At 43.1% G+C, this 417579-nt stretch carries 340 protein-coding genes, 1 tRNA gene, 9 pseudogenes and 1 riboswitch (1 of these 351 only partly in view); of the genes and pseudogenes, 184 read left to right on the top strand and 166 right to left on the bottom strand.

The window, feature by feature from the left end:
- The 4 genes from arsA to U5K35_RS10460 form a co-directional block, all read left to right on the top strand.
- Nucleotides 1-979, top strand: the 3' portion of a protein-coding gene (gene arsA, locus U5K35_RS10445; RefSeq protein ID WP_322571401.1) for an arsenical pump-driving ATPase. The gene continues 806 nt to the left of window position 1, outside the view; 979 of the gene's 1785 nt are visible here — the last part of the coding sequence; its start codon lies beyond the left edge, outside the window; it ends in the stop codon at nucleotides 977-979.
- A 296-nt stretch (nucleotides 980-1275) separates the two neighbouring features.
- Complete coding sequence (locus tag U5K35_RS10450) at nucleotides 1276-2109, top strand: universal stress protein (RefSeq protein WP_322571402.1); 834 nt, start codon at nucleotides 1276-1278, stop codon at nucleotides 2107-2109.
- Nucleotides 2110-2161: 52 nt separating this feature from the next.
- Nucleotides 2162-3211, top strand: coding sequence for an ACR3 family arsenite efflux transporter (gene arsB / locus U5K35_RS10455; protein ID WP_322571403.1), 1050 nt, complete (start codon nucleotides 2162-2164; stop codon nucleotides 3209-3211).
- 200 nt (nucleotides 3212-3411) lie between these two features.
- The gene (locus tag U5K35_RS10460) at nucleotides 3412-3942 is read left to right on the top strand and encodes a hypothetical protein (protein ID WP_322571404.1); all 531 of its coding nucleotides are present in this window, start codon (nucleotides 3412-3414) and stop codon (nucleotides 3940-3942) included.
- A gap of 252 nt (nucleotides 3943-4194) precedes the next feature.
- Here the strand turns inward: U5K35_RS10460 and U5K35_RS10465 are convergent, their stop codons facing one another.
- The 4 genes from U5K35_RS10465 to metH form a co-directional block, all read right to left on the bottom strand.
- Entirely contained in the window at nucleotides 4195-4635 is a 441-nt protein-coding gene (locus tag U5K35_RS10465) for a vitamin K epoxide reductase family protein (protein ID WP_322571405.1), read from the bottom strand.
- A 36-nt stretch (nucleotides 4636-4671) separates the two neighbouring features.
- Nucleotides 4672-5337, bottom strand: a complete 666-nt coding sequence (locus U5K35_RS10470; protein WP_322571406.1) for a DsbA family protein — start codon at nucleotides 5335-5337, stop codon at nucleotides 4672-4674.
- A gap of 182 nt (nucleotides 5338-5519) precedes the next feature.
- A complete protein-coding gene (locus U5K35_RS10475) occupies nucleotides 5520-6815 on the bottom strand; it encodes a citrate synthase (RefSeq protein WP_322571407.1) in 1296 nt (431 codons plus the stop codon).
- A gap of 203 nt (nucleotides 6816-7018) precedes the next feature.
- The gene (metH, locus tag U5K35_RS10480; protein ID WP_322571408.1) at nucleotides 7019-10714 is read right to left on the bottom strand and encodes a methionine synthase; all 3696 of its coding nucleotides are present in this window, start codon (nucleotides 10712-10714) and stop codon (nucleotides 7019-7021) included.
- A 131-nt stretch (nucleotides 10715-10845) separates the two neighbouring features.
- Here metH and U5K35_RS10485 point away from each other — a divergent pair, with 131 nt between their 5' ends.
- The 7 genes from U5K35_RS10485 to U5K35_RS10510 all read left to right on the top strand — a co-directional run bounded on the left by U5K35_RS10485 (nucleotide 10846) and on the right by U5K35_RS10510 (nucleotide 17815).
- A complete protein-coding gene (locus U5K35_RS10485; protein WP_322571409.1) occupies nucleotides 10846-11799 on the top strand; it encodes a methylenetetrahydrofolate reductase in 954 nt (317 codons plus the stop codon).
- Nucleotides 11800-11833: 34 nt separating this feature from the next.
- Nucleotides 11834-12688: a hypothetical protein gene (locus U5K35_RS10490; RefSeq protein WP_322571410.1), complete on the top strand. Its 855-nt coding sequence runs from the start codon at nucleotides 11834-11836 to the stop codon at nucleotides 12686-12688.
- Between the two features lie 74 nt (nucleotides 12689-12762).
- A complete protein-coding gene (locus tag U5K35_RS10495) occupies nucleotides 12763-13002 on the top strand; it encodes a hypothetical protein (protein WP_322571411.1) in 240 nt (79 codons plus the stop codon).
- Nucleotides 12980-13339 (top strand): type II toxin-antitoxin system PemK/MazF family toxin, encoded by a 360-nt coding sequence (locus tag U5K35_RS19695; RefSeq protein WP_416221630.1) that lies wholly within the window; start codon nucleotides 12980-12982, stop codon nucleotides 13337-13339. Before U5K35_RS10495 ends, U5K35_RS19695 begins: the two co-directional genes overlap by 23 nt.
- A gap of 11 nt (nucleotides 13340-13350) precedes the next feature.
- Nucleotides 13351-14118 carry a TatD family hydrolase gene (locus U5K35_RS10500; protein WP_322571412.1) on the top strand — a complete coding sequence of 256 codons (768 nt, stop codon included), beginning with the start codon at nucleotides 13351-13353 and terminating at the stop codon, nucleotides 14116-14118.
- Between the two features lie 636 nt (nucleotides 14119-14754).
- Nucleotides 14755-15948 (top strand): MFS transporter, encoded by a 1194-nt coding sequence (locus tag U5K35_RS10505; RefSeq protein WP_322571413.1) that lies wholly within the window; start codon nucleotides 14755-14757, stop codon nucleotides 15946-15948.
- A gap of 88 nt (nucleotides 15949-16036) precedes the next feature.
- Nucleotides 16037-17815, top strand: coding sequence for an SLC13 family permease (locus tag U5K35_RS10510; protein WP_322571414.1), 1779 nt, complete (start codon nucleotides 16037-16039; stop codon nucleotides 17813-17815).
- A gap of 64 nt (nucleotides 17816-17879) precedes the next feature.
- Here U5K35_RS10510 and U5K35_RS10515 read toward each other — a convergent pair whose 3' ends face one another.
- From U5K35_RS10515 to U5K35_RS10530, 3 genes and pseudogenes are all read right to left on the bottom strand, one after another.
- Complete coding sequence (locus U5K35_RS10515) at nucleotides 17880-18770, bottom strand: hypothetical protein (protein ID WP_322571415.1); 891 nt, start codon at nucleotides 18768-18770, stop codon at nucleotides 17880-17882.
- The gene (locus U5K35_RS10520) at nucleotides 18767-19273 is read right to left on the bottom strand and encodes a hypothetical protein (protein WP_322571416.1); all 507 of its coding nucleotides are present in this window, start codon (nucleotides 19271-19273) and stop codon (nucleotides 18767-18769) included. Before U5K35_RS10520 ends, U5K35_RS10515 begins: the two co-directional genes overlap by 4 nt.
- Before the next feature lie 115 nt (nucleotides 19274-19388).
- Nucleotides 19389-20388, bottom strand: a pseudogene (locus tag U5K35_RS10530) (potassium channel beta subunit family protein).
- A 480-nt stretch (nucleotides 20389-20868) separates the two neighbouring features.
- Here U5K35_RS10530 and U5K35_RS10535 point away from each other — a divergent pair.
- The 6 genes from U5K35_RS10535 to U5K35_RS10560 all read left to right on the top strand — a co-directional run bounded on the left by U5K35_RS10535 (nucleotide 20869) and on the right by U5K35_RS10560 (nucleotide 28678).
- A complete protein-coding gene (locus tag U5K35_RS10535) occupies nucleotides 20869-23376 on the top strand; it encodes an efflux RND transporter permease subunit (protein ID WP_322571419.1) in 2508 nt (835 codons plus the stop codon).
- Between the two features lie 74 nt (nucleotides 23377-23450).
- Nucleotides 23451-24200, top strand: a complete 750-nt coding sequence (gene recO / locus U5K35_RS10540) for a DNA repair protein RecO (protein WP_322571420.1) — start codon at nucleotides 23451-23453, stop codon at nucleotides 24198-24200.
- 3 nt (nucleotides 24201-24203) lie between these two features.
- The gene (locus U5K35_RS10545) at nucleotides 24204-25748 is read left to right on the top strand and encodes a trypsin-like peptidase domain-containing protein (protein WP_322571421.1); all 1545 of its coding nucleotides are present in this window, start codon (nucleotides 24204-24206) and stop codon (nucleotides 25746-25748) included.
- A 5-nt stretch (nucleotides 25749-25753) separates the two neighbouring features.
- Nucleotides 25754-26290 (top strand): hypothetical protein, encoded by a 537-nt coding sequence (locus tag U5K35_RS10550; RefSeq protein ID WP_322571422.1) that lies wholly within the window; start codon nucleotides 25754-25756, stop codon nucleotides 26288-26290.
- Between the two features lie 117 nt (nucleotides 26291-26407).
- Nucleotides 26408-26845 (top strand): peptidylprolyl isomerase, encoded by a 438-nt coding sequence (locus U5K35_RS10555; RefSeq protein ID WP_322571423.1) that lies wholly within the window; start codon nucleotides 26408-26410, stop codon nucleotides 26843-26845.
- A 96-nt stretch (nucleotides 26846-26941) separates the two neighbouring features.
- On the top strand, nucleotides 26942-28678 hold the full coding sequence (locus U5K35_RS10560; RefSeq protein ID WP_322571424.1) for a phospho-sugar mutase: 1737 nt from the start codon (nucleotides 26942-26944) through the stop codon (nucleotides 28676-28678).
- Here U5K35_RS10560 and lnt read toward each other — a convergent pair whose 3' ends face one another.
- Together lnt and rsmI are read right to left on the bottom strand one after the other, a co-directional pair.
- A complete protein-coding gene (gene lnt, locus U5K35_RS10565; RefSeq protein WP_322571425.1) occupies nucleotides 28679-30226 on the bottom strand; it encodes an apolipoprotein N-acyltransferase in 1548 nt (515 codons plus the stop codon).
- On the bottom strand, nucleotides 30223-30906 hold the full coding sequence (rsmI, locus tag U5K35_RS10570; RefSeq protein ID WP_322571426.1) for a 16S rRNA (cytidine(1402)-2'-O)-methyltransferase: 684 nt from the start codon (nucleotides 30904-30906) through the stop codon (nucleotides 30223-30225). The genes lnt and rsmI overlap by 4 nt, the downstream gene beginning before the upstream one ends.
- 98 nt (nucleotides 30907-31004) lie before the next feature.
- On the opposite strand from rsmI, the gene U5K35_RS10575 reads away from it, so the two are divergent.
- The 5 genes from U5K35_RS10575 to rmuC (U5K35_RS10595) all read left to right on the top strand — a co-directional run bounded on the left by U5K35_RS10575 (nucleotide 31005) and on the right by rmuC (U5K35_RS10595) (nucleotide 34724).
- The gene (locus U5K35_RS10575) at nucleotides 31005-31388 is read left to right on the top strand and encodes a VOC family protein (protein ID WP_322571427.1); all 384 of its coding nucleotides are present in this window, start codon (nucleotides 31005-31007) and stop codon (nucleotides 31386-31388) included.
- 147 nt (nucleotides 31389-31535) lie between these two features.
- Nucleotides 31536-32117: a nucleotide exchange factor GrpE gene (locus U5K35_RS10580; RefSeq protein WP_322571428.1), complete on the top strand. Its 582-nt coding sequence runs from the start codon at nucleotides 31536-31538 to the stop codon at nucleotides 32115-32117.
- Between the two features lie 10 nt (nucleotides 32118-32127).
- Nucleotides 32128-33303 (top strand): molecular chaperone DnaJ, encoded by a 1176-nt coding sequence (dnaJ, locus tag U5K35_RS10585; protein ID WP_322571429.1) that lies wholly within the window; start codon nucleotides 32128-32130, stop codon nucleotides 33301-33303.
- A gap of 118 nt (nucleotides 33304-33421) precedes the next feature.
- The gene (rmuC, locus tag U5K35_RS10590) at nucleotides 33422-34429 is read left to right on the top strand and encodes a DNA recombination protein RmuC (RefSeq protein ID WP_322571430.1); all 1008 of its coding nucleotides are present in this window, start codon (nucleotides 33422-33424) and stop codon (nucleotides 34427-34429) included.
- Nucleotides 34407-34724 carry a DNA recombination protein RmuC gene (gene rmuC, locus U5K35_RS10595; protein ID WP_322571431.1) on the top strand — a complete coding sequence of 106 codons (318 nt, stop codon included), beginning with the start codon at nucleotides 34407-34409 and terminating at the stop codon, nucleotides 34722-34724. The genes rmuC (U5K35_RS10590) and rmuC (U5K35_RS10595) overlap by 23 nt, the downstream gene beginning before the upstream one ends.
- Here rmuC (U5K35_RS10595) and U5K35_RS10600 read toward each other — a convergent pair.
- The gene (locus tag U5K35_RS10600; RefSeq protein ID WP_322571432.1) at nucleotides 34721-35599 is read right to left on the bottom strand and encodes a hypothetical protein; all 879 of its coding nucleotides are present in this window, start codon (nucleotides 35597-35599) and stop codon (nucleotides 34721-34723) included. The genes rmuC (U5K35_RS10595) and U5K35_RS10600 overlap by 4 nt on opposite strands.
- A gap of 140 nt (nucleotides 35600-35739) precedes the next feature.
- A complete protein-coding gene (locus U5K35_RS10605) occupies nucleotides 35740-36435 on the bottom strand; it encodes an RluA family pseudouridine synthase (RefSeq protein ID WP_322571433.1) in 696 nt (231 codons plus the stop codon).
- Between the two features lie 89 nt (nucleotides 36436-36524).
- Between U5K35_RS10605 and uvrC the strand changes: the two genes are divergently transcribed.
- The 9 genes from uvrC to tkt all read left to right on the top strand — a co-directional run bounded on the left by uvrC (nucleotide 36525) and on the right by tkt (nucleotide 46584).
- Nucleotides 36525-38357: an excinuclease ABC subunit UvrC gene (gene uvrC, locus U5K35_RS10610; protein WP_322571434.1), complete on the top strand. Its 1833-nt coding sequence runs from the start codon at nucleotides 36525-36527 to the stop codon at nucleotides 38355-38357.
- Between the two features lie 217 nt (nucleotides 38358-38574).
- Nucleotides 38575-39210 carry an RNA polymerase sigma factor gene (locus U5K35_RS10615; protein WP_322571435.1) on the top strand — a complete coding sequence of 212 codons (636 nt, stop codon included), beginning with the start codon at nucleotides 38575-38577 and terminating at the stop codon, nucleotides 39208-39210.
- Nucleotides 39207-39788: a hypothetical protein gene (locus tag U5K35_RS10620; RefSeq protein WP_322571436.1), complete on the top strand. Its 582-nt coding sequence runs from the start codon at nucleotides 39207-39209 to the stop codon at nucleotides 39786-39788. Before U5K35_RS10615 ends, U5K35_RS10620 begins: the two co-directional genes overlap by 4 nt.
- 161 nt (nucleotides 39789-39949) lie before the next feature.
- Nucleotides 39950-40747, top strand: a complete 798-nt coding sequence (locus U5K35_RS10625) for an AAA family ATPase (protein ID WP_322571437.1) — start codon at nucleotides 39950-39952, stop codon at nucleotides 40745-40747.
- 8 nt (nucleotides 40748-40755) lie between these two features.
- Entirely contained in the window at nucleotides 40756-41691 is a 936-nt protein-coding gene (locus U5K35_RS10630) for a ParB/RepB/Spo0J family partition protein (RefSeq protein WP_322571438.1), read from the top strand.
- A gap of 37 nt (nucleotides 41692-41728) precedes the next feature.
- Nucleotides 41729-42313 carry a DUF5683 domain-containing protein gene (locus U5K35_RS10635; protein ID WP_416221611.1) on the top strand — a complete coding sequence of 195 codons (585 nt, stop codon included), beginning with the start codon at nucleotides 41729-41731 and terminating at the stop codon, nucleotides 42311-42313.
- Between the two features lie 6 nt (nucleotides 42314-42319).
- Nucleotides 42320-43030: a TIGR00730 family Rossman fold protein gene (locus U5K35_RS10640; protein ID WP_322571440.1), complete on the top strand. Its 711-nt coding sequence runs from the start codon at nucleotides 42320-42322 to the stop codon at nucleotides 43028-43030.
- A 113-nt stretch (nucleotides 43031-43143) separates the two neighbouring features.
- A complete protein-coding gene (locus U5K35_RS10645) occupies nucleotides 43144-44172 on the top strand; it encodes a tetratricopeptide repeat protein (protein WP_322571441.1) in 1029 nt (342 codons plus the stop codon).
- Between the two features lie 414 nt (nucleotides 44173-44586).
- Nucleotides 44587-46584: a transketolase gene (gene tkt / locus U5K35_RS10650; protein WP_322571442.1), complete on the top strand. Its 1998-nt coding sequence runs from the start codon at nucleotides 44587-44589 to the stop codon at nucleotides 46582-46584.
- Between the two features lie 106 nt (nucleotides 46585-46690).
- On the opposite strand, the gene U5K35_RS10655 is transcribed toward tkt, so the two are convergent.
- The 3 genes from U5K35_RS10655 to U5K35_RS10665 all read right to left on the bottom strand — a co-directional run bounded on the left by U5K35_RS10655 (nucleotide 46691) and on the right by U5K35_RS10665 (nucleotide 49516).
- The gene (locus tag U5K35_RS10655; RefSeq protein WP_322571443.1) at nucleotides 46691-47785 is read right to left on the bottom strand and encodes a PP2C family protein-serine/threonine phosphatase; all 1095 of its coding nucleotides are present in this window, start codon (nucleotides 47783-47785) and stop codon (nucleotides 46691-46693) included.
- Nucleotides 47786-47919: 134 nt separating this feature from the next.
- Nucleotides 47920-48363: a hotdog fold thioesterase gene (locus tag U5K35_RS10660; RefSeq protein WP_322571444.1), complete on the bottom strand. Its 444-nt coding sequence runs from the start codon at nucleotides 48361-48363 to the stop codon at nucleotides 47920-47922.
- Nucleotides 48335-49516, bottom strand: a complete 1182-nt coding sequence (locus U5K35_RS10665; RefSeq protein ID WP_322571445.1) for a 3-hydroxyacyl-CoA dehydrogenase NAD-binding domain-containing protein — start codon at nucleotides 49514-49516, stop codon at nucleotides 48335-48337. Before U5K35_RS10665 ends, U5K35_RS10660 begins: the two co-directional genes overlap by 29 nt.
- Nucleotides 49517-49648: 132 nt before the next feature.
- On the opposite strand from U5K35_RS10665, the gene U5K35_RS10670 reads away from it, so the two are divergent.
- Nucleotides 49649-49885, top strand: coding sequence for a FitA-like ribbon-helix-helix domain-containing protein (locus tag U5K35_RS10670; RefSeq protein ID WP_322571446.1), 237 nt, complete (start codon nucleotides 49649-49651; stop codon nucleotides 49883-49885).
- Nucleotides 49882-50307, top strand: coding sequence for a type II toxin-antitoxin system VapC family toxin (locus U5K35_RS10675; RefSeq protein ID WP_322571447.1), 426 nt, complete (start codon nucleotides 49882-49884; stop codon nucleotides 50305-50307). The genes U5K35_RS10670 and U5K35_RS10675 overlap by 4 nt, the downstream gene beginning before the upstream one ends.
- Before the next feature lie 21 nt (nucleotides 50308-50328).
- Here the strand turns inward: U5K35_RS10675 and paaG are convergent, their stop codons facing one another.
- The 5 genes from paaG to paaA all read right to left on the bottom strand — a co-directional run bounded on the left by paaG (nucleotide 50329) and on the right by paaA (nucleotide 54058).
- Nucleotides 50329-51111, bottom strand: coding sequence for a 2-(1,2-epoxy-1,2-dihydrophenyl)acetyl-CoA isomerase PaaG (paaG, locus tag U5K35_RS10680; protein WP_322571448.1), 783 nt, complete (start codon nucleotides 51109-51111; stop codon nucleotides 50329-50331).
- A gap of 149 nt (nucleotides 51112-51260) precedes the next feature.
- Nucleotides 51261-51788, bottom strand: coding sequence for a 1,2-phenylacetyl-CoA epoxidase subunit PaaD (gene paaD / locus U5K35_RS10685; RefSeq protein ID WP_322571449.1), 528 nt, complete (start codon nucleotides 51786-51788; stop codon nucleotides 51261-51263).
- A 51-nt stretch (nucleotides 51789-51839) separates the two neighbouring features.
- Nucleotides 51840-52628, bottom strand: a complete 789-nt coding sequence (paaC, locus tag U5K35_RS10690) for a 1,2-phenylacetyl-CoA epoxidase subunit PaaC (protein WP_322571450.1) — start codon at nucleotides 52626-52628, stop codon at nucleotides 51840-51842.
- A 72-nt stretch (nucleotides 52629-52700) separates the two neighbouring features.
- Nucleotides 52701-53006, bottom strand: a complete 306-nt coding sequence (gene paaB / locus U5K35_RS10695; RefSeq protein WP_322571451.1) for a 1,2-phenylacetyl-CoA epoxidase subunit PaaB — start codon at nucleotides 53004-53006, stop codon at nucleotides 52701-52703.
- Nucleotides 53007-53113: 107 nt separating this feature from the next.
- Nucleotides 53114-54058 (bottom strand): 1,2-phenylacetyl-CoA epoxidase subunit PaaA, encoded by a 945-nt coding sequence (paaA, locus tag U5K35_RS10700; RefSeq protein WP_322571452.1) that lies wholly within the window; start codon nucleotides 54056-54058, stop codon nucleotides 53114-53116.
- 289 nt (nucleotides 54059-54347) lie between these two features.
- Here paaA and U5K35_RS10705 point away from each other — a divergent pair, with 289 nt between their 5' ends.
- Nucleotides 54348-56006: a dipeptidyl-peptidase 3 family protein gene (locus U5K35_RS10705; RefSeq protein WP_322571453.1), complete on the top strand. Its 1659-nt coding sequence runs from the start codon at nucleotides 54348-54350 to the stop codon at nucleotides 56004-56006.
- 220 nt (nucleotides 56007-56226) lie between these two features.
- Nucleotides 56227-56961: a hypothetical protein gene (locus U5K35_RS10710; RefSeq protein WP_322571454.1), complete on the top strand. Its 735-nt coding sequence runs from the start codon at nucleotides 56227-56229 to the stop codon at nucleotides 56959-56961.
- A 12-nt stretch (nucleotides 56962-56973) separates the two neighbouring features.
- Here the strand turns inward: U5K35_RS10710 and U5K35_RS10715 are convergent, their stop codons facing one another.
- Nucleotides 56974-57426, bottom strand: coding sequence for a hotdog fold thioesterase (locus U5K35_RS10715; RefSeq protein WP_322571455.1), 453 nt, complete (start codon nucleotides 57424-57426; stop codon nucleotides 56974-56976).
- Nucleotides 57427-57611: 185 nt separating this feature from the next.
- Between U5K35_RS10715 and U5K35_RS10720 the strand changes: the two genes are divergently transcribed.
- The 6 genes from U5K35_RS10720 to U5K35_RS10745 all read left to right on the top strand — a co-directional run bounded on the left by U5K35_RS10720 (nucleotide 57612) and on the right by U5K35_RS10745 (nucleotide 64767).
- The gene (locus tag U5K35_RS10720; RefSeq protein ID WP_322571456.1) at nucleotides 57612-59399 is read left to right on the top strand and encodes a long-chain fatty acid--CoA ligase; all 1788 of its coding nucleotides are present in this window, start codon (nucleotides 57612-57614) and stop codon (nucleotides 59397-59399) included.
- A gap of 109 nt (nucleotides 59400-59508) precedes the next feature.
- Nucleotides 59509-60939, top strand: coding sequence for a 3-hydroxyacyl-CoA dehydrogenase (locus U5K35_RS10725; RefSeq protein WP_322571457.1), 1431 nt, complete (start codon nucleotides 59509-59511; stop codon nucleotides 60937-60939).
- Nucleotides 60899-61891 carry an enoyl-CoA hydratase/isomerase family protein gene (locus U5K35_RS10730; protein ID WP_322571458.1) on the top strand — a complete coding sequence of 331 codons (993 nt, stop codon included), beginning with the start codon at nucleotides 60899-60901 and terminating at the stop codon, nucleotides 61889-61891. The genes U5K35_RS10725 and U5K35_RS10730 overlap by 41 nt, the downstream gene beginning before the upstream one ends.
- Before the next feature lie 207 nt (nucleotides 61892-62098).
- Nucleotides 62099-62452 carry a four helix bundle protein gene (locus U5K35_RS10735; protein WP_322571459.1) on the top strand — a complete coding sequence of 118 codons (354 nt, stop codon included), beginning with the start codon at nucleotides 62099-62101 and terminating at the stop codon, nucleotides 62450-62452.
- A 17-nt stretch (nucleotides 62453-62469) separates the two neighbouring features.
- Complete coding sequence (locus U5K35_RS10740; RefSeq protein ID WP_322571460.1) at nucleotides 62470-63678, top strand: acetyl-CoA C-acyltransferase; 1209 nt, start codon at nucleotides 62470-62472, stop codon at nucleotides 63676-63678.
- A 237-nt stretch (nucleotides 63679-63915) separates the two neighbouring features.
- Nucleotides 63916-64767 carry an SDR family oxidoreductase gene (locus U5K35_RS10745; RefSeq protein ID WP_322571461.1) on the top strand — a complete coding sequence of 284 codons (852 nt, stop codon included), beginning with the start codon at nucleotides 63916-63918 and terminating at the stop codon, nucleotides 64765-64767.
- 17 nt (nucleotides 64768-64784) lie between these two features.
- Here the strand turns inward: U5K35_RS10745 and U5K35_RS10750 are convergent, their stop codons facing one another.
- The 6 genes from U5K35_RS10750 to U5K35_RS10775 all read right to left on the bottom strand — a co-directional run bounded on the left by U5K35_RS10750 (nucleotide 64785) and on the right by U5K35_RS10775 (nucleotide 69717).
- Nucleotides 64785-65633 (bottom strand): hypothetical protein, encoded by an 849-nt coding sequence (locus U5K35_RS10750; protein WP_322571462.1) that lies wholly within the window; start codon nucleotides 65631-65633, stop codon nucleotides 64785-64787.
- Between the two features lie 66 nt (nucleotides 65634-65699).
- Nucleotides 65700-65882 carry a PspC domain-containing protein gene (locus tag U5K35_RS10755; protein WP_101072417.1) on the bottom strand — a complete coding sequence of 61 codons (183 nt, stop codon included), beginning with the start codon at nucleotides 65880-65882 and terminating at the stop codon, nucleotides 65700-65702.
- Between the two features lie 147 nt (nucleotides 65883-66029).
- Nucleotides 66030-66677, bottom strand: coding sequence for an energy transducer TonB (locus tag U5K35_RS10760; RefSeq protein WP_322571463.1), 648 nt, complete (start codon nucleotides 66675-66677; stop codon nucleotides 66030-66032).
- Between the two features lie 171 nt (nucleotides 66678-66848).
- Complete coding sequence (locus tag U5K35_RS10765; RefSeq protein ID WP_322571464.1) at nucleotides 66849-68825, bottom strand: TonB family protein; 1977 nt, start codon at nucleotides 68823-68825, stop codon at nucleotides 66849-66851.
- 3 nt (nucleotides 68826-68828) lie between these two features.
- A complete protein-coding gene (locus U5K35_RS10770) occupies nucleotides 68829-69206 on the bottom strand; it encodes a BlaI/MecI/CopY family transcriptional regulator (RefSeq protein WP_322571465.1) in 378 nt (125 codons plus the stop codon).
- Nucleotides 69207-69240: 34 nt separating this feature from the next.
- Nucleotides 69241-69717, bottom strand: coding sequence for a hypothetical protein (locus U5K35_RS10775; RefSeq protein WP_322571466.1), 477 nt, complete (start codon nucleotides 69715-69717; stop codon nucleotides 69241-69243).
- A gap of 129 nt (nucleotides 69718-69846) precedes the next feature.
- On the opposite strand from U5K35_RS10775, the gene U5K35_RS10780 reads away from it, so the two are divergent.
- The 3 genes from U5K35_RS10780 (at nucleotide 69847) to U5K35_RS10790 (ending at nucleotide 74695) form a co-directional block, all read left to right on the top strand.
- Nucleotides 69847-71412, top strand: a complete 1566-nt coding sequence (locus U5K35_RS10780) for a cryptochrome/photolyase family protein (RefSeq protein WP_322571467.1) — start codon at nucleotides 69847-69849, stop codon at nucleotides 71410-71412.
- A 1146-nt stretch (nucleotides 71413-72558) separates the two neighbouring features.
- On the top strand, nucleotides 72559-73770 hold the full coding sequence (locus U5K35_RS10785; protein ID WP_322571468.1) for a 2'-deoxycytidine 5'-triphosphate deaminase: 1212 nt from the start codon (nucleotides 72559-72561) through the stop codon (nucleotides 73768-73770).
- A gap of 226 nt (nucleotides 73771-73996) precedes the next feature.
- Nucleotides 73997-74695: an RsmE family RNA methyltransferase gene (locus U5K35_RS10790; RefSeq protein ID WP_322571469.1), complete on the top strand. Its 699-nt coding sequence runs from the start codon at nucleotides 73997-73999 to the stop codon at nucleotides 74693-74695.
- Between the two features lie 45 nt (nucleotides 74696-74740).
- Here the strand turns inward: U5K35_RS10790 and U5K35_RS10795 are convergent, their stop codons facing one another.
- The 8 genes from U5K35_RS10795 to U5K35_RS10830 all read right to left on the bottom strand — a co-directional run bounded on the left by U5K35_RS10795 (nucleotide 74741) and on the right by U5K35_RS10830 (nucleotide 83434).
- Nucleotides 74741-76612 (bottom strand): S41 family peptidase, encoded by a 1872-nt coding sequence (locus tag U5K35_RS10795; protein WP_322571470.1) that lies wholly within the window; start codon nucleotides 76610-76612, stop codon nucleotides 74741-74743.
- A gap of 138 nt (nucleotides 76613-76750) precedes the next feature.
- Nucleotides 76751-78163, bottom strand: a complete 1413-nt coding sequence (gene hslU, locus U5K35_RS10800) for an ATP-dependent protease ATPase subunit HslU (protein WP_322571471.1) — start codon at nucleotides 78161-78163, stop codon at nucleotides 76751-76753.
- Nucleotides 78164-78167: 4 nt separating this feature from the next.
- The gene (gene hslV / locus U5K35_RS10805) at nucleotides 78168-78719 is read right to left on the bottom strand and encodes an ATP-dependent protease subunit HslV (protein WP_322571472.1); all 552 of its coding nucleotides are present in this window, start codon (nucleotides 78717-78719) and stop codon (nucleotides 78168-78170) included.
- Nucleotides 78720-78755: 36 nt separating this feature from the next.
- On the bottom strand, nucleotides 78756-80483 hold the full coding sequence (locus U5K35_RS10810) for an Rne/Rng family ribonuclease (protein ID WP_322571473.1): 1728 nt from the start codon (nucleotides 80481-80483) through the stop codon (nucleotides 78756-78758).
- Between the two features lie 397 nt (nucleotides 80484-80880).
- On the bottom strand, nucleotides 80881-82149 hold the full coding sequence (gene murA / locus U5K35_RS10815) for a UDP-N-acetylglucosamine 1-carboxyvinyltransferase (protein ID WP_322571474.1): 1269 nt from the start codon (nucleotides 82147-82149) through the stop codon (nucleotides 80881-80883).
- Nucleotides 82142-82651, bottom strand: coding sequence for an acetyl-CoA carboxylase biotin carboxyl carrier protein subunit (locus U5K35_RS10820; RefSeq protein ID WP_322571475.1), 510 nt, complete (start codon nucleotides 82649-82651; stop codon nucleotides 82142-82144). Before U5K35_RS10820 ends, murA begins: the two co-directional genes overlap by 8 nt.
- A complete protein-coding gene (locus U5K35_RS10825) occupies nucleotides 82641-82913 on the bottom strand; it encodes a hypothetical protein (RefSeq protein ID WP_322571476.1) in 273 nt (90 codons plus the stop codon). The genes U5K35_RS10820 and U5K35_RS10825 overlap by 11 nt, the downstream gene beginning before the upstream one ends.
- Nucleotides 82914-82963: 50 nt before the next feature.
- Nucleotides 82964-83434, bottom strand: a complete 471-nt coding sequence (locus U5K35_RS10830) for a hypothetical protein (protein ID WP_322571477.1) — start codon at nucleotides 83432-83434, stop codon at nucleotides 82964-82966.
- A gap of 154 nt (nucleotides 83435-83588) precedes the next feature.
- On the opposite strand from U5K35_RS10830, the gene U5K35_RS10835 reads away from it, so the two are divergent.
- From U5K35_RS10835 to U5K35_RS10860, 6 genes are all read left to right on the top strand, one after another.
- Nucleotides 83589-83930 (top strand): arsenate reductase family protein, encoded by a 342-nt coding sequence (locus tag U5K35_RS10835; RefSeq protein WP_322571478.1) that lies wholly within the window; start codon nucleotides 83589-83591, stop codon nucleotides 83928-83930.
- Nucleotides 83896-84717, top strand: coding sequence for a DUF3108 domain-containing protein (locus tag U5K35_RS10840; RefSeq protein ID WP_322571479.1), 822 nt, complete (start codon nucleotides 83896-83898; stop codon nucleotides 84715-84717). The genes U5K35_RS10835 and U5K35_RS10840 overlap by 35 nt, the downstream gene beginning before the upstream one ends.
- Nucleotides 84695-85156 carry a dUTP diphosphatase gene (gene dut, locus U5K35_RS10845; protein WP_322571480.1) on the top strand — a complete coding sequence of 154 codons (462 nt, stop codon included), beginning with the start codon at nucleotides 84695-84697 and terminating at the stop codon, nucleotides 85154-85156. Before U5K35_RS10840 ends, dut begins: the two co-directional genes overlap by 23 nt.
- A gap of 4 nt (nucleotides 85157-85160) precedes the next feature.
- Nucleotides 85161-86447 carry an MFS transporter gene (locus U5K35_RS10850; RefSeq protein ID WP_322571481.1) on the top strand — a complete coding sequence of 429 codons (1287 nt, stop codon included), beginning with the start codon at nucleotides 85161-85163 and terminating at the stop codon, nucleotides 86445-86447.
- Between the two features lie 345 nt (nucleotides 86448-86792).
- Entirely contained in the window at nucleotides 86793-87827 is a 1035-nt protein-coding gene (locus tag U5K35_RS10855) for a VWA domain-containing protein (protein WP_322571482.1), read from the top strand.
- 1 nt (nucleotide 87828) lies between these two features.
- Nucleotides 87829-88587 carry an HAD hydrolase family protein gene (locus tag U5K35_RS10860; protein ID WP_322571483.1) on the top strand — a complete coding sequence of 253 codons (759 nt, stop codon included), beginning with the start codon at nucleotides 87829-87831 and terminating at the stop codon, nucleotides 88585-88587.
- Here the strand turns inward: U5K35_RS10860 and U5K35_RS10865 are convergent.
- The 6 genes from U5K35_RS10865 to U5K35_RS10890 form a co-directional block, all read right to left on the bottom strand.
- The gene (locus U5K35_RS10865; RefSeq protein ID WP_322571484.1) at nucleotides 88582-89331 is read right to left on the bottom strand and encodes a copper resistance protein NlpE N-terminal domain-containing protein; all 750 of its coding nucleotides are present in this window, start codon (nucleotides 89329-89331) and stop codon (nucleotides 88582-88584) included. The two genes, U5K35_RS10860 and U5K35_RS10865, sit on opposite strands and share 6 nt — an antisense overlap.
- A 9-nt stretch (nucleotides 89332-89340) precedes the next feature.
- A complete protein-coding gene (purE, locus tag U5K35_RS10870; RefSeq protein WP_322571485.1) occupies nucleotides 89341-89829 on the bottom strand; it encodes a 5-(carboxyamino)imidazole ribonucleotide mutase in 489 nt (162 codons plus the stop codon).
- Nucleotides 89830-89947: 118 nt separating this feature from the next.
- The gene (locus U5K35_RS10875; protein ID WP_322571486.1) at nucleotides 89948-90961 is read right to left on the bottom strand and encodes an LLM class flavin-dependent oxidoreductase; all 1014 of its coding nucleotides are present in this window, start codon (nucleotides 90959-90961) and stop codon (nucleotides 89948-89950) included.
- Nucleotides 90962-91289: 328 nt separating this feature from the next.
- Nucleotides 91290-91622, bottom strand: coding sequence for an alpha/beta hydrolase family protein (locus U5K35_RS10880; protein ID WP_322571487.1), 333 nt, complete (start codon nucleotides 91620-91622; stop codon nucleotides 91290-91292).
- Nucleotides 91561-93645, bottom strand: coding sequence for a S9 family peptidase (locus tag U5K35_RS10885; RefSeq protein ID WP_322571488.1), 2085 nt, complete (start codon nucleotides 93643-93645; stop codon nucleotides 91561-91563). The genes U5K35_RS10880 and U5K35_RS10885 overlap by 62 nt, the downstream gene beginning before the upstream one ends.
- A 156-nt stretch (nucleotides 93646-93801) precedes the next feature.
- Nucleotides 93802-94959, bottom strand: coding sequence for a 5-(carboxyamino)imidazole ribonucleotide synthase (locus U5K35_RS10890; protein WP_322571489.1), 1158 nt, complete (start codon nucleotides 94957-94959; stop codon nucleotides 93802-93804).
- Nucleotides 94960-95174: 215 nt separating this feature from the next.
- Here U5K35_RS10890 and prfA point away from each other — a divergent pair, with 215 nt between their 5' ends.
- Together prfA and U5K35_RS10900 are read left to right on the top strand one after the other, a co-directional pair.
- The gene (gene prfA / locus U5K35_RS10895) at nucleotides 95175-96254 is read left to right on the top strand and encodes a peptide chain release factor 1 (protein ID WP_322571490.1); all 1080 of its coding nucleotides are present in this window, start codon (nucleotides 95175-95177) and stop codon (nucleotides 96252-96254) included.
- Nucleotides 96255-96311: 57 nt separating this feature from the next.
- Nucleotides 96312-96923 (top strand): inorganic pyrophosphatase, encoded by a 612-nt coding sequence (locus U5K35_RS10900; RefSeq protein ID WP_322571491.1) that lies wholly within the window; start codon nucleotides 96312-96314, stop codon nucleotides 96921-96923.
- Nucleotides 96924-97284: 361 nt separating this feature from the next.
- Here the strand turns inward: U5K35_RS10900 and paaZ are convergent, their stop codons facing one another.
- Nucleotides 97285-99291 (bottom strand): phenylacetic acid degradation bifunctional protein PaaZ, encoded by a 2007-nt coding sequence (gene paaZ / locus U5K35_RS10905; RefSeq protein WP_322571492.1) that lies wholly within the window; start codon nucleotides 99289-99291, stop codon nucleotides 97285-97287.
- A gap of 64 nt (nucleotides 99292-99355) precedes the next feature.
- On the opposite strand from paaZ, the gene U5K35_RS10910 reads away from it, so the two are divergent.
- Entirely contained in the window at nucleotides 99356-99907 is a 552-nt protein-coding gene (locus tag U5K35_RS10910; RefSeq protein ID WP_322571493.1) for a hypothetical protein, read from the top strand.
- Nucleotides 99908-99909: 2 nt separating this feature from the next.
- On the opposite strand, the pseudogene U5K35_RS10915 reads toward U5K35_RS10910, so the two are convergent.
- Nucleotides 99910-100272 (bottom strand): annotated as a pseudogene (locus U5K35_RS10915) (endonuclease domain-containing protein).
- A 423-nt stretch (nucleotides 100273-100695) separates the two neighbouring features.
- Here U5K35_RS10915 and U5K35_RS10920 point away from each other — a divergent pair.
- Both U5K35_RS10920 and U5K35_RS10925 read left to right on the top strand, forming a co-directional pair.
- Complete coding sequence (locus U5K35_RS10920; protein ID WP_322571494.1) at nucleotides 100696-101844, top strand: AI-2E family transporter; 1149 nt, start codon at nucleotides 100696-100698, stop codon at nucleotides 101842-101844.
- Between the two features lie 116 nt (nucleotides 101845-101960).
- Nucleotides 101961-103004: a flavin monoamine oxidase family protein gene (locus U5K35_RS10925; protein WP_322571495.1), complete on the top strand. Its 1044-nt coding sequence runs from the start codon at nucleotides 101961-101963 to the stop codon at nucleotides 103002-103004.
- Nucleotides 103005-103191: 187 nt separating this feature from the next.
- Here U5K35_RS10925 and U5K35_RS19700 read toward each other — a convergent pair.
- Nucleotides 103192-103281 (bottom strand): annotated as a pseudogene (locus U5K35_RS19700) (SEC-C metal-binding domain-containing protein); the annotation flags it as partial.
- 79 nt (nucleotides 103282-103360) lie between these two features.
- Entirely contained in the window at nucleotides 103361-104905 is a 1545-nt protein-coding gene (locus tag U5K35_RS10935) for a cation:proton antiporter (protein ID WP_322571497.1), read from the bottom strand.
- Nucleotides 104906-105198: 293 nt separating this feature from the next.
- Between U5K35_RS10935 and U5K35_RS10940 the strand changes: the two genes are divergently transcribed.
- Nucleotides 105199-105597: a DoxX family protein gene (locus U5K35_RS10940; protein WP_322571498.1), complete on the top strand. Its 399-nt coding sequence runs from the start codon at nucleotides 105199-105201 to the stop codon at nucleotides 105595-105597.
- Between the two features lie 397 nt (nucleotides 105598-105994).
- Here the strand turns inward: U5K35_RS10940 and U5K35_RS10945 are convergent, their stop codons facing one another.
- From U5K35_RS10945 to U5K35_RS19705, 5 genes and pseudogenes are all read right to left on the bottom strand, one after another.
- Nucleotides 105995-106363 carry a PH domain-containing protein gene (locus tag U5K35_RS10945; RefSeq protein WP_322571499.1) on the bottom strand — a complete coding sequence of 123 codons (369 nt, stop codon included), beginning with the start codon at nucleotides 106361-106363 and terminating at the stop codon, nucleotides 105995-105997.
- 102 nt (nucleotides 106364-106465) lie between these two features.
- Nucleotides 106466-108121, bottom strand: coding sequence for a formate--tetrahydrofolate ligase (locus tag U5K35_RS10950; RefSeq protein WP_322571500.1), 1656 nt, complete (start codon nucleotides 108119-108121; stop codon nucleotides 106466-106468).
- 470 nt (nucleotides 108122-108591) lie between these two features.
- Nucleotides 108592-109410: a lytic murein transglycosylase gene (locus U5K35_RS10955; RefSeq protein WP_322571501.1), complete on the bottom strand. Its 819-nt coding sequence runs from the start codon at nucleotides 109408-109410 to the stop codon at nucleotides 108592-108594.
- Nucleotides 109411-109536: 126 nt separating this feature from the next.
- Nucleotides 109537-110640, bottom strand: coding sequence for a M23 family metallopeptidase (locus tag U5K35_RS10960; RefSeq protein WP_322571502.1), 1104 nt, complete (start codon nucleotides 110638-110640; stop codon nucleotides 109537-109539).
- Nucleotides 110641-110680: 40 nt separating this feature from the next.
- Nucleotides 110681-111626: pseudogene (locus U5K35_RS19705) on the bottom strand (carbon-nitrogen hydrolase family protein).
- A gap of 109 nt (nucleotides 111627-111735) precedes the next feature.
- Here U5K35_RS19705 and U5K35_RS10975 point away from each other — a divergent pair.
- From U5K35_RS10975 to U5K35_RS10990, 4 genes are all read left to right on the top strand, one after another.
- Nucleotides 111736-112044 (top strand): hypothetical protein, encoded by a 309-nt coding sequence (locus tag U5K35_RS10975; protein ID WP_322571505.1) that lies wholly within the window; start codon nucleotides 111736-111738, stop codon nucleotides 112042-112044.
- A gap of 6 nt (nucleotides 112045-112050) precedes the next feature.
- Nucleotides 112051-112725 carry an FAD-dependent oxidoreductase gene (locus U5K35_RS10980; protein ID WP_322571506.1) on the top strand — a complete coding sequence of 225 codons (675 nt, stop codon included), beginning with the start codon at nucleotides 112051-112053 and terminating at the stop codon, nucleotides 112723-112725.
- Nucleotides 112619-113668: an FAD-binding protein gene (locus U5K35_RS10985; protein WP_322571507.1), complete on the top strand. Its 1050-nt coding sequence runs from the start codon at nucleotides 112619-112621 to the stop codon at nucleotides 113666-113668. The genes U5K35_RS10980 and U5K35_RS10985 overlap by 107 nt, the downstream gene beginning before the upstream one ends.
- 297 nt (nucleotides 113669-113965) lie before the next feature.
- Nucleotides 113966-115699, top strand: a complete 1734-nt coding sequence (locus U5K35_RS10990) for a thiamine pyrophosphate-binding protein (RefSeq protein ID WP_322571508.1) — start codon at nucleotides 113966-113968, stop codon at nucleotides 115697-115699.
- Nucleotides 115700-115868: 169 nt separating this feature from the next.
- On the opposite strand, the gene U5K35_RS10995 is transcribed toward U5K35_RS10990, so the two are convergent.
- On the bottom strand, nucleotides 115869-116231 hold the full coding sequence (locus tag U5K35_RS10995) for an endonuclease domain-containing protein (RefSeq protein ID WP_322571509.1): 363 nt from the start codon (nucleotides 116229-116231) through the stop codon (nucleotides 115869-115871).
- Nucleotides 116232-116558: 327 nt separating this feature from the next.
- On the opposite strand from U5K35_RS10995, the pseudogene U5K35_RS11000 reads away from it, so the two are divergent.
- A pseudogene (locus U5K35_RS11000) lies at nucleotides 116559-117621 on the top strand (Atu2307/SP_0267 family LLM class monooxygenase).
- Between the two features lie 340 nt (nucleotides 117622-117961).
- Here the strand turns inward: U5K35_RS11000 and U5K35_RS11010 are convergent.
- On the bottom strand, nucleotides 117962-119722 hold the full coding sequence (locus U5K35_RS11010; protein WP_322571512.1) for a DUF2207 domain-containing protein: 1761 nt from the start codon (nucleotides 119720-119722) through the stop codon (nucleotides 117962-117964).
- 30 nt (nucleotides 119723-119752) lie between these two features.
- On the bottom strand, nucleotides 119753-120091 hold the full coding sequence (locus U5K35_RS11015; RefSeq protein ID WP_322571513.1) for a hypothetical protein: 339 nt from the start codon (nucleotides 120089-120091) through the stop codon (nucleotides 119753-119755).
- A 136-nt stretch (nucleotides 120092-120227) separates the two neighbouring features.
- Between U5K35_RS11015 and U5K35_RS11020 the strand changes: the two genes are divergently transcribed.
- Complete coding sequence (locus U5K35_RS11020) at nucleotides 120228-121415, top strand: MFS transporter (RefSeq protein WP_322571514.1); 1188 nt, start codon at nucleotides 120228-120230, stop codon at nucleotides 121413-121415.
- A gap of 42 nt (nucleotides 121416-121457) precedes the next feature.
- Here U5K35_RS11020 and U5K35_RS11025 read toward each other — a convergent pair whose 3' ends face one another.
- Complete coding sequence (locus U5K35_RS11025) at nucleotides 121458-122558, bottom strand: chemotaxis protein CheB (RefSeq protein ID WP_322571515.1); 1101 nt, start codon at nucleotides 122556-122558, stop codon at nucleotides 121458-121460.
- 425 nt (nucleotides 122559-122983) lie between these two features.
- On the opposite strand from U5K35_RS11025, the gene U5K35_RS11030 reads away from it, so the two are divergent.
- The 21 genes and pseudogenes from U5K35_RS11030 to U5K35_RS19710 all read left to right on the top strand — a co-directional run bounded on the left by U5K35_RS11030 (nucleotide 122984) and on the right by U5K35_RS19710 (nucleotide 144696).
- Nucleotides 122984-123424 (top strand): NADH-quinone oxidoreductase subunit A, encoded by a 441-nt coding sequence (locus U5K35_RS11030; RefSeq protein ID WP_322571516.1) that lies wholly within the window; start codon nucleotides 122984-122986, stop codon nucleotides 123422-123424.
- A gap of 33 nt (nucleotides 123425-123457) precedes the next feature.
- Nucleotides 123458-123976 (top strand): NADH-quinone oxidoreductase subunit B, encoded by a 519-nt coding sequence (locus U5K35_RS11035; protein ID WP_416221612.1) that lies wholly within the window; start codon nucleotides 123458-123460, stop codon nucleotides 123974-123976.
- A complete protein-coding gene (locus tag U5K35_RS11040; protein WP_322571518.1) occupies nucleotides 123976-124464 on the top strand; it encodes an NADH-quinone oxidoreductase subunit C in 489 nt (162 codons plus the stop codon). Before U5K35_RS11035 ends, U5K35_RS11040 begins: the two co-directional genes overlap by 1 nt.
- Before the next feature lie 19 nt (nucleotides 124465-124483).
- The gene (locus U5K35_RS11045; RefSeq protein ID WP_322571519.1) at nucleotides 124484-125629 is read left to right on the top strand and encodes an NADH-quinone oxidoreductase subunit D; all 1146 of its coding nucleotides are present in this window, start codon (nucleotides 124484-124486) and stop codon (nucleotides 125627-125629) included.
- Nucleotides 125630-125708: 79 nt separating this feature from the next.
- Nucleotides 125709-126740: an NADH-quinone oxidoreductase subunit NuoH gene (nuoH, locus tag U5K35_RS11050; protein WP_322571520.1), complete on the top strand. Its 1032-nt coding sequence runs from the start codon at nucleotides 125709-125711 to the stop codon at nucleotides 126738-126740.
- Between the two features lie 19 nt (nucleotides 126741-126759).
- Nucleotides 126760-127416: an NADH-quinone oxidoreductase subunit I gene (locus U5K35_RS11055; protein WP_322571521.1), complete on the top strand. Its 657-nt coding sequence runs from the start codon at nucleotides 126760-126762 to the stop codon at nucleotides 127414-127416.
- A gap of 6 nt (nucleotides 127417-127422) precedes the next feature.
- Nucleotides 127423-127932, top strand: a complete 510-nt coding sequence (locus tag U5K35_RS11060) for an NADH-quinone oxidoreductase subunit J (protein WP_322571522.1) — start codon at nucleotides 127423-127425, stop codon at nucleotides 127930-127932.
- A 2-nt stretch (nucleotides 127933-127934) separates the two neighbouring features.
- On the top strand, nucleotides 127935-128270 hold the full coding sequence (gene nuoK / locus U5K35_RS11065) for an NADH-quinone oxidoreductase subunit NuoK (protein WP_322571523.1): 336 nt from the start codon (nucleotides 127935-127937) through the stop codon (nucleotides 128268-128270).
- A gap of 40 nt (nucleotides 128271-128310) precedes the next feature.
- The gene (gene nuoL / locus U5K35_RS11070) at nucleotides 128311-130365 is read left to right on the top strand and encodes an NADH-quinone oxidoreductase subunit L (RefSeq protein WP_322571524.1); all 2055 of its coding nucleotides are present in this window, start codon (nucleotides 128311-128313) and stop codon (nucleotides 130363-130365) included.
- A 57-nt stretch (nucleotides 130366-130422) separates the two neighbouring features.
- Nucleotides 130423-132006: an NADH-quinone oxidoreductase subunit M gene (locus tag U5K35_RS11075; protein WP_322571525.1), complete on the top strand. Its 1584-nt coding sequence runs from the start codon at nucleotides 130423-130425 to the stop codon at nucleotides 132004-132006.
- 64 nt (nucleotides 132007-132070) lie between these two features.
- Nucleotides 132071-132769 (top strand): NADH-quinone oxidoreductase subunit N, encoded by a 699-nt coding sequence (locus U5K35_RS11080; RefSeq protein ID WP_322571526.1) that lies wholly within the window; start codon nucleotides 132071-132073, stop codon nucleotides 132767-132769.
- A gap of 1 nt (nucleotide 132770) precedes the next feature.
- Nucleotides 132771-133562 (top strand): NADH-quinone oxidoreductase subunit N, encoded by a 792-nt coding sequence (locus tag U5K35_RS11085; protein ID WP_322571762.1) that lies wholly within the window; start codon nucleotides 132771-132773, stop codon nucleotides 133560-133562.
- Between the two features lie 54 nt (nucleotides 133563-133616).
- Nucleotides 133617-134042, top strand: a complete 426-nt coding sequence (locus U5K35_RS11090; RefSeq protein WP_322571527.1) for a hypothetical protein — start codon at nucleotides 133617-133619, stop codon at nucleotides 134040-134042.
- Nucleotides 134043-134177: 135 nt separating this feature from the next.
- Nucleotides 134178-134630, top strand: a complete 453-nt coding sequence (locus U5K35_RS11095; protein ID WP_322571528.1) for an Rrf2 family transcriptional regulator — start codon at nucleotides 134178-134180, stop codon at nucleotides 134628-134630.
- Nucleotides 134631-134889: 259 nt separating this feature from the next.
- Nucleotides 134890-135354, top strand: a complete 465-nt coding sequence (locus tag U5K35_RS11100) for an Rrf2 family transcriptional regulator (protein WP_322571529.1) — start codon at nucleotides 134890-134892, stop codon at nucleotides 135352-135354.
- Between the two features lie 57 nt (nucleotides 135355-135411).
- On the top strand, nucleotides 135412-139008 hold the full coding sequence (gene nifJ, locus U5K35_RS11105; RefSeq protein ID WP_322571530.1) for a pyruvate:ferredoxin (flavodoxin) oxidoreductase: 3597 nt from the start codon (nucleotides 135412-135414) through the stop codon (nucleotides 139006-139008).
- Nucleotides 139009-139092: 84 nt separating this feature from the next.
- A complete protein-coding gene (locus U5K35_RS11110; RefSeq protein WP_322571531.1) occupies nucleotides 139093-140100 on the top strand; it encodes a dihydroorotate dehydrogenase-like protein in 1008 nt (335 codons plus the stop codon).
- A 243-nt stretch (nucleotides 140101-140343) separates the two neighbouring features.
- Nucleotides 140344-140694, top strand: a complete 351-nt coding sequence (locus U5K35_RS11115) for a 4Fe-4S binding protein (RefSeq protein WP_322571532.1) — start codon at nucleotides 140344-140346, stop codon at nucleotides 140692-140694.
- 50 nt (nucleotides 140695-140744) lie between these two features.
- A complete protein-coding gene (locus U5K35_RS11120; protein ID WP_322571533.1) occupies nucleotides 140745-142592 on the top strand; it encodes a 2-oxoacid:acceptor oxidoreductase subunit alpha in 1848 nt (615 codons plus the stop codon).
- Between the two features lie 2 nt (nucleotides 142593-142594).
- Nucleotides 142595-143617, top strand: coding sequence for a 2-oxoacid:ferredoxin oxidoreductase subunit beta (locus U5K35_RS11125; RefSeq protein WP_322571534.1), 1023 nt, complete (start codon nucleotides 142595-142597; stop codon nucleotides 143615-143617).
- A 340-nt stretch (nucleotides 143618-143957) separates the two neighbouring features.
- Nucleotides 143958-144696: pseudogene (locus tag U5K35_RS19710) on the top strand (SDR family NAD(P)-dependent oxidoreductase).
- A gap of 11 nt (nucleotides 144697-144707) precedes the next feature.
- Here U5K35_RS19710 and U5K35_RS11140 read toward each other — a convergent pair.
- From U5K35_RS11140 to mraZ, 14 genes are all read right to left on the bottom strand, one after another.
- Nucleotides 144708-145274, bottom strand: coding sequence for a hypothetical protein (locus U5K35_RS11140; protein ID WP_322571536.1), 567 nt, complete (start codon nucleotides 145272-145274; stop codon nucleotides 144708-144710).
- A 205-nt stretch (nucleotides 145275-145479) separates the two neighbouring features.
- A complete protein-coding gene (gene ftsZ, locus U5K35_RS11145) occupies nucleotides 145480-146814 on the bottom strand; it encodes a cell division protein FtsZ (protein WP_322571537.1) in 1335 nt (444 codons plus the stop codon).
- 82 nt (nucleotides 146815-146896) lie between these two features.
- Nucleotides 146897-148165, bottom strand: a complete 1269-nt coding sequence (ftsA, locus tag U5K35_RS11150) for a cell division protein FtsA (protein WP_322571538.1) — start codon at nucleotides 148163-148165, stop codon at nucleotides 146897-146899.
- Between the two features lie 51 nt (nucleotides 148166-148216).
- Nucleotides 148217-148975 carry a cell division protein FtsQ/DivIB gene (locus U5K35_RS11155; RefSeq protein WP_322571539.1) on the bottom strand — a complete coding sequence of 253 codons (759 nt, stop codon included), beginning with the start codon at nucleotides 148973-148975 and terminating at the stop codon, nucleotides 148217-148219.
- Between the two features lie 8 nt (nucleotides 148976-148983).
- Nucleotides 148984-150393 (bottom strand): UDP-N-acetylmuramate--L-alanine ligase, encoded by a 1410-nt coding sequence (gene murC / locus U5K35_RS11160; RefSeq protein WP_322571540.1) that lies wholly within the window; start codon nucleotides 150391-150393, stop codon nucleotides 148984-148986.
- Complete coding sequence (gene murG / locus U5K35_RS11165) at nucleotides 150386-151549, bottom strand: undecaprenyldiphospho-muramoylpentapeptide beta-N-acetylglucosaminyltransferase (RefSeq protein WP_322571541.1); 1164 nt, start codon at nucleotides 151547-151549, stop codon at nucleotides 150386-150388. Before murG ends, murC begins: the two co-directional genes overlap by 8 nt.
- Nucleotides 151549-152742 (bottom strand): FtsW/RodA/SpoVE family cell cycle protein, encoded by a 1194-nt coding sequence (locus U5K35_RS11170; protein WP_322571542.1) that lies wholly within the window; start codon nucleotides 152740-152742, stop codon nucleotides 151549-151551. Before U5K35_RS11170 ends, murG begins: the two co-directional genes overlap by 1 nt.
- 19 nt (nucleotides 152743-152761) lie before the next feature.
- On the bottom strand, nucleotides 152762-154123 hold the full coding sequence (murD, locus tag U5K35_RS11175) for a UDP-N-acetylmuramoyl-L-alanine--D-glutamate ligase (protein WP_322571543.1): 1362 nt from the start codon (nucleotides 154121-154123) through the stop codon (nucleotides 152762-152764).
- Nucleotides 154120-155256 (bottom strand): phospho-N-acetylmuramoyl-pentapeptide-transferase, encoded by a 1137-nt coding sequence (gene mraY / locus U5K35_RS11180; protein ID WP_322571544.1) that lies wholly within the window; start codon nucleotides 155254-155256, stop codon nucleotides 154120-154122. Before mraY ends, murD begins: the two co-directional genes overlap by 4 nt.
- Nucleotides 155256-156743, bottom strand: a complete 1488-nt coding sequence (locus U5K35_RS11185) for a UDP-N-acetylmuramoyl-L-alanyl-D-glutamate--2,6-diaminopimelate ligase (protein ID WP_322571545.1) — start codon at nucleotides 156741-156743, stop codon at nucleotides 155256-155258. Before U5K35_RS11185 ends, mraY begins: the two co-directional genes overlap by 1 nt.
- 4 nt (nucleotides 156744-156747) lie before the next feature.
- Entirely contained in the window at nucleotides 156748-158892 is a 2145-nt protein-coding gene (locus U5K35_RS11190) for a penicillin-binding transpeptidase domain-containing protein (protein ID WP_322571546.1), read from the bottom strand.
- Nucleotides 158893-158900: 8 nt separating this feature from the next.
- Nucleotides 158901-159353, bottom strand: a complete 453-nt coding sequence (locus U5K35_RS11195; protein WP_322571547.1) for a hypothetical protein — start codon at nucleotides 159351-159353, stop codon at nucleotides 158901-158903.
- On the bottom strand, nucleotides 159353-160276 hold the full coding sequence (gene rsmH, locus U5K35_RS11200; protein ID WP_322571548.1) for a 16S rRNA (cytosine(1402)-N(4))-methyltransferase RsmH: 924 nt from the start codon (nucleotides 160274-160276) through the stop codon (nucleotides 159353-159355). Before rsmH ends, U5K35_RS11195 begins: the two co-directional genes overlap by 1 nt.
- Nucleotides 160277-160741 (bottom strand): division/cell wall cluster transcriptional repressor MraZ, encoded by a 465-nt coding sequence (gene mraZ, locus U5K35_RS11205; protein WP_322571549.1) that lies wholly within the window; start codon nucleotides 160739-160741, stop codon nucleotides 160277-160279.
- Between the two features lie 450 nt (nucleotides 160742-161191).
- On the opposite strand from mraZ, the gene U5K35_RS11210 reads away from it, so the two are divergent.
- On the top strand, nucleotides 161192-161812 hold the full coding sequence (locus U5K35_RS11210; RefSeq protein ID WP_322571550.1) for a hypothetical protein: 621 nt from the start codon (nucleotides 161192-161194) through the stop codon (nucleotides 161810-161812).
- A 244-nt stretch (nucleotides 161813-162056) separates the two neighbouring features.
- Here U5K35_RS11210 and U5K35_RS11215 read toward each other — a convergent pair whose 3' ends face one another.
- The 6 genes from U5K35_RS11215 to U5K35_RS11240 all read right to left on the bottom strand — a co-directional run bounded on the left by U5K35_RS11215 (nucleotide 162057) and on the right by U5K35_RS11240 (nucleotide 170085).
- Nucleotides 162057-163127: a hypothetical protein gene (locus U5K35_RS11215; RefSeq protein WP_322571551.1), complete on the bottom strand. Its 1071-nt coding sequence runs from the start codon at nucleotides 163125-163127 to the stop codon at nucleotides 162057-162059.
- 3 nt (nucleotides 163128-163130) lie between these two features.
- Complete coding sequence (gene metX, locus U5K35_RS11220; protein WP_322571552.1) at nucleotides 163131-164177, bottom strand: homoserine O-acetyltransferase MetX; 1047 nt, start codon at nucleotides 164175-164177, stop codon at nucleotides 163131-163133.
- Between the two features lie 78 nt (nucleotides 164178-164255).
- Nucleotides 164256-165605 (bottom strand): O-acetylhomoserine aminocarboxypropyltransferase/cysteine synthase, encoded by a 1350-nt coding sequence (locus U5K35_RS11225; protein ID WP_322571553.1) that lies wholly within the window; start codon nucleotides 165603-165605, stop codon nucleotides 164256-164258.
- 130 nt (nucleotides 165606-165735) lie between these two features.
- Nucleotides 165736-165868, bottom strand: a riboswitch (SAM riboswitch).
- Nucleotides 165869-166141: 273 nt separating this feature from the next.
- On the bottom strand, nucleotides 166142-167983 hold the full coding sequence (locus tag U5K35_RS11230; RefSeq protein ID WP_322571554.1) for a Xaa-Pro dipeptidyl-peptidase: 1842 nt from the start codon (nucleotides 167981-167983) through the stop codon (nucleotides 166142-166144).
- Between the two features lie 99 nt (nucleotides 167984-168082).
- On the bottom strand, nucleotides 168083-168964 hold the full coding sequence (gene era / locus U5K35_RS11235) for a GTPase Era (RefSeq protein ID WP_322571555.1): 882 nt from the start codon (nucleotides 168962-168964) through the stop codon (nucleotides 168083-168085).
- A gap of 401 nt (nucleotides 168965-169365) precedes the next feature.
- On the bottom strand, nucleotides 169366-170085 hold the full coding sequence (locus U5K35_RS11240) for a pyridoxine 5'-phosphate synthase (protein WP_322571556.1): 720 nt from the start codon (nucleotides 170083-170085) through the stop codon (nucleotides 169366-169368).
- A 73-nt stretch (nucleotides 170086-170158) separates the two neighbouring features.
- Between U5K35_RS11240 and U5K35_RS11245 the strand changes: the two genes are divergently transcribed.
- From U5K35_RS11245 to mutL, 4 genes are all read left to right on the top strand, one after another.
- Nucleotides 170159-170668 carry an NlpC/P60 family protein gene (locus U5K35_RS11245; protein ID WP_322571557.1) on the top strand — a complete coding sequence of 170 codons (510 nt, stop codon included), beginning with the start codon at nucleotides 170159-170161 and terminating at the stop codon, nucleotides 170666-170668.
- Nucleotides 170669-170920: 252 nt separating this feature from the next.
- Nucleotides 170921-171499, top strand: a complete 579-nt coding sequence (locus U5K35_RS11250; RefSeq protein WP_322571558.1) for a hypothetical protein — start codon at nucleotides 170921-170923, stop codon at nucleotides 171497-171499.
- A gap of 297 nt (nucleotides 171500-171796) precedes the next feature.
- Nucleotides 171797-172012 carry a hypothetical protein gene (locus U5K35_RS11255; RefSeq protein ID WP_322571559.1) on the top strand — a complete coding sequence of 72 codons (216 nt, stop codon included), beginning with the start codon at nucleotides 171797-171799 and terminating at the stop codon, nucleotides 172010-172012.
- A gap of 33 nt (nucleotides 172013-172045) precedes the next feature.
- A complete protein-coding gene (gene mutL, locus U5K35_RS11260) occupies nucleotides 172046-173866 on the top strand; it encodes a DNA mismatch repair endonuclease MutL (protein WP_322571560.1) in 1821 nt (606 codons plus the stop codon).
- A 1215-nt stretch (nucleotides 173867-175081) separates the two neighbouring features.
- Here mutL and U5K35_RS11265 read toward each other — a convergent pair.
- The 6 genes from U5K35_RS11265 to U5K35_RS11290 form a co-directional block, all read right to left on the bottom strand.
- Nucleotides 175082-175921, bottom strand: a complete 840-nt coding sequence (locus U5K35_RS11265) for a 1,4-dihydroxy-2-naphthoyl-CoA synthase (RefSeq protein WP_322571561.1) — start codon at nucleotides 175919-175921, stop codon at nucleotides 175082-175084.
- On the bottom strand, nucleotides 175914-176726 hold the full coding sequence (menH, locus tag U5K35_RS11270; RefSeq protein ID WP_322571562.1) for a 2-succinyl-6-hydroxy-2,4-cyclohexadiene-1-carboxylate synthase: 813 nt from the start codon (nucleotides 176724-176726) through the stop codon (nucleotides 175914-175916). Before menH ends, U5K35_RS11265 begins: the two co-directional genes overlap by 8 nt.
- A complete protein-coding gene (gene menD / locus U5K35_RS11275; protein WP_322571563.1) occupies nucleotides 176727-178412 on the bottom strand; it encodes a 2-succinyl-5-enolpyruvyl-6-hydroxy-3-cyclohexene-1-carboxylic-acid synthase in 1686 nt (561 codons plus the stop codon).
- Nucleotides 178405-179859 carry an isochorismate synthase gene (locus tag U5K35_RS11280; RefSeq protein ID WP_322571564.1) on the bottom strand — a complete coding sequence of 485 codons (1455 nt, stop codon included), beginning with the start codon at nucleotides 179857-179859 and terminating at the stop codon, nucleotides 178405-178407. Before U5K35_RS11280 ends, menD begins: the two co-directional genes overlap by 8 nt.
- Nucleotides 179860-180049: 190 nt before the next feature.
- Complete coding sequence (locus tag U5K35_RS11285; RefSeq protein ID WP_322571565.1) at nucleotides 180050-180325, bottom strand: DUF4290 domain-containing protein; 276 nt, start codon at nucleotides 180323-180325, stop codon at nucleotides 180050-180052.
- A 5-nt stretch (nucleotides 180326-180330) separates the two neighbouring features.
- Nucleotides 180331-181569 carry a SpoIID/LytB domain-containing protein gene (locus tag U5K35_RS11290; protein ID WP_322571566.1) on the bottom strand — a complete coding sequence of 413 codons (1239 nt, stop codon included), beginning with the start codon at nucleotides 181567-181569 and terminating at the stop codon, nucleotides 180331-180333.
- 103 nt (nucleotides 181570-181672) lie between these two features.
- Between U5K35_RS11290 and U5K35_RS11295 the strand changes: the two genes are divergently transcribed.
- Nucleotides 181673-182659 carry a PLP-dependent cysteine synthase family protein gene (locus U5K35_RS11295; protein WP_322571567.1) on the top strand — a complete coding sequence of 329 codons (987 nt, stop codon included), beginning with the start codon at nucleotides 181673-181675 and terminating at the stop codon, nucleotides 182657-182659.
- Nucleotides 182660-182669: 10 nt separating this feature from the next.
- Here the strand turns inward: U5K35_RS11295 and mtnA are convergent, their stop codons facing one another.
- Nucleotides 182670-183719, bottom strand: a complete 1050-nt coding sequence (gene mtnA, locus U5K35_RS11300) for an S-methyl-5-thioribose-1-phosphate isomerase (RefSeq protein ID WP_322571568.1) — start codon at nucleotides 183717-183719, stop codon at nucleotides 182670-182672.
- A gap of 289 nt (nucleotides 183720-184008) precedes the next feature.
- On the opposite strand from mtnA, the gene U5K35_RS19715 reads away from it, so the two are divergent.
- Together U5K35_RS19715 and U5K35_RS11305 are read left to right on the top strand one after the other, a co-directional pair.
- Nucleotides 184009-184215: a DUF2892 domain-containing protein gene (locus U5K35_RS19715; RefSeq protein WP_416221631.1), complete on the top strand. Its 207-nt coding sequence runs from the start codon at nucleotides 184009-184011 to the stop codon at nucleotides 184213-184215.
- Between the two features lie 152 nt (nucleotides 184216-184367).
- Nucleotides 184368-185387 carry a TIGR00341 family protein gene (locus U5K35_RS11305; RefSeq protein ID WP_322571569.1) on the top strand — a complete coding sequence of 340 codons (1020 nt, stop codon included), beginning with the start codon at nucleotides 184368-184370 and terminating at the stop codon, nucleotides 185385-185387.
- 235 nt (nucleotides 185388-185622) lie between these two features.
- On the opposite strand, the gene U5K35_RS11310 is transcribed toward U5K35_RS11305, so the two are convergent.
- Nucleotides 185623-186777 (bottom strand): ribonuclease D, encoded by a 1155-nt coding sequence (locus U5K35_RS11310; RefSeq protein ID WP_322571570.1) that lies wholly within the window; start codon nucleotides 186775-186777, stop codon nucleotides 185623-185625.
- A 128-nt stretch (nucleotides 186778-186905) separates the two neighbouring features.
- Between U5K35_RS11310 and U5K35_RS11315 the strand changes: the two genes are divergently transcribed.
- Together U5K35_RS11315 and U5K35_RS11320 are read left to right on the top strand one after the other, a co-directional pair.
- Nucleotides 186906-188141 (top strand): glycosyltransferase family 4 protein, encoded by a 1236-nt coding sequence (locus tag U5K35_RS11315; RefSeq protein ID WP_322571571.1) that lies wholly within the window; start codon nucleotides 186906-186908, stop codon nucleotides 188139-188141.
- 18 nt (nucleotides 188142-188159) lie between these two features.
- The gene (locus U5K35_RS11320; RefSeq protein WP_322571572.1) at nucleotides 188160-189098 is read left to right on the top strand and encodes a D-2-hydroxyacid dehydrogenase; all 939 of its coding nucleotides are present in this window, start codon (nucleotides 188160-188162) and stop codon (nucleotides 189096-189098) included.
- 993 nt (nucleotides 189099-190091) lie between these two features.
- Here U5K35_RS11320 and U5K35_RS11325 read toward each other — a convergent pair.
- The gene (locus U5K35_RS11325) at nucleotides 190092-191645 is read right to left on the bottom strand and encodes a M20/M25/M40 family metallo-hydrolase (protein ID WP_322571573.1); all 1554 of its coding nucleotides are present in this window, start codon (nucleotides 191643-191645) and stop codon (nucleotides 190092-190094) included.
- A gap of 105 nt (nucleotides 191646-191750) precedes the next feature.
- On the opposite strand from U5K35_RS11325, the gene U5K35_RS11330 reads away from it, so the two are divergent.
- Nucleotides 191751-193199, top strand: a complete 1449-nt coding sequence (locus U5K35_RS11330) for an N-acetylmuramoyl-L-alanine amidase (protein ID WP_322571574.1) — start codon at nucleotides 191751-191753, stop codon at nucleotides 193197-193199.
- Between the two features lie 739 nt (nucleotides 193200-193938).
- Here the strand turns inward: U5K35_RS11330 and U5K35_RS11335 are convergent.
- Nucleotides 193939-194139, bottom strand: a complete 201-nt coding sequence (locus tag U5K35_RS11335) for a helix-turn-helix transcriptional regulator (protein ID WP_322571575.1) — start codon at nucleotides 194137-194139, stop codon at nucleotides 193939-193941.
- Nucleotides 194132-194566, bottom strand: a complete 435-nt coding sequence (locus U5K35_RS11340; protein ID WP_322571576.1) for a hypothetical protein — start codon at nucleotides 194564-194566, stop codon at nucleotides 194132-194134. The genes U5K35_RS11335 and U5K35_RS11340 overlap by 8 nt, the downstream gene beginning before the upstream one ends.
- Before the next feature lie 567 nt (nucleotides 194567-195133).
- Between U5K35_RS11340 and U5K35_RS11345 the strand changes: the two genes are divergently transcribed.
- Complete coding sequence (locus U5K35_RS11345; protein WP_322571577.1) at nucleotides 195134-196690, top strand: NAD(P)/FAD-dependent oxidoreductase; 1557 nt, start codon at nucleotides 195134-195136, stop codon at nucleotides 196688-196690.
- Between the two features lie 117 nt (nucleotides 196691-196807).
- Here the strand turns inward: U5K35_RS11345 and U5K35_RS11350 are convergent, their stop codons facing one another.
- Nucleotides 196808-197743 carry a M23 family metallopeptidase gene (locus U5K35_RS11350; protein WP_322571578.1) on the bottom strand — a complete coding sequence of 312 codons (936 nt, stop codon included), beginning with the start codon at nucleotides 197741-197743 and terminating at the stop codon, nucleotides 196808-196810.
- A 187-nt stretch (nucleotides 197744-197930) separates the two neighbouring features.
- Between U5K35_RS11350 and U5K35_RS11355 the strand changes: the two genes are divergently transcribed.
- The 3 genes from U5K35_RS11355 to U5K35_RS11365 all read left to right on the top strand — a co-directional run bounded on the left by U5K35_RS11355 (nucleotide 197931) and on the right by U5K35_RS11365 (nucleotide 199629).
- The gene (locus U5K35_RS11355; protein WP_322571579.1) at nucleotides 197931-198329 is read left to right on the top strand and encodes a hypothetical protein; all 399 of its coding nucleotides are present in this window, start codon (nucleotides 197931-197933) and stop codon (nucleotides 198327-198329) included.
- Nucleotides 198330-198583: 254 nt separating this feature from the next.
- Nucleotides 198584-199300 carry a Gfo/Idh/MocA family oxidoreductase gene (locus U5K35_RS11360; protein ID WP_322571580.1) on the top strand — a complete coding sequence of 239 codons (717 nt, stop codon included), beginning with the start codon at nucleotides 198584-198586 and terminating at the stop codon, nucleotides 199298-199300.
- Nucleotides 199267-199629 carry a Gfo/Idh/MocA family oxidoreductase gene (locus U5K35_RS11365; RefSeq protein WP_322571581.1) on the top strand — a complete coding sequence of 121 codons (363 nt, stop codon included), beginning with the start codon at nucleotides 199267-199269 and terminating at the stop codon, nucleotides 199627-199629. The genes U5K35_RS11360 and U5K35_RS11365 overlap by 34 nt, the downstream gene beginning before the upstream one ends.
- On the opposite strand, the gene U5K35_RS11370 is transcribed toward U5K35_RS11365, so the two are convergent.
- Complete coding sequence (locus tag U5K35_RS11370; RefSeq protein ID WP_322571582.1) at nucleotides 199586-199942, bottom strand: ACT domain-containing protein; 357 nt, start codon at nucleotides 199940-199942, stop codon at nucleotides 199586-199588. The two genes, U5K35_RS11365 and U5K35_RS11370, sit on opposite strands and share 44 nt — an antisense overlap.
- A gap of 156 nt (nucleotides 199943-200098) precedes the next feature.
- Nucleotides 200099-200776 (bottom strand): lysophospholipid acyltransferase family protein, encoded by a 678-nt coding sequence (locus tag U5K35_RS11375; protein WP_322571583.1) that lies wholly within the window; start codon nucleotides 200774-200776, stop codon nucleotides 200099-200101.
- 217 nt (nucleotides 200777-200993) lie between these two features.
- Between U5K35_RS11375 and U5K35_RS11380 the strand changes: the two genes are divergently transcribed.
- Entirely contained in the window at nucleotides 200994-201629 is a 636-nt protein-coding gene (locus U5K35_RS11380) for an O-methyltransferase (protein WP_322571584.1), read from the top strand.
- Nucleotides 201630-201728: 99 nt separating this feature from the next.
- Here the strand turns inward: U5K35_RS11380 and U5K35_RS11385 are convergent, their stop codons facing one another.
- Both U5K35_RS11385 and U5K35_RS11390 read right to left on the bottom strand, forming a co-directional pair.
- Nucleotides 201729-202889 (bottom strand): THUMP domain-containing class I SAM-dependent RNA methyltransferase, encoded by a 1161-nt coding sequence (locus tag U5K35_RS11385; RefSeq protein WP_322571585.1) that lies wholly within the window; start codon nucleotides 202887-202889, stop codon nucleotides 201729-201731.
- Between the two features lie 259 nt (nucleotides 202890-203148).
- Nucleotides 203149-203580 (bottom strand): peptidylprolyl isomerase, encoded by a 432-nt coding sequence (locus U5K35_RS11390; protein WP_322571586.1) that lies wholly within the window; start codon nucleotides 203578-203580, stop codon nucleotides 203149-203151.
- Between the two features lie 73 nt (nucleotides 203581-203653).
- Here U5K35_RS11390 and U5K35_RS11395 point away from each other — a divergent pair, with 73 nt between their 5' ends.
- Together U5K35_RS11395 and U5K35_RS19720 are read left to right on the top strand one after the other, a co-directional pair.
- Nucleotides 203654-204088 (top strand): CoA-binding protein, encoded by a 435-nt coding sequence (locus U5K35_RS11395; RefSeq protein WP_322571587.1) that lies wholly within the window; start codon nucleotides 203654-203656, stop codon nucleotides 204086-204088.
- Between the two features lie 309 nt (nucleotides 204089-204397).
- Nucleotides 204398-205616: pseudogene (locus U5K35_RS19720) on the top strand (6-phosphofructokinase).
- Between the two features lie 719 nt (nucleotides 205617-206335).
- Here U5K35_RS19720 and U5K35_RS11410 read toward each other — a convergent pair.
- A complete protein-coding gene (locus U5K35_RS11410) occupies nucleotides 206336-207058 on the bottom strand; it encodes a hypothetical protein (RefSeq protein ID WP_322571589.1) in 723 nt (240 codons plus the stop codon).
- Between the two features lie 58 nt (nucleotides 207059-207116).
- Between U5K35_RS11410 and U5K35_RS11415 the strand changes: the two genes are divergently transcribed.
- A complete protein-coding gene (locus tag U5K35_RS11415; RefSeq protein ID WP_322571590.1) occupies nucleotides 207117-207464 on the top strand; it encodes a DUF971 domain-containing protein in 348 nt (115 codons plus the stop codon).
- Between the two features lie 41 nt (nucleotides 207465-207505).
- On the opposite strand, the gene U5K35_RS11420 is transcribed toward U5K35_RS11415, so the two are convergent.
- The 5 genes from U5K35_RS11420 to U5K35_RS11440 form a co-directional block, all read right to left on the bottom strand.
- Entirely contained in the window at nucleotides 207506-209914 is a 2409-nt protein-coding gene (locus U5K35_RS11420) for a TonB-dependent receptor domain-containing protein (RefSeq protein ID WP_322571591.1), read from the bottom strand.
- A 107-nt stretch (nucleotides 209915-210021) separates the two neighbouring features.
- Complete coding sequence (locus U5K35_RS11425; RefSeq protein WP_322571592.1) at nucleotides 210022-211299, bottom strand: HAMP domain-containing sensor histidine kinase; 1278 nt, start codon at nucleotides 211297-211299, stop codon at nucleotides 210022-210024.
- Complete coding sequence (locus U5K35_RS11430) at nucleotides 211296-211985, bottom strand: response regulator transcription factor (protein WP_322571593.1); 690 nt, start codon at nucleotides 211983-211985, stop codon at nucleotides 211296-211298. The genes U5K35_RS11425 and U5K35_RS11430 overlap by 4 nt, the downstream gene beginning before the upstream one ends.
- A 101-nt stretch (nucleotides 211986-212086) precedes the next feature.
- Nucleotides 212087-212305, bottom strand: a complete 219-nt coding sequence (locus tag U5K35_RS11435) for a DUF3185 family protein (RefSeq protein ID WP_322571594.1) — start codon at nucleotides 212303-212305, stop codon at nucleotides 212087-212089.
- 7 nt (nucleotides 212306-212312) lie between these two features.
- Nucleotides 212313-212699, bottom strand: a complete 387-nt coding sequence (locus tag U5K35_RS11440; RefSeq protein WP_322571595.1) for a hypothetical protein — start codon at nucleotides 212697-212699, stop codon at nucleotides 212313-212315.
- A gap of 83 nt (nucleotides 212700-212782) precedes the next feature.
- Here U5K35_RS11440 and U5K35_RS11445 point away from each other — a divergent pair, with 83 nt between their 5' ends.
- Nucleotides 212783-213616 (top strand): hypothetical protein, encoded by an 834-nt coding sequence (locus U5K35_RS11445; RefSeq protein ID WP_322571596.1) that lies wholly within the window; start codon nucleotides 212783-212785, stop codon nucleotides 213614-213616.
- A 62-nt stretch (nucleotides 213617-213678) separates the two neighbouring features.
- On the opposite strand, the gene U5K35_RS11450 is transcribed toward U5K35_RS11445, so the two are convergent.
- From U5K35_RS11450 to U5K35_RS11465, 4 genes are all read right to left on the bottom strand, one after another.
- Nucleotides 213679-214632 carry a threonine ammonia-lyase gene (locus U5K35_RS11450; protein ID WP_322571597.1) on the bottom strand — a complete coding sequence of 318 codons (954 nt, stop codon included), beginning with the start codon at nucleotides 214630-214632 and terminating at the stop codon, nucleotides 213679-213681.
- Between the two features lie 319 nt (nucleotides 214633-214951).
- Complete coding sequence (locus tag U5K35_RS11455) at nucleotides 214952-215443, bottom strand: hypothetical protein (RefSeq protein WP_322571598.1); 492 nt, start codon at nucleotides 215441-215443, stop codon at nucleotides 214952-214954.
- A 97-nt stretch (nucleotides 215444-215540) separates the two neighbouring features.
- Nucleotides 215541-217124, bottom strand: coding sequence for an amidohydrolase family protein (locus U5K35_RS11460; RefSeq protein ID WP_322571599.1), 1584 nt, complete (start codon nucleotides 217122-217124; stop codon nucleotides 215541-215543).
- A gap of 358 nt (nucleotides 217125-217482) precedes the next feature.
- Nucleotides 217483-218586 (bottom strand): lipocalin-like domain-containing protein, encoded by a 1104-nt coding sequence (locus U5K35_RS11465; protein WP_322571600.1) that lies wholly within the window; start codon nucleotides 218584-218586, stop codon nucleotides 217483-217485.
- A 260-nt stretch (nucleotides 218587-218846) separates the two neighbouring features.
- Between U5K35_RS11465 and U5K35_RS11470 the strand changes: the two genes are divergently transcribed.
- Complete coding sequence (locus U5K35_RS11470; protein WP_322571601.1) at nucleotides 218847-219761, top strand: hypothetical protein; 915 nt, start codon at nucleotides 218847-218849, stop codon at nucleotides 219759-219761.
- A 35-nt stretch (nucleotides 219762-219796) separates the two neighbouring features.
- On the opposite strand, the gene U5K35_RS11475 is transcribed toward U5K35_RS11470, so the two are convergent.
- Both U5K35_RS11475 and U5K35_RS11480 read right to left on the bottom strand, forming a co-directional pair.
- Nucleotides 219797-222046, bottom strand: coding sequence for a TonB-dependent receptor (locus U5K35_RS11475; protein WP_322571602.1), 2250 nt, complete (start codon nucleotides 222044-222046; stop codon nucleotides 219797-219799).
- Nucleotides 222047-222092: 46 nt separating this feature from the next.
- Nucleotides 222093-222566, bottom strand: coding sequence for a hypothetical protein (locus U5K35_RS11480; RefSeq protein ID WP_322571603.1), 474 nt, complete (start codon nucleotides 222564-222566; stop codon nucleotides 222093-222095).
- A gap of 603 nt (nucleotides 222567-223169) precedes the next feature.
- On the opposite strand from U5K35_RS11480, the gene U5K35_RS11485 reads away from it, so the two are divergent.
- The 7 genes from U5K35_RS11485 (at nucleotide 223170) to U5K35_RS11515 (ending at nucleotide 231098) form a co-directional block, all read left to right on the top strand.
- Nucleotides 223170-223514 carry a hypothetical protein gene (locus tag U5K35_RS11485; RefSeq protein WP_322571604.1) on the top strand — a complete coding sequence of 115 codons (345 nt, stop codon included), beginning with the start codon at nucleotides 223170-223172 and terminating at the stop codon, nucleotides 223512-223514.
- Nucleotides 223504-224982, top strand: a complete 1479-nt coding sequence (locus tag U5K35_RS11490) for a dihydrolipoyl dehydrogenase family protein (protein ID WP_322571605.1) — start codon at nucleotides 223504-223506, stop codon at nucleotides 224980-224982. The genes U5K35_RS11485 and U5K35_RS11490 overlap by 11 nt, the downstream gene beginning before the upstream one ends.
- 579 nt (nucleotides 224983-225561) lie before the next feature.
- Nucleotides 225562-225990 (top strand): cytochrome B, encoded by a 429-nt coding sequence (locus U5K35_RS11495; protein WP_322571606.1) that lies wholly within the window; start codon nucleotides 225562-225564, stop codon nucleotides 225988-225990.
- Nucleotides 225991-226308: 318 nt separating this feature from the next.
- The gene (ggt, locus tag U5K35_RS11500; protein ID WP_322571607.1) at nucleotides 226309-228003 is read left to right on the top strand and encodes a gamma-glutamyltransferase; all 1695 of its coding nucleotides are present in this window, start codon (nucleotides 226309-226311) and stop codon (nucleotides 228001-228003) included.
- Between the two features lie 66 nt (nucleotides 228004-228069).
- Nucleotides 228070-228342: a GlsB/YeaQ/YmgE family stress response membrane protein gene (locus U5K35_RS11505; RefSeq protein WP_322571608.1), complete on the top strand. Its 273-nt coding sequence runs from the start codon at nucleotides 228070-228072 to the stop codon at nucleotides 228340-228342.
- A gap of 12 nt (nucleotides 228343-228354) precedes the next feature.
- Nucleotides 228355-229710: a serine hydrolase domain-containing protein gene (locus U5K35_RS11510; protein WP_322571609.1), complete on the top strand. Its 1356-nt coding sequence runs from the start codon at nucleotides 228355-228357 to the stop codon at nucleotides 229708-229710.
- An 11-nt stretch (nucleotides 229711-229721) separates the two neighbouring features.
- Nucleotides 229722-231098, top strand: coding sequence for a serine hydrolase (locus U5K35_RS11515; RefSeq protein WP_322571610.1), 1377 nt, complete (start codon nucleotides 229722-229724; stop codon nucleotides 231096-231098).
- Here the strand turns inward: U5K35_RS11515 and U5K35_RS11520 are convergent, their stop codons facing one another.
- The 5 genes from U5K35_RS11520 to U5K35_RS11540 form a co-directional block, all read right to left on the bottom strand.
- On the bottom strand, nucleotides 231099-232166 hold the full coding sequence (locus tag U5K35_RS11520) for a sensor histidine kinase (RefSeq protein WP_322571611.1): 1068 nt from the start codon (nucleotides 232164-232166) through the stop codon (nucleotides 231099-231101). It lies immediately after the preceding gene.
- A 239-nt stretch (nucleotides 232167-232405) separates the two neighbouring features.
- A complete protein-coding gene (locus tag U5K35_RS11525; protein ID WP_322571612.1) occupies nucleotides 232406-233650 on the bottom strand; it encodes a TonB-dependent receptor domain-containing protein in 1245 nt (414 codons plus the stop codon).
- A complete protein-coding gene (locus U5K35_RS11530; protein WP_322571613.1) occupies nucleotides 233544-234722 on the bottom strand; it encodes a carboxypeptidase-like regulatory domain-containing protein in 1179 nt (392 codons plus the stop codon). The genes U5K35_RS11525 and U5K35_RS11530 overlap by 107 nt, the downstream gene beginning before the upstream one ends.
- Nucleotides 234723-234800: 78 nt before the next feature.
- Nucleotides 234801-235253 (bottom strand): hypothetical protein, encoded by a 453-nt coding sequence (locus tag U5K35_RS11535; protein WP_322571614.1) that lies wholly within the window; start codon nucleotides 235251-235253, stop codon nucleotides 234801-234803.
- Nucleotides 235254-235409: 156 nt separating this feature from the next.
- Nucleotides 235410-237155, bottom strand: coding sequence for a S8 family serine peptidase (locus U5K35_RS11540; protein ID WP_322571615.1), 1746 nt, complete (start codon nucleotides 237153-237155; stop codon nucleotides 235410-235412).
- Nucleotides 237156-237594: 439 nt separating this feature from the next.
- On the opposite strand from U5K35_RS11540, the gene U5K35_RS11545 reads away from it, so the two are divergent.
- On the top strand, nucleotides 237595-239058 hold the full coding sequence (locus U5K35_RS11545) for a hypothetical protein (protein ID WP_322571616.1): 1464 nt from the start codon (nucleotides 237595-237597) through the stop codon (nucleotides 239056-239058).
- An 890-nt stretch (nucleotides 239059-239948) separates the two neighbouring features.
- On the opposite strand, the gene U5K35_RS11550 is transcribed toward U5K35_RS11545, so the two are convergent.
- Nucleotides 239949-240656 (bottom strand): ribonuclease H-like domain-containing protein, encoded by a 708-nt coding sequence (locus tag U5K35_RS11550; protein ID WP_322571617.1) that lies wholly within the window; start codon nucleotides 240654-240656, stop codon nucleotides 239949-239951.
- 879 nt (nucleotides 240657-241535) lie between these two features.
- Nucleotides 241536-242525: an asparaginase gene (locus tag U5K35_RS11555; protein WP_322571618.1), complete on the bottom strand. Its 990-nt coding sequence runs from the start codon at nucleotides 242523-242525 to the stop codon at nucleotides 241536-241538.
- 135 nt (nucleotides 242526-242660) lie between these two features.
- Here U5K35_RS11555 and U5K35_RS11560 point away from each other — a divergent pair, with 135 nt between their 5' ends.
- Both U5K35_RS11560 and U5K35_RS11565 read left to right on the top strand, forming a co-directional pair.
- Nucleotides 242661-244784, top strand: coding sequence for an elongation factor G (locus U5K35_RS11560; protein WP_322571619.1), 2124 nt, complete (start codon nucleotides 242661-242663; stop codon nucleotides 244782-244784).
- A 136-nt stretch (nucleotides 244785-244920) separates the two neighbouring features.
- Nucleotides 244921-245931, top strand: coding sequence for a Fe(3+) ABC transporter substrate-binding protein (locus tag U5K35_RS11565; RefSeq protein ID WP_322571620.1), 1011 nt, complete (start codon nucleotides 244921-244923; stop codon nucleotides 245929-245931).
- Between the two features lie 115 nt (nucleotides 245932-246046).
- On the opposite strand, the gene add is transcribed toward U5K35_RS11565, so the two are convergent.
- Nucleotides 246047-247042, bottom strand: coding sequence for an adenosine deaminase (add, locus tag U5K35_RS11570; protein WP_322571621.1), 996 nt, complete (start codon nucleotides 247040-247042; stop codon nucleotides 246047-246049).
- A gap of 315 nt (nucleotides 247043-247357) precedes the next feature.
- Between add and corA the strand changes: the two genes are divergently transcribed.
- From corA to fni, 3 genes are all read left to right on the top strand, one after another.
- Nucleotides 247358-248503, top strand: coding sequence for a magnesium/cobalt transporter CorA (gene corA / locus U5K35_RS11575; protein ID WP_322571622.1), 1146 nt, complete (start codon nucleotides 247358-247360; stop codon nucleotides 248501-248503).
- A gap of 65 nt (nucleotides 248504-248568) precedes the next feature.
- The gene (locus U5K35_RS11580; protein WP_322571623.1) at nucleotides 248569-249306 is read left to right on the top strand and encodes an SDR family NAD(P)-dependent oxidoreductase; all 738 of its coding nucleotides are present in this window, start codon (nucleotides 248569-248571) and stop codon (nucleotides 249304-249306) included.
- Between the two features lie 56 nt (nucleotides 249307-249362).
- Nucleotides 249363-250382: a type 2 isopentenyl-diphosphate Delta-isomerase gene (gene fni, locus U5K35_RS11585; RefSeq protein ID WP_322571624.1), complete on the top strand. Its 1020-nt coding sequence runs from the start codon at nucleotides 249363-249365 to the stop codon at nucleotides 250380-250382.
- A 567-nt stretch (nucleotides 250383-250949) separates the two neighbouring features.
- Here the strand turns inward: fni and U5K35_RS11590 are convergent.
- The 6 genes from U5K35_RS11590 to U5K35_RS11615 form a co-directional block, all read right to left on the bottom strand.
- On the bottom strand, nucleotides 250950-251807 hold the full coding sequence (locus U5K35_RS11590; RefSeq protein ID WP_322571625.1) for a glycoside hydrolase family 16 protein: 858 nt from the start codon (nucleotides 251805-251807) through the stop codon (nucleotides 250950-250952).
- Between the two features lie 93 nt (nucleotides 251808-251900).
- Complete coding sequence (locus tag U5K35_RS11595; protein WP_322571626.1) at nucleotides 251901-253364, bottom strand: PKD domain-containing protein; 1464 nt, start codon at nucleotides 253362-253364, stop codon at nucleotides 251901-251903.
- Between the two features lie 48 nt (nucleotides 253365-253412).
- A complete protein-coding gene (locus U5K35_RS11600) occupies nucleotides 253413-254987 on the bottom strand; it encodes a RagB/SusD family nutrient uptake outer membrane protein (RefSeq protein ID WP_322571627.1) in 1575 nt (524 codons plus the stop codon).
- A 30-nt stretch (nucleotides 254988-255017) separates the two neighbouring features.
- The gene (locus tag U5K35_RS11605; RefSeq protein WP_322571628.1) at nucleotides 255018-258401 is read right to left on the bottom strand and encodes a TonB-dependent receptor; all 3384 of its coding nucleotides are present in this window, start codon (nucleotides 258399-258401) and stop codon (nucleotides 255018-255020) included.
- A gap of 27 nt (nucleotides 258402-258428) precedes the next feature.
- Nucleotides 258429-259502, bottom strand: coding sequence for a FecR family protein (locus tag U5K35_RS11610; protein ID WP_322571629.1), 1074 nt, complete (start codon nucleotides 259500-259502; stop codon nucleotides 258429-258431).
- 157 nt (nucleotides 259503-259659) lie between these two features.
- Nucleotides 259660-260232 carry an RNA polymerase sigma factor gene (locus U5K35_RS11615; RefSeq protein WP_322571630.1) on the bottom strand — a complete coding sequence of 191 codons (573 nt, stop codon included), beginning with the start codon at nucleotides 260230-260232 and terminating at the stop codon, nucleotides 259660-259662.
- Between the two features lie 594 nt (nucleotides 260233-260826).
- On the opposite strand from U5K35_RS11615, the gene U5K35_RS11620 reads away from it, so the two are divergent.
- Nucleotides 260827-263061: a glycoside hydrolase family 3 N-terminal domain-containing protein gene (locus U5K35_RS11620; RefSeq protein WP_322571631.1), complete on the top strand. Its 2235-nt coding sequence runs from the start codon at nucleotides 260827-260829 to the stop codon at nucleotides 263059-263061.
- 741 nt (nucleotides 263062-263802) lie between these two features.
- On the opposite strand, the gene U5K35_RS11625 is transcribed toward U5K35_RS11620, so the two are convergent.
- Nucleotides 263803-264474 carry a hypothetical protein gene (locus U5K35_RS11625; RefSeq protein ID WP_322571632.1) on the bottom strand — a complete coding sequence of 224 codons (672 nt, stop codon included), beginning with the start codon at nucleotides 264472-264474 and terminating at the stop codon, nucleotides 263803-263805.
- 100 nt (nucleotides 264475-264574) lie between these two features.
- Here U5K35_RS11625 and U5K35_RS11630 point away from each other — a divergent pair, with 100 nt between their 5' ends.
- Entirely contained in the window at nucleotides 264575-265189 is a 615-nt protein-coding gene (locus U5K35_RS11630; protein WP_322571633.1) for a type II CAAX endopeptidase family protein, read from the top strand.
- 419 nt (nucleotides 265190-265608) lie between these two features.
- Here U5K35_RS11630 and U5K35_RS11635 read toward each other — a convergent pair whose 3' ends face one another.
- From U5K35_RS11635 to U5K35_RS11680, 11 genes are all read right to left on the bottom strand, one after another.
- Nucleotides 265609-265764 (bottom strand): GIY-YIG nuclease family protein, encoded by a 156-nt coding sequence (locus U5K35_RS11635; protein ID WP_322571634.1) that lies wholly within the window; start codon nucleotides 265762-265764, stop codon nucleotides 265609-265611.
- 287 nt (nucleotides 265765-266051) lie between these two features.
- Nucleotides 266052-266288 (bottom strand): GIY-YIG nuclease family protein, encoded by a 237-nt coding sequence (locus U5K35_RS11640; RefSeq protein WP_322571635.1) that lies wholly within the window; start codon nucleotides 266286-266288, stop codon nucleotides 266052-266054.
- A gap of 181 nt (nucleotides 266289-266469) precedes the next feature.
- The gene (locus tag U5K35_RS19725; protein WP_416221613.1) at nucleotides 266470-266670 is read right to left on the bottom strand and encodes a GIY-YIG nuclease family protein; all 201 of its coding nucleotides are present in this window, start codon (nucleotides 266668-266670) and stop codon (nucleotides 266470-266472) included.
- 111 nt (nucleotides 266671-266781) lie between these two features.
- Nucleotides 266782-267054, bottom strand: coding sequence for a GIY-YIG nuclease family protein (locus U5K35_RS11645; protein WP_322571636.1), 273 nt, complete (start codon nucleotides 267052-267054; stop codon nucleotides 266782-266784).
- A 42-nt stretch (nucleotides 267055-267096) separates the two neighbouring features.
- Nucleotides 267097-267168: transfer RNA gene (locus U5K35_RS11650), tRNA-Asn, on the bottom strand.
- 256 nt (nucleotides 267169-267424) lie between these two features.
- Nucleotides 267425-267607, bottom strand: a complete 183-nt coding sequence (locus U5K35_RS11655) for a histone H1 (protein ID WP_322571637.1) — start codon at nucleotides 267605-267607, stop codon at nucleotides 267425-267427.
- A 511-nt stretch (nucleotides 267608-268118) separates the two neighbouring features.
- The gene (locus U5K35_RS11660; protein WP_322571638.1) at nucleotides 268119-268721 is read right to left on the bottom strand and encodes a hypothetical protein; all 603 of its coding nucleotides are present in this window, start codon (nucleotides 268719-268721) and stop codon (nucleotides 268119-268121) included.
- Nucleotides 268718-269401, bottom strand: coding sequence for a cytidine deaminase (locus tag U5K35_RS11665; RefSeq protein ID WP_322571639.1), 684 nt, complete (start codon nucleotides 269399-269401; stop codon nucleotides 268718-268720). Before U5K35_RS11665 ends, U5K35_RS11660 begins: the two co-directional genes overlap by 4 nt.
- Before the next feature lie 12 nt (nucleotides 269402-269413).
- The gene (locus tag U5K35_RS11670; RefSeq protein WP_322571765.1) at nucleotides 269414-270403 is read right to left on the bottom strand and encodes a serine hydrolase domain-containing protein; all 990 of its coding nucleotides are present in this window, start codon (nucleotides 270401-270403) and stop codon (nucleotides 269414-269416) included.
- On the bottom strand, nucleotides 270351-272351 hold the full coding sequence (locus tag U5K35_RS11675; RefSeq protein ID WP_322571640.1) for a glycoside hydrolase family 3 protein: 2001 nt from the start codon (nucleotides 272349-272351) through the stop codon (nucleotides 270351-270353). The genes U5K35_RS11670 and U5K35_RS11675 overlap by 53 nt, the downstream gene beginning before the upstream one ends.
- A 50-nt stretch (nucleotides 272352-272401) precedes the next feature.
- Complete coding sequence (locus U5K35_RS11680; protein ID WP_322571641.1) at nucleotides 272402-274846, bottom strand: penicillin acylase family protein; 2445 nt, start codon at nucleotides 274844-274846, stop codon at nucleotides 272402-272404.
- Nucleotides 274847-275316: 470 nt separating this feature from the next.
- Here U5K35_RS11680 and U5K35_RS11685 point away from each other — a divergent pair, with 470 nt between their 5' ends.
- Complete coding sequence (locus U5K35_RS11685; protein WP_416221632.1) at nucleotides 275317-276162, top strand: 3-hydroxyacyl-CoA dehydrogenase family protein; 846 nt, start codon at nucleotides 275317-275319, stop codon at nucleotides 276160-276162.
- 460 nt (nucleotides 276163-276622) lie between these two features.
- On the top strand, nucleotides 276623-277642 hold the full coding sequence (locus tag U5K35_RS11690) for a GntG family PLP-dependent aldolase (protein WP_322571643.1): 1020 nt from the start codon (nucleotides 276623-276625) through the stop codon (nucleotides 277640-277642).
- Nucleotides 277643-277821: 179 nt separating this feature from the next.
- Here U5K35_RS11690 and proC read toward each other — a convergent pair whose 3' ends face one another.
- The 18 genes and pseudogenes from proC to argB form a co-directional block, all read right to left on the bottom strand.
- Nucleotides 277822-278619 carry a pyrroline-5-carboxylate reductase gene (gene proC / locus U5K35_RS11695; protein ID WP_322571644.1) on the bottom strand — a complete coding sequence of 266 codons (798 nt, stop codon included), beginning with the start codon at nucleotides 278617-278619 and terminating at the stop codon, nucleotides 277822-277824.
- A 508-nt stretch (nucleotides 278620-279127) separates the two neighbouring features.
- Entirely contained in the window at nucleotides 279128-279328 is a 201-nt protein-coding gene (locus U5K35_RS11700) for a hypothetical protein (protein WP_322571645.1), read from the bottom strand.
- A gap of 82 nt (nucleotides 279329-279410) precedes the next feature.
- Complete coding sequence (locus U5K35_RS11705) at nucleotides 279411-279827, bottom strand: YtxH domain-containing protein (RefSeq protein ID WP_322571646.1); 417 nt, start codon at nucleotides 279825-279827, stop codon at nucleotides 279411-279413.
- 250 nt (nucleotides 279828-280077) lie between these two features.
- Nucleotides 280078-281496: an IS110 family transposase gene (locus U5K35_RS11710; protein ID WP_322571647.1), complete on the bottom strand. Its 1419-nt coding sequence runs from the start codon at nucleotides 281494-281496 to the stop codon at nucleotides 280078-280080.
- A 330-nt stretch (nucleotides 281497-281826) separates the two neighbouring features.
- The gene (locus tag U5K35_RS11715) at nucleotides 281827-283284 is read right to left on the bottom strand and encodes an SET domain-containing protein-lysine N-methyltransferase (RefSeq protein WP_322571648.1); all 1458 of its coding nucleotides are present in this window, start codon (nucleotides 283282-283284) and stop codon (nucleotides 281827-281829) included.
- A 624-nt stretch (nucleotides 283285-283908) separates the two neighbouring features.
- Nucleotides 283909-284088 carry a type II toxin-antitoxin system RelE/ParE family toxin gene (locus U5K35_RS11720; protein ID WP_322571649.1) on the bottom strand — a complete coding sequence of 60 codons (180 nt, stop codon included), beginning with the start codon at nucleotides 284086-284088 and terminating at the stop codon, nucleotides 283909-283911.
- Nucleotides 284079-284303, bottom strand: a pseudogene (locus tag U5K35_RS11725) (type II toxin-antitoxin system prevent-host-death family antitoxin); the annotation flags it as partial. The pseudogene U5K35_RS11725 and the gene U5K35_RS11720, both read right to left, overlap by 10 nt.
- Nucleotides 284304-285100: 797 nt before the next feature.
- Nucleotides 285101-286780 (bottom strand): oligopeptide:H+ symporter, encoded by a 1680-nt coding sequence (locus U5K35_RS11730; protein ID WP_322571650.1) that lies wholly within the window; start codon nucleotides 286778-286780, stop codon nucleotides 285101-285103.
- 812 nt (nucleotides 286781-287592) lie between these two features.
- Nucleotides 287593-288537, bottom strand: coding sequence for an OmpA family protein (locus U5K35_RS11735; RefSeq protein ID WP_322571651.1), 945 nt, complete (start codon nucleotides 288535-288537; stop codon nucleotides 287593-287595).
- Nucleotides 288538-288557: 20 nt separating this feature from the next.
- Nucleotides 288558-288929 carry a DUF4398 domain-containing protein gene (locus U5K35_RS11740; RefSeq protein ID WP_322571652.1) on the bottom strand — a complete coding sequence of 124 codons (372 nt, stop codon included), beginning with the start codon at nucleotides 288927-288929 and terminating at the stop codon, nucleotides 288558-288560.
- An 852-nt stretch (nucleotides 288930-289781) separates the two neighbouring features.
- Entirely contained in the window at nucleotides 289782-290891 is a 1110-nt protein-coding gene (locus U5K35_RS11745) for an ice-binding family protein (RefSeq protein WP_322571653.1), read from the bottom strand.
- A gap of 267 nt (nucleotides 290892-291158) precedes the next feature.
- Complete coding sequence (locus U5K35_RS11750; RefSeq protein ID WP_322571654.1) at nucleotides 291159-291977, bottom strand: ice-binding family protein; 819 nt, start codon at nucleotides 291975-291977, stop codon at nucleotides 291159-291161.
- A gap of 195 nt (nucleotides 291978-292172) precedes the next feature.
- A complete protein-coding gene (locus U5K35_RS11755; RefSeq protein ID WP_322571655.1) occupies nucleotides 292173-292733 on the bottom strand; it encodes an AraC family transcriptional regulator in 561 nt (186 codons plus the stop codon).
- A gap of 108 nt (nucleotides 292734-292841) precedes the next feature.
- Nucleotides 292842-293852 carry a bifunctional glutamate N-acetyltransferase/amino-acid acetyltransferase ArgJ gene (argJ, locus tag U5K35_RS11760; protein WP_322571656.1) on the bottom strand — a complete coding sequence of 337 codons (1011 nt, stop codon included), beginning with the start codon at nucleotides 293850-293852 and terminating at the stop codon, nucleotides 292842-292844.
- Between the two features lie 22 nt (nucleotides 293853-293874).
- Nucleotides 293875-294054 carry a bifunctional ornithine acetyltransferase/N-acetylglutamate synthase gene (locus tag U5K35_RS11765; protein WP_322571657.1) on the bottom strand — a complete coding sequence of 60 codons (180 nt, stop codon included), beginning with the start codon at nucleotides 294052-294054 and terminating at the stop codon, nucleotides 293875-293877.
- A gap of 217 nt (nucleotides 294055-294271) precedes the next feature.
- The gene (gene argC / locus U5K35_RS11770) at nucleotides 294272-295309 is read right to left on the bottom strand and encodes an N-acetyl-gamma-glutamyl-phosphate reductase (protein ID WP_322571658.1); all 1038 of its coding nucleotides are present in this window, start codon (nucleotides 295307-295309) and stop codon (nucleotides 294272-294274) included.
- Between the two features lie 167 nt (nucleotides 295310-295476).
- Complete coding sequence (locus U5K35_RS11775; protein ID WP_322571659.1) at nucleotides 295477-296715, bottom strand: aspartate aminotransferase family protein; 1239 nt, start codon at nucleotides 296713-296715, stop codon at nucleotides 295477-295479.
- Between the two features lie 293 nt (nucleotides 296716-297008).
- Entirely contained in the window at nucleotides 297009-297884 is an 876-nt protein-coding gene (argB, locus tag U5K35_RS11780; RefSeq protein ID WP_322571660.1) for an acetylglutamate kinase, read from the bottom strand.
- A 254-nt stretch (nucleotides 297885-298138) separates the two neighbouring features.
- Between argB and U5K35_RS11785 the strand changes: the two genes are divergently transcribed.
- Both U5K35_RS11785 and U5K35_RS11790 read left to right on the top strand, forming a co-directional pair.
- The gene (locus U5K35_RS11785; RefSeq protein ID WP_322571661.1) at nucleotides 298139-304117 is read left to right on the top strand and encodes a right-handed parallel beta-helix repeat-containing protein; all 5979 of its coding nucleotides are present in this window, start codon (nucleotides 298139-298141) and stop codon (nucleotides 304115-304117) included.
- 11 nt (nucleotides 304118-304128) lie between these two features.
- Complete coding sequence (locus U5K35_RS11790) at nucleotides 304129-304848, top strand: InlB B-repeat-containing protein (protein WP_322571662.1); 720 nt, start codon at nucleotides 304129-304131, stop codon at nucleotides 304846-304848.
- A 160-nt stretch (nucleotides 304849-305008) separates the two neighbouring features.
- Here the strand turns inward: U5K35_RS11790 and U5K35_RS11795 are convergent, their stop codons facing one another.
- Nucleotides 305009-307243, bottom strand: coding sequence for a Tex family protein (locus U5K35_RS11795; RefSeq protein WP_322571663.1), 2235 nt, complete (start codon nucleotides 307241-307243; stop codon nucleotides 305009-305011).
- 238 nt (nucleotides 307244-307481) lie between these two features.
- Between U5K35_RS11795 and U5K35_RS11800 the strand changes: the two genes are divergently transcribed.
- From U5K35_RS11800 to U5K35_RS11865, 14 genes are all read left to right on the top strand, one after another.
- Entirely contained in the window at nucleotides 307482-309206 is a 1725-nt protein-coding gene (locus tag U5K35_RS11800) for a hypothetical protein (protein WP_322571664.1), read from the top strand.
- 14 nt (nucleotides 309207-309220) lie between these two features.
- The gene (locus U5K35_RS11805) at nucleotides 309221-313858 is read left to right on the top strand and encodes a hypothetical protein (RefSeq protein WP_322571665.1); all 4638 of its coding nucleotides are present in this window, start codon (nucleotides 309221-309223) and stop codon (nucleotides 313856-313858) included.
- The gene (locus tag U5K35_RS11810) at nucleotides 313782-321215 is read left to right on the top strand and encodes a hypothetical protein (protein ID WP_322571666.1); all 7434 of its coding nucleotides are present in this window, start codon (nucleotides 313782-313784) and stop codon (nucleotides 321213-321215) included. The genes U5K35_RS11805 and U5K35_RS11810 overlap by 77 nt, the downstream gene beginning before the upstream one ends.
- 34 nt (nucleotides 321216-321249) lie before the next feature.
- The gene (locus U5K35_RS11815) at nucleotides 321250-323283 is read left to right on the top strand and encodes a hypothetical protein (protein WP_322571667.1); all 2034 of its coding nucleotides are present in this window, start codon (nucleotides 321250-321252) and stop codon (nucleotides 323281-323283) included.
- 65 nt (nucleotides 323284-323348) lie between these two features.
- Nucleotides 323349-325394 (top strand): tetratricopeptide repeat protein, encoded by a 2046-nt coding sequence (locus U5K35_RS11820; RefSeq protein WP_322571668.1) that lies wholly within the window; start codon nucleotides 323349-323351, stop codon nucleotides 325392-325394.
- Nucleotides 325395-325493: 99 nt separating this feature from the next.
- Nucleotides 325494-326066 (top strand): ECF-type sigma factor, encoded by a 573-nt coding sequence (locus U5K35_RS11825; protein ID WP_322571669.1) that lies wholly within the window; start codon nucleotides 325494-325496, stop codon nucleotides 326064-326066.
- 68 nt (nucleotides 326067-326134) lie between these two features.
- Nucleotides 326135-326665 carry a TlpA disulfide reductase family protein gene (locus tag U5K35_RS11830; RefSeq protein ID WP_322571670.1) on the top strand — a complete coding sequence of 177 codons (531 nt, stop codon included), beginning with the start codon at nucleotides 326135-326137 and terminating at the stop codon, nucleotides 326663-326665.
- On the top strand, nucleotides 326658-326993 hold the full coding sequence (locus U5K35_RS11835) for an ATP-binding cassette domain-containing protein (protein WP_322571671.1): 336 nt from the start codon (nucleotides 326658-326660) through the stop codon (nucleotides 326991-326993). Before U5K35_RS11830 ends, U5K35_RS11835 begins: the two co-directional genes overlap by 8 nt.
- Before the next feature lie 23 nt (nucleotides 326994-327016).
- Nucleotides 327017-327283 (top strand): AAA family ATPase, encoded by a 267-nt coding sequence (locus tag U5K35_RS11840; protein WP_322571766.1) that lies wholly within the window; start codon nucleotides 327017-327019, stop codon nucleotides 327281-327283.
- A 300-nt stretch (nucleotides 327284-327583) separates the two neighbouring features.
- Nucleotides 327584-333334 carry a right-handed parallel beta-helix repeat-containing protein gene (locus tag U5K35_RS11845; protein WP_322571672.1) on the top strand — a complete coding sequence of 1917 codons (5751 nt, stop codon included), beginning with the start codon at nucleotides 327584-327586 and terminating at the stop codon, nucleotides 333332-333334.
- A 27-nt stretch (nucleotides 333335-333361) separates the two neighbouring features.
- A complete protein-coding gene (locus U5K35_RS11850; RefSeq protein ID WP_322571673.1) occupies nucleotides 333362-338701 on the top strand; it encodes an invasin domain 3-containing protein in 5340 nt (1779 codons plus the stop codon).
- A gap of 6 nt (nucleotides 338702-338707) precedes the next feature.
- Nucleotides 338708-339403 (top strand): InlB B-repeat-containing protein, encoded by a 696-nt coding sequence (locus U5K35_RS11855; RefSeq protein ID WP_322571674.1) that lies wholly within the window; start codon nucleotides 338708-338710, stop codon nucleotides 339401-339403.
- Between the two features lie 127 nt (nucleotides 339404-339530).
- Complete coding sequence (gene hisN, locus U5K35_RS11860; RefSeq protein ID WP_322571675.1) at nucleotides 339531-340310, top strand: histidinol-phosphatase; 780 nt, start codon at nucleotides 339531-339533, stop codon at nucleotides 340308-340310.
- Nucleotides 340303-342627, top strand: coding sequence for a HEAT repeat domain-containing protein (locus U5K35_RS11865; protein WP_322571676.1), 2325 nt, complete (start codon nucleotides 340303-340305; stop codon nucleotides 342625-342627). Before hisN ends, U5K35_RS11865 begins: the two co-directional genes overlap by 8 nt.
- A 53-nt stretch (nucleotides 342628-342680) precedes the next feature.
- Here the strand turns inward: U5K35_RS11865 and U5K35_RS11870 are convergent, their stop codons facing one another.
- Nucleotides 342681-343982, bottom strand: coding sequence for an ABC transporter permease (locus U5K35_RS11870; RefSeq protein WP_322571677.1), 1302 nt, complete (start codon nucleotides 343980-343982; stop codon nucleotides 342681-342683).
- Nucleotides 343979-344911, bottom strand: coding sequence for an ABC transporter ATP-binding protein (locus tag U5K35_RS11875; RefSeq protein ID WP_322571678.1), 933 nt, complete (start codon nucleotides 344909-344911; stop codon nucleotides 343979-343981). The genes U5K35_RS11870 and U5K35_RS11875 overlap by 4 nt, the downstream gene beginning before the upstream one ends.
- Before the next feature lie 220 nt (nucleotides 344912-345131).
- On the opposite strand from U5K35_RS11875, the gene U5K35_RS11880 reads away from it, so the two are divergent.
- The 3 genes from U5K35_RS11880 to U5K35_RS11890 all read left to right on the top strand — a co-directional run bounded on the left by U5K35_RS11880 (nucleotide 345132) and on the right by U5K35_RS11890 (nucleotide 348576).
- A complete protein-coding gene (locus U5K35_RS11880) occupies nucleotides 345132-346568 on the top strand; it encodes a glycogen/starch synthase (protein WP_322571679.1) in 1437 nt (478 codons plus the stop codon).
- A gap of 9 nt (nucleotides 346569-346577) precedes the next feature.
- Nucleotides 346578-347849, top strand: coding sequence for a glucose-1-phosphate adenylyltransferase (locus tag U5K35_RS11885; RefSeq protein ID WP_322571680.1), 1272 nt, complete (start codon nucleotides 346578-346580; stop codon nucleotides 347847-347849).
- Nucleotides 347850-347955: 106 nt separating this feature from the next.
- Nucleotides 347956-348576 (top strand): 2OG-Fe(II) oxygenase, encoded by a 621-nt coding sequence (locus U5K35_RS11890; RefSeq protein WP_322571681.1) that lies wholly within the window; start codon nucleotides 347956-347958, stop codon nucleotides 348574-348576.
- A 35-nt stretch (nucleotides 348577-348611) separates the two neighbouring features.
- Here U5K35_RS11890 and U5K35_RS11895 read toward each other — a convergent pair whose 3' ends face one another.
- Nucleotides 348612-348836 (bottom strand): hypothetical protein, encoded by a 225-nt coding sequence (locus tag U5K35_RS11895; protein ID WP_322571682.1) that lies wholly within the window; start codon nucleotides 348834-348836, stop codon nucleotides 348612-348614.
- A 631-nt stretch (nucleotides 348837-349467) separates the two neighbouring features.
- Nucleotides 349468-350334, bottom strand: a complete 867-nt coding sequence (gene sucD / locus U5K35_RS11900; protein WP_322571683.1) for a succinate--CoA ligase subunit alpha — start codon at nucleotides 350332-350334, stop codon at nucleotides 349468-349470.
- 262 nt (nucleotides 350335-350596) lie between these two features.
- On the opposite strand from sucD, the gene dnaG reads away from it, so the two are divergent.
- The 3 genes from dnaG (at nucleotide 350597) to U5K35_RS11915 (ending at nucleotide 353910) form a co-directional block, all read left to right on the top strand.
- The gene (gene dnaG, locus U5K35_RS11905) at nucleotides 350597-352600 is read left to right on the top strand and encodes a DNA primase (RefSeq protein ID WP_322571684.1); all 2004 of its coding nucleotides are present in this window, start codon (nucleotides 350597-350599) and stop codon (nucleotides 352598-352600) included.
- 86 nt (nucleotides 352601-352686) lie between these two features.
- Complete coding sequence (locus tag U5K35_RS11910) at nucleotides 352687-353040, top strand: four helix bundle protein (RefSeq protein WP_322571685.1); 354 nt, start codon at nucleotides 352687-352689, stop codon at nucleotides 353038-353040.
- A 63-nt stretch (nucleotides 353041-353103) separates the two neighbouring features.
- Complete coding sequence (locus U5K35_RS11915) at nucleotides 353104-353910, top strand: inositol monophosphatase family protein (protein WP_322571686.1); 807 nt, start codon at nucleotides 353104-353106, stop codon at nucleotides 353908-353910.
- Nucleotides 353911-354248: 338 nt separating this feature from the next.
- Here U5K35_RS11915 and U5K35_RS11920 read toward each other — a convergent pair whose 3' ends face one another.
- The 6 genes from U5K35_RS11920 to bshB1 all read right to left on the bottom strand — a co-directional run bounded on the left by U5K35_RS11920 (nucleotide 354249) and on the right by bshB1 (nucleotide 362313).
- Entirely contained in the window at nucleotides 354249-355532 is a 1284-nt protein-coding gene (locus U5K35_RS11920; protein ID WP_322571687.1) for an amidohydrolase family protein, read from the bottom strand.
- Nucleotides 355533-355600: 68 nt separating this feature from the next.
- Nucleotides 355601-358567: an amidohydrolase family protein gene (locus tag U5K35_RS11925; RefSeq protein ID WP_322571688.1), complete on the bottom strand. Its 2967-nt coding sequence runs from the start codon at nucleotides 358565-358567 to the stop codon at nucleotides 355601-355603.
- 259 nt (nucleotides 358568-358826) lie between these two features.
- Entirely contained in the window at nucleotides 358827-359252 is a 426-nt protein-coding gene (locus U5K35_RS11930) for a hypothetical protein (RefSeq protein WP_322571689.1), read from the bottom strand.
- Between the two features lie 11 nt (nucleotides 359253-359263).
- Nucleotides 359264-359812 (bottom strand): carboxymuconolactone decarboxylase family protein, encoded by a 549-nt coding sequence (locus U5K35_RS11935; RefSeq protein ID WP_322571690.1) that lies wholly within the window; start codon nucleotides 359810-359812, stop codon nucleotides 359264-359266.
- An 884-nt stretch (nucleotides 359813-360696) separates the two neighbouring features.
- The gene (locus U5K35_RS11940; RefSeq protein ID WP_322571691.1) at nucleotides 360697-361539 is read right to left on the bottom strand and encodes a helix-turn-helix domain-containing protein; all 843 of its coding nucleotides are present in this window, start codon (nucleotides 361537-361539) and stop codon (nucleotides 360697-360699) included.
- Nucleotides 361540-361572: 33 nt separating this feature from the next.
- Nucleotides 361573-362313 carry a bacillithiol biosynthesis deacetylase BshB1 gene (bshB1, locus tag U5K35_RS11945; RefSeq protein ID WP_322571692.1) on the bottom strand — a complete coding sequence of 247 codons (741 nt, stop codon included), beginning with the start codon at nucleotides 362311-362313 and terminating at the stop codon, nucleotides 361573-361575.
- A 153-nt stretch (nucleotides 362314-362466) separates the two neighbouring features.
- Between bshB1 and U5K35_RS11950 the strand changes: the two genes are divergently transcribed.
- The 9 genes from U5K35_RS11950 to U5K35_RS11990 all read left to right on the top strand — a co-directional run bounded on the left by U5K35_RS11950 (nucleotide 362467) and on the right by U5K35_RS11990 (nucleotide 370939).
- Nucleotides 362467-363699, top strand: coding sequence for an ABC transporter permease (locus U5K35_RS11950; RefSeq protein WP_322571693.1), 1233 nt, complete (start codon nucleotides 362467-362469; stop codon nucleotides 363697-363699).
- A gap of 1 nt (nucleotide 363700) precedes the next feature.
- Nucleotides 363701-364927 (top strand): ABC transporter permease, encoded by a 1227-nt coding sequence (locus U5K35_RS11955; protein WP_322571694.1) that lies wholly within the window; start codon nucleotides 363701-363703, stop codon nucleotides 364925-364927.
- Nucleotides 364928-365666: 739 nt separating this feature from the next.
- Nucleotides 365667-365870: a hypothetical protein gene (locus tag U5K35_RS11960; RefSeq protein ID WP_322571695.1), complete on the top strand. Its 204-nt coding sequence runs from the start codon at nucleotides 365667-365669 to the stop codon at nucleotides 365868-365870.
- Nucleotides 365871-365880: 10 nt separating this feature from the next.
- Entirely contained in the window at nucleotides 365881-366294 is a 414-nt protein-coding gene (locus U5K35_RS11965) for a hypothetical protein (RefSeq protein ID WP_322571696.1), read from the top strand.
- Between the two features lie 10 nt (nucleotides 366295-366304).
- Complete coding sequence (locus U5K35_RS11970) at nucleotides 366305-366682, top strand: DUF883 C-terminal domain-containing protein (protein WP_322571697.1); 378 nt, start codon at nucleotides 366305-366307, stop codon at nucleotides 366680-366682.
- Nucleotides 366683-366811: 129 nt separating this feature from the next.
- Nucleotides 366812-368158 carry a TolC family protein gene (locus U5K35_RS11975; protein WP_322571698.1) on the top strand — a complete coding sequence of 449 codons (1347 nt, stop codon included), beginning with the start codon at nucleotides 366812-366814 and terminating at the stop codon, nucleotides 368156-368158.
- Nucleotides 368159-368184: 26 nt separating this feature from the next.
- On the top strand, nucleotides 368185-369576 hold the full coding sequence (locus U5K35_RS11980; protein WP_322571699.1) for an efflux RND transporter periplasmic adaptor subunit: 1392 nt from the start codon (nucleotides 368185-368187) through the stop codon (nucleotides 369574-369576).
- A 1-nt stretch (nucleotide 369577) separates the two neighbouring features.
- The gene (locus tag U5K35_RS11985) at nucleotides 369578-370309 is read left to right on the top strand and encodes an ABC transporter ATP-binding protein (protein WP_322571700.1); all 732 of its coding nucleotides are present in this window, start codon (nucleotides 369578-369580) and stop codon (nucleotides 370307-370309) included.
- A 465-nt stretch (nucleotides 370310-370774) separates the two neighbouring features.
- A complete protein-coding gene (locus tag U5K35_RS11990; protein WP_322571701.1) occupies nucleotides 370775-370939 on the top strand; it encodes a phage integrase N-terminal SAM-like domain-containing protein in 165 nt (54 codons plus the stop codon).
- Here U5K35_RS11990 and U5K35_RS11995 read toward each other — a convergent pair.
- Entirely contained in the window at nucleotides 370936-371136 is a 201-nt protein-coding gene (locus tag U5K35_RS11995; protein WP_322571702.1) for a hypothetical protein, read from the bottom strand. The two genes, U5K35_RS11990 and U5K35_RS11995, sit on opposite strands and share 4 nt — an antisense overlap.
- A 380-nt stretch (nucleotides 371137-371516) precedes the next feature.
- Here U5K35_RS11995 and U5K35_RS12000 point away from each other — a divergent pair, with 380 nt between their 5' ends.
- The 11 genes from U5K35_RS12000 (at nucleotide 371517) to U5K35_RS12050 (ending at nucleotide 382266) form a co-directional block, all read left to right on the top strand.
- Nucleotides 371517-372443, top strand: coding sequence for an alpha/beta hydrolase (locus U5K35_RS12000; protein ID WP_322571703.1), 927 nt, complete (start codon nucleotides 371517-371519; stop codon nucleotides 372441-372443).
- Between the two features lie 547 nt (nucleotides 372444-372990).
- Nucleotides 372991-373359 (top strand): hypothetical protein, encoded by a 369-nt coding sequence (locus U5K35_RS12005; RefSeq protein WP_416221614.1) that lies wholly within the window; start codon nucleotides 372991-372993, stop codon nucleotides 373357-373359.
- A 444-nt stretch (nucleotides 373360-373803) separates the two neighbouring features.
- Nucleotides 373804-375768: a helix-turn-helix domain-containing protein gene (locus tag U5K35_RS12010; protein ID WP_322571705.1), complete on the top strand. Its 1965-nt coding sequence runs from the start codon at nucleotides 373804-373806 to the stop codon at nucleotides 375766-375768.
- 206 nt (nucleotides 375769-375974) lie between these two features.
- Nucleotides 375975-376484 (top strand): YybH family protein, encoded by a 510-nt coding sequence (locus tag U5K35_RS12015; protein WP_322571706.1) that lies wholly within the window; start codon nucleotides 375975-375977, stop codon nucleotides 376482-376484.
- A gap of 158 nt (nucleotides 376485-376642) precedes the next feature.
- The gene (locus U5K35_RS12020) at nucleotides 376643-378133 is read left to right on the top strand and encodes an aspartate aminotransferase family protein (protein ID WP_322571707.1); all 1491 of its coding nucleotides are present in this window, start codon (nucleotides 376643-376645) and stop codon (nucleotides 378131-378133) included.
- Between the two features lies 1 nt (nucleotide 378134).
- A complete protein-coding gene (locus tag U5K35_RS12025; RefSeq protein WP_322571708.1) occupies nucleotides 378135-379154 on the top strand; it encodes an alpha/beta hydrolase in 1020 nt (339 codons plus the stop codon).
- 6 nt (nucleotides 379155-379160) lie between these two features.
- Nucleotides 379161-379505, top strand: a complete 345-nt coding sequence (locus U5K35_RS12030) for a hypothetical protein (RefSeq protein ID WP_322571709.1) — start codon at nucleotides 379161-379163, stop codon at nucleotides 379503-379505.
- Nucleotides 379506-379880: 375 nt separating this feature from the next.
- Nucleotides 379881-380249, top strand: a complete 369-nt coding sequence (locus U5K35_RS12035) for a cupin domain-containing protein (protein WP_322571710.1) — start codon at nucleotides 379881-379883, stop codon at nucleotides 380247-380249.
- A 188-nt stretch (nucleotides 380250-380437) separates the two neighbouring features.
- A complete protein-coding gene (locus U5K35_RS12040) occupies nucleotides 380438-380887 on the top strand; it encodes a hypothetical protein (protein WP_322571711.1) in 450 nt (149 codons plus the stop codon).
- A gap of 129 nt (nucleotides 380888-381016) precedes the next feature.
- Nucleotides 381017-381700 carry a hypothetical protein gene (locus U5K35_RS12045; protein WP_322571712.1) on the top strand — a complete coding sequence of 228 codons (684 nt, stop codon included), beginning with the start codon at nucleotides 381017-381019 and terminating at the stop codon, nucleotides 381698-381700.
- Nucleotides 381701-381816: 116 nt separating this feature from the next.
- The gene (locus U5K35_RS12050; RefSeq protein ID WP_322571713.1) at nucleotides 381817-382266 is read left to right on the top strand and encodes an EbsA family protein; all 450 of its coding nucleotides are present in this window, start codon (nucleotides 381817-381819) and stop codon (nucleotides 382264-382266) included.
- Between the two features lie 397 nt (nucleotides 382267-382663).
- Here the strand turns inward: U5K35_RS12050 and U5K35_RS12055 are convergent, their stop codons facing one another.
- Together U5K35_RS12055 and U5K35_RS12060 are read right to left on the bottom strand one after the other, a co-directional pair.
- Complete coding sequence (locus U5K35_RS12055) at nucleotides 382664-383452, bottom strand: helix-turn-helix transcriptional regulator (protein WP_322571714.1); 789 nt, start codon at nucleotides 383450-383452, stop codon at nucleotides 382664-382666.
- On the bottom strand, nucleotides 383445-384179 hold the full coding sequence (locus tag U5K35_RS12060) for a LuxR C-terminal-related transcriptional regulator (RefSeq protein ID WP_322571715.1): 735 nt from the start codon (nucleotides 384177-384179) through the stop codon (nucleotides 383445-383447). The genes U5K35_RS12055 and U5K35_RS12060 overlap by 8 nt, the downstream gene beginning before the upstream one ends.
- 144 nt (nucleotides 384180-384323) lie before the next feature.
- On the opposite strand from U5K35_RS12060, the gene U5K35_RS12065 reads away from it, so the two are divergent.
- The 8 genes and pseudogenes from U5K35_RS12065 (at nucleotide 384324) to U5K35_RS12095 (ending at nucleotide 391080) form a co-directional block, all read left to right on the top strand.
- Complete coding sequence (locus U5K35_RS12065) at nucleotides 384324-384821, top strand: hypothetical protein (protein WP_322571716.1); 498 nt, start codon at nucleotides 384324-384326, stop codon at nucleotides 384819-384821.
- Nucleotides 384822-385049: 228 nt separating this feature from the next.
- Nucleotides 385050-386849: a hypothetical protein gene (locus U5K35_RS12070; protein ID WP_322571717.1), complete on the top strand. Its 1800-nt coding sequence runs from the start codon at nucleotides 385050-385052 to the stop codon at nucleotides 386847-386849.
- A 133-nt stretch (nucleotides 386850-386982) separates the two neighbouring features.
- A pseudogene (locus U5K35_RS19730) lies at nucleotides 386983-387111 on the top strand (BBE domain-containing protein); the annotation flags it as partial.
- Nucleotides 387112-387194: 83 nt separating this feature from the next.
- The gene (locus U5K35_RS12075; RefSeq protein WP_322571718.1) at nucleotides 387195-387722 is read left to right on the top strand and encodes a hypothetical protein; all 528 of its coding nucleotides are present in this window, start codon (nucleotides 387195-387197) and stop codon (nucleotides 387720-387722) included.
- A gap of 31 nt (nucleotides 387723-387753) precedes the next feature.
- Nucleotides 387754-388230 carry a YybH family protein gene (locus U5K35_RS12080; protein WP_322571719.1) on the top strand — a complete coding sequence of 159 codons (477 nt, stop codon included), beginning with the start codon at nucleotides 387754-387756 and terminating at the stop codon, nucleotides 388228-388230.
- 90 nt (nucleotides 388231-388320) lie between these two features.
- Nucleotides 388321-389565 (top strand): hypothetical protein, encoded by a 1245-nt coding sequence (locus tag U5K35_RS12085; RefSeq protein ID WP_322571720.1) that lies wholly within the window; start codon nucleotides 388321-388323, stop codon nucleotides 389563-389565.
- Nucleotides 389566-389722: 157 nt separating this feature from the next.
- The gene (locus U5K35_RS12090; protein ID WP_322571721.1) at nucleotides 389723-390169 is read left to right on the top strand and encodes a YybH family protein; all 447 of its coding nucleotides are present in this window, start codon (nucleotides 389723-389725) and stop codon (nucleotides 390167-390169) included.
- A 47-nt stretch (nucleotides 390170-390216) separates the two neighbouring features.
- Nucleotides 390217-391080 (top strand): hypothetical protein, encoded by an 864-nt coding sequence (locus tag U5K35_RS12095; protein WP_322571722.1) that lies wholly within the window; start codon nucleotides 390217-390219, stop codon nucleotides 391078-391080.
- A 270-nt stretch (nucleotides 391081-391350) separates the two neighbouring features.
- On the opposite strand, the gene U5K35_RS12100 is transcribed toward U5K35_RS12095, so the two are convergent.
- From U5K35_RS12100 to U5K35_RS12120, 5 genes are all read right to left on the bottom strand, one after another.
- A complete protein-coding gene (locus U5K35_RS12100; RefSeq protein ID WP_322571723.1) occupies nucleotides 391351-392928 on the bottom strand; it encodes a mucoidy inhibitor MuiA family protein in 1578 nt (525 codons plus the stop codon).
- 1339 nt (nucleotides 392929-394267) lie between these two features.
- A complete protein-coding gene (locus U5K35_RS12105; RefSeq protein WP_322571724.1) occupies nucleotides 394268-396748 on the bottom strand; it encodes a TonB-dependent receptor domain-containing protein in 2481 nt (826 codons plus the stop codon).
- Nucleotides 396726-398096: an HTTM domain-containing protein gene (locus U5K35_RS12110; RefSeq protein WP_322571725.1), complete on the bottom strand. Its 1371-nt coding sequence runs from the start codon at nucleotides 398094-398096 to the stop codon at nucleotides 396726-396728. Before U5K35_RS12110 ends, U5K35_RS12105 begins: the two co-directional genes overlap by 23 nt.
- A 3-nt stretch (nucleotides 398097-398099) precedes the next feature.
- Nucleotides 398100-399209: an imelysin family protein gene (locus tag U5K35_RS12115; RefSeq protein ID WP_322571726.1), complete on the bottom strand. Its 1110-nt coding sequence runs from the start codon at nucleotides 399207-399209 to the stop codon at nucleotides 398100-398102.
- 72 nt (nucleotides 399210-399281) lie between these two features.
- Complete coding sequence (locus U5K35_RS12120; protein WP_322571727.1) at nucleotides 399282-400508, bottom strand: DUF4856 domain-containing protein; 1227 nt, start codon at nucleotides 400506-400508, stop codon at nucleotides 399282-399284.
- A 442-nt stretch (nucleotides 400509-400950) separates the two neighbouring features.
- Here U5K35_RS12120 and U5K35_RS12125 point away from each other — a divergent pair, with 442 nt between their 5' ends.
- The 4 genes from U5K35_RS12125 (at nucleotide 400951) to U5K35_RS12140 (ending at nucleotide 407714) form a co-directional block, all read left to right on the top strand.
- Entirely contained in the window at nucleotides 400951-403851 is a 2901-nt protein-coding gene (locus U5K35_RS12125; RefSeq protein WP_322571728.1) for a tetratricopeptide repeat protein, read from the top strand.
- Nucleotides 403852-404233: 382 nt separating this feature from the next.
- Nucleotides 404234-406900 (top strand): hypothetical protein, encoded by a 2667-nt coding sequence (locus tag U5K35_RS12130; protein WP_322571729.1) that lies wholly within the window; start codon nucleotides 404234-404236, stop codon nucleotides 406898-406900.
- A 256-nt stretch (nucleotides 406901-407156) separates the two neighbouring features.
- Nucleotides 407157-407321: a YqaE/Pmp3 family membrane protein gene (locus U5K35_RS12135; protein ID WP_322570542.1), complete on the top strand. Its 165-nt coding sequence runs from the start codon at nucleotides 407157-407159 to the stop codon at nucleotides 407319-407321.
- Between the two features lie 96 nt (nucleotides 407322-407417).
- Nucleotides 407418-407714 (top strand): hypothetical protein, encoded by a 297-nt coding sequence (locus U5K35_RS12140; RefSeq protein ID WP_322571730.1) that lies wholly within the window; start codon nucleotides 407418-407420, stop codon nucleotides 407712-407714.
- Nucleotides 407715-408109: 395 nt separating this feature from the next.
- Here the strand turns inward: U5K35_RS12140 and U5K35_RS12145 are convergent, their stop codons facing one another.
- A complete protein-coding gene (locus U5K35_RS12145) occupies nucleotides 408110-408718 on the bottom strand; it encodes a porin family protein (protein WP_322570544.1) in 609 nt (202 codons plus the stop codon).
- A gap of 249 nt (nucleotides 408719-408967) precedes the next feature.
- Between U5K35_RS12145 and U5K35_RS12150 the strand changes: the two genes are divergently transcribed.
- Complete coding sequence (locus U5K35_RS12150; RefSeq protein ID WP_322570545.1) at nucleotides 408968-409249, top strand: type II toxin-antitoxin system Phd/YefM family antitoxin; 282 nt, start codon at nucleotides 408968-408970, stop codon at nucleotides 409247-409249.
- 110 nt (nucleotides 409250-409359) lie between these two features.
- Nucleotides 409360-409821: a hypothetical protein gene (locus U5K35_RS12155; protein ID WP_322570546.1), complete on the top strand. Its 462-nt coding sequence runs from the start codon at nucleotides 409360-409362 to the stop codon at nucleotides 409819-409821.
- Between the two features lie 250 nt (nucleotides 409822-410071).
- On the opposite strand, the gene nei is transcribed toward U5K35_RS12155, so the two are convergent.
- Nucleotides 410072-410890 (bottom strand): endonuclease VIII, encoded by an 819-nt coding sequence (gene nei / locus U5K35_RS12160; protein ID WP_322571731.1) that lies wholly within the window; start codon nucleotides 410888-410890, stop codon nucleotides 410072-410074.
- Nucleotides 410891-411322: 432 nt separating this feature from the next.
- Between nei and U5K35_RS12165 the strand changes: the two genes are divergently transcribed.
- From U5K35_RS12165 to U5K35_RS12195, 7 genes are all read left to right on the top strand, one after another.
- Nucleotides 411323-412801, top strand: a complete 1479-nt coding sequence (locus tag U5K35_RS12165) for an NAD(P)/FAD-dependent oxidoreductase (protein ID WP_322571732.1) — start codon at nucleotides 411323-411325, stop codon at nucleotides 412799-412801.
- A gap of 136 nt (nucleotides 412802-412937) precedes the next feature.
- Nucleotides 412938-413483 (top strand): phage integrase SAM-like domain and Arm DNA-binding domain-containing protein, encoded by a 546-nt coding sequence (locus U5K35_RS12170; RefSeq protein WP_322571733.1) that lies wholly within the window; start codon nucleotides 412938-412940, stop codon nucleotides 413481-413483.
- 308 nt (nucleotides 413484-413791) lie between these two features.
- Nucleotides 413792-413986, top strand: a complete 195-nt coding sequence (locus tag U5K35_RS12175; protein ID WP_322571734.1) for a tyrosine-type recombinase/integrase — start codon at nucleotides 413792-413794, stop codon at nucleotides 413984-413986.
- A 388-nt stretch (nucleotides 413987-414374) separates the two neighbouring features.
- Nucleotides 414375-414869, top strand: a complete 495-nt coding sequence (locus U5K35_RS12180) for a hypothetical protein (RefSeq protein ID WP_322571735.1) — start codon at nucleotides 414375-414377, stop codon at nucleotides 414867-414869.
- A 99-nt stretch (nucleotides 414870-414968) separates the two neighbouring features.
- Complete coding sequence (locus U5K35_RS12185) at nucleotides 414969-415211, top strand: helix-turn-helix domain-containing protein (protein ID WP_322571736.1); 243 nt, start codon at nucleotides 414969-414971, stop codon at nucleotides 415209-415211.
- Nucleotides 415212-415458: 247 nt separating this feature from the next.
- Nucleotides 415459-415803, top strand: coding sequence for a hypothetical protein (locus U5K35_RS12190; protein ID WP_322571737.1), 345 nt, complete (start codon nucleotides 415459-415461; stop codon nucleotides 415801-415803).
- A gap of 10 nt (nucleotides 415804-415813) precedes the next feature.
- A complete protein-coding gene (locus tag U5K35_RS12195; protein WP_322571738.1) occupies nucleotides 415814-416086 on the top strand; it encodes a hypothetical protein in 273 nt (90 codons plus the stop codon).
- Nucleotides 416087-417579: the final 1493 nt, after the last annotated feature.

The following is a 417579-nucleotide window of genomic DNA, read 5'->3' on the forward strand; positions in this document are numbered from 1 at the left end:
GGAGCAGATGGTATTTCCGCTACGACCGTATAACTTGTTGGGACTTGATCGATTGCGGACTGTTTTTGAACCGCTGGATAAGGAAGCAATCAAGAAAAACAGCACGTCTATTTTAACGGAAGATCATGAAAGTGAGCTTCCAGATATAGATGCACTGGTGGACGATATCTCTTCCGAAAAAGAGCACGGACTGGTAATGACTATGGGGAAAGGCGGTGTGGGTAAAACCACGATCGCGGCTGCCGTTGCCTTTAAACTGGCCGAGCGCGGATATCCCGTTCACCTGACCACCACCGACCCGGCAGCCCATCTGATGGATCACATCGGTGAGATGAGCATACCCGAAAACATGACGGTTGACCGGATTGATCCGGATGAGGAGAAGCAAGCCTATATTGAAAAAGTGTTAAAACAGCGCGGAAAGAATAAAACAGACGAGGAGCTGAAGCTGCTGCGGGAAGATCTGGAATCGCCCTGTACGGAAGAGGTTGCGGTTTTCCAGGCGTTTTCGAAAGCGATTCATGAGGCAAAGAGAAAATTTGTGGTGATGGATACGGCGCCGACCGGTCACACCCTGCTATTGCTCGATACTACCGGTAGCTATCATAAAGAGGTGCTGCGGAATACAAAGATGGAAGCGGATAAACTGAAAACTCCATACATGTATCTGCAGGATCCGGATTATGCAAAACTGTTGATAGTCGCTCTGCCGGAAACCACTCCGATTACGGAAGCGGCAAAGCTTCAGGATGATTTGAGAAGATCCAATATTGAACCCTACGCGTGGATTGCCAATCAAAGTATGTCGGCAACCAATATTTCAGATCCTCTGCTCAAGCAGCGGGCAGCTGAAGAGGTTCCGCTATTGGATGAAATCGATAAAAAACATGCAAAAAAACTGTACGCGATTCCATGGGTTGCTGAGGAACCGGTTTTGAAAACACTTGTATCAAAACAGAAAAAGGATGTTACGGCCTGAAAAAGAAAGAGTACATGTAAACCTCAGTTTGATTCTTAATCTTTAATGAAATGTTATGAAATTGAGGCTGTCCAAAAAGTGACCAAAGATGAAAACGAGCTTAAATAATTTAGACATCAGGTCCCTCTCTATTAGATAGAGAGGGAAATAGGGTGAGTCCGAAATAAAAACCTAAATTATTTAAGCGATGCTCGATGAAAAATGCCTTTTTGGACAGCCTCAGCATCTTTTATCATAATTTTAAAATCGAACTCAGGTTTATAACATAATTCTAAATCAATATTTGGAGACATAAAATGAAATTTAAACACGCTCTGCTAGCTGTCGACTTGTCAAAATCCAGTAAAGACCTGGTGCACTGTATGGGTGATCTCAAAACGCTTGGGATTGAAAAAATCACCTTGGTTACGGCCGTTTCAAAACCGTATCCCGGCGGGCCTGAAAAGTTTGATACCTCATCTTTTGAAGCCAAGCTGGAATCCTATTCACAAAATTTGCGCGATCAGGGGTTTGATACGGATTGGGAATTAAAAGTAGAATCGAATATTTATGCTCCGGTTACCATTCTGAAAACAGCGAAAGAACTTCAAGCTGATCTGCTAATTTTGGGACACCGCGGCCACAATCGTTTTTCTGAGCTGTTTCTCGGAAGTGTTGCAACAGAAGTTATACAAAGAGCGATTTTACCGGTTCTTCTGCTCAGAATATCAGATGATCCCGACAAGAATGATGTTTCCATCTGCAAGAATCTGACTCACAATATATTACTCCCCACCGATTTCTCAGAAAACGCCGACAGGGCAATGGAAGTACTTGAAAACGATATGCTGAGCGAATCAAACGTCACGATTTTACACGTTCAACCTGCTTCAACCTATGATGTCTCCACTTTAATGGAAGATCGTGAAAACAAATTAAAGGAAATGGGGCTGAAGCAGGTTCAGTCGGACACGAAGAGTGGCAATGTTGGGCTGACAATAACAGAATATGCCGATGAAAATGATATCTCCATGATTATAATGGGGTCTCAGGGCAAAGGTTTTGTGGAAAATCTCTTTGTTGGAAGTAACAGTATGCGTGTTGCCCGTCACACGTCAAAACCACTATTATTGATACCGGCTGACCGCTAGTCATTTTTTCGAATAAAAAATATCATTTAACACGTAATTAAATAGAAGAATAGTGTCTGAAGAAAAGAAATCGATCGACTTTTTTGAAAAGTACCTTACCGTTTGGGTTTTAATCTGTATTGCAGTTGGAATTGGCCTCGGATATGTCGCCGGGGATTCCATTGAGGTGCTTAGCGACTTTAACCTTTACAATGTAAACATTCCCATCACGATACTGATCTGGGCTATGATCTACCCGATGATGCTACAGATTGACTTTGATTCATTGAAAGATGTGGGTAAAGCCCCGAAAGGTGTTGTCTGGACTGTTATTATAAACTGGGCGATTAAGCCGTTCACAATGGCTTTCTTTGCGTGGATCTTCTTTTATCACATCTACGGCGCGTGGATTGATCCGTCCATGGCGCAGGAATACATCGCCGGAGCTATTTTATTGGGAGCCGCTCCTTGTACGGCCATGGTTTTTGTGTGGTCGTATCTGTCTGATGGCGACCCTACGTATACGCTGGTACAGGTTTCCGTAAATGATCTTTTAATCCTGATCCTATTCATCCCGATCGTAGCTTTTTTATTGGGGATTACAGATATCTCCATTCCCTACAATACACTGATTACATCTATAGTGGCATTTGTGGTTATTCCATTGGTTGCGGGTTATTTCACACATAAGATACTCGTGAATAAAAAAGGAATGGAGTGGTATACCATACGATTTCTGCCAAAATTTAAGCCGGTATCGATAAGTGCTCTTTTGTTGACGTTGATTCTTTTGTTCGCCTACCAGGGAGACCGGATTTTAAGTGATCCTGTGGTGATTTTACTCATCGCCGTTCCTCTGATCATTCAAACCTATTTCATCTTCTTCATAGCCTGGTACGGTGGAAAATGGCTAAAACTGAACTATCAAACCTGTGCACCGGGTGCAATGATTGGAGCCAGTAACTTTTTCGAGCTGGCAGTTGCCGTGGCGATCATGCTGTTCGGTATTCAGTCAGGTGCGGCTCTGGTTACGGTAGTCGGTGTACTGATCGAAGTGCCGATCATGCTATCGCTGGTTAAGTTCGCCAACAGTCAAAGAGCTACTTATAGCGTTTCTGACTAATTCTATTACCGGAAGGCTTTGCAATGGCTTCCGGTATACTCGCAAATGTATTTCAGTATATTTTGTAATAATTATACATGATAATAACCGACAAATAGTCATTAGATATTTCTGAACATATAAACTTTAATTTTTGTTGTAATATTTGATTGATAATCAAGAACAAAATACATTTTATCATGTTTTACAGAAATAATTCTTTGAAAACATTACTTCTTACCGCAATCTTTTTAATTGGCATGTCGCCGGGATTAAATGCGCAAAATGTATCGTTTTCCGATTTCAATGACGACGGAAACGAAAACATTGATATGCAGGAATTTAAAGATACATTTACTGCGTATTTTATGGATGACTGGGATAATACTGACAATGCCGGACTGGATGATGAAGATTTCTATCTTTTCACCTACGATATGATTGATACTGACGATGATGATCTTATAAACTCGGCAGAGTGGGATGTCGGATATGACTACTACTATGGTGAAGTTTTAGAAGATGATCTCGTAGTATACGATCTTGATGGCGATGGATATATTTCATACATGGAATATAATACCGCTGTAGTTGATACAGATTACTATGCCACATTGGATGTTGATGCCGACACTTTTCTTGACCAGGAGGAGTTAGCCGAATCAGTATTTAATACGTGGGATACCAATGAGGATATGGAATTAAGTAAAGGAGAATTTATTAATTTCGATCTCTACTATGGAGATGTTTAAACTCTGAACTCCTAACTTAAGCTTAAAAGCCTTCCATTTTCATGGAGGGCTTTTTTTTATGTGCCCGTCGTGGCGCAGAATCCATAGCTCAACTTCTGCAAAACGGCGTTAAAGTCGCTACAATTTTGGTTGAATCTCTTCCCGCGCTCCCAACTGATCTATTTCCTTGATTGCTCATCTGGCTTTTACTCTCTGGTACCAATCATATCTCATGGTGTTTGTATTTTACAGCCGGGATTTTTATTCATTTATCTATCTTATCCTTACTGACGATCTGAACCACAGGGAGAGTAGCATGATGATGGTTGTGGAACCTGCAGATATCAGGCAATAAATACAGAGTGCCTGAATGTGAAAGAACATCACATAAACAAGCCACATCGAGAAAAGAAAGCCGGGTACGGTTACGATCGGAAGATACCTGAATATGATTGGTTTTCGTGTGTCTAGCCAGGCAATACCGGCCGTCAGCATGGCCATATAAAAGAGTACGCCAAGCAACGATACGGGTATCGGACCGATGGTTGAGTATTCGCTCAATGCAACAACGTCGCACCCTTCAAGTATAGAGCAGGTCGGCATTTCTCCCAGGTAGTGGGTTGCTGTAAGGTATGCCGAATCGGCAAATCCGAGAAGGGCGGCGGCTAAAAAGAAGATCACCCCGAAAGTCAGGCTCTTGTTAGAGGATTTCATAATGTTTTCCCTGATTTGACTGAGCAAGCCAGTTTGTTAATTAAGATGGGATTGAATCAGATTTCGGTAACCTTCAAAGGTATTTGGATTCTGAATTAGCCGGCCGTTAATAAATATGGACGGAACAGATCTCACCCCAAGTTTCTTTCCGTCTTCATAATCGGAAAGAATTCGCTGCTCAATTTCAGGATTTTCCAAGTCTCTGTTCAGCTGCTCCATATCCAGATCAAGCGCCTCTCCAAATTGTTGAAAAATTGAAGCAGCACCGCCCTGCGACCACTGTTGCCGGTTGATATAGATTAAATCATGCATCTCCCAGAATTTACCCTGTCTGCCGGCAGCCTCAGCATACCTTGCGGCAAGCCGGGAAAACTGAAAACTGCTGAGCGGGAAGTGTCGAAAAACAAAAAGTACGTCATCACCGAATTCCCTGCTCAGCTGATCATCGAAGGAAGCATAATATCTGCAGGCAGGACACTGAAAATCGCTGTACTTTATGATCACAACATCCGCGTTAGGGTTTCCTTTTATATGATCATTTTCTCTGACGTTCAGCAATTCAGGGATATCTGATCCGGTCTCAGTTAAAGTATCCGCTGTTACGGGGTCTTTGCTGTTCATATTCGCCATATAGATTACAAAGCCAATCACGAGAAGCAATCCGGCTGCTAAGCCGCCCCAAAGTAAAAATCGTCTGTTCATTTGATTATTTATAAAGTTAAATACTCTCAGTATTTAGGTTATAAAACTTCTGTTAATTCTTCGGGAAGAAAGCTTGAAAACTTATTTCAGGACGGGACAAACAGTTGTTCAAAATTCAAAAAGCTGCCGAATAAACTATCCGGCAGCTTTTTTTATGAATCAGATAATATGGATCACTCAGCTTATCTTTTATCGAGTGGTACATAATCACGTTTATTTTCGCCGGAATAGATCTGTCTGGGGCGGGTGATTGGATGTTTATCTTCCAGCATCTCTTTCCAGTTGGCAATCCAGCCGGGCATTCGTCCCAGCGCAAACATAACCGTAAACATATCCGTCGGAATACCCATCGCCCGATAGAGCAGACCTGAGTAATAATCAACATTGGGATACAGTTTCTTCTCTTTGAAGTAATCGTCATTCAACGCAGCCTGTTCAAGCTGTTTGGCAACATCAAGCAGAGGATCGTCGACATTTAAATCATCCAGCACTTCATCAGCAGCTTTTTTGATGATGGTAGCCCGGGGATCGAAGTTTTTATAAACGCGATGTCCAAAACCCATCAAACGCTGATTGGTGGTTTTATCTTTAAATCGTTTTATCCACTTCTCGATATTCTCTTTACTTGCTCCACCGTCATTGTAGATATTCTGCAGCATTTCAATTACAGCTTGATTTGCTCCACCGTGCAGAGGTCCCCAGAGAGCCATGATTCCGGCAGATGCGGCAGCGTATAAATTGGCATGTGAAGAACCTACAACCCTGACTGCAGTTGTTGAACAGTTTTGTTCATGATCTGCATGGAGGATCAGCAGCTTATTCAAAGCGCTTACAACCTTATCATTTATTTCATAATCTTCAGTGGGTTTTGCAAACATCATATAGAGTAAGTTGGCGCTGTAATCGAGCCGGTTCTGAGGGTACATGACCGGGTGACCGACACTGTTTTTATATGACCAGGCCGCAATTGTAGCAGTTTTTGCAATCAGCCTCTGTATTGTCAGGTTTACATCATCTTCACCCAGATCGGGGTCCAGTGAATCCGGATAGAAAGAGGAGAGGGCACCAGTCATCGAAGCTAAAACACCCATGGGATGAGCACGCTGAGGATAGCCTTCAAAAAACTTTTTCATATCCTCATGAATGAGTGTATGATTGGTTACTCCCTTAGTAAATTTTTCCAGTTCTTGTTTGGTAGGTAACTCTCCGTAAATAAGCAGGTAAGAGACCTCTAAAAAAGAGGCTTTTTCTGCGAGTTGCTCAATGGGATACCCTCTGTATCTGAGTATTCCTTCTTCTCCATTAAGAAAAGTGATTTTACTTTTTGTGACGGCTGTGTTTTTTAATCCATAATCAATGGTAACATAGCCGGTTTCGCCTCTCAGTTTGCTGATGTCAAGGGCTCCCTCATTTTCCGTACCCGTCACAATAGGAAGTTCGAGATCTTTACCATTGATCTTTAAATTCGTCTTTTCCATAGAATAGCTCCAAATATTAATGGTTTAACTTTATTGATATCTATAACATAAAATAATAAATAGATAAAAAGGTGTAAAAATCCAATTCATTATTAAAAAAACTATAAGCATAAAGTATCGACTTTCACTTACTTAAAAGAGTATTCGATATTTGACTAATGAATTCAAAAAACGGAACTGCAGGTTAAGCAGAGTTGAGCTTTCTAGCTTTCGTATGCCAGATTCGGCCCCAGCCACCGCTCAACTTCTTCAATACTCATCCCTTTTCTTTTCGCGTAATCCTCAATCTGATCCTTCTGAATATTTCCAAGATTGAAATACTTTGCTTTTGGATGGGCAAAATAGAGTCCACTCACGGATGATGCAGGCGACATGGCCAGGTGCTCAGTCAATGAAATTCCGGTGATCTCTTCAACGGCGAGCAGATCAAATAAGGTGCGTTTTTCGGTGTGATCGGGCTGAGCCGGATAGCCGGGTGCCGGACGTATTCCGCGATACTTCTCACGGATCAGTTCATCGTTATCCAAATCTTCTGCCGGTGAATAGCCCCAAAGTGTTTTTCGAACTTCCTGGTGCAGAAATTCGGCAAATGCCTCGGCAAGGCGGTCTGCAATTGCTTTAGTCATAATAGCGTTATAATCATCATGATCGTCCTGAAATTGCTTTACCAGATCCCGAACACCATGCCCGGTGGTGACCGCAAAAGTTCCTAAATAGTCAGCTTTCCCGGAATCCTTTGGAGCAACAAAATCGGCCAGTGCTTTATTGGGTTGACCCGATCGCTTTTTGGACTGCTGACGAAGCGTGTGGAAAGTCGCAATGACTTCATCCCGCTTTTGATTTTGGTAGAGTTCAATATCGTCACCGACTGAATTGGCGGGAAAAAGTCCGGTGACTCCGTGAGCTGTGAACAGATTTTCGTCCACAATTTTGTCGAGCAGATGGTTGGCTTCATCAAACAGCTTACGAGCCTGAACTCCGGCATGATCGTCCTGCAAAATATCCGGAAATTTCCCTTTCATCTCCCAGGCGATAAAGAACGGCCCCCAATCGATATAGCGGCGAAGCTTCTCCAAAGGAAAGTTTTTAAATGCGGTGATTCCGGGATTAACCGGAGGAGTAACATCTGCTTTTTTCCAATCAATTTGTGTTCGGTTTTCCCTGGCCTCCTCGATGGAGAGGTAGGTTTTTCGTTTTCCGCGGCTGCTGTACTGCTCACGTAAATCTTCATATTCAGTTTTGATCTCATTCAGAAAGCCCTCTTTTAGCGTTTCCGAAACAAGTCGGTTCACTACAGTTACGCTTCGTGAAGCGTCAAGAACATGAATGACGGGGTCGTCATAGTTTGGAGCGATTTTTACGGCTGTGTGCATTCGCGATGTTGTAGCTCCACCGATGAGAAGCGGTGTTTTAAATCCACCGTGTTTCATCTCTTTGGCTACGTGAACCATCTCATCGAGGGATGGAGTAATGAGTCCGCTGAGACCAATCACATCTACCTTGTGTTCTTTTGCTGCGGCCAGGATTTTATCGGCAGGATTCATCACACCAAGATCGATAACTTCATAATTATTGCAGCTCAGCACAACGGAAACGATATTCTTTCCAATGTCATGTACGTCGCCCTTCACCGTAGCAAGCAGAACCTTTGCTTTTGGCTTACTCTCTTTAGATTTATCTTTCTCCGCTTCGATGAACGGAATCAGAATGGCAACGCCTTTCTTCATTACCCGGGCGCTTTTTACAACCTGCGGGAGAAACATCTTGCCGGCGCCAAACAGATCACCGACCACATTCATGCCGTCCATCATCGGGCCTTCAATCACCTCAATCGGGTGATCGTACTTTTGCCGGGCTTCCTCCACATCATCCTCGATGTAGTCCACAATTCCTTTTACCAGTGCGTGTTGAATTCGCTTTTCAACGGAACCATCTCTCCATTCATCTCTTTTCTTCTCCGTTTTTTCTTCACCCTGATCTTTAATCCGATCCGCATACTCAATCAGCTTTTCGGTTGCACCCGGATGTCGGTTCAGCAACACATCCTCAACCAGCTCTTTCAGCTCGGGTTCAATCTCCTCATACACCTCGAGCTGGGTGGGGTTCACAATCGCCATGTCTAATCCGGCCTGAATGGCGTGATAGAGAAATGCGGAGTGCATCGCCTCCCGGACCGTATTGTTGCCGCGAAATGAAAATGAGATGTTGCTCAATCCGCCGCTGGTTTGCGCTTTTGGCAGATTCTTTTTGATCCACTGGACCGCTTCAATAAAGTCTACGGCGTAGTTATTGTGCTCCTCAATTCCTGTGGCAACAGTTAAAATATTCGGATCCAGAATAATATCCTGCGGAGCAAATCCCACTTCATCAACCAGAATATCGTAAGCTCGTTTACAGATCTCTTTTCGACGGTCGAGGCTGTCTGCCTGACCCTCTTCGTCGAACGCCATCACCACAACGGCAGCTCCGAAATCCAGGATTTCCCTTGCCTGTTTTTTAAACTCCTCTTCGCCCTCTTTCAGGCTGATGGAGTTCACAACGCTTTTTCCCTGCGTGGTTTTGAGTCCCGCTTTGAGGACGCTCCACTTGGAACTGTCTATCATAAATGGAATGCGGGCAATATCCGGCTCAGCCGCCATCAGGTTAATGAAGTCTGTCATCTCCTGCTCTGAATCAAGCAGGCCTTCATCCATGTTCACATCGATGATCTGCGCTCCGCCTTCTACCTGATCGCGCGCAACAGAGAGTGCTTCATCATGCTCTTCATTTTTGATGAGGCGTTTGAATTTGGCTGATCCGGTCACGTTGGTTCGCTCTCCAATATTCACAAAATTGGTATCCGGCCGGATGACCAGCGGCTCCAGTCCGCTCAAGCTTAAGTAAGGAGTAGGCTCCGCTTTTTTTCGTGGCTTGTGATTCGCGGCCTCATCAGCAATAGCGCGAATGTGATCAGGTGTTGTTCCACAGCAACCGCCCACTAAATTGACCAGGCCCTCTTCGGCGTAGTTCTTCAGCTGTTCAGCCATGTAGTTTGGAGATTCATCATACTCACCCATCTCATTTGGGAGTCCGGCATTGGGATAGAGACTGGTGAAGCAGCTGGCATGCTTAGACAGCTCCTGTATGTAGGGGCGCATCTGACTTGAGCCGAGCGCACAGTTCAGGCCTATACTTAAAAGCGGATTCGCGTGCTGAACGGATGTCCAGAATGCTTCCGTCGTTTGTCCTGAGAGCGTTCTTCCGCTCTGATCTACAATGGTTCCTGAAATCATAATCGGAAGTTGCCGTCCAATTTTTCTCATATAACGATGTGCGGCGTAGATGGCGGCTTTGCAGTTTAGCGTGTCAAAAACAGTTTCAATAAGCAGTGTATCCACGCCTCCGTCTATCAGGCCGCGAATCTGCTCTTCATAGGCATCAGCCAGTGAATCGAATGTAATGGCGCGATAACCGGGGTTTTCCACATCAGGGGAGAGGGAGAGCGTTTTGTTGGTTGGCCCGACGGCACCGGCCACGAATCGCGGTTTGTCCGGATTCTTTTTTGTGAATTCATCCGCAGCTTCTCGGGCCACTTTAGCCGAGGCCACGTTGATTTCGTAACTAAAATCCTGAAGCTTATAATCCTCCTGCGAAATAGGGTTGGCATTAAACGTATTGGTTTCGATCATATCAGCCCCGGCATCCAGAAATTGAGAGTGGATCTCTCGTATGATGTCGGGCTGTGTTACGCTCAAAAGATCATTGTTCCCCTTAAGTTCATTACTGACATTTTGGAATTTATTTCCCCGAAAGTCATCTTCAGAGAGTCTATAGCCCTGAATCATGGTTCCCATAGCTCCATCGAGAATGAGAATACGTTTTTTAAGAATAGAAAAGAGCGGGTGAGTGGAACGTGACATAGAGTATTTTCTTTATTAACTGCTAAATATTCGAAACCGAAAAATCTGCATTTTAGAGCTTAAAAGCATGTTTTGATTTCGTATGTTTGAATATAAGTTTTAGAATGTAGTTAAAGTGTGATAAATCCCATATGAAAGTAAGCGAACATTACGAAAGAGCAACGGAACCGCTCATTTCGTTCGAAATTATCCCGCCAAAAAGAGGGGGGAGTGTAAAAAGTGTTTTTGAGTCACTCGATCTGATTACTGAGAAGGTGAGACCACCATTTATAGATGTAACCTATCATGCTGCTGAATCGCAGGTTGAGGAGAAGCCTGACGGAACGTTGAAACGAGTGGTGCGTCGCAAAAGGCCCGGAACAATTGGGCTGTGTGCGGCTATCTTGCATCGATACGATATCGATCCGGTTCCGCATCTGATTTGTGAAGGATTTACCAAAGAGGAGAGTGAAGACGCCCTGATTGAGCTGAATTACCTGGGCATTCACAACGTGCTTGCCATTAGAGGTGACGACACAGGCACTCAGGTAAAAATGCATACGAATGGTACTTCAAACAAATACGCAATAGATCTTGTCAAACAGGTACAAAGTATGAATTCAGGTAAATACCTGGAAGATCTTGTAAATGCTCAAAAAACGAATTTCTGCGTGGGTGTTGCGGGTTATCCGGAGAAACATTTTGAAGCTCCGAATCTGGATTGGGACATTCAGCGACTAAAAGAGAAGGTAGATGCCGGTGCAGATTACGTGGTAACCCAGATGTTTTTTGATAATAGCGTTTATTTCAACTTTGTAGAGAAGTGTCGCAAAAATGGTATTAATGTACCGATTGTACCCGGATTGAAAATTCTTCGCAATGAAAAACATCTGAAGTCACTTCCGCGATATTTTCATTTGAATATCCCGGATGAACTCACTGAAGAAGTAGATGCGAATCCGGGTCGCGTTGAAGAGATTGGGATAGAATGGTCTCAAAAACAATCACTGGAATTGATGGAGTACGGTGCTCCCGGTATTCATTACTATGTGATGGGGAGTCCACATCCTGCTTTGAAAGTGATTGATTTTCTTCAGAAAAAGTGAGGTTTAAACCGGGATTTGGTTTGATTGGTTAGTTATGGAAAAAATTTTAATTGCAGATAGCGGAGCGACCAAAACGGATTGGCTATATGCTGAGGATGGTGTCCGGAAAATGTATCGGACAGAGGGATTGCACCCATCATTTATGGATCCTGTTAGAGATGCAAATGAGTTAAAAGCGGAACTTCCGAACGTTCAGCCGGATCGGGTCTGCTTTTACGGAACCGGTCTTGGCAATCGTGTATCAGATGAAAAAATGCACGCTTTTTTGATGAAAGTGTTTCCCGGTTCAAAAAAAATTGTTGTAAAAAGTGATCTTGAGGGTTCAGCCCGGGCATTTTTTGGAGACGGTGACGGGGCTGTAGCTGTTTTGGGCACCGGATCTATTTGCGCGAAAGTAGAATCGGGTAAACCGGTAAGGAAATCTGCCGCGCTTGGGTTTGCGATTGGCGACGAAGGCAGTGCTGCTGATCTTGGGCGGCGAATTCTGAGAGGTTACTACAGAGATCAATTCTCAGAGAGTACAGCCGACTTTCTTAAGAAAAATCTTAATCCGGAAAATTACGGTGAAATGATGGTGCGGATCTATCAGTCTGAAAAACCGAATCGGGAACTGGCTGCCGTTGCCGGTGAAGTATTGGATCAACCCATTCCGGATGAGTTGAATGATTTGATCCGGCGTGCATTTCAGGAGTTTGCAGAGCAACAGCTTTCCATGCTGAAACTGGATGGAGATGAGAAGATAATCTTTACCGGAAAAGTAGCAGATGCTCATCAGGAGACACTGGTTGATGTAATGAAAAGTGAAGGCTTCTCAAATGTAGATGTGAAATATCCGATGATTGAATCCTTCTCTATAAGGATGAAAGACAACTCAATTAAATTTTGGTAAGTAGAAATTGAACAATGAATACTTTCAGAAATAGTTATTAGATTGTGGCTTGGAAAGTCAATGAAACCATATCCATGAAAGCAATTGAATTACATAGTAAAACGGATAAAGATGGTCGGGTTTTAATCGACCACGATACAGGGTTTGAAAACAAAAAAATTCGTGTTCTGATATTGGTTGATGAATCTGATAACAGTGAATTGAATGATAAAAATTGGCTTGAGGATGTAGTTAAGAGCCCCTCATTTGATTTTCTAAAAGATGAAGATCAAGATATTTATACGTTGAATGATGGAGAGCCGATCGAAGATTAAATATTCAATCGTATTAGTTCCTTTCCCCTTTGATGATTTCTCTAGTGTGAAAGTCAGGCCGGCTCTATGCCTTACATCAACCATCGGAGAATTTGAGCATGTTATAATAGCTTTTATTTCAAGTGTAATTCCTGCTGAAATAGAGCCTTCAGACATATTGATAGAAAAGAACAGCGACTCATGGAAAAGTACCGGGTTACACGTGGATTCTGTAGTACGACTCCACAAACTTGTCACAATTCCCAAGTCACATGTTAAACGCAAACTTGGTGAACTTGATAAAGATTTAGAAATCAAAGTAAAACATAAGCTTAACTATCTTTTTGAATTAGAATAATTATTGAAATTGTGATACTCACAGACACCCATTGCCACCTCTACCTCGAACAATTTGAAGACGATATTGAAGAAGTTTACCGCCGATCAGTTGATGCGGGTATAACTCACATATTCCTGCCCGCTATTGATTGGGAATCTTTTGATAAGATGGATGATTTGCATCACCCGGAAATTACATTTTATAAAATGGCGGGTATTCATCCTTGCAGCGTGGAGGATGTCTGGCCGTTTGAAGAGCAGAAACTCTCTGATCTATGTGAACGGGATGATGTAGTGGCTGTTGGCGAAACCGGTCTTGATTACTATTGGAGCACTGATTTTGTTGACCAACAGAAAACCAGCTTTCGAATGCACTGTAATGTATCTAAAGCGACAGACAAGCCCATTGTACTGCACAATCGTGATAGTACCAAAGATCTGCTGGATATCATCGAAGAGGAACAGGATGGGAGTTTAACCGGAGTGTGGCACTGTTTCACCGGAACGGAAGAGGAAGGGAAGCGAGCCATTGACTTGGGACTTATCCTGGGGATTGGCGGTGTCTCGACATTCAAGAATGCGGGTGTGAATAAAACTGTGGCTAAGCTGCCACTCGATAAGATGATTCTGGAAACGGACGCGCCATATCTGACGCCTGCACCGCATCGTGGTAAACGAAATGAACCGTCCTACATCAAACTGATTGCCGAAAACCTGGCCAAGCTGCACGATCGCTCACTCGAGGAGATTGCAGAGATTACCACAAAGAATGCATTTCGGTTGTTTCAGGTTGATTGATGCTAAGTAAGCCCCAGTCTGCACGCTGCAGGGTTAGTTCTTGGTAAGATGCCAGATGCTAGAGGCGAGTTTTTCAGTTCGCAGATTTTAAGCTACAAATATCCCGCCTCAACCCGACCAGGAGCTCTGGCCAAATCTCTCTGTTCGGCGGTTGTTTTGTGTGCACTATTGAATCCCACCAATGAATTGGTGGGCTAGGGTGTGAACCATGGCTACGCCATTTTAACCTTCCTCGTCCCGGAGCTCTGCTCCGGCGACGAAAAGACAGCAGCTCCGCTGTATTTTACAAGCCATAAGATGCAGGTTTCAGGCCACAAGTACCAAATCCCAAACCCCAAACTCCCCCCATTCAAAATTCACCATTCACCATTCATCATTCATAATTCATCATTCAACATACCCCAGTCATCGGTCACTCACGGTTCACACCTAATGTTGAAATTTTTTCCTTTTGCCCGGCCAACGAAGCTTCAGCGAAGCAGGTTCTTTTCACATTTCACTTCTCCCTTTCACCATCATCAATTCTTTCTATCATAAACGACTGTAGCTTCAAACAGAAAAGCTGTATTTTATCTAATTGATAAAAATTAAAAAAACATCGATCTGCATAAAGATCATAGAAACAGACAATCCCTGATGACCTATTTGGCGTTCGTCCGGAAAGAGAGACGACTACTAACATTTGCAATATCATTTACTTTTTTCTCCAGTTTTGGGCAGACATTCCTTCTCTCCCTGTTCGTACCCTATTTTCTGGTGTCATTTGATTTAAACAATACCACGTTTGGCACATTGTACTCATTGGCAACTCTGACCGGCGCTCTTGTATTACCCTATTTAGGGCAGTGGATTGATCGGGTGCCGCTTCGTGTATACAGTATGTACGTCGCTGCAGGATTGCTGATAGCCGCAATTCTGATGTCTATTTCCTGGCATGTAGCTATGCTTTTTGTTGCCTTGATCTTTTTGCGATTGGCAGGACAGGGGCTTAGCGGTCATACCGCCCAGGCGACCATGGCGCGGGTGTATGACAGAGATCGTGGTAAAGCCCTCAGTATTTCTGCACTTGGATATCCGATAGGGGAAGCTATTTTGCCGTCCATCATTGCGTTCGCACTTGTTTACTTACACTGGAGAACAACCTGGGGGGTGATCGCCGGGCTCATCGCATTCATTTTTATTCCCGTACTCTGGTCTCTAATTAAAAGTGAACGAACCAAAGTCGTGCAGGATGATGAAGAAGAGGCGGCCTCAACTCGTGAGAACTATTCTGCTATTTTTAGCGATCCAAGAACCTTTTACACGATTCCGGCAATTCTGATACCACCTTTCTGGGTAACAGGCTTGTTTTTATACCAGGTATCTGCCGCAGACGATATGGGATGGACGGCAGCAATCGTGGCGTCTGCTTTCATTGCTTTTGCAGCAGCGAGAATCGCATCAGGTCTGTTTTCCGGTCCCTTAATTGATCGTTTTTCAGCACAGTCACTTTTCCCGATTCTATTGGTTCCGATGATGTTGGGTCTGGCCGTTGCCATTTTCTTTTCCGGTCATTGGACGGCGTATGCTTATATGGGACTGATCGGCATGACGCTTGGATTCAGCTCTACTTTGAAATCGTCTCTTTGGGCAGAACTTTATGGCACAAAAATGATTGGAACCGTTCAAAGTCTGTTTGCTTCCATAATGGTTTTCAGTACTGCCCTCAGTCCATTTTTGATGGGATGGATGCTTGACAGCGGGTACACTCTTACCTCAATTTTTATGATAGCACTGGCTACAAGTCTTTTCTCAGCTCTACTTTCTTGTAGACTATTTTTCAAGTTCTGAAAAACTGTATTTTGTAATTAGAGTAGCTTGTTATTTCTTTTAGTGTATTTGGAAAAAGTTTAAGACAAATAAAACTTGTCTGTACCGGATGACTTTTGAAATCATTTTTGTTTTTGTACTGCTGTTTTTTGCTGTCTTTCTGTTTGTAACAGATTATGTCACATTTGATGTAGCTGCAATTATCATCATGGCCAGTCTGATGCTGTCCGGAATTCTCAGCCCCAAAGAAGGCCTGTCCGGATTTAGCAATCCTGCAACAGTTACAGTAGCGGCGATGTTTATTCTAAGTGAAGGGGTGAGGCGGACCGGGATATTATCCAATGCGGGAGATTTTTTCTCAAATAAAATGCAATCGAACTTCAAAGTTTGGTTTTTTGCGCTGCTTCTTTTTATAGCTGTAATATCCGCATTTATAAACAATACTGCTGCTGTAGCAATCTTCATTCCCGTTATTATGGGGATTGCTTCAAAAGTGGGAGTGAGCCCTTCAAAAATGCTGATGCCCCTCTCTTTTGCCGGTATGATTGGAGGAGTGACAACGCTCATTGGTACCTCGACCAACATTTTGGTAAGCTCAATTGCGGTAGAGCGGGGACTGGATGCCATTTCCATGTTCGACCTTACTCCGATGGGGCTCATATTTGTTGCTGCGGGTTTTCTATTCTTGTTTACATTTGGCATCAAAATGATTCCTGAAAGGAGAAAAGAAGCTGAACTGACGGATCAGTTTGATTTGCAAAGTTATCTAACCGATATCGCCATCAACCCGGGCTCTGATCTGATTGGCAAAGTTTTAGATCATGAAAAACTAACCGAAGAGCTCGACATCGATGTGATTCGTGTTTTTAAGGAAGGATCCGATTCTTCAGCTCAAAGAAATGAGGTGAAAATTGAATCGGGAGACTATATGCGGATTCGAGGTAATCCCAAAGAGATTGGAAAGTTATTGGAGAGGGAAGATCTCTCCATCATGCCGACAAAAACCTGGGTCGATAGAGATCTGGAACACGGACAGGATGTAATCATAGAAGCGATAATTGCACCGGAATCCTCTTTGGATCAAACTAAGCTGGGTAACTACTCCTTTTTTGAGAAACACGGAGCTCTGCCCCTTGCCGTACGTCATCAGGGAGATTTGAAACACGAGGATGTTAAAAATATTAAGCTGTCCGGCGGTGATTCTATTTTGCTGAGTATGAGTAAAGACCGGGTTAATGAATTGGAAAATGACCCCTCTTTTTTAATCGCCTCAAAGTATGAAACCAGCTCACACAGAAGTGAAAAGACACCAATCGCACTATCAATTCTGGCAGGAGTTGTTCTCGCTGCGGCGGTTGGGCTTACATCTATTGTGATCAGTGCGGTTGTGGGTGTTATACTGATGGTTTTAACGGGATGTCTGCGTACTGAAGAAGCGTACAACGCTGTGAACTGGAAAGTGATTATGCTCCTGGCGGGTGTGTTGCCGCTGGGAACCGCGATGGATAGCACCGGTGCTGCTGAGCTTATGGCAAACTTCATGATCGATACTCTTGCAGGTTTTGGGCCAACAGCACTGATGTCAGGATTTTTTCTACTCACGCTGATAATAACCGCTGTGATGTCGAACAATGCCTCTGCCGCTCTGTTGGCTCCTATCGCAATTGAGGCGTCTTCGTCGATAGGAGTGGCTCACGAGCCCTTTCTTTACGCGGTGACCTTTGCAGCCTCATTGAGTCTTATCACACCGTTCGGGTATCAGACCAATACCATGATCTATGGTCCGGGGCAGTACGAAGTAAAGGATTTTTTTAAAGTGGGAACGGTTCTTAATCTAATTTTCTGGATTCTAGCCACCATCTTCATTCCGATCATCTGGCCATTTTAAAGTTGATGCCTTGCTGATTGACTAATGGATTTTTTAGAATAGCCGGTTGATATAATCGACCTTCTCAGACGAGCTTTTCTACCCACTTTGGTGTGGTTTTGATGTACCTGTCGATAAGAAGATACCACGGGAACCCAATCAAAATCAGCTGCATCACAAATGAATCAAAGCGGATATTCATGGTTAACGTAATACCGATGTGCATACCGAGAAGAAGCATTGTTGTGAAGGGGCGAAGTTTTTTCCACCACATGGTAAAACCAATCAGCTCGGTAAACCAGCCAATCAGCAATATCAATGATGCTAATGGCAGATAGTTTAAAGCCAATTCCTGTAAAATATTGGGTTCATAATAGCCAAGTGAAGAGTAGACGTCGATACTTTTTTCACTGATCCATAACCATAAATGTCGTCCATCAAACCAGTATATACCCTTTCCGATCATTTTTGCAATAAAAGCGGATGTATATCCGAGTCCTATAAAAAAGATGATAGACCCCATTACAAAACGAGGCATCTGTTTTTTACCGGGAAACCAGATGGCTCCGACGGCAAAACAGAGAACCGACATTCCGATGAGATTCATACTGTGAGGTATTTCCCCTTGTGAAAATCTTGCAACATACTGAATGTGCAACAGTACCATCACAACCATATAAAACCACTTGTATCCCATACGTGTAAACGCAATACTTGATAGTAACGTAATTACTGCAGCGTTAATCAGGGCAAGATTCCATTGGAAAAGGATAGATATGTCAATATAGTTGGCAACGCCAAGCGGGAGTACAACCTCCGAATTTCTGAGCTGTGTGTAAATTCCCCACTCCCAGGCATATTTGATGGTGTAAATAAGAATAAACAGCTCAAAGATCTTAAAAAAGATCAGCTCACCGGGACTTTGATCACGGTTCGGCTCAAAAAGTTGATAACCAATTTTTTCATACCATTTCATGGTTTATCAACCTCCATATACTCTGATGGGTTGATGTTTGGGTTCAATTCTGTCCCCTCATCAGTCAACAGAACCCAGGGTATGATATCTACCGCTACAGAGTCTTGCCCGGCTAAATGACCTTTGGCTTTAACAACGAGCCATTTTTTTTCATTAAATGTATTCAGACCAAACATACTTCGCAGTGCTTCACGTCTCTCCTGAGTCCAGTTGCTTGTTTTCGAGACAAAATTGGCAAAGTCTATTGCATCTACTCCATAAGATCGAACTGAGACTGGATCACCAATAAAATTATCAATAGTACGCTGCTGCCAAATTTCTTCTTCGTTGTAATCAGTGACGTCCAGAATCATGGCACGGGTCCACGGGTTGCCTGCCTGAGAAAACATCGGGTAGATACTGAATGGCCAAAACTCTCCCTCGTGTGGTGCTACAAGTATTGCATAAACAATCAGTATTACACCAATCACCTTCATTCCGCGTTTAGATTCTATTTCTTTCATACAGAACTGTGATTATTGCATTTATCTATAAAAGTACAATAGTACATCGCAAAAGAAAAGGTGCAGAATGTAAAATTCTGCACCTTTAATTAGGTACGTATTTATACGTAGAAAATTACGGACGAAAGTCTTGCTCCTCTTCCGGTTTGTTGTCGAGTATCTCTTCAATTTTTTCCATTATATCGCCGGTAATTGAATCAACCTTATCAATCGCCTTCATATTTTGTTTCACCTGTTTAGGTTTAGACGCTCCGGTTATCACCGTGCTTACGTTTTTATTTTTCAGACACCAGGCAAGGGCAAGCTCGGGCATTGTTAAACCTGCTTCATCCGACACTTTGGCAAGTTTCTCTACTTTTTCAAGCTTTCTTTTACCGCTCTCGGTTTCGAGAAGATTTTCGCGCAAGCCACTTGTATTTATCAAGTGAGAGCCGGCTGTCTTCAGGTACACCGTCGTTATACTTGCCTGTTAATAAACCACTGGCAAGCGGACTCCAAATGGTAGTTCCAAGTCCAATCTCATCATAAAGCCGCGAGTACTCTTTTTCTACACGATCCCGGTGGAACATATTGTATTGTGGCTGTTCCATTAATGGAGGGCGCAAGTTATTAGCTTTTGCTATATGATAAGCTTCACGTATTTGTTCGGCAGACCATTCACTGGTTCCCCAATAAAATGCTTTTCCCTGTTGAATCACCTGATTCATTGCCCATACCGTCTCTTCAATGGGTGTGTGTTTATCCGGTCTGTGACAAAAAATCAGATCAACATAGTCTGTTTGCATGCGCTGAAGTGCAGCATTCGTGCCTTCTATAATATGTTTGTAGGAAAGTCCGGCATCATTGGGTCCACTGCCGCCCCAAAATATTTTGGTAGACAGCACCAAATCAGACCGTTTCCACCCGGCTTTCTTTATAATGTTTCCCATCATTTTTTCCGACTGCCCCCCGGAATAGGCTTCTGCATTATCAAAAAAATTGACACCCGCATCATAGGCCTCTTTCATGCAGTTGTAAGCGATATCTTCATCAATTTGATCGCCAAATGTGACCCACGAACCAAATGATAACGCGGATACTTTTAAACCTGATCGTCCCAAAAATCTATATTTCATCTCTGTATTTATTTTAGTTAGTCTTTCATTATCACAACAGATCGAAAATCTGTAACGTTCTGAATTTCAGTGGATTTTCAAACTTCTTGCAGTTCCTAAAAGTTATTTCAGATTTCTTTTAAATGCATGACAATATGCTGTCACAGACAATTTTTAATATGATTGCGATGAAGGGAACGAATCTCTTCATTCTTGCTAAAACTAAACAGCGATATAGTCAAGAGAGGAGAACACATGTAGCTGTGGCGGTTCTAACTGCCACAGCTATTTTTTTGGCACGTATATCTGTTTACGAATGTTTGCAATTTAGCATAGTGCAAAATGTAAAACTTCGTATTGTGAAAAATAAAATTCAAAAGCGTTTGTTTTCATACAAATAATGTCTCCGGCTTAGTCAGCGACTATGTAAACGATCGGATTCAATTGTTTTAAATTTTACGTAATTTCAGTCTTTTAATTTTCTGACCGCAAATAAACCAGATGTCTAAATTTATTCGTTTTTTCATACCGGTTGTACAGCTAAATAGCCGTAGGCCGTTTTTAGTTTTAGCCGCCGCAATTTCTCTCGCAATCGTTGCAGGTTATTTTGCATCAAAACTTACGGTTGACACTGACATTGCCAATCTTCTCCCGGAATCAAACCCGAATGTACAAGCCCTTGAAAAACTGCAGGAGACGGCCGGAGGCGAAACCGAACTGGAGGTGGCAATCAAGTCACCCGATTTTGAAGCCAATGTGGCTATGGCTGAATATCTTTCTGAAAAAAGTTTAGAGCTACGCTACCCGCGGTACGACGATTATTTTTTCAGCAGTGCCGAGTACAGAAGAGAAACCGAGGTACTGCAGGATAATTCTCTCTATATCGCTACCATTGATGAACTGGAAGCGATTAAAGAGTTTCTGCAAGAGGAAATAGATCAAGCCAGGGAGGAAGCAAATCCATTTTTTGTAGATTTTTCAGATGACTTTGAGGATGAGGAGGTTGAAGAAGAAGAGACGGACATCAGCAAATATCGCGAGAGTTACGACAATCTCATACCGTCAACGTACGCAACCAATCAGGACAGTACGGTTGTTATGCTGAAACTCTTTCCGACCGGATCGAAGAGTGATATTCAATATCTGGAAGACATGTTTGAGGCGTATAGTAATTTGCTGGACAGTATTGATGTTGCATCATATCATCCCCAGATGGAGATAGAGTTTGGCGGACGGCTGAAACGTCATTTGAGCGAGTTTGAGTCGATTATGAATGATGTATTTAACAGTTTTTCATTGGGTATAGGCAGTGTGATATTTCTGGTGATGCTGTACTTTTTTATTAAGAAATATATTCACTACAAAAAGGGTGAGAAAAACAGGCAAAGGCACAGCTTCTGGTCCCATTTTATTCGGATGCCGGTTCCGGTAATGGTCATCGGTATTCCTCTGCTCATCAGTTTAATGTGGACGTTTGGAATTACCTACTTACAGATTGAAGTTCTGAACACTATGACGTCGGTACTTTTTGTGATTCTTTTCGGTTTGGGTATCGATTACGGAATTCATTATTACGCAAGATATATCGAGTACCGTTCGGTAGGGCGCTCTGTGGAGAACAGCATTGTTCTGGCATACGACAGAACAGGTTCAGCAATTATCGTGAGTGCACTTACAACGGCAGCGGCTCTATTTGTGCTGATGTTTGCTGATTTTCGCGGTTTTTCAGAATTTGGATTTATTGCCGGAACGGGGATTATATTTGCCCTGATTACCATGCTGTTTGTCCTGCCATCTCTGTTGGTTATTTTTGAGCGATGGAACTGGATTTTGACCAATAAAATTGGAGACGATTTTGTGCCATCCAAAGGGATTCATAACTACCCTTATGCTCGATCTATAGTTTCTGTCGGACTTTTGGTTTCCATTGTGGTCATAATTTTTTCAGGAAACTTAAGATTTGAGTATCAGTTTGGAAATCTGGAACCTACTTTCGAAGAATACGAAGAGTTCAGGGAATTTGTACAGGGGGTAGATGAAAACGATCGTCGAAATCCGGCTTACATCATTGCAGACAATGCTGAGGATGTATTTGAAGTTGTAGATTCATTGCGAGCTCGCAAGGACCGAAATCCGGATACGATGATTCAGGATGTGGAAGCCCTGCAAGAACGATTTCCACCCAATGAAGAGATGGCGAATGAAAAACTGCAGCACATTGCCGAAATTCGTCAACTGCTTCAGAATAGTTTTATAAGGGATCAGGATGATGAAAATCTTGAATTACTAAGGCGTGGTTCTCAAACACGCGAACCGCTCGAGGAAGAAGAGCTTCCTGATTTTCTGAAAAATCGCTTCATGACACAGGATGGCGAAATAGGCAACTTTGTCATTATCTATCCTACGGGAGGTTTATCAGACGGCCTTAGGTCTATCGCATTTAAGAATGAGGTGGGTGAGGTAACCATAAGCAACGGTAAAACGTATTATGCAGCCAGTACCTCAATCGTCGCCGCCTCTATGCTGGATTTAATGAGAACTGAAAGTCCGTATATGGTTGCGGCAACTTTTATCATTGTTTTTCTTTTTATCTGGTTTAGTTTTAAAAACTTCCGGTGGACACTCATTGCGCTCATTCCGCTTATTATCGGGCTTTTATGGCTTTTTGGCGTAATGCTGATATTTGGGTTGAAATTTAATTTTTACAACCTGGTAGTGTTGCCGGCTATTCTCGGTATCGGTTGCGATAATGGAGTACATTTGGCCCATAGATACCGTGATGAAGGTCAGAAAAGCATGTGGGATGTGCTTTCCAGTACAGGCCAACACATTACCATTGGATCGTTCACAACCATGATGGGTTTTGCCGGACTTCTGTTTACCAACCATCCCGGATTGCAATCCATTGGAATAATGGCCGTTGTGGGAATAGGTATGACGCTGTTCACGGCACTTACATTTCTGCCGGCAATGGTTCAGGTTCTGGAAAACAAAGACTGGATACATTAAAACGAGTGGATGCACTGACTTGACTGATCAGCCTTTTTCATCCCAATGATTTTAAAACTTATTTCAGGGAATAAATGAGCTCTACGATCACAAAGACTGAAGCGATTGTTTTACGTACGGTAGAGTTTCAGGAGTCAAGCATTATAGCCACACTCTTTACGCTGAAACACGGAAAAATTGCGGTGATCGCCAAAGGAGCTCGTAAACCAAAGAGTAAATTTGCAGCCTTTTTAGTACCGGGACAGATGCTAGAAGTTGTTTACTACATGAAGCATACCCGTCAAGTTCAGACTCTTTCTGATACATCTTATCTCAAGAAGTTGGACAGTATTCGATTTGATGTGCAGAAAATGGCACTGGTAACCATAACGATGGAACTGACCGATCAGCTTTTGCATGAAAATGAAGTAAACGAACCACTCTTTCATTTTCTATCTGCAATGTTACCCTGGTTGAGTGAACAGGACTCTGTTTCAAAAATCATGTTCCCATATATACAGATCAGGCTTGCGCAGCTTCTTGGAATTGGAATTCAAAATATTATTGAGGAACATGATGCATCTCAAACGGGTTATATAAATATTGAGTCGGGTACACTGTCAACAGAATCTATTGACAGTGATTCACTTCGGTTGACCCCCGGTCAATTTCAATTTGTGAGCGAATCGCTGCAGTCTATGAAATCTTCGGTTTTTGATATAGCTTTGAAAAAAGGTGAATTAAATACATTGATAGCTCACTTGGATAAATATTTTCGTTATCATATTGAAGGAGTAAGGCCCAGAAAATCTGATGCCATTTTCGACCAGCTATTAGAATCTTAATCAATGAAAACCCGCGACAAATATCTTACCGGAATTCTGTTGGTACTTATAGGAGTATTGCTGGGCATGATATTGATGTTTTTCCGGGATGGAGCCATTTCACTTGATCTGGCTGAGGTGAGGGTAACAGATATCGATAGAAGCTCGGAACCTTTCTGGAGCTCAGATGATCTGGAAAAAATTGATGATCGTTTTCTGTTCAGGTCTGTTGCAAAATCAGTGACACCCACGGTGGTCTACATTGAAACCGTTGTGGCAACCAGAAGCCGTCAGCCGCAAACAGATGAAGAGGAAGACAATCGTTTTTGGGAGAGATTCTTGCCGCCCCGTGTTAGAACCGTGGGTTCCGGCGTGCTGATCTCCTCAGATGGATATATTCTGACCAATAATCATGTTATTGAGGGCGCCGTAAATGATGAGATTATGGTTACGCTGGAGGATAAAAGAACTCTTGATGCCAGAGTAGTTGGGCGAGATCCAAGTACAGATTTGGCAGTTATAAAAGTTGATGGAATGAATCTGCCCTCGGTAGTGATTGGCAATTCCGATCTCCTTGAAGTGGGAGAGTGGGTACTTGCAGTAGGTAATCCTTTCAGGCTACGGTCTACCGTTACGGCCGGAATTGTAAGTGCGTTGAGTCGCGATGTGCAAATTATAAATGATGCACGACGGGTTGAGAGTTTTATACAAACGGATGCTGCTATCAACAAGGGAAATAGTGGTGGAGCATTGGTAAATACAAGCGGTGAATTAATTGGTATAAATACGGCTATAGCCACTCAGAGTGGAAATTATCAGGGATATGGGTTTGCAGTACCAAGTAATCTTGCCCTTAAAGTATCTCGCGATATAATAGAATTCGGGGAGGTAAAAAGAGGAATGTTGGGTGTCACAATTCAGTCTGTGGATAATAGAATGGCCAGAAGAGCAGGACTGGATGGAATTACCGGTGTGATGATTATGAGGGTGTTGGAAGATGGTGCGGCAGAACGCAGCGGGTTAAAAACAAATGATATAGTTTTAGAAGTTAATGGCGAGATCGTTAATGAATCCAATCAGCTTCAGGAGAAAGTGGCCATGTATCGTCCTGATGACGAGGTAGAGCTCACTATCTGGAGAGACAATGAAGTGATTAAAAAAGTAGTGGTGCTCGATGAAATTGAGGAGCCGGAACCGCCACAAAACACATTTGATCCTGAAACCGGAAACGAACCGGAATTAGAAGATTGGGAAGAAATACCGGAAGGAGGTCGCGAAAGAGGTATTGAACAGCAGCGTTTCGAATCTTTGGGATTTACGCTCAGAGCTCTCTCTACCCCTGAAGATTCGGATCTCTTTAACATATACATACATCGGGTTGTGCCAGGATCAGAAGCCTGGAATCGCGGATTAAGAGAAGGATTTGAAATTATTGAAATAGATGGTGAGCCTGTATTCGATCTGCAAATAGTGGAACAAATTATTACCGATTCTATAAAAAACAACCGATCTTTAACCCTTAAAATTTTGACAGAAGAAGGAGCTACAGGCTACTTTCAAATAAACTAACAAGAATGAAATATCTATTTCTGCTAGTACTAACCGGGTTACTACTTACAAATTGCACATCTACAGAGACCGTTACCACAGACCGTGACATTGAAGCTGAAGAACAAGTTGATAAAGATCGTTTTGCTCCTGAATGGTATAATGAGGAGAAAAAATCTGCGACGGACTCTCTTTCTTTTTCAGGCTACTCATACGCTATTGCAGAAGGCGAAGACCGAGCTCGTGAGCAGTCGGAGCGGACTGCTTTGGCGAATTTACGCTTTGAGATTGATCGCTTCGTAGAGTCGGTTCGTGTTGAGCTGGAAGAGGAAAATGGCAGTGATCCCTTTGGTTCTCAGCAGCTCATCATGAACGTGAGAAATGCAGTACGGAATCTTGATCTTTCAGAAACAGAGCTTGAGTACGATATTCAGAAAGAGGATGGATTTCATCATGTATTTACCAAAGCAGTGATTTCCAGGGAAGAAGTAGTTGATATGCTAACCAAAGCTATTTCTAATTCCACTCTTTCAGCCTCTTTAGAAGATCAACAGGTCCTTTGATTAACAATTTGAGTTGAAAATTTTCAGACCACTGAAAATGAAACTTCATTATTATGATGGAACCATCATAACAGTTTACAAACCAAATTTTTCTTTAAAATTAAAAAAGATATCACTATGCCAAATGCGATTATAAAAACAGAAAAAGGGGACATGACTGTCGAATTTTTTGAAAATGATGCCCCGGGAACAGTCGATAATTTTGTGAAACTTTCAAAAGATGGATTTTATGATGGGCTGACGTTTCATCGTGTGATCCCCGATTTTGTAATCCAGGGTGGTTGTCCAAAAGGAGACGGCACCGGTGGGCCGGGTTATACCATCGATTGCGAGCTGGATGGTGAGAATCAGTATCACGATCGCGGTGTACTTTCCATGGCTCACGCCGGACGAGATACAGGCGGGTCTCAGTTCTTTATTTGCCACAGCCGAAAAAACACGGCTCATCTAGACCGCAAACACACCGTATTCGGAAAAGTAGTTGAGGGACTTGATGTGATTGATGATATCCGTCAGGGTGATGTCATCAAGGAAATTGAAATCAAGGAAGCGTAGACTGATAGTATTATCAGATTTACTTGTTGGCTTCAGGGTTCTATTTTAACAGTCGGAGTGTTAATAAAATAACGAGAAAATAAAGATCAAATGGGCATGGATAAATTGGATAAAAACGTTCAGGAAAAAATAAATCATTGGCTTGAAGGAAACTACGATGAAGAGACAAAAGCCGAACTTCAGAAAATGCTGGATGATGGAAAAACAGATGAGCTGACCGACGCTTTTTACAAAGATCTGGAATTTGGCACCGGCGGACTCAGAGGAATTATGGGGATCGGAACCAATCGGGTGAACAAGTATACGCTCGGAATGGCAACTCAGGGACTGAGCAACTATCTGAAGGAAGTCTACTCAGATGAACAGATCAAAGTTGTTATTGCTCACGACAACCGGAATAACGCTGAACGGTTTGCATCAATCGTGGCGGATGTTTTCAGTGCCAACGGAATCCATGTTTACTTTTTTGAATCACTTCGTCCAACTCCGGAACTATCATATGCTATCCGTGAACTTGGCTGCCATAGCGGCGTGATGCTTACGGCCTCTCACAATCCCAAAGAGTACAGTGGTTACAAAGCGTACTGGAGTGATGGATGCCAGGTGATTAAACCGCATGACTTAAATATCATTGCCGAAGTAGATAAAATTGAATCGGTTGATCAGGTAAACTTTAATCGGGATGAGAGTTTGGTTGAAGAGATCGGGCCGGAAATGGATCAAAAATATATTGATCGTGTAGCTTCTGAGTCGATTTATCCTGAAGTGATCAAATCACAAAAAGATCTCAATATTGTTTTTTCCCCGATACACGGTACTGCAGTCGATATTGTTCCTCGAGCATTAAAGGAGGTTGGATTTACCAACGTAAATCTTGTAGAGGAACAGTGCACGGTAGACGGTAATTTTCCGACCGTTGTATACCCGAATCCGGAAGAGAAAGAAGCTCTTACAATGGCTTTGAATAAGGCTAAGGAAACCAATGCTGATTTAGTTATGGCTACCGATCCGGATGGCGACCGGGTGGGAATAGCTATCAAAAATCCGGACGGCGAGTTTGAACTGTTAAATGGAAATCAAACCGGAGTGCTCCTTTTTAACTATGTGCTTAGCGCCTGGGAGAGTAAAGGCCTGTTTCGCGGCAACGAGTATATCGTCAAGACTATTGTAACCACTTACCTGATTGATGAGATCGCCAAATCGAAAGGTGTTACATGTTACAACACATTAACCGGTTTCAAATACATAGGGGCTCTTATGACAGAGCTCGAAGGTGAGGAGAAGTTTATTGCCGGCGGTGAAGAGAGCTACGGATATCTGGTAGGGGATCATGTACGAGACAAGGACGCGGTTGTAGCTTGCACGATGATTGCTGAGATGACAGCCTACTACAAAGAGCAGGGACAATCACTGTACGAAGCCCTGATCGATGTTTATGCGGCGCACGGACTCTATAAGGAGGAGTTGATCTCCATTAAAAAAGCCGGAAAAAAAGGTGCAGAAGAGATACAGAAAATTATGGATGGGCTTCGTCACCAGGCACCGGAATCATTTGCAGGTCAGAAGGTCGTTACCGTAAAAGATTATATGCATCTTACAGAAACGGATGTTGAAACCGGCCGAGTGAACAGTATTGACTTTCCCGCTTCAAATGTACTTCAGTTTATCACAGAAGGAGGCTACATTATTTCAGCTCGTCCATCCGGGACAGAACCTAAAATCAAGTTCTACATCAGTGTGAATGGTAAGCTGACGGATAAATCACAGTATTCTGAGAAAGCAGGCGAACTGGATGAGGTTATCGAGCAGATTAAAAGTGAGCTGGATTTTTAATCACCTCTCTTTTTTAAAAAAGATCATGCCAATTCCCGCAGCTGTTGAGAGAAGCATCAGGTAGCTGAACCAATCCCCATATTTGGTAAAAAATGTGGGGATATCTCTATCGTAGATGGTAAAGGTAAACGCATCTTCCGTCCAATACTCTGTAGCTACCTGTACTTTGCCATCCGGTGAAATAATGCCTGAGATGCCGTTATTGGCAGATCTTGCAATCCATTTTCGTTGCTCAATGGCGCGCAAACGGGCAAAGGCAAAGTGCTGAACATGTCCATTGGAGTCTCCCCACCAGCCGTCATTTGTTATGATCGTTAAAAATCCGGCGCCATTCTGTGCAAACTTATTTACCCATCCCGGGAATACGGAATCGTAACAGATAAGAGCGGGTGTAGGCGAGCCGTTTACATTGAAATTATTCGCTTCTTCACCCAAGCCATAGCCCACCAATTCGCCCCAGTCTACCCAACCAAAAATGTCGATGGTTTGAAAAAATTCAACAAACGGAAATCTTTCCACTAGGGGTACAAGTTTCCCCTTACGGTAAACATGCTTTGATCGGTCTGAATCAAAATAAAAAGCGGCGTTAAATACGTTGTACATTCTTCCCATATCTGACTTCCGAACCACTGCGGGCCTGTTCTCGTCATCATAGATTTCAACATAACCGACACCGGCAATAAGTGTGGTATTCCATTTATCCAGTGAATCCTGTATGGTCGTGAAATAGCGATTATTGAATTGCAGACCGGCGTCGATTGCATTTTCCGGCCAGATGAGTACGTCTGTATTTTCGGTTACCGTTTCACCCGACATGCGCAGAAGTTTGTCAAGCAGGGCATCGAGTGATCCCAGTCCACCATAATCCTCGTAAGAGTCGGAGTTTGGCTGAATAATTGCTACCTCAACGGGTTCTCCCTGCTCCTGTGTTTGCATGATGATCGAGAGGATTGAAAAAACAGGAAAAGCCAGGAAAATAATTATGGCTGAATAGAGTATTGGCTTTACAGGATCGACGATGTAGTTATAGATGAGAGCGGCGGTAAACACAATCCAAAATGAAATGCCGAATACTCCGGTGACGGATATATACTGAATTACATTGATCAGGTTCGACCATCCGTTGCCTAATGTGAGCCAGGGCCACGCCAAATCCCAGTTATGGTGTAGAAATTCATAACTGACCCAAACGGCTGCTGCAAAAAATGACGCCAGTATTGGGTTGATGTCCGATTTGAATAAAGATCTGATTACGAGCAGAGGAATTACCATAATTGCAGCGTTTGCCAGAATGGCCGCCAACCCGCCGGCAACCGTTGCCATCATAAGCCAGTAGGTGACAAACAGATTCCAGAGAACAAATGCAGGATAGGTATATAAAATAGCCTCCCTGTTAGAACGGCTGATTATCGCTATTCGAAATAAAAATACGAAAGCCGGAATTTGAAGTATGGACAGATCAAACGGGGGGAATGAAAGACTGAGTAAAATTGAAGCAGTAATTGAAAGAGTCCACGGTTGATCCCAAAAACGATTTTTCTTCATCATTCACTGTAGCTTTTACCGGCAATAACAATGGCTATTTCACCTTTAATGGAACTTTTTTCTTTCCATCGGCTGAGCAAATCCCCTAATTGAGCCCGGTCTGTTTCTTCAAATTTTTTGGTTAATTCTCTGGCGACGCATACCCAACGGTCGTTTCCTGCATATTCGTGTAATTTTTCTAAAAACCGAACCAGTTTATGTGGACTTTCGTACACTACCGAAGTGATTTCACTCTCAGCTATCTCCTGAATTCGGGTTTGTCGGCCTTTTTTGGGCGGTAAGAAACCTTCAAAAATAAATCGATCACTTGGTAAGCCGCTTACTGCCAGAGCGGTGGATACGGCATCGGGCCCGGGTATGGCAATTACTTGATGTCCGTTTTGATGTGCTTCCCGTGTTGCCAAAAATCCGGGATCAGATATGGCGGGCATTCCTGCATCGCTGATTAGCGCGATGTTAAGTCCGCTGCCCAAAAGATTCATCAAGTGCTTTACTTTTTGATGTTCATTGTGCTGATGAAACGAAAACGTAGGTTTATCAATTTGAAAGTGTTGCAACAATACGCCGGATGTTCGGGTATCCTCGCAAGCTATTTGATCTACAGACTGCAGCGTTTCAACAGCCCGAGTAGAAAAATCGGATAAGTTCCCAATAGGTGTTGCTACTAAATAAAGTGTTGCCAATTAACTGTGGGTTGAATTCAAAAAATCCATTCTAAATATAGCCGAAAAACCGTTAGTTTATCGGGTGCAATAAAACTAACAAAAGAAAGTGAAAAACTATGGATTTTAAACCATCCGGTATTAACCATATTACCATTAGGGTAAATGAAATTGAACGTGCCGAAGAGTTTTATGGTGACATTCTTGGATTTGAACTGGTGAGAAAGATGGGCCAAAGCATGGCCGTCTATAAAATTGGAAAGGAAGATACTCTGGTGATTGTAGAAGCTGAAACCAGTTACGACCCCAATTCCAGGGATTTCAGGGTAGACCATATTGGGTTTTATCTCGACTCCCCTGATGAAGTTGACGAAATGGCAACTTATCTGCGTGATAAAGAAGTTACAATATTGAGTGGACCGTCTAACCGAAAAAAAGGAAGGTTTGTATTTGCTTCAGATCCTGATGGAAACATGATTGAGTTCTTTTACGAAGGTAATTAAGGCGAAACGTCAGGTTTTTGAGACATTGGTGACGAACTGATAGGATAGGTCTTTATGGCATATTATTTGCACGCAGAGAGAATGAAAGGATATAACTGAGCCTAAGCAGAAAAGGCCTGAAATAAGAAATTAAGAATCGATTTTTAAATGAGTAGCAAAGAAGAAAAAATGGAATCTGCCGAAAAACAGGCAGCTATTGAAAATGACACAGATGCGGCTTCGAACGAAGCTAGCGGAAGCATTGAAGAGTTAGACGAACTTGTTGAGCAGCAGCAAAAACGTATCAATGAACTTGAAGAAGAAATTCAAGGTGTAAAAGATAATCATCTGCGTAAGGCAGCAGAGATGGAGAATTTTAAGAAACGGCTTCAGCGTGAGCGAGAATCTGTTTATCAAAAGTCTCGTGAAAATGCCATCGAAGCATTTCTGCCGGTGAATGATGATCTGAGACGAACTCTTGAGGCATTGGAACAAGCAAATGCCGATAAATCATTTGTAGACGGTGTTCGTCTGGTTGCCGATAAATTTCAGGATGTTCTGGACAGATATAATGTGGAAAGAATTGATGAAGAGGGTGTTCCTTTTGATGTAAACCTTCACGATGCGATGCTTCGCCAGCCTGCCAGTGACGAATCTATTGAGAGCGGAACGGTTCTTCAAGTCCTTGAAAGCGGATATCGAATCGGTGATAAAACACTTCGACACGCAAAAGTAATTGTAAGCGAGTAAATCACAATTCATGTCAAAACGAGATTATTACGAAGTATTAGGTGTAGAAAAAGGAGCCGGAGAAGCGGAGCTGAAAAAAGCATATCGTAAGCTGGCCATGAAATATCACCCCGACAGAAATAAGGGTGATGATGAAGCAGAGAGAAAGTTTAAAGAAGCGTCTGAGGCTTATGAAGTTCTCAGAGACCCGCAAAAACGACAGCGCTACGATCAATTCGGTCATGCCGGAATGAACGGCGGCGGATTTGGCGGAGCCTCGGATTTCGGCAATGCTGATTTCGAAGATATATTCAGCCGATTCAGTGATATTTTTGGAGGAGACATCTTTGGCGGTGGTGAAGCTTTTGGCGGAGGCGGACGCAGACAGAGTCGCCGTCGACGAGGCACGGGCCGACCCGGAAGTGATATGAAACTTCGGGTTGAACTAACCCTGGAAGAGATTGCTGAAGGTGTTGAAAAAACACTGAAAGTTAAAAAACAGGTAAAGTGTGACTCCTGCAACGGAACAGGCGCAGAAACGGAATCCGACTTTGAAACATGCGGTACCTGCAACGGAACCGGAGAGGTTCGACAAGTATCGCGAACCATGTTTGGCCAGTTTGTAAATGTTCAGCCTTGCCCTACATGCAGCGGTGAAGGCCGGATTATAAAAAACAAGTGTTCATCCTGTGGTGGAGAGGGACGCAAGCGCAGTGAAGAGAATATAAAAGTGAATATTCCATCCGGGGTTTCTAAAGGAAATTATATTACGCTGAGACGACAGGGTAATGCCGGTATTCGTGGCGGTGAACCGGGCGATCTCATTGTGTTGATTGAAGAGAAAGAGCACGAGCATTTCGAAAGAGACAGGAATGATATCTACTACGATCTGCATCTGAGTATACCGGATGCAGTACTGGGTACAGAAGTCCAGGTGCCAACTTTAAAAGGCAAGGCCAAAGTAAAAGTAGAGGCCGGAACCCAGCCGGGTAAACTGTTACGGATGCGCGGCAGAGGTATCAACGGACTGAATAACAGCGGTACCGGAGACCAGTTTATAAAAGTAAATATTTATGTTCCGAAAGATCTGACCCAAGAAGAGCGCAAGCATGTTGAAGCCCTGCGCGGTGAAAAACATTTCGATCCTGCCGATGCAGAGGAACGCGAAAAAGGATTCTTCTCAAAGATTAAAGACGTTTTCAGTTAACAATTGCCGGACTTCCATAGTCCGATTTTGCAAATCTTACGAAGTTTTCCGGAAGGGGTGACAGATTCTGTCACCCTTTTCTTTTATCTTCAGTTAAATCATCAAAAAAATTATTTTTATGGGACTTACTGAATTGATTATTGCGCTGGTATTCGGAGCCATCGGTTTTACAATTGCCTGGTTTATGGCTCGGCCAAAGCAATCGCGTTTGGAGGAGAGGAATGAAATTTTGACGGCTGCAAAGGATGAGGCTGAAAGAAAACTGGAAGAGGAAACAGATCGTGCAAATCAGGCAAAAAATGAACTCGCCACGATGGAAGCCAATTTCCTGAATTTGAAAGAGAGACTTCAGGAACAAAAAGCTGATTTTGAAAAGATGGAGGAGAGATTCAAAAATGAATTCAAAAATCTGGCTAACGAAATCCTGGAAGAGAAGTCGAAAAAGTTTACCCAGCAAAATCGCGAAAACCTCGACTCACTGCTCAAGCCACTGGGTGAAAAAATATCTGAGTTTCAAAAAAGAGTGGAGGAGACCCACAAAGAAGATATAAAGGGTAGAAGTGCCTTGGGGCAGCATCTGTCTATGTTACAGGAACTGAACCAAAAAATGAGTGAGGAGGCTAAAAATCTTACGAAAGCCCTGAAGGGGGATAATAAGCAGCAGGGAAATTGGGGAGAAGTAATTCTTCAAAGAATTCTGGAAAAGTCGGGACTGGTGAAGGGCCGGGAGTACGAAGTTCAGGAAAGTACCACTACCAGTGATGGCCGGCGGCTGCAACCTGATGTTGTTGTTCAACTCCCGGATGAAAAGAAATTGGTAGTCGACTCCAAGGTAACCTTAACCGCTTATGAAGCATACACGTCGGCGGATGATTCTGATCGACAGCAAAAAGCTCTGAAGCAGCACATTAGTTCACTTCGTGCCCATGTAAAAGGGTTGAGCAACAAAAACTACGAGCAAATTCACGGTTTCCAGAGTCCCGACTTTGTGCTGATGTTTATTCCGATTGAACCGGCTTTTGGTTTGGCGATGCAACACGCTCCGGATCTCTATAATGAAGCGTTTGATAAAAATATTATTATCGTTAGCCCAACTACTCTACTTGGCTACATTGGCTACAATTGAGAATGTGTGGAAGCAGGAGTATCAAAACCGGCATGCTATGGAAATTGCTGAACGTGGCGGGCTGCTCTATGACAAATTTGTCGGTTTTGTAGAAGATATGCAGGATATAGGAAATCGAATTGATCAAACTCAGGCCAGCTATGAGAATGCAATGGGTAAATTGAGCGAGGGGCGCGGTAATCTGGTACGTCAAACAGAAATGCTAAGAAAACTGGGAGCTAAAGCTTCAAAAAAACTTCCGTCCGAATTAAATGGAGATTCATTAGGTCTGCCGGAAGACGAAGATGAAGATTAATTGATATTTAGCGGTTCAACCAGGGCTGCCAAATCATGACCGTTATGATTGGAAACCGCTGAGTACCAATTGTCATCCCATAGCCATGATACAACATGAGTTCCATCGATATTATTTACAAAATAATCAGTTTGTGTAGTACAACTCTTCGCTGCGTTTTCTTCTCTTTTCATATGATCAAAATTCTCAAGTTGATCGAGATTAAACGCAAAAATGTAGATATTTTCACCGATGTCTCTTTGAATATATTTTAAGAGCGGAGCTTGCATTCCGCTGTGAAAATCTGCCATAACCAAACCGACAAAGTCAGTTCCTTTTAAATGTGGAATTGTCATGTTCATTCCGTAATGATCTCTTAAATAGCTTTCCGCTTCTTGAAGGGATGCAGTTTGTACTGGAGGTTCTATCGATACATTTTTAGCACTTTGAAAATGCTGGGCAGAAATGTTTTCAATGACGAACATCTCCTCGCTAAAACTGTCGGTAGATCTTTCAAGCAGTTGAACTGTCATTAATGTTATCAACAATATTACAGCGGCTGCAGCAATGTACCTGAAACCGGACTTCAGTAATCCGTTCCATTTAGATGATTCATCTGTTTTTTTAACGGATGATGATCCTTCCTTAAAACTTGCAGTTCGTTTTTCAACTTCCAGCCGGTGCAAGATTTTTTTTCTTAAATGATCCGGAGCTGATTTCCTGGGTAAATTTTCTGAAAGTATTTGTTTTACCTTGAGCGTGGAATAGTATTCTCTCTTAAGCTCGGGATCGTGCTTCAGGTACTCAAAAAAGTCCTTTTTCTCTTGCTCCGATACCTCATTGTCTACAACGGCCGGTAACAGCAGTCTGGCTTGGTATTTTGTTAATCTGTTCATATTAAAACTGCAAAATTCGAGAAGTGATGTTTAGGTCTGTATCCTGATTATGAAAACATTGGATATTGGTCAATCATTCAACAGCACTTTAAGTAGCATGAATCAGAATTCTCTTACTTAATATATTCGCAGACAGATCTTTAAGTGAAAAGTTTAGTGCTAAATTTACTCCATGGAGTAAATTGTGGAGGTTTTGCTGAGAAAAATATCTCTTTTTTGAGAGTAGGGTGTTCCAGTTCTAAAGAATAAGCATGCAAGGCCGTCGTAGACCGATTTGATTTGCCATATTTCTGATCCCCAAAAATAGGATACCCTTCTTCAGAAAGTTGCACCCTAATTTGATGAGGCCTGCCGGTAATCAAACTGACTTTAAGCAGATGGTTATCATCTACGGAGTCTAATCGTTGAAAAATTAATTTGGCATCCTGAGCACCTTTCACATTAGGTTTTACAACCTGAACGGTATTTGTTTTTTCATCTTTGAGCAAATGGTGGGTAAGATATCCGTTAGGAGGAGGGTTACCGGTTACAACTGCAAGATACTTTTTCTTAATCGTTCTCTGGCGAATTTGCTCACTAATTCTGGATGCTGCCTTAGAGGTTTTTGCAAACATCATTACCCCGCTAACAGGTCTGTCTAATCTGTGTAAAAGTCCTAAAAATACATTTCCAGGCTTGTTATGCTCTTTTTTGATGTACTCTTTACAGAGGGTTAAAATATCCGGATCACCTGTATGATCCTCTTGCGATAGCAAGCCCACGGGTTTGTTTACCACCAGTAAATGGTTGTCTTCAAAAATGATTTCAATATTGGGATCGGTTTGTGTCGTTTTCATAGTTCAATAATCGCGCTTTCAGAAACCAATTTAAACTTTTCCATACAGCTCATCGTTTTTGTATTTTTGATGTTTAATTCATCACAGACATGTCAATATCCGTAGAAGAAAAAATCGCTCACCTTCCCTTTAGTCCGGGAGTCTATCAATTCAAAGATAGCGGTGGAAACTATCTTTATGTTGGGAAGGCAAAAAAACTTCGCAATCGGGTGAGGTCGTACTTTCAGGATTCCAGAAATCATGATGGAAGAATAAAGTTGATGGTTTCCAAGATTGAGGATGTTGAAGTGATTGTTACCGATTCTGAGGCTGAAGCTTTAATTCTTGAGAATAATCTGATCAAGAAGCATCAGCCGCGTTATAATATTATGTACAGGGATGATAAATCGTATCCCTACATTTGTATTACAAAAGGACGAAAACCAAGAGTTTATCCCACGCGAACAGTGGTCAGGGACGGAAGCAAATACTTTGGCCCGTACGATCATGTTGGGCATATGCGCCGAATGCTTGATACTATCCGTAAAGCGTTTGGACTGTGTACCTGTGCTGTTTCACCAAAAATGGTTGACAAATCTCGTGGTGCTCCAAAATGGCACTCCTGTTTTGATGATTACTTACAAAACTGCTCGGGTGACTGGGATGATGAAGGCTATCAGGAAACAATAGATAAAGTTGAACGTCTTCTATCCGGTAAAACGGGGGACCTGATCCGCGAGGTGAAAGAGGAGATGGAGATCGCTTCTCAGTCTCTGGAGTTTGAAAAAGCAGCTCGCCTGCGCGATAGCATGAAGTCTCTTGAGAAGTACAATCAAAAGATGAAGATTGTTGCGAATAAAGAGGTACACAGGGATGTATTTGCTATTGATGTAGACGAAGAACTTGGAGAAGCATGCGGAGTTCTGTTTAAAATTCGTGAGGGTAAGCTGATCGGAAAATTTAATCGATTTTTGAAAAATATTGAAGACCGGCCGCGAAGTGTGATGATGCAGTCTTTTGTGGAAGATTATTATACGGGACAGATGGTGGGAGCCATTCCTGATGAAGTTTACCTGAGTGATGCAATGGAAGATGATGATCCGTTATTGGAGTATCTCTGGGAGCAGAGAGGAAAAAAAGTTCCGATCCACGTCCCACAGATCGGCGAAAAAAAGCATCTTATAGAGATGGCTATTACCAATGCGCGGCTCAACCTGGGGGAGAGAAAACTGGAAAAACAGAAAGCTGAACGAGATCGAATTCCACAGGCTATAAAAGATCTGAAAGATTATTTGAAATTGGATCGCCTGCCAAGAAGGATAGAATGTTTTGATAACTCGAACACACAAGGTACGGATCCTGTAGCGTCGATGGTCTGCTTTGTTGACGGGCAACCGCGAAAAAGCGAATACAAGCGATTTAAAATAAAAACCGTTACCGGTGCGGATGATTACGCGTCGATGAAGGAAATTGTTAAACGTCGTTATTCGAAGGTGAAAAAAGAAAAACTTCATGCACCGGATTTAATATTGATTGACGGTGGAAAAGGTCAGTTAAACGCTGCACTGGATGCACTGGAAGAAATTGATTTCAGAGATGTAAGTGATGTGGCAGGGCTTGCCAAGCGCCTGGAAGAGGTTTTCTTGCCTCAAAAAGCAGATGCCGTGATGATTCCGAAAACTTCGGCTGCACTCAAACTTTTACAGCGAGCTAGGGATGAAGCGCATCGGTTTGCCATAACCTATCATCGGCAGAAGCGTTCAAAAAGAACAGTGAAAACGGGCTTAACGGAAATAGATGGAGTGGGCGAAAAAACCGCTCAAAAACTGTTAAAAGCATTTGGATCAATTGACCAGATTAGAAAAGCCGACTTGGAAAGCTTGCAAAAAGAACTCGGTAAAAAATTAGGAGAGAAAATTTACAGGCATTTCTCGGAGTCTTAGTCTTCGCATGAAGATGCGATTGTTTTAACATCAAATTATTAGAATACTAAGGAAGGCAAGAGGAATAAAGTAAAATGTTCTTCTGTAATTACGTCAGTATTGAAACATTGGCACCGTCTGTGCAGTAGATAGAAGTAGAATATACAGACATAACTGAATGGATTGATTTAAAAATCTGTTTTTGAAAGTGTGACGCAACATTTAAATTAGCACTCATATGAGACTCAATAATTCAGACCATATACCGCGCCGATACGAGCAAATGAAAGATCGCGAATTGGTTCATTTGTTTCGGAAAAAAGATGATCAATTAGCTTTCCAAGAGCTAATGAATCGTCATCAGGCCAAAATCTATTCATATATATACAGTATGATTCAGAATAGAGAAACGGCTAATGATATCTTCCAGGAGACCTTTACAAAGGTGATTACTAAGATGGATGATACCTATAACGAGCAGGGGAAATGGATCGCCTGGGTGATGAGAATTGCACACAATGCAACAATTGATCATATCAGAAAACAAAAACGGTTTGTCGACGTTAGCAGTTCGTATGACGAAGAGTCAAAAACAGATTTTTATGAAAGATTACCTGATGAAGACACACCCGGTCAGCATGATCAACTGGAGTTAAGTGAGTCTACATCGCGGTTGTTAAAGCATATTGGAAATCTGCCCGAAGAACAGCGAACGGTAGTGATGTTGCGACACTATTATGAAATGCCATTTAAAGAAATTGCTGAATTGACAGATGTTTCGATAAATACTGCTCTGGGCCGAATGAGATATGCTTTGATTAATCTTCGTAAAATGTTTGATGAGGAACATGAGAAGGAATCAAATAATATATGAGTATCAAAAAAACGGACAGTATAGCTTATCTATTTAAGGAGATGGACCCTTCTGAGAAAGTTGAATTTGAACGACTGCTCAGAAAAAATGAAAACTTGCTGATCGAAGTTGAGTCTTTGCGAAATATCAGTAATAGAATAGATGAGTTGCCTGAAATATCAGCACCCGATAATATACTTCAATCGGTATGTGAACAAGCTTCAGAGAATAAAAGATCAACGAATTTTGTTCGATCTAAACCTTTCTATTTTGCCACGGCAGCTTTGCTATCAATAGGATTTATGGCCGGCGCATTAATGATCGAATCTGATGAAGCAACAAATAGTGCCGGAAATGCATCTGTTGGTTCAATTGGATCAACACAGACAACTGCCACCAACAATCCGGAAGGAATTACATCAGATCGGGAAATTTCACCCTGGGTTGATAAAAATGATGTTATACACTACACAGGAATAGAGTCTGAACGTTCGGATTCGCTATTGGAGAATAGTTACCGACGACTGACACCAGTTACCAATTCTTCGCAGAACAGTTCATACCAAAGAAATCTGCAACTCACCGGAAGCCGTCAATAAGTTTTTGGTTTAATAATCACGGTAAGATACTTAATTACAACAGTTTGTAATTGATAGTGAAATAGTTATCCACGATTGTATGTGCATAACTTAGTTTGGTTAGATACCACTTGTGAGTTATATTCATCTACAAATTTCATCCTAAGTTACCATTATTTCGAATGGGTAAAATTATCTCTATTGCAAACCAGAAAGGCGGTGTTGGAAAAACAACGACAGCGGTAAATCTGGCCGCAAGTTTAGCCGCTATTGAACATCCTACTCTGATTATCGATATCGATCCGCAAAGCAATTCAACAAGCGGATTGGGAATTGAATCAAAAACAGTTTCGAACTCTATCTACGAAGTTATGGTAGGAGGCGTGGATGTAAAAGATTCGATTCGTGAGACGGAGCTACCTTATCTGGAACTCATTCCTTCTCATATCAACCTGGTTGGAGCTGAAATTGAAATGGTGGACCGGAATGAACGTGAAAGAATTCTATCTAAAGCCATTGACGGATTAGCGGATAAGTATGATTTTATCATTATAGACTGTCCTCCTTCTCTTGGATTGTTGACGATTAACGCTTTGACTGCCTCGGATTCCGTATTAATACCGGTTCAGTGTGAATATTTTGCCCTGGAAGGTCTTGGTCAATTGTTAAATACAATCAAGATTGTTCGGCAACATCTAAACACGGATCTGGAAATAGAAGGTGTTCTGCTTACCATGTACGATACACGCACAAGGCTATCGAATCAGGTTGCAGATGAGGTAAAACGATATTTTGATGAGAAGGTATTCTCGTCTGTTATTTCAAGAAACGTTCGGTTGGCTGAGGCACCCAGTTTTGGAAAACCTGCAATATTATATGATGCAACCAGTGTTGGATCAAAAAATTATCTTGCTTTGGCCAGAGAGATTATTCAGCGGAACAAGAAATTATTCAAAAATAGTCCGGTTCTATCCAAATAGGGGTTTTTATGTCGAAAAAAGTATTAGGCAGAGGATTGGGTGCTTTTTTTCCTGAATACGACGAGCAAGGGAAAGAGGAATCAAAAGAGGGAGATTCTAAAAAGGCGCCAAAAACGAAGACCGCAGTTCCAATTGAGCCGGCCGAGCGCGTAAACGTGGTTTTGAATATACCTGTGGATCATATTCGTCCGAATCCACATCAGCCCAGAAAAGATTTTAATGAAGAGGCGCTTGATGAATTGTCATCATCCATTAAGAAGCACGGCCTTATTCAGCCTATCACGGTTAGATATTTAGGCGAGAAGCGGTTTGAGCTGATTAGTGGGGAAAGACGTCTCAGGGCAACAAAACAAGCCGGCATAGCCGAAATTCCCGCCTACATACGGGAAGCTGATGACGAACAGCTCATTGCCTTTGCCCTTATTGAAAATATTCAGCGAGAGGAATTAAATCCTCTCGAAATATCAATGGGTTATAAGCGGCTTATTGATGAATGCAATTATACCCAAAGCGAAGTAGCCGAACGGGTCGGAAAGAATCGTTCAACGGTTACGAATATGCTTCGTTTGCTACAGCTCCCAGATTTTATTCAAGCAGCACTTCGTGATGATTCTATTTCTACCGGACACGCAAGGGCGCTAATTAATTTAAAGAGCGAGAGCGATCAGAAAAAAGCATTGAGTAAAATTGTAAAAAATTCGCTCTCTGTACGACAAACTGAAGATTTAGTACGTTCGCTGGATAAAAAAAGCGAACAAAAATCGAAGAAAACCGAAACAAAACCTTCGAATCCTTTTTTGGAGGACTTTTCAAAGCGCCTTCGCAATAGTTTAAGTACAAAAGTAAATATTAAACAAAAGGGAAAAGGTGGCGAAATTCGAATTGAGTACTACTCAGATGATGATTTGGAAAGATTGATGCAGCTATTTGATGAAGTTGGTTAGTCTAATATCATTTTTATTTCTCTTTTGTAGTCAGATCGTGTTAGCTCAATCCAATCCTGATCTACTTAACCGTAACTATTTTTTGTTAGAAAATAGAATCAGCAGTCAGAATGATTATGCAACAACGTCAAATGATTCGCTAAATCGGGAAGAGTATCCAAAACCAAAATCCGTGATGCTTAAATCACTGATGATTCCGGGTTGGGGACAGATAGAAAACAAACAAATCTGGAAAGTTCCAATCATTTATGGCCTCTTTGCCGGAATTGGATATTACACATATACGCTCAACAGCGATTACAAAGATTACAAAGCCGCTTATTATAACAGCTTTCCGGATAACGATGACATGAGGTTTGGTCCCACACCCGAATATTTGCAGGGAGTGAATGCAAATCAGCTGCAGTCCAACAGGAACAGTTTGCGAAATCAGCGAGATTTTATGTTTGTAGTTATGGGGCTGGCGTATGGCTTGAATGTTATAGATGCGTATGTTTTCGCTCACATGCGAAGTTTTGATGTTTCGGATGATCTTTCAGCGAACACAATAGTTCAACCGGCATTAATTGAAAACAGAAGTCCCGGAATCTCTTTAAAAATAAACCTGCAAAACCGAAATTAGCAGCATATGGAAGCTTCAAATTTTTTCAAATTCAAACACCAGACTGAAGAGTTTGAGGGAGACAGTAACAAGGATTTGTGGAGTATATTTAAAATAATGGGAGAGTTTGTAGATGGTTACGACAAACTCTTCCGCGTGGGGCCGTGTATTTCAGTTTTCGGTTCAGCTCGATTAAAGCCCGGCAGTAAATATTATGAGATGGCTATTAAAACCGCAGAATTAATTACCGAAAGTGGTTTCGGTGTGATTACAGGCGGTGGGCCGGGAATTATGGAGGCCGGAAACCGAGGAGCACACAATAGAGATGGAAAATCTGTCGGCTTAGGCATAGAACTGCCTTTTGAACAGGGAGTAAATGACTATGTGCACCCTAAATATGAAATTAATTTTAAGTATTTTTTTGTAAGAAAAGTGATGTTTGTGAAATACGCTCAGGCATTCATCGTTTTTCCAGGTGGTTTTGGCACACTTGATGAACTCTTTGAAACTCTTACACTTATTCAGACTAAAAAGATTAAACAAATACCAATCGTTTTGGTAGGATCTGAATATTGGGGTGGTTTAGTTGATTGGGTTAAAAGTACATTGGTTGAAGGAGGATATATCAATCCGGAAGATACAGAACTATTTTATTTAACAGATGACCACGAGGATGCTGTTAAATTTGTGTGTGATTTCTACAAGAAAGAGAAACCGGAACCAAATTTTGACTACTAAGAAACTTTTTTTACTGCTTTGGGTTTGAAATAGTGAGGTTTAGTGATTTTCTTTACAAAATTTCATTAAGTTAAGCCCGTTTAATCGGACAGAATCATAAACAAACAGATACCATGAAATCATTGAAATTAATACTCATTTTAGCTGCCGCTTTTTCAGTTACTCTATTTGCAGTTGAACAAACAAATGCTCAGGATGCCAGAGGCGAGGCTATCCAGCTTTATAATCAGGCTCAGGAATTAGCCGGCTCCGGCGACTTTACAAACTCAATTGCTCTTTATAGAGATGCACTCGAGATTTCTCAAGCCAATGATTTAAACGATATAACTGAACTAATTGTAGAACGAATTCCCAGAGTTGCTTCAAGCAGGGCATCCGATGCATATCGTGGGTATCAAAGTGAGCGGACTGTAGAATCTGTAAACAATGCACTTTCAGCTTTCCAGGAAGCAAAAGAGGTAGCTGAAGAGTTTGGTAATGCGGAAGTACGTCAACAGGCAGAAGGGGCTCTTCCTCAACTCTATTATATTCGTTCAGTGCTTCATTTCAGAGCTGAAAATTATGAGAATGCACTTGCGGATCTTGATACCGCAATAGAAATGAATTCCAACTATGCACTCGCATACTATCAGAAAGCATTAGTAACCAAAAATCAATTGCCATCTGAAGTAGATACCTGGTTGGGTCTTTATGATGAAGCCATTGAAGTAGCTCGAAGAGTAAATGATGAAAGAGCATTACAAAATTCTCTAAACAGCGCCCGAGAGGAGTTAATATACAGAGCAGTGAATCTTTCAGAAGATCGCCAGTTTGACCGTGCACTTAATCTCCTTCAGAAAGTAGAGCAGTATGATCCGCAATCTGAAGACGCAGAATACAGAATGGCGGAAATCTATAATAAAAGAGGGCAATGGAATCAGGCACTGCAACATGCAACCCGAGCTCTTGAGTATGAATCAGGCGGTGTGGATGACAAGGCCAAAATTTATTATGAGCTTGGCACTGCATATAAAGGCCAAGGTCAGAAAGAAAATGCCTGTGATGCATTTGAAAATGCCCGGTACGGTGATTTCACAGAACCAGCCAATCATGAGCTTCAGTTTGAATTGAAGTGTGAAGGACATACTCCTACAGGACGATAATTCAGCTAAATCAAAATTGATTTCATAAAAAAGCCCTCTTTTCGAGGGCTTTTTTTATATAGTTATATTAAAGTGTCGATTCGCAAAGGCAAGTTGAAAATACTCTGTTTCCGTTTAGCAATAGTCGGTTTTGTGGTATTTTGGAGTGAAATCTGAATCCAAGTCGATAACATTATCCAAGAAGGATTCTCGAATCCGTAAATTGTCGTGTTCTGAATTTCAGCATCTTCCTTTTTTGTGACGCGGTTATATGAAAGTGATACACATATATTTTAAGAAATTCTTTTAAAGATCTTCTGTAGTAACTCAGCAGATATGAATGATCTAAAGAGGGAAGATTTCTTTTTTCCTTGTTCTGAACTTGGGTATCTTTTGGCCCAAAACAAGCACTAAAATTTATCCCTAAAATTAATCATGTCTGATCAACTCGCTCAGCGTTGCGTTAACACACTTCGAACACTTTCAATGGATGCCGTACAAAAAGCAAACTCGGGTCACCCGGGAATGCCGATGGGTATGGCGGATGCAGCTTATGTTCTCTGGACTAAATTTCTGAAACACAATCCTAAGAATCCGCAATGGGCCGACCGTGATCGATTTATTTTGTCTGCAGGTCACGGCTCTATGCTTCTCTATTCCCTGCTTCATTTGACAGGGTACGAAGTGTCACTTGATGAGATTAAAAACTTCCGGCAGCTTGGAAGCATCACTCCGGGTCACCCTGAATATGGAATGACACCGGGTGTTGAAACAACAACGGGTCCGCTGGGACAGGGTTTTGGAACCGGTGTAGGTATGGCAATGGCCGAAGCATACCTGGCTGATAAGTTCAACAAAGACGATCACAAAATTGTAGATCACTTCACGTACGCCATAGTGAGTGACGGTGATTTGATGGAAGGTATTTCTCATGAGTCAGCAAGTCTTGCAGGTCATCTAAAGCTTAAGAAGTTAATTTACCTCTATGATTCGAACCAAATTTCTATCGACGGTTCAACGGATCTGGCTTTTACGGATGATACTGTAAAACGTTTTGAAGCGTATGGCTGGGATGTTCAGACCATCGACGGACATGACAGGGATGAAATTGAAAAAGCGATTCTGGCTGCTCAAAAGACTGACAAGCCTTCGTTGATTGAGTGTAAAACACATATTGGTTTTGGCAGCCCTAACAAACAGGATACTGCAGATTCTCATGGAGCTCCGCTTGGTGAAGATGAAATTCGCCTTACAAAAGAGAAGCTGGGTATGGATCCGGATCAGAAATTTCAGATCGAAGATGATGTTCTGAATGAGTATCGAAAAGCGGTAGAGAAAGGCACCAAGCTTGAAAGTGAATGGGATAAGCTCTTTTCAGATTACGAAAAAGCCAATCCTGCTGATGGAGCCGGCTTCAAAAAACATTTATCCCGGGCTCTTCCCGGAAACTGGGATGAAATTCTTCCTGAATTTGATACAGATGAAAAAGGAATGGCTACCCGGAAAGCCTCAGGTCTTGTAATCAATGAACTGGCTGATCACATTGATAACATGATTGGAGGTTCTGCAGACCTCACCGGCAGCAATAAAACGGATATGGACGATAAAGGGATTTATAGTTCTGATAACTACTCGGGGCGAAATATCCACTACGGAGTGCGGGAGCACGCTATGGGAGCAGCATTAAATGGAATGGCTCTTCATGGAGGTTTAATTCCTTTTGGCGGTACATTTCTGGTCTTTTCAGACTACAACAAACCTTCCATTCGGATTGCAGGACTATCCAAGATTCCGTCGATCTTTGTATTTACTCATGATAGTATTGGCCTTGGGGAAGACGGTCCTACGCACCAGCCAATCGAGCATCTTGCATCACTTCGGGCAACGCCAAATGTAAATGTGATACGCCCTGCAGATGCCAATGAAACCGCTATCGCCTGGAAGAGTGCCATTCAAAAAGATGACGGGCCCAGCTTATTGGTTCTTACAAGACAAAATCTGCCTACGATCGACAGATCCAAATATGCATCTGTTTCCGGAGCGGAAAAAGGTGCCTACATTTTGAAGAAAGAGGAGGAAGATCTTCCTGATCTGATCCTGATGGCGACCGGTTCTGAAGTTCAGCTGGTATTGGATGCGGCAGAGAAACTGGAGGCTGATGGAGAATCTGTTCGCGTGGTGAGTATGCCTTGTTGGGAGCTATTTGAAGAACAACCGAAATCTTACAGAGATGAGGTTTTGCCTTCTCAGGTTATTAAGAGAATTTCTGTTGAAGCGGGTGCAACTTTTGGCTGGCATAAATGGGTAGGTACAGAAGGAATTGTGATGGGAATCGATCGTTTTGGTGAATCTGCACCATATGAAGAGGTTTACGAGCACCTTGGATTAACAGTTGATAAAATTGTAGAGAACGCAAAGACTCTGCTTAAATAAACAGTCGTTCAAATAATTTGAGCAAAACCCGGTTGAATTCATTTTCGGCCGGGTTTCTTAATTTTAATGAGAAGAGATGGCTGAGAAGATTGATTTTATTTAAAGCCTATGAATCAGCCAAACTTTTTGCCGGGTCATTTTTATGAATAGTAGTGAACGTGATGTCATCCAAGGGATTTTCATCACCTATATATAATTCAATGGACGATTGAATTTTTTGAGTAATGGATTTGGCGTGTAGTGATCCATAAATAGACATCAGTCCGTCCAATCGATCTTCTCCATACTCTTCCCCGATATTATTGCGAGCTTCGACAAGTCCATCAGTATAAAGCAGCAGACTGTCGCCCGCCTCAAACTGGAATTTTTTCTCTTCCAATGTCTTTCTAAGAAGCTTCGTAGATGTCATTCCCAAGGCAAAACCTTCGGTTTTTAATTTAAAAGTGCTGTCCAGTTTTTTATTAAAAATGATTGGCGTGTTGTGACCGGCTCTCGAAAATATGAAATGATCTTCACCTTTCGGGAAAAAAGCAGCACAAGCTGTTACGAAAGTTTTATCCATTTTATTGGACTTAACATATTCATTGAGCTCTAAGAAAAGATCTTTCGGACCGGGGTTCTGTTTTTTGATAATTAGATGAACGAGTGCCTGTATGCGAACCATATAGAGAGCAGCGCTTAGGCCTTTTCCTGAGACGTCTGCAATAAACACATAGGTGCCCTTATCTGATTTGATTACATCCACGTAGTCTCCGCCCACTTCGCTGGCTGTGGCGGCAAATGAGTGGGCCTCAAGCTGATCCCATTTCAAAGCTGAAGGGGGAAGAAGGCTGAGCTGAATATCTCGGGCAAAATCCAGTTCTTTCTGTACATCCGATTTTTCAAGCAGCTCAATCAGAAGAATGAAGAGGATTCCAAGAAAGGCGACCGGCAGAAGAAGAGGCTGAATTGGGAAGATATAAAACCCAAGAAAATTCAATAAAAAGTGAAGTCCAAAACTTACAACGGAAACTCCAAATACCAGTCTTCGAACCGGGTTGAGTCGTTTTGTGAGAGCCGAAAGCAGACTCAGAAATTTTTGAGTGACCGGTATTTTTTGAGGCGGGATACTCGGATTGGTCTCTCTAAGAGCATCAAAATAGAGGGATTTCAGACGTTGTGAATCAGATTGAAACTCCTTGCCAAGCTGGCGTGAGTTCATTCCGCTGACGTATTCCTTATAGAAGGTTTTGGTGTCGTATTTTGATCGAGTTTCGTTCTTTAATCCCATCAAATAATTAAGTTAAATCCGTTTAGATACGTTACGAAATATCGCTGAAAAAGTTACCGGTTTATCTAAACCGGGAATTCATCTGAAGTACGGTAGACGGTTGCCTTCATCAAAGCAACAAGATTATTATCCTGGTCAAGAATCTTTACCTCAAAAAGACCGGTTTTGTGAGTCAGGTTTATGCAGCGTGATTCGGCGGTGATCCGGTTGCCTAAAACAGTTTTTCGAGTAAATGAAATGGAGTTTTCTATCGCCAATGAAACCCGGCCGTAGGTTGCTGCAGAGAAGGCCAGGGCGCTATCGGCCAGTGAGAAAACGATACCGCCATGTGTAACGGAGAATCCATTCAGCATCTCTTTTTTGATGGGACAGGTGACTTTACAGTATCCTTCATCCACTTCCAGGACTTCAACCTCCATCCAGCGGCTGAACTCATCCTTTTCCATCATATGGGCGACAATTTTTTCTGCCCGTTTACGATCAAATGTCTCCATAGAAAGTCTCTTCATTCTTGTATTTGCGTTTCAAAAGTGGATTTGGGCGGTAGCGGTCTTCTCGATACTCAACCTGAAGCGTGTTCATCCAATGATAGACCGTTTCAATTCCAATCTCATCGGCCCATTTCAGTAATCCCTTTGGATAGTTTACACCGTTCGTCATAGCCAGATCCACATCCTCAACAGAGGCCACATTCATGAATACGGCATCGGCTGCCTCATTGATTAGCATAGCCAGAATCCGGTTCAGGATGTTTTCTCCGAGCTCTTTATCCTTAGTCGGTTCTATATTGTCTGCGTTTTCACCGTAGCTGTAAAATCCGATTCCCGATTTTCTGCCCAATCGTCCCGCTTCAACCAATCTTTTCTGAGCAAATGACGGTTTGAAACGCGGATCGTAGTAAAATTCTTTGAATACGGACTCGGTCACTTTGTAATTTACATCGTGACCAATCAGGTCCATCAGCTCAAAAGGTCCCATTTTGAAACCGCCAAGCTCTTTCATTGCCCAGTCTATGGTAGCGTGATCGGCAACTCCCTCTTCGTAAATTCGCAGTGCTTCTCCGTAAAAAGGACGAGCCACCCGATTTACGATAAAACCGGGTGTATCCTTGGCCTGAACAGTTGTTTTTCCCCAGGCATCGATTAAGTTTCGGGCAGACATTTCAGATTGTGATGAAGTGGATATTCCGGGTATGATTTCCACGAGTTTCATCAGCGGAGCAGGGTTAAAGAAGTGGATGCCTAAAAAACGTTCCGGATGTTCTAAGGCTGATGAGATGGACGCGATTGAAAGAGAGGATGTGTTGGAGGCAAGGATAGCTTTCTCATCCACCAACTCTTCTATTTTTTGGAATGTGTTTTGTTTTATATCGAGATTCTCGACAATTGCTTCGATGACAAAATTTGATCCCTCAATTGAATTAAGATTGCCTGTAAATGTAATTCTTTTGAGAATTCCATCCACCTCATCCTGTGTCATTCGCTCTTTTTCAACCTGGCGATTCAGGATTTTTACCAATCCATCTTCTGATTGTTCGAGCTGTTCTTTGTTGATATCAAAAAGATGAACCCGGTGCCCAAATGTAGAGGCAATTTGTGCAATACCGGTTCCCATTGTTCCGGCTCCAATCACGGCAACTGTAGAATTTTTATCTAAACTCATGAAATGATTTAATATGGTTACAATACTCTGAATTTTGATTCAAAAATAAGCAATCAGCCATCAAAACCAAGCGTTGTAGATTTAGATGAAGTTTGATATCATAATGATATCACAAAATAAATCAATTAAGCCATGCCTGATGTATTAATACGAAATATCGATGAGAAGACTTTAGAAAAACTGAAAAAACTTGCGGAGAGAAATAAGAGGTCACTTCAAGTTGAGTTAAAGTCGATATTGGAAATTCACGCTAAAGCTGATATCGAGGAAACAATTGACAGAGTTAAAGAGATGTTAGAAGAATATCGAGCTGAAGGGCGTTATTTTTCAGACAGTGTTGATGATATTCGTGAGATTCGAAACAGATGAGATTTGTAATACTCGATGCATCTATTGTAGCAAAATGGGTATTTTTAGAATCAGGATCTGATAAAGCAGAGAAACTACTTTTGAGACATGAGCTGTTCTATGTTCCCGATCTCTTTTATATCGAAATGGATGCAGTAATCTCAAAAAAGTTTAGAAAAAAAGAACTCAATTATGATGAAGCGTACGTGAAAAGAGAGCAAGTCAAACAATTAGCAATTCACTCTGTACACCACGAAGAAATTTCTGAATTAGCATTTGAGATAGCGATTACTTTACCTATTACAATTTATGATTCACTGTACATAGCTCTGGCTATTGAAAGTGAATCTATTCTTTGGACAGCAGATGATCGATTAGTAAGAGGAATGGAAAATACTATGTTTTCAAGCTTTGTTAAGAATCCGCTCGATGAAATGGAATAAATAGATCTATTCAATAAAAGTTCACTTACCCCTATAATCCGGTTTTCTCTTTTCCAAAAAGGCATCAACTCCCTCTTTATAATCCGCGGTATTCCCAGCCTCAGTTTGGAGGTTGGCTTCCAGCTCAAGCTGCTGATCCAGATTGTTACTGAACGTTTCATTTACGGCTCGCTTGTAGATGCCAAATCCCTTGGTAGGCATTTTGGAAAGTTTTTGAGCGATTGAATCGACTTCATTTTCAAGATTATCATCATCAACGGCTTTGTAGATCAATCCCAATTCCACAGCTTGCTCCGGAGATATTTTCTCGTCCAGCATATACATTGCATTGGTTCGGGCTAAACCAACCAACCGAGGCAAAAACCATGTGCCACCGCTATCCGGTATCAATCCGATTTTACTGAATGCCTGAACAAATATTGCGCTCTTGGCTGCAACTACAATATCGCAGGCAAATGCGATATTTGCACCTGCACCTGCCGCAGTCCCCTGAACCGCACAAACAACCGGTTTTTCCAGTTTCCGGATGGCACGGATAATTGGATTGTAAGTAGTTCTAACCGTATCAGCCAATTCATAACTGGAGTCTTTAGCCCTCGCAACTACTTCTGGGAGATCCTGTCCCGCACAAAAAGCTTTTCCCTCTGCTTTCAGTATCACACATCGAACGTCATCGGCTTCTGCCTTTTGCAGAGCTTCCTGAAGCTCCAGGGCCATGGGTTCGGTGAAACTGTTGTACTTTTCCGGACGGTTCAGGGTAATGGTTAAAATGCCTTGATTAAGAGATGATAAAATAGGAGCCATAGAAGTTGAGGGGAATGTTTAATTTGACATTAGAACTCAGTTGTAATGAAGTACATATGCTTCAATTACCAATTGAAAAACGGGAGTGATCTTCTCTGCTGACTTATGGGTTTAGCCATAGAAAATGTTGTCCAATTTCATTGCTTAAATCAGATGCATTTAAAGTGTTCAAAAGGTTGATTGCACTCGTTGCAATAATACTGTGATTTGCATGCTGTGGACCCAAACTCACTTTGAAGTACGGTATCCATGGAATCACAGTAGGGGCAGGGTACTATTTTTTGTGAACTCTTTAATGATGTGAGAAAGTCGGAGTCATCTCCGGTTTTCTCAGGTGGCGCAATTCCATACTCCTTCAATTTCTTTTTGGCATGATCCGTCATCCAGTCGGTGGTCCAGCTCTCTTTGAAATCTGTAACGACCTTAAACGACTCAACACCTTTCTCAATCAATTTTTCGTGAATCGCCTTCTCGATTGCATTCATCGCCGGGCAGCCGGAGTAAGTAGGCGTGATCTTTACAATGATCTGATCTTCATCAAACTCAACGTCACGAACAATACCCATCTCAACCACATTCAACACAGGAATCTCCGGATCAATAACCTCCTCGAGGTATGACCAGATTTCTTCTTTTGATATAGTTTGATCTGTTTTCATCATGTAGTCTATTGTCATGAGATTTGAGTTCTGAGAATCTCAATACTCAAGACTCAAATCTCTTATCTGTTACTTCCACTCCGCATCCGGATACGATCGCCGCAGGAACTGCATCTCGGCTAAAAGTCGTCCCAAATGCTCTGTATGGCGTCCCTGGCGTGAGCCGGAGAACATGTACTGATCCATATCGGGAATGGTTAATGTCGCTTCTTCTAATGTATCAACGACCAGTTTCTCCCATTCTTTTCTGAATTCCGATAGATCTGTGAACTGATTCTGTTGAATGGCAACCTGGTCCGCTTCATCCATATCAAAAAGTTCTCCGGAATACATCCAGATTTCGTCAAACGCTTCCTGAACTCTTTGATGACTTTCCTCTGTCCCATCACCCAGTCTTAAAACCCATTCACGGCTGTGACGCAGATGGTATTTAATCTCTTTGAAATGCTTTTGAAGCATTCCGTTGAACTGTTCATCTTCAACGGTTTCAATCAGTTTTTGATAGAGGAAATAGCTGAAGGCACTAAACAGGAAAATCCGTGCAATAGTAAAGGCAAAATCACCACGGGGAAGCTCACAAAGAGCAATATTTTTAAAATCGATGTCGTCACGGAAATAGGCGTAATGATCTTCATCCTCTTTGCCTTCCAGCTCTGCTGCATATGCATAAAGAGCTGATGCATGGCCAATCATATCAAGAGCAATATTAGCCAGTGCAAGATCCTCTTCCAGTTCCGGTCCGTGACCGGCCCATTCAGAAATTCGGTGACCTAAAATTAAGCGGTCATCGGCCAGCCGAAGCAATACTTCTACGAGTGCTTCCTGTTGTGTTGCGGGTATGGTATCGAATGTACTCATTTGGTTGGTCTTGAGTCTAAAGTCCTGAGTCATGAGGTCTCATATCTCACGTCTCAAGACTCATATCTAATTTTATTTTCTTTTTTTAACGGCGCGAGGTACGCTGTAAAATTGTGGGTGTCTGTAGGGTTTGTCGTTTGCCGGATCAAAAAATGGTCCAACGTCCTCGGGAGTTGATGCCACAATTTGATCGGATGGAACAACCCAAAAAGCGATTCCTTCATTTCTCCGAGCATACGTATCACGTGCGTTTTGCAGGGCCATTTCAGCGTCAGGTGCGTGTACGCTGCCTGCATGCTCAAACGGTTTACCGTTCTTTGGCTGATAAAATACTTCCCACAGTGGCCATTCCGTATTTTCAGTAGAGTTTTCTGTCATGTTTTGAATAGTCTTTTGTTAATTTTTCAGAAGAAGGAAGCTGTAAGTCATATTTTAAATTTCATAAAATGAAACGCTTCTTACTTCTGTAATCCAAATTTTGTCAATTATGATGCTTTTTCGTCCTGGAGTCGTTTTTTGCGCGCATACTCTTTAGCTGCTTCACGCACCCATTCGCCCTCTTCATAAGCTTTACGGCGAGCTTTCATTCTTTCTCGATTCATTGGGCCGTCACCCTTCACAACGCTCCAGAATTCGTCCCATGGAATATCACCGAACTCCCAGTGGCCTGTTTCTTTATTATATGTTAAATCCGGATCGGGCAGTTCAATATCGATCGCCTCAGCTTCCATCACCATGCGGTCTACAAAGTGTTGTCGGAGTTCGTCATTCGTTTTTGTTTTTACACCCCACTTGATGAGCTCGGCACTGTTTGGAGAATCCGTATCGTGCGGACCAAACATCATAAGTGTTGCCCACCACCAGCGATTCACGGCATCCTGCGCCATTTTTTTCTGTTCAGGAGTACCGTCAGCCATTTTTGCAAGCATTTCATATCCCTGCTTTTTGTGGAAACTCTCCTCCTTGCAAATTCTCACATTTGCGCGGGAGTAAGGACCGTACGATGATTTAGCGAGCATGGTTTGATTTACGATTGCAGCACCGTCAACCAGCCAGCCGATTACACAGATATCTGCGTAGGTAAGGGTAGGATAGTTGAATATGCTCGAATACTTGGCATTGCCGTAGAGATAATCCTCAATCAGGTCCTGCCGTTTAATTCCCAGTGTTTCGGTACCGCTGTATAAATAGAGTCCGTGTCCGGCTTCATCCTGAACTTTTGCGAGCAGAACCATCTTTCGTTTAAGAGATGGGGTCCGGGTAATCCAGTTCCCTTCAGGCAGCATTCCGACGATTTCGGAGTGAGCATGCTGACTCATAATACGAATCAGCTGCTTACGGTAGCGTTCAGGCATCCAATCTTTTGGTTCGATCTTTTCGCCGTTATCAATTCGTTGCTGAAATTCTTCAAGTTTTTCGGGGGTATCCATAAAAGCGCTTTTCTGTTTAATTTATACAGATTCCTAACACACAATATAGCTAATTCATTGCATTGGTCTGAAAAAAATGTTCAAATATTTGTACTATTTCAGTATTTAAAAAATGATATTACTCACAGTATTTAAACTTTTGATGACAATTTTACATCACCTTAAATATTATAAAAACTACACTAAATATTTTCGTCTTTCTGTTTTAGGAAAGACAATTTAGAATCGCAGATGCTCTTTAAATTTCATAGTTTGCTTAGGTTAAACTGTAAACCCAAATAGTTTCGATATGTTAAAAACCAATTTTTTAAATGGAATTTTGATTCCAATTTTAGCAGTGAGTATGCTTATTTCCTGCAAAAGCAACACAGAAGAAAATGTAGCTGATAAAACGATGAGTATTGATGATCGGCTGGCACAATACACCCCTTTTGAGCTCAATGCAGATCTATCGCAACTCTCTGATAATCAAAGAGAGATGATTTCTCTTCTGATTGATGCAGCCGAAGCCATGGAAGAAGTTTTTTGGATGCAGGCGTACGGAAACAGAGATCAGCTGATGGACTCTTTGGAAAGTGATGAAGAGAGGAGATTTGCCGAAATCAACTACGGCCCTTGGGATCGCCTGAACGGTAATGAACCATTTGTAGATGGATTTGGACCGAAACCACTGGGTGCAAATTTCTACCCCGCAGATATGAGCAAGGATGAATTTGAAGCCTGGGACTCAGCGACAAAAGATGATCTATATACGATTGTCCGTCGGGACGATGATGGAGAACTCATTACCATACCATATCATGAAGCATATTCTGTTCAACATCGGTTTGCGGCTGAAAAACTTCGTGAAGCAGCGGAACTGGCGGAAGATCCCGGCCTGAAAAACTATCTTGAATTGAGAGCAGAAGCACTACTTACCGACGATTACCAAGAGAGTGATATGGCTTGGCTGGATATGAAAGACAATATGATTGAAGTGGTGATAGGCCCGATTGAAACGTATGAAGATCGTCTTTATGGCTATAAAGCTGCACACGAAACGTTTGTTCTCATCAAAGATATGGAGTGGAGTGAGAGATTGTCGAAATATGCTGCTGTGTTGCCCGAACTGCAGAGAGGCCTCCCTGTACCGGATGAATATAAAACAGAGGAGCCCGGAACTGATTCCGACCTCAATGCCTACGATGCTGTCTACTATGCCGGGGATGCAAACGCCGGTTCCAAAACGATTGCTATTAACCTGCCAAATGATGAGGAAGTACAGCTGGAAAAAGGAACCCGAAGGCTACAGCTAAAAAATTCAATGCAGGCAAAGTATGATAAAATACTGGTCGAAATTGCGGATATACTCATTTTGGAAGAGCAGCGACAACATCTTACTTTTGACGCATTTTTCAGCAATACCATGTTTCATGAAGTAGCTCACGGATTAGGTATTAAAAATACCATTGACGGAAATGGCACAGTTCGTGAAGCGCTGAAAGAACACGCATCAGCTCTCGAAGAAGGAAAAGCTGATGTGCTTGGTCTTTATATGATTTCGGAGCTTCGGAAAGATGGTATGGTAACCGAAGGACAGATCGAAGATAACTACACAACATTTGTTGCCAGTATATTTCGGTCCATTCGGTTTGGCACAAGCAGTGCACATGGTATGGCGAATCTGATTCGTTTCAACTATTTCGTTGAAAATGGAGCCATTCAATATGATGAAGAAGAAGAGGCCTATCGCGTGGATTTTGATAGGATTGAAGAGGTAACTAATCAGCTCTCTGAACAGATCTTAACTTTTCAGGGGGATGGAGATTACGATGGGGTGGATGCATTTGTTGAGCAATATGGCCAGGTAGGCTCGAGACTAAGAAGTTCTCTCAATCGCTTATCTGAAGCAGGAATCCCAACAGACATCACATTTGTTCAAGGTAAAGATGTGCTTGGTCTTGAGTAATTGATATCTAAAGGTTTTACAAAAACTGAATTTTAAACAGGGTGGTCACAACTAAGAAAGTATTGGCAAAATAAGGCCATCCATCCTCCTTTAGTGAGTAAATAGCATAACATTTCGGACTCCAAAATTGTACGAAACATCAGAATTAACATCTTGATAAAATTCTGTCGTTTTTTTAGCGTTTATTAGCTATCCCATCAATCATCTCAGGAGGTTATTTATGAAAAAAGTTTTTAACCTTACTTTAGATCTGTTCACCAGTGTGGAGGATGATCTTGAAAAGAGGCAGTACATTATTTTGGCTGAACTCAAAAAAATTTCAGAACAATTTCAGTTCTATAAAATTTATCCCCATCTGAGTCAGCTGATTGAACTTCGGAGAGTTTTAAAAGATGTAATTGCTCGTCTGCAAGACCTTCGATCAAAATTTCCGAAGCAAATTAGTAAACTTGACTGGGTTAACCGGACCATCGAGCATGAAGTGATTTTTACAAGCGGAACGGATATATCATCCGTGGAGGATCTGATTGATTGGGCACTGCCTCATATAGAAAATGTGATTGAGGAGGGAGTAGCTATTCATGATTTTGTAGAGAGTGAATTGACCGTTGAACAGGTGGGAATTCTCCCAAGCTATCGGGATGAAGGATATCTGTTTGTGCCCGATAACCAAAAAAAATCACTCAATCTCTTTCGGTTTGAGGTTTCCATATTCCGGAGTACAGAAGATCAGTACCGGGCACTTAAAACCAGATTCTTGAAACAGTTGGAACAGGATCGCATAAAGCTTTCACCCGGCTCTATTAAATTGGATCTGATCCGGGAGCAGAGTGAGTTACCAAATCCCGCTACTTACGCCTTTACTACCGATCTTGACTTTCCGTTTGAAACCACCATTTTTCCTGTCGCTAAACGCAGGCTGATGCACATTTTAAATGATGAGATACAAAGCTAATCAGGATTAAGGCTATTTTTTTGACTGAATAATTGCCAGCGTGCATCGCGAGATGCAAACAAGTTTACCTGATTCAGTTTCTATGCGTGTTTCCCAGACTTGTGTCTGAGCACCGCGGTGAATCGGTTTGGCAATCCCAATTACTTTTTGTCCCTTTCGAACAGCCTTTACATGGTTGGCATTAATCTCGAGCCCAACTGCTGTTTTTGATTCATCACTCAGATTAAGCCATGCGCCTACAGAAGCCAAGGTTTCAGCCAATGCGACTGAAGCTCCGCCATGCAGAATACCAAAGGGTTGAACGGTATTTTCATTGACCGGCATTTCTGCAATCATTTCGGTTCTGTGTAGCTTTGTAAACTGTATGCCGATAGCGTCTCCCATATTTTTGGATTCACCGTTAAGCATTATGAGAGCTTTATCCCTTATGTAGTCTTCAATTTCAATATCTGATCTTTTTGTCATAGCTATTGCAAAAAATTTAGTTCTTTTGGGGTTTAGCTGATCCGTAGTCCTTTTTAATTACGGTTAATGATCTGAATTTTCTAAATAAATTATGGATCAGATTTTTAAAAGTCGCTCGAAAGTGTAAATTAATGGGGTAACAGTGTTAACCTCCTTTATTTGTCAATAAAACACGGTTTTTACTTATGAAATACTCCCCGACAACATTAGCCGATCTACTCTACAAGGGATTGGAAAAATACTCAGATGAGCGTTTTTCAGTCACAAAACGTGATGGAAAATGGACTGAAACCTCAAAATCAGATTTTGTAGAAAAAGTGCACCATTTCGCGATGGGGTTGCATGAATTGGGAGTTCGGCCGGGGGATAAAGTCTCAATTCATGCAGAAAATTGTACAGAGTGGCTGATTTGCGACCTGGCAATTTTGAGTATAGGGGCCGCCAATGTTCCGATTTATTCTACTCAGCCCGGCGATCAGATCAAGTACATTTTGGAAAATTCGGAAGCGAAGGTTCATATTGTTTCAAACGATGAGATGTTTGCGGAGACGAAGTCTTTGATCAAGGCCATTAAGTCTGTTAAAGCTGTTATATCGATTCTGCCATCCAAGCACAAAAAACTAAAGCAGTTTGATGCTGTAATTAAATTAGGTGAATCCTATTCCAAAGAAAATCCGGATCTGTTTGATGAACTCAAAAGTTCGGTTAAACCCGATGACACGGCAACAATCATTTACACTTCAGGAACCACCGGTGTTCCCAAAGGCGTAATGCTTACGCACAACAATATTGCTTCAAATGTGCAGTACTCTTTAGATCGCTTGCCTTTTGATGTCGAGCGTTTTCAGGGAGAGCGAGTCCTTTCATATCTGCCGCTCTCTCATGTGTTTGAGCGAATGATTGAATATATGTACATCTCTATGGGGTGTGAAATTTTCTTCATTGAAACGATTGATGAGATCAAAGATGACTTTTTATATGTGAAGCCATTCTTTTTTGCAACCGTACCGCGCCTGCTAGAAAAAGTTCAAACCGGTGTGAAGGTGAGAGGTCAGGAGTTCAGCGGATTGAAAAAGAATCTCTACTACTGGGCGATATACAGGACGGAAGAGTACGATCCGGAAAACCCTCCGAAAGGTTTGGATGCCATCAAACACAAAATTGCTGATAAACTGATATACAGTAAAATCAAGGAATTATTTGGAGGTAATTTATCGGGAGTGGTAAGCGGTGGAGCAGCACTTTCTCCGGAAGTTTTCCGGTTTATGAATGCAATTGGAATTATATGTGTGCAGGGATATGGCTTAACGGAGACTTCTCCGGTAATCAGTGTGCAAACACCCGGGAGCATGAGGGTTGGCACATCAGGTAAGCCGCTCGAAGATGTTGAAGTGAAAATAGCTGATGACAAGGAAATTTTAGTACGTGGTCCCAACGTAATGAAGGGGTACTATAAGTTGCCCGAACAAACTCAAGAAGTGCTTGACGATGATGGATGGTTTAAAACAGGTGATGTCGGAAAAATTGATGATGAAGGATATCTCTACATCACAGACAGGAAAAAGGCGATGTTTAAGCTGTCGACGGGTAAGTATGTTGCACCTCAAAATGTTGAGAATAAACTGTTAAACAGCGGTTTTATAGATCAGATTGTTGTGATTGGCTATCAAAAGAAGTTCTGTTCAGCTTTGATAGTTCCGGCATATGAAAATGTTGTGAAACGACTGAAAAGATCCGGATATACACCGAACAAACCCTACTCCGAAGATGAAAAAGTAAGAGAGCTAATTCAGAAGGAGGTAGATAAAACGAATGAATCTCTGTCTCCTTGGGAGAGAGTGAAAAAATTTGTTCTTCTTGAGGAACCACTCTCGATTGACAGCGGTGAATTAACACCTACCATGAAAGTGAAGCGGAGTGTAGTGAAAGAAAAGTATGAAGATAAAATAGAATCGATGTATGAGGAGGAATAGATTTAAGTCTTGAGTCTCGAGTCTTGAGAAAACTCGGGAATTATCTCAGGATTTATACTGCACTTCTCATCAGCCCAAAATAATTTTAAACAATTTCAAGACCATTACAATGACTCAAGACTCAGGACTCAAGACTAAAAAAATCCAAAACGTACTCATCCTCGGTTCCGGAGTGATGGGTAGCCAAATTGCGGCTCACTGTGTGAATGCAGGGCTGAAGGTGAAATTACTGGATCTAAAATCGGATGATCCGGACAGGCCAAATAAAACGACAGAAGAGAATATTCAGAAATTAACGAAGATGAACCCGGCGCCATTGGGTGATCCGGATTGGGCTGAGCGAATCACACCCGGAAACTTTGAAGATAATCTGGACTGGGCGGCCGAAGCCGACTGGGTTTGCGAGGTAATTGTGGAGCGGATGGACATCAAAAAAGATATGATGGCCAAGATCGAGAATGTTCGCAAGCCGGGCACCATTGTCAGTTCCAACACATCCGGCCTGCCAATTTCTGATATCAGTGAAGAGGTTTCAGATGAGTTTAAAGCCCATTTTTTAGGCACACACTTTTTTAATCCGCCGCGCTACATGAAGCTGCTGGAGATCATCCCGACGAAAAAAACGGATGATGCAGTGACGGAGTATATGACCGGTTTCTGTGAAAAGATTCTCGGTAAAGGTGTTGTTCAGTGCAAGGACACGCCTAATTTTATTGCCAACCGTATCGGAGTTTTTTCGATGGCTTCTATTATGCCATGGTTTTTTAACGGGAAATTCCGAGCTGAGGAGATCGACTTTCTCACCGGTACACTAACCGGTTACTCAAAAGCAGCTACATTCAGAACTGCCGACATGGCCGGACTGGATGTTCTGAATCACGTGGCAGAAAATCTTTACCCTGCCGTACCGGATGATGAGCGCCGTGAGCTTTTTAAAGTGCCTGAAGGTTTCAAAAAAATGGTTGAAGAAGGTGCTCATGGAAATAAGAAAGGGCACGGTTTCTACAAAAAAGTGAAAGGTGAAAAGGGAAATGAATATCATGTAATTGATCCCGATACCCTGGAGTATGAACCACAAGAGGAAGTTTCATTTGAGGTGGCCGATAAAGCCAAAAAGGAGTTTAAAAGCTCCGGTGAGCGGCTGAAGTATTTAGTGAATCAGGATGACAAAGCGGGTAAGTTTCTATGGGAGATTCACTGCGACCTGCTTCTCTATTCTGCCAATCGAATTCCTGAAATTACAGATTCCGTAGAATCGATTGACCGGGCGATGCAGTGGGGTTTTAACTGGGAACTCGGTCCGTTTCAGCGGTGGGACGCCATCGGAGTGGAGGAGTCGGTGAAGCGAATGGAAGAGGAGGGACGTGAAGTTCCCGAATCTGTGAAGCAGATGCTTGATAGCGGGCGAAAGTCATTCTATAAAGATGACGGTACGGTTTACAATCTGGCATCGGGTAAAGCTGAAGAGCTGACACCACCTGCAAAAGGAGCCGTTACTGTTGCGAAGCTTAAGCGTGATGGCCAAAGAGGTTTGGGGTAATAAAAGTGCCGGACTCTATGACATGGGTGATGGTGTTGCCCTGTTCGAATTCCGTACCAAACAGCAGACACTCGGGTTTGAACTCGTTCAGTCTGTAGAGGAAGCAGCAGAGATCGTAAAAGAACAGTTTGATGCCATGGTGATTGGCCACGATCATGAAAATTTCAGTTATGGTGCGAACTTGTCTGAAGCGGGCCAGGCACTGCAAAGCGGAGATTTCGGGAAAGTGAAAGAAGCCGTGGAGAATTTCCAGCGCGTGGCGGTCGGATTGCGGTATCAGCCGTTTCCCGTAATCGGTGCGGTTTCAGGTCGCTGCTTTGGTGGCGGTGTTGAGTTTATGATGCACTGCGATAAAGTAGTTGCACATCACGAATTCTACTGCGGTCTGGTGGAGCTGGGCGTTGGATTGATCCCCGCCGGTGGTGGAACCAAGGAGCTGCTTATGAGAGCGATGGACAAAGTTAATGAAGATGAGGATGCTGATCCGCTTCCATACCTGAAGGATGCATTCAAAACCATTGGCATGGCTAAAGTTTCCGACGGTGCACCCAAAGCGAAGAAGCTAGGTTATCTCCGCGATACGGATATGATTGTAATGAACAGGGATCTGCTGCTGGCTACGGCTAAAGAGCAGGCGAGAGCAATGGCCGACGCAGGATATCGTCCGCCGGCAGAACCGAAGATCAAGCTGATGGGTCAGACGGGCATGAGTGTGCTGGAAGTGACGCTATACATCATGGCAGAAGCGAAGTGGGCTTCACCCTATGATAAAGTATTGGCCGGTAAAGTAGCTGAAGTGATGACCGGTGGCGATCTTAGTGAAGCGCAGGAAGTCCCTGAATCGTATGTACTGAAACTGGAGCGCGATGCGATCCTCGAGTGTTTCCAGGATGAGCGGACGCATAAGAGAATGGAGCATATGTTGAAAACGGGGAAACCTCTTAGGAATTAGTCTTGAGTCGTGAGTCCTGAGTCGTGAGAGGAATGGTGTTGTGGTCAAGATGAAATAAATAGTCAATGTAAAACTCGAGAATTAAATCGAATAACCTCATGACTCAAGACTAGCTTCTCATGACTAAAAACAAAAAAAAGTGTAAGGAATTATGATTTTTGGATTCATACAGGTAAGTGAACAATTATTAATAAAACCTGAAGAATCATGGATAATTTTAGAAATCTTATTGTATGGAAACGAGCAGTTGAACTTGCAACGAATGTTTATGGGAGGACAATCAGTTTCCCAAAATTTGAACTTTACGGATTGACTTCACAGATCAGACGATCAGCTGTATCAATCAGTTCAAATATAGCAGAAGGTGCAGGTAGAAGATCGAAAAAAGAATTCGCGAACTTTCTTGGTATTTCATATGGCTCAGCCTGTGAACTGGAAACACAGCTATTGATTGCAAAAAACCTTGAATATTTGAAAGAAGATGATTTCGACTCTCTGTTTAACGAGCTAAACGAAATCCAAAAAATGCTATACGTACTCGAAAAGAAGCAACGAAACTAAACACAAACCATACCCTCATGACTCAAGACTCAAGACTCACGACTAAAAACAACGAAGTCGTAATAGTAGCAGCAAAACGAACTGCTTGTGGAAAAGCCAACAAGGGCTCCCTCCGTTTTACCCGGCCGGATTCCCTGATGGGAGAAATTATCAAGGATTTATTAAAGCATGCACCTGCAGTGAAACCCGAAATGGTGGATGATGTGATTGTGGGTTGTGCTTTTCCCGAGGCCTCACAGGGGATGAATGTAGCGCGTCAGTCTGTATTTCTGGGAGGATTGCCCGATTCTGTTCCGGGAATGACGATTAATCGTTTCTGTTCTTCCGGACTTCAAACGATTGCTATGGCGGCTGAACGTATCATGGCCGGTGGTGCTGAGGTTATGATTGCCGGCGGTGTTGAGAGTATGAGTCAGGTTCCGATGGGTGGAGTCTCATTTCAGCCCAATCCTGAGCTGACAAAGGATCGACCTGAGGTATATATCAATATGGGACTTACGGCCGAAAATGTGGCAGATAAATATGGGGTGAGCCGTGAAGATCAGGATCAGTTTGCTCTTGAAAGTCATCAAAAAGCAATCAAAGCATGGGAAGAGGGATATTTCGATAAGCAGATCACACCGATTGATGTGGTTCATAAGTATGTAACTTCAGATGGTGAGGTGGCTGAGGAAAAATTTACGTTCAAACAGGATGAGGGCCCAAGAAAAGATACGAATCTGGAAGCACTTGGCGGATTGCGAGCGGTGTTTAAAACCGGCGGCTCTGTTACTGCAGGTAATTCTTCACAAATGAACGATGCGGCAGCCGGTGTTTTGGTGATGAGCCGGTCCAAAGCGGAAGAACTGGGATTGAAACCTATCGCGAAATATCATGGATTTTCCGTTGCCGGTGTTGCTCCCGAGATCATGGGGATTGGTCCGGTTGAAGCGATTCCAAAAGTGTTGAAACTGACAGGTTTCGGCCTTGATGATATTGACTTAATAGAATTGAATGAAGCATTCGCGGCACAATCAATCGCTGTAATTCGAGAAATCGGGCTCGATCCGGATAAAGTAAATATTAACGGCGGGGCGATTGCGATGGGTCATCCGCTGGGCTGTACCGGTGCTAAGCTGACCACTCAGATCCTACACGACCTTCAACGCCTTGATAAGCAGTTTGGAATGGTAACGATGTGTATCGGCGGCGGTATGGGTGCTGCGGGGATTTTTGAGAGGATTTAGTTGTGAGTCCTGAGTTTTGAAAAGACAAAGGACTAAAAGTCCCCTCTTGAGAGGGGATTTAGGGGTGTGTTTGATTAAATGCGGAGTTTGAAAGTAAAACTAACCCTTCTATAAACATTTAGAGAACACACCCCGCGGCTATATGAATCGCGCTTTGCGCTTTCATATTACCATTTCCCCTCTCAAGAGGGGAGGTTTTGGTACAAACACATATTTCATCACATAATAGACTTGATCATGTTCAAAGAAGACACACTTAAAGACGAAGTCATTCTCATCACCGGCGGCGGAAGCGGCCTGGGACTCTCCATGGCAAAGAAGTTTGCTGAACTGGGAGCCGACATTGCAATCTGCGGACGGACGGAGCAGAAATTAAAGGATGCCACGGAAGAACTGAAAGAATATGGAGGCGAGGTGAAATGGTATTCTGTGGATGTGCGGGATTATGAGAAAATAGGAGAGATGATTGACCAGATTGTCAAAGACTTTGGGAAAATGACCGGTCTCGTAAATAATGCTGCCGGTAACTTTTTGAGTGCATCAGAAGATCTCTCACCCGGTGGTTTTAAATCCATCGTTGATATCGTACTCCACGGCAGTTTCAACTGTACTCATCATTTTGGTAACTATCTGATCGACAATAAGAAAGAAGGCAATATTCTGAACATCGTGACAACCTACGCCGAAGATGCCGGTTCGGCTTTCGTACTGCCATCTGCCTGCGGAAAAGCGGGAGTGCTGGCAATGACGCGTTCGCTTGCATACGAGTGGGGAACCTACGGAATTAGGGTGAACGCCATTGCTCCGGGACCTTTTCCAACCGAAGGTGCGTGGACCCGGCTTTTTCCAAATAAGAAATTTGAAAAAAAATATCTCGAAAAAATTCCGGCCGGTCGATACGGTGAGCACGAAGAGCTGGCAAATCTCGCCTCATTTTTGATGAGCGACATGGCTCCCTATATCACGGGAGAAACCGTAACCATTGATGGAGGTGAAAAACTTTCAGGCGGTCAGTTTAATTTTATCGATTCGGTGATGTCGAGAGGAAAGCTGAAAATGGCTTTTAAGATGCTGAAGAAAATGAGTTAATATATTTTCTTCAGAAATTACATTTTCCGAATTTGATTGTGAATTTTATCTACAATTTTTGCTGTTTGGAGCGCATCATAAGCATTAAACAGTGTATCCCGTTCGAGCTGGATTGACTTAATGAACTGTAAAACGGAAACTTCTGCGGTCGATTTTGGATCAAACTTTTTGGTCTCCTTTTTAAGATTTCCAAAATCATTGACCCTGTAAAGATGCACCAGCTGATGAATGGCATCGCAATCTATGGCCAAATTTTCATCAGATATTATTCTTTGATGGAGATTGGTTCCTCCCAAAGCAGAAAACTGAATGGAAGCAACGGAAGAGTCTTCATATCGAAGCGTTACATTCAGCCCTAGCCGAACTTGATTAATCACCATGGGTTTTGCTTCTATCCGGTGAACATTTCCTCCAAGACTTTTGATAATCCAGGCTACTTCATCAATCCAGTGATGATCAATTTCAGTTTGATCAATTGCACCGGATAAAAATTTTACCTCTCTTTTGATTTGAATCAGGTTCGGTTTTTTGATCTTCTGCTTCATCCACAACGATGCCGGAGCCAGTGAGGGCCAATGACTAAACTGAACCCTGACATCCGCTTCCTGTGCCGAATGGTGTACTTTTTCGAGAGCTTTTTCGTCTAGTGGCAGGTGAGAAACCAGATAGGAGTGAATCCCGAGCTTAATGAGCTGCTCCAGGGAGTTAAGCTTAAGATCCGTGTTATCAAGCAGGATTGCGGCATCAACACTATCCTTTTCAGGAATGGACGATGTAATAACAACTTCCGTAATGGCTGATAATTTTCTGAGGTGCTTTTCCCATGCAGTGGCACGGTTTTGTTCACCAAGAATGGCAATTTTCATAATTAACCGCTTTTCATTCGAGTAGTAAAAGATGCTTAGCGGTAAGATATAATCCAAAAGGATTTTTTAATCCGGCATTATCAGAGCCAAAATGAAATAAAATAGCACCATGGTTCCCACGGATGAGAAGACAAGGATTAAGAAGATGATTCGCACGATGGTAGAATCCCATCCCAGGTAATCGGCAATTCCTCCGCATACACCTGCAATCATTTTATCGGTACGAGATTTTCTGAGCTTAGCCGGCATGATTATTATCCTTCTAAATGAATTTAATTATGAGCTTTAGTTTTGATACGTAATGATAGAGAAAGGGTTTCAAAAAGTGCAGGTTTTATTTTTTGGCAAAAGTTGAGATATATGTCGAATGAATTTCGAATAGTAAGTCAATTAAAATCAGGGTGCTCTGAAAAATACCGGTAGTGTGTATTTGACCTTCACCGGAACTCCGTCTATTATGCCGGGCTTAAATTTCATCTCTTTTACAGCTCGAATGGCCTCGCGATCGGCTGCAGAGTGCAGTGAGCGAGTGACGAACGGCTCCTCCACCTCTCCGAAACGCGAGACGATGAATTCAACCATAACACGTCCCTCTATGCCGTTAAGGCCAGCCGGATACCGGACCTCAGACATCAGGGCATTTATTCCGCCAATAAGCTCGGGCATTTCATCCCTGCCAGTTCCTGTTGGTTCAGGACTTTCGTAATCTGTAGAGTGTTTCTTGAAGTGCTCACTGCCCAATGACCATAAAACCCGATTGTAAGAGATTGGATCATCCTTAATTGTGGCAGTAATTTGATCTGAATTCCGACCAATGTCAGTTACGTCTTCCGGATAATGATTTTCCAGTTTATGAAGAGCTTTGTCATATTGATTTGGATTCACCAAAGTGAACCCTGAAAGAGTGATCGTATGATAGGAACTGTTTTCATCGGCCAGTTCAACATCAAGATCAAGGGAATTCAGATCCGGTTCAACCACATTATTTGACGTGCTGCAAGAAGAGAAAATCAGAATGGGAAGTAGAATCGAAAAAATTGTCAAACCCAAATTGTTTGAAGTTTGATGCATTGTTATAAAGTTATTTGGGGTTTATCTATAAATGAATAGACAGAGAATACACAAAATCAGGATAAACAAAAAAAGCGGAACCCCGTGAAGGATTCCGCTTTTGAAAAGAATCGGAAACCGATTCTTCATTCCGCACGCTATGGCTCAGCGTGTGATACTAAACGAAGCTTTTTCATATCCTACGTAGGAGAAAATGAGTTCGTATTCACCTGATCCATCGGCTTCAATAGAAAAGTTGCCATTACTGTCTGTGGATGCGCCAACATTTGAGCCTGTCAGGATAACATTGACACCTGAAAGTGGCTGCCTAGTTTCGCCGTCCAGAACTCTGCCACGCAGTTGTCCATCTTCATTACGAACTTCCATAATCATTCTTTTCCCCATGGTTGCAGGAGCTTCCACTTCAGCTGAGCTTGTTTGTCCTGATTCAGAGTCAACAGATTCATCATTTCCCAAACTAAACAGAATAGGTAGTGAATATTTGACTCTAACAGGCTTTCCGCGCTGCATGCCGGGTTTAAATTTTGCCTGACTTACAACCCGAATGGCTTCTTCATCCGCGCCGCCACCGATTCCGCGAAGAATCTGTGGATCTACAACATTCCCGTTTTCATCCACAACAAACTGTACATAGACGCGCCCTTCAATTCCTGCTTTCCGAGCCATTTCTGGATAGCGCATTTTCTGCTGTATTGATCCCAGTCCTCCAATTAACTCCGGCATCTTTTCGACGACTACAAAGAAATCATCTTGCTGAGCCTCTACGCCATCTTCAGGTGTGAGAGATTCTGGATTTACCGGATTCATTCCCAATGCCCTAAGTGTGTTGTTGTAAGATTCTGCATCCAATTTGGTTCGAACCTGGATTACGCCTTTTTCTCCTCGCGAGCCAAACTTTTCAACTGCCTGGTCACCTTTCCATATTTGAATGGCTTCGATGTGTTCAGGCTCAAGCATTCGAAGCTGTTCCAATTTACTTTCATGACGGTTCGCCTGCTCTTCTTCACTCATGTAGATGATAATCTCATGATAGCCCTGCTCGCCGGTTTTGTCGATGTTGGTCATCAGATCCAGCTCCTCTTCATCAAACACGGTTTGTGTTTGCATATCGGTACAGGCCATGGCAAATGCAGTGGTTAAAAAGACAATTCCAAGCAGAAGAAGGCTCGACCACTTCGGAATCTGTTGAGTTTTGGTTTGTTGAGTAATCATTGTGATCCTCTTTTTTAGGTTAGATGATTCCTGAGCCATATTTACGGAAAGTTCTTTGTTGAGGTTGGGCATCGGTATCAGTTCAAGCAGAAGGGAGGCATACTCCTTTCTGGATATCGATGATTCACTTAAAACCATATTGTCGCACCGCATTTCCCGATAGTCGATCAGTTCTCTCTTCAGCCTGTGTACAAGAGGATGGAACCAGAAAACAGCTTCCGTAAGAATAACCATCAGATGTGAAAAGAAGTCGTGCTGAGAAATGTGAGTCAACTCGTGGCGAATCGCTAAATTCATCTTATGGGGTTGACTTTTCAACGAAACCGGTAGCAAAATGACAGGATTCCTGAATCCAAAGGTAACCGGGATGATATCTGAATCTAAAAAGGTAATCTGTACGTCTTTCCCCGTTGCAAGTGCCAATCCAAAATTATTTGAACTTAAATGATCAAGTTCTTTAATAGGCTTGAATGAACAGCTGCTGCGGAGTTTCACCAGATTGTAGCTGTGCATAAAAATTCGGGATATGAAATAAACCATCCCTAAAATAAATACCGTAAACAGAATTGTCTGGATCACAGATATGAGCGGCAGTCCGGTAGATTCCTCCGGTATGAAAGTTACATCAACCGGGCTGGTTAACGTAAGCACTTTGAGCGTGGCTTCTGAAGTTGATGTTGATATCCAATCAGCCAGATTATTAATGGCAACCAGCGCAAGAAGACCGGCAGGAAGCGAAAAAATAAGGGCCATTCTTGTATGATATTGGTAGACCGGATGAATGTTTTTCATCAAGCGGAGAGCTGTCCATATAAGCGCAGTAAATACTGTCCAGATGACTACAGGAAGCCAAATCGCATCAAAAATGGATTCAGCCAATTCAGCAATTTGTAAAATTAGAATATCCATGACTTAATCCTCAATTTTGTCAATCATATCCTTGATCTCTTTACGCTCTTTTGCGGTCAGCTTCTCATTTTCGACCAATGCCTGAACGAGATCTTTAGAAGATCCTTTAAATACTTTATCTACGATCTCATGAACCAGGTTCCCGCGAACTTCATCAGGGTTGATGGCAGCGCTGTAAATGTAGCTTAAACCTTCCTTACGATATTTCAGAAACTCTTTATCGGCAAGATTTTTCATGATGGTCATAACCGTGGTATAAGCCACCTCGCGATACTCAAGCATTCTCTCACGAACGTCGGCAACGGAAGCTTCCCCCAATTCCCATACGTGATGCAGTATTTCCATTTCAGTTTCGCCGAGTGGTGTGAGTGATCTTTTCATGATTTATCTGATTTTTTGGTTTTACGACAAGAAACTATTTGCCGGTCGGTGCTGCAAAAACAACAGGACTGCATTGGGCGTACGGTTTATCTGCTTTTTGATTGAATTTGTAACTGCTTAAAAAAGGCTCGAGAAGTGAATTGAATTGTTCTTCCTGCTCTAAGCTGAATCCGGCTTGTTTGCTGCTATAGTAGTAGTGCTCAATGAACCCGTCTGTGTCAAAATATATCCGAGTGAACATACGGGTGTCTCCGTCAAACAAAAAACCATTTGAAACGAGATGGGACGAAATATCTGAAATAAGTTTTCGATAGCTGTCAATAAAATCAGTTTGTCGTCCCTCAAATACACAGTATTCCGGATTCGAGTTCAGTGCATCACCATATCCTTCTTCGATTTCCAGGATGTCAATGGATTGCTGTTCGGCTGCTTCAAAGGATTTTACGATTGTTTGGCCTTGAGCAGATAATGCCGAGAGTGTTATAAACAGGAGTAGTATTAAGATTCGCATATAAAATCTTACAGTTTTTATTAAATGACTAGTACTATATAAATAGTAATAAAATAAATCGCAAGTCGGAAATGATTTCTTTTGGGAAATTGTGTTAACTGCAATCAAATTTAATGAACCTATTCACACATGCCGAGAAAATATCTTAACCAAATAGATCAAAAAATTGATAGACCGAAACTGGAATTATTTCAGAAAGCTGTATTCATTCTCCACGACCAGCTAAACCTGAACGCCTGGCCGGACTGGATTTTGGAAGAAAAGCCGCTCTTGATCTTTATGGAGAGCAGGGAGAAAGGAAGGGAGGTTCCACATCATAAAAAGAAAGCGGTATATGTATTGAGCAGTATGCGACATTTTGCGATTGAATGTGCAGAGAAAGGTTTTGATGTATTGTACCACTCTACGCCGGAACACTTTGATGATGGGCTGCAAGAAATTTTATCACAATATGATGGAGATCTTACATATATGACTCCATCTGAGTGGGACTCGAGAGAAAGATTAAGAAAGGTTGCAGATGAGTATGATGGCAGAGTAGAAGAGATCGCTAACGGATTTTTTCTGGCTGATCCTGACGAGTGGAAAGAGAAGATCGAGCCGGGTTACCGTATGGAATATTTTTACAGAGATATGCGAAGAAAAACCGGATATCTAATGAGTGGCGATGACCCCGAGGGTGGCGAATGGAATTACGACGAGCAGAACAGGGAAAAACTGCCGAAAGATCATCCCGTGCCGGAGATCAAGAGGTTTGAACCGGATGAGATCACGCAAGAAGTGATTGAGATGGTGAACGACTATTTTCCTGATAGTTTTGGCCATAGTGATAATTTCGGTTATGCGGTAAACCGTGAGCAGGTGTTGGAACTGATGGACCAGTTTCTGGAAGAGAGACTGGATGAATTTGGCCCGTATGAAGATGCTCTGAAAACCGGAAATAACACTCTGTTTCACTCGCAGCTGTCTATCTACATGAACAACGGGATAATACTTCCGACTGAGGTTTGTGAAGCAGCTATTGATCGTTATAAGAAAGATGAAGCACGCTTAAATTCGGTTGAGGGACTAATACGACAAATTATTGGCTGGCGTGAATTTATCCGAATCTATTACGAGGCGATGATGCCGGAAGTGAGAGATACCAACCATTTTGGTTTCGAGAAAAAATTACCATCTATGTTCTGGACGGGTAAAACAAAGATGAAGTGCATGGAGGAGAGCCTGAAGCCGGTCATTGACCAGGCCTATTCCCATCACATTCAGCGACTGATGATACTAAGCAATTTTAGTAATCTGACCGAGACTGATCCGCGAGAACTGGAACAATGGTTTCTGACTGCTTATGCGGACGCATACGAGTGGGTGGAGCTACCGAATGTTTTGGGAATGAGCACGTTTGCAGACGGTGGAGTCCTGGCATCAAAGCCGTATGTGTCGAGTGGGAATTACATCAACAAGATGGGTGACTACTGCAAAAATTGTGAATACAGTGTTACCAAAAAGACAGGGGAAAAGGCGTGTCCGTTTAACTACCTCTACTGGAATTTTGTGGATAAACAGCGAGAGACATTTAACGACAGCGGCCGGGTAAATTTTATGGTGAATATGTTTGATAATAAAAAGTCGGACGAGCAGAAAGAAGCAATCTGGGAATCCACAGATAAGTTTTTGTCATCGCTGGAGAGAGGATGAAATGGAATATGAGTTTTTTGATGGTGGTATGAAATGATGTTTTGCAATGTCGCCTCAATTCAATACAATATTTTAAACTAATCCCTCTATTCGGCGATAAAAGGTAGACGTCTATTCTACCCCGGATTTCATCCGGGGCTACCCATGTGTTGTCCCGATGGGACAATTGGGTACTTAAATTTTTTGTTTTGAAGATAGGGCAAAATTCGACTTTCTTATTCAGTATTATTTGATCTCATTTTTTAAGGAATCGTGATGTTCAACTTCAAATAAGCTCCAAAGGAGCGAGCAGATCTTAGCTCCGGGTGAAACCCGGGGTAATTGTAAGGCCATGAAAAAATCGCCGAAAAGTGAGAGCAGTTCGGAGATGGTAACAGTGTTGAAGCGATGAGTTTCGGGACCCAATCATCTGAAATCAGGGGATGGGATTTGAAAGAGTCATACTGCCGATATTTTGTCCCTACAGGACAATTTTAACCCCACTTATTTCCAGAATTGAAAAATTAGTCAATTTTCGGACTTAGTCTAAGTAAGGTTTGAATCATCATTACTAACATCCCATCGGGATGTAATATGGGTAGAAAAAGATGGACAAGTTATAGTCGCCGAAAAGAGAGAGTAGTTCGAAGATGATAACAGAGTTGAGGCGATGAGTCTCAGGACCCAACATTTGCAATCAGGGGATGGAATTCGAAAGAATCATCGTACCTATATATTGTTCCTACAGGACAATTTTTATGTGAAATAAACAGACTACGATTTATCGTACTTTATTTACGATTATCAGAATGTTAAGCTGTGGGTACTTGAGCTTACATTAGAATTCAACTTCAAAAAGCTCGAAGAGAGCGATCAGATCTTAGCTCCGGGTGAAACCCGGGGTAATTGCAAGGCAAAGAAAAAATTGCCTAATAGAGAGCGCGTTTTGAAGTTTAGAACAGAATTGAGGCGATGAGTTTCATAACCCAGTTTATTTAAAATCAGTTTAAATTCAATTAGATGTATGGTATACAACTAATTGATGGAATCGAACGCTGTTTCAAGAAATCCAAAATTTAGATGCAGATACAATCACCATCAAAAGAAATTTAGCCTTCAAAAACGGTCATAAATTGTTAACTTCGCATCATTAAATGAATAATGATTATGAGCACAACTACCAGCGAAGTTACATTGCGCACAAAGGGGATATTACCCGTACAAAAATTGAAACTGTTAAACGAGGCGGGCGTCATCACCGGTGTGGAAAATCACCCGATACAGGATGATCAATTTCAGCCCAACTCTATCGACCTCCGGCTCGGTGAAAAGGCTTACCGGGTTCGCAGTAGCTTTCTCCCGGAAAATGAGACGGTTCAGCAGAAAATTGACAAACTGCATCAATATAGCTTCTCGATTGAAGACGGAGCAGTTCTGGAGCCAAATTGCGTTTATATCATTCCACTTCTTGAGAAGCTGAAGATGCCCGCTTCTCATTTTTCACCTCAAAAGAAATTATTTAACGGGAATGGAGATCAGTCTGTTCGATTGGTATCGGCGGAAAATTTGACTGCCAAAGCAAATCCCAAAAGTACAACCGGCCGGCTCGATATTTTTACGCGGGTTATTACAGATTACTCTCACCGTTTTGAAGAGATTGAACCCGGTTTTGAAGGGAATCTCTACCTGGAAGTTGTGCCGAAATCGTTTCCGATTAAAGTGCGAACCGGCCACCGACTGAACCAGCTTCGTATCCGTCATGGACATACGGTTTTGTCGGATCAGGATCTGCTTCGGGTGCACTCGGGTGATCCGCTGCTTTTTGATGAGTCAGGCACGCCATTGCCACTTGAAGAGGTGAAGGTGAATAATGGACTGTTCTTGAGTGTGAACCTGCATAGCGATGAGAATGACGTTTTGGGATATAAGGCGAAGAAGCATCGGGATTTGATTGATCTGGATAATATCAACCATTATGAAGTTTCTGATTTCTGGGAGCCGATACGCTCTGCCAGTGAAGATCATCTGATTTTAGAACCTGAAGCGTTTTATATTTTCGCATCAAAAGAGAGATGCCGAATTCCAAAGCATCTGGCGGCAGAAATGATTGCATATGATACGGGTTCAGGTGAACTACGAACTCACTACGCAGGCTTTTTTGATAGCGGATTTGGCGGCTCAGTAGAAGATGGCGGCGCACGCGCTGTGCTTGAGGTTCGATCTCACGACGTGCCATTTTTGATTGAACACGGTCAGACTTTTTGCAGCATGAATTTTGAACCGAACAGTGAAATCCCCGATATCATATACGGATCAGATATAAAGAGTAATTATCAGGGGCAGGGATTAAAATTGGGAAAACACTTTAAACAGAAATAAATGAGTCATAAAAAGCTTGTAATATGAAAGTAGATCGCTGTATTTGCCATGAGATCACTTTTGCTGAAATAAAGCGCATTGCAAGTGAAAAACGTTTAAAAAGTGTCAAGGAGATTGAGGAGAACAGAATTGCCTGCACAAATTGCAAACTCTGTACCCCTTTTGTTAAATTGGTTTTGGAGACTGGAGAGACCGTTTTTGATAAAAGTGACCGGTACAGAAAGCGATGAATATTTTTTACTCACCCACAAGTTCGATTACTCCAAACTCATTGAAGCTCACCGGTCAGGAAGCGAAACACGCTACAAAAGTTTTGAGAGTAAGAGTTGGAGATCAAATTCATGTAACTGACGGAGCCGGACAGCTTTACCACTGTGAGGTTGCCGATATTCAAAAAAGTGATGTTATTTGCAATATTCTCGACACAAATACGGAGAAGAGAAAATCACCATACGTTACACTTGTTATAGGGTTGATCAAAAAAAGGGATCGGCTCGAATTTGCTGTTGAAAAAAGTGTGGAGCTTGGAGTTGACGAGATTATTGTTTTCAGGGGAGATCACAGTGAAAAAGGAAATGTACGATTAGACAGACTTGAGTCTACAGTCTTATCTGCAATGAAGCAGTCACTTAGAGTATTCCTTCCACAAGTAAGCTTTGTTGAAAATTTATCCGATGCGGTTGATGCAAGGGAAGAATCAACGTCATTGATCTACGCTGATGAAACATTTAATGAAAGGGGTTTAGAAAGCCGCTTGAATAATAAATTGATGCTGATAGTTGGACCGGAAGGGGGCTTTTCTGAATCGGAGAGAAACTTAATGAAGAAATTAGGTGGGATTCCATATTCGTTGGGAGAGAAGAGGCTCCGCACAGAAACAGCTGCCGTGAGCATAACAGACAGATACAAAAACGGCCTGCTTTAATAAAAAACAGGCCGTTTAAAGATTCGTAAAGTTTCAGCTTAACAGTTAAAACCTTGCAGCTTGAGAGGAAGCAAATGTTTCGAGTTCCCTAACCTCATCCCAAAGTTTTACAGCCTCAGACAGCGACTCATTAAAGTAGTCATTTACAATAGGGTAGAAGTATTCACTTCCCCAAACCTGTCGTGCAATTTCGGCTTTCATTCTGCCATAATTCATCCAAACAAGTTCTTCATACATCTCCCGGGTAAGTTTTAGGTTGTCTCCTTCAACTTCAGGTTCATCAAGCTCGTCTACAATTTCCAAACCTTCTTCCTTCATCATAGAGAGAAAAGTCTCTTTGTCGGCTTTACTCCACTCGAAATCTTTTCTGAAGGATTGATAATCACTTTCCCACTTTGCACGGAATTCTTCACCTTTTTCATCGAGGAAATCGCGTACAAAGTTGAAATCCACACGGTTTACAAGCATGAAATTAAATAGATAAGGGGAAGAAGTAGTGTCTTGTTCAACCAAGATATCTGGAACAATACCGCCTCCGCCAAAAACTTCCCTACCTGCTTTTGTGGTGTATTTAAGGGAGTCAGGTACCTGATCTTTAAACTCTTTCACGTCAACAGCAGGATCGGAAGATCGATGTACAAATTCATAAGCGTAGTCTTCATTTTTTCCGTCAAAGGGCTTTTGAATTAATCGGCCGGATGGAGTCAGATATCTTGAAATAGTTACCCGGATATTGCTGCCGTCGATTAGTTCATACTGCTGCTGAACCAATCCCTTGCCAAATGTACGGCGTCCTACAATCAAGCCTCGGTCGTGATCCTGAATGGCACCACTTACAATTTCACTTGCTGATGCTGAACCTTCGTTTACCAGAACTATCACCGGAATATCCATCAATATGCCATTGCGGCTCGAGTAGACTTCCTGATTAAATCGGGTATGTTTGCTGTCGGTAGAAACCAATTTCGTATTTCTGGGGAAGAACTCCTCTGAAATGGCAATGGCCTGACTTAGGTAACCACCGGGATTGTTTCTAAGGTCCAGGATAATTCGATCCATGCCCTGATCACGAAGTTTTTCAACTGAACTGAGAAACTCCTCGTGTGTTGTAGCTGCAAACCGGTTGATTTTAATATATCCGGATTGATCATCAACCATGTATTCAGTGTCGATGGTTGTAAGAGGAATATCGTCCCGCTCGATGGTGAAGTTTATCGGATTGGAATTACTTGGTCTCAGAATTTCGACATCTACCTTTGTTCCTTTTTCACCTCTCAGTCGTCGCATTACATCTTCGTTGTCATAACCAATAGCACTCGTATCGTCGATGGAAACGATGCGATCACCGGACATAATCCCCAATTGGTCACTTGGCCCGCCTGAAATAGCTGTGATCACGGTAATGGTATCCTGAATGATATTAAACTGAATACCGATTCCCTGAAATTTTCCTGCAAACTCCTCCTCAATTCTCTCACTGTCTTCAGCTTCTATGTAGACAGAGTGTGGATCAAGAGTTTTAAGCATTTCGCGAATGGAATTCTCCGTGAGCATCGCCATATCCTCTTCGGGATAGTTGTTTGCTACATAGAGATAAGCTTCTTCAAAACTATTATATGAATCTCTTAAATTCTGGATTGATTTGAATTGGGTTGTATCAATCGGTGTGGCGGATATATCAAGAGTGCTGTCCTGCATCCCTTTTACCAGACCGGCTATACTTCGTTTATAGAGATGATCTATGGATGTATCTCCGAAATAGTTGTCCAGTACTCTGCGCTGTACCTGAAGGTATTTGTGTAAATTTTCTTGATCTTGGTCGTTTGAAACAACAACCTTGTCAACACCGGCAAGCCAAACGGCAGAAAGGATCAGTAATAGTGCAAGTTGGGGAGCGAGAAACTTCTTCACAGACATTAGTATTTAGTTTCTTGTTTTAGAGTGTAACGATGATATTACCTAGAGAGTATAATCATCCGTCTGTAGATATACTACATTTTATTCAACGTATTATATAGAAAAACGTTTCTTGAAATTTCAAATTAAAGAACCATTTTACAAGATATAATGACTCAGGTCTTTGTCTTTGGCCAATCCGGAGAGTTGTTTTTGTACATACTCACGGTCGATATCGATTTCACCTGACTGAATATCATCAGGTACAGCAAACAGCAGTTCCTCAAGCAGAGATGATAATATGGTGTGTAAACGCCGTGCACCGATGTTTTCTACCTGCTGGTTAACCTCTGCTGCAATTTTGGCAATTTCACGAATGGCATCTTCTGTAAATTCTATCCGAACGCCCTCCGATTGAAGCATAGCCTGATACTGCTTAGTCAATGCATTTTTTGGCTGAGTCAGAATATTAAAGAAATCTTCTTCCGTCAATGAGGTCAGCTCTACCCGGATAGGAAAACGTCCTTGCAATTCCGGTATTAAGTCAGAAGGCTTGGAAACGTGAAATGCACCTGATCCTACAAAGAGAATATGATCGGTTTTTACAATGCCATGTTTGGTGTTTACCGTGCTTCCCTCCACAATGGGGAGAAGATCGCGCTGAACACCCTGTCGGCTTACTTCACCGCTTCCTTTACTGGTTGATGACGAATCACTTGCTACCTTGTCGATCTCATCTATAAATACGATTCCCTGATTTTGCACCCTTTCCAGAGCTTCCTGAACGGCAGCTTCGTGATCGATTAATTTTTCTGCTTCCTGATCGAGCATAATTTCACGTGCCTCGCTAATAGGCAGCGTACGTTTTGATTTTTTTCGTCCGCCACCAAGGTTGCCGAGCATATCCTGAAGATTCATGCCCATCTCTTCCATTCCCTGCGGTCCAAAGACCTGCATCATCGGGGTTTTGGATGAATCTACTTCAATTTCGATTTCACGATCTTCAAGTTCACCGTTTTTCAGCTTATCTCTGAAGCGCTCACGGGTACGTTCATTGAGTTCGGCGTCAGAAGCCTTATCGGGATTGAAGCCTACTTCTCCCGAGTTACTCGTTGTAGATGTAGTTGATTTTTTTTTGCGTACGGGCGGAATCAGAATATCCAGAATTTTTTCTTCTACAATATCTGCCGCTTTTCCTTTTACGCGCTCCTGCATCTCCATTTTTACCATGTTGATGGCGATATCGGTCAGATCACGAATCATCGATTCCACATCGCGGCCAACATAGCCGACTTCTGTAAACTTAGAAGCTTCTACTTTGATAAACGGAGCACCGGCCAGTTTGGCCAGACGTCGCGCAATTTCAGTTTTACCTACGCCGGTTGGACCGATCATTAGGATGTTATTGGGAATAATTTCATCCCGGATTTCAGGATCAGATTTCAATCTTCTCCAGCGATTCCGAAGTGCGATGGAAACAGATCGCTTCGCCTTTTGCTGCCCGATAATATATTTATCAAGCTCGGCAACTATTTGGCGGGGTGTTAAATTTTGTTGTTCAATTAACTTCATGGTACTACTCATCAATTTCTAAAATGGTCAAATTATGATTCGTATAGATGCAGATGTCTGCTGCAATGTGCAGCGACTTTTCAACAATCTCTTTTGCAGATAGTTCCGGTGCGTTCTCTTTTAAAGCCCGGGCTGCTGCCAGTGCAAACGAACCTCCACTGCCAATTGCCAATATCTGATCGTCTGGTTCAATCACATCACCTTGCCCCGAAATGAGCAGGGGAGTGTCTTTATCAATAACGACCAGGAGTGCTTCAAGTTTTTGGAGAAATTTATCTTTTCTCCACTCTTTAGCCATTTCAACAGCGGCTCGTTGAAGGTTTCCGTTGTAGCTGTTTAATTTCTCTTCAAATTTTTCAAATAGGGTAAAGGCATCCGCTGTAGAACCTGCAAATCCCGCCAGAATAGTGCCTTTTTGAAGTTCACGTACTTTTTTTACCGTAGACTTCATTACGGTTTTATCCAGTGTTGCTTGCCCATCTGCACCTAATGCAACCTTACCGTTGTGGATAATTCCAAGCACAGTGGTAGCATGCAAATTGTTCAGATTAGTCATATAAAACTCTCAAAATTTTGTGTTATTACAGTTCAACTAGTTGTTCTGTTGTACAGGCCTTTTGGGACGACTCGGGCGCTTTTTTTGCCCATTTTTATCATCCTTGGAATAGTAATCCACCTGACGTGAAACATCATTTTCAGTTTCAATTTCACGGCTTTGAACTTCGTGTGCCGCTAAAATTTTATCAAGCGAATCACCTTGAAGAACAACATCTGTAATTTCAAGATCAGAACCTGAAAGAGTTGCTTTAAATTCATTCAGAGATATTGTTTCGTCCGGGACAAAAGAAATTCTGAGTTTGTATTTCATCATCCATTTAAAACGCAGGCTAAATAGCCCCATTGTGAGGTAAGATCTCAGGTATGGATTGATGTAGATGTCCACAGCGCGATATTCCGTGCTGTACTTAAATTTGCTGATCCAGCTCTCAATGTCGGTTACGATAGTATCCTGACTGACAACTGACCCTGATCCACCGCAAGTAGGACAGACTTTAGATACGGAATTAACAACGCTTGGCCGAATACGCTGACGGGTAATCTGAACCAGGCCGAAATCACTCATGCCAATTACGTTGGTCTTAGCGCGATCTTTTTTAAACTCCTTTTTCAGCTCATCATAGATCTTTTTACGGTTTTTGTCGTCTCTAAGATCGATGAAATCCACAACGATAATACCGCCAATATCGCGCAAACGGAGCTGTTTGGCGATTTCCCGCGCAGCTTCAAGATTGGTTTTCAGTGAATTATCTTCTTGCTTCTCTTTGGCGGCATAGGGGCCGGAGTTTACATCCACCACATACATCGCCTCAGTCTGCTCAAAAATGAGGTAACCTCCGGAAGGCATTCGAACCCTGGGGCTGAAAATGGAATTTACATCGTGTGCAATATTCACATGATCAAAAATGTGATCTTTGCCTTTGTAGAGTTCCACGCTTGGAAGCATCTTTGGCGCAATTTGCGAAACATAGCTTTTGATTGACTTATAGAGCTGATAGTCATCAATCAAAACACGATCATACTGCTTTGCAAAAAGGTCACGAATCAAGCTTTCGGTGATGTCGAGATCTTTGTAGAGCAGTGTTGGGGGCTTGGCATTTTCGAGCTTATTGAGAATACGCTCCCATTTTTTCAAAACGGTACGCATGTCATCCTCAAGAGACTCTTTATCTTGCCCCTGAGCAACCGTACGAATGATTACGCCAAAACCGTCCGGGAGCATATCACCGGCAATTTTCTTGAGACGCCGTCTTTCACGTCCGCTATTAATTTTTTTAGAAATAGCAATGTAGTTTCCCATCGGAATCAGAACCAGGAATCGACCTGCAATGGTAATATCTGTTGATACACGTGGACCCTTGGAACCGATCGGTTCTTTTACAATCTGTACAAGGATTCTCTGATCTCTCTGAAGCAGCTTGCCGGCAAGAATCTGCTTGTCGTTATTGGAAAGCTTATCAAATTTCTGAAGTTCTTTATTAGCGTCCTTGGAGATACTCTTGGGGCCATTCATCATTTTGATGTAATCTCCAAGATGATCGCCGGCATCAGAGAAGTGAAGAAAAGCGTCTTTCTCCATGCCAACATCAATAAATGCGGCTCGAATACCGCTCATTACTTTATGGACGCGGGCGAGGTAGATGTCGCCAACGGTACGTTGATTCTCTTCAGATTCTATAAAAAGTTGTGCCAGTTCTTTGTTTTCCAGCAGTGCAACACGGGTTTGATTCCCCGATGAGTGTATAATGATCTGGTTCTTCATGTAAGCGGTAAAATTTCATCAGCAATTCGCTAAGCTTACACTTCACAATCAAAAAGATCTGGTGGGTGTTTAAAAACAGTACTTGGTTTTCCAGATGGTCACTTGCACGAGATAAAGCAGAGCGAGTTGCTAAACTGTTAGAATTCTTGTTAGAAATAGGTGTGGGCGCTTTACTAGGCCCGGAAATACCAAAATCTGAGTACGCAACAGAGCGGCAGACCGCTTTGAAGCGAAAAATCAAATAAGGGGTGATATGTCGTAAAACTTTAAATATCAATATAATAGTATGTCGAGTTCGCAGATTTGTTATCGAACTAGTCCAATGTTTAAATATAGCAGAAAGTTGACTAATAATTAAATATTGAATGTTTATGTAGTAAAGAAACACAAAATTTTACTATTCACTCATTCTTTTGATCGAAGCACCGGCCGCATTTAGCTTTTCTTCGAGATTCTCATATCCTCTGTCGAGATGGTAGATACGCAGTACTTCGGTCGTGCCTTCTGCTACCATACCGGCCATAACCAGGCTGACGCTGGCCCTGAGATCGGTACTCATTACTGAGGCACCACTAAGATCAGTTTTTCCTTCGATTGTCACAGTATTTTTTTCGACATCCAAATTGGCTCCAAGCCTGTTCAGTTCGGGAACGTAGCTAAATCTGTCAAAATAAATTGTGTCGGTTACTTTGGATTTTCCATTTACCTGAGTCATCAATGTAGCCCATTGAGCCTGAAGGTCGGTTGGGAAACCGGGATAGATCTCAGTTTTTATAGAAACCGGTTTAATACTCTCATTTGATTTGATTCTGATGGTTGAGCCATCGATAGTCAAACCCACACCGAGTTTTTTAAAGTGTTTTGGAAATGTGCCAAGATCTTCCGGCTTGCAACCGGTTAACGTCAGATCCGATTCCGGATGCATCGCTGCGGCGATCATATAAGTTCCGGTCTCGATCCTGTCGGGATCGTTTGACATCTCCACACCTTTAAGGGTATCGGCTTTTCGAATTGTAAGTGTATCGGTTCCGATTCCTTCAATATTGGCACCCATTTTCACCAGCATGTTGCAGAGCAGAACCACATCGGGCTCTTTTGCGGCATTTTTGATGGTGAACTTCTTCGCTCGCTTAGCTGCCGCGAGTACCAGGTTGATGGTTGCTCCAACACTGCTTGGATCGAGAGTAAACTCACCACCTTCAACATCTTCACCATCCATTGAGGCGACAACATACCCTTCTTCCAGATCGATGTTGATGCCCATCGCTTCCATTCCCTTTAGATGGAGATCAACCGGGCGCGGACCCCAGGCACAACCTCCCGGAAGAGAAACGCGTGCTTTACCCATTCGTCCTACAAGCGCGCCAAGCATATAAAAGGAAGCTCTCATTTTTCGTACCAGATCGTAAGGGGCTTCGATATGGCTGAGGTGAGTCGGGTCTATCACTAATTTATTCTCATTTTCAAGAAAGTCGACCTTTGTCCCCGTTACGCGAATAACATTGTTAAATGTGTAAATATCTCGCAGTTTTGGGATCAGGTGTAATGTAGATGGCCCATCACCGAGCAGTGATGCAGCCATAAGTGGAAGAGCGGCGTTTTTTGAGCCACTGATTGCAATTTCGCCTTTTAACGGAGTTGGACCTTCAATAACAAATTTATCCACGGGGTTCGATCTCTAAAATAGTTTGATTTTTTTCTACGTTGTCTTTTTCTGTAACTGAAACGGATGCCACTATACCTGATGCAGGCGCTTTTAATTCGTTTTCCATTTTCATGGCTTCAAGAATGGCAACCGGTTGGCCTTCTTCAACCTCATCACCTTCTGCAACCAGAAGCTCTAAAATTTTACCGGGCATTGGGGCTTCAAGCAGACCCACAGATGCAAGCTCATCGGTAGAAAAACCAAGCCGTTCCAGCAATAACTCTTGCTCATCCTTTACAACTGTTTTTACAAAATTGCCGTCAATTGAAAAGGAGATGTTCTGTTTATCTATTTCAATGTTATCAATGATGTGCAGTTTAGTTCCTGTTCGGAAGAGTAGACGGCCATTGGATTGAGATATAAGCTCGTAAGTTATCTCTTTGCCATCTACGGTAGCTGAATGATTGTCACTGTCAATTTTAACGTCAAATGACCGGTCGTCTATAGAAGATTCAAATTGCATGGCTCTGTATACTTTTAAGTCCTGTTTTAGTGGCTTTAAAACTAAACTGCTGAATTTTATCCGAATCGTAAAATGGAGAAACGGATAGAAGTGATTCCGAGTCAAAAACTTCGATGTAACCGTGATTGATCAGTTTAATCAAATCATCGCGGATAGCACCGTAACTGAGTCCGGTCTCATCCTGGATATGAGAAAATGGTTCAGGAAAGATGAGCTCCCGTAGAATAGATTTTTCAGATAGTGTTAATTTTTCCTTTGGCATAGAGCAAGAAGATAGAGGCTGACTCCATTAATGACAATACGGATTTATTCCTATTCGACCCTTACATCGCCGTATGAGATGACGTTTTCGTTTGCATCAACTAATACAATGCGATAGGTACCCTGCGGATTTTCTCTGAACCGGGAGATATCTAACGGTGAAAGTGGCAGAGAAGTTAATCCGGGAGGAATAGGACTGCGTAAATCCTGAAAAACCGGCCGGACATTGTTATCCCCGTAGAAAGCGTAGACTCTTAACCCGGATACAGATTCAACCCCGGTCACGACAACATCGAGGGAAACTTGCTCTGAGGATAAAACCGGGTTTGGGTAAGCGGGATCAACTTCTATCACCCCCTGAAAAAAAGGAGATATTCTCCAATCGTCAGGATCACTGTTTTCTACCGTTCCGTTATTGCTGGTTTCGGTGATACCGTCCGGCATACTAAACGCCTCTCTTTCAAAATCTCTTTGATCACTGCTTTGATTGCATCCGGCGATCAAAAAAAGAGAAATAAGCATGGCCGGGAAAAGTAGTTTTTTGTAAAAAATCACAATAGCTGATTTAGATGAAATGGAGTATCAATTGATTCAGTTCTTTCTAGTAGAGTGACGAAATCGTCACAAAAATGTTGTATTTTTCAACAAATAAAAATCATAATAAAGAAGTACTGTAATGATACAAGTTTACGGGATCAAAAACTGTAACAAAGTGCGAGACACCTTCAAGTGGCTGGATGAAAACGAGGTTGAGTATGAATTTGTTGATCTGAAAAAAGAGCCGCTAACGAGAGACGAGCTGCAATCATTTGCTAATCAGATCGGCCTGGACGTACTTATAAATCGACGCGGTATGAAGTGGAGGGAACTTGGCCTGAAAGACAAGAATTTAAGCGATGAAGAGCTGTTTGATGAGTTACTTGAGCATCAGGTGATGATCAAACGACCGGTTTTGGTAGAAGGAGAAGCAATTTTAGTTGGATATGATGAGGACGCATTTGAAGCATTTGTTGAGTAATTTTCTGTTTTTATTTTTAGCTGCTGTTCCGGTTGTATTTGCCCAGACTGACTTCACATATGAACGAGACCGGGAACAAACTCCATCAATGGAAGAGATGCTGGAGGCCAGGGAGATTTTCGAGTATGAGGTCAAGTATGGCTTTTTTACGCTCGGATGGGTAGACGTTGAACTGCTGCCCGATACAACTTACAATGGCGAAAAAGCGTATCACCTTAGAACGACCATGCGCTCAAACAGTAAGTTGCCTTTAATGGGAACCCGCATTGTGAACTACGAAAACCTTTTTCAGTACAATGAGAAGTGGCCCTACAGTTTTGTTTTTTGGCGGGATGATGTTCACGAAGAAGAGTACGACAGCGCCAGAATCATTTTTGATAGAGAAGCTGAAGCTGTTCGATTTTATGAATTTGGCGAACCCACCGATACACTTGCGTTAAAGGAACCGGCCAGTGGCGGAGATATTATTTTCTATTACTCCAGGAAATTTGCCGGGCTCGAAGAGGAGTATACACTGCCCGCCTATATAGAAGGAGATATGGGACTGGTAACTGCCAAAAGCGGACCGAAAACAGAGAGACGGAAATACGATGCATTTGACAAACCTATTGAAACGTACAGAAGCGAAGGTAATGCAGATGTGGACGGACCATTTGGGTTTAACGGGAAATTTAAATCGTGGTTTTCAACCGATGATCTGCGAGTACCGGTGGAGGCTCATGTACGCGTAATTTTTGGAAACGTAAAAGTTCGGTTAATCAATTATGAGCGAAGAGGACAAGATTAAGATTTATTTCAAAAAACTGGATCACGCCAAAAACTTACCACTGCCCGCATACGAAAGCGATGAAGCGGCGGGAATGGATATTCGAGCTGCACTCGATAAGCCGAAGACTTTAGAACCCGGTGAACGGGATTTGATTCCGACGGGATTGCAAATGGCGTTGCCAGTGGGTTACGAAGCGCAGATCAGACCTCGAAGCGGCTTAGCTTATAAACACGGCATTACCATGCTGAATACACCCGGCACGATCGATTCAGATTACAGGGGAGAGGTGAAAGTTTTGGCGATCAATCACGGAGATCAACCCTATAAAATCGAGCATGGCGATCGCATCGCGCAGATGGTAATCGCACCGGTCTATCAGCCTCAAATTGAAGAGACCGAGTCACTGCCTGAAACCAACCGCGGCAAAGGCGGTTTTGGAAGCACCGGCGTAAAGTAGTTTAGTGAAAAGTAAGATACAGCCATATCTGGATTTAGTAAGTCAGAATCATAACTATAGAAGGCTATGGCTTGCTCAGATTATATCCAATTTTGGAGATTGGTTTGGAATACTGGCGGTTTACGCCATCATTCAGCAGTACAGTGGTTCTGAGCTGCTTCTGGGATTAATTATTGTGGTGAAAATGCTGAGTCTGGCGTCATTCTCGCCAATTGCCGGATATATTACCGATCGCTTCAGCAGGCGGCGGCTGATGATCTGGTGCGATATTATTCGCGGTATTATTGTATTGGGTTTTATTTTCATAACATCGGAATCCCTTCTCTGGCTGGCGTACCTTTTGATTGCCATACAGATGGCTTTTTCAGCTATCTTTGAGCCCGCCAAAACATCATCCATTCCAAACGTCACCACTCCGGCTGAACTGGTGAATGCCAATATTTTATCAGCGGCTTCCTGGAGCATTATTTTCACAACGGGAATGGCTGTCGGAGGATTTGCTACCGAGTGGCTGGGCACGGATCTGGTGTTTTTGATGAACGGCTTTACCTACATCTTTTCATCCTGGTTTATTTACAAAGCGGATATTCCTCAGAAAATGATGTCTGCAGAGGAGAAGCACCGAACCAGAAATCCTTTGCATGGAATCCAGGACGGTATCAAGTATTTAAGAACCAATAAAAATGTTCTAAGGCCGACCCTGGCAAAAGGTACATTTACGATGTGTGTTGGTGCGCTAGTCTACATGCTGATTATCATTGCTGAAGATGTATTAATGATGGGCAGTATCGGGCTTGGAATTTTATACTCGGCCAGAGGAATTGGTACCGGACTCGGGCCTGTTCTGGGACGAAGGGTACTGAAAAGTGAAAGCACCTGGGTAAAAGGAATGGGATTTTTTATGATCATTGCCGGTCTGATGTACGCGCTTGTCAGTTATTCTGAGCATCTGTTTTTTATGGGAATGTTTGTGATGCTGGCTCATATGGCTTCCGGATCCAACTGGGTGATGAGTACTGTACTTGTACAGCGACGGGCACCGGATCAGTACAGGGGGCGAGTGTTTAGCTTGGAGTGGCTACTGTTTACGCTAGCCCAGTCGGTATCCGTAACAGTTGCAGCACTTATACTGGAGTTTGATATTCTTTCGTTAAGGGAGACGATGGCTCTCTTTTCCGGCCTACTGGTAGCGTCCGGGATTTTCTGGCTGTTTAAAATTGCACCGGCTGAGGAGAAAGAACAAAGAGATCAAAAGCTGAAAAAAGAGGCTGTGAGTGGCTTTGAATCGTAAGCGGTTTAATTCCCCAACCTTTTTGGTCGAGAAAGATAAAAGTCCCCCTTTGAAGGGGGAAGCTCCACCGAGCGTTTTTTGGGGAGCAAGGGGGATGACCATCGTAATCATCCATGGTTCAATAGTTGATTCATAAGAAAATTTGATCATCCCCCATTGCCCCCTTCGAAGGGGGACACTCCTCAATAAGCACATATTCAATCAATAAATAATGGATTTTAAGTGGATATCTCGCGGGCTCTGCCCCAATACAGTTTATTAAAGCACCAATTTTTCAGGAAATCCTCATTCGAGTTCTCTAAAAAGAGTACTATCTTTCAACATTATTTAATCAGGTAAAAATAGATGATTTGGGAAAATAGCTCATATTTATGGCTGTTACTGCTACTTCCGGTTCTGTACGGATTGTATTACTGGTTCAGGCAGGTTCAGCGAAAAAAGAGAGATGAACTTTTTGATGAGCGTCTGATTCATCAGCTGCGCAAAAATTACTGGAGTACGGGAGACAAAGTCCGATTGTACGCCATTTTGGGAGCACTGCTATTTTTTATAGTTGCTCTGGCCGGTCCTAAAATCGGCACCGAAGTCCGTGAAATTCAACGTTCCGGTTTAAATATCATGGTAGCGCTGGACTTATCGAGAAGCATGAACGCCGAAGATGTAAGACCCAGCAGATTAGAAAAGGCTAAGTTTGAAATTAACAGATTGGTAAACCGGCTCACCGGAGACAGAATTGGATTAATAGTTTTCTCCGGAGAAGCGTATGTTCAGGCGCCCATAACAACTGATTATTCCGCGCTTCGTCTCTTCCTGGATGTTTCAAATACGGATCAGATACCTGTTTCGGGCACGGATTTTCAAGCGGCCATGCAGAAAGCCATTGAGGTGTTTGAATCGATAGACAGTCAAAATGCGTCGAACGTTCTACTTTTTATGGCTGATGGGGAAAATCACGGGCCGGATTACAGTGAAGAACTCGAAAAGCTGGAAAGCCTGGGAGTAACTGTTTTTGCTTTGGGTATTGGTACGCTGGAAGGCGGTCCCATTCCGATTTATGACGAACAGGGAAGAATGACAGGATATCATCGAGACCGGGAAGGCAATACGGTTACCTCAAGTTTAGGGGAAAGTACAATGCGGGAAGTTGCCTCTACAGGAGGTGGAGAATATTTTTCAATCCGAAGGGGAAGTGATACAATTGAACCCCTTTTTCCTCGATTGGACGAACTTCAAAGAGGCGAATTTTCGAGTCAGGAGTACGCCGATTACGAAAACCAATACCAGATTTTAATGATGATTGGGCTGTTATTTTTAGTAACCGGACTGTTTTTTCCTGATCATTTAAATCGAAATAACTCCAGAAAAGAGAAACTCACGTAGTATGATAAAACTGTTTGTAACAGATTTGGACGGATGTATATCTGAACCGTTCAAAACCCCAAATTGGGAGGCAATCAATAAAATCAGAGAGCTGAATATTCAGAGTCGTTCTTCGGATATCATTCCACCGCTCACAATCTGCACCGGACGCCCATATCCGTACGCCGAAGCGGTAGCACAGTGGCTGGATATAAAATTGCCATTTGTTTTTGAAAGTGCCGGGCTGTTCCATTGGGACGGCCACCGTTTCGAAACGGCCATCAACATTGAGAATGGAGAGATGGAACCAGTACAGCAAATGAAAAAGTGGCTGACTCAAGATGTGTTGCCAAACTACCCAGGTGTAAATCTGGAGTTTTCAAAAATGATGGATGCGGGAATAGTTGGGCCGGATGAAAAGGTCATTGAAAAACTCCACAGACTGATACTGGAAAAAGTTGAAAGTGATTACCCCGGAATGGAAGTTCATGCCACGGATATTTCAGTGAATACACTGATGCCCGGAAACGATAAGCTTCAGGGATTTAAATTGCTAAGTAAAGCTTTAGATATCTCTTTTGATGAGATGGGATACATTGGTGACAGCAGTGGAGATGTGCCGGCGCTAAAAAAAGTAAAAATGGCGTTTGCACCGCTTAATGCAAAGGATATAGCTAAAGAGCATGGAGTGGTTATTCAGAAAGAGACGACAGAAGCTGTTCTGGAAGCATACCACAAAATCATTGAGTACAATAAGACAGCTGTAAAACCTCAATCATAAATACCTGCCGCAACCGGTTAAATTCTGCTCCCCGGTTTGAACGTCAATCTGATGGGTAAAAAGAAACCCGCTCATTGAATCCCTGCAGTATCCGGGTATTATCGTGATCTGCATTTCATCAGTGCTGTATATTGTTTTTTGATCTTCCACGATCTCTTCGAATTCACTAAATGGATAAGGCATTTCAGATCCAGGAGTTTTGTATAGCAGCCGGCCATCAAAATTGACGTGAATGGTCCAAAACGGCTCATTGCCACTTGCAAGAAAATCAATTCCTTCTTCACGAAGTTCTGAATGACTGCTTCGAATCGACTCTTGTTCAGGAGAACGATCAAGTGTATAGTTCTTTTCCAGTTCTCCGGTAATGGGCTGAAGTTCCCGATCCAGCAGTTTGATCTGATCTCTGCTGAACATAAAGGCCTTGTGTATTTCACCTTCAATCCGGTAGAGTTTGAGTGTGTCTCCGGTCAAAGTCCAGGTTCCTTCTACCCGGTAAAGATTGTCTCCCCGATCCTGATAATGATTCAACTCTTCAAAACTGTCTTCATTGAGAACCACGGTCGATTCAATTCCGGGGCAATCCGCGCAGGGCATTACACCTGAATAAACAGCGGGTAAATCTTCAATAGATTGTGATACCTGCTGATCTTCACTGTTCATCTGATTCAGCGCGGTATTCACCCGAAAGAGTATAAAAAGGGTAAGCAGAACCAGAATGGTGATATTGACAGCTTTATTTTTCAATAGAGTTGACTACTTCAGATTTTTGGTTTTCTCGATCGACTCATCGGCCATACTCAAATGATAATCTTCCAGTTTTTCGGCCAGATCGGAATCATTCATGCTTAGCATGCGAACAGCAAGCAGGCCTGCATTACGGGCTTTACCAATTGCAACGGTAGCAACCGGAACTCCATTTGGCATCTGTACGATTGAATAGAGACTGTCGAGTCCGCCAAGCGCGGTGGTTTTAACGGGAACTCCAATCACAGGTAGGGTAGTGTAAGCCGCGAGCATTCCCGGCAGGTGAGCGGCACCGCCGGCTCCTGCTATGATCACTTTCAATCCTCGTTCACGGGCCATGGTTCCATATTCCGCCATTACGTCGGGTGTGCGGTGGGCCGATACAACCTGCTTTTCATACGGTACATCAAAATGATCCAGAATCTCAGTTGCTTCTTTCATCGTTGGCCAGTCACTGTCACTGCCCATTACTACGCCTACAATTGGTTCACTGCTCATAATTTGTGATTGTTATTTGATAATTAGCCTTGATAATCAAAAATGTTTCAACTTGAATGTACGAATTGCACGGTGTAATTGAGGGAAAAAATACTAATAAATGTGAATCGGACTTTCATCAGGCAAATGCCGCACTCATCACTTCAGAAAACAGTTGGTGTGATTTAATCCTTTCATCGTGATCGAAAATGTACGATGCGATCATAATTTCATCTGCTCCGGTTTGACCGATAAACTGATTGATATCTTTTTCGATCGTTTCTTTGCTGCCGATGAATGAGTAGGTAAGCATCTGGTTCACACCGTATTTTATATGCTCATTCCAGAGTTTATCCATGTCATCAACAGGCGGAGGCATGGGCGATCTGTCGCCGGTAATCACTCCCATAAACATCTGTTTCATGGAACTGGATAGATATTCGGCCTGATCGTCTGTGTCGGAAGCTATAACGTTAATGACAGGCATGATGTAGGGTTTGCTAAGCTGTTCTGAAGGCTTGAAATGTTTTTTGTAAAGCTTGATTGCAGGCATCAGCTGTTGAGGTGCAAAGTGGCTTGCAAATGCGTAGGGCAGCCCCAACTCTGCAGCCAGAAAAGCACTGTCCGTACTCGAGCCCAGAATCCAAATGGGTACGTTTGTTCCCTCTCCGGGAAACGCCCTCACAGAAGAAGTCTGGTTACTTTTTGATAGATATTTCTGCAGCTGTCTTACATTCTCCGGAAATTGCTGAACATGACGCATTCTATCATTTCGAATGGCGTTGGCTGTTACCTGATCCGTACCCGGCGCACGGCCCAACCCTAAATCTATCCGATCGGGGTAGATCGTGGCAAGCGTCCCAAACTGTTCGGCAATGATCAATGGAGAGTGGTTGGGAAGCATCACCCCGCCCGATCCAACCCGGATAGTTGATGTTGCATCTGCTATATGTCCCAGTAGAACCGAGGTGGCTGAACTTGCAATATTTTCCATATTGTGATGTTCTGCCATCCAAAAACGTTTGTAGCCAAAATTTTCAGCGTGGCGGGCAAGGTCGCGACTGTTGGAGATAGCTTCAGCAGGTGTACTTCCCTCTGTTACTACAGCAAGATCCAGAACAGAATAGGGAATCGTATCTTTTTCATAACTCATTCAGCAAGAACCAATTAATTTAAATTTCTTCCACGCATTATATCAACAAAATGGAAAGATATATCATTGAACTGAAATGAGCTACTTCCTGAAGTCAGCTTTGAAGTAGGTGTAATAGAGCTCTGTTTTTCATTACGAAACGAGTGAAGAAATGTTATATCTTAATAGTTTGGAGCTGTTCAACTCTATTGATTGAAAACATTTACCGGTGAGTTTCCGGTGGTAACTCACCCGACTCTGCCTCGATAACTAAAAAGAATCATTCAAATAAAAATGCCCTGTCAGATATTGTCTGCAGGGCATTTTTTATTACTGTATAGATTGTTGTTTAATTCTGTCCAAACTCATACTCCTTGGGCGGATCGGTATTCTTGAGATGTTTCACAAAGTAGTCCCATCGTTTCCGCATCATAAACGGTTCACTGTAAAATCCATGACTTCTGTTAGGAAGCATAATCATGTCGAAGTCTTTGTTGGCTTCAATCAGTGCATTCACAACAATGAGCGTGTTAAACGGAGGCACGTTGGTATCGAGAGTACCGTGAGTGATGAGGAGTTTACCTTTCAGATTTTCAGCCAGCAACGGATTGGACTGATTGTCATAATTGGTGCCGTTTTCTGTTTCTTCGAAGCAGTCCCTGCCATTTTTCGCCCCATGCATCTGTGTAGTTACGGTTGTCGTGATTACCGGCACCCGAAACGGCTACTTTATAAAAATCGGGGTAGGCCAGTATCCCTCGTGTTGAGGCAAATCCACCGCCCGAGTGTCCGTAAATACCTACTCTGTCTGCGTCCAAATATGAGTGGCGCTCTGCAAGCTGTTCGATCATGGCGATCTGATCCGGAATCCCGTTATCTCCCATATTTCCGTAGTAAAAATCGTGGAACTCCTTAGATCTTCCGGGAGTGCCCTGGGCGTCAACTTCTACTACAATAAATCCAAGTTCAGCCATTGCCTGCTTATCAGATCGAGATGCCCTGAATGAACGGCTGCCAACGCTTCCGCTCTGCGGACCCGGATATAGATAGTTTAATACCGGATAGGATTTGCTTTCATCCAGGTTGGTTGGGGTATACATCAGGCCGTATAGGTCAGTTTCACCATCTCGAGCTTTAACGGAAAATGGTGTTGGAGCTTTCCATCCATGAGCTTCCAATTCGGAAATATCAGCTTCAGCCAGCTCCATCAGTTCATTTCCATCCAAATCCCGAACAACTGTGACCGGTGGAGAATCAGGAGTGGAATAGGTGTCAACCAGTAAACCATGATCAACATTTAGCGATGTATCATGGTTTGCCATGCCGGGAGTGAGGAGCGTGAGCCCGCTGCCATCAAAATTGATTTTGTAGAGGTACTGGAAATAAGGGTCACCCTGTTCACGAACAGAGCCAATAAAGTAGATAACACGGTTTTGCTCATCAATGTGAGAAACCTCACGAACATTCCAGTTACCTGTTGTAATTTGATTTTTCAGACTGCCGCTATTTGCATCGTAGAGATAGAGATGTCCCCAATTATCGCGCTGAGACCACCATACGAATTCGTTTGAATCCTTCAAATATCTCCAGCTAATCGAGTTGATTCCCGATTCGAAAAAGGTATCCTGCCTTTCATCCAGTACTGAAGTAACTTCTCCGGTGTTTGGATCTGCTATTTGAAGATGAGCTTCTTTGTGATCACGCGATACAGAAACGAAAGCGAGCATTTCACTGTCGCTGCTCCACTCGGCATCCAGTAGCGTGCCGTCGCGGGCTGCAATATGATCGGTGATGGTAGATCGCTGATAATCCGGCTCCACATCCAAACGAACCAGTTCGGGCTCGTCTCCATCCAGATTGATAACCACGCGTTCTACCATAAAGATATGCTCATCACCCGGAAGCGGATATTTCCACTGCTGAAGTTCGGTATGACCGATGGCCGTGGAGACCAGATTCATGTTTTTTACATTTCTGGAATCCTGTTGAAAAGTGGCAATTCTTTTGGAGTCGGGAGACCAGAGCAGAACCGGAGCGTCGCGCTTGGTCCAGCCTGCGTTGTTGGTTGCATATCCGTAATTTTCTTCACCGTCGAAGGTTAATTGAGTTTCATTGCCTGAAGCAAGATCCCGAATCCAGAGATTGTAATCCCGGATAAAGGCAACTTTGGAACCATCGGGTGAGAGCGATTCTGAAAACCGGTTGTATTGGTTTTGGTCTTCTGACGATTCACAGCTTGTTCCGTCAACATCACATGAAAATTGAGTCCCGTTTGTGGTAAAATGGATTTTTGAAGCGTCATCAGAAAAACTGAAATTGTTGAAAGGCAAGTTCAGGGCATCCACGGTGTCTCCGGTCAGATCTGAAAGTGTCTGTGCAAGATTTTCGTGATTAAATGCCCTTTCTAAACTCCCGCTTGAAGGATCGGCAATCATAAATTCTTCTCCGCCGGGAACTGTATGCAGATATGTGATTCGGCCATCATCTTCCCAGTTTATATTTGATGCGGTATTGTAAACTAAAGAGTTGGTGTGCTGACCCAAAAGGGATTCTGCGCGTTTATAATCTTCTTCGGTAACAACTTCGCGAGAATCTTCCTGTTGTGATTCCTGAACGACCGGCTGCGTATTTGCACAACCGATGGAGAGCCAGAAAACCCCTGCAATCAGTAAAAAGCTTTTTAACGATAGAGAATTGAGAACCATAATTTTCATGTTTGGCGGTTAATAGTGAAAGATCGATTTTAGAAATATATAGAATCGATCGGATATTAAAAGTAAAAGCTTTCTTTGCATACCCTGTGAGTACAAACACCAAATTGTATCAAGAAGTGGTGGAAATATCTTATCAGAGCAATAATTTTAAATCTCGATCGAACGGGTAAGCTCTCTCGCTTTTTTGAATGTTTGCTCCATATCCTCCCCAAGAAGTGTGTAGTGAGCCATTTTTCTTCCCGGCTTGCTCTCTAGTTTACCATAGGAGTGAAGATGTCCGTCCGGTTCGGAAACAGCGTCATCGGCATTCTCTACCACGGCATTGCGCTTATGTTTTCCTAACAGGTTGATCATAACAACGGCCGGTTTTCGAAGATCGGTGCTTCCAAGCGGGAGATCACATACTGCACGCACATGATTTTCAAATTGTGAGGCAACGGCTCCTTCAATGGTATAATGGCCTGAGTTGTGTGGGCGTGGGGCTGACTCATTCATCAGTAACTTCCCATCTTTAGTGAGGAAAAATTCGTAAGCAAAAATACCTTTTCCATCAATTGCTTCGGTTGCGGCTATGGCCAGCTGCTGAGCTCTTTGACGAACTTTTTCATCAACCTGTGCCGGGGATTTTACGGCAACATTGATGTGGTTTTCCTGCACAGTTTCGCAGCATGGATAGACCACATGTCCGGTCTTATTTCTGGCCACCTGAACAGCAAGTTCGTGTGTAAAATCGACAAACGCCTCGGCGACGATATCGCGCCCGTCATTTCCGCCAAGTTTATCAAAAGCAGTGTAAGCTTCTTCCGGACTCTTTACAGTTTCATTTCCATAACCGTCGTATCCGCCTTTTGATGATTTGAGCAGGTAAGGCCATCCATGTTTTTTTCCAAAAGATTTGAGATCATCTTTGCTTTCAATCAATGCATAGGGTGTAACCGGGATGCCGGCTTTTTCGAAAGTCTGTTTCTCAATCAACTTGTTTTCGATCAGGGCAAAACTGTCGGGTGAAGGATAGATGGGAGTCCCGGATTGCTCCTGTACGGCTTTCAGTATTTCTGAATCTATAAATTCATTTTCAAGGGTTATCAAGTCGCAGTTGTTGGCAAATTCAACCATTGCGTCCACGTCATCAAAGGAGCCTGAAGAGGAGTAGGGTGTCATAAATTGAACAGGTTCATTTTCAGGCCGATCGGAATAAACGGCAACCTGCATTCCAAGTTCGAATGCTTTGAGGGATGACATTCGTGCAAGCTGACCGGCGCCGAAAAATCCAATTTTAAACGTAGTACTGAGTGGTTTTTTCATAATTATTTCTGAGATAGTGAGGTTTTAAATCCGTGGAGCATAAGGTAGTAAATCATAGAATAAATTTTGCAGACAATACCCCGGCAGTAAAGAGCCGCTCAACACAGGAATTGAAATGTTGTTCTTAAAAATGAGGGTTTAATGAATTGAATTAAATAGTTCGATTAAAGCTCATAATTCAATATATTTCCGCTCTATTAAAAACAAGTTTTTAAATGGATTTAGAAGACAAATTACACCAGATTAAGGAGCGGTACGACGAGATTAATCAGGCAATGGCAGATCCCGCCATTTATGATCGACCCTCTGAATATGCTGAGCTTACCAAAGAACATACCCAGCTAAAAGAACTGGTTGAGGATTTCGATCGATGGAAAGAGATTCACAATCTTCTTGAGGGAAACAAGGAACTGATTGAAGCAAATGAAGATGCAGAGATCACGGAGATTGCCAGGGAAGAAAACAAAGAGTTGAAAGCTGAACTTGAGAAGCTTGAAGAGGCGATCAAGTATAAACTCATTCCTAAAGATCCGGATGATTCGAAAAACTGTATTGTGGAAGTTCGTGCCGGAACGGGTGGCGACGAAGCCGCAATTTTTGCAGGCGATCTTTTTGATATGTACCGCCGATATGCCGATTCTCAAGGCTGGAAATTAAACCTGCTCTCCATCACGGAAAGTGAAAAGGGCGGTTATAAAGAGATCGTATATGAGCTTTCCGGATCTGAAGTTTACGGAAAGATGAAGTACGAAAGCGGTGTTCATCGTGTTCAGCGAGTACCTGAAACAGAATCTCAGGGACGGGTACATACATCTGCTGCAACGGTTGCTGTTTTGCCGGAAGTAAACGACGATGTTCAAATCAACATCGATATGAAAGATGTTCGCGTTGATACATTTCGGTCCAGTGGAGCGGGTGGTCAGCATGTGAACAAAACCGACTCGGCAATTCGTTTAACCCACGAACCGTCGGGTGTTGTAGTAGAGTGTCAACAAGAGCGCTCGCAGCATCAAAACAAAGAAAAAGCATTAATTATGCTCAAAACCAAGCTGTACGATATGGAGATGGAAAAAATCCGGTCTGAACGTGCAGCCGACAGAAAAAGCCAGGTTTCTACCGGGGACCGAAGTGCAAAAATTCGAACGTATAACTATCCTCAGGGGCGATGTACGGATCACCGAATCAATCTGACCCTCTACAATCTTGATGATATCATGAAGGGAGACATTGATGATATTATCAACGCTCTGCGTCTGGAAGACAATCTGGAAAAGCTGAATGCAATCATGCAGTAAATTTCTGAGAGGCATTTAGTCAATCAATTAAAATAGAAAAGAAAAATTAGGACTAACGTGAATTTCCCAAACCCTTTTTATCGATGGCGCCCTCATCCATGGCACGGCCTGGAAGTTGGTGAAGGATCACCCAAAGTAGTAAACGCCTTTATTGAGGTTACATCATTTGATGCTATTAAATACGAAGTTGACAAACTAACCGGATACATGCGGGTTGATCGTCCACAGAGAAGTTCATCCATGCCGCCTTCGCTCTATGGATTTATTCCCAGAACGTACTGTGGTGAGCGTATAGGAGGTCTTTCAGAACATACCAATAAAGGAGACGGTGATCCGCTTGATATTTGCGTATTGAGTGAGCGTCCTATTGACAGGGCTGAGGTTATTTTGACTGCCCGTGTTATTGGAGGGCTTCATATGATCGATAACGGTGAAGCGGATGATAAGATCATCTCCGTGTTGGATAACGACCGTTATTATACAGATGTGAAAGATGTTTCAGATCTGCCTGAAGTTATCGTGGAGCGATTGAGACACTACTTTGGCACCTACAAACTGATTCCCGGCAAAGACTCCGATGTTTTTGTTGACCGGGTGTATAACCGTGAATATGCCGAGAAAGTTATCGAAGCCTCAATAGCCGATTACCAGGACATGTTTGGCGAGTAGGTTGATTGTAGAACGGGTCGCCTGACCCGTTCACTATTTTCAATCAAGACATGGTATCTGTATTTTTCTATTGGATACATAGTAGATACCATGTCTAATACACCGGCCATGAATGACCGGCTCGTATATTATGCCCATCGAATGATGGGCATTTTTTTTGGATTTGTTCGCAAAAAAAGGTCCCCTCTTGAGAGGGGATTTAGGGGTGTGTTGAAATGTTTTAAGACACGGTATCTCTATATTTCTATGAAATCGGATAACAGATAAATCTTGATAAGAGCTGATTTTTGTAATCGGATACATATAGAAATACAATGTCTGTAAATCACCTTCAACGGGTCAGGCACTCCGTTGTGCATGTTCAATCCAGATCCATATCCAATCGATTCTGTCTTTTAACAAGAGTCAGAATGGTATATTCAGCTACGAGCTCCTCATTTTGATTGCTTACCTGCACATCAAACCAGACCATTCCATACGGCTCTTTGTCGGTTTCCCGTTTTTGACGAACCGTTTTCTTCTTGACGATCAGCTTGGCCTGAATGGTATCGCCCGGAAAGACCGGCGCTACAAATCTCAGATCTTCCAGTCCGTAGTTGAGCATCACCGGTCCCGGAGCCGGATGCACAAACATTCCGGCAGCAGCAGAGAGAACAAAATATCCGTGTGCTACCCGTTTTCCGAAAAGAGAATCTTTGGCCGCAACATCATCGAAGTGGGCGTAGAAGTGGTCGCCGCTTACTCCTCCAAAATTTACAATATCGGCTTCAGTTACCGTTCTTCGGTGTGTTGTCAGCGCTTCACCGACCGTTAAATCCTCGAAGTACTTTTTGAACGGATGCACTTCTGATTCTTTCGTCTCAGCACCTTTTACGTACTGATTAACAATATTCATGATGGTTGTCGGTGATCCCTGAAGTGCAACCCGCTGCATGTTGTGAAGAACGGCGCGAGCACCTCCAAGTTCCTCGCCTCCGCCTGCACGACCGGGTCCGCCGTGTACCATATGCGGCATGGGTGAACCGTGCCCGGTCGATTCTTTTGCAGAGTGCCGGTTGATAATCATAAATCGTCCGTGGTAGGGAGCGCATCCCAATGTAATTACGCGAGCCACGTCATCATCATTTGTAAACAGAGAACCAACCAGTGAGCCATCTGCTTTATTCGCGATTGTAACTGCCTCGTCAATATTTTCATAGGGCAGGAGAGTGGTTACAGGACCGAATGCTTCTATTTTATGAACTTCATCTACAGTAGTCGGGGTTTTGCACAACAGAACCTTGGGTGAGGTAAAGGCGTCTTTTTCATCTCCTCCTGAAGTATATACCGTATCCGTGACATCAATCAGTTTCTGGAGACTTTCTCCAAATCTAGTGGCTTGCTGAGTACTTGCCAGCGGTCCCATTCGGGTATCTTCGGAAGCGGGGTCTCCGATGGTTGTTTTTTCGAGACGTTTTTTGAGGGCTTCGGTTACATCATCCACCAGATCTTTCGGGATGATGGTTCGACGGATGGCCGTACATTTCTGACCTGTTTTTACCGTCATCTCATTGGCCACCTCTTTCACAAAAAGTCCAAATTCTTCCATGTCGGGAGTTACATCGGGCCCGAGAATGGAGCAGTTCAGTGAGTCAGCCTCAAGGTTAAATGGAATATTATTCTGTATGATATTCTTGTGGGCTTTCAGCTTTTGACCGGTAAAAGCAGATCCTGTAAATGAAACAGAATCCTGGCTGTTGAGGTGATCCAGCAGGTCACCGGGCACATCCGCTGCAATAAACTGAACAGATCCCTCAGGCAGAAGTCCGGACTCAATCATTTTTTTGAATACTGCATGAGCCAGGTAGGAACCCATCGGTGAAGGTTTGATGATGGATGGCACACCGGCAATGAATGCAGGAGCAAACTTTTCGAGCATTCCCCAAACCGGAAAGTTGAATGCGTTGATGTGGAGAGCCAGTCCCTGTTTGGGAACACAGATATGCTGACCGATAAATGTACCGCCTTTGGAAAGTCGTTCAACGCCGCCTTCCACGTGGAAAGGAAGATCGGAAAGCTCAATTCTGGCTTTACTTGAAAGTGTAAAAATGGACCCGATTCCACCCTCGATATCAATCCATGAGTCGCGACGGGTTGCACCGGTATGAGTGGAGAGTTCGTAAAACTCCTCTTTGTGCTTCATCAGATATTGACCCAGAAACTTGATTTTGAAAGCCCGTTGATGAATCGTCATCTTCCGAAGTTTCGGCCCGCCAACAGAACGTGCGTGTTCACACATGCCCTTGTAGTCGAGATCCCCTTCAACCAACGTGGCAATTTTATCTCCGTTTACAGCACTGATTAAATCTGATTCATTCTCCCTTTTCAATCCAGTTTCCTTTCGCGTATGATGTGACTTTCATGTGATGGTAGTTTTATTCAATCCAATTTTTTTGGAAGATAATAAAACGAGTGTTAAAAGATTGTTTGGACAGAGAATGAGTTTTATAAAGCTGTTGGTCAATTATCTTGGGAAGGGTGGTTTGGGATATTCAAACGATAGCAGAGATCAAACTAAATGTTTAGAATTCCGCCTCAATGCTGTTTATAAATCAAATCAGAGCTCTCTGTTCGGCGGCTTTGGGGAGCGAATTGAACACCCCAAGCTGACGCTTGGGGCTACTATCGGTCGCTTCTTCGAAGCTTCATTTAAAAGTAGGAGATTTATCCTTTGCCAAGGCTTGGGAAGGCAAGCCCGGCATCCTCTTTTTTCACTTCGTTCAAAAAGAGGGGGTGAATTTAGAACAAAATTGTCAGGTCAATTAAAATCTCTTTTTTCCCGAACTCACCCCCTGTCCCCCTCTCTACTCTCTTTGTTCGTAAAGAGGGGGAACTACAAAACTAAGTTTGAAATCGAAAATCGGGATCGCTGTTATCGAATTCAATTAGAGCGTTCCCCTCTTTGCTTGCAGAGAGGGGACAGGGGTGAGTCCGAAAAAACGTGAATTCAGAAATAAGATTTAATTTTCTCAATCAGCTGATCCATGTCAATGGTCTCTTCATTTTTAAATCGTATAACCTTTAGCCCAAGTCTCTCAATAATCAAATCTCTTTCACGGTCGTAGTATTTTTGTTTTTCGTGGATTTTTCCGTCGAGTTCAATAACCAGCTTGTGTTCAGCACAATAGAAATCAGCAATAAAAAAATGAAGTCGGCCTCGGTCTTCTTCGTAAATCAATGGGTGTTGTCATAAAAACTTTACTCCGTTGACCTGACGATTCCTCAATTCAACCCAAAGTACTTTTTCTGCAGGAGTTGAATTATTACGGAGTTCTCTTGCCATTCCAATGATTCTCTTTCTTGAAATCATTTCGATGCTCTCTTTTTTTGTTTTGTGTGGCTCTATAATTATTAGAGAATTTCTTTAAAACTCACAAGCTTTTAACTCACCCCCTGTCCCCCTCTCTACTCTCTTTGTTCGTAAAGAGGGGGAAGCTCAAAACTAATTTTGAAGTTGAAAATCGTGGTCGTTGTTACCGAATTCGGTTAAAGAGTTCCCCTCTTTGCTTGCAGAGAGGGGACAGGGGTGAGTCCGAATCCTGAATGCTTTTTGGAGCAGGGAGGGGTGAGTCCGAAATCTTAATCTGTTTGATGTGATCATCAGTAGAGCGATATCGGTAACAAATCAGCATTCTTGAAGGAGAAAAAATTTTGGATTATGACATTCCATAAGAATCGAATATTTTCAAACTTCTTTCAATTGTAAAATCATCAGCATAAAAGAGTTATACGTATGGAAAACAGGTGGTATGTAAAGTACACTACAGTTCTACTTGGTTTAATTTTGACGGTTTATGTCATGATCGTGGCCAAATCGATTCTGCTTCCTATTCTTTTTGCTGTTCTGCTCTCAATTCTTTTTGCTCCGCTGGCATCCTGGCTGGAAAAATACAGGATACCCAAAATCCTGGCAGCACTTTTGGCCATGATTATCGGATTGTCGGTTCTGTTCGGGCTGGGCTATTTCTTTTATTCGCAGATCACAGCCTTTGTGGATGATGTGGATTTAATAAAGTCGCGTGCAGAGGAGCTTCTGGCAGGTTTGGAAAACATATTGGCCACCTGGTTTAATGTGGAGCAGTTTGTAGAATTCGAAGATATTGAAGGGTTGTTTTTAGAATTTGTACGTGAAAACTCAGGGACACTGGGAAGGGGAGTTGCCGGAGCTGTTTCATTTGCTACCACTGCATTACTGGTGCCCATATTTATGTTCATGTTTATCATTTTCCGTGATTTTCTGAAAACATTTTTTCTCAAGCTGTTTGGGAGTAAAAGTGATATGCACACGGCTAAAGTTCAAACCATCATGAGCAATATTCAGGTGGTTGTTCAACGGTACATCACCGGAGTGATAATTGTCATTTCTATACTCGCAGTTTTAAACAGTATCATGCTATTGGTGATAGGTGTGAAGCACGCCATATTTTTTGGGGTTTTTGCCGCGATGCTAAACGTGATACCGTTTATCGGGCCGATTTTTGGATCAATTCTGCCTATTGTTTATTCACTTCTCACCATGGATTCTCTCATTTATCCTCTCATAATTATGGGCGGATTTTACCTGATTCAGATTTTAGAGGGTAATTTATTCACACCCGTAATTGTAGGTAATCAGGTAAGTATGAATGCGTTAGTTGCACTGCTGCTTCTCTTTTTAGGGGCACAGATTTGGGGACTGGCCGGGATGATCCTGTTTATTCCGCTCGGAGCTATCATGAAGGTAATTTTTGATGAGATCGAATCTTTACAGCCATACGGATATCTGATAGGCAGGGTGCCTGAAGAAGAGAAACAGAAAAAAGGCAAGCTTGCACAAAAGATCAGCGACTTTAAGGAGAAAGTTTCCAATGAGGGCAATGAAGAGGAAGAAGGAGAGGAGTAAATTTTAAACCCCAGTTCTCAATAGTTCAGTTTTCTTGAATTTTAATGATGGAATGTGTCAGGTATAAATTTATGTTTCGATGCTTCTATATCGAATGTCATAAGCAAAACTGATTCATGAATAAAAAGGTCATCATCATAGGAGGCGGACTTGCCGGACTTACGGCCGCTTACCTGCTCGAAAAGAAAAAAATCTATCCAACCATTTTAGAAGCCCGGAATCGTCTTGGGGGACGAATCCACACCATAAGACCGGATAAAAATAAAAGAGTGGAAATGGGGGCCACCTGGCTGGGTAAACAGCATCACTCATTAATTCAACTGATCAGGGATTTAGGGCTGGATCTCGAGGAACAGCATCTTGGTGATAAAGCCTTTTATGAATATATATCTACTTCACCGGCCCAGTTGGTGCAGCTGCCACCGAATGAAGATCCAACCTGGAGAATCAAAGGCGGATCGGATCGTTTAATTGAAGCTCTTCAGGAGAAGTTAACCGATACAAAAATTTATACCGGTCAAGTAGTCAAGAAAATCAAAAATGGGGAAAAAGTAGAAGTTCAAACCGCTTCGAAATCCTATTTGGCTGATGCCGTCATCACTACGTTGCCTCCAAAATTACTTTCAGACCGGATAGAGTTTACTCCGGCTTTACCCGGAAAATTACTTCAAATTGCCGATCAAACTCATACCTGGATGGGCGAGTCGATTAAAGTTGGTCTATTTTATGAAGACCCGTTTTGGATGGAGTCTGATTCCAGCGGGACAATTATGAGCAATGTGGGTCCCGTTAACGAGATGTACGATCATTCCGATTCAGAGAAGAGCTCCTTCGCCTTGAAGGGATTTTTGAATGGGGCATATCATTCAGTAAATCGGGAAGAGAGAAAGAAAGTTGTACTGAATCAGCTTAGAAAATATTACGGTGAAAAGGCAGGCGATTACACTCTGTATCAGGATACTGTATGGCAAAACGAGTCATTTACCTATTCAGAGTACCAAAAACCCGTGGTTCCGCATCAGCATAATGGAGATGATATTTTCACCCAACCCTATTGGGACGGTAAACTTCTGTTGGCCGGCGCAGAGACATCACAGATTTCACCGGGTTATATGGATGGTGCTGTTGAGAGTGCCAAAAGAGTAGCTGAAATGATCTGAATTTTCAGTAGTCCCAATTATTGGGTGAAGATTAGTGACAATGTCCGTGTTCGGCAGACCAGCTGGTTCCGGGCGGACAGTCTTCTTGATTGTTACTACCGGAGAGGAAAACTCCAACCAGTACAAATCCCAGAATAAGAACCACAGCTATTCCAATAATACCGGTTCTGGAAGAGATCGCGGATTGATCTTTTTTCATGTGGCAGTTTTTATACTTCTTACCGCTTCCGCAGTGGCAGGGATCGTTTCTCTCGGGTTTGTCAGGCATAATGCGGGGAATTAATTTCTGGTGGTTAAGCCAATAAAGAGTATTTGACAGAAAATAGCCAACATTTTAAAATGAACGGTTAACTTTTTTACACATTTTGATCAGATCTATCCAAACTCAATTCGGCTAATTTTTGTCCCATCTGAACAGCAGGGATGGATATCGGAGTGGCACCGGATTCAATGATCAGTTTATCTTCCCGGTCGTTTTGAGTTAAAACACGTATTGAACCCTTGAATTTTTTCTTCCGTAACTGCCGAACAATAAATTCTTTTGTATAGATGTCTCCTGACATGGAAATCACAATATTCTCTACCTTTTTCATGTCCAGTTCTTCCCAAAAAGTAGAATCCTGAGCATCAGCATACAGGGTTCTATAACCTTCGTCGAGGAGCATTTTTATACGATCAGGATCAATGTCGATCCCAACGGCAGACTCGCCGTTATCATGAAAATGTTTCAATGCGGCCTGCCCGGTTTGTCCAAGACCGATTACCACATATTTTGAAGCACCCAAAGATACAGGTTGATGGTCCGGGTGTTTGACATCACGTTCAAATTCCCTAAGCTTTGAGCCGAAACGTTGCCAGACAAAATCTTCATAACGTACTAATATGGAATTGATTACGTAGGAAATTGCCGTTAAAAGTCCGAGTATGATAATGATCTGCGATGGTATGATACCGGCAGACACAGCAACTGCTCCGGCTATCAGGGTAAATTCACTGTACGCGGTTAATGTAATCGTAGAGAGAAAACCGGTTCGGGATCGAAGTTTAAAAGCGATAAAAAGTCCATAGAAAAGAACGGCTTTAATCGGCAGCAGCAGTAGAAGAAATCCTATAAATTTAAACCCGTTGAGATCAGGAAAACCGCCGAGGCCAATTTCGAGGAAAAAGCCTACAAGAAAGGCTTCCTTAATTCCCCATATTTTCTTCTCAAGCTGATCGGCTTTATCGTTATTGACAAAGAGCATTCCAATAACCAGGGCTCCCAATTCACCACTCAGATTGACCGATTCAAAAAGTGCACTTCCGCCTACTGCCAAAGAGAGCGACATTAGAAGAAGCAATTCATCCCGTTCTACGAGATAGAGCAATTTTGATAATAATGGTCTCAGCAGTGGCAAACCAAGCAGCAGTATTGCCCAGTAGGATGGTACTCCGCCCCCGGCGTACGCAATGATACCGATGGCGACAAGATCCTGAACAATCAAAATGCCAATGGCCAGCTTTCCGTAATAAGATCCGAGCTCATTTCGGTTTTCAAGGTCTTTAGCAGCCAGTACCGTACTTGAGAATCCGAGAGTTATGGATACAAGAATTGCTGCTTCAAGATTCAGGCCAAAGTAGAGGCTTACGGGTACAAATATCACGGAAGAGATTGCGAGGTGAATCAATCCGACACCCAACACTTCTTTCTGTAAAATATTTTTCAGGCTGATGTGTAGCCCTACCGTAAAGAGAAGAAAGATGACTCCGAGATGAGCAATTTCTTGGAGCATGTATCCGGGCTCGTAACCTGTAAAAGAGAGTCCAAGGCCGGCTAACAGATAACCAACAAGAGGTGGAATTTGAATGCGATCAAGGGTGAGGCCAAGTAAAAATGCGAGGCCAATCCAGATGATATCCATCTATGAGTATAAATTTAGAAGGTTGCGTTGCTGTTAAGTCAGTTTTATTTATTAGGTGCTAATATATCGCTTTAAAAGGAGGGTCCCATAGTCAAATTAAATCAAGAGGTTGATCAAGCATTATTTACGATCATTTTATTTTTGTCCAATTACTTTTGTTTAAGGCGAAGTGGTATATGCACTACTGTTGATACGTTTGCTTTTATTCCCGATTTGCAAAATTCAACTTTCAGGTTAATTTATATAAGTAGTTTGATATCAAACAATTAAACCAAAACAACAGGGAAACAATTATGAATGACTCAAATCTGTTTAAAAATTATGATGTTGGCCTATTACTTCTTCGAATTGGTGTAGGTTTGGTGTTTGTGGTAGCAGGATGGGGAAAACTGAACGGTATTGAAGGTGTACAGGGCTTTTTTGGCAATCTTGGAATTCCCATGGCAGGTATCATGGCGTGGGTTGTAGCCCTTGTGGAGTTTGTAGGTGGTCTGATGGTTTTGGTCGGAGCAAAAGCTAGGATTCCAAATTTGCTTCTGGCCATAATTATGGTTGTTGCTATCTTTACAACGAAATTGGGAGATTTTGACATTTCGAGTGCCGATGTCCGGGTAGATATCCTTATGCTTCTGATCACGCTCTCGCTTGCATTAATGGGCAGCGGAAAATATTCGGTGGATGCAAAGTTTTAAAGAAAGGAAGCGATTGAGATAAGATAACTGAATAAAACAGTTTAAATACAATAACCCCTTCATTAAAAAGAGTGAAGGGGTTTTGTATTAAAGGAGACCTGTAAGTGTCCGTAAGTCCTTACAGCGTCTTTCCACTGATTTCTTCCCTTGAGGGGAGCACCGCCGTGAGGCGGGAGGGGTGTCCACAAACGATCGATATGTAAATAAATCAGGGTTAGACGTCTCACTCTAAACTTGTTGAAGAGAATGTCGGGTAGGTAGTTTTTAAATCATATAACATTTCAATAAAACGTTTTCTCTTGCGCTCTTCGAAGTGAACACCCCTCGTCACGCTTGAGATGTGCCACTCCCCTCGAATAGTGGTCTCAGTAATGAAAGAGTGAAGGGGTTTTGTACTTTATAAAGCGAAAGAAGAAATGAACTTAGATATTTCAAGTATATTACTCATCCCTTTAAACTCAAATCTAACTTTACCTAATCCTGACATCCAAACATCAAGTTCTGCATCTCGATCAAAAGTGCCGGCTGTTTCAACTGAAAAGGCAGTTATATTTTTATAAGGCAATGAAGTATAATCTTTTTTCTTCCCTGTGATTCCTTGAACATTTAAGGCTATAATTCGTTTGTTTGTAAAAACCACTCCATCACGAACACCTTTGTATGCTCCAAGTGTTTTTTCACCCTCAATGAAAATAGCCTCTACATTGCGACCGTATTCAGGAGAAGATTTGAGTTTTACGAAACTCGGATTTTTAAAATCAATCATAGACATTAGTTGGTTTGACTAAAAAATTTATCACATTCAATAAAGTTCAATATTTTCGAATTTCAAAAGAAGCGCGGGTCAGACGACCCGCGCTTCAATAGTTTAAAACAATCCGCTGATATTCCCTTCCTCATCCACGTCCATGTTGTAGGCGGCCGGTACTTTGGGAAGGCCGGGCATGAGCATCATGTTGCCGCAGACAACCACCAGGAATTCCGCACCTGCAGATAGCCGGATATCGGTTACGGTCAGGGTCCAGCCTTTAGGTGCACCCAAAACATTTTTTTGATCACTGAGAGAACTTTGTGTCTTTGCTATACAAACCGGAAGTGTGTCATATCCCATCCGTTTGAACCGTGAGAGCTCTTTTTCAGCTTTTGTCTCAAAATAGATGTCGTCGGCTCCGTAAATCTCCGATGCTATGGTTTTGATCTTCTCTTCAATCGGAAGTTCCGGATCATAAATCGGTTTCACGTCTGATGGTGTTTCGGCTGCTTTCACAACTTCTTCGGCCAGCTTCGCGGTTCCCTTTCCACCATCTTTAAATGCCGTATGAGGTACACAGGCCACTCCCTGCTCCGAACACCAGTTCTCAATCCAGGCAATCTCTTTATCGGTATCGTCATCAAAACGGTTGATGGCCACGACAACATTTGATCCAAACTTTCGAACGTTCTCGATATGTTTTTCAAGGTTTACAATTCCCTTCTCAATTGCGGTCACATTCTCTTTGTTGATATCATCCATCTCTACACCGCCGTGCCATTTCAGTGCTTTTACGGTGGCAACCAAAACAACGGCAGAGGGGTAGATTCCGGTCTGTCGTCCTACGATATCGAAAAACTTCTCAGCGCCCAGATCAGCTCCAAACCCCGCTTCAGTGACCACATAGTCAGCAAATTTCAGTGCCATCCGGTTGGCAATTACACTGTTGGTTCCGTGAGCGATATTCGCAAAGGGTCCGGCGTGTACCAGAACGGGAACTCCCTCTGTGGTTTGAACCAAATTAGGCATGATCGCTTCATTTAGAACAACAGCCAAAGATTTTTCCGCTTGCAAATCTTTGGCACGAACCGGTTCATCACTGCGAGTGTAACCGATAATCATATTACCAAGCCGACGTTTCAGATCTGTCCTGTTTTCCGCCAGTGCCAGTACAGCCATAATTTCGGATGCGGCTGTTATGATGAAGTTTGATTCACGTGGCACTCCATTCGGATATCCGCCGAGGCCAATCACCACGTTTCGCAGTGCGCGCTCGTTCATATCAAGTGTACGGTTCCAGACCGGACGGGTCAGATCGATCTGCAGGTCATTTCCCTGATGGAGATGGTTGTCTACGATTGCAGCCAAAAGGTTGTGCGCTGTGGTGATGGCGTGCATATCCCCGTTGAAGTGAAGATTAATCCGCTCCATCGGCAGCACTTCAGATTTGCCGGCACCCGTGGCACCTCCTTTCATTCCAAAAACGGGACCGATAGATGGTTCACGAAGCGTGATCATCGCATTTTTACCGATCTCCTTCAATCCTTGCCCCAATCCAATGCTGGTCAGAGTTTTTCCCTCGCCGGCACGAGTGGGGGTGATGGCCGTAACCAGAATCATTTTGCCATCCGAATCTTTCTCACGATTCTTCAATGCTTTCAGCCTGATTTTGCCGGTGTATTTTCCATAGAATTCAAATTCATCCTCTTGCAGATTGAGTTCAGCCATGAAATCTCTCATGTGCTTCAATCCACCTTCTGTAGGTCTCTTCATGTTTGGTAGCTCCGTTAGTTTTTATAATTACTCATGTTAGTTCGATTCTACCTAACCAGTCAAGATTAGGTAACAGCGTCTGTAATTACCGATCGAATGAACTTATAATAATACTTTTAAGATGCAGATGTCTTAAGGGAATCCCTGAGATCGGCATGATTTTAAAAGTGGGGCATATCTTATTGATTTACGTGGAGTAATAATCAATCACTATCGTTAATGCTGAACGTATAGGTTGATATCAAAAGATGATCCCGAATAGGACTTTTGACGCAAGGATAAATCCCACGCTCGTGTGTTTAAACCCATAAATGGGTTAGGATCTTAATTTACAATCAAAATGGGTTTTTGTCCTGATGCTCCGGGGCAGATAATATCGGTTTGGCACACGGAATAACATCAATCATAAAAGACGAAATTCAACGTAAGGATTGATCTTAACAGATCTGTCAGGTTCTCAAAGCCTATCACTATTCAAACATTTTTTCCGCATCTGAGGCAAGCGAAAGAACCGCATTGGTGTAGAGTTGCGATGGATTATAGCGGTAAACGGCTCGCTCTACGCTGCCGGTAATGTTTTTAAAGTGAGCCAGATAATTTGCCACAGAGAGGATATTGTTCTCCATGCTGGTCAAATCGTTGCCCACCCACCAGCGATTCAGTGAATAGGGTATAAATTGCGCAAAGGTCATGGCGCCTGCATAACTGGAATTCAGTTCAAATACGTCCATCTCTCGATCAGCAGTAAACTTCAACAGCTCCTCAAGCTGTGCGGTGGCAAATTCAGCTCTGTAGTTTTCAGCAATCATGGATACGTATGCGTTCAATGGATTATACTTCCCGGTATTTTTTCCAAAGTCGGACTCCACTCCAATAATTGCGGCAATGACGTACTTCGGAATATCGTACTCTTTTTCAGCTTGGTTGAGTTGCTCGCGGTTTTCTTCAATAAAATTGCGGATGTTTTGCTTTTTTACATCGTATCCCAAAATCACTTTGTATTCATCGAGTGAGGGAGTTTTTCGCTCTGCAGATCGGGTAAACCGTTGTGTCATTCCATCATAAAGTTCAAAACGCGGATCTTCCATCAACGTCCTCAGATCGTAGCCTTTACGATTCATCTGATCCACCAATGACTCCAGATTTTTTATTCGTTCAGGGTCAATATTATCCGAGGCAAAAACGAATTCAGGTCCTGACTGTCCTTGAAGGCTATTCACGTTTAATGTGAGAGCAAAAACTAAAATCGAAGCAAATAAAACGTTTGAGATAGTAACTTTTTTGATCATAGAGCTGATTCCGTGAAGATGATGTTTTTTCCACTTAATTATACGAAAACCGCGTGTGATATCAAGTAAATCTGAAAGATTGAACAGATTTTACAATTTCGCATAGTTCAATAACAGAACTCGATGTCAAAATCGTATATAGTTTAATGGATCTACCGGTTCTCCGTTGCGCCGCATTTCAAAATGCAGATGCACTCCGGTTACCAATCCGCTGCTACCGGCCGTTCCGATTTCCTGTCCTCTTTGTACCCGATCTCCTTTTTTAACTTTGAAACTGTTAAGATGAGCATACAGTGTTGTGAACTCCCTGCCGTGACGAAGTACGATTCTACGTCCGTAGCTTGCTGTAGTGCTTATCTCTTCAACAACTCCATCGCCCGCAGCTAAAATTTCATCACCGCGGTTGGCATCCAGATCAACACCTTCGTGTGGTCGACCCCAGCGGGGACCGAAATGGGAAGTGATTAACGCATCGTTCTTAGGCGAATCAAATTGTAAACCGCTTACACTCATCAATGTCGATGGTCTTCTACTTCGGGATTCATCTTCCAGCTGTTCACGGTTGTACCAGGGGATACTCACAGAAACGCCAATTGTAAAAGACAGGTCCCTGAAGTCGACTTCTGAAACGGCCGGAATAAAGCCGCTGTCGGATGCAGGTTCAAAATTCTGATTTGAATAGGAATGAGTTTTTACTTCTGCCTGAATCCGGAAATTATTCAGAAGATAATATTTAGCACCGAATGTGAATCCACCACTGAAAATATCATACCGTTGGTTTGATTCAATCCAGTACGAATTTGAGTCGTAATCATCTTCAGAGTAACTCTTGAATTTTAAATTCCATGTATAACTGCCATGCACGCCCGTGTAAACCCCAAACTTATTCCATTGAACACCTACGTTCAGCCCAAGTCCTGTACGATTAAAGTTGATGGGTCCGCCATGGAATGCACTCTCTGCATTGTTTACAAGCACACTTCCGGTTCCGCTGAGGTAGAGCCGGTAGAGAATATATCGCTCCAGTTCCACTTCAAGTAACCCTTTCTGAGTAACGCCAATTTCCCCGTAATAATCACTGTTTGGCGTGATTTCCAGTCCATATTTCTGAAGTGAGTAACCTGCAGAAAAACGCCAGTCCTGGGCTTGAGCAATGTTCGGAGATACAAGTAAATAAGTGACAAGAGAAATGAAACCTATGATTACTGATTTTTGAGTCGTTCTGCGCATCACATGAATTTACTTGATCACTTTCCTGTATAATGGTTAGCTATTCGTTTTTAAAATCTAAAACCGATTGCCTCTCCCGGTTCACCGTAAGTTTTGTCACATCCGGTCGGGAATAGTGCCCGCTGGGATCAAAGTTCTGCCGCTCCTCAAACACCCGGTTGATATCGATTTCTGCCATAATCAGCTTCTCTTCGTTTAGTACAGGTTCCACAACCCACTCGCCACGTGGATCGGAAATACAGGATCCACCGTCAGTCAATACATCCGGTACGTTTTCCATTATCAGATCGTAATGTGGAATCTCTTTTGGGAAATCATCTTTGGTCATCAGTGCGGAACAGGAGATGACGTAAGAGCGCGACTCTTTGGCGATGAAGCGCGTGATATCATGAGTATTCCGAACGCTTCCCGGCCATACGGCAATGTGAAGATTTTCGCCCTGACCGTAAAGCGCCGCACGGGGCAGAGGCATCCAGTTCTCCCAGCAGTTCAGTCCGCCAACGGTGAATTCACCCAGCTGGATGTACCTGCAATCCGTTGCCGTCACCCGGCGACCACGTTAGCCTCTCCTCATACGTAGGCTGTAATTTTCTGTGAACTGATTTTATCTCTCCCTTTTGGTTGATATAGACCAGAGAGCAGTAAAGACTATGGTTACCGCGATCGGCAGGCCGTTCAATAACTCCCAGATAGACCGATATTTCATAGATCTGAGCGAGATGGCAAACCTCATTCAAGTCACCATTCTCAATTTGAACGGCATTTTTAGCGTAATGCGTGTTAATTTCTTTCTGTACTTTTGAATCCCAGGCGGCACCGTTTGTATAACCGATCCAGTGTGGATAACCGGGTACGACTCCCTCTCCAAACACAACAAGGTCGGCATCCGCTTTTCCGGCCTGCTGGATCTGTTCTTTTACTTTTTTCAGTGTTCCGGCTTTATTGAGCCAGACAGGGGTGATTTGAGCCAGGGCAACTTTTAGCATTTTTTATAAGATTTGAATCATTCATAAAATCAAAGGGTACCGTACATTTTGTTAATGTAATGAAAAACAATTACTCTGAATTTGAAAATTGATATAAATGCAAAATTCTATGGAAAAGAGGAGTTCAAAAAGCCTAAATAGTATCGATGAAGATCACTCGAGAGAAGAAGACGCTTCAGTAAAAGAGCTGCTTTCAACAGAAAAATATCCAAATACAGATTTTATTGACCGGCTGTTGCGCGTTGGACTGACAGTAGTCACTGCCGGCTTTACAAGCGGAGTAATTGCCGGTCTGATACAGGATATTACGGAGTTTGATTTATCATTTGGATCGCCTGTATCATTAGGTTTCTTTGTGGTTTTCCTGATATCCTTTTGGATTCTGTTTTCAAATATTGGTCCATTTAAGAATAAGTAGTGAGATATGTCTGTAAAAAGCTACAAAGCGGATGTAACCATTGTTGGCGGAGGAATTGCCGGAATTGTATCGGCGATTGAACTGCTCGATCAAAACAAGAAGGTTCTGATTCTGGACCGGGATGATGAGGGAAATCTGGGCGGGTTGGCCAAGTGGTCATTCGGTGGCATCTGCATGATTGGCACACCCGAGCAGAAGAGAATGAAGATTGATGATTCACCGCACCTTGCACTGAAAGACTGGACTTCATTCGCTGAGTTTGAGGAGGGGGCCCATTGGCCAAAAAAATGGGCGGAGTTCTATACTCAAAACTCTCTGGAATTTATCTATCACTGGCTGAAGGATCGCGGGGTTTCATTTCTGGCGATGGTCAACTGGCCGGAGCGCGGGCTCTATAAACCGGGCAACTCCGTGCCGCGCTGGCATATTACATGGGGAACGGGGCACGGGTTGATGGAGGCTTTGATCAATCACATGAACGAGCATCCAAACCGGGATAATCTGACGATCCGGTACAATCACAAAGTGGAAGATCTGGAAACCACGGATGGAAAAGTGAACCGGATGTTTTGGAGTGATCGAAACGGATCAAACAAAATTTCGGGCGGAGTCAGGCGCGGTGATCATTGCGGCAGGCGGCATTTGCGGGGATCTGGATCTGGTGCGAAAGCACTGGTATAAACCATGGGGTAAACCGCCGGAGAAGATGCTGACAGGCTCCCATAAATATGCCGATGGTGATATGCATCGTTCCGTTGAACAAGCTGGCGGAAATGTAACCCATCTGGAGAAGCAGTTTCACTATGCAGCGGGAATTCATCATCCAAACCCGAGAAAACCTCATCACGGGCTGAGCCTGATTCCGCCAAAATCGGCGCTTTGGGTGAATGCTCACGGAGAACGAATCGGACCGGTTCCATTGATCACTTCTTATGACACGCGATTTCTGGTTGAGCAGATCTGCAAACAGCCGGGGCAATACTCCTGGCAGGTGATGAACCGGAAAATTATGGAGCGCGAGCTGGCGGTATCCGGATCGGAGTATATGACCGCTTTCAGGGATAAGAAACGACTGCAGGTGATCAAGACGCTTCTGTTTGGAAACAAGCCGCTCACCGATCGCTTGCTGAATGAAAGCATCGATATTGTGACGGCTAATTCGGTTAGAGAGCTGGCACAGAAGATGAATGAACTGAATGGAGATCAATCGGTTGATGGAGATCTGCTCGAGAAAGAAATTCGGTCGTATGATGAGAATATCGCCCGTGGCAAGAAGTATATGAATGATGATCAGCTCCGGCGAATTGCCCATCTGCGGCAGTTTATTGGGGACAGACTGAGAACCTGTAAATTCCAACAAATAGATGATTCAAAAGCATATCCGTTGATAGCCATTCGGGAGTTTATTCTGGCCCGGAAAAGCCTCGGTGGGATCCAGACCGATCTGCAGAGCCGGGTGCTGAAACCCGACGGAAATCCGATTGAAGGTCTCTACGCAGCCGGAGAAGCGGCAGGATTTGGTGGGGGAGGAATTCACGGGCTTCGATCACTGGAAGGCACATTTCTGGGTGGATGTATTCTGACCGGGAGAGTGGCGGGGAAAGAGTCGGCAAGAGTGGTTTGATGGATATTGCACTTATATCACCAAAAAAATTGATTATTAAAAAGGATCCGGTAATTATTTCTCGCAGATTACCGCAAAGTTTTACGCATATTTTCGCAGAATATCAGCGGAACTCTGCGGGTTCATCTGCGAAACTCAGCGAGAAAAGCATAATGATTTATTGAAAAGAAGTTATGTTATTTCTCGGAATTAGTTTTGTAGTACAAACCACCCCTTAATCCCCTCCTTGGAAAGGATGGGAAAGTTCAAAATGAACTTATTGGTAAATATCCAATAGCAATCAAAATGAGAAACATCATGAAAAAGACCGGTGCACAGCTTACAGTATTTGCCTTGGAACAGGTTGGGGTAACTCACACATTTGGAATTCCGGGAGTTCACAATACCGAAATTTATGATGAGCTCAATAAATCAAAACAGATTGAGCCGATTCTTGTCACACACGAAGGGGGAGGCGCGTTTATGGCCGATGCGATGAGCCGTACTTCATCCTCCATCGGGTGCATGATGATTGTCCCGGCCGCCGGAATGACACATGCCATGAGCGGAATCGGGGAGGCGTATTTGGATGGAATACCGATGCTGGTGATTTCAGGCGGTATTCGAAATGACACAGGAAGAGCCTATCAGTTGCATGACATTGATCAACACAAGATTCTGGCCGGTATCACCAAAGAGAGCTGGAAGGTTGAGAATCATCGCGATATCGTATCCACGATTTATCAAGCCTATGAAACAGCTGTATCCGGTGAACCCGGTCCTGTCTTTGTGGAAATACCGGTCAACCTGCAGCTCTTTTCCGGAGAGATAGATGAACTGCCAGAATACTCGTCAACCGTTCAAATCCCGAAACCGAATGGCGCATCCATTGATGAGGCGATTAAGCTTCTGGAGAAGTCGAAGAAGCCCGGACTCTTTGTGGGTTGGGGTGCCGCTAACTGCGGGGAGTCGCTGATCAAACTGGCAGAAAGATTGAATGCACCGGTGGCAACCTCACTTCAGGGGTTGAGCTCTTTTCCCGGAAATCATCCGCTTCATACGGGGATGGGAATCGGCGAGTATGCAGTTCCCGCTTCAGAAAAAGCGTTTGAGGGGTGTGACTGCCTGTTGGCGATCGGCGTACGATTCGGAGAGATTCCAACCGGTAGTTTTGGAATGAAGGTGCCGGAGAACTTGATTCATGTGGATATTAACCCCGATGTATTTAATAAAAACTATCCGGCCAAAGTGTCGATACATGGCGATGCATCGGAAGTCGTTAATCAGCTGCTTCTTAAACTGGATGATGAAAACAAAGGGAGAGGCCGGGGAGAGGAAGTCAGAAATATCATCCGAAAAGAAAAAGAAAACTACTTTAATGAATGGAAAGAGGAGCTGAAAGGCGACAGGGTCAATCCGGCGCTGTTCTTTAAAGCGCTTAGAAATCAGCTGAAGGATGATGCAATTTTAGTTGCAGATGACGGGAACCACACCTTTCTGACTGCAGAACTGTTTGAGGTACGAAAGCCCCGGCATTTTATCTGTCCGACTGATTTTAACTGCATGGGATACTGTGTGCCCGCAACCATTGGAGCCAAGCTTGGAAACCCTGATAAACAGGTGGTGGGGATCGCCGGTGACGGTGCATTTCTGATGACCGGACTCGAGCTACTGACTGCTACGTCACTTAAGCAGGGAGTGGTTGTTTTTGTATTTAATGATGGGGAGCTGTCTCAAATCTCTCAGGGACAGGAGATACCGTACAACCGGAAAGTATGTACGCAATTGGGTCAGCTTGATATCGAGGGAATTGCGCAGGCAACCGGGACAGGGTATTATAGAATAGAAGATGATGGCGACATCCCAATAATTATTGATCAAGCACTGAGAGCCGCACCTGAAGGCGTTCCGGTTATCGTGGATGTGAATATTGATTATTCGAAGCGAACCCGCTTTACAAAGGGAATCGTGAAAACGAATTTGGGAAGGTTTCCGCTGCGTGAAAAGGTTCGGTTTATTGGAAGGGCTGTGAAGCGGAAGATTACGGGGTGATTTTGAACTCACCCCCTGTCCCCCTCTCTTTTCTCTCCGTTCAAAAAGAGGGGGAACCACAAAACTAATTTTGTAACCGAAAATTGAAATCGCTGATACACAATTTAATTCGAGCGTTCCCCTCTTTGCTTGCAGAGAGGGGACAGGGGTGAGTCCGAAAAGACGTGAATTAAAAATGGGATTTAATCTTCTCAATCAACTGATCCATTTCAACGGTCTCTTCATTTTTAAATCTGACGACTTTCAATCCAAGTTTCTCAATAATCAGATCTCTTTCACGATCGTAGTATTTCTGTTTTTCGTGGATTTTTCCATCCAGTTCAATCACCAGCTTGTGTTCAGCACAATAGAAATCAGCAATAAAAAAATGAAGTTGGCCACGGTCTTCTTCGTAAATCAATGGATGTTGTCTTAAAAACTTTACTCCGTTGACTTGTCGATTTCTCAATTCAGCCCAAAGCATTTTTTCTGCAGGAGTGGAATTTTTACGGAGTTCTCTTGCCAGTCCAGTGATTCTCTTTCTTGAAATCATTTCGATGCTCTCTTTTTTGTGGTTTACAAGGCTGAATGAGAATTAAATAAATTCGATGAAATGGTCAAGTTTTGGGACACAAGCCGGCTCAATTAAAATCACCTTTTCCGAACTCACCCCCTGTCCCCCTCTCTACTCTCTTCGTTCGTAAAGAGGGGGAACCACAACACTAAGTTTGAAATTGAAAACCTAGTTCCCGGTAATTAATTCAATTAGAGCGTACCCCTCTCTACGGGTAGAGAGGGGACAGGGGTGAGTCGGAAGGAATGGAAATTAGTCCGAATATTGTTTAATATTAAACAAAAATAAACGAACTGATTTTTAACTATGGAATTTGGGATTTACACCTTTGCAGAGAACACGCCACACCCTCAAATGGGTGGGAAACTGAGTAATGAGCAAAGAATGCAGAATCTGCTTGAAGAGGCAGAGCTGGCAGACGAACTTGGTCTTGATGTTTTTGCAGTCGGGGAACATCACCGGGAGGAGTACGTCTCATCTTCCCCCTCAACAATCTTAGCAGCCATTGCTGCGAGAACGGATAACATTCGTCTCTCCAGCTCGGTAACGGTTCTTGGATCCGAGGATCCTGTCCGGGTTTATCAGCAATTTTCTACGATTGATTTAATTTCGAAGGGCAGGGCGGAGATCATGGTTGGTCGCGGCTCTTTTATCGAATCGTTTCCTCTGTTTGGATATGATCTGAACAACTATGAACCGCTTTTTGAAGAGAAACTGGAACTACTGCTTAAACTCCGGGAAAGTGAGAAGATCACATGGAGCGGAAATTACAGACCCGCCATAGACGATAGAGGAATTTATCCTCAGCCGATACAGCAAAAGCTTCCCGTATGGAGAGCCGTCGGTGGTACACCCAAGTCAGCCTACCGGGCCGGACAGCTGGGGATTCCAATGGCGATCGCTATTATTGGGGGATACCCGGAACAGTTCAAGCAGATGACTCAGATTCATGAACGGGCAGCGAAAGAGTACGGTCATGGACGACTGCCGGTGAGTATCAATTCGCACGGGTTTATCGCTGATACTTCAGAAGAAGCGTATGATATTGCATTCCCGGCGTTTAAACTGACCATGGATCGGATCGGACGCGAGAGGGGATGGCCGCCGATGAGTCGTCAGCAGTTTGAAGCGTCCTGCTCGCTTCGCGGTGCAAATGCGGTGGGAAGTCCGCAACAAATTATTGATAAGATCCTCTATCAGCATGAGATTTTTGGTCACGACCGATTTCTTGCTACAGATGAGTGTGGGCAGCGTGCCGCATGAAAAGCTGCTTCGATCGATTGAACTGTTTGCTACGGAAGTTGCACCGGCCGTTCGGGAAGAGATTGCCAAGCGGAAACCTGCAAATCAGGAAAAGGAGAATTGGTAGACTGTCTTCAATAATTGAGGCTTTGTCTTTCTCGCAGATTTACGCTGAGTTCACCGCAGATTTACGCAAAATTTCTGCGAAGATCAGCGGAATAATTTGCGCAACTCTGCGAGAAAAATATCTGAGTTCAAACTAAAAAACCTGTTCAGGATAAGTTGAAATAAAGAAAGCATATGAAAATGAGAATTTATTTTCAGACATGTTTGAAATTAAAGGTTAATTAATTGCTACTCACAACTTATCCAATTACGTATCAGTAAATTTATAAGCCACGGAAGCACGGAAGTACACGGAAATTTCCGTGGCATTAAAACCGCCATCATCTCGCTTTCAGTCTAAATTACCCGGCACCGCCGGTAGCTCCTCCGCCGGCTGATCCTGTTGACGCACCGCTGCCACCGGTCGTTCCCGTAAATGAGGCGCTGCTTGTTGCCGCCAAAGTAGAAATGGAAGAAGCCACCGTTGCCGGCGTATGTGTAGAACCTGCCATCAAAACAATCCAGGGGAAGTGGTTATTGCTGCCGGAATCGTACGAAGATTCAATCAGAGTATTTAACTCCTTTTTGGTGAGATGAAGAGCGGTTGCATAGATAAAGTGATGATCCACAATCTCCATTCGAAGAGTTCTTTCATCCGCATTTTTTAAACCATCCCGATAGGCTTTCCATCGCTGGAATTTCTCTTCGCCCTCTTTTGTGTGCCTGATAATTGCCATTGATGCAACCATAAAAATAAATGCTATCAAAATAGCTGCGATGGCTATAGGCCCGGCTAAAATCAGCAAAACAATTGCTGCAATATCGATGATAATCTGTCCTGCAATGTTGATATAAACCCCGGTGTAGCTTTTCTGATCAATCCAGCCATTTTCATCAAAAACCTGTTTAATCTCTTTTTTCCAGGAATTGAACCATTTTGCAACTTTCGAGCTATTGCTTTGAAACAGTTTTACGAATGAATCATTGCCATTATTAATCTGGTTCTTAACGAAACGAACAACCATCTGCTCCCACTTCGGTAAATCCTCCTCAGGCAGTTCATTAGGAATGGAAATTTGAAACTCACTTTTCCCGGAAGAAAAGAAAGAGGACTCCTTTTCCTGCTCCTCAATTTTAAACCATCCACGCCGGGCGAGGTCAAAAATAGTTGCTACAAGATGATTTCCGGTCGAATGGCGTGATGACATCAGCCTGCCGATAATAGCGGGCGGAGTGCGGTCCGGGATCACAACGGTCTCCCGGTCGGAAATGGTTGCTGTGGAGTGACGCTTGCCATACCGGCTGTAGGAGAAATAAAATATCCCCAAGCTGAGCAGAGAGAGCAGAATCGTAACCGGCATCGCTATCTCAGCGAAAAACGCATCCCGTTCGGCCTGCCTTTGAAGCATCTCATCATACTCCGCCTCCTCCTGAATAATTTCATCCAGGTCGAGGTTTGGATCGGTGACCTCAATCAAGTCAGACTGAAACACAGATGTGGGGAACAGAGCGCGAATTGCGACATTTTGATTTCTATTTACTCTTCCGGAAGAAAGAGTAAATAATGATTCAGATTCAATCAGCTCTGAATCTGAGGCTGAGCTGTAATTCCAGCTGTACATAGAGTCAGCAGAAACCTGACCGGGAAGCTGAACAGTCACATCGGAACTGCCCATTACTTTATCACGACCGTCACCAATAAAAATCCAATAAAATTCACTGAATTCGGGACCGATTGAAATAGCTCCCTCAAGTTCGTATTGAAGGGTAAAAGTTCGCTCTTCATCTGTCGCATCATAATGCCACTTAATCACAATCAGGTCATCTGATTCAGAAACAGAAAATGTACCCGGCTCTTCACTGTTTTCGTTGATGTAGATGCTGTCGGATTCCGAAACTTGAATATTTTTGATTTCCCTGAAGCCCTGTTTCGGAAGCCGATAATCGGCCCAGCTGAATGAACCACGATAATTGTAGGTCCTGCTCTCCTCAATCAATACGGTACCGTCATCCTGAATGGATGCCGAAATGTTGACTTCCGGCATCGAGTAGTCTTGTGCAAAACCGCTGTTTATGGATATCAGGCAGAACAGCAGAGGTATTAAAAGTCGGTAGATTTTCATTTTGATGTCGTTTAAAATAGGTTGGAGTTGTTATTCTATCACTTCTATTTCTAATAAGCGTATTTCAGGAAACTTTACTTCACATCCTTTTGCAGTTTCTTCTCCGGTTATCAAAAAATCGGCGATGACTTCAACAGAATTCTCATTTTCCGGGAAATACTCATCGTAATCTTCATAGGATCCCGGAGCTCCATAAGTGGTATCTGCTGTTTCTAATAGAATGCCTTTTCCATCTGTAGCCGGAGATCCTCCCCAAATCAGCGTGCCGGGTTCATCTGATATGACTTCCGTCGAAACATTGCTATCCGTACCGCATGCCGCTAAAAAAAGTGATGTTGTTGAAATGATAGCCAAAAGAAGACTTCTCATTGTAAATCCAATTTTTATTAGACACTGATTTTTCTATTGTTGCCAGTCGGGTTCAACAATAACAGATCCCTGAATAAAATGGAAACTCATTTTGATATTCCTATATTCTGACGCAATTATACAGCCAAAAATTAATATGGAGCAGAATACAGTAAATACAATGCAGGTTCCGTCGCGAATTTTACCTGTGATCGTATTTGCACAGTTTGCGGGAACGTCGCTCTGGTTTGCCGGAAATGCGGTATTGCCTGATTTGACCGAGCTATTGCAGCTTTCTGATGCAGCCGTAGGGCACGTAACCTCAGCGGTTCAGTTCGGTTTTATTGGTGGCACGCTTCTCTTTGCCTATATGAGTCTGGCGGATCGATTTTCACCTTCGTTAGTCTTTTTGATTTGTGCCGTTGCCGGTTCAGCTGCAAATCTGTTAGCTGTTTTCAGTACAGGATATTTCACACTGCTTCTGACACGGTTTTTTACCGGATTCTTTCTTGCAGGAATCTATCCGGTTGGAATGAAGATTGCATCCGACTGGCACCGCGAGGGGTTGGGAAAAGCATTGGGTTACCTGGTTGGCGCTCTCGTATTGGGGACAGCGTTACCACACCTGATTCGGGATCTGTCCGGCGATTTACCCTGGAAGTTTATACTGATTTCAACCTCGGGAATTGCAACTTTTGGCGGCGTGATACTGTACGTTTTGGTTCCAGACGGCCCATATAGCAGTAAAAAGGGAATCTTCAAACCGGGGACGATTTCGAGTCTCTTCAAAGACCGGAATTTCAGGGCATCAGCCTTCGGTTATTTCGGCCATATGTGGGAGCTGTATACGTTCTGGGCATTTGTCCCGGTCATCCTGATAATTTATCAATCCGGCTACGGAGATCTCAGCGCTTCAGTTTCGCTGCTCTCTTTCATTATCATAGGTATCGGATCTATCGGCTGTGCGGTTGGCGGACACTTTGCGATTAAGAAGAGCAGTCAGTTTGTAACAAAAGTTTCACTTTACATATCCGGGCTTTTCTGTCTGTTGATTCCATTTCTCTTTCACTTAAATGAAGTTCTGTTTTTGAGTCTGCTGGTCATTTGGGGAATTTTTGTGGTTTCGGATTCTCCGCAGTTCTCCACGATGGTTGCCCGTTCGTCGGATAAAGACTATGTGGCCACCGGTCTGACGATTGTAAATAGTATCGGGTTTGCCACGACGATTGTGAGCCTGCAGTTACTGAATATACTATGGGTGCAGTTTCAGTCGACGCTTGTGTTTTTGGCGCTGTTGCCGGGCCCGGTATTGGGGTTGTTAGCGATTTACCGCTACAGGTCCTGATAATAGAGAAATCAGACAAGCATAACCGGTTATACTTTGCTTTTAATGGACTTTATTGTAAGCCCCTTCTCTTATTTTCTTGCAGATCTCGTACCCCAGCCTATCCAGAGGGTAGGAACCTTCATGCAGACCCATCGACTCAATTTTCCAAGGCAGATCAGCCAGGAGGGAGGAGTTACTGTTCTGTACGATGATTTGTCCACCTGTAAAATCGATCACCTTGGCGCCTTCAATACCGTCATTACCGCCGCCTGATAAATAAACAGCCAATACATTGCTTTGATATGTGTTTTGCGTTGATTGCAGAAGTACGTCAATAGATGGCCGGAATCCATGAACCTTGGGACCGTGGTGAAGGGTAATAACTTTTTTCCCCATAATGGTTCTGGTAGACGCGTGATATTTTCCCGGGGTGATATATGCAGTTCCCGGTTGCAACTCTATACCATTGGTTGTCTCAACCACATTAAGTGCGGATATTTCATTGAGTTGCTCAGCCAGCACTTGCGTATAAATCTCCGGCATATGCTGAACTACAATTACCGGAACCGGTAGATTTTCAGGTAAAGACGATAAAAGCATGTACAAGGAGGGAACTCCTCCAAGGCATCCAGCAATCACAAGCAGTTTTATTCTGTTTTCGGCGTCGTTGAAAAAATCATTTGGAACATGTTGAACAGCTTTAACGGCTTCATCCACAAAGGTACCCGAAACAAGAACATTTTTATTTAACCTTGGGACAGCTTTTAAAACAGGTATCAGTCTGCCATTAAAATGTTCGTCGGATAGGATAGTACCACTCAGTTTGGTTGTTTTAACGAAATACTCAACAGCTCCTTTTTTTATGGTGTAAAGGGCTATTTCAGCTCCAGCACGGTTGTGATTTGTCAATACTAAAATAGGAAGGGAGGAGTGCTCTTTTCTTAAATAGTGAAATATCTCCATCTCTTTTGACTCCAGCCTATCTATACCCAGAACAACAACACCCGGCCGGACTTCCTCTACCAACTTTTCGATGCTATCTACCTGATGGGTGGTTAAAGCTTTACCTAAAACAAGGTCTTTATCGTCATCAATCAACTCAGAGAGTAAGTTTACAAGATTCTTGTCAGGCTCGATAAGTAAAACGCTTACATGTTCCATGGGTATAAACATTTGAATGAGAACAGTATGCGTATGGATTATAGGGTGCTTATATACCTGATTTTATACAATCTGCCTACTGATCTATAACTAATATTATTGTGCTTTATGTTTTAATTTAGATAAATAGGTATAAAAATCCCAATTGGAACGTAAAGTAGAAAGAATCCGCGTTTAAAGATGAGGTAGAGAAGAAGAATAGTAGGTAAGTAATGACGAGAATTGGAATATTTTGGTGCAGTGTTTGAAACGTCAAAATAGTACCTAAATATGTAAAGCAAGGACAGTATTTATACGTAATTCGATTACAGCTAACCTCTGTATCGCAATAAAATGGTAGAGATTTAAAGCTTATTGAAATTTATTTTGGATAAATAGGTATAAATATCATAATTTGAATTTGAAATAGAACAAATCAAAAACAGATGATTGAAGATTTTGGTTACGTACTGCTATTTTTGGTGACCGGCGCTCTGTTTGTCGGAGTGGCACTATTTGTGTCGAAGCTGATTCGCCCCGATCGGCCTAATGCTGAAAAGCTTTTAACATACGAGTGCGGTGAAATTCCGTATGGTAATGCCCGGGTTCAATTTAACAACCGGTTTTACATCATCGGGTTGATGTTTTTGATTTTCGAAGTAGAAATTTTGCTTCTCTTTCCGTGGGCAACTGTATTTAAGGATGTCGGCTGGCTGGCTTTCTGGGCGATGTTCATCTTTGTATTTCTCATTTTTATCGGTTTTATCTACGAGTTAGGTAAGGGCCAGTTAAAATGGGATCTGCCCAAACCCGTTCGGCCAACATATGTAGATGGGGTTGGTGTGATGGAAGAATCTGAGGCTGAATCGCTTAAAAAATCGGCTTAAATAGAATACAAGAAATTATAGCACTGTTCGATTATGGGAATGCTTGATAAAAAATACCATGACAGTAACATCATCATTGTAAATCTGGAGAGTGCTCTGAACTGGGCTCGAAAGAACTCACTCTGGTATGAACAATTTGGCCTTGCCTGTTGTGCGATAGAGATGATGGCAACTGCCGCATCTAAATATGATTTCGACAGGTTTGGAATCATCCCGAGATCATCACCAAGACAAGCCGATGTAATGATTGTAGCCGGAACCGTAACAATGAAAATGGCATCGCGAATAAAACGCCTTTATGAGCAGATGTCTGAACCGCGATATGTAATCAGTATGGGTTCGTGTTCGAACTGTGGAGGACCCTATTGGGAGCATGGATATCACGTGCTGAAAGGCGTGGATAAGGTGATTCCGGTTGACGTATATGTACCCGGCTGCCCGCCAAGACCCGAAGCACTTCTGGAGGGTTTTATGAAGCTGCAGGAAAAAATTACGGGTGAAACAATCACTGAGAAAAAAGGCGCTAACGCAGAAGTTGAAAAAGAGTCCTGATGATGAAAGAGCAAGAAGAAATTTTCGATTTATTAAAAGAGCAGCTCGGTGAGGATTCTGTTGAATTTATGAAAGGGGATGTGGGCCAGCCATGGTTTCAGTTTCCGGCCGATAGAATCAAAGAGATTGCAAAGTTTTTGAGAGACGCTGCTGAACTTCGTTTTAATACACTGATGTGTCTGAGCGGAGTTCATTACGCAAAAGAGGAAGAGTTGGGTGTTACATATCATGTGCACTCAACCACTCTTGGACACTCGATGGCTTTTAAAGTAAGAGTGCCCATCGACCGGCCAAACGTACCATCGGTGGAATCGGTCTGGAAAACGGCAGACTGGCACGAGCGCGAAGCGATGGAAATGGTGGGTGTGATGTTTGACGATCACCCGAATTTAAAGAGAATTTTAACTCCTGAGGATTGGGAAGGCTATCCGTTGAGAAAAGATTATGAGCCACAGGAATTTTACCAGGGAATGCCAACGACTGCCTAACGAGTAAAAAGAACTGACCATGATTGAAGAACAAATTATAGATACAGGCAATGACAACCGCGAGATGGTCATCAACATGGGGCCTCAGCATCCGTCAACTCACGGTGTTCTCCGGTTGGAACTGACCCTGGACGGTGAAATGGTTAAGAAGTGCCGGCCAAATATCGGCTACCTTCATCGATGTTTTGAGAAGTACGCCGAATCTGTAGAAGATTATACGAAAGTGATTCCCTATACAGACCGGATGGATTACGTTTCCGCAATGAATCAGGAGCATGGATACGTCATCGCCCTTGAGAGATTGCTGGAAGTGGAAGTGCCGGAACGTGTAGAATATATGAGGGTGATTGTTGCTGAACTTCAGCGAATTGCCAGTCACCTTTTGGGAATTGGTACTTTCGGTTTGGACCTGGGTGCTTTTACTCCGTTTCTCTACTGCTTTACGGAGAGGGAGAAGATTTTATCCATTTTTGAAAAAGCAACCGGTGCTCGTCTGCTTTACAACTACATGGCTGTTGGCGGTTTGATGAGAGACATCCCAAACGATTTCAAATCAGACACGGCTGATTTTGTAAAGACATTCAGGCCAAAAATAAAGGAGCTGAATGACCTGCTCTCTTACAATAAAATATTTATAGACAGAACAGCTCATATTGGAATAATACCTAAAGAAGTTGCGCTGAATTATGCGGCTTCCGGCCCGGTGCTCAGAGGTTCGGGCGTGGAGTGGGACCTCAGAAAAAATGATCCCTACTCCATCTACGACCGTTTCGACTTTGAGATTCCGGTAGGGAAAGGAGAAGTAGGAACCTTAGGGGACTGCTGGGATCGATACATTGTACGGGTTCGCGAGATGGAACAGAGTCTGCGAATTATTGAACAGGCTCTTGAAGACATGCCCAATGAAGGGGATGTAAAAGAGGGAATACCCAAACGTATTCGTCCTAAAAGTGGGGAGATTTATGTGCGAACAGAAACTCCTCGCGGTGAGCTTGGTTATTACATCATCAGCGACGGTGGCGGATCTCCTTACAGGGTTAAAGCAAGGGCGCCAAGTTTTGTGCACCTGAGTATGCTGCCGGCAATATCAAAAGGAGCACTTATTGCTGATATGGTAGCCATTGTAGGAAGTATCGACATTGTACTTGGAGAGGTGGACAGGTAGTGGCCTTTTTTTGAGATTTAATAGGACAAAAATATCTAAAAATCTAATTATTTGAACGCTTCGGCAAAATCAATAGCACATGTTTGAAACGATTGGAAATATCATGGCTCCGCTGACTGCGATACTTATACATGCAGCCATTCCGCTAACCATCATTCTGGTTTACGCGTTGGTGGCAATATGGGGTGAACGTAAAATTGCCGGTTTTATCCAGGACCGGCTGGGACCGATGCGGGTAGGCGGTTTTCACGGTTGGGCGCAATCCATTGCGGATTTACTGAAGCTGATCCAGAAGGAAGATATTATCCCAACGGATTCAAGCCGCTTTCTATTTAAATTTGCACCGTTTATGATGTTTGCGGCATCATATGCGGCATTCGCCGTCATACCGTTTAGTCCCGGGTATATCGGCAGTAACATCAATGTGGGTGTTTTTTATCTGCTTGCCATAACCTCCATTCTGACGCTTAGTGTGATAATGGCGGGTTGGGCCTCCAACAACAAATGGTCACTTCTGGGCGGGATGAGAAGTGCGGCACAGATGGTGAGCTACGAAGTGCCAACCATTGCTACCGTACTCACCGTGATTGTTGTAGCCGGCTCCCTGAACCTGATGACCGTAACCGAGATGCAATCCGGTAACGACATTCTCGGATTTTTACCCAACTGGTTTATTTTCCAGAACCCATTTCTGATTGTGGCTTTCATCATCTTTTTCATCTCCATTCTGGCTGAATCGCACCGGGTACCGTTTGATCTCCCGGAATCGGAATCGGAACTGGTAGGGGGATATCAAACCGAATATTCCGGTATGCGCTGGGCGATGTTTATGCTCGCTGAATATGCCGATATGCTGCTGCTTTCACTTCTGGGTGCAACGCTCTTTTTTGGCGGATGGAACAGTCCGTTCGGAGAATTTATGGCAGGTCCTATTTGGGGATTCTTCTGGTTCATGCTCAAAGGCTTGCTGCTGGTATTTGTGATGATGTGGATACGATGGACGCTTCCAAGATACCGTGTGGATCAGCTGATGCACATTTGCTGGAGCATTCTGATACCTCTTTCATTTGTCAACCTTATTCTGGTTGCGCTGTGGGAAATGATTTTCTAAACCTGAGAAACTAAAGACAATGGTAAACCCAATAAAAGAAGGCTGGCTGACATTCAAATCGATCTTTACAGGGATGGGCATTACGATGCGCCACCTGTTTCAGCCGTCGGTTACTCTTCAATATCCCGATGAGAGGGAGGAACTTCCGCCGGGTGCACGGGCACAGCTCTATGTGAATATCGATGATTGCATTGGCTGTAATCTTTGTGCAAGGGCCTGTCCCGTCAACTGTATTGATATCGAGACGGTAAAAGCCACTGACGATGTGGATCTTGGAAAAACCTCAACCGGAAATCCAAAGCGATTCTGGCTTACACGATTTAATATCGACATGGCCAAATGTATGTATTGTGATCTCTGTGTGCATCCGTGCCCGACCGACTGTATTAATATGGTTCCCGAGTATGAATACTCAGAGTTTGACAGAAGCAATTTTGTGTTTCATTTCAGTAATCTTTCTCCCGAGATGGTTGCAGAGGTAAAAGAGAAAGCTGAAGAAGAAGCCGAGCGGAAAAAGAAGGAGAAAGAGGAGATGATGCGTAAAAAGGCTGAGGAGAAGAAAAAGAAAGAGCTGGAAGAGAAGAAGAAAGCGGCTGAAGAGAAGGCAAATAAGGAGAATGAAACAAACGAAGAGGATTCTAAAAATGAGAACTCTGAAAATGACGATAAGGAGTAGGGGATCATGGAATTAACAGCAATACTTTTTTACCTCTTTTCACTGGTCACAATTGGAGCAGCCTGTGTTATGGTGTTCTCAAAAAATGTAGTGTACTCGGCGTTTGCCCTGATGTTCACTCTGATTGGTGTTGCCGCCATCTATGTGCTTCTTTATGCTGATTTCCTTGCCGCCACTCAACTGCTTGTTTATGTAGGCGGTATTCTGATTTTAATCCTGTTCGGACTCATGCTTACAGGGCAGGGACACACGTATACATTCAAGTCGGTAACCGTAAATATTGTGCCGGGAACCGTGCTCTCTGTTGCAGCCGGCGGGCTTCTGATCTACGCTTTCGTAAAAACCGGCTGGAACGTGGTTGAGCCTATTGAACGAACGGAAACGGTAAATGAAATGGGAATGATGCTGATGGGAAGTTACATCCTGCCATTTATAGTGATTGGCGTTCTGCTGCTGATTGCCATCATCGGTGCCATACTGATGTCAACAAGAATATCAACGGAAAACACGAATTAGTGATGGAATCAACCTTTATACAGTGGCTTGCTGAACCCGCTTTAACGCACTTTCTGATTGTCAGTGCTATTCTTTTTGCACTTGGTTTAATGGCTGTGATAACAAAACGGAATATCATCATGGTGTTGATGGGAGTGGAGCTGATTTTGAACTCAGCCAACATCAATTTTGTGGCGTTCAGCCGCTTTACGGATCTGTCGCTGGACGGCCAGATGATCGGGATGTTTGTCATCATTATTGCCGCGGCTGAAGCAGCGGTTGCGCTGGCTATAGTACTCAACGTCTTTAATCGATTTAATACTATCAACCTGGATGATTTGAATATCCTGAAAGGATAGTGACTGCGAAACTGAGAATTTTCACGATATAGAACTTCAAATGTTTATACAATTATCATTACTCATACTGCTCCTGCCACTGTTGGGATTTATTGTATTGATCTTCTCAGGTAAACGACTGCCCAGACAGGGAGACTGGTTTGGAACAGGATTGCTTTTCGTAACACTTATCCTGTCAGTCGTAATGCTGATATTGAAAGTGACGGGGAGTCCGGACGAAACCATAACTTCGGTGTTTAACTGGATTGTTTTTACCGATGCGATGATGGTTGGGACCCTGGCCATCGAGTTCGGCATCATGGTTGACAACCTCACGGTTGTAATGCTGGTTGTTGTAACATTGGTGAGCACGCTGGTTCATCTCTTCTCAATGGGATATATGAAAGGGGAGAAGCGTTATTCGAGATACTATGCCTACCTGGGACTTTTCTCATTCTCCATGCTTGGTATTGTACTGACTCACAACCTGCTTTTGATGTACATCTTCTGGGAGTTGGTGGGTTTAAGCTCCTATCTGCTGATCGGATTCTATTATGAGAAAAAATCAGCATCCAATGCTGCCAATAAAGCATTTATTGTAAACCGGGTTGGTGATTTCGGAATGTTTATCGGTATCATGATTCTCTTTACCGGATATGCGACACTCTCTTTTGAAGGACTTTTTGAAGCGATCGGTTCAGGCCAGCTTCCATACGACAGCATGGGATGGCTGACAGCCTCAGGGCTTCTGATTTTCTGTGGCGCGGTTGGTAAATCTGCACAGTTTCCACTGCACGTCTGGCTGCCTGATGCGATGGAAGGCCCGACTCCGGTCAGTGCATTGATTCACGCGGCTACAATGGTTGCCGCCGGTGTTTACCTGGTTGCCAGGGTGTTTCCGATGCTCACAGCAGATGCGCTTCTGGTTATCGCTTACGTGGGTGCAATTACTTCTTTGATTGCGGCTTCGATTGCGATTACCCAATACGACATTAAAAAAGTACTGGCATACTCCACCATCAGTCAGCTTGGTTATATGATCATGGCGCTGGGAGTTGGGGCGTTCACTGCCGGATTTATGCACTTGGTAACACATGCGGCTTTTAAAGCAGGTCTGTTCCTCGGTGCCGGTAGTGTGATTTTTGCCATGCATAAGGTATTGCACGATCAGCACGACCATAAAACCGACGCGCAGGACATTCGAAATATGGGCGGACTGAAATCGAAGATGCCCGTCACATACTGGACATTTTTGATTTTTACACTGGCAATATCCGGTATTCCTCTTACATCAGGATTTTTAAGCAAGGATGAGATATTGGCCGGTACGATGGCATTCAGTACTCTCAACGGACACTGGCTGCTGCCGCTGATCGGATTTCTGGTAGCAGGTCTTACGGCTTTCTACATGTTCCGGCTGCTGATACTCACTTTCCACGGTAAACCGGCAAATGAGTCGATCATCTCAAACATCAAGGAGTCGCCAAAAGTGATGACGATACCCCTGATGGTGCTTGCGGCTTTATCCCTCTTTTTCTTCTACAGTTTCAATCCGATTGGAGCAGCATCGGGATGGTTCTACAGCGCGATAGAGCGACCGGTCAGTATTGTACCGGAAATGATGCAGCCTGCAACCTGGGCTGTGTTTTATGAGGCTATTCACAGTGTTCACACGCTTGTAATGATTCTGTCGATACTTATTGCCGGTGCAGGAATTCTGCTGGCCTACTTTGTCTATAGCAAGAAGTCTGTCAGTGCAGAAATGTTGGCTCAAAAAGCCGGATTCCTCTACAGAGGTTCACAAAATAGTTGGTACTTCGATGAGGTCTATAACAAAGCTTTTGTGAGCGGTACGGTTGGGCTTTCTAAAATGCTTCACTGGTTTGATGACAAGATTATTGACGGCATTGTGAACGGTTCGGCAGTGGTAGTTCGCGGATTTTCGACAGTGAGCAACTGGATTGATGCCAACGTGATCGATGGCCTGGTCAACTTTACGGCATGGCTCTCTCAGTTTGGTGGAAAGGTATTCGGGAAGCTTCAAACGGGAAGGGTGCAGACCTACATCGTCTATATCGTTTTCAGCTTTATCGTGCTGTTTCTGTTGTTTATTTAATTCGAATGATTTCTGAAAAAGAGTATAAAAAGAAAACCTTAATGGAACGCTAAGAATATGGAATTTCAATTGTTTGGCATCGGTATTTTGACATGGATTGTATTTCTCCCCATTGTGGGAATGATCATCATACTGCTCCTACCGGATCAAAGTAAAAAAGCAATACGATGGACTGCCGCTGCAGTAACGGGGCTACAGGTTGTGTTGGCCGGTGTGATCTACAGTCTGTTTGACCGGTCAATGGTGGGAATCAACGAGGCGGAAAGCTTCCAGTTTGTGGAGAAATTTAGCTGGATTACCGTAGATGCGGTTCCTTGGGTTGGCAGGATAGAAATAAACTACTTCCTGGGAATTGACGGTCTTAGCGTGTTGATGGTGATCCTGGCATCTATAATTGGTTTGATTGGGGTTATTTCATCCTGGAATATTGAGAAGATGACCAAAGGTTACTTTGCTCTCTATCTGCTTCTTGTAACCGGTATGATGGGCGTGTTTGTCTCGCTCGATTTCTTCCTCTTTTTCATCTTCTGGGAAGTGATGTTGCTGCCGATGTACTTCCTGATCGGACTTTGGGGCGGGCCGAGACGTGAATATGCAGCTATAAAGTTTTTCCTCTATACATTTTTCGGCGGAGTGTTGATGATGCTGGTGATGCTTGCTCTCTACTTTAGTGTTGCATATACAGATGCAGCCACGGGAGAGTCGGTTCACACCTTTAACATGCTGCACATGATGAACCCGGAGAACTACGTTGACGGTTCAATTCTATCGGGTGTGGATACCACATGGCGATATGTAGCCTGGCTTGCGCTGTTTATTAGTTTTGCGATTAAAATTCCGCTCTTTCCATTCCACACCTGGCTGCCCGATGCCCACGTGGAAGCGCCAACTCCGATCAGTGTAATTCTGGCCGGTGTTCTGCTGAAACTGGGAACCTACGGTCTCCTGAGAATCAGTTTCCCAATCTTCCCCGACGGTACCGAATACTTTGTCTACCTGATGGCGGCTCTGGGGATGATCAGTATTATTTACGGTGCTTTCTGTGCCATGGCGCAGGACGATTTCAAGAAGCTGATTGCCTACTCATCCATTAGCCACATGGGGATTGTAGTGATCGGTATTGCTGCGCTGAACACCCAGGGTATGGTTGGCGGTGTGCTGCAGATGTTTAACCACGGTATTATTACAGCTGTTCTGTTCCTCGCGGTAGGCGTTCTTTACGATCGAACACACACACGCGGACTTTATGACTTTGGCGGTATTGCGAATCAGATGCCGAAATATACCGGAATTGCCATGGTCGGCCTGTTTGCGGCATTAGGCCTGCCCGGACTGAATGGATTTGTGAGTGAGCTTTTCTCATTCCTCGGCGCATTTGAAGCGTACCGGTGGATTACAATCATCTCGGTATTCGGAATCATTCTTACAGCCGGATATATCCTCTGGACAATTCAGAGAATATTTTTGGGCAACCTGCAGGAGAAGCATAAATCTCTTGAAGATTTGACTCTGCGTGAGATGCTGGCATTCGTGCCGCTCATCATCCTCATCATACTGCTCGGAATCTATCCGGCTCCGGCCATTGAGTTGATGAATGCCTCACTGAGTCATCTTGTGGAGTTTGTAACAAACGGTGGGTAACAAATTTGTCATCAAAGAAATTAAATGCCCGTTAGGGCGACTAACTTAGAAGAGATTCTTGAACATGGTTGACAATATTTTAAATAGCATAATCCATTTTTACCCGGAGATAGCGATTGTGGTGACCCTCTGTGCGATCATCATCGGGGACCTGTTTATTAAACGAAAAGGGCATACCGGTGGGTGGATATTGCTGGCCGGCATGATTATAACGGGTTTTCTGCTGATGGCTCAAACCGGCTGGAGCAGCTCGATATTTTTCGACATGATAGCTGTAGATCCGTTTGCTCTCTATTTTAAACTACTCATTACGCTTGCCACGATATTTGTAATCCTGTTTTCAATGAAGTCTCGCGAATTGGATGAGTACTCAAATCGCATCAGCGAATATTACATGTTGATGGCCGGGATGGTTCTGGGAATGTTTCTGATGGTCAGTTCAACCAATTTACTGCTGATGTATCTGGCGTTCGAAATGACCAGTATCAGCTCCTACGTTCTTGTTGGATTTACAAAGAAATCGGATAAATCATCTGAAGCATCGATGAAGTACATCATCTATGGCTCTGTGGCTTCAGGCATTATGATCTACGGAATTTCACTGCTTGTAGGATTGACAGGTGCTACCGATATCTATGCAATAAATGAGGCGTTAGCCGGTGGGCTTGATCAGTCCTTGTTGCTCACAATATCCATTATCATGGTGATTGCCGGTCTTGGGTTTAAAATTGCCATCGTTCCCGTTTCACTTCTGGGCGCCTGATGTGTACGAGGGGGCACCGATTACCATAACGGCATACTTGTCGGTAGCATCAAAAATTGCTGCGCTGGCAATGACCATTCGCTTTTTTAGAATATCATTCTTCGAGCTGAACGCATCTGAAACCGTTGCAATCTGGAGTATGCTGGATGGATTCAACTGGAATATGATATTGGCCCTTCTTGCCGCACTGGCAATGATTGTGGGTAATCTATCTGCCTTGAGGCAAGATAATATTAAGCGAATGCTGGCGTATTCCAGCATTGCTCATGCCGGTTATATTTTGATGGGCTTTGTAATTTTGACAAACGAAGGTTTATCAGCAATCATGATCTACGTGTTTGTCTATCTGTTTATGAATCTGGGAGCCTTTTACGTTGCGATGTTATTTTCAAATAAAACGGGAACGGAATCTATAGAAGAATACAAAGGCCTGGGCCATCGCGCTCCCCTGATGGGTGTGTCTATGACTGTATTTCTGGTGGCGTTAACCGGTTTTCCACCTACAGCAGGATTTATTGCCAAGCTTTACATTTTTGGCGCGGCAGTAAGTGCGGGCTGGATTTGGTTGGTTTTGATCGCCGGTATTACCACGGTGATTTCACTTTTTTACTATATCCGGGTTGTTCGAAACATGTATTTCTTTAAACCCGAAGAGAGTGCCGGAAAACTGGAATTTGATGCCGGTACGAAAATTATTCTGATGCTGTTGCTTATACCGACACTGCTGTTTGGAGTTTACTTCACTCCAATATTTGATATGGCTCGTAAATCTATTCAAATGTTTGGCATGTAAGTAGAAGGAAAAGTTCAGAATGCAAGCTATCGCTTAACTTAAGACCCAAGAATTATGAGTAACAATAAAATCAAAGAGTTATTCAAACAGGCTGATTCTGAGCTTTACAATGCCCGAAATGAACTCTATAAACCGGCCGAAGATGTAGTGAACTACTCTGTATGTGTATTTGCAAGAAGTGCACTCTACAGATTTATTTACTGTCTGTATCTGCTTTATACGGAAGAAAACGGTGATACACCCGAAGAGGAACTCACAATGGAGCAGATGATGGAGTATGTTAATCAGTTCGATTCAAAAGCAGTGGAAATCGATTTTTCCAATGTTCATTGTAAGTCGAAAGTGGAAGTGACCGAAACCAGAGACGACATATTTTTCTGTAACAGTGTAAATCATGTGAAATATTGCACTGATACGGCAGACAAAGTCAGAGAAATTGTGATTGAAAAAGCCTGGGGCTCGTTAGCTGAAGAGCAGTAAACGGCATTTTAAAAAAAGCTTGATATTATTTGCACAGGCAATTTTGTATATTCAGCTCTAAAATAGTTATATCCCAGCCTAAGATAGGATGTAACAAAGGAGTGAATCCAATCCTTAATATCTAATCAGATCAAAATGTTCTCGACTTCATGTCACTATGGCTTGCAAGCCATGATTTATATAGCGCTGCACTCTACAAATGATAAAAATGTAGATCTGGGGCAGATTGCCGAAAAACAGGATATACCCAAGCATTTTCTCAGTAAAATTCTGCAGATGCTGGTAAAAAATGGATTGCTAAATTCTATGAAAGGGCCAACCGGTGGATTTAGCTTGAGCCGCCCCGCAGATGATATCACACTGATCGAAGTGATTGATGCTATTGACGGCCTGGATGTATTTACACAGTGCGGAATTGGCTTTAAAAGATGTGATGATGATCACCCATGCCCGATTCATAACGAATACAAGCAGGTACGAAATAATATCCGCGAACTGTTTGAAAACAAAACACTTCTTGAACTTTCCGAGGATATCGAGAGTGGAGACAGCATTGTGAGCCTGGGAAAACCTTTAAACAAGGATTAAACCCTGTGCAATTAAAGATACAGGTATCTTTAAATACCTTGATATCTTTGAGTTAGCAGCTTGTAATTTCGTAAAATGTTTTACACTGAAGTTGTAATGTGGATTCTTTTTTATTACTTTAATTTTAGAGTTTATTATCTAAATATCTATATAAAGGGTATCTAAGAGATGAGGTGAGATTTAAGCAAAAAGGAAGGTGGTTTTTTTTGTGAAAATTTAATCAAAGTCTGAACATCAATTTCCAACAAGATTAATCAGAATGTTTTCAGCCTCTTGCCATTATGGATTACAGGCGATGTTCTATATCGCTTGCCACTCTTCACAAGAGAAAAATGTGGAGCTGAGCGAGATTGCAGAAAAGCAGCATATTCCAAAACACTTTTTGAGCAAGATTCTGCAATCACTTGTGAAACAAAAATTGCTGGTTTCTATGAAGGGGCCTACAGGCGGATTTAAGCTCAGCAGGCCGGCAGATTCAATTCATATTGTGGATGTTGTGGAAGCCATAGATGGATTGGACATTTTTACTCAGTGCGGAATTGAATACAAAGAGTGTGATCCAAATGATCCGTGTCCGATCCATGATGAGTATCACAAGATGAGAGAGGAAGTGTACGATCTTTTTAAAACCAGAACGCTGGAAACCTTGGCCGAAGATCTGAAAAATGGAAACCGTCTTGCTGATATCATTAAACCTCCTCAAAAAGGAGCGAAAGAAAAATGATAAAGGAAAGACTGTCTACGATAAGAGTATCGATATAAAACCATCAAAGTAAATATTATGTCAAATCGAAAAGTTACACTAGATGCAAACGAAGCAACAGCATATGTTGCCCATAAAGTGAGTGAAGTTATTGCGATCTACCCGATTACGCCTGCTTCTCCAATGGGAGAGTGGTCCGATCAATGGTCGATGGCCGGTAAAAAGAATATCTGGGGAACCGTACCGGAAGTTATCGAACTTCAAAGTGAGGGTGGAGCTGCCGGTACCATGCACGGAGCTCTTCAAACCGGGGCGCTGACCACCACATTCACGGCGTCTCAAGGTTTACTGCTGATGATGCCTAACCTCTATAAAATTGCCGGTGAGCTGACGCCGGCCGTGGTTCACGTTGCATCCAGAACTGTAGCAACTCACGCACTCTCTATTTTTGGTGATCACAGTGACACCATGGCGATGCGAATGACAGGTATGGCGATATTGAGCTCGAACAGCGTACAGGAAGCCATGGATATGGCTCTGATATCACACGCTGCCACGCTCGAAACCCGAATACCGTTTCTCCACTTTTTTGATGGTTTTAGAACGTCACACGAGGTACAGAAAATAGATCAGATTCCTGTTGAAGTGATGGAGCAGCTGATCAATGACGACAAAATTATTGAGCACCGAAACCGCGCATTAACACCGGATAACCCGCTACTTCGGGGTACTGCACAAAATCCGGATGTCTTTTTCCAGGCTCGCGAAACCGGGAATAAATATTACAATGAAGCACCCGGGCTGGTACAGAAAACAATGGATCAGTTTGGTGAATTAACCGGCAGATCTTATAAACTGTTTGAATATCACGGACCGGAAGACGCGGAAAAAGTAGTCGTTCTGATGGGATCAGGCGCGGAGACAGCTCACGAAGCTGTAGATAAAATGAATAAAAACGGTGAGAAAGTAGGACTGATTAAAGTCAGACTGTTCAGACCGTTTAGCATGCGCCATCTGATTGAATCACTGCCTGATAGCATAAAAGGAATTGCGGTACTCGATCGTACAAAAGAACCGGGAAGTGCCGGAGAACCGCTTTATAACGATGTTGTTTCAACGCTTCAGGAGAATAAGGTAGAGGGCTGGAAATCGCTGCCTGCTGATCTGAAAGTAATTAACGGCCGGTACGGACTCTCTTCCAAAGAGTTTACACCGCCCATGGTGAAACGCATTTTTGATGAGCTGGATAAGGATAAGCCCAAAAATCATTTCACAATCGGAATTAACGATGATGTGACACACACCAGCCTTGAATACAGTACCAACGGCTGGGACAGTGATGAAGAGGTTTTTGAGGGACTATTCTATGGATTGGGAGCGGACGGTACGGTGAGTGCCAACAAGAACTCCATTAAGATTATTGGTAACAATACCGATAATTACGCGCAAGGCTATTTTGTGTACGATTCCAAGAAATCGGGAGCAACGACGGTTTCCCACCTGCGTTTCGGTCCAAACCCGATTCGGTCGGCATACCTGATTGACAAAGCCAATTTTATAGCCTGTCATCAGTTCCAGTTTTTGAATCAGCTGGATATGCTGAAGAAGGCCCGAAAAGGATCAACGTTCCTTCTCAATGCACCTTATGAAAAGGATGAAGTGTGGGATCAGCTGCCCAAGAAAGTACAGGAGCAGATTATTGAAAAGGAGCTGAAATTTTACAGTATTGATGCATATAAAGTAGCCCGGGAAAATGGAATGGGCACTCGCATCAACACGGTAATGCAGACCTGCTTCTTTGCCATTTCTGATATACTTCCACGGGATGAAGCGATTCAGCTGATCAAAGATGGAATCAAGAAAGCCTATGGAGCCAAAGGGGAGAAAATACTTCAAAGCAACTACAAAGCGGTTGATAACTCTATTGAGAATCTGTTTGAAGTTCCTGTACCTAAAGAGGCAACCTCCAAACAGGAGATGCGTCCTGCTGTTCCTGAAGAAGCACCTGAGTTCGTTCAAAGAGTGATTGCTGAAATTATATCCGGAAACGGAGACGATTTGCCTGTAAGCGCATTTGAAGCCGACGGTACGTTCCCAACCGGAACCACCAAATGGGAGAAACGAAATATCGCACATGAGATACCTGTACTGGAACCGGATATCTGTATACAGTGCGGTAAGTGCGCGCTTGTTTGTCCCCATGCTGTGATTCGAATGAAAGCATTTGACGGTGAACTGCTGGAAGCATCACCCGAAACGTTCAAGTATATGGATGCCAAAGGAAGGGAATGGCCTGAAGATACGAAAGTAAGTGTCCAGGTTTCTCCTGAAGACTGTACGGGATGTGAGCTTTGTGTTGAGGTTTGCCCTGCCAAAGATCGCAAACAAGTAGGCCGGAAGGCGCTTAATATGGCACCGATCGATCCGCTTCTGGAACAGGAGAAAGAGAACTGGAATTTCTTTGTAAATCTGCCGGAATACGATCGATCCAAACTCAAGGTTGAGACTGTAAAAGGATCTCAATTCCTGGAGCCGCTGTTTGAGTTCTCCGGCGCATGTGCGGGTTGCGGTGAAACGCCCTATATCAAACTGGTAACGCAGCTGTTTGGTGATCGAATGGTGATTGCCAACGCTACGGGTTGTTCCTCTATTTACGGAGGTAACCTGCCGGCTACGCCTTACACTAAAAACAGTCAGGGATTGGGCCCGGCTTGGTCTAACTCACTGTTTGAGGATAATGCAGAATTTGGCCTCGGTTTCAGGCTTACAATCGATAAACAAGCTGAACAGGCTCGTGAAATGCTTCAGAAGATGAACGGCCATGTAGACAAAAAACTGGTTGAGGATATCCTGAATGCCGATCAAACAACGGAGCCGGGAATTTATGAACAGCGGGAGAGAGTCGCCGCTTTAAAAGAGGCACTCGGTAAAACGGATGATTCTAAAGCCAAGATGCTGAACAGTATTGCTGACTACCTGGTTCGCAAGAGCGTCTGGATATTTGGCGGAGACGGATGGGCATACGACATCGGGTACGGCGGGCTGGATCATGTTCTTGCCAGCGGAAAGGATGTCAATATTCTGGTAATGGACACTGAGGTCTATTCCAACACAGGAGGTCAGTGCTCGAAAGCGACGCCGCTCGGAGCGGTAGCGAAATTCGCGGCAGCTGGTAAACGTACCGGTAAAAAAGATCTGGGACTGATGTCGGTTGCAGGCGGCCACGCATACGTAGCACGAGTAGCGATGGGGTCCAGCGACATGCAGTCAATAAAAGCTGTGCTTGAAGCGGAAAGTTATCCCGGACCATCCATCATCATAGCGTACAGCCACTGTATTGCACACGGTTATGATATGAAGTTTGGGCTGAATCAGCAGAAACTTGCTGTCGATTCCGGTTACTGGCCGCTATTCAGGTTTGACCCGAGAAAAGAGGAGGAGGGCAAAAATCCATTCCAGCTCGATTCAAAACCACCGAAAATAAATCTTGAGGATTACGCGTACAATGAAATGCGTTATCTGATGCTTGCAAAGTCTCAGCCTAAAGTTGCAAAACAGCTTATGACGCAGGCTCAGGCAGAAGTGAAAGAACAGTGGAGGGTATACGAAGAGATGGAAAAAGTATACGACCCTGTTAAGAAAAATGGTGAATCCGAAAACGGATCAGGCAAGTAACACCAAAACTATGAAGCCCGGGTTTTTCTGGATTCCTGACCCGGGCTCAATCAATAATTATTCTTTTATAAAACAGAACGCATTATGAATTTAGAGACGAAATATCTTGGACTGACCCTTAAGAATCCGCTTGTTCCATCAGCGTCACCGTTAACCAGTGAATTGGATACGGCAAAAAAACTTGAAGACGCCGGTGCATCGGCTTTGGTGATGTACTCTCTGTTTGAGGAGCAGATCACCCGCGAAAACGAGGCGCTGGATCACTTCATGACAACATCAGGAGACAGCTATGCTGAAGCCCTCAGTTACTTTCCTGAGCCGGATGAGTATCACAATCTGCATGCAGAAGACTACCTGGAGCAGATTCAAAATCTCAAAAAAACGGTTGATATCCCGATCATTGCCAGTCTGAACGGTGTATCGGAAGGCGGATGGATGGCGTATGCCAAAAAAATGGAAGATGCCGGAGCCGATGCCATTGAACTGAATATTTACTATATAGCGGCAGACCCTACACTTACATCCGAAAAAGTAGAACAGATGTATATCGATGATCTGAAAGCGGTGAAAGCGGCGGTTTCCATACCTGTTTCTGTAAAACTAAGTCCGTACTTCAGCGCCTTTGGCAACATGGCCACACGCCTGGAAAGTGCCGGTGCAGATGGACTGGTACTGTTTAACAGATTTTATCAGCCTGATATCGATCTGGAGGCAATGGACGTAAATCCTAATCTGAATCTGAGCAGCACCTTTGAGAAACGTCTGCCTCTTAGATGGATTGCCATGCTCAGACCGCACATAAAAGGCAGTTTGGCGGCAACAACCGGAATTCATACAGCACATGATGTGATAAAGATGATTCTGGCCGGTGCCGATGTAACCATGATGGCTTCCGCACTGCTATATGGCGGGCCTGATGCACTGAAATTTATGCTCAATGAGATGCAGGTCTGGATGGAAGAGAAAGAGTATGAATCGGTAGATGAGATGAGAGGTGCGATGAGTTCGGCTTCTGTGGCAGATCCGAGTGCTTTTGAACGAGCCAACTACATCAAGATTCTCCAGGGATTCAGAATGAAAGATATCAAATAGGGCAAGTTAGTTATAACTAGCTCATTTCTACCATAACATCAGTTATGAGCCTGTACCTAATCTATAGTGAATCTAAATTAAGCACTGAAGGCTTGATGATATTGGAAGCTGAAATAAATTTGGTTACTTTTATTTAGAGTTTTTTGTCTAAATATCTATTTATTCAAAAAAGACTGATTTATGACTCATATTGGAGTATATAAAGTATACACGATTTTAATTTTCACCTAAACAAATAGAACTATGGCTCTTTTTATAACAGACACTTGCATTAATTGTGGAGCGTGTGAACCGGAATGCCCGAATCAAGCTATTTACGAACCCGGCGCAGAGTGGACAATGGCTGAGGGAACCAGTGTTTCCGGAAATATAACTCTTCAAAACGGAAATGAAGTAGACGCAGATGAAATGCAGGAACCGCTTTCAGACGAGTTCTACTTTATAGTAACTGACAAGTGTACAGAGTGTAAAGGTTTCCATGATGAAGAGCAGTGCGTCGCTTTCTGTCCGGTACCCGACTGTATCATCACCCATCCTGAGCATGAAGAGAGTGAAGACGAGCTGCTGGAAAGACAGGCATTTCTTCACGGATAACAGAAATGAAGGGTTACCCTCTTCAATTTTAAATTTAAACACTCAGGCACATGGCAAATAATGTATTGACACCAACCATGCAAAAAGTGGTTGTTCGGTTTTCCGGCGATTCCGGCGATGGTATGCAGTTAACGGGTGATATGTTTTCTCAGGCATCCGGCCAGGCCGGTCTTGACCTGACAACCATTCCTGATTTTCCGGCCGAAATTCGTGCACCCCAGGGAAGTGTTGGCGGTGTATCGAGTTTTCAGATTCAATTTGGCGGAACGGAGATTTACACTCCCGGTGATGAAGTAGACGTACTTGTGGTAATGAACCCGGCTGCGTTAAAAGCGAATATCGGTATTCTAAAAAAGAGCGGTACAATAGTAGCCGATAAAGACAGCTTCACATCCAGAAATCTGAAAAAGGCGGATTACGAAACCAACCCGCTTGAAGACGATTCTCTTGCCGATTATAAAGTGATTGAGGCTCCGGCTACATCTCTTACAAAAGAGGCGTTAAAGGATCTTGGGCTTGAAAATCAGGCAATGACCCGCAGTAAAAATATGTTTGCCCTTGGTTTGGTGACCTACATGTTTGGCCGTCCATTGGACACACTCATCAATTTTATTGAGAAGAAGTTCAGAAAGAAACCGGTTTTGGTTGAAGCCAATAAACTGGCTCTGGAAGCCGGCTTCAATTTTGCATTGAATACGCAATTAATTGGAACATCCATCATCATTCCGCCTGCTAAAATGCAGAAAGGAACGTACCGCAATATTGATGGAAATACAGCTATAGCCTGGGGATTTTTAGCGGCATCAGAAAACAGCGGCAGAAAACTGTCTCTCAGCTCTTATCCGATTACACCGGCTTCAGAAATATTGCATGAACTATCTGCCCGAAGAGATATGGGAGCCATTGTCTTTCAGGCGGAGGATGAGATTGCGGCTGTTTGTGCAGCGATTGGTGCATCATTTTGTGGGAATCTCTCAATTACAACAACTTCAGGGCCGGGGTTATCACTCAAATCAGAAGCGATCGGTTTGGCTGTAATATCAGAAATACCTTTGGTAATTGTGAACGTGCAGCGTGCAGGCCCATCTACCGGTTTGCCTACCAAAACAGAACAGAGCGATTTAAATCAGGCTCTTTACGGACGCCACGGTGATGCTCCACTGGTAGTGATGGCAGCAAGTTCACCGGATGACTGCTTTTTTTACAGCTATGAGGCGGCGCGATTTGCAATGGAGCACTCCACGCCGGTTATTCTATTGTCTGATACCTATTTGGCCAGTGGTACAAGTCCTTGGAGGGTACCTGAAAACGGAGATCTGCCCGATATTAAAATCAAGGAATTTGAAGGCAGTGCAGAAGATTGGCAACCATATGTTCGTGATTCTGAATTTCTGACCCGTTACTGGAAAGGACCGGGAGATAAAGGATTTGAACATCGTATCGGTGGTCTGGAGAAACAGATTGATACAGGTAATCTGACCTATGAGCCAAAAAATCATGAGAAGATGACTAAGATTCGTGAAGAGAAGATCGCGAGAATTGCTAAAAAACTACCGAGACAGAGTGTTATAGGTGCTCAATCCGGAAAGTTACTGGTTGTTGGCTGGGGAAGTACGCATGGTGCTATCAACACGGCGGTAACGGAACTGCTGGAAGAGGGTGAGGAGAGTATTGGTTTTTCACACTTCAACTACATCAATCCGTTGCCTGAAAATACCGAAGAGATATTTAGTCGTTTCGATCAGATTCTTGTATGTGAGTTAAACAACGGACAGTTTGCGAACTATCTGAAGACGAAGTTTCCTCATATTAAATACAAGAAATTCAACAAGATTCAGGGACAGCCTTTCTTCACCTCTGAGATCAAAGCTGAAATCATTAATACCCTAACCAATTAGTTATGCAGACTGACGTAAAAGATAAAAAAAACGTATTGACCCGTAAGGATTTTGCGAGCGATCAAAATGTACGATGGTGTCCGGGCTGCGGTGATTATATGATTTTGGCCAATATGCAGAAAACGTTCGCCCAGATGGATCACGCGAAAGAGGATTTTCTGAGTGTATCGGGAATCGGTTGTTCATCCAGAATAACCTACTATCTGGATACCTATGGAATTCACTCCATTCACGGACGAGCTATAGCTGTTGCTTCTGGCGCTAAACTGGCAAATCCCAATCTGAATGTTTGGGTTTCCACGGGAGACGGTGACTGTATGGCAATTGGTGGAAACCATTTCATACACGCCTGTCGCCGGAATATTGACCTGAATATCATCATCTTTAACAATAAGATTTACGGTATGACGAAAGGTCAATCCTCACCGACTACACCGGAGGGGACGAAGACCAAAACGGCTCCGGAAGGGGACTATGAAAATACGTTCAATATCGGTGAAGTAGCCATTGGGGCCGGAGCTACCTTTTTTGCACGTGTACCTGATAAAGATCCGAAATTGATGGAGCAGGTGATGATGGAGGCCTACAGGCATAAGGGTACATCTGTGATTGAGGTGCTTCAAAACTGTGTGATTTTTACAGATGGTATTCATGAACAGATTACCGGAAAAGACACCAAAGATGATAACCAGCTTGTTCTGGAACATGGAAAACCGATGGTGTACGGAAAGGATCAGCAGTACGGCTTAAAGCTGGAAGGAATGAAGCTTAAAAAAGCACCGTATGACGAAAATGATCCTACGTTCTTGAAGCACGATGCCCATGAAAATGATACGGCTCTGCAAATGGCTCTTGCTAAACTGGAACTTCCCGATTTCCCCGTTTCGATGGGCGTGATACGGAAAGCAAAAAGACCGAATTTCGATCAAACGGTTCATGATCGAATTGCCGATGTACGCGAAAGATCAACTTTTAAAACCACAAGCGATCTTTTCAGGAGTGGAAACACCTGGGATATCGAGTAATTATTTCTTGTTTGTTACTGCAATGTTCATTGTTTGGGGTGAACATACAGCCCGGGGCGGTTTACCGTCTCGGGCTTTTTTATGGGGTTTTACCATACAATAGGTTTAGTTGTAGACATATAGGAAGGACACCTTTTTTCTCCATTTTGTAGATGTCAATACTGTCTAAAATGATTCTCTGCAAAAATGATTAAATTTATATTCTAAAACAGTTTATTGACGATTTTACAACAGATTTTTCCAAAGTATCAGCGAAAATCTGCGATTATTTTTTGTCTGCGAGACTCTGCGAGAAACATCATTTGATCAAATATTTTGACTATAAGTAATCCATAAGTTTATGAATAGCACAGTTATTGTTACAGGAGCATCAAATGGGATTGGCAGGGCCGTGGCAAAAGCCTTTGCATGGAACTACTATAATGTGGTGATTGCAGATCTGGATAAAGAAAACGGAAACGCTCTGCAAGATGAGTTGTTAAGCGAGGGCAGGCAGGCGCAGTTTATTTATTGCGATGTTTCTAATCCCAAGTCCATTCAAAACCTGGTAAAGGAAGCTCTCAAGAGATATCCCAACAATTGATGTACTGATAAACAATGCAGGCATTTCCGAGTTTATTCGCCCGGACGAACTATCGGTTGAAAAATGGGATCAGATATTAAATACAAATCTGAGGGCAAGCTTTCTTCTGACTCGTGAAGTTGCACCGCACATGAAGAAAACGAAGAAGGGCTCAGTCGTAAACATTGCATCAACCCGTGCTTTGATGTCCGAAAAGGATTCAGAGGCGTACGCAGCATCAAAAGGAGGACTGCTGGCGCTAACGCACTCTCAGGCTCTTTCATACGCGGAAGATAACATCACGGTGAACTGCATCAGTCCGGGTTGGATCCATACCGGCGATTACGAGAAACTGCGCGACATCGATCACGAACAGCATCCATCCAAACGAGTGGGAAAACCGGAAGACATCGCAAGAGCCTGTCTATTTTTGACGGATCCCGAAAATGATTTCATTAATGGTGAAAACATAGTGATTGATGGCGGTATGACCCGTAAAATGATCTATGAGCATTGAGTCAATATAATCTACCGCAAAACAACAGGGCATTTTACTTCAGCGGGGACAATTTCTTCAACAACTTTGTCGTAATCAGCGATGAACTCAAATCGGCTCATTGCCATTTGATCTCTGATTCTTTGCGGATCATAGTTGTCTATGTACGATTTTGAGACCTTAAAACCTGCGATCCTTATTTTGTATCTGCCGGAAAGATAGGGCTCACCTTCAAACTCGTTACATTGCGGCGCCTCTTCCCATGCTTTCCGGAATGAAAAATCTTTTTCCAGCTGCTTCCAATTAATCACAAAATCCTTTGTTAACTCAAATTTGCAGGATTGATTGATGCCGCTCTCAAAGGTGATGGGCGAGTTTACAGAGGTTTGGTAAACTGTGCCGTTAATCGCCTTTTCACCGGTATAATAGTAGTGCAGGTCGTCCTCATGACTTAAAGTAAAGCCCGGATCTTCATCGGGCACACAGTAGCTGTAGTACGTTTGATTATGATCTTCAGCATCAGGTGAGTCCTCCACATGAAATATGAAGTAGATGCCTGCCATAAGAGTTAGTGTGGCTATTGCGATGAATGCTTTCATAAGCTGAAAGTGCTTATTTAAAAGTCTAAACTCAATTAAGATTCATTGAGGGGGGCTCACTCAAATTCATTGGCTTTATAGTGCCGAAAAAAGAAAAGGAGCCCCGGTCAAAGGAACTCCTTTTTGATTTAGCAATCTATAGTATAGGCAGAGAAAGCCTATCTATGGTTTCTAGCAATCATAAATCCGGTTCAGATAAGATGGATTAATCCATGATTTTTCTTAAGAAAGCGGGCTGCTCGGTATCACGCTTGTCGATGCGCTCATCCCGATTGGAAACGCTGGTGTTATCGTTGCTCGCCTTTTTACGTTCAATGGATTCGCGGTGCTGCATATCATCGTCTGCCTGCACCTCTTCCTGTGAACGCATGTGCTTAACCTCACGCCGGTGAATTGCCGGTGTGTCGAGGTTTTTGAGGTTCTTTTCACCTTTGTAATAAGGTCCATCCAGCGTGCTGCTGTGTCGCTTGGCAATGTCGCTCGCCTTTGGCAGGTTTGTGCTTTTGGTTTTCAAAGCTGAATCGCTGTTTTTGTTTGGTGCAACCCGAGCTTTTGTTTTGTCTTCGCTCAGTTCAAAACCTGTTGCAATCACTGTTACGCGCAACTCATCTTCAAAGGCGTCATCGAGTACCGTACCCAGTATGATTTCCGCATCATCACCGGCCTCCTGCTGGATGATACTGGTTGCCGTTGTGGTTTCACGCATTCCCAGGTTGGCACCTGCAGAGATATTCACCAGAACGTTGCGTGCGCCTCGAATACTCACTCCATCAAGCAGGGGAGAGTTGATCGCTTCACGCGCTGCAATCTCAGCTCTGTCCGGTCCGCTTGCAGTAGCAGAACCCATAATGGCGGCTCCACCGTCAATCATTGTTGTGCGAACGTCTGCAAAGTCAAGGTTGATCAGACCCGGCATTAAAATCAGATCCGAAATACCGCGTGTAGCATTGTAGAGGACGTGATTGGCCTGCTCAAAAGCTTCCATCAGCGATGTGTTCTCATCGGAAATATCGAGGAGTCGCTCGTTTGGAATCACGATGACGGTATCACAATTCTTCTTCAGTTCGGTAATACCTTCGAGAGCATATTTCATCCGAACTTTTCCTTCCACCAGGAACGGTGTGGTTACCACACCTACGGTAAGAATTCCTTTTCGTTTGGCGATTCCGGCAACAACCGGTGCGCCACCTGTACCTGTACCGCCGCCCATTCCGGCAGTGATAAAGATCATATCGGCCGAATCGACCGCTTCATCAATTTCATGGCGGTTCTCTTCAACTGCTTCCCGTCCAATCTCGGGACGTGCACCTGCACCCAGTCCGGATGTAAGGTTCGATCCAACCTGGATGGCCACGTCGGCCGAGTTATTTTTCAGTGCCTGTGCGTCAGTATTTAATGCGATATATTCAACGCTGTTCAATCCTTTACGGATCATATTGTTGATGGCGTTTCCGCCTCCGCCACCGACTCCGATGACTTTTATCTTCGCATTATCCTGACCTTTCTCGTCAAAACTAAAGCGTGTGTTATTGTATTCCATGGTTACTCCTTATTTATGATTGCTAATGTGTGTTGTCTGTAGATTGCTATTTGTTGTTTCTCACTGTTCGACTATCCTTCGATCAGAGTTCTCTAAACCAGCTCTTCATGCGTTGTGTGATGCTGTTCATCACTTTCTCCACACCTGAACCTTTTGTGGATGAAGGCACTATCGCTTGGTTCTCCGGACCTCCGGATTTTATAGCGTGAAGCACAAGGCCCACACTGGTTGCATAAATCGGGCTGTTTACTTCTTCAATCAGGCCTCCTGAGAGTCCCAACGGTTTCCCGATTTTAGCATCAATCCCCAGAACCTCGTTGGCCAGGGGGCAGATGTTCTTAATCAGAGCTCCACCGCCGCTCAGCACAATACCGGCGCTAAGTGAATCCGCATAACCGCTGCGTTTCACCTCAATGGCGATAATCTCTAAAATTTCTTCCATTCTGGCCTGTATGATTTTGGCCAGAATACTTTTTGTAATCTCTTTGGGCGGACGTCCCGCAATACCGGGAATAGTGATCGACTCATCTTCCTCGATCATATCCACAAAGCACTCACCGTGCTGCTGCTTCAATTTCTCGGCCTGATCGTCGAGTACACTCAAACCAACCCGGATGTCGTCCGTAACCTTTTTACCGGCAATGGCGATAACCGCGGTATGACGGATAGTGTTGTCCTGAAAAACGGCCAGATCGGTTGTTCCGCCACCGATGTCAACAAGAACCACACCGGCTTCTTTCTCTTCATCGTCAAGAACGGCGTAAGAACTTGCAAGCGGTTCAAGGATGATGTCTGCTACCTGGAAACCGGCACGCTCCACGCATCGGTAGAGATTTTTCGCCGCGGAAACCAAGCCCGTGATAATGTGAACTTCAGCCTCCATACGGATTCCGCTCATTCCCACGGGATCGCTGATTCCATCCTGGCCATCAACTACAAATTCCTGCGGTATCACGTGCAGAATCTGCTGATCCGGCGGCAGCATGATGCGCTGGCAGTCTTCAAGCAGACGCTCCACATCGTGTACCGTAATCTCTTTATCCTTATTGTTGATGGTGATCACACCCTTACTTCGAATGCTTCGGATATGATCGCCGGCAATTCCCACATTCACGGAATTGACTTCGATACCGGATGCGAGCTGAGCCTGCTCTACAGCGGTTTTAATGGCCTGAACCGTCTTGTCGATATTCACGACCACACCTCGGTTCAATCCTTCACTCGGGGCTTTTCCAACACCCAGAATGTGAATTCTGTCCTGTTCATCAATGGAGGCCACAACTGCACAAACTTTTGTGGTGCCAATGTCGAGGCCTACTACAATTCGTTCATTTTCATTTTCTATTTCCATAAGTCTACCTGCTTGTCTTGTTTGATTGCTAAATCAGTGTTATTGGGGTTACTATTCTTTGGTGACCACCTGGTTTCTAAACCGGAGATCGATCTGGGTGAATGCCTCGATTCCCTTCGTCGAGATCACTTCACCGTAAAATGCCTGCCAGTGTTTGAGCCGTGTTTCAAAATCTGAGTGGCCAAACAGCAGCTTCACTCCGTTTTCTGCCGTGAGGGCTACTACTCCTTCACGTTCGTTCCACGCCACTTCGCTGATGGTTATCCATCCGAAGCGATTCTCTCGTGCCGCGGTTAAAAATTCTTCTACCTGGCTGAAAGCATCCGTTTTTAACGTATCACTTAGCGGTTCAGCAGCAAATCCGTAAACCAGTGGTACATCTTCTGCTTTTTCGGGTATAATTGGCAGTTTTACACCGCCTTCCGATACATAGCTTCGTTTACTTCCATCCATCAAAAGGGCAAGAGGTTTACGTTCGGTTACATTAAACTGCAGTTTTCCGCGATATCCCATCGTTACATTTACTTCTACAATGTAGGGCAGAGAACTGACTGAATTTATGAGCAATCCGAAATCAACGCTGTCTGCCATCATCCCAACCGGAGTGATTTCAGCAATGGTAGCCTCAAGCTCTTCGGTTGAAGTAAAGTGGTGTCCTGTGAAGTCCACATCGGTAATTTTGGTATTCTGTTCAAAATAAAATCCACCTAGAACAGCCATGCCCACAATAAAGAATACTCCGGCAATCAGCGTTACAGGACGCTTTGTTTCCTTAGAATTCTGTTTGCTATGTGATTTTTTCTTGCTCAAAAAGAGTTCTATTTCTGTTTAATTAATTCAGTAAACTGTTCGCCAAATTTGTAAATATCACCGGCTCCCATTGTAATGACGATGTCGCCTTCTTCTACAATACCCATCAGCCGTGATGGTAAATCCCGTTTATCGCGTACATAGTGCACATCGCGATGTCCATAGGTTTTAGCAGTGTCAGCAATTAGCTTTCCGGTTACACCCTCAATCGGTTTTTCCCTGGAGGGATAGATATCCGTTACAACCAGTACTTCCGCATCAAAGAAGGAGAGTCCAAACTCCTGATGCATCTCCTGAGTACGCGAGTAGAGGTGGGGCTGAAAAACTGCCACAATCCGTCTGTCTTCCCAGCCACGTCGTGCCGCTTTAATTGTGGCCTGAACTTCGGTGGGATGATGGGCGTAGTCGTCAATAACCAGAATATTTTTCTCATCCATCTTAGGCTGGAAACGTCGGAAAACGCCTTTAAATCGCTCCAGGCCTTTTTTGATATCTTCAAACTCCATTCCCAGCTCAAGGCCGATTGCTACCGCAGCCAATGCATTTTTAATATTGTGATCACCGGGTGCCATCAAGGAAATTTCGCCGAGCGGCTCTTCCTGATAGAGAACGGTAAATGTACTTCTGAAACCATTTTGTCCGGCATTAATGGCTCTTACTTCTGCCTGAGGAGTAAATCCGTAAGTAATCGTTCTTCGTTCTATTTCAGGGAGTATACTTCTCACATTTGGATCGTCCAGACAGACAATAACGGCGCCGTAAAATGGCACCTTGTTGGCAAATTCGATGAAAGCCTCTTTCACATCTTCCAGATCTTTATAGATATCCAGATGTTCAGCTTCAATATTGGTAATAACAGCCATCGAAGGGGAGAGGCGAAGGAATGTTCGGTCAAATTCATCCGCTTCAACAATAACAATGTCTCCTTTTCCGACAACAGCGTTGGTTTTGTCGAAACTGTGTACGCGACCGCCTACAATAATTGTGGGATCAAAATTACCATCCTGAACCACGTGTCCGGCCAGGGTAGTGGTGGTTGTTTTTCCGTGCGTGCCGGCAATGCCGATTCCGTACTTCATTCTCATTAGCTCAGCCAGCATTTCGGATCGCTTGATAACCGGGATTTGAGCAGCTAAAGCAGCTTTTGTCTCTTCATTCTCATCGGCTTTAACGGCACTGGTGTAAACCACTACATCTGCACCTTCGATGTTGGAGGCGCTATGACCTTTAAAAATCTTGGCTCCAAGTTCTTCCAATCGCTCAGTAGTGTCGCTCAGGTTGCTATCTGAACCCGTAACACTGTAACCCCTGAGAAGTAAAATCTCAGCAATTCCGCTCATACCGATTCCCCCAATACCCACCATGTGGATCTGTTTGGTTCGGCCAAATACGGGTTGTGTTTGAATCTTGTTACTCATGTGTCTGTTTCTGTGCAATTGTGAAAATTTCTTTTGCGATCGTATTGGCAGCTTCCGGTTTCGCCAGTGATTTCATGGCTTCATTCATTTTCTGTAGGCGTTCCCGGTCTTTTATCAAATTTGTTATGGTGACTGAAAAATTTTCTTCAATGTCGGACTCCTCAAGTAGTTCAGCAGCTCCTGTTTCTACCATCGATTTTGCATTTTTTGCCTGATGATCTCCGGCTACATTGGGAGAGGGCACCAAAACGGCCGGCTGACCAAGCAGCATTAATTCGCTGCAGGTTCCCGCACCGGCTCTTGTCACTACCAAATCAGCAGCACCGTACGCTGCCGGCATATCGTCAATAAACTGGGTTAATCTCAAATTTGGATAGGAGTCTGTGTCAATCTGCTCCTTAAGGTTGCTGTAGTATCGTTTTCCACACTGCCAGATGATTTGAAGACCGGCTTCATTGTGGAGATAATCCAGCTCTTTTTGCATAATGTTGTTCAGCGCCAGTGCTCCGCCGCTTCCGCCTAAAATCAGCAGGACCGGTGCATCCGAATTAAAACCAAAGGTTTTACGAGCGTCAGTTGAATCACTCTGTTTGAGCTGTCCTCTTACCGGATTTCCGCTAAGCTTGATTTTATCTTTTGGCAGATAGTTTTCTGCGTCTTCAAATGCTGTAAAAATGGTGACAGCGTGTTTAGCTAAAAGCCTGTTTGTTACTCCCGGATAGCTGTTCTGCTCCTGAATGACAATAGGAACGTCAAATTTTGCGGCAACCCAGCCGATGGGTCCGGCAGCAAATCCGCCACACGCAACCATTACATCCGGTTTGAATTTTTTGATAATCGAAAAACTCTGAACAATGCTGGTTAACAGCTTGAATGGGAATAGCAGGTTTTGAGGAGTTAATCGCCGGTGAAATCCGCTGATCCAGACACTTTTAATATCATAACCCGATTTTGGCACAGCTTCCCACTCCATACGGTCTCGCGTTCCTACGAACAATATTTCCGCTCGTTCATCCATCTTACGAACAGCATCCGCAATGGCAATCGCCGGATAGACGTGTCCACCCGTACCGCCGGCTGCAAGCAAAACCCGGATGGGTTCTGCTGCAGCTGTGCGGGTGTCTGTGGATGATATGTTCGTTGTGGCAGTTGTCATTAACCGTTATAAAATCTGTTTTGAATCTGTCTGTTGTGTTTCGAAATGTTGAGTAAAATTCCAATCATCACTCCGGCAAAAAGCATACTGGTACCTCCGTAGCTGATGAATGGCATCGGAAGCCCGGTAACCGGAAATAAGCCGGTAGCAACGGCGGCATTTACAAAACCATAAAGCGTAATCATCAGTGTGGCGCCAAGTGCCATCAATGTGCCGAGTACATCCGGTGCATAGCGTGCTATAACCCCAATGCCGCGGTACAGAATTACGATGAAAATGAGCATGACTGCCGAAGAACCGATGATTCCGTACTCCTCAGCGATGATCGCAAAAATAAAGTCATTATAGGGTGCCGGTAGAAAATCACGTTGAGTGCTTTTACCGATTCCGACACCTATCACTCCGCCACGGGCAATTGCGATGTGAGCCTGCTGTGCCTGATATCCGCTACTGGATTCAAGCCGTTCGCTATTAATATCTTTGACCTGGGTAATGTAGTTCGTTACACGACTGGTTCGCTCTGCTGAACTCAGTACCAACGCCGATCCGCCCGCTAAGCCAATCAAAATCAGTCCTAAAAGCTGAACAGAACTGATTCTACCCACAAACATCATGAAAACTGAAATACCCATCAGAATGGCCGCACTGCTAAAATCTTCGAGTGCGATCAGGAAGCAGGTAATGGTTACCCAGATTAAAATTGGTATGAAAGCTCGTTTGAAATCTTTGATGTAATCCTGTTTCTCATGAAGGAGAACGGCAACGTGAAGAATGAGGGCAATTGCAGCAAATGAAGAAGGCTGAAACGAAAACCCTGCTACAGACAGAGACCGACGTGCCCCGAATACCAGGTCACCGTAAACCATCACGGCTATTAACAAAATCCAGCTAAATACGACTGCTATTCGGCTAAAGCGGGCCAGTACCCGGTAGTTTATTTTTGAAGCAAAGATCATCGCTATAAGTGCGATTCCCAATTTAATCACATGGCTAAACACCAGTGATCCAGCCGTTGTGTTATGGGTTTGGGCGAAATAGGCAATTGAAGAGTAGACCGCGATTGCACCTACCATCATGAGCATAAATACACAGACAAGGATGATCCGGTCACTTCCCTGTACAGGAGTGTCAAGCTCTTCGCGTGTTGTACCGAAGATCGATCCTACTTTGCTATTTGGCGTTGTGTAATACAATGTCTGTTCAGGTTTTTTTTTAGAGTTCTAAAACGGATTCTTTAAATACTTTGCCACGGTGTTCATAATTGTCAAACATGTCGAAAGAGGAACAGGCCGGACTCAGAAGTACAACTTCACCCCGTTTTGCTACCTTCGAAGCTTTTTTCACGGCCTCTTTCATAGATTCCGCTTCAGTAAGATTCGGTACGGCGTCTTTCAACTGATTCTTAATCGCCTCTTTTGCTTCGCCAATTGCTACAACAGTGTGGACCTTCTCACGAATCTGTGTTACCAGATCGAGGTAATCATTTCCTTTATCACGGCCACCCAGAATAAGTACTATTGGCACGTTGAAGCTGTCCAGGGCAAACCAAACCGCATTGATGTTGGTCGCCTTACTGTCGTTGATGTACTTCACACCGTTGAAGGTTCGTACATATTCAAGGCGATGTTCAACACCTTCGAAGCTTTGCAGGCTCTCCCGGATATATTCATTTTTAATTTCCGAGGCCCGGGCAGCAAGTGCGGTAGCCATTCCATTACTTAAGTTATGCTTTCCGGGCAGTGCGATATCATCAATATTCATGAGGATCTCCTCTTTTTGGTCGAGTCGTATAATCAATTGTCCGTTGCGGACAAAAGCGCCATTTGGTACTTCAGATTCTGTAGAAAAAGCCATCATTTTAGGAGCGTTTTCCCTTTTGGATAGCTTTTTTGCAAAACCGGAAATCATATCATCATCGGCATTGTAGATGAACCAGTCTTTAGAAGTTTGGTTCTCAGCAATTCTGAATTTTGAAGCCGCATATTTTTCGAAATCATTATCGTACCGGTCTAAATGATCAGGCGTAATGTTTAAGATCACAGACACAGCAGGGTGGAAGGTGTCGATATGATCGAGCTGAAAACTGCTTACTTCTATCAGCGCATCTTTGGTTTCATCTGTTTGATCTACAAGCTCGGAAAATGCATACCCGATATTTCCGGCAACGATGCAAGCTTTTTCTGCAGTTTTCCAGGTGTGGTGCAACCAGTTCACAACCGTTGTTTTGCCGTTACTTCCGGTTACAGCCACAATCGGCGAGCGATTGAACCATGATGCCATCTCAATCTCAGAAAAGACCGGTTTTTCATCATTCAGGAATTTCTGGGCGATCGGTGAGGATGTAGGAACACCCGGACTTATCACAAGAAATTCTCCCTGCATGGCTCTTTCAGAATGAGTGTTCTCTTCAAACTCAATCGACTCTTTACGAAGTTTATTTGCAAACTTGGCATCCACAGTACCTGAATCTGAAAGAAAAGGAACGGCTCCTTTCTTTTTCAGCAGGATTGCTGCGGCTACTCCGCTACGGGCAGCACCGGCAATGGTGATATGTTTGTTACTAACGTTTATCATCGGAGTTTGAGAGTTAAAAGACTCAAAATTCCCAGCAGGATGGCGATAATCCAGAATCGAACTACAATTTTAGATTCTGCCCATCCCTTCTTCTCATAATGGTGGTGGATTGGTGTCATTAAAAAGACTCTTCGTCCTACACCATATTTTCTTTTCGTGTACTTGAAATAAGTGGTTTGAATGATGACTGAAAGAGTTTCAACCATAAAAATTCCGCATATAATAGGCAGTAAAAGCTCTTTGTGAATCATCAAAGCCAATGCCCCCAATGCTCCCCCGATGGCTAAAGAACCTGTATCTCCCATAAACACGGAAGCCGGATGAGAGTTGTACCATAGGAATCCAATACATCCACCAACCAATGAGGCTGCAAAAATGGTTAGTTCTCCTGATCCCGGTAAGTAGATTAAATCGAGGAAGTCAGAGAAGTCAACACGGCCTGATACGTAAGCAAAGATTCCTAAAATTACTCCTGCGATAGCGGATGTGCCCGAAAGCAATCCATCCAGTCCATCGGTGAGATTGGCGGCGTTACTCACGGCCGTGATAATAAAAATCACCATAGGAATGTAGATCAGCCATCCATACTCTTCTCCAAAAAATGCATAGTCAATGTTTACATCTTTTACGAAGGGAACGGTAGAAAGTGTGTTAAAATCATCAAAAGCAGGCCAGAAGTAGAGAGCGGCTCCCAAAACAAGCCCTACAAATACCTGACCACCCACTTTAAACCAGCCGTGCAAACCGGATTTATCTTTTTTAACAACTTTGATGTAGTCATCAATAAAGCCAACCACTCCCAGAATAAACATCACAAATATGATCATCCAGGTATAAATACTGTTCATATTCATCCAAAGCAGGGCAGGGATCAGTGTGGCTAAAATGATGATTACACCACCCATTGTCGGCGTGTTCGCCTTGCTTAGGTGTGAATCCAGTCCGATATCTTCCCGGATCACTTCTCTGAGCTGAAGTTTTTGCAGCCAGTGAATCATTTTTCTGCCTATGATCAAACTGATAATCAGAGATGTTACCGCAGCCAGGGCTGTTCGGGTTGTAATAAAGTCGAAAGCACCGAATCCCGGTGGGGCATAGTTTTGATTTAACCAGTCGAGAAGAGCGTACAGCATTAGTTATCCTCCCCGGTTTTTGTATTACGGCTTAATTTTTCCAAAGCATCGCGAGCCTCTTCACGATCGTCAAAGTGATTACGAATTCCGTTGATCTCCTGATAGGTTTCATGACCTTTACCTGCAATCAATATGATTGTGTTGCGGTCACTTTCAGAGATGGCCGTATGGATAGCCTCTTTTCTGGAAACTATAGATCTGAACGACATTGATGAACTAAATCCGGCCTGAATGTCTTCAATTATTTTTGCCGGATCTTCGCTACGGGGATTATCAGAGGTTACAATGACATCATCGCCGTACTCTTCAGCGATTTTTGCCATTTGTGGCCGTTTTGATTTGTCTCGATCACCGCCGCAACCAAAAACAATCATCAGTTTTTGATTCTCCTGTTTCAGTTCTGAAAGGGTGGAGGCAACATTTTCGAGTGCATCCGGAGTATGTGCGTAATCAACAAAAACAAGCGGATGCTTTTTGGATCCGGTATTCAGCATTACTTTTTCGAGCCGGCCCTCAGCACCTTTGCATGCGGGGATTGTATCAGCAATTAGTTTACCATCGTAACCCAGGCTGGTGCCAATTAGAAGAGACTGGACTACATTATAGGCGTTGAATTTGCCTGCAAGCGGTGTAAAAAACTTAACACCTTCAGCATCAATCAGGGTTTGATCGGGTGAAGTTTTTAAAATTTCAGCCTTAACTTGTCCTTTACCTTCAAAAGAGAAATCGATGACCTTGGCTTTTGTGTCTTGAACCATGTAATCAGCATATTCGTCATCGGCGTTTACAATTGCCCAGCTGGTTGATGGCAGTGAATCAAACAAAATCTTCTTCGCATCCGCGTAATTACTCATAGAAGAGTGGTAATCGAGGTGATCCAGGCTTAAATTTGTGAATGCGGCTATTTCAAAAGGAATTCCAGCAACCCTTTTTTGATGAAGCGCATGTGATGATACTTCCATAACCAGATAACTGCAGCCTTCATCAACGGCCTGTTTCATATCGGACGCGAGTTCTATAGGGTCTGCGGTCGTAAGGCGGCTGTCGAGTATTTTGTTTTTAATTCTTTTAGAAACTGTTCCAAATAGCGCGGCATCCTCACCCAATTCTGTCAAAATTTGCCAAACCAGGGTAGCGACCGTTGTTTTTCCATTTGTGCCTGTAATGGCAATGTTGGTCAAACTCTTGGCTGGATCGCCGGCCATGCGTTGAGCAAGTGGTGAAAGCAGTTCGCGGGTATTTTCAACCTTCAGAACGGCTACTTCTTTGGATGGTTCAATATCCTCTTCAACAATAATTACAGAGGCTCCGCTTTCCACGGCTTGCACTACAAATTTGTGCCCGTCGGTTTGAGTTCCACGTATGGCAATAAAAATATCGTTCTCTTCAACTTTCCTCGAATCCAGACATAGCTTGCCAAGTCGTTCAGGAGTTCCACCTTGAACGGTAATGGGTTTACTAAATGCTATGAGTTCGTTAAAGGTCATAAAATTAGTTTGTTGCCACCACGGTTGCACGCTCCATGGTTTGAGCTTTTCCCCGTACTGTAACGGTTCGTCCTTTTCTCATTAAATCACCGGCGCGAGGAAATTGTGTATAAATGGTTCCGGACCCTATCGTTTCGATCTCGAGTCCGCGGGAAAGTAATAGGGTTGTGGCTTGCCTCATGTTCATTTCTCTGAGGTCAGGGATTTCAGCAAATCCATCGGGTATCGAGTCAGCTTCCATACTTCCCAACTTTACTTTAATGGAACTGTTTCCGTTAATTTTTTCGCCTGAAGCAGGTTGCTGTTCAATTATATACTCGCCTGAACCGGAATAGTTTGCTGTTAAATTATTGCTTTTAAGGAGCAGTTGAGCATCTTCCCGATGTAATCCTTCAATTCTGGGAACGACTTTGCTATCCGCAATTTCGAAGTTTTCGCTATTTAAATTCCGGTGAATTTCATCATCCAATCCCGCAATTCTGGTGGCGATCTCCTTAAAAATGGATCCGGCAGTAAAACCTCCGTAAATACTGGTTCGAGGTTCATCGAGTAAAACAAACATTACATATTCTGGATCCTCAACAGGGAAAAATCCGGCAAATGATGCTCGGTAAGAGGCTTGATATCTTCCATCTACAAGTTTTTGAGCTGTTCCTGTTTTACCGGCTATTCTTAACCCTTCAACACTTGCCCATTCTGCTGTTCCCGAATCACTTACAACTTCTTCAAACACCGGGAGTAGCTTTTTAATGGTCGACTCTTTTGCAATTTGGCGAACCATGTTGGGTTTTGTTTGTTCCACAACATTTCCATACTCGTCGGTAATTTTTTCAACCATGTAGGGGCGCATCATTTGTCCTCTGTTAGCAAAAGCGCCGTATGCCTGAACCATCTGTATTGGAGTAACCTGCACCTCGTATCCAATCGACATCCATGGCAGTGTTACGCTGCTCCACTCGTAAGGTCGCTGAAGCCGACCGCTCATTTCGTTAGGCAGGTCAATGTTTGTAGGAGTGCCAAAGCCCATATTTCTGGCATATTGGTACAGGGTTTCCGGCTTAAGTCTCATCGCGATCTCGGACGTCGCAATGTTTGATGATTTTGCCATTACACCGGTGAAATCCAGATCTCCAAGCGGATCGTGATCCCGCATTACCTGACCGTGTATCACTTTCCGGCCGTTTTCAGGGGTTTCGAAAATTTCATCAAAGTTGACAACTCCCTGATCCACAGCCGCAATTGCAGTAACCAATTTAAAAGTCGATCCGGGTTCAATCATATCAGAAATAGCGTAGTTTCTTCTATTTTCTGAGTCGATAGAGGAGGGGTAATTTGGATCGTAAGTAGGATAGTTGGCCAATGCCTTGATTGCGCCGGTTTTTGGATCCATTACGATGGCCGTTCCATACTTCGCCATATGTCGCTTAATTCCGGACTCGAGTTCTTCTTCCGTAATCGCCTGGATATATGCATCAATGGTTGTATGCAAATTCAGCCCTTGTGCCGGCAATTTTTGAGGGGCACCTACATAGGCAAAGATTCTATTGTTCCGGTCTTTACGAACCTGCTGGAGGCCATTTGTACCTTTTAAAAGTGTGTTGTAACTATTTTCAAGGCCGGACATTCCATCGATGTTGTGGTTTACAAAACCCAAAGTATGAGCCGACAGAGATCCGAAGTTGTAATTTCTTCGATACTCCTCTTCTAAAATAAGACCGCGATATCCCAGTTCACTCAAATCATCATAGGCAGAAACCGGAATACTTCGCTCCAGTACGATATACCTGGATCGTGACGAGGAATTTTTAATCACATTCTGATAGTGCGTGGCAGATCTTCCCGTATGCTCACTTAAAACATTGGCAATGGTGTTGAGATGGTCGCGTGTGGTATTTGGTGCGTGTGGATCTACGGCCACTTTGTAGTTTATACTGTTTGTTGCCAGGAGTGAGCCGTTGGCATCATAAATATTTCCCCTCTGTGCCGAAATTGGAATAGTATCAATAGCCTGCTTGCTCCAAAGTTCTTTCAATCCGTCTCCCTCAAGCATGTTCACCCGAAAAATTTGCAATAAAATGGCCGCAGGCAGCAAGAACAGAAGTCCCAGCAGCAAAAACATACGCCCCATTATGGCAGTTCTTTCGTTCATTTACGCGTTTAGGGTTTAACTGTGATTATTTGATCTGCAGGTCCTGCATTGATGTAACCTTGCTGCCGCGCTCGCTGGTAGATCTCCTTAGGACCAATAAGCCGATCATACTCCAGCCGGGTGGCGTTATATTGACGCTGTACTTTATTGAATTCAACCTCCAGCTGACGAACCTCCTGAAGTGCCTGCTGTGTGCTGAATACATGTCCGATATAGAGAATCCCGCAAACTCCAATCAAGAAGCTTGCGAGTATGACCTTCCAGGGGGTAAAAGCCGGAAGGGCAGATTTTCTTTTTTGAGTAGGTTCTTTTTTGCGCGTGCCAAATGAATTGGTACTTCCATTAAATCCATTGCTGCCCAATGTATTTTTGGTTTTCCATGAAGAGGGTTTCCCGTTAGATATGCCTCTTCTATTAGGCTTCACACTCATATTCTCTTTGATAGGTGTTTGAATGTACATCAATTCACCTCCTTAATTTTTTCAGCAATGCGCATTTTTGCACTGCGGGATGCCGGATTCTTTTCAATCTCCTCTTCACCGGGTGTTATAATCTGTTTTACCAACGGTTCAATTGGATTGAGTGGCTTTCCGTAAAAATCTTTTTCAATACGCCCTTCAAAATTGCCGCTTTTAAAGAAGTGTTTTACCAATCGATCTTCGAGGGAGTGGTAGGAGATGGCAACAATTCGTCCGCCCACTTTTAGCAGTTTTAAAGAATCTTCCAGTGCTGATTTCAGAACCTCCATTTCACGGTTTACTTCGATACGGATTCCCTGAAATACGCGTGCCACCGATTTTATTGAAAATCTTCCTTTAACCACGTTTTCCACCGCATCCCGTAATTCAGAAGTGGTTTCGATGGGCCGGCGATTGATAATTTCTTGCGCAATCTGTCGACTCATACGCTCTTCACCGTAGTGAAAGATGACATCCCTTAATTTCTTGTAGTCGTATTCATTGACAACACTGTAAGCAGAAACACCGCTCATCGCGCTCATGCGCATGTCCAGCGGACCGTCGTGCTGAAAACTAAATCCTCTTTCCGGCTCTTTGATTTGATGAGTAGAAACTCCGTAGTCGAAAAGAATTCCTGATATTTCTCCATGATGCTCTGCAGGAATAAGTGTAGTGAGGTAGCCGAAGTTACCTTCTAAGGCTGTAAATCGTTCGCTATCACCGATACGTTCTTCAGAGGCACGAAGAGCTTCAGGATCCTGGTCAATTCCGAACAAATGGCCGTCCGGACCTAACTTTTCTAGAATAAGCTTACTGTGACCGCCGCCGCCAAGCGTGGCATCTATATATATACCGTTGGGATCTGTGATGAGATAATCAACGGACTCGCTAAGAAGTACAGGCGTGTGCTCGTAATATTCGGTCATCTACTCGCCTCCACTATTTTGTCCGCCCATAACTTCTTCAAAGAGGTCCTGATAGGATTCAAAACTTAGGTCGGCATCAACTTCTTCAAGTTTTTCAGGCGACCATAACTCAATTCGCTCGCCACTTCCTATAAATATGGCGCTGTCTGAGATTCCGGACCATTCCATTAAGTGGGATGGAAGAGAGATGCGGTTTTGTTTGTCCAGAACCAGATCTTCGGCAAATCGTAAAAAATTTCGTTTAACGGTTCGGCCCTGGCGGGAAAAACTGTTGATTTGAGAAAGCTTATCTTCAACACGTTCCCATTCATCTTGTGGGTAAAGATAGAGGCAAGGCTCAAGGCCTCTCAAAAGGGTAAACCTCTCCTGGGCCTCAGGCTTGAGGATTTTGCGTAGCTTAGCCGGAAAAGCAACACGGCCTTTATTATCTACACTGTGTTCATATTCCCCTTTAAAACTTGGCACGGGTTTTCTCTATTTATAGACTCAATACTACTCAGAGTCTGGATTGCTAAAACTATATGATAGCCGGTTTCTACCGGGTACGGGAACCTTGCTAATTAATTCCCCACTATCTCCCACTTCTACCCACAATGTACCTCATAGCCTCTGTATTTGTCAAGGGGAAAAGTATTTAGAGAATGAAAATTTTCTAAGCAAAACGCAGCAAGCTAAAAAAGTCTCCTATTTAGCCGTTAAAGGTCGATTTCTGCGTAGGTGTTTTTCGGTGGGTAGTAGGTGGGAGAGAGTGGTAGTGTGCTGGTAAGATAATTTAGTTCAGGTAGAGCTGAATATTTTGAGAGCGATGACAGCAGTATTGAAGAGTTTTCGCATATAAGGGTAGAAATCGATAAATGATTCAAATACAAAGTCGATTAAGTCGAATAAACAGTAAAACTTAAAAAAACCATTAACATGAGAAATCGAATCGGTAAAATTGCAGCTGTTTTTATTCTGTTGATTCTATCAGGCAGTCAGATTTTTGCTCAAAACAGAATTGAGCTTAATCTGGAACTGAGTGAATCACAATATAAAATGCTGGTCTCAAATATTGGAGAGAGAGGAATTTCAGCTGATGAACTTGCAAAGTGGCTTGTGGATAACGGACGGCTGACTGTTAAGGCAGAAAAAATGAATGAATTGAGTGGTAAGCTTCTGATGTACGTTTTAGGAGAAAGAGGAGTGGTTGGAAAGAATTCCTATCGGGTGATGATGTCAGATCGTCCTGCATCTTTAAGTATGATGATGAGTGGCCGACAATTAGAAGGTGATCTGAATAAGTATTTTCCCACTGATACATTTTTTCCCTCAGACATCTTTTTTCCTACTGATACGTTTTTCCCTACTGACACATTTATCGAATCCGATCGCAAAATAGAGCAGATGGCCATTGAAGTCGGGCGTAAGGTTTTAAGTTCAATGAGATCAGCCGATGGAAATGGTTTGGCAATTGTGCTGTTTGCCGTACCTGAGAAATTTGATCCTGATGCTCAAATTTCTACTGTTCCTGCAGTAGTTGCCGGTAGTGTGAAATAGGATGTAGACTGACTTTATAAAACCTCCTGACTAATAATCGGGAGGTTTTTTTATGTTAACATGAGTTCGAGATAAAGATGCCTCAAATGATGCAAGACGTCATATTGCACAATTTCAAGGGTGTTTTTCCTCGAAATGAAGTCGAAACGTGTTTTCGACTCCGTTCCGACCAGAATAACGGTCGAAACGGCGCTCAAACTGACGATTATCGATAAAGTTATATCGAACTCAAGTTATGTACTCTTTAGATTTTCAGTATATCCGCCAATACACCCGCAGCGGTAACTTCCTTCCCCGCACCCGGTCCTTGAATAGTAAGTGGCTGGTCATTGTATCTTTTGGTTCTGATCGTAACCAGGTTCGTGGTTCCCGACAAACTTCCCAGAGCGGATAATTTCGGAACTGATTCAATGCCGACATCAATTTTTCCATTTTGAAGTTTACCTGTATACCTCAAAACCCGGCCTGCTTCTTTTTCCCTGGTTATTTTCTTCTGCCAGCTGTTATCCACTTCAGCTAATCCTTCAAGGAATTGAGCAGCGTCTACATTTTTCAGATGACCGGGAATCAGTGATTCTACATTAACTTCTTCACGTTCTATTCGAACGCCGCAGATTCTGGCCAGAATCATAAACTTCCTGACAACATCTTCGCCCGAAAGATCGTCTCTGGGATCCGGCTCAGCATAGCCCAGGGTACGGGCCTTGTTAACCGTTTCACTGAATGGCGCACCATTTTCCAATTCTGAAAAGAGGTAGGTCATGGTTCCTGAAACCACACCGCTGATTTCGATAATTTCATCACCTGAAGCAATCAGATTTTTAATAGTACTCAAAACGGGCAAACCTGCCCCCACATTGGTCTCGTAATGAAACTCCACATCATAATCATGGGCAAGTTGATGCAGGTGTTCAAACGATTCCTGGCTTTGAGTGTTGGCAAGTTTGCTTGCAGTTACTACGTGAATTTGATTTTCAAATAGCTTCGAGTAAAGGTTTGATACTTCCAGGCTTCCGGTGGCATCTACAAAAATGACGCTTCCCTGTTTATAGGAGATCAATTTTTGGATTACCTCAGACCAATCCTTATCCGGCGCACTTTGCAGCTCTCTTCTTTGATAGTTTGCCTCTTCGCTTCTAAACCATTTCACATGCCGGGAATTGCAAATTCCAACAACACGAAGTGAGGGATGGTTTTCAAGCTGTTTGACAAGAGTGCAGCCTACAGCACCAACGCCGGCTATAAATACTTTTTTCACCGGTTTGGGTTTGGAAAAGGGTGTCCTGTTTTTTTTGATGGCGTGCAGATGTGACATATTTCAGTAGATTAAAAGTTCTTTTCGTTGAATAAAGGGGTTGATAATTTGGTTGAGCTGTTCAAACTCAATCAGGAATCCATCGTGACCGGCTGTGGAGCTGATCTCCGCATATCGTCCGTTGGGTAAAAATTCAGCAAGTTCTTTTTGTTCAGAAACAGGGTAGAGGTGGTCTGATTTGATTCCAATCACTTGAACCGGTATGTCTATTCGGTTCAGAATATATTCATAGTCATCACGGCCACGGGCAATGTCGTGAGAGTCCATGGCCTTTGTCAGGGTGATGTAGGTATGGGCGTCCATCCGCTTGGCCAGTTTTTCTCCCTGATAGTTGAGGTAGGATTCGATCTGAAATTGACCATCCTCATTCTGAAGTTTGCGTCCGAATTTTAGGTTATAGTCTTCAGGAGCCCGATAGGTGATCATCGCCATCATCCGGGCAGCAGCAACTCCTTTAAAAGGACCATTTTCAAGTTCGTAGTTTCCATTCTTCCAATTGGGATCGTTGGTAATAGCAGCTCTTTGGGCATGGCTGATACCGATCGCCCATGGAGTATGAGCTTTCCCCATGGCGATCAGTACAGCTGAACGAGCACGGCGATCCATAATGATGAATTCCAGCGCCTGCATTCCTCCCATGGAACCGCCGATAGCAAGCTCTATTCCTGAAACTCCAATCTGATCCAAAAACTGCTGCTGAAATCGGACCATATCCCGAATTGTGATTTCGGGGAAGTTATTTCTGTACGGTTTACCTGTTTCAGGATTGATGGATTGCGGACCAACAGATCCATAGCAGCTGCCCGGCACGTTGATACAGATGATAAAATGCTCATCCGGATCACAGACATTACCTTCACCGAAAATTCCCGGAAACCACTCATCAGCTGCGGCATGACCCGTAAGAGCGTGAAAAACCAAAATGACGTTATCTCCGGCAGAGTTGAGTTTACCCCACGTCTTGTAAGCAACAGGAGCATGTTCAAAGCGAAATCCGGATTCCGTGATAAACGGTTTTTCCAGCTCGCTGATATGAATTCCTTGGTTCATTTAAGGGTGATATATTTAAAATTTTTTCTAAAAAGACGGGATGTGAAAGAATTTCAAATCAATTCACATCCCATTGATTTAGGCTGTTGGTGTGGTTTCTTCTCTTTTTTGATCGATTTTGGCAAAAGCCTGTTCGAAGTCACCAATAATGTCATCGATGTGCTCAATGCCAACGGAAACGCGAATCAGGTCTTTTTTAACACCTCCGGCTTCCTGCTCACTATCACTCAACTGCTGGTGAGTGGTTGAGGAGGGATGTATCACCAATGTCTTGGCATCACCCACATTTGCCAGATGGCTTGCAAGCTCCACACTTTCAATGAATGATCGTGCGGCATCGTAGCCTCCTTTCACGCCAAAGGTGAGAACGGCTCCAAAGCGTCCGTTTCTGAGATACTTCTTGCCATTTTCGTGATGTGGGTGATCCGGCAGTCCGGTGTAGTTTACCCACGATACGGCGTCCTGTTCCTGCAGCCACTCGGCTAATTTTTGAGTGTTTGTGGTGTGACGCTCGGCGCGTAGTGAGAGTGTTTCCAATCCCTGAAGCAGCAGAAAGCTGTTGAAAGGAGATTGTGCTGCACCGATATCGCGGAGACCTTCAACGCGTGCGCGAATAGCAAAAGCGATGTTTCCAAACGGACCGTCTTCTCCGAATACTTCCCAGAAGTTTAGACCATGATAGCCGGGTGCCGGTTCGGTGAAAAGCGGATAGCGTCCATTTCCCCAGTCAAAGTTTCCTGCATCCACAATTACGCCGCCGATACTTGTACCGTGGCCGCCAATCCATTTAGTGGCCGACTCCACCACAATGTTGGCTCCGTGATCGATCGGACGTGCGATAGCGCCGCCGGCTCCGAAAGTGTTGTCCACAATCAGTGCGATGCCGTGCTTTTTGGCTACAGCCGAAATTCCATCAAAATCGGGCACATTTCCGCGCGGATTCCCAATGCTCTCTACGTAGATCGCCTTGGTATTGTCGTCGATGAGAGCTTCAAATTCTGCGGGCTCATCATTTTCAGAAAACTTCACATCGATGCCCAGGCGTGGAAGTGTAACCTTAAACTGATTATAAGTTCCGCCGTAAAGATTTTGAGTTGCTACAATGTTGTCACCGGTCTGTGCAAGGGTTGTGATGGTTAAAAACTGTGCTGATTGTCCGGATGCCGTGGCAACAGCTGCCGCTCCGCCCTCGAGAGCTGCTATTCGTTTTTCAAACACATCCGTGGTTGGATTCATGATGCGTGTATAGATATTTCCAAACTCTTTCAGCCCGAAAAGATCTGCTGCGTGATCGGTATCATTGAATTGATAGGATGTGGTTTGATAGATCGGAACGGCCCGTGACCCCGTTGTGGGATCGGGTTCCTGACCGGCATGAAGTTGTAGGGTTTCGAATCGGTAGTTTTTGGATTGTCCGTTGCTGCTCATGGTTCTGTTTGATTGAGGTTATGAGATATTTTGAAATCATGAAATAAAAAAAGCCTCTTCCGAAAATCCTGTGGGAAAGATTTTCAGAAGAGGCTTAAACAGAACCTGCAGTATCTACAGGGGTGCCGGCTTCTTATCTTTCCCAATTTTGATTATTGAAAATCAAAACGGGCAGGATTTAGCACCTGTCTCCCGACAATTCAATTGTCGGGACGGTTGCTAAGGTTTCACAGGGCCTGTCCCTCCACCTTTCTTGATAAGACTCAGATTGAAAAAGAACGATGTTCAGTTACCTGAACGAAAAAAGCCCTGCTGTTTCCAGAGAGCTTTTCAAATTTCTTAATGAAAATGTACCCTCTGCACTATGTGTGATTATGCATACACATACACATGGTGCAGATCATAAAAGTTGCGCTATGTTGGTTTGTAATTTTCATTGCTCTTAAGATAGAACGGTCTTTAATTATAAAGCAAATAATTTTTTTAGAATCAGTAAATAATCAAAATTTGAATTAGTAATCTCAGGTTTGCACTGTCTAATTCATACCCGAGAAGGCGTCCGCTCCATGTACTACCGGCAGAGTAAATGATGTTCTGTCGAGATCGATGGTTAGCTCCGTACCCGGTTGCGGCCAAAGGGTATACTCTTTATCACTGGAAAAAATCAGCAGTCCGATTTTCTGACCTGCAGGGATGATCTGATCATCCGGCTGGAGATCAAACTCCACGGTGTAAAATTCACCGGGTTCGAGCGGCTCGCCGTCACTAAGAGATCTGTAATTTTGCGGATCTGCCCAGCCGCGGGTGATAATATTGTCGGTAATTTGAGAGCCGCGCCCGTCATTCCAGGGTAGGGATACAACCCAAACAGTGAGGTTTGCTGCGGGTTTGTTGCTTGCCATAGTTACAGTAACCGAGGGCTGGCCTGAGATATGTACTGAATCGGAAAGTTCAGGTGTTGTATAAATCAGACGATGGTTAGTCCACTCAGCCTGAGCCAATGCAGAGCCGGTAAAGGAGTAGTTATCGACCAAAGTTTCTGTTCCCTGATTTGATGATTGATTCAAACTCAATCCGCCTCGCTCAGGTGCTCCGGAAGTCGGGTAAAAAGTGACAGGCGAGGCATTCGGATGTGGATAATCTTCATATGCAGTAGGATTCTCCCGGTCATCACCCTCGCGAACGATCCAGGCTCTTTCCAACTCTTCTACACCGTTTTCGATTTCAAAAAGATAGCGTGTAAACCATTTGTTCATCAGTTCATGCGGAGGTTCGCCTCCGTGACCTCCCTGATGGTAGTAGACCATAGCAGGAACTCCCATCTCTTTGAGCTGCTTGTACGCCTCAAAGCTGTGTTCCGGCATTACGTTCCAATCGTTGAAAGCATGCGCCATCAAAGTTGCAGCCTTATAATTGTCCATCTTTTTCAGGTAATTGCGGTCTTCCCAAAAATCGTTGTAATCTCCTGTATTACGGTCCAGACCTTCAGCCATAATTCCGTCTCGCACTGTACGGTTGTTATACTCCCGTTTTGATTCGTCACCGCTGTGAATAAAGTCATATAAAACATCGACGTCTTCACCCAAATATCCTCCCGGTGATCGAACCAGACCGTTGGATCTGTAATACTTATAGAAAGAGGTGACAGGGGCAACCGGAATCACGGCTTTCAATCCGTCAACTCCTGTAGTTGCGGCTGCAAAAGGCAAAAATCCGTTGTATGAAGTTCCGGTCATACCCACATTTCCGTTTGTCCAGAAAGCTTCTACTTGCTCATTTCCATCACGAGTAGTGTATCCATTCGCTTTACCGTTGAGCCACTCTATTACTGCTTTCGGAGCCAGGGCTTCATTTTCGCCACCAACAGTTGGAGAACCATCAGAAAGACCGGTTCCGGGCGACGTTGAGTGAACGACGATAAATCCACGGGGAACCCAAGTAGAGATGTGTGAATTGGAAATTATCGGGCGTTCTCCACGTCTTTGAATCTCGGGCCCCGTTTTTCGGGTTGGAGGATCTTCGCCAAGTTCCTGTTTTACATCCCAGAAGAAATCGTAAGGCGGTCTGGCCGTGCCTGCATAATATGGGCTCGTTTCATAGATGACGGGCAGCTTCAAGTCACCGTTTTCTGTTTGAGCAGGGCGTGTAACAGCAACATGCATGCGATCCAATTCACCATCTCCGTCTGTATCAAACTCTGTTTCAACCCACAGATCGTGGCGGATCCACTCTTCGGAGTTACTAAACTCTTCGATAGCCTGGGCTTGTCCGTCTTCAATTACAGGAACGGTGAGAGTTGACTGCTGAGCCGTTGCCGATGTAATAACAAAAGCGACGAGGATCAGACAATGAAATAGTGAATTAGCAAAATTCTTCATAGATGGATGGACGTTTAGTTCTTGTTATGCTGAAATGTAGAGCAAAAAAATGTAACGATTTGTAATACCGGATAAATATGAACTTGTCTGAGATAATTGTCAATATCCCATATTCCGAACCCAGTTCTCCTTTTCCCGCCACTTTTCGCGCACTTTAACGTGAAGGTCCAGGAATACTTTTTTGCCTATAAAATTCTCAATGGCTTCGCGCGATTTAATACCCAGTTCTTTAATCGCAGCTCCTTTTTTCCCAATTAAAATTCCTTTTTGCGATTTTCGATTGACGATGATATCCGCACTTATTCGGTCTATATCTTCATCGGCCTCGTAACTTATTACATCCACCGTGCAAGAGTAGGGTATCTCTTCCTGGAATTGGAGGAAAACCTGTTCTCTGATGAGTTCCGATACAAAGAATCGTACCGGATGTTCGCTTAAGTCCTCTTTTGGGTAGTAGGGCGGCCCCGGCATTAGCTGAGTGCGTATCGACTCCAGCAACTCTTTAACTCCATTACCCTGAAGTGCTGAAACGTAGTGAATCTCCTTAAATCGTAACTTCTCTTTTAAATCCTCAACTTTCGCTTCTGCTCGAGATCGGCTCGCCTGATCCATCTTATTTACGACCAGAAATATCGGCTTGTTGATACTTCTTAAAAGCTCAATCACCTCATGCGTTGGAAATTTGTCGGTCGGGTCAAAAATGAACAGAATTACATCGGCATCTGCACGGGCTCTTTCAACCGTATTCATCATCGCACGCTGAAGCTCATACTTCGGAGAGATTACACCGGGCGTATCCAAAAAGATAATCTGAGTGTCATCATCCGAATAGATTCCCACTACCTGGTGACGGGTAGTCTGAGGTTTGTGTGTAGTAATGGATATCTTCGTGCCCAGAATATGATTCATCAGCGTAGACTTACCCGCATTCGGTTTCCCAATGAGAGCTACATATCCGGACTTATGTGGTTGATCAGTCAAATTAGTCTATTTGGTTAAAGTGATAAAAAGTCCCCCTTTGAAGGGGAATTTAGGGGGATGATCAATAAAAAAGTGTGAAAAAAAACCTGACCTGTTTGAACCATTCGTTTATGAGACTGTCCAAAAAGGTGTATTTGAAATATGGGTGCTTTTATTATTTAAGTTTACATCGTGAACCTTTTGATTTAGACTTCGTGGATAATCGCGGTTCTGCCACGAAGGCAGGACACGAAGTAGCACGAAGGGCATGTTTCATAAAAATTAAAAATAAACTAAAAAATTCAGGTAGATCTTCGAACATAAATACTTTTTGGACAGCTTCAAATCTTCAAACACATCATAAGAAAATATTACGTAAACGCGTATGGAATTAAGGAATGTGTCAGTAGTTATCAATTCAACTATCCACCCATAATCTTCAAATACTCCTTCACCGTTCGCTCCAATCCCCAAAAGACGGACTTGGATACCAACGCGTGCCCAATACTGATATCGTTCAAATGAGGTACTTCTTCAATTAAAGCGGGCAAATTGTCGAGATTTAAGCCGTGTCCGGCGTTAACCATCATGCCCAGCTCATGAATCAGCTCAGCTCCTTCTCTAAGGCGAACGAGCTCTTTTTTCCGGCTCTTATCATCCTTTGCATTAGCAAAAACACCGGTATGGAGTTCAATCCCATCAGCACCTAATTGATGGGCAAGTTTAATGTCTTCAGGGTTAGGATCCAGGAAGAGGCTTGTTTTGATACCGGTTCCCTCAAACTTCGGGAATACCCTGCTTTCAAAGTCATTATAAACTTTTTTCATGTCGAGGCCGCCTTCAGTTGTAAGCTCCTCGCGGCCTTCGGGAACAAGAGTACACAGTTCCGGTTGGATCTCATTGCAAATTTCAATCATCTCTTCTGTGGCGGCCATCTCAAAATCGAGAGCACCTTTCACAGATTTTTTTAATCGGTAGACATCTTCATCACGTATGTGACGGCGATCACTCCGCAGGTGGAATACGATACCGGCAGCTCCGGCATCTTCACAAACTCTGGCAGCTTCAATAGGATCGGGATAACCTTCACCGCGAGCATTGCGCAGAGTTGCGATGTGATCGATATTTACAAGTAATTGCATGGTTTTGTATTATTCTTTTGTTTTAGCGCAAAGATACAACATCCCATTGCAAATTGTGAACCTGAAAGGCTCTATGGCAACGAAACAATATCCAGGCATTATCATATTTTTATTTCTGCTGACCGGTTGCGGTGTTGTGCCGCGTGATGGCACTCCTCAGTTCCAGCCTTCAGCTTCAGATAACACGCCAATTGCTTCTTCTGTTTCCTCATTTGACCGAGTTGTTAATCAGCTTCACAGCGCCCATCGTGAGTGGGAGGGAACTCCTTACCGTTTAGGCGGAACCGGCATGAACGGAATTGATTGTTCGGCATTTATCCAAGTTGTCTATCGCGATTTTTTCGGCGAGGATCTGCCACGGAATACACGTGAACAGCTTGGGGAAGGTTCGGGAGTGAGAAGAGGGAGTATACGGCCGGGCGACCTGATCTTCTTCCGAACAAGCCGGAATGTACTGCACGTGGGGATAGCAATGGAGGATGGCGATTTTCTGCACGCATCCGTATCAAACGGAGTGATGATTTCTAACTTATCTGAACCGTATTGGGCCGGAAAGTATCTGGGAACAAGGAGAGTTCTATGATCTAATTCGGCGCAGAATAAATTTTAAAACCGGCGAGTATATAAGTATAGTGTGGCGTTCAGGTCTCTGCAAAACTCAGCGAAGTATTCAGCGGCACTCTGCGAGAAAAAGAGTTGGATAACGATTTTGAACTTGAAATGGAAATCAATAGAAAGCAGTATTAAATAGCTGTTCATGCATGCATAAGTGTCGAATTATTAACTAATTAGATTTGTTGATAGAGTGAATCACAAAGCAAAAAAACAGTTTACTATGTCTACAGATAAATTAAAAGATTATACAGCAGATCTATTAACTCTTGAAACTCATCTCTTTAATGCAGTGAAGAAGCAGCGCACCAGTGAAAGGGTGAGTGACAATGATGCCATGAAGTTGATGAACGAGCTTGATCAGATACTCAGAAATCAGATCGACGCACTCGAAAGTCATCTCGATAAATTAGGCGGAGGACGAAAATCAGATCTCAAGGAACTGCTCGGCAGTTTTTCAGGACTAGCGGCCGGACTTATCGATACCGTACGAAAAGATCCGGTATCCAAAATGTTAAGAGATGATTACACAGCGCTCTCCATGCTGGCAACAGGTTATACAATGTTGCACACACACGCCTTGGCGTCAGATGATAGCGACTTGGCAGATCTTGCTTTAAATCATCTTGGTGAAATAACACCTGTTATTACTGAAATCAGCAGAGTGTTGCCACTGGTTGTTGCCCGGGAATCAAACGATCTGGATGCGGACAAATCTGAAGAGATTGGCCGGAAGGCAATGGAGAACACTCAGAGAATGTGGGATGCAGAGCAGATAAAGAAAGAGCCCATAGTAGCCTGAGATCTTTTTCATTCATAATAATTTCAGCCCTCCCATAAACCGGGAGGGTTTTTTTATTTTAAGTTCGGATAAGATGAAAATTCCGGAAAGGCTTACTTTTTTAGATATGAGAAACTATTTCAAAAATTGGATAACGAGCTGAGATAGATTAAAAACGAATCAGTGGATTGAGGGTTAAAGTATGTTAAAGTATAACGAGTGGATTTACAGAAAAAAATGCACATTTCGCGGTTCAAATTGTATCTTTACACCACAGTGCGTTTTTGTTCGTTAAAAGGTAAATAACGGAGATTTATTATGATCAGACCTATGATGGGGCGCAGAACCAAGCCCAAAAAATTTGATATGCCTCTCAGGTATTATGATCCTGAAGAGGAGGAAAAACGAAAGAGACGCATCCATATCAAAACCCGAAGTTTGAGCCGCAGGCAGCGTGAGAAAAGTCAGAATGTTCGAATTTTGGTTTATGCCGTTGGACTCGCCGCGGTTATATTTTTGATGTATATCCTATAAGCAATTGAAACAAAAATCTTCAAAGTTAAGCAGTTGAATCAAACCGAAGATAAGGGGCAGTCTATTATTCACACGATGCCTCCGGAGCTTTCCAACAAAATTGCAGCAGGCGAAGTGATACAGCGTCCTGCTTCTGTAGCTAAAGAACTTCTCGATAATGCCGTTGACGCCGGTGCAGATAAAATCAAGCTAATTGTACAGCAAGCCGGTCGGACACTCATTCAGGTTATAGATAACGGGAGTGGAATGACTCCCGAAGATGCCCGACTCTGTTTTGAACGTCACGCCACGTCGAAAATTCAATCTGTGGAAGATCTGTTTCGTATCCGAACGATGGGGTTTCGCGGGGAAGCTATGGCATCCATTGCTTCCATCTCTCAGGTTGAGATGAAAACCAAAAGAATGGGAGATGAATCAGGAATTCTACTTGAGATTTGGGGAGGAGGGGAGAAACGCTTTGAGCCTGTTGCAACAGATGATGGAACCTCCGTTGCCATTCGAAACCTGTTTTATAATGTCCCCGCCAGACGTCAATTCCTAAAAACCGATGCTACGGAGCTGAAACACATTATTCGCGTGTTTCAAAACATCGCTTTGGCGAATACCGATATTGAATTTGAACTGCATGCCGATGGTGATAGAATCTATCACTTGCCTAACCAGGAGTTGAAGCAGAGAGTGGCCGATATATTCGGTAAGCAGTATCGTGCCAGCCTGATACCATTTAGTGAAGAGACCAGCTATGTAAAAATTCATGGGTTGCTTGCCGACCCAAAGCTGGCAAAAAAGTCGCGCGGTGAACAGTTTTTATTTGTGAACGGCCGGCCGTTTCAGCACCGATATCTCAGCTATGTGATTTTGAGCCTTTACGATGCCTGGACAAAGCAGAATGAGTATCCCTTTTACGCGATCTATTTGGAAATTGAACCCTCCCAGGTTGATGTAAATGTGCATCCGGCCAAGATGGAAGTGAAATTTGATGATGAACGAAGCATCACGCAGCTGGTGCGATCGGTTGTAAAAAAAGCACTCAATGAACATTTTGTAGTTCCGGATGTCGGGAAATCCGACTTTATGGAAAATGATTTTGATCTCAGTTTTGATCAGATTGGTCAAAGCGACAACACCGGGAGTCAGCATTTCCAGCAGCGGGGTCGCCCTTCAGAGCCGGTTCAGTTTCCTTCGAGGATCAATTTCGGAAAATCGTCGGGACAGGATGGAGACGAATCAGCGCGACAGCTTTACGGGGAAGCTGAGCAGAATGAAGAGAGTAAGAGCAGATCTGCAAGCCGCGATAAAACCTTCTGGCAGCTTCACAACCGGTATATTCTAACTCAAACCCGTACCGGATTGACGGTAATTGATCAGCACGCGGCGCATAAACGGATTATTTACGAAAATACATTGAGTGCTACAGAAGAATCCCTGCCGTTTACTCAACAGCTGCTGTTTGCCCGTACGATTGAGTTGAGTGCATCTGAATTTTCACTGCTTGAAGAGCTGCTTCCCATCATTCAGCGAATGGGTTTTAGTATAGACCTGCTGAGTGGAAATACAGCCATTATCAACGGAGTGCCGGCCGATATCGATATTGGAGATGAGCGTCAGGTACTGAGGGATATGCTTCATCAATACCGCGATCTGGATAAAACCCTGAAGCTTGAGGCCCGGGAGAAAGTGGCGATAGCATTTGCATCAAGGACAGCTATTCCAAGAGGCAAACGCCTGACTGAACAGGAGATGGAGCTTCTGATTGATCAGCTCTTTGCCTGCGAAGAGCCGTACAAAGATCCCCTTCAGCATCCAACACTGATGTACATGTCGATGGAAGAGATTATGCGAAGGTTTCGGTGAAATTCGTCTAACGATTTTTTAAAAAAAAGCACATCTTTAAACTTTAAGTCGTCATTTCGTTTCTCTGTAAAATAATCATAAACCGAGGAACAGTAACTTCGTAATGCACGATAAACCGTAGGTATGTCTGCAACTCGATACAAAGTAACTACTTCGTTCCTCTCTGCGCTCGACAAGACAGGCGCGGGCCAGTTCAGAGCGCGGCGTCTGATATTTTGGAGCCGGGATAGATTATGTATTACGCCGCGTAGTGAATGTTGAAGTTACACGCATTTTAAGCGGCGGTGTTGTCTGAGTCTAACTTCTAATAGATAATCGAATCCGCCGCGAATGTAATAGACGGTACTGCTGTCATCGTCGAGCGGAGCCCGTCTTCTGGGACGAAGCCGAGACATCTCCGTGTTATGGCTTTTGCTCCAAAATGCTACCGCCTCTTCTCTACCCATCACTTCAAATGACTCCCACTATTCGGCGGTGAACTTGTATCGCATTTTAACCCCGGATTGCGCTTTGCTTATCCGGGGCTAATCATATTAAACCCTTTCAGGGTTGGTTGTATAACAAACCGCTCAGTGAATAAGAGGTCGTTCAAATGCTGTATGCAGTGAGATAAGTTTGATGGAAAAACCCCGACTGGGGTTTAATGTCAATAGCCTCGGGTTGAGTAAAACGAAACCCGGGGATATGAATGGTTTCATTAGTATTTCGCCGAACAGAGAGAGATTTGTGAGTAGGTGATAAAGTAGAGGCGTTTGTTTGGAAATGAATTTCAAACCTCGTCTGACAACTTACTTTAGTATCCAATTTGGTTTTCTAAAAACCGTTGGGATTTCTCGACTACACTCGTCTCCGTCGCAATCAAAACAGCGGTATGCTGTCTTGTCGAGCGGAGGCCCGCTTTTGGGGCGAAGTCGAGACATCTCCAATTAACTGCTAGTGTTTAAATCTTATCCCTGTTTAACTCGTCAGTCGAGAAACACACCCCTGTATTTCGAAAGTCATGCTTCGCATTCTTTCTCTCGAGCCTTCCTGCGCTAAAGCTTCGGCAGACAGGAGGGGATAAGCGAAGACGTAAGCACAAAGTGCGGCTCTCGAGCCTTCCTGCGCTAAAGCTTCGGCAGACAGGAGGGGATAAGCGAAGACGTAAGCACAAAGTGCGGTTCGGTAAGCGAGGGGTGTGATAAACGATATCAACCCGACAGTCGAGGGATCAGATTACAAACTCAACCAGGGGAATTTCTTGAAGTTTGGTTTTCTCTTCTCCAGAAATGCTTTTCGTCCCTCTTCAGCTTCTTCGGTCATGTAAGCCAGCCGGGTGGCTTCGCCCGAAAATACCTGCTGACCCACCATCCCATCGTCCACCAGGTTGAAAGCGAATTTGATCATGCGAATGGCGGTCGGACTCTTTCCAAGAATCTCCTGAGCCCATTCAAATGCGGTCTCTTCCAGCTCTTCATGAGGGACCACTTCATTTACCATTCCCATTTCGTACGCTTCCTGGGCTGAATAATCTCGTCCAAGGAAGAAGATTTCTCGTGCCCGCTTTTGACCTACCTGACGAGCCAACAGTGCTGAGCCGAATCCACCGTCAAAACTGGCCACATCAGCGTCTGTCTGCTTAAAGATGCCGTGCTCTTTACTGGCAAGCGTAAGATCGCAAACCACGTGCAGGCTGTGTCCGCCGCCAACTGCCCAGCCCGGAACCACACAGATCACCACCTTGCTCATAAAACGGATGAGCCGCTGGATGTCGAGCACGTTGAGACGCTGAACGCCATCCACTCCCTCGTAGCCCTGCTTGCCGCGTACTTTCTGGTCACCGCCGGAGCAAAACGCCCAGCCACCGTCTTTTTCTGAGGGACCTTCACCGGAGAGTAATATCACACCAATCGATGTATCCTCCCGGGCATCGATCAGGGCCTCTTCCAGTTCAAACAGGGTTTTCGGACGAAAGGCGTTACGTACTTCCGGACGGTTAAACGCGATACGGGCTACGCCATCACGTTTTCTATAGGTGATATCTTCGTAATCTTTTACGGTTTTCCAGTCAGACATAATGTTCAGTAATAAAAGTTTTTAAAATTTGAATCCAGATATCGGGCTGATCAGTGTGTACCCGGTGGCCGGCTTTTTCAACAATCTGAAAAGTTGAATCATTGCACCGTTTGGAAATCGAATCCATCCGATCAACATATTTTGTGTCATATTCTCCGGCAATAAGATAGAGAGGATGCTGCACATCTTGCAACTTATCACAAACATGCGGCATGGTTCCCGCCCCGAAACCTCGTAACGATGCAGCCAAACATTCAGGCTTTTGACTTTCCATGATTGATCGGTAAGCTTTTTTGGCATCATCCGGAGTGTGTTTAAAGAGCGGAAGATTTACCCATTCGTTAATAAACCTTTCAAAGTTGTTCAGAATCGATTCAGCCCGAAGTTCATCAACTGTGATGCGCTGGTTTCTCTCATTTTCTGAGCTCAAGCCGCAGTGTGTACTTTCAAAAATGGCTCCGTCAAAAAGGTTCGGATAGGTGGTTATCAACTGAAACAGCAGTCTTCCGCCCATGCTGTATCCAAATGCAAAAAGCCGATCAAAAGAGAGCCGGTCCAGAATTGATTTTATCTGCGATACCTGTCGATCGGCATGAAAAATCTCTTTGTCAGCCGGGGTCTCAGTTTTTCCGTGACCTGCAAGATCAATGGTGATTGGATTGCAAAACGACTTTAGTTTGTCAATCAGTGGATCAAAAACTTCACCCGAGCCCATAAAGCCGTGAAAGAGAATCAGGTGCGGGAGTGAGCTATCGGCTTGGTGGATGGTTAGGTGGTAGGAAACTCCATCGGCATAAAGTTTCATCTACATCTCCCAAAGTGTGCGTCTCAGGTTCATGCTTTCGTCGGGGTCTGTTACAAACTCTACGATTTGAGATCCATTCACGCTGCTTGGATCGAAGGAGTTCAGTTCATTCCCGGAACTAATTCGATTGAACGATATCTGATGCGCTTCGGCCAGATTTTGAATATCGACATTTTGCGGAGTGATGAAATAGTCCTGAAAGTACTCCTCGTTCTCAGAAACCGGCAGCATTTTGAAAATATTTCCACCGCCATTGTTGATTACGGCAATGATGAAAGGGTGCTGAATATTTTTTAGACTCAGAAGCGCATTGGAGTCGTGCAGGAATGCGAGATCACCGGTAATACAGCAGGTTGGCATCTCAGTTGAACCGGCAATTCCAATGGCCGTTGAGATGATGCCATCGATTCCGGCCGCTCCGCGATTCACAAACTGTCTATTGCCTGATTCTCCGAACATCGCCATATCGCGCGGTATAAAAGAGTTGGAGAGCATCACGTTCCAATCGTTTGTCAAACGGTCTGATAGATGATGAAAAACGTGTCCGTCGGTTAATGCTTCTGTTTTTCCTATGAATTCGTTGAGCCGTTCATTGGCGGATTTATCTGTTCTCTTCCAAAGTGTAAGCCAATCCGGATCTGCATTAAATTGGATTTCTTCTAAATCAATTTGATCAGACAGCTGACACTCAATTTTATGTGTCACGCTCATAGCGTGATCCTGCGTAGATCTTCGGGCTGCGAAGTGAATAGTGGGAACGTCGCTCCAATCTTCCAGCGCAACAAGCATCGACTTAGTGAAGGGCTGATCACCAAAACGCAGAATTAAATCCGGTTGCAGTGAATTCCTCTTCTCTTTTGATCTCAGGAACTGTTCGAACCGATGAATCTGAAATTCACTGTCTGATATACCGCTGCCGGGCTCGGCAATGACCGGGGCATCCAGCAGGTCGGCAAAGGTTTGAATCTGACTTGTGAGTCGATGCGCGGGATCAGCCGGGCCGGCGATGATCAATGGTTTTTTGGAATCAGAAATCAAATCTAAAATATCCTGGTGCAAACGAATCTGACGGCTGGATGTCTGATGAACAGCTTCTGAATCTTTTTTGGGGAGGATTTCGGATAAGCGATTCTTTTCAGACTCAATCTCTTCTAAAGTTGGCTCAAGCGGCTTTCGAAACGGAAAGTTGATATGTGATGCCCCACCGGATGCGATTGAGGTTTCTAGAGCTTGTCCGGCTGCGTATCGGAGTCTTTTCAAGTCGGCCGAATCAAATTGTGGTTCGCCGGCTTCGTGGAAAAAAACAGCCTGATCACCATAAAGTTTGATCTGATCCACGGTTTGGGAACTCCCGATTCCCCGTAAGTTTGGAGGACGATCGGCTGTAAGTACAATCATTGGCACGCCGGACTCTTTCGCCTCAGTGATGGCCGGCATGTAGTTGGCCGCGGCTGTGCCCGAAGTACAGATTAACAGTGCGGGAATTCCGGTAGCTTTTCCAATGCCCAGTGCAATAAATCCGGCTGAGCGTTCATCCAGAACAATCTGTTTTTTAATACCGGGATGAATAGCTGCAGCGAAGGTGAGGGGAGTGGACCGCGATCCGGGTGAGATGATGGCATGTCTGACTCCATGCTGATAGAGTGCATTGAGAAATTCGGACGTCCACCGGAGATGGCTATTCATAGTGGTGGTGTGCCCCGGTTAATGAATCCATCATCGGCTTGAATTTCAGCAGAGTTTCATTCCACTCCTTTTCCGGATCAGAATCAGATACAATTCCGCATCCGGCATACAGTGTAGCACGATTTTCGTGAAGAAGTGCACTTCGGATGGCCACGGCGAACTCTCCGCATCCATTCAGGTTAAACCATCCGATAGGCGCGGCATACCAGCCTCTGTCCAGCTGTTCAATTTCATGAATGTGGGAAACAGCATCTTCCCTTGGAAACCCGCCTACTGCAGGCGTGGGATGTAGTTCCTGTATCAAATCGTGAATTAACACACCTTTTTTAATAGAAGCCGAAATAGGCGTAAACAGATGCTGAACGTTTTTAAGCTTTTTAATCTGAGGCTTGTTTGGATGATCAATATTCTCACTCAAGGGTTTCAGATTTTCCTGAATGGCTTTAACCACAAATTGATGCTCTTCGCGATCCTTTGAGCTGCTGAGAAGATCGTTTGCCAGAATTTCATCTTCCATTGCGCTTCGTCCGCGCGATCTGCTGCCGGCCAGTCCTTCAGTCATGAAAATCTTATTTCTGAACGAAGCAAGACGTTCGGGAGTGGCACCGATAAAGGCTGTATCAGAATCCTTTTGAATCATAAAATTGAAGCATTCCGGATATTTCTGACGCAACTGATGAGTAAGCAGTGTGAAAATCGGTTTGTGGCGCGACTCAACTTCAACGGATCGAGCCAGCACAATTTTTTCAAATTTCTGATCGGCAATCATCTTCCGGGCTCTTTCCACCTTTTTAATCCAGCGGCCTTTGTCCTCGGGTGATTGCAGCGTACAGAGAATGGAATTTTTGGAAGTTTCCCTGATACTTTGATTTTGAAGCTTCCCTGAAAGATTTAAAAAATCGGTAATACGACTGATAATCTCCTGGTAAATCTCATCGGGTGTACAACTGTTTTTATCAATTGTGAGAGTAAGCAGATGCAGTTTCCCGTTGCGAATGATCATCCATTCAGGCAGGACGAATCGCGCACCTCCGAACTTTTTCCACACGTTACCTACGTTATGATCAGAAAAGGAGTAGCCTCCTAAAAAAAGCGGCCCGGCCATGGAGTGCTTGATCGCAGTATATGCGTCAATTTCCTCTTTCATGGATCGGGTTTGAGATGAGATTTCGGAAAATCGGTCCTTGCCAGTCGATTTCAGTTCCCGGATACATCCGGCTGCAGAAATGGAAATATCATTCTCAGGGTGATCCCAATAAAATTGCTGTTCATATTCATCATTTAATTCCAGTGCGGCGAGGGGATCAATGGCTGCTATAGGAAGAGTGACAGAAAGTACAGGCTTATCGGATTTTTCGACCTCTTTTAAAAAACCTGTAAATGACGGAGAGTCAAGCGCTTCTATAAACTCTGTCGGTGTTATGTGGTCTGAATATGGTAGATTCATATAAATTCAATACATCTAAATCTTTCAATACTTTCAATATAAATTGAAAGTTCATCATTCCAAAACATTAAATTTCAGGTATCCTATTGAAAGACAGTATAGTTACACAACTTGTATAATCAAGAATTTGACTAACCGATGGGCTTCGATGCCATGAATTCTATACGGATAATTCCGAGCATCTTGTTACTTATTCAGCGTCATCCTGTTGTCCGCTATCAAACGGATTCTGGATTCCATAGTCATTCGGATTATAGTCAGCGAGTTCAAAGTAGTAATCCCAAGCCAGCCGGCTTTGTCCGTTTTTTTCTACCCAGTTAGGATGGCTCTGTTTAATCAGACCTACCACGCGTTTAGCGTAACGAATTCGCTCTTGATGATCATCTATTCTCGGAATTGCTGCAATCATCAGATCCAGGTTATATCCGCAGTCGTAGTCTTTTGGTTTGTCTTGTTCGAGAAACATAGTGTTTAATTAGAGAGGGCTATTTTTTGTTCTTCAATGTCGTTCAAATCTACAATTTTTGTACCACTAAAGTAAAATGATAAAATATCGGAGTAGTTCCACCCGGCATTGGCAAATCCTTTGGCTCCCCATTGACACATTCCCACACCGTGACCCAGGCCATTGCCTGATATATGAATTCTGCTTCCGTTTTGATGAACAGTAAATAGAGTACTTTTTAAAGTCATGTTATCAAAGTGTCTGTTGATGATGAGTCTGAACTCATTTCCGGCAAACGTTAGTTCTTTGCTGAACCTGTCGTAAAATGTAATTGTGCTGACCCTTCCTGACGGATGAGTTTGTATATCAAAATCTACCGGTGTGAACGCGTAACGGGCTTTGATGAAATCGAAAAAATCCTTGGTTGAAAGCTCTGTTTCCCACTCGTAGTGAGGAGAGAGGCTACACATTTGCCGATCGTTAATCGGGTTCAGGTAAGGCAAATCCGGCCCGGTCCACATTTCACTGTTATTTCCGGTGGTACCTCCGCATGTGCTGGAGTAGGCGGCCAGAATCAATTTGTTGCTCCACGTCAGTATTTCACCGGCAGTGGCTTGCGCCGCTTCAGCGTAATCCGGGCGGCTGATTAATTCGCCTTTGTATACCTGATTTTGCTCGTGATCTTTCAGATGAAAACCGGGCCATGCGCTTTTATGCATACTCCAAAGCGTGTAGGTTCGCGATACAACGGCCTGACTCTTGAGCGCATCCATCTCCCTGAAGTTCATCTCACTGCCAATCACAGAGGTAACATAGTCTTCCAAACCAACAGCATTGATCATTTGTAAGCCGGCTCGGTCTCTGAACTCAATTTCCAAATCTCCCCGGTAGTAGCGAGTTGAAGTTTCCTGTGAGAAAAGTTGAATAAGTCCGCCCTGATTATGAATAGTAAGCTTTTTTGACTGCTCAGAAATACCACCCTTTTTGAAAGTGACTCCATCAGTGCCGAGATACACAAACACAAAGCCATCTCCGGGTTTGAGAGTGATCTCACGCTCATCCAACTGAAATGATAGTGGCGCATCTTTTGCATTGATTCTGATCACATTCGGGTTTTCCTTTTCTAAAATTAATACTCGAACAGTTCCGGTTTCTGTGAGATCGAGATAATTTTCCGGGTGATTAAGTGTGCTCTCAATGAACGTATCAAAAAAGGGCAGTCCGATCAGAAGCAGGTATAGCAGGGTAAAATAGTGCTGAGTCATGAGCGTTTCAGGCTCCGGTCCAATAGATGATTGATTACAATTTCGGCATCAAAAATTACTATATTTTGCGCAAAAGTTTATCAGTTCAAAGAGATTATAAAAAATGATTCACAATTCAATTATAGATGCTATTGGAAATACCCCGCTTGTTCGACTGAACAGCGTTACAGATGGGTTAAAATTAACGGTTGCTGCAAAAGTGGAGTATCTCAATCCGGGACAGAGTGTAAAAGATCGGATTGCCCTTAAAATGATTGATGATGCCGAAGAGCAGGGATTGATCAAACCGGGCGGAACCATCATTGAGGGGACGTCAGGTAATACAGGTATGGGCTTAGCCCTGGTTGCTGCTGTTCGGGGTTACAAGTGTATTTTTACTACCACAGATAAGCAGAGTCAGGAGAAGGTTGATCTGCTTCGGGCATTAGGTGCCAGGGTTGAAGTGTGTCCGACCAACGTTGAACCGGATGATCCGCGAAGCTACTACTCTGTTGCTAAGCGACTAAGTGAAGAGATTCCAAATTCGTACTACCCGAATCAGTACGATAACCTGAGTAATAAACAGGCTCACTACGAAACGACCGGGCCTGAAGTCTGGGAACAGACAGAAGGAAAAGTGACGCACTATGTAGCCGGAATGGGAACCGGAGGAACGGTTACCGGAGCTTCGAAATATTTGAAGGAGCAGAATCCCGATGTGAAAGTAATCGGAGTAGACAGCGTTGGATCGGTGTACAAAAAATATTTTGAAACCGGCGAGTACGACAAGAGCGAAGTCAAACCATATCTGACGGAAGGTATCGGAGAGGACATCATTCCCAAAAATGTGGATATAGATCTTTTGGATGCCGTTGTTCAAGTGGGAGATAAGGATGCATTTCAAATGACCCGGCGCCTCGCAAAAGAGGAAGGATTGTTTATTGGGGGATCATGCGGCGCCGCCGTTTATGGCGCTTTGCAGTATGCCCGTGAAAATAACCTGGGAGAAAATGACCTGATGGTCGTGATTCTGCCCGACAGCGGAACGCGCTACACATCCAAAGTTTATAACGATGAGTGGATGAAGAAGCACGGGTTTTTAGACAATTGAGAGCTTAGTTTCACCCAAACAGTTTCTCGAAATTGGTTTTATAGTTGGGCTTGATTACTCCTTTTTCTGTGATAATCGCTGTAATCAAGTGGTTTGGAGTCACATCAAAAGCCGGGTTGTAGACATCCACTTTATCAGGAGCGGTCTGTTTATTTCCAAAATTGGTGACCTCATCCGCATCTCTTTGTTCAATTTCAATTTCATCACCTGTTTCTAAATCCATGTCGATAGTGGAGTAGGGGGCCGCCACATAGAATGGAATATTGTGGGCGTTAGCCAAAACGGCCAGCGAGTAGGTTCCGATTTTATTGGCTGTGTCTCCGTTTTTCGTAATACGATCGGCCCCGAGAATCACCAGGTCTACTTTTCCCTGCTGCATCAAAAATGCCGCTGCCGAGTCAACATTTAGCTTGAAGGGAATCTCCGCTTTTTGAAGCTCCCATGCGGTCAATCGTGAACCCTGAAGCAGAGGCCGGGTCTCATCAACCCAAACCTGTTTCAACTTGCCGGCATGATGTGCGTGTAAAATCACGGAAAATGCCGTTCCGAATTCTCCTGTTGCCAAACCGCCGGTATTGCAGTGAGTTAAGATTTTGGCATCATCGGGTATCAGCTCCAGTCCGTTTTCTCCGATTGATTTGCACAGTCTGCGATCTTCGTTGTGAATAGTAACTGCAGTTTTTAAAACGATCTCTTTAATCTCTTCGATCGGTTTCTCTTTTGCTGCATAGATGGTAGCCATCAAACGTTTCAGAGCCCATGATAAATTTACAGCTGTTGGCCTTGCTGAGTTCAGGTACTCAGACAAGCGATCGGCTTCGTTATAAAATGAGTCGAACGTTCCTTCCTTCAAATCCTTCACGCCGAGATAGAGTCCATAGGCACCCGTTATACCGATTGCAGGCGCACCGCGCACTTTCATTTTTTTGATGGCATCCCAAACTTGTCCGGCTGTGTTCAGATCAATAAAAACTTCCCGCTCGGGCAGGAAAGTTTGATCAATAATGGTTACACGATCTTCATTCCAAGTAATCGATTGAAAAGGTGGTTTAAAGTCCATAGTAAGGTATAAATTCATTTTAAAAATTTAGTGAAATATAGCAAAAAGATGGCAGCATCACGGTACTCTACATTGGCGAATACAACCATCTATTGTGCATAGGGATTTCCCCTATGCGCTGCTAGTGGCAGGTACCATAATGCGATCAGGATCGGCATGTGGTGAAGGTATTAGAAGGATTCTTATCATATAAGCAGAGACAAGAAGGGATGAAGATGATGAAGCCAAAAATCGAAAGGTTTGAAATTTCGTCAATCTGTTAATAAATAAAATATGAGAGGTTGACATGATGATTTTAAAGAAAAATGTAGGATACATCGATTCGATTATTCGAGTGATTATTGGCGCTCTTATGGTTGGTGTAGGTTTATATTTCGACAGCTACTGGGGATTTATAGGATTAATTCTAGTTTTCTCAGGCGCAGTTTCGTACTGCCCGGTTTACCGGCTGCTGAAAATGGAAACCACTAGGCCAAATATGGAAAGAGCAAACTGAAATTTGTTTGATTGACAAATGCTTACACAGTGATGCAGGCGTATCCCGTCTGCTATCATATCTGTCGAGATAGGTTAAGAGCCGGCTTTTTGATAAAAAGCCGGCTCTTCTTTTTTTGTTGATTAAATACGTTTTAAAATTCATATTCCCACATGGCACTTCGACTTATTCAAATTATTACTCCGGAAGGTTTTGATCCTGTTGAAGAGATTATCAACGAAGAAGATGTTATAGAACAGTGGATTGATGACTCTGTATCCGGCAGAACTACTGTTCATATTCTAGCGGATGTAGAGCTTACCGAAAAAATTCTCGAAGATATTGACAACAAACTGGGGCATCGGGATGATTATCGAGTGATTCTGCTTCCTGTTTCAGCTACCATTCCACGACAGGAACAGGAGGAAGAAGATGATGAAGATGAAAAAGAGAAAACCAAGGATGAACAGGAGTCGGAAGACAAGCGAGTAAAACGAATTTCCAGGGATGAGCTCTACGAAGAGATTAAAGCGGTGGTTGACAGTTCGTGGGTCTATTTTGTTTTAATTGCTCTTTCCTGTGTGGTAGCCGCCAATGGGTTGATCCGGAATAGCGGCGCGATGGTGATTGGCGCGATGGTGATTGCACCGATTTTGGGTCCGAATGTGGGCCTTTCTCTTGCAACAACTTTGGGCGATAAAGCCCTGATGATTCGCTCTTTCAAGTCCATTATTTATGGATTTTCAATTGGTATGGTGCTTTCTATTCTCATGGGGTACATGATAAACTTTGATCCGAATGTGTATGAGATCTCTTCCCGAACGGTTGTGAGTTTTGCAGATATTGCGTTGGGACTGGCGGCAGGCGTTGCCGGGTGTCTCTCATTTACCCGGGGAATTTCTGCAGCCGTAATTGGTGTGATGGTGGCCGTTGCACTTCTGCCTCCTATGGTAGCCACCGGTCTTCTGATTGGAAGCGGCATGTTTGATCTTGCATTCGGTGCAGGCGTCTTAACAGTCACATACATTATCTGCGTGAATCTGGCCGGTGTGATTACCTTCCTGCTTCAGGGAATAAAACCTAAAAGTTTCAGGGAGAGAAGAGAAGGAGAGGAACTGAGCCGCTATGCAATCATCATCTGGGCATCACTGCTCATCGGACTTGCCGTAATTATCTATACACAATTCATGTGATTTGAACTGGTAGTTCAACTTGCTTTCAAGTGATCTAACTTAACGTCAGTTTAAGAAGAATATATGAAAGAGTATCCCCCTTTGAAGGGGGAATGGGGGATGAAAAGTAGTAGTTCAAAGCTAAATGATAAATATTCAAACCAAACCTTAGTCCATCAAGTCATCCCCCTCGGCTCTCACGAGCCTCTTCCCCCTTCGAAGGGGGACATTCTATAGCACGTTCCTTATATCAAAATCAGTCCAAATACTGATCCACATCCAGATGCAGCTCATCCGCATAACGCTCCAATAAACTGCGTTTATAGTCTTCCAAAGATCCATTCGAGCCGGTCACCAGATCCGCGATGATCCGGTTGCTGAACAGAAAAGTACTCACCTCTTCACCGTAATCTTCGGTTATTTTATCTTTGATTGGAGAAAAGAATTCCGATTTAGCCTGCTGAATGAGCTGCTTTCTCTGGTTGATCTCTTTCATCTCCTCTGGAGTCGGAGATTTTTTAGCCGGTTTGGAGCGCGACAATCCCTTCGCTTCAGCTTCCTGAATGGCCTTTTGAACAAGCTTCTCCAATTTTTTCTGAATGCCTCTGTTTTTCAACCTGTTGAAAACTCCCTTTTCTGAGGTCCAGTTTTTCAGCCTGTCGGGATTTTGGGCAATATCACAGGTCAGATTTTTACTGAATATTTGGTAGGACGGGCGATCGGATTGACTTGCAATTTTTTCCCGGAATTCCATCAGCCGAACAAAGATTTCCCATTCAACCTCATTTAAATCCTGTTTATCTTTTTCCTTGATGAAGTTGTTGATGTCGGAATCATCATATTGAACGTGATCCCAGTTTCGGTTCTCTTCATCTATCCATCGCAGAATTTGTTTCTGCTCAGCTTCAGATTTAAACTTCTTTTTCAGATCAAAAAGGTAGAGAACGTCCTTGGCCGCATATTTTATCTGATTCTCTTTCAGAGGTCTCTTGAACCAGTTACTGTTCTGAGATGATTTACCCATATCCACTTCGAGTGTATCCTGAACAATATTAGTAAGAGAAGCGGGAGGATAATTAAGCAGCTGCGATGCAATTCTGAGGTCGAATATATTTTTGGGCCGGCAGCCAACATGATGCAGAAGCCTGTGGTCTTCCTGAAAAGCAAACGCCACTTTTTCAACAGAGGAATCTTCCAGAACCGGGAAGAGCTTTTCAGTTTCCAGCTGATCACTTAAGGGATCAATCAGGTGACAATCTTCACCGTCAAATAACTGGATGAGGCAGAGATTGAACCCGTACCGGTACCGGTTTCTGTCAAATTCAAGATCGATTGCAATTTGGTCGGTAGTTTCGAGATGGCGGACAACAGAGCTAAGCTCATTGTCCTTGTCGATGTAGCGTATGCTCATAAAATATTGTTGTGAAAAGTCAGGCGAAAGGTATTAAGAACTCCATCTATTCAAAAATAGACTTTGTTTAGGGTAATAGATTAATAAAAAGATCTGCGTGAGATGGTAGAAATGGATAGTTTTTAGACATGAATCAAAAAAAGAAATTGCTGATCATCGGAAAAGTGTGGCCGGAGCCCAGCTCATCTGCTGCCGGGAGCAGAATGTTGGAGTTGATTGACCTCTTTCAGCGGGGCGGTTACGACATTACTTTTGCCACTTCAGCTTCCGATAGCAGTTATGCAGTTGATTTGGCGGATTACGGCGTTAATCGGAAAGCTGTAGAAATAAACAGCTCTACATTCAACGATTTCGTTAGAGAGCTAAAGCCGGACGTTGTCATGTTTGACAGGTTTATGACCGAAGAGCAGTTTGGTTGGCGGGTTGTCGATGAGTGTCCGGAAGCAGTACGAATTCTGGATACAGAAGATCTGCACTCTCTGCGGGCAGCACGTCAGAACGCCTGGAAAAGCGGACAAGAATTTACACCGGGTATGCTTTTTGATGAAGAAATAGCCAAACGTGAAATAGCAAGCATTTACCGGTGTGATCTTTCACTGATTATCTCAGAATTTGAGTTTGAGTTACTTCAGAAACAGTTCAAGTTATCTGAGGATCTGCTCTGTTACCTTCCATTTTTGATGAACGAATTGCCGGAAAGTTCATCGATCCCATTCGAAGACCGGGATGACTTTGTGTCTATCGGTAATTTTCTGCATGAACCAAACTGGAATGCGGTTTTGTGGCTGAAGGAGGAGATCTGGCCGTTGATTCATCAAAAGCTTCCGAATGCAAAGTTGAATATTTACGGCGCCTATCCATCACAAAAAGTTTATCAGCTGCAAAATCCAAAAGAGGGATTTTTGGTGCATGGGCGGGCGGAGTCAGCCGAAGAGGTGCTCAGCAGAGCCAGAGTTCTGTTAGCTCCCTTGCGATTTGGTGCGGGGTTAAAAGGAAAGCTGGCAGATGCCATGAAATTCGGAACACCAAGCGTAACCACGTCCATTGGAGCAGAGGGAATAGAAGCAGCGGAGGATTGGCCCGGAGCTGTTCTGGATGATCCGGCACAGTTTGCAAATAGCGCTGTGAAGCTCCATCAAAAAAGAGAGATATGGGATGCGGCTCAAAAAAAAGGATTTAAAATTTTGAAACAGAGATTTGACAAAGAAAAGTTTGCTGATGGTTTTTTGAATCGACTGACTGTGCTGCATGAAAGTCTCCGGAACCACAGAAAGAAAAATTTTACCGGTTCGTTGTTGATGCATCACTATCAGCAGGGGACAAAGTATATGTCGAAGTGGATTGAGGAGAAGAATAAACATTAAAACTAAATTGATTTGAAAATGAACATCGTATTTCTGGATGCCAAAACCGTAGGAACACCGCCCAACCTTGAAAAGCTGAATGAGCTGGGAAACGTCACTTTTCATCCAGTAACAAAACCGGAGGAGACCGAAGAGCGGATCAAGGACGCTGATATTGTAATCACAAATAAGGTGGTGCTGGATGAAGAATTGATCTCAACATATTCGGGACAGCTGAAAATGATTGCGATCGCCGCTACCGGGATGAACAATGTGGATCTGGACGCAGCAGAGAAGCACGGAGTGGTTGTGAAAAATGTTGCGGGCTATGCAACTCACAGTGTGGCTCAGTCCACATTTGCCATGCTATTTAAACTGATGCAGGACCTGGATTACTATGATATTTTCATTAAGAACGGGGACTATTCTGAAAGCGAGATCTTCACCAATACGGATATCACCTTTCATGAACTGAGAGGAAAAAGGTTTGGCATTATCGGTCTTGGGACGATCGGACAAAAAGTGGCTCAGATTGCGGAAGCCTTTGACGCTGAAGTGGTCTATTACTCAACGTCAGGCAAAAATACGGATCAGCCCTACAAGCGATTGGATCTGGATGAACTGCTGGAAACATCGGATGTGGTTTCCATCCATGCCCCTCTGAATGAGAACACGGAGAATCTGATTTCCTATGATCAGATCAAAAAAATGAAAGAGACGGCCATTTTGATCAATACCGGCAGGGGAAAGATTGTGAATGAACCGGACCTGGCCAGAGCGATTGATGATAAACTCATTGCCGGTGCGGCGCTGGATGTTTTTGAGAATGAACCCATGGAGAAGGATAACCCTCTGCTTCATGTTGAAAACAGCGAGAGATTGATTTTGACGCCACATATCGCCTGGTCGAGTGTGGAAGCCCGAACCGAGTTGATTGATGGGATTTATGCGAATATCAAGGAGTTTTTGGATAGATGAAGTTCACCGCGGGGGCGCTAAGGTCGCAGATGGGTTTTTGTAAAAGGACCTGTGAACGTGACGACAGCAGTCGGCACCTGAAAGCGTCCGGTTGATACTTGAAGCGATGAGAGAGTTTTCAAAATCTTGTGGAATTTTCAGATTCACTCCACAATAGATCATTGTCCCGTTAGGGACAACATATGGGTAGAAATGGATAAAGAACCCATCCTCCTCTTTTGCGTGCCGGAGGTACGCCACAAAGGATCCAATTTCTCAACGTATGGATCAGTAATAAAAAATTTAACCCACATTTTTATCATAAATCGTCCTTCCTACGCGATAGTTTTATGTTCCGTACCTGACGGCACTCTCGATCATTGATGGATCTTTTTTCTACCCATATTTCGTCCCTACGGGACGAGTGGATGTTGAATATTAAGTCGGTTAAATATTCATTCAAGGAATAGAGTAAATCTATTATAAAGTGCACTTACTGAAAATAAGATTGTCCCGTCAGGGACAACATATGTTTAGAAATGGATAAAGAACCCATTCTCCTCTTTTGCGTGCCGTAGGCTACGCAATAAAGGATCCGAATTTCTCAACGTATGGATCAGTAATAAAAAATTTAAACCCACATTTTTATCATAGATCAACCTTCATGCGCGATATTTTTTGTTCCGTACCTGACGGCACTCTCGATCTTTGATGGATCTTTTTTCTACCCATATTTCGTCCCTACGGGACGAGTTGATGTTGAATATTAAGTCGGTCAAATATTCTTTCAAGGTATAGCGTAAATCTATTATAAATTGCACTTACTGAAAATAAGATTGTCCCGTTAGGGACAACAGATGGGTAGAAATGGATACAGAAACCCTCCAGCATTTTGCGTGCCGTAGGTACGCCACAAAAATCACCCGACCATATTGAATAATCGGGTGATAAGGAAAAGCTTGCTAAAAAATTCGTGGCATAACCCGGAGACTCACCACGAACATATAAACTAAATTAATCCAATCCGCCCTGACGATTAGGAGTTCTTGGATTTGGCCAGGTCATCTGCTCGCCGGTTCTTGGGTTGATTGGAAGAACCCGTCTTTCGCGGGAAGTTGTCTCCGGATCTTCACTGGCCATGTAAGCCATGGTTGCGATCAGAACAACGTTGTTTCTCACATCATCAAAAACAATTTTATCGTACGTATCACGATTGGTGTGCCATGTGTAACTGTAGTAATCCCAGCTCAGTGAACTCATCATAAAACCCGGTGCACCGGCTGAAACAAATGAGGAGTGATCACTTCCGCCACCGCTTGGAAGTCCCGGAAAACTGGTTTCAATATGCTGAGTTACATCACGCGGTACAGCGGAGAGCCATCGGGTTAGATATTCATAGGAGTGCAGGAATCCCTGTCCGCTGATGTTGGCAACCCTGCCGGTTCCGTTATCCTGGTTAAAGAGAGCCTGCAGACCGTCAACAATCTCCGGATTATCAGCAACAAATGCACTTGAACCGTTTAATCCTTGCTCTTCACCTCCCCAAAGCCCGATCAAAATAGTACGCTTCGGATTTGGATAGACCTTCTTCAGAATACGTGCGACTTCCATCATGGTGATTGAACCGGTTCCGTTATCGGTTGCTCCGGTTCCGCCATCCCAGGAGTCGTAATGAGCAGACAGGATGATATACTCATCCGGCTTTTCGGTGCCTCGGATTTCTGCAATAGTGTTGAACGTTGGAACTTCACCCATATCCTTTGATTGAGCATTCACCCGAATCACGGGATTTGATCCGTTCTCAGCCAGTCTCCAAAGCATTCCGTAATCTTCCAGAAGAACATCGATGTGAGGGATATTATCCGTTGCAGCGCCGAATATTTTGTTGGTGCCAAAACCGCGGCTCCAGTTCGACATCAGCAGTCCGGCGGCACCGGCTTCTTCAAGAGCTGTTGGAAGTGATCGTTGGTTGTATCCGGTGTTTTCGATGTTTGCTCTCCAGGCCTGCATTTGCTCCTCACGATCCAGCCGCATTTTTTCGAATGATTCCTCTGTAGCCCACTCTTCCCAGTTATAGTCAGGGCGTCCGGTGGGTTGTGGCATGGAAACCAATACGAACTTTCCGTCAATGGTCGTAAGCCACTCTTCAAATTCTTCTGTGCTGTCAACCCACGGCATGGATACCACTTCTCCTTCAATTCCGCCTTCCGGTGTTGTGGGACTCCATGCGAGCTGCATTGCCTCGAGTGTTACCACTCTTGGCTGGAGTAGGTCAACGTGAGTGATTCCGCGTTCCCAGCCGCGCCAGGTTCCGTACTGTTCGTTTCGGGCATCGATTCCCCAGCTTTCAAAGAGCTCAACAGCCCAGTTGTGAGCGTTCTGCTGTTGTGGTGTACCAACCAGTCTCGGGCCGATGACATCCAGCAGATGGTGCGCCAGCTCTTCCAGTTGTGAGTTTTCATTTGCCTCCAATACAATTTGATCAATGATCTCTTCCTGGCTCTGAGCAACAGCCAGAGAGGTCGTAATCAAAAAAAGAAATGCAAAAAGTTGTAGTGCTTTCTTCATATATCCCATGCGTTTGTTTAGGTTCTGATTCGAAACAATTTATGATTACGAATGTAGAAAAATTTCACTCGTCGATTCGTAAAAGTTTACCACAAATAAGTATATATGAGTCTTCTGCCAAGGCCTTTAATTTTTATTGCCGGTATTTTTTTGATTTCAATCCAGGCTGTTCAAGCACAGGATTCGACACCTCTTGTACAGCCTGATGGAATGTCAATATTGGCTGAATCTGATCAGCTTCCACGAACGGAGTGGATCTGGTCCGGTCAAACAGTAAGTGAACATCTAAGGTCAAAATCATCTGATCGAAACACCATCAAGCTACAGGGAGAAACGGAGCAGCCTTTTACGGGTTTGGCCGTCGGCTGGAAGCCGGAAGAGAATGACATCAACCCAAATGATTTTACATTGCGGATTCGAAGTTCCGCTCTTGATGAAATGTTGGGTGACTGGACATCATCATACGGCTATATCTCTGCCGAAGAATCTCCAAGCGGATTCTATTGGGCGATGCTTTATGTAACTGAATCAGGAAAGGCACATGATAAGTTTGAAGTGGAAATTGAGATGCCGGCAGGAGTACGTTTACAAGAAATTCGAATCACGGGGGCGGATGCAAGGCTGAAGGAGGGAGATGATTTTGAAAATGTGGAGAATGCTAAAATAGCTTCGAAAAGCTATGACATGCCTGAGATTGTGGATCGCTCCGGTTGGTGGGGAGATCTTCCTGCATCAGAACTGGAGCCAAGTTACTCGCCAACTCCGATTGATATCTCCCATGCGATTGCTCATCATACGGTTACGGCTAATGAACCTGCAAATCCGGCACAGGTTGTACGGCAGATTTGGGACTGGCATGTGAATGACAACGGTTGGCTTGATATTGGCTACAACTTTCTGATTGATCATGAGGGAATGATCTATCAGGGAAGATATAATCCAAACCTGGAAGAGACGGACGTAAGGGGAGCACACGCCGGCAGCGCCAACAGTCAAAGCGTGGGGATTGCTTTGTTGGGGCAGTTTGAACCGGGCGCTCAACCCGCTCCGGGTCAGCCGCAGGCCCTGGCACTGGATGCTTTGGTCAAAACAATCGGATGGAGGTTTACACAAAAGGGGATTGATTCCCAAAGCAGCGGTTTTATAGCCGGAAATTATTTGCCCGTAATCTCGGGGCACCGGGATGTGTCAGCAACTGCCTGTCCGGGTGAAAATCTTTACCAGCTTCTGCCGGATATTCGATCCGAGGTTGAAACCGGTTCGTCTGAACCACCTGAGGAAGTGGTGGATTATCCGTTTGAACTGAATCAGAACTACCCGAATCCGTTTTCGAATGAAACAACGATCTCTTTCTCACTTGATGAAGACTTAATTGTTACAATTGATATCTACAATGTAAATGGTGTCCATCTTGAACGTATTTATGAAAATGAAACCGAGGCCGGTGAGCATGATGTGAACTGGACGCCAACCGGTCTGGCCAGCGGTGTTTACTTCTATGAAATTGAGGCCGGGAACTTCCGCCAGATGAAGCAGATGATTTATATAAGATGAATTGACTCACCCCCCGCCCCCCTCTCTATCCTGACAGAGAGGGGGTGACTTACAAACTCATTTGATACTCGTAGTTTAAAAAATTGATGTGCAATGTTTTTCAGGAGTTCCCCTCCATGAGGAGGGCTTTTCGACTTAGGGGGTAAAGGGGAGGGTTTGAAAAGGCAAAGAGCTTGTATTGCAATTAAGGTAATGACCGGGCTATGAAAACAATATGTTCAGTCGTCTGACGAGTTTCTGAGCTAATATGTATTCTCATAAACCGGGAGGTGTCTCGACTTCATTTCGGCTCACTCCTTTCGCCTGCATTCCGCTCGACAAGACAGGTGCGGGTTTGTCAAAGTGCGGCGTATAACGTTTTGTGGTTAGGCTTGATTATGTATAACGCCGCGCAAGAGATTGGTGGGAGTAACACGCCAAGGAAGCGGCGGTGCGATGAGCTTTGATCTATTATGAAAACCAGATCCGCCGCAATAGTAACATGGGCAGCCTGTTTTGTCGAGCGGAGTCCCGAGAGCATGCTTCGTACTATTAAGTAGATTTTTTTTCGGGACGAAGCCGAGACATCTCCATATTACTGCGACTGTTTAAAATTTTCGTGGAACACGTATTAGTTCGGATTCACTTAATTTTAGTGCCTTGTTCTGATTAACTCGACAGTCGAGAGACGGAGTTAACTTTTATTCTCACAAACCGGGAGTTCAGTTCAAAACTCAATGAAAAATCTAAATGAGTTTTATCAGTCAGTATCTTCCAGGGAAAAAATCTCTTCTACTTTTTTATTCAGGATGAAGCCAAGTTTTAATGAAAGTGCCGTTGATGGATTATAACGACCGTTCTCGATTGCATTCACGGTTTGGCGAGATACTCCCAGTTTTTCAGATAGTTCGGCCTGTGTCAGATTAAGCTCCGTTCTGAATTTCTTTACTCTATTATTCATCTCGCGATGCTCTCCATTTTAGAAAGTGATAAACCATAAAAATCACGAATAGAGTTGTTGGCAGGCCTGCACGAGAAATATATATTTGCATCGGGCTCCAAATTACTGAATAGAACAGCAGCACAAATGAGATACCTACAACTATCGTTAGTCCAAGCAGAAAAGACTGCATGCGGAGCTGTAAACTCATCTCATCTTCAATTTTCTCTTTAGAAATCAGAGAAAGTATCAATCCTATTACTGGCAAATGGTAATTGAGTATATATACTCTCAACATAGCCACTTCAGCAGATACTGATCTAACATCAAAAAATTCATTGCTCATTGTAAGAATTATGAATACAAATGCAATAAGCCAGCCTGCTAAGAGAACGTAGCCCATATATCGGAAAAACCTTGGGAGTAAAAAGTTTTGTAATTGTAGCATCGCTTTTTAGTAAAGTTTACTTTACATCCAATGTAGATACGAAAACTATAAATGTCAATTTAGCTTTACATTATGTAATTGAGCCGTTAATATCTGAGCTAATATGTATTCTCTATAAGACTGCATTTGCTACTGCCGACGTGACTGCAGGGGGGTTTTGAGCTCGACTACTTTCGCATGAATTATGCTACGAAAACAATGTATTCAGTCGTCTGACGAGTTTCTGATTAAAGTGCGATTCGTATGATACTCGTATGTGGTTCGGATTCGATTATCGGCATCGACGTCCGTTCGCACTGCATTCCGCTCGGACAGTCACAGGCGCGGTCTGTAAAGCGTCGGTGCGATGAGCTTTGATCTATAGAATTAACTGATCCGCCGCCATTTCAATAGAGCGGAATCCTGTCATGTCGAGTGGAGACCCGTCTTATGGGTCAAAGCCGAGACATCTCCGTATCATGACTCCCTGTTCTGTTAACTCGACAGTCGAGGATCTGAATTCAACCATCGGGATCGTGTGGATTTATTCCTATTTTCAGTTCGCAAACCGCATAAACCATTTTTTTGATGATTAAAGAGTACCAGTTACGAGTTGATCCCGAGACCGCTGCAAAGCGTGAACTGTTGGAGAGATATCTCTCTCAAGAGAAGAATATCCCTATGGACGAAATAAACCACATCGAGATCCTGAAGCGATCAATCGATGCGCGGCAGAAGGATGTGATTATCAATCTGAAAGTGAATGTGTATGTGGGTGAAGAGTATGAGGAGGAACCGATTACCCTGCCGGATTATCCGCACGTTGGCAGTGAAGAGGAGGTGATTATTGTCGGTATGGGGCCGGCCGGACTTTTTGCCGCGCTGAAGCTCATTGAACTTGGGAAAAAGCCGGTCATCCTGGAGCGCGGAAAAGATGTGAAAGACCGTATCCAGGATCTGAAAGGAATCAACGTAAAGCACATTGTAAATGAGGACTCCAACTATTGTTTTGGTGAGGGCGGAGCCGGGACCTATTCGGATGGGAAGCTTTACACCCGATCCAAGAAGAGGGGAGATGTAGACCGGATTCTTCGCCTTTTGGTTGGCTTTGGCGCGGTGAGGGATATCATGGTTGAGGCTCATCCTCATATCGGAACCAATAAGCTGCCACCCATCATTGCCAAAATGCGCGAGTGTATTCTAAATCACGGCGGAGAGATTCATTTTAATACACGGGTGACAGATTTCATCATAGAGGGTGATCAGATCAAAGGGGCGAAGACGTTGTCCGGAGATACATTTAAGGCCGACCAGGTGATTCTGGCAACAGGTCATTCAGCACGGGATATTTTTGAGCTGTTGCACAAAAAGGGTGTAGAAATTGAACTCAAACCGCTGGCGATCGGTGTGAGGGTGGAGCATCAGCAGTCACTGATTGATTCGATCCAGTATGATTGTGAAGTACGAAGCGATTATCTGCCGCCATCGCCCTACAGCATTGCCAAGCAGGTGGATGATCGTGGAGTGTATTCGTTCTGCATGTGTCCGGGCGGGGTAATTGCTCCCTGTGCCACCAAACCGGGTGAGATTGTAACCAACGGATGGTCATCCTCGAGAAGGGCGCGAGCTACCGCCAACTCGGGAATTGTTGTGGAACTCCGGGAAGAGGACTTTGCACCGTTTGCGGAACATGGACCGCTGGCGGCGATGGAATTTCAAAAATCGATTGAGCAACGAGCATGGGAGATGGGAGGAAAAACGCAGACCGCACCGGCACAACGTTTGGTTGACTTCGTCGATGGAAAACTATCAGCCGATCTGCCAAATACTTCCTACGCACCGGGTATCAAGTCAGTGGAGCTGAGTGATGTATTGCCGGATTTCATCCATCATGCACTGGTCCGTGGGTTCAAAAAATTTGACGAGTCGATGAGGGGATATCTGACCAATGAAGCTGTGGTTCACGCCCCGGAGTCGCGGACATCTTCACCGGTTCGGATTCCTCGTGATTGGAAGACATTTCAGCATGTGAGAGTCAAGGGACTCTATCCTTGTGGCGAAGGTGCCGGTTATGCCGGTGGAATTATATCTGCCGCGATGGATGGAGAGAAGTGTGCGATGGCTTGTGTGGAAAACAAGAAGTGAGATTTAGGAGGTCCCCCGTCAGACCGCTTCATTCGGTCAGACGGGGGGAAATAGTATAAGACTGGTTTACGAGTATCAGTCTGTCTGCCTGCTCAGACCGAGCTTACGGAGTGAAGTTCAATTATTTCGTCTCCAGCGGCGACGCTCTCTGCGGCCCATCTCTTCGGTAATAACTTCTTCAGGATGAATGCTTGTATACTCCGATCCACTTTCAGGAATTTGTGATTTACCCGCGCTTGTTCTGAATTTTGGTTTTACATAGTGCCACTGGTGAATACCCTCCGAATCTTCCCGGTTTAAGGTCACCGATTCATCATTTCTGTAGTAGATGAGTAATCGAATCTGATTTCCGAATCCAAACTCTTCGCCGGCCATCTCACCCAGGGGATCACCCGGATATACAGTATCACCTATATCAACAAATATCTTGTCATCCCGAAAAGTGGAGTACCTGGCAAATGTGCAGTCGTCTTGTGCTACAACTACATAATTTCGGTTACTGGAAAAAACCAGTCCTTCATATTTCGAATTTTCCCCATCGCGAATGGATACAACAGTTCCTTTTCTGGCAGCGTGAATTATCGAATCGTCTTCCATATAAAAAACAATGGAGTACCAATCTTCCGGTGCGTCTTTTCTCAATCGATTATAGACATAGCTCAATTCACCTGATCTGGCTTTAACGCCTTCAGGATAGGGCAGAAGATATTCAATATCATCGGGCTCTGTATTCAAACAACCGGTATGAGTGCGATATCGATAGCGGTAGTTTGTCTGGAAGTTGTCCATCTCTTTGGTAAGATTGAATAACCTTGATCTTCCCCGGCTTACATTTCTGGAATAGGGTAATGAAGTGCTTGCGCGCAGGTTTCTCAACGTGGTAAAGTCGATGGTAACGATAAATGGAGATGGTGATTGGTTGTTGGCATAAAATGTATAACCATCCCGACTGTTTCCCCGCACCTCGATTTTAACATTCGATTGTCTGGCAAATGTATCTGATGATAGAGTAATAAATAAAAGTAAAGTGATGATAGTAGAATATCGTGTCATAAAAACAGATTTATGAATGTTTATATGAGCTGACAATAAAGATTTCGGTAGATGAAAGCAAAACAGTTAGATAGAGAAAGGTTTGGCTAATTTGCGACTGAAATCTTTAAATGCGGAACATATCTCAGCTCACTCGGTTGTAATGGATAGATATTTAAATTTTTGGAAAAAAAACCACGTTTTATTTATGAAAAGTTTTAAGCAAATCAGCCTTATAGCAATTACAGCTATATTTGGAGTATTTCTCCTCAGTTCTTGCAGTGATGAAAATAGTGATCAGCAGTCTCAGAATTTCGAGCAGGAGCGACAGGAAATGGTGAATAATCTGGAGGATCTGAGAGATGATCTGGATGCGAAGATAGAAGATCTTGGAGATCGCATCGAAGAAGCCGGCGATGATGTAAGTGAAGGTGTTAAAGAGGCCTATCAGGAACTCACTGATGACCGTTCTGAACTGGAAAAAACAATTGATGATGTTAAAGATGCATCAAAAGATTCGTGGGACAAAATTAAGACAGAAGCTGACAATGTATATGATTCTGTATCAGACCAGTTCAACGAATGGATGGATAAACTGAATAACTAAAGTTTTTAAAAAAAAATTACAGATGACCCCGAAAGAGGCGCAGAGCTAAGAAGTACTGCGCCTCTTTTTGTTTGGTATATACTGGATTTAGGATATCAAACTGTTTTCAGTTTAGAAAAATAGGTAAAGATGTATTAACTCAATTGGTTTTGTAACGCTTCCTTTTAATTTGTCTAAATGAGACACGTATAATTTTTATCATGAACCTGATGAATTGAAATGTCATCTATCTCTAATCAAATTGTTGAGTCAGCATGAGTATTAAAACAGGAATTGTGGGCTATGGAAAATCAGCTAAAGTTTTTCATGCGCCCCTGATTAACGCCGTTCAAGAGTTGGATTTATACAGTGTGGTAGAGCGCAGCAGTGATGACGCCATCCGGAAATATCCCGATGTTGAAGTTTTCAGAAGCTTTAAAGAGATTTTGAAAGATGATGCGACAGAACTTTTGATCATCACAACGCCTAATCACCTTCACTTTTCCATGGCACGGGAGGCACTGAGTGCCGGAAAACATGTTGTTATTGACAAACCGTTCACGGTTACTTTTGAGGAAGCCAATAAGCTGATACGATTAGCTGATGATTTGGACCTGAAACTATCTGTTTTTCAAAATCGTCGGTGGGATGGAGATTTTATAACGGTTGAAAAGTTGATCAGGGATCGAAAAGTAGGAGAGGCAGTGGAAGTTGTCTCCACATTCAACCGGTTTCGAAATCAGATTCAGGAAGATGCATGGAGAGAAAAGAGTCAGCCCGGAAGCGGTGTTTTATATGATTTGGGACCTCATCTGATTGATCAGGCTATTCAGATTTTTGGTAAACCGGATCAACTTTACGCGGATATTCGTGAGCAAAGAGAAGGAGTGACGGACGATTATTTTGAATTGGATCTTCACTATCCAAATCTGAAAGTGAAAGCTAAAAGCCGGGAGTTTTGGTTGCGGATCCAACACCCAGATTTACGGTAAGAGGAACGGATGGAGCCTTTGTTAAATTCGGTCTGGACCCTCAGGAACAGAATTTAAAAGAGGGGAAGAAACCCAATTCGCAGGATAACAGATCAGGCAGCGACAACTCATGGGGAACGCTCTACAAGTGGGAAGACAGCAAAATGAGTGAGGAGAAAGTAAAAATTGCAAAGGGCAACTATTCCGCATTTTATAGGGAAATGGCGGCCGCGATAAATGGAAAGGCTGATCTGCCGGTTGATCCGAACGACGCAGCCTACGTCATCTATCTTATTGAACTTGCCTTCAAGAGTAACATGGAAGGAAAACGTATGGATGTATCAAAGTAACCGGTACTTTATTCTTGATACTGATTTTTCCGTTGATGTGAAGTAGAAAAACGCGGTCGGAAACGTATCGAACCTCAATTCCATCTATGAGTTTTACTGCCTCAACAATTTCGCGGGAGTGGCGGGTATCCCGCGCGCTCACCGTAATGTCCCGAACTTTAAATTTACCCTCAACGGCCACAACATCAACACCGCCCGGATCGCCCCGATGCTCAGCAATGACATTCAAAACTTTGGCAAGCATGCCCGGTTTGTTTACAATGGCCATGCGTACGGTAAAACTATAACTGACGCTCGGTTGTATTTCACTCATGGAAGAAGTTCTTACATCAAATTTTTTCTGATGTCATTTAAAATGCACCAAATCCAAAAAAAACATAAAATCGATGAACAATAAGGTAATGTTTTTTACAGAGAAGTGTATTTAAATCTGTCTCCAATGCCTTGAATAGGAGTAGGTAAGGAGAAATCAAACAGTTGTAAATTGCTCAGGATGGGAGTGAGTCTTGTCCTGTAAATCGATCAATACCCGCTGCATTTCGTTTTCAAATAGCAGGTTGAGTTCATCAGAAGATTGTTCAGAACTGAACTCAACGGGAGAACCTACTTTTAAAAAGAGCTCGGGCTTGTCATGTCTGGCCGTATGAATATAAATACCAACCGGTACAATATCTGAACCGGGTGAGCGGCCGGCTATCCATCCCAGGCCTTTTTGGAATTGTGGTTTTTGTGTGGAGAAAGGTACAATCTTTCCCTCCGGATAGATGAACAGGCTGGAGTTGGGACGCTTCATGGAATCTACTGCGTAACGGAGCGATTTGAGTGCAGCTCTGGGCTCACTTAAATTCACAGAGAAAGCGCCGATTTTACTAAAAAACTTGTGCTGTCTCATCTGCTTGTCTTCCATAAGAGCCCGGGCATTCTGTTTAAACAGTTTCTGATTTAAGAGAAACGGAATCAGGCCATCCCACCAGGAGGTGTGGTTGAGATAGTAAATGGTTTTACTCTCCTTTCCGGGTTGGTACTGTTGATCAATCGCGATATTTTTGAATCGCCGCCAGAAAAGATTGCGAACATAGAGATCAAATATGGAGATAAACCACTTTGATTCGTTAGCCGGTATGAAGTTGGAAGAAGATCTTTTCACGTTGATAAAAGGCGGTGGTTTTTAGTAGACTTACTTAAGCTAATTAGATTGTCTCCCCTTGAGGGGAGTGTCCCGACGGTATTTTTGTCGGGGCGAGGGGTGTTCATCCCCCTGTTCACCTGACTCACGTCAGATTCACTTTCCCCCTTCTAAGGGGGACTTTTCAAAACAACTCTCAAACAATTAAATATCTGAATAAATAAAGAGTTTAAGGTACATGGAGATTACGAACAAACAAATTGCAGAATACACGGAATCGTTCACGTCTGAGGAGCCGGAGATCATCAAAGAGCTGGTGATGGCATCGGATGAAGATCTGGAGTATATCGATATGCTGAGTGGTCGACAGACCGGAATGCTGCTAAAAATGCTTGTGACTATTTCCGGTGCCAAACGAATTCTGGAAGTGGGTACATTTACGGGTTATTCAGCTATCATGATGGCGCACGCTTTACCTGACGGTGGTGAGCTGATCACCTGCGAGATGAACGAGCGCTATAGAAAGATATCAGAACCGTTTTTCGCAAGAGAACCCTATCGAACTAAAATCACCCAGAAGATGGGAAATGCACTCGAAATTATTCCCACGTTGGAAGGAACTTTTGACCTGATTTTTCTCGATGCGGATAAAGTCAATTATCCAAAATACTACCGCCTTGCCAAAAAGAAAATCAATTCCGGTGGTCTCATCGTTGTGGATAATGTTTTGTGGGGCGGAGAAGTGCTGGATCGTAAGAACAGGAAGGCAAAGGCAATCCATCAGATGAACGAGATCATTCGGGACGACGATGAAGTGGAGCAGCTGATGCTGCCCCTGCGCGATGGAGTGACAATTGTCAGAGTTTTGAGTTAGAGTAGCAAAGAAACCAGGAAATGTTCACAAAGGGCATGATCTAAATACCTTCGTGAACCTTGTGCCATACTCTGTGTCCGTTGTGGTTAAAGCGAAGCGTTATTTTTTACTCCCTTTGTACAGCTCGTATTCAAAAAGTTTGCACTCCAAGGTTGAGTTAAACAGTGTTGTTCTCGATTTGGCCCGCAATCCAACTTTTTTTGCCAATGCCATATTTGCGGTGAAAACATAACCGGTTTTACCGGGACAATCCTGCTTCATAAAATCACCGATACCTTTGTAAAGAGGCCGTAAATCAGTGTTGTCTTCCAGTCGCATGCCATACGGCGGGTTGAACACTACAACGCCATCTCCGTCCGGTATGGGTGTTTTTTCATACTCGCAGGTTTCAAACTCAATGAGGTGATCCACGCCCGCGGTCTTTGCATTTTTTTTAGCCGCCATCACCGCACGCGGATCCTGGTCTGTTGCAATAAACTTTCCTTTCACATCTTTTACGGCCTTCTTTTTGGCATCATCTCTTACTTGCTGGTAGTAAGATTCGTCATAGCCGAGTATGTGCATAAAACCGAAATTATTTCGAAGCGATGCGGGGGCTCTGTTCAGCGCCAGCATTACGGCTTCAATAGCAATGGTTCCGCTGCCTGTCATTGGATTGATAAAATGCTCCTGACCCGGCTTCCATCGGGTGGATTGTACAATTGCCGAAGCCAGAGTTTCCTGCATGGGGGCAGCCACGGATGAAGTTCTGTAGTTTCTTCGGGAAAGAGATTCTCCGGATGTATCAAGAAAAATTCTTGCTCCCTGGCGGTTCCAGAATAGAAAAAGAACGGTGTCGTTCAAATTAGATCCGGTGTCGGGTCGGGATTCTGTTTTAAAACGAATACGATCCACAACCGCATCCTTTACCACAAGATTTGCAAACTGATCATTATCGATGGTAGGGTGATCCACTCGAGAGGTAACAGAAAAATAGCCGTCTTCAGAGATCCACTCTTCCCAGTGAATTTTTTTCAACCAGTTTCGAAGCTGATCGGGCGACTGAATCGATTTCTCTTCCATCAGGTAGTGAACGCGATGTGCAGTTCTTAACCAGAAATTGAGCAGAATACAGTCGTTCAGAGAGGCTTCAATCTCCACACCTGTTTTTCGTGTTGATGTCGGTTGAAAACCCAGTTCACGCACTTCTTTTTCCAGAAGAGGAGCGAGACCAAGCGGACAGGTAATGCTTACGGTACTTTTCTTGTTAAAATCGGCCATTGAAATGCTAGAGTTAAAATCGATTTGTCGGTTTAAGGAAATCTCCTCTTGAGAGAAGACAGATAATAAATGCGTTCAGCATTTTTATCAGTGGTGTGATTAATCCCAGATTGAAGCAGTTAAACACACCCCTGACAACTACGTTAAACACTTCGTTGTCTGTCCCCTCTCAAGAGGGGAGGTGTCATCAAATAAAAAAGCCCGATCCGATATACAAATAAGTAATCAGATCGGGCTTATAATGTATTACTAATTGAAATTAATCGGCAACTTCTACCAATTCAATTTCAAATTTCAGGTCCTGGCCTGCAAGCGGATGGTTGGCATCCAATGTCAGGTTCTCTTCTCCAACTTCAGTAATTCGAACAGGAATCGGTTGTCCGTCCTGCTGATTTACCTGAAGCTGCATTCCAACTTGTGGTTCAACGTCATCCGGAAGCTGATCTTTTGGTACAGAGATCACTAGATCTTCTCTTGCCTCTCCGTAAGCATCATCGCTTGGGATTTCTACTTCTGTTGAATCGCCAACATTCATTCCAACAACGGCTTTTTCAAAGCCTGGAATCAACTGGCCCTGACCCAGTGTAAATTCTAAAGGTTCTCGTTCTTCTGATGTATCAAATACCGTACCGTCAGTCAATGTGCCGGTGTAATGTACTTTTACGGTATCTCCGTCTTTTACTTTTGACAAAATGTTTTGTATTTATTTTCAATTATTATGTTGTATGCCATAAATATAACCATTTTAAAGCAGAATTAAGAATTTGAGCATCCTATTCGGCACCGAGCAACCCGACCTTAAAGAACTTTTTGATACAGTAGAGACTATAGCTGTCATCGGCTGTTCTTCCAATCCATATAGAACAAGCAATCACATTACTAAATATCTCATTGATCATGGGTTTGATGTGATTCCGGTAAACCCAAACGAAACAGAGGTTTTTGGACTAAAGAGCTATCCGTCTGTTGATGAGATACCTGAAGATGTGAACGTGGATATCATGAACATTTTCAGAAACAAAAAGTACACGGACGAAACCGTCATAGAGATTATCGAATGGGCTGATAGAAGAGGGCAAGAACCGATCATTTGGACGCAACTTGACGTAAGTACCGATTCTGCTAAAAAGAGAGCCGAGGAGAAAGGACTTATCTACATCAAAAATCGGTGTATTATGGTTGATCACGGTTCAATTTAGGTGGTTGACTCAGTAACAACTTTTTGGCAACTGTTATGTCTCTCCTGTATTAGCTATTCCACCTGATAGCCGTCACCTGCCTGCGATCATTTTCGCCAAAATCATAAACTTTTCGGTTTTGCATCTGCAGTTCAGTTGTTAACTATGATTACAGTACAAAATTTGTAAATTATTAATAACCAAGTTATTCATAAACAGATATGTCAGTATCGCATTTTAGAGGGCATTGAAGTAGAATGTATATTTCAACTTATGAAGCAGTCGGTTGTTCTTTCACAAGCAGGTATTAATCAATAAAAAACTTTAGTTATGGCAAATATCAATAGTGGCAAAAAAGTGCTTGGAATATTAACGGGAGGAGGTGATGTTCCCGGACTCAATCCTGCAATCCGCGCTGTAACCATACGGGCACTTCGCGAAGGTTATAAGGTAATTGGAATTCGTCGAGGCTGGGGTGGTATGATCGACATCATCCGTGATAAAGATGCGGATAATAGCAATAACTACCTTGATTTGACCAGAGATATTGTAAACCGGGCCGGACGCACAGGAGGTACATTTCTGCATACTTCGCGTACCAATCCCAGCAAGGTATCTATGGAAAATGTACCAGAACATCTGAAGGATAAGTTCACGGATGATATAAACGATCTTACTTCTGAGGTGCTGAAAAATCTTGATTATTTGGGGATTGATACACTTATCCCTATTGGAGGTGATGATACGCTCAGTTATGGTGTACGGCTGCATGAGGAGGGGGTAAAAGTTGTGGCTATTCCAAAAACCATGGATAACGATGTGCCGGGCACAGACTACTGCATTGGATTCAGTACATGCGTAACCCGGACAATTCATCTTGCAAATAATCTGCGTACCCCGGCCGGTTCGCATGAGCGTTTTCTTGTGATGGAGGTGTTTCGGCCGATATGCGGGCTTTACGGCCATGCTTCCAACTATGGCGGGTGCGGCACATCGCTGCGTGATTCCCGAGTATAAGTTTGACATGGATCACCTGACCGAACTCCTTGTGGAAGATCGTAATGCTAATCCAAGTAAATATTCCATGGTGCTCGTATCAGAAGGGGCCATGTTTGAGGGTGGTGAAATGGTATTCGAAGACAGCCGCGCCGACGCTTTCGGCCATAAGAAGCTTGGAGGAATTGGTGATTTGGTATCTGAGGAGCTTCAGCGAAGATCGCCAAAATATAATAATGGGAAGGAGATTCGTACCGTAAACCAGAAACTGGGTTACATGGTACGTGGCGGTGACCCCGATGCGATCGATTCTATTGCTCCCATGGCTTTCGGAAATCTTGCCCTGGATCTGATTTTGGAAGGAGTATCGGGTCGTCTTGTGGTTTTAAGCAACGGGCGCTACAGTAATATTCCGATTGAAATTGTGACCAGCCGCAAAAAGCTGGTGGATGTGGATAAGCACTACAACATAGAAAGACTGCGTCCATTTTATCATAAATTTGAGAACCAGCCTCTCTTCATCATGGCAAGCGAGATGATGAAAAATAAGTAGAGTGGAATCTGAGCAATTAGCTTGATATAGAAGTAAAATTTAGAATTTAAAGAGGCTGTCCAAAAAGGAACATTAGTTCGAGTAGCGCTTAAATAATTTAGTTTTCTCCTTCAAACTCACCCTATATCCCTCTCTAACTAATAGAGAGGGATATAAAGTCTAAATTATTTAAGCTTGGTTCTGTGTTTATTCACTTTTTGGACAACCTCAAAAAAATGATGATAAACGAACCTTAGGACACCCCTCTCAATTTCGTTTCACGTGTCGCTGTCGCTCGGAGCCCATTTCTAGGGCTACCGTGTGTACACAAATTTATTTTAGATCATGACCTAAGTAAATTTTAGATAGTTTTCCGGAGATTCCTCCACTTCAATCCGAAAAACACGGATTTATGGTCGGAATGACAGGCTTCATATGGGAATAGGCAGCGGGCAGCTCTCACCCTTTTTCCCATATACAGCTTTCTGCCCGCTGCTGCCTTACCCAGGTGCCATGTCGTCCCGACTAAGAGAGCCTGTCTGCCGAAGCTTTAGCACAGGCAGGCGTAGCGAACGCATGGAGGGATCTCATTGAAAAAGGCTATAATCGCTTTATTACTTTATTTAGATATTGAAGCCTTCATTAATATTATTAAAGATGTGTACACACGGTAGCTTTCTAGGGGAGAAGTTGTTAAAACCGTCACTCAACTGATATATCTTAGTCAATTACTGTTCAATTTAAGTTTCTTCGCTGTTGAACATATTTTCACGACGCTCATCGGCAAATTCATCCATTTTTGACTTTAAAACCATCTCTATCTCTTTTCGGTCTGTCGCCGGTACGGCGGTGGTAAACTGCTTGATTCGTTTCTCACTAACCAATGAGCCGGACATGAATTCTATCGCTAAAACCTCTTCACTCTGCCAGTGCCACGAGACTATATCCGGCCAGGAGATTCTTCGATCTAGTATGAGAACTCCGTCAGTTCTGAACTCAGGAACCGGTTTCAGAGTCCAGGTGAACAGTCCAAATCCAATAAGTGAAAGCCCGGATGTGATGCGAATCCCGGTAACCGGCAAGTCAATCAGAATGGAAGTGCGATAGAGCCCAAAGATTATGATGGCTGCGGCCAGCAGGTTGGGAGCGTGATCAATCCAGAAAGAGCGATTTTGGTACAGAATGGTTCCCGATCTGGTTCGCTCTTTATACAGTCGATATGCATAGCCAAAGAAAAAACCACCGATAATGGTGTAAACGCCCATCATGAAGGGCGCTGCCACGGATTGAGGAAAGAGGCCGAACGAGTTGGCAATGATTAACAGAGTGAAAAATGCGAGCAGACCCAGCAGTGAGTTGAGTACCAATGGAGGTGTGAGTCGGTCAATAAAAAATGATTTTCTGCTGCCAATCCAGGCGCTTCCAAAAAATATGAGAAGCAAAACGGTACTTAAAATCCACATAAATGGTGCGTATATTTGTTGATAATATAAATATTCATTTAGCAGAAACATTCTGAGTATGGACGCAAGATACAAACCGGTATCGGTAGATGTTAGTAATTCGGAGCAGTTAATTAAAGTAGAGTGGGGAGACGGACACATCACAGAGCTCTCACTTTTTGGATTGAGGAAAAATTGTCCATGCGTATCTTGTCGTGGCGGACACTCCGAGATGGGGAAGTTTGAGCCGGAACTGTTTAAAATTGAACCGACTCGAAAATATGAAATTAAAGAGGCTGAACCTGTTGGAAACCACGCCTTAAAAATTACCTGGGATGACGGACACAACGCAGGCATGTACCGATGGCAGTTAATTCGTGATATGGATGAGGCCGTTCAAAAGCTAAATGAAGAGAAAGAAGGGTAAACTCCTGCCTCTTCAGTTGGGTCAATCATTTATCTTTATGATTACCGTCGGCCTTCTGAATTGAAATTGTATTGAAATGAAACTCTGAAAGAGCGGGATGACCAGCTGTAATTGTTATTGGTATAAGATGTTTCCCGGATAACTTCACGGTCGGCATTTCTGGAGTTGAATAGATCTCTCACGTTGAGTGACAGTCTCGCTTTTCCGTCCAAAAGCTGTTTGGATATTCCTGCATTGAAAGAGGTTGATCCTCCTCGTCTACCCTGTGTAGTTTCGCGTGGCCCTCGATAAAACATATTGGATTGAAAATTCCAGCTCTCCAAAAACCGGTATCTCACTCGTAACCGGCCGGTAAACGATTCACTGCTGCTTTCATAAAGTTCTCCTTCAAACTCGCCTTCCGATTCAGACTGAAAGAGGTTCAGTGATCCGGATAATTGAAAACCCTCAAACAGATCCTGGTCTACAGAAAGTTCAACACCCCAGGCATCTTCGGTAGCCAGGTTGATTGGGAAACGGGTAGTGATGCCGTCACCGTCAATGGTATAAACGTCCTCTATCACTCCTGTGCGATAGCGGTAGTAAAAACTTGTGAGGATAGATCCTGATTCCCATCGTCGAAGCCATCCGAGTTCGTAAGAATTTCCGATTTCAGGATCTAAGTCAGGATTCCCAACTCTTCGGTTTCTTGAGTCGCGGATCTCAGTAAATGGCAGAAGATAGCGCGACCACGGTCTTGAAATTCGCCGGCTATAGCTTAATTGCACCGAATTCTGTTCGCTAATGGTATAGGATAGGAAAAGGCTTGGAAACAAATTGGTATAGTTCTGACTGCTTTGAGTTCCGGCCAGGTCGAGTTCTGTTTCGATATTTGTATTTTCAGCTCTTAGTCCGGCCTGATAGGTAAAACCGCCGGCTTCACCTGAATAGATTGCATACAATGCATTGACATTCTCTATGTAGGTGAAATTGTCGCTGAGTGTAAATTCACTCTCAGGTTCTGTCCACACACCGTCAATAAATTCCTCAGAAATAAAATCGTTGTCTTCCCATTCGTAATTGATTCTCATCCCGGTTTCAAAACGGCCATTATCCCCCAAAGGACGCTCATAATCGGTATCAAACCGAATTTCTCTATACTCTTCGTCAGAGAATGTTCTTCTGTCGTTAAAATCAGAAGTACCAATTTCAGTTACACCTGTCTGAAGAAAATCTTCGCTTTCACTTCCAAATTCAAAATCAAAATCCGCTGTGAGGCGGTGCTCGTCACCTTCAAATCTATTTTCATACTGCAGTCTTACGTCAAGGTCACGTCCTCGGGTATCTTCAATATTTTCTCGATCGATCTGACGGAGAATATCCCAATTGTTATTAATAGAGCGGTAGATTTGGTTTGCAGGAGGATTGAAATCGGTATAGAGCAGATCTCCATCTTCATCACCTCGTTCAAGGCTAATTCTTGATGAAGCTGTCAAAATCTGATCGTTTGGAAGAAAAAAATCGGCACCAAAAAAGATATTGCCTTCTCTCTCTTTCTCACTCACATCATTTTCTTCACTAAACAAATAGGTAGTATCCGCACTAAAGCTTTGGAATGCTGAACCCGTTTCCGGTTGGTTTTCATATTCAACATCTAAATTGAAAAACCAGTTAATACTGTTCTTTTGATAGTTGAGGTTGGTGCTTACACTGCTATCAAGCGGATAGCCGGTTGTTACCTGAACATTTCCATTAAACCCCAATTGAGCGTTATCAACCAGAATGATGTCTATAATACCCGCTGTACCCTGTGCCTCATACCGGGCTGAAGGGTTTGTAATGACTTCAACGGACTGTATCAGACTTGCCGGTATACTGCTCAATCCGTCTGTTCCGCCTCTTACCAAATTTGAAGGGCGGCCGTTTATCAAAATTTGCACTCCCTGGTTTCCGCGAAGACTTATGTTTCCTTCAAAGTCTGTGGTAATTGAGGGTACATTATCTAAAACATCCAGTGCCGATCCACCAAGACTGGCCACATCTTCACCAACATTGAAGCGACGGCTGTCAAAATTCATCTCAACATAAGATCGCTCTCCCCGCACTACAACTTCATCCAGTTCTTCCTGACGTTCTTGCATTTCAATCTGACCCAGAGCTATTGTTTCTTCTGAAGTAACCTCAATTTCTGTGAGGTAAGTATTCAATGAAACAAAAGTAATTCTGAGCCGATATGTGCCGGGTTCAATACTGATTTTAAAATTGCCGTCAGGATCTGAGGCAGTTCCCTTTAGTAATTCTTCAGATTCGGGATCTTCCGGTAAGATGGCTACGGTTGCATTGGGTATACCTTGTCCTTCCGTGTTTACGACAGTGCCGGTTACAGATCCGGAATTACTACTTTGAGCAAATGCTGAATTTGATAGAATCAGGTAAAAACTAAGTAGCAGTAAGTATTTTGTAATTCTCAATTTCATTCTTTTAGATGTAGCTTTATTCGCAGTGATACTTATATCTATTTCAATATTAAACCATAATCTTGTGCCAAAACTGATTTAATCTTGAAGTAATTCTGAAGTTATCCGTTATTTACATTCTTTAACTCAACGGTAACTGTATGTACTGTTTGATTAACTTTGTAGCTGACATCTAAGCCGCTTTGGCGAACAATTCGTTCAACTATAGCTAATCCCAACCCAATGGATGTTGAATTTTGGTCTGCTTTACGGAATCGTTTAAAGAAGTGATCGGTAGGTACATCAGTAGGATTTCCGCTATTTGAGATAGTAAGTGCCTCCGGAGTTAGATTGATGGAAATAAATCCGTTTTCCACATTATGTTTAATGGCATTCTGTAACAGGTTAGTCCATAGGATATCAGCTAAGGCGGGATGAATATTCACGATCACGTTGTCAGCGATCTTCGTTTCTAAAGTTAAATTGTTAAACTCGATGAACTCTTCGAATGTTTTAATTCCTTCCGAAATAAGCTCTGAAAAATTTACTTCATGACTGTTTTCAAACTCCTCATTTTCTATTCGGGTCAAAAGAGAAAGGGATTCACTCAATCGGGACAGCTTTTTTACGGAGCGTTCAAGAGCTTCTATATATCTGTATTGCTCTTCATTTAGCGGGGTTTCTGCGAGAAGCTCAAGTTTACCTTTTGCGATGGCAAGCGGGGTCTGAAGTTCATGGGATGCATTTTCGGAAAACTCTTTCAAGTTCTGATAGTCAGACACTGCTTTACGGGTCATATCTTCTACAAACCGGTTCAGGTTGTCGAACTCTTCAACCCCGGTTTTTTCAGCCGGCAGATATGATTTTCTGTTGAGTTTAAAGGACTTGATCTTGTCGAGTGTTTCTCGAAAAGGTTTGAAAAGTTTACCCGATACGAAATATCCTATTCCAAAAGCTCCTAAAACCTGAAGCAGCAGTATCCAGAAGAGAATTTTTATCACGGCTTCTTTAACATCATCCGATTCAATCATAGCCCCGTAAGTGGAGATATAGTACGATTTGTCGTTAATGGTGCGATAGGCAGAAACTTTTACATTTCGCTCATTTTGTTCCAGGCGATCGTGCCAGATCAGAGTGTCAGATACTTCCGTTTTTGGTTCCACAATGGAATCCAGCTGTTCAATGATCAGATTTCGGTCTCCCTCAATCGAACGTTTCGGATGAAACCTCCGCCCGCGTTCTATCAGATAAGTTACACGGTCTATCCGGTCCAGAAACTCCCATTTAAGCTCATTATTAATTTCGTCTGTGATAATATGGTAGGAGAGGAAACCGGCAATACCGAGAACAAGCAGGGTAACGGTGAGGTATATCCAGATAAATTTTGTAATCAGTTTCATGAGGTTTCTCTCGGTATCACAAATTTGTAACCTACGCTGTACACACTTTTGATGTAGTCGCCGGCACCGGCTTCATTCATCTTCTTTCGAAGATTTTTGATATGCTGATAAACAAAGTCAAGGTTCTCGAGATGATCAACATAGTCGCCCCAGAGATGTTCAGCAATGGTCTGTTTTGAGAGGACTCTATTCTTGTTTGAAGCAAAATAGAGCAGCAGATCGTACTCCTTCGGTGTTAAATTAAGTGATGAGCCGTTTACGGAGACAACCCGTGTTGATGTGTTGATTTCAAAATTTCCCAGATTCAGAATGTCACTGCCTTCAAGCTGATTTCTTCTGTGAACCGCTTTTATTCTGGCGAGCAGCTCCGGTAGTTGAAATGGCTTGGTCAGGTAATCATCAGCTCCTATTTCCAGGCCTTTTACTTTATCATCCAGTGCATTCCGGGCGGAAATGATGATTGATCCGGTTTGAGGACTTACTGAAATCAGATCCCGTAAAAGCTGTAATCCGTTGCCTTTTGGGAGCATAATGTCGATCAAAGCCAGATCGTAGGAGTGAGACATGATCTTATCGAAGCCCTGCTCGTAGTCTTCAGCAGTTTCGCAGATATAGTTTTCCCGGCTTAAGTAGGTAAGGATATTTTCCCGGAGATCCGGATTATCTTCTACAATCAAAATTTTCATATCAAAAGAAAGATATCGGTGAATTCTGAAGGAAAGCTGAAGCTACGGATCTAACCCGGAAATTAGTTATATGCTCAAAAAAACTAGTATTTGGATTAAGGCTATTTAAAAAGTTTACCGCGTACCAGGCCAACCAGTCCGGCTACAGCGATGACAGCTCCTCCGCCCATCATCCACATGGATCGGTCGCTGGGTGAACCGGTAAAAAATTCATTGACTTCATTACCCAAAGACTGCATTTCCTGATACCCGAAGTAGAGAAGAATCAATCCTCCAACGAGAAGAGCGGCTGAGATCATTTTTTGCATAGCGTTATCCATCAATATGTTATGGGTTACTCGTATTATCGCGAAATTGTTCACGTGCTTCAAGTAGTTTTAGCACACGTTCCATACATTTTTTCTTTTCAAGGATATTTTTTGTGTAAAAGAAGACGGATGCAATGGCAAACGCCCACGAGAGCATACCCAGAACAAAACGTGAAAGACCTCCTTGCTGGCCAAATTCCACAAAATGCATAATGCTTATGACAGAAAATGTGACAATGGTTAAAAAAACGATAACGGCAAAGATTCTCGTCTGACGCAGTGATTGAGTGGCCAGTTTCCGGTACTCTTTGCTGCGTAAAAGCTCCCGTTCCTGAAACAGAAAAAAGCGTTCGTGCTGCTCGAGCTCTTCGCGGATCATGGCAGTAAATACATCATCTTTGCGCATATAAAGTTGATAATAGTTTCGATTATTGAATTCAAATATGTAACATATCCCAATCACAAAAAAATCAATACACGAGAAGAGTTATGAGAGTTAAAACCATCCAAAATAATTTAATTTTATTAGTACTGATCTTTTCTTTTACCGCGGTTGCAGCCATTGCTCAACCCTCAGCTGATCGTTTGGCTGAAGAGATGATAAACAAATATGAAGAGTCACTTTCACAGATCGAAACACTGTCGATGACAATACAGGTAAATGAGGGTGGATTGATTCCTGATATGACAACCCGTTATGTGAAAAAGACAAACGAGAATGGCACACCCTATCTTGATCTTGAAAATGAAGACGACATGGAAATGGACTTCAGTGCCATGGCCGGCTCCGTGGACCAGATGGTTGACTTGATACGCGGGGCAGAAAGCATTTCCGAAGAGAAGATAAACGGTGTTGATACATATAAAATTTATGTAAACGACAGTGAGTTGCTTAAATCATTGGATCAGGGCGAAATGGAAATGGAAGATACGGAGATCGAATTTGATTCTGCTACTTTCTGGATTGAGACCGGCTCGATGAATGTTCGGAAAATTTTCATGGAACAGACTGTAGATGGCGAAAAGAATATGAATGTGGAGATGAACCTGGATGATTACCGGGATTTTTCAGGCTACCCGGTTGCCATGTCTATGACCATGAAGATTGGGGGTATGTCATCTCAATTCAGTGAAGAGGAAATAGCCGAAGCCAGGGAAGCCATGCGGGAAATGGAAAAGCAGCTTAGCCAGATGCCGGAAGCCCAGCGTGCTGCTATTGAACGTCAAATAAAACCTCAGATGGAACAGTTTGAGCGAATGCTTGAAAGTGATGAGGGAATGACGATGAATATTTCGGTTAAGGATGTGAAAGTGAATGAATAAACTAGAATCTGTCAGGTTGAAAAATTTTGAAGAGGCAGGGCCACCGGTTGTGCCTCTTTTTTTTATCCAAAGGGTAAATTTTCCAGGTCTACATTCCCGCCGGTTAATATAATTCCGATCTTTAATTGATCTATCGCCATTTTATTTTCGATAATTGCTGCGAGCGGTACGGCACAGGAAGGTTCTATGATGATTTTCATTCGCTCCCATATATCACGCATGGTTTGAATGATTACATCTTCAGAGGTTGTAACAATGTCATCTACATTTGTTTGTATTGCCTGAAACGTAAGCTCACCCAAAGATGTCCGGAGTCCGTCGGCAACGGTATCTGTTCTCAAAACCGGTTCAATTTGTCCTGATTTGAATGATCGATAGGCGTCATCTGCCCACTTTGGCTCTGCTCCGATGACTTTAATATCGGGACTTATGTGTTTAGCCCAAATGGCTGTTCCGCTGATGAGTCCTCCGCCTCCAACCGGCGCCATAATGATGTCGAGATCGGGATGATCTTCCAAAAGCTCTTTTGCGGCTGTTCCCTGACCTGCAATCACATCCGGATGGTTGTATGGATGAATAAATGTCGCACCGGTTTCGTCAATCACTTTTTGTGCGGCAGACTCGCGGGCTTCCGTTGTATTTTTGCAGAATATGATCTCTGCTCCATAATCCCGGACGGCGTTTACTTTCACCTTCGGAGCATTTTCGGGCATCACGATGGTTGCACTGTATCCATTCATTCCGGATGCCAGTGCTACGGCCTGTGCGTGATTTCCGGATGAATGGGTCACTATTCCTTTTTTTCCTTCCGCTTCTGAAAGCCTGGAGATGGCGTTGAACGCTCCCCTGAATTTGAACGCTCCGATTTTCTGGAAGTTCTCACATTTAAAGAACAGGGAGGCACCTGTTTTCCCATTAAAGTAGGATGAAGTTAAAACAGGTGTGCGATGAGCTTGGGGCTGAATTCGTTTGTGAGCTGCTTCTATTTCAGAAAAATCGGGGAGAGTGAGGGACATATTTTATGCGATTAACAGTCTCGGTTTTAATTTTACGGTGATTAAGAAACAATGGCGTAATAAACGTGAGTTCGACATAAAGCCATTGAATTTGATAACACGAGAAGTACGGCTGTCCAAAAATGGCAGTTTGCTTCGATTACCGCTCAAATCATTTAGTTATTTACTCTAGACTCACCCCTTCCTGTGCTGAAGCTTCGGAAGGCAGGCTATTTCCCTCTCTAACTCTAACTATTAGAGAGGGATTTGAAGTCTAAATTATTTAAGCTCGATTGCGGACACTTTTCCCAAATTCCTACCCCGAACGCACGTTAGTTACCTAATTCAGGAAATATCTAAAACCGATTCCTCCGGTAAACCCAAAGTTAAATTTTGGAGTGACATCAAAAACGGGGGCCATTTCTACATAGAAGTCAAACGGAACATCAGTAAAGGTGAAGTTCAATCCACCGGGCAGACGGATTCCGAAGAAGTTATTGTCTAAACCTGCGTCGCGCCATATATAGCGACCGCCCACGCCGTAGTAGTAGCTTAAAAATCCAACATCCCAGCCGGGGGTATCATATCTCTTGTGCATCAGATAATCGCCGTGAAAGTAGAATGATGAAGCGTTTTCAGTAAGATTGAAACTTATTACTGAAGCAATGGCTGCATCGTCAGCAATCCAGCCTTTAAGCGCAATTCCTGCAGGGTTTGTGACCTGAGCTCCGATACCGAGTGATCTGTTGTTTACGGTATCCTGAGCTTGTGCTGTGGAAAGCATCAGGCTGAGTGATAAAATAATAAACGTAGTAAGAATTTTAGTTTTCATGAGTAGTACCTGATTGTTTTTTATTCGGGTTGATACACAACTCTATTACCAAAAATCTTCTAAAAAGATTCATATCAGACTGGATAAAATACAATTTTTACCAGTCTAACCCGGGTTGAGTAATTTCGAAATCTTCTTCTTCCTTTTTTTCCTCTACCATACGGGCAACATCATCCAGAAGTTGTTTGGCATCGTAGACTATTCCATCCTTGATCGTATATTTTACACCGCCTACGCGTTTCAACTCATTATTTTCATCCACACGAATGGCTCCCGTTCCATAAAGAACTTTGATATTTTGTTGAGGATTTTCTTCCACGATGACCAAATCAGCAATTTTGCCAACTTCAATTGTACCAAGCTCGTCGTCGTTACCAAGAACACGTGCCGCATTCAGCGATGCCGACTGAAATATTTCAAGCGGGTGGAATCCGGCTTCCCGCATCAGCTCCATTTCCCGGATGTAAGCAAAACCGTATAGTTTAAAGATGTAGCCGGCATCAGATCCAAGCGTTACACTTCCGCCTCGATTTTTATACTCGTTCACAAACTGCATCCAGAGCCGGTAGTTGTTTTTCCATGCTACTTCCTGCTCGGTTCCCCAGTCGAACCAGTACGAGCCGTGTGCCCTTCGGTCGGGCTGATAGAATCTCCAGAGGGAGGGGAGGGTGTATTTTTCATGCCATTCGGCCCGGCGCTCTTTCATCAGGTCGCGGCTCGCTTCGTAGATCGTAAAGGTTGGGTTGAGATCCAGACCCAGTTCGAGCATGCGGTTCATTACTTCATTCCACTTTTCACTTCCCGGCTCAGCGGCCTGTTCCCAAAGCTTGCCGGCATTTTCAAATCGATGCTGTTCATTACTGTAGTTGTAATCCAATGGGTAATCCTGAATTACTTGATCCGTAAAGAGTGCTTCCGGCAGGCCATACCAGTGAGTGAGTCCCTTGAGTCCCATTTCTGCCGTATCCAGGGCATTGTTGTAGACTACACGAGTTTGTGCATGGTGAGCCATGGAACCGAGTCCAAGTTTATTGGCCTCATCCAGAGCTGCTTCAAATATCTCGGGACGAGCCCCGAAGAATTTTATGCCTTCTGCGCCTTGATCATGAATTGATTGAACCCAGTCGCGTGCCTCTTCGGGTGAGTTGATGTCGCCTGAACTTCCCATTCCAAATCCGAAATAGGGGTAAATTCGCGGTGCTGTGATATCATTATTGCGGCTTCGCTCGGCATGACGCATCGTCCAGTCCGCCCCGTTAAAAGATCCCGGTTCACGAATACCCGTAATTCCGTGAGCAAGCCATAGTTTAAAAACATATTCCGGATTAGTTCCCTGTGCACTTCCGCCAATATGTGCGTGCATATCCACAAAGCCGGGCAGAACATACATGCCTTCGGCCTCAATTTCGTGATCACCATCTTCGGCCTGTGGTCGGCGGTTTTCATTGATTGGCACTCCGGGATACCCCACATTTTGGATGCGTGTGATTCGATTGCCCTCAATCACGATATCCACGGGTCCCAAAGCCGGTGAACCTGTGCCGTCTATCATGGTAGCTCCGCGTATTATCAGACGGTCATAAGGCCCGTCACCCTCAGTTCGATCGGGTGCATCCGTCATTTGGGCGAAAAGGGCGGGTGAGAAGAGAAGAGCAAAAAGGAGCGTGTAGATAAATTTCATAGTTCAGATTTTGAATTCCGGATTTGATTGAAGGTACGATTTCAGAGGGAATTGAATCGTAAAAAAATCTTTTCAAACGAATCCAATATGGGGATTCTGAATTTTTTTTAAAAAACTTGTAACAATCAGGATAGTCGTTTCTCTTATAGGTAACAGCATAAGAACTAATCTTATCTCTGGTTAGTCAACTAGTCACTCCTATTTATGCTGAACCTAAAGCATAGAGCTCCGGAACTGAAACTTCCGGAGCTTTTCTTTTTTAAATGAGATAGGTTTTGAACAGTAAGTAAATGCTGTCTGATCAGATGTTTTGGAAAGAGAGATATATACAAAAAATCAATAGACTAAGCGAAGAGGATCAATCCACAAAAAAGAAGTTGTACTCGCCATGTTTTGGCCGTATACCGGTTTCCATAAGAGTGGCTTCCCCCCGGTAGTCAATGACTTCTCCTCCTAAAAAAGTTCGTGCTGCACGTCTTGCAATCCAGCTCAGTTCACCCAAAACAGCAAATCTTTCATCATCCTCAGATCGGGATATACGGATGGCGCTCTCGTCACTCAGTTTCATATCAATAATTCTGGGTATTTTTGAGCCAAAAGCACTTTGACTGGCAACAACCTCTATGTTTTCTACAGATGCAGTATGCAGTTTACCATCCGAATTGTAAACTCTGTGCCCTATTGTTTCATTGTTACTGCTTTCGTTGGGTAACATTACATAGAGTAAATCCCAATTGTTACTGCTGTTGTGAACAATCACTCTGTAACCGCTATGCATTAATCGGGTTGTGGTCTGATTTTGCCAGGTGTGGTCCATGTAGGCTGTCCCGTTAACACGTTCCCGGTTTCCATTAATGGTTACATGGCCGCTTGCTTCGGCATAGGGTATGTGGGTTACGATGCCCACTTGTTCTCCGCCAATTTGGTACATGCCATTACCCAGTTTAAAACCTTTCTGTATGTTGTTTAATTGGAGATCTATATCATATTCTACTCCATCTTTTGATGTTTTGACAACTACCCGGTGGCGTTCGGGCAGTTTGCCTTCAAAATAGACGTCTCTATCATCCCGTAGTTTAAAAAGAGATTTTTCCTCGTCCTGAACAAGACGTGAAAGAGGGTACTCTCTCGAAACCTGGTAGAGTTCGTCATCATGATTGAAAACGGAAATACGAACACCGGTTACCGGATCTTTTAAGCTTCCGAAGTTGGCCGCTGAGAACGTGATATGTACTTTCATCCCGTTGTTGAAATAAAACTGGTAGTTCCAGAATTCGTTGAAGTGACTGCCTTCCAGTGTCTGAGCCAAAATCATACCGGATTCTATCGTATTTAACTCCGTATCCGGGTTGGATATCTGAGAAGTCCCCGTTGAAGGAAACCATAAAATAAATGCCAGAATTAGAGCTGATAGCTTAAATGAGTAGTGCATGATGATATTTTTGAATCCGATAATAGCCAAAATTTTAATTGCGCCTCTCAAGCCTAACGTCAAATTAACAAAAAGGTTGTTAAACAATTAACTTCAACTTGTTAAATCATTTTCAGTCAATAAAGTTTCGAAAGTTAATCTATTACACATTTGCATAAGAATGTGCTTTTAATTCATATTAAATGATTGCTACCTTAGGCCATTCTCAAGTTTAAAAAACGAGCGCCATTAATACAGAATCGATCAAAAAAAGCTGGAAAGAGTTTTCTAAAAGCCCCAGAGCGGAATTGATGAAGAGATACCTTCGCAGAGGGGTAATTCTGTTCATAGTGGGTATTATTCTCTATCAACTCTTTGATATTGGCTGGAGGGAAGTGTTGAACTCTCTGCCCACCCATCCGCTTTTTTATATCATCTTCGCCTTTTTATATATCTCACTGCCAATTGCAGAGGTATTCATATACGGACAGGTGTGGAAGATTGGAAAATTGGAATCATTTAAGGGATTTATCACCAAAAAAGTCTACAATGACGAAGTGATGGGGTATTCCGGTGAGTTTTACCTGTTTGTTTGGGGAAGAAAATATCTGGACAAAAAGGATAAGGAGATACTGAAGGATATAAGGGATAACAATATACTTTCGGCTCTCACCTCAAACCTTGTGGCTTTTTCGCTTGTCGGTATTTTAGTCTATACGGGCACAATCAATCTGGAAGAGATGATTGATGATGTAAATACCGTTTATGTAATTCTGGGTATAGTCATTACAACTGTGTTTACTGTTCTTGCCGTCCAGTTCAGGAAATACCTGTTTTCACTTCCCCTTGAAAAGTCGATTAAAATATTTGGAATATATTTGTTTCGATTTTTAATTCATCACGGATTATTGATTGTTCAGTGGGCGGTGGTAATTCCCAATACACCCATTACAATCTGGTTTACTTTCCTGGCGATCGTGATTGTGGTAAACCGTATCCCGTTTTTACCCAGCCGTGATCTGGTATTTATGTGGGCCGGTATTGAGCTCTCCAAAATGCTGAATATGGCAACGGCTTCCGTAGCCGGTATGCTGCTGGTAACAAGTGTGCTGCGAAAGGTTACCAACCTGATACTGTTTTTATGGATCTCCTACAGCGATAAGAATAAAGAGATTAGAAGACTGCAAATGGAGGCATCTCAACAAACTGATTTTGAGAATTTATAACATCGCCCAGAATTGTTTACAGATAAATTTTTGAATCAGAAATAGAGCCGATAGAGCAGAGAGAAATTACGACCCGGTTCAGGAAATACATCTTTCAATCGGCTTAGGTGATTGCGGTAGGTTTCATCCAGAATATTATTAGCCTGTATTGAAAATGTATGCAAGTAACCGTTTGATGTGGTAAGTCTGTACTCAGCATTTCCCCCGAGAAGTGTATAGGAATCGGTGGGAGATTCAAACTCTGCAAGACGATCCTGTTTTAAAGAGTGGCGCATATTAACCCCAATTTGAAATGGACCTTTCGCGTAATTCAATCCGGTTTTGAATGAGAATGGCGGAATCATCGGTAACGGAGTGGTGTCAGAGTCAAAATTTCCGGTTTCCATTTCTTCATCTGATACGTCCCGCCGACCAACAGTCAAGGAGGCTGAACTGTTGAATGAAAGAGTAGAGGAAAGTTGAAACTCTATCATTCCCTCTAAGCCGTAAATTTCTGCAGCAACCGATTCATACTGATAGTCGTTTAATCTTGGGAAAAAGATGTTTTGCCGGCCGGTATTTCGTGGATAGATGTAGTTATCAAATCCGTTGTGATAACCCGTAAGTTCAAAGTTGGCGTTTGCCCTTCTGTATCTTACAAATAGTTCTTTACCGAGTCCGCGTTCAGGATCTAAATCGGGGTTTCCAATTTCGAATGAGTAAGCTGCGATGTGTGGTCCTTGGGAGTAAAGTTCTTCAATAGAAGGTGCCCGGAAAGAGTGGAGAATCGTAGAGCCGATCGAAAACCCTGCGCCCAGATTATAGATAGCTGTTGCAGAAGATGCCAATGAATAAAAATCACGTTGACGAATGTTTCCTATACGGGAATCCGGGTTATCACGATCAGGTTTGGTTAATACTGCATCAAACCGTGCACCAACTTCTATGTGAAGTGCCCCGAAATCTGCCTCCTGAATCGTATAAGCTGAAGCGCTGTAACTGTTTGCATTAATGTTAAAACGATCCAGAACCTGATAGTCCTGAAACTCTCCCCAGATACCAACTTTACCATCATTAAAAATCCACAAATCACGATGAATTGCTTTTAGGTTGAAGTTGGCTGAGTTTTGTGTGTATTCCGTTCCAATGATCTCGGCAGACTCAAATTCCCTGTGGTGGTAATAGCGATAGGAGAGTCCACCTTCAAGCATTTTGAAAAAATCGTGATCAAGTAAGTATTCACTTCTTGATTCAATTTGGTACTTCTGCATCTCCACGTCAACGCCGTTTGCATGTCCGCCTTCCGGATCTGGAGGTATTCCGTAATTAGAAATAAACGTTGATGCAGCGAGTCCGCTGTAACCCCATGGACGGATATAACTAACACCAATTGCATTGTTTGTTGTTAAATATCCTGAGTTGTCGATGCTACCCTGTGGTGAACGATAATTGTCACCGTAGCGACCATTTACATCAACATTAAAAACAAAATCATTTTTTGGTATGGAGACCATACCGGCTGCCGAAATTCCGGTATTTACACTCGCTCCCTGAACGGTGGCTGTTCCGTTTGTGGATGAGGGTTTGTTGTTGGCTATTTGATTACGTACAACATTGATAACTCCACCAATTGCATTTGAACCGTATGCGAGTGCTGCAGGACCGCGGGCAATCTCAATTTCGTCCGCCCCCATAGGATCTACTGTTACGGAATGATCGGGCGAGGCACCGGAAACATCACCTGTACGTTCACCATCTTGCAAAATTAAGACGCGTTCATCACCTAAACCCCGAATAACGGGTCGTGCAGGTGCTGCACCCATTGTTCGCTGATCAAACCCGGGTTGACCGGACAGCGTTTCAGATAGGGTAGTTCCTAAGTTTCTTCGTAATTGTGACCCTGTGACTTTAATGGAGGCGTGTTCGAGATTTGATCCTCTTAAGTTATCAGCGTCTGCTACAACTTCTATGCTTTGTCCGGTTAAGACGGTTGAATTGAGCTCAATGGTGATATTGGTTTCTTCGCCCAATTCAATGAGCAACCGTTGAGTTTTGCTCGAGTAACCGATTCGGTGAACATAAAGGCTGTATTCACCTTCCGGAACATTATGAATTTTAAAATAACCGTGCCTGTCCGTAGTTCCTGTTCTATTGATCTCTTCAAGATGGATGTAGGCAAAAGGAATCGGCTCTTCGGTTTCTGAGTCGATGACAAATCCTGCAACCGACCCTGAGGATTTGGATTGGCCGGCTGCAGTCATTGTCAAAGCCAGAAAGAGAATTACTGTATTAAACAGATTTCTCATTAAATTTTGTTTTAGTTAAATGTGGGTTTTGTTAAAACTTAGATCACTATTCGGCTTCTGTTTGTGTAACTCTTATTGTGATTGCCTGTGTTTCAAAATCTGAGTGTCCGTCGTGCATCAGATCAAATGTTACAGTTGTCTCACCGGCTTCAAGAGCGGTTACATTAAACTGAAATTGATTATTTCCGAGAGGATGTTCGACTTCTATCACACCATTTTGAGTGAGTTCATATTGCAGTCCGTATTCTCCGCCTTCGGGAGTAAACAGATCACCATCTTCCGCAATGAATTGTACTTCTACCGGACCAACTTCAGCCCCTGAAGACAACTCGATTGCATCACCGGAAGCATATGTAAGAGTACCGGTATCTTGTGTTACAAGCATGTTACCCCCAACTGAAAGTTGAAAACCTACAGGCACTTCATTGTGATCGTCGTGGTCATCATTTGAATCACATGAAACGGCTGTTAGTATTAAAGCTGCTGCAATAAAAAGTGTAGAAAAGTATGACTTATTCATAGGTATACGTTTTTAGTGTTGTTTGGGATAAGAGATAGATTTCGACAGTTATACCGAAGAAATCGTAATTGAGATAAATAATCGTAAGTCTGAGGGGTGCCTTATCAGGCGGATACAGGCGGGGCTCTGCCGTCGAAGGAGGGAAGTTCGGAAAAGTCGTAAGAAAAGGTTGGCTGAACGTATCTGACTGTTGTTGAATTAATGTAGATTTCAGATACAGTTTCAGTTTGTGGACTGTATTTGAAAACAGAACCACAGATTACACACTGAAAATCATTTTCAACGATTTGATGTACTGTTTCAGATTCAGTGTTATTATCATTGTGAAAATGAACTGAAGACAGTGCTGTGCCTAATAAGTAGCACGAGGCTGAAAAAGAGCGATATGTAAATGCGTTTTTTTTCCAATCGAGATAGTGTTGTAGTGTGTATCAGAATATACACTCAAAATCATGGATTGATCAAACGAAATGTTTGATTAATTGTTTCAACATGTAAACGTCAATGTAGCAAGAATATTGGTAAGGAAACAAAAAAGGATAGAGCCATCTTTTATTAATGGATATCCTATTGTAAGACAGTGAATTAATTAAATTATTCTTTATGGAATGGATCAATGATTTTCAGATATGGTTTATGAGTTTAGGGGACGCCTATGGGGTAAATCCAATCATTTTCGGAGCTATTTATGTCGGTGCTATACCGTTTTTCACTCTCTCTATAGCCTGGGTTGTTCGAAACTACAGAATTCAACAGTCCATTGTACTGCCTGTTCTCAGTGCTTCCTTCTTTTTTGTATCGGCCTACCTTTACTTAATTATCGCCGGGGAAAATGTTCCGCTTTGGGTATACGGGGTTGTGGTAGGAATGCTGGCGTATGGCGGGTGGTCGACGCTTAGAAAAGTGAAATATAAAATTAACGAAGTAGAGGAAGCAGATGAAATATGAGTTTGACGCGATTGTAATCGGCGGCGGGGCAGCGGGTCTGACGGCCTCGGGAATTGCGGCTAATTTTGGCGCAAAAACAATGATGATCGAGAAAAATAAACTTGGCGGTGACTGTACCTGGAACGGGTGCGTACCCAGTAAAACGTTGATTAAAGCAGCTTCAGTAGTTCACAACATAAGGGAAAGCAAGAAATACGGCATAGATTTTTCTATCCACGACGTTGACCTATCCGGAGTAATGAAACGTGTGGACGAAGTTCGCAATGAAATTTATGAAGAGGCAGATCGACCGGAGATTTTCGAAGAGATGGGGATTGAAGTGGTTATCGGGCATGCTGCTTTTTCTGACAGTCACACGCTTAAGATTCAACTTCCGGATGGTACGGAGCGAAGTGTAACATCTAAATACTTTTTTATCTGTACGGGCTCCACTCCGTTTGTACCGCCCATTCCCGGGTTAGACAGTGTAGACTATCTAACCAATGAATCTCTTTTTGAGATTAATAACATTCCAAAGTCGATGAGTGTAATCGGCGCAGGTCCGATCGGTTGTGAAATGGCTCAAAGCTTTGCTCGTCTTGGTTTGGATGTAACCGTTTTGGATATGGCCGATCGAATTTTGGCGAACGATGATCCGGAACTTACTGAAATTTTGAAGGAGTCTCTGGAAGATGAAGGTGTTACATTTGAACTGAATGCAGGTATAGAAAAAGTAGAGTCTGCTGATGATAGCGTGCGAATTTCATATACAAAAGATGAGGATTCTCACGTGGTTATTAGTGAATCCCTTTTGGTTGCAACGGGAAGAAGGCCTAATGTGGAAGGATTGAATCTGGAAGCGGCAGGTATCAACTACTCGAAAAAAGGTATTGAAGTGAATAATTCAGGGAGAACCAGTCAAAGTCATATCTACGCGGCAGGGGATGTGACCGGTCAGTTTAATTTTTCACATATGAGCGAGCATACGGCAAAAACGGCGGTAACTAAAGCTTTGCTCAAAGTGCCGATGAGTATTGATGAGAAACATCTACCGTGGGTGACTTTCACCGATCCGGAGCTGGGGCATGTTGGGGCAACGGAAGCAGACTTGAACAGTCAAGGTGTTTCGTTCGAAACGTATCGTTTCCCATTCAGCAAAATTGATCGGGCGATTACCGACGGAAACACAAGAGGTCTAATTAAAATTTATGCGAAGAAGTGGAGCGGTAAAATTCTGGGAGCGTCGGTTGTTGGGGCACACGCCGGCGAAATGATTTCGCAGTATGCACTGGCAATGAAAAATGGGGTTTCTCTTCGCGATTTTGCTGATACCATTCACCCCTATCCGAGTTACGGACTTGGAGCGAGAAGAGCCGCAGATCAGTGGTATATTAAGAATCAATCCGAAACGATGGTGAAATGGATTAAACGAATATTCAGGTACAGGGGAGATATTCCAGATTACAGCGATATGAATCGAATTGTGTAATAAACTGAGTTCGATTAATAATGCATTGATTAAGCTGTTTAAAAGTCCCCTCATTTCCAAGGAGGGGCTCCGAGCGAAGCGATTCCCACGAAGTGATTTAGGCCTGCCTGCTCCCGATCCCGAAAACTATCGGGACGGGATTCGGTAGGCAGGGGTGGTTGAAAAGGGCTATGAATCAACTTTTTAATCTGTTGCCATGAGAATAGTGAAGTAAACCACCGGGGGCTGTCCAAAAGTATTTCGCTCTTGGAAACCGCTTAAATAATTTAGGTTTTTCCTTCAGACTCACCCTATTTCCCTCTCTATCAAATAAAGAGGGATTTAATGTCTAAATTATTTAAGCTTAGAAACTCATTATATACCTTTTTGGGCAACCTCAGACTCATTTTTCAAAATTTTAGAATCGAACTGAGGTTAAGATGAATTTGGAGATTTTGTTTGTAAATCGGATTTGGAAGCAGGATATTCATTTATCTTTGCTTTCCGGTTTACTATTCATCATTTAGGCATTTTTACCGGGAACATAGAACGGCTTGCTCATTACAAGCATACTGAAGCTCAAACTCAATCCCATTCGAAATGTACACCGGATTAAAACACTTACACTCTTACTTAGCCTATCTACTGCTGGCTGCTCTGGTTTTTTCAATTATTTATGTGATCATTCAGTTTGTCGGTAAAAAATCCTTTACCGAAAAGGTGAGAAAAGTTACCCTTATTGGATTTATTGCAACACACCTTCAACTATTGATAGGTTTGGTGCTATACGTAATTTCCCCTGTTGGGTTATCCAACTTTTCAGGTGAAGCGATGTCTGAATCGCTCAGCCGGCTATATATATTGGAACACCCGTTGACGATGCTAATTGCCATAGTGCTTGTATCGGTAGGTTACATAAAAGCCAAAAAGCCGGGAGATGATGCCCGAAGATTTAGAACGGTAATCATTTACTACGGTCTCGGTTTGATTCTTATGCTATCCAGAATACCGTGGTCAGAATGGCTATAAATCTCTTATTACTCATGGCACGTCATTCAAGAGTGTCATGAGTTTTACATGCTCGTCTTTTCTGCATTACCGTAAAAACGTTTAAAATTATCTGAGAGATTGGATTGCGGTTTGTTTATAGAGTTTTGAAATGTCATATTTGAGGTGTTCAAGTAAAACTGAAAACTCTTGTAAACCATAATCTACCTTCACATGCTCAAGTCTTTACGATCTCTATCTCTCATATCTTCATTTTTAATACTTTCGTTTTTACTGATCCCCGGGTGTGAAACCGCAGACGACAGTCAGGTTTCTTATTCCATTCCAGAACAACCCGAAATGAGCACCGGGTATACTGAAAAACCGGGGTGGGTTACAAATGAGTTTGCCGTTGCTGCTGCAAATCCGCTCGCAACGGATGCCGGCTATCAGATTATTCAGTCCGGTGGGTCGGCCATAGATGCAGCTATTGCTGTACAGATGGTTTTGTCGTTGGTTGAACCTCAATCCAGTGGGATAGGCGGTGGAGCTTTTTTACTCTATTGGGATGGTGAACAGGTTAATGCCTACAACGGCCGTGAATCGGCACCTTCTGCTGCTGATGAAGATCATTTCCTGGATGAAAATGGCGAGCCGATGCCGTTCCGGGATGCAGTCAGAAGCGGAAAGTCTGTGGGAGTTCCGGGAACCATAGCCATGCTTAAACAGGCTCACGAAAAACACGGCGTTCTTCCGTGGCGGGATCTTTTTACACCTGCTATCACGCTTGCCGAAAACGGATTTAAGGTTAGCCCCCGTTTAAACCAACTGCTGGCCGGAGAGGATGCATTTAGAGACGATGATATCGCGTCTCAATTCTATTATGATGAAAACAACGAGGCGAGACCGGTAGGATATGAGCTAAAAAATCCCGCATTGGCTGATATATTGCGGCGTGTAGCGAATCAAGGAATCGGCGAGTTTTACCAGAGTGCAGTTGCGGAGGATATTGTTGATAGAATTCGCTCTCATGAACGTCCCGGAAATATGACCGTTGCGGATATCAATAACTATCCGGCTCAGGATTTTGAAACGCGAGCTCTCTGTAACGACTGGAAATCGTACAATATTTGTGGTTTCCCGCCACCATCATCAGGACATATTGCCATTATGCAGATGCTTGGAATTCTTGAACAGATGGAGTCGTCGGATAGTGATTTTGAAAACGGACTGATGACGGCCGAATGGATGCATAACTACTTGGAAGCTGCGAAACTTGCATTTGCGGATCGAGCAAAATATATCGGAGACTGGGATTTTGTGGATCCACCTGCCGGCGACTGGAACAGTTTAATGGATCCTGCCTATCTTGCTGAAAGAGCAGATCTGATTGGAGATCAAAGTATGGGAACAGCAGAACCCGGCAATCCCGGAGAGATAAAGGCCATGCTTGGCGTACAACCCTATCAGCCCGAAAGCGGGACAAGTCATATCAGTATTGTTGATCGCGATGGAAATATGGTATCGATGACCACAACTATCGAAAGCGGTTTTGGAAGCCGGATTATGAGTGATGGCGGAACAGGTCTTCCCGGTGGATTTATTCTCAATAATGAGCTCACAGATTTTTCACTGTCTCCGGTTGATGAAGACGGTAATCCAATAGCGAACCGAGTAGAGCCGGGTAAGCGACCAAGATCCAGTATGAGTCCTTCACTGGTATTCGATCGTGATTCAGGAAATGTTCTGGCAAGTGTGGGCTCGCCGGGAGGAGCTGCCATTATTCACTATACAGCCAAAGCGATTATTGGAATGTACGAATGGGATTTAAATGCTCAGAATGCAATCAATCTGCCAAATTTTGCCAATTTTAACGGGGCATCCGCGCTGGAGGAAGATCGTTTTCCGGTGGATTTTATTGAATCACTTCGGGAGATGGGCCATGAAATCAGTACTCAGCCAATGACAAGCGGTATTCAGGCAATACAGGTAACCGAGGATGGATATTTTGGCGGGGCCGACCCGCGCCGCGAAGGCGTTGTAATGGGGCAGTAGTAAGTTTCTAATTCATTCTTTTATTTTTATTGATCCCAATAAACTTGAATCTAAAATAAATTAACTATGACTTTTCTGGAATTTCTTCTGCTGCTTTTAATCGCCGGTGTTTGCGGCTCAATCGGACAGGCTATTGCCGGTTATTCCCGGGGCGGATGTGTGGTATCCATCGTGCTGGGTTTTATTGGTGCGCTTTTGGGAACGTGGTTGAGCGGGCAATTAGGTCTGCCTGAACTTTTTAATGTCAACATAGGCGGTAATACATTTCCCATAATCTGGTCGATTATCGGGTCCGTCATTTTTGTAGTCATCGTTGGTTTTTTAACAAAAAAGAAATAGCAGAGACTCTCCATGAAGCTACTCTATTCAATATTCATTCTGAGTCTTTGTTTAATTTTACATGCCGGCCAGATAGTTGCTCAATCTGCTCAGATCTCATTCGATGAGATTGATACCGCAGAAGTCGATTCCATTTTTGCCGACTACACCACTGAAACTCCCGGTTGTGCAGTTGGTGTAACACATCAGGGAGGCCTCATTTTTTCAAAGGGATATGGAATGGCTAATCTTGATTATGGAATTCCTATTCAACCCGACTCAAAGTTTATGATCGCTTCCATCTCCAAGCAGTTTACGGCCGCTTCTATATTGATGATGGAGCAGGAGGGATTGATCGATCTTGATGAAAATCTAAAAACGTACATTCCGGAACTGCCTGATTTTGAAACTCCGATCACTGCACGTCAAATGCTTCACCATACGTCAGGCCTTCGGGATCTGTTTAGTCTGCTGGCATTAAACGATGTAGGACTGGATAACACAACTACGCCCGAAGCTACGTTTGATCTGATCAGCAGAGTAAGCAAGCTCAACTTTGAACCGAATACTGAATATAACTACAGCAACAGCGCATATTTTTTGATGTCGATATTGGTTGAGAACCTGACTGAAATGACACTCCGGGAATATGCTGATAAACACTTTTTTCAGCCGATAGGAATGACCGACACTCATTTTCACGATGATACGGGGATGATTGTGAAAAATCGTGCCGAGAGCTACAGGCCTACCGACAACGGCGTTGGGCGCTTTTACCGCGATAACCTGGACCGAGTTGGAGCCCGCGGTCTTTTTACCACCATCGAAGACTTTGCCAAATGGGATGCTAATTTTCTTGAGAATAAGTCTAACCTGGAAAATTTCAGAGAAAAAATGCTGAAAGTTGGGGTTTTTAAAGATGGCACAGAGATGGATTATGCGGCAGGCATCCGGCTGAGTGAATACAGAAAACTGGATACTTTTGGTCATGGAGGAAACTATATGGGATTCCGATCCGGCTATATGCACTTTCCCGATTATGAGCTGGGTGTGATTGTATTTTGCAATCGCAGCAATATCAGCCCCGCAGACCATGTCCGGGAAGTTTCAGATTTATACTTGAAAGAGGTTTTCGAAGAGAAGTTTTCAGAGTATACAGGATCTTATCACAACAACGGGTTTCGTACTGAATATGATATTGTTATTGAGGATGGAATGCTTTTTCTGACGCGTGGCTTGCGCGAGAAAGCAGAACTCAGCTGGAGTGAGAATGATGAGTTCCGTGTAGATGGGCTGACTGTCACTTTTGTTCGCAGTGGAGATGAAATCGAAGCTATGAAATTGAAATCAAGCCGAACGGCTAATGTTACTTTTGAACGTAAGAACTGATTGAAACTCCTATGAAACAAATTGCACAATTGCTCCTGACATTTATCCTGATTTCTTTTTTTAGTGCGGAAACGTTGCTGTCTCAAGATAACTCAGAAGAGCTCACTCAACGTGTCGACGAAATTTTTGCCCAATATGACAGCAGCTCCGTGCCGGGATGCGCAGTATCAATTTTTCAGGATGGGCAATCGATCCTTACCAAAGGATATGGAATTGCAAATCTGGACTATGGAATTCAAAACAGTGATTCGACAAGATTTTACATGGCATCAGTCTCGAAACACATCACGGCATCTGCAGCAGAATTGCTGATTATTCGTGGTCAGTTGAGTGAAACCGACTTCCTCTCGGATTATGTGGAAGACTGGCCGGAATGGGCTTCTGAAGTTCAGGTTCAACATCTGTTTAATCACACTTCGGGCCTGCCCGATATTTATGGTCTGATGCAAATTGGAGGAATGGATATCAATGACGTGATGGACCTGGAAGATTACATGGAAGTGATCAAAAAAGGAGAAGAGCTGATGTTTGAACCGGGTTCGGACTTCTCCTACTCGAACAGCGGGTATACTTCACTCGCTTATCTTGTACAGGAAATTAGCGGTATGAGTTTTCCTGAATTTGTTGAAAAAGAATTCTTTGAACCCTTTGGGATGAATGCCACTCATTTTCATGATGATCGAACGCGTATCATTCCAAACAGGGCGATCAGCTATCAGGTATCAAATGGGACTGTCCGTCGCTCATATCCGGGCAATTTTCAAGGTGTAGGTGGTGGCGGACTTTACACGACTCATAGAGATTTGGAGAAATGGGAACAGTTTTGGTACGGTAATTTGAGTTGGGAGGGAGGCATCACTGAGCAAGAAGCCGTTGAGTTAAAAAGGAATTTGACTGCTCCTACCTATGCAGACGGTGAAGTGATTGATTACAGAAAAGGACTTCGGGTTTCAAATAGAAAGGGATTAGAGACCGTGAGACACGGCGGATCATTTTACGGATTTAAAACCAACTTCAAGCGATATCCACAAACCGGCATTTCGATGATCACAACCTGCAATCGTGGAGATGCAGATCCGGGATCTTTCAATGATCAAATTGCGGACTATCTTCTGCAGGATGAGTTTGAAGATTATCTGGCCGAGTACTCCGGACGCTATATTAATGATGAGCTGCCTGCAGAATATACGTTAACCGTTGAAGAGGGTAATTTACACCTCGAGCGCAGACTCAGTCCGAATGGTAATATGGAGGAAGTTGAAAAGGATGCTTGGGAAGCCGGCTCATGGGATTTTGAATTCTTCCGGAATGAATCAGGCAGTGTTGCGGGATTTAAGGTTACTACCGGACGTGCTGAGGATGTGGAGTTTTACAAAGCAGATAATTAATTAATCGGAAACCGGAAATTCAAGCGTAAAACTGGTTCCGGGCCGGTTATCTTCAAATAGAGGCTCTCCTTTTATTTGTCGGCTTAACATTCGGATCATATGTAATCCTAAAGACTTGCTCTCATCGATGTCAAAATTTTCCGGAAGCCCGACTCCGTCATCTTCGGTTTGGAAATGAATATGAGATTCATGCCGTTTTAAAGATATCTGGATTTCACCTTCTTCTTTCCCTTTAAAAGCGTGTTTAAAGATATTTGTGACCAATTCATTCACAATCAGTGCAAAAGGTATAGCTTGCTTTACGTTTAAAAAAGTCGAGTCTAAATCCAGGTGAATGTTGATGTTTTTTCCATCAATCAATACTTCACTGATTGAGTTAACAAGGTTTTCTATAGTGAGGGAAAAATCCAACTCAGAAAAATTCTTTTCATGGTAGATGATATCATGAATTTTGGCGACGGTTTGTATCCGAAACATGCTGTCAGACAGTTTCTCTTTTACGATATCATTTTCAGCCTCAATAACTTGAATTTGAAGCAATCCGGAAATGATGGACAGATTATTTTTTATCCTGTGATGAATTTCTGATAAGAGAAGATCTTTCTCTTCTAACGCCTTTTGAAGCTTCTCTTGCTTTTCAATTCGTTCGGTAATCTCTTGCTGCGCCCCAAAAACACCGATAACCTCTTTTTTGGGATCGTTATCCTCGTAAAGGACATCATAGTCGCCCTCAATGACTATTTTTGATTCGTCAGTTTTTCTTTCATGACTAACATCTCTGAATTTGCCATGATTAAAGATATTGGTGAGTAATTCTCTCCCCTGATCCAGGTCGTGCTCGAAGAAATCGAAAGGAGTTTTACCCAACATATCCTTCTCTTCAGCATCGTATTGATCCAGAAATGCCTGGTTTACACGGGTAATGCGCATATGATGAAGCATATAGTCGATAAGTCTGGATTTATCGGCCTGATCATTCCAACTAACAGGCTCATCAAGCATCATAAAGAAAGCGCCAAAAATGGAGTTGTTGAAAAAAAGCTGTAGCTCTTGGTCAGTTTTATTCATTTCAATACCCCGGTAATTCTATAAAAATTAGGATTGTAAAGCCAGTCACAATTCATTCACTGCAACATGGATGATTTCCTAAAATTTATAATTAAATAACTCTCTATCATCAAGTTAACTTGCTACATTTTATGATCCAAAATATTACAATAATCAATTTTAGAATATTTCATAAATAAAATATAAAAACCGTACATCAACGTTAATCAATGTACGGTTATAAATAATACAAGAGAGGATTAGAACCGAATGGATAGCTCTGCAAAGAAGCGTCTTCCCGGTTCAGGTAGATATCCTCCGGATGGGTTTTCCATAGGATTGAACTGGCGGTTTAAATGTTCGTAATAATCTTCATCTAAAAGATTTCGAACACCGCCTGAAAGGGTTATTCCCTGATAGACAGTAGAGCTTACAGAAGCATCAACCAGCCAAAATCCGGGTGTTCTGTTTTCACCAAACTCCTCATTGAATCGGGTTTGTGGAAACACGCGCCGAATGCTCAAATCAGGCAAAATACGATCTGTCAGTATGGATCCACCGATGTTCAGTGTAGATTCGAAAGGCGGGATCTCTGCCACCGGTGTGTTGTCGTCCATATACTCGGCTCGAGTGTATGAACTGTTCAAGCCTACGAACCAGTTTTGGGAGAAACTGTATTGAAATCCAAGCTCAAAACCGGAGAAAAATGCATCTCCGCGATTTTGAAACTCCCTCACTCCGGGGGCACCCATTCCAACAGGCTGCATGTCCGGATTAATGACTGCTGAAATGTAGTTTGTCATGTAAGAGGCAAAAAGAGTTGACTCCAAGCTGAAATTACCGAACTCTGAATTCAACACCAGATCTGCCTGGTTATTGGCCTCAGCTTCCAGGTTTGGATTTCCCGCATATTCGTAGCTGTCGCGGCCAATGGTGAGATAGTTGATGTATCTCTCCGTTACATCCGGGCTGCGTACTCCACGGCCAATGTACAGGCCTGCCGTTGTACTAGAGGCTAACTGTCGGGTAACGCCGGCGCTTACGCTGAAGTTGATATGCTCAGAACTGATATCCATATTTTGGAAACGGGGAGCGGGATCGTTGGAATCCGCACTGTTGAAGTCGATTCGAGTCCCGGCTGATAGTGTCCACCGATCAACGAAATGTTCCATTCCGGTGTATAGTCCGGCATTAAAAATGGAAGCATCCTGCCACAAATTGTAGGTCATACTATTTCCCGCACTGGGACCCATTTTGATATCCACGAACCGGGTACCGGTTACGTCGAGCTGATCAAATCCCCCGGTGATGGTGTAAGAGCCTGAATCATACAATCCCTTAAATGTACCGTGTACTCCGTAGGTTTCCGTTTCAGCAAGGGCTACTGCACTTCTCATCTCAAAACTCGCCCGGTTGTGATTGTTCATTTCGTGATCTACCAGGCTCCAGTATCCGTTTACGTCCAGCTTGGAAATGGATTCGTTTGCTGAAGGCTTGCCATTCATATCCGCCTTTCAGCTTGTAGGTGTCGTCCACAGCCATGTCCATCATCAGGGCGGGGAAATCGGCATCCCGGATAAAAGATTGAGACCAGCCCGCTGTGAGACGGTGGCCCGGCTTGAGGTTGATTCCGCCCTCAAGACCATAGTCGTAAGATTGAAAACCGGAAGAGACTGTTACTCCGCTTCCGCCGGTGTAATCATCCGTAGATGAAATTCCGCCACTGAGCAGAAAATCCCATGACTCAGTTCCACCCTGAATGCGGGCATCCGTTTTTTGATGACCGGTGTTGCTCTCTATTCCTGCCCGGACATCTCCGTTGAGACCAAAATCGATGTAATCGGGAGATTTATGACTTACAAAGTTTACGGTTCCTCCAAATGAGGGTCCATATTGCAGAGCGTGAGGACCGCGATGTATCTCAACCCGTTCGATATCGCTGAGTCGAATGTGTGAGGTTGGCGGGTCCATCCGGTTGGGGCAGGCCGCTGCGGTAGCGGTAAGTCCGTCCAGGCGAACGTTCAGACGGCTTCCGCTAAGCCCGCGCAGAACAGGGTCAATACCAAAACCGCCTTTTCGGATACCTGATACATTCCCGGCCTCACGAAGAAACTGGCCGGAGTCAACCGGGAGAAACGCGGCTTTGTCGGTTCCCATCTGATTGGATGGTGAGCTCATCACTCTGTGTGAAAGCACCGTAATCGGGCTCATCATCTCTGAAGAAGGGGTGATTGTAAACTGAAATGAAACGCCGGACTGAATATCACTGATTTGAATCGTTTCGATGGTTGGACGATATCCAATGTGACTGATCCTAAGTGAAATTGATTCTGAATCCGGTTCAAAACGTATAGTGAATATACCGTCACTGTCAGTTACAGCCATTATATCCGTGTTCTGAATTCGGATATGAGCGCCAATTACGGGCTCATCTGTATCCGAAGAGTGCACGGTACCTTTAAGTGTTATTTGTTCTGAACCAGCATTGGGGCTGATATCATGTAAAGTCGTTGCTGTAGTAACGCCTGCAAACATATAGAGACCTATTACAGCAACGATGAATTTAATAAAAGACATAATTCATCCTTGTGTTAAGTGTAATGATTTAGTGTAGCCTGCAGAGAGAATCATGCTGCAGCATGTTTGGGAGGATGATTAAGCCCGGGGAGGGTGGAATATGTCCCGCTGAATAGATACAGGGCTCTCAAAATGGGTGAGTCTTAGAACTGTTTTTTTAAACTCTTTCTGTGAATACTGAAGGTTTGCCAATAAGGCCGTTTTGTCGAGTGTATTGAAAAGAATATGAAGGTCACCTGGTGGTGTTGTATTACACCCACAGACTGATGCACCGTCGGCAGTTTGCGACATATCACAGTGTTTGGGCTCTTCTTCAGTATCTTGTGTGTCCATGTCTGCCATATCCATAGAGCAATGAGAAGCTTCTTCATCTGATTTGTCAGCGTGCGAACACCCGAGACAAGTGCAGAAATGGGCAGCTTTTTCACCATCGGTAAGAAGAGTATACCCCATAAGCACCACTTTACTGATCTCTGTCATAGAGAAAAGAAGAGTGAGAATAACAAATATGGAGCTGATGGTATGCTTCATGAATTTTTGATGTTTTATTAAAGATAATATTGTCCGAAATTAAGGTCAATACGATTGAAGAATTTTACAACTTGAGTTGAAGTGTGAAGTAAAGTCATAAAAAAAGCCATCCGGTATGGCCGGATGGCTTGTATAGGTTACAATTGATTGAATCAATCAGATTGCCTGCGACTGAGAAGTTGTATTACCGTTTGAATCTGTAACAGTAACTCTGACCGAATCAGCACCTGACCTTGTTTTAAGTTCAGTTTCACCTGAAGCACTTCCGCCACTAACAGTATAGGATGCACTTTCAACTACACTAGTACCATTCAGCAATTCTACAACTACAGAGTTAAGGTCGCTATCTGCGTCAGATACTGACCAACTAGTAGTTGCTCTTAGCCAAGGTCCGGTAGTACGTGTACTCACAGACATGTTATCAACAACAGGATCGTTGCTTCCAACATCACCGCCATCATCTCCACCTGAAGAGTCAGTTACAGAGACACTCTGGGTTGAACTATCAGTTGCACCATCGTCATCTGTTACAGTAAGAGTCACTGAATACGTGCCATCTGCACTGTACGAATGGCTGGCTGTTACACCTGAACCTGTACTTCCATCACCGAAGTCCCAGCTGTAGCTTGAAACAGAACCGTCACTGTCGGAGGATCCGCTGCCGTCAAAATCACATGTCAGATCTGTGCACTCATAAGTGAAAGAAGCTGTAGGAGATTCATTGGCCGGCTCGTCACCTCCATCGTCACCGCCTCCACCATCGCTTCCATCCAGAAGGCTGTAAACCATGTGATTGTTGGCAGTGTTAGAGCTGGTTACAATGTCTTTGGTACTGTATTGTGTAATCGCATCGTATACATCCTGTGCACCGGCACCGGTATTATTTTGCAGATATAGAGCTGCAACACCGGCCACATGAGGCGAAGCCATGCTTGTACCGCTGATTGTATTCGTTGCGGAGTCTCCGGTATACCACGCGGAAGTTATATTGGCACCCGGTGCAAACATATCAACACAGCTACCGTAGTTCGACCAGCTTGTTTTGCTGTCATCATCATTAGTAGCTCCAACTGTATACGCATTTTCAGCACCTGCAGGAGACGAATCGCATGCATCCTGAGCACGTCCACGCCAGTCTCCATTACCTGCAGCAACAATTGTCGGAACACCTGCGTCAAACATTCTGCCAACTGCATCATCTACAGATGAATTAGTTCCACCGCCTAATGACATATTGGCGACTGAAGGTCCGGATGCGTTTTCGGCTACCCAGTCCATACCGGCAATTACGCCACTAAATGTTCCTGAACCGTTACAGTCAAGTACCCGAACTGCGATCAAATTTACGCCTTTAGCTACGCCATATGCAGCTCCGCCAACAGTACCGGCAACATGTGTACCATGTCCGTTACAGTCATTACCATTTTGGCCGTCGTCAAAGGCATCAAAGTAAAAGTTCGTATTAACTCTTCCTTGAAAATCTTCATGAGTGTAATTGATTCCGGTATCAATAATGTATGCGTCCACTCCGGTACCTTCGGCATTGTAAACATATTGATCATCGAGCGGCAGATCTCTCTGGTCTACTCTGTCGAGTCCCCAGGTAGGATTGTTTTGTGTAGCTGATGCGGTTACAACACCATCTTTCTCAATTCTGACCACGCGATTGTCTCTAAACAATCCGGCTTTTGCGGCTTCTGAAATTTCACCGGCAAACCCTGTAAGCAGTGTCCGATATACATAATCAGGTTTAACGTCATAATCGGCAGCAACTTCAGCCGGGTTAGCTTTAGGTTCAAGCGTAATGATAAACCTGTTTGGAATTTTTGCGTGATCTTCTGAAGTAAACATTTCATATGTACTCTGAGAACGTTCAGGTCGATCTTCTTCTGAACTGATCATTTGGCTACCCTGATCACAGGATACAAATATGAGGAGCATTAAAGGAAGGATTAAACTTAACTTATTCTTCATATTGATAGGTTTTGTTTAATATTTACAAATCGAAACATTGAGAGATGATGTTCGGTCAGTATTTCGATTAATTCACTTCCAAAATATTGTCTAAATCAACAAAGTCAAGAGATTACAGCGTTTTGTAATATTCTTCAGTTTTTTAGTTGCAAAGATTTTACTGTAAAAGAGTGTAAATAAACTGCAAAATCAACATATTATTGGGGTAATTGATATTGATAATATTTACGAACTGACGGTTAGAAATAGCAATCATAATTTTGCTCATTCTCATAAGGAAATGCCCGAAGGAGTTCGGATCAAAAATTTTTTAACACTCTAAGGTTTCGTATCATCAGGCAGTTTTTAGAGATGTAAAACCGGCAATATGAGATTCGTAAAATTACCATCATTTGTAGTACTGCTAATTTTTTTAGCATGGCTTTCAATTCCCTCAAATGTTTCTGCACAACAGTCCAATGGTTTCGCCACACTCATGGAGTGGGAGCAGAGAACGCTCAACTACATGTTGGATCGCAGCCATAATTACGGCGGCACACTGTATAATCGCGGCCTGTTTCGGGAAAACATCAACCTGATGAGCCCCGAACATGAGATTGATCTGCTAACCTATCGCTACACGCCCGGGGACAACTATAATTGGTATATGGCTGATCAGGCATACCGGCTTTCAGTTGGGAGTTTAAACGCCACCGATTTTTTTATTGAAAACAAAATTAAGTTCAACTATGAGTTTAATGACAAGCACAAACTTTTAGTTGATGGAGCACACGAAGAGAAGTTGCGGGCTAACCGGTTTCTGTTTCGTCTTGGGTATGAGTACAAATTGAAGCAAGATCATACTCTCGGTGCTGAACACACGCTTTCAAACAGCAAATCGGACCTGGATCTCACCTTATTTTACAGGTATGGTAATTTTGAAAATGGGATGATGCAAGCCGGAGTAACCTATCTGGATTGGGGTGCTAATGTTGTCCAGAGTTTGGCAGAAGGGAGTGCCAATCAATGGAATGACCGATACAAGACTGTTTACCAGTATAAACAGCGTCCATTACTGTTTAACCTGAAATTAATTTCTCCAACAATTAAAAATTTCAGAGCTGAACTGCTGGCCGGAATTCAGACCTATTCCGAGAAGGAGGTTTCATCAACGGAGGTTGATAATCAGAATTATTGGGATGAGGAATGGGCGCACTATGTGGGAGCTATGGTTCAATACTTTCACCCTATTGGTGTAGCAGGGTTTACATATCAGCGTCGGTTTTCAAAACTGAGAAGACAGCCTTTACCCGGGTCGGAGTTTGAAAATGATTTCTACACCCGGCAGTTCAGCGATTCAGGTGGTTTTTTTATCACCGGTAACTATCAGAAATTCAGTGTGGAGCAGTGGATGTGGCTGGAACGGATTGTCGATCAACTGCAGGGTGAAACCGTTCCGGACGATATTTCGCCAAACTATCTGGAGGATGTTCGGCGTCCGTTCGATTTTGAGGAGTATCGGCTGAAAATGAAAAGCCGGTTATTATATGGATCGACAGAAAGGGGAGTTCAATTGGGATTGGAATTTCATGCCGACTACAGATATTTGCAGGGAGAGGAGGATCCGTCGACCGGAATTCGTGATTATAATTTCAGGAGAGCCTATCCGATTGTAAGAGAGCGAAGTGACCGCATAACATTTACTATTGGATACCGGATCAACCCGAATGTATACTTTTTAGCGGGGGTATCTTACGATGTGGATGGAGATAGGGAGTCGGGTATCGGCTGGCCAAGGCAGGATACTACACGGTTCGACGGTGGTTTCGGGAGATTGTCTGTGGAGTGGTAAGGTTTTTGAATGGCGAGATGCCAGAGGCAAGAAGCGAGTTTTGCAGTTAAAACATGGTATTTCTAACCTGAGCTCTGTAGTGCTATAACCATTATTTTTGCAGCTGTATAAGCTTGATCTGCCTTCTATTACTGCCCTTGTGAATTGTATTTTCGATCCTTATGAATACGTAAAAGGTTTTACACCAAATGACTCAGGCAATGAAAGTCCCGCTACGGGACGCCATATCCGTAGCCCAAGGTCACACTGCGCAGCGGTGGCCTTGGGTTAAGCGAGCATGAACAATGGGAGCGCCGCAGGTGCGGTATATCCGTAGCCTTGCAAGACGATCACACCATCAGGAGTTGAGATATGCACCTAACAAAAACCAAGCACCAGAGGTGCATCATGTCCGTAGCCCATGGTCAGCGCAAAGCGTTGGCCATGGGGCAAAAGGCGAACCCGAACATGGAAGCACCGTAGGTGCGGAATATATGGGTCGATTTTACAATTGAGATTGAATTCAGAATTCGAAACATGCCGCACCTACGGCGCTCCTGTGAATATCAGCCTCTTTCTCTACCCCACAGATTCACGTTGTGAACCTGTGGGGCTACGGATATGCCACCCCGAAACGGGGCTGGTTTCATCCCTTAAAAGGTGAACGCCATTCATTTTGCATCTAAAAAGGGATGACATGAACTATTTTAATCACTTTTAAATGAAACTTATTTTGTGGCCGCTACACCTCCATTTTACGGAACTTGAGTTAGGCAATGATCTATAAACAAATTTATTAATCGAACTAAAGTTTTTACGTAGCTGCAATTTACCATTTGGTTGTCAGAAACAGTTGGAATTAAGATCTTTACATTAATCCTCACAGAAATACCATGTTTCTTCAGGAATTATTACCCGGCCTGAATCTCTTTCAGTTTGCTGAGTGCCCGGTCATTCAGGTTGGAAAACATGTCTTCCGGAATATCACCGACCGTGTACTTCATCCTCAGCCAAACGATATAGGTAGCCATCACATCTTCATAGCAGTAGTGTTCAATTTCAGCAAGTTTACCATCTCTGTACATGGCTAAAACTTCATTTCCCTCAGCCGTTTGTTTAAAAGGTACATCGATCAGGTAGCCGAGATGTTTCAGTTTAGGGAAGGAACTGGCTCCGTAGTTGCTGAATTCATCCATCAGGTCCACGTTCTCTTTGCTGAATCGATAGCGGATGTCGTAGTGATTGAGACGCATAGGCATCTGCATGTTATGCTTCATGGATCGATAGGTGAGCAGTGGAAGATCGAATCCGCGTCCGTTGTGATGAACCAAACCAAAATCCTTGTAGGTCAAAAGTGTATCAAAAATGGATTTGAGACCTTCCTTTTCGTTTTCTCCGTTCCAGGCCACTTTTTGAACCGGTTTCCCATTGTTTTCAACCCAAAGACCGGCCCATGATACCATTCTGTGATACATCGGCGGGAGGAACCCACTGTTGTTTCGGGTAAGCTCTTCGCTTGCTTGCAGAAGGAGTTCCTCCTCATCAATTTCAGGCTGATTTAAAACTCTGCGAAGGAATTCAAAATCCGGGATGGTTTCGACGTCGAAAATAAAAATCATTTGAAGGATTCGATTTTTTTAAAAGTACCAGCTCAATTCATATTAGAGTTAATGTATAAAAATGAGAAGATAGAAGTGTGAGGAATTCCACCCCGACCGTCGATTGCTTTTCTCGTCTGTAGGGTTATTCAATGATAAATAATCTGAAAGAGTATAATTTGTTGGTGGACAGTGATTTTTATTGCTTCACTTTGATCAGATCTGCAAGACTGAAAGCCTATGAGAGGCGTCTTTTTATTCGATAGAATATATACAGAACAGAGCTTCGTTTTGTAAGTAAGTCTGTCGCAGACTTACAGCCTGCTATCTATTTGGTTTATCTATTGACCCGGGACGCTGTCCCGGGCTGGGTTATTTTAGGCTTTCAGCCTATTGATCTATTACAGGTCGATGAGATTGTTCTTACTGACTGTCGTGGTAAGTAGTAGTGAAATAGCAGAGATTTTAGAATAGTTGACAGACGAACGTTTAATAATATATGGTTCAACAGGAAACCTCGTGGTTTCATACTCAGAGTGATAGCTGTTGCTATGACATATATAGTGCCATGAAAGATCCAAAATGTCTTTGTGAGATATTGCGGATCTCAACATGATGGGTGCCGGATCGTTCAGGAGAGTTCTCTCGATGCGTTCTCTGCCAATGGGCGGGCGGGTCAAAATGTTGTTCTTTTAAATATCTTGGTGCCCGCCGCTTTTAAAACCAATTTTCTGTCATGTCGACCGAAGTCCCGGTGCAGTTGACCGGGACGAAGTGGAGACATCTTCGTGCAATAGATGTATTGTCTCATAAAGTTTAAAGATCCGTATGAAATGATCTGAATAATGGATTGTTCTACCTACCCACAATTTTTCCGGTTGAACCTAATAAATTAAAAAATCACCTTTCACCGGCCAGACTGGTTTCGAACTGATTCCGAAATTCCTCTTCGTTCAGGTTTTTACCAAGCAGATACATCGATTTGGTTATGGTTGCTTCCATAGTCATCTCGCCCGCGCTGATCGCCCCTCGTTTTTTAGCAGCTCTACCGCTGGAATATTGATCCAGCTTTACGGCATCGTATGCGGCCTGTGAAGTGACAATAACATGTACTCCCTGATCACGGCAATTTTCAATGAATGGCAAGAGATTGTAATCACCTTTTACGGGCATATTCCCGCTGCCAAACGCTTCTAAAATAACCACTTTGATGTTTTTAAGATCCAGGCAATCCAAATACTCTGATTTAAGGTTTGGATGGAGTTTTAATACAAAAATGGAGTCATCAAAAACCGGGTTGCACTCAAAAGATCCGGTTGGCCGGAGAATATTTTCTGACAGGTTAATATCAATTCCAATTTCGGCCAGGTGCGGATAATTTGGCGAGGAAAAAGCGTCAAAGTCACCGATACTCATTTTTGAGCTTCGATTTCCTCTGAACAGGTGATCATTAAAACAGATGGCTATTTCCGGAATGGTGTGAGTGGCCAGTTCAACAGCATTGACTAAATTGCGACGTGCATCGCTGCGAAGCTTGCTCATGGGCACCTGACTTCCGGTAAAGATAATCGGTTTAGCACTGTTTAGTAGTGCAAAGGATAGAGCAGAAGCGGTATAAGCCATGGTGTCGGTGCCGTGAAGAACCACAAACCCATCATAATTTTCATATTGCCGGTAAATTGATTCGGCAAGCATTTTCCAATGAGAACGGTTTACATCCGAACTGTCCTCAAAAAATACTTTATCGGCTTCAAGATCTGCAACCTGCGAGAGTTCCGGAATCTCTTTGTAGAGAAGATCACCCCAGCGTTCGGGGTCGAGTTCCGGACCGTTACTATTCAGCTGCATGGAAATGGTTCCACCGGTCTGTAATAAAAGTATTTTTTTCATATTGATTTCAAACTCAAGCCTTATAAATTAGGATAGGGAAGATAGCGAAGAGAAGTTTGCAAAACATAATCGGTGAAGCCGACTAATTATGATTTAAAAGGTTTGCCGGAAAAAATCATTTAAAGAGGAGTACTCATGAAAAACTACCCAACCAGTAAGATTCGAAATGTTGCTCTGATGGGGCACACGGGATCAGGAAAAACAACACTGGCCGAAACCATGATTTTCGAATCGGGTTCATCTCACAAGCGAGGTTCAATTGAAAACAAATCTACACTCTCCGATTATCATGAAATTGAAAAAGAGAAGGAAAAATCGGTATTTGGCTCAGTTCTCCATCTCGATTGGCGGGGCACAAAAATAAATCTGCTCGACACTCCGGGCACTCCTGATTATTGGGGACAGGTTTCAGATTCACTTCGGGTTGCTGATTCAGCGATCCTTGTAATGAATAGCGAATATGGCGTAGAGGTTGGAACCGAAGCCTATTGGAAAGCAGCTGAGATGCGCAATCTGCCAACGTTACTCGTTGCAAATAAACTGGACAGCGAACAGTCCGATTTTCAGAAAACCGTGGATATGGCCAAAGAGCGTTTTGGCAGGGGAGTGGTTTTGGTACAGTTTCCCTACAGCGAGGGCGATGATTTTCACGCAATCGTGGATGTTTTAAAAATGACGATGTATGAATTTCCTGAGGCAGGTGGCCGGCCGGATAAACTGCCGATTCCGGAGTCTCTGAAAGCTCAGGCTGAACTTCTGCATAATGAACTGGTTGAGACGATAGCGGAAAATGATGAGAGCCTGCTCGATCTCTACTTTGAAAATGGTAAACTGGATGAATATCAGATGAGAGACGGACTTAAATTCGGTATGCTGAACCGCGATATTTTTCCACTCTTTTGCACGGTTGCCGTAAAAAATATGGGATCAGGGCGCGTGATGGGATTCATTGGCAATGTAGCACCGGATCCGACCGAAAGGGAGCTGACGCTAAAAAACGGAAAATCTCATAAGGTGAATCCGGAAAAAGATCCGGCACTGTTTGTGTTTCGGTCAACTTCAGAAAGTCATGTTGGAGACCTCACCTATTTTAAAGTGATGGATGGTTCTGTTCAGCATGGAATGGATCTGATCAATAAAAGAACCGGTGACTCTCTGCGACTGGGTGCTCTGTTTACAGCACAGGGTGAAAAGCGTACAGAAGTATCACAGCTTGATGCCGGTGATATTGGTGTATCCGTCAAGTTGAAGAATACAATGTCTGGAGACACACTGGCAGATAAGGATAGAGATTTAGAGTTTGAGCCGATCAAATACCCCGAACCAACCATGCGGGTTGCGATTAAGCTTCTGAATGAAGGAGATGAAGATAAATTAAGCAATGCTCTCCATCAAATTGAAAAGGAAGATCCATCTCTAAGCGTAGAACATAGCCAGGAGCTTCAGCAGACTATTTTGCACGGTTTGGGTGAAGAACATCTTAATGTGATACTATATGAGCTTCAAAATCGATTTAATCTGAAGGTGGAGTTTGTCACACCCAGAATTCCATATCGTGAAACGATTACCAAAAAATCGGAAGCCTACTACAAGCACAAAAAGCAGAGTGGGGGAGCAGGACAATTTGCGGAGGTCCATCTGTCTATCGAACCCTGGTACGAAGGAATTCCCGACCGGGATGATTTAAACGTGAGAAATGTGCAGGAAATTGAACTGGACTGGGGCGGAAAACTGGTTTTTCAAAACTGCATTGTGGGCGGTGTGATCGACAACCGTTTTATGCCGGCCATTTTAAAAGGTATTATGGAGAAAATGGAGAACGGTCCTATGAGCGGTTGTCGGGTAAGGGATGTTCGGGTTTCCGCTTATGATGGCTCGATGCACTCCGTAGACTCCAATGAGGCTGCATTTAAAACGGCCTCCTTGATGGCTTTCAAGGATGGATTTCTCAACGCATCACCGCAGCTTTTAGAACCGCTGTATGAAATAGAAGTAACTTTGCCGGCAGATTACATGGGTGATGTGATGAGTGATCTGAGTTCCAGAAGAGGACAAATTCTTGGAATGGACTCCGAAGGTTCAATCCAGAAAATTAAAGCGATTGTGCCGCTTCAGGAGCTGGACAAATACACAACCCGCCTGAAATCGATGACGCAGGGAAGTGCTACATACACCCGGCAGTTCCACGACTATGGTCCGGTACCGCACGATATACAGAAACGTGTGATTGAAGAAACACTGAGTGCAGAGGCTGGATAGGTAAGCCACTCTGAATTTTATATAGAATATCAATTTTTATTGGTTACAAGATTTATCAAAAAGAGGGCTTGACTCTATGGTATTATCTATTTAGAATTGATCTAAATAAAATATTAAGAAAAAGCCTTCTTATTAAATGAAACGACTAATTATACTCATTGCTTCTTTAGCTTTCTTTTATTCATGCTCAGAAAGTGATGAAGTAAACATCTACTCTTCACGACATTACGATACAGATCTTGAACTTTACGATCAGTTCACCGAAGAAACCGGAATTGAAATCAACCTGATTGAAGGTTCCAGCGATGAACTGATTGAAAGGATGAGGAATGAAGGAATTAACAGTCCGGCAGATGTTGTGATTACTGTTGATGCCGGTCGGCTCTGGAGAGCAAAGGAAGCAGACGTGCTTCAACCGATTGAATCAGAATATCTGGAACGCGTAATCCCGGAACAACTTCGTGATGTTGATGATATGTGGGTAGGACTATCAGAACGTGTACGTGGTATCGTCTATAACAAAGAAAATGTTGACCCGGCTGATTTGAAAGGCTACATGGAACTGGCCGACGAGAAGTGGAATGGAAGACTGTGCGTTCGGTCGTCTAACAATATTTACAATCAATCGCTGGTTGCCTCACTCATTGAAAGTTATGGTGAGGAAAGAGTTGAAGAGTGGGCTCAGGGACTTGTGAATAACTTTGCCAGAGATCCACAGGGGGGAGATACGGATCAAATTAAAGCGGTAGCGGCTGGAATTTGTGACGTAGCTATTGCAAACCATTACTATCTGGCCCGATTGATGCAATCTGATGATGAACAAGACCGGGAAGTAGCCGAAAAAGTGGATATCTATTTTCCACCTGCTGAATTTGGCGGAGCACATGTAAACATCAGTGGTGCAGGAATTGCGGCAAATGCACCGAACAAAGAGAATGCCATTCGGTTTATCGAGTATCTTGCAACCGAAGAAGCACAGCAGGTTTACGCTATTGGAAATAATGAATTTCCAATTCTGCAAGATATGGAAGTAACAGGCGTTTTAGGAGAGTTCGGATCGTTTGACAGTGATGCTGTTAATGTAACTTCTTACGGAGAAAACAATCCGCTGGCCATTCGACTCATGGATAGGGTTGGCTGGAGATAATGTAGGAAGTCATTCTTATCCGTCTGACCGATTAAAGCGGTCTGGATAGATATTATTAAATTATTTTCAATTCTAAACCTTGGAGGATTCCAAAATCTCCAAGGTTTTTTTATGTCTACTTTCCACTCCAGCCATCCAGAATTTTTGTTCTGAGAGCATCTTTCATCTCATCTCCAATAAAAGCGTGCTCAATAGCTTCGAGGTTGCATTTCAGAAGATGATCTTTTGTCCAGTTGAATATTTGATGTAGAGACTCATACTCATCTTTAAGCGTCACATTTGAAATGGTCCTTCCATCTGTGTTTATGCTCATCGAGACCCCGGATCGATAAATTTGATCTACCGGATGGTCTTCAAGATTCGACACCACTTTTGTTAGCGTATTGCTTGTGGGACAAACCTCCAGATGAATTTGATGATTTTTCAGATGTTCTATTAGCTTTGGATCTTCAACACTTCGTACACCGTGTCCAATGCGGGACGGTTTGAACTCTTGGAGTGTTTCCCATACGCTGTCTGATCCACAGGCTTCTCCAGCGTGAGCCGTACATGGAATGTTCTGACTGTGGGCGTATTCAAACGCTTTAACATGATTATCAACGGGATAACCGGCCTCATCGGCGGCAATATCAAACCCAACCACACGAGTGTTGCTAAACTTTTCGCAAAGTTTTACCGTACTCAGGCTTTCCTCTTCAGAATAGTGGCGCAGCGTACAAAGAATAACTCCTGCCTCAATACCGGTTCTTTGAACTCCCTCTTCAGTTGCCTTGTTTACAGCAGAAACGATTTGTTCGGGTGTTAAACCCTCCCTGGTGTGCTCAAGCGGAGCAAAACGTATCTCAGCATAGATGACGTTATCGTTTTTTAGCTGATCAAAAAGGTCGAGCGTTACAAGGCGCAGTGCATCCCGGCTCTGCATAAGATCGATGGCACGTCCGGCTTTTGCGATGTAGTCATTTAAATCCCTGCAGTTTACAGAAGCCATAAACTCATCTCGATACTGTTTTTCTGAAATGGACGGATCCAGGACTTTCACCACATTATAGCTGAGTGAGCAGTCAAGATGCAGGTGAAGTTCTATTTTAGGCTGTGCTGTAAAATTAAACATAGTTGAACAAAAGGTTCCTTTTGATAGGGTCAGGAAGTTATTGAATTGTGTACTTTAATCAGAATTGAAATGTTTGATTTCTTCATGTCAGTACTTTGAAAAAGGATCGACATTTTCATAAAAAAAGAGTACTGTTACTACTCAGATAAATCATTGATTAAGTTTGATTATTGATTAGGATAAAATATAATTTAACCCCTTGTTACATATTGGGTATAGATCAATCCAGATCTGCAATTTGAGTAAGAAGGAGACTTTTTACTCAAAAATGATTACAAACTAACAGCAGTTTAAAAAAGATCATTTAGCCTACTGATGATGAATAAAACATCCAAGAAAGCAGCAAAAAAAATTCAATCTATTTTTGGTTCAGGTCATCTGAGGAGACATAACCGGAAACCACCCGGCCAAGTACCCGGAACGGCTATTCATACCGGTATCAAGCGTATGGATGAAGTATTGATGACGGTTCATGATTTTGATGAAAGTCACTATGACATCATCCCAATCCAAAAAATTGAAAAGTCAGAACCCTACTTACAGAATAAATCAAAAACCTGGATACAGGTGCGTGGGTTGCACGATATTGAAAAACTAAAAACAGTCTGGAATTATTTTGAATTACACCCCTTGATCCAGGAAGATATCGTGAGTACATCACAGCGTCCAAAAGTGGAGATTTATCCAAATGCCGTATTTATTGTGCTTAGAATGATCAAGCAGCAAGAGGGTGAAAACGGAGATTTGAACGTCCATACTGAACAGATCAGTATTGTGTTGGGGGAAAATTATGTTCTATCATTTCAAGAGAGTGATGATCCTATATTTGAACCGGTTTTGAAACGCCTGGAACTTACAACGACCCGGTTGCGAAAATTCGGGCCCGATTATCTGGCGTATGCATTGGCTGATAACATTGTAGATCACTATTTCTATTCCCTCGATGTAATCAATGAAAATATTGAGAAAATTGAAGAAGAAATTCTGATTGAACCGAAAGAAGAGCAGCTTCAGAAAATCCACGCTCTTCGAAGAGATTTAATCTACTTTAGAAAGTCTGTATGGTCCCTCCGCGATGGTGTAAACTCACTTATTCGCGATGATGTTTCTCTGATTTCAAAAGACGTAAAAGTGTTTCTTCGGGACTTATATGACCATATTGTCCAGGTAGTGGACAGTATGGAAACCAACCGCGAAATGGTGTTTGGTCTCTTTGATATGTATATGTCCGGTTTGAGTAATCGAATGAACGAGGTGATGAAAGTACTTACCATTATTGCCACGATTTTTATTCCTCTTACTTTTATAGCGGGAATTTACGGGATGAACTTTGATCCGGGAGCAAGTCCTCTGAACATGCCAGAGTTGAGCTGGTACTACGGATATCCTTTTTCAATTGGGTTGATGCTTATTTTGACCGGCGGTATGGTTTACTATTTTAAACGAAAAGGTTGGTTTTAATGCTATCCAGAATTTAACTGCAGGTATTTTATTAAGTGAATAATGATCTTTAAGGAGTAAGTTTTATGAAACATATCGTAGTAACAGGTGCATCAAGAGGTATTGGAAAGGCCATAACTGAAAAACTTTTAAAACTGAATATCAGGGTAACCGGTACTCGGCGAAGTTCTGAATTTCCACCGGAGTTTCAGATGTCTGAACTTTTTTCCGGGGTTCAGGTTGATTTGAGCGATTTTGACGCCATAAGAAAAAAGCTGAAGCCGCTCTTTAGTTTAGTAGATGAACTGCCCGATGTACTTGTAAATAACGCCGGTATATTTCAGGACGCGGACTTTGGTATTTCCGATGAGGATTGGCTCTCAGTCTGGGACCGTACCATGAATGTAAATCTGAGATCTGCTGCACTTCTATCCAAATGGTTTATCAATGGGCATATAAAAAATGGGAGTGAAGGAATAATCATTAATGTTGCCTCAAGAGCCGCTTATCGTGGAGATACGCAGGAATACGCGGCTTATGCAGCATCAAAAGGCGGAATGGCAGCATTTACCAAAAGTGTAGCCCGGGATTTTAGTAAAAAGGGCATCGTGGCGTACACGGTTGCACCCGGATTTATTGAAACGGATATGGCTAAGGAATCGGTTGAGGTACTCGGAGCCGAGGCATTAACAAAAGGATCCGCGTTTGATGAAATCACCCAGCCTGAAGAAGTGGCGAATCTGGTGGCTTTTTTGGCGAAAGGAGAAGTGAAGCATATGTCAGGCTCAACGTTGCACATTAACGGCGGCTCTTACATGGTATGAGTCTTAGAATAGAGAAATCAAAATGTTGAAAGTAAAATATAAATTGGATTACGTATATGTCTATTCAGGAGCGTAAAAAAGATCACGTAGATCTGACCGCCTACAGCGATGTCTTCTATCAGAAATCGACCGGTTTTGAGCGCTACGATTTTGTTCACAACGCCCTGCCGGAAGTCAATCCTTCAGAAGTGGATGTATCGGCGTCTCTTTTGGGGCGACGATTTTCGTTTCCGCTATTTATCTCATCCATGACCGGTGGATATACGGAGGCCGGTTCGGTAAATACGATCATAGCAAAGTGCTGTGAAAAGCATGACCTTCCGTTTGGAGTTGGAAGTCAGCGCGCCATGCTCGAAGATGAATCTCAGATTGAATCGTTTTCGGTAGTGAGAGAACATGCTCCCAATGCATTCATCGCCGCAAACATAGGAGGAGCACAACTGATTGGCGGTCTTGAAAAGGATAAAATCGAATTATTGGTTCAAAGTATTCAGGCTGATGCCGTTATCGTACATCTAAATCCTCTTCAGGAGTTAATGCAGCCGGAGGGAGATCACGATTTCAAAGGAATTGAAAAAGGGATGGAGCATCTGATTACTAACCTTTCAGTTCCCGTAATTGTAAAAGAGACAGGAGCCGGAATCTCAGGTTCTGTTGCCGGTCGTTTGCTTGCCATGGGCGTGGATTGTATCGATACAGCAGGAGCGGGTGGAACTAGCTGGGCAAAGGTTGAGAATCTCAGAGATCGTCAGAAGAACCCGATGCATCAGTTTGATGACTGGGGAATACCGACGGTGGAATGTATGAATCAGATTACACCGCTACGTGAAAGTTTTAGGTTTGATCTGATCGCCTCCGGTGGAATTCGATCTCCTTTTGATCTGGTAAAAGCCAAAGCTTTGGGAGCTGATTTTGCGGCCACGGCTCAGCCGGTAATAAAAGCCATCAAGGAGGAGGGAGAAGAGGGGCTGGACCGGTTAATCCATAAATGGAAAAAAGAAACTCGCCTCATTCTTACGCTTTTGGGATGCTCTTCTTTTAATTTCCTGAATGAAACACATATCAGGAAAATTTAAAGGGCTGTTTTAAATTTGTTTAATGCAATTTTACTTATTGAACTGAAATTATAAGACGTGATAAAAAGCAGTTTGGAATACAGCTTAAACGCAATATTCCATCTTTGCTATTCTTTTAGTTCACTTTACAGGATACCTATTAAACCTGAGTTTGATATAATTTTATCGATAATCGTCAGTTTGAGCGCAGTTTCGACCGTTTTTTTTGGTCGAAACGGAGTTGAAAACACATTTCGACTTCATTTCGAGGAAAAAGCACCTTCGAAATTGCGCTCAATGTGACGTATTACATTAATTGTGGCATCTCGATCTCGATCTCACGTTATTTATGTAACGCGTTTACCGGTTGAGGTTTTTTTGAAGAGTGTCCCCCTTTGAAGGGGGCAATGGGGGATGATGATTACTTGATTTAAGCCATTTATAAAAAATTTGGATGAATCAATACTCAACTGGCCATCCCCCAACTCACTACGTTCGCTTTCCCCCTTCGAAGGGGGACTATTTCTTAATTTTAATCCAACTGGTAAACACGTTTATGTATTCTTAATACAGACTCTTGTCAGTAGTTCAGTTCTTATAAACTCGTATGTAATCCACTTCCATTCGGGCATGATCCAGGTCAGGATCGATTCCATTTCTCATATTGCCGGTTTCATATTGAGGATCACTTCCCCAGTTTCCCCCCATTGCAATATTCATGATGATGAAAAAGTCTTGGTTAAAAGGCCACGTTTCAAAGTTTTTTACGGAAGGATTATAAGTATAGAAGGCTTCTCCGTCTACTTTAAAGGTGATACTTTCAGATGTCCAGACAGCTTCGTAAATATGGAACTCGTCGTGAAAGTCAGGAACTTCCGTGTGTCCTGAGTTTTGCGTATTCCCATGGCTTGAAGGAGTGTGCAGCGCGCTATGAATTGAACCAGGGTTTTTACCGACATGCTCCATGATATCAATCTCACCGGAGGCGGGCCATCCAATATCTTTGTAGTTTGATCCGAGCATCCATATAGCAGGCCACGTTCCTGAACCCTGCGGTAGTTTAGCTTTTGCTTTAACGGTCACATATCTGAAGGATTGTAGACCTTCCGTTTTAATTCGCGCTGAGGTCCACTCACCGCTTTCTTTCCAAGCCTCTATGATCAGCAGTCCATTTTCCATTCGAACATTTTTCTGCTCATCTGTATAAGATTGCACCTCGTTATTTCCCCAGCCACCGCTTCCATGCCCAATATCGTAGGTCCAGTTGTTACTGTTTGGTGAGCCGGATCCGTTAAATTCGTCAGACCAAATAAGATCTCCGGGTTCCAGGGTATCTGTGGGATCAGGTTCGATGTAATTAAAGCTATCTGCCGGCCCATCTGATGAGCATGATGTAAGACTTAGAATCAAAAACAGGCTTGTAATAAAAGAAGTAAAATGAGACATAAATTTATAAGTCAAATATTCTTAAGGCTAAAAAAGGTATAAAAAAAGGGGGAGGAATATCAATTCCTCCCCCGAAGATTAATTAGTTAATGGTTATTCAACCAGTTCGAAATCATCAATAAAGAAGATTCCGGGATTTCCATGAGCTTCACCGCCAATCTGTATAATAATGCGATCGAAGTCTTCACGATCACTAAAGCCGCTGAAGTCAAATTCCAGTTCAACCCAAGTATTTGTTTCCAAAGTTTGAACTATTTCTGCTTGAGTTTGCCAAGAATCACCACCCATTCCGGTTTTGTCATGAAGCTTAACAGAAACCTGCTGTTTAAGGATACCATCAGACCAAGCTTCCTTCTCAGCAGCTACTGATTCGTAATCATTATAAGAAGGTAAATATGCTTTTAACCGAATAGTGCTTCGCTGATTCAGATCTATTTCAAAGCCTGGATCAATGTAGAGGTTATCATAAAAATGTGCTCCACCTGAACCTTTTACATACCTTGCGACTTTTTCTGAAGTATTGATTGGCACGGGAGCAGGGTTGTCATAACTTTCATTGAAACCTGCAATTTCATCCGCCATCCAGGTTACATTTCCTTCCTCGTCAAAATTGTCATATAGCTCTTCTGAGGTATAAGGTAATGGTTCCGGTTCTTCGGGCTCTTCAACTGGATGTTCGTAACCTTTAGGAATCAATGTATGGTACCATGCAAGACCATTTACGGAGTCTTCAAATCTGAGAGCTAAACGATTTTCAGATATCTCTTGAATTTCATATTCGCGGGTTCCGGCAAAGAAGCCAATCCAACCCGGATCGGAAATGGTAATAAACATTCTTCCGTCATCGTCTTTTACGAAATTGAAATTGAGACTTTCCGGTGCCGTCCACTGAGCCATCAGGTCACCGCCCGGAGCTTCGTAGGTTCCATCAACCTCATCCCCATATGATCCGTTAAGGAATACATAACCGTTCGTGTTCATATCAAACTCAAGTCCTCGCAGCGTGAATGTGTATTCATCCGTATAAAGACCTGTACCGGGTTTGGCCAATGGTGGGGCTGCCCAATACTCAGGCCAGTCACCTCCGGGAGGGCCTACACCCATGTGGGCTGCTTGTGTACTGTCAACTACCCAGGTTTTTCCATCCAGATTGTCAATACCGCCGGTCAGTAAATTAAGATCGGGGTCATCAAGCATCCATATTTTTGTTTCTTCGATCGTTACTACTTTCGAATTAACTGCTTGACCTGATTCTGTAAAGATGGTGAGCTTTACGGTATATTCACCCTCTAAAGGATATCGGCCCGTAACAACATCACCTTCAGCTTTTGCTCCATTACCAAAATCCCAGAGAGCTTTGAAACCACCTGAGGTGTTGACAAACTCAATTACGTTTGCATTTTCGGCATCCGGCGTCATTTCAAACGTTACGTTTTCCGCCCGTGGAGGATCGGCCATATCCGGATCGGATGACACCTGCGGTTCGCAAGCTCCCAATCCCAGTCCGATAATCAGCAGAACAGGAAGCATCCATTGCATGTTCTTTAATGTTTTCATTTTCATGGTCATTCGTTTAAGATTTTTGTGTTTAAGACGGGCAACATATTAATACCCCGAATTCTGTTGAAGTTGACCGTTTGAAATGTCAATTTCGCTTTGAGGAATAGGAAACAGGCCTGATTTCGCTGTATTGTATGATATTTCGAAATCGGGGGCATCACCTTGATAGTCTTGCTTTACAGCACCCGGTATGGAAATATTCTGCTCAGCTATATTTTGTCCATATCGCTGAAGATCCCAGTATCGGTGGCCTTCCATGGCCAGTTCTAATCTGCGCTCGTGTCGTATGTTTTCCATCGTCGCTGCTACTTCCGGCATTCCCACACGTTCTCTTACGCGGTCTAAATAGGCCTTGGATTGTACAGGATCACTGTCTAAGTGCAGTTCGGCACCCATCAGAAGCACATCTGCGAATCGAATAACTCGGTAGTTGTTACCCCAATTTAGCTCAAGCTGTCCGTCAGACGGAGTGTAAGATTTATGAGTTGTGTATTTTTGTGTGAACTTTCCGGTGTGCTGATAACCAATTGAAATTCCTTCGTTCAATTCACTTTCAAAAAGTACGGTTGCGTCAAGGCGCGGATCGGCACTATCAAAAGCATCTACGAGCTCCTGGGTTACCGGAGAGAAGCTCCAACCTCTTTGATAGTCTTCATCAGCGGGCTGATCAACTCGTGGGCCTTGCATTTGAGGCGCCATATTTCCTTCACCACCTTGAATATATCCCCAATCGTACCATGGCCTTGAATCTGCGTAGGAAATCTCAAAAACAGACTCTTCACTAAATTCAAACTCCGGGGTAAAGAGATCTCCGTAATTTTCAACCAAGTCGTGGCCACTAAGATTTATTACGTCATCAATCATCTGAGTTGCCATTGCCTGAGTTACGGTTTCGCCACCGGCAGGCAGATCTTCACCAAATACACCTGAGTAGTAGAGATATACTTTGCCTAACAGAGCCTGTGCAGCCCATTTAGAGGCACGTCCTGTCTCATTGGAAGCAATTTCTTCCGGAAGGTCCGGGATTGCAGCGAGGAGATCCTGTGCAATCTGTGCATAGACTTCTGATGGGTCGGCTTGTGGCTGATTGTATTCATTAGGGTCATCGAGCGGTACGGTAATGAGTGGAACATTTCTAAAGAAACGAACCAGATCAAAATAGTAGTAGGCTCTCAAAAACCGAGCTTCAGCCATGGTACGTACTTTGAAAGCTTCATCATCTAACTCCAGTCCTTCAACCTCTGTCAGATACTTATTGGCTCTGTATATACCTGTGTAATATTTTTGCCAAAGTCCGTGAATTTCTCCATTGGTTGTGCGGATGTTGTGTTTATCCACTTCAATTATGTTTGGAGCATCATTTCGGCTGGCACCGCCGGCGTAGGCGTCATCAGAGGCAATGTCGCTCAACATTTCCGGTACGTGGAATCCAATTACCGTATTCCACTGAAGTACGTCATAAATTGCAACCAATGCTTCCTGTGCATCTGCCTGTGTTTCATAGAAGTTAGACTCTGTCCGCTGGTCCAGCGGGTCTACACTCAGGAAGCTGTCACAGCTGCTTGCAAAGCCTGCAATAGTGACTATCAAAAAAGCTAGTGTTATTCTTAAGGTTTTCATGATCAAAAGTTTTAAGTGTGGATAATACGATTAAAATGTAAGGTTGACACCGACTCGGAAACTGCGAGCTTGTGGATAGACTCCACGGTCAACACCTACGCTGAGTGCTGATGCTGATCCAATTTCAGGATCAAATCCGCTATATCCGGTAATCGTAAATACATTTTCTGCAGACAGATAAATTTTTGCCTGTTTTATACTTACGCTCTGTAGAACATTCGTAGGAATGTAGTAACCTACCTGCACATTCTTCACTCTTAGGTAGGATCCGTCTTCTACATAAAGGTCAGAAATTTTTGACCAGTTACCGTTGCTGTCATTCCAGGTAAATCGAGGTATATCGTTTGATGTACCGGGGCCTGTCCAGCGTTCGAGGTATGAAGCCGGCATATTTGTCGTGGTCAGATCATGTCGGCGAGTGGCATTGAATATCTCGTTACCCAATGTTCCCTGCATGAAGATTGACAGATCAAACTGCTTGTAGTTGGCTCCAAAATTCATACCAAATGTCAGATCCGGTGTTGGATTACCGATCATTGTCCGGTCGGCATCGTCAATTTGGCCGTTCCCATCCAGATCTCTGAATCGAACATCTCCGGGCTGAGCCAATGGTTGAATCAGGCCTCCTTCATTGTTTGTGTAGGCATTAACCTCGTCCTGAGTTTGGAATAATCCATCGGTTTCGTATCCCCAGAAATATCCAATTGGGAAGCCTTCTTCCGCTCTTGTTACAATACCGTATGTAGCAAATCCGGTTCCTACAATTACACCTTCGGCATTTCCGATATTTGTAACTTCGTTTTTATTCAGAGCAAAGTTCAGACCAACATTATAGTTGAACTCGTTGTTGTAATTACGGTAGTCTACACTGAACTCAAAACCTTCGTTTGTAACGCTTCCGCCGTTTATGATAGGGGCGTTGTTACCTACGTGACCCGGAATAGGAGCTCGTACAAGCAACCCTTTGGTATCTTTTTGGTAGTAGTCTGCTTTAATGATAAGACGATCCTGCCATAGTCCTAAGTCAACACCAAAGTTCAGCTGTTCGGAAGTTTCCCATTTAAGGTTTGGATTAGGAACGCTTGAAGGAACTGATCCGGTTGTAAACGTTTCACCGTCTCCAAAGGTATAACCGTTACCGGTTGCTATTGTGGAGGTATAGGCGAAGTTACCTATGTTTTGGTTTCCGTTTTGTCCCCATGAAGCGCGCAGCTTTAACAAGTTGACATAATCATAATCATCCATGAAGGATTCATTACTCATAATCCATCCCAGCGATACAGAAGGGAAGATCGCATATCGGTTGTTTGAACCGAATTTAGAAGAACCGTCAACCCGAAGAACCGTAGTAAGAAGGTATCTGTCGGAAAAATTGTAGTCGGCTCGGCCAAAGTAAGAGAGCAGCCTTTCACTGTAAGCTCCACCCGCCGTGCGCATCGATTCTTCATCGGATGCCACGTTGATAAACGCGTTTGTAGGATCCTGCATCAACAGATTGGATTTTGATCCAAAGAGATCTTCGAACTGAACTTTTTGTGCAGAAATACCACCTAAAAGTTCAATGTTGTGATTTCTGAAATCCTGCTGATACGTAATGGTGTTTTCCAGATTCCAGGTGTACCATCGATTCTCACCCTTACTTACTAACGACTCACTGTTATTTTGTGAGGAATTCAAATAGTAGGTTGGTACGTAGTTTTCATTTTTTACAAAAGCGGCATCAATTCCAAACTGACTTCTTACTACTAAATTTGGCAGTAAGCTAAGTTCAGCGAATGTGCTGTTTACCAGCTTATCTACCTGAGTTTCACCATGGGTAACCTCTAAGCGAGCCAGTGGGTTTACAATTTCCTGGGTCACATATCTTGAAATCCCAAAATGTCTGCCATCATTTTGAACGGCATTGCTTGGAAACGTGCTCAACCTGTCCGGATCAGTCTCGTAGATAGGAGTGAGGGGATCCATGTTCAGAGAGTTACTTAGAGGTGAACCCCATTCGCTATTACTCAGAACTGCATTTCTGTTAATTCGTGAATAGTTAAGGCTGTTACCAACACGAAACACATCACTTACCTTTGTATTCAGTTTTAAGTTGAACGTATTTCGTCCAAACTGCGATTTATCACCGCCAATAATTCCTTCTTGTGAAAAAATTGTAAATCCGGTCAAATATTGAGTTTTTTCATTCCCGCCTGAAATGGTGATCTGGTGATTTGTCATTGGCGCGTTGTCATTAAATACAGCTTCTTGCCAGTCAGTGCCTCCCGATACATCAGGAGAAGTTGGAAATGGCATGGTTAATCCCGCAGCGGCTGCACCTTCATTCATCATCATCATATATTGACGGGCATCCAGTACATTGAGTTTTTTCCAAGGATTCTGAATACCGGCATATCCTTCATATGTAACGCTTGTTTCATCAGGTCTTCCGGATTTTGTTGTTATCAATACTACTCCATTAGCTGCACGTGCACCATAGATAGCGGCGGAGGCAGCATCTTTCAGAACTTCAATAGATTGGATAGAGCCCGGATTTAAATAATCGATTCCACCGACCGGCATTCCATCCACAACGTAAAGTGGATCAGCGCTTCCGGTTGTACCGGCGCCGCGAATTCGAATGGTGGGGGCTTCACCCGGCTGTCCGGATTGATTTGAAACAAAAACACCTGCTGTACGGCCCTGAAGAGCCTGTTCTACACGAAGAACCGGTGTTTCTGCAATAGTTTCGGAGCTGACTGATGAAACGGAACCTGTAATTTCACTTCTCTTTTTGGTTCCATAGCCAACCACTACAATCTCTTCTCCTGATTCCAGCACACTTGGCTGGAGAGAAACATTGATTTCACTTCGTCCATCGACCGGCATCTCAACTGTCTCGAAACCAATGTATGAATAACGCAGTGTGTCGTCAGGTTCTATATTGCGTAAGATATATTGTCCATCAACGTTCGTTGTAGTACCCCGGTCAACTGTTCCCTTAACGAGAATGTTTACACCCGGTAATGTCTGGTTGGTTGAAGCATCGGTAACCACACCCATTACAGAATCTGCGGGTATTTCCAATTCAGCTTCTTCCATGTTGGAAATCACAAAGGTTCGGTTCTCGATGTACGTTGAAATTAAATTGTGGGGTTCTAATACCCTGTCTATAACTTCAAATACAGATGAGCCCTCAATTGATTCGGCATTACCTGACTTTCCCTTCACCAAATTGGATTGGTAAAGAAAGATCACATCGTATCCGTTTTCAATTTTATTTAAGGTCTCTTCTAAACTTACCTTTTTCTCTGGTTTCTGAGTCGACAAAATGTCTGCACTTGAAACGTACTGTTCTGTTTGTTTTGCCCCTAATGAGCTTACGCTAAATAGGAAAATGAGCAAAACTAACAAGGAGGATATTTTAGTTTTCATATCACTTAAGTTTTAAGTCATTATTAATTATTCAGTACTACCTGAATCTGTTTTTTCTTTGATATAAATCGTTTGTTCTTGCTGATCGATATCTACTTCAAGCATTTTTGAAAGCCCTGATAGCCAAAAGGTTAAATCAGAGTTATTAAATCTGCCCGTAAGTTGTTTATCCAATAGTGTTTGATCTTCAACAATCACCTCAACATCGTATGTGAATTCGATTCTTGTGATCAATTCTGAAAGAGGTGTCTTATCCAAAACCAGGTTACTGCCGGCCCAAGATGTATATACCTCTGTATTTACCTGTTCAACCTGAATATTATCATAGCTTTGAGAGAAAAGCGCTTTTTCTCCCGGAGTCATAACATATTCCAACCCTGGTTTTTCAGCTTCTTCCAAAGCACTGATTTTCACACTTCCCTCAGTCAATACAACCTGACTTTGATTTCTTGTTGTATTAACAGAGAATCGGGTACCCAATACGGAAATTCTTCCGTCAGGTGTGTGTACGATAAATGTTCGGGATTCTGATGCTTCTTTCCGGGTGATGTTGAATAGTGCTTCACCTTCAAGCCATACCTGCATGGTATCAGACTCCACCATTTTCTGGGGGAGACGAATTTTTGAATTAGCGTTGAGGGTGATTATCGAACCGTCTGAATATTGAACGGTGGTCTTTTGACCGGTTTCCGTTTCAAATTCTTTATACTCAATGGAAACCACCTGGACAGGTTCTGCAGCGCTATTCTGTAAAAACGAATTGCGAGCCAGATAACCTGTCAAAAGCAATAAGCTGATAGCTGCAGCCATTGTCAGCCAGACCATGTTTCTGGACCTGTTTCGCGAACGATTAAAAGATTTTGTTTGATCTTTAGATTCAATTCGTTTCATCAAATGCAAGAATTCTGCACCTGAGTCCGGTTTTGGCAACGTTTGCACACCTCTATTCAATAACTTCCGTCCCTTCTCAACATAGAGGGCATTCTGTCTGCTTTGCTGCATCCAATCAGTCCAATGAGCTTCCTCCTCCTCACATGCTTTTCCTTTCAGAAAACGCACAAAGGAGTCGTTCATTAAAAGTTTAGAAAGCTGAGTTGGCATATTATCTTTTTGTTAAATGTTTGTGTTCTCCTTGTAAAGAGGGAAGCTAATGTGATATCTACTCGGTTTTTTATAGATTTTCTTTCAAAAACGAAAAGGAGAGCTTTAAATCTCTAAAATTACTTAAGATATGAAATGATATATCTTGCCGGATGTTCTACTTATCGAGAAAAAATCGTAGGTTGTTGATCGCTTCAAACACCAAATTATAGATACTCTGTGCGCGCATCTGTAAAATTTGAGAAAGTTCCTCAGTAGACAGCCCTTCGTAATACTTTAAATAAATAACCTCTCTTTGTCGCGGAGTTAAATTTTCAATCGATTTTTTTAATTCTTTACTCTCTTCTTCTTCAAGATTCAGTATCTCGTCCCAATTGTTATAACTTATAAGCGCATCAAACTCTTCGATATAGTATTTGTTGTTAAGAAGATCTCTTCGTTGATGGGATTTCTTCTTATTCAATAATTCGCGGCGTAAGGAGATAAACAGGTAGGAGCGTACTGAATCAGGGTGTGTTAAGTTTTCCCGGTATTTCCAGATTTGAAAATACACTTCCTGTATGGCATCCCTGACATTTTCAGAATCCGGGATTATTCGATATCCATAATTATAGAGGGAGTCGAATGTTTTGTTAAATAGCTGGCTCAAAGCATTTTTGTCACCTGCCAACACTTTTGTCCAAAGGCTATCTAACTCTGATTCTTGGTATTTAATTTTTTTACACTCCATCCGTTTACACAGTGCACAATATTAATACTAGATTGATGCTTTTAACCGCTTTTACATTTTTAAAAAAATGTTTTACAAACACTAAAACAAATTAATGAAAATAAACTACTATTAATACATTTTAGACCTAATTATCTTTAATTGATTGGTTATTTAATATCCCTTTCTTTGAAATCGGTCGTTACTATTGCCAACGATGGGGTGGTTATTTGTATAAGTAATTGATGTGAATGATTTTGCACATCTTTTTATCAAAAAGGTCGGAATCTTTTGAATTTGGGAAATAACATCTTGTAAATTTAATATCGTGTATGAAAGATGTTTTCAGATTAGTAAACCTGGTGAATTTGTCTTCATAAATTAAAATGTGTCTACGGTTTGGGTTGTAAAAAGCACCGTCAAATTTTTGATCCAATTTTCGTAAGTCGATCAGTCTACTGTACGAAATAAAATGTTGATCAGACTTTCTAAATATTCATAATAATTAATTACATGCATATTCATTTTGCTGCCTCGGGATGTCCATATTTTAAGATTTACAGATTACCGGCAATTCTATTTTTCAGTCTCATATTATTAATTAGTAAAAATTCAATGGTCCACGCTCAGCAATATTTAGATCCTTCCTTAACAACAGAAGAAAGAGTAGATGACCTGCTCTCACGAATGACACTTGAAGAGAAGGTTGGGCAGATGACTCAACTCAATATCACCCAAATAAATAATGAAAGGGTACAGAGTGATGTGAATCTGAATGCAGAAAAAGCGCGAAATCTGCTAAAAAATCATCACATCGGTTCGTTCCTGAATGGTGAGGCTGTACCTCCTGAGCAGTGGCTGGACTATATCAATGGGCTTCAAAAAATAGCTGTAGAGGAGACCCGGCTGGGTATTCCAATTATATATGGTATTGATCATATGCACGGAGCAAGTTATTTAGAAGGCAGCACTATTTTTCCACATAATATCAATCTTGGTGCTACTTTTAATACCGAACACGCTCGGCAAACCGGCAGAATTACGGCTCTTGAATCCGGAACACTGGGTCATGTGTGGAACTTTGCACCGGTATTGGATTTGGGAAGAAATCCATATTGGCCGAGATTTTACGAAACCTATGGTGAAGACCCTCATTTAGCTTCTGAAATGGGCCGCTCGTTTGTAGAAAGTTATCAGAGCGATCACGATCTTTTCCCATATAAGTTAGCGGCTACCGGAAAGCATTTTCTCGGATACTCTGTGCCAAGATCAGGCTGGGATCGTACACCGGTTGATCTGTCTATGCAGACTATCCATGAGTTTCATCGACCATCATTTCAAGCAGCGATTGATGCCGGTATGAAAACCATGATGTTAAACAGCGGTGAAGTGAATGGAATCCCGGTCCACGCATCCAAAGAGTTGCTCACAGGTTTACTCAGAGATGAAATGGGATTTGAAGGTGTGATTGTAACGGACTGGGCAGATATTGGAAAACTTCACAATTTTCACAAAACCGCCCGGGATTATGATGAAGCTACCCTGCAGGCCATCGAAGCCGGTATTGATATGAGCATGACGCCGAATTCCCTGGATTTTAATGAAAGTCTCTTAAAACTGGTCAATAACGGATCGGTAACCGAAGAACGGCTGAATGAATCAGTCAGGCGAATTTTGAAGCTCAAATTTGAGCTGGGGCTATTCGAACATCCGTACCCATCCGGTGAATCACTTGATGAAATTGGCAGTGATTCTCACAAAACCTTTGCTTTGAAGGCAGCAGAGGAGTCGATGGTGCTGTTGAGAAATGATGACAATGTATTGCCACTATCAAAAAGTGTTGAGAGGCTGCTGGTTGTCGGACCAACGGCTGAGAATAAAAGAAATCTGGCCGGTGGCTGGACGCTTGCCTGGCAGGGTACGGCTGAAGAGCGTTATCCCGAATCGATGAAAACCATTGCTGATGCAATAAGAGATGAATTCCCGAATACGGAGGTAATCAGTATGGAGTCGATCGGAAAAAAATATTCCAAAACAAGGAAAGAGTTCAACGAATTGGCTGAAAGTTCGGATGCAATCATAATAGCTGCCGGGGAAGAGCCCTATACGGAGTTTGTAGGCAATATCACGAACCTGAAACTGGATGAAGATCAGCTGGATATGATCGAAGCGGTCAACGAAACGGGTAAACCGGCAGTGCTCGTCTTAGTTGCCGGACGCCCAAGAGTGATCAATGAAATTATATACGAAACGGAATCTATAATCTGGGCGGGTCTGCCGGGTTTTGAAGGGGCCGAAGCGATTGCACACGTAATTAGCGGTCAGGTAAATCCAAGCGGGAAACTGCCTTTTTCCTATCCGCAGTTTGTGGGACACTTTATTCCATACAATCACAAGCCCAGCGCCGCATACTATTTTGATGAAACCGTTGCCAATGACATTGTCGTGGACAGTGAAGCTCATACGATCTGGGAATTTGGTTATGGCTTAAGCTACACCGATTTTGATTATAAAAATCTGGAATTAAGTGAGACAACTTTAGATGTAAATCAGCAAATTACGGCTAAAATATCTGTGACCAATACGGGCAATCGTACCGGAACAGAATCCGTGTTGTGGTACCTGACCGATGAAGTTGGACGAATTTCAAGACCGATTAAAGAACTGGCTCATTTTGAAAGGGTTACACTTGAGCCTGGCGAAACGAAGGATGTGACACTCACCATTGATCCACAAACACATTTGAGCTATCCGGGCTTTGATGGTAAACCGATTCTGGAAGAGGGAGATTTTACACTTCGAGTAGGTTCAGAAAAAGCAGAATTTTATTTACAAAAACCGCTTGACTGAGATAAGATTGAATAGGAGTACTGAGGTTGTAAAAGCATAAGGCGGAGTTTTATTTTTCTCCGCCATTTTTATAGATAATCTGTTTTGTACTTAAGTAACGTGAGTTCGATGTAAAATCATTGACATTTTGTAATGTGAGAAGTCTCCTCCTTTTTCAAGGAGGGGATTTAGGCTGACATTACCCATACAATCTTGGAATCATTAAAAATGATATAAAGTACATCCACAGATTAAACTGTTTCCCTTATTCCTTTTGGGCCGCCAAAAGGAATCAAAAACTCCCGGGCGGTGATTGCTTCCGGGCCTGGTTTGCCCGCGCGGTTACACAACATCGATTGCTCCCAGGGGAGCCGATATTGTGATGTCTCCCGCGCTTTGATGCAAACCATGCTACTCCTCCACCAATCAAGGCCGGAGGGTTCTTTCTCTCTTTTAAAAAAGGTTGAGTGAATAGGTTGCTCCTGATTTTTCCATCACAAAAAAACGATATAATGTATTGCCTTTAATGCATTTACAATACTAAAATTATAAGTATATGGGTAATGTCAGGGGATTTAGACCTGCCTTCGCTGAAGCTTCTGAAGGCAAGTGTGGTTGAATTAGGTCAATGAGTTAATTTCTTAATAATAAATCCGCATTGAAATCTAAAAATCACCCTCGTTCAGTCCTTATGGAATGGAGACACTTTTTCAAATTCTTATCCCGAACTCACGTTAAGTAAATGAATGCATGAACTTTCCATCAATTAAAGAAGTCCCGAATAGCATCCTGAATCTGTTCCGCACCGCTTTCGGCTGCAGCTCTCAGCGATTGGTTAACCACTTTCTCCGCGATCTCCTTGATCACATCTTCAACGGCCTGTTGAGCACCGCCACGACCCAGGTCATTCAGCTCGATCTGTGCAATTTCGACACGGGCCGACCGCTCGCCTCCAATCTGTGTGTATAGATCCGCACTTCCCTCAGTCATAATAAAATGCTCGATCACAAGAGATTTTTCAGATGCTTCTCCTGATGATACAGACTCGATGTTATTCATAATAGTGCGCAGATTGTTTTCAGGCATCTTCTGCTCCACATATATTGAAGGTGAAACGACTTTAATATTCCGTACTACGATTTCGTCCTTGAATAGAGAAAGAATATTTAGTTCGATGCTAAAATCATCTATTTCCAGAGCGTAATCTTGTTCAAATCCATCAGGATTTTCTACACGAAAACCGCTTATGGTTCCACTGCCTGAAAAAGGAGAGATTGACACCCTTTCTACAGTTACGGCGGTTCCCGTCATTTCAGAACCAACGGTTTCGATACCGGTTTTAACGATGGAGTCGACAGACATGGTGAGCACTAAAAAACCGATCAGTAAGATTGCCAATATTCCACCCAGTCCAAATTTTATAGCTTTACTCATTTTTTAAATGTTTAGTGAATTGATTCAGGGATTGATATCTGTATTTTAAGTCGTTTGTTTCAAAGTAGTAAATAGGAGAACGCTTTTTTTTAAAAACTTTTTGGCAAAGTTAAGGATGGAAGAAAAAAACCAATATCAGTTGGAAGAGGATTTAACGGACACAAATATGTTCGGAATGTCGTTGCTCTCCTTTCTTTTTTATCTAGGTCTCTCTCTGATTCTAATCTACATTTTCCATGAAGACGGTTTTCGGGAAATCTTTGAGCACGGCTACTCCATTACTGTTCAAATAGCAATTGGTATAAGTGCGGGTATTGCTGCGGCGCTTGTGGTTATGTATCTATCTTCCAGATCTCCGATTGCAGATGTACTGGACGATTTTGCTCTTTTCAGGGTCATCGCCAATACGAAATTTTCACCTTTCGACAGAGTTCAAATCTCACTCTTTGCCGGTGCTGGGGAGGAGATCCTGTTTCGCGGAGCGATCCAGCCCATACTCGGTATCTGGATCACCTCTATCATTTTCATTGCCATACACGGCTATTTTAAGTTTAAGTCGGCCGGACACATTCTGTTTGGATTGATGCTCTTTTCCCTGAGCATGATGCTGGGTTTTCTATACGAATTCTCAGGACTTATTTCAGCAATGGCTGCACATGCCATATATGATTTGGTGATGCTGGAGTGGGCGAAGAGGAGGAGGGGGAAGGATTAAGAAATTGAAGGTCTGTTTCTTGCAATAAGTACTCAAATTCGTGTTGTCCATTACAGGATAGACTACAAAACAGCATATCACTTCATATCTTTTTTTCGATTGGTCCCTCTCCAGGCGCTTAACTTTAAAGGCTCTTAATATTCGGGTAAATTCTGCCACTTTTGTTAGAGTACTTATACCTTTAATCCGATTGAAGTTAGAGAACACTATTTTTTGGTTTAAAGAAGTTCGGATAAATTATAGACAGTCAGTAAGGATACAAGTAATTCTAGTCCTTATACAGAGAGCAATGTATAAAACTTATTGAGAGAGTTGAAAAATCAGAGATAAGATTGAAATCATCGAAGTAGCGTGTGAGCAACGCTTCTCAACAAATCAACAGAGGATTTTGGCTGATACCCAAAATCCTCTTTTTTTTGCTAATTTGTTTCAGATCCATAGCCATTCAGCCTGCCGGCGTGTGCTTTCCTGTCGCCCGCTTTATGAAAGTGAAGCCGTCTGTCCGGATCATTGGACATACCTACATAGTAGGTTTCTTTAATTTCAGAGCGGAGTATGTAGAGGTAATGTTTCATAAAACAAAAAAAGCCAACCAACTTGTGTTGATTGGCTTTTTGATTATTGGTGAACCCTTACACTATCCACATAATCTTGGAATCATTATAAATGTTATAATTAAACCCCACCTACTCATGTTTCTCTTATTACTTTTGGACCGCCAAAAGTAATCAAAAGCTCCCGGACGGTGATTGCTTCCGGGCAAGGTTTGCCCGCGCGGTTACACAACATCGATCGCTCCCAAGGGAGCCGATATTGCGATTTCTCCCACGCTGTGATGCAAACCATGCTAATCCTCCACCAATCAAGGCCGGAGTGTTTTCTTGCTTTTCCAGCTTTTTACTTTCTGCTCAGCTGCAAAAGCCTCTTCTTTTGTTCCAAATGCTTGGGTATACACAATCTTCCAGGGACGAAAACGACTTGTGTGCGCTTTCCTGTCATCAGTGTTATGAAAGTGAAGTCGCCTGTCCGGATTGTTGGACATACCTACATAGTAGGTTTCTTTAATTTCAGAGCGGAGTATGTAGAGGAAGTATTTCATAAAACAAAAAAAGCCAACCAACTTGCGTTGATCGGCTTTGTGCTCCCTAAGAATTTATGGAGAACCTACGCTCCGACAGCTGTCGGAGTAACAGTCAACGGCTCTGCCATACTACAGATAATCCTCGATATTGATCTCGCCATCGACAAGCAGCGAATCATCTTCTTGCTTTTCCAGCTTATTACTTTCTGCTCAGCTGCAAAAGCCTCTTCTTTGTTCCAGAATGCTCGGTATACACAATCTTCCAGGGACGGTATCGACTGGTGTGAGATTTACGGTCGTCGGTATTGTGGAAGTGAAGTCGCCTGTCCGGATTGTTGGACATACCTACATAGTAGGTTTCTTTAATTTCAGAGCGGAGTATGTAGAGGAAGTATCTCATAAAACAAATAAAGCCAACCAACTTGCGTTGATCGGCTTTGTGCTCCCTAAGAATTTATGGAGAACCTACGCTCCGACAGCTGTCGGAGTAACAGTCAACGGCTCTGCCATACTACAGATAATCTTTGATGTTGATCTCGCCATCGACAAGCAGGCGAATCATCTTCTTGCTTTTCCAGCTTTTTACTTTCTGCTCAGCTGCAAAAGCCTCTTCTTTTGTTCCAAATGCTTGGGTATACACAATCTTCCAGGGACGAAAACGACTTGTGTGCGCTTTCCTGTCATCAGTGTTATGAAAGTGAAGTCGTCTGTCCGGATTGTTGGACATACCTACATAGTAGGTTTCTTTAATTTCAGAGCGGAGTATGTAGAGGAAGTATCTCATAAAACAAAAAAAGCCAACCAACTTGCGTTGATCGGCTTTGTGCTCCCCGGGTAGGATTCGAACCTACGACCAATTGATTAACAGTCAACTGCTCTGCCACTGAGCTACCGAGGAATAAATATGTCAAAATTTTTTAGCACCATTGATTCGAACCTGCGTCCCGACCACTGTCGGGATAACAGTTCCCGAATTCTCGGGACTCTGCCACTGAAGAGCGACAGTTATTCAACACGTTTGATTGTGTCGAACGGGCACAAATATAAGGCGTTGTTGTAACCTATGTCAAGCGATGTTTAAAAGTTTTTGAACTTTTTTTAAATAAAAAAAGCCGCTTTTAAAAAGCGGCTTTAAAGTCGTGTAAACGTACTTATTATACTTTGCCGGAATTCTTCATGTCCTGAATTTCTAGACGAATTTCCTGAGAAACTTTTTTGAGATCTTGCAGTTGCTTACGTGCTCTTGTACCGGCTGCTTTATTTCCCTTCTCATAAAACTTGTTCATGTCGTCTTCCAATTCGGCAATCATATTTTTCACTTGTTCAATTCTGCTCATTATAACTCCTTTTGTTAGTTAACGTTAATGCAAATTATTGCTAGAATTCGCTACAAAACTATATAACCGTTGGTAAATGGGCAAATAAAAAACTGAAATTTTCCGTTTTATTTACAATTAAACCCATTTTCTAATTATTTAACCCGGATTATTCACCAAGAAATTTAAGTGTGAACAAGGCGAAGTGGAAATGGTGACGGAAGGGTACTGAGGTACCCTGAGTAAGCTATTTTTACTTTAACGTCGTGCACAGTAAAATTTCGCAGCTACAACCTAACCCAAAATTTGAAATATTATAAATCATGTAAATGATTAAATAACAATATTATAACACCTTATTATATACTTCTTCGTGAATAATCCGGGTTAAGGTCATTTACTCAGCAATGTTTCCTCATTACGGGCCTTCATGAAATGGATATTTGATTGACTTGGTGTTATGGATCTTAATTTCGATAGATTGATGTAATATCTAAGAGATAAAGCTAAGTGAAAACGAATGGCTTGAATTTTAAAACGTATCAGGAGTATTCAATTGGACTTTATGATTGAAGCTTCTAAAACTCTCAGGTACATGTTTTTCTAAAAATGCCGAATCTTTTTCGGCCGGTATGATGCTCATTGGAAAGTCACCTTTAATAAACGAAGAACTCTCATCCGTGCTAAACAGGATGATATTTTCGAAATCAAAACTCTTCTGAAATGATAGCGCCATTTCGGGCAAGGAAAGTGCCTTGGGTGAGTTCCTCGAGAGTTCTTCTGCCAATCCTGATATCAACAGCATTGGCTGCGATGGAAACTGTCGAACCTGATCCTGATTAATTCGAATCTGGTCGTCCTTCAACTTAATCAATGATTTTTGATGGCCATTCACGCCAATGGTTGAGACACCCTGGTCTGCAAAAAGAGCAATCAGTCTGTGATTTAAATCCTTAATGGCTCTTAGTCTTGCATCTTCCCGCATCATACCGGTTTGAATGAGCCGGTCGGTATACTCACTGTCGCTGTGGATAATGATACCGCTCTCTTTTTTTTGAGCAAGTGATCTTGCAAAGGCGGTTAAAAACATTCCGTTATCGAGATGGTCGTAGTCTAATACTGCTAAAAAATTCATTTCTTTCTTTTTATTGAACTGCTGGTAAATCCGTAAGGAAGCAGATCTTTTACAAAATGTGTGGATGAGGTTTGGTTTCCGTGGTGAAGTATAACTTGCTGACTTGGCATAATGTCAGACAGTACTTGACGGCAAGAGCCGCATGGGCTGATGAAGTCACCTTTGGGAGCATAGATGTGCATTCTGTGGAGTTTATCGCCGTAGCCGGCTGTTATGGCCCTGCTGATGGCTGTACGCTCCGCACATAGCCCCAGGCTCCAGGCACTTACTTCAATATTCACGCCGGCAATGTAACCATTGTCAGTTTCCAATAGTGCCGTTACGGGAAAATCGGAATGGGGAGTAACGCAGTTATTTGTCAAATCCTGTAGTGTAGCCATCAGGTTAATATCGCCTTTGATCAAGGGATCAAACAGGTCGGGTGAATCGGGAAGTTTGTCAATTCGTTTGATGTTATACTCATGTTTCCAAAAATCGAGAAGTTCCGAAACCGGTTCGTTCTGAAAGATGGATACGGGACGGTCATCATTAGCGAGACAACTGCAGATTGCAGCACGCACTGCCGAAATGGTAAGTGGAAAAGAGATATTCTCAATTCTCGTTCCCGGATAGAACAATCCCGATTTGCCTTCAACCAGGCAATACTCTTCAATTTCGGAGAAGGGCGCGTAGCTGTTCATAAGTCGATAAATTTAGTGTTCAATTGCCTGCATGACAGTGTCTGCAATTTTAGCTCGAACTCTGCTGATTGAACTACCGTATGATCTGTATGGATGAACACGGTTTGTTAATATTATGATAGCAATTTCTTCGTCAGGATCGATCCAGAAACTTGTACCTGTAAATCCGGTATGGCCAAATGAGTTCGGGCCGGTAAGCTGCCCCGCAGTGCTGAAGCCTTCGCTTTTCCGATCAAAACCGTAAGCTCTCTGATTGATTGGGGATCGACGCTCTGTGAAACGTTTGATGGTTTCAGGTTTTAAGTAATCTACACCCGCAAAATTACCGTCATTTAAAAACATGTAAGCAAGTTTAGCCAGATCATCGGCAGAGGAGAATAGTCCGGCATGACCGGCTACACCGTCCATAAACCAGGCCCGTTCATCGTGAACTTCGGCCTGAACCAAACCATCTCGATAAGTAGTGTCAATTTCTGTGGGCGGAATTCGATTGCTGAACCAACGCCCAACTTTTTTAGGGTTGAAGAAGCTGGATTTCATTCCCATGGGATAGAAAAAGTTATTTCTAACAAATCGATCGACCCGAAGCCCGGAGACTTCCTCAACAATTTCAGCAAGCAGTATAAAACCGAGATCACTATAGACATATTCCTCACCGGGCCGGTTGATCAGTGGCTCATTCCGAACGGCATGAATAATTTCTTCACGGGTTTTGAGCTCGTCCACATAGACCTGAAAAGCCGGCAGGCCTGAGGTGTGAATAAGCAGCTGCTCGATGGTAATTTCGCGCTTCTCATCGGTATCAAACTCGGGGATGTATTTTGCAACCCGGTCCTGAACATCTATTCGGCCGTCATCCACCAGTTTCATGATGGAGGTAGTGGTGGAGATCACTTTGGTCAGGGATGCCAGATCGTAAACGTCATTGTCTGCAACTTTACGGGTTTTGTCATAGTCGTGGTAACCGTAACCCTGCTGCCAAACCATCACGCCTTTCCGCATCACGCCCACAACACCACCTGGGAAAAACTGAGTCGTCGATTGCTTCCTGCATTACCATATCGAGTTCAAGCAGTTTTTCTGTGCTCATACCGGCTGACTCAGGAGTGTCAAATCTTATGTTGGACTGATTGAATTCCAACCCGTCGCTAATGTCATACATGCCGGGAATAGTGATCGGTAGTTTTCCGGCAACCTCCGAGGCTCCAAATAGTGCGGGAACAGTCTGGCGAACCTGATTGCCGTTGGATGACCAGGCCATCACATGGGCGTCAGCGTTGGGTAGATCACGAACCACATATGGATTTCCAAATGCAATCAAAGCAGATGGGCTTGGCCTGCTGATAATCTGTCTCAAAAACTGAAGCTGTTCAGGCTGAACCTGAATGGGCTGATGAGATCTGACAATAATGAAGGAGCCGATCAGTATCAGATCTGCTTCGTCTGCAGCGTCAAGAATTTCACTTTTTTCTTCCAGACTGGTCCTGAGGTCTAAAACATGAAAATCAACGTTTCCATGATATTTTCGGAGCTCGCGTGCGAATGAAGTACCCGTAGATCCTGACTCATCATCCGCCAGGGCAATCGCCAGAATTTTCAGGTGATCCACTTCACGGATTGGAAAAATATCCCTGGAATCTTTCAGAATGGTTACTGAGTTTCGGGCGATACGATCTGCAATACTTTGATAGACCGGTGTGTTGATGGATCTGCTTAAATTCTGCAGGTCAACTTTTGGATTTTCAAAAGAACCATGTTCCTTTTTAAGCTGTAAAATTTTCCGTACTGACCTGTCAATTCTCTCTTCAGAAAGTTCCCCTCGCTCTACAGCCAGCTCCAGCTCGTTAATGGCCGCCATTTCGTCCGGACTGATAAGCATCATATCCACACCTGCTTTCAAGGAATAGATCACCGCTTCGCCGGGAGAGTAGTTCTCGGCAATACCTTTCATCTCCAGCCCGTCCGTTACAATCAGGCCTTCAAATCCGAGTGAGTCGATCAGAATGTCGTTAAGGATAGATTTATCCATTGTTCCCGGCAGATTTCCGTTTCGGCTGATGTTGGGATAGGCGATATGGGCGCTCATTACGCTTCTCAAACCGTTGTTGATGGTCTCCCTGAAGGGCTTTAATTCAAGGGTGTCGATCCGGGAAAAATCGTGATAAATGACCGGCAGTGCGAGATGGGAGTCGACATCCGTATCACCGTGTCCCGGAAAATGTTTTGCAGTAGCCATCACGCCTTCACTTTCAATTCCGTCAATCATATACTGCCCAAAGAACGAAACCATATCAGGATCGGCTGAAAAAGAGCGAACATTTATGACCGGATTTTCGGGGTTGTTGTTTACATCCAGAACCGGTGCAAAAATCTGATTCACACCCAGCGCTTTAGCTTCCCGGGCAGTAATTTTTCCTTTCAGATATGCATTCGAAGCATCGGCCGTTGCCGCAATTCCCATGGCAGGAGTAATACGCGTTGTGCCACTGATCCTCATCGCGGCACCAAACTCCATATCCTGAGCAATCCAGAGCGGAATTTTTGAATAATCCTGCAGTTTATTGGTCAGCATCGCCTGACCGTACACATCCCCCTGCATAAAGATGATTCCGCCCAGATGGTAGTTTTCAATCAACCGTTTCAGGCGCAGGTACTGAGGGTCTTTACTGTTTGTAAATCGGCCATAAGCCGGTGAGACAAACAACTGCCCGATCTTCTCCTGAAGTGTCATGGACTGAAGGAGAGAATCGATATCCGTTGGTTCTGCTAAAGGTTGAGCAGGAGCAGATACCTCTTCTTCCGGTTCAGGCAGTGGAGGTTGTTCAGCCGCAGATCGATACGATTCCGGTTCTGATGTTTTGCAGGATGAAAATATCAGAAACAGGGAGAAAAACAGTAAATAGGAAGTTGGGCGTTGACTAAGAGAACCGGTTTTAGTTGATAAAATCATAAATTTGATTTGGCAAATAGGGTGCAGATGTCGTTCAGTTTATTGATTGCTTAACGCATTGGTGTCAAGTGCATTGTCTGATAGCTCGTTTCCTGGAAAAAAGTACTGTCGCGATAGATGTAGCGATATCTTCCCTCCAGCCACATGTCGGTTTGATCGCCGTAGTGGGTAGATAATGGATTACCGGATTGGCCGGTTGGAAGTACGGACAAACTTCGTCCGGGAGAAGAAAAATCGATGATTCTTCGAATAGATGGTCCCAGGTTCACTTCAAATGGATCCGACCAGTCATATTGAGCTTTATTTACCGTCAAGGCATTACCCCGCACAGGATAGGGACCCTTGCTCATCAGGTTGGTTACGATCATTTTTAAAATTCCCGGTGCATTCGGATCTTCTGCGGCTTCGGCAAAAAGCGGAGGTTTCAAGCTAATCTGGTTTACATTTTCCCAACGCCAGTTGATCGTTTCCTCTCCAAACATTTCCTCTAATTGCGTAACCGCTTCAGCCATGCTCAGCAGTACAATTTCTTCGCGGTTTTCAAATTCCTCGGTTTGCACAATGTCGAAAAAGCTGCTGTTGTATGTAAGAAGTCTGCTCATAACTTGTATCGGCAGATAATTCAAGGAAATTAGCGCTTCATAGGCCTCTTTGCCCAGGTCATCTGTCAGCGTATTCCGGCTCACATTCAGAAAGAAGAAATCAAAAATTGTGGCAGCGGTTGAGTTGGGGTGGTAGTTGTAATCCCAGTTCTCGAGGTAGGTGAGAACGGTTGAAAAATCGTAGTCTGAATCAGAACGAAGCATGGGCAAAATCTCTTCAGTGATTTCCCGGGCATGATCCGAAAAAGCATCATATTGCAGTTGCTGTACATCCGGGACTGACAATGAATCTGTATCTTCCAAAAAGCGGGTGATTCGTGATATGCGTGAAGGCGGTGCCCAAAAAGATCCGATGTAGTGTCTGTAGCTATCGGTGTGGTGTTTGTTATTGGCATGAGCCACAAATCCGGATTCAGGATTTTTAAGTTGGGGCAGCTCATTAAACGGAATCCAGCCGTTCCATTGGTAGGAGGGATCATCACCGCTCCTGAAGAACAGAGGATTGTAATCGCGGATAGGCACGTTTCCGGCACTGAAAAGGGCTACGTTTCCATCGGCATCAGCATAGGTGAAATTCATTGCGGGTGATCTGAATTTTTTTACAGCTTCTTCAAACTGATCCATCCCGGACGCACGATTCATCTCATATATCGCTTCACTTTCCTGGCTAACTTCGTGTCCCGTCCAAGCCATAGAGACCAGGTTATCTCCTAAAAGCTCTTCATTATCGTACAGATCACTGATAACAGGCCCATTTTGTGTATGACGAACACGGTACAGAACGTCATCTCCATCTTTCACTTTAATCAATTCGTTTCTATACCGGAACGGTTCGGTTACAGGAGTATCGCCACTGTTGTCTGTAACGTAACGGTCTGAATTTTCCTCATCCGTTTGTTCCACGAAGAAGTCCAGAACATCTGCCATCATGTTTGTAATGGTCCAGGTTAGGTCACCGTTGTCACCCAAAATAATGAAGGGTGCTCCCGGAATGGACGCTCCGGTGATGGATTGTTCCGGAGTGTTGTAGTGCATTTCGAACCAGAAACCGGGTATACTTAATCCCATGTGGGGATCACCCGCCAGAATGGGAAGGCCGGATTCTGTTTTCTCTCCACTCACCGCCCATGCATTGCTTCCCCATTGTGATCCCTCCATCTTGAGAAAGGATCGCCGTTTTTTCTCTGTGGAAATCATAGGCATGATGGCAGATGCTATTTGCCGGCTTTGAGTGTCATTCAGAGTGGTGGGGTAGCGGTCGTTATATTTCGGAAACAGCTCATCTAATTGGTTTGGCTCCATTTTTCCTTCCAGATAGGCGTAGGCCAGTTCACTCCACCAGTAGATGTTCTGATCCCAGGCCATCAAGCGCGTAACGGCAAATGTATGAGTCGGTGTCCATTCAATCGGCTCCATTTCGAGAAGCGTAAATTCTATGGGTAGATCACGGGCGTTTTCCCGCGCATAGTCGTTCACGCCGTCGGCATACTTTTGAATCAGGCGAACAATTTCAGGAGACGCCTCTTCTTCAATTCGCTGAGCCGTTTCCCAGAATCCCAGTGTTCTCTGGTATTTATCCATCTCAACCAGCTCTTCGCCCAAAAATTCAGCAAACCGTCCTTCCGCTGCCAGTTGCTGAAGGGTCATCTGCCACAATCGCTCCTGAGCATGGATGTATCCGGCGGTGTAGTACAAATCCTCTTCAGATTCAGCATAGATATAGGGTACACCATAAGGATCCCAGTGCACATCAACGGGACTATTCAATCCATTCAGCGAGAGTGTGGAGTTATAATCGGGTAGGGGTTTATAAAACGTCCAGTAGACACCTATGATGGCAAATCCGGTAATCAGAAAAAGCAGTAAGAGCAAGATCCTTAGAAATGTTCTCATAGTGTTCAGTAAAGAATTAGCCTGAATTATTCACAAATTTTAGAAGAAATAATTTAGAAATATATATAACAGTAATTAACAGTTATTTAAGTTATTGAGCTCAATTTTCGTCAGGAGTACTCTGCGAAATTTAACTGTATGCTGCGTTGTCTCATAAATGGTGTACTCAACGTCCCGACAGCTGTACGGGACGTTTCCGCCCCCATTTCCGGGACGCCTTGCATACCGCCAAATTTCTTGGTGAATAATCCAGGTTAGAAAGTTTTGCCAATATAGATTGAAAATTCCGTTCAAAATACATACTCTCAAAGCCATATGAAATGCTATTTAAAGTGAGTTCGATATAAGATCCTGGAATAAATGATCCTCCTGAATTAAAATGGAGGCTTCTTCTTTTCTTATCTTTACGTTTGAAAGGCGATTCAATTTTTAAATCAATTAACTGAAAAAGGAGCTATACCATGAGTGAGATTAAAAAAGTAGCGGTTATCGGTGGTGGAACCATGGGTAACGGTATTTGTCACATTTTTGCCATGAACGGTTACGATGTGAACCTTGTAGAAACAAAAAAAGAGTTTGCAGAACGAGCGCTGAATACCATCGACAAGAATCTGACGCGGATGGTCAATAAGGAGAAAATTTCTGAAGTTGATAAAACAGCAACTCTCGAGCGAATTCAGACACATCTGGATATTGCTGACGGAGTTAGAGATGTGGACCTGGTTGTGGAAGCCGTTCCTGAAGTTTTTGACCTCAAAAAGAAGATATTTACGGAGATTGATAAGAATGCTCCGGATCACGCAATTCTGGCAAGTAACACATCCTCAATATCCATTACAAAGCTGGCAGCTGTAACCAAACGGCCGGAGAAATTCATAGGGATGCACTTTTTTAATCCCGTACCCGTGATGAAACTGGTTGAGGTAATCAACGGTTTGGAAACAGCTGATGAGGTAACCGAAGTGATAATGGAGACTTCCAAAAAGCTGGGCAAGGTTCCGGTTCCGGCCAACGATTCCCCCGGATTTGTTTCAAACCGTGTACTGATGCCGATGATTAACGAGGCGATCTTCTGCGTGTACGAAGGAGTAGCTGAACCTGAGCACGTGGATGAAGTGATGAAACTGGGAATGGCGCACCCAATGGGACCGCTGCGTCTGGCTGACTTTATCGGCTTGGATGTCTGTCTTGATATTCTGAACGTACTCTATGACGGATTCAAAGATCCGAAGTACCGACCCGCTCCGCTGCTCGTAAAAATGGTGGATGCCGGAAAACTTGGAAATAAAACAGGCGAAGGATTTTTTAAGTACTAGTCTTGAGTCATGAGATTTGAGACCTGAGTGTTTAGAGGAAAGGTGCAGAAGAATCCCCTCTTGAGAGGGGAAAGGGTTGAATGAAAACGCGAAGCGTGATTCATTTAATCGAGGGGTGTGTTAGTAGGAGCAAGATACGTGGAGCAGTTCAAATAATAACGGTGAGCTCATGCTCAACGCGGAACACACCTCTGAAGCTAATGCTAAACGCATTATCTTCTGTCTCCTCCTGTCCTCCAGAGCCTTGGCGAAGGCGGGCTCAAAAGTAGAGGTGCAGGATAGTCCCCTCTTGAGAGGGGAAATGAAATGGTGAAAGCGCAATGCGCGGTTCACCATTCGAGGGGTGTGTAGATTAGTAGCTCAAATTTAAAGACGCTGACAGGAACCTCCTGATGTCGGTACGCTGTCAGGTCACAATTCAACATTCAACATTTTTCATTCATAATTCAACATCCAAATAATGATCGATCTCCGCAGTGATACCGTAACCAAGCCAACCCCCGAAATGCTGAAGTTTATGACGGAGGCAGAAGTTGGAGATGACGTTTTTGAGTCGGATCCTACCGTCAACGCCTTTCAAAAGAAGATGGCGGAGATGTTTGGCATGGAAGCCGGACTTTTTGTCCCAAGCGGAACAATGAGCAATCAGCTCTGCGTGTCTGTATTGACCCAGCCGGGAGATGAAATCATCATAGATGAGCTGGGACATATTTTCAACTACGAGGCGGGTGCGGCGGCTCATCTCTCATCAGTTCAGATTCGTCCGGTGAAAGGCGTTCGCGGGAAGCTGAATCGTGAGGCTGTTAAGGGAGCCATCCGAACCTACAATGACTGGGATCCTCATACGCGGGTAATCGCCGTGGAAAATACGACTAATAAGGGGGGAGGTGCCTGCTACAGCAAGGAAGAGCTGATTGCACTGAGCAATCTGGCCGACGAGCACGGACTCTACTTTCATCTGGACGGGGCCCGAATCTGGAATGCCATAACCGCTACCGGAGTTGAGCCGGAGTTTTTTGGGTCCGTAGCCGATACCATCTCCATCTGCTTCAGCAAGGGGCTGGGCGCACCGGTGGGGTCAATGATGCTGGCGTCTGAAGATCACATCAAAAAGGCGAGAAGGCTTCGAAAAATGTGGGGCGGGGGAATGCGTCAGGTCGGATTGCTGGCAGCAGCTGCTGATTATGCCGTAACCCATCATCTGCCACTGATGAGTGAAGACCACCGACGAGCTAAAATTCTGGCTGAAACCGTTTCAGAACATCCGGATTTAGAGATTAATCTGGATACGGTAGAGAGCAACATTGTGATTTTCGACACGAAAAAAGAGCCGGCGGTTGAGGTACTCAAAAAGTTTGAGGAGCAAGGTGTGGCGATGATTCCGTTCGGACCGAACACCATCCGGGCAACATTTCACTTTCAGGTGGGAGAGGAGGACCTGGAGAAAGTGCTGGATGTGGTGAGGGGTTATAAAGGTTAGATAAAGATCTTTTGAAGATTACGGTTTTAGGTAGATCAGTTTTACCATTTTGAGCAACAAATGTGTTAAAAAATGGATTTACTCTAACTTAAAAACAACGTCAGGTTTGCCGGATCATGCTAACGAAATAGAAATAAGTTAGCATGTGGAAAGCTTTTGCTTTGACTTACTAATCTTGTTTATAAATCAGCTGCTTTTTCGGCAGAGGTGGTGATGCCGCGTATCATGGCTGAGCTGAATCCACCATGTTCGAGCTGGTTTAACCCGGCAATGGTACAGCCTTTCGGCGTGGTAACCCGGTCGATTTCATACTCGGGATGCTGATGATCCTGAAGTAGTAATTCGGAAGCCCCTTTTGCTGTCTGAGCCGCCATCTTGATAGCTTGATCGGCATGAAATCCTATCTCTATTCCTCCTTGTGCCGCGGCCCTGATTGCTCGGAGGAAAAAGGCGATTCCGCAAGCGGCCAGCGCGGTGGCGGACGTCATCAGCTCTTCGTCAATAATCTCAGTATCTCCCACGCATTTAAACATCTCTATCGTCTGCTTCATGGCCGGATGCTTGGTTGGTCCGGCCAGGCAGGTCATGGATTCTGAAATGGCAATCGCCGTATTGGGCATAGCCCGCACAATGGGTACATCCTCACTCACATAGTTACGGATTTTGCTTATTGTCCAGCTTGTGGCAACCGAGATAAGGGTGTGTTGATCGGTAAGCAGAGGTGATATTTCACTGAGAACATGTTGCATGTGGTGAGGCTCAACTGCAATTACAATTACCTGAGAAGATTGTACGGCCTCAATGTTATTATCCGTAACAATACAGCCACGCTCTTTGAATGCTGAAAGTTTGTCCGGGTTACGCCGGGTTAAGGTGAGGGAAGGTGGTGAAATAAACTTGGAATCCAGTAGCCCTTTGGCAAGTGCGGAGCCAATATTTCCAACTCCCAGAATAGCGATAGATTGTTCTTTTTTCATGGAGAGAATACATTAAGAATTTAATATGATGTGCTTTAAAATAACCACAATCGCTGAAGATGAAACAGATTCTTCAGGATTATTGAGGTTACGTTCACAAAACTGCTTTTTAGAACCTCGGAGCTCTGTATTAATTAAGTCCGGTGACTGAATTAAATCGTGGTTCAGAAGCTGTATTTGAGTATTTAACGGTTTGGTGCATAAGTGGCTGATCAAAAATGTAGCCAAAGCTCTTATGGTAATCCAATTCGATTGATGCGAATGATATGCTGGATGCAAGCTCATTTTCTTGGAATCAATCCTTTTTCTTGAATAAGGGGAATGGCCGCTTCAGCCATATCCCTGTAGTTATGTCCTACTCCCTCTGCATATTTGAGCTGCCAGCCCAGAGTTAGGCCATGGTTTGCTGCATCACATTGAGCTGCCTCGAAAATATTCTCCTCTTTGCGGCCTTGATTCTTCCTGTTTCATCGCCTCCGAACGTGTTCAAAAACCACCTTGATCCGGTTTATCCTCCGGTCCAAGAAATATCACGAGCGGGGTGTAGTTCCTGCACTGTTGGAGCACCCAAAATGCCATAGGGATAGTTCTGTTTACTGTCGGGAATGGTGTACCATCCGGGGTTAGCGGCAATAGCCAGGTCGAAGCGAGCATCCGGCTTAAACATCACCATTCGATGGATAAACTGGCTGAAACAGTCAAAACTCATTTATATTAAGACAATCGGCCGGCGTTCTGCTGTAACACGCTTTTTAAAACTATAAAAGAGGCGAAAATGGTCACACTCTGAATTATAAATCTTTCAAAGCCTGAACAAGCTCGGATTTATTCATACTGGAATAACCTTTAATCTTAAGCTCTTTGGCCAGGTCATACAGTTCCTGAAATGTTAATTCGGAGTAATCCTCTACATCCTGTTTTAGATTTTGTACAGTCTTATTGGTTTTACTGAGGATCGAATCTGTACTCTCTTTCATCTGCTTGATCAGTTCTTCACTGTTTTTTTTGATCTCTTTAAGATACTTATCTGTATTTTCGGCCAATTTCTTTCTGGTGTTCTCTCCTTTATCAGGAGCCAAAAGTACACCCAAAAGCGCTCCGGCTACAGCACCTGAAAAAGCAACAAGAATTAGTTTTTCAGTTTGCTTTGATTCCTTTTTATTGTCGAACTGACGGATAAAATTTTGAATATCTTTTTTTTCGAGCATGGCCATTATACGTGTTTTATGTTAATGTTTATTAATCTGTCAAGAACCGGCAAACAATATCCTCTTATTCTGATTCTTGCAGATATTTTTCGAACCTATCTCAATACATAAATAACATTAATTAACTTACTAAAATTTCAAATTTAACTACTGTCATCTCAATGTGATCTGTCATAAAAGACCTGTCTGGTTTCATTAGCTTATAAGTTTAATCAAATGAATATATCGGCATAACCTGACAGTTGTACCGTTAAACTTCAAGTGAATTCTTCGATATTTTTTTATCTTTCCTTGGGCGTACCTCAAGATCCCGCATTTGATCAGCACTGCTGACTTGGGACAGTTGGTACGCCTTTCTTTTTTTGGTGGCTATCCGGCTAATTGGAGCCGCCTCATCAAAGGGTTGTTCGCGTCGTTTTGAAGCGATTTCTTGCTGTTGAGCATCATGTCCGGGAGCAGAGATCTTCTTTTGTTGATTGGCCTGATCCACCGTCGGATCATAGGCGTTTCCACTGGTGAGAATTCCCCAGATAATGCGAAGCATCTTATGCATAACCACACCCAAGGCTTGTTTATGAGTTTTATTTTTACTGCGATGACGGTGATAAATGGCCTTTAGATGCGGATCTTTGAGCACGGCGCTGTTGGCACACATATACAAGGTAGCACGCATAGCCGCCCGTCCCTTTTTACTCATCCGAACCACCGGCTGTTTGTCTCCGCTTTCCCTCAAGGCAGGATGCACTCCAAAATAACCACTTAAATGGCCGGGGCTGGCAAACCGGCGGATATCTTCAATCTGGATCATCAAACTGGCCGCGCTATACGGGCCTATTCCTGGGATGGTTTCCAGCAGCCGGGTCTGTTCTCCGCTACATTCTGCCGTGAGTTTTCCTTTCAGAGAAGCAATCTGCTTTTGGCTTTCCTGAATCTGGCGGGCCATCGAGGCGATTAAAAATTCATCGGATCCATGCCCACGGGCCGCTACCGTCCGGCTGGCATCCTCAATCAACCGGGCGGCTTTTTCCAGGCTTATAAAGTTGATCTTTGCCACCGTTTGCACCCGTGCCCGCGAGAGTTTTTGCGGGCTTGGGTAGGCCTTCAGCAGTTCCAGTACCCAATTGGGAATCCCATGTTTGCAAAACCGTTGCAGCTCCGGGAAGCAACTATACAGCAACTGCCTGAACTGGGTGATCAGCTGAGTGCGCTGGCGAACCAACAGGCGAATATGCCCGTCAAAACTGCGGAAAGAGCGGTACTTGGTCTGGAGCGTATCCCAGGTAATCTCATCGCCATAGCGAATCAGGTAACGGGCAATATGAACCGCACTCAACGCATCGGTGATCTGGGTCGACAGGCTTGCCTTGGCGGCGTTCTTTACCGTCAACGGGTTCAGCCTGCTCACGTGCAGGGGAAGTTCCGTGCCGGCCTCCATCAGGCAGGCGTACCAATTGTCCTCAAATCCTCCGGTGCTCTCCACCCCCGCATAGATCTGCTCGAGGTTATAGGTGCTCATGCAACGGCCAAGCCACCGAATCAACCCCTGGTGGCCGGTGCGGGTATCATCAAACTGTACCGGCTTCGTTAATATCTGCAGCTCCTCATTGAGCAGCACAAAATCACTGTAGCCTTTACTTACATCAATTCCTACATATCCATTGTTCATCATTAATCCTCATGTTGTGTTGAATAAAAGTCAGGCTTCGTTTATCCTTATCGGTATGCGGTGTCAGGCACCAGGTTGTACCACAAACTCTACCTAACGAACAGGAGAAACTGTCAGGCGGCATCCAGGTGCCAAGGTCAGAACCTCCTTCATTCGTCAGGTAAGCTTTTCTAACTTTAAATTCAACATATAAGATCTCCCGACACCTGCGCATTGACTTGAACCTACGCACATGATAAAAATCGTGTGGTCTATACAGAAGGACCACCAGAAATACCTCAGCTTCTTGCTTAGAGAGAACAAGCAATCCTGAATGCATTCGATGGAGTTATTTTACTTCTTCCACTTTCTCTTTACGTAAGCCGATACATGTTCTCCATATTTATCGCTCACAAACTCCGACCGGTAATCGGTTCCCTTTATCAACCCGCGACAGTCACTCGCTCCGCAATTGCAGGAAAACGGCTCCATGATTTCATTGCAAAACGTGGCATAGTCAAGCGTAACCTCCTCTCCGGCCCGGATTGATCTGCGGGCGGTCACATTCATTCCCGTCAACCAGGCATTGGGTTCACAGGAGTGGTTGATGGGGATCCACTCATCGGGTTCCGGACTCCACATCACATAGATCTCATCGCTTATAGGCCATGCATATTGTCTGAACCATCTCTTTTTCTCTTCACGCCATGTACTATTCACATGGGAGCGGCTTACCAGGTGGTGCTTCTGTTCCTCATGTTCAAAAATGAGTTCCTCTCTCGAAATATCTTTTGCTGCTACAATTCGATAACCATGTTCAGGATGAAATGCCCGTTTCCACGGTTTTTGGTCAACGCGCTTCCCGGCTGATTCAAGAATGAGCTCCACAAAATGTTTATGACCACGTTCGTCGTTCAATAGAATGAGATCGGCGCTGCCTTCAGCTTCGGGAGGGTAGAAGATTCCGCAGTTCGGATTGATCTCGAGCATATAAACCTCATTTTTTTCATTTACACGCAAATCGCATCTTCCGTAACCGGTTCCATTTAATCCTTGAAATAAGCTTCGGGACGCATTCATCAATTGTCCGGCAAGCGACCTGTCGTCAACGGGCCCGGTTTTCATGCCGCTGTAGTTGATCCATTTCAGATCAAAATGCTTGAACCGTTCTCCGGGTGGAAACTGGAATTCAATGGGGTCATAGGCTACCGGATTGTTCGGATCTTTGGGATTTTCAGCTACAAGAACCGTAAACTCGCGCCCTTCGATAAACTCTTCCACCATCGCATGTACAAACCGATCGATCATGATTCGGGACTGATCGAGCAGTTGTTCATGATTCTCGACCACCGAGGAGGGTGTCAGGCCGATACTGCTGTAGCTGTTCGGATGTTTTACAATAAGCGGATATTGAAGATGGCGTGTTTCTGCTTCAAGATCATCCAGGTTTGAAATGATCGCATGCCCGGGTACCTTCACGCCGTAATAGCGGCAAACCATTTTCATCAGTTCACGGGTCGGATCATAGAATGAACTGTCTGCCCCGGTAAAGGGCACATTCAGTCGTTCCAGGGCCTGTACCACTTCAATGCCGGCCCGGTCCTCATCCCAGCTGCCGTCGCAAAGGTTTACGAAAACATCAAAGTTCTGTGAGGCCAGTTCCGTTACATGGCGGACAGCGGTCTCTTTATGCAGTAAATGATGCTCCATTTCATGTCCCTTGAAATAAGTCTCAGGAGAAGATGCATGATCGTAGGATTTCATGGGTGAATCTGATGAGTCGTAGGCGCTTTCAAGAATGCATATTTTCATGATGAAAGGTACTCTTTAATGGAAATTTATTGCATGAATTCAATTGTATTTGTGAGCCGCTGCATCGTGACCTGCTAGACGTATCGACTTACCCGAATCAGAAGCATCAAAGAGGGTACACCCGGTATTGCGTGCCGAAAAGTGGACGACACTTACGAGCATTAGTGCCGATATCCCTAAATTCGTTTAGTTTTATTTATAGCGAAATCCGATGCATTTCCAGACAACGATCAAGTTGCATAACGGTTCGGTGTTTAAGCGGCAGGCGTTTAATGCCAATTGAATGTCGCAGCGATGTAAATGTGAACACATCCTACTCGAATGACTTTCTATGCAAAAGCATATGATTTATCAGTAATTTAGGCAATGAACGAGCAAATATTAGTACGGTTTGAAACTGCTTGTCTAACGTTTAACCCCGAACTACTGCTGAATTTAGGGAAAGGATCTTGTCAGTAACATTTGCCGACAATTCAGGCTTTGAACTTTTTAGTAATAAGTCGAGTGATTTTCAGTAGATACCAATTCCGTATGACCTTTCATTAATAAGAATGCAATGCTCCGATTGAGTTATCAATCGATATATCAGTTCACGTACAATATTCGGTTCTTTAATGAAAAGTATTAACTGAAGTTATACTTCATCGATACAATACGTCCTGATTCCGGCTGCTCAATCAGTTGATCGGTTTTCTCAATCAGTTTTAATGCCCACTTTTCAGCTGTGGTTACATCATCCCGGGCGATATAGTCGACAAACTTGTTGAGTTTGTGCAATGCCTGATTAGTCCAGACTATTTCCACTTGGCCAGATTCTCTTTAATCCGTTTTTTAGCTTCCTCATGCGAAACGACTTCACCTCTTGCAATTTGTCGTTCTGCTTCGATCAACTCTTCCATCAGATCAAGCTTATCAACCATCCGCTGATACTCCGATACATCCACTAAAACAGCGGCACTTTTGCCGTGTTGTGTTAAAACAATAGATCGTTTCTGCTTCTTGATCCGGTCTATAAAATCAGCCGCATGTTTTCAATGTTTGAATCGGAAAGTGGCTGGATATCCTGGTCTATTTCAATTCGGGCTGTGTTCATAGTAGTCAGTGTTTTCTTTAAACGTATTTATAATGTACAAAATTAATACGTAATAAGATAACGAAAAGAATGAGCGGACTGTATTTGAGAAGGGTACGTTAACATAAAATTACACGACAGAACTCAAACCGTCCTGCCTGTCGCAGAATATCTGTTTTTGATGCTATTAGCAATTACAGGTTGTTATACGGGAGTTTATGCGACAGATGTTTTTTTGGCCAATGCCCGATAATAGTAGAAAACGACACTTTTTCCGCAACTCTTTTGGAGTCGCTGATTCTTACAATAGTTGGGAATAAACAAACATCTATTTATTCAATCTGGGCTTAGCGCTTAAATCGGAAACATAATAGTTCAATGCATTTAATACTGCAATTGGAAAAGCTGTAATGTTAAATAAAAGGCTTGCCGGTTTGATATTTGAGGAGAGGGGGAGGGTGATTTTCATCCGGTTTTGATTCTCTTTTTAAGAACCTGCCGGCAGGGTTTACTGCCTATTTATTCTTTCCAAAAAAGACAGCCATCACCTACGATTCCGTCCATATCAATCCATTAAGCATGATTTAGAATCGAACTCAGGTTTTTAGCTATTATTTTTTATAAAAAAACTGATTCTTGGTTTTTAAATCTTAAAAACTTTGACAGCGCTCAATTTTCTATTAAAAAAAAGCTCCCTTATTTAAAATAAAGGAGCTTTTTGGAAAATGAGTATTTTAGAATGGATTACTCAACATCACCCATAAGTTTTCTGACTCCGGGTGCTGCTAACAAGGCAACCACGCCTCCACCTCCAACAATGATAGCTACCATCTGAAACAATCCTGCAGGGGCGAGATTCTCCAACTGACCTGCCATTAGGCCCGCCATCAAGTTGCCCAAAGCTGTCGCAACAAACCAGATTCCCATCATCTGACTTACTCTGTTCTTTGGAGCAAGTTTGGTCATGGAAGAAAGTCCAACAGGCGACAAGCAAAGCTCACCGGCTGTATGAAGGAAATAAGTAACGATCAGCCAAGCCGGAGAAACCAGATTGGTTGCTGAGGCATTTGCAGAACCCCATGCCAGGACAAAAAATCCGGCAGCCAGTCCAAATAGTCCCAATCCAAATTTTACAGGAATGGATGGATTGGCATTTCTGGCAGCCAGCCAAGTCCACATAAATCCGAAAATGGGAGCAAATATTACGATAAAGGTTGGATTGATCAGTTGCAGAGTACTTGCTGGGATGATCCAGCCGCTGCCAACCTGATTGAATACCCAGTAGAAGAAGCCGATCAAGCCAACGGCAGAAACAACCAGTGCTAATTTGGCCATGCCCCAAAGATCATCTCGTCTGAATGCCTTCAGTACATAATACCCGATGGGCAGTGCAATGATAAAGGTTACGAGTAAGGAACCGTAACCTCCAAGAAATGAATTTGGACCCACAGCACGGTTTGTAAGATCGGATGCAAATAGGTTCAGTGACGAACCGGCTTGTTCGAAACCGCTCCAGAAAAGAGCAGCTAAAATGAATAGCCAAAATATGACGCCCAGTTTCTTTTTTTCTTCCGTGTTATGCCCGCCGAAGAAGATTATGTATCCGAAGAATAGCAGGGTGATGATTACAGCAACAATACCAAGGTTCTGAGCCAGAACATCAAGTGCGACATCAATGGCACCGGAGCTTTGGAGGAACCCAAACACCACTACAATGGCGATCAAAATGGATGAAACAGTATAGAAGATCTTACTCTTTTTACTCACTTCTTCTTTGGAGAAACTTTCATCCAGCTCTCCGGCGCCCCGTAAATATTTATCCCCCACTTTATAGGAAATGAGCCCTAACACCATACCAAAACCGGCGAGAGAAAATCCCCAATGCCAGTTATATCCTTCACCCAGCAAACCGCAAAGCAGTGGGCCTAAAATGGCACCAAGGTTAATACCCATATAGAAAATGGAAAAACCGGCATCACGACGTGCACCACCTTCGGGATAGATATCTCCGACCATGGAACTTACATTGGGTTTAAGAAGTCCGGTACCAATTACGATCAATGCCAGACCGATAAAGAAAAATGTTGTTGTGGGAACCGCCATACTGAAATGCCCGGCGGCAATGATACAACCTCCTACAAAAACAGCTTTTTTCTGTCCCCATATATTATCAGCGACCCAGCCACCGGGAAGGGATAATACATAAACAAAGAAAGTGTAAATACCATAGATAGCTGTGGCTTCTCCGACACTCAAACCCATTCCGGGATTATTTCCCAATGCCTCAGCTGTCATAAAAAGTACAAGCAGTGCGCGCATTCCATAGTAACTGAAACGCTCCCATAACTCGGTAAAAAATAAGGTCGAAAGTCCGCGCGGATGACCAAAAAAATCATTTGCGGTAGCGGGATTCCCGTTTGCCATGATGTCGCTATTTTAATTATGATTTAAAAATTTCAGAGTGTACCGATGATACTTAAAGAGGCAGTAGGTTGCAAGAAGGGATTTAATTCCATTTTAGCTTGGGTGCAATATCATCATAATCAAACTTATTACCACCACCTGAATGGCACAGCAATATGATGGGAGCGGTTGGGGCAATTTCATACAAATGTCCGGTTATCGTGAGTCCGTCTTTTGCCTTAGATTGTATTTTTTTAGAAGAGTACTTCCGCCCAATTACCCCCGGTGCCGGTTTCTGAACGCTATTTTGCAGTCTATGTTGGGTGCGAATCTACTGCAGGTACAGGGCCGAATTGAAGATCATCACTCAGATATGTTTTAATGATTCTATACGCTGCGTGATAAAGATAGAAGTGATCTTTTTTTGAGAATTGTATGAGTATCTGAACAGCATCTTCAAAATCATGAATAGAATCGTAGAAAAGTAACCGATCGATCTGTTTCTATTTGATTAATAAAAAAGGGAAAAAATCTCGCGGTTTTCTTTAGTAGGAGTTCGAAGATCGTAAACCGTTTGACGGTAATGATTTTCAACCTCTATGGGCAAACTCAGCTGATAGATACCATTTAAGTATATAAATGGAAGTTAGCCGAGTAGTAGTATTTCGTTTAAAAGGCTAACCCGAATGGAAGGAAAGGAGATGATAATTAACTTCTCTGAAATTGATTTGGGAGTAAGTGTTTTTTACAGAAACTCTTACTCCCAATTTCAATGGTTTATAATTAAACCGATAGAATGGTTTATAGATGGGTATACCGTGCAGTCTTATTTTCTATTGTCTGCGAGGAGGTATTTTTCCATCCTGATCAGAAATTACTATTTCAACTCTGCGGTTTTGCTGCCGTCCGGCTTCTGTTGAGTTATTTCCCACCGGGAACTGGAATGCATATCCGATTGTACTGATTCGGTTAGAAGCTATTCCCCTGTTCATCAACTCTGTTTTTACCGAGTTGGCTCTGTTTTTCGACAGTTCCAGGTTATATGCTTCAGAACCAATATTGTCGGTAAAACCCTCAATCATGATATTACGATCTGGGTATTCCTGCAAGAAACTGGCTAGCTCGTCCATGCTATTTAATCCACCGGTACGCATGGTAGATTTACCAAATTCGAAGAGTACATCCCCGAGTGTGAGTACCAGGCCACGATCTGTAGGTCGCGCTTCAAGTTCGTTTACTCTTTGAGCCAATTGTTGCGCTCTTTCTCTGGCTTCCATTGCAACTTGTCTGGATTGATCTGCACTCTGACGAGCTTCTACAGCCAAAGCTCTTTCATTTTTAGCTTCTTCCAATGAACTCTGAGCTCTTGCTTCCGCTCGATCTGCCTCACTTCGCCGAACATCCAGCAATACCTGCTGCCGCTCCACTTCACTATTCGATATCTCACTGGTTGCAGAATTAAATTTTGCTGTTTCTATGGCAATCAATGTTCTCTGCTTTGCAAGATATGCATAGTGTTCAACAGATGATTTATCCGCTTCTGCAGCCCATAACTCCTGGCTTTTTGCAAGAGTTTCCTCAGCTTCCTTTAAAGCTACAGGAGCAAATTGAACAACCATACTGTCCTGTTCTGCTTTCTTGTATTCTTCGGTTGCACTTGTAAGAAGCGGGTTGGTAGCCAGTGAGCCTGCACATCCAGTAAAAAGAAATAGCAGAGGAACAATAGCATAGCCCGCTTTAGGTAAGTATGTATTAAAAAGTAATTTTAATTTTTTCATTTGATAATCCTTATCAGGTTTTAGTCAATATTTTGATTTCTTTCAATTTCTGCCTTTAGAACTCGGATGCTCTCTCTTAATTCGGCGACCTCTTTTTGAGCCTTCCCGGATTGAGCTTTAATTTGAGCAAGTTCGGCATCCACTCTGGCTTGTTCAGCGAGTCGAATCGCTTTTCCGTATTCTTCGGCTTTTACAGCTTCTCTTGCCAGTTCCAGCTTTATTCTAGCTTCTCTGATTTCAAGGGGTGCATAGTCTTCGGCACCCAGTTGCTCCGCTTGCTGAATCACCATTTGTGTTTCTGTAAGCTGTTGACTGGGAGGATTGGTGCTTCCACATGCTGTCAACCAGCCTAATAAGGTGACACATGCTAATAATTTGTAAAACTGATTCATTTTGAACTCCTGGATCGTTAGTTGAAGGTGGTATATTTTTGACAGGCATTTTTTCACCCATCAAAGCCATACTTTTTCTAAGTAAAAATGCTCAGTTATTACAATTAATATGTTACAAAACAACAGAAATTACTTACATAAATTACTGTTTTTTCGATTTTTATTACTAAAAAAAATTATCCACCGGCTATGCAGTAACCATGGATTTTTCTATCAATAGATCTTATCCATCATCAGAGTGCCGTTTATTTTTGAACCGTGTGTCGTATTCATTTCCAGAGTAAGTTCTGACTCAATTCAATTTGAAGTGAACAACTCAAAAAGACGATATAGAAGATGGACATCAATAAGGACTCTCAAAGGATAACTTTTGAGGATTTCTTAGTTTTAGATAATTGAGAAATATATTACAGGCAGACCCACAGATTTTCATTCTCCAAATCCGGATAGAGTCGGTCAGTTTTTTATCAATATTTATGTCTGAATCCGACATGTTCAGCATTGTGTTAATCGGATATCTTATTTCACTGATCGTCGGATTAGTGCAACGATTGGCCGGCTTTCTTGTAATTCCATAAAAAAAGCCCGGATGGAAATTCCATCAGGGCTCTTATGTTAATTGCTAATACTTCTCTTGATTATTTACCCATTTAAACTCTCCTGAAATTGGGCTAGTATGAATTCTCCGCCCGGTACGTTATGAAGGCAGGGTACTGAGTGGTATTCCCAATGAGGGCGTTGAAAACAAGAGGAATATACATCAAAAATATAGCAGCCCCGAAATTCCTCCGGAGCTGCTATTGATGTAACATGAAAAGATTCTTTTTAAACCTTTTCAGTCATTCTCTTCATTTAATTTACTTCAACGATCGTGTTGGCATCCAATATAACTGCTGTTTGAGCTAACAAACGTCCATTCATCGAAGCTCCTGTAGTAAGTGTGATACCGGTCATTGATAGAATGATACCCTCAAAATGTGAGTCTGTGCCAATCGTTACTTCACCGGCAACTTGCCAGAAAATATTTTTGGCTTGTGCACCACCACTCAGTGTAAAGTTTAGATCAGAGCTTACGGACAGGTTTTCAGCAATCTGGAAGATCCAGACTTCATTCTCACCGCCGGATAGTACAACATCTTCAGCAGCTGTAACGGTATTTGTCCATTTATAGAGGCCTGGACTAAGTGTTTTTCCGCCAATATCACCGGTATGTAATTCAACAAAATCCGGATTTGGACGTCCTGCAGCATCATTGTACGCGGTAATCATGTTTTCCACCGCTGTTGTAAGGTTTATAGGAGTTGGGTCTGCCATATCAGCTGCATATACATTTCCGGTTACCTGGTCTGAAGTAGCATAACCGGTGTTATCGGTCAGGGCAAATCCCGTTATAAAAGATGTTGCTGCCGGGCTCAGGCCCAGGTCTCCGGTAATGGCTGAAGTCGGGACATTATTAATAGCCGTTTTGGCCAGAATAACATAGTCACCTGATGTTCCCAGCTCCACTACCTCTAATGTCGCAGTTGAGCCACCTGTTGTAAAACTCCACTCAGTTTTGGATTCAAGAGCGACTCCTTTAGAGCTTTTAGCACCCACTGAAATCGCCGCTGTATATACTTCAGATGCATTCAGGGGATTGACTGGGGTAAACGTAGCAGTAAACGTAGTAGTTGTTCCTGCATACGAAACATCGCCTTCAACTGCTGAAGAACCTTGTTTTAGCGTAAAGGTTGTTTCGTTGATTGTAGTAGGATCCATTGGCTCACTAAAAGTGATGGTAACAGAGACATTACGTTCGATGTTTATCGCGTCAATTTCCGGACTTGTAGCGATGACCGTAGGGACCTCGATTTCCGGTTCTTCTGGTACACCGGTACTGTTATCATTACATCCCACTAAAAAAACAGCAACTAAAATAGCTGTTAAGGCGCTCATATTGAAATATGTATAAATTGATTTCATGTTACTAAAATTTACCCGATAAAACGGGATCATGTGACATAATTATCACACCTACAAAATCCACAATAATAGCATAAAAATTGTTACACAGAATGAGAAAATAGTTATATAATTTTCTGTTTTTAAATTATCTAAAACCAAGATATAAGTTCAAAAAAAAGCCCGGATGGAAAATCCATCCGGGCTCTTATGTAAATTACTAATACTCTCTTGTTTATTTAACTATTCAATCTCTCCTGAAATTGGGCTAGTATGAATTCGGCTCTATTATTGAGCAGGGGTTACAACGGTGTTACCTTCTATGGTAACGGCTGCGATTCTCGCCAATAATCTCCCTTCAACAGAAGCACCGGTGTTTACGGCTATGGACTGGTCGGCCATGATGGTTCCCTTCATAACTGAAGTTGTACCCAAAGTTGCTGATGTGCCTACTTGCCAGAAAATATTGGATGCTTTTGCACTGCCCGCTAATATCACCTTGCGATCTGAACTTGTTGTAAGGGTGGATGCAATCTGAATAATAAAGACGGCATTGGCATTACCTTTGGCATCAAATGTAAGGTCACCTGAAGAAATTTCCAGCGAACCGTTAGACTTATATAGTCCCGGTGTCAGTGTCAATCCGCCAAGGTTTCCGGCCAGTTCAACAATGTCGGTAGAAGTTCTACCCGCTGCATCGTTATAGGCAGTGGTTAAATCTCCTTTCGCTGTTGTCATAACAGAGGGAGTAGGAGCTCCATAGTCGGAGGCGTATAAATTACCCGTTACTTGAGCAGATGTTGCGTACTGATCACCGGTTGTGTAAACCATTGAAAAACCTGTGATCATAGAACCCGCTGCAGGACTTAAGCCAATATTACCTGTGATTGCTGATGTCGGGATGTTAGAGATCTCGGAACCGGCCAGGATCACATAATTACCGGCTGTTCGCAGGTTTATTGTTTCCTGATTTGTGGTTTGAATAGGGATGATGATTTCATCCTCATCATCAATGCCGGTACTGTTGTCGCTGCATCCTATCATTACCGTCGCCACTAAAAGAGCTGCTAAGGTAGTCGTGTTGAGATATTTAAAAATTGATTTCATGTATTTATTGTTTACCCGATAAAACGGGTTATTGTGAAATAATTATCACAAAACAACATACACTATAAAGCAGCGGTAACTGTTACACGCCAAAGGAAAAGAGTTACATAAGTTCTTGTTTAATTATGGCGGCTAATGGTCGAGTTGCAACCTGTTTTCTTGGTCTGAGATCTTTATTTCAAAAGAATTCTCTTGTCAGAGATCTTCAAGGTTATCCAGCTTTTGTTGCTTGAGCTGTTTAAAAAATGACGGGGTAAGCCCGGTTACTTTTTTGAACTGATTGGAAAGATGAGCTACACTGCTATAGTGCAATTTTTGGGATATTTCGGTGAGATTCAGTTCGTTATATAAAATAAGCGCTTTAGCTTTTTCAATTTTGTTTCTGATGATAAATTGCTGGATGGTAATTCCAGTCACTTCTGAAAAGATATCGGAGAGATAATTATAATCCTTCCCAATTTTTTCGCTTATATAATCCGAGTAGTTCACCTGAGGTATTTCATCGGAGTGATGAATCATTTCAATAATGATGGTTTTTATTCTGTCTATCAGGATTTGCCTCTTATCATCCAACAGTTCCAGTCCTGACTTCATAAGATTCATTTTCAGCTTCTCTCTTTGTTCCTTAGTGATATCCTCTAAAATTTCTGCAGTACCCAATTCTATTAGTACAGATTTCACCCCCAGTTTTTTCAGTTCTTCTTTCACCATCATCTTGCAACGCCGGCTCACCATGTATTTGATATATAGTTTCATAGGCTATTATAATTGATAATATTTTTTAAAGTGTTTCAAAAGAGCGTATTGAAAACTTTAAACTTTCATCGAATGATATAAATGAAGAGATATATGAAGTTTTAATTTCTACGTCGTGTATTCAGCGTTAATTCGTACATATTCGTAGGAGAAGTCAGATCCCCAGCCAACGGCTTCAGCATCGCCCTGATTTAAGTCGATCAGAATAATGATGTTTGAGCTCTCCATTACCTTGTCCAGCTTTTTACGAATTCCATCAACCGGTTGTGATTTTTCAAGTACCGGAATCAAATTGTTCATCTTGGTACCGAGATAGAGATCGAGCTGCTCGGGATCGAAATCAACGCCCGCTCGTCCTGCTGCGGCAATGATGCGTCCCCAGTTTGGATCGGAGCCGAAAATGGCTGTTTTAACCAGGTTGGAGTTGGAAACCGTTCGTACAACCTTTCGGGCTTCCTCTTCGGTTTTGGCACCTTTTGTTCGGTACTCAATCAGCTTGGTTGAACCTTCACCGTCAGATATAATCAACTTGGCGAGGTGTGTACAGAGCTGTTCAAGGTTGGCTAGAAAAAGATCGTAGTTGGCATCCTTTTCAGTGATCTCTTCATTACCCGCTTTCCCGTTGCACATTATACCAACCATGTCATTGGTGGATGTATCGCCATCTACGGTAATCATATTAAACGATTTATTCACAGCAGTACGCAGGGCTTCATCCAGCAGTTTGGGGGTGATTGCGATATCAGAAACAATAAATCCGAGCATGGTTCCCATGTTGGGATGAATCATTCCCGACCCTTTGGCAATGCCGCCCATGTTGATTTCTATTCCATCTACTTTAAATGAGGTGAATCCCTCTTTGGCAAAGGTATCGGTCGTTAAGATGGCGTTGGCCGCCAATGATCCGGCAATCTCCCGGCTGGAGAGTTTTGTTACACTTTCTCGAATTCCATTCAGAACCTTCTCGGTTGGAAACGGCTCACCGATCAAACCGGTAGAGGCTACAATGACCGAGTCAACGGGAATGTTCAGCTCCCTGGCAGTAGTTTCGGCCATCGCTACAGCGCCTTCCATGCCTTTCTTTCCGGTGCAGGCGTTTGCATTGCCGGAGTTGATCACAAAAGCCTGAGCCTTTCCTTTTTTAATGTGCTTTACGACTTAGTTTAACCGGTTCGGCACAAACCACATTTCTCGTAAATACCGCCGCAGCAGATGCGGGAACTTCAGAGTAGATCAGTGCGAGATCCCGGCGTTTTGATTTGATACCCATATGGGCTCCCCAACAGGTGAATCCGCGAACGTGAGTTATATTTTTTAGCATTATTGGTAAATGAGTTGTTTAGAGAAATTAGTTTTTACTCAGTGAGTGTCCCTTTGGTTAATCTCAAACTCCAAATACCAAATACCAAATACCAAATACCAAAATACAAATTCCAAGAACTCTGCAGATCTTCGATTCTCATGTTTTGGAATTTGGAGTTTGAAATTTGTGATTTAAAAGAGTCGCTACTCAATAAAGGATATAGTAATTTTTTCAATTAAGGATTGAGCGGTATTTGTTCGAGTCCGGTAGATTCAATCAAACCGAAAATAATATTCATGTTCTGTACCGCTTGTCCGGCAGCGCCTTTCATAAGATTATCGATTGCCGAAACGGTAATGATTTTATTTGTTCGCGGATCGTAGGTTACGTGAACATCGCAGTAGTTGGAGCCCCTCACATTTTTCAGGCTGGGTGAGCTGTCAAATACCCGTACAAAATGCTCTTTTTCAAACACAGAGTAATAGAGCTCCTCAACCAGCTCAACCGACATCGGTTTTTTGGGTGTGCTGTAGGTTGTGGTTAGAATTCCCCGGTCGATAGGTAAAAGATGAGGAGTGAAGAGTACTTCGGTTTGAAGATTGGTATAATCGTGAAGTACCGACTCGATTTCCGGTGTATGGCGGTGATTCAACAGTGAATATGCTGAGAAATTGCCGAACAGATCCGGAAAATGAGTACCGGGCTTGGCTTTGGCACCGGCACCGGTTACGCCTGATTTTGCATCTACAATAATTCCTTTCGATTCAATATAGTCGTACTTAATCAGCGGAGTAAGCGGAAGAATAGTCGACGTAGGGTAGCAGCCGGGATTTGCTATCAGCCGTGCATTTCGGATTGTATCCCGGTAGAGTTCCGGCATGCCGTACACAGAGTTTTTGAAATAGATTTCAGCACTGTGCTTTTTCTTATACCACTTCTCGTAGATCTCTTTAGATGGCAGGCGGAAATCGCCCGATAGATCAATCGTTATAAACTTGCTCAGTCCGTGCTCCTTTACAAAACTCATGGATACACCGTGAGGGAGGGCTAAAAAAACCAGGTCGACATCATAGTTGTCGATGTTTTTCACACTCTCCAGCTTCATATCTAAAATATCCATCAGGTGTGGATGGATTTCACTGACATTTTTACCGGTCTGACTTTCGCTTGTTATAAATTCGATGGTCACATCGGGATGGTGTATAAGTAACCGTAACAGCTCTGATCCTGTGTATCCCGTAGCGCCAACGATTCCAATTTTGTATTTAGACATAATATAGTCTTGAGTATTGAGTCGTGAGTACTGAGTTTCTTGTGAAATTAAGGCAAATGTGAAAAGTGAAATGGCAAAAAATTCAAATTTTAAAACATCGAATTTAGAACCAAAAACACTGTTTTGATATAACTTGATACCTGGAAGCTGAAAACTGTTTTCACTTTTCACTTTTCACTTTTTTCTACTTCTTTAATCGATTCGACCAGGACATCAATCACTTTGTCGATCTCTTCTTTGCTGATAATAAGTGGTGGGACGATCCGAATAACTACATCTGAGGCGCAGTTTGAAAGGACTCCGCGTTTCATCATCTCCACGACAACCTCTGCACCCGGAAAGTTAAGCTCAACGCCTATCATCAACCCAACACCGCGAACCTCTTTGATAGCGTCCCAGTTTTCAGAAAGATCACGCAGTCGCTGCATCATGTAATCGCCGCGAACACGGGCTTTTTCACAAATACCTTCCTCTTCAATTACATTCAATGTTTCAAGAGCAACAGCGCAGGCCAGCGGATTTCCGCCGTAGGTTGTGCCGTGATTTCCATAATCAAAGGCATCGGCGGTCTTCTCTTTTGCCAGAACAGCACCGATTGGAAATCCTGACCCGAGCGCTTTAGCTGAAGCTACGATATCGGGTTTAATTCCATAATTTTGATAGGCGTACATTTTACCGGTTCTCGCGATTCCGGTTTGAACTTCGTCTAAAATCAGAGGGAAATCATATTTATCGGCCAGGTCGCGTGCTTTCTGAAGAAACTCCTTGCTCACCGGAACAATGCCGCCTTCGCCCTGAATTGGCTCCATCACGATGGCAATGGTCTGATCGTTCACCCGGTCTTCCAGAGCTTTCACATTATTGAACTGAACTCGTTCAAATCCGGACGGTATTGGATCGAATCCGTTTTGATATTTATCCTTTCCCATGGCAATAGTACCCAGGGTGCGGCCGTGAAAGGAGTTACCCATCGAAATGATGGTCCCGGTCTTTCCATTATTTGAAGAATATTTTCGTGCCAGCTTGATAGCTCCCTCTACCGCTTCTGCTCCGCTGTTGCAGAAAAAGACACGGTCCAGTCCGGAGACTTTCACAAGTTTCTCAGCCAAATCGCTCTGCGGCTCATTGTAATAGAAATTGGAGATATGCATCAGTTTGGCAGACTGCTTCTGAACCGCTTTTACAATGCGCGGGTGGCAGTGGCCCAGACTGTTAACGGCAATGCCGGCCAGGGCATCGATATATTCATTTCGTTCGTCATCCCACACCTTACAGCCTCTTCCTTTTATCAAAGTAATGGGATATCGTTTGTAGAGATCAAAGTGGTATTTGTCAGCTTTCTTTTTGGCAGGCTGTTTGCCAATCAGTGATTTCGCCACTTTTAAAACTTTTCCGGATGTTGACATGGTCGTAGTGATTTAAAACTGTTTATCTGAGTTTAAAACTTATTTAGCGCGTTCACCGGTTGAGGTTGTTTTTGAGAGTGTCCCCCTTTTGAAGGGGGCAATGGGGGATGATAGAGACTTGATTTGGGTCAAACATTAAAAATTTGGGTGAAATCAATACTCATCTGGTCATCCCCCTGCTCTCCTCCCGAAAGTTTTCGGGATCGGGATCGCTTTCCCACTTCTAAGGGGGACTATTTCGATATTTTAAATCCAAAGGGTAAACGCGTTTAATTAATCAGATATTTAAAAGTTCAATTTTGTATGGTTGTTCCCACAGATTCTTCCGTGAGTAATGTACGCAATAAGCTATCTTCTTTCATCCCATTGATTATATGAGCTGATTTCACCCCTTTGTTGATTGCGATAATACAGGCTTCAATTTTCGGGATCATTCCTCCCTGTATTACCGTACCGAAAAGATTGGCCGCTTCTTTGGGTGTAAGCGTTTGAATGATCGACTCGGGTTGATCGATATCTTCCAGAAGTCCGTCGATATTGGTCAGGGCAAAGAACTTTTCAGCATGGAGTTCTCCTGCAAGATGACCGGCAAACATATCTGCATTAATGTTATAGCTCTTACCGTCTTCTCCGATCGAGACAGGAGAGACCACCGGAATATATCCGGCTTCAGCAAGCGTGTTGATCAGTGAGGTGTCTACCTTTAAAACATCACCGACGTACCCGAGATCGGTTTGATTTTCTTTTCCATCCACTGTTTCGGTATGATATCGTTTTTGGGCCGTGACCATTGCTCCGTCTTTACCGGAAATACCCACAGCTTTCACACCGGCGTGGTTTAGCAGTCCCGTGATCTCTTTATTGACCATTCCGCTCAAGGCCATTTCAACATAACCCATCGATCTGGAATCTGTTTTACGGTGTCCGCCTACAAATTCTGATGTAACCCCCACATCATCCAGAAGCTGTTTGATCTCAATGCCGCCACCATGTACGATTACCGGTTTTGCCCCGATTGAGTGAAGGTAGGCGATCTGCGATACGATCTGTTTTTTGGTTTTTTCATCCGTCAACGCATTCCCGCCGGCTTTAATGAGAATGGTTTTACCGTGCAGCGATTCCCGAAGATGCGACTGAGCTTTAAAAGTAAGCGTTTGATTTGCTGTCAATTTTGACCGGAGACTTAGAATTTGGATTAAATCTTATAAAACCTGCATCAATAATCTAAACAGGTTGAAACTCATTAGAGTTCATCAGGATAGGGAGAAATAACTTGGGAGTTAAAAGTTGTGATGTTAAAAACGTAAAGAGTTTAAAAAGAGAAAAATGGTGCAAACCTGAAATTTAATACGCATTAGTAAAAAGAGCAGGCCGGGATATCTGTTTTCCGGAGGATACAATATAAAATAAAACTGAGTGAAAGATGATACATCTGAATCTGATCAAAAAACATGTTTTAAGGATAGAAGCCATCAAGAAAATCACATCGGGACTCCTCCTATTATCTTTCATAATGATTTTTATGGGTGGAACAGCTGCGGCACAAACTACCTTCACCGTTTCAAACACGGACGATTCAGGAACGGGTTCTTTTCGATGGGCGATTGAGCAGGCAAATTCGGAAGCTGGTTCATCCATAATCAGTTTCAATATTCCCGGATCAGGTCCGCATACCATTCTGATTTCTACTCCTCTTAACCCGATTCAGGAGCAGGTAACCATAACCATGATGAATCAGGATGGATATGAGGATATCCCGGTTGTGATGCTTGATGGATCTGTTCTATCAGATGGAAATGGGCTTGAAATTCAGGCAGAAAATGTATCAATAGAAGGACTATCAATCATAAATTTTCCTGGAAATGGTATCTACTTAAATGGTGCTTCAGGTTCTGAGTTAACCCGTAATTTTTTGGGGGTTGAAACGGATGGTGTGACTGCAGCAGGTAATGGTGAATCGGGAATTCTGATCTTGAATGGTAATGATGTAATTCTGCTACAGAACATAGTATCAGGTAATGCCGTGCACGGAATTTATATCGATGCCTCAGTTGATTTAGACATATTTGAATCCGACGTAAAGAGGACTCAGATTTTAGAAAATAGAATTGGTACAGATTATGATGGACTAACTGCTATTGGTAATGGTGGCAATGGTATACGGATTGATGACAGCCCGGATAATCTCATCTCCGGGAATTTAGTTTCCGGGAATGGAGTATCGAGCACTAACCGATCAGGAATTCTTCTGAATTTCTCACTTACAACGGCAAATGTGATCGAAGAAAACAGGATTGGTACTACTCAAAGCGGAAACTCGCCACTTGGAAATCTTGGCAATGGCATTGCTCTGAATTTTGCTCCCGGAAATCAAATTCAGAATAACATCATTGGTTCAAATAATACAGCAGGAATTACATTATTTCAGCAGGCAGACGATAACCAGATTTTTGGAAACAGTATTGGTATAGGGGAAGATGGAGCAACTGCGCTGCCCAATCAGGTGAACGGTATTTCCATTGTTGGTTCAAAAGATAATGAGGTTGGCAGTTCACTGAGTGAGCATTCAAATACCATAGCCTATAATCTCGCCAATGGAATAACAATTTTAAATTCAGATGAACTGGAATCAATAAATAATAAAATTATAGGTAATTCTATTTTTTCGAATGCCGAGCTGGGCATTAATCTGGCTCAAAGTGAAACAGACAATACCGTCAGCGAAAATGATGTATTGGATGATGATGAAGGGCCAAACAGACTCCAAAATTTTCCTGACTTAGCATCTGCTACATACATTGATGGAGATACTTCTTTAGACATTACATATTCACTTTCGTCAGATCCCACCCATTCATCCTATCCTGTACAAATTGAATTTTTCAAAACAAATACTGGGGAGCGCCAGGGCAAGGAGCAGCTCGGTACAGATTCCTATTCGGAAGCCGATTATTCCTTTGGTGAAAAAACCGTTAATCTCCCCATTCCTGCTGATGTTACGTTCGAAATCGGCGACAGGATTGTGGCTACCGCCACCGACAACCAGGGAAATACGTCTGAGTTTTCGGATGCTATTTTTGAAGAAGTGGTTTTGGGACCGGAAGACTTCATTGTAGTAAATACTAATGATTCAGGTGAAGGGTCTCTCCGATGGGTTATTGAAAATGTCAACTTATCGACTGAAGTGAGAACTGTCACATTCAATATACCGGGTGATCCGCCATACACGATTACACCGCAATCCCCATTACCTATAGTAGAAAAACCGGTAACCATAAACGGAGCATCACAACCGGGATATATTGACGGCTCTCTTAATCCGTCTCCTATCATCGAGCTGTCGGGGATAAATGCGGGGACTGCAAACGGAATTGAAATTCGTGGAGGTAATACTCAGATTCAGGCCCTGGCAATCAATCATTTTTCAGATGCAGGTATCAGTATTAGCGAAAAAGGCGGTAATGAGATTATATTTAACTTTATTGGGACAAATATTACAGGAGACACTGCAGCTTCAAATGGGTCGGCGGGGATTTTTATTGACGATGTTCCCGATAATGTAGTATTTGGCAACTTAATATCCGGCAACAATACGGGTATTTTTGTTCAACAGCCGGGAGCAACTGGGAATGTGCTTGAGGGAAATACAATTGGATTGGATGTTACGGGTTCAGTGGCCATTCCAAACGAGGTGGATGGAGTTCGTTTAGCTAACGGGCCGAGTGGAAATGGTGTTGTAGATAACTTTATATCGGGGAATGGCGGCAAAGGTATATATGTGCTCGATATTTTAGGGCTAGGGACATCAAACAACACATTAAGAGGTAACATTATTGGTACGGATGCACTTGTAACGGCAAGGGTTCCAAATCAAAGTGACGGGATTCGAATTGAACAGTCTGACAATAATCAGATTTATTCCAATGTGCTTTCCGGAAATAATAGCAATGGAATTGAAATCAGTGGAGTCCAAAGTACCGGCAACCAAATTTCCGGTAATATTATCGGCTTGGGGGAAGACGGTGAAACAAAGCTAGCGAATCTGGGTAGCGGAGTTGCTTTGATCGGAGCTGTAGACAACACAATTGGTGGTACCGAGTCTTGGTCTGGAAATCTTATATCAGGGAATGGTGGAATTTTTGACAGCTTTCTTTACAGAGCGAGCGGGTTGCTTCTAACCGGAGGTGCCTCCGGAAACAGGATCCTGGGAAATTTCATTGGAACAGATTTAAATGGTGATCCTTTATCGGATACCGGTAATTTTGGTGATGGAATTAAAATAGAGGAGGGATCCAGTAATAACACTATAGGACTTGATGAAGCAGAGTCGGGAGTGGGTAACATCATTGCAGGCAATGGAGAAGTTGATGAAAGTGGTATTGCCATACTCGGTGAAAATTCACTGAATAACCGTATTTCGGGAAACTCAATTTTTGAAAATTTCACTACCGGTATCGATCTGGGATCTGACGGTAATACAGAGAACGATGCGGACGATTCCGTTACAGGGCCTAACAACTTACTCAACTTTCCGGTGCTTTCATCAGCCGTGTATGACGATGCAGCTACTGAGTTGACAGCCACGTTCTCCGTTCCGTCCGTTCCGGCCAACTCTGATTATCCGCTGCGCATTGAATTCTACAAAAACAATGGAAACAGGCAAGGTGAAGTTTATTTAGGTTCTGCACAATATGAAGCAGCCGATTTTGGATCGGATAAAGAAGTTGTGATAACAGTTTCAGAGGGTGATCTGATTGCGGTGGGGGATGAAATCACGGCACTGTCCATTTCGGCAACCGGGAATACATCTGAATTCAGCGGAACAGTATTGGTTGAAAGCACGCTTACATCTCCCGATATCCCCGTACTGGTTTCACCTTCGGATAACGCCACCGAAGTTTCAGTTGCTCCGCTTTTTACCTGGCAAACGATTGAGGGTGCAGAAACCTATGAGTTGCAGGTGTCTACAGTCTCGGACTTCTCTTCCACGGTTCTCAGTGAGTCCGGAATCACTGCAACAGAATTCCAAGCACCGCAACTGTCTTATACTACTGGATACTTTTGGCGGGTAAGAGCTGTCAACGAAGCCGGACAGAGTGATTGGAGTACTGTATGGAGCTTCACGACGGAAGCAGAGCCTCAGAGTCCGCCGGAGGTAGTTGTGCTGAGTTCACCTGCAGATGGAGCTGTGGATGTGCCGATTAGTCCAACGCTAAATTGGGAGGCCTCAGCCGAAGCGGCCAGCTATATTGTGCAGGTTTCGCGGAGCAGTGATTTTGCCTCTCCGGTTGTGGACCAAAATGGAGTTACGGCAACCGAACTTGATGTTGCCGATCTGGATTATGAAACATTCTACTACTGGAGAGTGCGAGCGGTGAACGGAGCAGGCCAGAGTGATTGGTCCAATGTTCGAAGTTTTACCACTGAAGAAGAACCGCTGAGTCCGCCTGAAGTTGTGGTGTTGAGTTCGCCTTCGGATAATGCCAGCGAAGTGTCAATTGCTCCGCTGATTACATGGCAAACTTCTGCGGGTGCAGAAACCTATGAGCTGCAAGTGTCCACCGTTTCGGATTTTTCGTCCACGGTTGTGAATGAAACCGGGATTACCGGTACGGAATTTCAGGCACCTCAGTTATCCTACGAAACGAATTATTTCTGGAGAGTGAGAGCCTCCAATGCTGCGGGTCAGAGTGACTGGAGTACGGTTTGGAGTTTTACAACCGAAGAAGAACCGCTTAATCCACCGGGTATTGTGATTTTGACGTCACCTTCGGATGGGGCTACAGATATCTCAACCGGTGTTACGTTTTCCTGGCAAGAGGAAAGTTTGGCTGACTCATATCAGATTCAGGTATCTGAAGACCAACAATTCGCTACTTCTCAAGTTGATGAGCAAGGGATAACTGGAACATCGTATGATGTAAACGGTCTTTCACCATCCACTTCATATTATTGGAGAGTTCGCGCACAAAATGAAGATGGAACAGGTGATTGGTCTTCCACATGGGCATTTGCTACGGCGGATCTTACACCTCCAATCTCTGTAACCGTTTCGGTTCAAAATGGTAGTCCAAGAGTTACATGGGATGCCGGATCCGGCGGCAGTAGTTCTAATGTAAATGTATACAGGGGAATTACGGCTTCTGCGCTTGAACTTGTTGAAACTGTAGCAGGAGGGGAAAGTGAATATCTTGATTCTTCTGCACCATCAGGACCTCTTTTCTATGCAGTGACTGCTGTTACATCAGAAGGGCAGGAATCAGACTTTTCGGAAGTAGTTAGCTACTACAGTGAAGCGATTAACGCGACAGCGGAGTGGCAGCTTGTGAGTCATCCTGTAAACTCTGTCAGCCTGAACGCTTCCGGCGCTTTGGTCTATGGCTTTAACCGTGTGTATCAGTCTGATACAAATCTTGAATCCGGCAGCGGTTACTGGATTAAAAGTGATACGCCTCTTGAGCTGACTGTTGCAGGACAGGGAGCTACAACGCTGAACCTTGAACTTAATGAGGGATGGAACTTAATCGGAGCTCCTTCGGGCAGCGCTCAGATTTCTGCTTTGGAAGATCCCGGTTCGATTTTGCCCGGATCTCCGGTCTACCGGTTCAATAATGGAAACTATGAATCGGTTTCTGAAATTGTGGCCGGAAGCGGATACTGGATTTTTGCGGATCAGCCGGGAACTATTACGGCTAACGTTGACCTCACCCCTCAGGCAGCCGGAAAAACAACGGATTTCATTGCCGGAAGGGTGGAGAATGCTCCGGTTAACAGACTGATTGTATCCCAAAACGGATATTGGGAGGAGATCATAATTATGGAGTCTCCTCTGACACAAAAACAGGAATATCGGTATATGAAGCCACCACAGGCACCAGAACCGAATCTGGATGTGAGAACCGTGAATCATCTTTTTGCAGCTGATGAATCCATTACAGAACTGAAGGTGATTTCAAATTCATGGCCTGTAATGCTGAATTTCCGAAGCGATTTTGAAACTAATCAAGCCCTGCGAATTCACCTGAAGGATGAATCCGGCGCTCATATTACACGTGAATTGGCAGATGGCGGAGAACTAAGCCTGGAGGAACCCTATCCATACATTGCTGTTGAGCTCATTACTTCAGAAGAGATGGTGACTGAAACAACGCTTGAACCCGGCTATCCAAACCCGTTCAATCCGTCAACAAATATTAGATACAGGCTTTCGCAACAGGCAGATGTTACTGTAGAGGTTTACGATACCGGAGGCAGACGTGTGGCGATGCTGGTTAATCAACAGCAGCAACCCGGAACCTATACGGTGCCGTTCAACGCTTCCAACCTTGCATCCGGGATCTATTTTGTACGAATGCAGGCAGGAGCATTTACAAATATTCAGAAACTGACACTTATAAAATAAAGGGCTGAGAAATGAAACGATCGAATATCATTGGAATATTGCTTTGCATAATGCTTATCACGGCCGGCTGCGGAACCACCGACTCCGGTGACGATGGTGATGATCCACCGGTAACCACTACATATACACTTTCAACAACGGCATCACCACAGCAGGGAGGAAGCGTTACACCATCATCCGGTACATTTGACGAGAATGAAAACGTATCAGTATCTGCTCAAGCCAACGATGGTTGGGTATTTGATTCCTGGACGGGGGATATTCAATCTACCGATAACCCGTTAAATTTTTCGATCACGGCCAATACCAGCCTGACAGCTAATTTTACCGATGTAAGTTCTCTTTATGTAGCAGATTTAACAGCCACAAACGGGCCCGATCAGATTGTAATGAGTTTTGGCCAGCAGCAAGATCCGTCTTCTGTTGAAGCGCCGCCTGTTCCTCCTGAAGGAGCTTTTCACACCTGGTTTGTAAGAGATGAGGAGAATCTCTTCACCGACATTTTGGACCAAACGCTTACTCAGGTGAGCTGGCAACTGAATCTCCAGCCCGGAGACGAAGATATCGTAAACCTCGAGTGGAATATCGATGTGGAAAAGGCCAATGGTACACTCACATTAACGGATCAATCGGAAACTTTTTCAGTGGATATGTTCTCAGAGAGCAGCTACCAAATCGACGCGTCTCAGATGAACGTGTTAATTATTGAATATGAACTTCAGGTTGATTAAACAGCAGGATTAACCACGGAGTCGAAAAGGCCGCAGAGGTTTTGATAGCCACTGAGACAGGGAAAACGGTCGGGACTAAAAATATTCAGTGTTTTCCGTGCTTCCGTGGCTAATGAGAAAAATTTTAGTGTTTAATACGCTCTTAACACTCCCCTGAATTTCAAAAGCAATGCTTTGCATCCTTTCTCAATTTTTCCCCTCTCAAGAGGGGTGCTTTTATACTAACGACAAGCCCAATCCGTCCACGCTCCAGGTCGATATTGGTGATTTCCACATTGATGATATCACCAACTGAGACCACATCGTGCGGATCTTCCACACGCTCTCGGCCTTTGCTCATGTTGGAGATGTGAAGCAGGCCGTCCTGCTTTACACCGATGTCGACAAAAGCGCCGAAATCGACCACGTTGCGAACCGTTCCTTCCAGCTTCATACCGGTTGATAGATCTTCCATTTTCATCACATCCTGGCGCAGCAGCGGTTTTGGAAGAGATTCCCGGGGATCGCGGCCCGGTTTCTGAAGATTTTCGATAATCAATTCCAGTGTGGGTACTCCGACGTCAACCTTTTGGGCTATCTCTTTTTTATTGATATTGGCAAAAGCGGATTCAATTTTCTTCTGCTCGGACGAGAGTTTTTCAATGTTGATACCAAACAGGTTGCACAGTTTTTCAGTGGCCTCATAGCTTTCCGGGTGGATCGCGGTGTTGTCGAGCGGATGCTCCCCGTCGGGAATTCTCATAAAACCGGCTGCTTGCTGGAAACGAAAATCACCCACGCCGGAGATCTGTTTGATCTGCTCGCGGTTCAAAAACTTCCCTTCCTTTTCACGGAAGTCGACGATTTTTTTGGCAACATTCCGGCTCAGCCCGGAGATATGTGTCAGCAGCGGTGCACTTGCCGTATTCAGGTTCACGCCAACTTCGTTTACGCAGCTCTCTACAACATCATCCAGCTTTTTCGCCAGTTCGGTCTGATTAACATCGTGCTGGTAAAGACCCACACCGATCGACTTCGGATCAATTTTTACCAGCTCGGCCAGCGGGTCCTGCGCCCGTCGGGCGATGGAGATATTTCCGCGCTGCGGTGCATCCAGATCGGGAAACTCCTCTCGCGCCACAGTAGACGCTGAGTAAACAGAAGCTCCCGCTTCACTGATAATCAGGTAGTTGAGATTTTCATCGTTTTTGGAATCTTTTCGTTTCTGAATCACATCAGCAATAAACTGCTCGGTCTCACGGCTGGCCGTTCCGTTTCCGATGGCGATCAGAGTCACACCATATTTATCAATTAGCTGGTTGACAACCTTGGCTCCCTGCTCCACCTTATTCTGTGGCGGGGTAGGGTAGATGGTTGTTCCTTCCTGATACTTTCCAAGTTCATCAATGACGGCCACTTTACAGCCGGTGCGGAATGCCGGGTCAACTCCCATCACAACCTGATTTTTCAATGGCGGCTGAAGCAGCAGATTTTTCAGATTGGTAGCAAATGTCTGGATCGCGTGCTCATCAGCCTGCTCGGTCAGCTCGTTCCGAAGCTCTCTCTCCAATGAAGGCATCAGCAGTCTCTTATAGGAATCCTCAACGGCATCCTGAAGGTAGGGAGTGAAGATCGAGAGATCATTGGTGATTACTACATCGTCAATACTGTCGAGTGTGCGGCTGTCATTCAGCTCCAGGTTTATAAATAGCACATTTTCACGCTCTCCGCGATTCAGTGCCAGAATCTGATGCGGTTTCAGATACTGAACGCGGTTTTGATAATCGTAATAGTCCTCAAAATTTGTACGACCCTCAACCACGGGATTTTTCTCCGATTTGATCACTCCCTGTTTGCGAATAATGGTTCGAAGCTTATCCCGGACTTCTACAGATTCATTGATCCATTCGGCTACAATATCCAGTGTAGTTTTTAGGACAGTTTCAGCATCCGGCAGCTCATGCTCTTCGCTGATATACTCTTCGGCATGTTTGAGGGGATCGCCTTCAGTAATGTTCTGATCCCAGATCTTCTGTGCCAACGGTTCAAGGCCTTTCTCCTTGGCCATGTCGCCACGGGTCTTTCGTTTTCTTTTATATGGAAGGTAGAGATCCTCCAGTGTCTTCAGGTCTTTGCAGGCAGTGATTTTCTCACGAAGTTCATCCGTCAGTTTATCCTGTTCATCAATAGCTTTCAGAATGGTTTTCTTTCGATCCTCCAGGGTCCGGTGAAATTCAATTGCATCACGAACGGTTCGCAGCTGCACTTCATCCAGTCCTCCGGTAGCTTCCTGCCGATAGCGGGCGAGAAACGGGATGGTGGCTCCCTCGTCTATAAAATCAGCAACGGTTTTAACCTGCTTTGCTGAAAAGTTGTTTGCTGATGCAATGTGACTGAAAATCTGAGAATCGGTCATTGTGGTGTACTTCTAAAAATTATGTATCGAAAATGAGAATTGATGATACGGTTTTGTAGAGGTTCAAATCAAAAAAGTTCAAAGATCCGTTTAATAGAATTTTCGGGCTGAACATTAATCCCCTTTTTTACAAGATCACGTTACGAATTATCGAAATTGAAAAATAGTCGGAAAAAAAATGAAAGTTTTTTGCGGAAGCTTACGCTTACATCATTAAAGGAATAAAAATCTACCGGAAGTGCCTCAAAAATCAATTATCGGCTTATTGTTTCTTCTTTTCTCGCTGTACGGTGTACAGGATGCGTTAGGGCAGTTTAGTCAATTTCTCGAAGAATCTGACATTGACAGAGTTGCTGCAGGCGGCAGTATTGGTGTTACCGCAAGTGCGTACTCAGTTGACGGAATTGAAAACAGACGTGCACCGGGCATGATTCAGACGAATGCCAATATGAATTTTAATCTGTTTGGGTTTAGTTCCGGAATTAATATGAACTACTCCACAGATGATTCCAAGTTTCGTCAGAACATGAACAGTCTCAGTTTTAATGCCAATTGGAAATGGCTGAATGTTCAGGCCGGCGATGTAAACAGTCGCTTTTCGGAATACGGATTGGGTGGAGCAACGATTCGAGGTGGATATATAAGAGCAAATCCCGGAAAATTTTTAGTGGAGTTGACCGGTGGACGGTCAAAAAGAGCTGTCAGGCCAAGTTTAGAGTCCGGTTTTAGGAAACCGGCCTTTGAGCAGTGGGCGGGAGCTGTGAAAATCGGTTACGGCAATACATCAACCAATTATTTTCACTTAAGTACATTTTATGCCAAAGATGAAAGGGAATCCATTACAGGTACTAATTTAGAAATTGCTCCCAGAGAGAACCTGACACTAACTCCCGATTTTCAGGTTCAGTTTTTCAATGGGCGTTTTACAATTGCGAGTGAAGTAACGGCATCACTTTTTACGCGGGACTTAAACAGTTCTGTTGTATCGATGGATGAAGTAAATATTCCTTCCTTTTTCACATCAATTTTCACTCCCAGAACAAGCAGCCGGTTCAACTATGCGGGTATGGCGGATGCAACACTGAACCTGGATTTTTTCAATTTGGGGCTGGGTTACGAGAGAATTCAGCCCGGATTTGAATCACTTGGCCGGGGAACCGTTCGGGACGATCAAGAGAGAATTAAAGTCAGTCCGACGTTGCGATTAATGAACAATCGTATCAACATCAGTTCAAACATTTCACTGGGGCGAGATAATCTGTTGGGCAACAGGGTACAAACACAAACCAATACGAATGCCAACTCCAATATCCAGTTTATCATTACTGATTATTTGAATGTTAATACCACGTATGGCTTGGTTCTGAATAATATCACGGCAGAGGAGATCGACGGGCAGACAACAGGGAGCAGTCAGTCTCAAATTTCACATAACGTAATGCTTCAGCCAAGCCTCACACTCCGCAGGGAAGAGACGACACATAATATCTCCTTAACCGGCGGATATATGAGTATTGAAAGCAAGTTTGATAATCAGGGAGGAGCTCAGGCCGACAGCTACGCATCGGAATCTATTACTTCTGCATTAAACTACGCCATTACATTGCCCATAGGTATTACCATAAACTCGTCTGTTAACTATATGACAAATAGCTCTGATGGTATCGAGATTCAAAATATGGGACTGAACCTGGGGACCAGCTACGCCTTTTTTAACAGGAGTTTAAACGTCAGTGCGAATGCAGGAATTAACCGGAATATAAATGAAAGAGAAGGTCCGGGCGGTAATTTGATGGAAACAGAACTTCAGCAATTAACAGGAAGCCTGAACTCCTCATATAACCTTACAGAAAAGGACTCTTTTAATATAACTCTGCGCACCAGAAGCAACAGTGTGTTAACCGGCGCGGGAAGAGAGTTCACGGAGCTTGAAGGAAGTTTCAGATATCAAAGAAGATTTTAATCCAACAGTTGAAGATGAGTAAAAACGCTACAATTGATCACTTAAAAATGGGAATTCAGAAGTTTTTTAAACTATCTCTCCTTGTTGCTGCATGCATCGGCATTTTCTCCGTTCAATCAAACGCGCAGAGTTCTGCCCAGGTGAATATTGTAGGAATTCCACCTGTATTATCGTCACCTTTTGCTGATGATATAGAAACCAATTTCAAGACCGGACAATATCAGGTCATCTTCAACTACTCCAGTTTTAGCAGTCAGCCGGTCGATTTTGTATTTGAATTTACGCTCACCCGCAACAATCGCACAATCATTGAGTTTGAATCACTTCCCCGTGCATTCACCCCGGGCAGTTATGTATTTGCAAACTTCTTTGAGGAGGTACCCTTTCCGGTGACCCCGAAAGATGTACTCAACCAGCTTGATAAAGAACTGCAAAATCAGGTTGTTCAATCGGGATCGATACCTGAAGGAAACTACTCGATTGAGATATCGGCAAGACCCAATGTTCAGCAGTCCGGAATCAATACATTGCCGGGAATGTCAATTTTCACGGTCCGCTACCCACCACCGCCAATTTTAGTATCAGTGCCTGACGGATCAAACCTGACTTTTGAAACACCTACCTTTGCATGGACACCGGTAGCCAGTTCAATGGGTGGCCTTTTTGAATATGACTTCCTGCTTGTGGAAGTTTTTAAAGGACAAACACCGCTTCAGGCGATAAATAGTAACAGGGAGCATGCTTCTGAAACACTGACCGGTCAAACCACACTTCCCTATACTTTACAATATTTGCCGCTCGAAGAGGGTGCAACCTATGCCTGGCAGGTTACGGCTAAGGATGCCAACGGACGAATTCCACTTCAAAATGACGGAGAGAGTGAGATTTATACGTTTACGTATCGGGATAAAGGTGCGGGAGAGGATGTTGCAGAAAAGATTTCAAGTTTGGAAAGTATTCCTTTGGTGCCCGGTTTTGCTGAGCTCAAGGAATTTAGAAGAGTTGATATCACAGAAGATGTTAATTCATACGTCATTAATGGAATGGCGATGTTGGAGATTGATTTTGCAACGGAAGAACTGATCCAAACCGAAGCAGAATTGAGAGATGTACGAATTCAAAAACAATCTTTAGAAAATCCGATTTTATTTGGGGGTTCGGTTAGGGCTTCGTCGGATATATTGTCCTCATTGGCGAGAGAAATTAAAGATTATGTAAGGTTTGAAGACGTAGAATGGGAATTTGGACAAGGGTTTTCAGTAGCCGCAGATGTCGTAACAACGGATGGTACGGTACTGGCATCAAACAACGAATTTATGCTCGACCCGATTGGCCTTGTGGGAACAGTAGAGGCGTTATCGGAAGGGGATAGCTCTCCAATTGCTTCTTTAGGTGCCGAACCATTTGAAATATGGATGACATCAATCCAAATTACAATGCCCGAGGGAAGTATCCGAGGAAGTGGCGATGTACGGGTATTTTCAGAAAAAACGTGTGAAATTCCTTCTTTCAGCCTAGATCGCGAATATTTCAGCACATTTTTAAACTGTGAGCTGGATAAGTCGATACCACTGATTCCCGATTCAGATAAACTGACACTTTCAATGAAGGATTTGACAGGTCAGGTTGCGGGATCCTGGAGTAATGATGAACTAAGTTATAGTACCTCTCTGCGAAGCAGTCTCGAATTTGAACTGGAAAATGAACTGTTAACTGACGAAACCTGCGGTGCATCAGGAACAATCAGATTATCAGATGAAAATGGTTTTTCTGCAGATAATTTTGTGTCAGATTGTACTATACCTGAGCCTAAACTTGATTTAGGCATGTTGAATATGGGCTTTTCAAATTTAGATTTGGAATCGATTGATTATTCTGAATCGAGTGGCTGGGATTTTGCAATTGAAGTAGATGCAATGCTTGAATTTGCAAAAGAATCGTCACCGAAATTCCCGGCAATAGAGGGAGTTACAATTTCCAGTTCAGGTATTGAATTTCCTGAAGTTACTTTTACAGAAACTGATCTTTTCGATTACTCGCTGGATTTAGGAATGTTTGATTTGAGTTTATCGAACTTTCACTTGGATACACCACAGTTTCCTTGGTTTACCCTGGATGATTCTGAAGCCGGACCATGGAATTTTGATTTTGACGGAAGTATTGATTTGACAAATCAGGGAGTTCAAAATCAGCTCCCTGCATGTTTGAGAAATTCTTCTGTAAACCTGGTTGATGCCGGTGTTCAGAATGGAAGGATACAGGCGGGGTTAGAGCTTGAAAACAGCGGCTCCTGCAGATGGGAGTTCTTTGAAGATTATGCCATAGTCATAAATGAGATTGGGGGAGATTTGGCAATCGATTACATCGATGGTGAACTGGATCCGTCTTTAGCCCTTAATTTAGATGCAAATCTTGAAACGGGAACTCCTTTTTCTTGTGATGGCGGGAATGTCACAAATTTAAATGACCCTCTAAGTCTTGTACTACTGGATAATGGTTTCAGCCTTCAGATAGAAGATTTTGTACCCGCCTGCCCAATTGAAATTGGACCTTATACTGCTCAAATCACACAGTCTGATCTGAATCTTGTTTACACTGAAGGAGGGAGTTTAGGCGGCGAAATTTCCGGACTGGCTGAGTTAAACCTGGGTGAAGGTCAGGATACATCAGGTTCATTTACCTACGACTTTGAAACCGGCAGTTTTACAGAGTTGAATTTTGAGATGACCGGCCCGTTTGAGTGGGGAATCCCAAAGAATAATCCTGTATTTGTATTTCAACTCGACAGAGCCACACTTACAGAAAATGGATTGAATATTGATGGTCGGCAGCAGCTTCTGATTGATGATCAAACGATGGGAGCTACATTTGACCAATTGGTTATAGATTGGGAGACTTTCCAGGTTGAGGGAGGAAGCGTCATTCTGGATGACAGTCTTAGTTTTGAGGCGGGCATCAATGAAACGACAAATGAACTGGACTATCAAGTGACGTTAAGAGACAGCTCTCTGGCTCTATCGCCGGGTGTTTTGTTACAATATGCAGGTACAGTTGTAATCGATACAACCGGTATTAAAACCAGTGGGAGTGCATCAGGCGAACTGAATTTCGGTGATATTTCACTTGACCAAATTTCAGTGACATATTCGGATGATTTTGCAATGCGTCTGGATCCTTTTGGAGTTCGAAGCGGAGAAGCAGAAATCTACTGGGATGAGCAGAGAATTGCTCTGATAAATGAGAATGGATTCAATCCGGATATTGGCTTTTTTGGAGATGAGTTCTTACCTGACAGGATACCACTTCCACGCGAAGAGATTGCCTATTTGCAAATTAAAGAAAATGATCAACTGCTGATTGAAACCAACCGCATGCAGGATGGATCTCTTCAGATACAAACACTGCCAGGCGAAAGTTTACAGCTTGTTATTCCCGGTATGCAGGGCAGTCAGCCGTCGGCTCCAAGCGTAGATGTTAATTTAACTGATTTGAGAATTAATCCATCTACGGGGAACTACATTTCCGGTTCAGTTTCCGCATCAATTCCTGAGGATAGTCCCGAGTTTAGCTTGGAAGAGCTTGGTATACCCATGACGCTAAACCAAATTGTTTATGAGACCAGGAGTTTAACTGCGAATAATGATATTTCAGCTCTGTTTTTAGAAGGAGATTTAAACCTGATGGATCAGCAGCTGGAAAACGGTGGCCAGATTACTCTGCTTATTGATAGCGAAGGTCGGGCAAAAGGAAATGTAAACCTGCCATCTATTGACTCCACTATTCCTTTAAGCCCATCCAATAACCTTGTATCACTACAGGTAGATTCAATATCGGGTTATGTAGATGTACCTGTAGTACCGGCCGGTACACCCGATTTTGAGTTTAACTTTAGCGGTGGCTTTCAGATTAACAATCCGGATGGAGAAGTAGCTGCTGAGGCAGGTATAGGTGCCAGATTTTCAAACTTTGGTTTTTCAATTACAGATTTTGATGCCTCCTCTCTAACTGAGAGTGCAAAGGTTGATCTTGGACCGATTCGATTTTCGGTGGATCAAATCTCATCTCTTTCACTGAACTACTCAAAAAATGATGGGTTTACTTACTTCGCCGATCTCGATTTTTCACTGGCTGTCGTTCTTTCCGACGGGGAAACCATAGATATTCCTCTGAAGCATGTTTCATTAAGAGAATTTGATGGATTTGTCATCCCGGAACAAAATATTCACAGCGGTACTAATCCGGCTTTAAATTCTCCCGCGTTCGATCTGGGGGTGTTTTCCATAAAACCGCTGGCATTCCGTATGCCAAAAGATACCCTGCATCTCGACTCAATTGCTGATGATATACTGGATATGAATCCTGAATTTGATTTAGAACTATCATTTCCTCAGTATCAACAAACAGCACCGGAGCTATCTCAAGTCTCATTAACCCTGAATAGCGTAGGATTGGATAATGGAAATCTGACCGGCTCTATTGTTCCGTATGATGCTTCCAGCGATCCGATTGAATTTCCTGTCGGCTCTGGCGTTTCCTTATTTCTGGATGGTTTTGCCGGAGAGTTCTACGCTACGGATGAAAACACGCAAGGAGCCGACGTTTCTCTCTCCGGATATATGGGAATGCCGGATTGGTTTGAAGGAACTGGATGAGATGTGTACGGATTCCCGCATAGATCTTTCCCTTTCTACGGAAGGAGGCATTTCGGGAACGGTAAATAACTTTATGCCATGTGGCCAGCTTCAAACAGGTCCTCTGGCACTGAGTTTTGGCCAATCTGATTTGATGTTTTCATTTTCCGGTAGCGGTCAAGAAATCTTACTGGATGGATTGGCTACCGCACTGATTGAACGTGAATCCGCCGGTGATATTTCTGCCAGCGGTAATTTGGAATTCGACTTGATGCAAGGCAGAATTGTTGATGGAAGTATTGGAATCAATGAACCTTTTGATTGGTACATACCTGAAGATGATTCTCTGTTCGCGTTCACCGTTCAGAGCGCTCAATTGGATACCACCGGCTTCAAATTTACGGGCGGCGGATCATTGTCAGTAGGAGATGGTTCTGTCTCTACAACTTTTAATGATTTGGCAATCAACCTCAGATCAGGAAATATATCAACAGGGAGCGTCGAAATATTAAACGAATTTGCGGTCGATATTTCATTCAATCCGACTCAATGGGCGGTTGTGGATCCTGCGTCAACAATCGACTACAGTGCAGGAGTACGATTTACAATGCCTTCAAATATAGAAATTGATCAGAATGGATTGCAGGTTGATGGTGAAAGTTCGGCTTCGCTCAGATTTGGGGATGAGTCTCACGATGGTCTACTTCTCGATTTCCAGCAGCTGGCTATTGGAATGCAGCCGGTGCAGGTCGTTTCAGGTCAGGCAGATTTGATATTACAGGATGGGCAAAATCAAACCCGGCTTGCCTGGTACGATTCCCAGGGATTTCATGCAGATAATATTGCGGGAGCGGTTGCCATGCCCGATACGCTTGGTTTACCCAATAAAGACATAGCCTATATTGTATTGAGAGATGAGCAGGGACAAAATCTGATTCAATCAGAAAACGTAGATGATGGACTGGAACTTTATACTTCAAACCCGGTCCCGCTTGTGATCACATCGCTCAGTGACGGACAGGGAGATTCGCCTCAAATCAATGTGAGTTTTAGTGATGTAGTCATCAATGATGCATACGAGGTTATCAGTGGAAGTATAACTGCCGATGTAAGTGAGACACCTCTGAATATGGAAGATTATGGAGATTTTCCTATCAGTCTCACGGCTCTGCATTTTGAAAAATTAAATGATCAACCTCACAAATTATATGCTGACGCAAAATTAACACTCCCTGAAGCATTTGATGAGATGGAAGTACTGGTTGAAAAAATCACAATGGGTGTTGACGGCTTTACTGAATCCACATTCGCTTTTGGAGAGTTTTCGGAGTCACACACTGAAGATGATGATGTTGCTTTGACGGAGCAATCATTTGCTGACGGTGCATTTGAAATGGCAGTACGCGGTGTGGAATTGAATTTTGGAACGAATGAAGCCTATAAATTCTCAGGTGATATCCGAAGTTCATTTCTGGAAAATGCTGACGGGGATACCACAAATATACATTTTGCGGCAAGTTTTGAGCAAAGCGAATGGGGTTTTAATTTGGATGTAGATCATTTGACTCCCCAGGAACTTCCGATTGGTCAGGCAAAATTAATTTTAGATGATATACGAGCTGAATTGGTTGATGAGGATTTTGCAGTGATCATGGATGGGAGGTTTACTCTTGCTGAGATTACAGGAGATGATACGGAAATCAGTTTAGAGGGATTAAGAGTGGGTACTGCCGGAGTATCCGTAGACAGTGTTAATACTGATGGCTTGACCCCGCTTTCTATCAGTATGTTTGGAGATGAAGATAACATCACCATTCAGACTTTGGGGCTTCAATTTACAGATAGTAACAGTCTATTGATTACGATGGACGGGGCCTTATCATTTCTGGATCAAACATTTGATTTCGAGGATTTGAGAATTGGTTCGGATGGGACTTTTTCACTAGGCGCGGGAGGTATAGATCTTATTGATTCTCCTGTGCAAATTATGGATCAATACATGGTATTGAATTCATTATCAATCGGGGTTCAAAACAATAAAGCCACCCTAACAGCTGACGGAGAGGCTTCATTACCCGAACCGTTTAATTCTACATCTGCTCTTTCTATATCGGTGGACCATCAGGGAAGTACAAGTTTTTCCGGGCCGGATTTTGTACTTGAAGATGCAACCGTTGGCTTGGGTAGTATCGCAGATTTAAATCTTACAGGAGTAGGTCTTCAGATTAACAATATCCATGAAGGCGATATGATATTCTATGCCTCCGCGGATGTTGATATCGATGGCGACAAAATTGAGCTTGGACAACCGGGGGCCGTTTCAAGTGCCGGGGTACGTTACAAATTAAGTGATCAGAAACTATCCTGGCATAACATTTCTGCGCCTGATTTTAGCTTCAATGCCGGTTTTTTTGATATGACCATTTCAAGTGTTGCACTTGAAGACGATAACGCAGAAGTATTTGGAATAAGCATAAATGCGTCTGCAGGGTTAACTCTAGACGGTATTGACGGATCTTTAAGCCTGGAAGGTTTTACAATAGATCAGACCGGTATCAAGTCGATGGGCGAGCTGGACGGCGGTCAGTTTAATATGGCCGGTGTTGTGGATATAACAGTTGGTTCTATGGAGTGGGGAACGGATGAAGAGATTACCATCAAAGAGCAATCCTATGATGAAAATGCAGAAGGTGCTCCGAAGAATATTGAGGAAGGGTCTGAAAACTCAAAAATGGTTGATGAATACCTGAGGTTTGCTAGTGACGGTGAGGAAAGTGCTGTCAGTATCAGTATTGATGGAGGATTTAGTGGTACGGTGAAGGAGATATTTTATTACAGAAACAGCTCCGAGTTTTATCTAAATATTGAAGGTGTTGATATTAAGCTGGGGGATAGTGCAAGTCTGTTTGCCAGCATGGAGTATAAAAAAGAGCCGGATGGGTTTATGCTGAAGGTTGCCGGGGGCGGTAATTTTGAGACACCACAGGGTGAAACTTACGGAATAGCTGCACTTGGCAGAATGTCGACTCTAAATGATCAGTTTAGTTTTGGGATTTTTGTATCAGTCTCGGCTGAAATTCCACTTTTCCCCGGTGTGATTGTACTCAATGAGTTGGGAGGAGGATTCTTCTATAATGCTACAAATCAAGACTTTGTGGATGTTTTAGAGCTTGTTCAATATGATATGTATAACAGTACCCCTCCCTGGGAAGATAGGGAAGGAGATTATGAGTTTGCCGTGGTATTGAACGTCGGAGCAGGTTTGGTTGGAAGTGCCGGGGCATATGCTGTTGAGGGACGGGCATTCCTGTTGCTCACGGATGAGTTTATCGCTTTGGATATGCGCGGAGAAATACTGAACCAGGGAGATAGCATAAGTGCGGGGTTGTATTTGACCGTAGAGTGGAGCCCAAAATTGAGTATCAATGGAGGAATCGGCGTTGATATCAATTATAGTGGTGTTGTCACAGGTGGTTTAACTATCGATTTCTTTGTTGAAGAAACCGGACCTCCTGCGGCGGCTGGTGAAGATATAGAAGTAATCTGGGCAATTCATGGTGATGGAGATTTAAATATTCTTAGTTTTATAGAGGCGGATGCATCATTTATTGTTAGTCCGGATGGATTTTACACGGAAGTTTCAATCAGTCAAGGATTTGATGTTTGGGTTATTTCAGTAACCAGTAGCTGGGAAGGATCTATATGGTGGCTGAAAAACAGTGGTCAATTTGGTGCTTATGTAGAGATTGGTTTCGATGCCACTCTGTTTAAAGTGGCAAGTGTTGGGGGTACGTTAAAGGGAGCCTTGATCGTAGATGACGGTTATTTGGTATATGCTTCAGCCAGTGCATACGTAGAAGTATTTATGGTATTTGAAGGCCGCGTGGGGCTATGGGTCTCTGCAAGAAACGGTAGGTTTAACGGAGGAAAGGGGAAAAACGCAGAATTTGAATCCTTGGTTGATGAAGCCAGACAGCAGGCACAAAATCTTGGGGATCAGATGTCTGAAGCACTGGATGCCTTGGATGATCTGCAGTCAGAACCTGAAGTGATGAAAATAGGAGAAGGTGTTCTTTCTGCGGCAGGGATGACTCTATTGCAACAGGGTGATAATTATCAATCCAGTTTTTACAGTGCAATTATTTTCAGAGAAGAGAAACTGGTTTCTGGGAACCGGGCTGTTCCTCAAGTACTGAGAGATATACGCGAACATATTGTAGACGGGCCGGGAATACCGGATGAGTCGGAATATGACCTGGAATCTCTGAGAAGCGAAATGGAGAATAAGATTAATGCACTAACCAATGTAGCCGGAAGCACCCAAGAAAGGCTTCAGGGTACTTATGAACTGGCACTGCAGTGGGAGGAAAGTGCTCAAACTTTACTGGAGGATGAAATATCCTCACCTGTCAATTCAAGTGTATTGAACAAAGATGGAGGAATGACACCTTCATTTAGTGTTGACAGTACCGCTGCTTCAAATAATCAAACCAAACTGGAAAATCTGAAACAAGAAATAGATCAGCTGGATGCAAAATATTCAGCAGCTATTGATTCAGTACGAAGCTATATAAATCGTATTGATTTAGCTCTGTCCAGAAAGTATACACTCCCAAGAGTTACACGTGTTGGCCTGGATGGTCAAATGCAAATAGAAGGGCAACTTACAATTGAGGAAAGCGCAAACGATGTTTCTGAAATATATGCAGAAACTTCTACAGCCATCGATAAATTTTATGGCAGTTACATTAACCACCGATGGAAGTTAAACAGGTGGGCAAATGTTCAGCGTGCCGGGTACTTTAATCTGGTAAGTGGGTCTGAGAGACAGGCAATTATTGATGCTTATGAATCGACGATTGAGAACTATTTAGATGTAAATGTTTTTAATATCAACATTTCCGGTGAGAACTCATCTTTAGACTATACGGCTGATTCCGGACATTCGATTAGTTCTACCGAAAGGGGAAATGTTAGTAATCTGAGTTCAAATCAGTACTACAGAATTTTGCTTGCTGACCCCGGTACCAATAGCAGTCAGGCACTCAGTGAAAAGAGAGATTTTAGAAGTGAAATGTTAAATTGGGGAAGAAATGATAAAGACTCCTTTTTGACAAACTATTTTGTAAAAGGAGTTGAGTTCTGGTACGACCTGCCTACAATGGGTTTTAGTGCTTTAAGAGATTCATCCAGATCACAGGCCGAAGAGATGGCTGATCTTTACGATAGTAGAATAACACAAATGGAATCAGCCCATGAATCTTTTACAGCAACCGTGGATAATATCCACAAAGCCAAAGCATCTCTTTATATGACGTTGCATGGAATGGTTGATATCTATGCGGCCAGAATGGCAGATATTGCCGGTGATTCTGCAGCTGAAGACCTGAATGACTTGAAACGTGATCTGGAAGAAACTCTTACTCCTCCGCGAATTAACAGTATTCATGTTGATCGCGACCTGGATAGCTATAACAATAAATTAACAATGAGCTGGCAAGCAACCCACCCTTCAGGAAATGTTGTTGAAAATAGCTACCAAATGAGTAGAGGAAGTACCAATGCAACAGTAATTGTTCCGGATATGCTATCCGTTGGCAGTGATAATGAAGTAACCCGTTATATTTTTAGAAAAAATGTAAACGAAGATGACTTGAACTTTACAGCTGTTGTAAGAGCAAGAGGGCCTTCCGGAACGGCCATAAGCAGACCTGCTGCGTTTACGGTGGACGTTAAAAATAACGGATCGGTATTTGGATCTTATAATCTTGGAACACCAATATATATACCGGGTTTCTCACCAGGTTCAGATGATGGAGTAGCTATTTCAGACGATACTCCGCCATCACGACCATTGGTTAGCTTCGATTACCGAAAGGCTTACCCGGTTGGCCAGCAAAGCGGATCGAAAAGCCGCTGGGCAAATGAAACACATGAAATTAAATTTATTGGAATTTCTTTTGATCTTGAATCTGATATTGCGGCTTTTGAATATGCTTTGGGAGACAGCAAAGGGGACACAACCATTGTAGGCTGGACCCGGGTTCAGGGAAGAAGAGTAACCAGAAACTCTTCTTTAGTTTCAAATACTGCCGGTACAGATAATATTGCTCAGGAAATCACAATTCGGAACCTGGATTTAACGACAGGTCCACACTATTTAAGTGTAAGGGCAGTAAATGGTGAGGATATGATCAGCAGTGTAAAGGAAGTTGGTGAACCTATCCGGTTTGATGGAACTCCGCCGGTTATCTCTTCTTTCAGTCAGCAAGATATATCGATGCCTTCTAAAACAGGCAGAGGAGCAGATTATAATGAAGCGGTTACTTCAGCTCCAAATTATGAGGATCCTTTGGATTACACAGAGAGAAGCCCAAGAATTACGGTGGATTGGGATGAAGCCTCTGATGACCTGTCTGGCGTGAGAAGATACCGATATATCGTATCTACCTCACCGGATACAAGTACGGCATTTGCAAATCCTGAATTCGTAGATTATACAAACAATACACGTGAAGTAATTACAGACTCTCCGGTAAGTTTTTCAAGAGAATTTTATGTGTACATTCAAGCTGAGGATTATGCAGGAAATCTTAGTGAAGATGTGATGGTTTACGGCCCAATTATAGCAGAAGACCCAACTCCACCGATACATCCGAAAATTGCTGCCTCATATGAAAACGGAACTCCCGGATTCTATTTAATTCGACCGTCCACTGATCCTGAAACAAATATTGATGGATACGAAGTGAATTTTAAAACGGGACTCTTCTCAAGCTATCTAAATGAGTGGAAAAAAGCAGACTTAAGCAGTTCAAACAAAGTTGCCATGTTCTTTTATAATCTGGCAGCATATGCAGATCAAACTACCACTAATACCACTGCAACCTTTGTTGATTTACCGGATATAGATCTACCGGAAGGTGAGAACTTGTTGATGTTCGTTCGTTCTTACAATAATCAGGGAACCCGGTCAGGTTTTGCTATGAGTCATTGGTTTGTTTACGATACGTCACCACCACAGAATCCATCTGTTTCATTGAGTCGAAACGGTAATAATGTAACCATTTCGGCTTCCAGCATTCAAGATCCTGAAAGTGGGGTAGTTAAAGTTGAATATAAAGTTGAGGATACCAGTGCTACTTTAAGCCACTTGAAAACAATTAAATCCTGGTCTGACTTTATAAATGTAACCGGTTCACCTAAAAACGCATTAAGCGGAAGCAGGACGGTAAATATATCCGGACGCAATTACACAGATATAAAAGTTTATATTCGAGTTACGAATACAAATGGTCAACAAAACACAGTTACCAAAGTACCGAGTCCAATTATTTACAACATGATCAATACCGGAACCAATATTTCGGTTTGGTAAAATTATTTAAGTTTATAGAAGTGAATATAATTTTATGATTAACATTCAAGCATTTGTTTGGAAACGACATAAGCTGACGTTTACAGCTATTTTTAGTTTCTTTTTCGCTGCATTCATGGTTCCTGCAATATTGGCTCAAAACCAGGATATGCGATATGCCATTGGCGAAGATGGAGTCTATATCTATCATACAGAACGTTTAGATATAGGGGATGGGTTTAATATTTACAGGTCTGATCCGGGAAGCGATGAGTTTATAAAACTCAATGAAGAGCCCATTCGGGGAGCCATTTATCCATCGGAACTGCCTTCTGTTCTGGGTGATATTTATGAACCTGTTCGATTGGCACTGGAAGCTGAAGACGCGACGGAAGTCTATTTTACTTTACGTTCGAATATTCTGTTGGGAAGACTCTATACTTTTGTGCATCCGGAAATAGCCCAGGCACTGGGACGGGTATATATTGATACTTCAGTAAACGTAGGTGATAGGGTAGAGTATCGAGTTGAAATTGTGAATGACCTCGGAGAAGCAACGGGTAAAGTTTTAGAGGAAGAATTCGAGATTGAACCGGTAAGTGCACCAAACCCCGAAAATTTTACGGTTGAAAATGATGGCTACGAAATTACCTTAAAATGGGACTACCCTTCAATGAATTCAGTGGATGATAAGATCATTCGTTTTGAATTATACTATATGGATCAAGGAGAGACTCTGATTAATGAAAAGTTAATACTCCGCGATAATAATAGAAATGAGTATACACACAGATTTACCGTTGACGAATTGGGAAAAGAGTTTGATTTTTATGTTTCCGCTGTAGATATCACCGGACGGGAAGCGGCCAGAAGTGAAACCGTTACAACGTTTATTGAAGACAACATAGCGCCCGGTCTGGTGGATAATGTTCAGCTAGTAGAAAGGTCTCAAGGACTGGAGTTAAGCTGGCCCGTTAGTCCTGAAACGGATTTGGCAGGTTATGCAATTTATCGCAGCGTTAATTCGGATGATGATTTTGCGAGACTGAATGATGAACTGCATGATCCAATAAACACTGTATTTATAGATAGTAGCGTTCAGGAAGGAATTACATACTTTTATAAAATTTCTGCAGTAGATAACTCCGGTAATGAAGGGAAAAGAAGTGCCAATGCTATGAGATATATTTCTGATAACACCCCACCGGCTTCTCCTGCAATGTTATCGGCTGTCGTGGCTGATGACAACTCCACAGTAAGATTATCCTGGGGTGAATATAACCGGCCTGAAGATTTTCGTCGATTCATTGTTTTAAGGAGAAAAATTTCAGGCAGTACGAATATCTCTTACAGCCAAATCAGCGAGGATGAATTGATTAGCACCCTGCATGTTGATCGCGGCGTAGGAGGAGCAAGTTTTGAAGAAGGTGTATTTTATGAATATGGTGTTGTTGTTGCCGACAGTGCGCGGAATTTTAGTGATACAACTTTTACGAGAATACAAATACCCGATATTACACCTCCCAATGCTCCGGTTAATGTTATTGCAGATAACGTAGGCGGCGTACGGGTGGATTTAACCTGGAGTCCGTCACCCTCGGGTGATGTAGTTCTGTATAATATTTACAGAACAGAAGGAGAAGATGAGTCGGTTTTGTTAAGTAGTACTGAGAAAAACAGAAGGATCATTCGAGACGAAAATGTACAAGCCGGTACAGAATATATCTATGCCGTCAGTGCAACAGATTCCCTGGGTAATGAAGGCGATATGATGGAAAGTTCACCGGTTCTGGTACGTAATTATGACCCACCGCGAAAAGTGAGAAATGTTCAGATTTACAGTAGTGAAAATGGCGTTGATATTACCTGGGAAGAGGTGCCTGCCACCGATTTAGTTGGGTATATCGTATATTCATCAAAAATTTCTGCCGGACAATTTGAAGCTCTTCATGAAGAACCCATTCAAACAACTTCATTTAAACACTCAGGTGGCAATGAAACGTTCTGGTACAGAGTGCGGGCGATAGATTCGTCCGGAAACTTGAGTGATATGAGTGAGCCTGTTAAGTTAAATAGTGAGACGAATTAAACAGTATTACTTTCCTAAAATTTTCTTTATTTGAGTTCCAAGTAATATTGAATAGAATTAAAATAATGTTGGTACGATTTACGGTGAATTCGAAGCTTTTTGTTATAGCTCTTCTCATTAGCTTGGTCCCAATTTTTGCAGCAGCCCAAAGTCAAACCGTCTCACAGGGAATACAGAAGTACCAGCAAGGGAATTTTCAAGAAGCGATTGATTTGCTGGAAATAGCTAAGTTTAATAACTCAATGAATGCTCAGGGTTATATCGTCTTAGCTTCATCTTATCTTGAAATTCAAATTCCGGAAAAAGCTGAAAATAATGCTCTGGAAGGGAAAAGTATCTTTCCGGATATATTAGCCTTCGATTGGATTATTGCAGAGGCACTGCTGAACCAAAGAAAAATTCAGAAAGCCCGGAATAAATATCTGGATGTTCAGGATGCACTTCATCAGGGAAGATCATTGTCACCCTTAAATATCAGTAATGAAATCTTAAGGGTCAGGCTCGGACAAGTTTATCAGGTGATGGCTTCGGATGCTTATCAAAACGATCAATTTGATCTTGCAATAAACAGAATGACGAATGCTGTTGAGTTCATGACAGATTCGGTTCAGGTTCATAAGAATCTTGCAATTCTTTTAATAGAACAGGAACAGTATGACAGGGCGCTGGAAGTTCTCGATACGGCAAAAAATATATTTCCCGACGATACAGAGATTTTAAGGATTAAAGCCTCTATATATTTTAAAACTGAAGAAAGAGACAAATTGATTGATCAGTTTGAGGAATTATATCGCACCGACCCTGCAGATATTGACAATGGCTTGATTTATGCGGAATTGCTGATGTCAAGTAATAAGACATCAGATGGAATAGATGTAATTGAGGATTTAATGGAAAGACATCCGGAGGAGAAACGAATTTATAGAATGATGGCCGAGATCAATGAACGTCAATTTAATATAAGTGGGAAAAGAGCAGTACTGAGAGAGATGCAAAAGCAGTTTCCCGATGATTATTCCATTCTCGAAGATATCGCTGAGACATATAAAAGGGAAAGTAAGTGGGAAGAGGCCAGAGCCGTATATGATTCACTAAAAGTTAAGACAAACGATGTTGTTAAATATGAGTTGGAAAAAGCCTCAACCTGGGAGCGCCAGGATTCTTTAGCTGTAGCTGAAGTGCTTTATAGAAACTTACTGGAAGAGTATAACGGTAATGATAAGATTGTTTTGAGTCTCGGAAATAATTTAGAAAAGCAATCGAAGTGGGGTCAGGCATATCTTATTTATCATGATGCTCTAGATAGTGTTAAAGAAAATGATGTTGTCCTCGATACAAGGTTGGCAATAAGCTCCGTGAAATCTGATCAGGATTCCGCTAAAGTATATGTTGATCAGGCATTGAATTTAGGATCTGAAAATCCGGCCTTATTTTTGGAAGCTTCAAAATTGTATCTGGGAATAAATAATCAAGAGAAAGCTTTTGATTTAGCTGAAAGGTCATTGCGTAAGAGCTTTAGTGATTTGGCCAAAGAGCAGACTGTTTTTGAGCAAAATCTGGATAAAGAGGGAATTCTTGGACAAGCCGGCAACGTCACTCAAATTGAAAAGCTGGAATTTTTAAACAGTATATCCGAAGAGGCGTTTGAGTGGCTGGCCTATTCATTTAAGGGGAAAGATGTAAAGCCTGTGCTTGATGAGATGATTGATACCTATAAAACTTCAGGAAAGCTCTTCTTTTTAGTTGGTAAATATTATTATTCCCGTTCCGAAAAAGAGATTGCAGAAACTCACCTCAAAAAGTCTGTTGAATATTCACCTGAATTGTTTGAAGCGCATCTGGAATTATCTGAAATACATGAAGATAAAGGAAATATTGAAGAGGCAATAGCATCACTTGAAAGAGCCTTATCTCTGAACTCAACTGAATCAACAGTCTACTCTAAGCTAATACAGTTATACAGGGAAATTGGTCAATTGGATCAACTATCAGATCGATGGAGTGCAAAATACAGAGCGGATAAAAATAATGAATTATTAAGAGAGCATTTGATTGAAGCGCTACATAAAGCCGGCCGTTACGACGAAGCACGTGAAATAATCGATCAGTAAGAGTGCGTGATTATACCTAATTACTTTTGACTTATTGAGATCAAACTCCGATTATGTGTTTGTTCTGTATAAAAATTAGGTGTTTGCAACATATTAAAGATGGCTAAAAAAGAAGACATCACTCTGCTTTTGAAAAGAGCGGGTGAAGGCGAAGATGTATACGATCAGGTCTATCCGCTGGTTTATGAGCAACTCAGAAATATTGCGAGTGCCAGAATCAGCCGGGAAGGAGATGGCCACACCTACTCGAAAACAGAACTGGTACACGAAACCTATCTGAAGATGATAAATCAGGGTGAGATGGACTACCAAAACAGAAGCCATTTCCTGGCGATCTGTTCCAGCTGCATGCGCCAAATCTTAATCGACTATGCACGAAAAAAGAAAGCGTTGAAACGTGGACGCAACTACGATAAATTTACATATGTTGATGGTTTGATTGAGTCTGAGGGGCAGGATCTCCAGGAGTTAATAGATATTGACGACGCTATGAAAAAGCTGGAGAAACTCAATCCCAGACTCAGCGAAGTGGTGGAGATGAGGTTTTTTGGAGGAATGAAAGTTGAAGAAGTGGCAGAAGTTTTGGATGTATCTGAAAGTACCGTGCACAGGGATTGGCTGAAAGCAAGAGGGTGGTTATATCAAGAGTTGAAGGGGTTGGAAGAAAATTAATGTAGATTATTATCTGTAGAAGCAAATTTTAAGGTTTAACCCATAGAAATGAATTCAATAAATAATTTATGAATAGAACCTTACTAATAATTGCACTTGTTCTTTTTGCCGGATTTTCTTTTTTCTCCTATTCGGTTAAAGACAGCGTTCTTACCGGTACTTCTCTCTCGTTTGACGAAGGGGAAGAGGTAGGTTCATTCGCACTGCCGGATATGTCGGATGTGCAGATCGAATTGTCGGACATCATAAAAGATAACAGATATACCTGGATTAACTTCTGGGCTTCCTGGTGCGGTCCCTGTCGCGAAGAAATGCCCATGATGAGTGAACTTTACAACGAATTTGCCGAACAAGGTCTGGCTATTGTAGCTGTAAACGTCAACGAAAACAAGGAAACGATTCAGAACTACCTTGATCAGTACCCGGTTCCTTTTACGGTATTGCGAGATTCCTCCGGGGAAATTACACAGTCGTACAATGTAGAAGCTCTCCCAACATCCCTGTTGGTGGATAGCACAGGGGCCGTCCAGCGTATCACAGTTGGCTTCAGTAGAGCATGGGAGTACCAAATTCCAAACCTTTTTAGCAACGATGAATGAACCTGCCATTTCAATTCAAGGGCTGACAAAAACGTATAACCAGGGACTCTTCAAAGAAAAGGTTCTGGCGGTTAATGACCTTTCCATGACAATTCCGGAAGGCTCTGTAGTGGGTCTTATCGGTTCAAACGGTGCCGGTAAGACAACCACGATCTACTGCATACTTGGGACTCTGATACCCGATGCGGGCCAAATTTCGATTTACGGTCATCCTCCCCAATCATTAGAAGCAAAAAAACGCATTGGTTTTCAGTCGGAAATTTTCAATACCTATAGCTTTCTCAAGCCGGAAAAAGCTCTTTCTTTTATGGAAAACTTGCCGGTATAAACTCCGATAATCTACCGGCCAGAATTGATGAGAAGCTTTCGAGGCTGGGATTATCGGGTGCTAAAAATCAAAAGGTTAAATCCTTCTCAAAAGGTATGAATCAGAGACTGGGGATCGCTCAGGCCCTGCTGCATGAACCTGATTTGCTTATACTGGATGAACCTTTCACGGGGCTCGACCCGCAAGGGCGACGGGAAATTATTGAGATTATTCGGGAGGAAAAAGCAAAAGGCAAAACCATATTCTTCAGTAGCCACATTTTAAGATTAATGCAGTTTACATTTCTGTAATAGACTTTTAAATTCAGTTTTTAAAAATCCTATGTAACATCGTTCTCTGAGATTACCGGCCTATCTTTCTAAGCTCACGTTAAAATCATATCAAGCAAAACCGGATCCTGAAAATAAATGACAGGATACCGGAACCGTTTACGCTTATCTATTAAAAGACCCATTGGTTTATTCCGGTAACTCATTTTCAAATCAATATAAAATATTGAATTCTGTGTACTTCCGGGAATATCCTACATCACAGATTTGAGTCAATAACTTGAAGTAAAGCATGCATTTAATAGAAAAAATCCAGCTGGTATGAAAACAACGTTTACTATTGCAGCAACTCTATTGATTTTAATTTTTGCGCCTTTTTCATATGCGCAAATCACAGTCAATTCAGATATAACAACGAACACGACTTGGAGCGCAGTTGACTCACCGATTTCGGTTCAAAATACAGTGACCGTGGAGAGTGGGGTTACTCTCACCATTGAGCCCGGTGTTACTGTGGAAATGGGCAGCGGTGCATCGCTTTTAATTGATGGGGCTTTAGTTGCAGACGGTGTGGATGGTAATGTGATCCTATTCACTTCTGCTGAAGCTACTCCAACACCGGGAGATTGGGGATCCATAGAATTTAGAAACAATAGTGATGCCGGGTCAGTGTTTGATTACGTTATTATAGAATACGGAGCAGGGACAGATCGGACAGGAATGGTGTTTTATACTACCGGTGCTTTTGGAGTTAATATTTCAAATTCCATCTTCAGAAACAGTGCGGTTCACGGAATTAACCTTCGTGCTTCATCACCAACACTGGATAATTCTGAGTTCTATGACAATAATGGTTATGGTGTCTATACTGATCTTAGTCTTAACTATACGGTTCAGAATAGCATCATACGCGACAACGCTGTTGGAGGTATACGTGTGCCAATCAACTCCGGTGCACTGATTACAGATTCAGAAATTGATTCAAACCCTGTGGGAATCTTGATTGACAACGGGGGTATACCAACCATTACCAATAATCAGATTGTAAATAATGAGTATGGTATCAGAATAATTGAGGTAGGAGCTACCAAGCCCGAAATTACGGATAACACGATTTCCGGTAATACAGAATATGGAGCCGAAAACTTGAGCTCTACGGTATTGGATGCCAGGTTTAACTTCTGGGGCAGCTCATTGGGGCCTACGGTAAATTCGAACCCTTCCGGTAACGGAGACCGGGTAACGGAAGATAATGTGGAATATACTCCCTGGAGGTACGGAGCTACAGATCTTCCGGTCACTGAAGTAACCACAAATGTGCTGGAAAATACAGTATGGGAAGGCGGAAACGTCTACCATTTAACCAGCAATATTACGGTGGGCAGTGCTGCTGTGTTGACCATAGAGCCGGGAGCTGTAGTTAAATTTGCTTCGGGTATATCTCTAAGTGTAGATGGTCAGCTTATTGCCGATGGTACTACTGAAAATCTCATCTTTTTTACATCAGATCGCGATGACGCAGCCGGCGGAGACTCCAATGGTGATGGGGATGCTACCACGCCATCTCAAAATGACTGGAATCAGATTAATATTAATAACCCGGGATCTCAAATTTCCAATACCGTTATCCGATATGGAGGCAGCAGTAACACCTTCGGTTCCGGTGTTTTGAATTTAAGTGCCACAATTTCACTTAGCGATGTAATTGTATCGAACAACTTCAGGAACGGTGTATATACTGAAGTAGATCAGACGGGTTGGACGAATGTACGTGTAATTGATAATTCCAATTATGGAATGCTTCTGGATGAAGTCGGTTTGGTAATGACCGGAGGAGAAACCTCACTCAATGGAAGTACGGGATTATACATTAGGTCATCCGAGTTTGAAAAAACGATTGAACTGAACGGTTTTGTCTCTTCAGAGAATAGCAGCCATGGTATTCATATTGATGGAAATTCCAGCAGGCAGGGGGCGAGGATATCATCACTGCAAAACTCGGAAATTAGCGGGAATGGCGGATCAGGTCTGCTTTTGTACTATTCGGAAATCGGCACTCAGGAGTACATAGGTAATTTGATTCAAAATAACTCGTCACATGGTGTAAATCTCAACCATGGCATGACTGCTGTAGAGATTGTTTTTCAAGGTAATCAGATAGTAGGTAATGGTCAGTCGGGGATATTGAGTACCCAGGCGCGGTTTATTGATAATGAGTTTGAGGGGAACCGGTTTGGAATCGGAGCCTGGAGGGAATTAGGCCATATTTATACCGATGAGAGCGGTGTAGACGGAAATACGTTTACCGGCAACACCTATCCGGGTGCCATCGCCCTGTATGCAAATAATCTGAACGGGACGCTGAGCGCTACGGTACCGGTTGCCTTTTCCAATCCCACCTATGTGTTAGCCTCTACGGGTACAGCCAACAACAGTTCTCAGGTACTGACGATTGAACCGGGTGTAACGATTAAAACCTCTCCTGAACTGGTCAATGAATTTTCAGAGCTTCGTTTTGAAGGACAGTTGATTGCCAATGGAGATGAGGTGAATCCGATTGTATTTACCTCGGTGAATGATCACACCTACGGCGGGGACGTAAGCCGTGTGGATGACAGTTCCTCACCGTCTCGCGGAGACTGGGGTGGAGTAGAGCTGAACCGTTCGGGTACAGCAGGTTCAGAGTTGAGTCATGTTTATTTCCGGTATGCCCGAAACGGGATCAGGGTAGGGGATCTGTTCAGTAACCCATCGGGGGTAGTCTACACCAATACGTTTGAAGATATCTGGGTGGATCAATCCTCAGACAATGGATTTCTGGTACGTGAGGGAGCCGTTACGCTGGAGAGGCTGCGAGCGACCAATAATGGTCGAAGCGGGGTAGAACTGGAGGATGGAAACAGCGGGAATAGTTTTGTTGCCCGTGCAATTGTTCGCAATTCGGAGATTACCGGTAACGGAGGCTCCAATACCAATTATGCGGGACTGCTTGCACAAAGTTTTGGAGACGGCGCTGCCTTTACGGAAATATCCAACAGTACCATCAGCGGTAATTCCATCGGGATTCATATGGAAAGCCCATCAGTGCCGGTCTCAATATTAGGTAATGAAATTTCAAATAGTTCTTCTCACGGAATATTGATTAACTCACAACTTACCAGAATTGATCTTGCATACATTGGAAATCAAATTTTGAATAATGGTCAGTCGGGGATATTGAGTACCCAGGCGCGGTTTATTGATAATGAGTTTGAGGGGAACCGGTTTGGAATCGGAGCCTGGAGGGAATTAGGCCATATTTATACCGATGAGAGCGGTGTTGACGGAAATACATTTACCGGCAACACCTATCCGGGTGCCATCGCCCTGTATGCAAATAATCTGAACGGGACGCTGAGCGCTACGGTACCGGTTGCCTTTTCCAATCCCACCTATGTGTTAGCCTCTACGGGTACAGCCAACAACAGTTCCCATGTACTGACGATTGAGCCGGGTGTAACGATTAAAACCTCTCCTGAACTGGTCAATGAATTTTCAGAGCTTCGTTTTGAAGGACAGTTGATTGCCAATGGAGATGAGGTGAATCCGATTGTATTTACCTCGGTGAATGATCACACCTACGGCGGGGACGTAAGCCGTGTGGATGACAGTTCCTCACCGTCTCGCGGAGACTGGGGTGGAGTAGAGCTGAACCGTTCGGGTACAGCAGGTTCAGAGTTGAGTCATGTTTATTTCCGGTATGCCCGAAACGGGATCAGGGTAGGGGATCTGTTCAGTAACCCATCGGGGGTAGTCTACACCAATACGTTTGAAGATATCTGGGTGGATCAATCCTCAGACAATGGATTTCTGGTACGTGAGGGAGCCGTTACGCTGGAGAGGCTGCGAGCGACCAATAATGGTCGAAGCGGGGTAGAACTGGAGGATGGAAACAGCGGGAATAGTTTTGTTGCCCGTGCAATTGTTCGCAATTCGGAGATTACCGGTAACGGAGGCTCCAATACCAATTATGCGGGACTGCTTGCACAAAGTTTTGGAGACGGCGCTGCCTTTACGGAAATATCCAACAGTACCATCAGCGGTAATTCCATCGGGATTCATATGGAGCAATCTTCGCTGCCTGCCACAATACAGGGTAACACGATCGAAAATAATGCCAGCAATGGTATTTACACACGGTTGGTATCCGTTGAAACAGATACATCACTGACAATTTCCGGTAATACTGTATCCGGACACACATCAGGTACAGGTGCAGTTGTTACTAGGGCAATTATCACTGATAACACCTTTGAAAATAATGCATTTCCTATCGGGTTAATGGGCGAACTGTCACGTGAGGGAAGTGCAAACGAAAACGGGACACTATTTAGTGGAAACGTGATAGGAGAACATACTTACGCAGATGCTATTGCACTCTACTCTACAAATGGTATCAGTCTTGAGGGTAAGCTGGGATATACCTGGCCGGAAACATATCAGAATGCTGTTTACATTCCTGTAACCGGTACTACGTATATAAACTCATCAAACAGTGTTGATGTGGCTCCGGGTACAGTATTTAAAATGGGGCACAACTCCTCAAGCGACTCCTATTTAATTGAAGGTCAATTTAATGTAGTGGGTGGAGTAGATAACAAAATCGTATTTACCTCTATAAAAGATGATTCATTTGCAGGAGACACCAATAAAGATGACAATGCCACACTACCTGCCAAGAGTGACTGGAATTATCTGGAATTTCGAAATTCCGGGTCGAGCAGTTCACTGATAAAGCATGCCATTGTCCGGTACGGTAGATACAACTTCTATATGGATAACACGGAAGCAGTAATTGACTCGAGCTTTTCATCAAATGCGGATCGAGGTGTATTTACTCGTGATGGAGCCAAGCCGACTATCCGTAATTCAGAAATCCATTCTAACAATGTTGGTATTTACGTGAACTCAGACTCAGATGATCCCAATATTCACCTGAATAATATCTATGACAATACTGACGCGGGATTATATGTGCGAAGAGATGTAACCGCGATAGATAATTATTGGGGAGACTTAACAGGACCGTTTGTCGATCAGGGTTCGGATCTGAATCTGGACGGACAAGGTGATCGAATTGAAATTAACGGCTCTTACGAAGTTACGTATCGTCCATTCTTGACGGATCGAACCGGTGTATTACTGGGTGATGTCAGTGAAGATGGTTCCATATCTGCGTTTGACGGCTCACTTGTACTTCAATATGTGGTTGAGCTTATCTCCCTGGAAGCGTCACAAATTGCCGCCTCAGATGTTTCCGGTGACGGATCTGTGAGCGCAATGGATGCTTCTTACGTACTGCAATATGTAGTTGGGTTAATTTCAGGATTTCCGGGAGCGGGTAAAATTCCTGAATTGGAAGCTGATCAGATATATGAAATAGAAACTATTGTTGCCGACAGATATTTTGATCTGATCATAAAATCGAAAGGACAACTGAATGTTTATGCAGGAGAAATTGCGCTAAACTATCCTGAAGCGAGCGTTTCCGGTGTAGAGGTTATAAAGACACCTGATACGGCCAATTGGAACTCCATCGAAAATATCGACCGGGGTAACCTTAAATTGGCACTGGCAGGAATGGAGCCAATGTCTGAGGCCGGTGACCTGATACATCTTCGGTTTAATCAAAACGGTGATGACCAAATAGAATTGAGAGATATTCAAATTTCAAATCTTGTGATCAATGAAGTAGATGTAACAGAGAGTGCTGAACAGGATCTTTCGGATCAAACTGAGAAATTATTACCTGACTCCTTCACCCTGAATCAAAATTATCCCAATCCATTCAACCCGGCCACCAACATTACGTATCAAATACCGGTTGAGGGACAGGTTTCTGTGAGGGTTTTCAATTCTATCGGTCAGGAAGTGGCTGTCCTGGTTAATAATCAGGTTCAGACAGCCGGTACATATCAGTTAGAGTGGAACGCGCTTAACGTATCCAGCGGGATTTATTTCTACAGAATTGAGGTCAACGGACCGGACGGCAGACAATTTACTGACGTAAAAAGAATGACACTCATCAAATAATCAATGAAACCTGCTATAGGCTTTTCAATGAAAAAACTGAATTACTGTAAGTTTTTAGGGTTTCTTCTGCTTTTCTGTGGATTCTTCTACGGGAATGGACTCTCCCAATCCATTACGATATCCATACCTGATGAACTCGTTGATGCCGGCGATGTGATCACCATCCCGGTTTCAGTAAATGAAATCACTGCAGATGATGCTGTTTTATCAGGTGAGTGGAGATTTACCACATCCTCAGATCTGATAAATTTTCAGAGCGTTTCAACCGAGGGTACAATCCTGGATGGGATAAACAGTACATTTAATAATACATCAGGGAATTTTGCATTTGCCTCCACGGAATCTGTAACGGGTTCCGGTACGATCCTTAATCTAACGGTTCAGGTTCGTGAAAATGCTGTGAAATTTGAGGAAGCCGTGATTAACATTACGGATGGAAGATTCAATGAGGGTGAACCTCAATTGAATTCGGAATCGGGTGTAGTGTCTGTTCGTGGAATCGAATTGACTCCAAAAAAACCATCGGGAGCGTTAATTGAAGGACAAACTTTTCAATTTTCAGTAGAGGGAAATATAACAGAACCGGTTACCTGGAGTTCATCAGATACCGGTATAGCTACGGTTTCTACAGATGGACTTGTTGAAGGAATTACCCCCGGTACAGTTAAAATATTTGTTGAGGATGCTGCGGGACTGGCCGATTCGACTGACTTTTTTCGAGTGGAACCCATATCTCTTCAAGAACTTACTTTAGGGGTGTCGGACCAAACAGTAACGCAAACTTTAACGGATACTGTACAGGTATTGGTCTCCGATTTAACGGGATTAAACATCACATCCGGTCAGTTTGATCTCAGCTTTACATCTTCCAAACTCGAAATTCTATCGATTTCAACCGAAGGAACAATTCTTGAAGGCAGGCAGGCTCCAACTGTATTTGAAGATGGAAGCCAAATGAGTATAGCGTTTGCAGATGCTGAACCCTATGAAGGCGAGGGGGCTTTGTTTAATATAATTTTCAGGGTGAACAGAGACGCAACCGGAACGGCTTCATTTATTCCTCAAAATGTGCTTTTCAATGAAGCTTACGAAGCAGAAACTTACGACGGAACAGTTACAATTGAAGACGCTCCTGAAATAGTTATCAATCAGCCTGAAAACGAGCTGACAATAGGGGAGGGACAAACTTACACTGTGGTATCCGGCGGTACAGCTCCCTATACCTGGCAGTCTGATGATGAGTCTATAGCTGTAATCAATGAAAATACAGGTGAACTTGAAGCACTTTCGAGAGGAACGGTTAATATAACTGCAACCGACAGTGAAGGTTTTGAATCAGAACCTGTGCTGCTAAAGGTTAATGACGTAACTATTTCACTTCCTGATACGAATGTCAGTGACAATAATATTTTTAGTTTGCCGGTTCAAACCACTGACTTGACCGGGCTTGGCGTTGTAGCCTACGAGATTGATCTTGATTTTGATGATAGTTTACTGAACTTCGAGTCTGTTGAATCAGCGGGCTCTATTTCTGAGGGTTTAAATATTACAAGTTCAGTAGAAGAAGGTGTTCTGAAAATTGCTGCTGCAGGGACATCAGAATTAAGCGGTGCAGGTGACCTTTTATACGTCAATTTCAGTATCCCGAATACTGTAGAAATTGGAAGTTCAGGAATTGTGAATCCGTTGAGGGTACAATTCAATGAGCCCGGTGAAAATACACCTACTGCAACGAGGCGATCAGGAATAATCACATATGAATCGTCGGGTGACCCTGACCCTGTCGTAGACGCTGATCTCTCGTCCGTAACGGCAACATCACCACATCTTGCCGATGGAGAAGATCCATCCTTTGTGACGGTCACCCTGATTGATACGGACGGAAACCCGATCGAAGGCTTTGACCTTACTAACCTGGCTGTTCAGGTGACCGGCAGTGCAGAAGCCACTGCACCGGATGGGCTGAGCAATCCCGGCGAATATGGATTTACAGTCACGAACGCTACCGCGGAAACGGTCACGGTAACCGTCACTGCTGATGGTGTAGAGCTGACCGATCAGCCGGAGATTGTTTTTGAACCTGTCGAAGAGCCTGTTGACGCGGATTTATCTTCTGTCAGCGCTACGTCGCCGCACGTGGCGGATGGAGAGGATCAGTCAACAGTCGTTGTTCAGCTGGCCGATTCGCAGGGAGATCCGATAACCCGATTTACTCCCGGAGATCTATTGATTCAGGTGAGCGGCAGTGCCGAATATACGGGAGCGGATAATACCGGCAATCCCGGAGAATATGCCTTCGCCGTGACGAACACCGTCGCAGAGACGGTTACTGTCTCAATCACCGTGGATGATGTGCTGCTGACCGATCAACCTGAAATTGTTTTTCAAGAACCAGAAGAGCCTGTTGACGCGGATCTATCTTCTGTCAGTGCTACCTCGCCACACGTGGCGGATGGAGAGGATCAGTCAACAGTTGTTGTTCAGCTGGCCGATTCGCAGGGAGATCCGATAACCCGATTTACTCCCGGAGATCTATTGATTCAGGTGAGCGGCAGTGCCGAATATACGGGGGCAGATAATACCGGCAATCCCGGAGAGTATGCCTTTGCCGTGACGAACACCGTAGCCGAGACGGTTACTGTCTCAATCACCGTGGATGATGTGCTGCTGACCGATCAACCTGAAATTGTGTTTGAACCTGTTGATGAGCCAGGCCCTGTCGTAGACGCTGATCTCTCATCCGTAACGGCAACATCACCGCATCTTGCCGATGGAGAAGATCCATCCTTCGTGACGGTCACGCTCATTGATACGGATGGAAATCCGATCGAAGGCTTTGACCTTACTAACCTGGCTGTTCAGGTGACCGGCAGTGCAGAAGCCACTGCACCGGATGGGCTGAGCAATCCCGGTGAATATGGATTTGCCGTCAGGAACAGTACTGCGGAAACAGTTACGGTAACCGTCACTGCTGATGGCGTAGAGTTGACAGACCAGCCGGAGATTGTGTTTGAAGAACCGCTTGAGCCTGTTGATGCGGAATTATCTTCTGTCAGCGCCACGACGCCACATTTGGCGGATGGAGAGGATCAGTCAACAGTTGTTGTTCAGCTGGCCGATTCGCAGGGAGATCCGATAACCCGATTTACTCCCGGAGATCTATTGATTCAGGTGAGCGGCAGTGCCGAGAATACCGGAGCGGATAATACCGGCAATCCCGGAGAGTATGCCTTCGCCGTGACGAACACCGTCGCCGAGACGGTTACTGTCTCAATCACCGTGGATGATGTGCTGCTGACCGATCAACCTGAAATTGTGTTTGAACCTGTTGATGAGCCCGGCCCGGTCGTAGACGCTGATCTCTCGTCCGTGAGTGCAACATCACCGCATCTTGCCGATGGAGAAGATCCATCCTTTGTGACGGTCACGCTCATTGATACGGATGGAAATCCGATCGAAGGTTTTGACCTTGCTGATCTGGCTGTCCAGGTAACCGGAAATGCAGTGCCGACAGCACCGGATGGGCTGAGCAATCCCGGTGAATATGGATTTACAGTCACGAACAGTACTGCGGAAACGGTCACGGTAACCGTCACTGCCGATGGTGTGGAATTGACCGATCAGCCGGAGATTGTATTTGAACCTGTCGAAGAGCCTGTTGACGCGGAAATATCTTCTGTAAGCGCCACGACACCGCATCTTGCTGATGGCGAAGATCAGTCAACAGTTGTTGTTCAGCTGGCCGATTCGCAGGGAGATCCAATAACCCGATTTACTCCCGGAGATCTATTGATTCAGGTGAGCGGCAGTGCCGAATATACGGGGGCGGATAATACCGGCAATCCGGGAGAGTATGCCTTTGCCGTGACGAACACCGTAGCCGAGACGGTAACTGTCTCAATCACCGTGGATGATGTACTGCTGACCGATCAACCCGAAATTGTCTTTGAACCTGTTGAAATTGGGATCCCCTCAGTTCCGGTCCTGACATCGGTCACAGCTGTAGAAGGAAATGCTGTTATAAACTGGTCTGTAGCTTCAACTGATTTTATAGACGGGTTCTTCCTTTACAGAGGAGATTCAGTTGAGAATCTTGCGGTCATAGATGAACTGAATTCCGGAATCAGATCTTACTCAGATCAGAATCCACTGGAAGGTACAGCAGTTTACGCTATAGCAGCCGTAAACAGTAACGGAGAACAGAGTGCTCTATCAAATACGCTTTTATTCGTGAACAGTGAAGTAGTTGCTTCAACCGAATGGCAGCTTGTGAGTATTCCACTTTTGGAGGAAACATCAGAGATGGAATTGGCTACGATTTACAGCTTTAGCGATCGATATGATCTGAATACATTTTTTGAGCCCGGAAAAGGGTATTGGGTGAAAACTAAAACATTTGATGAGGAGAGGCTGCCTGCTTCCGGTCCCGGTTTGGATAGTTTGAGTATTCAGCTGAATGCCGGCTGGAATTTGATTGGCAGTTTGAGCATACCGGCCCCGGTTTCAGCGATATCTGATCCTGACGAAATCTTAACCGAGACCCCGGTTTACTTATACAGAGATTCGAACTATCAGGTAACGAACGAGATCGTTCCAAACTTTGGTCACTGGATTTATGCTCGTGAAAGTGGAAGCGTTACTATAACTGTGAAAAACACTCCTCCTGTAGCGGGTATGGAATTGGCTGATTCCAAAATGCAATCTTATGATTCAAGCACAATTGACAGTGAGATGGCAAAAATTGAGTTTCGTCACGGAGACTATAGTGCGGAGATATTCGCCAGTCAATCCTACTTATCTGAAAATGAGCAGTTAAGGTTCTTGTTGCCGCCCGTCTCTCCTGATCCAAAATTGGATGTACGAGTGAATAATCGAAGCAGTTTGATTAACAGTGAGCCTTCCCAACTACAGATTACTACCAAACAGTATCCAATAGAGATTAAGCTGGAAGGACCGGATGAAAACTCAGATTATGCGTACAGGCTTCATGCAGAAAAAGAGGGTAAAAGCAGAACCATAGATTTAATTCCCGGAAACACTGAAATCCTGGATCAGGAATACGAGAGTATCGAAATTGAGATGATACATGCAGATGAGGCGGTGACCGAAAATGAGCTGATGCCAAACTATCCAAATCCATTTAATCCCACTACAACGATACAGTATCAACTGCGGGAACAGACACATGTGATGATTGAAGTGTATGATGTGATTGGACGAAGAATTCAGCTCCTTGCCAATGAAACTCAGCTTTCCGGACAGCACAGGGTAAATTTTGATGGCACTAACCTATCTTCAGGTCTTTACTTTATTCGATTCCAGGCCGGTGATGTTGTAGATATTCGTAAAATGACTCTTATTAAGTAGAAGAAAATGAAACAGATTATTTTCATAGTAACCTCATTATTTCTTTTGATTGCCGGCTGTGGCGATGTGGCTGCTCCCTCTGATCGGGTAAATATATCCATTATTGTAGCTCCCTCTACGGCCGGAAACGTACTCACAAGCGGCGGCGACGAAGTGGGTGCAACGGCCGAATTTTTGGCTGTCGCTAACGAAGGTTGGCAATTTTCCGGATGGACTGGTGATGTGGAGTCTACTGAAAATCCACTCAATGTTGAATTACAAAGCGATATAGCACTCACAGCCAATTTTGAAGTGCTCAGTAATAACTACCGCTTCGACATGCAGTTGACCGACGGCACGACTGCAGAACTGGCTTTTGGACAGAAACCGGGAGCAACGGATTCCTTTGATTCAGGAATTGACCTGGAATCCCCACCGGCTCCGCCCGAAGACGTACTACATGCATGGATAGAAGGTGATGAGAGAGATCTGCGTCACGATTTCAGAAACTCACTAAATAGCGAAATTGTCTGGGACCTGATCGTGAAGCCGGGAGAGACAGGAGTTGTAGAAATGAACTGGAGCCGTGATGATGGATTTTTCGAGGGTTCCATGGTTTTAACTGATGAAGAGGAGAGTTTTAAAATAGATATGCTGGAAACCAATCAGACCACTCTGGAAATTAATTCCACCCGGAACCTTCAGGTCCGGTTTGGGAACTAATGGCAAGCTATTTCAAGTAAACAGGCCTTCCGGTAAAACAAATCACTGGAGAGAATGGATATATAAATAGGTATCTTTTAAAAAAGAATTTATGTGGAGCTTTCCACATCATAATGGATACATATTTATGCTTAAATCTCTACCGGAATTACGACATGCAGCCGAGGAATTCGCAAAACTTGGCGGTGACTCTACGCTCAAATACTTCAAGAAATCATTTCAGCTCGAGTTTAAAGAAGACGACTCGCCCGTAACCAATGCGGATCAGACTGCTGAAAAGCTGATTCGTGAACAGATAAATAAACAGTTCCCCGATCATGGGATTATTGGGGAAGAATTTGGTGAAGAGAATACAGACAGTGAAGTGGTGTGGGTGTTGGATCCGATAGACGGAACTCAGTCATTTATTCACGGTGTTCCTTTCTACACAACCTTGATTGGTATCCTGATTCAGGATAAGCCTGAAATCGGCGTTATTTACGCTCCGGCACTCGAAGAGATAGTATCCGCTGCTGTTGGTCACGGCTGCACCTTAAACGGCAAAAATGCCGGTGTAAGGGAGTGTGCCGACCTTTCCAAAGCTACTTTTCTAACCACGGAAGTCACTACGTTCAAAGAGCATGGGTTTTCTGATCCACTTTCGGAACTTTTAAAGCGAACCAGACTTCACAGAACCTGGGGGGACGCCTATGGACACATGATGGTTGCGACCGGAAGAGCAGATATCATGATCGATCCGATTTTAAATATCTGGGATGCTGCTGCGTTGTTACCCATAGTTACGGAAGCCGGAGGTTCGTATACCGATGTTCATGGAAAGCCGTCTATTAAAACCGGTAACGCTATTTCAACAAATTCATCACTGCTACCTGAAATTCTATCACTTTTTGATACAAAAGATGATTAAAAAAATTACGCTATCACTTCTATTTTTTATCTCCATTTTTGCACTTACACAGAATCTTTCCGCTCAAAGCTGGGATTATGAAACATATCCTCTGTTACCGTTCGAGATTAGTCATCTGGACGCTGAACTGAATATTAGCGATACGGGATCCATAGAAGGAGATCTTCTCTATATGATTCAGCTTAAAGCTGAGGGCATTGACTCTCTGGTTTTTGATGCTCGTGATATTGAAATTTTAGGCACAGTGATTAATGATGAGAGTAAAGAGTTCTACATCGAAGATAATCAATTGGTTATTTTAACGGATGGTGATTATGGAAGGGGGGATGAAATCTCACTTAGAGTTCAGTACAGAACCACTCCCGAATTCGGATACTTTCAAACTGCAAAAGGAACATTTTTCACATCCTTTCTACCGTTAACTACTTCTCACTGGCTTCCTGTACCGGATCATCCCAGGGTTGAGTTTACTTCTGAGTTCATTTTCACTCATCCGGCCGGAAAAACAGTTGTATCAAACGGCAGAAAGGCATCAATGGAAATCGAAAGTGTTTCAGAAGAGACGACCACTTTTACATCAAATAAAACGCTGTCTCCGGTTGATATTGGTTTTGCTATGGGAGATCTGAAATTAATCTCATCAACTCAGAACGACTTTGATTTTCAGTCGGAATACAGCTCTATGTTTGAACGACGAACTGACCATCAAATCAATATCTATTCTGAAAATTCTGATCTGCAGGCAGACCAACTGCTTCAATCTGCAGTAGATACTTACGGTAAACTGTATGAAAACCTGAATATCGGTTATCCGTTCAGGGATCTCTCTATTGTTGTACTAGATGATCATTTCTGGGAGACAAAATCCTATGGTGCAGGGATCATTTATCTTTATTTGAACAGGGGAGATTTAGAAGCTCAGTTGCAGCGTGCAATGATTGGCGTTTGGCTTGGGGCTCATTTTAGGGCTGAACAGTGGAGCGACCCCGATGCCATTGCTGCGTTTCAGGGATGGACGCAAAATGATCTTTTTGAACTGGATTATGTGTACGAAAAAACGGACGAACCGTATCACGTATTTGACGGAAGTTTAAGTTCAAAATGGCACTATAACTTTGCTGAGGGAACTCATGAAAAATTCAGCAGTCATTTCGAAAGGGTTTATAACTCTTTGTTATCTGAATCGTCACGAGTTTTAAGCTGGGCTGATCTTGCAAAGGAGATTTACAAAGATTCAGGAATTCCTTATTTCGATAAACCGGAATTAGCTGAGATAACAAAAGAGGAGACTTCAGATCAAGTATACCGGGCCGAGATGAGCTGGGATGAAGACCGGCTGAATATTACTATATCATTTGATGCTACTGCAGATCCTGTTAATGAACTGGTAACCGTCCGGGTAAAAGAGTACTCGCTTCTTGATGAGAAAGAGAATGAAATTACATTTACAGGCGAATCTGACACTACTGTTTTAAATGTATCTACAAATACAGAGAACATTGAGTTGTCAATTTTGGGAAGGGATGATATCCGGCTTGAAGTTCAAAAACCTTTTGAATTTTGGATGTATCAGTTGAGAAACGCTGATAATCCCGAACTTCGAAAAGAAGCTGCTGAAGGGTTGGCCGGCTTTTCGGATAACCCTGATATTCAGCTGGCGCTACAGGACCGAATGCGGAATGAAGAAAATTCCGGGGTCTACGCAGAACTTCTAAGAACATTTTCGGCCGTTACAGAAGGTGCAACGGGAACGGATCAAACACTATTCAATCACCTGTCGTCAAACTATAGTTCTGAAGTTCGGTTGGCTGCAGTAGAGGGTCTGGCTAATTTTAGAGGGAGTGACAGTGTGATCGGCCGATTACGGTCTATTGCAAATCAAACGGATAACAGTGAGATCAGGACAGCAGCCGTTCGCTCACTTAATGAAGTGACGGATAGGGATCGTTTTAAAATTCTTGCCGAGGATTTAATCACACAGGAAAGTCTGCTTCACGATGTTCCGTTTATTTTGAATTTACTGTCAGACAAGGGAGAAAAAGAAGCCGCGGTACAGTATGCCGGCACCTTTTTAGCTGATGGGTTTCCTTACTCTGTTCGTTCAAAAGTTCTGGATTTAATTATGGAGACGGATCAATCCCGCGAAGGTTGGGAAAATCGTTTACCGGCTCTGTTAGAGGATCGGGATCCAAGAATAAGAGTACAATCACTGAATGCGATGGATCGCGTTAGCAGTTCATTTAGAAGCGAATGGCTAGAAAGAAGAATGACAGAAGAGTACGATGAGCGTGTGAGAAGAGCTTTGAAACAATTCTGAACTTTTTTTGAAAAAAGTCAGACCGCAGAAAGCGGCCTGACTAAAGTTTTTACTTAAGACTGTTTAATCCACTTTGCAAGATCTTTGAAACTGGCTGTTTTCCCATAGCTTAAAATTCCTACCTGGTAGATCTTAGAACTCAACCACATGGTTCCCACAAATGAGAGTATCATCAATAGTATTGCGGTTGAAGTTTGCCAAAAAGGTACTTCTGTAATGGCAATACGGGTGATCATCAAAATAGGAGAGAAGAATGGAATCAACGATCCAACCACTGATAGTGTGCTATCCGGACTCTGCATTGCATGAAACATGATAATGTAAGCGATAAAAATCGGTGCTGATATGGGAAGCATCAACTGCTGTGTATCCGTTTCCGAATCTGCGGCAGAACCAATAGCCGCAAAGAGTGAACTGTAAAGCAGGTAGCCCAGGAAAAAGAAAATGACAAAATAGACAATAAGAGAAGTTTCCAGAGTAGGTATATCCAAAATTGCCGGAAGCTGTTGTTCAGCTTCTGCCAGCTCACCGGGCATTTGCGAAGCTGCCGCGTCAGATCCCAATACCGAAGCTGCCAGTGGCCCGGCAATGGCTGAGAGGCCTGTAAAAGCTAAAATCCAGACACCGAACTGTGTGATTGCAATTGCTCCAACACCGGCCATTTTACCGGTCAGAAGTTCAATGGGTCTGACTGAAGAGGCGATTACCTCGATAATTCTGTTGGTTTTCTCCTCTATTACTCCGCGCATAATATATCCGCCATAGCCAAATATCGCTCCAAAGATGATCAGACCCATAAACATCCCAACAACGGAGAGAAATTCGGTATCATCGTCTGTCTCTTCGCCTTCATTATTTAATCTTCGGGAGTCAATTGTAACACTGCTTTCAAATATATTTCGAATATCCTGACTGACCTCTTTTCGCCTAAGCCTTTCCTGACGGATAGATTCTCTGAAATCTGAACGCACGGCTGTTAAGAGCTGCAGACCACCGCTACCGCTGTAAATCAGCTCGAGGTTTTGGTTCTCACTGATGTGAGATTCGTTAACAATCACATAACCGGTTATTTCTTCCCGTTGAACCATAGCACGTAATGTGTCTTCGGGGACGTCGGAATAATCGGCATAGCGGCTTTCGTCTATCTCCTGAAGATTTGCAACAACTTCCCCGGTTTCGTCATAAACGCCAATGGTAAATTCAATCTCGCTATCCCAGGCGGCGATAAAAATACCGACGCCAATTAATACGGCAAATCCGAGAGGGACCAGGATCGTAGCCCAGATAAATCCCTTGCTTTTAACTCGTGTAAGATATTCCCGTTTGAGTACTAAATAGGTTTGCCTCCAGTTCATTGTAACTCGGCCTCCTGCTGCATTTTGATATTATCTTCGCCCACTGTAGATATGAAAATTTCGTTCAACGAAGGTTCAACCAGTTGGAATTTGTGAATTTCTGAATTCTGCATCGCTTTTTTTAGAATTTCCTGCGGGTTTAAACCATTTAAAATCCGGATTTCGGCAAAATTGGTTGAGCGGTTATTGATTCGCACGTCATCGAGTTCATCCAGGAAACTGCTGTCTCCCTGAAACTCCAGAAGAACAGTGTTCTTTCCGTAATCCTTTTTGATTTGTCTCAGATTCCCGGTCAGTACAACTTTCCCGTTATTGAACAGGCAAATATCATCACACATCTGTTCAACCTGTTCCATTCTATGGGTAGAGAATAGGATAGTATTTCCCTTCTCTTTCAGTTCAATAATAATCTCTTTAAGGAGTTCACTGTTAATCGGATCGAGCCCGCTAAAGGGTTCATCAAAAATGTAAATTTCAGGGTTGTGAACAATCGTTGAGATGAACTGAATTTTCTGGCTCATCCCTTTTGAGAGTTCACCAACTACTTTTGAGTGCCAGTCGTATGCATTAAATCTTTTCAGCCAATAGGTGATTTTTTCTCTTGCATCCGCTTTATTCATTCCTTTTAGCTGAGCAAGATACATCAGCTGCTCACCGACTTTCATCTTTTTATACAAGCCCCGTTCTTCGGGCATGTAGCCAATCATTTTTTGAGTTTTCGGACTCACCGGCAGGTCGTTAATGAAGATTTTCCCATTATCCTGCAAGGTGATGTAGTTAATCATTCGAATGGTTGTGGTTTTTCCGGCACCGTTAGGTCCCAGTAAACCAAAAATACGTCCCTTTTCTGCTTCAAATGATACATTGTCAACAGCCTTTGTTTCACCAAAGCTTTTGCTGACGTTCTGAACGGATATAGTGACACTCATTTAAATAGGATATTTAAAAGATTGATTTTAGATGATGATAGCACATAGATTACTTTTAACAAACTAAAGAATGCAAAAATAAGTGATTCGTAATAAATTTCATCTTTTATTAATGCAGATTTATTAATCTGATGTTGGATTGCAGGTTTTGAATTATTTTCTTAATTCAATGATCGAAGAACGCTACGAGCTTTTTTATTAATAGTTTCAAAAACGAAGTATGAATATTGTACACATTTCGGCTGAGTGTTATCCCTATGCCAAAGCCGGGGGACTTGGAGATGTAGTCGGGGCTTTACCAAAATATCTGAACCAGAGTGGCCATAACTGCATGGTTATCCTGCCTTACTACCATAACACTAAACTGACAGAGGCTAAAAAGACTCAGGTTTATGAAGGGCAAGCACCTTTTTATAATGACTGGTTCTACTTCAGAGTTTTCAAAATCGAAGAGAACAAAGAGTTTGATCTTTACGTGATAGATATACCGGGGCGATTTGACCGGCCTGGTGTTTACATAGATCCCTGGTCGGGGCACGGATATTGGGATGAAAAAGAGCGGTTTATCAGCTTTCAGATTGCGGCTTTAGAATGGCTTATAAATTTTGATTTTGAGCCGGATATCATTCACTCACACGATCATCATACAGCGCTTGTTCCATTTATGATGAGCCAGGCATTTCGTTATGAAGCCTTTAAAAATGTCCCGTCCATAATCACCATTCATAACGGTGAATACCAGGGCAGGTATGATCAGGAAGATTATGAGTTATTACCTGCATTTAATCTGGAAAAAATTGGTTTGCTGGATTGGGATGGAACGCTCAACTCGCTGGCTGCCGGGATTAAATCAGCGTGGCAGGTGACAACGGTTTCTGAAGGATACATGGAAGAGTTGCTGGAATATTGTCACGGGTTGGAACAGCTGCTTCGCCATGAAAAGGATAAAACAGTAGGTATTGTCAATGGAATTGATGCCGATGTTTGGAATCCTGCCGATGACCCGTATATATCCGATCACTACTCAATAAAAAATTTCAAGTCAGGTAAGAAGAAGAATAAGAAAGAGCTTTGTGATGAATTTTCAATAAATCAAAAACGTCCATTGTTCTCTTTTATCGGGAGATTAGTCCGTGAGAAAGGCGCAGATCTTTTACCTGAACTGATAAAAAGCTGCCATAAAAATGGAATTGAAGCTTCATTTTTGGTATTGGGAACTGGGGATCCGGGTCTGCACCAAATTTTTGAAAGCCTGCAGAGTGAATATGTTGGTTACTTTGATACGCGCCTTGAGTACAACGAAAAATTAGCTCATCAGATTTACGCCGGAAGTGACTTTCTGCTAATGCCTTCCCGGGTTGAGCCTTGCGGTTTAAATCAACTTTATGCCATGCGATATGGTACTATTCCGGTGGTTAGAAAAACAGGTGGCTTGGCCGACACGGTCATAGATTTTGAGGAAAAAGATGGCTACGGAGTTGTATTTGATGAGTTTGATTTGGATCAGGCAATCGAAGCCGTTGAAAGAGGAGTGGAACTATTCAATAAAAAAGAGTTATTTAATAAGAAAGTAAAGCATGTGATGTCGCTCGACTATTCATGGAAAAGTTCTACCGGCAATTACATCAAACTATATCGTTCATTGCTTAATAAATAAGGGTCAACTATGAAAGAGAATACAATCGCTATTATCCTCGGGGGAGGAAGAGGCACAAGATTAAACCCTCTAACTTATCACAGAAGTAAACCTGCCGTGCCAATTGCGGGTAAGTATCGTTTGGTGGATATTCCGATTTCAAACTGCTTGAACTCCGGAATTAGAAAGATTTATGTACTTACCCAGTTCAATTCAGCTTCCTTGAACGCGCATATCAAAAATACATATAACTTCGATGTGTTCTCACATGGGTTTGTAGATATTCTGGCGGCTGAACAGACACCCGATAGCAGCAATTGGTTTCAGGGAACAGCGGATGCCGTGCGTCAATCCATTCATCACATGGCAAACCATGAATATGATTATGTGTTGGTTCTGTCAGGTGATCAACTCTATCAAATGGATTATGATAAGCTGATTAAAGATCATAAAGAACAAAAGGCTAATCTTACGGTAGCCACAATTCCTGTTGATGCGAATGATGCTCCCGGTTTTGGAATAATGAAAACCAATAAAGAGGGAGTCATCGACTCGTTTGTTGAAAAACCCGCTCCCGAAGAGTTATCGAAATGGTCTTCTAAAACTTCACCTGAACAGGAAGCGCAAGGAAAAATATACCTGGCATCCATGGGTATCTATGTGTTTAACAAAGCAGATCTGATCCGGCTATTTGAAGAGAATCCCGATGCGACTGATTTTGGGAAGGAGATTATTCCAAAGGCAATTGATGAGGGTGCTAAAGTAAACAGCTATCCTTTTGTGGGTTATTGGACCGATATTGGTACAATTGCCTCATTTTTTGAAGCAAACCTTGCTCTCACCGAAACACTGCCAAAATTCAACCTTTATGATAACGAGCGTCTGATTTACACACGGGCTCGACTTCTGCCAACATCAAAACTTACCGGAACCTCATTGGAGCGGGTCATTGTTGCAGAGGGATGTATAATTGAAGCTAGCCGACTGGAGCGCTCGGTGATTGGTATTCGATCCAGAATCGGTAAAGGAACTACAATTGAGTCTTCTATTATAATGGGAAATGATAATTTCCCGACTCCGGACGATTTAGACAAACAAAGCGGTGAGATGCCTCTGATGGGAATCGGGCAGAGATGCTACATCAGTCATGCCATCATCGACAAAAATGTGCGAATTGGAAATGATGTTCGAATTGTAGGCGGACCACAGCTCGAAGATGGTGAATTTGAACATCATCATGTCGTAGATGGAATAGTAATTATTCCAAAGGGTACGGTTATACCGGACGGACACACGATTTAGCCGAAATTTAATTTTGAGAACTGTTCCTGATTTCGGGAGAAGTGCGTAATTTTATATTTTTTCTGACATCTTTTTTGGTCAGGCCAATATAAAATTTTGCATAACTATGTATACGGATGAGCAGTGGATTCAGTGGTTTGATAAACTTGCAGAGGATGACTTCGTTGTTGTAGACGACTTCTTGTCGGACGAGCAATTCAGCCTGATTATGAAATTTTTCAAACAGGCAGAGGAGAATGATCATCTTAAAAAAGCAGGAATCGGAACATCCGGTGAGTTTCAAATTGAATCGTCTGTGCGAGGCGATTTTATCTACTGGCTTGATGAGAGCCGGGATACCCAGTTAGCTGCTTTTTTTGAAATTGTAAATGACTTGATTTCAAAACTGAAAAGATTCTGTTTTCTGAGTTTATCGGGATCTGAGTTTCATATTGCAAAATACCCTGAAGGATCTCACTATGATCGACATCTCGATCAATTCAATGAACGGTCAAATCGTCAAATTACCGTTCTGATCTATCTGAATGAAAATTGGAAGAAGGGAGACGGCGGAGAGCTGGTAATTTATAAAGAAGATCAGGAAATAGTTGTTGAGCCAATTGCTAAGAGACTGCTGCTATTCAAGAGTGATTTGATAGAACATGAGGTGTTAAGAACAGATGTGCCGCGCTACAGCTTAACCGGTTGGCTGTTGCATCAACCGGCTTCTGTGGGTTATCTGATATAAAGTAACTTGATTACTTAAGGAGAGATTATCGACAATCAGGAATCATCGGTTTTTTGCAACTTACCTTTGTTGTCATCTTCAAAATCTGTCAATTCCGTATTGTTCTGTAGGGTGGGAGCTTCTTCAATATCTGAAGTCTGCTGAATAACCTCAGTTTCGAGCTGACTATCTTCTTGCAGGTTTTTGTCGATTACTTCACAACCGACAACAAGCAAGATGGATAAAAACAGTAAGGAGATACTGATTAGTATCGTTTTCATTTTGGTTACTGAAATTTAGACGGTTTATAAATATTTAGGCCCTTATTTGATAACTGATGTACTGGAATATTGTTCCCAAAAAATGAGCCTCAGAATAGGAAAATCTGAGGCTCGAAAGAAGAATTTAATTATGGGTTAAAACCTGAGTTCGATTAATAATGCGTTGATTTTGTTGCTTGAAAATCCCCTCTTTTCCAAGGAGGGGACTTAGGGGTGGTTGAAAAGGGCCACAGCTCAGTTTTTGGTTTTTTGCTTAAACAAAAGTTTCGTAACCGCACCAGGAGGCTGTCCAAAAAGGTACTTAGTTTGAAAAGCGCTTAAATAATTTAGTTTTTTCCTTCAGACTCACCCTATATCCCTCTCTAACTAATAGAGAGGGATTTAAAGTCTAAATTATTTAAGCTTGTTTCTGTGTTGATTCACTTTTTGGATAGCGTCAGCGTCTTTTATCATAATCTTAAAATCGAACTCGGGTTTAAAGAAATTCTATTCATAACCGTTATCATCTGAAATATTTTGGACAGTTGTGATTTCAAATAGTAAAGGATTTGGAAATCAAAAAGAACAAAGCATAAAAAAAGCCACTCTGAAGAATCAGAGTGGCTATATAAATCTTAAAAATGAAAAAGATTTAGAGAATCTCTTTCAGTGTAACACCAATTTCGGCCGGACTTTCAGCAACGGTAACTCCGGCATCTTTCAATGCTTTCTTTTTGTCGTCGGCACCGCCTTTTCCACCGGAGATAATTGCACCGGCGTGACCCATTCGTCGTCCGGGAGGTGCTGTGCTTCCGGCGATAAATGCCACAACGGGTTTGTCAACATTATCTTTGATGTAAGCAGCAGCATCTTCCTCAGCAGATCCGCCAATTTCACCGATCAGTACAATAGCATCGGTATCCGGATCATCCTGGAAAAGCTTCACGGCATCGGTGTGGTTGGTTCCAATCACAGGATCACCGCCAATTCCGATAGCCGTACTCTGTCCCAGCCCAACTTTTGTGAGCTGATCTACGGCTTCGTACGTCAAGGTTCCCGATCTGGAGATCAGACCAACGTTACCGGGTTTGAAAATCATTGCAGGCATAATTCCAACCTTAGCCTCGCCGGGAGTAATCACACCGGGGCAGTTTGGGCCTACAAGAGTTGCACCGTGATTGTCACAAACTGTTTTTGCTTTAACCATATCCTGAACTGGAATTCCCTCAGTAATACAGATAATGACTTTAATCCCGGCTTGAGCCGACTCGATAATGGCGTCTGCCGCAAACGGTGGGGGAACAAATATGACAGAAGTGTTTGCTTCTTCTTCGTTAACGGAATCAACTACAGTATTAAAAACAGGTCGGTCTAAATGCTTTTGGCCACCTTTTCCGGGAGTGACGCCACCAACTACATTTGTACCGTATTCAATCATTTGCTCGGCATGAAATGTCCCTTCACTGCCTGTAAAACCCTGCACAATAAGCCGGGTATCTTTACCAACTAATACACTCATGAATCAGGTTAGTTTGTTTTAAAATTTTGATTTTAAATCTATCTGTGAATATACCATCATTGATCAGATTTTCCCAAGCGGGCATTTGACAAATCTTGTTAAACCGATGATCTGCTATGGCATAACCCAGATGAAAAAAATATAACTGACGGATACTCGAATTTCATTAATCAGAAGTATCTGATCAAAGAGATCAAAAAGCTAATGTTTTAGAAACTCGCATCTTTTTAGTCTGATCTATTTTGTATTTTCAACATGCATTATGATGATACCCGAAAACAAAAAAGAAGAAATTCGCGAGACGGCAGATATCGTCGAAGTAGTTGGCGATTACGTGAAGCTCAAAAAATCCGGAAGCGGGTTTATGGGGCTCTGTCCGTTTCACAATGAAAAGACTCCCTCGTTTCATGTGACCCCAAATATGGGAATCTACAAATGCTTTGGGTGCGGCGAGAGCGGTGATGTATTCAGTTTTGTGATGGCCATGGAAGGGGTTGGTTTCCCTGAAGCACTTCGGTCTCTGGCTGACCGCTACGGTATTGATATTCCGGATGAACATGTTGAGGGTGATGACGAGCGTACTAAAAAGAGAGAGGGCGTATATCACGCATTAAAATATGCCGGCCTATTCTTCTACAGGCACCTGTTTGAATCGGAGGATGCGGAGAAAGCGAGGGCTTATCTCAAAAAGCGGGGATACGACAAATCGGTCATCAAAAAGTTTGGTCTGGGTTACGCACCCAACAATTCAGTTCTGCTTAAAGAAGCGGTTAAAGATGGAATACCTGAAGAGTATCTTGCCGAAGCCGACCTGGTAAAGCCGAGTAACCGAGGCGATGGATTTTATGACACGTTCCGCGATCGCCTGATGTTTCCGATCTTCAATCCATCCGGTAAAGTGATCGCTTTTGCAGGTCGAATTCTCGATGAGGATAAAAAAACCGCCAAGTATGTAAACTCGGCTCAAACCATTGTCTACAACAAAAGTGAAGTGGTTTATGGCGTCAACTTTTCCAAGAACGACATTCGCAAAGAGGGCGAAGTAATTCTGGTTGAAGGGTACACGGATGTGATTACCATGCATCAGCACGGCGTGAAGAATGTGGTTTCATCGAGCGGTACATCACTTACGACGGGACAGATAAAGATTTTGCAGAGGTACGGAAACCGGATTGTGATGATTTACGATGCCGACAGTGCCGGACAAAAAGCGATGGAGCGTGGAATGGATATCGCCCTTGAACAGGGCATGGAGGTCTTTTTGATGCAGCTTCCCGACGGTGAAGACCCAGACTCTTTTGTGAAGCAGTTTGGCGGTGACTCTTTTATGGAGTTCAAGAAAAAGAACGCGGAGGATTTTGTTACGTTCTCAATCCACAAAGCGGAAAAGGAGGGAAGAATGGAGAGCCCGGGAGATCGGACTGCCGCGATAAAATCCGTACTGGAAAGTATTGCGTTAATTCCTGAGGAGCTGGACCGTCAGGTTTATGTTCAACATCTGCATCAGCAAACTCAAAAATATCGGAAGGGGAGCGACCGTGAGCTATTCCAGCTGCTGGATAAAATCGTTGCTGAACAGCAGAAGCGAAACCGGTATAAAGAGAGAAATCAATCGGCCCCGTCAGCCCCTGTACCGCATCCGGTGGGAGATGAGCATCCGATTCAGCAAAATGAAAATGAACCGGACCGGCAGACTGCCTCAAAGAAGAAACCGCATTACGAAAAAGAGATTATTCGTCTGATGCTGCAGTACGGCGAGAGAATGATCAAATTTATTGGACATAATATTGCGGACGATCACTTTGAGGATGATGAACTTCGTGACTTTTACGAAGATATTATCAAACGCCATTTGGAGGACGAAGAGGTTACGGTTCAGCACTATACAAACCGGGAAAAGCCATTTCCGACTTTGGTTGGGGATATTGTTTTAGAGCGATATTCGGTTAGTGAAAAGTACAATCAGAAAACCGGGAATGATGTCAAAAAAGACCGGAATCCTTTTAAAACGGCTAAGTACTCGATGAAACCGCTCAGGCTCTACTATCTGGAGAGAAAGCGAAGAGAGATTACCGAGCGTATGAAAAACAGTCAGGGTGATGAAAAGTCGAAGCTGATGAAAACAATGACCAAGGTTCAGAAAGAGATCACAAGAATACAAAAAATATCTGCAGATGAACTTTTCGAAGACCCCGATTTCCTGAAAAACGACAGCTCAGCCTCTATCTCAGGACGTTTTGAGTATAAGATGAAAGGAGAAGAGTAGATTTGATTGATAAATTGATGTTGAATAACTAAATATTTAAAAATCCGAAATTCTAAATCCGAAATCCGAAAACTTGCTAATTAAATATGGGGAGCGATAATAAATATGACCTGGAGGAGAGAACATATAAGTTCGCTAAAGATATCCGGTCGTTTATTAAGCATGTACCAAAGACATTAACTAATGTAGATGACTGTAAACAACTTGGAAGAGCCAGTGGCTCAGTTGGAGCAAACTACATAGAAGCAAATGAGGCTGTGAGCAGAAAGGATTTTATCTACAGAATAAAAATTTGCCGTAAAGAGATAAAAGAGTCCAGGTTATTTCTAAAACTTATTGACACAGGGCTGGAAAAAGATGTGCCAAAACAAAATTTGATAAATGAAGCCATTGAGCTTGAAAAAATATTTGGCGCTATCATAAGAAATTCATCCGATTGATCTCATTTAATCGGATTTGGGATTTCGGAAATTCGAATTTTAACTGCTATACCTAAAGATATTATGAATGACAATCTTAATGTTGCTTTAAGCGCTGCCCGAAAAGGCGTTGAGACGATCAAAAGCTATCAGTCGAAAGCGTTGAATACGCGAGAGAAGGGACATCACGATTTGGTTACTGACGCCGATCTGGATACGGAGAAAAATATTTTGGCTTTTATTAAAGAGCACTGTCCGGACGATGAAATTTTGGCCGAGGAGACGGAAGCTCACGAAAAGCTGAGTGATGTGCGCACCTGGATTATTGACCCTATTGACGGCACCACCAATTTTGCACACGACTTTCCGGTCTACTGTGTTTCTGTTGCCTTGTGGGAAAATAAACAGCCAAAAGTGGGTGTGGTGATTGAAGTAAACCGTAACGAGGAGTTTACGGCGGTTGCCGGTGAGGGTGCTTGGTTGAACGGTGAGAGGATTTATGTGTCCAGAACCTCAAATCCCAGGGATGCCTTTATCGGTACCGGATTTCCTTACAATGACCTCTCTCTTGTTGAATCCTACCTGAATCTTTTCAGACATCTGATGGAAGAACTGCAGGGTATTCGTCGACCCGGGGCTGCTACCTTTGATCTTTGTTGTACAGCCTGCGGAAGATTCGACGGTTTTTTTGAATATTCTCTCCACGCATGGGATGTTGCCGCGGCCGCGCTTATTGTAAAAGAAGCAGGCGGTGTAATCAGTGACTGGAATGGCGGAGACGGCTGGCTTTTTGGTCAGCGAATCATTGCAGGGAATCCGAAGATTCATCAGCTGCTTCTGGATCGGATTGAAGAGTTTATCCCAAAAGAGCAGAGAGAAGTAGTTGTTTGAGGTTTTTCTAAAAATGTGAGTTCAAAATAAAAACTTTGAATTTGGATAAGAAAAGTCCCCTCCTTTTCCAAGGAGGGGATTTAGGGGAGGTTGAAACAAAGCCGGGTCCCAATTTTCTAACTTTAAATCCTTGGCAATGAAAGAAAACCACCCCTGACACTTTTCCAAAATTTTATGTCGAACTGAGGTTAAAAAGAACCGTCTGACGGTGTAATACCTACTAACAGTTGACTTCGATACGTCTGATGATATCTCTCAAATTCGATACCCATGTTTCAGGTCGCTGTAGCTGAGCCTTAATCAGACGCTTCAGACCGCTGTCAGACGCTGACGATTAATTACTTCTCCGCATTTCGCTGGTCAACTTTTTCGCGGTATTTTTGGTAGAGCTGGCGATGCATGTCCATCATGTCACTTTCCCTTCCTTCCACGTAAACCTGTTCAATCTGTGTGCTGTACTCAATCGGGTTTCCGGTTGTAATCAGAAGTGTTGCATCTTTTCCAACCTCAAGGGTTCCGATTCGATCGTCCAGGCCAAGAATGGTTGCAGGATAGGTTGTGAGTGCTCTGAGCGCAGTGTCTGCATCCAAGCCGAAAGCGGCGGCTGCACCGGCTTCATAAGGGAGCCGATGTGCGTAAGGTGCACTGGATCCGCCGGCAATGGCAAACTGTACTCCTGCTTCATGAAGTTTGGAAGGCAGACTGTATCGTGCATCATAGCTTTCCCAGTCTCTGTTTGAAGAGGTGAGTACACTGGTTATGATAACCGGAATCTGTTTTGCACGAAGATGCTCGGTTACAAGATGCGAATCGGCTCCGCCTAAAATAATCAGCCGTACGCCTTCCTCTTCAGACCAGGTAATTGCATCCTGGATCTGTCGAACTTCCGACGCATTGACGACAACAGGTACATCACCGTTCAGTACGGGAATCATCGCTTCCCAGCGCGTATCGAGGTCATGCCGCTGCGCATCTCCTGCATTCATCGCTTCACGCGCAGTTCGGTAAGCTTTTGCATCCGCAAATGTGTCCCTTACCCTGCGAAGATTATCTTCATAGTCGTCGCTGCCGGGGTTGGGCCAGTTTACAATCAGGCCGGTGCTCGATTTCAGTATCATTTCATCCCAGGCCCAGCCGTCCATTTTCATGGCTGATGACTGACCGGAGATCAATCCGCCGCCGGGAGATGTTACAGATGTTAAAACACCCGCAGAGCGAGCAATACCGATATGTCGGCTTTCCGGATGGAAGGCTCTTTCCGGCAGAATATTTGGGTTAATCGATCCCTGCTCGTTAACATCCACGGTCATGTCAACGGCTCCGATTTCATAAATTCCCATCTGATTGTGGGAGTCGATGAGTCCCGGGTAGATATGTTTTCCGGTAACATCTTCTGTGCGTGCACCGGACGGAACATTAACATTGGTTCCAACAGCCGTGATTTTGCCATCCTCAAAAAGAATGGTTCCATTTTCAATCACATCACCGGCCAGAGTATGGATGGTGCCGCCTACGAGTGCGATGGGTTCACTCTGTTTTGGAGCCGGTATTTGCGCTTCCAAAGCGGGAGCAAACATCAAGCACACTGCAAACAGAGAAAGTGACAAGATTAGGTTTTTCATGGTAAAAAAGGTTTTGGTGTTCAAACGATTGTATTGATTGGATTGAGGAGTTGGGTTGAAATATTTCATTACTTCTCCTCCATAATCAATTGGATCAGCTGTGCGCGCTCTTCCTCAACCGTTCGCCGTAGCTCCCGGTCTTCCTCGAGGTCGAAATATTTCCGGCCGTCTACCCAGGTCTGTTCTGCCTTGGTTAGGGTTGAGAGCGGATCTCCGTTCCAGATCACAAAATCGGCATCTTTACCGTTTTCGAGCGATCCAACACGATGGTCTACACCAAGAAGCTTGGCAGTACTTATAGTAACCAACGCCAGAGCATCTTCAGGTTCCATTCCGGCACGTACCATCTTAGCCGCTTCCCAGTTCATGCGCGAGGAAATCTGGCTGTTGTCGGAGTGAAGGGAGGTGAGTACACCCGCTTCTGTGAGCAGTTTGGCGTTGTAGAGAATTCCGTCCTGGGCCTCAATTTTAAATGATGACCAATCGGACCACACAACGGCTCCGGCTCCGTGTTCTGCAAGTTCAGGAGCTACCTTGTACGCTTCAACACCGTGATGGAATGCTTTGATTTTGAAATCAAAACGCTCAGCCAGACGCATCAGCATCAGAATTTCATCCTGTCGGTAACTGTGAGATTGAACCAGAATATCACCATTAAGAATATCCCGTAACGCGTCCATCCTCAGATCTTTTCGAGGCGGAATTCCCTCTCCGGTTTCATTCCACTCATTCCAGCGGGCTTCATAATCGCGAGCCATTCTGAAACGATCTTCAATCATCTGCTCGGTACCCATCCGTGTTTCCGGGTAGCGGTCTGAACCAACGCGTTTGGGATTTTCACCCAGCGCAAATTTTACGGTTCGGGGAGCATCCTCAATTTTGAGATCATCAGATAGAGATCCCCATCGCATTTTGATGTGTACATTCTGTCCGCCAATTGGATTCGCAGAGCCGTGCATTACGTGAGCGGTAGTTAAACCACCTGCAAGCTGACGATACATCCAGATGTTGTTGATGTCCAGTACATCACCCATACGAACTTCTGCGGTGATCACATTTCCAATTTCGTTTACACCATTCACACCGGAGTGAATGTGCGCGTCGATCAATCCCGGAGTGACGTGTTTTCCTTCCGCATCAATGACCACAGCGTTTCGGGGAGCGCGAAGGTTTTGGCCTATTTCTGAAACCTCTCCGCTGCTGACCAGCATATCTGCATTTTCGAGAATACCTTCAGGACCCATTGTCCAGATTGTGGCATTTCGGACAAGAACATTTCCGGGCTGTTCTGGAATAGATTCACGGCCATACTCCATGGCAGGACGCAATTCGGAGAGCTGAAGGTCGCGATTCAGTGTTTCGGTTGAATCTTCTGATTCACTTTCAAATGCAGACCCGGTTCGAGTTGCACTAAACTGAACACGGTCTCTGCCGGTTACCTCTGCCCAGCCTCTGAGATTATTACCGTCTATTGAAGCCGTTAATCGCACCGGACCTTCGAGGCCAAGATCGTTGCCGGAAAAATCAGCTCTGAATCGTCTGGCCTGATCCTGCATGGAGACAGACATCAGATCAATTTCATTGCCGTTAATGGCAAAAGTTCCGTTCATTTTTCCCGGAGATGCTCCTTCAACATTCAGGGTTCCGTCAATAGAACCGTCGGTTGAAACGATTTCCCATTCACCGCGCGGATCATGCATGTTTTCGTGGTTGATGCGGTAGTGAGAACCATCAACCCAGAGGTCGATGATTTTAGACCCATTTTCGAAAAGGTCGCCATCAGCTATTATAAAGTTTGCAGCTTTACCAGCTTCGAGTGTTCCGTGTGTGGAGCTGATCCCCAAAAGGTTGGCAGGGTTGGATGTTAATGCAGCAAGTGCAGTCTCTTTGTCCAGACCCAGCTGTACAGCTTTTCTAAGATTCTTCAGGAAATCCTCCGGTTTTTCGAGTCCTGCCGCAGTGAGTGAAAACTCCAGCCCTGCAGCAGCCACTTTCGCCGGATTTTCCGGAGCAAGATACCAGTGGCGCAGATCAGCAAGATCTTCACTGAGCGCATCCTCCGGAGTTTTTACATCAGGTGCTTCTGGGTATGCCAGTGGTAAAATCAGGGGAGGGTTATGCTCACTTAAAACATCCAGAACCTTGTATTCGTGGCCGTTGCCCAGAATCCAGGGATTGACAGAGTTAAATTCATTTTTGAACCGAAGGGCCCGTAAAATTTCTTCATCACTGGTTGTGTGAAAAATCATTGGCTGATTCCCTTGAACGGCATCATACAACGCGCCAAGCGGTGCATTCGATTCCGGTCTTTCCAATGACGGGTTGTTTCGATAAGTTTCATGTGCTCTTTCGTACCAGTCTGCATCATAGAGAGTCTGACGTATCAGAGCTATTACTCCAATCTGGGATGTAGGGTAGGTGAAACCAAAATCCCAGGTGCGGGATAAGGTTACTCCCTGTGCAATATCTTTCTTTACCACTCGATCGGAAACTTCACCGTCTTTCAGACTCATTATGGCCGCTTCACCTTTAAAAATACCGAGTGGCGGCATCGATAGAGCCGTCGTAAAACCCTGACTTCTCAAAGCTTCACTTCCGTCATCTTCCGTATCAAATTCCTGTTCTGCTTTTAGATGAGCTCTTAAATTCGGATTCCAGGAGTTGTTGCCCCGATCGAGTTCAACACGCGGTTCATTCATTCCAACATCGCTGTAGGAATCTATAAATCCGGGGTAAAGTGTTTTCCCTTCCATGTCCCAGATGCGGGCATCGGCGGGTGGGGAAACGCGTCTTCCAACGGCTTCAATCACGCCGTTACGGATCACCAGCGTGGCGTTGCTGATGGATTGACCGGGTGCGGTTATAATGGTTGCATTTGTGAATGCATGAACGTTAGGCGTGTTGTCTTTCATGCCGTCAGTAGGGGCGGTTTGAGCAACCAGCAGTGCCGGAAGGGCAATGGTGATCATCAAAAGAGACAGACACTTAACAAATGTTTTAAAAATATTGTCAATGAGATGGTACAAATGATTCATAGAATCTGAATATGGTTCAGGTTTTAGTTGAAGAGAGTTGAGATCAATAAAAGTGCTAAGGAGTACACGAACTGATTGAGCAGGGTTTTTTAAGCCATCTGGAAAATGCCAATCTTAGACAATTTATTAAACCATGCTGCTATTCAAAATAAAATATCGAAAGAGGAGGGTAGCTGACGAAAAAAGATGTAAATAGAGGAGCAAAAAAAAGGCACTTCGTTTTCACACGAAGTGCCTCGGTTTGATGGGAAATGATAGATTAATCTTTTTGAGCCGGGAATATGTCTTTATTTACGATAAAGACGAGTGGAAGAGCGTAAATCCAGTGGCGAACCATCGATCCGACGGCCATATCCACGCCCATGTCGAGCCCGGCAACTCCGGCTCCAACCAGTGGAAACATGAAGAGCCAGACCAGTGCTATCGCTTCTCCGGTTGTGTAGATAAACGGTCTGATCCATGCCGGTCCCCAGAGTGAAGGGGCGATACCGGCATAAAGTACTGCCAGTAGAACACCGTTACCGTAGTGACCGGCTACTCCGTAAGCCAGACCAAGTCCTGTTTTTTCGCCAAGGAGGGAGGGAATATCCCACCATCCCATTCCCATGATCAGTCCGAAAAGATCGAACAGAATGGTTCCCGCTATACCTGCTAAAATCGCTTTTGTCCAGTTAATTCTATGCATAATGATATTATTTAAACGGTTGCGGTTTTAAGTTCAGGAGCTTCAGGGAAATCAATAGGTATTTCCGTGATATTGTGCAGAAAGTTGGTAATTGATTTTTCGCCTACATTTATGATGACGTCGATCAGGTTTTCCTTACTGTATCCTGCATCAAAGAAATTTTGAAGGATTTCGTCTGATATATTTCCACGGTTTTGGATGATTTCCCGGGCCAGACCGGCAAGTGCATCAAACTTTTCGTTGAACGACGCTTTTCCCTGTCGCAACTCCAGTGTTTGTTCCTCGGTGAACCCATTCATTTTCCCGAGCTGGGTATGTGCTGCCAGGCAGTAGCTGCATCCGTTGATTTCGCTCACTGCCAGGTTGATGACCTCTTTCTCTTTATTGTTGAGTGAGGTTTTACCGTTGGCAAACTCCATATATCTGGCCAGCCCGTTTTTGGAGTGAGCATAGGTGGCGTATATATTTGGAATAAAGCCGAGATTGGATTCTAACTGATCAAAGATCTGTCTGTTCTGATCGGTTACTTCGTTTTTTGTTGGAACATTTAATGGTCTCATAATTATTGCTGTTTATTGGTTTGTGTTTGTTACACTGCCAACATCGCCTAATTATGCATGTCCATAAATGCTCAAAATACCTCTCTTGTTGTCAATTCTTCCCGTGTATCTGGTTTTTGGGATTGTTGATTAAGAACGAAATAGCAGAGTTGCCAACAGCCCATTCAACCCACCCCCAGCTCCTGACATTACCTATATAATCTTGGAATCATTAAAAATGATATAAAATACTTCCACAGATTAAACTGTTTCCCTTATTCCTTTTGGGCCGCCAAAAGGAATCAAAAACTCCCGGGCGGTGATTGCTTCCGGGCCTGGTTTGCCCGCGCGGTTACACAACATCGATTGCTCCCGGGGGAGCCGATATTGTGATGTCTCCCGCGCTTTGATGCAAACCATGCGAATCCTCCACCAATCAAGGCCGGAGGGTTCTTTTAGCTTTTTTAAAAAAAGTATGAGTGAATAGGTTGACCCTGATTTTCCCATCATAAAAATGAACGCTAGAATGTATTGCTTTCAATGCATTTACAACACTAAAGTTATAAATATTTGGATATTGTCAGCCCCAGCCCCTCCCTCCGGCGCAAATGAACGCCGCAAGGAGGGGAGTTCCTTTTTTTATATCTATGTAATTTTTAAAAATTGGGTTTTAAAAAATTTTAAATTTGGTTTTGAGGCATCCTCGAACTTTTTTTCTAATTGAAATTCTTTAGGAGGAACTTTTACGATTACACAGGAGGCTCCGCTGGAGCCGTTCACTATTTCCCTCTGTTCATTTCTAAAAACAGACAACTCTTCAGGAGTTTGAGCAGAATCGATTCAGCGAAAATCTGCGATGAACATCTGCGCAACTCTGCGAGAGATAGAAACAGTAGATAGGTCTTTTAACTTTGGTTCTTCTTTAAAAACTGAGTCGTCGTTATTCCGATCTCTTTCTTGAACAGTTTACTAAACTGAGCCGGATCGTTATACCCAAGCTCGTAACCGATCTCTTTTGCGGATTTGTCCGTGTAGAGCAGCATCCGCTTTGCCTCCATGATCACTCTCTTGTGAATTACTTCAAGGGGTGTTAAATCTGAGTTCTTGCTGAATACATTCGCGATTGTCTTTGGTGATTTATGAAGCAGATCGGCATACTCCGAAACACTTTTTTTGGTTTTGAAATACTCCTCAACCAAAACATTATAGTGCCGGATAAGGTCAATTTCGGTTTGATTATCCCCATCTTTTAATAGCTGCTTATTGGCAAGCCGCGTGCAGCGAATGATAAATCGCTTCAGCAGAATCCGAAGCATCTCTTCCTGGCTGGACTCCTTCATATCAAACTCTTCGGTAAGCACATCAAAGAGAGTTCGAAGACGTTTTGATTCGTCATCATTTAGTTCCAGAATAGGGGAGAAGCTGGATCCGAAAAAGAGCAGGCCGTTACAGGAAACCTCACTGTCGTTAGTGTGAACGCAGTAAAATTCACGATTGAATCGAAGAAACTTCAGATCATCAACCTCATCGATTTGGGTAAAATCTACCTGCTGCAGATACGTCGTACAGGTAATCTGTCCGGGTTTCAGTTCAACAATGCGTTCATCCACGCCAAAGCAGACCGGGACGGCACCATCATTCCAAATAAACATGAGAAAGCTTCCCTCATCCCGATAAGATGATGAAATCCCCTGAGAGATTTTAAATTCCGCATCGATTTCCCTGTTTTTGAATGTTTTTTCCATCATTACAAAGGTTTGATGCAGGATAAGTCCGATATCTTACCGCTTAGGTTTTGTACTCATAAATAAGTCAAAACCGTTCATTGGGATGGGTTTGCCGTGATAGAGAAACCCTTCAGCGTATTCAAATCCACCGAGGTGACCAAAATATTTGGCCCGTGCTCTTAATGCTTCGAAAAACTTTGGATCGGAGATATAGGTCTCAGGTTCATCTCCGGGATCGGCAACGTTAAATTGGGTTGCAAAAGCTTTTATAGCCTTTTCCTTGGTTTCGATTGTGTTTGTGATATCAAAAACAAAATCGGGTTCAAAGGGACGGTCCTGCATATAATGAATAACATGAGCCGGTCGGTGGGGTTCCTGTAAATTTCCGTCTTCATCCTTTGTCTCAATTTTTATCAATCCGCTGTAGAAGATGGCATCAACCAGCAGACGGGAGGCATCACCGTGGTCGGGGTGACGATCGGAGGGAGCCGTTATCAGGCAAACGTGAGGGCGGAATTTTCGTATTGCCTGAATAATGGGCAGATGAAACTCGCGGGTGTTGTCAAGCTGAGTATCGGGCAGACCCAAATTTTCCCGGGCTTCGAGTCCAATAATCTCTGCGGCTTTCGCTGCCTCTTTCATTCTAATTTTCGCGGTGCCGCGCGATCCCATCTCGCCGCGGGTCAGATCTACAACCGCAACTTTTTTACCCTGCTGAACCAGAGCTGCAAGGGTTCCGGAACAACTGAGTTCAGTGTCGTCGGGGTGGGCTCCAAATGCTAAAATATCGATCATGTAGAGTTAAATTTTTTTCTGAATGATTTTTTTTCAAATATAGTGAAACGTAAGCAGTTAATTTCCGTAACGTCAACAGATATCGTTTTTCTGTTAAACAAGTGTGTATCCATAATCTCCTATTTTGATGGATGCGTTCACAAATAAAATTCTATGTATCGAATATTTACCAGTTTTGTTGAGGGGTTTAAAATAGCTCTTTCCTCACTGTGGGCTAATAAAATGCGTGCGATTTTAACCACAACCTGTATTGTAATCGGGATTGTGTCAGTGACGGCCATGAACACCATTACCGACGGTGTAGACCGCTCGTTCGATGAAAGCATGGATATGCTGGGCAGAAATGTGGTATTTGTAGAAAAGTGGCCATGGGGATTTGGTGGTGAGTATAAATGGTGGGAGTATCGAAATCGTCAGGAACTGGAACTGGCGTATGTTGAAAAACTGCGGGATCTGGTTCCAAGTGCGTCTGCAGTTTCGGGACGTATTTATCGCTCCACAACTGTTCGCTATGACGACCGAAACGCTGAAGGGGTCGGTATAAATGGAGCAACAGCATCCTATTTCCAAACGGCAGGTTTGAATATTGATCAAGGTCGCGCGTTCAGTGAAGCGGATGAGCAGCGATCAGCCAGGGTAGTGGTGATTGGCAGCGGAGTGGCCGAAGCACTTTTTCCCGGTATGGATCCAATTGGTAAACGGGTTCGGATCAGAGGACAGAGATTCACGGTGATCGGCACATTGGAGAGTCAGGGCAGTTTCCTGGGAATGGAAGATCTGGATAATGAGATGGTGATTCCGGTTGGTGCAATGGCAACAATTTATGATTTGCGCTACGGCCTGAGATTGTCGGTGCAGTTTCCCAATGAAGAGATGATGGCTGACGGTGAATATGAAGTGATCGGTGCCATGCGTCAAATTCGCGGACTCGATCCGATGGAAGACGACGATTTTGCAATCAACAAGGCGGCACTTTTTGAACAGGAGTTCCAGAGCATGAAAGTGGCTATCTATGGAATCGGAATTTTTCTAACCGGCCTTGCACTGTTTGTTGGAGGTATCGGTGTGATGAATATCATGTTTGTTTCGGTGAAGGAGCGAACCAAAGAGATTGGAATTCGAAAGGCAGTAGGTGCGCAGTCGTGGGAAATCCTGCTGCAGTTTTTAATGGAATCCATCGTTATCTGTTTATTCGGCGGGGTGATTGGAGTATTACTTTCGATCGGTGTAACGGAATTAATCAACCAAATTTTTGTGGCCTACCTGGACTGGACAACCGTTCTGAACGCTATCCTGCTCTGTACGTTTATCGGCATACTTTTTGGGTATCTGCCATCAAGCCGAGCGGCAAAATCTGATCCTATTGAATCATTGAGGTACGAGTAATATGAATATCATTGAAGTTTTCAGACAGGCAGTCGATTCCATTCGAGCGAACAAATTACGCTCTTCACTCACGCTATTGGCCATAGCCGTGGGCGTATTTGCCATAATCAGCGCCAACACCGCCGTGCTTGTTCTCGATACCTATTTCAAGGATACTCTCAGCCTGATGGGGGGTGATGTGATTACGGTGAGCAAATTTCCCGCTATTAACATGGGTGGGCAGAACTGGGAAGAGCTTCGAAACCGGGAGGATATTACGATTGACCAGATGGAGAGACTGGAAGAGCTCACCTATAGTACCGAAGGAGTAGGGCCAAACAGAACTTACCGCACCACGCGTGTTTCTTACAATGATGAGGAGACGGAACCCAATATCGGAATCCGGGGAGGAAATGAGCATTATCTTAACAATAACGCTTACGATATCGAAGAGGGGCGAAATTTTACGCCTGAAGATATGGACTATGCCCGTTCCGTTGCCATTATCGGTGCAGATGTAAGAGACGCCCTTTTTGAAAGGGTGGAGGCGTTAGGAAAAACCATTCGAATTGAAGGTAGACCCTACACTGTAATCGGGGTGACCGAGGCCAAAGGAAATGTGTTTGGAAGCACGATGGACCGATTTGTGATGATTCCCTATACAAATCTGGCCGGTATTTACGGTAAAAATCAAAATATAGGAATACAGGTACGGGCGGGTTCGGTTGAGCGAATTGAAGCGGCGATTGATGAAATTACCGGTGTTCTTCGAGCCATTCGAAAAGTTGATCCGGCCAATCCAAACGATTTTGAAATCACTACCAACGAAACACTTGGAAATGCGTTCGACAGTTTTACCGGAATACTCTACACAATCGGATTTGTAATCGGAGGAATTGTGCTGCTGGGAGCCGGTATCGGCGTGATGAATATTATGTTGGTATCCGTAAGCGAGCGAACTCGGGAGATTGGTGTTCGTAAAGCTGTCGGGGCTACCCGAAAGGCGATCGTGTCCCAGTTTTTGATGGAGTCTATCGCTATGTGCCAAATAGGAGGTGTGATCGGAATTATATTCGGTGCTGCCCTGGGTAATGCTGCAGCCATTTGGCTTGAATCCAGCATCGTCGTTCCGTGGGAATCGGCTGTTGGCGGTGTGGTCGGTATGACTGTAGTTGGTGTCGTGTTTGGCGTCTACCCTGCATTTAAAGCTGCTCAGCTTGATCCTATCGAGAGTCTCCGCTACGAGTAGCGTTTTTTTGACTCACCTCTTGGCTTTCTTGAGTGTTTATCTCAGCAAAAATAGTGGATATGTAGAATCCCCTCCTTTCGAAGGAGGGGCAAGGGGTGGTTGGACCGGATGGTTTCAGTACTGTCCATATTTGTGTGTCTGAGGGAGTTGTAGCCACCCACCGGTGGGTGGCTACAAAAAAAGGTCTCGTGAAGATTAGAGACTACAATCTGAAAACATCAATCCATTTTGACACACCCCTCAATCCCCTCTCAAGAGGGGAAGTATTGTTGCTCGGTTATGCTTGGGAATTAACCCGATAGGGTTGAATATGATTAGCCCCGTACAAGCTTGAGCGCAGTGCGGGATAAATGTGTAATTAAAATGTCTCGCCGAACAGGGAGATTGGATTGGAGCAGACTACAGTATTGAGGCGAAGCTCACAGTGTTCATTTTCAATAGTATTCAGTTACGAGTTTCAAGAGGGTGATTTGTGATTGAATAAAATCAGAAAGAAGAATAACAACCGTATGCCGACGATTTGTTCAGTTCTATTATTTTTTTGAGTAAATCATAAAATTCCATCAGACTAAAACTATATCATAAGAAACATGGAGTTATAGAAATAACAATTCAAATACTTCTAATCGAACTGCTCTTCTGTAAAAACCGTTTTATGATTACACGCCAACGTGTTATTTTAACTTTGTTCCATTAATAAAACGGAACTCATAAATCATAAAAAGAAACGGTTTACGCCATGAATACAGACATGATTAACGACTTGAATGAAGAGTTGGAAGGTGTAATTGAAGAGGGCTATTCTTATTTGCAGAGTGAAGAACTGCAGGAGAAGATTCAGGAATTGAAAACAGAATCTGAACTGCTTATCAGAAAGCACCCGATCAAAAGTGTTTTGATTGGAGCGGCAGCAGGTTATCTTTTTGCCAGACTCATAAAATAATTCTTACTCCATGAATGAGGAACAAAAAGATAGCGAACAGCAGAACAGTATGAGAAGAGAGGTGCGTCTCTATATTGAAAAACGTATAGAGTTAGTAGCTGTTGCTATATCTGAGCAGATTTCATTGATGATTGCACAATCATTTCAGAGGTTTGCCGGTATGCTTTTACTCAGTTCTGCCATACTGTTTTTGTGGTTGGCACTCTCATTCTTTTTGGGTGATTTGGTAAATAATACCTCACTCGGTTTCCTGATCGCAGCCGTTCCACTATTTCTTTTCGGGTTTATTTTTATGCGATCAAGTTCACAGAAAATTACTGATCGAATTCAGGCAGAACTTATATCCAGGTTAATGGATGGTTTTGAAGAATCTTTTAAGATTGAAAATACAAATCAAGAAGAGGAGAGTTCTGGAAAGGAATAAAAAAATATCGATGGCTGAAGTGAAAGAGCGAAAGAAAAAGCTTGAGAAAGAGATCCAAGTACTTGAATCCGGTTTTGAAGCACGTATTTCTAACCTTACTAAGGGTGTAGGAATAGCCACCAATCCAAAAAAATATGTTAAAAACAATCCGCTAAAATCTGTTGCCATAGCTGCTGCGGCCGGTTTTACTCTGGGGATTTTGAAGAGAAGCAGGAAAAAATCGCGCGACTACTCTCCTGAAAAAAAATCAAACCCCAGAAGCGGAATCTCGTCTATTCTGATGAACGAATTAAAGCACATGGCTGTACAAAAGGCGATGTACTATATTTCTGAACTGGTAGATCAGCAGATCGCCGGGCGAAATCAATCTGATTCATCAGATAAATAACATCATTTCTCAAAAATTGAGTGGGGTTTTGTAAAAAAACGTATCAAATGTCTGATACGTCCAAATTTTACTGTAACTCTGTTTAAACTTTCCCGTGTAACATCAATAAATAACTTCAACTACCGAACGATGCAGAAACTATTACTAACTTCCATTTTATTACTTATTCCAATTCTTGGTTTTTCGCAAACCTCGCTCACCATCGAGCAGGCGATTAACATTGCACTAGAGAACAACTATCAGTTAAAGCAGGCAGAAAATAACCGTGATCTGGCCGATACCCGAGTACGAAGCGCACAGGCCGATTTTCTGCCCTCACTGAGTGCCGGTTTAAGCGGTTCCAGAAACGTGGGTGTGCAGTTTGTTCAGGAAGACCTCGCTTTTGAAGACAGAACAACCTACGGTGTAGGAGGTAGTGTAAACGCGAACGTTACTATTTTTGATGGATTTACAAATATTTCAAACCTTCGAGCTGCTCGTGCGAATAAAGAATCTGAAGAGCTGAGCTATCAGCGCTTGAAAGAAAGCGTAATGTTTGATACGGCCAGCCGGTTTCTTGAGGTCGTTTTAAACAGAGAGCTTTTAACAATTGCAGAAACTAATCTTGAGGCTTCAAGGAGCCAGCTGGAGAGAATTACCGCTCAGGTTGAAGTAGGTTCACGTCCAACCGTGGATCAATACAATCAGGAATCGGTTGTGGCTAATGATGAACTGGCTGTGATTCAGCGTGAAAATGCAGTCGAAGTAAGTATGGCTCGGCTGATCAGAATTATGCAGGACGAAACGATCAATGAAGTTGATCCTGTAATGCCAACGGTGGACGAAATGGCGCTGATGCCTATGAATCTCAATTTACAGGATATGATTGCTTCTGCTCTTGAACAGAGAAGCGATATCCGGGCACAGGAGTTTGATATTGAGAGTAATTTACAGAACTACAGAATTGCTCGCGGTCAGCATCTCCCTACGATTTCTGCAAGTGCAGGATTAAACGGTAGCTGGAGTGATCAGCTTTTGGATCCGATTACTGGAGAGGCAGTGTCATTCAGTGACCAGTTTTTTGATCAAAATGTGCGGCGAAGCATAGGCTTCTCTATTCAGATTCCAATCTTCAATCGATGGAATACACGAACCAATATTGAGAGTGCCAGAGTGCAGCTTCGAAATAGCGAACTGGCGATGGAAAATGTTCAGTTCCAGGTAATGGAAGAAGTGAGGCAGGCATACAACGACTATACCTCAATAGTGAAAGAGCTGGAGTCAACCGAAAAAGCGTTGGTTGCAGCAGAGCGCGCCTATGTAACTGAACAACAGCGATATGAGGTAGGATCTTCTACGCTGATTGAGCTGAACCAGGCGAATGCTAATTACGTACAGGCTCAGAGCAATCGAATACAAGCTGTATACAATTTCGTTTTCCAGGAGAAACTGCTCGACTACTACATCGGTCAGCTGGATAGCAATTTTCAATTTTAATTAAACTGTAAAAAAGACGTAAGGTGATGGGTAAACAAAAATCAGCTACAAAAAAGCTTCTTAAAATTCTGGGTATCATACTATTTGCATTTGTCGCGCTGGCGGTGATTGCGAAAACGGCCGGATGGATGGACGGCGGTTCAAATGAAAAACAGGTTGAAACACGGGAAGCTGAACTTCGGACCATCACCCAGCTGGTGTCTGCCTCGGGGAGGATTCAGCCGGAGATCGAGGTTGTCATTCGCCCGGATGTATCGGGTGAAATCATCGAGCTTAACGTGAAGGAGGGAGATTTTGTAAGAGAGGGAGAACTTCTGCTTCGAATCAAACCCGATATTTACGAAGCCCGTATAGATGAGCTGAACGCTTCACTTCTCACTCAACAATCGAGGATGGAGCAGGCGCGTTCAAACATGCTGCAGGCCGAAGCGGAATTTCTGAAGAATGAACAGCTCTATGAAAGGGATTTGATCTCCGAGCTGGAGTATATGCAGGTCAAAAATAACTACGAAGCCCAGAAAGCAAACCTCAAGGCCGCTGAATATCAGATTGAAAGTGCCCGAGCTCAGTTGAGAAGAGCCGAGGAGGAGCTTCAGCAAACGGTTATCCGATCACCCAGAGACGGTACCATTAGCCGGCTGTCGGTAGAGAGCGGTGAACGTGTTCTGGGTCAGGCACAAACCGCCGGTACGGAGATGATGCGTATTGCCAGAATGGAGCAGATGGAGGTGGTTGTAGATGTAAATGAGAACGACATTGTAAACGTATCTCCAAATGATACCACGTTGATTGAAGTAGACGCCTATCCGAACAGAATATTTGAAGGCCTGGTGACCGAAATTGCAAATTCCGCGGATGTTAGCGGAGGCGGATCGGCCGACCAGGTGACCAACTACAAAGTTAAAATTCGAATTATTACGCCTCACAACCTGGATCAGGCTGCAGACCGGTTTATGACTCAGTCCGAATCGATTTCGGAAGTGCCTGAATCGGTACCGAGTTTCAAACCGGGAATGTCGGGTACGGTCGATATCAAAACCAATACGGTTTACAATGTAGTATCTGTGCCCATACAGGCGGTAACGGTTCGTGATTTTGCAAAGGATGATTCCAATTCTGGCGATGAAGAATCAGAAGAGTCGGAAGAAGCAGAAGAGGATGAAACTTCTGATCAGGAGCTCCGTAACCAAGATGAGGATTTCCGCAGAGTGGTATTTCTGAATGATGACGGCAAAGCCAAGCGGGTAGAGGTGGAGACCGGAATCAGTGATAACACTCATATTCAGATCATGAGCGGCGTGGATGCCGGTGATGAAGTGGTAACCGGAAGCTACCGGGTGCTTTCCAGGGAGCTGGAAGACGGAGACCTGATTGCAGTACAAAACAGAAATGAGATTGCAGCTAGCGGAGGAAACTAAGATGGCTAAACGAATTATAGAAATTACGGATCTTGCCCGGCACTATAAGATGGGTGAAACCATTGTTCGGGCACTGAACGGTGTTACATTAAATGTGGAAGAGAACGAGTATATCGCCATCATGGGACCTTCGGGTTCGGGAAAATCGACGCTGATGAATATGATCGGCTGCCTAGATACGCCAACTTCGGGTGAGTATATCCTGAACGGAAATCGCGTGAGCGAACTGGACGACGCCGAGCTTGCGCAGGTTCGAAACCGCGAGATTGGATTCGTATTTCAGACGTTTAATCTGCTGCCCCGGACCGACTGCCTGAGCAACGTAGAGCTTCCGCTGATCTACTCCGGTATTAAAAGTTCGGAGCGGAAAAAGCGAGCCACTGAGACGCTGAACCGCGTAGGCTTGGGTGATCGTGTAGATCACAAGCCGAATGAGCTCTCCGGCGGACAGCGACAGCGTGTGGCCATTGCCCGTGCACTGGTGAACAATCCATCTATTCTGTTGGCTGATGAGCCGACCGGTAACCTCGATACCAAAACAGGAGAGGAGATCATGAACCTGTTTGAAGAGCTCTACCGTGCCGGAAACACCATTATTGTGGTCACGCACGAAAACGAAATTGCCGAACATGCCCGGCGAATTGTACGCCTGCGCGACGGTTTGATAGAAACGGACGAAAAGGTAGCAAAACCTGTACTGGCCAATATTGATTTAAACATGCAGCCCGCATAAAGCTGTAGGTGAACTTTTCTAAATTCCTTTTTCTATCTGACTCACCGGCCTAAGAGGGCTGATGAGAACACATACCTAAACTATTTATAAAACGGGTCCGGCTTTTTGGTCGGACCTTTTTTTGTTTTCGGTGATCCGTCTTTCAACTAAAAAGTAGTTTACAACTTCGGTTGGATTCTATTGTACTTCAGTAAAAAATGTGGGGATTTATCGGCGTTATATTCGGACATTTTAAGTTGGCCGATAACTATTATCCGGACAAAACATTGTATTTATTTGCTTTGGCAATATGATTGGATTATTATCGGACAGCGGCAGTATCAAAAAGAGTGCCGATAAATACATGTTGAACTAAACCGCTTCGCGGTAGGCCCTTTTTTTTAGAATGTAGACTGCTATATACAGATCCATTTGGTCAAAGAGTTATGGTATAGAACTGTAACTCACAAATCGGAGGAATCTGTTATGAGCAAACTACGCCAACGAATGACCGAGGATCTGAAGATCCGTAATTACTCCCCCAGAACCATCCAGGTTTACATCAACCGTGTTGCCAAATTTGCCCACTATTTTGGCCAATCTCCGGATCGATTAACCCGTGAACATATCCGCGAATATCAGCGATATTAGTCGAAGACAAAAAGTGCTCCTGGAGCCAGCTTAACCAGACCGTGTGTGCCCTGCGTTTTCGATGGGTGTGCCCGAACCAGCGACAATCGTCGAGTCCATGCCCACCCCGCAGCCCAGCCCACCTGTTGTATCACCCGCCAGGAAGTAGCCCCGCTAAGGCCACTGTCAGCAATCTCCATCAGTATGAACTTCTGCAATTGTCTATTTCAAGTCCTGGCCTCTATAGGGGATGTGGACAGTCAGAGCATCTGATTCATATGGCAAGGGCAGATATTCACCCTACAGACCACTTCACGTAAGGCATATTTCACGGTTTACCAGCCAATACACAACTCCTGCAAGTACGGTGGCATCTATACAAGTCCCATAGCAGGATTCCGCTACGCGGTTCAGCTCAACAAGATTGTATCCGAAGTGCTCGGACTTTTGCCCAAATGCTCCGTTTGCCTATATTGCCAGCACTTCCGATACAATCCTTTATGTTATGCCGCATACATGGTAGACCTTTCTAGAAGAGATACCGTGGTGCTACTCAAAACACTAAACTAAAAAAAAACATTGGATTGGAGGCTTTTATATGACTGCGAAATCTTTCTGCACATTTCTTATCAACTTCATCCTTCTGACGGGCACTTCAGTTTTTGCCTCAGCTCAGGCGAATGAATGCACGTCTACGATTAAAACTGTGGAAGTAAACGGGGCTACGCTTCATTACTTTGAATGCGGCGACGGCGAGCCCTTGGTGTTCGTCCACGGTAGTACAGGCGACCTAAATTGGGCGAGTCCACATGCGCAATTCCTTGCGCCACAATTTCGGACGATCTCCTACAGCCGACGCTTTCACTTTCCGAATGATCCACCGCAAGCAGGTGACGCATATGCACTTCAGCTTCACGTAGATGATCTCGTTGCGCTTATCACAGAGCTTGACCTTGGCCCGACGCACGTCATAGGCCATTCTTATGGCGGTTATGTTGCGCTTGCCTTCGCGCTGGAGCATCCTGAACTCGTTCGCAGTCTCGTCCTAGGCGAACCTCCGGTCCTGCCGTTGCTGGCACGCACGTCCGTGGGAGAGGGTCTGCTCAATTCTTTTAATCGACGTGTACTCGAACCCGCCAGAGAAGCCTACAAGCAGGGAGAGATGAAGGAAGGACTCCGTCGTTTTCTGAACGGGGTCATCTATCCGGGTTGGTTCGAGGAACTCCCGCTGGAGGCGCAGGACGAGATCGTGGAGAAGGCCGGCCCCCAACATCGGCTGGAGCTACTGACTGAGTGGTCGGTCGTCATGCCCACTATTGAATGTGATGCACTGAGCAAATTTGACCACCCCACACTTTTGATGACTGGAGAGGAGAGCCCCGCTATGTTTTTTCTCGTCACGGCAGAGCTTGAGAAATGTCTTGAGGGCGAATCGCATATTATGGTTCCGGAGGCAGGACATGCAATGTTTTCGAATACCTACTTCTTCAATGACTCGGTACAGACTTTTCTGGAAGACCAATAGTGATTTATCTGTGGTCGGTACTCGTGAAGTCCGAGCGGAGTCGATCGCAGTATAACCAGCGCATTAACGGCTGACACGGCCTCGCCGTTGGTTGTAACTTTTTGCTAATTAAAATTTTGAACCCTCATTTACCTAGTAATCCCCGTGCAGGTTATGCGCCAAACCGTTAGGCGTGTTAATCATTAAATATTTAAGGTGTTAACATGAAGACGTTAGTATTGGGAGCAAGCGGTGCAACAGGGAAATTAGTAGTATCAAAATTATTGAAAGGAATATTTCCGTAAGAATTGTGATACGCGAAAGTGCCATAATTTCAGACAAAATCGCCGAAGATAAAAATATTGAGATTGTTAAAGGTAACATAGACAGCTTTAGCACGGGCAAGATTCGAGAACTTATACTGGATTGCAATTCGGTAGTTTGCTGACTTGGTCATAACATCAGTTTTAAAGGACTATTTGGGCCCCCACAAAAATTGGTTGTTAATGCTGTTAAAAAGCTTACAGCGGCAATAGAATCTTGTGATAGTGCCAAGAAGCTCATTCTAATGAGTACAACAGCATATACAAATAAGAACAAGGGAGAAAAAAATACATTTGGGGAAGAACTGATATTGTCAGCATTAAAAATTGTTTTGCCTCCACACAAAGATAATATCCTTGCAGGAGATCATCTTGTATATGACGTTGGGGAATCTGGAAAGATTGAATGGATAGCTGTTCGCCCAGATTCACTATGTGATGAAGAAAGCAAGAGTGAATATGAAATCCATGAAAATAAAATAAGAAGTCCAATATTCAACGCAGGTAGGACAAGCAGAATCAATGTAGGTCATTTCATGGTTAATTTATTAGTAAATGAGAGTTTATGGCAGGAATGGAAGTACAAGACTCCTGTCATATACAACAAAGAGTGAATAACCCCCTAACCCGCGCATTAACGCGGACGCATCTCGACAATTCATTGCCACTCTTAGTTTTACGTCTCTTCTTTCGTTAGTTGCTAATTCAATATTATTCGTGTGCCGTTTAAACGCTGGGTCGTTATAGGGCTAGGGTAATATTAAAAATCGAGAGCTTTCTTAAGCGTAAGGTGAGATTCAAAATTTGATATGAACTCCAATTTCATCATGTTACTCTCATTATTTTTAGAATAACATGAATAAAACGTGCGTACGAATAAAGGATAACCCTAACAGCATTGGTTAAGTGCCGATGTTGTAACACATTTCGTCGTGTTGCACTAATTATTTGAACTCACATAATTTAATAAAACTTATAAAATGCCATCCAGTTAAACCTCCATTAGTTCTTAATTTGTTAAACTTGAAATGTCTCCACTAAAGAAATTCGATATTTAAATGAGTACGGATCTTAATTCATACAAAGATTTTCAAGAAAAACCATTGGGGAGCACTTTGGTCGATAAACTGACCTATGAAATCGAGTCAAATCTTAACAATGACCAATTTGGGGTCGATAGTTTGGCACAGGCGGTCGGAATGAGCAGGTCTAGTCTTCACAGGAAATTGAAAAGGCATTTGGGTGTATCAACAAGCCAATTTATCCGCGAATACCGATTGAAGAGGGCAATGGAGATTCTTAGGAGCGAAGAGATAACCGCTTCTGAGAGTGCATATCGGGTAGGATTCAGTAGTCCAACCTATTTCAACACCTGTTTCCATAAGTTTTATGGAATTACCCCGGGAGAAGTCAAATCAAAAAGTAGCAATGAAATTGAAAATCTTATCCATGGCCAGGGTACCACAATCGCAAAAAGCAATACCAAAAAAAGATTGCTTTGGGCGTTAATTTTACTACCGGTATTCGTATTGGCAATCTTTTATTTATTTGGTCCGGAAGCAAAGGAGAACCAAGAATCGAAAAAAACCGCAATCACTATCGATGGAAAATCGATAGCCGTATTACCCTTAAAAAACTGGACGGGCAGTACTGATTTGGAATATATTTCCGATGGAATGACCGATGCTGTAATTTCAAGACTTACTAAGATCAATGCTATTGATAAAGTAGTTCCCTTTACTTCGGTTTTACCATATAAACGATCCGAGATGTCTATCAAAGAAATTGCAAAAGAGCTAGGCGTGGCAAATCTATTACAGGGAAATCTTCAGATTTCCGGTAATCAGATAAAAATCAATTTACAATTGGTTCATGGCCGATCGAACGTTCATCTTTGGTCGGAAGAGTACACAAGGGAGTGGAAGAGCGATGAAATTTTTAAGATGCAGACTGAGGTTGTAGAGGCAGTTGCCAAAAATATGAAGGCTACCATTTTAGAAAACGAAATGGCAGCCATACAAAAAATACCTACCAAGAATAAACAAGCCTACTCCTACTATCTTCAAGGAGATTTTCAAAGAAATAAAGCAAGCGAATTATCATATTCCAACGCAATAAGCTTTTATGAAAAGGCCATTGCACTAGATTCAAGTTTTGTCCAACCGTATTTAGATATGGCTAATATTTATAACCTGGGAGGAGGCGTATGGGGTTCTTATAATGAGCAAATAGCTTGGGGAGAGGCAAAAAAACTGTTAGAAAAAGTGTTGGAAATAGAACCGGAGAATCAACAAGCCGAAGAAGAATTACATACAGGTGAATTTTTTTATAATTGGAATTTTAATCTCGTGGAAGGCTATTATCAAAACATCTTAGAAAATTCTATCTATGATAAATCGCCTGTCATCTCTCTTGATTATGCTATAAAAACAGGAAGACCTAAAGAAGCCTTGAAAGCATCTGAGTATTTTATTTTGAACGATCCTTCCAATGTGTTTTTTCCTTTTTTCAGAGCTGAAGCACAGTTCTTTTTAGGCTCAAGTCAAGAAGCAATGGAAACACTATATAACTTGGACCCACTCTACAGCGATAACTGGTTTTACTTACGAGAGTCTGCAAAACTGTATTATTATCTTGGAGAATATGAAAAATCTGAAATACAGCTAGAGAGAATACTTTCCCAATTTCCCGATTATCCCCCAATTTTGATGTGGCTGAACTTGGTCTATGCCCAGATGGATGACAGTCAGAATGAGGTAAATAAACATTTGGAAGAGTTGTTCACAAAGTACAATGAAGTCTCATCGGGCAGTCCTGCTTGGTTCATAGCGCTATACTATTGCACCTTGAATGATTATGAACGCACTTTTGAGTGGTTGAACAAGTCTTATGAAAGACATGAAGTGGAAATGACCTGGTTACGGGAAGAACCTCTTTTGGCCCCATTAAGGAACGATCCACGATACGTAGATCTGTACGAAAAAGTTGGCTTTTCCAGTATCGGATTACCTATAAAGTCTTGATCAAAAATTAGTTTCCCAAAAATGACCATTTCAACATCGTTTGAAGGTTCTGCACCATAATTTCAACCCCTGGACAAAATTTTAATAATACCGCAACATGCCTGTTAGGTGGTGTTTAGTACTTCTTTACATTTTTATAACATTCAATTTTGAGGCGCAAGATAATCTTGTACTGAAATCAAAATTTAATACTAAAATCTAAAGTTATGAAAATAAGAACGACATTTATGGTTGTGGGTATTTTATTACTTGCATTTACTAGTTGCAAGGGACAAACTTCAAATGTGGAGGAGAAAAAAATTGACTTGATCGCTGATGAATTTCCCGAAGCAAAGCAAGAAGTTATGGAAACCTTTGGCGCCATTGCCCAAAGCATTAAAGATGGTGATTTGGATAAACTAATTTCCTTCCACGCGTATGGTCCAAAATTTACTGAATTCAAAAATGGGGAACCCCGCAATGGTAGTGAAGCAAATGAAGATCACGAACGTAGTGTTTTTGGCTCTGTAACCGAAGTGGTTAAGTTCGATGCCAATGATTTACAGATTGCAGTTTATGGCGATGTAGCTAACCTAACCTTTCATTCTGATTTTATCCTAAAATTTGGAGAAGATTTGGTAACAGTATACGATCAAATAACCTTGTTATTTGTTAAAACTAAAGATGGATGGAAAATGGTCCACGAACATCACTCACCTTTAAAGAAGATTGAATAACGTGCTACAACAAGGTATATAATTATTAGCGATTTGAGTTTCAATTCAAGTCGCTATTTTTTTATATCGCAAATTACTTCCCAAAAATTGTAACGCATAAATTTCACTTCTACTCAAACAGGAACACGTTGTAACACATTAAAGCAAACCATAGTAGAATGAATGAAAATCGAGATAATTCGATAGATATCGACAAAGAAAATTTTCAAAAAATTGGACATCAATTAATAGATGATATTTCCGACTTTATTTCTAGTATTGATAAAAAACCTGTTACAGTCAACGAAAGTCCAAGTCAATTACAAAGTATATTAGGAAACACGTCTTTGCCAGAAAACGGAATACCTGCAACAGAACTTATACCAAGAGTAACGGATTTATTATTCAACCATTCATTATTTAACGGGCACCCTAAATTTTTAGGTTATATTACTTCATCTGCTTCCCCGATAGGAGCCTTGGCTGATTTACTTGCATCATCTGTAAATTCAAATGTTGGTGCTCATATTTTAAGCCCTATTGCTACAGAAATTGAAAAGCAAACAGTTCAATGGCTTGCTGAATTTATAGGTGTTTCACCAAGTTACGGTGGAATTTTAGTTAGTGGTGGGAATATGGCAAATTTCATAGCATTCTTGGCTGCTAGAACAGCTAAAGCACCAAAAAGTATAAAAAGAGATGGACTCTCGAGTATAGCTAAAAAATTAACTGTTTATTGTTCAAAATCCACACATACCTGGATTGAGAAAGCTACTATATTATTTGGTTTAGGCTCAAATTCAATTCGTTGGATTCAAACTGATTCTTCCAATAAAATGAATAATAAAGTTCTTGAAGAAACAATTAAAAGAGACATAGAAAACGGTTTACAACCAATTATGGTAATTGGTACTGCTGGTGACGTGAGCACTGGTGTTGTTGATAGCCTAAAAGAAATTTCAACTATATGCAAAGCTTATGATTTATGGTTTCATATTGATGGTGCTTATGGTGTGCCAGCTGCTGTTATTCCTGAATTTAAAAACCTATTTGATGGTCTTTCTGAAGCTGATTCCATAGCTCTTGACCCTCATAAATGGCTATATAGTCCTCTTGAAGCAGGATGTACGTTAGTAAAAAAACCACAGCATTTAATTGATACTTTTAGTTCTCATCCGGAATATTACAATTTTACAAGTATCGAAGGAGAAACTGCTCAAAACTATTATGAATTTGGAATGCAAAATTCCCGTGGATTTAGAGCATTAAAAGTCTGGTTAACATTACAACAAGTTGGTCGAAATGGTTATCAAAAACTAATTCGTGAAGACATTGAATTGTCAGAAATATTATTTGACCTAGCTAAAAAGCATCCTGAATTAAAGGCAGTTTCACAAAATTTAAGCATTACTACATTTAGGTATATTCCTAAAAACTATAAACACAGCTTAGAAGATGACTATCTGAATAAATTGAATGAAGAACTTTTGAATGAACTTCAATCTGGTGGTGAGTTATTTATATCAAATGCTATGGTGAATAAAATGTATTGTTTAAGAGCTTGTATTGTGAATTTCAGAACCTCAAAAAATGATATTAAAGAAATTGCTGAAATAATAATTCGAGAAGGAAGAAAGGCTCATTTGAAATTATCCACACAAAAAAAATAAAATGAAGAATTCAACTATAATTCTCTTGACGATCATTACAGGAAGCCTATTAGCGTGTAATGAAATCCAGAATTCAATGGAAAAAATTGAATCTGAAAAAACCGAAACTGAAATATATAGAGATATTGAGTTCGAATCACAAGGGGCAACGCTTAGGGGAAGGCTTTATTTGCCAGAACACAAATCTAATAATTGTCCAGTAGTAATTATGGCACATGGATTTACAACTACAATCAACGGGATGACAGCCGATAAATATGCGCAAAAATTTAGAGAAGCTGGTTTTGCTGTTGCACTATATGATCATCGAAATTTAGGAATAAGTGATGGAGAACCACGTCAAGAAATTAATTTTTGGGTTCAATCCAGAGGTTATATTGATGCTATCGATTTTATTACAAATCAACCCGAAATTGATGAAAATAAAATTGCCGTTTGGGGGGCAAGTATGAGCTCACGTGAGGCATTCCTAGCAGGAACAACCGATGACAGGGTTAAAGCCGTTGTTACTATGATTCCAGCTTTTGGTGAAGAAATTCCCAAAGAAGATAAAGATGGAAGTTTATTTGTTTTTGCTAAAGAAACCCTTCTAAATGATGATATAATGAGTTTACCACATACAACCACAGAACAAATGCCAATTGTTTCGACAGACCAAAAAGGAACACCTTCTGCATTAACAGATTTAACAGCCTATAACTGGTTTATTGAATATGGTGGTCGGTTTGGCACGCATTGGGAAAATGTAGTTTCATTTTCAAACATTGAAGTTCCTGATGATTTCAACCTTGGTCAATTTGCAGGTCAATTAAAGGCTCCAATATTAATGGTTGTTGCAACCAATGATGAAATGAATGGAGCAAACCCAAAAGTGACTAAATATGTATATGACAACATAAACCAGCCAAAAGAATGGGTTGATATTGATGGAGGGCATTTCGGATTATTGTATTATCCAAGCCTTCTATTTGATAAATCGAGTATAGCACAAATTGATTTTCTAAGTACATATTTAAAATAAACTATCTTGAAAAAAATTCGAAAAGAAAAAGAGAAAATAATACGAACGTGGAAAGGCTGGACTACAATAGAAAATGCACCGATTTATGAAGATATGCTTATTAAAGAGGTCTTTCCCACAGTGAAAAAGAACGGAGTGGATGGTTTGGAAAAAGTTAGTATTTCCACTAAGAAAAACATTGACGAAATGGAGTTTTTTCTTGTTCTTCAGTTTGACTCTCTGAAATCGGTGAAGAAATTTGCGGGAGAAAAATATGAAACGGCATATATACCTGATAATGCAAAGAAAGTATTAAAAAGGTATGATAAAACAGCTGAACATTATGAATTAAAAGGAGAGTTAATACTCTAATACCTGTAAGAATAACATGTTACTACATTTTGTATAAGTAATAGCCTTTGTCATGCTTTCTGCAGTATCTCATTGAGGAAATTGTAATTTAAAAAGATAGTTTAACTTTATACATGGAACGTGAAGGCAGTATGATAGGTAGCAAAAAGCACGCCACTACGGCCTGGAAGCCGTTACCGGCTACTAATCATACCGCCGACGGTTAAAATAAATTTTAAGCCCATACACAAAGCGCCCTATAACCAGCGTTTCAACTCGAACTTGGCCGCTCAACGACCCTAATGAAGTTTTCAGAGTTGCAGTAAATCTATTCTTTTATCACATTTTAAACTGGAAATGGCCAAACCGTTATACCGCAAACAAAGAAGATACATTATGAAATATGAAGCTTTAAAATTCGAGGAAAAATTTGACCTATTTGACGAACAATGGACCCCTAAAGTCATTGCCGAAATGAATAACTATCAATTTAAACTTGCAAAAGTAGAAGGAGATTTCATTTGGCACAGCCATGAGGATACGGATGAAACATTCATCGTATTAGAAGGCGATCTCCGCATTGATTTCCGAGATGGATCTGTAAACTTGGAAAAGGGCGAAATGTTTGTTGTACCTAAAGGCGTTGAGCACAAACCTTTCGCAGAAAATGAGGCGAAATTATTGTTGATTGAACCCAAAGGCATCGTAAATACAGGAGACAAAAGTAAAACCGAACGTACTGCTAAAAATGATGTTTATATTTAGATTTAAAAGTAACTCAATAAGGTTTGTGGCATAACCAGTGTATAAAGGTGGCAGGCTTCGTCAATTATTGCCCGCCTCCCATTTATCGAATAACTTTTCATTTGTAAACAATTTCAACACGTTGGCGCCTGCACCTTATGCACAATATCGTTAGGTGTAGTTCAAAAACCTTATCAAAAAGAAGACATATGAAACAGATTGAACTAAAGACGAATCCCGGCCGATGGGTCGCTTTTTTTATTTTCTTTTTTGCTTTCTCATCAATATCACTGGTTTATATTTCTGATGTAAATGATTTGGCAGTAATACTCGGTGCTGCATTCGCAGCATCAGCAGTAATAATTACAATCCTGATTTCCATATATAATTCTTACAGTCAAAAAGTGATTTTGTCAGAAAATGAAATCCGGGTTTTCGGGATTCCTTCAGCAACCATATCCTACAATGAGATCCAAAAAATAAGGGTTACCGTTGGGAGCTTTAAAATCTACGGTAAGTCACAAACTCCAATTCTTATATCAAACTTGAGTTCAAACTTTAGGGAGGCGAAGAAATTACTCATCCAAAACATTCGTAAAGAACAAAATGTGGTTTTTGAAGGATCGAATCGATTGATCCATAAATATTTTATCGAATAGTAATACAACCGGCAAAGCGAATTAACCGGGGACACAGCAGAAGATTAGTTTTCGATGTTGCTTATTTTAAATTTTTTGCCGTTGATGAACTCATAATCTTTGTGAGCGTAAAGCGCTGGGTCGCTATGAATGAATAAATATTCAATTACCTTGTCTAAGAATATCATACTTATCGTTTATGTATTTATTTTATCTGTTTCTGACGTCAATTCTCAGAGTGTTGAAGATTTTTTAGAAGCTCTTCCAAGCGAGTACTTTGACAATCTTAACTCGGATGACAGAGAAGAACTCTTAGCAGATAATGAATTCTATCCAGTGGACAACAACGAGAATTTTATTGAAGTTTACCGAATAGTAGAGTCAACAATGGACTATTTGAAAGTAACGATGTCATTTGAAACTGGGCAGAGAGGGTTTAATACGTTTGAACTAAAGAGATGGGCGCTGAATAGTGGAAATTATTTATTTGGCATTTCTAGAGTTGCAGGAACACCAGTTGAATTTATTCAAGCGGATTTGAGCTTTTTTACTTTTGATAATTATAACCTTAAAAAAGTTTCTACCAATATTCCTAAGAATTTAAGCTTACATGATTTTGCAAAACAGGAGACTCCTGATCAGTCTCTTCAAGAATATCGTCAATATGTCAGCTTAGCTATAACATTTAAGAAAGAAGGAAACGATATTTATTGGAGGATTCATGAAAATATGGGAGGAAACGATTTAGATAACAGTTGGTTAAAAGGAAATGCAATACAATATATCTGGAACGGAAAGGATTTTGTTAAAAGTGGATATATGGATTATCCATAGACATAATTGAATCAAAGCGGATCAAGCGGGTTGATTTTCGGTTCTGACCACAAAAAATTGGTTGCTCCGCAATATTGTCGCCAAAACATTATACACCTTAAAATAAAATTGAACCAATGGATAAATTTGAATTCAAGGTTGACCTTAATACCCCTTACATAAAAACAATCCGATTCATTGGAACATTAGGTTTAGGTTTTGTTATTGGGGCCATTGTTTTCACCTTAAAATTTGACGAAGCCGTTGATTGGACAAATTCAGCAACGGTCATTATGTGTATGACATTCTTCGCATTTTTTCCGGGGGCTTTAAAAAAACAATCTCTCACAATTGATGAAAAAGGTATTCATCTGCATAACTATACTTTTCATTGGAGGGAGAAAAAAGAGATAACCTGGGAAAAGGTTAAAAGCATTGGAGTTCAAAAAAATAAAATTGTGATTAAAAATAATGTTGGGTCATCGGAAAAAATAAATTTACCCCTTCACACAAAAGAGCAACTTGAAGAATTAAAATCTTATTTAATGCAAATTAGTGATTATAAAAATCTTGAATACTCAAAATAGTCAACGGTGTAATGCAAGGCGCATTAACCCTAACTACTACGTTGATATAGTGTGTAGGATCATTTCTTGAGGTTTCACATCTTAAAATAACAGTACTGTATATTCCTGCAACCCACCCATGCAGAATTATAATTTTTTTGTGTCCTGAGGATACTGTTTCTATCTAAAATATAGGTTTGATAGTTCAAAAAAATTAAATCAGCTTACATTTTCTTAATCCTTTAGGATCATGTTCAATTGGTATTTCAAACTAGTGCTAAGTCAAGCATGAATTGTCGGAGGAAACCTGTCAGCACCCACTGGATCTGACAGCGTTGATTTTCGACGCTGACAGTCCCGAAGCATCAGTACGATACACTGTGAGGTCTATATCCGACAATTGTAAATTGACTTAACATTAGGAAGTCAGAAAATGGTATTTAGAGAAATACACGAGTTCCGCCAGGTTTTTACAGCCTGTTTTTTTTAACATATTTGCGCGGTGAGTCTGAATGGTATGATCGCTGAGGTAAAGCTTGTTAGCTATTTCCCGGGCTGTTTTACCATCGGTATATTGTCGCAAGACCTGTCGTTCTCTATCCGTGAGTATATCGAGATTGATTAAGTTTTCGGTGGCCGGATTATAAATTAAGAACTCTCTGGATTTCGGGATATAATAGGAGAGACGAGGTTCATCTTTTATATCCGGTTTTTTTATATGAGAGATATCGGTGAATATTGCAAGGGTCAGCCATATTTTTCCATCTCCGTCCAGCCGTGTAATAATCTGGCGTGTGAGAATGCGAAATAAATCGCCGTTTTTTCTTCGATTGATGTTATCAAAACTTGCTGTTGAATAAAGAAGCTTTTCCGGTGGGAGTGAGTTAGCGTAGGTCCATCCGGCTGTGGATATTTTAAAGTGTGCATCGCGGTGCTCTTCAGGAAAAAAATTGAGCAGAAATTGAATGCCGTGTTCCAAAAAGGACTCAGGCGGGTATCCCCAGATTTGGTCAATATCTTCGGCTACATGCAAAAATTCACCCGAGCTGAAATCCATTACGGCATAAGAGTAGGTGCCGAAACCACCGCTGTATCTTTTTAACAGCTCGCGAAGCTTATCAGACGTTACCTCTTCAATGCCTCTTCTGTTGCCGGTCTCAAAGAGCTTTTCGTATTTTACCATTATTTCAGCAATGGAATCAGGCATCGGCTTGCTTGGCTTTAATATTCTTACGATGGGTTTTCACCGTTTCAACACTGATCTCGAGTTTTCCGGCAATTTGGTTTGATGTAAAGCCGTGATTGATTAAGTGCTGTACTTCTTTTTCACGGGCCGTTAGCATTGTAGCAATGTCTTTAAACACGAGCTTCTCGGAATAGTATTCAATTTTATTGGTCTGCCTGCTGTATATGTAAAATTTTACAATCCGTTCGTTCATATCTCCAAAGAGCCAGCTCATATTTATAAAACGCCCGATTACCAGTTTCGGAAGCCCATTATCCGTAAAGTTTAATACCTCGTGTTGATGCATGATGTGAAGAATATCTCCACTTGAACGCTTCAAGCGATACTCAACAGTAAATATAAGATCGCTAAGGTATTTCTCACCGTGATGAAAGTGGGACTCCAAAATATCCTTCAAAAATTTTACAACAGCAGGTTTTTCATCTTCGAGGGTCAGCTCAAATAGCAGGTGCTCATTACCCTTTAAAATGTCTTGCTTGCTGATTCCATAAAGTTTTTCAACATATGGGCTTACATAGAGCAGCTCTGAAAACTCATAATCGTAGAAAATGAAAAAGTAAGGTGAAGGGAGGATGGTTTTTTGCTCATTCTCAATAAGCCGTGGAAGTGCTATATCATCTTTATGCGCTAATTCTGATGAATAAAAGTCACGTTTCCGATACCATTCTATATCATTGTGAGCCTTCATTTCTTTTTACCTTCCCCAAAATACTCAAATATGGGTATTCACTTTTAGAGTAATTAAAAATAAACTCTTGTTAGAGTCAAGAAACTTGCACGCTAAATGGTGTATCAATCCGCAAACACAACTCTTTACAAGCTCAGGGCTTTTATGTACGGATACTATTTTTTTATTCTCTTTCTTTGTTTTTGCATAGCCCCGGGATGTGCTTTGCAAAAGTCACCATCAAACGACCAGCTTGTTGCCGAAGCTCAGGCATTTATGGAAGGTTATGCTCAAGATCTTCGAACAAGAGATGGAACTGCAGTTGCAGCCCGGTACAACAGGTCTGGACACTATATGTTAGGTGCTGGGCATAAACTATTTATTTCCTATGACTCACTGCGAGTAGAATATGAGGAAAGGTGGCAGGGACCTGATAGCTTTGAATGGCAAGATCTGTCCTATGAACCAATCAGTAGTAATGCGATAATGGTATTAGGTAAATTTATTTGGGGGAATGATAATTTTGAAGAACCGGGGCTTTTTTCTTACTCCGGTCTTTTAGTGAGACAGGATGGGGAATTGCGAATCAGAGTTGAAGATTATTCAAGCGATCCAATGTCTATGAAGGAGTTTATTTGTGAATCCGACTCAACTGCAGGATGAGATAACTCTGCACTTGCTACACTTAAGATTCGCAAAATGATTAAGTCAGGGCGTATTAAAAGCGTTCAAAGGAGTTTGGCAAAGAAAAGTTCGAACATCTAATAAATATATATTTAACCGGGTAGTTGTTGAAATTAAAGCTGCTATTCTCTATATCATCTTTTCGGTTTTACTTCATAGGCAAACGGCCCCATGGGGCTTACTATTAACTAAAACGAGAGATTAGATATGAAAAAAGGAATATGTACTTGCGTACTAGTACTGATTATCGTATCGCTGCATCTACCCGCCACATCCCAGGGTCAGCAGCGGGATACACGTAATAATATTTATGAACTGTCTCAACAAGCCTACAAAGCACTGGATCAGAAAGTCAGCGTAGGCTTTACCAGGGGTTTTCAACTCCAGGACAAAAAGGAGGGGCCCGATCCCGTTGCACCCCTTTTTGAAAATATGGGTGATTACTCATTGAAAATTTCCACCGGCGTGGAAATGGCTCAGAAGTATTTTGATCAAGGTTTGCGGCTGACTTATGGTTTCAATCACGCCGAAGCGCATCGGTCATTTAAAGAGGCTGCGCGTCAGGATTCTACCTCAGCCATGGCCTATTGGGGCCAGGCCTATGCTCTGGGCCCCAATATCAACGATCCGCTGCCCGACGATGCGCGTAAAAAAAGCGCATATAAAGCTATTCAAAAGTCACTCGAGCTCCAACATGGCGCAACAGAAAAGGAAAAGGATTTGATTAATGCCTTGTCAGTGCGCTACGGAGTTTCCAAAGATCCCACCAAGCCCATTATGCATAGTTATAATGCCGGCGAAAAGACGGATCTTAACCTGCTAAATGAAGCTTACGCGCAGGCAATGCAGACACTAGCCATTAAATATCCCAGGGACGCCGATATCCAGACGTTTTACGCTGCTTCCATAATGAACATGATGCCGTGGAACTATTGGGACAATCAGGGAAATGCGAACCCGGGAATAGAGAATGCTCAAAAAGCACTTGAAAAGGCTATCGAGATTAATCCCCGTCACCCCGGGGCTCATCACTATTATATACACATGATGGAAAAACCGAAGCCTGAACTTGCTATTCCCAGTGCAGAAGTATTGGCCGGCTTAATGCCTGCCGCAGGACATATCGTCCACATGCCCTCACATGTATTTATCCGGGTGGGTCGTTATAAAGATGCCGCTATGACCAATATTAAAGCTATTTATGCCGACGAGGAGTATATATCACAATGCTATGCTCAGGGCATGTATCCCCTTGGTTACTACCCGCATAATATTCACTTTCTGTGGTCTTCATCCAGCTTGATGGGAAACAGCGCTACCGCTCTTGCAGCAGCATCAAAGACCGCGCAGAAAGTGTCCCCCAGCTCTATGGAAACCCTGCCCTTCCTGCAGGATTTTTACAGCACCCCGATGCTCTCTTATGTTCGCTTCGGTAAATGGAAAGATATATTAACGGTACCTGACCTTGCACCCTACAAGCATATATCGCTGATCCGGCACTATGCCCGAGGTATAGCTTTTGTACGCATGGGCAATTTGAAAGAGGCCCAAGAAGAACTGGATGCGATCGAGACGATGATGAACGACCCTTCACTCGAATCCTTAATGGGGTCTTTTACAAACTCTTCCGCCAGCATAGCCAAGGTGGCTTATCGGGTCGTGGCAGGTGAACTAATGGCTGCCCGGGGTGATTATGATGCGGCCATCGAACACCTTGAAAAAGGGGTTGAAAACGAAGACGCTTTAAATTATAGCGAACCCGCTGCCTGGCATATTCCGGTCAGACAAACGCTGGGGGCCATACTTTTAAAGGCCGATATGCCTTCCGAAGCGGAAACTGTCTATCGGCAAGATCTTCAAAAAGTGCCTCTTAACGGCTGGTCAACCATCGGTTTATATAATAGCCTGATTGCCCAGGGAAAGAATGGCGAGGCAAGAAGAGTTAAAGCTCAATTTGATAGCGTATGGAAGGAAGCAGACATTGAAATTTCTTCCTCTGTATTTTAATTACGCCTCAGCTGTAATGGTTACACATACTTGATAGCTTATCGCTGAGGCCTGATATCAAAAATTGAGACACCCTAAGAGCGAAAGGGTCTTGTTTTGCTATGTCACAAAAACACCAGGGCTTTGCTAAAGAGAACGAGAGGCCCGGATTAAGGCAACGTACAATGGTAATTATAATCGGCTTTCAAAAATCAAAGCTAAATATGACCCTGATAATTTTTTCAACGTCAATCAGAATATCAGGCCCTACTCTTCTGTATAGCCAAAAGCTGCAGAAATGTAAAAGAGGTATGGATCTGATTTATAAATGCTAATAAAAACCTAAACAAAGACATGAGGAGCGATATGAAGTCACTAAATATCTTAATGGTAATATTCTTTTTTGCAGCAAGTAGCCTAAGCGCGCAAACTACACAGGCACAAGAAAATATTTTTCCCGAATATACAGAGGAACAGCGATGGCAAAGAGCTGAATCAATACTAAATTCATATGTTTTACTTGTTATCAGATATGGAAAATTAATGGGTCAGGATATTGAAGAGGTAGCTAATGCTACGGTAGAGATATTTGGTCCGGGTTGGAGTAACGATTTAACTCCATTACAGATGGTTAAATATCTGCACCGTAATTGGATGGCGTCCCAAAATGCAGAATTTGAAGTACTGGAGGCCTCTGAAGAGATCATCCGGGTACGCATGAATCGACCCTATCTTGATTTTTTCGGCGAAAATGGTGAAACAGGTGGAATATCTGTTAATGACTATGAAACACTTCTTGGCCTTTTCTTTGAGCAAATTGCAGCAGAGCGTGGTATGGTATATAAGCAGCAGGTAGAAGGTGAATCGATGATGATAGTTGTTCGGAAGCTTTAAAGTTCAGAAGCTATATGATTTAGGAGGATTTATGAAATTATGCATGTTGATCCTATTGACATTTATTTCAACAGCATGTACTCAGAAAGTATATAATGCGGAGCAATACGAAGAAGATATTGCGGAAATCAATGAGCTGCGTGAAAAAGAATTGGAGGCGGTACTGGCAGGTAACGTGGATTCACTGATGGCAATCAGAACAGATGATTTCATTGCCATGTTACCGGGTATGCCGGCCATTAAAGGGAAAGAAGCTGTTCGCGAAGTTCTTACCGGAATGTTCGGGCAAATGGAGGAATTTGAACATAACACCATATCAGAAGAAGTTATAGTCTCAGGAGATTGGGCTTTTCATCGGGGGACCTATACCGATAGAGTTACATTAAAATCCGGCGGAGAGACTATGGCTTTTGAAGGGAAATTTCTCTGGATACTTCAACGGCAGGAAGATGGATCATGGAAGTATGCGATTCAAATATCGAATAGAAATGGATCTGGTTCAGATTAACCTGAATAAAGCACATAAAATTAAGAACAAGCTGAAATGAATTGAATAGTGTTTAATACAAAAAAAACAGTTTAAAATTTGAGGAGCCTTATGGTTACGAACCGACCATTCTTACTGCGCTTTCTTTTCTTGTATGTACTATTTTATACATCTCCTTTCCCCCTTGATCAATTAGGCATACTGTATCTAAGAGATATCTATGAATTGATGTGGATTCCTGTAATCGATTGGGTTGGCAACCTGTTCATTACTATAAATATTGCTGATTTAGGTATCGGACCAGATACACCTTTGGAATTCATTTTAGCTTTAGTCTTTGCTGTTTTATCTGCCCTGGGAGCATTAGTATGGACCCGTTTTGATACTTCGGACAAAAAAGTGACCTATTGGTTTTTCTTATACCTAAGGCTTTATCTTGGTTTAATAATGTTTACTTACGGAATTGGCAAGATACTTCCACTACAAATGCACCATTTTCCTTTGAGTCGTCTACTGGTAACCATTGGTGACTCTGACACCTGGGGGTTAACATGGAATTTTATGGCCTTCGGCCGTGGATATGAAATATTTACGGGATTGGTCGAAGCTGTCGGGGGCATCCTTTTGTTTCACCGCAGAACAAGACTTTTAGGCGGCCTCATTTTAATTGGCGCTTTGATCAATGTGGTTGCCATTAATTTATTTTATGGCGTACCGGTTAAATTATTTGCAAGCCACTTGCTGTTATTTTCTATTTTAATCGTCCTTCCGGACTCAAAAAGAATATTTAATTTTCTCGCCAATAATCCTGTTGAATCTCTGGATGAGATAAGACCTGATTTCAGCAAAAGACAAAGGTTATTTATTGATAGTACGAAGTGGATTTTTGTCACGATAGCAATGTTTCTAAGTATTAATTATAGCTTATCCTTAGTTAAGGAAATGTCGGATGTTCCCTTATTTGGGATTTACGAAGTAGATAAATATGTGCTTAATGGAGAAGAAGTCCCGCCTCTGGCTACAGATTCTGTCAGATTAAAATATATGGTGATCGATAATAACTATGGAATTCAGATGATACCAATGGATGGTGACTATAAATTGATTCCGGCCGAAATTGATACAATCAACCAAAAAATTGCATTTAAAGAAAGTCTGATGGGTGAAGACAGTTTGTTTATCGATTACAACTTCCGGGATAGATCGTTTGAACTAAGGGGAGTAACAGGTGAAGACTCTCTCTTTATTACCGGACAGATACTTACTGAGGAAGATTTTAGGATCAATCAGAATCGTTTTTATTTAATTCGTACGCATGAGAATACGCAGCATAACACAGCTTGGCCAAGACGCTAACATCAGATAGATACTTATATAGTTTCTCATGTGTTTCACAGTACGAATACTAAATTGAGTAGGGATCTCTAAGGTGTTTAATCCGTCGGGCGTTATGTCATTTATTGACATCAAAAAAATTAGCAGTTCATTTTATCAATCTTAAAAAAGGGGAAAGATGAAAAAATCAATACTTTTTTTAATCGGTATTTTATTTTCTTGTTCCAGTCTTTCATTTGCCCAAGATATTGATAGCAAACTTATACAGGATATCACTCAAAACTGGGTAGATGTTACGAATAACGAAGATATAGAGGGTCTACTGAAAATTTTGACTAACGACGTCATTATTTTCTCACCAAATGCAGAGCCGGCAATGGGTAAATCAACCATTGAAGAGATTTATAGCCCTTATTATCAAGCTTATGATCTTGAAGTGACAGCCACCATCAATGAAATGCATATTTCGGAAAAGATCGCTTATGTGTGGACTTTGGTAGAAGGAACGAGAGGCCCGAAAGGAGGAAATGAATTTGATAACTTTAATTACAACAATCTCTGGATCCTTAAGAAAAATCAATCGGGTTGGAAGCTATGGCGACTCATGTTCAATAGCCCATCTTAGTTGGTATTAAGATCTGAATCCGGGAATTAAAATATTGGGTGAATTATATGTTTAAAAAATTTTTCAAAGAACTTGCGATAGGGGTATTCGTCAGTGGCTTGTTTTTGTTATTTCCTTATACAAATGCATTTACACAGGATATGAGGGAAATGGAAGTAGTGTACAAGCTTTCGGAAATGTCTGAGGTAACGATTCAGAAAGGGGCAGTCTATAAAAGTACTGAAGAGAGAGACTTAACGATTGATCTTTATTATCCTCATTCAGCTGATAATGAAGAAAAATATCCGGCAGTTATTTTTGTATTGGGCTATCCAAATTTTAATCTCAAAGAGATGCAATCGTATATTTCATGGGGGAAATTAGTTGCCACACATAATATGATCGGTGTTAACTATGAAACTTCAAATCCTGAAACCGATCTGACAGATTTAATTAATTACCTGCTTACCAATGCAGAAGAATTAAATATTGATAAAGAGAGGATTGGAATTTGGTCCTGCTCGGGCAATGTTCCGGTCGCCCTATCTCATCTGCATAAGTCCTATAAGCCCTATCTTAGATTTGGAGTGTTTTATTATGGAATAATGAACACATCTGACCAAAAATATCAGACAGAGATTGATAACCTATCTTCCAACTATGGCTTCATTAGCCCGCATATAAAGCCCGGACAACAGTTACCGAAAGATCTGTCCATGTTGGTAGTCAGGTCAGGGCAGGATAACATTCCAAATATCAATGATACCATTGATCATTTTACAAATATTGCTATCTCAAATAACTTACCGGTTACTTTGATTAATTTTTCTGATGGGCAACACGCTTTTGATTTTATGGATGATAAGGAAGAGTCCCGAAGAATTATTAGGCAAACACTTACATATATGGAAGAAAAATTTTCTTCTAATTAGATCGAAGTATAACAAACAATTCAAGCGGATTTTTAACGTGACTTGGCTTGCCAGTTAGACGTTTAATTCGTTGTAGCTGTTTTTTGAAAAAACACTTAAACACAAGACCGCTAACCAACCTTCCTCACCGATGTAATGTAAGACGAAGTCTAATTGAGTACTTCATAAGTACATAAAAACTTTTAAGTACTGATGTGGGTATTTCAATTTCAAAACTGATTAAACCGCTTTCCGGGTTTCGATAAAAATTAGCTGATTTTATAAAGCTTCTCAATAACTGCCTAACTGTCTGTCACGTGGGTACTCTATACGATAGGAAAATGGGATGGTTTGGGTCTGACCCGGATCGAGATTAACGTCCCATTCAAGAATCCCTGTACTTTCATTGAATGCCGCGCCACTTCGTTCTGTGAGTTCAACACTGATCTCCGATTGTCTGGAAACAGGAATCTGGTCTTTAACCGTTACAGAAACGGGTTCATTGCCGGTATTTCTCAGAACGATTTCCCAACCGTGATTTTCGCGGGTTCGGCTCCCGAAGAAATTCTTGGACGTTACATCCCGGACCCGGTTTCGTTCAGCAAGTATGAAGTCATTCTGGCCCAGGGATAACCGGAGCGACTCTTCAAACACTTCAGTTGTAATCCGGCTTTTACCTGTAAAGGAACCATTCATAAAGAGATTGGCTTCGCCGTCAATCAGATGCAATGACTCCCAATCTTCAATTTCTGCGACCAGAAAGACACCGGAATTCAGTTTGGGAACGGTTATATGATGAATATCAACAGCCGTCTCTTCTCGATGAAACGGTAGTACCGCACGGTCACCCGATGGAATCGAATGGGGCTCCTGAATCTCATAACTGAAGCGAATCTGTTCGTCCGTACGAATAGAAACACCCGGTGCAGCCTCAGTCTGTGCTGCAGTAACAACTACTTCGTTCAAACTTCGCTGGGCATCCATTTGCATGGCTGATTCCTCCGGTTGAAAATCGAGATATTCGGTTGAAATGTCAGGCACGGTATTGCCTCTCTGATGCCGGCCGGACGATATTGCCAGACTCACCCGGTTCCAATCCTCTCCGGTATCCTGATAAATCTCGGCCTTATAATCGAGAGTGAGTGGAGAGTTTGGCCCGGAATAGCGAACATCGTAAGAGGGTGTCCACCCGGCACGATAAGCGACGTAAGAAAGATTCAGAGAGGCGGCTTGATCTCTTGGAGAATCGATTACTGCCACTACTTCATTGCTTTGCCGACGTATTTCATTTTCCAGCTCATTAATCTTCCGGTTTATCTCATTCAGGTTTTCACTGACCCTAGCTAACTCTTTGTCCGTTTCAATTTTCCGTGATTCGATCGTGCGATAGCGTTCACGATAATATTCCATGGCTTCCTTCAGCCCGGAGAGCTCCACTCCCTGGCCATCGGTAAGGTTTTGATTGGCCGCAAGCAGATTGAGTTCCCGGGTAAGATTGGTTTGATCGGCATTGAGAAGTGTGATCTCATCCTCCAAATTCTGTTTTATGACAGAGAGGGAATCCAGTTCTTCGCGTTTATTAGCAGATCCATTCTGATTAAGTTGTGTATTGAGGCTTAAAAGTGTTAAAGATCCCTGTTCTGTACGTAAAGTGATGGTCTCTTCGTGAATCTGGCGGGTAAGTCCGGTAAACACTACTTGACTGATTCCGGCCGGCAGCTCTACTTCGGAAGATCTTTGGACAAGTGCTCCGTCACGATAAACCGTAACCTGATCGATAGTGCTTTCTATTTGTAGTGAATCTCTTGAGGCGTCACCGGTTTCAGCCTGAAATGTAAGCAGAAGTAGAAAAGCAATGAATAGATTCATAAGAAGATGATTTGTTTGGCTTGAGTCTGTATGAGAAAGTAAGAAAAATTATTTACCTCCATACGTGTAAAATGGTCAACCGATTGAGGTATATACACGGTCGAAAGGTATTGGATTATTAAACTCAGGCGAGCCATTAATTTTGAGGCGTTTCAATGCCTGTTCAAAAGATGAGGATGCAGATCGTCCCGGATTTTTTTACGGCAAAGTTGAGTTTACGGCGTATAGATCTTGTGTTACCGGTTTTAGATTTTTAATTACTTTATTTAGTAGTACATTTGTATCAAATTATACGTGGTCGCTTCGCTGCCAAGTTGTTTAATCTATAAAACATACACAGTTGAGTAAAAATATTTTGATTGGGACTATATTGGGGATCGTTATTTTAACTGCCGGAATTTTAACTTTTATTCATTTCAGCAATGATCATGTGGAGTGCGAAACGATTGTTGAAAATTCTGTGGGCATTAATGGCGAAATTATTACGACTGAAAGACACATCTGTAATGAGAGGTTTAATTTTTAACCTTTTCTTTCATCTCAACTGCTAAGACCAAATAATCAAAATGAAAATATTCATTAACTATTTTGTTTGGATGTTTGGCGGGCTCTGCTTGATCACACTTTTCATTGAATTCCCATACACTGTTTATCAGGGAACAGAATTTGGTTCTAACCCGAGTTCGATTTTAAGATTATGATAAAAAAAGCTGACGCTGTCCAAAAAGTGAATCAACACAGAATCAAGCTTAAATAATTTAGACTTCATATCCCTCTCTATTGGTTAGAGAGGGATATAGGGTGAGTCTGAAGGAAAAACTAAATTATTTAAGCGCTTTTCAAACTAACTACCTTTTTGGACAGCCTTCTGGGTGCGGTTACGAAACTTTTGTTTAAGCAAAAAACCAAAAAACTGAGCTGTGGCCCTTTTCAACCACCCCTAAGTCCCCTCCTTGGAAAAGGAGGGGATTTTCAAGCAACAAAATCAACGCATTATTAATCGAACTCAGGTTTCTACTGCCCAAACCATGGGCTACTACCTCATATTCAGCTCTTTGTTTGCACTATATCGCGCCTACTCCACAAAGAAGTTTACCGGAAAATTTGTAGAGACTTTATAGTCAACTTGAGCTCGTGGTAAAGATTTAAGAAATGATGCAATCCGTCACATTGAGCGCAATTTCGAGGGTGCTTTTTCCTCGAAATGTAGTCGAAATGTGTTTTCGACTCCGTTCCGACCAAAAAAAGGTCGAAACTGCGCTCAAACTGACGATTATCGATAAAATTATATCGAACTCAGGTTAATTAACCAGCCTGGAAAGCAAAACGGTACAATCTTTTAAATCTTTAATTGAAGCGTCAGGTAAAACGTACGAGGTGGGGAAGGGATGATACCCGGTCCGGGATATCCGGTGGCTCGTCGTGTAAAATACCAGTTGTTCAGCACGTTGTTGATTCCTGATTCCAGGGTGAAATTTCTCCATGAATAGGAAGCGGAGATATCCATAACATCATAGGCCGGAATTTCACCGCGGATGCCGCTCTGGTTATCAAATGGATTCTGTTCGGCATTGGACGCATCGGTATACTGGCCGGAAACGTAGGTGTACTGAAGGCTTGTCTGCAGATTCTTGTATCCGGCCCTAAACCCGGTTTTCAGATTCAAAAATGGTACAAATTCAACCTGATTACCTTCCACTCCGGCAATATCGGAATCAAGATAATCAGACTTTGTAACCGCTGTATTGGCAAAGACACTGAACTTCAGATCACGGTTCTCTTTGATAATAAACGGCAGCAGGTTTACCTCCACAAGACTTTCGATACCGTACATAAATGCCTGTCCGATATTCCCGCGAAAACGAACAACCCGCCCGGTCTCTTCCGGGTCACCCTCTGCATTAATCCGGGTTTCTGCCCGCAGAACCTCACCGATGCGATTGTCGTACATCAAGCCGAATCCCCCAACGTCGTAGGAGATATTCTCTCCAAACCGCCCGCGAATACCAAAATCTGCCGTAAAACCGCTCTCGTCGGTAATCTCCGGATCCACCTGAAATGTCGGATTGACAATGCGGATATCGTTGAACGTTACAGAGCGATAATTCTGGGAGAAATTACCGTAGAATTCGGTTTTGGGAACAGGCAGATAGCTGAGTCCGACACCCAGCAGAACAAAGCTGCGTTCAAAATCCCGGTTGTCCTCGAAAGTTTCATTCTGAATGGGATTTCCGGCCAGATCAAAATTTACGCGTTTAAATGACCCGCGGCTCCGGGTGTTGATATATTCAAAACGAAAACCGGGGGTGATGGATAAATTATCTTTCAGGTAAAAGATGTTCTCTCCGAAAATGGCCACGTTTTTGTTTGGGAAGGTAAAATCCGATTGATTGGGAAAGTTGGGAAATTGATCATCAGCCAGAGTGAAGTCAGCCTCAGCGCTGGCTGATCCGGGTCCCTGAATGGACGTGTTTTTGGAGTTGTAATATTTTGAGCCGATTAGAAACACGGAGTTTTTAACTCCAATTTTGTAGCGATGCAGAAACCGGGCTTCGGCTCCCCAGTTGTTGAAATCCCCCAGAATGAGATCACGCGGGGCGTCAAGATCATCCTCTTGCGAAACACGGTTGGTTCGGAAACCGAGGGATTTACGGGAGGCGTCTAACCCGAAAGCCATCAGACTTAATTTGGTACGGGATGAAAAGGTATGCTCCAGCGTTGCGGAGGCTAATTTCCAGTCTACCTCAAACCAGTTCCGGGTTCGATTGCTGACTTCCGGGTTGCGATAAAACTGAGCATCAGTCAGTCCACCGGGCTGTTGGGCGAGATAGTACAGATATGTAAAATCGGCGCTTAGTTTTGTGTTTTTCCCTAATTGATAATCGGTGTAGATGTACGCATTCTGTGACTCAAAACCGGAATTTGGCCGAAAGCCGTCTCCATTCTTATAGTTGAAAAATCCGTAGTAGCCCAGCTTTCCGGTTGTTCCGCTCAGGCTGTTGAAGGAGGTAAAGAGCGCGTTTGAACCCACAGATTGTCGGGTAGTAAATTCGAGATTTTTAGTCCGGATCGGTTTCTTCAGTTTGAAGTTGACCAGACCGCCAAACTGAGTTCCATATTGCAGGGAAGCCGCTCCGCGTATGACCTGAATTTCATCCAGCGCTTCGGCGGTAGGGGTGTAGTAGCTTTCGGGATAGCCGAGAACATCCGCGCTGATGTCGTACCCGTTTTGTCGGACATTAAAGTTGGATGAACGGCTGGGGTCGAGCCCTCGGCCGCCGATATTGAGCTGAAGTCCGGCGTCGTTCGATTCAAAAATGTTCAGTCCGGATATCTGACTGTAAATCTGCCGTGCATTGTTACCCGAGGTGTTGACAACCATTTGCTCGAGGTTGATGACTTCTGTTTTCTTGCCGGCAAAAATCGAGGTTCCCTCAACTTCCCGCAGCCGTCTCATAGTGAATACCTGATCTTGCCGGTCTGTGACTGACAGCTCGGTCAGCTCCCTGGATAGTTTTTCCATCTCTATTGAGGTGTCCAGGTTTTCTGAATCCAGGGTGACGGATTTTTGCACCACTTCATATCCCAGCTTGTAGAAAAAGAGGACATACGTGCCGTCGGACAGGTCATTGATCTCAAAATAGCCATCTTTATCGGTGCTGAATGATTTCCCGGCGTCGTTATCGTAGATATCTACATTCTCAATGGGTTCCTTGGTCTCTTTGTCTACAATGTATCCATAGATCTGATGCTGAGCCTGGGCAGACAACCCAAAACATCCAAAAAGAAGAAATAAACTAAAGGCCTTTAATTTCATCATTAAAAGAGAGTAACCAGGTTCGGTGTTTAAATGAGGGTTCAATTTCGGTTAAATCCACATCGGGATTTACATAAGGCTGACTTCGACGTCCGTTTAGCGCCACATAGCTTTCCACGTAAATTTCGGGGTCATCAATGCCCTGTTGTTGATAATGATTTTCCAGAAAGTGAGCGTACTCCAGAATAAAATCGGGCTGTGAGGACATCTGTTTTTCCTGAAAACGGGTCAAAAATTGTGTGTTATCCACGTAAAATCGCTGACCGTTTTCCGGATTAACCACTTTGAAATTGGCATACCCGGCTTTTTCCATCAGCATCACCCGCCATGAAAAACGATAGCCCTCTTCGGTCCAGAACAGTTCACCGGGATATAACATATACCGGAAGGGTATCAGCAGCTGGAGGATGAAAAATAGTGTCAGAATTCCAACGGATGATTTTCGGATCCATACCCTGGGAAATTGATAGTGTTTACCGTTATCGAATAGAGATTTGGAGATCCTGAGCCATTCAGAAACTTTTGCCAGGATCTTATTGTGTAATCCCGCATCAAAAAAGATGAGGGCACTCGCAATCATGATGTATGGAAACATCCCGATAGGGAAGAGTACCCGTGTGAGTACATGGAAGATCACAACCAGGGCGAAAGCAAAAACCCGAGTTCTCCGGTAGAGGAGCAGGAAAGGGATTGTGAGATCGTATATGGCGCCGCTCCACGCGAAAGCGTAGTGAACCCAGGTTTGCTGCAGCAGATCCCCGAGCAGCGGAATGGAGTATTTGGCCGGAAGCCAGATCTGCAGCGGCATGGCTTCAAACAGCCAGTCGGAGTTGAGCTTGGCAAGGCCGGCGTAAAAATAGACGATCCCCAGCAGCAGCTTGATAGAATCGACAGACCATCGGGGTACTTGTTGAGATCTGAGGTTTTTATCACGATAAGCATCGACTGAATAGTAGGCGTGAGCCGGCAGAAAAATCATCAGAAAACTGAGGATGCTGATGAAATAGTAATGGTTCAGATAGGTGGTTTTGTCCATCAGCTCGATGTAGGTGAAGCTGAGGAAAAAGACGATGATGGCAATGCGGTATTTGAATCCGATTGCCACGAAGAGGGCCGACAAACCGCAAATCGTAAAAATAAGATAGGTCCATTCGCCAAGCGGCTGCACCCATTCGAAGCCGTAGTATGAGAAGAAGAATTGCGGCTCAATGTAGAGCTTGTAAATCCAGCCGTTGGCCGCAAAACGAACGATGCTCCACAGCATCAGAATTCCAAACAGGATTCGGAAAACGGCTAATGGAGCAGCATTCTGAGTATCGGTAAAATAGGAGCGAATGGTTGATGAATTCACTGATTAGTCGCCGTCTGCGTCCACATAATCCACGTTAATATTGAGGGCCTGAAGCATATCCACTTTCATGTATACGACGTTTTGCTGCAGTTCATCGTAGGTAGAAAGCATCAGGGAGTTATCAGATTCTACCTGCGCGGCAAAATCGGGATTCAGTGCGTCAGCTTCCTGACCGGCCAGTTGAAACTGACTGTTAATCAAACCGGTTAAATCCGCTCCGTCTTTCATGGTGTTCAGGTAGTCCAGATAATCATCCAGGCTTTGGCCATCGATTTCACTATCGAAATGAACGCCATTGAAAAAGTTGACACTGGCCGTCAGAGCTTCATTAAACAACGCCTTGGAAAACCCATTACTATAGTATGCTTCAACATGAGTGCTCAGGGGAGTTCCTGAAAATACTCCGGCGGGAATACCAATTTTTCCGGCTCTGAGGTGTTTCTCGTAGTAGAAGATATAGTCGTTCACCATCATGTCCAGAGAAGAATTGGCGCCGTTACCTGAGTTGCTCACAAATTCGTCGCGGTAACCGGAGGTCCAGTTGCCCAGCACCTGATTGGTTAAATCGTCAATTCGTTGTGTTAGATCTGTAAGGTAAGTACGATAGTTTCCGGCATTTTCGACGGTGGTATAAAATGAGAGAATTTCATCGTCGTTTTCACCGAGGCCATGCAGTAAATAATCAAGAGCCGGAAAACCCTGGCTGTCGGTCAGTGACGGCAGTTCCAGGTTATAATTACCGGATTGAATACTGTTTTCGATCTCTTCAGCATCGGTGGGGTAGATGTTTAGGTAGTCCCGGAAGCGGATCTCCATGGCCAGGCCCATTTCAAACATGGACACGTGCTGGAATGCAAGATAGGCTGATTCCCAACTGTTTCGGAGCGATTCAAGATTTTGTTGTGTAGGATCGGCAGCAAAGGTTTCCGCGGAAGCGTGAAGCTGATCGGTGGTTTCAGAAAAATTGGTAAATGCCGGGATGATGATATTATCGGCCCAGTTTTCTAAAATCGCCTCACGGTCAAATTCATCTGCACTTGGTCCTGACGGGCCTTCATCAGTACAGCCCCAAATCAGCAGAATGGTAAAAATAAATAAAGCAAATTTCTTCATAGTCATAGTTTTTTTAAGAGCAAAAAGCCGGCAGTCATTTACAGCTGCCAGCTTTTATGTAAGGAATTTGAATTAGTTAGAAGCAGCTTCTTCTAATGTAAAATCAAATTTATCGGCAATTTGTTCAGATAAATCATCAAGGGTTGATGTTTCAACATCCCAAAGACCATTTTGGCCATCATCAAGCAGATCGGTGAGCATAGCTTCTACTTCGCTGCTGCTCAGGTAAGGCTGCTCGGTGCCCGGTATTCGGGTGAACTGAAGGCTGTAGATAAATCCATATCCTTCGGAAAGGGAATGGAAAGCTGAGCCCAGTTGCTCATCTTCAATTTGACGCTTACCGGCCTGCAGATAGTAAACTGCACGCACGCCGATTACTTTTGAAATAGATTCCTGAATAATAGCGGCTTGCTCGTCGCGAACTTCATAATCTCCGGCAACGATAGCAGCACGACCCAGTTTGAAAGCCTCAAACATATCTTCGGCCAAAGATGAGAAGTCATCGTCTTCACTCACCTGACCTGAATATTTGTTCAGAAAGATATCGTCACTGCCGATAGTGGCAATTGGATTCGCGGGATTCGCTGAAGTTCCAAAAATATAGCCGTAAGCTTCGTCCCATTTATGCTCCATGGTTGTATAGTTAGAGCCTTCTTCGGTTTCTCCGTTATCGTTTTCCTCACGGTTTGAAGCTTCATCCAAAACGGCAGGACTCAGGTAGTTATTCAGCATTTGATCGGCCATCAGTGCACCGTTCAGACTTTTGGCTACCATTTGGTTGTACTCCAGACCTTGTCCGTTGATGTAGCGCTCTTTGGAACCGTCAGCAATTTGTCCGGGTACGCCGGGTGTTGCAAGCAGATTTCGGTTTGGAAATACTTCCTCGACCTGAGCGATCAACCATGTTTCAAAATCATTTTTGATTTCTGCACTCAGAGTTGCGTTACCGGTAAAATAATCGCGGGAAGCGGCTACTTTACTTTTAACGCTTTTGGTGGATGTGTTGAGTTCTTCCTCAGAGTATGGGTCTACTTCATTGCCGTTTTCGTCCTGATTTCGGTACATTTGAAGCAGAAGTTCTTCTGTGGTATTCTCAAAATCCAACATAGCTGAGAACAGCTCATCAGCCATTTTGATTCGTGTAGTTTGTCCTGAAAAGGCTACTGTAGATTCACCGTTTCTTTCAAATTCGTATGTGGGAGGGACTTCAATATCAGTGTCGTCGCTGCTATTGATATCGCAAGAAACAAAAAAGCTGAGTGTTAAAAGAGGTAAGAGTAATAATCTTATCGTTTTCATTCTTTGGTAAGACCTTTGCGGTTAATAGTTGTGGTTCTGTTTAGTTATTTAGAATGAGTCTAAGTTAAGAAGATCATTAGCTCTTGCAAAATTTAATTAGATCAAATCTAAATAATATTTCACGTGTCAAACCACGTTGGGGGTAGCGAAGTTTATACGTTTTTAAAATCGAATACCCTTGAGATTCTGAAGATTACTTATTCAGGTTTATGAATTATATGCCTTTCAATGATTTGTAGATGTTCCGTGTATTTACCACTTTATAGACTGTATTAGGCAGATCTGTTTTATTTTCCGGAATTAATTAGAGAGCATCCGGAAGCCTTTCACAATTAACAAATCCGGGGCAATTATGGCAGTTAAGGGGCAGCATATCATAAATGTTTGGTTCAAAAGTGTTTTACTAGTTTGTTTTCTGACCTCTTGTCAGGCTGTCCATGCTATGCCGCAAACAAATCAAAAAACTCAGTCAAAGTCAGCTGAAGAACTGCTTGAACTGGTTGATGAATTTATTTTCAGTGATCCGGATCTTGCCTTGGAATATGCACAGCAAGCTCTTGTAGAAAGCCGGGAATCCGCAAACACCGAAATGGAAATCAAAGCTCTATACGAAATTGGCGAAATCTACATACGCACTGCAAAAAATTCGCAGGAGATACTATCCAATTTTAAGGAGGGAATCGAAAAATCTCGAGAAGGGGAGTTTAAAAAGTTAACGGCTGAAGGGCATTATAACCTAAGCCGATATTATGAATCCACCAGTGAATATTCGGATGCACTGGAACATATTCGTCAGGCGCTTGAACTTTTTAAAGAATTGAATCTTGAATCTAATGTAGCTAACACACAAAATTCATTGGGCAGGATATATCAGGAACTCGGTGATTTTTCAACAGCTTTGAACCATCTGTTCGAGGCATTACGCATTAATGAGAAACTTCAGCGTAAAACCGGTATGGCAGTTTCTTATACCATTATTGGTAATACATACATGCGTAGTGGGCGATATGAAGAGGCTATCCGGTATTTCAATGAAGCCCTGGCACTGGACCTTGAGATGGAAGATCCGACCGGCATCATGATAAGTAAACTGAATCTTGGGGCTGCTAACCAGCGTTTTGAAGATTACGAAAGCGCGATGACGTTTCACACAGAAGCTCTTGAGCTTGCCAGGGAACTGGGATACCGCCAAGACGTAGCGATTATTCTGGGTAATATCGGCTCTACGTACAGAAAGATGGGCTATCCTGAAGATGGTTTGTCAAATTTGCTGCAGGCGCTTGAAATTATGCAGGAGACCGGTTACAACACAACTGCTACACTAAACGGAATTGCAGAAGCGTATCTTGATTTAAATGATTTTGAACAGGCGCTCTCATATTCGCTGCAGGCTGAAAAGACCGGAAAAGAACGCAGTGATCTTGACAGGATGCAATATACCTATCGAAATATGGCTGATGCTTATGAAGGATTGGGACAATTTGAAGCAGCAAATCGAGCTCTGAAGCTCTATATCTCTACAATAGACAGCCTTTTTGCTATTGAAAGTGAAAAACAGATTAACCAACTGCAGATTCTTTATGAAACGGAGAAACGGGATCAGACCATTGATCAGCTTACTTTAGAAGCTGAAAATGCCTCATTTCGCCGGAATACCTATCTGGCCTCCGGTATCCTTGTTTCCCTGTTTCTGTTACTGCTCTATTCCGGTCAACGATACAAAGCCAGAAAAAACCGCGAGCTTCTTGAAACAAGTGAAGAGGTTGCTCAAATGAAGTCCAATTTTTTTTCCAATATATCACATGAGTTCAGAACACCGCTCACCCTGATATCCGGACCGATTGAACAACTGAAGTCAAAAATAGATGATCCGACCGTTCATAAAGAGCTCAACATCATGCAGAAAAACAGTGACCGCTTGTTATCACTCATCAATCAACTTCTTGATCTGTCACGTCTGGAATCTGGCAACCTGTCGCTCTCCGTAGAAAAAACAAACCTTGAGTCGCTTGTAAAAGGTGTGGCTATGTCGTTTCAATCATTAGCCGACATGAAGCAGATTCAGATTACCGTTGAATGCCAAATAACAGACTTTGAAGCCTGGGTGGATCGAAACAAACTGGAAACGATATTGATCAACCTTATCGGCAATGCACTGAAATTCTCTCCTGAGAATTGTGAATTGAGCGTCAGATTAGTTGAATTTAAAAGCGCAGATGGACTGAATCGATTCAGGTTGGAAGTTGAAGACTGCGGTGCGGGTATTCCTGAAGAAGATTTGAAGCATATTTTTGACCGTTTTTACCGCGGCTCGGAAAAAGAAAATTCGGAAAGTATCGGTTCCGGAATCGGTCTGGCACTTACACGAGAGTTGGTAATTCTCCACAAGGGTGAGATTTTTGTTAGTAGTAAAACCGGTGAAGGAACCAGGTTTACAGTAGAACTTCCGGTTTCTGAAAAACAGTATACTGAGCAGGAACGGGTTGTATCCGCATCCTTTGATCAACCCGCAAAACCTGCAATGACTACAAGAAAAATCACTGCCAATACGGAATTGGATTCATTTACTTCAGCGGATGATTCAACTCCTCTTCTACTAATTATTGAAGATAACGAAGACGTGATCAATTATTTGGTCGGTATTCTGAAAGACTCCTATCGTATTATCACCGCTCCCGATGGTGAGGCCGGTGTTGAAAGTGCACTTAATGTGATTCCGGATCTAATTATCAGTGACGTGATGATGCCAAAGATGACCGGTTACAAGGTGGCAGAAATCCTGAAACAGGATGATAAAACCAGCCACATTCCTCTTATTCTGCTCACAGCAAAGGCTTCACATGAGGACCGGATTCAGGGTCTTCAGACCCATGCCGACGATTACCTCACGAAACCTTTCCGCCCTGATGAACTTCTGCTTCGCGTTGAAAATCTGATACTCTCCAGGAAAAAAATGAGAGAGAAGTATAACCGGAAGATAGAGATCAAACCCGATGAACTCTCCGCACAATCGATGGAAGAGGCATTTCTGCTACGGGTGGTGGAGGCCATTAAAAAACATTTAGTGGATGAAGATTTTTCGGTAGATCAGCTTGCACGCGAAGTGGGCATGAGCCGTTCTCAGCTTCACCGAAAACTGGTTGCACTTACCGACCTCTCCGCAAGTGAATTTATTCGTTCATATCGACTCAACCTGGCTAAAGATAAAATTGAAAACCACACTGGAAGCATTTCCGAAATTGCTTATGAGGTTGGCTTCAATAGTCCATCCTATTTCAGTAAGTCATTCCGGGAGAAGTTTGGAGTAAGTCCGAGCGAATTTGAGGCGGGGAAGGGGAAATAGTCCGGGTAGAAGGAATGGAATAGAAAGTCCCCTCTGGAGAGGGGATAGATTTGAGAAAACATGCGCAGCATGATTTTCGATAAGCAGGGGTGTGTTCATGTGGACCGGAAACGCAAAACTATCTCAAAATCCAACCAACGATCAGAACACACCCCTCGGTGTGAAAATCGGTGTTCCACCTTTTTCACATCCTTTTCCCCTCTCGAGAGGGGATTTATCAATCCTCCTTTTCCCCTACAAAACCCAATTCAACAACTGAAAGCCCATTTTTACAACATCTTTACAACACTTTGCAACGACAGTTACAGCAGTTGTAAGCGTCCGAATATAGATTCGAATTGAGGTGCAGTATTCAATCCAACAGTAACTCAATTCGGGTATTATGAAAACATTCAAAAAATCCTATCTATTTTTTCTTGCAGGCTTTTTAGCCGTACTGCTTACAGTAAGCTCTTGTGGCAACAGCTCCACAGGTCCGGACATCGATGATACAACGGAGGTTGAAGATCCAACCGATGATGATAGCCCGGGAGATCCAATTGATCCGCCACCATCCGATAATTTTAAAATCGATTCTGATGATGTAACCGAAACGGAGGATGGGTATCGGTTTAATGGCTCGTTAATTGGTATCAATGGGAATGGTGTTGAATTTTCAATTGGAGAAGGTGAATTCGAAGTGGAACTCGACACCAATGGTGCAATTGTGTCGATTTCAGGTATCGGACTGCCCGAATTTCCGGATATGGGTATCTATAAAGATTTACTGGAAGAGTTTGCCTGGGATAAAATTGAGTCACACATTGAATATAAAATAGGCAGCGAATATATCGCAGATACCGAAACAGATATTCCTCTTAATCCGGATCGGTATTACGTACATTTCCGGGTTTTTGATGAAAATAGAGATGGTAAATTTGAATTACGCCGCCGTGCCAATGATTTCATTTACGATTTCTATGATATGTACATTGATATTGATGACCCAGCCGTGTTCATTAAAGTTCAGGTACCCATTCCGGATGGCGACGGTGGAAATGCAGATGATGCAGTTAAATCTTTTTGGAAGAAGCTTTCAGAAAAAGCATTGGAAAAAGGAATAGACATTGGCGAGAATATCTTTGAAGTGAGTACGGATACATATATGATTATCGGTCTTTCTAATGAAGGTACATTCACAACTCCCGAGTATAGTCTATCTGAATTCGGTCTGGTTGACACTGAATTATTCAGTGCATTTAACGGATTTGAAAATCTTTCAGGATTACAGTCTCATATCTATCTTAAATTTGCTCGTTTTCCGATTCCGGGTACATATCAGCTGCTAAATATCACGGGTGACATGTCGACCTATTCTGAGAATGATAATAAAATTTTTATCGTAGATCTGCTTGTCAACCGAGCCGGTATAGACAGAACTGATTCCTATACAGGAGAAATCTCATTTAGTGCCCCCGGTTTGGGTTTAATTCTTGAAGGTATTTTACCGTCAATTAATGAGTATACCGGCAGAGATATTTTCGGGACAGATATTGATTTAAGTCCGATTGAAGGATTTTATCAATATCGATATACGTTACCGCAAGGAGGAGATAATTTAGCTTTTATGCGTTTTGGAGGATCATTCAATACTCCAGTTCTTGCGGACATATTCGGCGAAAATATAAAGCAATACTTGTTTTCACCACCTACAGAAAAACAGTTTGGTTATTTTAATATTGGACCGGGAATGGATGAAACTTCCTTTTATGTAGAATCAAACATGAATATGATTATTCCAAGTTATGGAGAAGTAGAACTTGGTAAATCAGTATTTAATTTTAACTCCGAAGGAATATACTTTCTAAACAAACAAGGTCTTCCAATCGGGCCATTTACTAACACAACTGAACTGGAAGGATCTATTTATGCCGGAAATTATAATTTCCGAACAGAAGTAATCAACGATATTACCCTGCCAAATAATGTGATTTTAGGAAACAAGGAGTTTGAATTGTCAGTTTCAAGTGATTCCGGGGCTACGTTTCGAGGTCAGGTTATTTTGCCTTTTGATATCGGAGAAGCCTCCACTTCAGGTGAACTTACAGACGAAGGCCTGACGATGAGCGGGATGGTTAGCCAGGGCTCTGAACTTGCGTTGACGACCGGTTTAAACCTGCCCACCAGAGACCTTGAACTTACTGTATCCACAGATCCCGACCGTATTCTGGAACTGCAGGGTGAGACTCAGATTCCATTTGTTGGCTACAACCAGATGACAGGTATTATCAATCAGGATCAATTCCTGTTCGAAGGCGAAGTTGACAGAACGCTTTCATTTGGTTCACTCGAGATTCCGGTTTCGAACGGCAGCTTGCTCATAGACAGTCAATCAGGTGTGTTTATGGATGCCTCCTATGAAATACCATTTCTGGCATCGCGAGCGGTTGAAGGTGAAATCACCAATGAGCATGTCTATCTGGCCAATGCAGTCAATGAGGATCTCACATTTAGCGCTGTGGAGTTGCCGATGTCAAATGGAGATATAACTTTGAATAATGACGGTGTTTTTATTAATGGAACACTCGCATTACCCCATAATCTCAGAACCTCGAATGTGTACGGTTCAATTACTTCGAGCGAAATGAAATTGACCGGCAGCATGGCCAGTGAACTTACTTTTTATGGTGTAAATTTCCCGGTCACAAACTCAACCCTTACTGCAAGTACTAACTCCGGCGTATCTGCAGCATTTAACATAAAACTTAACAACAGTTTGAATGCTCGGGTGACAGGTAATATCAATCAAAACGGTTATGTTTTTACCGGTTCAAATAACTTTTCCAGAGGAACTTCCTATTTGGGAGTCTCAGCAACAGTTAGTGGATCTATTGCGACCAGGCTAACCCAAAACGGAATATCGTTAACAGCAAATGGATCACTCACCTATAAAGGTGCATTGGGTAATACGATTACAGTACACAGCGGAAATCTCACCGTACAAACTGACTGGCAGAACCGATCGATCAGTGTTTGTGTGCCAGGCACCAATGTCTGTGTAGGCATATAAAATCCGGTTAATTATTCGCAAGTCCGAAAGTTACCAATACTTTTAGCTTGCTTAAACACTAATAAGTTATTATCTGATTCTTTTATCCATAGAATGGGTATATAATACTCGAAAGCCGGCCGGTTGAAAACCGCCGGCTTTTTTTGATCCCAAAAATATTCTATACAAAAAGATTCAATTCATTAGCAGACTAGTTTTATCGGGTTGAAACTGTATATTTTATGCCAATATACATTCATCTAATAAATCTATACTTATGAGTATAATTCGATTGATTTTAGCCATACTTTTGCCACCGGTCGGTGTTTTTTTAACGGTAGGCATTGGCGGAGCATTTTGGCTCAACATATTATTGACTATTTTAGGATATGTACCCGGTATTATTCACGCAGTATGGGTGATTGCGAAACATGATCAATAAATAAACACAGGAGCATAGAAGATTTGGGGACATATGATGTCGAAATTCAAATCTATCTTTTCTTACAACTTACATTTCTAAATAGATACCAGAATTATGACAATTAAGGAGATTAAAAAACAGCTCGAGACATCGAAAAAACCGGTAGCCAAGGCGTTTCACATAGGTGAACATTTTAAAGTTTTGCTCTTTGGTTTTCGAAAAGGAATGAAACTGGAAGATCATAAAGCTCATCATCCCACCAAACTATTGGTTTTAGAAGGTGATGTGATTTATCACCAGGGAAAAAAGGACATCCGGCTGAAAAAGCATGACGAGGTCGAAATTCCTGCAGAAGCTCCACACTCGGTTGGGGCACTGGAAGATAGTATGATTTTATTGACTCAAGGGTAAACTTGACCTCGGGTTATATCTGTCCAAAATCTTTCCCAGATATCCGGGAGAGCTATTAATTTGAGCAACATCTTTTCAGGTCAATCTGACTTGAATTTTTCACAATATGGAGATGTCTCGACTGCGTACCTACGAAAAGCGTCGGTACTTCGCTCGACATGACAATCGCTCATGCTTCTACAAAAAGTCAGGGGTGTGCAGCCAATAGCTGCACACCCCTGACTTTTATTCTATATACGGTTCTGTCATGTCGAGCGGTATGCAGGTGATCGGAGTGAACCGGAATAGAGTCGAGACATCTCCTAATGACAGGTCGCTAAACATAGATGCCTTTGTTTTACATCAATATCAAATGTATTGAGATTTGTGTTAAATCGGTCTTCGAACTTCTGAAGTCATCTTGATGAATGATTACTAAAATCAAAGAGGTAAAACAAGCTTATTTTAAGACCACGATTTCTGGATCTGTAAAAACTGTCTGTAGAAATTTTACTCAGTCCAAGATTATACCTGATATCAATTCCCAGACCGTTAGACATCAGCGGATAACTTAGACCTGCACTTAAACTTAAATCTACTTTTCTGAACCTGTTTTTTAAATCATACGTTGCCGCATCTTGATCCGCCCAGGCATTCATAAGAAAACCCAGTTGTGGGCCTGCCTGAACTAGAATATCATTGTCAAACTTATACTGAAAAAGGATAGGTACATTGACATGATCCAGCCTAATTAAAGAATTTTCACTTCTCAATTTTACACCTTGTGGTGAGTAGATCAGCTCGGTTTGAAGGGAGAGTGGAGCGATCTTTTCAGGATAAAACCGACCAATAAAACCGTAATGAAGTACGGACCGGTTACCGGTAACGTGATTGTCACTGAAATTGAGCGAGTAGATGTTTAATCCACCATTAAACCCAATTTCAGACTGTTGTGGAAATGCTGTTTCAAATCCTGCTGCCAGGAAAATTGTTACGAGAATGGCTAATCTTAAATCGTTTATCATCTGAGTCATTTACTTTTACTATCTGACTCAGGTTTTTAAGTAAATGTTCCTCAAAAAGCAGTCGGTCACCCGGATATCCTCATTCAGCTTTGAGAGTAGATTCAAGTTCTGTTCCGATCTAAATCGCTGATTCAATTTTATCTGCCGATTAGGCTCAATCCCACAAACTTTATTGAATCGAATGGTAAATTCAGTTAATATGACAATAGAGGGATAAGCTATAATCCGATTGAATTTAAAATTATTGTTATGTCAAAAATCCAACTTGAAGAAAATTTTTGCTCACTTTCCGACTTCCAAGGAGATGTAGCATCTTACATAAAAAAGTTAAAGGAAGATCGGCGTCCTCTTGTGATTACAAAGCAGGGGCGAAATAGTGCAGTTTTACTAGATTCTGACGAGTATCGGAAGTTAGTAGATAAAGCTCAGTTATTGGAAGAGATTGTCGCTGCCCGGAAAGAGCTGAAGAGCGGTGAGGGTATAGACCATGATGAGTTTATCAGAACATTGAGATCACAATATGCGTCATAAATCATTTTGTAGATTAACGGTTTATTTACTCTTCAACTGACTAAAGAAACAATATGTCTCATCCCGGTTTAGTATTGAATCAAATGAAATCCTAATCTGACACTATACACATGAGACACTTTTTTGCAGTGACATTAACTGTTGCTTTGCTCTTTTCACTGAATCATGAATCCAACGCACAAAGTACCGAATTGGGTGTGATTATCGGTGAACCGACCGGTGTCAGTGCAAAATTCTGGACATCAGATAGATCAGCTGTTGATCTTGGAGTGGCATGGTCTCTCGGTTCGTCGGGGAATATGCATAATCCTTCGGGAAACATGCACCTGCACATCAACTACCTTTGGCACTTTTGGACAAATTCAGGAGTTGCGTTCTATACCGGTTTGGGCGGGCGTTTTCTTTTTGAAGATGAAACCCAATTTGCGGCACGAATCCCAATTGGTTTGCAGTTCAATGTAGCCCGTAGGCTGAGCCTTTTCTTTGAACTGGCACCGACACTGCCCATCATGCCGGAAACTCAATCCAATTTTGATATCAATGGCGGGGCAGGAGTGAGGATCAGGTTTTGAATTTTGTTAGGTAGGGGTTAGCCGGGATAAATACCTCGCTCGAGTGTTTAACCCATGAATGGGTTTTTGTTTAAATAAAAATTGAGAGCTATTTCTCGCAGATTTGCAGAATGCTTGCCACGGAAACACGGAATGGATTGAAATTTCCGTGACAATTCCGTGTTTCGCTTCGCGTCAAAAGATGAGCCGTGGCTATAATGGCGTGAAATGAAACACCTGATTTCACTATAATTACTTTAAGCAAACAGATCTATTTTTCCTGGCAAGATTCACAAATATAAATCCTTCTACCCGACATCTTTGTTTTTTGAATGATGTTTCCGCAAATGTGACACGGTTTATTATCTCTGCCAAACAGAAAATGCCGGTAGTCGCAGCGCTTTTTCCCCTCCGATTTCAGTTTCATGGACAGATCATCAGGCGTAGTAAGTCCGCCGGTTTCGTAGGAGCGGCCGGTGATTGTAAGTGCGGATTTAGAGAATGTTTCAATAGCCTCGTCCGAAAGATCCATCGGGCGTTTTTTTGGATGAATACGGGCATCGTACAAAATTTCTGTTCTCAGATAGTTTCCTACACCGCTCAGAAATCCCTGATTAAGCAGCAGGGAGGCGAATGATTTTCTTCGGAATTGATCGTCCACAGTTCTTTCTGCAATGGTTTCGGGCTGTACGCCCTTTAGCAGGTCGGGTCCCAGTTTGCTTAGATAAGGATGCTCGTGGAGAGATACTTCATCCATCACGTCAATATCGCTGGCGCTATAGAGCAGTGCCGACTTTCTATCCGTTCGAATTTCAAGGCGCAGCTCACGGTTTGTTTTAGGATAATCTCCTGCCGGCTTGATGTACCATTTTCCGTATAGCTGGTTGTGTGAGTAGATGTGATAATCGTCTTCAAATGAGATAACGAGGCCTTTGCCGTATGCCTCAACGTTTTCAACCTGTTTACCGGCCAGATCGCTTTCGAAGGGTTTGAGGTGATCATGATAAAAATAGAGATAGATGGGCGACTGATCTCCGATTGCGTTTCGGATCTTGTCGGCTTCACGATGAACTTCGGGTCCTTCAGGCATTTCCGGGTTTTTATATTTTTATGTGTTTAGCTGATTTAAACGGTAATTGGGGGAAGATATGAATAACATTAACTTCAAAATTAGTTTAAAGTATAGTTGCAGGAGTGCGGGATAAATCCCGCGCTCGTTTGTGTAACCCATGAATGGGTTATAGTGATTAGATTTGGTTTGAGATAGGTTTCTCGCAGATGTTTGCGCAGAGTTTCGCAGATCGAACCCTTCGTGGCAGAATAGCACAAATTGGAACACTAACAATTCATTCTGTTTAATAGTAGATAGTTTACAGGAATGATTGCCACGGAAACACGGAAAAAAGCAGAAGCTTCCGTGCAGTTCCGTGCTTCCGTGGCTACTTTTATTATATCTATCATAAATCAATCAATTAACAGATCAAACAGGAACCTCTGAAGCACTCTTTGTTGTTCTGCGGATATGAAACAAACAGACAAAGTTTACGATTTTATTGTGATCGGCTCAGGGATGGGCGGTTTGACGGCGGCTTCCCTTTTGGCAAAAGATGGGCACTCCGTTTTGGTACTGGAAGCTGCACTTGCCATCGGCGGATGCAGCTCCTCATACTTTCGGAAAGGATACATTTTTGAATCCGGTGCAACCACGCTGATCGGCTTTGACGAGCATCAACCTCTAAAAAAACTGGAAGAGACCCTGGGCATAACCATTCCAAAAGTGAAGCTCAATCCGTCAATGAGAGTGCATCTGAACGGAAAGGAGATCACACGCTACGAAGACCGGGATGAATGGATTAAGGAATCAATCCGTCATTTCGGAGAAGAGAAAGCGCAGGAGTTATTTTGGGAAAAAGCGTTTAAGGTAGCGGATGTAGTTTGGAGAGTATCCGAAAAGAATGCAGCGTTTCCTCCGCAGTCTGCATCGGATTGGATGAAACTTCTTAAAAATGATCCGCGTGATGTGTGGGTTCTGCCTTATGCGTTCAAATCGGTAAAGGAGTTTGCAAGGGACTGCAGCATCACCAATCCGGAGTTTTTCCGTTTTCTGGATGAGCAGCTGTTGATATCTGCACAGTCTAAATCGAACGATACACCGTTTCTTTTCGGTGCTCCGGCCGTAACCTACACAAACTGCTCAAATTATTCTGTACCCGGCGGACTGAAAAAGATGGCGGAAACTTTAAGTGATTTCATCACAGAGAAAGGCGGTAAGGTTCAAACCAAAGAGAAGGTGTTGTCTCTTGCGAAAGATGCGGGAAATTTTAAAATAACGACTTCTAAAAACCGGACATATCAAGCGAGACAGGTTGTATCGGGCATCCCGGTTTGGAATATGGAGGATATTACCTCCGGAAAAATGGCTGAATACTTCAAGCAGGAATCTGCCAAGTACAGTGAGGCGTGGGGAGCATTTACCATGGGTATTGTCACCGATGATGTCTATCCCGATGATATGCCGCTTCATCATCAGATTCACATCAAAAACCCAGTTTCAGGCATTCACTCCGATTCGATATTTGTCTCATTTTCTCATCCGGATGACGAGGAACGCTCCAAAGAGGGTACGCGTGTTCTGAATATCTCAACGCATACCGAAACCGACTATTGGTTCTCTTTAAATGGCAGTTATGATGCAGAAAAAGAGCGAGTAGAAGAGCAGGTTATAGCCGTTCTCAAAGAACAGCTTCCGCAATTTGATAATGCAGAAATCAAGCTAGCATTTTCGGCAACCCCGGTCAGCTGGGAGAACTGGGTAAATCGCAAAAAAGGACGCGTAGGGGGCATTCCGCAGAGTATGGAGCGTTCACTGCTCGATTGGACGCCAAATCAAACCCCGTTTAAAGGTCTCTATCTTTGCGGAGATACGGTATTTCCGGGTCAGGGAATTCCGGGCGTAACTTTAAGCGGATTTCACGTATATTATAGAGCTACTAACTCTTAGTTGCTAATAGCTTCTCTTATTACTTTAAAGGCGTATTTTTACTTCTATATTTTCTTTTCTTTTCTGTTACTTCTGTTACTTTTGTTGTTATTTCGTTACTTTAAATTTGAAAGGTTTATTGTAATAAAAATATATTATGGGTGTAAAATTACGGGAACGTCAACTCGATTCTGGAAAAATTTCTCTTTACTTGGACATTTATCATAAGGGAAAACGCAACTATGAATTTTTAGATCTCCACCTGGAGGTAATAAAAAAGAACAGAGAAATCAGGCGCCTGGCAGAAGCTATTCGATCGAAAAGGGAACTGCAGCTTTATAACAAACAGTATGATTTTGAGCACAATGATGAAGATATTACGCTTACTGACTTCATCATTCATTTAAAGGATAATTCAAACAAAACTTCATCCAAGAATTATGGATCTGTTCTCCACCACCTGAAAGCCTACCATAAAAAAGAGAAGGTGAGGTTTGATGATCTCACCTCTGCTTGGTTGGAGGGGTTCAGGGCGTACCTACTAAGCAAGGTGAAGAAAAGCACGGCCAGAACTTACTTTTTGATTTTCAGGTCCTTATTGAATAAAGCGGCGGCAAAAGGGTATATCAAAGGAAATCCGTTAAACCGGTACGACATCGAGAACATTGAGAAAGATCCGGCACTGGATTCAGTACTTAACTGATGCCGAGGTGAAAAAGCTATGGAATACCAAAATCTACAACAATGAAGTACGCCGTGCATTCTTGTTTTCAGTTTATACCGGTTTGCGCCGATCAGATATTCAGGCTCTAAAATGGGGGATATACAACATATCACAGATGACAAGAAAGGAGAGAATTACAAGCAGATTGAATTAAAACAACAGAAAACCTCTGACTTTGTTCACATTCCGGTCAGTAAAACAGCAGAACCCTTGCTTGAAGTAAAAGTGAAAGTGAGTGATAAAGTTTTTAATGTGAATGAATCAATCATTAATTATCGGCTACCAAAATGGAAGAAAAAGGCAAAGATTTCAAAGAAGATTCATTTCACATGGCCCGCCATACCTTCGCAACCAAACTGCTCCGTCGTGGGGTTGATATTTATACGGTAAAAGAGTTGATGGGCCATTCTTCAGTGAGTAGCACGGAGAAATATTTACATCTGGTTAGTGCTGATAAAAAAAACGCAATTGATAAACTGTAGTTAGTAGTATGAGTAACTTTAAATATGATCAGTTTTACGCTCGATTAAAAGTAATCGCTTCAAATATCAGTCGTATTTCCTAAATTTTGTAAATGATCACTTTGTCCTTTATTCAAAACATATAGAACCATACATAGAGGCTTATAATAAAGCTGAATTTGCAGATAAAATAAATGTTACATCAAATTTTTTGTCTATTAGGAACGGATTAGAAAGACAATCAAATAAGCTTCAAAAATCAATTAACAAAGGATTAGAAGCCGTCAAAATCTTTTGTTGATAGATCAAATGTATCGGATGATTTTAAAGAAAAATATAAGTCACAGTTAGATGAATTTGTTCATAATTTTCTATCCTTCTAATATAGTTACTGAAGCATTATGAAGCTTTGGTAGATGATTTTATTACAATAATTCAACAAAGCAACTTATCAATACTAAGACAACAAATGTGCACGATCTTTTTTTTTAAAAGTATATTTAAAGATATCTATGTTCAAAAAAAAGCAATTGTTGGATTGGATATAATAGATCAGCTTATGAGAGATATTATTGAAAAAAACTACCCTGAGTCTATTAATGAGTCGATAATTATTGCGGAAATGCAGAATGAAAAGTTTTCAAGTAACTCCGGCCCAGGCAACCCTTATTTTAAAGAACAGGAATTAAGTGTTGATTGGAATAAAGTTGCTGCTTTGGCAAACAAACTCATGAAAAATGAACCTGAAATCTACCTTCCACGTAGGGAAAATTATTTTATTAGTAACAATTTGAAAACAGTATTGGCTGATGAATTTAAAGCCGGAGAAACTACTATCCGAGACAACCTTAAGAAAAGATTTAAAAAAGTTAATCACCAATACAGACCCAGAAACGGCTATTAAAAGGGGATAATCGGCTATTTCATTTAAAGTTGATCGTTTTATTCTTTCTATATCAATGATTTAAGTTACGTGTGTAAACATTAACAAAGAACACATGTAATGGATAAACTTGAGAATGAAAACCCACTAAACGCACAGGAAGCTGCAAAGTATCTAAATATTTCAGTTTCTCATCTTTACAAACTCACAAGCCGTGGAGAAATACGCCATTATAAGCCAGGTGGTAAACGAATCTATTTCTTTCAATCTGATTTAAACAACTTCATTAAATCAAATCCGGTTAAGTCCTCCAATGAGTTGAATCAAGAAGCCGCAAAGAAAACAATAGGAGTATTGAAATGAAAACCCCGATCCACTATGAGGTTGACCGGGGTTTGAAAAGATACTGTAAAAAAATTAAAGTACATCGAGCTGATCTTAAAAGCAATTCCGTCACTTTACTATACGATGCTAGAAATATGATCCTAGTTATAGGATCATTAACCTGTGGCCTGCAAACGTACGAAAGTGTTTACCGTTTCTTTCTCACTCTACATGGTCGCAGCATTCGACCAGGCATTCCGGATAGAATCTATAAAAGAAGGATCAAATGGGGAATATTAGCGGACGTTTTGCCAATCCCGGTGACTGGGAATACCTGTTGAGCAGATTTGACGAGCAAGGGAAGTTGTTTTGGCTGTATATCAATCAACGATGCGAAATATCGGGAGTTCACCAGGTTCACTATCCGGTTGATTCTGCGTACTTGGGATTCAAGGTTGATAATGAATTTATTCAGAGCTTTTTACAGGAAATAAATAAAGACAATCAAAGGCTTATCAGACTTGAAGCCGACGCCTTTGGATTACTGAATATGTTAGACAGCAGCAAAAACCAAAGGGCGGTGCTCTATCGGAAAAATCCGGCCCTCACATCAAAGTTGTCAGAGAACTAAAAAACATGGTGTGTTTGATCTTGCCGTCGATAATGATCCGGAATTGTTTGAAAATTACATAAACCGCCTTCAGGGGCAGGAAATATCCTATCAATACCCTACCGATAGCCTATCCTTAGCCACCCCGAAGAGCTATGGTAATGGTGATGGTCGTAGTGCTGGTAATGGTGGTGGTTCTGATCGTGGTCCTTCCTTCTCCAAATCTTCAAATTTAGCGAGGGACGTGGATAAGATTCGAGAAGCTATAAAAAGAAAGTCTTACCCGCCCCGGCTGGAGATATAGACTTTGAAGAAGACCTGATCCTTGACAAAGCAATACGGAAAAGACTACTTGTAGAGGAGAGCCACCTGAATTAGTAGAGCAATCTTTAATACAGGCAGTGAAAGCAAAAAAAATGGAAGCAGCGGAGACGGGTGCAGAGTTTGATTTAATTCAATGTCTGGAGGTTTTCAATGAATTGTGAGAATACAAACTTAATACAGACCACCTTTTCACATGATTGAAAACAAGAGATAGAGGACGATTGCCGGAAAAATAAGAAACGGCATATTAGGTAGAGCATATTCAGAAAATATTTGCTAGTAATTAACACTTTTCACCTCGTGACTGGGCGGATAGTTTTATCAAGCAACCATCCTGTTTGAAAGATCAAACAAACCTCAACGAAGATAAAACATGAAAATCAAAAGAATCAATAAAGCATAAAACATCACTAATTAGTTTAAATACGAGATTCATTCTCAACGCAATGCTATTACCAATACAAATACTTCTATTAATTGTTTTAATATAAGCCTTTGAAACTACACCGAATACAAAGTTCTATGCTAAAACTCTGGCTATAGGATTTACCACCGGGAGGTATCGGAAGGAAGCAACAGTCCGATTTTGATATGGTCAACCCAGTTTATTTCCTTTCGAAACCTAAGAGGGAGTAACACCTATCAACAGACTCGCAATCTATCGATCAGTTGCAACAATCAATCCGCAAACTTTAATAGGTTCCCTTTTAAGGTTTGCAAGTTAGTGTAAATGACAGTCATAAAAACCTGTCGGTATTTTATGCCTTCATTTCCAACTTGGATTCGCATCGAAGATGCTCATCCTTTTTCTGTTCGGCTTGCCGAACTTATATGTTCTATGTTGCCACAAAGTTTTAAATTTGAAAAATTTCGTTAAAGAATTTAGGTTCATGACACATAAATAAAAGAGCTACAGGATATCGCTTAAAAAAGCGTGAAATGCCAAAGGGGTGGTTTATAGATTTGTATATGAAAAAGAGTACCCGGTTTCATCCAGAGTACCCATCAATAGAGATTCTTATGTATTTATAAAAAACGAAAAATGAGATTACCTTACAGAAAATTTTGAATCGACGTGATACGAATTTAAATGAATTGAAATGAATGGAAACTGAGAAAACGGATAAAGATTTATTTCAGCTCACATATTCAACTCCTCCCTAACCCCTTCCCTCATAATCTCCACCAGCCGCCAGCTGAGAGTGTGGCGATCGAGCATCAGCCGGCAGTATTTACTCTTCTTGGTTCTGACGGTATAGTGGAACTGCAGGGATTTGCCGTGTCTCTCCTGGATGCGTCATCCGGACCTCCCGCACTTTATAAACCTTTCCATCTTTCCGTTTGAAACCGGATTGGCCGGATTCTGCGAAGCACATCACCAGACGGTTCTCCGGTCATTAGGATCAGTACGTTTATCGGTTCTTAGCGATCTGTAATCATTTGCTGTAGAGGTTTAAGGATGGTATTACTCCT

This window comes from Rhodohalobacter sp., from assembly GCF_034521535.1.
In the GTDB taxonomy this organism is placed as follows: Bacteria; Bacteroidota; Rhodothermia; order Balneolales; family Balneolaceae; genus Rhodohalobacter.

Bases quoted from the DNA above. Each gene is read 5' to 3' on its own strand.
- U5K35_RS12140 (WP_322571730.1), top strand. From the start codon at position 407,418: ATGACAATTAAGGAGATTAAAAAACAGCTCGAGACATCGAAAAAACCG.
- murD (WP_322571543.1), bottom strand. From the start codon at position 154,123: ATGATAAACGTTAGTAACAAACATATCACCATTGCCGGTGCTGCCCGT.
- U5K35_RS11635 (WP_322571634.1), bottom strand. From the start codon at position 265,764: ATGAAACATTACCTCTACATACTCCGCTCTGAAATTAAAGAAACCTAC.
- U5K35_RS12105 (WP_322571724.1), bottom strand. From the start codon at position 396,748: ATGATGAAATTAAAGGCCTTTAGTTTATTTCTTCTTTTTGGATGTTTT.
- prfA (WP_322571490.1), top strand. From the start codon at position 95,175: ATGGATTTAGAAGACAAATTACACCAGATTAAGGAGCGGTACGACGAG.
- U5K35_RS10880 (WP_322571487.1), bottom strand. From the start codon at position 91,622: ATGCATGGGGCGAAAAATGGCAGGGACTGCTTCGAAGAAACAGAAAAC.
- U5K35_RS12170 (WP_322571733.1), top strand. From the start codon at position 412,938: ATGGGTGTAAAATTACGGGAACGTCAACTCGATTCTGGAAAAATTTCT.
- fni (WP_322571624.1), top strand. From the start codon at position 249,363: ATGTCTATTCAGGAGCGTAAAAAAGATCACGTAGATCTGACCGCCTAC.
- U5K35_RS12130 (WP_322571729.1), top strand. From the start codon at position 404,234: ATGAAAACATTCAAAAAATCCTATCTATTTTTTCTTGCAGGCTTTTTA.
- U5K35_RS11615 (WP_322571630.1), bottom strand. From the start codon at position 260,232: ATGGAGTGTAAAAAAATTAAATACCAAGAATCAGAGTTAGATAGCCTT.
- U5K35_RS11895 (WP_322571682.1), bottom strand. From the start codon at position 348,836: ATGAAAACGATACTAATCAGTATCTCCTTACTGTTTTTATCCATCTTG.
- U5K35_RS11350 (WP_322571578.1), bottom strand. From the start codon at position 197,743: ATGACACGATATTCTACTATCATCACTTTACTTTTATTTATTACTCTA.
- U5K35_RS10735 (WP_322571459.1), top strand. From the start codon at position 62,099: ATGGATAATTTTAGAAATCTTATTGTATGGAAACGAGCAGTTGAACTT.
- U5K35_RS10710 (WP_322571454.1), top strand. From the start codon at position 56,227: ATGAAAAAAGTTTTTAACCTTACTTTAGATCTGTTCACCAGTGTGGAG.
- U5K35_RS10715 (WP_322571455.1), bottom strand. From the start codon at position 57,426: ATGACAAAAAGATCAGATATTGAAATTGAAGACTACATAAGGGATAAA.
- U5K35_RS10770 (WP_322571465.1), bottom strand. From the start codon at position 69,206: ATGAAAAGATCACTCACACCACTCGGCGAAACTGAAATGGAAATACTG.
- U5K35_RS10630 (WP_322571438.1), top strand. From the start codon at position 40,756: ATGTCGAAAAAAGTATTAGGCAGAGGATTGGGTGCTTTTTTTCCTGAA.
- U5K35_RS10720 (WP_322571456.1), top strand. From the start codon at position 57,612: ATGAAATACTCCCCGACAACATTAGCCGATCTACTCTACAAGGGATTG.
- U5K35_RS10615 (WP_322571435.1), top strand. From the start codon at position 38,575: ATGAGACTCAATAATTCAGACCATATACCGCGCCGATACGAGCAAATG.
- U5K35_RS12015 (WP_322571706.1), top strand. From the start codon at position 375,975: ATGAAAATAAGAACGACATTTATGGTTGTGGGTATTTTATTACTTGCA.
- U5K35_RS11045 (WP_322571519.1), top strand. From the start codon at position 124,484: ATGATTGAAGAACAAATTATAGATACAGGCAATGACAACCGCGAGATG.
- U5K35_RS10960 (WP_322571502.1), bottom strand. From the start codon at position 110,640: ATGCGCAGAACGACTCAAAAATCAGTAATCATAGGTTTCATTTCTCTT.
- U5K35_RS11755 (WP_322571655.1), bottom strand. From the start codon at position 292,733: ATGAAACTATATATCAAATACATGGTGAGCCGGCGTTGCAAGATGATG.
- U5K35_RS11490 (WP_322571605.1), top strand. From the start codon at position 223,504: ATGAAATATGAGTTTGACGCGATTGTAATCGGCGGCGGGGCAGCGGGT.
- U5K35_RS11285 (WP_322571565.1), bottom strand. From the start codon at position 180,325: ATGTTTCTCGAACAAGACAAACCAAAAGACTACGACTGCGGATATAAC.
- U5K35_RS19725 (WP_416221613.1), bottom strand. From the start codon at position 266,670: ATGAGATACTTCCTCTACATACTCCGCTCTGAAATTAAAGAAACCTAC.
- U5K35_RS12055 (WP_322571714.1), bottom strand. From the start codon at position 383,452: ATGCCTGATTCCATTGCTGAAATAATGGTAAAATACGAAAAGCTCTTT.
- dut (WP_322571480.1), top strand. From the start codon at position 84,695: ATGAGCGAAGAGGACAAGATTAAGATTTATTTCAAAAAACTGGATCAC.
- U5K35_RS10755 (WP_101072417.1), bottom strand. From the start codon at position 65,882: ATGCCGGCTAAGCTCAGAAAATCTCGTACCGATAAAATGATTGCAGGT.
- U5K35_RS11110 (WP_322571531.1), top strand. From the start codon at position 139,093: ATGAATTTAGAGACGAAATATCTTGGACTGACCCTTAAGAATCCGCTT.
- U5K35_RS11355 (WP_322571579.1), top strand. From the start codon at position 197,931: ATGAAAAGTTTTAAGCAAATCAGCCTTATAGCAATTACAGCTATATTT.
- ftsZ (WP_322571537.1), bottom strand. From the start codon at position 146,814: ATGGAATACAATAACACACGCTTTAGTTTTGACGAGAAAGGTCAGGAT.
- U5K35_RS12020 (WP_322571707.1), top strand. From the start codon at position 376,643: ATGAATGAAAATCGAGATAATTCGATAGATATCGACAAAGAAAATTTT.
- U5K35_RS11845 (WP_322571672.1), top strand. From the start codon at position 327,584: ATGAAAACAACGTTTACTATTGCAGCAACTCTATTGATTTTAATTTTT.
- U5K35_RS12070 (WP_322571717.1), top strand. From the start codon at position 385,050: ATGAAAAAAGGAATATGTACTTGCGTACTAGTACTGATTATCGTATCG.
- U5K35_RS10810 (WP_322571473.1), bottom strand. From the start codon at position 80,483: ATGAAGAACCAGATCATTATACACTCATCGGGGAATCAAACCCGTGTT.
- U5K35_RS10490 (WP_322571410.1), top strand. From the start codon at position 11,834: ATGGAAAAAATTTTAATTGCAGATAGCGGAGCGACCAAAACGGATTGG.
- U5K35_RS11830 (WP_322571670.1), top strand. From the start codon at position 326,135: ATGAATAGAACCTTACTAATAATTGCACTTGTTCTTTTTGCCGGATTT.
- U5K35_RS10550 (WP_322571422.1), top strand. From the start codon at position 25,754: ATGAAATATCTATTTCTGCTAGTACTAACCGGGTTACTACTTACAAAT.
- U5K35_RS11470 (WP_322571601.1), top strand. From the start codon at position 218,847: ATGAAGAGATACCTTCGCAGAGGGGTAATTCTGTTCATAGTGGGTATT.
- U5K35_RS11545 (WP_322571616.1), top strand. From the start codon at position 237,595: ATGAGATTCGTAAAATTACCATCATTTGTAGTACTGCTAATTTTTTTA.
- U5K35_RS10665 (WP_322571445.1), bottom strand. From the start codon at position 49,516: ATGAGTTTAGATAAAAATTCTACAGTTGCCGTGATTGGAGCCGGAACA.
- U5K35_RS11090 (WP_322571527.1), top strand. From the start codon at position 133,617: ATGAGTAACAATAAAATCAAAGAGTTATTCAAACAGGCTGATTCTGAG.
- hisN (WP_322571675.1), top strand. From the start codon at position 339,531: ATGCTTAAATCTCTACCGGAATTACGACATGCAGCCGAGGAATTCGCA.
- U5K35_RS11920 (WP_322571687.1), bottom strand. From the start codon at position 355,532: ATGAAAAACCTAATCTTGTCACTTTCTCTGTTTGCAGTGTGCTTGATG.
- U5K35_RS12095 (WP_322571722.1), top strand. From the start codon at position 390,217: ATGTTTAAAAAATTTTTCAAAGAACTTGCGATAGGGGTATTCGTCAGT.
- U5K35_RS11580 (WP_322571623.1), top strand. From the start codon at position 248,569: ATGAAACATATCGTAGTAACAGGTGCATCAAGAGGTATTGGAAAGGCC.
- U5K35_RS11060 (WP_322571522.1), top strand. From the start codon at position 127,423: ATGGAATTAACAGCAATACTTTTTTACCTCTTTTCACTGGTCACAATT.
- U5K35_RS11645 (WP_322571636.1), bottom strand. From the start codon at position 267,054: ATGAGATACTTCCTCTACATACTCCGCTCTGAAATTAAAGAAACCTAC.
- recO (WP_322571420.1), top strand. From the start codon at position 23,451: ATGAGCTCTACGATCACAAAGACTGAAGCGATTGTTTTACGTACGGTA.
- U5K35_RS10580 (WP_322571428.1), top strand. From the start codon at position 31,536: ATGAGTAGCAAAGAAGAAAAAATGGAATCTGCCGAAAAACAGGCAGCT.
- U5K35_RS10600 (WP_322571432.1), bottom strand. From the start codon at position 35,599: ATGAACAGATTAACAAAATACCAAGCCAGACTGCTGTTACCGGCCGTT.
- U5K35_RS11510 (WP_322571609.1), top strand. From the start codon at position 228,355: ATGAAGCTACTCTATTCAATATTCATTCTGAGTCTTTGTTTAATTTTA.
- U5K35_RS11590 (WP_322571625.1), bottom strand. From the start codon at position 251,807: ATGTCTCATTTTACTTCTTTTATTACAAGCCTGTTTTTGATTCTAAGT.
- U5K35_RS11310 (WP_322571570.1), bottom strand. From the start codon at position 186,777: ATGAGCATACGCTACATCGACAAGGACAATGAGCTTAGCTCTGTTGTC.
- U5K35_RS10740 (WP_322571460.1), top strand. From the start codon at position 62,470: ATGACTCAAGACTCAAGACTCACGACTAAAAACAACGAAGTCGTAATA.
- U5K35_RS11325 (WP_322571573.1), bottom strand. From the start codon at position 191,645: ATGAAGAAAGCACTACAACTTTTTGCATTTCTTTTTTTGATTACGACC.
- U5K35_RS11080 (WP_322571526.1), top strand. From the start codon at position 132,071: ATGGTTGACAATATTTTAAATAGCATAATCCATTTTTACCCGGAGATA.
- U5K35_RS11955 (WP_322571694.1), top strand. From the start codon at position 363,701: ATGAATATCATTGAAGTTTTCAGACAGGCAGTCGATTCCATTCGAGCG.
- U5K35_RS11670 (WP_322571765.1), bottom strand. From the start codon at position 270,403: ATGCGGAAAGGCGTGATGGTTTGGCAGCAGGGTTACGGTTACCACGAC.
- U5K35_RS11450 (WP_322571597.1), bottom strand. From the start codon at position 214,632: ATGTCCCTCACTCTCCCCGATTTTTCTGAAATAGAAGCAGCTCACAAA.
- U5K35_RS12075 (WP_322571718.1), top strand. From the start codon at position 387,195: ATGAAGTCACTAAATATCTTAATGGTAATATTCTTTTTTGCAGCAAGT.
- U5K35_RS11730 (WP_322571650.1), bottom strand. From the start codon at position 286,780: ATGGCAAACGGGAATCCCGCTACCGCAAATGATTTTTTTGGTCATCCG.
- tkt (WP_322571442.1), top strand. From the start codon at position 44,587: ATGTCTGATCAACTCGCTCAGCGTTGCGTTAACACACTTCGAACACTT.
- U5K35_RS11230 (WP_322571554.1), bottom strand. From the start codon at position 167,983: ATGAAGAATTTTGCTAATTCACTATTTCATTGTCTGATCCTCGTCGCT.
- U5K35_RS11565 (WP_322571620.1), top strand. From the start codon at position 244,921: ATGAAACGACTAATTATACTCATTGCTTCTTTAGCTTTCTTTTATTCA.
- U5K35_RS11890 (WP_322571681.1), top strand. From the start codon at position 347,956: ATGTATACGGATGAGCAGTGGATTCAGTGGTTTGATAAACTTGCAGAG.
- U5K35_RS11010 (WP_322571512.1), bottom strand. From the start codon at position 119,722: ATGAAAATCTACCGACTTTTAATACCTCTGCTGTTCTGCCTGATATCC.
- U5K35_RS11530 (WP_322571613.1), bottom strand. From the start codon at position 234,722: ATGTCTTTTATTAAATTCATCGTTGCTGTAATAGGTCTCTATATGTTT.
- U5K35_RS11215 (WP_322571551.1), bottom strand. From the start codon at position 163,127: ATGTCACATCTGCACGCCATCAAAAAAAACAGGACACCCTTTTCCAAA.
- U5K35_RS11620 (WP_322571631.1), top strand. From the start codon at position 260,827: ATGGTCCACGCTCAGCAATATTTAGATCCTTCCTTAACAACAGAAGAA.
- U5K35_RS12035 (WP_322571710.1), top strand. From the start codon at position 379,881: ATGAAATATGAAGCTTTAAAATTCGAGGAAAAATTTGACCTATTTGAC.
- U5K35_RS10510 (WP_322571414.1), top strand. From the start codon at position 16,037: ATGACTTTTGAAATCATTTTTGTTTTTGTACTGCTGTTTTTTGCTGTC.
- U5K35_RS11020 (WP_322571514.1), top strand. From the start codon at position 120,228: ATGGAGCAGAATACAGTAAATACAATGCAGGTTCCGTCGCGAATTTTA.
- U5K35_RS10750 (WP_322571462.1), bottom strand. From the start codon at position 65,633: ATGAAAATTGCCATTCTTGGTGAACAAAACCGTGCCACTGCATGGGAA.
- U5K35_RS11745 (WP_322571653.1), bottom strand. From the start codon at position 290,891: ATGAAATCAATTTATACATATTTCAATATGAGCGCCTTAACAGCTATT.
- paaB (WP_322571451.1), bottom strand. From the start codon at position 53,006: ATGACAGAAAACTCTACTGAAAATACGGAATGGCCACTGTGGGAAGTA.
- U5K35_RS12090 (WP_322571721.1), top strand. From the start codon at position 389,723: ATGAAAAAATCAATACTTTTTTTAATCGGTATTTTATTTTCTTGTTCC.
- U5K35_RS10495 (WP_322571411.1), top strand. From the start codon at position 12,763: ATGAAAGCAATTGAATTACATAGTAAAACGGATAAAGATGGTCGGGTT.
- U5K35_RS12010 (WP_322571705.1), top strand. From the start codon at position 373,804: ATGAGTACGGATCTTAATTCATACAAAGATTTTCAAGAAAAACCATTG.
- U5K35_RS11445 (WP_322571596.1), top strand. From the start codon at position 212,783: ATGAGAGTTAAAACCATCCAAAATAATTTAATTTTATTAGTACTGATC.
- U5K35_RS11505 (WP_322571608.1), top strand. From the start codon at position 228,070: ATGACTTTTCTGGAATTTCTTCTGCTGCTTTTAATCGCCGGTGTTTGC.
- U5K35_RS11550 (WP_322571617.1), bottom strand. From the start codon at position 240,656: ATGATTTTTATTTTCGACGTCGAAACCATCCCGGATTTTGAATTCCTT.
- ggt (WP_322571607.1), top strand. From the start codon at position 226,309: ATGAGCACCGGGTATACTGAAAAACCGGGGTGGGTTACAAATGAGTTT.
- U5K35_RS11095 (WP_322571528.1), top strand. From the start codon at position 134,178: ATGTTCTCGACTTCATGTCACTATGGCTTGCAAGCCATGATTTATATA.
- U5K35_RS12145 (WP_322570544.1), bottom strand. From the start codon at position 408,718: ATGATAAACGATTTAAGATTAGCCATTCTCGTAACAATTTTCCTGGCA.
- U5K35_RS12100 (WP_322571723.1), bottom strand. From the start codon at position 392,928: ATGAATCTATTCATTGCTTTTCTACTTCTGCTTACATTTCAGGCTGAA.
- U5K35_RS11880 (WP_322571679.1), top strand. From the start codon at position 345,132: ATGAATATTGTACACATTTCGGCTGAGTGTTATCCCTATGCCAAAGCC.
- U5K35_RS10640 (WP_322571440.1), top strand. From the start codon at position 42,320: ATGGAAGCTTCAAATTTTTTCAAATTCAAACACCAGACTGAAGAGTTT.
- U5K35_RS10785 (WP_322571468.1), top strand. From the start codon at position 72,559: ATGAGCACAACTACCAGCGAAGTTACATTGCGCACAAAGGGGATATTA.
- U5K35_RS11535 (WP_322571614.1), bottom strand. From the start codon at position 235,253: ATGAAGCATACCATCAGCTCCATATTTGTTATTCTCACTCTTCTTTTC.
- U5K35_RS11430 (WP_322571593.1), bottom strand. From the start codon at position 211,985: ATGAAAATTTTGATTGTAGAAGATAATCCGGATCTCCGGGAAAATATC.
- U5K35_RS10935 (WP_322571497.1), bottom strand. From the start codon at position 104,905: ATGGATATCATCTGGATTGGCCTCGCATTTTTACTTGGCCTCACCCTT.
- U5K35_RS11785 (WP_322571661.1), top strand. From the start codon at position 298,139: ATGATACATCTGAATCTGATCAAAAAACATGTTTTAAGGATAGAAGCC.
- U5K35_RS11115 (WP_322571532.1), top strand. From the start codon at position 140,344: ATGGCTCTTTTTATAACAGACACTTGCATTAATTGTGGAGCGTGTGAA.
- U5K35_RS10675 (WP_322571447.1), top strand. From the start codon at position 49,882: ATGAGATTTGTAATACTCGATGCATCTATTGTAGCAAAATGGGTATTT.
- U5K35_RS11985 (WP_322571700.1), top strand. From the start codon at position 369,578: ATGGCTAAACGAATTATAGAAATTACGGATCTTGCCCGGCACTATAAG.
- U5K35_RS11735 (WP_322571651.1), bottom strand. From the start codon at position 288,537: ATGAAAAAATTAAAATTACTTTTTAATACATACTTACCTAAAGCGGGC.
- U5K35_RS11495 (WP_322571606.1), top strand. From the start codon at position 225,562: ATGTACACCGGATTAAAACACTTACACTCTTACTTAGCCTATCTACTG.
- paaG (WP_322571448.1), bottom strand. From the start codon at position 51,111: ATGGCTCCTATTTTATCATCTCTTAATCAAGGCATTTTAACCATTACC.
- bshB1 (WP_322571692.1), bottom strand. From the start codon at position 362,313: ATGATCGATATTTTAGCATTTGGAGCCCACCCCGACGACACTGAACTC.
- U5K35_RS10825 (WP_322571476.1), bottom strand. From the start codon at position 82,913: ATGCCAAAGGAAAAATTAACACTATCTGAAAAATCTATTCTACGGGAG.
- U5K35_RS11790 (WP_322571662.1), top strand. From the start codon at position 304,129: ATGAAACGATCGAATATCATTGGAATATTGCTTTGCATAATGCTTATC.
- U5K35_RS11690 (WP_322571643.1), top strand. From the start codon at position 276,623: ATGATCGATCTCCGCAGTGATACCGTAACCAAGCCAACCCCCGAAATG.
- U5K35_RS11480 (WP_322571603.1), bottom strand. From the start codon at position 222,566: ATGAATAAGTCATACTTTTCTACACTTTTTATTGCAGCAGCTTTAATA.
- U5K35_RS11190 (WP_322571546.1), bottom strand. From the start codon at position 158,892: ATGAACGAAAGAACTGCCATAATGGGGCGTATGTTTTTGCTGCTGGGA.
- U5K35_RS11715 (WP_322571648.1), bottom strand. From the start codon at position 283,284: ATGAAAATATGCATTCTTGAAAGCGCCTACGACTCATCAGATTCACCC.
- U5K35_RS10790 (WP_322571469.1), top strand. From the start codon at position 73,997: ATGAATATTTTTTACTCACCCACAAGTTCGATTACTCCAAACTCATTG.
- U5K35_RS10775 (WP_322571466.1), bottom strand. From the start codon at position 69,717: ATGCGAATCTTAATACTACTCCTGTTTATAACACTCTCGGCATTATCT.
- U5K35_RS11410 (WP_322571589.1), bottom strand. From the start codon at position 207,058: ATGTGGATTTTAAGTACCGTTTTGCTTCTCATATTTTTTGGAAGCGCC.
- U5K35_RS10795 (WP_322571470.1), bottom strand. From the start codon at position 76,612: ATGTCTGTGAAGAAGTTTCTCGCTCCCCAACTTGCACTATTACTGATC.
- U5K35_RS10820 (WP_322571475.1), bottom strand. From the start codon at position 82,651: ATGCAATTTGAATCTTCTATAGACGACCGGTCATTTGACGTTAAAATT.
- U5K35_RS11315 (WP_322571571.1), top strand. From the start codon at position 186,906: ATGAATCAAAAAAAGAAATTGCTGATCATCGGAAAAGTGTGGCCGGAG.
- U5K35_RS11475 (WP_322571602.1), bottom strand. From the start codon at position 222,046: ATGAGAAATCTGTTTAATACAGTAATTCTCTTTCTGGCTTTGACAATG.
- U5K35_RS10555 (WP_322571423.1), top strand. From the start codon at position 26,408: ATGCCAAATGCGATTATAAAAACAGAAAAAGGGGACATGACTGTCGAA.
- paaA (WP_322571452.1), bottom strand. From the start codon at position 54,058: ATGGATACCCCCGAAAAACTTGAAGAATTTCAGCAACGAATTGATAAC.
- U5K35_RS11265 (WP_322571561.1), bottom strand. From the start codon at position 175,921: ATGTCTGACTGGAAAACCGTAAAAGATTACGAAGATATCACCTATAGA.
- U5K35_RS11925 (WP_322571688.1), bottom strand. From the start codon at position 358,567: ATGAATCATTTGTACCATCTCATTGACAATATTTTTAAAACATTTGTT.
- U5K35_RS11030 (WP_322571516.1), top strand. From the start codon at position 122,984: ATGATTGAAGATTTTGGTTACGTACTGCTATTTTTGGTGACCGGCGCT.
- U5K35_RS12000 (WP_322571703.1), top strand. From the start codon at position 371,517: ATGACTGCGAAATCTTTCTGCACATTTCTTATCAACTTCATCCTTCTG.
- murG (WP_322571541.1), bottom strand. From the start codon at position 151,549: ATGACAACTGCCACAACGAACATATCATCCACAGACACCCGCACAGCT.
- U5K35_RS10955 (WP_322571501.1), bottom strand. From the start codon at position 109,410: ATGATCAAAAAAGTTACTATCTCAAACGTTTTATTTGCTTCGATTTTA.
- U5K35_RS10765 (WP_322571464.1), bottom strand. From the start codon at position 68,825: ATGGATATTCTAATTTTACAAATTGCTGAATTGGCTGAATCCATTTTT.
- U5K35_RS12165 (WP_322571732.1), top strand. From the start codon at position 411,323: ATGAAACAAACAGACAAAGTTTACGATTTTATTGTGATCGGCTCAGGG.
- U5K35_RS10705 (WP_322571453.1), top strand. From the start codon at position 54,348: ATGTTAAAAACCAATTTTTTAAATGGAATTTTGATTCCAATTTTAGCA.
- U5K35_RS11835 (WP_322571671.1), top strand. From the start codon at position 326,658: ATGAATGAACCTGCCATTTCAATTCAAGGGCTGACAAAAACGTATAAC.
- dnaG (WP_322571684.1), top strand. From the start codon at position 350,597: ATGATGATACCCGAAAACAAAAAAGAAGAAATTCGCGAGACGGCAGAT.
- U5K35_RS12065 (WP_322571716.1), top strand. From the start codon at position 384,324: ATGTACGGATACTATTTTTTTATTCTCTTTCTTTGTTTTTGCATAGCC.
- rsmH (WP_322571548.1), bottom strand. From the start codon at position 160,276: ATGACCGAATATTACGAGCACACGCCTGTACTTCTTAGCGAGTCCGTT.
- U5K35_RS12175 (WP_322571734.1), top strand. From the start codon at position 413,792: ATGGAAGAAAAAGGCAAAGATTTCAAAGAAGATTCATTTCACATGGCC.
- U5K35_RS10520 (WP_322571416.1), bottom strand. From the start codon at position 19,273: ATGAAAGAAATAGAATCTAAACGCGGAATGAAGGTGATTGGTGTAATA.
- U5K35_RS12060 (WP_322571715.1), bottom strand. From the start codon at position 384,179: ATGAAGGCTCACAATGATATAGAATGGTATCGGAAACGTGACTTTTAT.
- U5K35_RS11980 (WP_322571699.1), top strand. From the start codon at position 368,185: ATGGGTAAACAAAAATCAGCTACAAAAAAGCTTCTTAAAATTCTGGGT.
- U5K35_RS11710 (WP_322571647.1), bottom strand. From the start codon at position 281,496: ATGATGAACAATGGATATGTAGGAATTGATGTAAGTAAAGGCTACAGT.
- U5K35_RS10835 (WP_322571478.1), top strand. From the start codon at position 83,589: ATGATACAAGTTTACGGGATCAAAAACTGTAACAAAGTGCGAGACACC.
- sucD (WP_322571683.1), bottom strand. From the start codon at position 350,334: ATGAGTGTATTAGTTGGTAAAGATACCCGGCTTATTGTGCAGGGTTTT.
- U5K35_RS10840 (WP_322571479.1), top strand. From the start codon at position 83,896: ATGATGAGGACGCATTTGAAGCATTTGTTGAGTAATTTTCTGTTTTTA.
- U5K35_RS10560 (WP_322571424.1), top strand. From the start codon at position 26,942: ATGGATAAATTGGATAAAAACGTTCAGGAAAAAATAAATCATTGGCTT.
- U5K35_RS10855 (WP_322571482.1), top strand. From the start codon at position 86,793: ATGATTTGGGAAAATAGCTCATATTTATGGCTGTTACTGCTACTTCCG.
- U5K35_RS11975 (WP_322571698.1), top strand. From the start codon at position 366,812: ATGCAGAAACTATTACTAACTTCCATTTTATTACTTATTCCAATTCTT.
- U5K35_RS10475 (WP_322571407.1), bottom strand. From the start codon at position 6,815: ATGGAAAAGACGAATTTAAAGATCAATGGTAAAGATCTCGAACTTCCT.
- U5K35_RS11100 (WP_322571529.1), top strand. From the start codon at position 134,890: ATGTTTTCAGCCTCTTGCCATTATGGATTACAGGCGATGTTCTATATC.
- U5K35_RS11675 (WP_322571640.1), bottom strand. From the start codon at position 272,351: ATGATTTTATCAACTAAAACCGGTTCTCTTAGTCAACGCCCAACTTCC.
- U5K35_RS12125 (WP_322571728.1), top strand. From the start codon at position 400,951: ATGCCGCAAACAAATCAAAAAACTCAGTCAAAGTCAGCTGAAGAACTG.
- U5K35_RS11795 (WP_322571663.1), bottom strand. From the start codon at position 307,243: ATGACCGATTCTCAGATTTTCAGTCACATTGCATCAGCAAACAACTTT.
- U5K35_RS10620 (WP_322571436.1), top strand. From the start codon at position 39,207: ATGAGTATCAAAAAAACGGACAGTATAGCTTATCTATTTAAGGAGATG.
- U5K35_RS10830 (WP_322571477.1), bottom strand. From the start codon at position 83,434: ATGCTTATTTCTCTTTTTTTGATCGCCGGATGCAATCAAAGCAGTGAT.
- U5K35_RS10465 (WP_322571405.1), bottom strand. From the start codon at position 4,635: ATGAAATCCTCTAACAAGAGCCTGACTTTCGGGGTGATCTTCTTTTTA.
- ftsA (WP_322571538.1), bottom strand. From the start codon at position 148,165: ATGGAAATAGAAAATGAAAATGAACGAATTGTAGTAGGCCTCGACATT.
- U5K35_RS11525 (WP_322571612.1), bottom strand. From the start codon at position 233,650: ATGAATGGCAAGCCTTCAGCAAACGAATCCATTTCCAAGCTGGACGTA.
- U5K35_RS11560 (WP_322571619.1), top strand. From the start codon at position 242,661: ATGAAAAACTACCCAACCAGTAAGATTCGAAATGTTGCTCTGATGGGG.
- U5K35_RS10950 (WP_322571500.1), bottom strand. From the start codon at position 108,121: ATGAAGAGACCTACAGAAGGTGGATTGAAGCACATGAGAGATTTCATG.
- U5K35_RS11460 (WP_322571599.1), bottom strand. From the start codon at position 217,124: ATGAAATTTATCTACACGCTCCTTTTTGCTCTTCTCTTCTCACCCGCC.
- U5K35_RS11595 (WP_322571626.1), bottom strand. From the start codon at position 253,364: ATGAAAACATTAAAGAACATGCAATGGATGCTTCCTGTTCTGCTGATT.
- U5K35_RS10450 (WP_322571402.1), top strand. From the start codon at position 1,276: ATGAAATTTAAACACGCTCTGCTAGCTGTCGACTTGTCAAAATCCAGT.
- U5K35_RS12040 (WP_322571711.1), top strand. From the start codon at position 380,438: ATGAAACAGATTGAACTAAAGACGAATCCCGGCCGATGGGTCGCTTTT.
- U5K35_RS10725 (WP_322571457.1), top strand. From the start codon at position 59,509: ATGACTCAAGACTCAGGACTCAAGACTAAAAAAATCCAAAACGTACTC.
- U5K35_RS11960 (WP_322571695.1), top strand. From the start codon at position 365,667: ATGAATACAGACATGATTAACGACTTGAATGAAGAGTTGGAAGGTGTA.
- mraY (WP_322571544.1), bottom strand. From the start codon at position 155,256: ATGCTGTACGCTCTTCTCGACTGGTTAAATCAAAACTATGCCCCACCG.
- menH (WP_322571562.1), bottom strand. From the start codon at position 176,726: ATGAAACTTTATGCCGATGGAGTTTCCTACCACCTAACCATCCACCAA.
- U5K35_RS11540 (WP_322571615.1), bottom strand. From the start codon at position 237,155: ATGATCAGTTCAGAAGAAGATCGACCTGAACGTTCTCAGAGTACATAT.
- U5K35_RS11850 (WP_322571673.1), top strand. From the start codon at position 333,362: ATGAAAAAACTGAATTACTGTAAGTTTTTAGGGTTTCTTCTGCTTTTC.
- U5K35_RS10515 (WP_322571415.1), bottom strand. From the start codon at position 18,770: ATGAAATGGTATGAAAAAATTGGTTATCAACTTTTTGAGCCGAACCGT.
- U5K35_RS11485 (WP_322571604.1), top strand. From the start codon at position 223,170: ATGGAATGGATCAATGATTTTCAGATATGGTTTATGAGTTTAGGGGAC.
- murC (WP_322571540.1), bottom strand. From the start codon at position 150,393: ATGAGTAACAAGATTCAAACACAACCCGTATTTGGCCGAACCAAACAG.
- U5K35_RS10660 (WP_322571444.1), bottom strand. From the start codon at position 48,363: ATGAAGAGACTTTCTATGGAGACATTTGATCGTAAACGGGCAGAAAAA.
- U5K35_RS11195 (WP_322571547.1), bottom strand. From the start codon at position 159,353: ATGTACATTCAAACACCTATCAAAGAGAATATGAGTGTGAAGCCTAAT.
- uvrC (WP_322571434.1), top strand. From the start codon at position 36,525: ATGTCAATATCCGTAGAAGAAAAAATCGCTCACCTTCCCTTTAGTCCG.
- U5K35_RS11665 (WP_322571639.1), bottom strand. From the start codon at position 269,401: ATGAACAGCTACGCGCCCTTCTCCGAAATTGAAGAGTATTGCCTGGTT.
- U5K35_RS10920 (WP_322571494.1), top strand. From the start codon at position 100,696: ATGGAAAACAGGTGGTATGTAAAGTACACTACAGTTCTACTTGGTTTA.
- U5K35_RS11855 (WP_322571674.1), top strand. From the start codon at position 338,708: ATGAAACAGATTATTTTCATAGTAACCTCATTATTTCTTTTGATTGCC.
- U5K35_RS10605 (WP_322571433.1), bottom strand. From the start codon at position 36,435: ATGAAAACGACACAAACCGATCCCAATATTGAAATCATTTTTGAAGAC.
- U5K35_RS11935 (WP_322571690.1), bottom strand. From the start codon at position 359,812: ATGAGACCATTAAATGTTCCAACAAAAAACGAAGTAACCGATCAGAAC.
- rmuC (WP_322571430.1), top strand. From the start codon at position 33,422: ATGGGACTTACTGAATTGATTATTGCGCTGGTATTCGGAGCCATCGGT.
- U5K35_RS10470 (WP_322571406.1), bottom strand. From the start codon at position 5,337: ATGAACAGACGATTTTTACTTTGGGGCGGCTTAGCAGCCGGATTGCTT.
- argC (WP_322571658.1), bottom strand. From the start codon at position 295,309: ATGTCTAAATACAAAATTGGAATCGTTGGCGCTACGGGATACACAGGA.
- hslV (WP_322571472.1), bottom strand. From the start codon at position 78,719: ATGACTAATCTGAACAATTTGCATGCTACCACTGTGCTTGGAATTATC.
- U5K35_RS10940 (WP_322571498.1), top strand. From the start codon at position 105,199: ATGAATGACTCAAATCTGTTTAAAAATTATGATGTTGGCCTATTACTT.
- paaD (WP_322571449.1), bottom strand. From the start codon at position 51,788: ATGACAATAGACTACATGATGAAAACAGATCAAACTATATCAAAAGAA.
- U5K35_RS11440 (WP_322571595.1), bottom strand. From the start codon at position 212,699: ATGCGCAAAGATGATGTATTTACTGCCATGATCCGCGAAGAGCTCGAG.
- U5K35_RS12190 (WP_322571737.1), top strand. From the start codon at position 415,459: ATGGGGAATATTAGCGGACGTTTTGCCAATCCCGGTGACTGGGAATAC.
- U5K35_RS11125 (WP_322571534.1), top strand. From the start codon at position 142,595: ATGCAGACTGACGTAAAAGATAAAAAAAACGTATTGACCCGTAAGGAT.
- U5K35_RS11240 (WP_322571556.1), bottom strand. From the start codon at position 170,085: ATGCAATTACTTGTAAATATCGATCACATCGCAACTCTGCGCAATGCT.
- U5K35_RS10990 (WP_322571508.1), top strand. From the start codon at position 113,966: ATGAAAAAGACCGGTGCACAGCTTACAGTATTTGCCTTGGAACAGGTT.
- U5K35_RS11335 (WP_322571575.1), bottom strand. From the start codon at position 194,139: ATGAATAATAGAGTAAAGAAATTCAGAACGGAGCTTAATCTGACACAG.
- U5K35_RS11075 (WP_322571525.1), top strand. From the start codon at position 130,423: ATGGAATTTCAATTGTTTGGCATCGGTATTTTGACATGGATTGTATTT.
- U5K35_RS11295 (WP_322571567.1), top strand. From the start codon at position 181,673: ATGATTCACAATTCAATTATAGATGCTATTGGAAATACCCCGCTTGTT.
- U5K35_RS11610 (WP_322571629.1), bottom strand. From the start codon at position 259,502: ATGCCAACTCAGCTTTCTAAACTTTTAATGAACGACTCCTTTGTGCGT.
- nuoL (WP_322571524.1), top strand. From the start codon at position 128,311: ATGTTTATACAATTATCATTACTCATACTGCTCCTGCCACTGTTGGGA.
- U5K35_RS11740 (WP_322571652.1), bottom strand. From the start codon at position 288,929: ATGAATCAGTTTTACAAATTATTAGCATGTGTCACCTTATTAGGCTGG.
- U5K35_RS11625 (WP_322571632.1), bottom strand. From the start codon at position 264,474: ATGAGTAAAGCTATAAAATTTGGACTGGGTGGAATATTGGCAATCTTA.
- U5K35_RS11930 (WP_322571689.1), bottom strand. From the start codon at position 359,252: ATGCATAGAATTAACTGGACAAAAGCGATTTTAGCAGGTATAGCGGGA.
- U5K35_RS11225 (WP_322571553.1), bottom strand. From the start codon at position 165,605: ATGAGCAGCAACGGACAATCCAAAAACTACCGATTCGAAACCCTACAA.
- U5K35_RS11805 (WP_322571665.1), top strand. From the start codon at position 309,221: ATGAGTAAAAACGCTACAATTGATCACTTAAAAATGGGAATTCAGAAG.
- nifJ (WP_322571530.1), top strand. From the start codon at position 135,412: ATGTCAAATCGAAAAGTTACACTAGATGCAAACGAAGCAACAGCATAT.
- U5K35_RS11750 (WP_322571654.1), bottom strand. From the start codon at position 291,977: ATGAAATCAATTTTTAAATATCTCAACACGACTACCTTAGCAGCTCTT.
- U5K35_RS10860 (WP_322571483.1), top strand. From the start codon at position 87,829: ATGATAAAACTGTTTGTAACAGATTTGGACGGATGTATATCTGAACCG.
- U5K35_RS11820 (WP_322571668.1), top strand. From the start codon at position 323,349: ATGTTGGTACGATTTACGGTGAATTCGAAGCTTTTTGTTATAGCTCTT.
- U5K35_RS11520 (WP_322571611.1), bottom strand. From the start codon at position 232,166: ATGAATAAAACTGACCAAGAGCTACAGCTTTTTTTCAACAACTCCATT.
- U5K35_RS11950 (WP_322571693.1), top strand. From the start codon at position 362,467: ATGTATCGAATATTTACCAGTTTTGTTGAGGGGTTTAAAATAGCTCTT.
- U5K35_RS11250 (WP_322571558.1), top strand. From the start codon at position 170,921: ATGTCTACAGATAAATTAAAAGATTATACAGCAGATCTATTAACTCTT.
- U5K35_RS10655 (WP_322571443.1), bottom strand. From the start codon at position 47,785: ATGAACTCACGCCAGCTTGGCAAGGAGTTTCAATCTGATTCACAACGT.
- U5K35_RS10625 (WP_322571437.1), top strand. From the start codon at position 39,950: ATGGGTAAAATTATCTCTATTGCAAACCAGAAAGGCGGTGTTGGAAAA.
- U5K35_RS12025 (WP_322571708.1), top strand. From the start codon at position 378,135: ATGAAGAATTCAACTATAATTCTCTTGACGATCATTACAGGAAGCCTA.
- U5K35_RS11775 (WP_322571659.1), bottom strand. From the start codon at position 296,715: ATGTCAACATCCGGAAAAGTTTTAAAAGTGGCGAAATCACTGATTGGC.
- U5K35_RS11415 (WP_322571590.1), top strand. From the start codon at position 207,117: ATGGACGCAAGATACAAACCGGTATCGGTAGATGTTAGTAATTCGGAG.
- U5K35_RS12080 (WP_322571719.1), top strand. From the start codon at position 387,754: ATGAAATTATGCATGTTGATCCTATTGACATTTATTTCAACAGCATGT.
- U5K35_RS11910 (WP_322571685.1), top strand. From the start codon at position 352,687: ATGGGGAGCGATAATAAATATGACCTGGAGGAGAGAACATATAAGTTC.
- U5K35_RS11435 (WP_322571594.1), bottom strand. From the start codon at position 212,305: ATGGATAACGCTATGCAAAAAATGATCTCAGCCGCTCTTCTCGTTGGA.
- U5K35_RS11990 (WP_322571701.1), top strand. From the start codon at position 370,775: ATGAGCAAACTACGCCAACGAATGACCGAGGATCTGAAGATCCGTAAT.
- U5K35_RS12115 (WP_322571726.1), bottom strand. From the start codon at position 399,209: ATGAAGAAATTTGCTTTATTTATTTTTACCATTCTGCTGATTTGGGGC.
- U5K35_RS11330 (WP_322571574.1), top strand. From the start codon at position 191,751: ATGAGTCTTCTGCCAAGGCCTTTAATTTTTATTGCCGGTATTTTTTTG.
- U5K35_RS10645 (WP_322571441.1), top strand. From the start codon at position 43,144: ATGAAATCATTGAAATTAATACTCATTTTAGCTGCCGCTTTTTCAGTT.
- U5K35_RS12120 (WP_322571727.1), bottom strand. From the start codon at position 400,508: ATGAAAACGATAAGATTATTACTCTTACCTCTTTTAACACTCAGCTTT.
- U5K35_RS11605 (WP_322571628.1), bottom strand. From the start codon at position 258,401: ATGAAAACTAAAATATCCTCCTTGTTAGTTTTGCTCATTTTCCTATTT.
- menD (WP_322571563.1), bottom strand. From the start codon at position 178,412: ATGAATAGCCATCTCCGGTGGACGTCCGAATTTCTCAATGCACTCTAT.
- U5K35_RS12155 (WP_322570546.1), top strand. From the start codon at position 409,360: ATGAGACACTTTTTTGCAGTGACATTAACTGTTGCTTTGCTCTTTTCA.
- hslU (WP_322571471.1), bottom strand. From the start codon at position 78,163: ATGAAGTTAATTGAACAACAAAATTTAACACCCCGCCAAATAGTTGCC.
- U5K35_RS11425 (WP_322571592.1), bottom strand. From the start codon at position 211,299: ATGAAACTGATTACAAAATTTATCTGGATATACCTCACCGTTACCCTG.
- corA (WP_322571622.1), top strand. From the start codon at position 247,358: ATGATGAATAAAACATCCAAGAAAGCAGCAAAAAAAATTCAATCTATT.
- U5K35_RS11025 (WP_322571515.1), bottom strand. From the start codon at position 122,558: ATGGAACATGTAAGCGTTTTACTTATCGAGCCTGACAAGAATCTTGTA.
- U5K35_RS10875 (WP_322571486.1), bottom strand. From the start codon at position 90,961: ATGAGTTATGAAAAAGATACGATTCCCTATTCTGTTCTGGATCTTGCT.
- U5K35_RS10995 (WP_322571509.1), bottom strand. From the start codon at position 116,231: ATGATTTCAAGAAAGAGAATCACTGGACTGGCAAGAGAACTCCGTAAA.
- U5K35_RS11345 (WP_322571577.1), top strand. From the start codon at position 195,134: ATGATTAAAGAGTACCAGTTACGAGTTGATCCCGAGACCGCTGCAAAG.
- U5K35_RS11765 (WP_322571657.1), bottom strand. From the start codon at position 294,054: ATGCTAAAAAATATAACTCACGTTCGCGGATTCACCTGTTGGGGAGCC.
- lnt (WP_322571425.1), bottom strand. From the start codon at position 30,226: ATGATGAAGAAAAATCGTTTTTGGGATCAACCGTGGACTCTTTCAATT.
- U5K35_RS10745 (WP_322571461.1), top strand. From the start codon at position 63,916: ATGTTCAAAGAAGACACACTTAAAGACGAAGTCATTCTCATCACCGGC.
- U5K35_RS11680 (WP_322571641.1), bottom strand. From the start codon at position 274,846: ATGAGAACATTTCTAAGGATCTTGCTCTTACTGCTTTTTCTGATTACC.
- U5K35_RS11380 (WP_322571584.1), top strand. From the start codon at position 200,994: ATGGAGATTACGAACAAACAAATTGCAGAATACACGGAATCGTTCACG.
- U5K35_RS10925 (WP_322571495.1), top strand. From the start codon at position 101,961: ATGAATAAAAAGGTCATCATCATAGGAGGCGGACTTGCCGGACTTACG.
- U5K35_RS11015 (WP_322571513.1), bottom strand. From the start codon at position 120,091: ATGAGAAGTCTTCTTTTGGCTATCATTTCAACAACATCACTTTTTTTA.
- U5K35_RS12185 (WP_322571736.1), top strand. From the start codon at position 414,969: ATGGATAAACTTGAGAATGAAAACCCACTAAACGCACAGGAAGCTGCA.
- U5K35_RS11885 (WP_322571680.1), top strand. From the start codon at position 346,578: ATGAAAGAGAATACAATCGCTATTATCCTCGGGGGAGGAAGAGGCACA.
- U5K35_RS11825 (WP_322571669.1), top strand. From the start codon at position 325,494: ATGGCTAAAAAAGAAGACATCACTCTGCTTTTGAAAAGAGCGGGTGAA.
- U5K35_RS19715 (WP_416221631.1), top strand. From the start codon at position 184,009: ATGATTTTAAAGAAAAATGTAGGATACATCGATTCGATTATTCGAGTG.
- U5K35_RS11320 (WP_322571572.1), top strand. From the start codon at position 188,160: ATGAACATCGTATTTCTGGATGCCAAAACCGTAGGAACACCGCCCAAC.
- U5K35_RS11360 (WP_322571580.1), top strand. From the start codon at position 198,584: ATGAGTATTAAAACAGGAATTGTGGGCTATGGAAAATCAGCTAAAGTT.
- U5K35_RS11875 (WP_322571678.1), bottom strand. From the start codon at position 344,911: ATGAGTGTCACTATATCCGTTCAGAACGTCAGCAAAAGCTTTGGTGAA.
- metH (WP_322571408.1), bottom strand. From the start codon at position 10,714: ATGTCACGTTCCACTCACCCGCTCTTTTCTATTCTTAAAAAACGTATT.
- U5K35_RS11120 (WP_322571533.1), top strand. From the start codon at position 140,745: ATGGCAAATAATGTATTGACACCAACCATGCAAAAAGTGGTTGTTCGG.
- U5K35_RS11340 (WP_322571576.1), bottom strand. From the start codon at position 194,566: ATGCTACAATTACAAAACTTTTTACTCCCAAGGTTTTTCCGATATATG.
- U5K35_RS11245 (WP_322571557.1), top strand. From the start codon at position 170,159: ATGGCAACGAAACAATATCCAGGCATTATCATATTTTTATTTCTGCTG.
- U5K35_RS11515 (WP_322571610.1), top strand. From the start codon at position 229,722: ATGAAACAAATTGCACAATTGCTCCTGACATTTATCCTGATTTCTTTT.
- U5K35_RS11035 (WP_416221612.1), top strand. From the start codon at position 123,458: ATGGGAATGCTTGATAAAAAATACCATGACAGTAACATCATCATTGTA.
- U5K35_RS11970 (WP_322571697.1), top strand. From the start codon at position 366,305: ATGGCTGAAGTGAAAGAGCGAAAGAAAAAGCTTGAGAAAGAGATCCAA.
- U5K35_RS11140 (WP_322571536.1), bottom strand. From the start codon at position 145,274: ATGAAAGCATTCATCGCAATAGCCACACTAACTCTTATGGCAGGCATC.
- U5K35_RS10945 (WP_322571499.1), bottom strand. From the start codon at position 106,363: ATGATTGATTTTAAAAATCCGAGTTTCGTAAAACTCAAATCTTCTCCT.
- U5K35_RS10485 (WP_322571409.1), top strand. From the start codon at position 10,846: ATGAAAGTAAGCGAACATTACGAAAGAGCAACGGAACCGCTCATTTCG.
- U5K35_RS11290 (WP_322571566.1), bottom strand. From the start codon at position 181,569: ATGACTCAGCACTATTTTACCCTGCTATACCTGCTTCTGATCGGACTG.
- U5K35_RS12050 (WP_322571713.1), top strand. From the start codon at position 381,817: ATGGATAAATTTGAATTCAAGGTTGACCTTAATACCCCTTACATAAAA.
- U5K35_RS10885 (WP_322571488.1), bottom strand. From the start codon at position 93,645: ATGGTTCTCAATTCTCTATCGTTAAAAAGCTTTTTACTGATTGCAGGG.
- U5K35_RS10535 (WP_322571419.1), top strand. From the start codon at position 20,869: ATGTCTAAATTTATTCGTTTTTTCATACCGGTTGTACAGCTAAATAGC.
- paaC (WP_322571450.1), bottom strand. From the start codon at position 52,628: ATGAGTACATTCGATACCATACCCGCAACACAACAGGAAGCACTCGTA.
- U5K35_RS11255 (WP_322571559.1), top strand. From the start codon at position 171,797: ATGATCAGACCTATGATGGGGCGCAGAACCAAGCCCAAAAAATTTGAT.
- U5K35_RS11655 (WP_322571637.1), bottom strand. From the start codon at position 267,607: ATGAGCAGAATTGAACAAGTGAAAAATATGATTGCCGAATTGGAAGAC.
- U5K35_RS12005 (WP_416221614.1), top strand. From the start codon at position 372,991: ATGAGTACAACAGCATATACAAATAAGAACAAGGGAGAAAAAAATACA.
- dnaJ (WP_322571429.1), top strand. From the start codon at position 32,128: ATGTCAAAACGAGATTATTACGAAGTATTAGGTGTAGAAAAAGGAGCC.
- U5K35_RS11815 (WP_322571667.1), top strand. From the start codon at position 321,250: ATGATTAACATTCAAGCATTTGTTTGGAAACGACATAAGCTGACGTTT.
- U5K35_RS11185 (WP_322571545.1), bottom strand. From the start codon at position 156,743: ATGACCTTTAACGAACTCATAGCATTTAGTAAACCCATTACCGTTCAA.
- U5K35_RS12045 (WP_322571712.1), top strand. From the start codon at position 381,017: ATGAATAAATATTCAATTACCTTGTCTAAGAATATCATACTTATCGTT.
- U5K35_RS10780 (WP_322571467.1), top strand. From the start codon at position 69,847: ATGCCGAGAAAATATCTTAACCAAATAGATCAAAAAATTGATAGACCG.
- mtnA (WP_322571568.1), bottom strand. From the start codon at position 183,719: ATGGACTTTAAACCACCTTTTCAATCGATTACTTGGAATGAAGATCGT.
- U5K35_RS11705 (WP_322571646.1), bottom strand. From the start codon at position 279,827: ATGCTCGAAAAAAAAGATATTCAAAATTTTATCCGTCAGTTCGACAAT.
- U5K35_RS11600 (WP_322571627.1), bottom strand. From the start codon at position 254,987: ATGAAAACCTTAAGAATAACACTAGCTTTTTTGATAGTCACTATTGCA.
- U5K35_RS10975 (WP_322571505.1), top strand. From the start codon at position 111,736: ATGGAAAAGAGGAGTTCAAAAAGCCTAAATAGTATCGATGAAGATCAC.
- U5K35_RS11810 (WP_322571666.1), top strand. From the start codon at position 313,782: ATGAAAACACGCAAGGAGCCGACGTTTCTCTCTCCGGATATATGGGAA.
- U5K35_RS11055 (WP_322571521.1), top strand. From the start codon at position 126,760: ATGGTAAACCCAATAAAAGAAGGCTGGCTGACATTCAAATCGATCTTT.
- U5K35_RS19695 (WP_416221630.1), top strand. From the start codon at position 12,980: ATGGAGAGCCGATCGAAGATTAAATATTCAATCGTATTAGTTCCTTTC.
- U5K35_RS11455 (WP_322571598.1), bottom strand. From the start codon at position 215,443: ATGAAAACTAAAATTCTTACTACGTTTATTATTTTATCACTCAGCCTG.
- U5K35_RS11385 (WP_322571585.1), bottom strand. From the start codon at position 202,889: ATGGCCGATTTTAACAAGAAAAGTACCGTAAGCATTACCTGTCCGCTT.
- U5K35_RS12135 (WP_322570542.1), top strand. From the start codon at position 407,157: ATGAGTATAATTCGATTGATTTTAGCCATACTTTTGCCACCGGTCGGT.
- U5K35_RS12085 (WP_322571720.1), top strand. From the start codon at position 388,321: ATGGTTACGAACCGACCATTCTTACTGCGCTTTCTTTTCTTGTATGTA.
- U5K35_RS10575 (WP_322571427.1), top strand. From the start codon at position 31,005: ATGGATTTTAAACCATCCGGTATTAACCATATTACCATTAGGGTAAAT.
- metX (WP_322571552.1), bottom strand. From the start codon at position 164,177: ATGAACCAAGGAATTCATATCAGCGAGCTGGAAAAACCGTTTATCACG.
- add (WP_322571621.1), bottom strand. From the start codon at position 247,042: ATGTTTAATTTTACAGCACAGCCTAAAATAGAACTTCACCTGCATCTT.
- U5K35_RS11870 (WP_322571677.1), bottom strand. From the start codon at position 343,982: ATGAACTGGAGGCAAACCTATTTAGTACTCAAACGGGAATATCTTACA.
- U5K35_RS11660 (WP_322571638.1), bottom strand. From the start codon at position 268,721: ATGAATTTTTTAGCAGTATTAGACTACGACCATCTCGATAACGGAATG.
- U5K35_RS11305 (WP_322571569.1), top strand. From the start codon at position 184,368: ATGGCACTTCGACTTATTCAAATTATTACTCCGGAAGGTTTTGATCCT.
- U5K35_RS10545 (WP_322571421.1), top strand. From the start codon at position 24,204: ATGAAAACCCGCGACAAATATCTTACCGGAATTCTGTTGGTACTTATA.
- U5K35_RS11940 (WP_322571691.1), bottom strand. From the start codon at position 361,539: ATGATGGAAAAAACATTCAAAAACAGGGAAATCGATGCGGAATTTAAA.
- U5K35_RS11555 (WP_322571618.1), bottom strand. From the start codon at position 242,525: ATGAAAAAAATACTTTTATTACAGACCGGTGGAACCATTTCCATGCAG.
- U5K35_RS10980 (WP_322571506.1), top strand. From the start codon at position 112,051: ATGTCTGTAAAAAGCTACAAAGCGGATGTAACCATTGTTGGCGGAGGA.
- U5K35_RS11865 (WP_322571676.1), top strand. From the start codon at position 340,303: ATGATTAAAAAAATTACGCTATCACTTCTATTTTTTATCTCCATTTTT.
- U5K35_RS11210 (WP_322571550.1), top strand. From the start codon at position 161,192: ATGAGAAATCGAATCGGTAAAATTGCAGCTGTTTTTATTCTGTTGATT.
- U5K35_RS11700 (WP_322571645.1), bottom strand. From the start codon at position 279,328: ATGAGTTTTGACTGTTTCAGCCAGTTTATCCATCGAATGGTGATGTTT.
- U5K35_RS12150 (WP_322570545.1), top strand. From the start codon at position 408,968: ATGTCAAAAATCCAACTTGAAGAAAATTTTTGCTCACTTTCCGACTTC.
- U5K35_RS11965 (WP_322571696.1), top strand. From the start codon at position 365,881: ATGAATGAGGAACAAAAAGATAGCGAACAGCAGAACAGTATGAGAAGA.
- nuoH (WP_322571520.1), top strand. From the start codon at position 125,709: ATGTTTGAAACGATTGGAAATATCATGGCTCCGCTGACTGCGATACTT.
- nuoK (WP_322571523.1), top strand. From the start codon at position 127,935: ATGGAATCAACCTTTATACAGTGGCTTGCTGAACCCGCTTTAACGCAC.
- U5K35_RS10890 (WP_322571489.1), bottom strand. From the start codon at position 94,959: ATGAAAAAACCACTCAGTACTACGTTTAAAATTGGATTTTTCGGCGCC.
- U5K35_RS11040 (WP_322571518.1), top strand. From the start codon at position 123,976: ATGATGAAAGAGCAAGAAGAAATTTTCGATTTATTAAAAGAGCAGCTC.
- U5K35_RS10670 (WP_322571446.1), top strand. From the start codon at position 49,649: ATGCCTGATGTATTAATACGAAATATCGATGAGAAGACTTTAGAAAAA.
- purE (WP_322571485.1), bottom strand. From the start codon at position 89,829: ATGAGCAGTGAACCAATTGTAGGCGTAGTAATGGGCAGTGACAGTGAC.
- U5K35_RS11915 (WP_322571686.1), top strand. From the start codon at position 353,104: ATGAATGACAATCTTAATGTTGCTTTAAGCGCTGCCCGAAAAGGCGTT.
- U5K35_RS11370 (WP_322571582.1), bottom strand. From the start codon at position 199,942: ATGAGTGAAATACAACCGAGCGTCAGTTATAGTTTTACCGTACGCATG.
- U5K35_RS11640 (WP_322571635.1), bottom strand. From the start codon at position 266,288: ATGAAATACTTCCTCTACATACTCCGCTCTGAAATTAAAGAAACCTAC.
- proC (WP_322571644.1), bottom strand. From the start codon at position 278,619: ATGAAAAAAGAACAATCTATCGCTATTCTGGGAGTTGGAAATATTGGC.
- U5K35_RS10505 (WP_322571413.1), top strand. From the start codon at position 14,755: ATGACCTATTTGGCGTTCGTCCGGAAAGAGAGACGACTACTAACATTT.
- nei (WP_322571731.1), bottom strand. From the start codon at position 410,890: ATGCCTGAAGGACCCGAAGTTCATCGTGAAGCCGACAAGATCCGAAAC.
- U5K35_RS11280 (WP_322571564.1), bottom strand. From the start codon at position 179,859: ATGAATCTACCATATTCAGACCACATAACACCGACAGAGTTTATAGAA.